410 protein-coding genes, 3 tRNA genes and 2 pseudogenes (1 of these 415 only partly in view) are annotated in these 455,912 nt (G+C 66.0%); 251 read left to right on the top strand and 164 right to left on the bottom strand.

From position 1 onward, the window contains the following. Positions 1–467, top strand: partial view of a SprT family zinc-dependent metalloprotease gene (locus tag V2L18_RS10845; RefSeq protein ID WP_336178241.1) — the 3' portion only. Its footprint begins 286 nt before the window's first position; only the last 467 of its 753 coding nucleotides appear in the window; the start codon falls outside the window, past its left edge; the stop codon is at positions 465–467. A 185-nt stretch (positions 468–652) separates the two neighbouring features. After that, positions 653–1,819 (top strand): DNA replication/repair protein RecF, encoded by a 1,167-nt coding sequence (gene recF, locus V2L18_RS10840; protein WP_336178295.1) that lies wholly within the window; start codon positions 653–655, stop codon positions 1,817–1,819. A gap of 40 nt (positions 1,820–1,859) precedes the next feature. Here the strand turns inward: recF and V2L18_RS10835 are convergent, their stop codons facing one another. The 4 genes from V2L18_RS10835 to ubiE all read right to left on the bottom strand — a co-directional run bounded on the left by V2L18_RS10835 (position 1,860) and on the right by ubiE (position 5,819). After that, positions 1,860–2,483: a 2,3-bisphosphoglycerate-dependent phosphoglycerate mutase gene (locus tag V2L18_RS10835; protein ID WP_336178240.1), complete on the bottom strand. Its 624-nt coding sequence runs from the start codon at positions 2,481–2,483 to the stop codon at positions 1,860–1,862. A gap of 32 nt (positions 2,484–2,515) precedes the next feature. Then, entirely contained in the window at positions 2,516–3,322 is an 807-nt protein-coding gene (dapB, locus tag V2L18_RS10830; protein ID WP_336178239.1) for a 4-hydroxy-tetrahydrodipicolinate reductase, read from the bottom strand. A 115-nt stretch (positions 3,323–3,437) separates the two neighbouring features. Next, positions 3,438–5,021, bottom strand: coding sequence for a 2-polyprenylphenol 6-hydroxylase (gene ubiB / locus V2L18_RS10825; protein WP_336178238.1), 1,584 nt, complete (start codon positions 5,019–5,021; stop codon positions 3,438–3,440). Next, complete coding sequence (gene ubiE, locus V2L18_RS10820) at positions 5,022–5,819, bottom strand: bifunctional demethylmenaquinone methyltransferase/2-methoxy-6-polyprenyl-1,4-benzoquinol methylase UbiE (protein ID WP_336178237.1); 798 nt, start codon at positions 5,817–5,819, stop codon at positions 5,022–5,024. It lies immediately after the preceding gene. A 331-nt stretch (positions 5,820–6,150) separates the two neighbouring features. Here ubiE and mutM point away from each other — a divergent pair, with 331 nt between their 5' ends. From mutM to dnaN, 6 genes are all read left to right on the top strand, one after another. Then, positions 6,151–7,053 carry a bifunctional DNA-formamidopyrimidine glycosylase/DNA-(apurinic or apyrimidinic site) lyase gene (gene mutM, locus V2L18_RS10815; RefSeq protein ID WP_336178236.1) on the top strand — a complete coding sequence of 301 codons (903 nt, stop codon included), beginning with the start codon at positions 6,151–6,153 and terminating at the stop codon, positions 7,051–7,053. Positions 7,054–7,396: 343 nt separating this feature from the next. After that, positions 7,397–8,170, top strand: a complete 774-nt coding sequence (locus V2L18_RS10810; RefSeq protein ID WP_336178235.1) for an enoyl-CoA hydratase — start codon at positions 7,397–7,399, stop codon at positions 8,168–8,170. 324 nt (positions 8,171–8,494) lie between these two features. Next, the gene (gene rpsT / locus V2L18_RS10805) at positions 8,495–8,758 is read left to right on the top strand and encodes a 30S ribosomal protein S20 (protein ID WP_336178234.1); all 264 of its coding nucleotides are present in this window, start codon (positions 8,495–8,497) and stop codon (positions 8,756–8,758) included. 1,201 nt (positions 8,759–9,959) lie between these two features. Then, positions 9,960–10,403, top strand: a complete 444-nt coding sequence (locus tag V2L18_RS10800) for a rhodanese-like domain-containing protein (RefSeq protein WP_336178233.1) — start codon at positions 9,960–9,962, stop codon at positions 10,401–10,403. Between the two features lie 425 nt (positions 10,404–10,828). Further along, positions 10,829–12,319 carry a chromosomal replication initiator protein DnaA gene (gene dnaA, locus V2L18_RS10795; RefSeq protein ID WP_336178232.1) on the top strand — a complete coding sequence of 497 codons (1,491 nt, stop codon included), beginning with the start codon at positions 10,829–10,831 and terminating at the stop codon, positions 12,317–12,319. A 290-nt stretch (positions 12,320–12,609) separates the two neighbouring features. Further along, positions 12,610–13,728: a DNA polymerase III subunit beta gene (gene dnaN, locus V2L18_RS10790; RefSeq protein ID WP_336178231.1), complete on the top strand. Its 1,119-nt coding sequence runs from the start codon at positions 12,610–12,612 to the stop codon at positions 13,726–13,728. A 91-nt stretch (positions 13,729–13,819) separates the two neighbouring features. Here dnaN and V2L18_RS10785 read toward each other — a convergent pair whose 3' ends face one another. Continuing rightward, a complete protein-coding gene (locus tag V2L18_RS10785; protein WP_336178230.1) occupies positions 13,820–14,179 on the bottom strand; it encodes an ArsC family reductase in 360 nt (119 codons plus the stop codon). Between the two features lie 224 nt (positions 14,180–14,403). Here V2L18_RS10785 and V2L18_RS10780 point away from each other — a divergent pair, with 224 nt between their 5' ends. Next, complete coding sequence (locus V2L18_RS10780; protein WP_336178229.1) at positions 14,404–14,877, top strand: glyoxalase superfamily protein; 474 nt, start codon at positions 14,404–14,406, stop codon at positions 14,875–14,877. Positions 14,878–14,984: 107 nt separating this feature from the next. Here V2L18_RS10780 and V2L18_RS10775 read toward each other — a convergent pair whose 3' ends face one another. The 4 genes from V2L18_RS10775 to V2L18_RS10760 form a co-directional block, all read right to left on the bottom strand. Beyond that, positions 14,985–16,076 carry a LacI family DNA-binding transcriptional regulator gene (locus V2L18_RS10775; protein WP_336178228.1) on the bottom strand — a complete coding sequence of 364 codons (1,092 nt, stop codon included), beginning with the start codon at positions 16,074–16,076 and terminating at the stop codon, positions 14,985–14,987. 136 nt (positions 16,077–16,212) lie between these two features. Continuing rightward, positions 16,213–17,898: a HAMP domain-containing methyl-accepting chemotaxis protein gene (locus V2L18_RS10770; RefSeq protein ID WP_336178227.1), complete on the bottom strand. Its 1,686-nt coding sequence runs from the start codon at positions 17,896–17,898 to the stop codon at positions 16,213–16,215. A 144-nt stretch (positions 17,899–18,042) separates the two neighbouring features. Then, the gene (locus tag V2L18_RS10765; protein ID WP_336178226.1) at positions 18,043–19,002 is read right to left on the bottom strand and encodes a DMT family transporter; all 960 of its coding nucleotides are present in this window, start codon (positions 19,000–19,002) and stop codon (positions 18,043–18,045) included. A 208-nt stretch (positions 19,003–19,210) separates the two neighbouring features. After that, entirely contained in the window at positions 19,211–19,843 is a 633-nt protein-coding gene (locus V2L18_RS10760) for an alpha-ketoglutarate-dependent dioxygenase AlkB (RefSeq protein WP_336178225.1), read from the bottom strand. 393 nt (positions 19,844–20,236) lie between these two features. On the opposite strand from V2L18_RS10760, the gene dnaK reads away from it, so the two are divergent. The 7 genes from dnaK (at position 20,237) to hslU (ending at position 28,276) form a co-directional block, all read left to right on the top strand. Then, positions 20,237–22,150, top strand: coding sequence for a molecular chaperone DnaK (gene dnaK, locus V2L18_RS10755; protein ID WP_336178224.1), 1,914 nt, complete (start codon positions 20,237–20,239; stop codon positions 22,148–22,150). A gap of 400 nt (positions 22,151–22,550) precedes the next feature. After that, the gene (dnaJ, locus tag V2L18_RS10750) at positions 22,551–23,693 is read left to right on the top strand and encodes a molecular chaperone DnaJ (protein WP_336178223.1); all 1,143 of its coding nucleotides are present in this window, start codon (positions 22,551–22,553) and stop codon (positions 23,691–23,693) included. Positions 23,694–23,874: 181 nt separating this feature from the next. Beyond that, on the top strand, positions 23,875–24,477 hold the full coding sequence (locus V2L18_RS10745; protein ID WP_336178222.1) for a methyltransferase domain-containing protein: 603 nt from the start codon (positions 23,875–23,877) through the stop codon (positions 24,475–24,477). A 166-nt stretch (positions 24,478–24,643) separates the two neighbouring features. After that, positions 24,644–25,228, top strand: coding sequence for an NAD(P)H-dependent oxidoreductase (locus V2L18_RS10740; protein WP_336178221.1), 585 nt, complete (start codon positions 24,644–24,646; stop codon positions 25,226–25,228). A 135-nt stretch (positions 25,229–25,363) separates the two neighbouring features. Then, on the top strand, positions 25,364–25,915 hold the full coding sequence (gene hslV / locus V2L18_RS10735; protein WP_336178220.1) for an ATP-dependent protease subunit HslV: 552 nt from the start codon (positions 25,364–25,366) through the stop codon (positions 25,913–25,915). Further along, positions 25,902–26,975: a hypothetical protein gene (locus V2L18_RS10730; RefSeq protein ID WP_336178219.1), complete on the top strand. Its 1,074-nt coding sequence runs from the start codon at positions 25,902–25,904 to the stop codon at positions 26,973–26,975. The genes hslV and V2L18_RS10730 overlap by 14 nt, the downstream gene beginning before the upstream one ends. Beyond that, positions 26,972–28,276: an ATP-dependent protease ATPase subunit HslU gene (hslU, locus tag V2L18_RS10725; RefSeq protein ID WP_336178218.1), complete on the top strand. Its 1,305-nt coding sequence runs from the start codon at positions 26,972–26,974 to the stop codon at positions 28,274–28,276. The genes V2L18_RS10730 and hslU overlap by 4 nt, the downstream gene beginning before the upstream one ends. Before the next feature lie 217 nt (positions 28,277–28,493). Here hslU and V2L18_RS10720 read toward each other — a convergent pair whose 3' ends face one another. After that, positions 28,494–28,952 carry a MarR family transcriptional regulator gene (locus V2L18_RS10720; protein WP_336178294.1) on the bottom strand — a complete coding sequence of 153 codons (459 nt, stop codon included), beginning with the start codon at positions 28,950–28,952 and terminating at the stop codon, positions 28,494–28,496. A 108-nt stretch (positions 28,953–29,060) separates the two neighbouring features. Between V2L18_RS10720 and V2L18_RS10715 the strand changes: the two genes are divergently transcribed. The 10 genes and pseudogenes from V2L18_RS10715 to V2L18_RS10670 all read left to right on the top strand — a co-directional run bounded on the left by V2L18_RS10715 (position 29,061) and on the right by V2L18_RS10670 (position 39,606). Then, on the top strand, positions 29,061–30,989 hold the full coding sequence (locus tag V2L18_RS10715) for an FAD-binding monooxygenase (protein WP_336178217.1): 1,929 nt from the start codon (positions 29,061–29,063) through the stop codon (positions 30,987–30,989). Between the two features lie 89 nt (positions 30,990–31,078). After that, a pseudogene (locus tag V2L18_RS10710) lies at positions 31,079–31,616 on the top strand (universal stress protein). Positions 31,617–32,257: 641 nt separating this feature from the next. Continuing rightward, positions 32,258–32,812, top strand: a complete 555-nt coding sequence (locus V2L18_RS10705) for a NifU family protein (protein WP_336178216.1) — start codon at positions 32,258–32,260, stop codon at positions 32,810–32,812. Between the two features lie 135 nt (positions 32,813–32,947). Further along, on the top strand, positions 32,948–33,610 hold the full coding sequence (gene tsaB, locus V2L18_RS10700; protein WP_336178215.1) for a tRNA (adenosine(37)-N6)-threonylcarbamoyltransferase complex dimerization subunit type 1 TsaB: 663 nt from the start codon (positions 32,948–32,950) through the stop codon (positions 33,608–33,610). Continuing rightward, on the top strand, positions 33,607–34,134 hold the full coding sequence (locus V2L18_RS10695) for a GNAT family N-acetyltransferase (protein ID WP_336178214.1): 528 nt from the start codon (positions 33,607–33,609) through the stop codon (positions 34,132–34,134). Before tsaB ends, V2L18_RS10695 begins: the two co-directional genes overlap by 4 nt. Before the next feature lie 115 nt (positions 34,135–34,249). After that, complete coding sequence (locus V2L18_RS10690; RefSeq protein WP_336178213.1) at positions 34,250–35,143, top strand: lysophospholipid acyltransferase family protein; 894 nt, start codon at positions 34,250–34,252, stop codon at positions 35,141–35,143. A gap of 193 nt (positions 35,144–35,336) precedes the next feature. Next, positions 35,337–36,755 (top strand): tRNA (N6-isopentenyl adenosine(37)-C2)-methylthiotransferase MiaB, encoded by a 1,419-nt coding sequence (gene miaB / locus V2L18_RS10685; RefSeq protein WP_336178212.1) that lies wholly within the window; start codon positions 35,337–35,339, stop codon positions 36,753–36,755. Positions 36,756–36,844: 89 nt separating this feature from the next. Beyond that, on the top strand, positions 36,845–37,885 hold the full coding sequence (locus tag V2L18_RS10680) for a PhoH family protein (protein WP_336178211.1): 1,041 nt from the start codon (positions 36,845–36,847) through the stop codon (positions 37,883–37,885). 60 nt (positions 37,886–37,945) lie between these two features. Beyond that, on the top strand, positions 37,946–38,437 hold the full coding sequence (gene ybeY / locus V2L18_RS10675) for an rRNA maturation RNase YbeY (RefSeq protein WP_336178293.1): 492 nt from the start codon (positions 37,946–37,948) through the stop codon (positions 38,435–38,437). A 44-nt stretch (positions 38,438–38,481) separates the two neighbouring features. Next, complete coding sequence (locus V2L18_RS10670) at positions 38,482–39,606, top strand: hemolysin family protein (RefSeq protein ID WP_336178210.1); 1,125 nt, start codon at positions 38,482–38,484, stop codon at positions 39,604–39,606. Between the two features lie 4 nt (positions 39,607–39,610). Here V2L18_RS10670 and V2L18_RS10665 read toward each other — a convergent pair whose 3' ends face one another. Then, on the bottom strand, positions 39,611–41,515 hold the full coding sequence (locus V2L18_RS10665; protein ID WP_336178209.1) for a bifunctional diguanylate cyclase/phosphodiesterase: 1,905 nt from the start codon (positions 41,513–41,515) through the stop codon (positions 39,611–39,613). A gap of 4 nt (positions 41,516–41,519) precedes the next feature. After that, entirely contained in the window at positions 41,520–42,731 is a 1,212-nt protein-coding gene (locus V2L18_RS10660) for an FIST N-terminal domain-containing protein (RefSeq protein ID WP_336178208.1), read from the bottom strand. A 329-nt stretch (positions 42,732–43,060) separates the two neighbouring features. Here V2L18_RS10660 and lnt point away from each other — a divergent pair, with 329 nt between their 5' ends. The 11 genes and pseudogenes from lnt to truB all read left to right on the top strand — a co-directional run bounded on the left by lnt (position 43,061) and on the right by truB (position 56,392). Then, positions 43,061–44,680 carry an apolipoprotein N-acyltransferase gene (lnt, locus tag V2L18_RS10655; RefSeq protein WP_336178207.1) on the top strand — a complete coding sequence of 540 codons (1,620 nt, stop codon included), beginning with the start codon at positions 43,061–43,063 and terminating at the stop codon, positions 44,678–44,680. 600 nt (positions 44,681–45,280) lie between these two features. Beyond that, positions 45,281–45,688, top strand: coding sequence for a helix-turn-helix transcriptional regulator (locus tag V2L18_RS10650; protein ID WP_336178206.1), 408 nt, complete (start codon positions 45,281–45,283; stop codon positions 45,686–45,688). Positions 45,689–46,017: 329 nt separating this feature from the next. Next, a complete protein-coding gene (gene metK, locus V2L18_RS10645) occupies positions 46,018–47,190 on the top strand; it encodes a methionine adenosyltransferase (protein ID WP_336178292.1) in 1,173 nt (390 codons plus the stop codon). A 94-nt stretch (positions 47,191–47,284) separates the two neighbouring features. Further along, positions 47,285–47,971: a tRNA (guanosine(46)-N7)-methyltransferase TrmB gene (gene trmB, locus V2L18_RS10640; RefSeq protein ID WP_336178205.1), complete on the top strand. Its 687-nt coding sequence runs from the start codon at positions 47,285–47,287 to the stop codon at positions 47,969–47,971. Positions 47,972–48,105: 134 nt separating this feature from the next. Beyond that, a complete protein-coding gene (locus V2L18_RS10635) occupies positions 48,106–48,729 on the top strand; it encodes an NYN domain-containing protein (RefSeq protein WP_336178204.1) in 624 nt (207 codons plus the stop codon). Positions 48,730–48,971: 242 nt separating this feature from the next. Further along, complete coding sequence (gene rimP, locus V2L18_RS10630; RefSeq protein ID WP_336178203.1) at positions 48,972–49,529, top strand: ribosome maturation factor RimP; 558 nt, start codon at positions 48,972–48,974, stop codon at positions 49,527–49,529. A 108-nt stretch (positions 49,530–49,637) separates the two neighbouring features. Further along, positions 49,638–51,275 (top strand): annotated as a pseudogene (nusA, locus tag V2L18_RS10625) (transcription termination factor NusA); the annotation flags it as partial. 159 nt (positions 51,276–51,434) lie between these two features. Next, complete coding sequence (locus tag V2L18_RS10620; protein WP_336178202.1) at positions 51,435–52,052, top strand: RNA-binding protein; 618 nt, start codon at positions 51,435–51,437, stop codon at positions 52,050–52,052. A gap of 49 nt (positions 52,053–52,101) precedes the next feature. Then, complete coding sequence (gene infB, locus V2L18_RS10615; protein ID WP_336178201.1) at positions 52,102–54,726, top strand: translation initiation factor IF-2; 2,625 nt, start codon at positions 52,102–52,104, stop codon at positions 54,724–54,726. Between the two features lie 78 nt (positions 54,727–54,804). After that, positions 54,805–55,218 carry a 30S ribosome-binding factor RbfA gene (rbfA, locus tag V2L18_RS10610; RefSeq protein WP_336178200.1) on the top strand — a complete coding sequence of 138 codons (414 nt, stop codon included), beginning with the start codon at positions 54,805–54,807 and terminating at the stop codon, positions 55,216–55,218. A 226-nt stretch (positions 55,219–55,444) separates the two neighbouring features. Next, positions 55,445–56,392, top strand: coding sequence for a tRNA pseudouridine(55) synthase TruB (truB, locus tag V2L18_RS10605; protein WP_336178199.1), 948 nt, complete (start codon positions 55,445–55,447; stop codon positions 56,390–56,392). A 127-nt stretch (positions 56,393–56,519) separates the two neighbouring features. On the opposite strand, the gene V2L18_RS10600 is transcribed toward truB, so the two are convergent. Both V2L18_RS10600 and V2L18_RS10595 read right to left on the bottom strand, forming a co-directional pair. Continuing rightward, positions 56,520–57,131 carry a LysE family translocator gene (locus V2L18_RS10600; RefSeq protein ID WP_336178198.1) on the bottom strand — a complete coding sequence of 204 codons (612 nt, stop codon included), beginning with the start codon at positions 57,129–57,131 and terminating at the stop codon, positions 56,520–56,522. A 192-nt stretch (positions 57,132–57,323) separates the two neighbouring features. Next, positions 57,324–58,286: a 2-hydroxyacid dehydrogenase gene (locus V2L18_RS10595; protein WP_336178197.1), complete on the bottom strand. Its 963-nt coding sequence runs from the start codon at positions 58,284–58,286 to the stop codon at positions 57,324–57,326. Positions 58,287–58,456: 170 nt separating this feature from the next. Here V2L18_RS10595 and V2L18_RS10590 point away from each other — a divergent pair, with 170 nt between their 5' ends. Continuing rightward, positions 58,457–59,542: a MaoC family dehydratase gene (locus V2L18_RS10590; RefSeq protein ID WP_336178196.1), complete on the top strand. Its 1,086-nt coding sequence runs from the start codon at positions 58,457–58,459 to the stop codon at positions 59,540–59,542. A gap of 137 nt (positions 59,543–59,679) precedes the next feature. Here the strand turns inward: V2L18_RS10590 and V2L18_RS10585 are convergent, their stop codons facing one another. Then, a complete protein-coding gene (locus V2L18_RS10585; protein ID WP_336178195.1) occupies positions 59,680–60,183 on the bottom strand; it encodes an acyloxyacyl hydrolase in 504 nt (167 codons plus the stop codon). Between the two features lie 303 nt (positions 60,184–60,486). Between V2L18_RS10585 and V2L18_RS10580 the strand changes: the two genes are divergently transcribed. After that, on the top strand, positions 60,487–61,230 hold the full coding sequence (locus V2L18_RS10580) for a hypothetical protein (RefSeq protein ID WP_336178194.1): 744 nt from the start codon (positions 60,487–60,489) through the stop codon (positions 61,228–61,230). A 141-nt stretch (positions 61,231–61,371) separates the two neighbouring features. Next, a complete protein-coding gene (locus tag V2L18_RS10575) occupies positions 61,372–61,854 on the top strand; it encodes a TspO/MBR family protein (RefSeq protein ID WP_336178193.1) in 483 nt (160 codons plus the stop codon). A 21-nt stretch (positions 61,855–61,875) separates the two neighbouring features. Here V2L18_RS10575 and folK read toward each other — a convergent pair whose 3' ends face one another. Then, positions 61,876–62,394 carry a 2-amino-4-hydroxy-6-hydroxymethyldihydropteridine diphosphokinase gene (folK, locus tag V2L18_RS10570; RefSeq protein WP_336178192.1) on the bottom strand — a complete coding sequence of 173 codons (519 nt, stop codon included), beginning with the start codon at positions 62,392–62,394 and terminating at the stop codon, positions 61,876–61,878. Beyond that, entirely contained in the window at positions 62,391–63,236 is an 846-nt protein-coding gene (gene folP / locus V2L18_RS10565) for a dihydropteroate synthase (RefSeq protein WP_336178191.1), read from the bottom strand. Before folP ends, folK begins: the two co-directional genes overlap by 4 nt. Before the next feature lie 221 nt (positions 63,237–63,457). Here folP and V2L18_RS10560 point away from each other — a divergent pair, with 221 nt between their 5' ends. The 3 genes from V2L18_RS10560 (at position 63,458) to nudC (ending at position 66,840) form a co-directional block, all read left to right on the top strand. Beyond that, positions 63,458–65,026: an alkaline phosphatase D family protein gene (locus tag V2L18_RS10560; RefSeq protein ID WP_336178190.1), complete on the top strand. Its 1,569-nt coding sequence runs from the start codon at positions 63,458–63,460 to the stop codon at positions 65,024–65,026. A 140-nt stretch (positions 65,027–65,166) separates the two neighbouring features. Further along, complete coding sequence (locus V2L18_RS10555; protein WP_336178189.1) at positions 65,167–65,715, top strand: MarR family transcriptional regulator; 549 nt, start codon at positions 65,167–65,169, stop codon at positions 65,713–65,715. A 129-nt stretch (positions 65,716–65,844) separates the two neighbouring features. After that, on the top strand, positions 65,845–66,840 hold the full coding sequence (gene nudC / locus V2L18_RS10550; RefSeq protein WP_336178188.1) for an NAD(+) diphosphatase: 996 nt from the start codon (positions 65,845–65,847) through the stop codon (positions 66,838–66,840). A gap of 14 nt (positions 66,841–66,854) precedes the next feature. On the opposite strand, the gene V2L18_RS10545 is transcribed toward nudC, so the two are convergent. The 3 genes from V2L18_RS10545 to fsa form a co-directional block, all read right to left on the bottom strand. Then, the gene (locus V2L18_RS10545; RefSeq protein WP_336178187.1) at positions 66,855–67,310 is read right to left on the bottom strand and encodes a hypothetical protein; all 456 of its coding nucleotides are present in this window, start codon (positions 67,308–67,310) and stop codon (positions 66,855–66,857) included. Positions 67,311–67,385: 75 nt separating this feature from the next. Continuing rightward, complete coding sequence (locus tag V2L18_RS10540) at positions 67,386–68,333, bottom strand: tyrosine recombinase XerC (protein WP_336178186.1); 948 nt, start codon at positions 68,331–68,333, stop codon at positions 67,386–67,388. 155 nt (positions 68,334–68,488) lie between these two features. Next, complete coding sequence (fsa, locus tag V2L18_RS10535) at positions 68,489–69,145, bottom strand: fructose-6-phosphate aldolase (RefSeq protein WP_336178185.1); 657 nt, start codon at positions 69,143–69,145, stop codon at positions 68,489–68,491. A 159-nt stretch (positions 69,146–69,304) separates the two neighbouring features. Between fsa and V2L18_RS10530 the strand changes: the two genes are divergently transcribed. The 7 genes from V2L18_RS10530 (at position 69,305) to V2L18_RS10500 (ending at position 83,109) form a co-directional block, all read left to right on the top strand. After that, entirely contained in the window at positions 69,305–71,488 is a 2,184-nt protein-coding gene (locus V2L18_RS10530; protein ID WP_336178184.1) for a primosomal protein N', read from the top strand. A 272-nt stretch (positions 71,489–71,760) separates the two neighbouring features. After that, positions 71,761–72,321, top strand: a complete 561-nt coding sequence (locus V2L18_RS10525; RefSeq protein WP_336178183.1) for a F0F1 ATP synthase subunit delta — start codon at positions 71,761–71,763, stop codon at positions 72,319–72,321. Continuing rightward, positions 72,321–73,853 (top strand): F0F1 ATP synthase subunit alpha, encoded by a 1,533-nt coding sequence (gene atpA, locus V2L18_RS10520; protein WP_336178182.1) that lies wholly within the window; start codon positions 72,321–72,323, stop codon positions 73,851–73,853. Before V2L18_RS10525 ends, atpA begins: the two co-directional genes overlap by 1 nt. A 32-nt stretch (positions 73,854–73,885) precedes the next feature. Continuing rightward, complete coding sequence (locus V2L18_RS10515; RefSeq protein ID WP_336178181.1) at positions 73,886–74,767, top strand: F0F1 ATP synthase subunit gamma; 882 nt, start codon at positions 73,886–73,888, stop codon at positions 74,765–74,767. Between the two features lie 129 nt (positions 74,768–74,896). Continuing rightward, entirely contained in the window at positions 74,897–76,321 is a 1,425-nt protein-coding gene (gene atpD / locus V2L18_RS10510; protein ID WP_336178180.1) for a F0F1 ATP synthase subunit beta, read from the top strand. Positions 76,322–76,564: 243 nt separating this feature from the next. Continuing rightward, positions 76,565–76,972, top strand: a complete 408-nt coding sequence (locus tag V2L18_RS10505) for a F0F1 ATP synthase subunit epsilon (RefSeq protein ID WP_336178179.1) — start codon at positions 76,565–76,567, stop codon at positions 76,970–76,972. Positions 76,973–77,736: 764 nt separating this feature from the next. Continuing rightward, positions 77,737–83,109 carry an autotransporter domain-containing protein gene (locus V2L18_RS10500; RefSeq protein WP_336178178.1) on the top strand — a complete coding sequence of 1,791 codons (5,373 nt, stop codon included), beginning with the start codon at positions 77,737–77,739 and terminating at the stop codon, positions 83,107–83,109. A 352-nt stretch (positions 83,110–83,461) separates the two neighbouring features. Here the strand turns inward: V2L18_RS10500 and pnp are convergent, their stop codons facing one another. Continuing rightward, entirely contained in the window at positions 83,462–85,579 is a 2,118-nt protein-coding gene (gene pnp / locus V2L18_RS10495; protein ID WP_336178177.1) for a polyribonucleotide nucleotidyltransferase, read from the bottom strand. Positions 85,580–85,929: 350 nt separating this feature from the next. Next, on the bottom strand, positions 85,930–86,199 hold the full coding sequence (gene rpsO, locus V2L18_RS10490; RefSeq protein ID WP_336178176.1) for a 30S ribosomal protein S15: 270 nt from the start codon (positions 86,197–86,199) through the stop codon (positions 85,930–85,932). A gap of 640 nt (positions 86,200–86,839) precedes the next feature. Here rpsO and V2L18_RS10485 point away from each other — a divergent pair. The 9 genes from V2L18_RS10485 (at position 86,840) to V2L18_RS10445 (ending at position 96,657) form a co-directional block, all read left to right on the top strand. Then, entirely contained in the window at positions 86,840–87,607 is a 768-nt protein-coding gene (locus V2L18_RS10485; protein WP_336178175.1) for an ABC transporter ATP-binding protein, read from the top strand. Continuing rightward, positions 87,604–90,000 carry an FtsX-like permease family protein gene (locus V2L18_RS10480; protein WP_336178174.1) on the top strand — a complete coding sequence of 799 codons (2,397 nt, stop codon included), beginning with the start codon at positions 87,604–87,606 and terminating at the stop codon, positions 89,998–90,000. Before V2L18_RS10485 ends, V2L18_RS10480 begins: the two co-directional genes overlap by 4 nt. Before the next feature lie 5 nt (positions 90,001–90,005). Then, positions 90,006–91,220, top strand: a complete 1,215-nt coding sequence (locus V2L18_RS10475) for an HlyD family efflux transporter periplasmic adaptor subunit (RefSeq protein ID WP_336178173.1) — start codon at positions 90,006–90,008, stop codon at positions 91,218–91,220. Between the two features lie 73 nt (positions 91,221–91,293). Then, entirely contained in the window at positions 91,294–92,052 is a 759-nt protein-coding gene (locus V2L18_RS10470; RefSeq protein ID WP_336178172.1) for a sulfate transporter family protein, read from the top strand. Between the two features lie 235 nt (positions 92,053–92,287). Further along, complete coding sequence (gene sdhC / locus V2L18_RS10465; RefSeq protein ID WP_336178171.1) at positions 92,288–92,686, top strand: succinate dehydrogenase, cytochrome b556 subunit; 399 nt, start codon at positions 92,288–92,290, stop codon at positions 92,684–92,686. Positions 92,687–92,710: 24 nt separating this feature from the next. Next, on the top strand, positions 92,711–93,085 hold the full coding sequence (gene sdhD, locus V2L18_RS10460) for a succinate dehydrogenase, hydrophobic membrane anchor protein (RefSeq protein WP_336178291.1): 375 nt from the start codon (positions 92,711–92,713) through the stop codon (positions 93,083–93,085). Between the two features lie 4 nt (positions 93,086–93,089). Then, positions 93,090–94,949, top strand: a complete 1,860-nt coding sequence (sdhA, locus tag V2L18_RS10455) for a succinate dehydrogenase flavoprotein subunit (protein ID WP_336178170.1) — start codon at positions 93,090–93,092, stop codon at positions 94,947–94,949. Positions 94,950–94,976: 27 nt separating this feature from the next. Beyond that, positions 94,977–95,834, top strand: a complete 858-nt coding sequence (locus tag V2L18_RS10450; protein WP_336178169.1) for an FkbM family methyltransferase — start codon at positions 94,977–94,979, stop codon at positions 95,832–95,834. 43 nt (positions 95,835–95,877) lie between these two features. After that, positions 95,878–96,657 (top strand): succinate dehydrogenase iron-sulfur subunit, encoded by a 780-nt coding sequence (locus tag V2L18_RS10445; protein ID WP_336178168.1) that lies wholly within the window; start codon positions 95,878–95,880, stop codon positions 96,655–96,657. A gap of 121 nt (positions 96,658–96,778) precedes the next feature. Here the strand turns inward: V2L18_RS10445 and V2L18_RS10440 are convergent, their stop codons facing one another. Beyond that, the gene (locus V2L18_RS10440) at positions 96,779–96,979 is read right to left on the bottom strand and encodes a hypothetical protein (RefSeq protein WP_336178167.1); all 201 of its coding nucleotides are present in this window, start codon (positions 96,977–96,979) and stop codon (positions 96,779–96,781) included. 585 nt (positions 96,980–97,564) lie between these two features. Here V2L18_RS10440 and msrA point away from each other — a divergent pair. Beyond that, the gene (gene msrA, locus V2L18_RS10435) at positions 97,565–98,224 is read left to right on the top strand and encodes a peptide-methionine (S)-S-oxide reductase MsrA (protein ID WP_336178166.1); all 660 of its coding nucleotides are present in this window, start codon (positions 97,565–97,567) and stop codon (positions 98,222–98,224) included. Between the two features lie 20 nt (positions 98,225–98,244). Here the strand turns inward: msrA and V2L18_RS10430 are convergent, their stop codons facing one another. From V2L18_RS10430 to V2L18_RS10420, 3 genes are all read right to left on the bottom strand, one after another. Beyond that, positions 98,245–99,078, bottom strand: coding sequence for a MipA/OmpV family protein (locus tag V2L18_RS10430; RefSeq protein ID WP_336178165.1), 834 nt, complete (start codon positions 99,076–99,078; stop codon positions 98,245–98,247). Positions 99,079–99,258: 180 nt separating this feature from the next. Beyond that, positions 99,259–99,645 (bottom strand): hypothetical protein, encoded by a 387-nt coding sequence (locus V2L18_RS10425; RefSeq protein ID WP_336178164.1) that lies wholly within the window; start codon positions 99,643–99,645, stop codon positions 99,259–99,261. 152 nt (positions 99,646–99,797) lie between these two features. Continuing rightward, positions 99,798–100,184: a VOC family protein gene (locus V2L18_RS10420; protein WP_336178290.1), complete on the bottom strand. Its 387-nt coding sequence runs from the start codon at positions 100,182–100,184 to the stop codon at positions 99,798–99,800. Between the two features lie 235 nt (positions 100,185–100,419). On the opposite strand from V2L18_RS10420, the gene V2L18_RS10415 reads away from it, so the two are divergent. Continuing rightward, entirely contained in the window at positions 100,420–101,070 is a 651-nt protein-coding gene (locus V2L18_RS10415) for a protease inhibitor Inh/omp19 family protein (RefSeq protein WP_336178163.1), read from the top strand. Between the two features lie 272 nt (positions 101,071–101,342). After that, complete coding sequence (locus V2L18_RS10410; protein WP_336178162.1) at positions 101,343–102,128, top strand: hypothetical protein; 786 nt, start codon at positions 101,343–101,345, stop codon at positions 102,126–102,128. Between the two features lie 28 nt (positions 102,129–102,156). On the opposite strand, the gene V2L18_RS10405 is transcribed toward V2L18_RS10410, so the two are convergent. Next, positions 102,157–102,345: a hypothetical protein gene (locus V2L18_RS10405; RefSeq protein WP_336178161.1), complete on the bottom strand. Its 189-nt coding sequence runs from the start codon at positions 102,343–102,345 to the stop codon at positions 102,157–102,159. 273 nt (positions 102,346–102,618) lie between these two features. Between V2L18_RS10405 and V2L18_RS10400 the strand changes: the two genes are divergently transcribed. The 17 genes from V2L18_RS10400 (at position 102,619) to V2L18_RS10320 (ending at position 120,582) form a co-directional block, all read left to right on the top strand. Beyond that, positions 102,619–103,044: a carboxymuconolactone decarboxylase family protein gene (locus V2L18_RS10400; RefSeq protein WP_336178160.1), complete on the top strand. Its 426-nt coding sequence runs from the start codon at positions 102,619–102,621 to the stop codon at positions 103,042–103,044. Between the two features lie 178 nt (positions 103,045–103,222). Further along, positions 103,223–104,368 carry a cell division protein ZapE gene (gene zapE, locus V2L18_RS10395; protein WP_336178159.1) on the top strand — a complete coding sequence of 382 codons (1,146 nt, stop codon included), beginning with the start codon at positions 103,223–103,225 and terminating at the stop codon, positions 104,366–104,368. A gap of 298 nt (positions 104,369–104,666) precedes the next feature. Continuing rightward, on the top strand, positions 104,667–105,629 hold the full coding sequence (gene mdh / locus V2L18_RS10390; RefSeq protein ID WP_336178158.1) for a malate dehydrogenase: 963 nt from the start codon (positions 104,667–104,669) through the stop codon (positions 105,627–105,629). Between the two features lie 166 nt (positions 105,630–105,795). Beyond that, entirely contained in the window at positions 105,796–106,995 is a 1,200-nt protein-coding gene (gene sucC / locus V2L18_RS10385; RefSeq protein WP_336178157.1) for an ADP-forming succinate--CoA ligase subunit beta, read from the top strand. Continuing rightward, a complete protein-coding gene (gene sucD, locus V2L18_RS10380) occupies positions 106,995–107,903 on the top strand; it encodes a succinate--CoA ligase subunit alpha (protein ID WP_336178156.1) in 909 nt (302 codons plus the stop codon). The genes sucC and sucD overlap by 1 nt, the downstream gene beginning before the upstream one ends. A 308-nt stretch (positions 107,904–108,211) precedes the next feature. Continuing rightward, positions 108,212–111,199: a 2-oxoglutarate dehydrogenase E1 component gene (locus V2L18_RS10375; protein ID WP_336178155.1), complete on the top strand. Its 2,988-nt coding sequence runs from the start codon at positions 108,212–108,214 to the stop codon at positions 111,197–111,199. Positions 111,200–111,302: 103 nt separating this feature from the next. Further along, complete coding sequence (odhB, locus tag V2L18_RS10370) at positions 111,303–112,526, top strand: 2-oxoglutarate dehydrogenase complex dihydrolipoyllysine-residue succinyltransferase (protein WP_336178154.1); 1,224 nt, start codon at positions 111,303–111,305, stop codon at positions 112,524–112,526. Positions 112,527–112,644: 118 nt separating this feature from the next. After that, positions 112,645–113,259 carry a LysE family translocator gene (locus V2L18_RS10365; RefSeq protein WP_336178153.1) on the top strand — a complete coding sequence of 205 codons (615 nt, stop codon included), beginning with the start codon at positions 112,645–112,647 and terminating at the stop codon, positions 113,257–113,259. A gap of 16 nt (positions 113,260–113,275) precedes the next feature. Next, positions 113,276–114,031 (top strand): SDR family oxidoreductase, encoded by a 756-nt coding sequence (locus V2L18_RS10360; protein ID WP_336178152.1) that lies wholly within the window; start codon positions 113,276–113,278, stop codon positions 114,029–114,031. Between the two features lie 64 nt (positions 114,032–114,095). Beyond that, on the top strand, positions 114,096–115,499 hold the full coding sequence (gene lpdA, locus V2L18_RS10355; RefSeq protein ID WP_336178151.1) for a dihydrolipoyl dehydrogenase: 1,404 nt from the start codon (positions 114,096–114,098) through the stop codon (positions 115,497–115,499). Positions 115,500–115,674: 175 nt separating this feature from the next. After that, the gene (locus tag V2L18_RS10350) at positions 115,675–115,821 is read left to right on the top strand and encodes a hypothetical protein (protein WP_336178150.1); all 147 of its coding nucleotides are present in this window, start codon (positions 115,675–115,677) and stop codon (positions 115,819–115,821) included. A 177-nt stretch (positions 115,822–115,998) separates the two neighbouring features. Continuing rightward, entirely contained in the window at positions 115,999–116,865 is an 867-nt protein-coding gene (locus V2L18_RS10345; RefSeq protein ID WP_336178149.1) for an alpha/beta hydrolase, read from the top strand. Between the two features lie 268 nt (positions 116,866–117,133). After that, the gene (locus V2L18_RS10340) at positions 117,134–117,379 is read left to right on the top strand and encodes a hypothetical protein (protein ID WP_336178148.1); all 246 of its coding nucleotides are present in this window, start codon (positions 117,134–117,136) and stop codon (positions 117,377–117,379) included. A gap of 161 nt (positions 117,380–117,540) precedes the next feature. After that, entirely contained in the window at positions 117,541–117,732 is a 192-nt protein-coding gene (locus V2L18_RS10335) for a PLDc N-terminal domain-containing protein (protein ID WP_336178147.1), read from the top strand. Positions 117,733–118,129: 397 nt separating this feature from the next. Next, the gene (locus tag V2L18_RS10330) at positions 118,130–118,333 is read left to right on the top strand and encodes a NepR family anti-sigma factor (RefSeq protein ID WP_336178146.1); all 204 of its coding nucleotides are present in this window, start codon (positions 118,130–118,132) and stop codon (positions 118,331–118,333) included. Position 118,334: 1 nt separating this feature from the next. Then, positions 118,335–118,913 (top strand): sigma-70 family RNA polymerase sigma factor, encoded by a 579-nt coding sequence (locus tag V2L18_RS10325; RefSeq protein WP_336178145.1) that lies wholly within the window; start codon positions 118,335–118,337, stop codon positions 118,911–118,913. Next, complete coding sequence (locus V2L18_RS10320) at positions 118,900–120,582, top strand: histidine kinase dimerization/phosphoacceptor domain -containing protein (RefSeq protein ID WP_336178144.1); 1,683 nt, start codon at positions 118,900–118,902, stop codon at positions 120,580–120,582. Before V2L18_RS10325 ends, V2L18_RS10320 begins: the two co-directional genes overlap by 14 nt. Positions 120,583–120,757: 175 nt before the next feature. Here V2L18_RS10320 and V2L18_RS10315 read toward each other — a convergent pair whose 3' ends face one another. Beyond that, positions 120,758–120,937, bottom strand: a complete 180-nt coding sequence (locus tag V2L18_RS10315; protein ID WP_336178143.1) for a DUF1328 domain-containing protein — start codon at positions 120,935–120,937, stop codon at positions 120,758–120,760. Positions 120,938–121,386: 449 nt separating this feature from the next. On the opposite strand from V2L18_RS10315, the gene V2L18_RS10310 reads away from it, so the two are divergent. The 4 genes from V2L18_RS10310 to V2L18_RS10295 all read left to right on the top strand — a co-directional run bounded on the left by V2L18_RS10310 (position 121,387) and on the right by V2L18_RS10295 (position 124,009). Beyond that, entirely contained in the window at positions 121,387–122,397 is a 1,011-nt protein-coding gene (locus V2L18_RS10310) for a PRC-barrel domain-containing protein (RefSeq protein WP_336178142.1), read from the top strand. A 194-nt stretch (positions 122,398–122,591) separates the two neighbouring features. Continuing rightward, the gene (locus V2L18_RS10305; protein ID WP_336178141.1) at positions 122,592–122,945 is read left to right on the top strand and encodes a DUF883 domain-containing protein; all 354 of its coding nucleotides are present in this window, start codon (positions 122,592–122,594) and stop codon (positions 122,943–122,945) included. A 17-nt stretch (positions 122,946–122,962) separates the two neighbouring features. After that, on the top strand, positions 122,963–123,409 hold the full coding sequence (locus V2L18_RS10300) for a hypothetical protein (protein ID WP_336178140.1): 447 nt from the start codon (positions 122,963–122,965) through the stop codon (positions 123,407–123,409). An 84-nt stretch (positions 123,410–123,493) separates the two neighbouring features. Then, the gene (locus tag V2L18_RS10295) at positions 123,494–124,009 is read left to right on the top strand and encodes a DNA starvation/stationary phase protection protein (RefSeq protein WP_336178139.1); all 516 of its coding nucleotides are present in this window, start codon (positions 123,494–123,496) and stop codon (positions 124,007–124,009) included. A gap of 272 nt (positions 124,010–124,281) precedes the next feature. Here V2L18_RS10295 and V2L18_RS10290 read toward each other — a convergent pair whose 3' ends face one another. Next, entirely contained in the window at positions 124,282–124,494 is a 213-nt protein-coding gene (locus V2L18_RS10290; RefSeq protein WP_336178138.1) for a NepR family anti-sigma factor, read from the bottom strand. Between the two features lie 135 nt (positions 124,495–124,629). On the opposite strand from V2L18_RS10290, the gene V2L18_RS10285 reads away from it, so the two are divergent. After that, on the top strand, positions 124,630–125,427 hold the full coding sequence (locus tag V2L18_RS10285) for a response regulator (RefSeq protein WP_336178137.1): 798 nt from the start codon (positions 124,630–124,632) through the stop codon (positions 125,425–125,427). Positions 125,428–125,607: 180 nt separating this feature from the next. Here V2L18_RS10285 and V2L18_RS10280 read toward each other — a convergent pair whose 3' ends face one another. Continuing rightward, entirely contained in the window at positions 125,608–125,805 is a 198-nt protein-coding gene (locus tag V2L18_RS10280) for a CsbD family protein (protein ID WP_336178136.1), read from the bottom strand. Positions 125,806–126,167: 362 nt separating this feature from the next. Here V2L18_RS10280 and V2L18_RS10275 point away from each other — a divergent pair, with 362 nt between their 5' ends. The 4 genes from V2L18_RS10275 to V2L18_RS10260 all read left to right on the top strand — a co-directional run bounded on the left by V2L18_RS10275 (position 126,168) and on the right by V2L18_RS10260 (position 129,450). Further along, a complete protein-coding gene (locus V2L18_RS10275; RefSeq protein ID WP_336178135.1) occupies positions 126,168–127,301 on the top strand; it encodes an AI-2E family transporter in 1,134 nt (377 codons plus the stop codon). Next, entirely contained in the window at positions 127,298–127,576 is a 279-nt protein-coding gene (locus V2L18_RS10270; RefSeq protein ID WP_336178134.1) for a hypothetical protein, read from the top strand. The genes V2L18_RS10275 and V2L18_RS10270 overlap by 4 nt, the downstream gene beginning before the upstream one ends. A gap of 24 nt (positions 127,577–127,600) precedes the next feature. Next, positions 127,601–127,861, top strand: a complete 261-nt coding sequence (locus V2L18_RS10265; RefSeq protein WP_336178133.1) for a Rho termination factor — start codon at positions 127,601–127,603, stop codon at positions 127,859–127,861. A 257-nt stretch (positions 127,862–128,118) separates the two neighbouring features. After that, complete coding sequence (locus V2L18_RS10260) at positions 128,119–129,450, top strand: DUF2254 domain-containing protein (protein WP_336178132.1); 1,332 nt, start codon at positions 128,119–128,121, stop codon at positions 129,448–129,450. Positions 129,451–129,516: 66 nt separating this feature from the next. Here V2L18_RS10260 and V2L18_RS10255 read toward each other — a convergent pair whose 3' ends face one another. The 3 genes from V2L18_RS10255 to V2L18_RS10245 form a co-directional block, all read right to left on the bottom strand. Continuing rightward, entirely contained in the window at positions 129,517–129,816 is a 300-nt protein-coding gene (locus V2L18_RS10255) for a hypothetical protein (RefSeq protein ID WP_336178131.1), read from the bottom strand. Positions 129,817–129,910: 94 nt separating this feature from the next. Beyond that, a complete protein-coding gene (locus tag V2L18_RS10250) occupies positions 129,911–131,689 on the bottom strand; it encodes an ABC transporter ATP-binding protein (protein WP_336178130.1) in 1,779 nt (592 codons plus the stop codon). Positions 131,690–131,976: 287 nt separating this feature from the next. Continuing rightward, positions 131,977–132,744 (bottom strand): IclR family transcriptional regulator, encoded by a 768-nt coding sequence (locus V2L18_RS10245; RefSeq protein WP_336178129.1) that lies wholly within the window; start codon positions 132,742–132,744, stop codon positions 131,977–131,979. Between the two features lie 352 nt (positions 132,745–133,096). Between V2L18_RS10245 and V2L18_RS10240 the strand changes: the two genes are divergently transcribed. From V2L18_RS10240 to V2L18_RS10210, 7 genes are all read left to right on the top strand, one after another. Then, the gene (locus V2L18_RS10240) at positions 133,097–134,314 is read left to right on the top strand and encodes a Xaa-Pro peptidase family protein (RefSeq protein ID WP_336178128.1); all 1,218 of its coding nucleotides are present in this window, start codon (positions 133,097–133,099) and stop codon (positions 134,312–134,314) included. 66 nt (positions 134,315–134,380) lie between these two features. Continuing rightward, positions 134,381–135,616 carry an amidohydrolase family protein gene (locus V2L18_RS10235; protein WP_336178127.1) on the top strand — a complete coding sequence of 412 codons (1,236 nt, stop codon included), beginning with the start codon at positions 134,381–134,383 and terminating at the stop codon, positions 135,614–135,616. A 44-nt stretch (positions 135,617–135,660) separates the two neighbouring features. After that, on the top strand, positions 135,661–136,914 hold the full coding sequence (locus V2L18_RS10230) for an amidohydrolase family protein (protein WP_336178126.1): 1,254 nt from the start codon (positions 135,661–135,663) through the stop codon (positions 136,912–136,914). Beyond that, positions 136,911–137,768, top strand: a complete 858-nt coding sequence (locus tag V2L18_RS10225; RefSeq protein ID WP_336178125.1) for an ABC transporter permease — start codon at positions 136,911–136,913, stop codon at positions 137,766–137,768. The genes V2L18_RS10230 and V2L18_RS10225 overlap by 4 nt, the downstream gene beginning before the upstream one ends. 4 nt (positions 137,769–137,772) lie before the next feature. After that, positions 137,773–138,822: an ABC transporter ATP-binding protein gene (locus V2L18_RS10220; protein ID WP_336178124.1), complete on the top strand. Its 1,050-nt coding sequence runs from the start codon at positions 137,773–137,775 to the stop codon at positions 138,820–138,822. A gap of 134 nt (positions 138,823–138,956) precedes the next feature. Beyond that, positions 138,957–140,018, top strand: coding sequence for an extracellular solute-binding protein (locus V2L18_RS10215; RefSeq protein WP_336178123.1), 1,062 nt, complete (start codon positions 138,957–138,959; stop codon positions 140,016–140,018). Between the two features lie 205 nt (positions 140,019–140,223). Continuing rightward, positions 140,224–141,102, top strand: a complete 879-nt coding sequence (locus tag V2L18_RS10210) for an ABC transporter permease (RefSeq protein WP_336178122.1) — start codon at positions 140,224–140,226, stop codon at positions 141,100–141,102. A 58-nt stretch (positions 141,103–141,160) separates the two neighbouring features. Here the strand turns inward: V2L18_RS10210 and V2L18_RS10205 are convergent, their stop codons facing one another. Both V2L18_RS10205 and V2L18_RS10200 read right to left on the bottom strand, forming a co-directional pair. Further along, entirely contained in the window at positions 141,161–142,147 is a 987-nt protein-coding gene (locus tag V2L18_RS10205; protein WP_336178121.1) for a GTP-binding protein, read from the bottom strand. Between the two features lie 157 nt (positions 142,148–142,304). Then, on the bottom strand, positions 142,305–143,105 hold the full coding sequence (locus V2L18_RS10200) for a tetratricopeptide repeat protein (RefSeq protein WP_336178120.1): 801 nt from the start codon (positions 143,103–143,105) through the stop codon (positions 142,305–142,307). A 209-nt stretch (positions 143,106–143,314) separates the two neighbouring features. Here V2L18_RS10200 and V2L18_RS10195 point away from each other — a divergent pair, with 209 nt between their 5' ends. The 3 genes from V2L18_RS10195 to V2L18_RS10185 all read left to right on the top strand — a co-directional run bounded on the left by V2L18_RS10195 (position 143,315) and on the right by V2L18_RS10185 (position 146,006). After that, entirely contained in the window at positions 143,315–144,643 is a 1,329-nt protein-coding gene (locus V2L18_RS10195; protein WP_336178289.1) for a leucyl aminopeptidase family protein, read from the top strand. Between the two features lie 140 nt (positions 144,644–144,783). Continuing rightward, positions 144,784–145,134, top strand: a complete 351-nt coding sequence (locus V2L18_RS10190; protein WP_336178288.1) for a MarR family winged helix-turn-helix transcriptional regulator — start codon at positions 144,784–144,786, stop codon at positions 145,132–145,134. After that, the gene (locus tag V2L18_RS10185; protein ID WP_336178119.1) at positions 145,131–146,006 is read left to right on the top strand and encodes an NlpC/P60 family protein; all 876 of its coding nucleotides are present in this window, start codon (positions 145,131–145,133) and stop codon (positions 146,004–146,006) included. Before V2L18_RS10190 ends, V2L18_RS10185 begins: the two co-directional genes overlap by 4 nt. Before the next feature lie 243 nt (positions 146,007–146,249). Here the strand turns inward: V2L18_RS10185 and V2L18_RS10180 are convergent, their stop codons facing one another. From V2L18_RS10180 to V2L18_RS10165, 4 genes are all read right to left on the bottom strand, one after another. Then, a complete protein-coding gene (locus V2L18_RS10180) occupies positions 146,250–147,233 on the bottom strand; it encodes an NAD regulator (RefSeq protein ID WP_336178118.1) in 984 nt (327 codons plus the stop codon). A gap of 175 nt (positions 147,234–147,408) precedes the next feature. After that, entirely contained in the window at positions 147,409–147,915 is a 507-nt protein-coding gene (locus V2L18_RS10175; RefSeq protein WP_336178117.1) for a tyrosine phosphatase family protein, read from the bottom strand. 346 nt (positions 147,916–148,261) lie between these two features. Next, positions 148,262–149,761 carry a phosphomannomutase/phosphoglucomutase gene (locus tag V2L18_RS10170; RefSeq protein WP_336178116.1) on the bottom strand — a complete coding sequence of 500 codons (1,500 nt, stop codon included), beginning with the start codon at positions 149,759–149,761 and terminating at the stop codon, positions 148,262–148,264. Between the two features lie 144 nt (positions 149,762–149,905). Further along, positions 149,906–150,421, bottom strand: coding sequence for a TIGR02281 family clan AA aspartic protease (locus V2L18_RS10165; RefSeq protein WP_336178115.1), 516 nt, complete (start codon positions 150,419–150,421; stop codon positions 149,906–149,908). A 402-nt stretch (positions 150,422–150,823) separates the two neighbouring features. On the opposite strand from V2L18_RS10165, the gene V2L18_RS10160 reads away from it, so the two are divergent. Next, on the top strand, positions 150,824–151,318 hold the full coding sequence (locus V2L18_RS10160) for a CAP domain-containing protein (protein WP_336178114.1): 495 nt from the start codon (positions 150,824–150,826) through the stop codon (positions 151,316–151,318). Positions 151,319–151,407: 89 nt separating this feature from the next. On the opposite strand, the gene V2L18_RS10155 is transcribed toward V2L18_RS10160, so the two are convergent. The 14 genes from V2L18_RS10155 to V2L18_RS10090 all read right to left on the bottom strand — a co-directional run bounded on the left by V2L18_RS10155 (position 151,408) and on the right by V2L18_RS10090 (position 165,252). Next, a complete protein-coding gene (locus V2L18_RS10155; protein WP_336178287.1) occupies positions 151,408–151,866 on the bottom strand; it encodes an RNA pyrophosphohydrolase in 459 nt (152 codons plus the stop codon). Between the two features lie 221 nt (positions 151,867–152,087). Next, positions 152,088–153,257, bottom strand: coding sequence for a divergent polysaccharide deacetylase family protein (locus V2L18_RS10150; RefSeq protein WP_336178113.1), 1,170 nt, complete (start codon positions 153,255–153,257; stop codon positions 152,088–152,090). A 730-nt stretch (positions 153,258–153,987) separates the two neighbouring features. After that, positions 153,988–155,316, bottom strand: a complete 1,329-nt coding sequence (locus V2L18_RS10145) for a S41 family peptidase (RefSeq protein ID WP_336178112.1) — start codon at positions 155,314–155,316, stop codon at positions 153,988–153,990. Further along, positions 155,313–156,830: a peptidoglycan DD-metalloendopeptidase family protein gene (locus tag V2L18_RS10140; protein WP_336178111.1), complete on the bottom strand. Its 1,518-nt coding sequence runs from the start codon at positions 156,828–156,830 to the stop codon at positions 155,313–155,315. The genes V2L18_RS10145 and V2L18_RS10140 overlap by 4 nt, the downstream gene beginning before the upstream one ends. A gap of 476 nt (positions 156,831–157,306) precedes the next feature. After that, the gene (gene rlmH / locus V2L18_RS10135) at positions 157,307–157,789 is read right to left on the bottom strand and encodes a 23S rRNA (pseudouridine(1915)-N(3))-methyltransferase RlmH (protein WP_336178110.1); all 483 of its coding nucleotides are present in this window, start codon (positions 157,787–157,789) and stop codon (positions 157,307–157,309) included. Between the two features lie 124 nt (positions 157,790–157,913). Continuing rightward, on the bottom strand, positions 157,914–158,297 hold the full coding sequence (gene rsfS, locus V2L18_RS10130; protein WP_336178109.1) for a ribosome silencing factor: 384 nt from the start codon (positions 158,295–158,297) through the stop codon (positions 157,914–157,916). A gap of 293 nt (positions 158,298–158,590) precedes the next feature. Then, entirely contained in the window at positions 158,591–159,262 is a 672-nt protein-coding gene (locus tag V2L18_RS10125; RefSeq protein WP_336178108.1) for a nicotinate-nucleotide adenylyltransferase, read from the bottom strand. Next, positions 159,259–160,548: a glutamate-5-semialdehyde dehydrogenase gene (locus V2L18_RS10120; RefSeq protein ID WP_336178286.1), complete on the bottom strand. Its 1,290-nt coding sequence runs from the start codon at positions 160,546–160,548 to the stop codon at positions 159,259–159,261. The genes V2L18_RS10125 and V2L18_RS10120 overlap by 4 nt, the downstream gene beginning before the upstream one ends. Positions 160,549–160,605: 57 nt before the next feature. Continuing rightward, the gene (gene proB / locus V2L18_RS10115) at positions 160,606–161,724 is read right to left on the bottom strand and encodes a glutamate 5-kinase (RefSeq protein WP_336178285.1); all 1,119 of its coding nucleotides are present in this window, start codon (positions 161,722–161,724) and stop codon (positions 160,606–160,608) included. Further along, a complete protein-coding gene (gene obgE, locus V2L18_RS10110; RefSeq protein WP_336178107.1) occupies positions 161,721–162,764 on the bottom strand; it encodes a GTPase ObgE in 1,044 nt (347 codons plus the stop codon). The genes proB and obgE overlap by 4 nt, the downstream gene beginning before the upstream one ends. Before the next feature lie 124 nt (positions 162,765–162,888). Beyond that, positions 162,889–163,479, bottom strand: a complete 591-nt coding sequence (locus tag V2L18_RS10105) for a GNAT family N-acetyltransferase (RefSeq protein WP_336178106.1) — start codon at positions 163,477–163,479, stop codon at positions 162,889–162,891. Further along, positions 163,476–164,108: a GNAT family N-acetyltransferase gene (locus V2L18_RS10100; RefSeq protein WP_336178105.1), complete on the bottom strand. Its 633-nt coding sequence runs from the start codon at positions 164,106–164,108 to the stop codon at positions 163,476–163,478. Before V2L18_RS10100 ends, V2L18_RS10105 begins: the two co-directional genes overlap by 4 nt. Before the next feature lie 147 nt (positions 164,109–164,255). Then, positions 164,256–164,531 (bottom strand): 50S ribosomal protein L27, encoded by a 276-nt coding sequence (rpmA, locus tag V2L18_RS10095; protein WP_336178104.1) that lies wholly within the window; start codon positions 164,529–164,531, stop codon positions 164,256–164,258. Between the two features lie 97 nt (positions 164,532–164,628). After that, the gene (locus V2L18_RS10090) at positions 164,629–165,252 is read right to left on the bottom strand and encodes a 50S ribosomal protein L21 (RefSeq protein WP_336178103.1); all 624 of its coding nucleotides are present in this window, start codon (positions 165,250–165,252) and stop codon (positions 164,629–164,631) included. A 567-nt stretch (positions 165,253–165,819) separates the two neighbouring features. Between V2L18_RS10090 and V2L18_RS10085 the strand changes: the two genes are divergently transcribed. Next, positions 165,820–165,909, top strand: a tRNA-Ser gene (locus V2L18_RS10085). A gap of 477 nt (positions 165,910–166,386) precedes the next feature. Here the strand turns inward: V2L18_RS10085 and V2L18_RS10080 are convergent. The 6 genes from V2L18_RS10080 to V2L18_RS10055 form a co-directional block, all read right to left on the bottom strand. Further along, positions 166,387–167,751, bottom strand: coding sequence for a formimidoylglutamate deiminase (locus tag V2L18_RS10080; RefSeq protein ID WP_336178102.1), 1,365 nt, complete (start codon positions 167,749–167,751; stop codon positions 166,387–166,389). Positions 167,752–167,842: 91 nt separating this feature from the next. After that, complete coding sequence (hutG, locus tag V2L18_RS10075; protein ID WP_336178101.1) at positions 167,843–168,658, bottom strand: N-formylglutamate deformylase; 816 nt, start codon at positions 168,656–168,658, stop codon at positions 167,843–167,845. 95 nt (positions 168,659–168,753) lie between these two features. Further along, complete coding sequence (locus V2L18_RS10070) at positions 168,754–169,518, bottom strand: amino acid ABC transporter ATP-binding protein (protein ID WP_336178284.1); 765 nt, start codon at positions 169,516–169,518, stop codon at positions 168,754–168,756. A gap of 56 nt (positions 169,519–169,574) precedes the next feature. After that, positions 169,575–170,243, bottom strand: a complete 669-nt coding sequence (locus V2L18_RS10065) for an amino acid ABC transporter permease (RefSeq protein ID WP_336178100.1) — start codon at positions 170,241–170,243, stop codon at positions 169,575–169,577. Positions 170,244–170,336: 93 nt separating this feature from the next. Then, positions 170,337–171,101 (bottom strand): transporter substrate-binding domain-containing protein, encoded by a 765-nt coding sequence (locus V2L18_RS10060; RefSeq protein WP_336178099.1) that lies wholly within the window; start codon positions 171,099–171,101, stop codon positions 170,337–170,339. Then, on the bottom strand, positions 171,098–171,847 hold the full coding sequence (locus V2L18_RS10055) for an IclR family transcriptional regulator (protein ID WP_336178098.1): 750 nt from the start codon (positions 171,845–171,847) through the stop codon (positions 171,098–171,100). Before V2L18_RS10055 ends, V2L18_RS10060 begins: the two co-directional genes overlap by 4 nt. A 389-nt stretch (positions 171,848–172,236) precedes the next feature. Between V2L18_RS10055 and nikA the strand changes: the two genes are divergently transcribed. The 12 genes from nikA (at position 172,237) to V2L18_RS09995 (ending at position 185,308) form a co-directional block, all read left to right on the top strand. After that, positions 172,237–173,805 carry a nickel ABC transporter substrate-binding protein gene (gene nikA, locus V2L18_RS10050; protein ID WP_336178097.1) on the top strand — a complete coding sequence of 523 codons (1,569 nt, stop codon included), beginning with the start codon at positions 172,237–172,239 and terminating at the stop codon, positions 173,803–173,805. 3 nt (positions 173,806–173,808) lie between these two features. Beyond that, entirely contained in the window at positions 173,809–174,753 is a 945-nt protein-coding gene (gene nikB / locus V2L18_RS10045; protein ID WP_336178096.1) for a nickel ABC transporter permease subunit NikB, read from the top strand. Then, complete coding sequence (nikC, locus tag V2L18_RS10040; protein WP_336178095.1) at positions 174,750–175,622, top strand: nickel ABC transporter permease subunit NikC; 873 nt, start codon at positions 174,750–174,752, stop codon at positions 175,620–175,622. Before nikB ends, nikC begins: the two co-directional genes overlap by 4 nt. Next, the gene (locus tag V2L18_RS10035; RefSeq protein ID WP_336178094.1) at positions 175,619–176,419 is read left to right on the top strand and encodes an ATP-binding cassette domain-containing protein; all 801 of its coding nucleotides are present in this window, start codon (positions 175,619–175,621) and stop codon (positions 176,417–176,419) included. The genes nikC and V2L18_RS10035 overlap by 4 nt, the downstream gene beginning before the upstream one ends. Further along, on the top strand, positions 176,416–177,204 hold the full coding sequence (nikE, locus tag V2L18_RS10030; RefSeq protein ID WP_336178093.1) for a nickel import ATP-binding protein NikE: 789 nt from the start codon (positions 176,416–176,418) through the stop codon (positions 177,202–177,204). Before V2L18_RS10035 ends, nikE begins: the two co-directional genes overlap by 4 nt. A 628-nt stretch (positions 177,205–177,832) precedes the next feature. Beyond that, complete coding sequence (locus V2L18_RS10025; protein ID WP_336178092.1) at positions 177,833–178,591, top strand: methyltransferase domain-containing protein; 759 nt, start codon at positions 177,833–177,835, stop codon at positions 178,589–178,591. A 285-nt stretch (positions 178,592–178,876) separates the two neighbouring features. Continuing rightward, positions 178,877–179,779: a prephenate dehydratase domain-containing protein gene (locus V2L18_RS10020; protein WP_336178091.1), complete on the top strand. Its 903-nt coding sequence runs from the start codon at positions 178,877–178,879 to the stop codon at positions 179,777–179,779. A gap of 41 nt (positions 179,780–179,820) precedes the next feature. Continuing rightward, positions 179,821–181,221: an FAD-linked oxidase C-terminal domain-containing protein gene (locus tag V2L18_RS10015; protein WP_336178090.1), complete on the top strand. Its 1,401-nt coding sequence runs from the start codon at positions 179,821–179,823 to the stop codon at positions 181,219–181,221. A 22-nt stretch (positions 181,222–181,243) separates the two neighbouring features. Further along, the gene (locus V2L18_RS10010) at positions 181,244–182,494 is read left to right on the top strand and encodes an alpha-hydroxy acid oxidase (protein ID WP_336178089.1); all 1,251 of its coding nucleotides are present in this window, start codon (positions 181,244–181,246) and stop codon (positions 182,492–182,494) included. Positions 182,495–182,621: 127 nt separating this feature from the next. Then, entirely contained in the window at positions 182,622–183,572 is a 951-nt protein-coding gene (locus V2L18_RS10005; RefSeq protein WP_336178283.1) for an ABC transporter substrate-binding protein, read from the top strand. A gap of 1 nt (position 183,573) precedes the next feature. Further along, on the top strand, positions 183,574–184,506 hold the full coding sequence (locus V2L18_RS10000; RefSeq protein WP_336178088.1) for an ABC transporter permease: 933 nt from the start codon (positions 183,574–183,576) through the stop codon (positions 184,504–184,506). 4 nt (positions 184,507–184,510) lie between these two features. After that, entirely contained in the window at positions 184,511–185,308 is a 798-nt protein-coding gene (locus V2L18_RS09995) for an ATP-binding cassette domain-containing protein (RefSeq protein ID WP_336178087.1), read from the top strand. A 246-nt stretch (positions 185,309–185,554) separates the two neighbouring features. On the opposite strand, the gene V2L18_RS09990 is transcribed toward V2L18_RS09995, so the two are convergent. Further along, on the bottom strand, positions 185,555–185,890 hold the full coding sequence (locus tag V2L18_RS09990) for a YciI family protein (RefSeq protein ID WP_336178086.1): 336 nt from the start codon (positions 185,888–185,890) through the stop codon (positions 185,555–185,557). 147 nt (positions 185,891–186,037) lie between these two features. Between V2L18_RS09990 and V2L18_RS09985 the strand changes: the two genes are divergently transcribed. The 4 genes from V2L18_RS09985 (at position 186,038) to V2L18_RS09970 (ending at position 189,283) form a co-directional block, all read left to right on the top strand. Further along, positions 186,038–186,631, top strand: a complete 594-nt coding sequence (locus V2L18_RS09985; protein ID WP_336178085.1) for a MarR family transcriptional regulator — start codon at positions 186,038–186,040, stop codon at positions 186,629–186,631. 175 nt (positions 186,632–186,806) lie between these two features. Beyond that, on the top strand, positions 186,807–187,706 hold the full coding sequence (locus V2L18_RS09980) for an EamA family transporter (RefSeq protein WP_336178084.1): 900 nt from the start codon (positions 186,807–186,809) through the stop codon (positions 187,704–187,706). Between the two features lie 62 nt (positions 187,707–187,768). After that, positions 187,769–188,140 (top strand): RidA family protein, encoded by a 372-nt coding sequence (locus V2L18_RS09975; protein ID WP_336178083.1) that lies wholly within the window; start codon positions 187,769–187,771, stop codon positions 188,138–188,140. Positions 188,141–188,335: 195 nt separating this feature from the next. Continuing rightward, positions 188,336–189,283 (top strand): GNAT family N-acetyltransferase, encoded by a 948-nt coding sequence (locus tag V2L18_RS09970; RefSeq protein ID WP_336178082.1) that lies wholly within the window; start codon positions 188,336–188,338, stop codon positions 189,281–189,283. Positions 189,284–189,351: 68 nt separating this feature from the next. Here V2L18_RS09970 and V2L18_RS09965 read toward each other — a convergent pair whose 3' ends face one another. Continuing rightward, positions 189,352–190,641: an FAD-binding oxidoreductase gene (locus tag V2L18_RS09965; protein WP_336178081.1), complete on the bottom strand. Its 1,290-nt coding sequence runs from the start codon at positions 190,639–190,641 to the stop codon at positions 189,352–189,354. A 13-nt stretch (positions 190,642–190,654) separates the two neighbouring features. After that, the gene (locus V2L18_RS09960) at positions 190,655–191,320 is read right to left on the bottom strand and encodes a haloacid dehalogenase type II (protein ID WP_336178080.1); all 666 of its coding nucleotides are present in this window, start codon (positions 191,318–191,320) and stop codon (positions 190,655–190,657) included. A 214-nt stretch (positions 191,321–191,534) separates the two neighbouring features. On the opposite strand from V2L18_RS09960, the gene V2L18_RS09955 reads away from it, so the two are divergent. The 10 genes from V2L18_RS09955 to V2L18_RS09910 all read left to right on the top strand — a co-directional run bounded on the left by V2L18_RS09955 (position 191,535) and on the right by V2L18_RS09910 (position 202,490). Then, on the top strand, positions 191,535–191,903 hold the full coding sequence (locus V2L18_RS09955; protein WP_336178079.1) for a cupin domain-containing protein: 369 nt from the start codon (positions 191,535–191,537) through the stop codon (positions 191,901–191,903). A 9-nt stretch (positions 191,904–191,912) separates the two neighbouring features. Continuing rightward, the gene (argE, locus tag V2L18_RS09950; RefSeq protein ID WP_336178078.1) at positions 191,913–193,031 is read left to right on the top strand and encodes an acetylornithine deacetylase; all 1,119 of its coding nucleotides are present in this window, start codon (positions 191,913–191,915) and stop codon (positions 193,029–193,031) included. A 119-nt stretch (positions 193,032–193,150) separates the two neighbouring features. After that, positions 193,151–194,002, top strand: coding sequence for a GNAT family N-acetyltransferase (locus V2L18_RS09945; protein ID WP_336178077.1), 852 nt, complete (start codon positions 193,151–193,153; stop codon positions 194,000–194,002). 16 nt (positions 194,003–194,018) lie between these two features. Continuing rightward, positions 194,019–195,392, top strand: coding sequence for an aspartate aminotransferase family protein (locus V2L18_RS09940; protein WP_336178076.1), 1,374 nt, complete (start codon positions 194,019–194,021; stop codon positions 195,390–195,392). Next, complete coding sequence (locus tag V2L18_RS09935) at positions 195,392–196,303, top strand: glyoxylate/hydroxypyruvate reductase A (RefSeq protein WP_336178075.1); 912 nt, start codon at positions 195,392–195,394, stop codon at positions 196,301–196,303. The genes V2L18_RS09940 and V2L18_RS09935 overlap by 1 nt, the downstream gene beginning before the upstream one ends. Positions 196,304–196,494: 191 nt before the next feature. Beyond that, the gene (locus tag V2L18_RS09930; RefSeq protein ID WP_336178074.1) at positions 196,495–197,226 is read left to right on the top strand and encodes an HAD-IA family hydrolase; all 732 of its coding nucleotides are present in this window, start codon (positions 196,495–196,497) and stop codon (positions 197,224–197,226) included. An 89-nt stretch (positions 197,227–197,315) separates the two neighbouring features. Continuing rightward, the gene (locus V2L18_RS09925; RefSeq protein WP_336178073.1) at positions 197,316–198,929 is read left to right on the top strand and encodes an ABC transporter substrate-binding protein; all 1,614 of its coding nucleotides are present in this window, start codon (positions 197,316–197,318) and stop codon (positions 198,927–198,929) included. Between the two features lie 71 nt (positions 198,930–199,000). After that, positions 199,001–199,960 carry an ABC transporter permease gene (locus V2L18_RS09920; RefSeq protein ID WP_336178072.1) on the top strand — a complete coding sequence of 320 codons (960 nt, stop codon included), beginning with the start codon at positions 199,001–199,003 and terminating at the stop codon, positions 199,958–199,960. Continuing rightward, on the top strand, positions 199,960–200,826 hold the full coding sequence (locus V2L18_RS09915; protein ID WP_336178071.1) for an ABC transporter permease: 867 nt from the start codon (positions 199,960–199,962) through the stop codon (positions 200,824–200,826). The genes V2L18_RS09920 and V2L18_RS09915 overlap by 1 nt, the downstream gene beginning before the upstream one ends. Beyond that, positions 200,823–202,490, top strand: a complete 1,668-nt coding sequence (locus V2L18_RS09910) for an ABC transporter ATP-binding protein (RefSeq protein WP_336178070.1) — start codon at positions 200,823–200,825, stop codon at positions 202,488–202,490. The genes V2L18_RS09915 and V2L18_RS09910 overlap by 4 nt, the downstream gene beginning before the upstream one ends. A 271-nt stretch (positions 202,491–202,761) precedes the next feature. Here V2L18_RS09910 and V2L18_RS09905 read toward each other — a convergent pair whose 3' ends face one another. After that, the gene (locus V2L18_RS09905; RefSeq protein WP_336178282.1) at positions 202,762–203,244 is read right to left on the bottom strand and encodes an Lrp/AsnC family transcriptional regulator; all 483 of its coding nucleotides are present in this window, start codon (positions 203,242–203,244) and stop codon (positions 202,762–202,764) included. 171 nt (positions 203,245–203,415) lie between these two features. Here V2L18_RS09905 and V2L18_RS09900 point away from each other — a divergent pair, with 171 nt between their 5' ends. After that, complete coding sequence (locus V2L18_RS09900) at positions 203,416–204,741, top strand: FAD-binding oxidoreductase (RefSeq protein WP_336178069.1); 1,326 nt, start codon at positions 203,416–203,418, stop codon at positions 204,739–204,741. 2 nt (positions 204,742–204,743) lie between these two features. On the opposite strand, the gene V2L18_RS09895 is transcribed toward V2L18_RS09900, so the two are convergent. Next, entirely contained in the window at positions 204,744–205,850 is a 1,107-nt protein-coding gene (locus tag V2L18_RS09895; RefSeq protein ID WP_336178068.1) for an FAD-binding oxidoreductase, read from the bottom strand. Between the two features lie 105 nt (positions 205,851–205,955). On the opposite strand from V2L18_RS09895, the gene V2L18_RS09890 reads away from it, so the two are divergent. The 8 genes from V2L18_RS09890 (at position 205,956) to V2L18_RS09855 (ending at position 216,815) form a co-directional block, all read left to right on the top strand. Then, a complete protein-coding gene (locus tag V2L18_RS09890) occupies positions 205,956–206,840 on the top strand; it encodes a LysR family transcriptional regulator (protein WP_336178067.1) in 885 nt (294 codons plus the stop codon). A 92-nt stretch (positions 206,841–206,932) separates the two neighbouring features. After that, positions 206,933–209,020 carry a hydantoinase/oxoprolinase family protein gene (locus V2L18_RS09885; protein WP_336178066.1) on the top strand — a complete coding sequence of 696 codons (2,088 nt, stop codon included), beginning with the start codon at positions 206,933–206,935 and terminating at the stop codon, positions 209,018–209,020. Between the two features lie 4 nt (positions 209,021–209,024). Beyond that, complete coding sequence (locus tag V2L18_RS09880) at positions 209,025–211,010, top strand: hydantoinase B/oxoprolinase family protein (RefSeq protein WP_336178065.1); 1,986 nt, start codon at positions 209,025–209,027, stop codon at positions 211,008–211,010. Beyond that, a complete protein-coding gene (locus V2L18_RS09875) occupies positions 211,007–211,351 on the top strand; it encodes a (2Fe-2S)-binding protein (RefSeq protein WP_336178064.1) in 345 nt (114 codons plus the stop codon). Before V2L18_RS09880 ends, V2L18_RS09875 begins: the two co-directional genes overlap by 4 nt. Continuing rightward, a complete protein-coding gene (locus V2L18_RS09870; protein WP_336178063.1) occupies positions 211,348–212,712 on the top strand; it encodes an FAD/NAD(P)-binding oxidoreductase in 1,365 nt (454 codons plus the stop codon). Before V2L18_RS09875 ends, V2L18_RS09870 begins: the two co-directional genes overlap by 4 nt. A gap of 137 nt (positions 212,713–212,849) precedes the next feature. Next, positions 212,850–214,313 carry an aldehyde dehydrogenase family protein gene (locus tag V2L18_RS09865; protein ID WP_336178062.1) on the top strand — a complete coding sequence of 488 codons (1,464 nt, stop codon included), beginning with the start codon at positions 212,850–212,852 and terminating at the stop codon, positions 214,311–214,313. A gap of 17 nt (positions 214,314–214,330) precedes the next feature. Next, entirely contained in the window at positions 214,331–215,377 is a 1,047-nt protein-coding gene (locus V2L18_RS09860; RefSeq protein ID WP_336178061.1) for a tartrate dehydrogenase, read from the top strand. Between the two features lies 1 nt (position 215,378). Further along, positions 215,379–216,815: an NAD-dependent succinate-semialdehyde dehydrogenase gene (locus tag V2L18_RS09855; protein WP_336178060.1), complete on the top strand. Its 1,437-nt coding sequence runs from the start codon at positions 215,379–215,381 to the stop codon at positions 216,813–216,815. Positions 216,816–216,917: 102 nt separating this feature from the next. Here the strand turns inward: V2L18_RS09855 and V2L18_RS09850 are convergent, their stop codons facing one another. Beyond that, positions 216,918–219,110, bottom strand: coding sequence for a SulP family inorganic anion transporter (locus tag V2L18_RS09850; RefSeq protein WP_336178059.1), 2,193 nt, complete (start codon positions 219,108–219,110; stop codon positions 216,918–216,920). Positions 219,111–219,320: 210 nt separating this feature from the next. Between V2L18_RS09850 and V2L18_RS09845 the strand changes: the two genes are divergently transcribed. The 5 genes from V2L18_RS09845 (at position 219,321) to V2L18_RS09825 (ending at position 226,441) form a co-directional block, all read left to right on the top strand. Continuing rightward, positions 219,321–220,721, top strand: coding sequence for a hypothetical protein (locus tag V2L18_RS09845; protein WP_336178058.1), 1,401 nt, complete (start codon positions 219,321–219,323; stop codon positions 220,719–220,721). A 1-nt stretch (position 220,722) separates the two neighbouring features. After that, the gene (locus tag V2L18_RS09840) at positions 220,723–223,308 is read left to right on the top strand and encodes a FecR domain-containing protein (RefSeq protein ID WP_336178057.1); all 2,586 of its coding nucleotides are present in this window, start codon (positions 220,723–220,725) and stop codon (positions 223,306–223,308) included. 255 nt (positions 223,309–223,563) lie between these two features. Further along, positions 223,564–224,598, top strand: coding sequence for a helix-turn-helix domain-containing protein (locus V2L18_RS09835; RefSeq protein ID WP_336178056.1), 1,035 nt, complete (start codon positions 223,564–223,566; stop codon positions 224,596–224,598). Positions 224,599–224,967: 369 nt separating this feature from the next. After that, positions 224,968–225,174 carry a Nif11-like leader peptide family natural product precursor gene (locus V2L18_RS09830; RefSeq protein ID WP_336178055.1) on the top strand — a complete coding sequence of 69 codons (207 nt, stop codon included), beginning with the start codon at positions 224,968–224,970 and terminating at the stop codon, positions 225,172–225,174. 79 nt (positions 225,175–225,253) lie between these two features. After that, positions 225,254–226,441, top strand: a complete 1,188-nt coding sequence (locus V2L18_RS09825) for a hypothetical protein (RefSeq protein WP_336178054.1) — start codon at positions 225,254–225,256, stop codon at positions 226,439–226,441. Positions 226,442–226,648: 207 nt separating this feature from the next. Here the strand turns inward: V2L18_RS09825 and V2L18_RS09820 are convergent, their stop codons facing one another. The 7 genes from V2L18_RS09820 to V2L18_RS09790 all read right to left on the bottom strand — a co-directional run bounded on the left by V2L18_RS09820 (position 226,649) and on the right by V2L18_RS09790 (position 233,752). After that, entirely contained in the window at positions 226,649–227,575 is a 927-nt protein-coding gene (locus tag V2L18_RS09820) for a YegS/Rv2252/BmrU family lipid kinase (protein WP_336178053.1), read from the bottom strand. Positions 227,576–227,579: 4 nt separating this feature from the next. Then, complete coding sequence (locus V2L18_RS09815) at positions 227,580–228,767, bottom strand: glycosyltransferase (RefSeq protein ID WP_336178052.1); 1,188 nt, start codon at positions 228,765–228,767, stop codon at positions 227,580–227,582. Continuing rightward, positions 228,764–229,978 carry a cyclopropane-fatty-acyl-phospholipid synthase family protein gene (locus V2L18_RS09810; protein ID WP_336178051.1) on the bottom strand — a complete coding sequence of 405 codons (1,215 nt, stop codon included), beginning with the start codon at positions 229,976–229,978 and terminating at the stop codon, positions 228,764–228,766. The genes V2L18_RS09815 and V2L18_RS09810 overlap by 4 nt, the downstream gene beginning before the upstream one ends. Before the next feature lie 15 nt (positions 229,979–229,993). Next, positions 229,994–230,929, bottom strand: a complete 936-nt coding sequence (locus tag V2L18_RS09805; RefSeq protein ID WP_336178050.1) for a fatty acid desaturase — start codon at positions 230,927–230,929, stop codon at positions 229,994–229,996. 49 nt (positions 230,930–230,978) lie between these two features. Continuing rightward, positions 230,979–232,097 carry a cyclic nucleotide-binding domain-containing protein gene (locus V2L18_RS09800; protein WP_336178049.1) on the bottom strand — a complete coding sequence of 373 codons (1,119 nt, stop codon included), beginning with the start codon at positions 232,095–232,097 and terminating at the stop codon, positions 230,979–230,981. Continuing rightward, a complete protein-coding gene (locus V2L18_RS09795; RefSeq protein ID WP_336178048.1) occupies positions 232,094–232,732 on the bottom strand; it encodes a hypothetical protein in 639 nt (212 codons plus the stop codon). Before V2L18_RS09795 ends, V2L18_RS09800 begins: the two co-directional genes overlap by 4 nt. Positions 232,733–232,831: 99 nt before the next feature. Further along, on the bottom strand, positions 232,832–233,752 hold the full coding sequence (locus V2L18_RS09790) for an NAD-dependent epimerase/dehydratase family protein (RefSeq protein ID WP_336178047.1): 921 nt from the start codon (positions 233,750–233,752) through the stop codon (positions 232,832–232,834). Between the two features lie 567 nt (positions 233,753–234,319). Between V2L18_RS09790 and V2L18_RS09785 the strand changes: the two genes are divergently transcribed. From V2L18_RS09785 to hypA, 19 genes are all read left to right on the top strand, one after another. After that, the gene (locus V2L18_RS09785) at positions 234,320–238,132 is read left to right on the top strand and encodes a proton-conducting transporter membrane subunit (protein ID WP_336178046.1); all 3,813 of its coding nucleotides are present in this window, start codon (positions 234,320–234,322) and stop codon (positions 238,130–238,132) included. Positions 238,133–238,146: 14 nt separating this feature from the next. Then, positions 238,147–239,103, top strand: coding sequence for a complex I subunit 1 family protein (locus V2L18_RS09780; RefSeq protein ID WP_336178045.1), 957 nt, complete (start codon positions 238,147–238,149; stop codon positions 239,101–239,103). After that, positions 239,052–239,555: an NADH-quinone oxidoreductase subunit NuoB gene (nuoB, locus tag V2L18_RS09775; protein WP_336178044.1), complete on the top strand. Its 504-nt coding sequence runs from the start codon at positions 239,052–239,054 to the stop codon at positions 239,553–239,555. The genes V2L18_RS09780 and nuoB overlap by 52 nt, the downstream gene beginning before the upstream one ends. Positions 239,556–239,565: 10 nt before the next feature. Then, complete coding sequence (locus V2L18_RS09770) at positions 239,566–240,069, top strand: 4Fe-4S dicluster domain-containing protein (RefSeq protein ID WP_336178043.1); 504 nt, start codon at positions 239,566–239,568, stop codon at positions 240,067–240,069. Beyond that, positions 240,066–240,695, top strand: coding sequence for an NADH-quinone oxidoreductase subunit C (locus V2L18_RS09765; protein WP_336178042.1), 630 nt, complete (start codon positions 240,066–240,068; stop codon positions 240,693–240,695). Before V2L18_RS09770 ends, V2L18_RS09765 begins: the two co-directional genes overlap by 4 nt. Before the next feature lie 3 nt (positions 240,696–240,698). After that, the gene (locus V2L18_RS09760; protein WP_336178041.1) at positions 240,699–241,802 is read left to right on the top strand and encodes a nickel-dependent hydrogenase large subunit; all 1,104 of its coding nucleotides are present in this window, start codon (positions 240,699–240,701) and stop codon (positions 241,800–241,802) included. Positions 241,803–241,867: 65 nt separating this feature from the next. Then, complete coding sequence (locus V2L18_RS09755) at positions 241,868–242,059, top strand: 4Fe-4S binding protein (RefSeq protein WP_107988364.1); 192 nt, start codon at positions 241,868–241,870, stop codon at positions 242,057–242,059. A 72-nt stretch (positions 242,060–242,131) separates the two neighbouring features. Continuing rightward, the gene (locus V2L18_RS09750) at positions 242,132–243,019 is read left to right on the top strand and encodes an XdhC/CoxI family protein (RefSeq protein ID WP_336178040.1); all 888 of its coding nucleotides are present in this window, start codon (positions 242,132–242,134) and stop codon (positions 243,017–243,019) included. Between the two features lie 214 nt (positions 243,020–243,233). After that, the gene (locus tag V2L18_RS09745) at positions 243,234–245,990 is read left to right on the top strand and encodes a molybdopterin-dependent aldehyde oxidoreductase (protein ID WP_336178039.1); all 2,757 of its coding nucleotides are present in this window, start codon (positions 243,234–243,236) and stop codon (positions 245,988–245,990) included. Between the two features lie 166 nt (positions 245,991–246,156). Next, a complete protein-coding gene (locus V2L18_RS09740; RefSeq protein WP_336178038.1) occupies positions 246,157–248,496 on the top strand; it encodes a pyridine nucleotide-disulfide oxidoreductase/dicluster-binding protein in 2,340 nt (779 codons plus the stop codon). Further along, complete coding sequence (locus V2L18_RS09735; RefSeq protein ID WP_336178037.1) at positions 248,493–248,717, top strand: DVU_1557 family redox protein; 225 nt, start codon at positions 248,493–248,495, stop codon at positions 248,715–248,717. The genes V2L18_RS09740 and V2L18_RS09735 overlap by 4 nt, the downstream gene beginning before the upstream one ends. Continuing rightward, on the top strand, positions 248,717–249,481 hold the full coding sequence (gene trsM, locus V2L18_RS09730; protein ID WP_336178036.1) for a DVU_1556 family methyltransferase: 765 nt from the start codon (positions 248,717–248,719) through the stop codon (positions 249,479–249,481). Before V2L18_RS09735 ends, trsM begins: the two co-directional genes overlap by 1 nt. A 12-nt stretch (positions 249,482–249,493) precedes the next feature. Further along, complete coding sequence (locus V2L18_RS09725; RefSeq protein WP_336178035.1) at positions 249,494–249,964, top strand: DVU_1555 family C-GCAxxG-C-C protein; 471 nt, start codon at positions 249,494–249,496, stop codon at positions 249,962–249,964. After that, positions 249,961–251,133: a DVU_1551 family NTP transferase gene (locus V2L18_RS09720; protein WP_336178034.1), complete on the top strand. Its 1,173-nt coding sequence runs from the start codon at positions 249,961–249,963 to the stop codon at positions 251,131–251,133. The genes V2L18_RS09725 and V2L18_RS09720 overlap by 4 nt, the downstream gene beginning before the upstream one ends. Next, positions 251,130–252,761, top strand: coding sequence for a radical SAM (seleno)protein TrsS (gene trsS, locus V2L18_RS09715; protein WP_336178033.1), 1,632 nt, complete (start codon positions 251,130–251,132; stop codon positions 252,759–252,761). Before V2L18_RS09720 ends, trsS begins: the two co-directional genes overlap by 4 nt. Next, on the top strand, positions 252,758–254,758 hold the full coding sequence (locus V2L18_RS09710) for a DVU_1553 family AMP-dependent CoA ligase (protein ID WP_336178032.1): 2,001 nt from the start codon (positions 252,758–252,760) through the stop codon (positions 254,756–254,758). Before trsS ends, V2L18_RS09710 begins: the two co-directional genes overlap by 4 nt. An 88-nt stretch (positions 254,759–254,846) precedes the next feature. Then, positions 254,847–256,562, top strand: a complete 1,716-nt coding sequence (locus tag V2L18_RS09705) for a GAF domain-containing protein (RefSeq protein ID WP_336178031.1) — start codon at positions 254,847–254,849, stop codon at positions 256,560–256,562. A gap of 59 nt (positions 256,563–256,621) precedes the next feature. Next, positions 256,622–257,422 carry a hydrogenase nickel incorporation protein HypB gene (hypB, locus tag V2L18_RS09700; RefSeq protein ID WP_336178030.1) on the top strand — a complete coding sequence of 267 codons (801 nt, stop codon included), beginning with the start codon at positions 256,622–256,624 and terminating at the stop codon, positions 257,420–257,422. A gap of 42 nt (positions 257,423–257,464) precedes the next feature. After that, a complete protein-coding gene (hypA, locus tag V2L18_RS09695; RefSeq protein WP_336178029.1) occupies positions 257,465–257,833 on the top strand; it encodes a hydrogenase maturation nickel metallochaperone HypA in 369 nt (122 codons plus the stop codon). A gap of 13 nt (positions 257,834–257,846) precedes the next feature. Here hypA and V2L18_RS09690 read toward each other — a convergent pair whose 3' ends face one another. Together V2L18_RS09690 and V2L18_RS09685 are read right to left on the bottom strand one after the other, a co-directional pair. Beyond that, positions 257,847–258,242, bottom strand: a complete 396-nt coding sequence (locus V2L18_RS09690) for a cupin domain-containing protein (protein ID WP_336178028.1) — start codon at positions 258,240–258,242, stop codon at positions 257,847–257,849. A gap of 47 nt (positions 258,243–258,289) precedes the next feature. Then, entirely contained in the window at positions 258,290–259,771 is a 1,482-nt protein-coding gene (locus V2L18_RS09685; RefSeq protein WP_336178027.1) for a PLP-dependent aminotransferase family protein, read from the bottom strand. 123 nt (positions 259,772–259,894) lie between these two features. On the opposite strand from V2L18_RS09685, the gene dctP reads away from it, so the two are divergent. The 5 genes from dctP to V2L18_RS09660 all read left to right on the top strand — a co-directional run bounded on the left by dctP (position 259,895) and on the right by V2L18_RS09660 (position 265,062). Beyond that, a complete protein-coding gene (gene dctP / locus V2L18_RS09680; RefSeq protein WP_336178026.1) occupies positions 259,895–260,947 on the top strand; it encodes a TRAP transporter substrate-binding protein DctP in 1,053 nt (350 codons plus the stop codon). 100 nt (positions 260,948–261,047) lie between these two features. Then, a complete protein-coding gene (locus tag V2L18_RS09675; protein WP_336178025.1) occupies positions 261,048–261,548 on the top strand; it encodes a TRAP transporter small permease subunit in 501 nt (166 codons plus the stop codon). After that, on the top strand, positions 261,548–262,861 hold the full coding sequence (locus tag V2L18_RS09670; RefSeq protein ID WP_336178024.1) for a TRAP transporter large permease subunit: 1,314 nt from the start codon (positions 261,548–261,550) through the stop codon (positions 262,859–262,861). The genes V2L18_RS09675 and V2L18_RS09670 overlap by 1 nt, the downstream gene beginning before the upstream one ends. Positions 262,862–262,885: 24 nt before the next feature. Further along, a complete protein-coding gene (locus V2L18_RS09665) occupies positions 262,886–264,163 on the top strand; it encodes a hydroxymethylglutaryl-CoA reductase, degradative (protein ID WP_336178023.1) in 1,278 nt (425 codons plus the stop codon). Next, complete coding sequence (locus V2L18_RS09660; protein ID WP_336178022.1) at positions 264,160–265,062, top strand: hydroxymethylglutaryl-CoA lyase; 903 nt, start codon at positions 264,160–264,162, stop codon at positions 265,060–265,062. Before V2L18_RS09665 ends, V2L18_RS09660 begins: the two co-directional genes overlap by 4 nt. Positions 265,063–265,096: 34 nt before the next feature. Here V2L18_RS09660 and V2L18_RS09655 read toward each other — a convergent pair whose 3' ends face one another. From V2L18_RS09655 to V2L18_RS09635, 5 genes are read right to left on the bottom strand one after another with little or no spacing between them, the layout of a single operon-like run. Beyond that, positions 265,097–265,804 carry an ABC transporter ATP-binding protein gene (locus V2L18_RS09655; protein ID WP_336178021.1) on the bottom strand — a complete coding sequence of 236 codons (708 nt, stop codon included), beginning with the start codon at positions 265,802–265,804 and terminating at the stop codon, positions 265,097–265,099. After that, on the bottom strand, positions 265,801–266,565 hold the full coding sequence (gene cbiQ, locus V2L18_RS09650) for a cobalt ECF transporter T component CbiQ (protein WP_336178020.1): 765 nt from the start codon (positions 266,563–266,565) through the stop codon (positions 265,801–265,803). The genes V2L18_RS09655 and cbiQ overlap by 4 nt, the downstream gene beginning before the upstream one ends. After that, on the bottom strand, positions 266,541–267,149 hold the full coding sequence (locus V2L18_RS09645) for a cobalamin biosynthesis protein CbiL (protein ID WP_336178019.1): 609 nt from the start codon (positions 267,147–267,149) through the stop codon (positions 266,541–266,543). The genes cbiQ and V2L18_RS09645 overlap by 25 nt, the downstream gene beginning before the upstream one ends. After that, positions 267,146–267,760: a cobalt transporter CbiM gene (cbiM, locus tag V2L18_RS09640; protein WP_336178018.1), complete on the bottom strand. Its 615-nt coding sequence runs from the start codon at positions 267,758–267,760 to the stop codon at positions 267,146–267,148. The genes V2L18_RS09645 and cbiM overlap by 4 nt, the downstream gene beginning before the upstream one ends. A gap of 23 nt (positions 267,761–267,783) precedes the next feature. Then, positions 267,784–268,557 (bottom strand): DUF4198 domain-containing protein, encoded by a 774-nt coding sequence (locus V2L18_RS09635; protein WP_336178017.1) that lies wholly within the window; start codon positions 268,555–268,557, stop codon positions 267,784–267,786. A 136-nt stretch (positions 268,558–268,693) separates the two neighbouring features. Here V2L18_RS09635 and nikR point away from each other — a divergent pair, with 136 nt between their 5' ends. The 3 genes from nikR (at position 268,694) to V2L18_RS09620 (ending at position 271,854) form a co-directional block, all read left to right on the top strand. Next, a complete protein-coding gene (gene nikR / locus V2L18_RS09630; RefSeq protein WP_336178016.1) occupies positions 268,694–269,167 on the top strand; it encodes a nickel-responsive transcriptional regulator NikR in 474 nt (157 codons plus the stop codon). A 211-nt stretch (positions 269,168–269,378) separates the two neighbouring features. After that, positions 269,379–270,653: a glycerate kinase gene (locus tag V2L18_RS09625; protein ID WP_336178015.1), complete on the top strand. Its 1,275-nt coding sequence runs from the start codon at positions 269,379–269,381 to the stop codon at positions 270,651–270,653. A 79-nt stretch (positions 270,654–270,732) separates the two neighbouring features. Continuing rightward, positions 270,733–271,854: a CaiB/BaiF CoA-transferase family protein gene (locus tag V2L18_RS09620; RefSeq protein WP_336178014.1), complete on the top strand. Its 1,122-nt coding sequence runs from the start codon at positions 270,733–270,735 to the stop codon at positions 271,852–271,854. A gap of 231 nt (positions 271,855–272,085) precedes the next feature. On the opposite strand, the gene V2L18_RS09615 is transcribed toward V2L18_RS09620, so the two are convergent. After that, complete coding sequence (locus V2L18_RS09615; RefSeq protein WP_336178281.1) at positions 272,086–273,039, bottom strand: catechol 2,3-dioxygenase; 954 nt, start codon at positions 273,037–273,039, stop codon at positions 272,086–272,088. Positions 273,040–273,339: 300 nt separating this feature from the next. Between V2L18_RS09615 and V2L18_RS09610 the strand changes: the two genes are divergently transcribed. After that, positions 273,340–273,912 (top strand): NADPH-dependent FMN reductase, encoded by a 573-nt coding sequence (locus V2L18_RS09610; RefSeq protein ID WP_336178013.1) that lies wholly within the window; start codon positions 273,340–273,342, stop codon positions 273,910–273,912. 540 nt (positions 273,913–274,452) lie between these two features. Here V2L18_RS09610 and V2L18_RS09605 read toward each other — a convergent pair. From V2L18_RS09605 to V2L18_RS09580, 6 genes are all read right to left on the bottom strand, one after another. Beyond that, complete coding sequence (locus V2L18_RS09605) at positions 274,453–274,665, bottom strand: hypothetical protein (protein ID WP_336178012.1); 213 nt, start codon at positions 274,663–274,665, stop codon at positions 274,453–274,455. 475 nt (positions 274,666–275,140) lie between these two features. Next, entirely contained in the window at positions 275,141–276,811 is a 1,671-nt protein-coding gene (locus V2L18_RS09600) for a molybdopterin-binding/glycosyltransferase family 2 protein (RefSeq protein WP_336178011.1), read from the bottom strand. Further along, positions 276,808–277,530 carry an XdhC family protein gene (locus tag V2L18_RS09595; protein ID WP_336178010.1) on the bottom strand — a complete coding sequence of 241 codons (723 nt, stop codon included), beginning with the start codon at positions 277,528–277,530 and terminating at the stop codon, positions 276,808–276,810. The genes V2L18_RS09600 and V2L18_RS09595 overlap by 4 nt, the downstream gene beginning before the upstream one ends. Positions 277,531–277,572: 42 nt before the next feature. After that, entirely contained in the window at positions 277,573–277,944 is a 372-nt protein-coding gene (locus V2L18_RS09590) for an XdhC family protein (RefSeq protein WP_336178009.1), read from the bottom strand. Positions 277,945–278,106: 162 nt separating this feature from the next. Continuing rightward, positions 278,107–279,723 (bottom strand): phosphoenolpyruvate carboxykinase, encoded by a 1,617-nt coding sequence (locus tag V2L18_RS09585; RefSeq protein WP_336178008.1) that lies wholly within the window; start codon positions 279,721–279,723, stop codon positions 278,107–278,109. A gap of 344 nt (positions 279,724–280,067) precedes the next feature. Beyond that, on the bottom strand, positions 280,068–280,811 hold the full coding sequence (locus tag V2L18_RS09580; RefSeq protein ID WP_336178007.1) for a DUF2470 domain-containing protein: 744 nt from the start codon (positions 280,809–280,811) through the stop codon (positions 280,068–280,070). A 345-nt stretch (positions 280,812–281,156) separates the two neighbouring features. Here V2L18_RS09580 and V2L18_RS09575 point away from each other — a divergent pair, with 345 nt between their 5' ends. The 16 genes from V2L18_RS09575 (at position 281,157) to V2L18_RS09500 (ending at position 302,773) form a co-directional block, all read left to right on the top strand. After that, the gene (locus V2L18_RS09575; protein ID WP_336178006.1) at positions 281,157–281,855 is read left to right on the top strand and encodes a response regulator transcription factor; all 699 of its coding nucleotides are present in this window, start codon (positions 281,157–281,159) and stop codon (positions 281,853–281,855) included. A 178-nt stretch (positions 281,856–282,033) separates the two neighbouring features. Then, complete coding sequence (locus tag V2L18_RS09570; protein WP_336178280.1) at positions 282,034–283,818, top strand: stimulus-sensing domain-containing protein; 1,785 nt, start codon at positions 282,034–282,036, stop codon at positions 283,816–283,818. Positions 283,819–283,842: 24 nt separating this feature from the next. Beyond that, positions 283,843–284,301, top strand: coding sequence for an HPr kinase/phosphatase C-terminal domain-containing protein (locus tag V2L18_RS09565; protein WP_336178005.1), 459 nt, complete (start codon positions 283,843–283,845; stop codon positions 284,299–284,301). A 461-nt stretch (positions 284,302–284,762) separates the two neighbouring features. Beyond that, positions 284,763–285,164 carry a PTS sugar transporter subunit IIA gene (locus tag V2L18_RS09560; protein WP_336178004.1) on the top strand — a complete coding sequence of 134 codons (402 nt, stop codon included), beginning with the start codon at positions 284,763–284,765 and terminating at the stop codon, positions 285,162–285,164. Between the two features lie 86 nt (positions 285,165–285,250). After that, positions 285,251–285,550, top strand: coding sequence for an HPr family phosphocarrier protein (locus V2L18_RS09555; protein ID WP_336178279.1), 300 nt, complete (start codon positions 285,251–285,253; stop codon positions 285,548–285,550). A gap of 189 nt (positions 285,551–285,739) precedes the next feature. Continuing rightward, positions 285,740–286,426, top strand: coding sequence for a SatD family protein (locus tag V2L18_RS09550; protein WP_336178003.1), 687 nt, complete (start codon positions 285,740–285,742; stop codon positions 286,424–286,426). After that, the gene (locus V2L18_RS09545; protein ID WP_336178002.1) at positions 286,423–286,893 is read left to right on the top strand and encodes a hypothetical protein; all 471 of its coding nucleotides are present in this window, start codon (positions 286,423–286,425) and stop codon (positions 286,891–286,893) included. Before V2L18_RS09550 ends, V2L18_RS09545 begins: the two co-directional genes overlap by 4 nt. 240 nt (positions 286,894–287,133) lie before the next feature. Then, positions 287,134–288,528: an adenosylhomocysteinase gene (gene ahcY, locus V2L18_RS09540; RefSeq protein WP_336178001.1), complete on the top strand. Its 1,395-nt coding sequence runs from the start codon at positions 287,134–287,136 to the stop codon at positions 288,526–288,528. A gap of 377 nt (positions 288,529–288,905) precedes the next feature. Then, on the top strand, positions 288,906–291,437 hold the full coding sequence (locus V2L18_RS09535) for an ATP-binding protein (RefSeq protein ID WP_336178000.1): 2,532 nt from the start codon (positions 288,906–288,908) through the stop codon (positions 291,435–291,437). A gap of 90 nt (positions 291,438–291,527) precedes the next feature. Continuing rightward, on the top strand, positions 291,528–293,036 hold the full coding sequence (tsaE, locus tag V2L18_RS09530; RefSeq protein ID WP_336177999.1) for a tRNA (adenosine(37)-N6)-threonylcarbamoyltransferase complex ATPase subunit type 1 TsaE: 1,509 nt from the start codon (positions 291,528–291,530) through the stop codon (positions 293,034–293,036). 56 nt (positions 293,037–293,092) lie between these two features. Beyond that, on the top strand, positions 293,093–293,827 hold the full coding sequence (locus tag V2L18_RS09525) for a nucleotidyltransferase family protein (RefSeq protein WP_336177998.1): 735 nt from the start codon (positions 293,093–293,095) through the stop codon (positions 293,825–293,827). 97 nt (positions 293,828–293,924) lie between these two features. Beyond that, positions 293,925–297,029, top strand: coding sequence for a double-strand break repair protein AddB (addB, locus tag V2L18_RS09520; protein ID WP_336177997.1), 3,105 nt, complete (start codon positions 293,925–293,927; stop codon positions 297,027–297,029). Next, complete coding sequence (addA, locus tag V2L18_RS09515) at positions 297,029–300,520, top strand: double-strand break repair helicase AddA (RefSeq protein ID WP_336177996.1); 3,492 nt, start codon at positions 297,029–297,031, stop codon at positions 300,518–300,520. The genes addB and addA overlap by 1 nt, the downstream gene beginning before the upstream one ends. Positions 300,521–300,624: 104 nt before the next feature. Continuing rightward, entirely contained in the window at positions 300,625–300,945 is a 321-nt protein-coding gene (gene trxA / locus V2L18_RS09510; RefSeq protein WP_336177995.1) for a thioredoxin TrxA, read from the top strand. A gap of 203 nt (positions 300,946–301,148) precedes the next feature. Beyond that, positions 301,149–301,805 carry a nucleotide exchange factor GrpE gene (gene grpE / locus V2L18_RS09505; RefSeq protein WP_336177994.1) on the top strand — a complete coding sequence of 219 codons (657 nt, stop codon included), beginning with the start codon at positions 301,149–301,151 and terminating at the stop codon, positions 301,803–301,805. Positions 301,806–302,155: 350 nt separating this feature from the next. After that, on the top strand, positions 302,156–302,773 hold the full coding sequence (locus V2L18_RS09500; RefSeq protein ID WP_336177993.1) for a trimeric intracellular cation channel family protein: 618 nt from the start codon (positions 302,156–302,158) through the stop codon (positions 302,771–302,773). Between the two features lie 22 nt (positions 302,774–302,795). Here V2L18_RS09500 and V2L18_RS09495 read toward each other — a convergent pair whose 3' ends face one another. From V2L18_RS09495 to aroA, 7 genes are all read right to left on the bottom strand, one after another. Continuing rightward, positions 302,796–303,758 (bottom strand): ornithine cyclodeaminase family protein, encoded by a 963-nt coding sequence (locus V2L18_RS09495; protein WP_336177992.1) that lies wholly within the window; start codon positions 303,756–303,758, stop codon positions 302,796–302,798. Positions 303,759–303,841: 83 nt separating this feature from the next. Further along, positions 303,842–304,222, bottom strand: coding sequence for a lipopolysaccharide assembly protein LapA domain-containing protein (locus V2L18_RS09490; protein WP_336177991.1), 381 nt, complete (start codon positions 304,220–304,222; stop codon positions 303,842–303,844). Positions 304,223–304,615: 393 nt separating this feature from the next. After that, positions 304,616–304,918 (bottom strand): integration host factor subunit beta, encoded by a 303-nt coding sequence (locus V2L18_RS09485; protein WP_336177990.1) that lies wholly within the window; start codon positions 304,916–304,918, stop codon positions 304,616–304,618. After that, complete coding sequence (gene sppA, locus V2L18_RS09480) at positions 304,915–305,922, bottom strand: signal peptide peptidase SppA (protein WP_336177989.1); 1,008 nt, start codon at positions 305,920–305,922, stop codon at positions 304,915–304,917. Before sppA ends, V2L18_RS09485 begins: the two co-directional genes overlap by 4 nt. 365 nt (positions 305,923–306,287) lie before the next feature. Beyond that, positions 306,288–308,003: a 30S ribosomal protein S1 gene (rpsA, locus tag V2L18_RS09475; protein ID WP_336177988.1), complete on the bottom strand. Its 1,716-nt coding sequence runs from the start codon at positions 308,001–308,003 to the stop codon at positions 306,288–306,290. A 392-nt stretch (positions 308,004–308,395) separates the two neighbouring features. Beyond that, a complete protein-coding gene (gene cmk / locus V2L18_RS09470) occupies positions 308,396–309,013 on the bottom strand; it encodes a (d)CMP kinase (protein ID WP_336177987.1) in 618 nt (205 codons plus the stop codon). Then, positions 309,010–310,359, bottom strand: coding sequence for a 3-phosphoshikimate 1-carboxyvinyltransferase (aroA, locus tag V2L18_RS09465; RefSeq protein ID WP_336177986.1), 1,350 nt, complete (start codon positions 310,357–310,359; stop codon positions 309,010–309,012). Before aroA ends, cmk begins: the two co-directional genes overlap by 4 nt. A 272-nt stretch (positions 310,360–310,631) precedes the next feature. On the opposite strand from aroA, the gene V2L18_RS09460 reads away from it, so the two are divergent. Beyond that, on the top strand, positions 310,632–311,084 hold the full coding sequence (locus V2L18_RS09460; protein WP_336177985.1) for a TIGR02300 family protein: 453 nt from the start codon (positions 310,632–310,634) through the stop codon (positions 311,082–311,084). Positions 311,085–311,307: 223 nt separating this feature from the next. Next, a tRNA-Ala gene (locus V2L18_RS09455) sits at positions 311,308–311,383 on the top strand. 122 nt (positions 311,384–311,505) lie between these two features. Here V2L18_RS09455 and V2L18_RS09450 read toward each other — a convergent pair. Then, on the bottom strand, positions 311,506–312,297 hold the full coding sequence (locus V2L18_RS09450; RefSeq protein ID WP_336177984.1) for a WecB/TagA/CpsF family glycosyltransferase: 792 nt from the start codon (positions 312,295–312,297) through the stop codon (positions 311,506–311,508). An 82-nt stretch (positions 312,298–312,379) separates the two neighbouring features. Continuing rightward, positions 312,380–313,537: a glycosyltransferase family 4 protein gene (locus V2L18_RS09445; protein ID WP_336177983.1), complete on the bottom strand. Its 1,158-nt coding sequence runs from the start codon at positions 313,535–313,537 to the stop codon at positions 312,380–312,382. Between the two features lie 341 nt (positions 313,538–313,878). Between V2L18_RS09445 and V2L18_RS09440 the strand changes: the two genes are divergently transcribed. From V2L18_RS09440 to V2L18_RS09425, 4 genes are all read left to right on the top strand, one after another. Beyond that, positions 313,879–315,105 carry a glycosyltransferase family 4 protein gene (locus V2L18_RS09440; RefSeq protein WP_336177982.1) on the top strand — a complete coding sequence of 409 codons (1,227 nt, stop codon included), beginning with the start codon at positions 313,879–313,881 and terminating at the stop codon, positions 315,103–315,105. Next, on the top strand, positions 315,105–316,541 hold the full coding sequence (locus V2L18_RS09435; protein WP_336177981.1) for a cellulase family glycosylhydrolase: 1,437 nt from the start codon (positions 315,105–315,107) through the stop codon (positions 316,539–316,541). The genes V2L18_RS09440 and V2L18_RS09435 overlap by 1 nt, the downstream gene beginning before the upstream one ends. A 141-nt stretch (positions 316,542–316,682) precedes the next feature. Further along, positions 316,683–317,990 carry an O-antigen ligase family protein gene (locus tag V2L18_RS09430; RefSeq protein ID WP_336177980.1) on the top strand — a complete coding sequence of 436 codons (1,308 nt, stop codon included), beginning with the start codon at positions 316,683–316,685 and terminating at the stop codon, positions 317,988–317,990. A gap of 142 nt (positions 317,991–318,132) precedes the next feature. After that, positions 318,133–319,731 (top strand): GumC family protein, encoded by a 1,599-nt coding sequence (locus V2L18_RS09425; RefSeq protein WP_336177979.1) that lies wholly within the window; start codon positions 318,133–318,135, stop codon positions 319,729–319,731. A 27-nt stretch (positions 319,732–319,758) separates the two neighbouring features. Here the strand turns inward: V2L18_RS09425 and V2L18_RS09420 are convergent, their stop codons facing one another. Beyond that, positions 319,759–321,549, bottom strand: a complete 1,791-nt coding sequence (locus V2L18_RS09420) for an alpha/beta fold hydrolase (protein ID WP_336177978.1) — start codon at positions 321,547–321,549, stop codon at positions 319,759–319,761. A 193-nt stretch (positions 321,550–321,742) separates the two neighbouring features. On the opposite strand from V2L18_RS09420, the gene V2L18_RS09415 reads away from it, so the two are divergent. After that, positions 321,743–322,657: a glycosyltransferase family 2 protein gene (locus tag V2L18_RS09415; protein ID WP_336177977.1), complete on the top strand. Its 915-nt coding sequence runs from the start codon at positions 321,743–321,745 to the stop codon at positions 322,655–322,657. On the opposite strand, the gene V2L18_RS09410 is transcribed toward V2L18_RS09415, so the two are convergent. Further along, positions 322,654–323,334 carry a polysaccharide deacetylase family protein gene (locus V2L18_RS09410; RefSeq protein ID WP_336177976.1) on the bottom strand — a complete coding sequence of 227 codons (681 nt, stop codon included), beginning with the start codon at positions 323,332–323,334 and terminating at the stop codon, positions 322,654–322,656. The genes V2L18_RS09415 and V2L18_RS09410 overlap by 4 nt on opposite strands. Before the next feature lie 213 nt (positions 323,335–323,547). On the opposite strand from V2L18_RS09410, the gene V2L18_RS09405 reads away from it, so the two are divergent. Then, a complete protein-coding gene (locus tag V2L18_RS09405) occupies positions 323,548–324,843 on the top strand; it encodes a hypothetical protein (RefSeq protein WP_336177975.1) in 1,296 nt (431 codons plus the stop codon). Positions 324,844–324,879: 36 nt separating this feature from the next. Here V2L18_RS09405 and V2L18_RS09400 read toward each other — a convergent pair whose 3' ends face one another. The 15 genes from V2L18_RS09400 to V2L18_RS09330 form a co-directional block, all read right to left on the bottom strand. Further along, positions 324,880–327,354, bottom strand: coding sequence for a glycoside hydrolase family 2 protein (locus V2L18_RS09400; RefSeq protein WP_336177974.1), 2,475 nt, complete (start codon positions 327,352–327,354; stop codon positions 324,880–324,882). Positions 327,355–327,379: 25 nt separating this feature from the next. Continuing rightward, positions 327,380–328,393, bottom strand: coding sequence for a DUF1839 family protein (locus tag V2L18_RS09395; protein ID WP_336177973.1), 1,014 nt, complete (start codon positions 328,391–328,393; stop codon positions 327,380–327,382). 2 nt (positions 328,394–328,395) lie between these two features. After that, positions 328,396–329,304 carry an amino acid--[acyl-carrier-protein] ligase gene (locus V2L18_RS09390; protein WP_336177972.1) on the bottom strand — a complete coding sequence of 303 codons (909 nt, stop codon included), beginning with the start codon at positions 329,302–329,304 and terminating at the stop codon, positions 328,396–328,398. Positions 329,305–329,308: 4 nt separating this feature from the next. After that, positions 329,309–330,490, bottom strand: coding sequence for an acyl-CoA dehydrogenase family protein (locus tag V2L18_RS09385; protein ID WP_336177971.1), 1,182 nt, complete (start codon positions 330,488–330,490; stop codon positions 329,309–329,311). Further along, entirely contained in the window at positions 330,487–330,741 is a 255-nt protein-coding gene (locus V2L18_RS09380) for an acyl carrier protein (protein WP_336177970.1), read from the bottom strand. The genes V2L18_RS09385 and V2L18_RS09380 overlap by 4 nt, the downstream gene beginning before the upstream one ends. A 211-nt stretch (positions 330,742–330,952) precedes the next feature. Further along, positions 330,953–331,927 carry a type II secretion system F family protein gene (locus V2L18_RS09375; RefSeq protein ID WP_336177969.1) on the bottom strand — a complete coding sequence of 325 codons (975 nt, stop codon included), beginning with the start codon at positions 331,925–331,927 and terminating at the stop codon, positions 330,953–330,955. Positions 331,928–331,939: 12 nt separating this feature from the next. After that, positions 331,940–332,944, bottom strand: coding sequence for a type II secretion system F family protein (locus tag V2L18_RS09370; RefSeq protein WP_336177968.1), 1,005 nt, complete (start codon positions 332,942–332,944; stop codon positions 331,940–331,942). A gap of 138 nt (positions 332,945–333,082) precedes the next feature. Beyond that, the gene (locus V2L18_RS09365; RefSeq protein WP_336177967.1) at positions 333,083–334,585 is read right to left on the bottom strand and encodes a CpaF family protein; all 1,503 of its coding nucleotides are present in this window, start codon (positions 334,583–334,585) and stop codon (positions 333,083–333,085) included. 29 nt (positions 334,586–334,614) lie between these two features. Continuing rightward, complete coding sequence (locus V2L18_RS09360; protein ID WP_336177966.1) at positions 334,615–335,925, bottom strand: CtpF protein; 1,311 nt, start codon at positions 335,923–335,925, stop codon at positions 334,615–334,617. Positions 335,926–335,936: 11 nt separating this feature from the next. Further along, positions 335,937–336,626: a CpaD family pilus assembly protein gene (locus tag V2L18_RS09355; protein WP_336177965.1), complete on the bottom strand. Its 690-nt coding sequence runs from the start codon at positions 336,624–336,626 to the stop codon at positions 335,937–335,939. A 73-nt stretch (positions 336,627–336,699) separates the two neighbouring features. Further along, positions 336,700–338,103: a type II and III secretion system protein family protein gene (locus tag V2L18_RS09350; protein WP_336177964.1), complete on the bottom strand. Its 1,404-nt coding sequence runs from the start codon at positions 338,101–338,103 to the stop codon at positions 336,700–336,702. Positions 338,104–338,160: 57 nt separating this feature from the next. Further along, the gene (cpaB, locus tag V2L18_RS09345) at positions 338,161–338,943 is read right to left on the bottom strand and encodes a Flp pilus assembly protein CpaB (RefSeq protein ID WP_336177963.1); all 783 of its coding nucleotides are present in this window, start codon (positions 338,941–338,943) and stop codon (positions 338,161–338,163) included. Positions 338,944–339,200: 257 nt separating this feature from the next. Continuing rightward, positions 339,201–339,704, bottom strand: a complete 504-nt coding sequence (locus V2L18_RS09340; protein WP_336177962.1) for a prepilin peptidase — start codon at positions 339,702–339,704, stop codon at positions 339,201–339,203. Between the two features lie 286 nt (positions 339,705–339,990). Next, the gene (locus tag V2L18_RS09335; RefSeq protein WP_336177961.1) at positions 339,991–340,155 is read right to left on the bottom strand and encodes a Flp family type IVb pilin; all 165 of its coding nucleotides are present in this window, start codon (positions 340,153–340,155) and stop codon (positions 339,991–339,993) included. Between the two features lie 285 nt (positions 340,156–340,440). Beyond that, positions 340,441–340,599: a hypothetical protein gene (locus V2L18_RS09330; protein ID WP_336177960.1), complete on the bottom strand. Its 159-nt coding sequence runs from the start codon at positions 340,597–340,599 to the stop codon at positions 340,441–340,443. On the opposite strand from V2L18_RS09330, the gene V2L18_RS09325 reads away from it, so the two are divergent. From V2L18_RS09325 to V2L18_RS09305, 5 genes are all read left to right on the top strand, one after another. Beyond that, positions 340,598–341,065, top strand: a complete 468-nt coding sequence (locus V2L18_RS09325; protein ID WP_336177959.1) for a pilus assembly protein N-terminal domain-containing protein — start codon at positions 340,598–340,600, stop codon at positions 341,063–341,065. The genes V2L18_RS09330 and V2L18_RS09325 overlap by 2 nt on opposite strands. A gap of 103 nt (positions 341,066–341,168) precedes the next feature. After that, on the top strand, positions 341,169–341,783 hold the full coding sequence (locus V2L18_RS09320; RefSeq protein ID WP_336177958.1) for a TadE/TadG family type IV pilus assembly protein: 615 nt from the start codon (positions 341,169–341,171) through the stop codon (positions 341,781–341,783). Then, complete coding sequence (locus V2L18_RS09315; RefSeq protein ID WP_336177957.1) at positions 341,780–342,355, top strand: TadE/TadG family type IV pilus assembly protein; 576 nt, start codon at positions 341,780–341,782, stop codon at positions 342,353–342,355. Before V2L18_RS09320 ends, V2L18_RS09315 begins: the two co-directional genes overlap by 4 nt. 176 nt (positions 342,356–342,531) lie before the next feature. Continuing rightward, a complete protein-coding gene (locus V2L18_RS09310; protein WP_336177956.1) occupies positions 342,532–343,944 on the top strand; it encodes a bifunctional enoyl-CoA hydratase/phosphate acetyltransferase in 1,413 nt (470 codons plus the stop codon). 214 nt (positions 343,945–344,158) lie between these two features. Beyond that, entirely contained in the window at positions 344,159–345,403 is a 1,245-nt protein-coding gene (locus V2L18_RS09305) for an acetate/propionate family kinase (protein WP_336177955.1), read from the top strand. Here V2L18_RS09305 and V2L18_RS09300 read toward each other — a convergent pair. The 6 genes from V2L18_RS09300 to V2L18_RS09275 all read right to left on the bottom strand — a co-directional run bounded on the left by V2L18_RS09300 (position 345,309) and on the right by V2L18_RS09275 (position 352,117). Beyond that, complete coding sequence (locus V2L18_RS09300) at positions 345,309–345,548, bottom strand: hypothetical protein (RefSeq protein ID WP_336177954.1); 240 nt, start codon at positions 345,546–345,548, stop codon at positions 345,309–345,311. The two genes, V2L18_RS09305 and V2L18_RS09300, sit on opposite strands and share 95 nt — an antisense overlap. Before the next feature lie 228 nt (positions 345,549–345,776). Then, on the bottom strand, positions 345,777–346,769 hold the full coding sequence (phnD, locus tag V2L18_RS09295; RefSeq protein WP_336177953.1) for a phosphate/phosphite/phosphonate ABC transporter substrate-binding protein: 993 nt from the start codon (positions 346,767–346,769) through the stop codon (positions 345,777–345,779). Position 346,770: 1 nt separating this feature from the next. Continuing rightward, positions 346,771–347,370, bottom strand: coding sequence for a LysE family translocator (locus tag V2L18_RS09290; protein ID WP_336177952.1), 600 nt, complete (start codon positions 347,368–347,370; stop codon positions 346,771–346,773). Positions 347,371–347,513: 143 nt separating this feature from the next. Then, a complete protein-coding gene (locus tag V2L18_RS09285) occupies positions 347,514–348,545 on the bottom strand; it encodes a histone deacetylase family protein (protein WP_336177951.1) in 1,032 nt (343 codons plus the stop codon). A gap of 93 nt (positions 348,546–348,638) precedes the next feature. Beyond that, the gene (locus V2L18_RS09280) at positions 348,639–351,464 is read right to left on the bottom strand and encodes a DUF2339 domain-containing protein (protein WP_336177950.1); all 2,826 of its coding nucleotides are present in this window, start codon (positions 351,462–351,464) and stop codon (positions 348,639–348,641) included. 152 nt (positions 351,465–351,616) lie between these two features. Next, a complete protein-coding gene (locus V2L18_RS09275; RefSeq protein ID WP_336177949.1) occupies positions 351,617–352,117 on the bottom strand; it encodes a PaaI family thioesterase in 501 nt (166 codons plus the stop codon). A 110-nt stretch (positions 352,118–352,227) separates the two neighbouring features. Between V2L18_RS09275 and V2L18_RS09270 the strand changes: the two genes are divergently transcribed. After that, complete coding sequence (locus V2L18_RS09270) at positions 352,228–352,680, top strand: MarR family winged helix-turn-helix transcriptional regulator (protein ID WP_336177948.1); 453 nt, start codon at positions 352,228–352,230, stop codon at positions 352,678–352,680. Between the two features lie 34 nt (positions 352,681–352,714). On the opposite strand, the gene V2L18_RS09265 is transcribed toward V2L18_RS09270, so the two are convergent. Together V2L18_RS09265 and V2L18_RS09260 are read right to left on the bottom strand one after the other, a co-directional pair. Beyond that, positions 352,715–353,671 carry a glyoxylate/hydroxypyruvate reductase A gene (locus V2L18_RS09265; RefSeq protein ID WP_336177947.1) on the bottom strand — a complete coding sequence of 319 codons (957 nt, stop codon included), beginning with the start codon at positions 353,669–353,671 and terminating at the stop codon, positions 352,715–352,717. Positions 353,672–353,830: 159 nt separating this feature from the next. Beyond that, entirely contained in the window at positions 353,831–354,259 is a 429-nt protein-coding gene (locus V2L18_RS09260) for an organic hydroperoxide resistance protein (RefSeq protein ID WP_336177946.1), read from the bottom strand. 209 nt (positions 354,260–354,468) lie between these two features. Here V2L18_RS09260 and V2L18_RS09255 point away from each other — a divergent pair, with 209 nt between their 5' ends. Beyond that, positions 354,469–355,044, top strand: a complete 576-nt coding sequence (locus V2L18_RS09255; RefSeq protein WP_336177945.1) for a MarR family transcriptional regulator — start codon at positions 354,469–354,471, stop codon at positions 355,042–355,044. A gap of 3 nt (positions 355,045–355,047) precedes the next feature. On the opposite strand, the gene V2L18_RS09250 is transcribed toward V2L18_RS09255, so the two are convergent. The 4 genes from V2L18_RS09250 to rmuC form a co-directional block, all read right to left on the bottom strand. Continuing rightward, a complete protein-coding gene (locus V2L18_RS09250; RefSeq protein ID WP_336177944.1) occupies positions 355,048–356,088 on the bottom strand; it encodes a permease in 1,041 nt (346 codons plus the stop codon). Continuing rightward, on the bottom strand, positions 356,085–356,432 hold the full coding sequence (locus V2L18_RS09245) for a metalloregulator ArsR/SmtB family transcription factor (protein WP_336177943.1): 348 nt from the start codon (positions 356,430–356,432) through the stop codon (positions 356,085–356,087). Before V2L18_RS09245 ends, V2L18_RS09250 begins: the two co-directional genes overlap by 4 nt. A gap of 364 nt (positions 356,433–356,796) precedes the next feature. Then, the gene (locus tag V2L18_RS09240) at positions 356,797–358,149 is read right to left on the bottom strand and encodes an esterase-like activity of phytase family protein (protein WP_336177942.1); all 1,353 of its coding nucleotides are present in this window, start codon (positions 358,147–358,149) and stop codon (positions 356,797–356,799) included. Positions 358,150–358,325: 176 nt separating this feature from the next. Beyond that, the gene (rmuC, locus tag V2L18_RS09235) at positions 358,326–359,555 is read right to left on the bottom strand and encodes a DNA recombination protein RmuC (RefSeq protein WP_336177941.1); all 1,230 of its coding nucleotides are present in this window, start codon (positions 359,553–359,555) and stop codon (positions 358,326–358,328) included. A gap of 414 nt (positions 359,556–359,969) precedes the next feature. On the opposite strand from rmuC, the gene V2L18_RS09230 reads away from it, so the two are divergent. The 6 genes from V2L18_RS09230 (at position 359,970) to queF (ending at position 366,177) form a co-directional block, all read left to right on the top strand. Beyond that, complete coding sequence (locus V2L18_RS09230; protein ID WP_336177940.1) at positions 359,970–360,659, top strand: hypothetical protein; 690 nt, start codon at positions 359,970–359,972, stop codon at positions 360,657–360,659. A 156-nt stretch (positions 360,660–360,815) separates the two neighbouring features. Further along, a complete protein-coding gene (ilvD, locus tag V2L18_RS09225) occupies positions 360,816–362,675 on the top strand; it encodes a dihydroxy-acid dehydratase (RefSeq protein WP_336177939.1) in 1,860 nt (619 codons plus the stop codon). 123 nt (positions 362,676–362,798) lie between these two features. Further along, positions 362,799–363,326: a peptide deformylase gene (def, locus tag V2L18_RS09220; RefSeq protein ID WP_336177938.1), complete on the top strand. Its 528-nt coding sequence runs from the start codon at positions 362,799–362,801 to the stop codon at positions 363,324–363,326. A 465-nt stretch (positions 363,327–363,791) separates the two neighbouring features. Continuing rightward, entirely contained in the window at positions 363,792–364,346 is a 555-nt protein-coding gene (locus V2L18_RS09215) for a PAS domain-containing protein (protein ID WP_336177937.1), read from the top strand. 51 nt (positions 364,347–364,397) lie between these two features. Beyond that, positions 364,398–365,558: a HAMP domain-containing methyl-accepting chemotaxis protein gene (locus V2L18_RS09210; protein ID WP_336177936.1), complete on the top strand. Its 1,161-nt coding sequence runs from the start codon at positions 364,398–364,400 to the stop codon at positions 365,556–365,558. Between the two features lie 154 nt (positions 365,559–365,712). Continuing rightward, positions 365,713–366,177, top strand: coding sequence for a preQ(1) synthase (gene queF / locus V2L18_RS09205; protein WP_336177935.1), 465 nt, complete (start codon positions 365,713–365,715; stop codon positions 366,175–366,177). A gap of 24 nt (positions 366,178–366,201) precedes the next feature. Here the strand turns inward: queF and V2L18_RS09200 are convergent, their stop codons facing one another. Continuing rightward, on the bottom strand, positions 366,202–367,107 hold the full coding sequence (locus V2L18_RS09200) for a DMT family transporter (protein WP_336177934.1): 906 nt from the start codon (positions 367,105–367,107) through the stop codon (positions 366,202–366,204). A gap of 205 nt (positions 367,108–367,312) precedes the next feature. Here V2L18_RS09200 and dapD point away from each other — a divergent pair, with 205 nt between their 5' ends. Continuing rightward, a complete protein-coding gene (gene dapD / locus V2L18_RS09195) occupies positions 367,313–368,167 on the top strand; it encodes a 2,3,4,5-tetrahydropyridine-2,6-dicarboxylate N-succinyltransferase (RefSeq protein WP_336177933.1) in 855 nt (284 codons plus the stop codon). Positions 368,168–368,217: 50 nt separating this feature from the next. On the opposite strand, the gene V2L18_RS09190 is transcribed toward dapD, so the two are convergent. Next, complete coding sequence (locus V2L18_RS09190) at positions 368,218–368,829, bottom strand: cysteine hydrolase family protein (RefSeq protein WP_336177932.1); 612 nt, start codon at positions 368,827–368,829, stop codon at positions 368,218–368,220. A 100-nt stretch (positions 368,830–368,929) separates the two neighbouring features. On the opposite strand from V2L18_RS09190, the gene V2L18_RS09185 reads away from it, so the two are divergent. The 4 genes from V2L18_RS09185 (at position 368,930) to V2L18_RS09170 (ending at position 372,153) form a co-directional block, all read left to right on the top strand. Continuing rightward, positions 368,930–369,778, top strand: coding sequence for a LysR family transcriptional regulator (locus V2L18_RS09185; protein ID WP_336177931.1), 849 nt, complete (start codon positions 368,930–368,932; stop codon positions 369,776–369,778). Positions 369,779–369,892: 114 nt separating this feature from the next. After that, entirely contained in the window at positions 369,893–370,309 is a 417-nt protein-coding gene (locus V2L18_RS09180) for a DUF805 domain-containing protein (RefSeq protein WP_336177930.1), read from the top strand. A 44-nt stretch (positions 370,310–370,353) separates the two neighbouring features. Then, the gene (dapE, locus tag V2L18_RS09175) at positions 370,354–371,553 is read left to right on the top strand and encodes a succinyl-diaminopimelate desuccinylase (protein WP_336177929.1); all 1,200 of its coding nucleotides are present in this window, start codon (positions 370,354–370,356) and stop codon (positions 371,551–371,553) included. Positions 371,554–371,556: 3 nt separating this feature from the next. Beyond that, positions 371,557–372,153, top strand: a complete 597-nt coding sequence (locus V2L18_RS09170; protein ID WP_336177928.1) for a hypothetical protein — start codon at positions 371,557–371,559, stop codon at positions 372,151–372,153. A 4-nt stretch (positions 372,154–372,157) separates the two neighbouring features. On the opposite strand, the gene truA is transcribed toward V2L18_RS09170, so the two are convergent. From truA to fmt, 4 genes are all read right to left on the bottom strand, one after another. Further along, complete coding sequence (truA, locus tag V2L18_RS09165; RefSeq protein ID WP_336177927.1) at positions 372,158–372,895, bottom strand: tRNA pseudouridine(38-40) synthase TruA; 738 nt, start codon at positions 372,893–372,895, stop codon at positions 372,158–372,160. Positions 372,896–372,912: 17 nt separating this feature from the next. Continuing rightward, positions 372,913–373,698 carry a hypothetical protein gene (locus V2L18_RS09160; RefSeq protein WP_336177926.1) on the bottom strand — a complete coding sequence of 262 codons (786 nt, stop codon included), beginning with the start codon at positions 373,696–373,698 and terminating at the stop codon, positions 372,913–372,915. Between the two features lie 91 nt (positions 373,699–373,789). Next, positions 373,790–374,332 carry an N-acetyltransferase gene (locus V2L18_RS09155; protein ID WP_336177925.1) on the bottom strand — a complete coding sequence of 181 codons (543 nt, stop codon included), beginning with the start codon at positions 374,330–374,332 and terminating at the stop codon, positions 373,790–373,792. 69 nt (positions 374,333–374,401) lie between these two features. Then, on the bottom strand, positions 374,402–375,331 hold the full coding sequence (gene fmt, locus V2L18_RS09150; protein ID WP_336177924.1) for a methionyl-tRNA formyltransferase: 930 nt from the start codon (positions 375,329–375,331) through the stop codon (positions 374,402–374,404). Between the two features lie 420 nt (positions 375,332–375,751). Between fmt and V2L18_RS09145 the strand changes: the two genes are divergently transcribed. The 7 genes from V2L18_RS09145 to cobM are packed head-to-tail and all read left to right on the top strand — an operon-like array spanning position 375,752 to position 382,240. Beyond that, entirely contained in the window at positions 375,752–376,813 is a 1,062-nt protein-coding gene (locus V2L18_RS09145) for a sirohydrochlorin chelatase (protein WP_336177923.1), read from the top strand. Further along, positions 376,810–377,451, top strand: a complete 642-nt coding sequence (locus V2L18_RS09140) for a precorrin-8X methylmutase (protein WP_336177922.1) — start codon at positions 376,810–376,812, stop codon at positions 377,449–377,451. The genes V2L18_RS09145 and V2L18_RS09140 overlap by 4 nt, the downstream gene beginning before the upstream one ends. Then, a complete protein-coding gene (locus V2L18_RS09135; protein ID WP_336177921.1) occupies positions 377,451–377,693 on the top strand; it encodes a hypothetical protein in 243 nt (80 codons plus the stop codon). The genes V2L18_RS09140 and V2L18_RS09135 overlap by 1 nt, the downstream gene beginning before the upstream one ends. After that, entirely contained in the window at positions 377,690–378,916 is a 1,227-nt protein-coding gene (gene cbiE, locus V2L18_RS09130) for a precorrin-6y C5,15-methyltransferase (decarboxylating) subunit CbiE (protein WP_336177920.1), read from the top strand. Before V2L18_RS09135 ends, cbiE begins: the two co-directional genes overlap by 4 nt. Further along, positions 378,913–379,638: a precorrin-2 C(20)-methyltransferase gene (cobI, locus tag V2L18_RS09125; RefSeq protein ID WP_336177919.1), complete on the top strand. Its 726-nt coding sequence runs from the start codon at positions 378,913–378,915 to the stop codon at positions 379,636–379,638. The genes cbiE and cobI overlap by 4 nt, the downstream gene beginning before the upstream one ends. After that, entirely contained in the window at positions 379,608–381,458 is a 1,851-nt protein-coding gene (cobJ, locus tag V2L18_RS09120) for a precorrin-3B C(17)-methyltransferase (protein ID WP_336177918.1), read from the top strand. Before cobI ends, cobJ begins: the two co-directional genes overlap by 31 nt. 5 nt (positions 381,459–381,463) lie before the next feature. Beyond that, positions 381,464–382,240 (top strand): precorrin-4 C(11)-methyltransferase, encoded by a 777-nt coding sequence (gene cobM, locus V2L18_RS09115; RefSeq protein WP_336177917.1) that lies wholly within the window; start codon positions 381,464–381,466, stop codon positions 382,238–382,240. Positions 382,241–382,250: 10 nt separating this feature from the next. Here the strand turns inward: cobM and V2L18_RS09110 are convergent, their stop codons facing one another. From V2L18_RS09110 to cobA, 4 genes are all read right to left on the bottom strand, one after another. Continuing rightward, positions 382,251–383,852 (bottom strand): B12-binding domain-containing radical SAM protein, encoded by a 1,602-nt coding sequence (locus V2L18_RS09110; protein WP_336177916.1) that lies wholly within the window; start codon positions 383,850–383,852, stop codon positions 382,251–382,253. A gap of 201 nt (positions 383,853–384,053) precedes the next feature. Continuing rightward, positions 384,054–384,506 (bottom strand): RcnB family protein, encoded by a 453-nt coding sequence (locus tag V2L18_RS09105; protein ID WP_336177915.1) that lies wholly within the window; start codon positions 384,504–384,506, stop codon positions 384,054–384,056. Between the two features lie 132 nt (positions 384,507–384,638). Continuing rightward, a complete protein-coding gene (locus V2L18_RS09100; RefSeq protein WP_336177914.1) occupies positions 384,639–385,985 on the bottom strand; it encodes a cobyrinate a,c-diamide synthase in 1,347 nt (448 codons plus the stop codon). Continuing rightward, complete coding sequence (cobA, locus tag V2L18_RS09095; protein WP_336177913.1) at positions 385,982–386,857, bottom strand: uroporphyrinogen-III C-methyltransferase; 876 nt, start codon at positions 386,855–386,857, stop codon at positions 385,982–385,984. The genes V2L18_RS09100 and cobA overlap by 4 nt, the downstream gene beginning before the upstream one ends. A 125-nt stretch (positions 386,858–386,982) precedes the next feature. Between cobA and V2L18_RS09090 the strand changes: the two genes are divergently transcribed. Then, entirely contained in the window at positions 386,983–388,131 is a 1,149-nt protein-coding gene (locus V2L18_RS09090) for a cobalt-precorrin-5B (C(1))-methyltransferase (RefSeq protein ID WP_336177912.1), read from the top strand. Then, positions 388,124–388,945, top strand: coding sequence for a cobalt-precorrin-6A reductase (locus V2L18_RS09085; protein ID WP_336177911.1), 822 nt, complete (start codon positions 388,124–388,126; stop codon positions 388,943–388,945). The genes V2L18_RS09090 and V2L18_RS09085 overlap by 8 nt, the downstream gene beginning before the upstream one ends. Here the strand turns inward: V2L18_RS09085 and V2L18_RS09080 are convergent. Together V2L18_RS09080 and V2L18_RS09075 are read right to left on the bottom strand one after the other, a co-directional pair. Beyond that, entirely contained in the window at positions 388,848–389,498 is a 651-nt protein-coding gene (locus tag V2L18_RS09080) for a TetR/AcrR family transcriptional regulator (RefSeq protein ID WP_336177910.1), read from the bottom strand. The genes V2L18_RS09085 and V2L18_RS09080 overlap by 98 nt on opposite strands. A 272-nt stretch (positions 389,499–389,770) precedes the next feature. Beyond that, positions 389,771–390,607 (bottom strand): IclR family transcriptional regulator C-terminal domain-containing protein, encoded by an 837-nt coding sequence (locus tag V2L18_RS09075; RefSeq protein WP_336177909.1) that lies wholly within the window; start codon positions 390,605–390,607, stop codon positions 389,771–389,773. Positions 390,608–391,036: 429 nt separating this feature from the next. Between V2L18_RS09075 and V2L18_RS09070 the strand changes: the two genes are divergently transcribed. The 6 genes from V2L18_RS09070 (at position 391,037) to V2L18_RS09045 (ending at position 395,939) form a co-directional block, all read left to right on the top strand. Further along, complete coding sequence (locus V2L18_RS09070; protein ID WP_336177908.1) at positions 391,037–391,885, top strand: CoA transferase subunit A; 849 nt, start codon at positions 391,037–391,039, stop codon at positions 391,883–391,885. Positions 391,886–391,896: 11 nt separating this feature from the next. After that, positions 391,897–392,667 (top strand): CoA-transferase subunit beta, encoded by a 771-nt coding sequence (locus V2L18_RS09065; RefSeq protein ID WP_336177907.1) that lies wholly within the window; start codon positions 391,897–391,899, stop codon positions 392,665–392,667. A gap of 87 nt (positions 392,668–392,754) precedes the next feature. After that, positions 392,755–393,960: a 3-oxoadipyl-CoA thiolase gene (gene pcaF / locus V2L18_RS09060; RefSeq protein ID WP_336177906.1), complete on the top strand. Its 1,206-nt coding sequence runs from the start codon at positions 392,755–392,757 to the stop codon at positions 393,958–393,960. Between the two features lie 219 nt (positions 393,961–394,179). Then, complete coding sequence (locus tag V2L18_RS09055) at positions 394,180–394,944, top strand: FecR domain-containing protein (RefSeq protein WP_336177905.1); 765 nt, start codon at positions 394,180–394,182, stop codon at positions 394,942–394,944. Between the two features lie 216 nt (positions 394,945–395,160). Beyond that, a complete protein-coding gene (locus tag V2L18_RS09050; protein WP_336177904.1) occupies positions 395,161–395,589 on the top strand; it encodes an Hsp20 family protein in 429 nt (142 codons plus the stop codon). 98 nt (positions 395,590–395,687) lie between these two features. Beyond that, entirely contained in the window at positions 395,688–395,939 is a 252-nt protein-coding gene (locus tag V2L18_RS09045) for a DUF1150 domain-containing protein (protein ID WP_336177903.1), read from the top strand. A gap of 310 nt (positions 395,940–396,249) precedes the next feature. On the opposite strand, the gene V2L18_RS09040 is transcribed toward V2L18_RS09045, so the two are convergent. The 14 genes from V2L18_RS09040 to V2L18_RS08975 form a co-directional block, all read right to left on the bottom strand. Beyond that, positions 396,250–396,843 carry a LysE family translocator gene (locus V2L18_RS09040; protein WP_336177901.1) on the bottom strand — a complete coding sequence of 198 codons (594 nt, stop codon included), beginning with the start codon at positions 396,841–396,843 and terminating at the stop codon, positions 396,250–396,252. A gap of 213 nt (positions 396,844–397,056) precedes the next feature. After that, positions 397,057–397,524, bottom strand: a complete 468-nt coding sequence (gene ptsN / locus V2L18_RS09035; protein WP_336177899.1) for a PTS IIA-like nitrogen regulatory protein PtsN — start codon at positions 397,522–397,524, stop codon at positions 397,057–397,059. A 70-nt stretch (positions 397,525–397,594) separates the two neighbouring features. Beyond that, positions 397,595–398,176 carry a ribosome-associated translation inhibitor RaiA gene (gene raiA / locus V2L18_RS09030; protein ID WP_336177897.1) on the bottom strand — a complete coding sequence of 194 codons (582 nt, stop codon included), beginning with the start codon at positions 398,174–398,176 and terminating at the stop codon, positions 397,595–397,597. A 299-nt stretch (positions 398,177–398,475) separates the two neighbouring features. Next, a complete protein-coding gene (rpoN, locus tag V2L18_RS09025; RefSeq protein ID WP_336177896.1) occupies positions 398,476–400,014 on the bottom strand; it encodes an RNA polymerase factor sigma-54 in 1,539 nt (512 codons plus the stop codon). A gap of 168 nt (positions 400,015–400,182) precedes the next feature. Next, entirely contained in the window at positions 400,183–400,995 is an 813-nt protein-coding gene (gene lptB, locus V2L18_RS09020; protein WP_336178278.1) for an LPS export ABC transporter ATP-binding protein, read from the bottom strand. Between the two features lie 200 nt (positions 400,996–401,195). Further along, a complete protein-coding gene (locus tag V2L18_RS09015; protein WP_336177894.1) occupies positions 401,196–401,765 on the bottom strand; it encodes an LptA/OstA family protein in 570 nt (189 codons plus the stop codon). Then, a complete protein-coding gene (locus V2L18_RS09010; protein ID WP_336177892.1) occupies positions 401,762–402,484 on the bottom strand; it encodes an LPS export ABC transporter periplasmic protein LptC in 723 nt (240 codons plus the stop codon). The genes V2L18_RS09015 and V2L18_RS09010 overlap by 4 nt, the downstream gene beginning before the upstream one ends. Before the next feature lie 202 nt (positions 402,485–402,686). Continuing rightward, positions 402,687–403,307 (bottom strand): ribonuclease D, encoded by a 621-nt coding sequence (locus V2L18_RS09005; protein ID WP_336177891.1) that lies wholly within the window; start codon positions 403,305–403,307, stop codon positions 402,687–402,689. A gap of 160 nt (positions 403,308–403,467) precedes the next feature. After that, positions 403,468–406,545, bottom strand: a complete 3,078-nt coding sequence (locus V2L18_RS09000) for a molybdopterin dinucleotide binding domain-containing protein (protein ID WP_336177889.1) — start codon at positions 406,543–406,545, stop codon at positions 403,468–403,470. A 12-nt stretch (positions 406,546–406,557) separates the two neighbouring features. Next, on the bottom strand, positions 406,558–407,670 hold the full coding sequence (gene nrfD, locus V2L18_RS08995; protein WP_336177887.1) for an NrfD/PsrC family molybdoenzyme membrane anchor subunit: 1,113 nt from the start codon (positions 407,668–407,670) through the stop codon (positions 406,558–406,560). Next, positions 407,670–408,425, bottom strand: coding sequence for a sulfate reduction electron transfer complex DsrMKJOP subunit DsrO (dsrO, locus tag V2L18_RS08990; protein WP_336177886.1), 756 nt, complete (start codon positions 408,423–408,425; stop codon positions 407,670–407,672). The genes nrfD and dsrO overlap by 1 nt, the downstream gene beginning before the upstream one ends. 547 nt (positions 408,426–408,972) lie before the next feature. Further along, a complete protein-coding gene (locus V2L18_RS08985) occupies positions 408,973–409,584 on the bottom strand; it encodes a response regulator (protein ID WP_336177884.1) in 612 nt (203 codons plus the stop codon). Further along, a complete protein-coding gene (locus tag V2L18_RS08980; protein ID WP_336177882.1) occupies positions 409,574–411,421 on the bottom strand; it encodes a PhnD/SsuA/transferrin family substrate-binding protein in 1,848 nt (615 codons plus the stop codon). Before V2L18_RS08980 ends, V2L18_RS08985 begins: the two co-directional genes overlap by 11 nt. Before the next feature lie 272 nt (positions 411,422–411,693). Beyond that, positions 411,694–411,780: transfer RNA gene (locus tag V2L18_RS08975), tRNA-Leu, on the bottom strand. Between the two features lie 379 nt (positions 411,781–412,159). Between V2L18_RS08975 and V2L18_RS08970 the strand changes: the two genes are divergently transcribed. Then, positions 412,160–413,137, top strand: a complete 978-nt coding sequence (locus V2L18_RS08970) for a complex I NDUFA9 subunit family protein (RefSeq protein ID WP_336177881.1) — start codon at positions 412,160–412,162, stop codon at positions 413,135–413,137. Positions 413,138–413,230: 93 nt separating this feature from the next. On the opposite strand, the gene V2L18_RS08965 is transcribed toward V2L18_RS08970, so the two are convergent. Beyond that, the gene (locus V2L18_RS08965; RefSeq protein WP_336177879.1) at positions 413,231–414,037 is read right to left on the bottom strand and encodes an undecaprenyl-diphosphate phosphatase; all 807 of its coding nucleotides are present in this window, start codon (positions 414,035–414,037) and stop codon (positions 413,231–413,233) included. A gap of 267 nt (positions 414,038–414,304) precedes the next feature. Here V2L18_RS08965 and V2L18_RS08960 point away from each other — a divergent pair, with 267 nt between their 5' ends. From V2L18_RS08960 to V2L18_RS08945, 4 genes are all read left to right on the top strand, one after another. Beyond that, positions 414,305–414,997 carry a glutathione S-transferase family protein gene (locus V2L18_RS08960; RefSeq protein WP_336177877.1) on the top strand — a complete coding sequence of 231 codons (693 nt, stop codon included), beginning with the start codon at positions 414,305–414,307 and terminating at the stop codon, positions 414,995–414,997. Between the two features lie 64 nt (positions 414,998–415,061). Further along, positions 415,062–416,198 carry a tRNA epoxyqueuosine(34) reductase QueG gene (gene queG / locus V2L18_RS08955; RefSeq protein WP_336177875.1) on the top strand — a complete coding sequence of 379 codons (1,137 nt, stop codon included), beginning with the start codon at positions 415,062–415,064 and terminating at the stop codon, positions 416,196–416,198. Positions 416,199–416,574: 376 nt separating this feature from the next. After that, positions 416,575–417,345 carry a glucose 1-dehydrogenase gene (locus V2L18_RS08950; RefSeq protein WP_336177873.1) on the top strand — a complete coding sequence of 257 codons (771 nt, stop codon included), beginning with the start codon at positions 416,575–416,577 and terminating at the stop codon, positions 417,343–417,345. 63 nt (positions 417,346–417,408) lie between these two features. Continuing rightward, positions 417,409–418,614, top strand: a complete 1,206-nt coding sequence (locus tag V2L18_RS08945) for an acyl-CoA dehydrogenase family protein (protein WP_336177870.1) — start codon at positions 417,409–417,411, stop codon at positions 418,612–418,614. A gap of 211 nt (positions 418,615–418,825) precedes the next feature. On the opposite strand, the gene V2L18_RS08940 is transcribed toward V2L18_RS08945, so the two are convergent. The 7 genes from V2L18_RS08940 to mmsB all read right to left on the bottom strand — a co-directional run bounded on the left by V2L18_RS08940 (position 418,826) and on the right by mmsB (position 427,309). Further along, positions 418,826–419,770: an ABC transporter permease gene (locus V2L18_RS08940; RefSeq protein WP_336178277.1), complete on the bottom strand. Its 945-nt coding sequence runs from the start codon at positions 419,768–419,770 to the stop codon at positions 418,826–418,828. Further along, entirely contained in the window at positions 419,767–420,816 is a 1,050-nt protein-coding gene (locus V2L18_RS08935) for an ABC transporter permease (RefSeq protein WP_336177868.1), read from the bottom strand. Before V2L18_RS08935 ends, V2L18_RS08940 begins: the two co-directional genes overlap by 4 nt. After that, a complete protein-coding gene (locus V2L18_RS08930; protein ID WP_336177866.1) occupies positions 420,806–422,347 on the bottom strand; it encodes an ABC transporter ATP-binding protein in 1,542 nt (513 codons plus the stop codon). The genes V2L18_RS08935 and V2L18_RS08930 overlap by 11 nt, the downstream gene beginning before the upstream one ends. Further along, positions 422,344–423,741: an amidase gene (locus V2L18_RS08925; protein WP_336177865.1), complete on the bottom strand. Its 1,398-nt coding sequence runs from the start codon at positions 423,739–423,741 to the stop codon at positions 422,344–422,346. Before V2L18_RS08925 ends, V2L18_RS08930 begins: the two co-directional genes overlap by 4 nt. A gap of 72 nt (positions 423,742–423,813) precedes the next feature. Continuing rightward, entirely contained in the window at positions 423,814–424,815 is a 1,002-nt protein-coding gene (locus V2L18_RS08920; protein WP_336177863.1) for a BMP family protein, read from the bottom strand. A gap of 147 nt (positions 424,816–424,962) precedes the next feature. Next, positions 424,963–426,255, bottom strand: a complete 1,293-nt coding sequence (locus tag V2L18_RS08915; RefSeq protein ID WP_336177862.1) for an amidohydrolase family protein — start codon at positions 426,253–426,255, stop codon at positions 424,963–424,965. A 142-nt stretch (positions 426,256–426,397) separates the two neighbouring features. Then, positions 426,398–427,309, bottom strand: coding sequence for a 3-hydroxyisobutyrate dehydrogenase (mmsB, locus tag V2L18_RS08910; RefSeq protein WP_336178276.1), 912 nt, complete (start codon positions 427,307–427,309; stop codon positions 426,398–426,400). A gap of 396 nt (positions 427,310–427,705) precedes the next feature. Here mmsB and V2L18_RS08905 point away from each other — a divergent pair, with 396 nt between their 5' ends. Further along, complete coding sequence (locus tag V2L18_RS08905) at positions 427,706–428,197, top strand: PaaI family thioesterase (protein WP_336177860.1); 492 nt, start codon at positions 427,706–427,708, stop codon at positions 428,195–428,197. Then, on the top strand, positions 428,194–429,195 hold the full coding sequence (locus tag V2L18_RS08900; protein ID WP_336177859.1) for a nitronate monooxygenase family protein: 1,002 nt from the start codon (positions 428,194–428,196) through the stop codon (positions 429,193–429,195). The genes V2L18_RS08905 and V2L18_RS08900 overlap by 4 nt, the downstream gene beginning before the upstream one ends. A gap of 276 nt (positions 429,196–429,471) precedes the next feature. Here the strand turns inward: V2L18_RS08900 and V2L18_RS08895 are convergent, their stop codons facing one another. Next, positions 429,472–430,290, bottom strand: coding sequence for an IclR family transcriptional regulator (locus V2L18_RS08895; RefSeq protein ID WP_336177857.1), 819 nt, complete (start codon positions 430,288–430,290; stop codon positions 429,472–429,474). 219 nt (positions 430,291–430,509) lie between these two features. On the opposite strand from V2L18_RS08895, the gene V2L18_RS08890 reads away from it, so the two are divergent. Genes V2L18_RS08890 through V2L18_RS08820 form a run of 15 tightly spaced genes read left to right on the top strand, consistent with a single transcriptional unit; the run spans position 430,510 to position 445,703 of the window. After that, the gene (locus V2L18_RS08890) at positions 430,510–431,652 is read left to right on the top strand and encodes an ABC transporter substrate-binding protein (protein ID WP_336177856.1); all 1,143 of its coding nucleotides are present in this window, start codon (positions 430,510–430,512) and stop codon (positions 431,650–431,652) included. Positions 431,653–431,668: 16 nt separating this feature from the next. Further along, on the top strand, positions 431,669–432,538 hold the full coding sequence (locus V2L18_RS08885) for a branched-chain amino acid ABC transporter permease (protein WP_336177854.1): 870 nt from the start codon (positions 431,669–431,671) through the stop codon (positions 432,536–432,538). Between the two features lie 11 nt (positions 432,539–432,549). Next, on the top strand, positions 432,550–433,497 hold the full coding sequence (locus tag V2L18_RS08880; protein ID WP_336177852.1) for a branched-chain amino acid ABC transporter permease: 948 nt from the start codon (positions 432,550–432,552) through the stop codon (positions 433,495–433,497). After that, complete coding sequence (locus V2L18_RS08875) at positions 433,494–434,276, top strand: ABC transporter ATP-binding protein (RefSeq protein WP_336177851.1); 783 nt, start codon at positions 433,494–433,496, stop codon at positions 434,274–434,276. The genes V2L18_RS08880 and V2L18_RS08875 overlap by 4 nt, the downstream gene beginning before the upstream one ends. Beyond that, a complete protein-coding gene (locus V2L18_RS08870; protein ID WP_336177849.1) occupies positions 434,273–435,028 on the top strand; it encodes an ABC transporter ATP-binding protein in 756 nt (251 codons plus the stop codon). The genes V2L18_RS08875 and V2L18_RS08870 overlap by 4 nt, the downstream gene beginning before the upstream one ends. Beyond that, positions 435,028–436,638 (top strand): AMP-binding protein, encoded by a 1,611-nt coding sequence (locus tag V2L18_RS08865; RefSeq protein ID WP_336177847.1) that lies wholly within the window; start codon positions 435,028–435,030, stop codon positions 436,636–436,638. Before V2L18_RS08870 ends, V2L18_RS08865 begins: the two co-directional genes overlap by 1 nt. Continuing rightward, complete coding sequence (locus tag V2L18_RS08860) at positions 436,635–437,168, top strand: MaoC/PaaZ C-terminal domain-containing protein (RefSeq protein ID WP_336177846.1); 534 nt, start codon at positions 436,635–436,637, stop codon at positions 437,166–437,168. The genes V2L18_RS08865 and V2L18_RS08860 overlap by 4 nt, the downstream gene beginning before the upstream one ends. Positions 437,169–437,191: 23 nt before the next feature. Next, positions 437,192–437,602 carry an OB-fold domain-containing protein gene (locus V2L18_RS08855; protein ID WP_336177845.1) on the top strand — a complete coding sequence of 137 codons (411 nt, stop codon included), beginning with the start codon at positions 437,192–437,194 and terminating at the stop codon, positions 437,600–437,602. Next, the gene (locus V2L18_RS08850) at positions 437,599–438,750 is read left to right on the top strand and encodes a thiolase (RefSeq protein WP_336177843.1); all 1,152 of its coding nucleotides are present in this window, start codon (positions 437,599–437,601) and stop codon (positions 438,748–438,750) included. The genes V2L18_RS08855 and V2L18_RS08850 overlap by 4 nt, the downstream gene beginning before the upstream one ends. Further along, entirely contained in the window at positions 438,747–440,867 is a 2,121-nt protein-coding gene (locus V2L18_RS08845) for an acetate--CoA ligase family protein (protein WP_336177841.1), read from the top strand. Before V2L18_RS08850 ends, V2L18_RS08845 begins: the two co-directional genes overlap by 4 nt. Continuing rightward, complete coding sequence (locus V2L18_RS08840; protein ID WP_336177839.1) at positions 440,864–441,709, top strand: MaoC/PaaZ C-terminal domain-containing protein; 846 nt, start codon at positions 440,864–440,866, stop codon at positions 441,707–441,709. Before V2L18_RS08845 ends, V2L18_RS08840 begins: the two co-directional genes overlap by 4 nt. A 46-nt stretch (positions 441,710–441,755) precedes the next feature. Beyond that, complete coding sequence (locus tag V2L18_RS08835; protein ID WP_336177837.1) at positions 441,756–442,808, top strand: acyl-CoA dehydrogenase family protein; 1,053 nt, start codon at positions 441,756–441,758, stop codon at positions 442,806–442,808. After that, on the top strand, positions 442,805–443,566 hold the full coding sequence (locus V2L18_RS08830; protein WP_336177835.1) for an enoyl-CoA hydratase-related protein: 762 nt from the start codon (positions 442,805–442,807) through the stop codon (positions 443,564–443,566). The genes V2L18_RS08835 and V2L18_RS08830 overlap by 4 nt, the downstream gene beginning before the upstream one ends. Before the next feature lies 1 nt (position 443,567). After that, positions 443,568–444,737: an acyl-CoA dehydrogenase family protein gene (locus V2L18_RS08825; RefSeq protein WP_336177833.1), complete on the top strand. Its 1,170-nt coding sequence runs from the start codon at positions 443,568–443,570 to the stop codon at positions 444,735–444,737. 48 nt (positions 444,738–444,785) lie between these two features. Further along, positions 444,786–445,703 (top strand): SDR family NAD(P)-dependent oxidoreductase, encoded by a 918-nt coding sequence (locus tag V2L18_RS08820; RefSeq protein WP_336178275.1) that lies wholly within the window; start codon positions 444,786–444,788, stop codon positions 445,701–445,703. A 163-nt stretch (positions 445,704–445,866) separates the two neighbouring features. On the opposite strand, the gene V2L18_RS08815 is transcribed toward V2L18_RS08820, so the two are convergent. Next, positions 445,867–446,781, bottom strand: coding sequence for a LysR family transcriptional regulator (locus tag V2L18_RS08815; RefSeq protein WP_336177831.1), 915 nt, complete (start codon positions 446,779–446,781; stop codon positions 445,867–445,869). A gap of 203 nt (positions 446,782–446,984) precedes the next feature. Here V2L18_RS08815 and V2L18_RS08810 point away from each other — a divergent pair, with 203 nt between their 5' ends. From V2L18_RS08810 to V2L18_RS08795, 4 genes are all read left to right on the top strand, one after another. Beyond that, a complete protein-coding gene (locus tag V2L18_RS08810; RefSeq protein ID WP_336177829.1) occupies positions 446,985–448,139 on the top strand; it encodes a TAXI family TRAP transporter solute-binding subunit in 1,155 nt (384 codons plus the stop codon). Between the two features lie 156 nt (positions 448,140–448,295). Further along, positions 448,296–450,326 carry a TRAP transporter fused permease subunit gene (locus V2L18_RS08805; RefSeq protein ID WP_336177828.1) on the top strand — a complete coding sequence of 677 codons (2,031 nt, stop codon included), beginning with the start codon at positions 448,296–448,298 and terminating at the stop codon, positions 450,324–450,326. Further along, positions 450,323–450,991 (top strand): 3-oxoacid CoA-transferase subunit A, encoded by a 669-nt coding sequence (locus V2L18_RS08800; RefSeq protein WP_336177826.1) that lies wholly within the window; start codon positions 450,323–450,325, stop codon positions 450,989–450,991. Before V2L18_RS08805 ends, V2L18_RS08800 begins: the two co-directional genes overlap by 4 nt. Continuing rightward, complete coding sequence (locus V2L18_RS08795; RefSeq protein ID WP_336177824.1) at positions 450,988–451,638, top strand: 3-oxoacid CoA-transferase subunit B; 651 nt, start codon at positions 450,988–450,990, stop codon at positions 451,636–451,638. The genes V2L18_RS08800 and V2L18_RS08795 overlap by 4 nt, the downstream gene beginning before the upstream one ends. Before the next feature lie 50 nt (positions 451,639–451,688). Here V2L18_RS08795 and ugpC read toward each other — a convergent pair whose 3' ends face one another. The 4 genes from ugpC to V2L18_RS08775 all read right to left on the bottom strand — a co-directional run bounded on the left by ugpC (position 451,689) and on the right by V2L18_RS08775 (position 455,856). Beyond that, positions 451,689–452,795 carry a sn-glycerol-3-phosphate ABC transporter ATP-binding protein UgpC gene (gene ugpC / locus V2L18_RS08790; protein WP_336177822.1) on the bottom strand — a complete coding sequence of 369 codons (1,107 nt, stop codon included), beginning with the start codon at positions 452,793–452,795 and terminating at the stop codon, positions 451,689–451,691. Between the two features lie 6 nt (positions 452,796–452,801). Then, complete coding sequence (locus tag V2L18_RS08785; protein WP_336177820.1) at positions 452,802–453,695, bottom strand: carbohydrate ABC transporter permease; 894 nt, start codon at positions 453,693–453,695, stop codon at positions 452,802–452,804. After that, positions 453,692–454,564, bottom strand: a complete 873-nt coding sequence (locus V2L18_RS08780; protein ID WP_336177819.1) for a sugar ABC transporter permease — start codon at positions 454,562–454,564, stop codon at positions 453,692–453,694. The genes V2L18_RS08785 and V2L18_RS08780 overlap by 4 nt, the downstream gene beginning before the upstream one ends. Before the next feature lie 86 nt (positions 454,565–454,650). Beyond that, positions 454,651–455,856 (bottom strand): ABC transporter substrate-binding protein, encoded by a 1,206-nt coding sequence (locus V2L18_RS08775; RefSeq protein WP_336178274.1) that lies wholly within the window; start codon positions 455,854–455,856, stop codon positions 454,651–454,653. Positions 455,857–455,912: the final 56 nt, after the last annotated feature.

The raw sequence follows: 455,912 nt of genomic DNA, 5'->3' as shown, positions 1-455,912 counted from the left end.
CACATTTCATCGAGCACAGGCCGGCGGGCCGCGGCACGGTTCTCGTCGTTGACGAAGAGGCGGGCCCCAAGCTGGTCGTGGCGGGCGATGGGCCGCATCTGCCGCGCCGGCTGACCGATTTCCTCAAGAAGGAAGCCCGGGCCGATCTGGCGGAAGCGGTGGAGCGCCATGTCGGCGCGCTCGCGCTTGCCCATCCCTCTGCCCGTCGCCCCACGGGCCTCGTCATTCGCGACACCCGCTCGCGCTGGGGCTCGTGCACCGCGCAGGGCAAGCTCAACTTCTCGTGGCGACTGGTGCTGGCGCCGGCCTTTGTGCTCGACTATGTCGCGGCCCACGAGGTGGCGCATCTCGTCGAGATGAACCACTCGGCCCGCTTCTGGAATGTGACGAACGCGCTCTTTCCTGAAACCGAGCACGCCCGGGATTGGCTGCGCCGGTACGGCAGCGACCTGCACAGCTACGGCTGAGTGCCGCCCCTGCCCGTCCGAAAAACCAGAAACCGTGCCGGATGTCGGCAAAGGCAGGTGGTGACGTCCGCGCCGCTCTTGCCCATTATCGGCGCCATGCAGCGAATCGGTTTCACGCCCCTCAGATTTTGCCCCCGAACTGGCACCGGCCCCGCCTCCTCACCTGCCGCGAGGCCTTGCCCGTGATGCCTGATTCCGTGCGCCTGACGCGCCTGACGCTCGCCGATTTCCGCAACTATGCCTCTGTTTCCATGTCCATCGGCGCGCGGCTGGTGGCGCTGACCGGCGACAATGGCGCCGGCAAGACCAACCTGCTCGAAGCCGTTTCCCTGCTCACCCCCGGCAGAGGGCTGCGCCGCGCCGCCTTCGCCGAAATCGTGCGCAAGGTCGCCGCTGGCATCGTTTCTGATTCGGACCATGCGGCACGGCCCGCTCCCTCGGGCTGGAGCGTTTCCGTCCTTCTGGAGGGGCCGGGCGGCGAGACCCGCATCGGCACCGGCTACGCGCCGGAGACGGGGGGGCGCCGGGTCCGGATCGACGGTGCGGATGCGCGCACCGCCGACGAGTTGTCGGACTATCTGCGTGTGCTCTGGCTGGTGCCGGCCATGGACGGGCTGTTCACCGGGCCGGCCGGCGAGCGGCGACGCTTTCTCGACCGGCTGGTGCTGGCGGTCGATCCCGGACACGGTCGCCGGGTGGCGGATTTCGACAAGGCGATGCGCCAGCGCAACCGGCTTCTGGAAGATGGCGGGGAGGCGGCCTGGCTCGATGCGGTGGAGGCGCAGATCGCCTCCCTCGGCACGGCAATGGCCTTCGCCCGGCGCGAGACCGTGAGCCTTCTGTCCGGTCTGATCGAGGAACACGCCTCAGACGACGCGTTCCCGCGCGCGGCCCTCGCGCTCGAAGGCCCGTTCGAGGATCTGGCCGCCGCGACGCCGGCCGCCGATCTGGAGGATGCCTTCGCCGATCTCCTGAAACGCATGCGGCCGCGCGACAGGGCGGCCGGGCGCACGCTGGAGGGACCGCATCGCACCGACCTCGCCGTCACCCATCTCGCCAAGGCGATGCCGGCGGGACTTGCCTCCACCGGCGAGCAGAAGGCGCTGCTGATCGGTCTGGTGCTGGCGCACGCGGAACTGACGGGGCGCGTGTGCGGCCTGACGCCCGTTCTGCTGCTGGACGAGGTCGCCGCCCATCTCGATCCGGGTCGCCGCGCCGCGCTGTTTGCGCGGCTCGACCTTTTGGGCGGTCAGGTTTTCATGACCGGCACGGACACGACGCTGTTTCAGGCCCTGCCCGCCGATGCACAGCGCTTTGCGGTGAGCGAGGGAACGGTGCGCGCGATCGATTGAGATCGCGGCAAGCCGTGTTTGCGCCGCCAGGGCGATGGCCTCAATCGGCCAGATCCTTCACGCTGGCGACCGAGCCGTCCTCGTTGAAGCGGTAGACGATCGGCACGCCGGTGCCCAGTTCCCGTTTCAGGATCTCTTCCGGCGTAAGCCCTTCCAGCTTCATGATCAACGCGCGCAGCGAGTTGCCGTGGGCGGTCACCAGCACGCGCTGGCCCTTCATCACCTCCGGCATGATCTTTTCCTCAAAGTACGGCAGCACGCGTTCCGCCGTCATCTTCAGGCTTTCGCCGCCCGGCGGCGGCACGTCGTAGGAGCGGCGCCAGACGTGAACCTGCTCATCGCCCCACTTCTTGCGCGCATCGTCCTTGTTGAGGCCGGTGAGATCGCCATAGTCGCGCTCGTTCAGCGCCTGGTCGCGGGTGGAGGAAAGCCCGCTCTGGCCGAGCTGCTCCAGGATCAGCGCCTCGGTGTGCTGGGCGCGGGTCAGCGCGGAGGTGAAGGCGATGTCGAAGGAAAGCCCCATCTCCTTCAGCTTCCGGCCGGCCTTGACGGCTTCTTCCACGCCCTGCTCCGTCAGGTCGGGATCCTTCCAGCCGGTGAAGAGGTTTTTCAGGTTCCACTCGCTCTGGCCATGGCGGACCAGCACCAAAAGACGTTCCATCACTCGCTCCGATAATGGTCGTGTCTGCGTATCGCTCAAAGGCCGAGCACGTCGGCCATGGAATAGAGGCCGGGCTTCTGCCGGCGGGCCCACAGCGCGGCCTTGATCGCACCGCGCGCGAAGATGGCACGGTCCTGGGCGCGGTGGGTGAGTTCGATGCGCTCGCCCTCGCCGGCGAGGATCACCGTGTGGTCGCCGACGACGGAACCGCCGCGCAAGGATGCAAAGCCGATGTCGCCAACGGGGCGCTCGCCTGTAATGCCGTCGCGGCCGCGCACGGACCGTTCCTCAAGCGAGATCTCGCGACCGTCCGCCGCTGCCTCGCCGAGCAAGAGTGCGGTCCCGGACGGGGCGTCCACCTTGTGGCGGTGGTGCATCTCGACGATCTCGATGTCGAAATCCTCGTCGAGCGCCTTCGCGGCACTTCGCACCAGTCCCGCCAGCAGGTTCACGCCGAGGCTCATATTCCCGGACTTGACGATGCGGGCATGCCGGGCTGCGGCCTCGATCTTCGCCTGGTGCTCGGCCTCGAAACCGGTCGTGCCGATGACGTGGACGATGCGCGCCTGGGCGCTCAGTTCGGCAAAGCCGACGGTGGCCTCCGGCCGGGTGAAATCGAGAACGCCCTCGGCCTTGACGAAGGCGGCCAGCGGATCGTCGGTGAGCGGAACACCCAGTTCGCCCACGCCCGCAAGCACGCCGGCATCCTGGCCGAGGCACTCCGCGCCCGCGCGTTCGATCGCCGCGCAAAGCGTGACGCCGGACATTTCGGTGATGGCCTTGACCAGCTGGCGGCCCATCCGTCCGCTGGCTCCGACGACGACGAGACGCATATCAGACATGGTGGCTCCAAGATCCTTACTGTTGCCGTGCGTCATAGCAGGCGGTGTGCAAAGGGGCAAAGCGGAAGGAGGCGCCTCTCGGCGCAAGGTCACGGGTGGAGCTTCCCTCGCGCAGCTACCACCACCCCTCCAGGACGATCGCCACCAGCGCCACGGCAATGACCCACATCGCGACCGCGCCCAGCCGGTTGCTCTTGGCGCGCGCCCGGGCCCAGGCCTCCAGCATGTCGGGCTCCACCTTCACGCCGCGCGTTGCGAGCGTGTCGATTTCTTCCACGATGCGTTCCGCGCGCTTGGCGAGCACGGGGAGTTCGCCGGCCAGCCGCATCAGCGTCGACAGGCTCTCGCCCGCATCCTGCAGGCGGCCGGCGGGCCCCAGATTGCGCTCGATCCACGTGCGCACCACCGGTTCCGCCGTCTTCCACATGTCGAGGCCGGGGTCGAGCGAGCGGGCCACGCCTTCCACCACCACCATGGTCTTCTGCAGCATGATCAGCTGCGGCTGGGTGGTCATGGCGAAGAGCTCGGTCACCTCGAACAGCTGGGTGAGCAGGCGCGCCATGGAGATGTCGGAGGCCTTGTGGCCGTGGATCGGCTCGCCGATGGCGCGGATCGCTTGCGCGAAAACGCCCACGTCCTGCGTCTTGGGCACATAGCCCGCCTCGAAATGCACCTCCGCCACGCGCATGTAGTCGCGGGTGATGAAGCCGAACAGGATTTCGGCGAGAAACCGCCGCTCCGCCTTGTCGAGCCGGCCGGTGATGCCGAAATCGACGGCGACGAGATCGCCTTCATCGCTGACGAAGAGATTGCCCTGATGCATGTCGGCGTGGAAGAAGCCGTCGCGCAGCGCATGGCGCAGGAAACTCTGGATCACGTTGGCGCCGAGCGCGACGAGGTCGTGCCCGTCCTCCTCGATGCCCTCGACGTCGGAGAGCTTGCGGCCGGCGATCCATTCCATCGTCAAGACGCCCTTGGAGGTGCGTGTCCAGTCCACCTCCGGGACCCGGAAACCGGGATCGTCCGTCGTGTTTTCCGCCATCTCCGACAGGGCGGCGGCCTCCAGGCGGAGGTCCATTTCCAGCTCCACGGAACGCGCGAGCGTATCCACGACGGCGATCGGCCGCAGCCGGCGCGAAGGCGGATGGAACCGTTCGATGATGCGGGCGGCCAGGTAGAAGGACTTGAGATCGCGGGCAAAGCGGTGGGCGACGCCGGGCCTCAGCACCTTCACCGCGACCTTGCGCGTCTCGCCAAATTCATCCTCCACATGCGCAGGATGAACCTGCGCGATGGAGGCGGCGGCGACCGGCTCGCCAAAATCGATGAAAAGCTGGTCTATGGGGGCGCCGAGCGCCTCCTGCACCATGCGGATCGCCTCGTCGCGCGGGAAGGCCTCCAGTCGGTCCTGCAGCAGCGAAAGCTCGGTTGCGACCTCGCGGCCGACCACGTCCGGCCGGGTTGCCAGGAACTGGCCCATCTTCACGTAGGAGGGGCCGAGCCGATTGAAGGCGACGGAGATGCGCGCCCCCGCGTCCGCTCGGCGCGCGGACTTGCGCTCGATCAGCCGGATGAGGCGGAGCGCCAGCCGCGGTCCCGGCGGCAGGTCGGGCAGTTCGACGAGCCCGAACACGCCCTCGCGCGCCATGACGTAGCCGGCATGGAGGAGGCGGACGAAATTGACCAGCGTCGACAGCATCTAGAGCTTCCAGCCGGAATGCAGCGCGGCGATGCCGCCGGAGAGGTTGCGGTAGTCGACGCGCGAAAAGCCCGCCTTCCCGATCATGTGCGCAAAACGCGCCTGATTGGGGAACTGGCGGATCGATTCCACCAGATACTGGTAACTGTCGCCGTCGCCCGTCACCGCCTGGCCCATGCGCGGGATGACGTTGAAGGAATAGAGATCGTAGATCCTGTCGAGCACCGGCACGTCGACCTGGGTGAATTCCAGGCACATGAAACGCCCGCCGCGCTTGAGCACGCGGAAGGCCTCGTCAAGCGCCACCTGGATGCGCGGCACGTTGCGGATGCCGAAGGCGATCGTGTAGGCGTCGAAATGATTGTCGGGAAAGGGCAGGCTCTCCGCGTTGCCCTGGGCGAAGCGGATGTCGTGGGCATGTCCGCGCATCGCCGCGCGGTCGCGGCCCACCGTCAGCATCGAATTGTTGATGTCGCACACGGTGGCTTCGATACGCTCTCCGCTTTCAACGATGCGGGTGGCGATGTCGCCGGTGCCGCCGGCCACGTCGAGCAGGCGCCACGTGCGGCGCGATTTGCGCGGCGGCGCGATCCAGGAGACCATCGCGTCCTTCCACAGGCGGTGCATGCCGCCCGACATCAGGTCGTTCATCAGGTCGTAACGGCTGGCCACCTGATGGAAGACGTGGTCGACCATGCCCTGCTTCTCGCCGAGCGCCACGGTGCGGAAGCCGAAGCTTGCCTGCTCCGTTGTTCCAGCGCCGGCCGCTGCTGAGCTGTCTGTCCCGTCGCCTGCCATGAGATGAACTCCCTGTTCGGTGCTGGAGCATCGTGCGATCCGGCGCCATCCGGCCGATCGAAAACACCATGCCCAAGGTATTGATCCGGAGCGGTTTCCGGTCGTGCCGGCGCGTTCGTCCGCACGACGGGAAACCGCTCCCGGCCCTTATAGAGCCTTCGCCGCCCTTCGGCCGCCCTTTTTTGATCGGCCTTGGATATGCCGACCTTGGATATAACGACCGGCACGGCTTATCTATGGTTCGCGGCAAGGCACTCCAATGCCGGGTAGGCGGTCCGATTCCGTTGCCTGTACCGCCGCCTTTTACGGCAAAGCGGCTCAAGGAGAAACCATGCCCGAACTGCCCGAGGTCGAAACCGTGCGCCGTGGCCTTGCCCCGGTCATGGAGGGCGCGCGAATCGCCCGGGTGGAACAGCGCCGCGCGGACCTGCGCTTCCCCTTTCCCCCCGATTTCGTGACAAGGCTCGAAGGCCAGCGCATCAAGGCGCTCGGCCGACGCGCGAAGTATCTGCTCGCCGATCTCTCCTCCGGCGACGTGCTGGTCATGCATCTGGGCATGTCCGGCTCGTTCCGTATCGTGGAAAGCCTGGCGCCCTCCGTCTCCGACGCGCCGGGCGCCTTCCATCATCCGCGCTCCAAGAACGAGCGCCACGACCATGTCGTGCTGCATCTGGAAACCGTCGCCGGGGCGCCCGCGCATGTCATCTATAACGACCCGCGCCGCTTCGGCTTCATGACGCTTGCCGCGCGTGCCGGGCTCGAGACCCATCCTCTCTTCGCGCATCTGGGGCTGGAACCGCTTGGCAACGCGCTCGACGGCCAGTGGCTTGCGACAGCCTTCGTCGGGCGCGCGACACCGCTGAAGGCCGCTCTTCTCGACCAGAAGCTGATTGCCGGTCTCGGCAACATCTATGTCTGCGAGGCGCTGTGGCGGGCAAGGCTTTCGCCCATGCGCGCGGCCGGGACGCTGGTCACGAAATCCGGCCGGCCCACCACCGCCGCCGGGCGTCTGGCGGAGGCGATCCGCACCGTGCTTGGCGAAGCGGTGGCGGCCGGCGGCTCCACCTTGCGCGACCACATGAAGACCGACGGTACGCTCGGCTATTTCCAGCATTCCTTCGCCGCCTACGACCGCGAGGGCGCGCCCTGTCGCCATCCAGGCTGCCGCGGCACCATCGCCCGTATCGTCCAGTCCGGCCGCTCCACCTTCTATTGCCGCGCCTGTCAGCGCTGAGCCGGGGAGCGGCCGTAGGCCGCACCGATGTGCGCATGGCAAAGTCGTCGCTCGCCGGTACCGCCGTCGCCGCATCGTTCTCCCATTCCTCTGTCGCCGGGGGCGAGCCTTCGGGTCCTTGCGTCAGCTCCGCCCGTTACCGGTCGCCCCGGCGACGTCTTTGGAGGGCGGGCTCGGAGGCTCGCCGCGAGACCCGGGCGCGCACAAGTCCTGTTGCGCCCGGCTGCGCCAGCCGATACGCCTTTTGCACGGCGGTCGGAGCAAACACGTCCGGCGCTGCCAAGCCAAGAGGCCCCGCGACAGTTCCATCGTCGGGGATCTCGTCTGTCCTTTCGGAGGAATCATGGCCTACGAGAACATTCGGGTGGAGACGCGTGGCCGTGTCGGGCTGATCACGCTCGACCGCCCGTCCGCGCTTAATGCCCTGTCGAATGCGCTTTTCGAGGAGCTCAACCGGGCTCTCGACACGTTCGAGGCGGACGACAAGATCGGCTGCATCGTGCTGACCGGATCGGAAAAGGCGTTCGCCGCCGGAGCGGATATCAAGGAAATGGCGGATTTCGATTTCGCCGAAGCCTACAAGTGCGACCATATCACGCCATGGGAGCGGGTGACGCGCACGCGCAAGCCGGTGATCGCCGCGGTGTCGGGCTATGCGCTCGGTGGCGGCTGCGAGCTTGCGATGATGTGCGATTTCATCATTGCCGGCGACAATGCCAAGTTCGGCCAGCCTGAGGTGACGCTCGGCGTCGTGCCGGGCGCCGGCGGCACACAGCGGCTCACCCGCTTCGTGGGCAAGGCCAAGGCCATGGAAATGTGCCTGAGCGGGCGCTTCATGGATGCGGAGGAGGCGGAACGCGCCGGCCTCGTCAGTCGTGTCGTGCCGGCCGCCGACCTGGTGGAGGAGGCGCTCAACGTCGCTCACAAGATCGCGGATATGTCGCTGCCCATCGTCATGATGATCAAGGAAAGCGTCAACCGTGCCTACGAGACGACGCTTGCCGAGGGCACGCGTTTCGAGCGACGGATGTTTCACGCTTCCTTTGCGACCGAGGACCAGAGCGAGGGGATGCGTGCCTTCATCGAGAAGCGTTCACCTCAGTTCAAGAACAAGTAGGGCTGCAAAAGCGCAGGTGCGGCTCGTGCATCCGGCGACCGGATCTCTCCGATCTGATCGCCGTGAATGAGTTCAACACGTTGATCCGGAGCGGATTCTTGTCGGGTGGCCGACGTCGCCCGCAGGATTAACGCTCTAGGTCGTTGACCTTGAGGCCGTGTCGCACTATAAGCCCGATCCAATCGGTGGCGGTCTTCCGCCGCCGGTTTCGTTTGTGCCGGACGCAATGCGGAAAAGGGGTGTGAGCCCCGGATGCGCAGGGTGGACCCGGACCTTCGAAACCGCATTTCGACAGTTTCACTCATTGGACCAGGATAAGAGCCTATGGCCAACACTCCTTCGGCCAAGAAGGCGGCCCGCAAGATTGCCCGCCGGACGGCCGTGAACCAGGCACGTCGCAGCCGCATGCGGACGTTCATCCGCCGCGTCGAGGAAGCCATCACCTCCGGCGACAAGACCGCTGCGGCGGAAGCCCTGAAGGCTGCTCAGTCGATCATCATGAGCAACGTCTCCAAGGGCGTGCTGCACGCCAATACCGGCGCGCGCAAGGTTTCTCGCCTGAACAAGCGGGTCAAGGCGATCGCCTGATCCATTTCCGGATCCTTCCGGGCCCTTCGGGGCCATGCGGAGGATCGCGCTTCATCCGGAGCGCGTGTCCGGTTGACAATCCGTCTGCCGGCCTTCGAGGCCGTCCGGGCGGCTTGGCCCGTCCCGGAATCCGTCAGGAAACGCGGCCACAGATCCGGAACGCAGCGATGCGTTGCCGGATGTTGGCCGCGGCGAGGCCTCGGCCCCGTGCCTTTTCCTGTTTCTGCGCCCTTTCTCCATCGACGTCATGACGGCATCGAGGGCAGGGCGGTCTTTAGCGGACCGTCTTCTCGCGATGCCGACCGGTCGCGGTCAGGTGCTGCTCGCAATTACAAGCGGGCAGGCGCCCGATGTCGTGCGTTCTATCGGCTTGCGGTCGATGGGGTGAAGGGCGGGACGGGATTAGCCGGGCATGGATCTCTAAAGAGGAACGGGGCTGGCCGGATGGCGTTTACCGAGTGTTAACCTTCCCGTCAGTACGGGCGGCGAGAACGGGCTGCGGATGAAAAATCGTACCCTGCGGGAGGTTTCTTCCCAAACCCGGTTTGAAGCCGGGTTTTCTTTTAGTCGGCAAATTGAACAGGGCCCGGGCGCCCCGAAAAGGCACACCTGTACGGCTCTTTCGGCGGCTATGGGGATGACACAGAAAATGACATGAATACAGATACTTACTGATATGTTGCGAGTCCGGTGCGATGGGCGTTGGCGATTCCGCCTGAGTCAAGATCGCGTGTCGAAAAAAAAATCTCGCGTTTCGTTCGCGCGTCCTCACGTCGCAGCAATTCTCGAAATCCGTTGAGTCCACAAGCCTTATCCAAATGCCCCTGCAGTCGCGTTTCGAACTTGACCTCACGTCGTTCTGCCTGCCCCGCCGGATAGTGGAATCCACGTGGTTGCCCCTGTCCGGGAAGGTGTTTATGTTCAATTTAACCGGGGCGCGGCACCCCGTGTTAATCTAAAAAAGAAGGTTTGAGGGCCTCCGGTGAGAGCAATGGGGATGTATTGCCTAAATAATAAGCCTAGTTTCTCCCGGAGCGCTTTAGGCGGATTGTCATCTTCACAAGGTGGCTCGACAGAACGACCTAAGAGGCTTATGTCTCCGCCCGTCTCAGCCGGACCCCACGCCGGCGTTCGATCCGAATAAATCTTGAACTGACCAGAAAATGATGCAGCCGGTTCAGGCCTGCTGCAAGGGGGCTCTATGTCTAATTCAACGGCCGGCGCTTACGCTGGCGACGCTTCGGCGGCGCAGACGTACAAGGCGCTGGAAGAGGATCCGACGGCCACGCTGGTGGACGTCCGTACCCAGGCGGAATGGAACTATGTGGGTGTTCCGGACCTGTCGCCGCTGGGCCGCGATGCTCTTTTCGTCGAGTGGCAGAGCTATCCGACCGGAGCCGCCAATCCCGATTTCGTCGCCACGCTCGCCCGGCTGATCGAGCAGCGCGGCGCGAAGGATGGGGCAATCTATTTCCTGTGCAGGTCCGGCGTTCGCAGCCGGGCCGCCGCCGTCGCCATGACCGCGGCGGGCTTTGCTCCCTGCTACAACGTGTCGGGCGGCTTTGAAGGCCCGCTCGACGCAGACCGCCACCGTGGCACGGTGGAAGGCTGGAAACACGAGGGGCTGCCCTGGCGGCAGTCCTGAGGGAAACGTCGCCTTCCTGGTGCCGATCCTCGCATCCCCCGCGGGCGGCAGACCGGAGCGGCGGCGACACGTTCACGCGTTTTGTGAGAGGTGATGTAGCGTTAAGAGTATCGCGTCTGGTCGGGCGGCAGTGACCGTCCGCGCCGGACCCGGGCCGATGTAGGCGGCCGGAGCGCCCCGCGAAACGGCATCGCGGCAACGGTGTTCCGGCATTCCGGAATGGAGCGCGTTCCGATTTCGGCCGCACGCGGCTGGAAGCGGGCTGCCCCCGGAGGGTCTGGCAAAAGGAAAACGTCGGCAGCAGCATCCCGGGCGGGATGCGCCGGACCGGCGAAAGAATGAGGCCGCGCTTCAAGACGCGGCTTGTTTACAGGAGGTGAGCGGGCGCGGCGGCCCGCCCCTATCGACAGATTGGAGATGCAGGCATGGACGTTTCAGGAGTGCCGGGACCGGAACAGTGGAGCCGCGTGAAAAAGCGGCTTCGGGCGGAGCTCGGCGAGGATGTGTTTTCGAGTTGGTTCGCACGGGTCGATCTCGAAAGCCGGGGCCCCGATGGAACCGTCTGCCTTTCGGTGCCCACCCGTTTCCTGAAGCAGTGGATCCAGTCGCACTATCGCGACCGGCTGATCAACCTGTGGCAGAGCGAGTGTGGCGACATCAATCGCATCGAGCTGACCGTGCGCGGCGCCGTCAGGGCGCGCCCGTCCGTCGTTGCCCAGGCCGCCAGCCAGGGCGGCGTGGCCACCGCCGGTTCGTTGAAGTCCTCGGTGGGCGAGGCGCGCGCCGTGTCGGTCCCCGACATGATGCAGGCGCGCTCGTTCTCCGCAGGCCAGATGCGCACGCCGGAACCCGCCAACCAGTCCGCGATCGTCTCCGACGTGCTGGAAGGGGCCGCACTCGATCCGAAGTACACCTTCTCGACCTTCGTGGAAGGCCGCTCGAATGCGCTTGCGCTCGCGGCTGCCCGTCAGGTCGCAGGCAACGGACCGGTCACCTACAACCCGCTCTATCTCCACGCCAGCGTCGGCCTCGGCAAGACGCACCTTCTGCATGCGGTGGCGGCAGAGGCGCGCAACAGCGGCCGCAAGGTGCTGTATCTGACCGCCGAGCACTTTATGTACCGCTTCGTGGCGGCGCTGAAGTCGCAATCCGCGCTCGCCTTCAAGGACACGCTGCGCGGCATCGACCTGCTGCTCATCGACGACATGCAGTTCCTGCACGGCAAGCAGGTGCAGCAGGAATTCTGCCACACGCTGAATTCGCTGATCGACGGCGCGCGCCAGGTGGTGGTTGCGGCCGACCGCGCTCCGGCGGAGCTGGAGACGCTCGACGACCGCGTCCGCTCGCGGCTTGCCGGCGGTCTCGTCGTCGGCATCCAGACGCCGGACTACGAGCTGCGCCGCGCGATCCTGGCCAACCGCACCCGTCAGGTGGCTGCCGCCCATCCCAATTTCGCCATGCCGGATGGAGTGCTCGACTACGTCGCTTCCAACGTCACCGCCAACGGCCGTGATCTGGAAGGCGCGCTCAACCGGCTGGTCGCCCACAACCAGCTCACCAACCAGCCGATCACGCCGGAGATGGCGGAGCTGACGCTTCGCGATCTGGTGCGCACGCACGAGCCGCGCCGGGTCAAGATCGAGGACATCCAGCGCGTCGTCTCCAAGCACTATAACGTGTCCAAGCCCGACCTTCTGTCGGCCCGGCGCACGCGCACCATCGTGCGTCCGCGCCAGATCGCGATGTATCTGGCCAAGATGCTGACGCCGCGCTCGCTGCCCGAGATCGGCCGCCGCTTTGGCAACCGCGATCACACGACCGTGCTGCACGCCGTGCGCAAGATCGAGGAACTGGTGAAGAACGATCCCGCGCTCGCTCAGGAGATCGAACTCCTGAAGCGCATGCTGGACAGCTGAGACCGGTTTATCCGAACCCGGTGCCCGCGCGCGCAGTTCCGCCGGCACCGGTTTGAGGCGACAAGGCGGCCCAGTCCCTGCGGACGGGGCCGTTTTTTTTGAGGCTTTGCCGGCGCGCGCCGGCATTTCGGACGCAAGGCCATCAACAGGCCGCCCACAGGCTCTCTGCCCCCTTGCATTCGCCACACAATACGGGCAGGTTCGTATCCCCCCGGCTCACCAGAAGCCTTGATGTTTCCGGGCCTTCGCGGACAGTGTCCGTAAGCCCGGCCAATGACGGACCGACTTTCATGAAAGCGACCCTCGAGCGGACAGATCTTCTGAAGTCCCTGGCCCATGTCCACCGGGTCGTCGAGCGCCGCAACACGATTCCCATCCTGTCGAACGTGCTGATCCGCGCTGACGGCGGCGAGTTGCGGCTGAAGGCGACCGACCTCGATCTGGAAATCTCCGAAACGGTTCCGGCCCTCGTGGAGGTGCCGGGAGCGACCACGGTGCCCGCGCACATGTTCTACGACATCGTGCGCAAGCTGCCGGAAGGCTCGCAGGTGGTGATGGAAACGTCGTCGGATCAGGCGACGCTGGAAATCCGGGCCGGGCGCTCGCGCTTTGCGCTGCAGATGCTGCCCGAATCCGATTTCCCCGATCTCACCGCCGGCGACTTCAGCCATTCCTTCGAGGTGGCGGCGGCCGACTTCCGAAAGCTGATCGACCGCACCCAGTTCGCCATCTCCACCGAGGAGACGCGCTACTACCTTAACGGCATCTACTTCCACACGGTGGAGGGGCCGAACGGGCCGCGCTTCCGCGCGGTCGCGACCGACGGCCATCGCCTTGCCCAGGCCGAGGTGGCGGCGCCCGCCGGTGCGGTCGGCATGCCGGGTATCATCGTGCCGCGCAAGACGGTCGGCGAAATCCAGAAGTTGCTGGACGAGCCGGAAGCCAACGTTGCCATCGAGCTGTCGGAGACCAAAATCCGGCTGACCACCGGCCCGGTGGTGCTCACCTCCAAGCTTATCGACGGTACGTTCCCCGACTACGGCCGCGTCATCCCGCAGGGCAACGACAAGGAACTGCAGGTTGAGCGCGACGAGTTCGAGAAGGCGGTCGACCGCGTCTCCACCATTTCGTCCGAACGCGGCCGCGCGGTGAAGCTCGCCATGAGCGAGGGCCGCATGGTGCTGACCGTCAACAACCCGGATTCGGGCTCGGCGACGGAAGAGCTGGTGGTGGACTACGATTCCGATCCGATCGAGATCGGCTTCAACTCGCGCTACCTGCTCGACATCGCCAACCAGCTCACCAGCGAGACCGCGATCTTCCGTCTGGCCGATCCGGGCTCGCCGACGCTGGTCCAGAATTCCGGAGCCGACGATACGCTCTATGTTCTGATGCCGATGCGCGTCTAGGCGGCTTTCGGCCCGGCTGAGTCTCGCACTCACGCCTTTGCGCTGCTATCCCCCGGCTTCGTCCGGGGGATCCAGTTTTTGGGGGCCTGATCTATTTCAGTTCTCCGGCGGCAAGCGCAATCTCCCAGGCGGTGGGATCGAAGCCCAGCAGGCGACGTCCTTCTGCCTCCACGATCGGACGCTTGATAATCGAGGGTTCGGCCAGCATCAGGTCAATCGCCGCGGCCTCGCTGGTGGTTGCCGCCTTCACCGTGTCGGGCTGCTTGCGCCACGTGGTGCCGCGGGTGTTCAGGATCTTTTCCCAGCCGAATTCCGCCACCTGCGCGCGCAGTGCCGCCTTGTCGACGCCCATCTTCTTGTAGTCGTGGAACGTGTAGGCCACCCCGGCCTCGTCCAGAAAGCGCCGGGCCTTCTTTACCGTGTCGCAATTGGCGATGCCGTAGAGCTTCATGGGGTCTCCTTTGCGTGCGCGTCGATCATCGAGCATTGACATTCGCGTCATCCATACCTACCTAGCCCGCCGGGTGGAAGGCCCCAGCCGCTCGCAAGGCCCGACAGGTCATGGTGAAGCCCTTCCTTTATTCGTTCCGCAGTCCGCAAAGTCCGACGGCGCGGCGCGACGGCAACGCGAGCACCGTCCCTTCAGCCGCATGCTCGGACCTGATGAGGCTTGCGATGAACGGAAACACGCTTCCAACCCTTGACGACGCCAAGCGTCAGGCCAAACGCCTGCGCGCCGACCTTGCCGCCTCTGGCACCGAGCTTTCGCACGGCCGGGCGCTGGAACTCGTCGCCCACCAGCACGGCTACCGTGACTGGAACACGATGCATGCCGCCATCGGCAACGGTCCGCCTGCGGATGGCGAGGTCGAGCGGGATCGGGCGGACAGGCCCCTCCAGGTCGGTGAAACGGTGCGCGGCACCTATCTCGGCCAGCCCTTTATCGGGCGGGTGGTCTCGGTCCACATGCTCGGCGAGGGGGCGGCCGCCCGCCACCGGGTCGAGATCGACTTCGACGAGCCGGTCGACGTCGTCACGTTCGACAGCTTTTCCTCGTTCCGCAAACGCGTGACGGCGACGCTCGACGGCTCCGGTGTGACGGCGACCAGAACCTCCAACGGCGAACCGCACATGCGGCTCGTCAGATAGGAGACCTCCGGCTCTGCCGGACGAAAGACCAGCCTGCCCCGGCTCACACCTGTGCGGGGGGCAGGCTGCAAACGCTGCGAGGACAGCTCCCGACAGCCCGGCTCTGACTACCGACGGCGGCCGCCCGTGCTCTCGCGCTCCACCAGGTGGGGGGCGATGATCACCCGGTCGGCCGTTATCGGCGCGCCGGCAACCTGGGCGAGGATCATCGCGGCCGCGCGCGCGCCGATTTCGGCGGCTCCGTTGTTGACCGTGGAGAGCGAGGGCGTCGCGGTCGCGGCATCAAGGGCATCGTCATAGCCGATGATCGCGATGTCGCGTCCGGCCTCGATCCCGTGCCGGCGCAACGCCTCGATAAGGCCGCGGGCGACCATGTCGTTGAAGCACATCACCGCCGAGGGGCGCGGCTCGCGTGCGAGCAGCAGGTCCACGGCAGCGAATCCGTGGGCGCGGGTCATCAGTTCCGGCTCGTAGAGCTGGGCGTCCGGGTCGATGCCGGCCTCGCGGAGGGCCCGGACCCAACCCTCGTGCCGGTCGCGGCCGGTGGAGGAGCCGCGCCTGCCGCCGAGAAATGCGATGTCGCGATGGCCGGCGGCGATAAGATGGCGTACGGCCTCCAGCGCCCCGGCGATATCGTCGCCGCGCACCACCGGCGCCCGCGCCCCTTCCACGTCACGGCAGATCAGGGTGACCGGCAACCCCGCGTCGACCAGCCGGTTGATCTCCGCGGGGCTCGTGTCCACCGAAGGGCACAGCACCAGCCCGTCGGCGCGGTGCTGCAAAAGTGCCTGGACGAAGGTGCGCTGGCGCTCCACGTCGTCGCGGTGATTGCAGATGAAGACGATCTGGTCGCTTGCGCCGAGCGTGTCCTCCAGCGCCCCGAAGATCTCGGCGAAATAGGGGTTGAGGATATCGTGGACGGCGACGCCGACGACATTGGAGCGCGCGGTCCTGAGTGCTGCGGCGGATCGGTTGTAGATGTAGCCCGCCGCCTCTGCTTCTCGCTTGACACGCTCGCGGGTGGCCTGCGCCACCAGCGGGGAGTTGCGCAGTGCCAGCGAGATCGTTGCGGTGGACACACCGAGGCGCTCCGCAAGATGGCTGAGCGTCAGTCGCTTGCGTCGGTTCGGCGCTTCCGCCGTCGCGTGCCTGTGCCCCGAGGACGTCCTGTCCTTCCGGCGCGATCCGTGATCGTCCATGTCCGCCCGTGTCGTGGCTGTGTCAACGCGATCCAACCGTCCCGCGCCCGGATTTTCAATGACAATTGTCTTGCCGAAAATCCATGGAGCAGGCCGGCAGCAAGCGGATCGGGGGGCGATCAGTCGAGCGGGCGTCTCAGGCGGCCGTCACTTCGTTCAGGAACGTGTCGATCTCGGCATTGAGCGCCCGGGCATGGTTCGCCAGTTCGGAGACGGAGCCGCGCATGGCCGCGGCCGAAGTTGTCGTTTGCGCGGCGGTATCGCTCACCCCGGCGATGTTGTCGGCGGCCTCCCGGGTTCCCGCCGCAGCTTCCATGACGGAGCGAGAGATTTCGGCTGTCGCCTCCCCCTGCTCGCCGACCGCGCTGGCGATGCTGGACGTGAACCTATTGACGCTGTCGATCTTCTCGGCGATCTCGTCGATCGCCACGACGGCACCGTCGGTGGAGCCCTGGATTGCGGCGATGTGGGCGCCGATCTCCTCCGTCGCCTTCGACGTCTGGGTGGCGAGTTCCTTCACTTCCGAGGCCACCACCGCGAAACCGCGTCCGGCCTCCCCGGCTCGGGCGGCCTCGATGGTGGCGTTGAGCGCCAGCATGTTGGTCTGTTCCGCGATGTCCTGGATGAGCGAGACGACCGCGCCGATCTTCTGGGCCGCGTCTGCAAGACTTGCGACCTGGGAGGTCGTGGATTGTGCGGACGAGGTCGCCTCCTGCACGATGTTCGACGTCTGGCGCACCTGGCGGTCGATCTCGGCAATCGATGTTGACAGTTCCTCCGCCGCAGCCGCCACCGTTTCCACGCCGCCGGACGCGCGGGTTGAGGCATCGGAGGCCCGCTCCGCCCGCCCGCTGGTATCGGAAGCGGTGTCCGAAAGTGAGGTGGCCACCTTCTCCATCTGTTCGGTGTTGGCGCTGAGCGAGCCCATCAGCGCGGCGACCCGACCCCGGAAGCCTTCGATGAGGGCTTCGACGCGCCCCTGCCGCGCACTCTTGGCCGTCTGCTCTGCCTGCTCACGCGCCGACATTTCCGCCTGCCGCACCGCCGCGTCGCGGAATACGGTTACCGCGCGGGCCATCTCGCCGAGTTCGTCCTTGCGCCGCGCGTCGATGATCTCGATGTCGGTCTTGCCGCCGGCGAGCTCGCCCATGACGTCCCGCAGCCGTCCGATCGGCCGGACGATCGAGCGGCTGACAAGGAATATGCCGGGACCGACGATCAGGATTGCCAGCAGCGCCGTGGAGACCTGGAGGGTGCGCGTCCACGCCACCAGGGCATTGGACGCCGCGATATCCCGCCGGACGCGGGCAAGTCCCGCGTCCGTCAGGGCAGCGAGATTCTTGGTCACGCGCTCGCCGGCTCCGTCGATGACGTCATCGAGTTTGGCGAATTCCTCTTCGCTGGCGTTCTCGCGCAGCATGCGGTCAAGATCGACGCGGACTGCGCGGCCGACGGCGTCGATGTCGGCGCCCAGCGTGGCCGTCAGGTCGGGTTGGCCGACCTGACGCGACAGCACGGCCGCGGGTGCGAGGCCGTACTTCAGCATCGCAAGCGACTTGTCGATCGTCGCCATCCGCTCCGGCTCGATGCGGCCCGCGTCGCGGTCGATGATGGAGTCCATCGCCGCCAATACCAGTTCCACATTCGCCAGCCGCATTTCCTGCATGACGGCAAGCTGTGCGTTCAGCGCCTCCAGTGACATGAAGGCACGGGCGCTGCTCGTGCTTGAATACCAGGATATTCCGCCCAGGACCGCGAGTGCGACGATGGTCCCTGCCGCGACCGAGTAAAGTCGGCCGCGTACCGTATTGAAAACAGACATCCAGAGTGCTCCCGGCGTGAACATTCTCGATCTTCGTATAAGTTAAGGGTATTAATTATTCGCTATTGCGGCCTCGGAGCGAATATATAGTCAATTATACAGATAATAATCATAAATACGATTACTGCGACAATCGTCTGCATTTCAGGCTTCCGGTATAGGAGCCGTCGATTTGTTGAGGTGGCGCTCGCGATAGAGCAGGTACAGGCCGGAGCCGACGATGATCGAGGCGCCGAGCACGGTGGTGGCTCCGGGGATGTCTGAGAAGACGATGTAGCCGAGCCCGACCATCCAGACGATCTGGCTGTAGAAGAACGGCGCCAGAACGGGAGCGGGCACGATGGCGTGTGCCTTGGTGAGCAGCCAGTGGCCGAGCCCGCCATAAAGGCCGGTGCTGAAGAGTAGCAGCCACAGGCCGGGCGTTTGCGGCGTCTCCCAGACGATGATCGCGGAAGGCGTCATGACGAGCATGGCGACGGCGGCGGAAATGATCAGCATGCCGTCGACCGATTCGGTCTCCGTCAGGAGCCGCGTGGTGAGTGCGTAGATTGCGTAAGAGACCATGGCGGCGAGCGAGAAACCGACCGCCCAGTGCAGCCCGCCGAGCCCGGGCCTCGTCACGACGAGAACGCCGCAAAAGCCGATCAGGATCGCCGTCCAGCGCCGCCGCCCGGCCCATTCGCCGAGCACGGGGCCGGCCAGCGCCGTGACCAGGAGGGGGCCTGCGAACATGATCGAAACCGTCTCCGACAGCTGGAGATATTGCAGCGCCTGAAAATTGAAGACGGTGGAGCCCAGCAGCCCGAACGAGCGCACGATCTGCAAGAGCGGTCGGCGCGTCCGGATGATGTGAGGTCGCTTCCACAGCCGGAACGCGAAAATGGCGAGCACCAGATGGCTGGCGAAACGGAACCACACCACCTCCAGCGCCGGCACGTGGCGACCGAGGTATTTGGCCGTGGTATCGAGGCAGGAGAAGAGCGCGACCGCGGCGACGATCAGTAGGATGCCTGCAAGCCGCGCCTTCAGCTGTTCGGCCGTGAAGTTGTGCGCAGTGTCGACGTCGACGCCCTTGCGAGCGGATCGTTGAGGTTCGCCCGTCATGGAAGTCCGTCTTGAAATGAAGGTGAGGAATTTCGCGCAGTACGGTTCTGGGACCGTTTGAGCCGCAAGGGTAATGGAAAGCGGACGCGACGACCATTGCGCTACGCGCATGACTGGAAGATCCGGAGATGCGCAGGGCGCATGCAAGCGGGCCGCGGATGAGGCGTGGCCAGCCCGAGGCATTGCTGTTGCGACCGGATGGCGGGGCCTAGACCTTCGTCACCCGCCGCATCGTCAGGTTGATCCGGCCGCCGTCCTTCAGCAGTGTCGATGTGGCGGGATAGATCCTGTCGACCCCGTGATACGCCGTGCGCGCCTCGCCCGCGAGAAGAACGATGTCACCGGAGGCCAGCTTGAACGAGGATGTCGGGTCCTTGCGCGATGGACCGCCTATGCGGAAGCGGCAGGTGTCGCCGAGCGAGATCGAGAACACGGGGGCGGAGAAATCTTCCTCGTCTTCATCGCGGTGAAGGCCCATCCGAGCCGTTTCGCCGTAGAAGTTGATCAGGCAGGCCTCCGGCTCTGCCGGATAGCCCGACAGCTCAGTCCAAAGATCGAGCAGCACCGGCGGCATCGCCGGCCAGGGCGCGCCCGTCACCGGATGGGTCGGCTGGTAGCGGTAGCCGGTGCGGTCGGCCACCCACCCCAGGGGACCGCAATTCGACATGCGCACGGAAAAGGGCTTTCCGGTGCGCGGCATCATGGGCTGGAACAGCGGCGCGGCGCGCACCACGGCGCGTATTTCCTCGACCAGCGCCTCCTGCGCGGTGCGCTCGAGGTGACCGGGAAGATGGCGGAAGCCCGGGGGCGGGCCTGATTTCGTAGCGGATACTGTGGGCAATTCGGGCCTTCGCGTGTCGCCGATGGGGGCCGCATCGGGCTTGGGGTGTTTCCTGCACAGCTAATCAAGCGAGGCGCCCGGGGTCCACCCGGTTTCGCCCTTGCGCCCCGTCGCTGCGGTTCTCTGCGGCGATCATGGGCCGTCTGCGAGGAAAAACGAGACGCGCAGCCATGCCCACGCGCCTTGCAGGCATCCAAATCGCCTCTTATATAGCGCTCAGCAGGGGTGCCCGGAGAGCGATAGCCGGTTTGCTCCGACAGGTCATCAACAAGGGTCCAGTGCCGGCAGACGTTGCGTCCGCCGGTCAGGTCAGATGGGAACCGGCCGGGTTTTGACCCCGGCTTCACCGGATGCCGAACGGGTCCGGGCGGTTTGCCGAAAGGAGATGAGACTATGGGTAAGGTCATTGGCATTGACCTCGGCACGACCAACTCGTGCGTCGCCGTCATGGACGGCAAGAATCCGAAAGTTATCGAGAATGCGGAAGGCGCGCGCACCACGCCCTCCATCGTTGCCTTCACCGACGACGGCGAGCGCCTCGTCGGCCAGCCGGCCAAGCGCCAGGCGGTGACGAACCCCTCCAACACGCTTTTCGCGGTCAAGCGGCTCATCGGCCGGCGCTATGACGACCCCACGGTCTCCAAGGACAAGGATCTTGTTCCTTACACGATCGTCAAGGGCGGCAACGGCGACGCCTGGGTCGAGGCTGCGGGTGAGAAGTATTCGCCCTCGCAGATTTCCGCCTTCACCCTTCAGAAGATGAAGGAAACGGCCGAGAGTTATCTGGGCGAGAAGGTCGAGCAGGCGGTCATCACCGTGCCGGCCTACTTCAACGACGCCCAGCGCCAGGCCACCAAGGACGCCGGCAAGATCGCCGGCCTGGAAGTCCTGCGCATCATCAACGAGCCGACGGCTGCTGCTCTTGCCTACGGCCTCGACAAGAACGACGGCAAGACCATCGCGGTCTATGACCTTGGCGGCGGCACGTTCGACGTCTCCATTCTGGAGATCGGCGACGGCGTCTTCGAGGTGAAGTCCACGAACGGTGATACGTTCCTGGGCGGCGAGGACTTCGACATGCGCCTCGTCGACTATCTGGCCGAGGAGTTCAAGAAGGACCAGGGCATCGACCTGAAGGGCGACAAGCTCGCGCTGCAGCGCCTGAAGGAAGCGGCCGAGAAGGCCAAGATCGAGCTCTCCTCCTCCACGCAGACGGAAGTCAACCTGCCGTTCATCACGGCGGACGCCTCCGGCCCGAAGCACCTGACCATGAAACTGACCCGCGCCAAGTTCGAGGCGCTGGTGGAGGATCTGGTCCAGAAGACGATGGGCCCGTGCAAGGCGGCGCTGAAGGATGCCGGTCTCTCCGTCGGCCAGATCGACGAGGTGGTTCTCGTCGGCGGCATGACGCGCATGCCCAAGATCCAGGAAGTGGTGAAGAACTTCTTCGGCAAGGAGCCGCACAAGGGCGTGAACCCGGACGAGGTCGTCGCCATGGGTGCTGCCATTCAGGCGGGTGTCCTGCAGGGCGACGTCAAGGACGTGCTGCTGCTCGACGTGACCCCGCTGTCGCTGGGCATCGAGACGCTGGGCGGCGTGTTTACCCGGCTGATCGACCGCAACACGACCATCCCGTCGAAGAAGTCCAACACCTTCTCCACCGCCGAGGACAGCCAGAACGCGGTCACCATCCGCGTGTTCCAGGGCGAGCGCGAAATGGCGGCGGACAACAAGCTGCTCGGCCAGTTCGATCTGGTGGGCATTCCTCCGGCTCCGCGCGGCGTGCCGCAGATCGAGGTCACGTTCGACATCGACGCCAACGGTATCGTCAACGTGTCGGCCCGCGACAAGGGCACCGGCAAGGAGCAGCAGATCCGCATCCAGGCGTCTGGCGGGCTTTCGGATGCCGACATCGAGCAGATGGTGAAGGACGCCGAGGCGCATGCCGAGGAAGACAAGAAGCGCAAGGAACTGGTCGAGGCCAAGAACCAGGCCGAAGCGCTGATCCACTCCACGGAGAAGACGCTCGCCGAGCACGGCGACAAGGTGTCGGCGGCCGACAAGTCGACCATCGAGGCGGCGCTCGCCGAGCTGAAGAGCGCCAACGAAGGCGATGATGTCGAGGCCATCAAGGCCGCTTCGCAGAAGCTTGCCGAGGCGTCCATGAAGCTGGGCGAGGCGATGTATCAGGCGCAGCAGGCGGAGGGCGGCGAGACGTCCGAGGCCGGTGAAAGCGCCGGCGGCGAGGCCGACGACGTGGTCGATGCCGACTTCGAGGAAGTCGACGACGACAAGAAGTCGGCGTAACGAGGCCGCAGATCGAAAATGCGGGAGCCGGTGCCTGAGCGCCGGCTTTCGCTTGATCGCTACGGATTTCCAGTGAATGTGCGGGATGCGGCGGCCGGCCTGGCGCCGGCGGCATTTCCCGCATCGGGGGCCATGGGTGATGCGAGGGGCGCTCCGCCCCGGTCCGGGTTGTACGATCCGGGATCCTTGATCCGGGATCGGGGTCAGCCGGGCGGAGCCGAATGCCGCCAGCAGCACCATGATCCTGCCCCTTCCTGGAATCGATGACGTGCCCTTGCGAATGTGAGCGCATTCGCGTTGCGATGTTCCGCCCCGGCGGGATTCGCGCCGCTCGCTCCGTTTGTCGGGTGTCTGCTTAACGGGTCCGTCTGCCGGCCCGTCGTTGAGGTATGGACAGCCAATGGCCAAGCTGGACTATTACGAGGTTCTGGGTGTTACCCGCGATGCGGATGACAAGACGCTGAAGAGCGCCTTCCGCAAGCTCGCGATGAAATACCACCCCGACCGCAATCCCGACGACGCGGCAGCGGAAGCGAAATTCAAGGAAATCAGCGAAGCCTACGACGTCCTGAAGGACGCGGACCGGCGCGCGGCTTATGACCGCTTCGGCCATGCGGCGTTCGAGAATGGCGGCATGGGCGCGGGTGCGCGCGGCTTCTCCGGCGATTTCGCCTCCACCATGTCGGACATCTTCGACGAGTTCTTCGGCGGCATGGGTGGCGGCGGCGGGCGCCGGGCGGGCGGCGGCGGACGCGAGCGCGGGGCGGACCTGCGCTACAACATGGATATTGATCTGGAGGAGGCCTACACCGGCAAGACGGTGGAGATCGAGGTTCCGACCTCGATCGTGTGCGAGACGTGCACCGGCTCCGGCGCCAAGCCCGGATCGAGCCCCACCACGTGCCGCACCTGCGGCGGCGCGGGCCGGGTTCGCGCCAGCCAGGGCTTCTTCACGCTGGAACGCACCTGCCCGCACTGCCAGGGCCGCGGCGAGATCATTTCCGATCCCTGTCCCGACTGCTCCGGCACCGGCCGGCGGGTGGAGGAGCGCACGCTTTCCGTCAACATTCCCGCCGGTATCGAGGACGGCACGCGCATCCGGCTGGCCGGAGAGGGCGAAGCGGGACTTCGCGGCGGTCCGGCCGGCGATCTCTATATCTTCCTGTCGATCCGCCCGCACGCCTTCTTCCAGCGCGACGGCGCCGATCTCTTCTGCCGTGCGCCCATCTCCATGACGACGGCGGCGCTTGGCGGCCAGTTCGAGGTGCCGACGGTTGATGGCGGCAAGACGCGGGTGAAGGTTCCCGAAGGGACCCAGACCGGCAAGCAGTTCCGCCTCAAGGGCAAGGGCATGCCGGTAATGCGCTCCACCCAGCATGGCGACATGTACATCCAGGTAACGGTGGAGACGCCGCAAAACCTGACCAAGCGCCAGCGCGAGCTTCTGCAGGAATTCGAGGCGAACTCATCGCATGAGAACAATCCCGAATCGACCGGCTTCTTTGCCCGGGTGAAGGACTTCATCGACAATCTGGGCGGTTGAGAAATTTCGGCCGCCAACCGGGTTTCGGTCTGTCCGCATTCTGCCTTACATTCGCCACGGCCGACTCACAGGGTGCACATTCGCCCGTGAGCAGGTCCCCAGTCGCATCCCCACACGTCGATTGGCAAGAACAGCCCGGCAAGGGCGCCAGACTGAAGTCATCACCATTCGGGAGACCTCGATGAACCACCCCGTCGCGGTTCGGGCCAAGCGTTTTTCCTCCAAGATCCTCGACGAGGCGCGCTTCTTTCGCAGCTGGGTCGAAAACCCGCTGAAAACCGGTGCCGTCAGCCCCTCCGGGCCGGCGCTGTCGAAGCTCATGGCGAGCGAGGCGGAGCCTCAGCGCGCCGGAGCCATTCTCGAGCTCGGACCGGGCACGGGGGTGGTCACCAAGGCGCTGGTCGATCGCGGCATTGATGCGAACCGCCTGATCGCGCTGGAATACAACGACGATTTCTGCACGCTGCTGCGCCGGCGCTTTCCCGGGCTGGCGGTCGTCCAGGGCGACGCCTATGCGCTCAAGCAGACGCTGGAGGGGGCAGAGGACGGCTCGCTCGCCAGCATCATCTCCTCGCTGCCGCTCTTTACCCGCCCGCCGGCGGAACGTCGCGAGCTGCTTCTCCAGGCGCTGGAGCTGCTGGAGCCGGGCGCACCCTTCATTCAGTTCTCCTACGCCCTCGTGCCGCCGGTTCCCGCCGAGCCCGGCCTCTTCACCGTTGAGCGCTCGCCCTGGGTGCTGATGAACCTGCCGCCGGCCCGCGTCTGGGTCTACCGCAAGGCGTGAGGGCGATCGCGCCCGCGCGCACCGGCCGCATGTTCTCCCAACCGGTGATTGATACCCTGCCCGTCTTGTCTTAGTGAGAGCCCTTGCCCGGGTTAAGGGCCTGACCGCCTGTGCGCCCGTTGAGCTCATGCGCAGCCGATCGGGGTTCGCACCGAAGGAGACGTCCATGCGCCATCCCAGGATCCTCGTGCTTGCCGGCTCCACGCGCGGCGGGTCGATCAACGCGCGTCTGGCCGCCGCGGCGGTGAAGGAACTGGCGCTTGCGGATGCGGAGATCACCCGGATCTCGCTCGCCGACTATCCCCTGCCGATCTACAACGGCGATCTGGAGGACGAGAACGGCGTGCCGGAGCCGGCGAAGAGGCTCGCCCGGCATTTCCTCACCCATCACGGCATCCTGATGGTGACGCCGGAATACAACGCCTCCATCCCCGCACTCTTGAAGAACACGCTCGACTGGATGAGCCGGCGCGGTGCCGTGGGCGAGCCCTACGAGAGCCCCTTCCGCAACCGGGTGTTTGCGGTTGCCGCGGCAAGCAACGGGCAATATGGCGGTATCCGCGCGCTGATGGCGCTGCGGCCGATCCTGGAGCTGGGGCTGGGCGCCGCGGTCATTCCCGAGCAGTTGGCGCTGGCGCGCGCGCAGGACGCCTTCGGCGAGAACGGATCGCTTTGCGATGACCGCGCGGCCGACCTCCTGCGGCAGGTCACCGCGCGCCTGATCCGGGAAGCCGTGCGCTATACGCTTTAGGCCCGCCGCGATCGCGTGCGAGGTTGGAACCGGCCACCGGCGCGCATACATAGAGGGTCACCCCTTTCAAGACGCGGAGGGTGCGCGGCCTGTCGGCGGCGCCCCGCGCCATCCGGAAACGAGCGGAGCTTCAGAATGAGCGATTTCGAGGTCTGGCACGGCACGACCATCGTCACGGTGCGCAAGGGCGACAAGGTCGTCATCGCCGGCGACGGACAGGTCTCGCTCGGCCAGACGGTGATCAAGTCGACCGCGCGCAAGGTGCGCCCGCTCGCCAAGGGCAACGTGATCGCCGGTTTCGCGGGTGCCACCGCCGATGCCTTCACGCTGCTGGAGCGGCTTGAATCGAAGCTGGAACAGTATCCCGACCAGCTGATGCGCGCCTGCGTGGAGCTCGCCAAGGACTGGCGCACCGACCGCTACCTGCGCAAGTTGGAGGCGATGATGCTGGTGGCGGATGCGTCCCATTCGCTGGTGCTGACCGGCACGGGCGACGTGCTGGAACCGGAAGGCGGTGTCGCGGGCATCGGGTCCGGCGGCAACTACGCACTGGCGGCCGCGCGCGCTCTGATGGACACGGACATGGATGCGGAGACGATCGCCCGCAAGGCGATGGCGATTGCCGCCGATATCTGCATCTACACCAACGGCAACGTGGTGGTGGAGAGCCTGGATGCTCGATCGTGAGGAACTGCAGAGCGCGGTCGATGCCGGGCTGCTGACGCCGATCCAGGCGGATGCGCTCGTCGCGCACTACGCGCGCACCGACGAGGCGTCCGCCGACCGCGAGGAAGTGCGCTTCGCGCGTGGCTTCCACGACGTGTTCATCTCGATCGGACTCTTTATCCTGTTCATCGGCCTGAACTGGACCAGCGCCACGATCGTGCCCCTCAGGGAAGGACCGTCACTGGTCGTGTTCTACGGCGTGATGTGCGTCATCACCTGGCTTCTGGCCGAGTGGCTCACGAAACGCCTGCGGCTGGCACTCCCGTCCATTCTGCTGGCTCTCGCTTTCGTCTCCTATGTCGCCCTCACCTTCATGGCGACATGGAACCTGCGCGCCGGTTACGGCGAAGAGGGCACTTTCCTGCTGATGACATCCGGCAATTACGAGCTCTATCTCGTGGGTGGGATCGCGGCCCTTGCGGCGGCAACGGCCTTCTATTCAAGGTTCCGGGTGCCAATCTCGCTCGCCTGGATCGTGGCCGGCATCCTGATTACGGTGCTCTCGATCGCGGAGACCATCCGGCCGGGCCTCGTGTCGCTGAACCTCTCGCTCTTCACGATGCTGGCGGGCGTCGCCTGTTTCGCCAGCGCGATGTGGTATGACAGCCGCGATCTGAAGCGCATCACACTCAATACGGACAAGGCCTTCTGGCTGCACATGCTGGCCGCTCCGCTGATCGTCCATTCCGCGATTTCGTTTCTGCCAGCAAGCTCGCTCGACAATGACGGCGCATTGCCGGTCATCGGCATCGTCTTTGCCCTGAGCCTGGTCGCCATAATCGTCGACCGCCGGGCGCTGCTCGTCTCCGCGCTCGGCTATACCGGCATCGCGCTCTACACGCTGCTGCGGCTGACAAATCTCAGCAATCAGGGGATCGTCGCCGCCTCGCTCCTCATTCTCGGCCTCTTCGTTCTCACGCTCGGGTCCGGCTGGACCTCCGTGCGCCGCCTCGTGCTGGCGCCGTTTTCCGGATCCTGGCTCTTCGACTACGTCCCTCCCATCAGGACACACGAAAAATGACCGACTTTTCTCCCCGGGAAATCGTCTCGGAACTAGACCGCTTCATCATCGGCCAGAAGGACGCCAAGCGCGCCGTGGCCATCGCGCTTCGCAACCGCTGGCGCCGCCAGCAGCTGAAGGGCGACATGCGCGATGAGGTGCTGCCCAAGAACATCCTGATGATCGGGCCGACCGGCGTCGGCAAGACGGAGATCTCGCGCCGCCTGGCCAAGCTCGCCAACGCGCCCTTTATCAAGGTGGAGGCGACCAAGTTCACCGAGGTCGGCTATGTCGGGCGCGACGTGGAGCAGATCGTGCGTGATCTCGTGGAATCCGGCATCACGTTGGTGCGCGCGGAAAAGCGCAAGTCCGTGCAGGCCAAGGCGCAGGAGCAGGCGGAAGAACGCGTGCTTGATGCTCTCGTGGGCCCCGCCGCCTCGCCGGCAACGCGCACCAGCTTCAGGAAGCGCCTGCATGCGGGCGAACTCGACGACAAGGAAATCGAAATCGAGGTGACCGCCCAGCCGACAATGCCGACACTGGACCTGCCTGGCATGGGCGGCGGCTCGGTCGGCGTGATGAACCTCTCAGACGTTCTCGGCAAGGCGTTCGGCGGCGCCAAGAAGACCAAGCGAGTGACGGTCGCCGACAGCTACGAGTTCCTAATTAACGAGGAGAGCGACAAGCTGCTCGACGAGGACCAGCTCGTTCAGGAGGCAATCCGGCTCGTTGAGGAGAACGGCATCGTCTTTCTGGATGAAATCGACAAGATCTGCGCCCGTGAGACCCGCGGCGGCGCCGACGTCAGCCGCGAGGGCGTGCAGCGTGACCTGTTGCCGCTGATCGAGGGCACCACCGTTTCCACCAAGCACGGCTCGGTGAAGACGGACCACATCCTGTTCATCGCCTCGGGCGCCTTCCACGTCGCCAAGCCCTCGGATCTCCTGCCGGAGCTTCAGGGCCGCCTGCCGATCCGCGTGGAACTGAAGGCGCTGACGCGGGACGATTTCCGCGCCATCCTCACCGACACCGAGGCGAGCCTGATCAAGCAGTACGTGGCGCTGATGGCGACGGAGGAGGTGATGCTGGAGATTACCGACGATGCCATCGACGAGATCGCCTCCATCGCGGTGGAGATCAATTCCTCCATCGAGAACATCGGTGCGCGTCGCCTGCAGACGGTGATGGAACGCATCCTCGACGAGATTTCCTATACTGCCCCCGACCGTGCCGGCGAAACCTTCACGGTCGACGGCGCCTACGTGCGCGAGAACATCGGCGATATCGCCCGGAACGCGGACCTGTCGCGGTTCATCCTGTAGCCGTTGCGGTGGGGACGTTCAGGGGGCGATCCCCGGCGGGGGGGCCGTTTTTCGCAGTCCTCCGCCCTCTCCATCGTCGTCCCCCGGCTTCGTCCGGGGGATCCCGCGCGCTCCGCATGTGCCGCTGCCCGGTGGATTGCCCGGACTTCGCCGGGCAATGACGGCGGAGAAACATGTCTGAGGGAAAGATCGCAGCGAGCGCTCCCTCTCAGCCCCTTTACCGCTCCTTGAGCGGTGCCCGGCTGAGGTCGTTGACGGCCTCCAGCGCCTTTTTCGTCAGGCGCAGGAATTCGGCGCGCTCGCCCGCACTCAGACCTTGCAACATCCGGTCCTGCGCCGCTTCCACGGCCGGCGTGGCGGCATGCAACGTTTCCAGGCCCGTATCCGTCACATGCAACGTGCGCGCCCGGCGGTCCCTGTCTGAAACCTTGCGGGTCAGCAATCCCTTGGCAACAAGCCGGTCGATCACGCCGGTGATGGTCGTGCGGTCGTAGGCGATGAGGCCCGCGAGCGTCGCCTGGTCGATATCGGGCGAACGCGCCACGCGCTCCAGCGCGGCGTATTGCACCGGCGTCAGGTCGAAGCCGGCCGCTTCCACCTCCGCGTGAAAAAGAGCCACCGCAATCTGCTGAAATCGCCGGATGAGATGGCCCGGCATGTCGTTGATGCGTGTCATGCCGGCAAGCTTGCGGGCAGCCATGGACATTTGCAAGCGATATTGAACGTATACTGATAATCAGTATACTGAGTAATTAAGAGGAGCATGACGGGGAGGATATCGGGCGTGCAATTCCATCTGAACGGATTCCGGACGGGCGATCCGGAGATCGCCGACGCGGCAACGAACGCGGACGGGCAAGACGAGCGCCTGCCGGAGACGGTCGACGTCTTGATCGTCGGCTGCGGCCCGGCCGGGCTGACGCTCGCCGCACAGCTTTCCGCCTTCGGCGATATCGAGACGCGGATCGTGGAGCAGAAGGACGGGCCTTTGAAGCTCGGCCAGGCCGATGGCATCGCCTGTCGTACGATGGAGATGTTCCAGGCTTTCGGTTTCGCGCAGCGCATCGAGCGTGAGGCCTACTGGGTCAACGAGACCACCTTCTGGAAGCCGGACGAGGCGCATCAATCCGCCATCGTGCGTCATGGCCGGGTGCAGGACGTGGAGGACGGCTTGTCCGAATTTCCGCACGTGATCCTCAACCAGGCCCGGGTGCACGATTGCTATCTCGACGTCATGAAGCGCTCGCCGCGCCGGCTGGAGCCGGACTATTCCCGCCGGCTTCTCGACCTCGTTATCGATACGGCGGCGAATGATGCCTACCCTGTCACCGTCCGGCTGGAGCGCACGGATGCGGCGCACAACGGCGAGATCGAGACCGTGCGCGCTAAATATGTGGTGGGCTGCGACGGGGCGCGCTCGGCGGTGCGCCAGTCGCTGGGGCGCAGCCTGAAGGGTGATTCGGCCAACCAGGCCTGGGGCGTGATGGACGTGCTCGCCGTCACCGACTTCCCCGATATTCGCCTGAAATCGGCGATCCATTCGGCGAACGAGGGCAACGTTCTGATCATCCCGCGCGAGGGCGGCTACCTGGTGCGGCTCTACGTGGAGATGGAAAAGCTCGCAGCGGACGAGCGCGTTGCCGCGCGCAACATCACCGTCGATCACCTGATCGCGTCGGCGAAGCGCATCCTCGCGCCCTACACGCTGGAGGTGAAGGAGGTGGCGTGGTGGTCGGTTTACGAGATCGGCCAGCGGCTCACCGACCGGTTCGACGATGTGCCGGAGGCAGACGCCGGGACGCGCGCGCCGCGCGTCTTCATCGCCGGCGATGCCTGCCACACCCACAGCCCCAAGGCCGGCCAGGGCATGAACGTTTCCATGCAGGACACGTTCAACCTCGGCTGGAAGCTTGCCCACGTGCTAACGGGGCGGGCCGCACCCGCGCTGCTTGCCACCTACTCCGCGGAGCGTCAGGCAATCGCGAAGGAGCTGATCGACTTCGACCGCGAATGGTCGAAGATGTTCTCCGCCGCACCGAAACGGGCGGAAGATGCGGACGGTGACGGTGTCGACCCCGAGGTCTTCCGGAACTATTTCCTCAAATTCGGCCGTTTCACCGCTGGCACCGCGACCCGCTACCGCCCCTCCGTTCTGACCGGCGAGGCAACGCATCAGCATCTGGCCGAGGGCTTTGCCATCGGCATGCGGTTCCACTCCGCGCCCGTTATCCGTCTGGCGGATGCCAGACCGCTCAATCTCGGTCACACCGTGGAGGCGGACGGGCGTTGGCGGATCTTCGCCTTTGCCGATGCGGCGGACCCGGCCGATCCGGGCTCGGCGATCGCCCGGCTCTGCGCCTTCCTTGGCGAGGATAAGGCGTCGCCAGTGCGTCGGTTCACGCCGTCAGGCGACGATATCGACGCGGTGATCGATGTGCGCGCGATCTTCCAGCAGGGTCACCGCGACGTGGCACTGGAAGCGACACCACCCTTCCTGCGCCCGGCAAAGGGACGCTATCGGCTGACGGACTACGAGAAGATGTTCTGCCCGGATTTCCGGGCCGGCGATATTTTCGACGTCCGCGGCATCGATCGGCGACGCGGCGCCATGGTGGTGGTCCGCCCCGACCAGTACGTCGCCCACGTGCTGCCGCTCGATGCTCATGAGGAGCTCGCCGCGTTTCTTGAAGGGATTTTGCTGCCGGCTGCGTGAGCCGTCTGCCCCGGCTTCGGAATTTTCGTCTTGTTCGTGTCGTGAAACGAGCACTTGCCGCATCCCCGGCCCGGTGGCAGCATGCGCGCATGGTGAAAAGACGCAGTTTCGAGGAAGGCCACCGCCGCAAGTTTCTGGTCGTTGTCGACGAGACGCCGGAATGCGACAGGGCCCTGAGTTACGCCGCGATGCGCGCGGAGCGCACCGGCGGGGCCGTCGTCATGCTCTATTGCATCGCGCCGGCCGACTTCCAGCACTGGATCGGCGTGGAAAACATCATGCGCGCCGGCCGACTTCCAGCACTGGATCGGCGTGGAAAACATCATGCGCGCCGAGGCGACGGAAGAGGCGGAGACGACGCTGGCACGCGCGGCGGAGAAAATCCGCACCGTTGCGCGCATCGATCCGGAAAGCGTCATCGTCGAGGGCAAGCTGTCCGACGAGATCCCCAAGCTGATCGAGCAGGATCAGGATATCGCGATCCTCGTGCTGGCGGCCGGAACCAGTTCGGAAGGCCCGGGGCCGCTGGTCTCCTCCTTTGCGTCCAAGACCGCCGGCTCCTTTCCCATTCCCGTCACCATCGTTCCCGGCACCCTGTCGGACGAGGACATCGCCACGCTTGCCTGACGCGGGCCGCGCGCTTTCCGGATTCGTCTCAGGAAAGAGACCGCGGACCGGATCCGTGGACAGGCGCGCCTCGGCGTCTTGTTTGCTTTGCGAAGCGTCCTATTTGGTCTAGAATAGAAATGTTCAAAACTGATCTTGTTACCCCGAGCGGACGGCGCGTGCGGGGGGGGGCAGGGCTGGCGACTGGAGCGCGTGCGGCGGAAATAGAGCGCAAGCAACCGACCAGCGACAGGCAGACCGCTACAGGCAAACCGAAGGAACGAAACCGGGGGCAGGACCAGGGAGAAGGAATGGCGACCCTTTGTCGCCTTGTGCCATGCGCCGGGGTTGCAATGTTCAGTTGCAACGACGGGCAGCCGGCACCATCTCCGTGGGGATTGCCTCCGACCCGAAACGGAATTTCCGGGATGCCGGCCGTTCAGGTGGATGGCCCCGGAGCGACAAGAGAGCGCTCAAGACCGTTATCTTGAGCACGTACCGCGTGATTGGACCGTCGCGGTCCGGTCGGGACGGACTTGAAGGTGCAACCTGCCGCCTCGATCGATCCGGCCCCCGCTCCATGCCTTGAGCGGGGCAGGTCGGTCCGGACGCGGCGGGCAAGCCACAGGCCGACGAGACGGCGAATACCAGGGACAGATCCGATGTTCATTCAGACCGAAGCAACGCCGAACCCGGCGACGCTGAAATTCATTCCCGGCCGCGTCGTGCTGGATGGCGAGACGCGCGACTACCGCGACGCGGAAGGCGCTCACGATTCGCCGCTGGCCGAAAAGCTGTTCCAGGTGCCGGGCGTGACCGGCGTCTATTTCGGCCACGACTTCATCACCGTGACCAAGACCGACGGCGACTGGCAGCACCTGAAGCCGGCGGTTCTGGGCGCTATTATGGAGCACTTCATGTCCGGCCAGCCCGTGCTTCGGGCCGATTCGGCCGGCGAGAACGCCGAGGAATTCTTCGCCGAGGGCGACAGCGAGACGGTTGAAACCATCAAGGAACTGCTGGAGACGCGCGTGCGCCCGGCCGTTGCGCAGGACGGCGGCGACATCACCTTCCGCGGCTTCAAGGACGGCATCGTCTATCTTTCCATGCGCGGCGCCTGCGCCGGCTGCCCGTCCTCCACGGCAACGCTGCGCCACGGCATTCAGAACCTGATGCGCCACTTCATCCCGGAAGTGGAAGAGGTTCGCGCCGTCTGACGCCGTCCCTTTCGGCGATACGGGGGTCTTCAGGGATGCGGCGCATGCCCGGCGCGTGCCGCATCCGCACGATCATCCCCGTCTTCTCCCATTTCCCCACTCGACAGGACGCGTCCCCGGCGCTAGCCATGCGCCATGACCCTGCTCGCCCTCGATACCGCGCTGTCGCGCTGTTCCGCCGCCGTCCTTCGCGACGACGGTTCGCTCGCAGCGCTCAGCGAAGATCTCGGCCGCGGCCACGCCGAACGGCTGGCCGACATGGTGCGGGAGGTGATGGCGAGTGCTGCAGTCGGCTTTGCTGACCTCGACCGCATCGCCGTCACGGTGGGACCCGGCAGCTTTACCGGCCTGCGCGTTGGGCTCTCGCTTGCGCGCGGTTTCGCCGTCGTCTGGCCGGTCGAACTCGTTGGCGTCACGACGCTCGCTGCGATCGCAGAAGCCGCACGGGAAAAGGCGGGCGCCCATTCGCTCGCCGTCGTCCTGCCGGCGCGCGGCGGCGAGGTCTATGCTCAGCTCTTTGCGGCCGACGGAGCGCCCGAAGGCGCGCCTGCTGCGGTCGTGGCGGAGGACTTCGCCGCATCCCTTCCCGGCGATGCGCGCCTTGCCGGTGCCGCGGCACCGGCGATTGCGCAGATCCGTGCAGATCTCGAGATCGTCGATTTGTCGCCCGCCCCCGACATTGCGGCCGTCGCCCGCCTCGGCCTGGGCGCGTCGTCCCCCGACGGGCCGCCCATGCCGCTCTACCTCAAGCCGCCCGATGCCAAACCGCAGACCCGTTTCAGGATTGCGCACGCATGATCGGGGGCTGGTTCTCGTCCCTGCCTCCGCGTGTTGAGGAAGCCGAGCGGGAAGACTTCGCGGAGCTTGCCGAACTGCATGGCCTGTCCTTTTCGCGCGAATGGAGCGAGGAGGAGATCGCGGCCCTGATGTCTGGCGACGGCGTCTTCGCGCTGGTCACCCGGCGCGGCGCGCCCACCGCTTCGCGCCGGCCCATCGGCTTCGTGCTGGTGCGGGCCGTTGCCGACGAGGCGGAAATCCTGACCATCGCCGTCCACCCGCGCTGGCGCGGTCGCGGTCATGGCAAGCGGCTGATGGAAGCCGCCATGCGCCGGCTCTATGCCGATCGCATCCTCAACATCTTCCTCGAGGTCGATGCCGGCAATGCGTCCGCCCGCGAGCTCTACGAACGGCTGGGCTTCGAAATCGTCGGCGAGCGCAAGGGCTACTATACGTCCGAGAGCGCCGGCCCTTCGACCGCGCTCGTCATGCGCCGCACGTTGACGCCGCCTCCCCGGCCGGCACGCGTACGCAAGGCCGATTGAGAGCCCGGGCACTTGTGGATTTGACGCGCCAGTCGCGTCCGGCTATGGCAAATTCCCGGACCTCTTCACCTTTCAAATCCGTGCCGCGCACGGCCGTTCAGGAGAACATGTCGCCATGCCCGTCCTGCGCGCCTGTCTGGCGATTGCCGGTCTGACGGTTGTGACGCTCGTCCTGTTGCCGGTCCAGTGGCTCGCGGTCCGTTATGAATGGGGCATCCGGAGGACGATCCCGGTGCTGTTTCACCGCATCGTCTGCGCGCTTTTGGGGGTGCGGGTGACGCAGCATGGCCGCGAGGCGCCAGAACGCCCGCTGCTTCTCACCGCCAATCACCTGTCCTGGCTCGACATTCCGGTGCTAGGCTCATGCATTCCGCTGTCCTTCGTGGCGAAGTCGGAGGTGGCGAGTTGGCCGCTCTTCGGCACCTTTGCGCGCCTCCAGCGCTCGGTCTTCGTCGACCGCCAGCGTCGTTCGGCGACCGGAAAGACCATGTCGGAAATCGCCCGCAGGCTTACCGATGGCGATGCCATGGTGCTGTTTGCCGAGGGCACCTCGTCGGATGGTGCGACCGTGCTGCCCTTCCGCACCGCGTTGATCGGCGCCGCGCAGGCCGCTCTTGCGGGCAACGGCAACGGCGAGGGCACGCAGACGGTCTGGGTGCAGCCGCTTGCCATCGTCTACACCCGGATCCAGGGCGTGCCGCTCGACCGGCGCACTCGTCCGCTGATCGCCTGGTACGGCGACATGGATCTTGCCCCCCACCTGTGGCGGCTTCTGAAGGAAGGCGCGGTGGATGTCGAGGTGATCTGGGGTGAGCCGGTTGCGGTGGCGCCGGGCACGGACCGCAAGACGCTCGCCCGTGGGCTTGAGGAAACCGTGCGCAAGGCCGTAACCGATACGCTTTTCGGCGGACGCGACCGTACCCCGGAAGCCACAGCGACGACCGCAAACGACGCCGTATCGAAGTCCAATGGCGAGAATGGGCAGCGAATCGTTGCCGCGTCGCAATAAGCCCCTATTCTCAACCGGGACAAAAAACGTTAGTGCTGAACGCGAATGAACGCCGCCGGCAATTTCCGGTGGCAGCTCGCTGCGGCTTTCGCCTCCACAAAAGGGCCGGAAATGTCGCCGATAGCAATGTGTGGCGAGGCCGGTGTGCTCTCCGCCCGATCAATCTGCCCGAAGAGGCCCGGTTTCGACTTCGATGAGCGACGCTAAGACAGTCTTCGTGCGAACCTACGGCTGCCAGATGAACGTCTACGATTCCGATCGCATGACGGACGCGCTGGCTCCGGTCGGCTACCGTACAACGGATAATCTCGACGAGGCGGATCTCGTCATCCTGAACACGTGCCACATCCGCGAGAAAGCGGCCGAAAAGGTTTATTCCGAAATCGGCCGCATCCGGAAGGTGAAGGATGCGCGCGCCGGCGGCGACAAGCCTATGACGATCGCCGTCGCCGGCTGCGTGGCGCAGGCGGAGGGCGAGGAGATAATCAACCGCGCGCCCGCCGTCGATCTGGTGTTCGGGCCGCAGAGCTATCACCGCCTGCCCGAGCTCCTGAAGCGCGCGGGCAATGGCGCGCGCGTGGTAGAGACGGATTTTCCGACAGAGGACAAGTTCGCGGCGCTGCCGGCGGCCGAAAAGGCCGTGATGATGAAGCGCGGCGTGACCGCATTCCTGACGGTGCAGGAAGGCTGCGACAAGTTCTGCACCTTCTGCGTGGTGCCTTACACGCGCGGTGCGGAGATCTCGCGCTCCGTTGCTCAGGTGCTCGACGAGGCCCGCCGGCTGGCGGAGGCGGGCGTGCGCGAGGTGACGCTCCTCGGCCAGAACGTCAACGCCTATCACGGCGAAGGCCCTGACGGCAGCGACTGGGGCCTCGGCCGGCTTCTGTTCGCGCTTGCGGAAATCCCCGGCCTCGATCGCTTGCGCTACACGACCAGCCATCCGCGCGACATGGGCGATGACCTGATCGCCGCCCATCGCGATCTCGACTGCCTGATGCCGTATCTGCACCTGCCGGTGCAGGCAGGCTCAGACCGCATTCTCGGCCTCATGAACCGCAAGCACACGGGCGCGGACTATTTCCGCCTCGTGGATCGCATCCGCGCGGCGCGGCCGGACATCGCGCTTTCCGGCGATTTCATCGTCGGCTTCCCGAGCGAGACGGAGGCTGATTTCCAGGCGACGCTCGATCTCGTCAGCGAGATCGGCTACGCCTCGGCCTTCTCCTTCAAGTACAGCCCGCGCCCGGGCACGCCCGGCGCCAATCTCGACGATCAGGTGCCGGAAGAGGTGAAGTCGGAGCGGCTTCAACGCCTTCAGGCGCTCATCAACGATCAGCAGCGGGCGTTCAACCTTTCCAAGCGCGGCAGCGAGATGGACGTGCTGTTCGAAAAGCCGGGTCGCTTCGACGGCCAGCTCGGCGGCCGCTCGCCATGGCTTCAGGCGGTGCACGTGGAGGCGCCGGCGCAGCTTCTGGGCGAGATCCGGCGCGTCGTGATCGAGGACGTCGGATCGAACAGCCTGGTTGGGCGCCTGATCGCGGACAGGCCAGCGGTTGCAACCCCGGCGGAAGATGCAAGCCGCGTTGCGGCGGATGCGGGAGGCGTGGCTTGACGGGGGATACCCCTTTGCAGGACAGGACTGGACGGGACAAAACAGAGCTTCGCGGGAATAACACTCGCGAGGCGGCTCCCGCGTCCGACATGACCCATGTGGTCGTCGCCTTCGATGACAATCGGCTGATCGGCGATCTCTTCGGCCAGTTCGACCAGAACCTCGCGCTGATCGAGCGCCGGCTCGGGATCGAGGCGATCGGCCGCGGCAATCAGGTGACCATCAAGGGCAGCCATGAGGGTTGCGAGCAGGCGCGGCTTGCGCTGGAGGCGCTCTATCGGCGTCTGCAGCAGGGCCACGAGCTGCATCCCGGCGACGTGGAAGGCGCCATCCGCATGGCTTCGAGCGATGCGGGCCAGCTTTCGCTGCCCACGCTCGAGCCGCGCTCGCGCCTGTCGTTTGCCCAGATATCGACCAAGCGCAAGACAATCGTCGCTCGCACGCCCGCGCAGGACGCCTATATCCGCGCCATGGACCGCGCCGACCTCGTCTTCGGCATCGGCCCGGCCGGCACCGGCAAGACCTTTCTCGCCGTCGCCTATGCGGCGGCGTTGCTGGAGCGCGGCGAGATCGACCGGATCATCCTGTCGCGCCCGGCGGTGGAGGCCGGCGAACGGCTCGGTTTCCTGCCCGGCGACATGAAGGAAAAGGTCGATCCCTACCTGCGCCCGCTCTACGACGCGCTCTACGAGATGATGCCCGGCGAAAAGGTGGAACGCGGCATGATCTCCGGCGTCATCGAGGTGGCGCCGCTCGCCTTCATGCGCGGACGCACGCTGTCGAACGCGGTGGTGATCCTCGACGAGGCCCAGAACACCACCGCCATGCAGATGAAGATGTTCCTGACGCGTCTGGGCGACAACGCCAAGATGATCGTCACCGGCGATCCCAGCCAGATCGACCTGCCGCGCGGCATGATTTCCGGCTTGCGCGAGGCGCTCGATGTGCTGGAAGGCGTGGAGGGCATCGCCCGGGTGCGATTTACCGAGAAGGACGTGGTCCGGCACGAACTGGTCGCCCGCATCGTCGCCGCCTACGACAGGGCATCGGCGGTCGCCGAGGAGACGCCGGAGACAGGCCGCTCCGGCACACAGGCTGCCGGGCCGGCGACGCCGCCACGCAGGGGCTAGAACGACGTGACACAGCCAACCGGTGCACCGGATGACGCGTTCGGCGACGCCACGGGCGATCTGCCCGAAGACATTGAAATCGATCTGACGATCAATGCGGACGGATGGCCGGATGCGGAAGCGCTTCATGCGTTGGCGGAACGCGCCTTTGCTGCGGCAAAACGCGAGGCGGGCTTGCGCTGTCTGCAGGGATCGGAGCTGAGTGTCGTCTTTTCCGACGACGCGGAGGTGCAGGTCCTCAACCGCGACTATCGCGGCAAGGACAAGCCGACCAACGTGCTGTCCTTTCCCGGCGGCGACGAGGAGGGACCCGTGTTCGGGCCGCTTCTGGGAGACATCGTGCTGGCGCGTGAAACCGTCTTGCGCGAGGCGGAGGAGGCCGGGCGCAGCTTCGAGCAGCATCTCATTCACTTAATCGTACACGGAATCCTTCACCTTTTCGGGTATGATCACCAAATTGACCAGGAGGCCGAGATAATGGAAGGCCTCGAAACCCGGATCCTGGCAAGCCTCGGCATAGCCGACCCTTACCGGATTGATCCCGCAGCATAGGACGAAAACCGGTTCCGGACGTGGGACCGTACGAGACAATGACATTGCCTGAGAGTTCAACTTCCGAGCCCTCTTCGCCCGAAGAGCCGGGCCAGAGTTCCACCGCGCCGGCGTCTCGTTTCGAGGCGGATGCCGAGCGCGATCCTCGCCCATGGCTGTCGCGGCTGATCAGTCAGCTCGTGCTGCGCCGCAACGGATCCTTGCGCGAAAATCTCGAACACGTGCTGGCCGCCGATTATGGCGGCGATGCCAATTTTTCACCGGAAGAGCGGGTGCTGCTTGGCAACATCCTGCGCCTGCGCGAGGTGCGCGTGGAGGACGTGATGGTCCCGCGTGCCGACATCGATGCGGTCGACGAAACGATCTCGCTCGGCCAGCTGATGGAGGAATTCCGCTCCTCCGGCCATTCGCGCATGCCCGTCTACCACGAGACGCTGGACGATCCGCGCGGCATGGTCCACATCAAGGATCTGCTCTCGTTTTTCACTGGCGCCCTGAACGGCACGCCGAATGGCGCGCAAGAGCGGGACGCCGAAGACCCCGATGCCGAAAAGCGGTATTCGGAAAAGCGGGGTGCCAGCGGGCTCGATTCCGGAAACCTCGATCTCTCGCGTCCGCTCGCCGGGCTCGACATCATCCGTCCGGTCCTGTTCGTGCCGCCTTCCATGCGTGCGGCCGACCTGATGGCGCAGATGCAGGCCTCTCGCGTGCAGATGGCCTTGGTCATCGACGAATACGGCGGCACCGACGGTCTCGTTTCGCTCGAAGACCTGGTGGAAACGGTCGTCGGCGATATCGAGGACGAGCACGACGAGGACGAGGAGCCGATGCTGGTGCGCCAGAACGAGGGCACCTGGGTGGCGGACGCGCGTGTCACCATCGAGGATCTTGCGGCGGAACTCGGCGATGGCTTCGACGTCGGCGAACTGTCAGAGGAAATCGACACGCTGGGCGGTCTGCTCTTCACCATCGTCGGCCGCGTGCCGGTGCGGGGCGAGTTGATCTCGGCCGACATGATACCGGGCCTGGAGTTCGAGGTGATCGATGCCGATCCGCGCCGCGTCAAGCGCGTGAAGATCATCCGCGAAGGCGCGGAGACGATCCCGGTTCCCACCGCCGGGGCCCGCCCGAGACGGAAGGCGGAAAACGAGGAACAGGCGGCGGAGTGACGTCTCACCCGATCCGGTAGACCCGGCGTGTGGCGTCCGGACCCGACCAGGTCATCAGATCGTCAACGATCATCGGGGGCGCGAAGAAGTAGCCCTGGACGATGTCGACGGAACTCTGTGACTGCAGGTAGGCGAGTTCCGCTTCCGTCTCTACGCCCTCCGCCACCGTCTGCAACCCGATCGCGTGCGCGAGCTTCTCGATGGCGCGCAGGATGCGCTGGTTGACGGGGTTGTGCTGGATGCGGTTCACGAAGGAGCGGTCGATCTTCAACTCGTCCGCCGCTAGTTCCGCCAGCACCGAAAGCGAGGAGTAGCCGGTGCCGAAGTCGTCGATGGCGACGCGGATGCCGGCCGCGCTCAGCATAGGTTGCACGAGCGCGCGGAACTGCGGCGCCTGCACCATCGCATCCTCGGTCAGCTCCAGGATAAGCCGGCTGGCGCGCCCGCTGGCCACCACGCGGGCAACGAGCGCCGACATGAACGCCGGATCGTTCGCCTGAATGCCGGCGATGTTGAGCGAAATCGACGTTTCGCCTCCAAAGCGGGTGTCGAGCGTTTCAAAGGCCGACAGCGCATCCTCGGCGACCGCGAACGTCACCGCGTTGAGAAGCCCGAGTTCCGTCGCCGCGTGGATGAACTCTGCGGGCGAGCGCACCGTCCCGTCCGCTTCCCGCCAGCGCGCCAGCGCTTCGAAGCCGACCACCTTGCGATCGGCGATCCGCACCTTCGGCTGAAGCGCTGCCTCGAATGCCTTGTTCTCGACCGCCTCGCGCAGCAGCCGTTCCAGCTGCATCGAGCTGTAGAGGTCGCGTCCCATCTCGCTGGAAAAGAACACGGCCGCGCCGTGACGCTCGGCCTTGGACCGGTACATCGCGAAATCGGCGTTGCGTCGCAGTTCCTGGAATTCGTTGCCATTGTCCGGACATATGCTGACGCCGATGGAACTCGTCACATCGATCCGATTGCCCTCCAATAGGTAGACGCTGCCGAGCGCCCGGCGCACCCGCTCCACCCGCGCTTTCGCCGCCTCCATGTCCGGCAATTCGCAGATCAGCATAACGAATTCGTCGCCGCTCATCCGCACCACGCAGTCGCAAGGCGCGGCCTCCGCCGCCAGCCGCTGCGCAATGAGCTTCAGCAAGGCGTCGCCCGTCTCGTGGCCGAAATAGTCGTTGATCCGCTTGAACCGGTCGACATCGATGAAGACGAGGGCGATCAGCTCGCCCTCGTGGCGCGCCGCAAGCGCCTCGGATCCGCACTTTTCCAGCTGCGCCCGGTTGCCGATGCCGGTCAGATCGTCGTGATAGGCCCTGTGCTCCAGGGTATGGGTGAGCTCCTGCAGCCGCTGGTTCTCGCTCTCGCTGTGATGGCGCCGGCGGATGCTGAGCGCATGCGAGGCGAGCAGGGCGAAGCGTTGGCCGAGCGTTACATCGTCGCGCGAGAAGCCCTCCGTCCCGGCGGCCCTCAGCAGCACGATCGCGCCTCGCTTAGCCTCCAGCCGGATCGGAAGGAACATGGCCGGCTGATCCGGCCGCACAAGTGCGGGATGGTCGGGAACGGGCGGACGGCCGCCCTCCTCGATGCGTGCGGCAGCGCGACCGCCCATCACCTTGAGCATAAGTCGCGATTTCTCCCAGTGCGTGCCGACCATATCCTGCGTGGTGGATGCGATGCAGTCGAGCGCGTCGCCTTCCTCCACCAGGGCCACGGCCGTATCGAACCGGAAGACCTCGCGCAGCGAGGCGAAAGCGACCTGGAAGGGGTCGTTCCCGTCATCGAGCGAAAGCAGCGACTGCAGACCGGAGGAGAGCAGCCTGGCCTGGTGGGCCTGCGTGCGAAGGGAGGCGTTCTCCTGCTGAAGATCCTGCAGGATGTCGCGCAGCGCCTCGATGGATTGGATCCTGTCCATGCGTTTACGATCCGAAGACGACGGCGGAAATCATCAGATTTCCGTGCTTGTTGACGCCGAGGACCGGGCCCTGCTCTCCAAAGGTGAAGCAGACGAGCGTCGGCGTATCGTCGAGCGCTTTCTTCAGGGTTGAGGAGAGGTCGCCGATATGATCGCGCACCGCCATTCGGCAGCCGCCGCAGAAGACGACCAGCGCGGCGATGGCATCGGTTCCTTCGGTCTGCTTGAGGGCTTGGCGGGAGACGCGACCGGCACGGCAAATCAGATGGTCGGCATCGCCGCGCATGCAGTAGATCGTGCTGCCTTCCTCGACTTCGGCAAACGTCGTCAGCGCGCCGTCGGCACGCACCGCCTCGGGGTGGACGAGCAGGAACTGATCGAGCCCGTTCTCCGCTCCGGCCCTGACCGATAGCGGGGCCATCGTTGTTTCGGCGAGGATCGTGCCGCCACGTTCGAGTTTGTCGGCGATCTGCCCCCCGAGCCAGCTGTCATAGACCGCCGCAGCCGGTCTGTTGTCGATCTCCAGAATCGTGCGACTGCGAGGCGGCCCCTCCACCTTCGTCACGTGTCCTCCGTCGATCCGTGTCACCAGGCCCGTGTGGCCGTTGGGTTCGTATCCGCCCTGGAAACCGTAGCCAAGTGGCCGGGAGGGAAACAGCGCGCACACGACGATTGCGTCGCGGGTCGCGCCATCGCGTGAAATCTGGGTCCATTTGCCTTCCACGTTGTCGTCGGCCGAGCTGCCGCCGACAATCGGGCAGCGGTCGCCGACCACGCGTTTCAGGCCGGCAATGATTTGTTCCTCATGGCCGAGCGCCTGATAGGTCCAGACGAGTTCGGGTAGCTCGCCGGCGCATTCGGCGTCTTCGAGTGCTGCGCGCAGGGCTTCTTCCGCGGCTGCGGCGGGATCATCGCCGAGCGGGCGGGAGGCGGCACCGTAGTCGCCTTCCGGATCTTCGATCAGCAGAAGCCCGAGCGATCGGGCACTGCGCGGACCATGTTGGTCCATGACGCCATGGGAGGACGAGCCGCCGATCAGCTTGGCCGCGGGGAAGCGCGTGCCGACGACGCGACGGATGGCGTCGCCATCGAGATCCTGTCCGTAGAAGGCGAAGACGAGGTCGGCCGCGATGTCCGTATTGCGCACGGCGCATTCCAGTTCAGCGCAAAGCGCGTCTGGCGAAGTCACGTCGATGATGATGGAAGCGGCCCGCATCTGGCAGTCCTGGCGATTGGGAGCGAGGGGCTGGAGAATGCCCCGATGATTAAAATCCGGCACCACGGTTCCAGTTGCTGGACCATGGGCGGGTATGACCGCGGTTGGGGCCGCACCCCGGGCGTCTTTCCGTTACGCAACCGGGAAGACGGTCCACATCCTCGATCCTGACAACTCTAGCAACGGAACCCCTAAATAGTTCTTTCACGGACCGTGAAATCGGGCCGCCGATGCGCGGCGCGACCTCTCGTCGCTCCGACCCTTGACCGGGCAAGTCCGCCCGCGCACATGATGCAGCCTTCCGCCCGGGGGCGATTCGGAACGTGCGCATGATCCAGAGCCTGGCCGATACGCTGATCTTGAGCTGGGGCTGGCGCCGGTGGGGCGCAGCCTTTCTGCTGGGCGCGCTGGCCGCCCTGTCCCAAGCTCCCTTCGATCTCTTCTTCGTGCTGTGGCTCTCGTTTCCCGGCCTCGTCTGGCTGATCGACGCGACCATGACGGACGATGGAAGGCGCACCCGGATCTCGCTGCGCGGTGCGGCGGCGGTCGGCTGGTGGTTCGGGTTCGGCTACTTCCTCGCCGGGCTATGGTGGATTGGCTCTGCTTTCCTGGTGGAAGCGGATGCGTTTGCCTGGATGATGCCCTTCGCCGTTCTGGCCATGCCGGCGGGACTGGCGCTCTTCTGGGCGGGGGCGGCCGCACTCGCACGGTATTTCTGGACCGAAGGCGCCATGCGCATCCTGGTGCTCGCGGCGGCCGTATCGGGGGCTGAATGGCTGCGCGGTCACGTTCTGACCGGGTTTCCCTGGAACGCGATCGGCTACGGCTTCGCCGCCAACACGCTGATGATGCAGCCGGCGGCGCTGGTCGGCGTCTATGGCCTCGGCTTCGTCGCGGTGCTCGTCTTTGCCGCGCCGGCGGTGCTTGTCGACACCGGCCGTCTCTCGCAACGCTTGGCCTTTTTCGGCTTCGTCGTGCTTCTGTTCGCCAGTTGTCTCGGTTACGGCGCGTGGCGCCTGCACGAGCCCGGACCTCAGGATGTCGCAAATGTGCGGCTGCGCATTGTCCAGCCCGATATTCCGCAGGCCGAGAAATGGGTGCCGGGCAACGCGCAATGGATTTTCGAGCGCTATCTCGATCTCTCCTCCGCCCCGCTCGGCCCCGACGACGCTCGCCTCGACAAGATCACCCACGTGATCTGGCCGGAATCGGCCTTTCCCTTCATTCTGACCCAGGAGCCCGGCGCGCTCGCCTCCATCGAGGCTTTGCTTCCGGAGGGAACCGTGCTGATCACCGGGGCGGCCCGGGCGGAACCGGCCGCCGACGCGGGCGCGTCGGGCCACAAGACCGATTTCTATAATTCCATCTATGTGATCACCGACGACGGCACCATCGTCGATGCCTACGACAAGGTTCATCTGGTGCCTTTCGGTGAATATCTGCCGTTGCGCGGGTTGCTGACCCGGCTGGGGCTTGAAAACCTTGTGCGCGTGCCGGGCGGTTTCACGCCGGGCTTCCGGCACCGCGAACTGACGCCTCCCGGAGCTCCGGAGTTCTCGCCGCTGATCTGCTATGAGGCGATATTTCCCGGTGCCGTCGTCGATCAGGGCAACCGTCCGGGCTGGCTCCTGAACCTCACCAACGACGCCTGGTTCGGCAACACGCCGGGACCGCACCAGCACCTGCGCCAGGCGCGCCTGAGGGCGGTGGAGGAGGGGCTGCCGTTGGTGCGCGACGCCAATACGGGCATTTCCGCCGTCATCGATTCCCGCGGCCGGATCCGTGCCCAATTGCCGCTGGGCACAAAGGGCGCCTTCGATTCCGATCTGCCCGGCGCCGATGCGCCGACGCTCTATGCTCGGATCGGCGACTGGCCTCTCGCCATAGCGTTTCTCGTGGTATTCGCCACTGCGGGAGTTGTGCGGACACGTCGTCGTCTTCCCTTCTAATTGCCTGATGTGACCGGACAAATCTCGTCAAATTGCAACAATTGACGAGGGGGTGCTGCTGCGGGCATTATTTGCGCGTCACAAGTGATCCGGCAGGTCGCTGCGGCACGATTTCGCTTCCTGCCCAAGCGTCGGGTTGCGCGACTGAACGTGTTTGGCCGGGATCTCTGCAGGAAAATGCGCTGCTGGCAAAACACTGGAGGCTTGTAAAGCCAGCGCAAGCGCGCCGGCTTTACCATGATTTCGTTCCGGCAATCTTGACGGCAATCGTCCCGGACCGGCCGTGGTCGGGAGGCGGTCCGGTTATCACGTTGCGTCAGCTCGGGTTGGGCCGGGTGTGGGGTCTTGGCTCTGGCGGCGAAAGCACAAGGGTTAGCCTGGGATTGGGAAAGCACGCGAGGGGCGAAGCAAAGAGGAGGATACGGAGAGAGATCCGCAAAGGTGAGAGGGGATCATTCGCGGCGGCCCGGGTCGTCGCGGCAGACCGTCACCGCTCCGTTTGGCGCCCTGCTCCGGACGCCGGTGACTTACATTGTCGAGGGTACGCTGGCCGTCCAGGGGGCATGTCGGCGACTTTGACCACAACAATGAAGGCGAAAAATGCCCAGTAAGAAAGCACCCAATCCCATAGACGTCCATGTCGGCAGTCGGATCCGGCTTAGGCGCATGATGCTCGGCATGTCCCAGGAAAAGCTGGGTGAGCATCTGGGGATCACCTTTCAGCAGATCCAGAAATACGAAAAGGGCACGAACCGCGTCGGGGCCAGCCGTTTGCAGCACATCGCAACCATCCTGAAGGTGCCCATTTCCTTCTTCTTCGAGGATGCGCCAGGGTCGTCCGACGAGCAGCCGGGTTTTGCCGAAGCTCAGCCGACCTCCTACGTCGTCGACTTCCTTTCCAGCTCCGAGGGGCTCGCCCTCAACCGCGCCTTCGTTCGCATCGAGGACAGCCGCGTGCGTCGGCGCATCGTCGACCTCGTGCGCGCCGTGGCTGGCGAAGAGGGCTGATCGCAAAGCGATCGATCATCGACGCCGTCCCGCGGATGGGGGGGAACCCTCCGCCTGAAACGATCCGAGACCAGAATGTCCGCCTTGAGTTCGGTTGCGAAAGCGAGGCGGCTTCCCCAACGGGAGCCACCGGGCCGCGCCGGCATCGTCAGCTCTTACTCCCGCTCTCATTCTTGGCGTATGAAACGCCGCAACACGCGTGAAACACGGGGCCCAACCGGTCGTCACGGGACTTGACGTTCTCGGCAATCCCTGCAACTTCCTCATGGCGCTTAGGCGGGCCCCCGTCCGCCGGCACTTCTATGCCATTTCCCAGAAGGACCGTGACATTGGCCCGCAAAGACTATCTTTTCACCAGCGAATCGGTGTCCGAAGGGCACCCTGACAAGGTCTGTGACCGGATCTCCGATACGGTCGTGGACGCATTTCTCGCCGCAATGCCGGAGGCGCGCGTCGCCTGTGAGACACTGGCGACGACCAACCGGATCGTGATCGCGGGCGAGACCCGCGGTCCGGCGGAAATCACCCACGAATACATCGGCCATCTGGCCCGTCTCGCGGTGAGGGATATCGGCTATGAGCAGGAAGGCTTCCATTGGGAGACGGCGGACGTAAAGGTCCACCTGCACAGCCAGTCCGCCGACATCGCCCAGGGCGTTGACAGCGCCGGCAACAAGGACGAAGGCGCGGGCGACCAGGGCATCATGTTCGGCTACGCCTGCCGCGAGACGGACGAACTGATGCCGGCTCCGATCCACTTCGCGCACAAGATCCTCCAGGTGCTGGCCGAGGCCCGCAAGTCCGGCCGCGAGCCGCTGCTCGGCCCCGACGCCAAAAGCCAGGTCACCGTCCGCTATGCCGACGGCAAGCCGGTCGGCATCACTTCCGTCGTGCTGTCGACCCAGCACACCGACCCCGACCTTTCCTCGGCCGATGTGCGCAAGATCGTCGAGCCCTACATCACCCAGACGCTGCCCGACGGCTGGCTGTCGGCCGAGACCGAGTGGCACGTCAACCCGACCGGGAAGTTCGTCATCGGCGGACCGGACGGCGACGCAGGCCTCACGGGACGCAAGATCATCGTCGACACCTACGGCGGCGCGGCCCCGCACGGCGGCGGCGCGTTCTCCGGCAAGGACCCCACCAAGGTCGACCGCTCCGCGGCCTACGCCTCGCGCTATCTTGCCAAGAACGTGGTCGCGGCGGAGCTTGCCGAGCGCTGCACGATCCAGCTTTCCTATGCCATCGGCGTTTCCGAGCCGCTGTCGGTCTATGTCGATCTGCATGGCACGGGCAACGTTGACGAGGCGAAGCTGGAGAAGGTCCTTCGCGAGGTCATGAACCTGACGCCGCGCGGCATCCGCCAGCACCTGCAGCTCAACCGTCCGATCTACGCCCGCACGGCGGCCTACGGCCACTTCGGCCGTGCGCCCGAGAGCGACGGCGGCTTCTCTTGGGAGAAGACCGATCTGGTCGATGCGCTGAAGAGCGCGATGGCCTGATCGTCGCGGTGCCTGATCCGTTCTTGAAAGCCGGTCCCGCTGCGGGCCGGCTTTCTTGCTGTATCGGCCAGGAAATATCCGGTATTCGAACGCCATGAACGACACTTACGAGGGCGCCTTCTTCGGCCGGCGCAAGGGAAAGGCGTTGCGCGCCGCCCAGGCCGAGCGCTTCGAAACCCTGCTGCCGAAGCTCGCCGTGGACCTGACGCGGCCGGCGCCGCAGCCGCTCTGCGCGCTTTTTCCGGTGCCCGTCACCGACATCACGCTGGAGATCGGTTTCGGCGGCGGCGAGCATCTGATCCACCGTGCGAGTGAGGTTCCGGACACGGGGTTCATCGGCGTTGAACCCTTTGTCAACGGCATGGCCAAGGCGCTGGCGGCGATCGAGGAAAAGGGGCTGGAGAATATCCGCCTCTACAACGACGATGCCATCGATCTGCTCGACTGGCTGCCTGAAGCCTCCATCGACCGCGCCTACCTGCTCTATCCCGATCCCTGGCCGAAGAAGCGCCACTGGAAGCGCCGTTTCGTCGGGCCGGACAATCTCGACAGGTTGGCCCGCGTGCTAAAGCCCGGTGCGCAATTCCGCTTTGCCAGCGACATCGACACCTACGTCGACTGGACGCTGCGCCACCTGGCGGCCCACCCGGCCTTCGAATGGACGGCCGAGCGCGCCTCCGACTGGCGCGAGCCGTGGGAAGGCTGGCCCGGCACCCGCTACGAGGCCAAGGCCATCCGCGGGGGGCGGCGGGGGTATTATCTGACGTTTCGGCGGAATTGATCACGTAGTCAGCGATTTTGGCCCTTGACAACCTAAGAAATGTGTATTATTAAGCCTATGATTCTCCCCGTTGGGTACGTCCCTTCGGATAGGCCGGCTTTCGAGCCGGCCTTTGCATTTAAGAGATATTTTGAATGAGGGTCGCCTGTTACGTTGACGGCTTTAATTTGTATCATGCCGTGCATGACTTGGGTAAGCCGCATCTGAAATGGATTGATTTGTGCGCCTTGGCGCAATCCCTTTGCAGGGCCAATGAAACGTTGGTCAAAACCGCTTACTTTTCAGCATTTGCTACTTGGCTTCCTGGCCCGTATGCCCGCCACCGAGAATTTGTTGCAGCTCTTCGTCATGTCGGTGTCGAATGCCACATTGCCCGCTTTAGTGAGAAATCAGCTTTATGCCACCAATGCGGATCTCAGTGGATTCAGCACGAAGAGAAGGAAACGGACGTTCATTTCTCTTTGACGCTTCTGGAAGACGCCTTTGACGATTTGTTTGATAGGGCAATCCTTATCAGCGCGGACAGCGACCACGTCCCCGCAGTCCGCAGAGTGCGCGCACGTTTCCCGAACAAACAAATATTTGTAGCTACGCCACCCAAACGTTTTGGCAGAGCCCGGGAGCTTCGCAAAGTCTGCAACTCGGGAATGGATATTACCCCCGGCAGGCTTGCGAGAGCATTGCTTCCTGAGCTAGTTCAAGATGCGAACGGTCTTGTGATTGCGCGTCGGCCTGCGAGCTATTCGCCTCCGGCATAGGTTGGGCTTTGATTGGGCTTTAGGTGGTGCAAACGGACCGCGCGGCATCTGCGGGCTTGCGTCTTCGGCGTATTTGACTATATTCCCGCCAAGTTCAAATTCTCCATCGGCCGATACCGGCAGTTAGAGAGTGGGTCCCGGCGGGTCCCGCTCTTTTTTATTAGCCGGGTCAGGTTATGGCGCCGCGCCTTGGCTTTCGCGCGCGCCGCGCGCCGATGGACTGGCTGCTTTGAAGAGGTGCCATGTCCGAAAACGCCCCGCGCATCGTTCAGGAAAAGGGACTGGATGCCCGAGTCGCCGCGCTCGCCGAGCCGGTGATCGAGGATCTGGGCTTCCGGCTTGTTCGCGTGCGCTATTCCGGGCTGAATGGCGGTACCCTGCAAATCATGGCCGAACGGGCCGACGGTTCGATGGACGTGGAAGGCTGCGAGGCGATCAGTCGGGCGCTGTCGCCGGTGCTCGATGTTGAGGATCCGATTTCCGGAGCCTACAATCTGGAGATCTCCTCCCCCGGCATCGATCGTCCGCTCGTGCGGGCTGAGGACTTCGACCGCTGGTCGGGCCATGAGGCTAAGGTCGAGCTGGACATGCCGCACGACGGCCGCAAGCGCTTTCGCGGTATCCTGCTGGGGATCCGCGACGAGACCGCTGGCATCCGCATCGCGGATGCACCGGCCGACAAACCGGACACGTTCTGGCTGCCGCTCGCCGATATCGGCGAGGCGAAACTCGTGCTCACCGATGCGCTGATTGCGGCAGCGCAGAACGCGGGTGTGGCGCCGGGCTCGGGCGACAACTGAATTTGGATCGAGCGGTGCGGCCTTCGGGCGGCGCTCAGGAAGACAGAAAAGGCAAGCAATCGCGATGGACGGGGCCAGGGAGCCCTTCGCGGTGCAAGGAGATTGACGATGGCTGTCAGTGCGAACCGCCTGGAATTGCTGCAGATTGCGGATGCCGTTGCGCGCGAGAAGGTGATCGATCGCCAGATCGTCATCGAGGCGATGGAAGACGCGATCCAGAAGGCCGCGCGTTCGCGCTACGGCTCGGAGACCGAGGTCAAGGCCGAGATCAACCCCAAGACGGGCGAGATCAGGCTGCAGCGGCTCCTTCAGGTGGTCGAGGAGGTGGAGAATGTCTCCACCGAGATTTCCCTGAAGGACGCGCTGGAGCGCAACCCGGAGGCGCAGCTCGGCGATTTTATCTCCGAGCCGTTGCCGCCGCTGGATTTCGGCCGTATCGCCGCCCAGTCGGCCAAGCAGGTGATCGTGCAGAAGGTCCGCGAGGCCGAGCGCGACCGCCAGTATGACGAATTCAAGGACCGCATCGGCGAGATCGCCAATGGCGTGGTCAAGCGGGTGGAATACGGCAACGTCATCGTCGATATGGGTCGCGCGGAAGCGATCGTGCGCCGCGACGAGTTGATCCCGCGCGAGGCATTCCGCACTGGCGATCGCATCCGCGCGTACATATATGACGTGAGGCGCGAACAGCGCGGACCGCAGATTTTCCTCTCGCGCACCCATCCGCAGTTCATGGCGAAGCTCTTTGCCCAGGAAGTGCCGGAAATCTACGACGGCATCATCGAGATCCGCTCGGTTGCCCGCGACCCGGGTTCGCGCGCCAAGATCGCGGTGATCTCGCGCGACTCGTCCATCGATCCGGTCGGCGCCTGCGTCGGCATGCGCGGCTCCCGCGTCCAGGCGGTCGTCGGCGAGCTGCAGGGCGAGAAGATCGACATCATTCCGTGGAACCCGGATGCGGCGACCTTCATCGTCAACGCGCTGCAGCCGGCGGAAGTCGCCAAGGTGGTGCTCGACGAGGATGCCGAGCGCATCGAGGTGGTGGTGCCGGACGACCAGCTTTCGCTGGCCATCGGCCGTCGTGGCCAGAACGTGCGGCTCGCCTCCCAGCTCACCGGCTGGGACATCGACATCATGACGGAAGCCGACGAGAGTGAGCGCCGTCACAAAGAATTCACCGAGCGCAGCCAGCTCTTCACCGAGGCGCTCAACGTCGACGAGATGGTCGCCCAACTGCTGGCCTCCGAAGGCTTTTCCTCCGTCGAGGAGGTGGCCTATGTCGATCCTGACGAGATCGCCTCGATCGAAGGTTTCGATCCGGAGACGGCCGAGGAGTTGCAGGCCCGCGGCCGCGAGCATCTGGAGGAGCTTGAGGCCAAGCTCGATGCGGAACGCAAGGAACTCGGCGTTGCCGACGAGCTGCGCGAGATCGACGGCCTGACCACCGCGATGCTGGTGGCGCTCGGCAAGGACGACATCAAGACGATCGAGGATCTGGCCGGCTGCGCGACGGACGACCTGATCGGCTGGTCGGAACGCAAGGATGGCCAGGTGACCCGTTATCCGGGCGCCCTGAGCAATTTCGACGTATCGAAGGCGGAAGCCGAACACTTCATCATGCAGGCGCGTGTTGCCGCCGGGTGGATTTCGGCCGAGGATCTGATCGTCGACGAGCCGGAAGAGGAAGGCGAGGAAGCCGACGGCGACGCGTTGGCCGACGGCGACGCGTTGGCCGACGGTGACGCGTTCCTGCCCGAGGCCGCCGAAGAGGCGGGCGAGGCGGAACACGATCCGCATGCCTCCGATGCACGCGAGGCGGCCGAAGCGATGTTCGCCGCACCTGCGGGAGAGGCGGACGAGGATCGCGACGAAGACGAAGGCGAGGCGCGCTAGGCGCGCGCTTCCATGCCTCGGCAATCAGAGCCGACGGAGCGGCAATGCGCGGTTACCCGCGAGCATCGTCCCGTCGATGAGATGATCCGCTTCGTGCTGGCGCCCGACGGAACGGTGGTGGCGGATCTGAAGCGGGAGCTTCCCGGTCGTGGCGTCTGGGTGACGGCAACGCGGGAAGCGGTGGAAATGGCGGAGAAGAAACGCATCTTCTCCCGCGGCTTCAAGGCGGATGTCCGCGTCGAACCGGGCCTCGCCGGCCGAGTCGAGGAACGGCTCCGGGCGCAGGCGCTCGGCGCTCTGGGGCTCGCCCGCAAGGCGGGCGCCGTGATTACAGGCTTCGCCAAGGTCGAGGCCGCGCTGAAAAAGGAAGAGCTCGCCGCGCTGATCCATGCATCGGATGCGGCGGAGGATGGAATAAGGAAGCTCGCCGCCATCCGGGTGGCGCGCTTCGGACCGGCCGGCGGCCCCCCGGTCCTTCGCTCGTTTACCTCTGGCCAAATGGATTTGGCATTGGGGCGGGCAAATGTGATACATGCTGCAATTCTCGCGGGCCGGGCGAGCAGAAGTTTCATGGCGTGCGCTTGCGCGCTGGACAGGTTCCGGGCAGATTCCGCCGCGACGGACGCATGACGGACGACAAGTAAGCGCCAGGAGCGGCGGCGCAGGACTGAAGGCAAGAATGAGCGATACCAAAGACACCGGCGACAAGACGATTCCAGTGGAACGCAAGAAGACGCTGTCCCTTTCCCGTGGTGTGGAATCCGGGACCGTGCGGCAGAGCTTTTCCCATGGGCGGACGAAGCAGGTTGTCGTCGAGAAAAAGAAGCGCCGCATGATGCCGCCGGGCGAGCAGCCGGCCAAGGCCGATGCTGCGCCGCAGCCCGCACCGCAGCAGCCGCGTTCCGAGCAGCCTCAGCCCAAGCGGCCGCCGCAGCAGAACAAGCCGCGTCACGGCCACGGCTCCGGCTCCCAGCAGGGCAAGCCGCGCGGCAGCGGCAACGTGCTGCGCACCCTGACGGCCGACGAGGCGGCCGCGCGCGCCGCTGCGCTGCGCGATGCACAGGTCCGTGCCGTCGAGGAACGCAAGCAGGCCGAAGAGGAAGCCAAGCGCCGGGCGGAAGAGGAAGCCAAGCGCAAGGCGGAGGAAGAGCTTCGGCGCCAGGAAGAAGAGGCTGAGGCGAAGCGCCGCGCCGAGGAAGAGGCCAAGCGCAAGGCGGAAGAGGCGGCCAATTCCGCCCCGAGGCCCGAGCCTGTGCAGGCTCCTGTCGCGGAGAAGCCGCAGCCGGTGCGTCCGGCGGCCGCTCCCGCAAAGGCCGACGAGAGCCCCGATCGCGCTGGTGCGCGCGGTGGTCCCAAGCGGGCGCCCGTCAAGGCGGCAGTGCCTCCGGCAAAGCCGACGCCGCGCACCGACGACCGGCGCAAGTCGAAGCTGACAATCAACTCCAACTTCTCCGATGACAACCAGCGCGGCCGTTCGCTCGCCTCGCTGCGCCGTCGCCGGGAGAAGGAAAAGCGTGCCGGCCAGCAGGTGGTGCGCGAAAAGGTCATGCGCGAAGTGACGATCCCGGATGCGATCACCATCCAGGAACTCGCCAACCGCATGTCGGAACGTGCCGTCGACGTCATCAAGTTCCTGATGAAGCAGGGCCAGATGATGAAGATCAACGATGTGCTTGATGCCGATACGGCGCAGCTCATCGTCGAAGAGATGGGCCACACCGCCAAGCGCGTGTCCGAATCCGACGTCGAGGAAGGCCTCTTCTCGGAAGCCGACAACGATGCGGACCTGCGGCCGCGTCCGCCGGTCGTGACCATCATGGGCCACGTCGATCACGGCAAGACATCGCTGCTCGACGCGCTACGCAAAGCCAATGTGGTTTCCGGCGAAGCCGGCGGCATCACGCAGCATATCGGTGCCTATCAGGTCGAACAGAACGGCCAGAAGATCACCTTCATCGATACCCCCGGCCACGCGGCGTTCTCCGCCATGCGTGCCCGTGGCGCAAAGTCGACGGATATCGTCATCCTGGTGGTGGCGGCCGACGACGGCGTCATGCCGCAGACGAAGGAAGCGATCGCCCACGCGCGGGCGGCCGAAGTGCCGATCATCGTCGCCATCAACAAGATCGACAAGCCGGGCGCCGACCCCAACCGGGTGCGCACGGAACTCCTTTCCGAGGAGATCGTGGTCGAATCGATGGGCGGCGACACGATCGAGGTCGAGGTTTCCGCGAAAGAGAAGACCAATCTCGACAAGCTTCTGGAGATGATCCTGCTGCAGTCGGAAGTTCTGGAACTCAGGGCGAACCCGGACCGCACCGCGGAAGGCACCGTCATCGAGGCCCAGCTCGACAAGGGCCGCGGCCCGGTCGCGACCGTTCTGGTGCAGAAGGGTACGCTGAAGATCGGCGACATCCTGGTCGCGGGTTCGGAATGGGCCCGCGTGCGTGCCATGCTCGACGAGAACGGCAACCAGGTGGACGCGGCTCCGCCGTCCAAGCCTGTCGAGGTGCTCGGCTTCCAGGGTACGCCGGCTGCCGGCGATCTTGTCGCGGTGGTCGAGAACGAAGCCCGTGCCCGTGAGATCGTCGACTACCGTCAGCGTCAGAAGCGCGAGAAGGCGTCGATCACGGCGGCCGGGACGCGCGGCTCGCTCGAGCAGATGATGAACCGTCTGCAGGAGCAGGGTAAGAAGGAAGTCTCGCTGGTCCTCAAGGCCGACGTGCAGGGTTCGGCGGAAGCCATTGTCGGCGCGCTCGACGCGCTCGGCACCGACGAGGTGGCGGCCCGCGTGCTGCATGCCGGCGTCGGCGGCATCACCGAGGCCGACGTCACGCTGGCGGCGGCTTCCAGTGCTCCGATCATCGGCTTCAACGTGCGCGCCAACAAGCAGGCGCGCGAGGCGGCCGAACGCGAGGGCATCGAGATTCGCTACTACAACGTCATCTATGATCTCGTCGATGACGTGAAGGCGACGATGTCCGGACTTCTGTCTCCGGAGCGGCGCGAGACCTTCCTTGGCAACGCCGAGGTGCTGCAGGTGTTCGACATCTCCAAGGTCGGCAAGATCGCCGGCTGCCTGGTCACCGAGGGCGTGGTGGAACGCGGCGCCGAAGTGCGCCTCATCCGCGACGACGTCGTGGTCCACGAAGGCAAGCTTGGCACGCTCAAGCGCTACAAGGACGACGTCAAGCAGGTCGCGTCCGGCCAGGAATGCGGCATGAACTTCGAGAACTACCACGACATGCGCGTCGGGGACGTGATCGAGTGCTTCCGCGTCGAGCAGATCGCCCGTACGCTTTAGGGCGTCGGTTCCGACATAATCTTCCGGCGCCGGCGTGGTTCGATCCCCGCCGGCGTCATTGTATGGAACAGGAAAACCATGAGCCGGTTCAGGGAAGAGGCGCAGGGCATGCCCTCGCAGCGCCAGCTTCGCGTCGGCGAGTTGCTGCGCAAGGAACTGTCGGAGATCCTTTCGCGCGGCGACGTGCGCGACCCGGTGCTGGAAACGCACATCATCACCGTGCCCGAAGTGCGCGTGTCACCCGATCTCAAGCACGCCACCGTGCTGGTGATGCCGCTCGGTGGAACGGACGCGGATGCGGTCGTCGATGCGCTCGGCCGGCATCGCAAGTACCTGCGTGGACAGGTGTCCCGGCGCATGACCATGAAGTTCATGCCGGACCTCCATTTCCGCCTCGATACCCGTTTCGACGACGACGACCGCATCACCAAGCTCCTGCACCGGCCGGAGGTGGCGCGCGATCTCGACGACGACGAGGGCGGGGAGGAATAGGGGTCACAGGCGCCGTGCCGCCACGTCCCCGATCGTCATCCCGGCCAAAGCGCCAGCGGAGAGCCGGGATCCAGTAAGCGTCGCACCCTGTTGGGGCGCTTCGAGAGCCCGTGGCAATGGTTACGAGGTCCGGGACCAGATCCCGGATGGCATCGAACAAGGTACTGTCTCACTCCTTCGACCAGATTTCCGGCCGCTCGCGGCCCCCTCTAGCGAACGACACTTCATGAAGCGGCAACAGAAGAAGCATCCCAAGTTCGACATCGACGGTTGGCTCGTCCTCGACAAGCCGGTAGGGCTTACCTCCAACGACGCGCTGTCGCGGTTGAAGCGGCTGTTTCACCCCAAGAAGGTCGGCCACGCCGGCACGCTCGATCCCGCCGCTTCCGGTTGCCTTCCCGTCGCCTTTGGCGAGGCGACGAAGACGGTCCCCTACGTGATGGACGGGCGCAAGGTTTATCGCTTCACTGTCCGCTGGGGCGAGGAGACCGACACGGACGACACCGAAGGTTCGGTCATCGAGACGTCGGACATGCGCCCCGATACGAATGAAATCCGCGAAATCCTGCCTGAATTCACCGGTACGATCGAACAGGTGCCGCCGAAATTTTCCGCCATCAAGATCGCGGGCGAGCGCGCCTACGATCTGGCTCGCGAGGGCCAGGAGGTGGAGATGCAGCCGCGCGAGATCGAGGTTCACCGGCTGGATCTCGTTGATATGCCGGATTCGGACACGGCCGTGTTCGAGACCGAATGCGGCAAGGGCACCTATGTACGCGCGCTTGCCCGCGACATGGGGCGCCGCCTGGGCACCCGTGGCCACGTCGTGGAGCTCCGCCGTCTTCTCGTCGGTCCCTTCGGCGAGGACGACATGGTAACGCTGGAGGAGCTGGCGGAGGCGGCGGAAGAGGCGGAAACACCGGTAGAGGCGCTGGAAGCGGAACTGCTCGGGCTGGAAACGGCGCTGGAAGCGTTGCTGGAAGTGCCCGTCAATCGCAATGACGAGGCGCGGCTGCGCCGCGGCCAGGGTATCATTCTGCGCGGGCGCGACGCGCCCATTCTGGGCGGTGAGGTCTATGTCACCTGCCAGGGGCGCCTTGTTGCCATCTGCACGGCCGAAGGCGGCGAACTGAAGCCGCGCCGGGTCTTTACCGTCGGTGCCGCCGAGGCATAAACGTGCTCCCGCATTCCGTTAGAGCGCTTTCCGTTCAGACGGAATCGTCTGAACGATAAGAAATCGATCCAGATCAATACCTTGAGCATTTCCCGATCAGATTGCCTTAATCTGATCGGGAAATGCTCTAGCGCGCAGCGATTGCGGCTGCTGCTCCCGCTATCACCGCGCCCACACCGCGATTGAGCCGACGAACCGCGCGCGGGGTCGAGAAAAGTCCGCGCGCCCAATGCGCCAGCACAACGTAGCCGCCGAAGACCGTCGTCAGGATGGCGAAGGTGATCGCGACCAGCTCCGCATAGGCGAACGGCGTGACGAGCTTCAGATCGAACAGGTTCGGCATCAGCGCGAGATAGAAGACAATCGTCTTGGGATTGCCGAGCGTGACCGCCAGACCGCCCAGGAACAGCCGGCCGGCACGCTCGCCCGCAGGCGCCGGCAGATGGAGCGAACCGGCCGGCGCGGTCCACATCCTCCAGGCGAGATAGAGAAGATAGGCCGCTCCGGCGTAGCGCACCGCCACGAAAATGGAGGCGAAGCTGTGAGCGATCACGGCGAGGCCGAAGACCGCCATCGACAGCCACACCACATCGCCGAGCATCATGCCCGTACACATCGCCATCGCGCCCTTGCGCCCGCGCACGAGAACGCGCCCGACGATCGCTGCAATACCGGGCCCGGGGGCAAGGGCCGCGACGAAGAGCGCGGCGGCAAAAGTGGCGAGGTCCATCCAGTTCATTGGAGCGGTTCCGGTAGCGTTATCGCGCCATCGTGAACACCGTCCGGCACCCGGCCGGAACGTGAAATGGAAGGCGACGGAATATTGGATATCAGATCGCAAGCCGTGTAGCCGATTTGCCGTGGGCTGGCCATAGCCAGCTCGCGGGCTTTCCGGTTCACGCGAACAGCCGTCGCAGCCTCGATCCGTTTCTCACGCGGGCACGGGCGTCTCCGGCACGGGCGTCAGCACCTGGCCTTCCTCAAGCCATGCGGTGATGTTGTCGACAACGAGCTGCCCCATCGCCTGCCGCGTCGGCACGGAGGCGGAGGCCACATGGGGGAGCAGCACCGTGTTATCGAGCGCGATTAGGGCCTCCGGCACGTTCGGTTCGTCCTCGAAGACGTCGAGCCCGGCACCGCGAATCGTCCCGTTCGAAAGCGCCTCGATCAGCGCCGCCTCGTCGACGACCGTGCCGCGGCCGATGTTGACGATATAGCCGTCGGGTCCCAGCGCCTCCAGAACGGCCTTGTCGACCATGTGGCGCGTGGCGTCGCCGCCCGGAACCACCACCATCAGTACATCGCTCGCCCGCGCCAGATCCTTCAGATCGGCATGGTAGCGGTAGGCGACGCCCTCCTGTCGATGGCGCCCGTGATAATGGATTTCCATGCCGCAGGCTTCCGCCCGCCGCGCAACCGCCTTGCCGATGCGCCCGAGGCCGAGGATGCCGAGCACCGAGTCCTTGAGCGAGCCGCGGGTGAGCGGATAGGGCCCCTCCTTGGGCCAGCGGCCGGCGCGCAGATAAGCCTCCGCCCGGTTGAGTTCGCGAACGGTCATCAGCATCAGCGCAAGGCCTGTATCGGCGACTTCCTCGTCAAGCACGCCCGGCGTGTTGGTGACAACCACGCCCGCCTCGGCCGCCGCGGCCACATCCACGTTGTCGTAGCCGACACCGAAGGACCCGATGATCTGGAGGTTCGGCAAGGCGGCGATGGTTGCCCCGTCGATGCCGCTGCCACCGCACGCTGCCGCCCTGAAACGACCGCCCTCGCTTTTGAGGAAGGACGCCCGGTCCGCTTCCCTGTGAAGCTCGGTAACGTCGAAGCGTTCCTTCAGTCTTTCGACGACGTAGGGCAGGACCGGCCCGATGACGAGAACTTCCTGACGGCTCATGTATTCCCTCGCTGGCGATGGTTGAACGGCGAAGCTAGTGGGTTTCGATCTCGAACGAAAGATGCGTCGCGCCCGTCGCCACTCCGGGACCTCGCCAAAGGTCCCCTTGCGTTGCGCTGCAGCAAGGCCCTAAATCGCCGCAACGGAAAACCGACCGACGGGAGCGAGACATGGCCGGGCTGAACAACACCGACGAGACCACTGGGGGCAAGACGAACGCGGGCAATTTCTTTGAGGATTTCAGGCTCGGTCAGATCCTGCGCCACGCCACGCCGCGCACGGTGAGCGCGGGCGACGCCGCCCTCTACACCGCGCTCTACGGCCCCCGTTTCGCCGTCCAGTCGTCGGATGCCTTCGCCGGGGCGCTCGGCTACGCGCAGGCTCCGCTCGACGACATGCTGGTCTTCCACGTGGTCTTCGGAAAGACAGTGCCGGATATCTCGCTGAACGCGGTCGCCAATCTAGGCTATGCCGGCGGTCGGTTCCTGGCGCCGGTCTATCCCGGCGACACGCTGTCGGCCGTCTCCGAGGTGATCGGTCTCAAGGAGACCTCCTCGGGCAAGACCGGGGTCGTCTACGTTCGTTCCACCGGCTACAAGGCCGATGGCACGGAGGTTCTCGACTACGTGCGCTGGGTGATGGTGCGAAAGCGCGACGAGACGGCACCTGCGCCGGAACCGGTTGTGCCGGAACTCCCCGAAGTGATCGATCCGGATGCGCTGGGCGATGCAGTGCCGCTGCTGGACACGTCCGCCTGGGACGGCGATCTTGCTGGCAGTCCCCACCGCTTCGATGACTATGCGGTGGGTGAGAAGATCGACCACGTCGACGGCATGACGGTGGAAGAGAGCGACCACATGCTGGCCACTCGTCTCTACCAGAACACAGCCAAGGTGCATTTCAACCAGTTCAGCGAAGGCAAGGGCCGGTTCGGCCGGCGGCTGATCTATGGTGGCCATGTCATCAGTCTGGCGCGCGCGCTGTCTTTCAACGGGCTTGCCCCGTCATTCCATATCGCCGGCATCAACGGCGGCCGGCACGTGGCGCCGCTCTTTGCCGGAGGGACGGTGTTCGCGTGGTCGGAGGTTCTGGACAAGGCCCCGATTTCGGGCCGCGACGACGTCGGCGCGCTGCGTATCCGCACGGTTGCGACGGTGGATCGGCCCTGCACCGATTTCCCGGACAAGGATGCGGACGGGAAGTACGACCCTTCCGTGATCCTCGACCTCGACACTTGGCAATTGCTGCCGCGATAAGGGGACCGTGGGCGGTCCGTGGTGAGGGTGTTCCCTGGGCCGCACGAAACGCAACCGACAGTGTGGCTGTTGCCGCACTGTCATTGGCTTCTGGATATGTGAGATGCCGGGCCGGAGGCTGCCCGGATCCGGCTGCTTTAGAACGCGTAGCCGACGCGCACGCCGACATTTGTCAGCCCGTCATTGTCGGAGCAATAGCCGTTGTTCGACGAATGCTCGATCGTGGCAGACACGTTCCAGGCCTGATTGATGCGGTAGCCGGCGGAAGCCGATTCGCGGAACATCACGTTGCAGCCCAGCGCCAGACCGCCCTGACCAGCCTCGGTGTGACCGTTATGGGCCATGCCGCCAAAGGAACCTTCGATGAAGAGGGCATCGGTCAGGTCGATCGTCAGCGTATAGCCCGCGTAGATCATCGAGGTGTCGCCGGCCGTATTCAGGTTGCCGCCGATATGCGGACGCAGCATCGACTGAGTATCGAGGAACGGCGTCTTCCATGCAAGTGCGCCCCAGCGCAGCAGGATTTCGGCGTTGATATCGACGCCCGTCTCGCGGTCCATCGTGTCATGATAGAGAACGCCGCCGCGAATTTCGTTGTAAGGCGCGAAAGTTCTGGCCTGGAGCGGAGGGGCTCCGTACATGTCGGCCGCGAGGGCCGCCGGAGCACACGTCGCAGCAAGCAGGCTCGCTACGAGCACCTTTTTGGAGAAAGCAGATATCCGCACCGTGAGGGCCTCGATTGTGTGGCGTCCCGCACCATCTGCGGGACAGAATGAACCGCTTGCGAGACAGGTCGGCAGCATTCCCCATTGTGATTCCGTATGCAATCCGTCCGGGCTGTTTCGCAGCAAATGAGCCGCTCAGACGGCACTTTGACGCAGGCCTGTTGCGGTTTGGATACACGCATCTCGCCAGGAATGCGGTCGAAACGCGAGGAGAACGAGTTGGACGGGACCGATCCGGAAGGGACGGAAACCCTGGCGCCGCTGGCGCGTCAGCTTGAGGCGGTCGGGTTCCGGTTGCTCGGCGGGTTTCATACCGATGCCAGTTGCCGGGCCGGGGAAGTCGATTGCGATTGCCCGCCTGCGCCCGGCGGCGGGCCGGCGGCGACGCTGATCCTCGTCGGCAATGCCGGCGACGCGCTGTGGTGCGCCTTCTCCGCCGCACCTGAAGCCTGCGACGGCGCGCCAGACCCGCTCGACCGTTACACCCGCCGCACGTTGCAGCCGATCGCTCGGCAAGCCGGGCTTGCCGCCGTCTTTCCCTTCGAGAAACCGTGGTGGCCGTTCCAGCGCTGGGCGCTGGCGGCCGGCGGCTTTTCGCCGAGCCCGATGGGCGTGCTCGCCCACCATCGCTACGGGCCGTGGGCGGGCTTTCGCGCGGCCTTCGTGTCGGCCTCCCGCCTGAGCGACTTCCCCGAAAACGGATCGCCCGGCCCCTGTCCGACCTGCGCGGACAAACCCTGCATCGCCGCCTGTCCGCCCGGTGCTCTTTCGCTTGCCGGCTATGACGTGCCGGCCTGCCTTGCGCATCTGGGCGAACCCGCAGGCACGGCCTGCCTCGACGGCTGCCTTGCGCGCATCGCCTGCCCTTTCGGCGAAATCTACCGGCATGCGCCGGCGCAGGCGCGCTTCCACATGCGCGCCTTTGCCGGCTGGTGCGATACATCCGTAAACAAAGGGCCTTGAGCAGGGGCGGGTCCATTCGTTATCAGGGCGCCTCCGGGTTCAAGCCCGGCAGGCCGGCGTCACGGTTCGCGATCGGTTGACGCATCAACGGATCATTTCGCGCGAATTCGCCAGACCTGCCTCATGATGAAAGGATCGGCCATGCGTCGATGGATCGTTCTTGCGTTGTTTCTCATCGTCGTTGTGGGCGGCGGCATGGCCATCGGCATCGCGACCGTTCCGGGAGAATGGTACGCGGGGCTGCAGAAGCCGGTGATCACCCCGCCGGACTGGGTCTTCGCATCCGCTTGGACGATCCTCTACATCCTGATCGCGATCGCCGGCTGGCGGACCTTCGAGCGCGACAAGCTCGGCACGGAAATGAAGTTGTGGGTCGGCCAGCTCGCCCTCAATTTCACCTGGAGCCCGGTGTTTTTTCTGTTCCAGGATCCCTACCGCGCGCTCGTGCTGATCGTGTTGATGCTCGTTCTGATCCTGTGGTTCCTGAAACGCACCTGGAACCTCGATCGCGTGACCGCCTGGCTGTTCGTGCCCTATGCGGTGTGGGTGGCCTACGCCACCACGCTCAATGCGCTGATCTGGCATTTGAACCGTACGCCCGGCAGCCCACTTTTCGGCAACTGACCGATCCTGCTGCCGCTTCCGCTAGTCTTGCGCGCCGAGCGGCTCGATCGTCTCTGCATCCGGACAGGCCGCCAGCGCGGATACGGCCGTGAGGCCGCCACCAATGGGAGCATCGGGCCAGATTTCGGCCAGCGGGACCAGCACGAAGGCACGCTCGGCGATGCGCGGGTGAGGGATCGAAAGTCCTTCATCCACAATCTCGCGCCCGCCGTAGACCAGCACGTCGATATCGATCTTGCGCGGCCCCCAGCGGATGTCGCGCACCCGGCCGAGTTCCTGTTCGATTTCCAGCGCGCGGGCGAGAAGGCCGGTGGCCGAAAGCGTCGTCTCCACCAGGATGCAGGCGTTGACGAACCAGTCCTGTTCGGTGAGCCCCCACGGCGCGGTGCGGTAATCGGCCGAGCGGGCGACAAGCGTGATGCCCGCGCTCCGCGCAATCCGGTCGATCGCCGCCTGCACGAAACCTCGTTTGTCGCCGATGTTTGAGCCGAGGCCGAGCGCTGCGCGGACGGGGGCGGTGTTCGTTCCGGCCCCCTTCATGCACGGCTCCCGGGAGCCATCGCCTCGTGCCGGATCGCATCGGCGACGCGGACGGCGTCGACATGCATCGCTACGTCGTGAACCCGCACGATATCAGCGCCGTTGGCAACTGCGGTGAGATGTGCGCCAACCGACCCCGCGCCCCGATCCCGTGCTTCGCGGCCCGTGAGCGCCCCGACGATGCGCTTGCGCGAGGCGCCCACCAGAACCGGCAGGTCGAAATGCGTCTTGAGTGCGGCCAGACGGTTGAGCGCGACGAGATTCTGCTCCGGCGTCTTGCCGAAGCCTATGCCCGGATCGAGGATGAGATTTTCGCGGGCGATGCCGGCGGCCTCCGCGATGTCGAGCGAGCGGCGGAAAAAAGCCCGCATGTCTGCCTCGATGTCGATCGCCGGGTCCACGGTTTCCCGGTTGTGCATGACGATCACGGGCGCGTCGGTTCCGGCCGCCACCGTCGCCATGTCGGGATCGCCCTGCAGGCCCCAGATGTCGTTGATCACATGGGCGCCGGCCCCAAGCGCGGCTGCCGCGACCTCGGCCTTGTAAGTGTCCACGGAGATCGGGCAGCCGAGAGACCGCAGGCGCCCGAGTGCCGGCAAGAGGCGGATCATTTCCTCGTCCGCGGAGATCGGCTCAGCCCCCGGCCGGGTGCTCTCGGCACCGACGTCGATGATGTCGGCGCCCTCGGCCAGCATCAGCCGGGCATGCGCCTCCGCCGCGTCTGCGCCAGAATGGAGCCCGCCGTCGGAAAAGGAATCGGGCGTGACGTTGAGAATGCCCATGATGAGGGTGCGCGTGCCTGCCACGTGCTCAAGCGGGCCGATCTTGATCAGGCGTTCCATCACTATCCGGACGTTGGAGAAAAAACGCGAGCGTGATGCGCTCTATGAAGGGCAAATGCAAGGCGCCTTCCGAAATCGCGGATGTGCGGGCGCGCGGGCGCGGATGCTGTCGGGCTGTCACACAAGTTTTTCCGAAGTGTCACTTGCGCGACAACCGACTGTCATCAAGGCCCCTCACGTTGCGTCGCCGCATGTCCGCGGCGCAAGGGGAGAGACCAGCCATGTTCTATTCACGCCGTTCGTTCCTGAAGTCCACCGCCGCCACCGGCCTTCTCGCTGCCGCCGGCGGTCTCGCCATGCCGGCCTTGAGCCGCGCCGCGAGCCGGCCCGTCATCAGCCACGGCCTGCAGTCCGGCGACGTCACCACCAATTCAGGCATGGTGTGGACCCGCGCCGACCGGCCGTCGAAGGTGATGTTCGAGATCGCCACGCGCGAGGATTTCGCCAATGCCCGCCGGCTTTCGCCGCTGAACGCGCTGCCCGACAGCGACCTCACCGCCAAGCGCCTGATCGAGAACCTGCCGGCCGATCAGGATATCTTCTACCGGGTGACGCTCGCCGACCTGAACGATGTCAACGCGACGTCCGAGCCGATGGTCGGTCATTTCCGCACCGCGCCGGCCTCACGGCGCGACATCAAGTTCGTCTGGTCGGGCGATACCGCCGGCCAGGGCTGGGGCATCGACACCAGCCGCGGTGGCATGAAGATCTATTCCACCATGGCCAAGCATCAGCCGGACTTTTTCATCCATTCCGGCGACACGATCTATGCCGACGGGCCGGTCAAGGAAGAGGTGGAACTGAAGGACGGCACGATGTGGAAGAACATCGTCACGCCGGAGAAGATGAAGGTGGCGGAGACGCTGGAGGAGTATCGCGGCCAGTGGAAGTACAACATGATGGACGAGAACGTGCTGGCGCTCTCGCGCGAGGTGCCGACGTTCTATCAGTGGGACGATCATGAGGTGCTGAACAACTGGTCGGCGTCCAAGGACCTGACCGCCGATGATCGCTACACGGAAAAGAACATTCACGTGCTGGCCGCGCGCGCCGCGCGGGCCTTCCACGAGATGACGCCGATCTCCTACGCCCCGGCCGAGCCTGGCCGCGTCTATCGCAAGATCGGGTACGGTCCGATGCTGGACGTGTTCTTCCTGGACCTGCGCTCCTATCGCGGCCCGAACGGCCCGGCGATGGAGGAGACGATGACGGAGACGTCCCGCATCCTCGGAGCCGAGCAGCTTGCGTGGCTGAAGCGCGAGCTGGTCAACTCGAAGGCAACGTGGAAGGTGATCGCCTGCGACATGCCGATCGGCCTGATCGTGTGGGACAACTGGAAGGAACAGGCCGGCGCCGAAGCCGTCGCCAACGGCGACAACGGCCCGGCGAAGGGGCGCGAGCTGGAATTCGCCGATCTGCTGCGTTTCATCAAGACTGCCGGCATCAACAATACCGTCTGGCTGACGGCCGACGTGCACTACACCGCGGCGCATTACTACAACCCCGACAAGGCGCAGTTCCAGGATTTCGAGCCGTTCTGGGAGTTCGTCTCCGGTCCGCTGCATGCCGGTACCTTCGGTCCCAACGATATGGACGCCACCTTCGGTCCGGAGGTGAAATTCGTGAAGGCGCCGACGAAGGAGCAGGGCGCCAACCTGCCGCCTTCGATGGGCCTGCAGTTCTTCGGCATCGTGGAGATCGATGGCGCTACGGAACAGCTCAAGGTGCGATTGATGGATACCGGCGACAGCGAGCTCTATTCCGTGACGCTGGACCCGAAATACGCCTGAGCGATCGGACGGAAGGCGGGGTGCGCATCGCTGGCCCTGCCTTTCGTCCGCTACCGGCGTGATTCGCACAGAAATCCTTCACGACAAACGCCCTGTCTCCAGTCACAATAGCTTCATGCGCTGCTGGTAGAGCCATCGTCATGGGGTTCAATTACAAAAAGAGCATCACCTTTCGGCTTGCCCAGACGGCCAAGGCCTGCCGGGCGCGGTCGGGTGCGCACCTGTCGCGCATCGGTCTGCACCCGGGCCAGGAAGCGGTGCTGAAAACTCTGGCCGACAGCGACGGGCTGTCGATGAGCGAACTCGCACTGGCGTTGGGCGTGCAACCGCCCACTGTCACCAAGATGGTCACCCGCATGTCCGCGCAAGGATTGCTGGCGCGCCGCTCTGCGGATACCGACGGCCGGCTCGCCCGCGTCTATCTCACTGAATCTGGCCGTGATCGGGTGACGTTGATCGACCGCGCCTGGAAACGGCTGGAGAAGGAAGCGCTCGCCGACCTTGACGACAAGGACAGAAAACGGTTGCGCAAGCTTCTGCGCGCGGTGGAGCGCAATCTTGCCGCCACGGCCGCCCGCGACGACGATCTCGATCGGGAGATCGATTCCGAAGCCGCAGCTGTCGCCGACGACGAGCAAGCGGCCTCAATCGTCACCGTGCCGATGGAGGCCACCGAACCCGCCGCCTGAGACCGGGAAGCCGTACGCGGCCCCCTTTGCCTCGGCCTGCGAACGCGCTAGCGTGGCGGAGCCAGCTTTGCGGCGGTGACCGGCTCTGTCGCGTCCCCGCCCGGCTCTCAACCGGAGCGCCCGCCCCCCATGCCAGACGACTATCCCGCCAGCCTTTCGGATTCGGCTATTCGCGAGCCTGCCTATTGCGACAACATGTTGGACCGAGCCGCCCTGCGTCGCGACGACGAGGCTTGGCTTGCCGGCCAGAAGCGCCGGGCCGATGCCGGCTACGTCCTGATCGCCGGCGACAGACCGGTCGTCGCGGTGGGCGGCGACAGGCTCACCATCCGGCATCCGCGTGCGTTGGCCGAGAGCCTCGGCATCGCGGCCGGCGAGATCGCGCTTCTCGGCGTCGAGGAAAGCCCTTCGGGGGAACGTCCGGTGTTCTGTGCGCGGGTGAACGCCGCGGCGGAGGAAATCGAGTCCGACATCGAGGCGGCCAGCGCCTCGTCGCTGAAGCTCATCGACATGCGTTCGCTGGCGCTACAGGGCGCCTTGCCGCTGGGCGATCTGGGCCTTCTCGCCCAAGCGCGTTCACTGGCCCACTGGCACGCCACCCACGGTTTCTGTTCGCGCTGCGGCCATGAGACCAGAATGGCGCAAGCCGGCTACCGGCGCGACTGTCCCTCCTGTTCCGCCGTACATTTCCCGCGCACCGATCCTGTCGTGATCATGATGATCACGGACGGCGACAAGGCGCTGATGGGGCGCCCGCACCGGCTGGCGGAGGGCGTTTACACCACGCTTGCCGGATTCATGGAACCGGGCGAGACGATCGATCAGGCTGTGCGGCGCGAGGTGATGGAGGAAGCGGGCGTGCGCGTCGGCGCGGTGACCTTCGCCAGAAGCCAGCCTTGGCCCTTCCCGGCCTCGTTGATGCTCGGTTGCTTCGGGCAGGCGGAGAGCCGGGAAATCCGGCTCGGCGATGACGAACTGGAAGATTGCCGCTGGTTTTCGCGCGAGGAAGTGGCCGCGATGTTGGCCGGTCGGCACCCGCAGGGCCTCCACGTGCCGCCGCCGATCTCCATCGCCCACTGGCTGATCCGCACCTGGGTCGAGAGTCTGTCCGAAAAGACGAGGTGAAGCGGCCGCTGTCGTCAGTCGTCGCGGACCATCCGGAAGCTTGCGGCCTCGTTGTCCTTGCGCTCGTCGTGATAGTCGTAGGTCACGGAAACGAGTGCATGGTCGCCGGTGACGTCCATCTGGAAGTAACGATAGGCGGAATAGGTGGCAAAGGTCGCCACGAACCGGCCGCCGGGTTTCTTGGCGCCCTGGGCCCAGCCCCACGTGCAGTCGCGCGGCGCGCACTTGGTCAGCACGCGGACCCGATGAACGAGCCTGTTGCCCTTGCACTGCGATTCGACCTGTACGCGGGTGATGTCGCCGGAACGGGCATGGCGGTTGGTCCAGGTCCCCGTTTCCTCAATGAAGCAGGCGAGGGTCTCGGCCTCGGTCGGCTCCGGCCAGACCATCCAGGCCGTGAGGAGGCCGGCCAGGCTCGCGCCGATTGCGATGAGCGCACGCGCCCTCGTGGAGAAAGAGATCCCGGGCATGGCTGTCGTCCTTTGTCGTGCCGACTTTCTGGCAAGCATTGACAGTAGGATAACTCACGGGAGTTTACGCAATATTTACGCGCGCGGATGCGCCTTCCGATAGATCGAAACCAGACGTTCCGCATCGACACCGGTGTAAACCTGCGTTGTCGAGAGGCTTGCATGGCCCAGCAATTCCTGGATTGTCCTCAGATCGCCGCCGCCTGCCAGAAGGTGGGTGGCGAAGGAATGACGTAACGCGTGCGGCGTTGCGGTGTCGGGCAGGCCGAGTGCGCCGCGAAGACGTTGCATCGCGAGCTGGATGATGCGCGGGGAAAGCGGCCCGCCGCGCGCCCCGCGAAACAGCGCGCCGTCGTCATCGATCACGAAGGGACAGAGCTTTAGATACTGTCCGACAGCCTCGCCGACGACGGGCAGGACCGGAACCAGCCGCTCCTTGCCACCCTTGCCGACGATGCGCAGGACACGCGTTTCGGGCCCCGGCGCCTCGGCCCGCGTCAGCCCCAGCGCCTCGGAAATGCGAAGGCCGCAGCCATAGAGCAGAGTGAGGACGGCCGCATCGCGCGCGGCGATCCACGGCTCTTCCGCGAGCGCCTCGTCCACGTCGACCACGCGCGCGGCATCGTCTGCCGTCAGCGGCTTGGGCAATGTCCTGGGCTGGCGCGGCGAGCGCACGGCACGCACGGCCGCCGCATTGGCAAGGCCCTGTTTTTCCAGATAGCCGAGAAACGATCGCAGTCCCGCCAGACCGCGCGCCAGCGTGCGCGCGCCGGCTCCCTCGATCCGCCTGCGGGCAAAGAAGGCGCGGATATCGGCCGGCGTCAGGCTCGCGATCTCTCCCGGTCCCGGCGCGCCGCCCAGATGCAGCGTCAGGAAGGACAGGAATTGGCTGACGTCGCGCTCGTAAGCCGTCAGCGTCTTGTCCGCGAGCCGCCGCTCCGACCCCAGATGGTCGAGCCATTGCGCCACCAGGCGCATCAGGGCGGGTTCGGCGATGACAAGCGGGGCGTCGGCTGTGGTCATGATGCTTGCGCGGTCTTTGAAACGACTCGGTGTGCGCAGAGCGTCGCAAAGCCGGGGGCAGACCACAAGGCGGCTTTCGTTACCGTTCAGCGGATACGAAAAAGCCGCCGGAGGCGGAGGCCCCGGCGGCTCGTTCGCGAATTTCCTTGATCCCGTTACAGGATCGACTGGCCGGTCTTCGCCCAGTCCGCCAGGAACTGCTCCAGACCCTTGTCGGTCAGCGCGTGCTTGACGAGGCCCTTGAGGACGGCCGGCGGGACGGTGGCGACATCGGCGCCGATCAGCGCGGCCTGCTTGACGTGGTCGGCGGAGCGGATCGAGGCGGCGAGGATCTCGGTATCGAGCATGTCGTAGTTGTCATAGATTACGCGGATCTCGCGGATCAGCTCCATGCCGTCGACGCCGAGATCGTCGAGCCGGCCGATGAACGGCGAGATGAAGGTCGCGCCGGCCTTGGCCGCCAGCAGCGCCTGGTTGGCGGAAAAGCACAAGGTGACGTTGACCATGTGGCCCTCTCCGGTCAGCACCCGGCAGGCCTTGAGACCATCGAGCGTCAGCGGCAACTTGATCGCGACATTGTCGGCGATCTTGGCGAGCGAGCGGCCTTCCGCGATCATGGCGTCGGCTTCGGTGGCGGTCACCTCGGCGGAGACCGGGCCGTCGACCGTCTCGCAGATCTCGGCGATCACTTCCTTGAAGGGACGGCCCGCCTTCAGGATGAGCGAGGGGTTGGTGGTGACGCCGTCGAGAAGACCGATTTCGGCCAGTTCGCGGATCTCGGCGATGTCGGCTGTGTCGACGAAGAATTTCATGGGCGCGGGGGCTCCTGTTGCGCTAACCGGGGAGGGACCCGGATTGTGCGGCGGCCTCGATGAGGGACCGTCTGACGTGGTTTCGGGCATCCTTTAACGTAGTCGGATGCAAATCGCATCCCGATTCGGCCAATCTTTGACCCCGGAACACTGAAAACCGTGCTCTTCGAACCCGAACGAATCGTCCCCGTGCTCGTTCCCGTAGCCGTCGAGGGACCGTGGTCCTACCGCGTGCCGGAGGGGATGGACGTGCGTCCGGGGTCCGTCGTTCAAGTGCCCGTGGGCCCGCGCAAGGTGATCGGCGCGGTGTGGGACGGCGAACCGGACACCTCCATTGATCCCAAGCGCGTGCGCGATATCGAGCGCGTCTTCGACGTGCCGCCGGTCTCGAAGGATCTGCGCCGGTTCGTGGAATGGGTGGCGAACTGGACGCTGGCAGCCCCCGGCATGGTGCTGCGTATGGTGCTGAGGGTGCGCGATGCGCTGGAGCCGGAAGCCCCGGTGAAGGGGGTGGCGTCCGCCGGCGCTTCGCCCGCGCGTATGACGCCTGCGCGCACGCGCGTTTTGGAGCTCATGGACGAGCGCCCGGCCGGCTGGACGAAATCAGCGCTTGCGGAGGCCGCCGGCGTGAGTCCCGGCGTTGTCGACGGTTTGATCGAGCATGGAACGCTCGCGCTCATCGACCTGCCGCGCCCGTCGCGCCCCGCGCTGGATCCCGATATGCCCGGGCCGACCTTCACGAAGGCCCAGGCCGAGGCGGCCGAAATCCTGCGTGCGGCCGGGCGCGGGAATTATTCCGTCACGTTGATCGACGGTGTCACCGGCTCGGGCAAGACGGAGGTCTATTTCGAGGCGGTGGCGGAGGTGCTGCGAAAGGGCCGGCAGGCGCTGGTGCTGCTGCCGGAAATCGCACTGACAAGCCAGTTTCTCGACCGGTTCGAGGCGCGATTCGGCGGCCGTCCTGCGGAATGGCATTCCGAATTGTCGCCGAAGATGCGTGCGCGCACCTGGCGCGATATCGCGTTCGGCGAGGCCCGCGTGGTGGTCGGCGCGCGCTCCGCGCTGTTTCTGCCTTTCCGGGATCTCGGGCTGATCGTCGTGGACGAGGAGCACGATTCGGCCTTCAAGCAGGATGACCGCGTGCCCTATTCGGCACGCGACATGGCGGTGGTGCGCGGCCACATCTCCGGCTTTCCTGTTGTTCTCTCCTCGGCCACGCCCTCGGTGGAAAGCCGGGTGAACGCGGAAACGGGCCGGTACCGGAGAGTCGTTCTGGAAGAGCGCGCCTCGGGTGCGGAAATGCCTCATATCACGGCGATCGACATGCGCAATGAGGGGCCGGAGCGCGGTCGCTGGTTGGCGCCGAAGCTCGTCGCGGCCATGGGCGAAGCGCTGGCCGACAAGGCGCAGAGCCTGCTGTTCCTCAACCGGCGCGGCTATGCTCCGCTGACGCTCTGCCGCCACTGCGGCCATCGCTTCCAGTGCTCCAACTGTTCCGCCTGGCTGGTCGAACACCGTTTCCGAGGTCAGCTCGTCTGCCACCATTGCGGCCATCATGAGCGTCGGCCCGATGCGTGTCCCGCCTGCGGAGCGGCCGATTCGCTGGTCGCCTGCGGTCCGGGCGTGGAGCGAATCGCTGAAGAGGTGGGCGAACTCTTTCCCGAGGCGCGGCGTCTTGTGCTCTCCTCCGACAGTTTTTCGTCGCCCGAGCGCATGCGCCAGGAGCTGAAACTTGTGGAAGACGGCGCGGTCGATATCGTCGTCGGCACCCAGCTCGTCGCCAAGGGACACAACTTCCCCCTGATGCGCCTCGTCGGCGTGGTCGATGCGGATCTGGGCCTTGCCAACGGCGATCCGAGGGCTGCGGAAAAGACGTTCCAGCTTCTGGCACAGGTGACGGGGCGCGCCGGCCGCATCGGCGGCGGCGGGCTTGGCTTCCTGCAGACCTATGCGCCGGAAAACCCTGTTCTCCAGGCGCTTCTGTCGGGAGATCACGATAGGTTCTATCGCGAGGAGATCGCCGCCCGCCGCGCCGCCGGCCTGCCGCCGTTCGGGCGTCTCGCCGCGCTCATTGTCTCCGCGCCGGAACGGAGCGAGGCGGAGGGGTATGCCCGCGCGCTCGTTCGTGCGGTTCCCTTCTCGGCCGAGCGCAAGGTGGCGGTCCTCGGGCCGGCGGATGCGCCGCTCGCCCTGGTACGCGGGCGCTACCGCCAGCGCATCCTCGTGCAGGCTCCGCGCGGTTTCGATCTCCAGGCCTGGCTGCGGGACTGGCTCGCCTCGGCGCCGAAGCCGAAAGGCCAGCTTCGCGTGCAGGTCGATATTGATCCCCAGAGCTTCATGTAGGGCGTATTGCGACCGGGCATCTGGCCTGACGTTTGGTCACCGTACGATGCCATTCGTATAAGTCTTTGGTCGATGACGGGCGGGAAACCACCTATTCCGGCCCACCGGTAATGTTGCGCACCCGTCATCACTATGCTATGCGAAGCCCGACTTTGGCGGTGCGAGCTCGGGCTGGGCTGGTATCGCCAAAAATATTCCTTCAAATTCAAGTCCCTACCCGAGATTATGCGCTTGGATGGGGACTTGACGCGCGTCAGCAGAGCACGGACACGGTGACAGACAACCTCTCCCTCGTCTCAGGTGTTGCTAAGCGGTACGCCTCCGCCCTTTTCGAGCTCGCCGAAGAGCAGAAGGCGGTGGAAGCGACCGAGGCCGACATCGCGAACCTGGAAAAGCTCCTTAGCGACAGCGAAGATCTGATGCGGCTGGTTCGCAGCCCCGCGTTTTCCGCCGAGCAACAGATCGGAGCCATGGGCGCCGTTCTCGATAAGGCGGAGATCGGTGGGCTGACCGCCAATTTCGTCAAGCTGGTGGCGTCCAACCGCCGCCTTTTCGCGCTTCCCGACATGCTTCGCGGCTTTCACGAGCTCGCGGCCGCCCGGCGGGGCGAGGTCACCGCGGAGGTCGTTTCGGCAGCCGCGCTCGATGAAGCGAATGTCGATGCCCTCAAGGCCGCTCTGAAGAAGGCCATGGGCAAGGATGTGAAGATCAATGCGACCGTCGATCCCTCGCTGATCGGTGGTCTTATCGTCAAGGTCGGCAGCCGGATGATCGATACGTCCCTGCGGACCCGCTTGAATTCTCTCAAAATCGCGATGAAAGAGGTCGGCTGATGGATATTCGGGCCGCGGAAATCTCCGCCATCCTCAAGGACCAGATCAAGAACTTCGGCCAGGAGGCCGAAGTTTCCGAGGTCGGCCAGGTGTTGTCCGTCGGTGACGGTATCGCCCGCGTCTACGGTCTGGACAATGTGCAGGCCGGCGAGATGGTCGAGTTCCCGGGTGGTATCCGGGGCATGGCGCTGAACCTTGAGACGGACAATGTCGGTGTCGTTATCTTTGGCGATGACCGCACCATTAAGGAAGGCGACACGGTCAAGCGGACCGGCGCCATCGTGGACGTGCCGGTCGGCAAGGGGTTGCTTGGCCGCGTCGTCGACGGTCTCGGCAACCCGATCGACGGCAAGGGCCCGATCGAGGCGACCGAGCGCCGCCGCGTCGACGTGAAAGCGCCCGGCATCCTGCCGCGCAAGTCGGTGCACGAGCCGATGTCGACGGGCCTGAAGGCGGTCGACGCGCTGATCCCGATCGGGCGTGGCCAGCGCGAGCTGATCATCGGTGACCGTCAGACCGGCAAGACCGCGATCATCCTCGACACCTTCCTTAACCAGAAGCCGCTGAACCAGGGCGACGACGAGAGCGTGAAGCTCTACTGCATCTACGTCGCCGTCGGTCAGAAGCGCTCCACCGTCGCGCAGTTCGTGAAGACGCTGGAAGACCAGGGCGCTCTGGAATATTCCATCGTCATCGCCGCCACCGCATCCGATCCGGCGCCGATGCAGTACCTGGCGCCGTTCGCCGGCTGCGCGATGGGCGAGTTCTTCCGCGACAACGGCATGCACGCCGTGATCGGCTACGACGACCTGTCCAAGCAGGCCGTGGCCTACCGCCAGATGTCGCTGCTGCTCCGTCGTCCGCCGGGACGTGAAGCCTTCCCGGGCGACGTCTTCTACCTGCATTCCCGTCTGCTGGAGCGTTCGGCCAAGCTCAACGAGGACCACGGTTCGGGTTCTCTGACCGCGCTTCCCGTGATCGAGACCCAGGCGAACGACGTGTCGGCCTACATCCCGACCAACGTCATTTCGATCACCGACGGTCAGATCTTCCTCGAGACGGATCTGTTCTTCCAGGGCATCCGTCCGGCGGTGAACGTCGGCCTGTCGGTGTCGCGGGTGGGCTCCTCGGCCCAGATCAAGGCGATGAAGCAGGTTGCCGGCCCGATCAAGGGCGAACTGGCGCAGTACCGCGAAATGGCGGCGTTTGCCCAGTTCGGTTCCGATCTGGATGCCACCACCCAGCGTCTGCTGAACCGTGGTGCGCGCCTGACCGAGCTTCTGAAGCAGCCGCAGTTCTCGCCGCTGAAGACGCAGGAACAGGTCGCCGTGATCTATGCCGGCGTGAACGGTTATCTCGACAACCTGCCGGTCGACAAGGTCGGTGCGTTCGAGCAGGGTCTTCTCACCTACATGCGCGGTGAGCAGAAGGCCGTTCTGGACGAGATCTGGGAGAAGAAGGCGCTGAACGACGAGCTGACGTCGAAGCTCAAGTCGGCCGTCGAGCACTTCGCCAAGACTTTCGCCGCCTAACCAACCGCTAAGGACCGGGATCGGGAGCGCCTATGGCGTCACTCAAGGACCTACGAAACCGTATCGCCTCCGTTAAGGCGACGCAGAAGATCACCAAGGCCATGCAGATGGTGGCCGCGGCGAAGCTGCGTCGCGCCCAGGAGGCGGCGGAGGCCGCACGGCCCTATGCGGAACGCATGGACGCCGTGCTGGCCAATCTGGCGGTCGCCTTTCAGGGCCGTCATGACGCGCCGACGCTGATGAGCGGCACGGGCAAGGACGACGTCCATCTTCTGGTGGTGGCGACGGCCGACCGTGGCCTCTGCGGCGGCTTCAACAACTCCATCGTCAAGCTCGCCAAGGAGCGGGCGCGTCGCCTGATGGCCGACGGCAAGCAGGTCAAGATCCTGTGCGTCGGCAAGAAGGGCTTCGACATCCTGCGCCGCGACTACGGCAAGCTGGTGATCGACACGATCGAGCTGCGCGAGGTCAAGAAGATCGGATTCACCCACGCCGACGAGATCGGAAAGCGCGTGCTGTCGCTGTTCGACGCGGGTGAGTTCGATGTTTGCACCTTGTTCTACGCGAAGTTCCAGTCTGTGATCTCGCAGGTGCCGAGTGCCCAGCAGGTCATCCCGGCCAGCGTGCCGGAAGGCGCGGAGACGGTCGATCTCGGCGGCGCGGTATACGACTACGAGCCGGACGAGGCGGAGATCCTGCAGGACCTGCTGCCGCGCAACGTCTCGGTGCAGATCTTCCGGGCGCTGCTCGAGAATGCGGCGTCCGAACAGGGCGCGCGCATGTCCGCGATGGACAACGCGACGCGCAACGCCGGTGAGATGATCGACAAGCTGACGACGAGCTATAACCGCCAGCGTCAGGCCCAGATCACCACCGAGCTGATCGAAATCATTGCGGGCGCGGAAGCGCTCTAGGGTGTGCCGCGTTCGCTTGAATGCGGACAAGACGCCCCGGCACTAAGGAATCGGGCAACGTGTCCGCCGCCAGGTGATCCCACCTGACCGGCGGGTTGCCCAGACCGGATTTGAGACGAGGAACTCGTGATGGCTGACAAAAAGGTCGGAAAAGTCACCCAGGTCATCGGCGCCGTCGTCGACGTCCGCTTCGAAGACCACCTGCCCGAAATCCTGAACGCCCTTGAGACGGAGAACCAGGGTTCGCGCCTGGTGCTCGAGGTCGCGCAGCATCTGGGCGAGAACACGGTCCGCACCATCGCCATGGACGGCACCGAAGGTCTGGTGCGCGGCCAGGAGGTCGTGGACACCGGCGGTTCGATCGCCATCCCCGTGGGCGAGGGCACGCTGGGCCGCATCATGAACGTGATCGGCCAGCCCGTTGACGAAGCCGGCGAGATCAAGGCGGAAACCACGCGCGGCATTCACCAGCCGGCTCCCGAATACGTCGACCAGTCGACGGAAGCGGAAATTCTGGTGACCGGCATCAAGGTCGTGGACCTGCTGGCGCCTTACGCCAAGGGTGGCAAGATCGGCCTGTTCGGCGGCGCCGGCGTGGGCAAGACCGTTCTGATCATGGAGCTCATCAACAACGTCGCGAAGGCGCACGGCGGTTATTCCGTGTTCGCCGGCGTCGGAGAGCGTACCCGTGAGGGCAACGACCTCTACTGGGAAATGATCGAGTCCGGCGTGAACAAGGAAGGCGGCGGAGAGGGCTCCAAGGCCGCTCTCGTCTACGGCCAGATGAACGAGCCCCCGGGGGCCCGTGCCCGCGTCGCGCTGTCCGGTCTGACTGTGGCCGAGCACTTCCGCGACCAGGGCCAGGACGTGCTGTTCTTTGTGGACAACATCTTCCGCTTCACCCAGGCCGGCTCGGAAGTGTCGGCGCTTCTGGGCCGCATTCCTTCCGCCGTGGGCTACCAGCCGACGCTGGCGACCGACATGGGCGCCATGCAGGAACGCATCACCACGACGAACAAGGGTTCGATCACGTCCGTGCAGGCCGTCTACGTGCCCGCCGACGATCTGACCGATCCGGCTCCGGCCTCCACCTTCGCCCACCTCGACGCCACCACGGTGCTTTCCCGTGCGATCGCCGAAAAGGGCATCTACCCGGCCGTGGATCCGCTGGATTCCACCTCGCGCATGCTCGATCCGCGCATCATCGGTGACGAACACTACAGGGTCGCCCGTCAGGTGCAGGAGATCCTCCAGCGCTACAAGGCGCTGCAGGATATCATCGCCATCCTGGGCATGGACGAGCTGTCGGAAGAGGACAAGCTGACGGTGGCCCGCGCCCGCAAGATCGAGCGCTTCCTGTCGCAGCCCTTCTTCGTCGCCGAAGTCTTTACCGGTTCGCCCGGCAAGCTCGTCGACCTCGCCGACACCATCAAGGGCTTCCAGGGCCTTTGCGCCGGCGAATACGATCACCTTCCGGAAGCGGCCTTCTACATGGTCGGTTCGATCGAGGAAGCGGTCGAGAAGGCGCAGAAGCTGGCCGCCGAGGCGGCCTGATAGGGCACGCTCCGGCCGAGCCCGACGCCTATGGCGGCGACGGGCGGAGCCGAAAGACGAGAGCGCCGGAGCGGCCAGATGCTGGCATGACGCCCCGGCCGATTTCCAGGGCACGTTCCGGGCGGACTTGTCAGTCCGCCCGCGGGCAATGTGTCTGAAATATTGATCTGAAATGATTTCCTGTCGCCCGGGCGGTCCGGTTCGATGGACGGGAAGTCGGTCCAGGAACGAACGAGGCTTGCCATGGCGGAACCGTTTCAGTTCGAGCTCGTCTCGCCGGAACGCCTGCTGATTTCGGAGAAGGTGAACGAGGTGGTCGTGCCGGGCACCGAGGGTGATTTCGGCGTTCTCAAGGACCACGCGGCGATGATGTCGACGATCCGGCCCGGTTTCATCACCGTGAAACACGTCGACGGGCGCGAGAGCAAGCTCTACATCGTCGGCGGTTTCGCCGACGTGACGCCGAACGGGCTGACGATCCTCGCCCAGGAGGTGACCGACGTCGCAGACATTAAGGCCGAGCACATTGCCGAGCAGATCCGCAATGCGGAAGAGGATTTCGCCGACGCCAAGGGCGACGACCAGCGCCTGGCCGCGGCAACCAGGCTCGACAATCTGAAGAACATGCAGAGCGCGCTGGCAAACGCCTAGGGCGCCTTCGGCTCGGGCGGTCGTCCCGACTGCGCGACAAGACGGCGGTTTTGGACGCTATGCTGAGGAAGCCGTGTGCGTCAAAAGCGTTGGCCATGATGCCGCGACTTTCGAACGCGCAGTTAGGCGCGTCGAGTGCGGCGCCAAGCGGATAGACAAAGAGACATTTCATTTTCGCGCCCCCGGATGGATCCATCCGGGGGCGTTGTGCTTTCGGGCCGTTGACAATCTCCGGCGCCGCAATTTTCCGACAGCATCAGTTTCTCCGCCTGTCGTCCGCAGGAGGCGACGACGTGGTTCGGAACAAGGCCGCCGGCACCAAAGTTGCGACCGGCCCCGGTATTGAGTGCCCGCAGTTGTTTTTGACCCGAAATGTTTCTGCAGCACCGGTCACCGGAGCCGCATATGTTTCTCGGCAGACGTGAACCTGGCGAGATTGTGGCAGAACGGCAACCCCAGCGCGAATAGTCCGTCGGCTCCCGCCATCGCGCTTGACGCAGCGGCCCGCCCGTTGAAACATCCGACAAACTGTGAAGTGGGCAGAAATATCCGTGCGGCGCGAAGAATATCAATAATCAGGCTCGTGCAAGAACGGTGTCGACCGCGCCGGAGGAGGCGGGCTGCGTGGTCAGTTCAGGGCGACCGGGCAATTGGCCCGACGTTGCGGCTCAGAAACAAATTCACTTCGCCTCCACTGCGAATTGCTATCGGAAGGATTGCGGATGACCGGGGCCAGACGCGTACTTGCTGTTATCGGAGTGCTGATGGCGGCCATGTTGGCGACGGCGCACTCAGCCACGGCACAGCCGACCTTCAGCGCGCAATTCTCGCCGAGTTCCATCGCGGAAGGCTCCGAATCCCGGCTCATCTTCACCATCACCAATTCCGACGCCTCGCCGGTGACGGGGATGACGTTTTCGAACGTTCTGCCCGCCGGAGTGACCCTGGCGAGCGAACCGCGCGGTGACACGACCTGTACCGATGGTATCGTCACGGCGACCGCAAGCGATTCCTTCACTTTCGAAGGCAACGGCGCACCGAACGGCGCCAGCCTGGGGGCGAATCAGAGCTGCACCGTTTCGCTGTACGTTACCGCCGCAAGTGCGGGCAGCTACAGCAACGTTTCGGGAAGCCTCACCTCCAGTGCCGGCAACTCCGGTACCGCCTCGGCAAGCCTGACGGTGGATGCCGCCCGGCTGCAGTTCGACATGTCGTTTTCGCCCAGTTCCGTCTCGATCGGCGGTGCCTCGACGCTCACCTATACGATCACGAACCCGACTGCTTCGGTCGTGACCTCCGTAGGGTTCACCAACACGCTGCCGACCGGACTGCAGGTGGCCTCTCCTAGCGGCATAAGCACAACCTGCACGGGGGGCTCGGCGACCGCGACCGCGGGGTCGCAAACGGTTCAGCTGGCCGGCGGTTTCTTTACAGCGGCCACCTCGTGCACGGTGAGCGTGGACGTCACGAACAATGCGGCCGGCACATTTGTGAACTCTGCAACGCTGACTTCGTCCTTGGGCTCCTCCGGCGAAGCATCCGCAACCCTTGTCGTCAATTTGCCCACGGGTGAGATCACGCTGATCAAGCAGTTCGCGCGCACCTCCGTTGCGCCCGGCGGCACGATCGACATGACCTTCACGCTGAACAACACCAATTCGTCTTCCCAGGCGACGGCGATTTCCTTTACCGACGACCTCGACGCGGCGCTGAGCGGCATGACGGTCTCGGCGCTGCCCGCCGCTGGCTTCTGCGGCCCCGGATCGCAACTGACCGGTTCCTCCACATTGACACTCTCCGGCGCGAGCCTCGATTCGCGTACGAATTGCTCGTTTACGGTGACGCTGGACATTCCGGCCAGCGCGTCCGCCGGCACTGTGACCAACACGACGAGTTCGGTTTCCGGTACGATTGCCGGTTCCCCGGCCTCCGGCGACCCGGCATCGGCGTCTTTCAAGGTCATCACGCAGACGCCGGTGATGACCAAGTCGTTCACCGACGACCCGGTCGCTGCCGGCGGCACGGTGACGCTCGAATACCAGATCACCAACCCCGACAGCTCGAATGCGCTGACGAACATCGCCTTCACCGACAGTCTCACGGCGATGGCAAACGCGACGGTTAGCTCCGGCACCGGCAGCAATCTGTGCGGCTCGGGGTCTTTCGTATTCACCCAGGAAATCAGCGGCACGCCGTCGGTGGTGCTTTCCGGTGGCAATCTGGCAGCCGGGGGCTCCTGCACCATATCTTTGTCGTTGAGCTTGCCGGCCAACGCGCCCCCAGGCGACTTTGTTTCCACCTCGAGCGACGTGACGAGCGACAACGGCACGGGTGAGCCGGCCTCTGATACTCTTCAGGTTTCCGCCCCGGCGCTCGATCTCAGCCTGGTCAAGACCTTCACGGACGATCCCGTCCGTCCCGGAGATACGGTGACGCTGGAATTCACGCTGCGCAACGAGAGCGAAGCGGCGAGCGTGACAGATATCGCCTTTACCGACGATCTGGACGCGATGCTTTCCGGCGCGGTTGCCACGGGGCTGCCGGCCGGCGACGTGTGCGGATCGGGTTCTACCCTGACGGGCACTAGCTCTATCGCGCTGGCGGGCGGTGTCCTGGCGCCCAGCGGTGTCTGCACCTTTTCCGTTACCGTGCAGGTGCCGGGCGGTGCGGCCGCGGGGTCCTACCCGAACACCACATCGGATGTGAGCGGCGATGCCGGCAGCGGCATCGTGACCGCCACGGGATCCGCGGCGAGCGACACGCTCGTGGTCTCCGACGTCATCGCGGTGACCGGAACCAAGAGTTTCACCGACGATCCGGTCACGGCGGGGGCCGTCGTCACCCTGCAATATGTCCTGACCAATCCGAACACCGCCGACGACGCGACGGGAATCGCCTTCACCGACAACATGGAAAGTCTGGGGCTGCCTTCGCCGGGACTCACGCTGTCCGGTTCGCTGCCGGCTGATCCGTGCGGAACGGGCTCTGCCTTGTCGCTCTCGGGCGGCACGACGGGTACGCTGAGCCTTACAAGCGGCAACATCCTGGCCGGCGACTCGTGCACCTTCGCCGTTCAGTTCACGGTTCCCTCCAACGCGGCGGCGAACAGTTACGGCAGCACGAGTTCGACGATCAGCTCCACCGTCGCCAGCACCGCGCTGACCTCGTCGTCCGCCATGGCGGACACGCTGAGTGTCTCCTCGCCCTACGAGAACATCGCCTTCTCCAAGAGCTTTACCGATGATCCGGTGGAGGCTGGCGGCACGGTGTCGCTGCAATTCGTGCTCGATAACAGCGTCAATTCCGTTGCGCTCGACAGCGCGACATTTACCGACGACCTGACCCAGATGGGCTTTGCCGCGAGCGCCACGGCCGATTCGGGAAGCTGCACCGGCGGCGGCACATGGAACGTGACCGGCACCACGAGCATCAGCGCCAGCGTCTCAAACCTTCCCGCCGGGGCGACCTGTACCTTCTCCGTCGCCGTGGCGATCCCTTCCGGTGCGCCTGCGGGCATCCACACCAACACCACCAGCACGGTCGCCGTGAATATAGGCGCCGGCTCCGGCACGGTTGCCGCGGCAAGCGACGAACTGACCATCACGCCGGCGAACGTGACGCTGCAGAAGAGCTTCTCCGGCGATCCGGTCCTGCCGGGCGGCACTTTCTCGGTCACCTACACGATCCTCAGCCCGGCTTCCGGCAGCGCATTGTCAGACATCCGTTTCTCTGACGACTATGACGGCGTGCTCTCGGGTCTTGCCGTCTCCGGTGCCCTGCCGAGCAATCCGTGCGGCGGCGGCTCCACCCTGACGGGGACCACGGCGATCCAGCTTTCCGGCGGCAGCCTCAATCCGTCCGAGACCTGCCAGTTCACGGTCAACCTATCCGTTCCCACGAACGCGACGCCGAATACCTATACCAGCACCTCAAGCGCGCTCTTTGAAACCGCAACCCAGATCGCCGACCCCGCCAGCGACACCTTCGAGGTGGCGAACCCGGCCGACAACGTCACCTTCTCGCTGTCCTTCACGGACGATCCCGTGGCGCCCGGCGGAACTGCAACGGCGCAATTCGCCATTTCCAATCCCGACGCGACATCAAGCGTTTCCGGGCTCGGTTTCACCATGGCCGTCGACAGCGTGATTTCGGGAGCGACGGTCTCCTCCGCAACGCCGGCGGCCCCCTGCGGCGGTGCGGTCGTGTCCGGCTCTTCGACCCTGAGCTTTTCCGGCGGCTCGCTCGCCGCCGGTGCGAATTGCACCTTCACGGTCACCCTTTCGGTGCCGCTCGCCACATCTTCCGGCAACTTCAGCTTCTCAACCAGCGCCTTGTCTGCAACGGCGAACGCGACGGCGACGACGGTTGCCGCAGCCAGCGACACGCTTGTGGTCGGCAATGCGCCTCAGTTTTCCGTCACGGCCGGCGATTTCGACACGAGCGGCACCGTCGGCGGTCCCTTCAACGGAACCCGTGACTACGTCATCTCCAACACCGGCAGCTTCCCGCTCAGCTACACCGCCGTCGCGAGCCAGACCTTCATCGGCCTGTCCTCCAGCGGAGGCACGATCCCGGCCGGCGGCAGCCAGACCGTCACGGTCTCGATTACGGCCGTGGCCAACGGCTTTTCTGCCAGTTCGACGCCTTACACGGGGACGGTGACCTTCACCAACATCAGCGCATCGGGCACGCCGACCGAGGTGCGCAACGTGAACCTCACGGTCCAGGACCTGGGGGCGGTGACCGTCGTTGTGAACTCCGACGAGGGCGACGGTTCCTTCACCTTCACCTCTTCCGCGAGCGCGTTGAACGGTCTGGTCGTCACGACCTCGAGCGGGTCCGGCAGTTCCGTGCCGGTGGACATCGTGGCCGGCACCTACACGCTGTCCCTGCCGAAGAGCGGCATGCCGGAGGGCTTCGGGCTCTCCGCCATCTCGTGCACGGAGACAGGCGGCACGTCGAACAGCTCCACAAGTCTCGGCTCTGCCACGGCAACCATTACGGTGGAAACGGGCGAGGCCATCACCTGCACCTTCACCACGGCCAACTCGCGCGACCGCACGACCGCGATCATCAACCGGTTCCTGCACAAGCGCGTGGACCTGATCCTGTCGAACGAGCCCGGCCAGAACCGTCGCATCGACAGGCTTCGCAATCGCTTCGGCGGCGGTGCGAGCGGTACGGGGACGCCGTTCGACGTGACCGCCACCCAGGCGGGCACCGGTGGCGTTGCCATGGCGTTCGAGACCTCAGTCTCGCAGATCCGCGCAGCCTATGCGGCCCAGGACCGCGCGAAGCAGGCGCTCATCGCCACCTCGGGCGTCTTTGCGCACAATCCGAGCGGCGTTGCGCCGGAGGAGACCCTGTGGGACGTGTGGTTCCGCGGCTCGTTCACATGGTTTGAGGACAATTCGGACGGTTCCGACAGTGACGGCACCTTCGCCATCTTCCACGCGGGGGCGGATTATCTTCTGACCGATCGGATCCTCGTCGGCGCTCTGGTCCAGCTCGACTATCTCGATCAGGACTTCACGACGATCGGCGCGAATGCCAACGGCATCGGCTGGATGGCCGGTCCCTACGCGACTGTGCGGCTGACCAACAACCTCTACCTCGACACGCGCGCTGCCTGGGGCACCTCCTCCAACGAGATCAGTCCCTTCAACACCTACACGGACGATTTCTCGACGACCCGCTGGCTGGTGCGCGCCGGGCTCATCGGCGACTGGACCTTCGGCGCCTGGGGCTTCCGGCCTTCCGCCAACGTCGCCTACATGCAAGAGACGCAGGAAGCCTATACCGACAGCCTCAACGTGGAGATCCCGGAACAGACGGTTGGTGTCGGCCAGCTCGATTTCGGTCCCGAGATCTCCTACACCTACCAGACCGAGAGCGGCTACATGATCGCCCCCTCGGCCAAGGTGACCGGCATCTGGAACTTCAAGCGCGACACCTATGGCGTCACCACGACGACGAGTTCGGCAGGCGTGGAGATGCGCGCGAAGGCCGAGTTCGGCCTCAACGTGCGCATGCCGAGCGGTGTGCGGGTGGAGGCGAACGGCTCCTACGACGGCATCGGCGCGGAGGACTACAATGCCGTCTCCGGTCAGGTGAAGCTTTCCGTGCCGCTCAACTGAGAGGCACGGCCATCGCGGGGAGGGGCGCCGCGCCGCACTGTCCCCCGCGTGCTTTCATTTCGAATTCTGCTGCTGCGTTGCGAAACGACCGGACAGTCAGCCGTATCGAACGCCCAGATTGAGTGTCGGGGCTGCGCGCGTGTGTTGCGGGCCGGCAAACTCCCGCGACCCTCGCTCGTTTCAGACCGAAAGGCAGCGCCGGCCCCTGATCCGGCAACAGGATATCCGTGGCGCGTGAGCGCTTTCGGTGCTCTTTCCTTCGCGCAACTCGTCCCCAATCCCGAACAAGAAAAAAGGCCGGAGCGTCGCCGCTCCGGCCTTTTATGTCCTGCAGTTGATCAGCGGGCGCGGATCACGCGTCCTGCTTGATCTCCTCGCCGGTCTCCTGGTCGACGACCTTCATGGAGAGGCGAACCTTGCCGCGGTCGTCAAAGCCCATGAGCTTGACCTTGACCTTGTCGCCTTCCTTGACCACATCGGTGGTCTTGGCGACCTTGTGCGGGGCGAGCTGGGAGATGTGGACCAGACCGTCCTTGGCGCCGAAGAAGTTGACGAAGGCGCCGAAATCGACGGTCTTCACAACGGTGCCCTCGTAGATCTGCCCCACTTCAGGCTCGGCCGCGATGGAATTGATCCAGTTGATCGCCGCCTGGATCGCCTTGCCGTCGGAAGAGGCCACCTTGATGGTGCCGTCGTCGGCGATGTCGATCTTGGCGCCGGTCTTTTCCACGATCTCGCGGATGACCTTGCCGCCCGAGCCGATCACTTCGCGGATCTTGTCGACCGCGATCTTGATCACCTCGATGCGCGGTGCGAACTCGCCGAGCTCGGTGCGGGCCTCGCCCAGCGCCTTGCCCATCTCGCCGAGGATATGCAGGCGGCCTTCCTGGGCCTGGCCCAGCGCGACCTTCATGATCTCTTCGGTGATGCCGGCGATCTTGATGTCCATCTGCAGCGCGGTGACGCCTTCCGACGTGCCGGCGACCTTGAAGTCCATGTCGCCGAGGTGATCCTCGTCGCCGAGAATGTCGGAGAGCACGGCGAACTTGTCACCCTCGAGCACGAGGCCCATGGCGATGCCGGCAACCGGACGCGTCAGCGGAACGCCCGCATCCATCAGCGACAGCGAGGTGCCGCAGACGGTGGCCATCGAGGACGAGCCGTTCGACTCGGTGATCTCGGAAACCACGCGCAGCGTGTAGGGGAAGTCGTGATGGGCCGGCAGCATCGGATGCACGGCGCGCCAGGCGAGCTTGCCGTGGCCGATCTCGCGGCGTCCGGGGGAGCCCATGCGGCCGGTCTCGCCCACGGAGTAGGGCGGGAAGTTGTAGTGCAGCATGAAGCGTTCTTTGTAGGTGCCGGTCAGCGCGTCGACGAACTGCTCGTCGTCGCCCGTGCCGAGGGTGGCAACCACAAGGCCCTGCGTCTCGCCGCGGGTGAACAGCGCGGAGCCGTGGGCGCGCGGCAGGATGCCGACTTCCGACACGATCGGGCGGACCGTCTTCAGGTCGCGGCCGTCGATGCGGGCACCCTCGTTGAGGATGCGGCCGCGAACGATCGAGGCCTCGAGCTTCTTGAACAGGTCGGAGACGACGTTCTTGTCCGGGGCGTTCTCGTCGCCCTCGACGATCACGCCGGCCATGACCTTGTCCTTGGCGGCTGCGACCAGGTTCTGGCGCTCGATCTTGTCGGCGACCAGGAACGCGGCGGCGAGATCGGTCTCGGCGATCTCCTTGACCTTGGCGTAGAGCTCGTCATGGGAGGGCACGACATGCTCGCGCGGCTCCTTGGCGGCCTTCTCGGCCAGACGGATGATCGCGTCGATCACCGGCTGGAAGCCCTTGTGGCCGAACATCACGGCGCCGAGCATGACTTCCTCGGAAAGCTCCTTGGCTTCCGATTCCACCATCAGCACCGCATCGCCCGTACCGGCGACGACGAGATCGAGCTCGCTCTCGGCCATGTCGTCGATCAGCGGGTTCAGCACGTACTCGTCGTTGACGTAGCCGACGCGCGCACCGCCGATCGGGCCCATGAAGGGAACGCCCGACAGCGTCAGAGCGGCCGACGCCGCGACCATGGCGAGGATGTCCGGGTTGTTCTCCAGGTCATGGGAGAGAACGGTGATGATGACCTGGGTGTCGTTCTTGTAGCCTTCGGCGAAGAGCGGGCGGATCGGACGGTCGATCAGACGGGAGACGAGGGTCTCGTTTTCCGAAGGACGCCCCTCGCGCTTGAAGAAGCCGCCGGGGATCTTGCCGGCCGCGAACGCCTTTTCCTGGTAGTTCACGGTCAGCGGGAAGAAGTCGAAGCCGGGCTTGGGCTGCTTGGCGGAGACGACGGTGGCCAGCACCTTGCTCTCGCCATAGGTGGCCATCACGGCACCGTCGGCCTGGCGGGCGACCTTGCCCGTCTCCAGCACCAGCGGGCGTCCGCCCCACTCGATTTCTTCGCGTTGGATATCAAACATATGGCTTGTCCTTTCCAGGAGGGCCCCGTTGCGGGGTGCCCCTGAATGCGACCGGCCCGCCGCGGCTTCGCCGCTGGCTTGGAAAACCGGTCGGTTCCTCTCAAATCCGGTCCGGACCTGCGCCTCGTGGCGCAATGTTCCGATCCGGGTTCTCAGACGAGCCATGGGCAAGACGGCAAGAAGCTTTTCGCACGCAAAACGTGGGTGAAAAGCATCCGGCGATCTCGCCCCATGGCCCTCCGGGTTCGGTCCCGGACTGCGGCGGGGCAGGTTGACCTGCATCGCCGGTTTCCAGGGCCGGATATGAACGCAGCGGGCACATGGCCCGCTGCCTCATCGTCCGCGCGCGACTAGCGGCGCAGTCCGAGCCGCTGGATCAGGCTCTGATAGCGCTCTTCGTCCTTGCGCTTGACATAGTCAAGCAGGTGACGGCGCTGGCTGACCATCTTCAGGAGGCCACGACGGGAATGGTTGTCCTTGGCGTGGGTCTTGAAGTGCTCGGTCAGGTTGGTGATCCGCTCGGTCAGAACGGCGACCTGGACCTCGGCGGATCCGGTATCACCGTCTTTGGTCGCGTATTCCTTGATCAGTTCCTGCTTGCGTTCAGGCGTGATCGACATCGGTTTTCCTTCTTCGTTCGGTGGGAAGCGGCGAGCGCGGGCGAGCCCGTCGCAAAGCGTGCCTCCGGATTGAGGGTCGGACGCCGATCGGCTCGCGCCGGATCGGGGGTCCTGCGGTCAAACCCCAGGCCTGTGCCGGGATGTCGTCCAGCACGGTCTGGCGGGGGAGAACGGCGCGGCCCCTCGTGGGGAACGGCCTCTTCCGGTTCGCCGGGAAATGATCGCCGGCCGCTTCTGGCTGGCCGCGATCCGTGGCCGGAACCATAAGGGTCCCGATTGCGCGCGGAATATGACCGACAAGCGCTCACATTTCCAGCGATTTGTTGGCAGCGCCTTCACATTCGGGCGAAGAGCCGGACACGGAAGCCTCCGATGCGGGGGCGGAACAGAAAAACAGGGGCCGGCCCATCGGCGAAGATGACGAGGCTGCGCGATCTTCGCCCGCGGTCCCGAACCGGCAGGGCCGAAACGTCAGGTCTGACGCAAACACCGTCACGCCGAGTGCGTCAATCGCGTGATTGCTCCCGCATCTTCCTTAAGGTTAGGTTTAGGTTGGGGCATACGTCGAACCCCGGGCTCGTGTCGGGGAGCTTTCGCGAGGGACGACGCGCGCGGCGCTGGCAACGGGAACGGCGGCGGGATGGTTTCGGGCATCACCAGTGCGGACAAGGCCGGGCCGGATGGTTTCCCCCATGCCGCCGGGCGACGGGTGGCACTGTCCGTACGTGGCCTGACCAAGGTCTACGGTGTGGGCGAACTCGCCGTCCATGCGCTCGCCGGCGTCGATCTCGATCTTTACGAGGGCGAGCTCGCGGTGCTGCTGGGGCCATCGGGCAGTGGGAAGTCCACTCTCCTGAACATCGTCGGCGGTCTTGACCGCCCGACACGCGGCGAAGTGATGTTTGATGGACATGACATCACCCGTCTCGATGATGCGGGCCTGACCCGCTATCGGCGTGACCACGTCGGCTTCGTCTTCCAGTTCTACAATCTGGTGCCGAGCCTGACAGCGGAAGAGAACGTCATGCTGGTGACCGAAATCGCCGCCCATCCCATGACGCCCGCCGAGGCGCTCGCGATGGTCGGGCTGAAGGACCGGCGGCATCATTTTCCCGCACAGCTTTCCGGCGGCGAGCAGCAGCGCGTGGCGATTGCCCGTGCCATCGCCAAGCGACCTCGCATCCTGTTGTGCGACGAGCCCACCGGCGCGCTCGACAGCCAGACCGGCGTGATCGTTTTGGAGGCGATCGAGCGCATCAACCGCGAACTCGGCACCACCACGGCGCTGATTACCCACAATGCGGGCATCGCCGCCATGTCCGACCGGGTCATCCGGCTGGCCGACGGCGCCATCGTCGAGGTCGCGGAAACGCAGGCCAAGCTTTCGGCTCGGGAGGTGAGCTGGTGAGCGGCCCGCGCCTGTCCCGTCTGGGCCTGCTGTCTCCGCTCGATCGCAAGCTCCTTCGGGATCTCGGCCACATGAAGGGGCAGGTCTTCGCCATCGCGGTGGTCATCGCCACGGGCGTCGGCGTGCTTGTCATGTCGCTCGGCAACATCCAGTCGCTGCGCGCCACGGCCGATGCCTATTATGAGCGCTATCGCTTCGCCGATGTCTTTGCCCAGGTGAAGCGTGCGCCGATCCGGCTCGCAGACCGCATCCGCGCCATTCCGGGCGTGCAGACCGTAGAACCCCGCATCGTGCGCTACGCCACGCTCGACATGCCCGGCTTTACCGAACCGGTCACCGGGCTCCTGAGTTCGCTTCCCGGCGGCGGCCAGCCGTTGCTCAACCGTCTCGCAATCACCGAGGGCCGTCTTCCGGATCCGGCCACCCCCGAAGAGGCGGTCGTCAACGCCCGTTTCGCCGAAGCGCATGCACTCCATCCCGGATCCCGGTTCAAGGCTCTCATCAATACGCAGAAGCGCAGCTTGCGCGTCGTCGGCGTCGCGCTGTCGCCCGAGCACAGCTATGCGATCGGCCCCGGCATGCTGATGCCGGACAAGGCGCGCTACGGCATCGTGTGGATGGGCGAGAAGTCGCTGGCCGGCGCCTTCGATCTGGACGATGCCTTCAACGACGTCAGCCTGTCGCTGTTGCCGGGTACGGATCCGGAAACGGTGATCGCGCGGCTCGACCTGCTCACGGAGCGATACGGCGGCACGGGCGCCTATGCCCGCAAGGACCAGCAGTCGAACTGGTTCCTGATGAGCGAGATCGACCAGCTCGGCACCATGGCCGTGGTGCTGCCGTCGATCTTCCTTGCGGTCGCCGCCTTCCTGACGAACATGGTAATCGACCGGTTGATCGCAACGGAGCGTGGCATCATCGGTCTCCTGAAAGCCTTTGGCTACTCGCATCTGGAGATCGGCTGGCACTACGTGAAGTTCGTGGTGCTGATCACCGGCGCCGGCATCGGGCTCGGGGCCGGTCTCGGCATCATGCTCGGGCGCTACAACGCGGCGCTCTATGCCGATTTCTACGCCTTTCCCTTTCTTGTCTTCCGGCCGGAACCCGACAGTTTCCTGATCGCCGGCGGGGCAAGTCTTGCGGCGGCACTCATCGGCACCGCCTTTGCCGTCATGCGCGCAGCACGTCTGGCGCCCGCAGAAGCCATGCGCCCGCCGGCGCCGCCCTCCTTCGGCCGTTCCGCGCTTGCGCGCTCGCGCCTTGCTCTGCTGCTCGACCAGCCGACGCGGATGATCGTGCGGCAGGTGTTGCGCTGGCCCCTGCGCTCCGGCTTGACCGTGCTCGGCATCGCCATGTCCGTCGCCGTGCTGATCATCGCCTTGCAATGGGAGGATTCGGTCTCCGAGATCATGGAAATCGAGTTTAAGATCTCGCAACGCCAGGATGCGACGGTAAGCTTGGCCGAGGTACGCGGGCGCAGGGTGCGCGAGAGCTTCGCCGCCATGCCGGGCGTTCTGGCGGTGGAGGGAGAACGGTCCATCGCGGTGCGTGCGCGAAACGGACCGAGGTCCAAGCGTATTGCGGTCACCGGACTTGACCCGGATGCCAGCCTGCACCGTCTCTTCGATACTGCGAACCGTCCCGTCCCGCTGCCGCCGGAGGGGCTGGTGATCTCCACCAAGCTCGGCGAGATGCTTGGGGTGGGCGTGGGCGACGCGGTGGAGCTGGAGGTGCTCGAAGGGCGTCGCCCGACGGTATCTGTCCCGGTCGTCGCGACTTTCGAGACCTATTTCGGCTATCCCGCCTACATGCGGCTCGAGGCGCTCAACCGGTTGATGCGCGATGCGCCGGTCGTCGGCGCGCTGCAGATCCTTCTCGACCCGCGCCACGAGGCCGCGCTGTTCGCCGCGCTGAAGGAGACGCCGGCCGTCGCCTTCGTCACGTTGCGCAGGGCTGCGATCGACATGTTCCAGGAAACCATGGCGGAAACGGTCAGCATCTTCACCGGCATCTTTTCCGCCTTCGCCGCGTCTCTTGCCATGGGGGTGGTCTACAATTCCGCCCACATCTCGCTTTCCGAACGTGCGCGCGAACTCTCCACGCTCCGGGTGATCGGCTTCACCCGTTTCGAGATTTCCTACATCCTCATCGGCCAGAGCCTGCTTCTGACCGTGATCGCCTTGCCGGTGGGGTGCGTGATCGGAACCTGGCTCGCCCATCTGATGACGGCGGCCTTCGATACAGAGCTTTATCGCATTCCCGCGGTGATCGAGCCCTCCACCTACGGCTATTCGAGCCTGCTGGTCCTGGCCTCCGCGCTCGTTTCCGCAATGCTCGTGCGCCGCCGCCTCGATCGTCTCGATCTTGTCGCTGTGCTGAAGACCCGGGAGTAGACCTGATGTCCGTCGCCCTTCGCCGCGTCCTGCTTTGGGGAACCCTTTTGGCGCTGGTGGCCGCGGCTCTCTTCTTCACGCTCAGGCCGCAGCCGGTTCCCGTCGATTTCGTCACGGTCGCCCGCGGGCCGTTGCAGGTCGCGGTGGAGGCGGAGGGAGAGACGCGGATCCGCGACGTCTACCGGGTGTCCGCCCCCGTCACCGGACGGCTGACGCGCATCAAGCTGGAGGCCGGCGACACGGTTGAAGCCGACAGGACGCTGGTTGCCGAATTGCAGCCGATCGATCCGGGGCTGCGCGACATGCGCACGGAGGCGGAGCTGCGCGCGGCGGTGCAGGCGGCGGAAGCGGCCCTCGCCCTGGCCGAAGCCAATATCGACAGCGCCCGTGCCGAACTCGGCTTCGCCGAAACCGATCTCGACCGCGTGCGCCGTCTGGCGGCGAGCGAGACCGTTTCCAAACGCCGGCTCGACGAGGCGGAGCTGTCGTTGCGAAAGGGGCGCGCGGCGCTCGCCCAGGCGATCGCGACGGCCAACATGCGCCGCTTCGAGCTGGACCGCGCCCGCACGCAGCTCCTGAGCACGGCGGAGGCCATCGGACAGCGTGATTCGTGTCCCTGCGTTCCCATCCGTGCGCCGGTAAGCGGCAAGGTGCTGCGCGTGCTGCAGGAAAGCGAGGTCGTCGTTCAGGCGGGCACGACCTTGGTGGAGGTCGGCGATCCGCGCGATCTGGAAATCGTCACCGACCTGCTGTCGGCCGATGCCGTCAAGGTGCAGGCCGGTCAGGAGGTCGTCATCACCGACTGGGGTGGGGACGAAGCGCTCGCCGGACGGGTGAAGCGGGTGGAGCCGTTCGGTTTCACCAAGGTTTCCGCGCTCGGCATCGAGGAGCAACGGGTCAATGTGGTGATCGAGCTGACCGGGCCGCCGGAAACCTATGCCCGGCTCGCGCACGGCTTTCGGGTAGAGGTGGCGATCGTGCTGTGGAAGGCGGACGACGTCGCCCGCCTGCCGCTGACCGCGCTCTTCCGCAAGGGTGATCGCTGGATGGTGTTCAAGGTGGAGGACGGGATCGTTCGGCAGGTGCCGGTCGAAACGGGCCACGGCAACGGCCTTGCGGTGGAGATCGTCGGCGGCGTGCGCGCCGGCGACACTGTGGTCGCCCACCCCAGCGACCGGGTCGTCGACGGTATCGCGGTGCAGCAGCGCGAAACGGAATAGCCAAGCGCGCGCCCAATCACCCGATCGCGACGCCCGATCCGGACGCTGCCCGACCAAACGACCCGTCGCGCTTGTGCGCGGGGCCGCCGGCTCCTATGTCAGCCGGACATCCTTCACCGATGACGGGGTCTCCATGCTGTCCCTTGCCGTGCGCTCCATCGCGCAAGTCCTTTCCCCGCCCTTCCGCGCCATCCTGTGGAAGTCGCTCGGCATCACCATCGCGCTGCTGGTCGTCATCTGGCTTGCCATCGAGTGGGCTGTCACCCATCTGGTCGACATCTCCGCTTATCCGTGGGCGGACACGGCGCTCAGCGTCGTGACCGGCATCGGCGCCTTCATCGGTCTCGGTTTCCTGATCGCTCCCGTCGCCACCGTCTTCGTCGCGCTCTATCAGGACGAGATCGCGGAGAAGGTGGAAGTCGCCGATTACCCGTCCGACCCGCCGGGCCGGGCCATGCCGATCATTCCCTCCATCCTGCTCTCGGTGAAGTTCTTCGGCATCGTCATCCTCGGCAATATCGTCGCCCTCCTGCTGTTGCTGATACCGGGCGTCAACGTCGTCGCCTTCTTTCTGGTCAACGGCTACCTGATCGGCCGCGAATACTTCGAATTCGCCGCCATGCGGTTCATGCCGGCGGCCGACGCGCGTCGGCTGCGCAAGGCGCATGGCGCGGAGGTCTTCGTCGCCGGCCTGATCGTCGCCGCCATTCTCGCGGTCCCCGTCGTAAACCTGCTCGCGCCGATCTTCGGCACCGTCTTGATGGTGCATCTGCAAAAGCGCGTCGCAGACCGTCTCTCGGGTCGTCCGGGGAGGCGCGTTCCGTTTAGGTAAACTGTTCGGTATTCTCGCGGTTTTTGTCCGGTCCTGCGCTTTTGGGGGGCAGCCGGGCAAGGAGGCGGCGCGCTCCGCGAGGTAAGGTGACGAGGCTGCCTCAGGTGTATGCTATTTCGTATTATGTTTGCCTAAGACGAACGCAGGCTTTGACGTGCGCGTACGATGGGGCTAGAACGACCACCGAAATAATCCTGAATTTGCTTACGCTTACGTAAGCGGAAAGGATCGTTGCATGTCGCAGATCGACGTCAAGGCCGCCCGGCCGCTGTCGCCCCATCTCCAGATTTACAAACGCATCCTGACGATGGTCATGTCGATCCTGCACCGGATAACCGGCGCGGGGCTCTATTTCGGCATGGCGCTCGTCGCCTGGTGGCTGGTCGCGGTCGCCAGTGGTCCGCACTACTACGATTTCGTCACCGGCCTTTTCGGTTCGATCCTCGGCTACCTGGTGCTGTTCGGCTTCACCTGGGCGCTGATGCATCACATGCTCGGCGGCCTGCGCCATTTCCTGTGGGATACCGGGCGCGGCATGGAGCCGGGCGTTCGTGACAAGATCGCGCTCGCCAACATTGTCGGTTCGATCGTCCTCACCGTCGTGGTGTGGGTCATCGCTCTCGCCGTCGCCTGATACGCAAGGACCAAGCTCATGAGCATGCGCACGCCCCTTAGCCAGGTCCGCGGACTGGGATCCGCCCGCGAAGGCACCGAACATTTCTGGCGCCAGCGCGTCACGGCGCTCGCCAACATCCCGCTGACCATCTTCTTCGTCGTCCTGCTGATCTCGCTGCAGGGCGCCGACCATGCCACCGCCGTCGCGGTTCTCGGATCGCCGATCGTGACGATCTTCATGCTGCTCGCCGTCATTTCGGTGACCTGGCACATGAAGCTCGGCATGCAGATGATTCTGGAGGACTACGTCCACGGCGAGTTCGCCAAGTATGTCTGGCTGATGGCCAACATCTTCTTCTGCGCGTTCGTCGGCATTGCCTCCGCCTTCGCGCTTCTCAAGATCAGCTTCGGGGTCTGAGCCAATGTCCGCATCCCAATCGAGCGCACCGGCAGCCGGTGGCCGCGCCTACAATTACGTCGATCATCACCATGACGTGGTCATCGTCGGCGCCGGCGGCGCAGGGCTTCGCGCGACCCTCGGCATGGCCGAGCAGGGCCTGAAGACGGCCTGCATCTCAAAGGTCTTCCCGACCCGTTCGCACACGGTCGCGGCCCAGGGCGGCATCGCCGCCTCGCTGGTCAACATGACGCCCGACAGCTGGCAATGGCACATGTACGACACGGTGAAGGGCTCCGACTGGCTCGGCGATACCGACGCCATGGAGTATCTCGCCCGCGAGGCACCCGCCGCGATCTACGAGCTGGAACACTACGGCGTGCCCTTCTCGCGCAACGAGGAAGGCAAGATCTATCAGCGCCCCTTCGGCGGCCACATGCAGAATTTCGGCGACGGCCCGCCTGTGCAGCGCACCTGCGCGGTGGCCGACCGTACCGGCCACGCCATCCTGCACACGCTCTACGGCCAGTCGCTGAAGAACAACGCCGAGTTCTACATCGAGTATTTCGCTCTCGATCTGATCATGTCGGACGACGGCGTGTGCCAGGGCGTGGTGGCCTGGGATCTCGACACCGGCACCATCCACCGCTTCAACGCCAAGATGGTGGTTCTGGCGACCGGCGGTTACGGCCGCGCCTATTTCTCCTGCACCTCCGCCCACACCTGCACCGGCGACGGCGGCGGTCTGGTGGCGCGTGCGGGCCTGCCGCTGCAGGACATGGAATTCGTGCAGTTCCACCCCACCGGCATCTATGGCGCCGGCTGCCTCATCACCGAAGGCGCGCGTGGCGAGGGCGGATACCTGACGAATTCTGAGGGCGAGCGCTTCATGGAGCGCTATGCGCCCTCGGCCAAGGATCTGGCCTCGCGCGATGTGGTCTCGCGTTGCATGACCATCGAAATCCGTGAAGGGCGCGGTGTCGGTCCGAAGAAGGATCACATCTTCCTGCACCTCGACCACCTCGATCCCGCGCTGCTGCACGAGCGGCTTCCGGGCATCTCCGAATCGGCCAAGATCTTCGCCGGTGTCGACCTCACCAAGGAGCCGATCCCGGTGCTGCCGACCGTCCACTACAACATGGGCGGCATCCCCACGAACTACTGGGGCGAAGTGCAGCGCGGCGAGGGCGTCGGCCCCGACAACGTCGTGCCGGGCCTGATGGCTGTCGGCGAGGCGGCCTGCGCTTCGGTGCATGGCGCCAACCGTCTGGGCTCCAATTCGCTCACCGATCTGGTGGTCTTCGGTCGCGCCGCGGCGATCCGCGCCGGTCAGGTAATCGACCGCAAGGCCCCTGTGCCGACGGCCAGCGAAGCGGCGCTCGACAAGATCATGTCGCGCTTCGATCGCCTGCGCCATGCCAACGGCAGCCAGCCGACAGCCGAGCTTCGCGAGAAGCTGCAGCGCACCATGCAGGAAGACGCCGCCGTGTTCCGCACCCAGGAGAGCCTGGAGCAGGGCTGCCAGCGCGTCTCCGCGCTGTGGAAGGAACTGCCGGACGTGAAGGTCTCCGACCGCTCATTGATCTGGAACTCCGATCTCGTTGAGACGCTGGAGCTGGAAAACCTGATGGCGAACGCCATCACCACCGTCTACTCCGCCGAGGCCCGCAAGGAATCGCGCGGCGCGCATGCCCGCGAGGACTTCAAGGACGGCCCGTTCGACGGCCGCGACGACGAGAACTGGCGCAAGCACTCGATCGCCTGGGTGAACGAGGCGGGCGACGTTAAGCTCGGCTATCGTCCGGTGGTGACCGAGCCGCTGACCAAGTTCGAGGACGGCGGCATCGACCCGAAGAAGATCGCGCCCAAGGCGCGCGTCTACTAGAGGTTGGATGAGGTGAGCCCCCGGGGCGTGCCTGTGCAGATCGATACGCTGTCGCCGTTCGGGACCTACCCGGCCGGCGGCATCGACAGGCTGGCCTGGCGGCTGATCGACGGCGGCGGCTTTCGGGCCGCGTTGCGTCACCGGGCGGGACGGCTGATCGGCCGGATGTTTCCCGGCCCCTTCGATGCGGAGGTCGACGGACTGAAGTTCCGCCTCTATCCGGGCGAGAACTACGACGACCGCAAGATTCTGGCGCGCCAGCGCCTGCCCGAGCGCGAGGAGCATGCGCTCGTGGGCAACCTGTTGAAGCCCGGCGCCGTGTTCGTCGATATCGGCGCCAATGTCGGCACCTACACGCTCTTCGCCGCACGGTGCGGGGCACGTGTTCTGGCGATCGAGGCGGCTCCGGCCACGGCCGAGAAGCTCGCCTTCAACATCGCCGCCAACGAATGGGCAAACGGGCTTGGGCGCATTCACGTGGCGCGCACGGCGGTGGGTGCCGAACCGGGACGGCTGACGCTATGGTCGTCGGCAACCAATTGCGGCTTCGCCACGCTTGCCGGCGAATTCGCCGACGGTCAGGCGGGAACGTGGACGGCCGAGGAAGTCCCGGTGCGTCCGCTCGCCGACGTTCTGGACGAGGCCGGCATCGACCGGCCGGACGTGATGAAGATCGACGTGGAGGGCTTCGAGGACCGGGTTCTTCTGCCCTATCTCGAGGCGACGCCGCGGGCGCAATGGCCGCGCGCGGTGCTGATGGAAACGAACTGCAGCGCGGCCTGGAAACGGGATCCGCGCGAGACCCTGACGGCACATGGCTTTGCGGTTCAGGGCCGGACGGACGACAATGTCCTGCTGGTCGACCGCGAAAGCGATGCAACCTGAGACGGCCGGGACAATGATCCCCGGTTCAAGCGGAGCATAGGAAATGGTTCAGCTGACGCTTCCCCGGAACTCGAAGGTCAAGACGGGCAAGGTCTGGGACAAGCCCGCCGGCGCGACCAATCTGCGCGAATACCGGATCTACCGCTGGAGCCCGGACGACGACGAGAACCCCTCCATCGACACCTATTACGTCGACACCGACGATTGCGGGCCGATGGTGCTGGACGGCCTCATCTACATCAAGAACAAGATCGACCCGACGCTGACCTTCCGCCGGTCCTGCCGCGAGGGCATCTGCGGTTCGTGTGCGATGAACATCGACGGCACCAACACGCTGGCCTGCACCAAGGGCATGGACGAGGTGAACGGCCCGGTCAAAATCTACCCGCTGCCGCACATGCCGGTGGTGAAGGATCTGGTGCCGGACCTCAACCTGTTCTACGCCCAGCACCGTTTCATCGAGCCATGGCTGAAGACCGTCTCGCCGACGCCGGAGACGGAGTGGCTGCAGTCCCACGAGGACCGCGCCAAGCTCGACGGTCTTTACGAATGCATCCTGTGCGCCTGCTGCTCGACCTCGTGTCCGAGCTACTGGTGGAACGGTGATCGCTACCTTGGGCCCGCGATCCTGCTGCAGGCCTATCGCTGGCTGATCGACAGCCGCGACGAGGCCACCGGCGAGCGCCTGGACGCGCTGGAAGATCCCTTCCGCCTCTACCGTTGCCACACCATCATGAACTGCTCGCAGGCCTGCCCCAAGGGCCTCAACCCGGCCAAGGCGATTGCGGAAATCAAGAAGATGATGGTGGAGAGAAGGGTGTAAGTTGGTTCCAAAGATCAAATCGAAGTCCGGGCACTCAGAGATGCCCGGACTCGCATAGTTTTTGTTCTTTATCTTCGGGAGGAAGATAGAAGAGAATGTGAGCTATCTTGTTGTCCTATTACTAGGCAGCTTTCTTCCGCCGAAGGGCTTCGCGATAGCTCCCCGGATGGCGTTTGCCCGTGTTAACTTCGCAGATGCGTCCCTGGTTCGTACCAAAGAACGCTGCGATACGGCTTTGCAGCCATCCGTCCATAAGCATCAGATGCACTCGAACGGCGTCTTCAAAGGTGAGTTTGTAACTCGGTTGATTTCCTGCGGTCATGGTTACTCCTTTCGACCACAAAAATTGTCGTCAGGCCTTGACCATCGGGGGATCTCTGAATCTAATGAGCCCTGCACGCTACCGATTTCCCGCGCCTGACGGACGGTCATGCGGGATAAGATTGAGAGGCCGGCATTTCCTTGGCCGGGGTGACGGCCTCCTAATCTCTGTCTTTAGAAATAAAACTGCGACTCTAGGGGGCGTGTCAACTACTGCCGAGTCGCTGAATACTCAGATTTAATAATTTGTTCACTTTTTGTTTCGAAAAATCACGTAAAAACAACGGGTTGGATGCCAGGCTGGAGGGCATCTGGAGCTGTCGTATTATGTGGTTTCTCTCGTCTAATTTGGGTCTGATCGTTCGTTCGCAGTAAAATACAAAGTCGATTCAACGAATCGACCAGACGATCCTCAGGGGTAATCCAGCCTACTTAAGCGCGTTCTTTAATTTGAGTCGTGCCGAGGTATCGCCTCCCATCCTCCGCTCACATCCCCATCACCTTCGCGCGAAACACGCGAGCGTGACGTGACGCCCGTGGGAGTCAGCCCTATGTCGGGAGGCAACGCCCGTCATGGAGGAAACCGATGCGCTGCTCCCTTTCCCTTTTCGCTGCCTTCGTCCTTGCCCTCGCCGCCCCGGCCCTGCTGGCCGCATCAGCCGCGCGCGCCGAAACGGCGCTGTTTGCCGGCGGCTGTTTCTGGTGCGTGGAATCGGACATGGACCATGTCGCCGGCGTCACCGACACGGTTTCAGGCTATGCCGGCGGCAAGACGGACAATCCCACCTACGACGACTACAGCGCCGGCGGCCACCGGGAGGTGGTGAAGGTCACATTCGATCCCGCCGTGGTGAGCTATGACAAGCTCGTCGACATCTTCTTGCATTCGGTCGACGTGACGGATGCCGGCGGCCAGTTCTGCGATCGCGGTCATGCCTATACCACTGCGATCTACGCGCTCGACGATCGGCAGAAGAAGATCGCTGAGAAGGTGAAGGCCGAGGACGAGAAGGAACTGGGCGCCACGATCGTCACGCCTGTGGAGGGGCCGGCCAGGTTCTGGGCGGCGGAGGACTACCACCAGAACTACTACAAGAGCCAGACACGCACCCTGACGCGCTTCGGCTACGTCACCCGGGCTGACGCCTACAAGGGCTACCGCAAGGGCTGCGGACGTGACGCCCGGGTGCGCGAGGTCTGGGGGGCGAGCGCCTACAAGGGCATCGCCGGTCACGAGGGATCGTGAGCGGCAGCTGTCCGCTCGGCTTACTTCCCGTCGACGTTCCAGGAGAACCTGTAGGTTAGGCCGAGGCCGGCGGTGAACTGGTTCTCGCTGCCGGCCCGCTTCACGATCGGGCTGTCCGCCGCATCGCCCACCAGCCGTCGATATCCCGCATCGCCGTAGAGGGTGATCCGGTCGCTCCAGGCGTATTCGGCGCCGAACTGAAGTCCCATGTCGCGGAAGCCGCCGCCCGCGTCATAGGCGGAGAGACGGCCGCCGGAGGCCGTCGCCTCGCCGGAGGAGACACCGAAATAGGTCGACATGTATTCGGAATCGGCAAAAGACAGCCGCGGCCCGAGCTTCAGCTTCAGCCGGTCGGAGGGCCGCGCCACCGCATCGATGCCGAGCTCGCCGACAAAGCCGTGATGGCCGTTGAAGCCGCGCCTGACTTCCGCGTAGGCCTCGACGAAATCGCCGGTGTAGCGCACGCCGGCACCCAGCTCGATCGCCCATTTGACCGTCCGCAGGCCCCTCAGTTCGGAATGATCGGCGGCATCGCGTTCGCCTTCGAAGTTGAAGGCGGGGTACAAGCCGAGGCCGACATTCTTGCTGCTGTCGGCGACGGTGCCGAAAATGGGCAGCTTCAGGAAGCGCAGCTTGATGATGGGTGCCGGATAGAGCGTGTAGTTGTCCGCGCCGGGAAACGCGGGAGCGACGCGGGCGGCGGCGCCCAGTTCAAGCATGATGTCGGTTCCAGGCGTCGGCGTCGTGTTGTTCGCCAGATCCGGGTCGGCCAAAGCAGGACCGGCCAGCCCCGCCAGAATGCCGATGCCCAGAATGCCGGTGTACAGAACCGCGCGTGAAGAAGACCGCCGCATACTTGTTCAACCTTTTGTCAGCTGCCTGAGTGGCCCGAACAATAAGCCAATGATCAGGCGAAGGAAAACCGTGTTGGGCGCGTTTTCGCATGCGTGTTTAAAGAGAATGGTAACGCAGAGCGCTTTTCTCCCTCCGGTTGCCGAAAGGCCACAGCGGCGGGCCTTGTCGGCGTATGTCCGTCAGCCGGCCCGGGGCAGGCTCTGGCCGTTTCGGTCGAGCAGAAAGTCGCTGACTGCGGTCTTGATTGCCTGGTAGAGCGCGGGGATCTCGGATGGGGGCGGGGGCCCGTCGAAGGCCGCGACGTGCCAGTGGCGCCGTTCCGGCCAACCCTTCCAGTCGGGCTCGTCCTGCGGCAGGCGGAGGCCGATGCCGATCAGCAGATCGGGCGCCGGCGCGTGCGGCAGGGCGAAGATCTCCCACGATTTCGGCTGCAGCGCATCGGTGGCATGGCCGCGCCCGCGCAACAGCCGCTCCACCGACGGATTGAGCCTTTGTGCCGGATGCTCGGCGGCCGAAAAGGCCCGGATCTCGCCGCGCGCGGCGCGGTTCAGGCAGGCCTCGGCCATCGGACCGAGAATCGCATTGTCAGGACACACGAAAAGCACGTTGCACACGGGCCTTCACCTCACGCCGTTCGACGAATCGTCCCCCGTCCCGAGACAGGCGGATAGAGGTCTTTTCCGACGTGCGTATGACGGTCCCGCCTTTCGCCCGCCGCTTATGCGGCGGGCTTGTGGCAGACCACCTCGATGTTGTGTCCGTCCGGGTCGAGCATGAAGGCCGCGTAATAGTCGGGGTGATAGTGCGGTCGCAGGCCGGGCGCACCGTTGTCGCGTCCGCCCGCTGCAAGCGCCCGGGCGTAGACCTCATCCACCGTCTTTCGGTCCTGAGCGGTGAAGGCGACGTGCAAGGTGCCCGTCAGCGGCGTGCCGGTGCCGATCCAGAATTCCGGCTTGTCCGTTCCGAAGCCGCAATGGGCCTCTCCGCCAGTCTGTTCGGCCGTGACTTCCATGATCGCCGAAATGCCAAGAGGCTTGAGCGTCTTTTCATAAAAGGCGCGTGAAGCGGCAAAGTCCGAAACGCAGAAGCCGACGTGGTCGAGTATGCCCATGACATCATTCTCCAATGAAACTGGTCGCCACAAATGCGACCTTGCAGAAAGATCACATTTCGCCCGTATTGCAGTGTCAGGTGAAGAGCAGAAATCGTCTCACGGCGACGCATCCGCGCGTGTCCGGGAACAGGTGTTTCGACCGTGCGTTTCCGCAATGCGGTTTCACGGTTCACGCGGCCGCGCCGGACGGCTAAATTGGCGCAAACAGATCAAGGAACGATTCGGAATGAACCAGGCGGCATCGATCGCTGCAGTGCTGTGCCTCGGCGCCCTGGCGGCCGGGTGCTCGCGCTTCGACTACGGCAGAGGCCCATCGCCGGCCGCCAGCGCGCCGCGCCAGCCCGTGTCGGAAGGCGGCAGCTTGCAGCCGCTCGTGGTTGCCCCGAACCAGGACCCGAACGGAGGCTACGGTCCCGGTCCTTACAATTCCGGCCCTTATCAATCCGGTGCGACGCTTGGGCCTGACGGGCGCCCGATCTACGATCCCAATGGCCAGCCGCCCCCGACCGGAACGGACATGGCCGCGGCGAACCCGGCCGGCAACGGCACTTCGGGCCAGCCCGCCGGGCAGATGGCGCCGCCGCCCAATGCGCCGGAAATCGGCCGCACCGAGCTTCTTGGCGGCTGGACGATCGCTTCGGGCGGAAATTCCTGCAAGCTGTTCATGACCCTCACCACCTGGAGCGGCGGCTACCGGGCGAACACGCAAGGTTGCGGCGGTCCTCCGCTGGGGGCGATCTCCGCCTGGGATCTGAATGGCGCGCAGATTATTCTCAAGGACGGCGACGGCACGCAGCTCGCGACCCTCTACAAGAGCGGCAATGAGCGCTACGACGGGCGCACCGGAGCGGGCCAGCCGATTACCGTTTCACGCTGAGCCGGCGCCAGCCGCTCATCGGCGAACCGCGAAGCCCCGGGCGCCCTGGCGCTGCAGGGGCTTTTTTCTTTCTGCAGGCGACCTTGCGCGAAAGACCTTTGCCCGACCGTTCCCTTTCAAGCCAAGCATCCGGACGCCGGACCCGGCGCCGAAGCCCGCATTGGCGGCCATGTCACGATTGCTTTTCTTTACCTTACGCAGCGTCTGAATCCCGCTGGACCCACGCCTCCGGAAATGTAACCATACGTTCATTTGGGGGAAAAGAAATTGCCATGGCAAAGTATGATCCGTTGAAGCTGCATCTCGCCCGGTTGCCGGAATTCGAATGGACGGCGAGTTTCGATGAGATCGAGGGGATCCTCGGTCTGGCCTTGCCCGCAAGCGCCACGACCCATCGCACCTGGTGGGCGAATTCCGGTGGTTTGCTGGTTCATCAGGAAGCGTGGCTGACGGCCGGCTGGCGGGTTCGGCAGGTCGATATATCGCGCCGTCACGTGACCTTCCAGCGCGTGCGTCTCGGCGGTGCCATCACGCGGACGGCATCGCAGGCAAAGCCGGAAAACGCCTCCGCTGCAGCGCGGCCCGAAACCATGCCGGCGGCAATGCGCAAGGCGCTGGAGACGAGCCGCAAGCCCCTCAACCTGTCGGCGCGGATCGACTGGAGCGAAATCGGGCCGGGCCGGCGCAACGACGACGGCTGGCAGCTGCCGAGCGCCGGTCATGTTCCCGCGCTGTGCCGCTTTCACATCTTCTCCGGCGACGGGCACCGCGTGCTCGTTGTCATTACCCGGGATCTCGATGGCTTGCTGCGCGCGGTCGAGGCGGGAGAAGCGCCCGGCAAGGAGACCCCGGCCCGAGTGCGCGAGGTGGCGGCCGCCATGGCGAACGCCGATCACGTCGTGGTCGATGCGGCAACGCCCGGTCAGGCGTGGATCCTGGTCGACGGTCGCGGGCACAAGGCCGATCTCGGCGACGACGGCGAACGCTGGCTGGTTGCCTGGGCGGCCGCCGTGGGCAACCGCCAGGCGGGGCTGGAATCCGTGCTCATCGCCAGTTGAGCGGACCCGCCCGTTTCGAACCGATTCGTCAGGCCCCCGTCGTCGCGATGCTGGCAAGCGAGAGAATCGCTCGTGCCGTCTCCACGGCGGAGGCCGAGGTGTTCATCAGGCCGAGAGCCAGCGCCGCGGCGCATGCGCCTCCGAGAAAAGCCATCCGGCGCTGCCATTTCCGCCGGGTGCTGGCCGAAAAGCGGGACGTGCCGAAAAATCGCGTCATTCAGATTTTCTCCAATTCCCTCCCACCGGCATTGCGCCGGAAACGCCCGTCATGCGTGAAACCGACGCGCTTCTTTTTCACGTTGGCGGGGTGGAAGGCATTGAGATGGCGCAAAACATTCATTTGAATTGACCTGCGGTTTTTTGACAGGGTTCTGCGTTTCCGATCCCCCATACCGATGAGCGAGATCGGGGCGCATGGCGCGACGGAGTGGCCTTGACCTTGGCGCACTGGAAGGCTGGAGTGGCGAAATGCCCAACGGGAGGATGGTGAATGAGTCTCGTGCCTGTTCTTGACGACGATGAAATGAAGCCCGAAGCCCGTGCTGTCATCAATGAGATCCGTGACGTGCGGCAGACTGATTTCGTCAACAATTTCTGGCGGGTTCTGGCCAATGACCCTGCCGCCCTGAAGCGCACGTGGGGAAGCCTGCGCGAGGTCATGGGGCCGGGCACGCTCGATCCGCTCACCAAGGAACTGATCTACATCGCGGTCTCCATCGCCAACGGATGCGAATACTGCATTCGCTCGCATACCGCCGCGGCGCGGGCCAGGGGCATGAGCGAGGCACAGATGATGGAGCTTCAGTCCGTTGTCGCGATGGCGAGCGAGACGAACAGGCTGGCGATCGGTCTTCAGGTGCCGGTAGACGATGTGTTCAAAGGGCTGCCACCTGCCCCCGCGTCTTCAGGCGATTGACGGCGGGAGCGGAGCAGGGAGGAACCCGTCCCGGCTTTCCCGCGCTTGTCAACACAAGGCGCATCCAGTATCGCTGCCGGCCGTGCGACCTTTCGTCCGCAATCTGCCGCATGGCGCGAGTCCGGCTCTGCGCCCCTTGTCCCGCCCTTGCCTTGTCGAATTTCTGGAAACCCTGCCGATGCCCGAGTCCCAGTCGCTGACGCCGAACGTACGCGAACGCTACGAGGCGATGGTTGCCGCTGGCGAATTGTCCGAGGATCCGGCCCAGCGCGCCGTTATCGATAAACTCGACGCCCTGAATGCGGCGCTGGCCGAGCGCCGTCTCGCCAGCAAGCAATCTCCGCTCGGCTGGCTCTTCGGCAGGAAGCAGCCGCAGGAGATGCCGAAGGGGCTCTACATTTGGGGCTCGGTCGGCCGCGGCAAGACCATGCTGATGGATCTGTTCTTCGAGCGGGCCGTAGTCAAGCGCAAGCGTCGCGCCCATTTCCATGAATTCATGAGCGACGCGCACGAGCGCATCCACGCCGCGCGCCAGAAGATCAAGGCCGGCGCGCTTAAAGGGCCGGACCCGATTGCCCCGGTGGCGGCGGATCTGGCGGCGGAAACCCGGCTGCTGTGCTTCGACGAATTCTCCGTCACCGACATAGCCGATGCCATGCTGCTGGGGCGTCTGTTCGAGAAGCTGTTCGACGCCGGCGTCGTCGTGGTCGCGACCTCCAATGTCGATCCAGATGACCTCTATCGCGACGGCCTCAACCGGGACCATTTCCTGCCCTTCATCAAGTTGCTGAAAAGCCGCGTCGAGGTGTTCAACCTCGATTCGCCCACGGATTACCGGCTGGAGAAGCTCGCAGGCACGCCCGTCTACCTCACCCCCCTCGGCGAGGCGGCGGACCGGGAGATGGAGCGGATCTGGCAGGCGCTGACGCAAGGCACCCGGTCGCGCGCCGACCGGCTGGAGGTCAAGGGTCGCTGGATCGAGGTTCCGCAAACGGCATGCGGCGTCGCCCGGTTTTCGTTTCACGATCTCTGCGAGCGCCCCTATTCGGCGGCCGATTATCTGCGCGTCGCCCATGCCTACCACACGGTCATGCTGGAGCGTGTCCCCGTCCTGCAGCAGAACAGGCGCAACGAGGCCAAGCGCTTCATCAATCTCGTGGATGCTCTCTATGATCAGCGCATCAAGCTGGTGGTCTCCGCCGAGGCGGAACCGGATGGCCTCTACCTCGGCACCTCCGGTACGGAAAAGTTCGAGTTCGATCGGACGATTTCGCGGCTGACCGAGATGCGGTCCGAGGAATATCTGGCCGAAGTCTCGCAATAGGCCGCATTCCCGCAAAGGGACGGTATGCCTTCGGGCGACTTCCGTGCGATGGCGCGGCGGCTGAGCTGTGCGCGCGGGCCGAGGCATCTTGTCCGCCTCTGTCGTGATGTGGTGTGCGCTCCGGCGCGCCGCCGCGCCCTCTGCGGCAGCCGGGATACCATCCCTACGAATTTTTTACGTCCCGCGTTTGCCGAACACGCGCCCCGGCGGTTGCGCCGCGCCGGCAAAGGGAGTATCGAACCCGCGACCATATGACCTATGGCCTTGGCTGACGTTTACGTAAAGGGAAACCAATAGCATGGCGCGGAACAAGATCGCATTGGTAGGGTCGGGCCAGATCGGTGGCACGCTCGCTCATCTCGCAGGCCTGAAGGAACTCGGTGACGTCGTCCTCTTCGACATCGCCGAAGGCGTCCCCCAGGGCAAGGCCCTGGACCTGGCGGAATCCTCGCCGGTCGACGGGTTCAATGCGAAGCTGGTCGGCACCAACACCTATGAGGCGCTGGAAGGGTCCGACGTCGTCATCGTCACCGCCGGTGTGCCCCGCAAGCCGGGCATGAGCCGCGACGATCTGCTGGAAATCAACCTGAAGGTCATGGAGCAGGTTGGCGCGGGTCTGAAGAAGTACTGCCCCGACGCGTTCGTCATCTGCATCACCAACCCGCTCGACGCCATGGTCTGGGCGCTGCAGAAGTTCTCCGGCCTGCCGGCGAACAAGGTCGTCGGCATGGCCGGCGTGCTGGACAGCTCCCGCTTCCGCTATTTCCTGGCCGACGAGTTCGACGTGTCGGTGGAAGATGTCACCGCCTTCGTGCTGGGCGGCCACGGCGACACCATGGTGCCGCTGACCCGCTATTCCACCGTCGCCGGCATTCCGCTGCCGGATCTGGTCAAGATGGGCTGGTGCACCAAGGAGCGTCTGGAAGAGATCGTGCAGCGCACCCGTGACGGCGGCGCCGAGATCGTTTCCCTGCTCAAGACCGGTTCCGCCTTCTATGCGCCGGCCGCTTCCGCCATCGCCATGGCCGAGAGCTACCTGAAGGACAAGAAGCGCGTGCTGCCCTGCGCCGCGCATCTGGACGGTCAGTATGGCCTCACCGACACCTACGTCGGCGTTCCCACCGTGATCGGCGCCGGTGGCGTCGAACGCATCATCGAGATCGACCTGAACGCCGACGAGAAGGCGAACTTCGAGAAGTCCGTCGGCTCTGTCGACGGTCTGGTTCAAGCCTGCAAGAAGATCCAACCCGCCCTGGCGTGATGGAAAAGGGGAGCCCCTGCGGGCTCCCCTTTGTTGTTTTAAGGGGCGCGATCGGGAGGAAGAGACCCGGATCGCCGCTTCTTCTTCGAAGGTGCGCGAGGGGGCGGAATTTCCTCCGACCTTGCGTGCCGGATCCTGAAACGAGAAGCCTCTCGAGGGAGTCACCATGAACATCCACGAGTACCAGGCAAAGGCGCTGCTGAAGGAATTCGGCGCCCCCGTCGCCTCCGGTGTCCCGATTTTCTCCGCCGACGAAGCCGAGGCCGCCGCCAAGAAGCTTCCCGGCCCGCTTTACGTGGTCAAGTCGCAGATCCATGCCGGCGGCCGCGGCAAGGGCAAGTTCAAGGAATTGGGCCCTGATGCCAAGGGCGGCGTCCGGCTGGCGAAGTCCATCGAGGACGTTGTCGCCAATGCCCGGGAGATGCTCGGCTCCACGCTGGTGACCAAGCAGACGGGCCCGGCCGGCAAGGTCGTCAACCGCCTCTATATCGAGGATGGCGCCGACATCGACCGCGAACTCTATCTCTCGATCCTCGTCGACCGCACGGTCGGCCAGGTGGCCTTCGTCGCCTCCACCGAGGGTGGCATGGACATCGAGGAGGTCGCCGCCTCCACGCCCGAGAAGATCCTCACCCTGCCGATCGATCCGGATCAGGGCGTTACCGAGGACGCCGCTGCCAGGCTCTGCGACGCGCTTGAGCTGAAGAGCCCGGCGCGCGAGGACGGCATGAAGCTGTTCCCGATCCTCTACAAGGCCTTCACCGAGAAGGACATGAGCCTTCTGGAGATCAACCCGCTGATCGTCATGACCGACGGTCACCTGCGCGTTCTCGACGCCAAGGTTTCCTTCGACGGTAATGCGCTGTTCCGCCACGACGACGTGATGGCGCTGCGCGACAAGTCGGAAGAGGACGAGAAGGAGATCGAGGCCTCCAAGTTCGATCTCGCCTACGTGGCGCTCGACGGCGACATCGGCTGCATGGTCAACGGCGCCGGTCTTGCCATGGCGACGATGGACATCATCAAGCTCTACGGCGCTGAGCCGGCGAACTTCCTCGATGTCGGCGGTGGCGCTTCCAAGGAGAAGGTCACGGCGGCGTTCAAGATCATCACCGCCGACCCGAACGTGAAGGGCATCCTGGTCAACATCTTCGGCGGCATCATGCGCTGCGACGTGATCGCGGAAGGCGTGGTCGCGGCGGTGAAGGAAGTCGGGCTTCAGGTTCCCCTCGTGGTGCGCCTCGAAGGCACGAACGTCGAGTTGGGCAAGAAGATCATCAACGAGAGCGGTCTCAACGTGATCGCCGCCGATGACCTCGACGACGCCGCGCAGAAGATCGTCAAGGCTGTGAAGGAGGCCGCGTAATGTCCATTCTGGTCAACAAGGACACCAAGGTCATCGTTCAGGGCCTGACCGGCAAGACCGGCACGTTCCACACCGAGCAGGCGCTCGCCTATTACGGCACGCGGATGGTCGCCGGCGTTCACCCCAAGAAGGGTGGTGAGATGTGGACGTCGGGCCTCGACGGTGCGGCCGAGCTGCCGATCTACGCTTCCGTCGCCGATGCGAAGGACGCGACCGGGGCCGATGCCTCCGTCATCTACGTGCCGCCGGCAGGCGCCGGTGCCGCGATCATCGAGGCGATCGAGGCGGAAGTGCCGCTCATCGTCTGCATCACGGAAGGCATTCCGGTGATGGACATGGTCAAGGTCAAGGCGAAGCTCGACAAGTCGAAGTCGCGGCTCATCGGTCCGAACTGCCCGGGCGTGCTGACGCCGGAAGAGTGCAAGATCGGCATCATGCCCGGCTCGATCTTCAAGAAGGGCTCGGTCGGTATCGTATCTCGCTCGGGAACGCTTACATACGAAGCGGTGTTCCAGACATCGAACGCTGGTCTCGGCCAGACGACGGCTGTCGGCATCGGCGGCGATCCGGTCAAGGGCACCGAGTTCATCGACATGCTGGAAATGTTCCTGGCGGACGATGAGACCAAGTCGATCATCATGATCGGCGAGATCGGCGGTTCGGCCGAGGAAGACGCCGCCCAGTTCATCGCCGATGAGGCGAAGAAGGGGCGTTCCAAGCCGATGGCGGGCTTCATCGCCGGCCGCACGGCCCCTCCGGGCCGCACCATGGGCCATGCCGGCGCCGTCATCTCCGGCGGCAAGGGCGGTGCGGAAGACAAGATCGCGGCGATGGAAGCCGCCGGTATCAAGGTCTCGCCGTCTCCCGCCAAGCTCGGCGAGACGCTGGTCGAGGTCCTCAAGGGCTGATGCCTTTTCGGTTCGGCGGCGATGCTGCCGGACCGCTTCCCCACGGGGAACGAACATGCGCGAGCTGCACTGCGTGAAACTGCGTAAGCGCTTGCGCCGGATAGCGTTACGGGTTTAGCAAGGTTTTCTGGGCCTTATGCCTTTGCGGCATGGTGACGCACACTGACGAGACGGAGCGCGGCCGGATCGGTCGCCCTCAATGATCATCGGGGACGCCCCCGGCGTTCTCAAAACGGGCACAAGGCACGGCCCATCGGTCGTGCCGTCACGAGCGGGGCGGAGGTCAAGACCCTTCGCTGACAGACAACATGGCACGGCAGGACGCGAACGAAGCCTTCGCACTGACGTCGTTCCTTTACGGCGCCAACGCAGCCTACATCGAAGATCTCTACGCACGCTTCCAGGAGGATCCGGCCTCGCTGGATGAGGTCTGGCGGGACTTCTTCTCCAAGCTCCAGGACAATCCTTCCGACGTCGTGAAGGAAGCGCGCGGCGCGAGCTGGAAGCGCTCCGACTGGCCGGTGACGGCCAATGGCGAGCTCGTTGCCGCGATGGACGGCAACTGGGGCGCGCTGGAGCCGAAGATCGCGGAGAAGATCAAGGGCAAGGCGGAGGCCAAGGGCGCGCCGATGTCGGAGGCGCAGGTCCAGCAGGCGACCCGCGACTCTGTCCGCGCGCTGATGATGATCCGTGCCTATCGCATGCGCGGCCACCTGCACGCCGATCTCGATCCCCTGAAGCTGGAACCGCCGAAGGATCACGTTGAGCTGCATCCCGCGACCTACGGCTTCTCTGATGCCGACTGGGATCGCCCGATCTTCATCGACCACGTGCTGGGGCTTGAATTCGCCACCATCCGCGAGATGCTGGAGATCCTCAAGCGCACCTACTGCTCCACGCTGGCGGTCGAGTTCATGCACATCTCCGATCCGGCCGAGAAGGCCTGGATCCAGGAGCGCATCGAGGGCCCGGACAAGCAGATCAGCTTCACCCAGGAAGGCAAGAAGGCCATCCTCAACAAGCTTGTTGAGGCCGAGGGCTTCGAGAAGTTCCTCGATGTGAAGTACACCGGCACCAAGCGTTTCGGTCTCGACGGCGGCGAGGCGCTGCTGCCGGCGCTCGAACAGATCATCAAGCGCGGCGGTCAGCTGGGTCTCAAGGAGATCGTTCTCGGCATGGCCCACCGCGGCCGCCTGAACGTGCTCTCGCAGGTCATGGGCAAGCCGCTTCGCGCCATCTTCCACGAGTTCAAGGGCGGGTCGTATGCGCCCGACGACGTGGAAGGCTCCGGCGACGTGAAGTACCACCTCGGTGCCTCCTCCGACCGCGAGTTCGACGGCAATGCCGTCCACCTGTCGCTGACCGCCAACCCCTCGCACCTGGAAATCGTCAATCCGGTGGTGCTCGGCAAGGCGCGCGCCAAGCAGGACCAGCACTCGATGAAGGACGGCCACTGGGTGGAGACGGTCGATGTCGACCGCTCCAAGGTGCTGCCGCTGCTGCTGCACGGCGATGCGGCCTTTGCCGGCCAGGGCGTCGTGGCGGAGTGTTTCGGCCTGTCCGCGCTGCGCGGTCACCGCACCGGCGGTTCGATCCACTTCATCATCAACAACCAGATCGGCTTCACGACGAACCCGCGCTTCTCGCGCTCCTCGCCGTACCCCTCCGACGTCGCCAAGATGATCGAGGCGCCGATCTTCCACGTGAACGGCGACGACCCGGAAGCGGTGGTCTATGCCGCCAAGATCGCGACGGAGTTCCGGCAAGCCTTCGGCAAGCCCGTCGTCATCGACATGTTCTGCTACCGCCGTTTCGGCCACAACGAGGGCGACGAGCCGGCCTTCACCCAGCCGATCATGTACCGCGAGATCCGCCAGCACCCCACGACGCTGCAGATCTACGCCGACAAGCTGATTGCCGAAGGCACCGTCACCAAGGACGAGGTCGAGGCGCTCAGGGCCGAATGGCGCCATCGCATCGACGACGAGTTCGAGGCCGGCCAGGCCTACAAGCCGAACAAGGCCGACTGGCTCGACGGCAAGTGGTCGGGCCTCAAGCAGGCCGCCGACAGCGACGACCCGCGCCGTGGACAGACCGGTGTCGCGCTCGGCGATCTGCGCGAGATCGGCATGCGGCTCTCCACCATCCCTGACGACTTCAACGCCCACCGCACCATCCGCCGGTTCCTCGACAACCGCGCCAAGATGATCGAGACGGGCGAGAACATCGACTGGGCGACCGCTGAGGCTCTGGCCTTCGGGTCTCTCCTGCGCGAAGGCCACAAGGTGCGTCTGTCCGGTCAGGACGTGGAACGCGGCACCTTCTCGCAGCGCCATTCCGTGCTCTACGATCAGGAAACCGAGGAGCGCTACATCCCGCTGGCCAATGTCGGTGAGAACCAGGAGCGCTACGAGGTCATCAACTCGATGCTGTCGGAAGAGGCGGTGCTTGGTTTCGAATACGGCTACACGCTGGCCGAGCCCAATGCGCTGACGCTGTGGGAAGCCCAGTTCGGCGACTTCGCCAACGGCGCTCAGGTGATCTTCGATCAGTTCCTGTCGTCGGGCGAACGCAAGTGGCTGCGCATGTCAGGCCTCGTGTGCCTGCTGCCGCACGGCTACGAGGGGCAGGGGCCGGAGCATTCGTCCGCCCGTCTGGAGCGCTATCTTCAGATGTGCGCCGAGGACAACATGCAGGTCGCCTACTGCTCGACGCCGGCCAACTACTTCCACATCCTGCGTCGCCAGCTGAAGCGCGATTTCCGCAAGCCGCTCATCCTGATGACGCCGAAGTCGTTGCTCCGGCACAAGCGCTGCGTCTCCAAGCTGTCGGAAATGGCGGACGACGCCTCCTTCCACCGCATCCTTTGGGACGATGCGGAGAGCTCCGCCGATGCCGGTGTCGAACTCGTCGCGGACGAGAAGATCCGGCGCGTCGTGATGTGCACTGGCAAGGTCTACTACGACCTGCTGGAGGAGCGCGAGAAACGCGGTATCAACGATGTCTACCTGTTGCGCGTGGAGCAGCTTTATCCGTTCCCGACCAAGGCGCTGGTGCAGGAGCTGACGCGCTTCAAGAATGCAGACATGGTCTGGTGCCAGGAAGAGCCGAAGAACATGGGCTCGTGGAACCACATCCAGCCCTACGTCGAATGGGCGCTGAGCCAGATCGGCGCGAAGAGCGGGCGTCCGCGCTATGTCGGCCGGCCGCCGGCCGCCGCCACCGCCACGGGCCTGATGTCCAAGCACCAGGCGCAGCTCCGCGCCTTCCTCGACGAGGCCTACGCAGAGGCCTGAGGTCGCGACCTGAGATTTCCGGCGGGCGCCAGGAGCGCCTGCCGGCTTCCGCATCGAGAACGTTAAACCGCAGCTCGGCTGCCAATCGAAGAGACGAAATAAAATGGCAACGGAAATCCGCGTGCCCACCCTGGGCGAATCCGTGACCGAAGCCACCATCGCGCAGTGGTTCAAGAAGCCGGGCGAGGCCGTCGCCGCCGACGAACCGCTCGTGGAGCTGGAAACCGACAAGGTGACGATCGAGGTTCCCGCGCCCGCTGCCGGTGCGCTGGAGAGCATCGTCGTGCAGGAAGGCGAGACCGTCGAGGTCGGCGCGCTTCTGGCGACGCTCGCCGAAGGCGCTTCCGGTTCGGCCAAGCCCGCCGAGGCGAAGGAAGAAAAGCCCGCACCCGCGCCCGCCAAGGCCGAGGCTCCGGCCGCGAAGTCTGCCGGCTCCGACATGCCGCCGGCGCCGTCTGCCCAGAAGATGATGGCCGAGAAGGGCGTTTCCGCCGATCAGGTCGAGGGCAGCGGCAAGCGCGGCCAGATCCTGAAGGGCGACGTGATGGCCGCCATGGAGAAGACGTCCGCGTCGTCTCCCGCGGCCTCGCCGGCTGCCGCGCGCGGCCCGGTCGCGGTCGAGGACGAGGCGCGCGAGGAACGCGTGCGCATGACCAAGCTGCGCCAGACCATCGCCCGCCGGCTGAAGGATGCGCAGAACACTGCCGCCATGCTCACCACCTACAATGAGGTGGACATGGGCCCGGTGATGGAGCTCCGGAAGACCTACAAGGATCTGTTCGAGAAGAAGCACGGCGTGAAGCTCGGCTTCATGGGCTTCTTCACCAAGGCCGTCTGCCATGCGCTGAAGGAAGTACCCGCAGTCAATGCCGAGATCGACGGCACCGACCTCATCTACAAGAACTTCTGCCACATCGGCGTGGCCGTCGGCACCGACAAGGGCCTCGTCGTGCCGGTGGTGCGCGATGCTGACAGCATGTCGATCGCCGAGATCGAGAAGAAGATCGGCGAGTTCGGCCGCAAGGCGCGTGACGGCAAGCTTGGCATCGAGGAGATGCAGGGCGGCACCTTCACGATTTCCAACGGCGGCGTCTATGGCTCGCTGATGTCCTCGCCGATCCTGAACGCGCCGCAGTCGGGCATCCTCGGCATGCACAAGATCCAGGAGCGCCCGATGGTCGTGAACGGCCAGATCGTGGCGCGTCCGATGATGTATCTGGCACTCTCCTACGATCACCGCGTTGTCGACGGCAAGGAAGCCGTCACCTTCCTGGTGCGCGTCAAGGAGAGCCTTGAAGACATCCAGCGCCTCGTGCTGGATCTGTGATCCGGTCGCATGAGGCCGCCTCCCGGTGAAGGTGGCCTCATGCGCACTCGGATACCACAATGGGACAACGAAAACGGGGTCCGCAAGGCGGATCCCGAGCGTCGGGGGGGCTGCGGAAATGAGCCTGGAATTCCTGATCACTGCACTCGTCGTCGTGCTCGTGCCCGGGACCGGTGTCGTCTACACCGTCGCCATCGGGCTTTCGCGCGGGCGGATCGCGGCGGTCGCCGCCGCGCTTGGCTGCACGTTCGGCATCGTGCCGTCCATCGCGGCCGCCATTCTGGGGCTCTCCGCGCTCATGCATGCCGGCGCTCTCGCCTTCCTGGTGCTGAAATATGCCGGTGCTGCCTACCTTTTCTATCTCGCCTGGCAGACGTTGCGGGAAAGCGGCCCGGTTGCCATCGGACGGCCCGAAGGCGGGCGCAAGTCGCTCGCGGCAATCGCGCGCACGGGCTGTCTGATCAACGTTCTCAACCCGAAGCTCACAGTCTTTTTCCTCGCCTTTCTGCCGCAATTCGTCTCGCACGGGTCGTCGTCCGCGACAGCCCAGATGTTGGCGATGAGCGCGGTCTTCATGGCGATGACCTTCGCCGTATTCGTCGTCTACGGCGCATTCGCGGCCCTCTTCGGTGAGGTGGTGCTGAGGCGTGAGGCCGTGGTCACCTGGATGCGCCGCTCCGTCGCGCTGGCTTTTGCCGGCTTCGGCGTGAAGCTGGCGCTGGCTAGCCGCTGAGCGGGAGGGCGCCGAGATGAGCGCACCCGTCATGCTGGTCACGGGCGGCTCGCGCGGCATCGGTGCCGCGACCGCCCGTCTTGCCGGGGAATACGGTTACCATGTGGTGGTGAACTACATGTCTGACGCCGCGGCGGCAGAGCTCGTGGTCGCCGACATTGTCGCCGATGGCGGCAAGGCCTACGCGGTGCGTGCCGACATTTCGGACGAGAACGCCATCCTCGCCATGTACGAGGAACTCGACCGGCGCTGTGGCCGGCTCGACGTTCTGGTCAACAATGCCGGTGTCGTCGACGAGGCGGCCCGGCTGGAGGACATGACCGCGGAGCGTCTGCACCGGATGTTCGACGTCAACGTCATCGGTTCGATGCTGTGCGCGCGCGAGGCGGTTGCGCGCATGTCAGCGGGCCACGGCGGGCGCGGCGGGGCGATCGTCAATGTCTCCTCCGCGGCTGCCCGCATCGGTTCCCCCGCTCAATATATCGACTATGCTGTCGCCAAGGGTGCCATCGACACCTTCACCATGGCACTCGCCAAGGAGGTGGTTGAGGACCGCATCCGCGTGAATGCCGTCAGGCCCGGCATCATCGATACCGAAATTCACGCCAGCGGCGGAGATCCGGACCGGGTCGCGCGGCTGGGATCCAGCCTGCCGATGGGGCGCGCCGGCACGGCCGACGAGGTCGCGCGCGCCATATTGTGGCTCGCCTCCGATGCCGCCTCCTACACCACCGGCGCGGTGGTGGACGTCTCCGGCGGGCGCGCCATCTAGAAATCAGACGGCTCGGCGGCGCCTCCCGCGGCCGGGCGCGAAATCAACGTGTAAAGAGGCTCCGATGTCCTACGATCTCTGCATTATCGGCTCCGGCCCCGGCGGTTACGTCTGCGCGGTCAAGGCGGCCCAGCTCGGCCTGAAGGTCGCCGTTGTCGAGAAGCGCGCAACCTACGGCGGCACCTGCCTGAACATCGGCTGCATCCCGTCCAAGGCGCTGCTGCACGCCTCCGAGATGTTCGAGGAAGCCGGTCACAGCTTCGAGGGTCTCGGCATCAAGACCGGCAAGCCGAAGCTCGATCTGCCCGCGATGATGAAGTTCAAGGACGACGTGGTCGATTCCAACACCGGCGGCGTGACGTTCCTGTTCAAGAAGAACAAGATCGACGCCTTCCAGGGCACCGGCAGGATAGCCGCGCCCGGCAAGGTCGAGGTGACGTCTGAAGACGGCAAGACCCAGACGGTGGAAGCGAAGAACATCGTCATCGCCACCGGCTCCGAGGTCACGCCGCTGCCGGGCATCGAGATCGACGAGAAGCAGATCGTCTCCTCCACCGGCGCGCTGTCGCTCGACAAGGTGCCGGGCAAGATGATCGTCGTCGGCGCAGGCGTGATCGGACTGGAACTCGGCTCCGTCTGGCGCCGTCTCGGTGCCGAGGTGACCGTGGTGGAATTCCTCGACCGCATCCTGCCGGGCATGGACGGCGACGTTGCCAAGAATTTCCAGCGCATTCTCAAGAAGCAGGGCTTCGAGTTCAAGCTCTCCTCCAAGGTCACGGGCGTGGAGAAGAAGGGCAAGGCCCTGAAGGTTTCCGTTGAGCCCGCCTCCGGCGAGGCGGCCGGTGAGACGCTGGATGCGGACGTGGTGCTGGTCGCCATCGGCCGCCGGCCCTTCACCGAGGGCTTGGGCCTCGAAGAGGTCGGCGTGGAGCTGGACGAGCGCAAGCGGGTGAAGACCGACGGCCACTTCAAGACCAACGTCGACGGCATCTATGCGATCGGCGATGTCATCGCCGGCCCGATGCTCGCCCACAAGGGCGAGGACGAGGGTGCGGCGCTGGCCGAGATCCTTGCCGGTCAGGCCGGTCATGTGAACTACGACGTCATTCCGGGCGTGGTCTACACCATGCCGGAGGTCGCCTCTGTGGGTAAGACCGAAGAGGAGCTGAAGGCGGCGGGCATCAAGTACAAGGCCGGCAAGTATCCCTTCTCCGCCAACGGCCGCGCCCGAGCGATCGGCCACACGGACGGCTTCGTCAAGTTTCTGGCCGATGCGGAGACGGACAAGGTTCTCGGCGTTCACATGATCGGCGCCGGTGTCGGCGAGATGATCCACGAGGCGGCCGTGCTGATGGAATTCGGCGGCTCGTCGGAGGATCTTGCGCGCACCTGTCACGCCCACCCGACCCTGTCGGAGGCCGTGCGTGAGGCGGCGATGGCGACCTACGACAAGCCGATCCATATGTGAGCTCGTCACCGACCATTGGCGATGAAGGCGCGCCCCGCGGGAAATCGGGCACGCCTTTCTTCTTCCCGTACCTCTTCCCCCTCGGGAACCCGCCGCCTCTCCCGGCGTTTGTTGCAGGAACGAGGGCTCCGCATACCGCCGGCGCCCCAGCAACAGACCCGAGGGGCTGAACTCCATGAGCCGTAATGCACTTGTCGCGCTCGTCGCCGTCTTCGCCGTCGCGGCGGGCACGTTCGGATATCTCTACTATCAGGAACAGCAGAAGAAGGCCGGTATCGAGGTTGAGGTGGGGCAGCACGGCCTGTCGGTGGAGACCAAATAGGCGCCCTGATCTGTCTTGCGGATGGGCGCGGAGAGGGGCGGGCAGGACATCGTCCCGCTCCGCGCCTCTCCGCGACACCCTGTTGCATTCGCTCCGCCGTCGCGCCAAAGTGGCGCCGCCGCCGTCCCGGCTCCGCGAAAACCAGCGAGCGCAATGCGTTACAGAATTCTTCCCTTAGTGGCTCTGGCCGCCGTCATGTGCGCCGCGCTGCTCTCCGTCCCTGCCCGCGCGCTCGACCTGCCGCTCAAGGCCTTCAAGAACGATCTCTTTTCCGACCTGCCGATCCTGGAGGTATCCGACGAGGGAGCCCTCGTCGTGATCGACTACCAGAAGGCGCGTGATCTCTACGGCCGCGACACCGTGCCGGAAAAGCGGGTGCGGGAGACCTATGTCTCCACCCTTGTCTCGCGCCAGCAGGCCGACGAGATGCTCAGCCTCGGCAATCATCGCCTGCCCCTCACCCGCGTCGGGCCGAAGGGCCGCGCGGCGTTTTCCGTGATCTTCATCCACGGTCGTGGCGGCGACCGCGCACTCGGCGTCAACGACTACACCTTCGGCGGCAACTTCAACCGGTTGAAGAACCTCGTCGTCCAGAACGGCGGCAGCTACTATTCGCCCACGATCCGCGATTTCGGCGAGGATGGCGTCGATGCCGTCGCCCGGCTGATTGCGGAGGTGTCCGAGCGGGGTCGCGGCCGCCCGGTCATCCTCGCCTGCGCATCGATGGGCAGCTTCATCTGCTGGGGCGTGGCCAAGGACGCGCGCGCCGTATCGCATCTGAGCGGGCTCGCCATTCTGGGCGGTGCTCCCAATCCGGATTTTGTCCGAACCGTCGCCTATCGCCGTCGCCTTCCTGTCTATTTCACCCACGGCGGCGACGACCCGGTCTATCCCGCCAATGAGCAGATCGCCTTCTTCCGCTCTCTGCACGCGGCGGGATATCCGACGCGCATGACGCTGTTTGCCACAGGCTCGCACGGTACGCCGATCCGCATGACCGACTGGTGGCGCCTGCTCAACTGGACGTTGGCGCAGGGACGATAGCGTCCTGTCGGCGCTCGCACGCCGAGTCGCACGACCTTACGCCCACCTCGCACCCGAAAGCTGAACCGGCAGTTGCGGCATTTTCTTCTCCTGATCCCTCCGGAGAAAGAGTCTTTCCGCGCGCTTCGTCCGGAACTAACCCGGCCTACGCGGAGTTATCTTGCCGAATGTCTGACGTACTCTCGTAAGAACCGAAAAATGGATTCAGGTCCATGGAGAAAAAAGAGTAGACGACACAGAAAGAGGCAAGAAAGAGATGAGAAACAGATTGCCGAATGAAAGCACTCGACGCAAGCGGCGTGCGGAACCGGTGATCTGCGTACTCGCCGCCTGCATGGTAATGTGTCTGGTCTACCTTGTTTCGCTAAGTCTTTGGGCTCTGTCCGCGAACATCACGGCTGCCGGTGACAGGCAGATGCTCGTGTCGCTCGAACAGGGCGTCACGTTCGCCGAGACGCAGGCTCCGGTCCGATCCGGGCCGGACAATTCGGGCAAGTCGGAAATGGTGAAATAGCGCGTCTCGCCTGTCGAATGGCGCAGCCGCGATCCGACAACACCTTGAATGCGAACCGGGCCTTTGCCGTTCGGCGAGGCGGATATCGTGCCGCCGCCGATTGCCGGCCGACATGTCGCAAGCGTGTGGACGTGCGGGCCCCGAACCGAAGGAGAATCGAGATGGGTATAGAAGTTGGTGGCCTGCTGGGCCTCGTCATTCTGGTTCTGGATGTCTACGCGATCGTCAAGATCATCGGCTCGGGTGCGTCCACCGCGTCGAAGGTGCTCTGGGTCGTGCTGATCCTGCTGTTGCCGCTGCTGGGCTTCCTGCTTTGGCTGCTGGCGGGCCCCTCGCGGGCCTCCTATGCCTGATCGCGCTGCGCCGGAGGAGGGCGCCGGATCCGGCAAAGTGCCGGGCCGCGTCCTTCCACCTGTCCCGTTCAGGTCCGCCCGCCGGGTGGCAACACGATTTGAGCCGCGAGGCGATGTCGTGGCGCCGCCCAGACGGCGGGTTGCCAGGGAGAGGATGCCGCGAAATTATTTCTGCTTGCGGGTGGAACCGAGTGAGGCGACCGGCGTTCACATCAAGACGTAGTTCAAACCAGCCACATTGAGACCGCTGCGCTGTCGATCCGGCCGGGGCTTGATGTCGATGAAGAAAAGCCGCTTGACGTGCCCGTCACGGTATAGCGGGCGACCCTGCGTATCCGGGTCGTTAAGTAACGCCAGTCCTGACAAGCCGCGCCAGGGCCGGCGAGGGGAGCAATCCATGAAAAGAGATATCATGGCGGATGATGATGACGGCCGGACCATTCGCCCCGGCTTCGATGAGGACATCCAGGCCAAGATCGGCAGTCAGCTGAAGTCGATTTACGATACTGTGCTTGACGAACCTGTGCCGGATCGGATCGCAGGGCTGCTGAAGCAGCTTGAGAAGGCGACCGCGTCGGACACCAATCGGGGCAAGGAATAGCATGGCGGAGATCACTCCGGAGCTGCGCAACGAGTTCGTCGGCTGCATTCCCAGCATGCGTGCCTTTGCGGCGTCGCTGACGGGTGCCAGCGACCGTGCCGACGATCTGGTCCAGGAATCGCTGATGAAGGCGTGGGGTAACCTCCACTCCTTTACCGCCGGAACCAATATGCGGGCCTGGCTCTTCACCATTCTGCGCAACACGTTCTACTCGAACTGCCGCAAGCTGAAGCGCGAGGTGCAGGATTCTGACGGCACCTATGCGGCAAATCTGGCCGAGCACCCGCAACAGCAAGGGCATCTCGACTTCGCCGATTTCCGCGCCGCCCTCGACAAGCTGCCCGATGACCAGCGCGAAGCGCTGATCCTCATCGGCGCGTCGGGCTTCTCGTACGAGGAGGCCTCGGAAATTTGCGGATGTGCGATCGGTACGGTAAAAAGCCGCGTCAATCGCGCCCGGGCGAAATTGGCGGAGATGCTCAGTGTTTCCTCGGCCGACGAATTCGGCCCCGACGGCTCCGCCCAGGCAGTCCTATCCGTAACCTCCGTACCGACGGCAAAAAGTCGTGCCATGGGCTAAGCTTCCCACCACAAGCTCAAAAATCGATCGCCGGCTGTTCGGCTATATCGCGGGTGCGCTGCTGCCACTGGCAGCACTGGCCTTCGTGTTCTCCTATGCCGACCACGTGCGCCGCGCGGAGACAGAGCAGTCCGATTTCATCGACTATGCGCGATTGATCGGTCAGTCGAGCGCCAAGATCATCGCGCGCGCGGAAGGCTTCGCGGCCGGGCTCACTGCGCGCGAGGACGCGAGCGCGGTCGACTGCGATGCGGTCTTTGCTTCCTTGCAGGGCGAATTGCGCCAGGCGATGAGCATCCGGGTCGAAGCCGCCGGCGCACAGGTCTGTGCGCGCACGCGCTATCGGGAAGGCGACACGGTCTCTTCCGTTCTCAAGGAGATCCGCGAAAGCGAACGTCAGGCGATCGTCGTCACGCGTACCTCCTCAGACGATCGCGTGTCTGTCTCCATCGGCCTGCGTCCTCGCGCCGTTCTGACAGCGCCGATCGCGGCCACCACGTCGAGTCGGGCGAGTTTCGCCCTGCTGGCACCGGATGGAAGCGTGCTGGCCGACTACGCCGACCACAAGGAAGAAAAGGCCGAATTTCTCCATATTCTGAAGGAACGGGATCTTTCGGAGGGAGCGGCAACGGCAGGGCTGCGTACGGATGGCGGATGGCTGATCGCCGTGGTGCCGATCACGGGCACGGATTTCCGGATCGCCACCGGCGTCTTGCCGCCGCAGGCGAATTGGGAGCCATGGCTTTCGGTTGCCCAGGCCCTCCTTCTCCCCGTCACGCTGCTGGCCGCCGTGTTCGTCGTGCTGCGCTTCGGCATGCAGCGCTTCCTGCTGCGCTACCTTCGCCACATCTACGGAACGTTCCGTCAGTACGGGGCGGGCGACACCGATGCGCGCGTTGGCCGGTTGGAGCGGGCGCCGGCCGAAATCCAGCTTCTCGGCATGACCTTCGACATGATGGCCGACCGCATCGCCTATCGCACGCGTGATCTGGAAAACTCGCTCGCCGAGCAGCAGCGGTTGACGCGCGAACTTCATCACCGGATCAAGAACACCCTGCAGATGATCGCAAGCCTGCTCGGCATGCAGCGGCGCGAGGCGACGCTTGCCTCCGACAAGGCGGTGCTGCGCGTGGCGCTGGAACGCGTCCAGGGCATTTCGGCCGCCTTCCGTGTTTCCTATGCGACGAACGAGGGGACCGATGTCGGGCTGGAGGATCTGGTGCGCGAGGTGGTCGATGCGCTGCGTGAGCCGGTGCGCCTTTCGGCGAGCCGGATCCGCTTTTCCGTGGACGACGCCGTTCGGACCACCATCGTGCTCGACAAGGCGATCCCCCTTGCCTTCATCCTGGCGGAACTCCTGCCGCCGCGCTTCGACGTGCTGTTGCCGGGGGAAGCGGTTTCGGTATCGATCACCGCGGGCGAACGGGCGAAGCTGGAGATCTCGGGCCCTCCGGGCTACGAGGCGGTGACGGGCGATGATCCGGAAGGTCCGTTGACCACGCGGCTGATGCGGGCCTATCTCGGCCAGCTGTCTGCCGATTTCGAGGTCGAGGGCACCGTCACCCGGCTTCTCATCCCGGTTCGCGACGATCTCGCGCCGCGCCCGGCCTCCTCTGTGCGTCGTCCGGCGGCGCAGCCCATGTCACCGACTTCGGTGCACGGAGCGTAGTCATCTTAATTCCTGCTATCCGAACGCCTGACAAGCGAATTCTTGGCAAAAGAAAACGCCCCGCCTTCCGGAAGACCGTCAGGCCGCAGGGCCGTCAGGACAGGGAAGGCGGGGCGTTTTGAGCGTTCGTTTAATTCTTATGTTTTATTTGTGAATTCTTGTACCGGTGCGCCGATCAGGAGATCGGCGGACGGCGACCCGTGACGACCCCGTAGACCAACGAGATCACGAGAAGCGCCAGTGCGACGAAAAAGATGATTTTCGCGATGCCGATTGCCGTACCGGCAACGCCGCCGAAGCCAAGCACAGCGGCGATGATCGCAACGATCAAGAAGGTAAGAGCCCAACCGAACATGACAAACTCCCATGGTTTTCATGAAGATCTGATCTGATAGACGTTCAGCGCCGTGTGCGCCGTTGCATTGACAACGCGAAGGAAGGGAGTTGGTTCGCAAGAAAATGTGAAAGGAGAAAATAAAACCAGAAACGGCAGACGCGAAAAGAACGCCTGCACTTTTGAACCGGGACGCCAGCCGGGAGGAAGCGGCTCGCGCCGGTCGGAGCACCGCGGCGGGAGCATTTTCAAGAAATGGGAATCCGGCGCCTCGGGTTACACTTTATAATATCGGATTATTCGACCTGTATCCCGTTGCCGCAAAGAATATTTTCCGGAAAACAACGCGGAACTTTGCGAGGGGGCGGCCGTTGTTGTGGCATCTGACAGCCACGCCGGGCGAGCAGTCCGCTAAAACGTTTCGCCCGGCGCGGCCAGTATGCCAATCAGACATACCGGGAGACATTAACATGATCCGCGCTCTTTTGACGACCACGGCCCTTACCGCCCTTCTGACCACCGGCGCCCTCGCTGCCGATCCGGCAAAGACGTCCAATGACGCAGCCGGCGTGCAGACCTATTCCACCGACGCCAAAAGCGCCGCCGCCGATACCATGTCCGGCGAGCGTTACGTCCGTGCGGCCAAGGGGCAGATCCTTGCTTCCGAGGTGATGGGCGAGACCGTCTACAACAGCACCGGAGAGAACGCTGAATCGATCGGGGACGTGAACGACGTCGTCATGTCGCCGGAAGGTGACGCGGAGGCGATCGTCATCGGTGTCGGCGGCTTCCTCGGCGTCGGCGAGAAGGAGGTGGCGGTGAACTTCGACCGCGTTTCCTGGGCGGAGCGCGACGGTGACCGTTACCTCACGATCGATGCCACCAAGGAGGATCTGGAAGCCGCGCCGGCGTTCGACCGCTCGGTCTTCGACCAGACGCAGGACGATATGAAGACCTCCATGTCGGATGATGCGACGGCGACGGTTTCCAGTGTTGCCGGCGACATGAAAACCGACGAAAGCAAGGTGGGCGATCAGGTGGATGCCGGCTCTTCGATGCCCTCGAGCAGTACGGCTCTCTCCGAAGATGCCGCGAAGATGGACAAGACGGCCGGTGACGATGCCATGAAGATGGCTGACAACGGCAATATGGCCGGCACGAGCGTCGATACCTCGCTCCTCAGCGCCGACGAGATGATCGGCACGGCGGTCTACGGCGCCAACGACACCGATCTGGGCGACGTCAACGACGTGATCGTGTCGCCGGACGGCAAGCTCGTCGCCTACATCATCGATGTCGGTGGGTTCCTGGGCCTTGGCGAGAAGCCGGTCGCGCTCGACGCCTCGAAACTGCAGGTCACCAAGAATGCGGATGGCGACATGCAGATCCACACCTCGCTGACCGAGGAAGAGCTGAAGTCCTATCCGACCTATTCGGAGGAAGCCTACAAGGCCAATCCGGACGCCGTGCTGGTGCGCTGACACCGGTATTGATGAAAGACATCGGCAGCGGGAGGGGCCTTTCGGGGCCGTCCCCGCGAGATCGGAAAACGCCGGCGGCACCGCCGGCGTTTTCTTATGCGCGCCGGGCTCGTGGTCGCTCGTGTTTTTGCGAAAGGCACCGGAACGGCACGGCCTGTCGGGCGTTTCTCCTGTAGTTCACAAGGAGATCGCAAATGGCCACTGCCGCCAAGTCAACTGCCACCGCCAGGGAAGCCGCCGCGGCCGATGCGGCCGGCGCCAATGCCCAGGACATCGAAGCCGAACTTGCCCGCGTGCGAGAGGATATTGCCGCGCTGGCGCGGTCCGTCCAGTCCTTCGGCTCTGCCAAGACCAGCGAAGTCAAGGCGCGCGCCTCCAAGGCCGGTACCGATATCGCAGAGGCCTCCCAGGATGCGCTCGATCAGGTGCGCCGCGAATTCGAGGATCTGGAGCGCCAGCTTCAGGGCCAGGTCCGCCGCCATCCGCTTCAGGCGCTCGGCATCGCCGCCGGCGTGGGCTTCCTCGCTGCCATGCTGATGAGGCGCTGAGCGGCGTGTTCACACGAATGGGTCCCCTGATTGCATCGACGCTTTTCGGAAACGTCGCGCCGGCGGTCCGCCGCGCGAAGCGCAACGCGGTGCTCTATGCCCTGTGCGGGCTGTTCGCCCTGACAGGCTACGCGGCACTGGTGGTCGCGCTGGGCATCTGGGTAGCCGAGACATACGGGGCTCTTGAAGCCGCCCTGACCATCGCGGTCGCGATGATCGCTCTGGCGCTTCTTGTGCTCATCGGGGTGATGATCGCGAACCGGATAGACCGGCGCCGCCATGCCGCCCGCGACCGTTCGCGGACCATGGTCGCCTCCCTGGCACTCTCGTTGCTGCCGATCGTGACCCGTTCGCGGCCGTTGATGGCGACGGCGATCGCCGGCGGGCTCGCCTTTGTCGTCCTCAACATGCTCTCCGGCGACGACCCCGGGGCAGGCCCCGGTGCCGGGCCCGAAGGGGAATGACTGTCTTTTCCAAACCTGTGCGGCGCCCTGCGCCGTCCGTGCTTCAGCTCATGCTTTAGCCCGTATTTTAGAAGGAGCCTTGAAATGGCAAATGCCGCAGCTTCCGTCCTGAAACCCGTCGCCCACGACGAGAATATCGACACCGGCCTCGACGCTAAGTACCGCGAAGAAATGTCGGACCTGCTCTCCGATATCCTGGTCTCGACCTACAAGCTGACGATCAAGAGCCAGATCTATCACTGGAATGTCGTCGGCCCCCTGTTCAAGTCCCTGCACGAGCTGACCGAGGAGCACTACAACGCGCTCTTTGAGGCCGCAGATATCGTTGCCGAGCGCATTCGCGCGCTGGGTCACCTGGCGCCTGCCACCGTTGGCGAAACCTCCGGTTTCTCGCCCAAGGGCAAGGACGTCGACCACGGTTCCGCGATCGAGATGGTGAAGGATCTGATCGCCGACCATGAGAGCGCCGTGCGCACCATGCGCAAGGCCGGCGTGAAGGCGGATGAGGCGGGTGACCTGGTCACCTCCGACATGCTCACCGACCGCATGACCTTCCATGAAAAGGCGCTGTGGATGCTGCGCGCGATCATCGCGCAGTAAACCGGGCGACGCGGCCGCAAGGCCTGCCCTGGAAAACGACGGGCCCGCGCGAAGTGATACGCGCGGGCCTTTTTCTTTTTGTCTGGTCGCCGGCGCGCGAAGGTTCCCATACTCATCGGCACGCCTTCAGAACGGGCGAGCCGGGGCAACGAGCCTTGAAGTGGAGTGCCCGAGCCGCGGCTGGGACGGGGGAAGAGCGAATCGGGACAGGAAAGGCGACGGCGCCGGTGGGCGGGCGAAAGCGCGAACAGAGCGGCAAGATCAGCGCGCGTTCAGCGCTTGCCGGTCTGCGCCTTTTCCGCCTCGTCGAGCTTCTGCAGCAGGTCGAGAAAGCGATCGGGAATGCCCTCGTCCTGGACGGACTGGTAAAGCCCTTGCAATTGCCGGGAAATTTGCATCTGAGCTGCGTCCATGCCGCCATCCTCGAGCGGTCCGCAGGTCGCGGAACCTTGGGGGGGGAAGGAGGAATTCTTGTCGCCGCTCATGTTGCCGATATCCGTGGTCTTAACGTTTGCGTTGTGGTGCGATATCAAAAAACGTTCGCACTTCGGAACCTTTTTCGCCCATGTTCGTTGGCATGCTGTCAAAGATCACTCTTGCCTGCAATCGGGGAGTTTCTCATGTCGCTGTCCACCCGGGTGGCCTCTCATCTGCCGTACCTGCGGCGCTATGCGCGGGCTGTTACCGGATCTCAAAGCTCCGGCGATGCGTATGTCGCCGCGGTTCTCGAGGCCCTGATCGCCGACGTCTCGGCTTTTCCGGAGACCTCGAGCGATCGCGTTTCGCTCTACAAACTCTTCTCTACCATCTTCGGTTCCACCCGGATCGATGTGCCGGAAGTCGACTCTCCATTCGCCTGGGAGCGCAAGGCATCGGCCAATCTGCAGTCGATTCCGCCGTTCGCCTGCCAGGCTTTCCTGCTCATTTCCGTCGAAGGCTTTTCCTCTGCTGAAGTCGCTGAAATCCTCGGCGTCGAAGAGGCGCGCGTCGGCGATCTGCTGACGGAGGCGGGCCGTGAGCTGTCGCGGCGCATCGCCACCGAAATCATGATCATCGAGGACGAACCTCTGATCGCGATGGATCTGGAATACATCGTCGAGGAGCTTGGCCACAAGGTCACGGGCGTTGCCCGCACCCACACGCAGGCGGTGGAGCTGTTCTCCAAGACATCGCCCAAACTGATCCTGGCGGACATCCAGCTCGCCGACGGCTCCTCCGGCATCGATGCGGTCAACGACATCCTGAAAGAGCACTCGCTTCCGGTGATCTTCATCACCGCCTTCCCGGAGCGCCTGCTCACCGGCGAACGTCCGGAGCCGACCTTCCTCATCACCAAGCCGTTCAACCCGGATATGGTGAAGGCGCTGATCAACCAGGCGCTGTTCTTCAACGAGAACGTCGGCGCGACCGCCGCCTGAAGCGAGAGCGCCGTCGGCCCGCACGACGCGTCGCAAGGACGAAACGAAAAAGCCGGCATCGCGATCTGTTCGCGTGCCGGCTTTTTTTGTCTGGTCGCAGCCCACGGGCCGCAAGCCCATGATGTCACCACGCGCGGTGCGATGAGCGCCGGCGGACGCCGGCGCCCCCGGTCAGGCGGCTCAGTGGTGCTTGAGCCACTCGTCGATTTCGCGTTCGGCAGCTTCCTCGGCCTTGCCGTAGCGCTCCTGCAGCTTGCCGGCGAGCTGCTTGCGGTTTCCGGCGATGACGTCGAGATCGTCACCGGTCAACTCGCCCCACTGGGACTGAACCTTGCCCTTGAACTGCTCCCAATTGCCTTCGATCTGATTCCAGTTCATCTGAACGTCCTTTCCTGTCATGGACATGTGCAAGGACCTTCGGCCGTACCGGAAGAAGGCCCGCTCAGTGATTGGAAAACGTCCGCCCGGCAAAGTTGGTTCCGGCCTGCCTTCGCGCCTCCGGGGCGCCGTACGCAAGCGTACCCTCGGCGCGCGGGGGCCGCGTCCGGGGCGGACATCCGCTCAAAACCGCGCGAACATGCGCGTCTTCCGTTCCCTGATGGCGATCCGGCGCGGACGTTGCGGCAGGAACGTTCCCCGCGTTGCGGCGTTTCTTCCCGGCAGCATCCCCTGAGGGAACGGGCGGCGGCCGCTTGATAGCGGGCAGGCCGGTGCCCGGAAACAGAACCACAAGGCTCCATATGCAATCGATGCAAACACCGCGGCGTCTCGGCCGTCAGCCGGACGTCGTCGCGACCATCCGTATCGGTGCTCACCTGTCGATGATCGTCCTCGGGTGTATCGTCTTCGTGGGGGTGCTTGATTTTGCGCAAGTCATCCTCGCCCCGGTCGCCCTTGCCGTCATCATCGGGCTGATGCTGGGTCCGCTCGCCGACCGCATCGAGCGCATCGGGATCCCGCCGTGGATCGCGGCGGCCGCCATTGTCGTGCTGTTCATTGCGCTGATCGCCGCGGCACTGACGGGTTTCGCCGTGCCGCTTTCCGACTGGCTCGATAAGCTTCCCTCCATGTGGCAGAAGCTGCGCTCGGGCATCACTCACTGGCAGAGCGTGTTCGCCTCCATCGCCGGGCTCGGCGAGAAGCTGCGCCAGACGCTCGGCCAGGAAGCGGCGATGCGCGTCAATGTGGAGGACGAAAGCGCGGTTGAGAGCGTCGCCTACCTGGCGCCGGCCATCTTCGCCCAGGTTCTGTTGTTCCTGGCCGGACTCTATTTCTACATCGCCACGCGCCACCGTTTCCGCCTCTCCGTGCTGTCGCTGTGCTTTTCGCGCCGTCTGCGCTGGCGGGTCGCGCACGCCTTCCGCGACATCGAGATGCTGGTGTCGCGCTATCTCCTGTCGATCACCGCGGTGAATATCGGTCTGGGTGTCGTCGTCGCCATCGCGATGTGGCTGCTCGGGGTGCCGTCGCCGCTTTTGTGGGGGGCGCTCGCCGGGGGGCTCAACTACGTCATTTACATCGGTCCGGCGATCATGGCGTTCCTGCTCTTCGGCGTCGGGCTCGCGAGCTATCCGACCTTCGGCGGCGCGATGATACCGCCGGCCGTCTACCTGCTGATCAACCTGACCGAGGCGCAGTTCGTGACGCCGCATGTGCTGGGGCGCACCATGACGCTCAATCCCTTCGTGGTGTTTCTCTCCATCGCGTTCTGGATCTGGCTGTGGGGGCCGGTCGGCGGCTTCATCGCGGTTCCCTGCCTGCTCATCGTCTATGCGGTGATCCGCAACATCCTGCCGATCAATGCGCCGGGCGCTCGGAATGAACCAAAGCGCCAGTCATTGCGTTTCCAAAGGAATGCAAAGGAAACCGCATGAAACCGGAAGAACAGGAAGGTCTGTCCGAAGACCAGCTCGAACACCCGGTGAACGACCGCGTCGGCGGCGGGGACGATGCGCGCGCCACGGCGCAGCAGATCGGTTCGGGCGAAATCGAGGCCGTGGCGGTCAGCGCCGCGCCGCTCAAGGACCGGCGCAATCGTCTCGCCGAGATGCGCAAGGAACTCGTCGCGCGCCGCGATGCCGGCCACGGGGATCTTCAGCAACTGATCGACGAGGTCGACCGCACGATGGCGAAAATGCCCAAGGCATGATCGAAAGACCCGCAAGGAGGAACCATGGCTTCCAGTCACGGTCCGTCCGTCAAGGACGATGACACATACGAGGCGCTGCGCAAGCAGGGCGCGTCGAAAGAGAAGGCCGCGCGGATCGCCAATGCGCGCGCGGCCGGCGACAAGCCCTCGGCCAGGGGTGGAAAGTCAGCGCCTTACGAGGAGTGGAACCGCGACGATCTCTATGATCGCGCGCGGGAAATCGGCATCAAGGGCCGGTCTGAAATGAACAAGTCCGAGCTCATTCGCGCCCTGCGCAGTCACTGACATCTGTACCCGCACTTTTTTCGAAGTGGACCGGGAACCAAATCCCGGCTCTGCGGTTGGAAAGACGGGACGGGCGTCCATTCCCCCGAACGCTTGCCCCTGAAGTGCACCAACACCCACGCACGCGAAGGAGAGACTTGGCCCCCCGACAAGTCTCTCCTTTTTCTTTTGCGCTGCGCATTGCACCATCGGCGGGAAACGAAGGAAGGCTCGCAGCGATTGCAGGCCTGTCGGGCTCCGTCAGGAAGGCGCAAGGGATGCAGACCGCCGAAACCCGCAAGAAGTCGACGCTCGTGCGCATCGTCACCGCGCGCCTCAACCGCTCGCTTCTGTTGCTGCCCATGCTGGTGAGCCTGACGGGGCTCGTCTGCGCGATCCTTGTCATCGGCGGGGGGCAGCATCTCGAACAGGCCGCACGCCTCGTCTTTCCCGCTCCCGACATTCAGACCGTGCGCTCCGTCCTGTCGACGATCGCCGGGTCCGCGCTCACGGTACTGTCGCTCGTCTATTCGCTGACGCTCGTCGTCTTCACCCTTGCCGCCGGCAATATCAGCCCGCGGCTTCTCACCCGCTTTGCCGAGGATGCGCTGATCCAGACGACAGCCGGCGTCCTTGCGGCCACCTTCTTCTATTCGGTGATCGTGCTGCAGCGTGCCGACAGCGTCCCGCCCGCGCTCACGACCGGCGTTGCGGTGCTGTGGAGCATCGGCTCGATCAGCGTTCTCATCGTTTTCATCCACAAGGTTGCGACGCGCATCACCATCGACGAGGAGATCGGCCGCATCGGCGCGTCGCTCTCCGGCTATATCGAGGAAATCCTAGAGGAGGCGGAGGAGGAGGGAGCGGAAGCCGAGGCACCGAAGATCGACGGGTATCGCCCTGACGGCGAGATACGCCAGCTCATCGCCAAGCGCAGCGGCTATATCGAAGCGGTGGATCTGGGGGCCCTCGTGGTGGCGGCGGCGAAACACGATCTTTTTGTGGAAGTGGAAGCGACGCCGGGCGCGTTCATCGTGGAGGGCTGTGCGCTTGCGAGCTACGTCGGGCAGCCTGGAACTGGGCAGGAGGAGCAAAACGCCTATGCCGCGCTGAGGCGTGCCTTCCTGGTCGGCCGCCAGCGTACCCCGGAGGCCGATCTGGACTTCTCGATCCTGCTTATGGTGGAAATCGCCCAGCGCGCGCTGTCGCCCGGCGTCAACGACAGCTTCACCGCGATTGCGGTGATCGATCATCTCTCCGCCGCCTTCGCGCGCATCCTGCGCCGCCGTCCGCCCTCACCGCTCTATCGCGATGAAGATGGCCAGCCGCGCGTCTGGCTCGAAACGGCGGTGATCGGCCGGCTTCTCGATACCGCCTATCACCCCTTGCGCCGGGAGGCGGCCGGCAACATCACGGTGGCCTTGCGTCTGGTGGCGTCCCTGCGCCGGCTGGCCCAGGTCTGTCGGCCGGAGTACTGCAACGACCTTGCCGGCCATGTGCGCCTCATCGCCGAGGACATACGCGCTGCCCGCTGCAACGCCGAGGACCGGGAGGCGGTGCTGTCGGATTGCCGGAACGTCCTGGAGACGCTCGGCGCGACGGACGGGTAAAACGTCGGCGCGCGCAGTCCGGTCCCCAGCAGGTTCACCGCATCGCACGGCTGCGGGCGGACCCGGTCAGTCGAGCCGGGCCATCCGCTCTTGCGGCGTCACGGCACTGCAGGTCGTGGTCGTGCCGCGGGTCATGCAATCGCTCTTGGCCGCGCTAATCACGGGCCGCACGCGATCGGAAAGGACGATGCGGTCGCTCTTCTTGGCCGTGTTGGTCACGACCGGGGTGTGGTCGATGGCGAATACCGGCTCGGCATGCGCATCGGCTGCGAAGTCGCCGGTCACCCGCGAGAGGGTGACGGTCACGGTGAGCGCCAGGGCAAACGAGATGACGACGACGCCGATATGTGTCGAGATGCGTTCCATAACGAGTACCTCCACCCCGATAATGCGGAAGAGTCCTCGCTGGTTCCGAAAAATTAACCTTGATTGACGATTTCGGCGCTGGAAGAGGCGCGAATTATACTTTGAACTGCAGGTCGTGCAGCTTGCGATAGAGCGCGCCCTTGCGCATCAGCTCGGCGTGATCGCCTTCCTCCGCCGCGCGGCCGTGATCCATCACCACGATCTTGTCGGCGTTGCGCACGGTGGAAAGCCGGTGCGCGATGACGATGGTGGTGCGGTCCTGCATGAGCCGCTCCAGCGCCGCCTGGATCTTGGATTCCGATTCCGCATCAAGCGCGCTGGTCGCCTCGTCGAGCAGCAGGATGGGCGCGTCGCGCAGCATGGCGCGGGCGATGGCGATGCGCTGGCGCTGGCCGCCGGAAAGGCGCCCTCCGTTCTCGCCCACCTGCTCGTCGTAGCCGTGGGCAAGATCGAGAATGAACTCCTCGGCATTGGCGTCGCGCGCCGCCTGGCGGACCTCGTCGTCCGTCGCGCCGGGTCGTCCGCGCAGGATGTTCTCGCGCACCGTCCCGTCGAAGAGGAAGGTGTCCTGGGTGACGAGCGCGATGTTCTCGCGCAACGATGCCACGGTCACGTCGCGGATGTCCTGACCGTCGATCAGCACCTTGCCCGCATCGACGTCGTAGAACCGCTCGATCAGCGCGAGCACGGTCGACTTGCCTGCCCCCGAGGCGCCGACAAGCGCCGTCGTCTTTCCGGCCTCGGCGACGAAATCGAGCCCGTTCAGTGCCTGCTGGTCTGCGCCGTAGCCGAAGTGGACGTCTTCGAAGCGAACCTCGCCCGACGCCACCTCGATTGCCGGGGCGCCCGGCTTCTCGTCGATCGTCAGGTCCATGTCGAGCAGGTCGTACATGATCTTCACGCCGACCATGCCGTTTTCCAGCTGCACCTGCATGCGCGCCAGCCGCTTGGCCGGCTCGTAGGCCATCAGGAGTGCGGTCAGGAAGGCGAAGAAGGCGCCGGGGTCGGAGCCGCGTTCGATGACCGAGAAGCCGCCCCACAGGATGACGAGGCCGACCGATATGCCGCCGAGCGTCTCCATCATCGGGCTGGTGCGTGCGCGCAGCATGCCCATGCGGTTGGCCTGCCGCTCCACGTCGCCGATCGCCTTGAGCATGCGCTGGCGCATGGCGGCCTCGGCGGTGAAGGCCTTGACCACGCGCGCGCCCAGCACCGATTCCTGCATGGTGGAAACGATCTTGGTCATGGAGACGAACTGCGCCTTGGCCACTTTGCGCGTCTTCCTGATCAGTGCATTCACGCCGATGACCGCCGGCCCGCCGACGATCAGCGCCAGCGCGGCCATTCCCGGATCCATGTAGATGACGACGAAGAGCAGCCCGATCAGAGACAGGAGATCGCGCCCGAGCGACACCACGATCAGTTCGATGACGCTGCGCGCTGCCGAGGCATTGTGCGACATGCGGGTGGAAAGGTCGCCGAGCACATGGCGGTCGAAGAAGTCCATTCCCTGGGAGAGGATGTGATCGAACAGCCGGCGCTGGTTGATGGCGACGATGTTGTTGCCGATCCGCGTCATGATGACGTTCTGACCGTAGGTCGCCGCGCCCTTGACGAAATAGAGGCCCATCACCACGGCGGCGATGACGTAGACCATGCTCTCGCGCTTCTCGATGAAGATCTCGTTGATGATGTCGCGCATGATCCAGGCGCTGCCGGCCGTTGTCGCGGCGACAAGCCCCATCAGCGCGAAGGCGATGGCGTATTGCCACACGTAGCGGCGCGCGTTTTCCGCAAGCAGCCGTCGGATCAGCGACAGCGCACTTTCCGGATCCTTGAACAACCACTGAGCGAGAAGGCGAAGAAGGGGCACCGAGGCCTCGCGGGCTTCTGTAAATGAATTGCGGGTCGACGCCGGAATATCCCGCGAGCGCGGGAGCGGCAGCGGAAATCCGCACGCGTGTCGCCGGCCGGAGCTCACTGGGGGGCTTTGGCCCGAACGCGGAGTGCTTAAGAGCATATTCCCGGGCAACAATCAATCCGAGCCCGCACCCTGGCGCCTGCGGACCCCGCCCCCTGGCGGGCGCCCACAGTGCGCCGGCCCGGGGGAGCCTCTGGACCGGATGGAACTTTCAGAGGGACTTCCCGGATATTTCGGACCTATCCGAAATTGAACGAGTTCGCCACGTCCAGAACCTGGGGCGCGAGTTCCGCGGTGACCCTCTCGGCCGTCCACTTCGGCGCGGAGACGGAGCATTGCACGGCCGCCACCGGCGTGCCGTCGCGCGCCATGACGGGGGCCGCCACCGCGATCTCGTTGATGATGTTCTGCCCCACCGCCACCGCAAAACCCGCCTCCGCCGCCTCCTCGATCCTTTCCGCAATGCGGCCACGGTCGAGCTCGGTCGCGTGGGTATTGGCCGCAAGCGGCCAGGTCTCGATGGCCTCGCGCCGGGCATCGGGCGCAAGCTGTGCGATCATCGCGCGACCGGCCGATGTCGTCAGCGCAGGCAGCCTGCGGCCGACGATCATGCCGCCGAAACTGGTGAGCTGGGTCGGGATGCGGATGATGTAGACGATATCGGAGCCGTCGAGACGGGCGGCATTGACGCGTTCGCCCAGCGCGTGGCCGAGATCGATCAGCTTCGGCATCATCAGCCGCACCAGTGGGTCCGCCCAGGCATAGGCGGCCGCCATTTCCAGGCATTTGAGCGAGGGCCGGAAGCGTCGCGTGGTCGGATCCTTCAGCAGGAAACCCTCGCGCAAGAGCGTGTTCGTGAGCCTCTGGCAGGCGCTCTTGTCGAGGCCTGTCACCCGCACGATTTCGGCAAGGCTCATCTCCGGATTGGGTTGCCCGAAGGCGTGGAGAATGGTCAGCCCCTTGGCGAGGGAGGCGACGAAAAGAGTGTCCTGCTTTTTTGAAGGCACTGAAAAAACTCACGAAATAGGCGAGGCCAAAAAATAGTCATCGGTGGTCCGAATTGGCGCGCTTAGCTGCTTGACTCGATCTGTATCAAACCAATACGGTAGAACGCAATACGATGCAAAGTATCATAATATAATAAAGCCGCATCGACGAAATGCCGCATCGACGAAATGCCGCATCGACGAAATGCCGCATCGAGGGAACCGCGGGGACCGATGTCGAAGACGCAGCCTGTATCGAAAGAGCTGGTGGATCTCTCCCTTTCCCGTCGCGGTGAAGGCGTGACGCATAAAGCGCACGCGCCGTTTCGTGCACAAGACGGCCTTCCCATCCTGCATCTTCCGGAGACCACCCATGACGATTGGTGTTGGCGGTTCCACCGCCGAAGCCGAATTTGCGCGCATGCGCGATCTGACGGCCGACGTTCCCGCGATCGGTCTGGAGGAGTGGTGCGCCCGCGTGGAGCGTGCGCAGTCATTGATGCGCGAAAAGGGCATCTCCGCGCTCTATCTCGATAGCTCCGTCAATCTCTTCTATTTCACCGGCATCAGCCTGAAGCGCACCGAGCGGCTGCACGGCGCGGTCATTCCCGTCGAAGGACCGGTGATCTACCTGAGCCCTGTTTTTGAAGAGCCCAAAACCCGTACGCTCCTCAACTTCGGCGAGGATATCCGAGGCTGGGAGGAGCACGAGGACCCGACCGCTCTCGTCATGGAGACGATCGCGAGCCTCGGCTATGATAGCGGCACCGTGGCGGTCGATCCCGAAACCCCGTTCTTCACCTTCGACGGCCTGCGCAAGGCGGGCAACCGCTACGACTTTGTCAATGGAACCGAGATCACGACGCCGTGCCGGGCCTGCAAGACGCCGGCCGAGATCGCGCTGATGAAGCGCTCCAACGAGATCACCATCGAGGTCCACAAGGCGGCTGCCGCCATCCTGCGCGAGGGCATCACCACCACCGAGGTCGAGGACTTCGTGCAGGAGGCCTACACGCGCTTCGGCACCACGCGGCCGGCGGGCAAGCCGCTCATCATGTTCGGCGAGGCGACCGCCTATCCCCACGGCGTGCCCTATCCGCAGACGCTTAAGGACGGAGACATGGTGCTGATGGATCTCGGCACCTTCGTGAAGGGCTACCGCTCCGACATCACCCGCACGTATGTCTTCGGCGAGCCGAACGCCCGCCAGCGCGAGGTCTGGGATCTGGAGAAGAAGGCGCAGGCCGCCGGCTTTGCCGCGGCAAAGCTCGGTGCGCCGTGTGAGAATGTCGACAAGGCGGCGCGCGCGGCCGTCGTCGGCGGCGGTTTCGGCCCCGACTATGCGCTGCCCGGCCTGCCGCACCGCACCGGCCACGGCATCGGCCTCGATGTCCACGAAGAGGTCTACATGGTCGGGGGCAACATGACGCCGCTGGCCGAGGGCATGTGTTTTTCGGTGGAGCCGACCATCTGCATCTACGGCGAATTCGGCATCCGGCTTGAGGACTGCGCCTACATGGCCGCCGACGGTGCGCACTGGTTCACCGAACCTGCGAAGAGCATCGACGATCCGTTCGCGCTCGAGGCCTGAGCCCGCGTCAAACGCCCTGTCCGGCCGGCGGGCCGGGTTCCGTTCCCAAATTCTAAGGAGGCCGCCTTGGGCCAGCTTCTCTTCAAGAATTTCTCCATGCTCGATCCCGAGCTCGACGCACCCGTCGGCGGCCATGAGCTGTTGATCGAGGGCGACCGCATCCGCGAAGTCTCCGACACGCCGATCAGGGCCGATGGCGCCGACGTGATCGATTGCGGCGGCCGCACGCTGATGCCGGGCCTGATCGACTGCCATGTCCACGCGGTTCTGTGCGAGGTTGTCATCCCGAAGTTGGAGGCCATGCCGCTGACGCTGATGACGGCGCATGCCATGTCGCTGCTGCGCGGCATGATCGATCGCGGCTTCACCTCCGTTCGTGACACCGGCGGCGCCGACTGGGGCCTGCGTCAGGCCGTGGACGAGGGCCTCGTCGCAGGCCCGCGCCTGTTCATCGCCGGCCGCGCCATCGGGCCGACCGGCGGGCATTCCGACAGCCGCCGGCGCACCGATATCGGCACGCGCTGCCCGTGCTGCGATGCGCTGGCCTTCTCCATGGCGGTGGCCGACGGCCAGTCCGGCGTGCGCAAGACCGTGCGCGAGGAAATGCGCCAGGGCTGCGACCACGTGAAGATCATGATGTCGGGCGGTGTCGCCTCGCCCTTCGATCCGCTCGACAGCCTGCAGTTTTCCGTCGGCGAGGTGCAGGCGGCGGTGGAGGAGGCGAACGCCTTCGGCCGCTATGTCTGCGCCCACGCCTATTCGCCCGAGGCCATCACCCGGGCGGCCAATGCCGGCGTGCGGACCATCGAGCACGGCAATCTGATCGACGAGGCGTCGGCGAAGCTGATGGCGGACAAGGGCATGTTCCTCATCGCCAACCTCATCGCCTACTACGCCATGAAGGAGCGTGCGGCCGATTTCGGCATGACGGCGGACATGCTGGCCAAGAACGACGTCGTCATCGAGGGCGGGCTCAAGTCGCTGGAGATCTGCAAGCGCGCCGGCGTGCCGGTCGCTTACGGTTCCGATCTCCTGGGTCAGCTCCAGGTCGACCAGTCGCGCGAGTTCATCATCCGCTCGCAGGTGCTCTCGCCGATGGAGATCATCCGCTCCGCCACCACGATCGCGGCGCAGGTGCTGCGCAAGGAGGGCGAACTCGGCTGCCTGAAGCCCGGCGCCTTCGCCGACCTTCTTCTCATCGACGGTGACCCGACGAAGAACCTCGAGCTTTTCGGCGATCAGGGAAGGCACATGGCCGCGATCATGAAGGCCGGCCGCTTCCACAAGAACACGCTGCATTGAGCCGGGCCCGGGCCCTGACCGACATTCAAGAGACGGACTGCGCAATGACCGCCCAACAGGCTTTTCTCTTCCGCAACCTGCGTCTTCTCGATCCCGCCTTCGATGAACCGCGCGGCGGCTACGAGGTGCTCGTCGAAGGCGAGCGCATCCGCGAGGTCTCCGACAAGCCGATCTCGTCCGACACCGCCACCGTCATCGATTGCGGCGGCAAGGTGCTGATGCCCGGCCTGATCGACTGCCACGTCCATTCCATGCACTCAGAAGTCTACATGCGCCGGATGGAGGACGTGCCGCTGACGCTGGCGGCCGCGCGCGGCGCGAAGCGACTGAAGGGCATGCTCGATCGCGGCTTCACCACCGTGCGCGACACCGGCGGCACCGACTGGGGCATGAAGCAGGCGGTGGAAGCCGGGCTGATCGTCGGGCCGCGCCTCTTCATCGCCGGCCGGTCCATCGGCCCGACCGGCGGGCATTCCGATGGCCGCGCGCGCACCAATCAGGGCTTTGCCTGCCCGTGCTGCAACGGCCAGGCCTATCTGCGCGTCGTCGTGGACGGGCCGGACGAGGTGCGCACGGCGGTGCGCGAACAGATGCGCCAGGGCGCGGACCAGGTGAAGATCATGGTGTCGGGCGGCGTTGCCTCGCCCAATGATCCGCTCGACAGCCTGCAGTTCTCGCTGGAGGAGATCGAGACGGCAGTGGAGGAGGCGGAAGCCTTCGGCCGCTACGTCTGCGCCCATGCCTATTCGGCCGAGGCCATCACCCGGGCTGTGTCCTGCGGCGTGCGCACCATCGAGCACGGCAATCTGATCGACGCGGCCGCCGCCCGGCTGATGGCCGAGAAGGGCGCCTATCTGGTCGCCAACCTCGTCGCCTATGTCGCCATGGGCGAACGCGCCAAGGGCTACGGCATGCCCGATAGCATGCTGGAAAAGAACGCGGTGGTGCTGGAAGGCGGCTACAAGTCGCTGGAGATCTGCAAGGAGGCCAGGGTCAAGGTTGGCTACGGATCGGATCTGCTGGGCGACCTGATCGAGGATCAGAGCCGCGAATTCTCCATCCGCACCGAGGTTCAGTCCCCCATCGAGGTGATCCGCTCCGCAACGACCATCGCGGCCGAAGTCGTGCGACGCCCGGGCCGGCTCGGTACCGTCGCGGCCGACGCCTGGGCCGATCTCATCGTGGTCGACGACGATCCGCTCAAGGACATCACGCTGCTCGAAGGTCAGGGCCGTCACCTCGCCGCCATCATGAAGGGCGGTTCGTTCCACAAGAACACGCTGGGAGGTTCCGTGTGACGACGACCGCTCTCCCCCCTTCGACGCCCCGGCCGCGCCAGTCCTTCGATCGGCGGAAGCTCGGACGCTGGGCCCTGCTGGCCGTTTCCGCGCTCGCCTTCGTCTACATCCTGACGCCGCTGATCTTCGTCACCTGGTTGTCCTTCTATTCGCAGGAGATCCCCGCGTATCCGCCGGAGGGCTATTCGCTCAAATGGTATGCGGAGGCGGTCAGCAACGAACGCTTCATCGACGCGTTCATCCTGTCGGCGGAACTCGGTATCGTCTCCACGCTGATCGGGCTGGTGCTGGCGATCCCCGCCTCGCTCGGCCTCACAAGGCTGAAGTTCCGCGGCCGCGACGGCCTCGGCAACCTGATGCTGATGCCGCTCATTGTGCCAGGCATCGTGCTGGGCATCGCGCTCTACATCTTTCACGTCGAGATCGAGATCAACACGGGCCTGCCGATCATCGGCTCGTTCTACGGCCTCGTGTGGGGGCATGTGCTGCTGGTCATTCCCTGGGCGGTGCGCCTCATCACGGCGAGCCTTGCGGGCTTCGACCGCACGCTGGAGGAAGCCGCCCAGAACCTCGGCGCCGACCGCTTCACCACGTTCCGCCGTGTGACGCTTCCCGGCATCCTGCCCGGCATCGTCGCCGGAGGCATGTTCGGTTTCGTCTCCTCCTTCGGAAATCTGGAAATGAGCCTCTTTCTGGTGGGGCCGGGCAGCAACACGCTGCCCATCGCGATCCTGCAGTACCTGCGCTGGAAGATCGATCCGACGATCGCCTCCATCTCCGTCCTGCAGATCCTCGTCATCGCGATCGCGATGATCATCACCGACCGTTTCGTCAAACTCAGCCGGGTGGTTTAGATCGATGGCGCGCCTAGAACTCCAATCCGTTTCCAAGCGCTACGGCGAATTTCACGCGGCCCGCGAGGTCTCGCTCGATATCGCCGATGGCGAATTCCTGGTCCTGCTGGGCCCCTCGGGCTGCGGCAAGACGACGACGCTGCGCATGATCGCGGGCTTCATCGATCCCACCGAAGGCTCCGTCCATATCGGTGGTCGCGATGTCACCCGCCTGCCGCCGTGGAAGCGCAATGCGGGGCTTGTCTTCCAGAACTACGCGCTGTTCCCACACATGAGCGTGGCGCAGAACGTCGCGTTCGGGCTGGAGATGCGCAAGACGCCGAAAAGCGAGATCCCGGGCCTCGTTGCCGAAGCGCTGCAGCTCGTCCAGCTCGATCATCTGGCCGACCGCCTGCCGCGCCAGATGTCGGGCGGCCAGCAACAGCGCGTGGCGCTCGCCCGCGCGCTCGTGTTCCATCCCGACGTGCTGTTGCTCGACGAGCCGCTCTCGAACCTCGACGCCAAGCTTCGCCACGATGTGCGTGTGGAAATCCGTTCGCTGCAGCAGCGCCTCGGCCTCACCACGGTGATGGTGACGCATGACCAGGAAGAGGCGCTGACCATGGCCGACCGGCTGGTCGTCATGAAGGACGGCCAGGTCCGCCAGGTCGGCTCCCAGCGCGATCTCTACGAGCAACCTGCCGACAGCTTCGTCGCCGATTTCGTCGGCCGTTCCTCCTTCATCCGCGGTCGCATGCACGGGAACAAACTGAAAAGCGCTGGCGGACTGGAGATCGTCTGCGGCCGCGAGATCGTCGGAGACGCCGTCGTTGCGCTGCGGCCGGAGCGCGTTCACCTGTCCAAGCAGCCGCTTCAGGGCATGGAAAACGTCTTCCCCGGCCAGGTGACCTTCGTCTCCTACATGGGCAGCCTGATCGATGTGCACGTGAAGCTGTCGGAGGCCGATCAGGTCATTGCCCAGCTCCCCAATCACGAAGGGCACGAATTGCCCGATGTGGGCGATGCCGTCCATGTCGGGTGGTCGTCCACAGCTTCCGTCTTTCCGGCTCAATAGATACGAAAACGAGAGGGGAGGACCGGCCGGCCGGACCGGTGCAACCCCCGCCGCTGCCCCCGCCACGAGCCGATGGGGGCGTTCACCTGCACCAGCCTTAACGGCGCAAAGCCGACACAAGAGGGAATCGACACATGAGTGACAAGATCCGCAAGGCCGGCGGCATGGACCGCCGCCACGTGCTTCAGGCAATGGCCGGCGTCGCCGGCATGGCCGCTCTCGGCATGCCGACGGTAGCGCGCGCCGCCGGCACGATCGTCGTTGGCACCTGGGGCGGCGACTATGCGCGCCTGCTCAACAAGAACATCGAGAAGCCCTTCCTCATCTCCAAGGGGTGGGAGGTCATCCAGGACCAGAAGGGCGATCCGGAACGCCGCGCCAAGATGATGGCCGAGCGCCGCCTGCCGCGTGGCTCCACCGATCTCCAGGCCCTCACCGGCCCCAACATGTATCAGGTCTATCAGCAGGGACTGACGCAGGCGCTCGACTACTCCAAGCTTCCGAACGCCAAGCACCTGCTGCCCTCGATGAAATACGAATACGGCGCGGGCCAGATCTATTCGGCGATGGTGCCGGTCTTCAATCCGGACAAGACCAAGAACCCGCCCAAGAGCTATGCGGACGCGCTCAACCCGGAGCTCGGCGCCGCGCTTGGCTTCATCGACATCCAGTACCAGTACACCCTGCTGGCCGCGGCGCTGGCCGCCGGCGGGTCGCAGACCGATCTGGAACCGGGCAAGAAGCTGCTGCTGGAGTGCCGTAAGGCCGGCGCGCGCATCTACCCGACCAATGAATCGTTCGCCCAGGGGCTGAAGACCGAAGAGATCACCGCCGGCATCATGTGGAAGGCGCGCACCGTGCAGTGGCAGAATGCGGGCATCAACGTCGCCTCCAATGCCCCTGCCGAAGGCGGCCTGTCCTATGTGACCGGCTTTGCGATCCCGAAGAACGCGCGCAACGTGGAAGGCGCCCACGCCTATATCAACGCGATGATGGAGCCTGCCGCCCAGGAGGCCTTCGCGCGCGACATGGGCTACAACCCGACCGTCGACAACGCCGAGATTCCGGAAGATCTCAACAAGCGCATCGGCTTCTCCAAGTCCGAGATCGACAAGCTCATCACGCCCGATTTCGGCTTCATCCTGGAGCACGACATGGAAATGAAGGAATGGTGGGACAAGGAATTCAAGGCCTGAGAACCTGCTGACCTTCATTTGTGGCCCGTCCTCTCCACCGTCATCACCCGGCGAAGTCCGGGTGATCCATAGCTGGCTGCCGGACGTCTCGACGGCGCAGTGGATCCCCCGGACTTCGCCGGGGGATGACGGTGGAAAGCGTGGAGCGCCACCGGTCTCTCCCGCCCCTCCTTCCCTGTTCCCGTATCCTTCGGAGACCTGAGCGATGACAGCCGCCGCGGACAACCCCGCCACCCGCTCCCGCCCTGTTCTGATCAGCGCATCCTCGCTGATCGGGCCGGCGACGATCATCGTCGCCTTCGGCGTCATCGCGCCGATGCTCATTCTGCTGCGCTACAGCTTCAATCGCTACGACCCGCGCATGCTGATGATCGACGCCGTTTCGCCCGAGAACTATGTCAAGTTCTTCTCCGACCCCTTCTACCTTCAGATCTTCTGGACGACGCTGCGCATCTCGCTGATGTGCACGCTCATCTGTCTCGTGCTGGGCTTTCCGCTCGCCTATGTGCTGGCGCGCACGCGGGTGCGCTACAAGAACCTGCTGATCATCGGCGTCGTCATCCCGCTCTTCGTCGGCAACGCCGTGCGGGCTGCCGGCTGGATGACGCTCTTCGGCAGCCGGGGTTTTCTGAGTGTCATGCTGATGAAGTTCGGCATCACCACCGAGCCGACCGAAATCATGTTCACCGAGACGGCGGTCATCGTCGGCATCATTGCGGTGAACCTGCCCTACATGGTGCTGACGCTGCAAAGCGTTCTGGAGGGCATCGACCGTAATCTGGAGGAGGCGGCCTTCTCGCTGGGCGCCGGCCCGTTGACGATGGCGCGCCGCGTGCTGTGGCCGATGGCGCTTCCCGGCATCGCTGCTGGCGTCATCCTGACCTTCATCCTGGCCATGAACGCCTATGCGACGCCGGTCCTGCTCGGCGGCCCCGACTTCCACATGATGGCGCCGCTCGTCTATTCGCAGTTCCAGCTGAACAACTGGCCGTTTGCCGCCGCCGTCGCCTTCATCCTGACGGTCACGACGCTGGCGCTCACAGTGGCCGCCGGCCTCGCCACGCGGCAGCGCTTCCGGGGGTAGGGCGGACGTGGATGCAGCCTCGGCGGATGCGGTCGCGCATGCCTTGCCGCGTTCCGGATCAGGCGTCGCCCGCCACGCACGCATCCATCAGCCGCGTCAGCTCCGCGCCGTTGAAGCTTCCGCGCCGGCCGATGGCGACGAGCGAACTCACCGCCGGCGGCGTTTCCTTCTCCCGCGTGGTGCGTGCGCGCTTTCCCACCAGATGGAACACCAGCCGCTCATCCGCACTCGCGGCGCGGAATATGCCCTTGGCCCGCATCAGGCTTGCGGGCAATGCGCGAAGCCCTGCGCGCAACCGGTCCGCATCCACCGGCCGCTCGCTCTGCCAGCTCCAGGCCTCGAATTCGTCGGCGTGGTCGTGGTGGTGATGTTCGTGGGTGCAATGCGGATCGGTGCAGTGATGATGGTCGTGCCCGTGATCAGGCTCCGCCCGCGCGCCCATATGCGCGCCGAAAAGCACCTCGCGCGGAATTTCCGCAAACCGCGTGCGGATGATCCTGAGTGCGGGCTGCGGCCCCTTCAGCGTCTGTTCCACGGCCGCGAGTTGTGCCTCGCTCGCGGCATCCGCCTTGTTCAGCAGCACGACGTCTGAGCCGCTCACCTGCTCGATGGCCAGCTCGGTCGCGGCGAAATCGAGATCGGCGAAGCCCTCGCCGTCGACGAGGCAGAAGATGCCGTCGAGCACCGCGCGGCCCTGGAGTTCCGGCGCCTCCAGCGTGTCGGCGATGGGCAGCGGTCGCGAGACGCCGCTCGCCTCGATCAGGATCCGCTCCGGCGCCGGGTCGCGCGCCAGAAGCCCGTCGATCGCGTCGACCAGATCCGACTGGATCGAGCAGCACACGCAGCCATTCGACAGCGACACCTGGTCGGCCTCGCTTTCCACCACCAGGTCGGCATCGATGTTGATCGCGCCGAAATCGTTGACGAGCACGCCATAGCGCACCCCTTGCGGATCATCGAGGATGCGCTTCAGAAGCGTCGTCTTCCCAGCGCCCAGAAAACCGGTGAGGATGGTGACGGGAACGGCGGATGTCGGTCGGGTCATGGAGGCTTCCGGGCGTGATGGGAATGGCATTTGGGGAGGGCGAACGCGTGCGTGTGCGCGGGGTGCCGCGTCACGTCTTTCCCTGAATGCTAAACCATTTCGCGGCCGTTCCAAGTCCCGCGCTTGCCTGAATAGGCGGCAGCCAGAGAGTCTGCGCTCAGCCGGCCGCCTTTTGCTTGCCGCGCACGGCGAGCATCCGCTTCAGATAGGCCATGTTGGCCTTCACCTCGGCCGGCGGCAGGTCGGCGCTGGCGACCTGCTCGGCCTCCGAAAAGCGCCCCTGCAGCCCCAGGACGAGGGCCAGGTTCTGGCGGATGCGGGTGTCCTTGGTGCCGCTCGCCATGGCGGAGCGCAAGATTTTTTCCGCGCTCGTCAGATCGTTGTCGAGAACGTGGCTCATGGCGAGGTTGTTGAGGATCGAGGGCTCGCCGGGGGCGATCTTCAGCGCCTCGGCATAGAGGTAGCGTGCCTTCTGGTGATCGCCGAGCTGGTCGTGGATCGCAGCTTCCGCCGACATCAGCCGCCAGTCGGGCTGGGTCGGGGTCTGCGCCTGCTGGATGACGTTGAGCGCTTCCTTGAAGTGGCCCTTCTGCGCCAGGATCTTGCCGTAGGCGGCGGCGATCTCGCGATCCTTGCGATGCTTGATGATGCCCTTTCGCAAGACTTCCATCGCCTGATCGAGCTGATCGTTGCGGCGCAGCGCGTCGGCATAGGCGAGGATGTTGGTCTTCTCGTCCGGTGCGGATTCGTAGCGATCTCCCCATTGCGCCACCTGCTGGCGCGCATCGCCGCTGCCCGGCGGCACGCTGGAGGAGGCCGAACTGCTAAAGCCACGCCCGCGGCCCGACATCGCGCCGTCGGAGACGCAGCCGGAAAGTGCGAAGGCCGCCGCGAGGACGGCGCCCATGAAAACGACACGGGCCCGGGAATGCCGGATCGAGCTGGCGCGGGCTGACATGGGGATACTCCGGTTACCGACGCGAAAAGAGCGAAAATCCTGCTGTCGGTAATACTTCATTCACCCTAATGGTTGGTTAAGCGCGTCGCCGGCGTTGCTTTGTAAGACCCCGCTCCGTACTCTTGCCGAGACCCGACTCTCCCCCGAATTTTTGGAGCATTCCTGCCGTGTTCGATACCCTTCTGGCGTCCGCCGACGCCTCCGTTGCGATCCATGCCGTCGATGCCGACAGGCTGGCGCATGTTCTCACCCTTCTGCCGGCCGCCGCCGGTCGCTGGGTCGAGGCCAACGGCTACAAGGGGGCGCCCGGATCGGTCCTCATCATTCCGGATGCGGAAGGGGCTGCGGCCGCCGTGCTGTTCGGCGAGGCAGAGGGCGGCGATCCGCACGCCGCCGGTGCGCTCGCCACCGCGCTGCCGGCCGGCACGTACCGGCTGGAAGGCTTCGCCGATCCGCACATGGCCTGCCTCGCCTTCGCGCTCGGCTCCTACAGTTTCCGCGCCTATAAATCCGCCACTGCCGCCGAACGCCCCCGCCTCGTCGTGCCGGAGGGCTTCGACATGGTGGCGGCGAAGATCGAGCTGGAGGCCGTCGGCCTCGCACGCGATCTCATCAACACGCCGGCCAACGATTTCGGCCCCGAGGAACTGGCGGTGGCCGCGCGAAAGCTCGCCGAGCGGTTCGACGCCAGCTTCAAGGTCACCGTCGGCGAGGCGCTGCTTGAGCACAATTTCCCGATGATCCACGCGGTGGGCAAGGCGAGCACGCGGGCGCCCCGGCTCATCGATTTCTCCTGGGGCGATCTCTCCAACCCGCGCGTGACGCTGGTCGGCAAGGGCGTGTGCTTCGATACCGGCGGTCTCGACATCAAGCCGTCGAGCTCCATGCTCCTGATGAAGAAGGACATGGGCGGGGCGGCCAACGTTCTGGCGCTGGCGCTGATGATCATGGCCACCAACATGCCCGTGCGCCTGCGCGTGCTGATCCCGGCGGTGGAGAACTCCATTTCCGGCAACGCCTTCCGCCCGGGCGATATCCTGCCGAGCCGCAAGGGCATTTCGGTCGAGATCGGCAACACGGATGCCGAAGGCCGCCTGGTGCTGGGCGATGCGCTGGCGCTGGCGGATGAGGAAAGCCCCGATCTTGTCATCGACATGGCGACGCTGACGGGGGCGGCCCGCGTTGCGCTCGGGCCCGAGGTCATGCCCTTCTACACCGACGACGAGGCGTTTGCCGGCGCGGTGGCGGATGCGGCCGGCAAGGTCGCAGATCCGGTCTGGCGCATGCCGCTGTGGAAGCCCTATTCGAAGATGCTGGATTCCAAGGTCGCCGACATCAACCACGTCTCCACAGGCGGCTTTGCAGGCTCCATCACGGCCGCGCTGTTTCTCTCCCGTTTCGTGGAGAACGCGACGACCTGGGCGCATTTCGACATCTTCGGCTGGGTGCCGTCCGCGCGCCCCGGCCACCCGGAAGGGGGCGAGGCGCAGGCCATCCGCGCGCTCTTTTCCGCACTTCGGAAACGCTATCGCCCGTGACGAACGATTGACGAACGCTTGATGCCGTCTCCTTCGGCTTCTATACCGGAACCGAAATGATCAACGTCCGGCGCCCGATGCGGCGCCGGGCCGGGCGTCCATGGTGGCGGTCCGGCGTTTCGGAGGCAGGCACCCGCACCATGGCGATCGAGATCCGCGCAGGCCAGGCCCTGAAGCTCTGGCACGATGTGACGCTGGAGCTGGTGCATTTCGGCGAGCAGGACCTGACCGCGCGCCAGATGGCGATCCTGCTCACCGTGTATCTGGAGCCGCCGCCGCACACGGTGCGCGGGCTTGCCGCCAAGCTCGGCGTCACCAAGCCGGCGATCACCCGCGCGCTCGACACGATGGGCCGGATGAAGCTTCTCGACCGCCGCCGCGACGAGGCGGACCGGCGCAACGTCGTCATCCTGCGCACGGTTGACGGTGCGCTCTATCTTGAAAAACTGGCCGATGTGCTGGTCGAAAAGGCTGCGGAGGTCCGCGGATGACCGATTCCCAAAACGCCCCCGACAGGCGCATCACCCCGTGGCGGCCCGATCTTGCGGCCGCCCGCCTTGAGGGCATCCACGAAGCGCAGCGCTACGTCGAAGGCGAGCCCGCGCGCATCGTCCGCGCCATCGTCGCAATGCGCCCGGAACCTGCGCCCGACCGCTCGCTCGATACCGAGCTTCTTTTCGGCGAGGCCGTCACCGTCTACGAGCGGCGCGAGGGCTGGGCATGGGTGCAGAGCGCCACCGACAACTATGTCGGCTGGATCGCGGAAGACGCGCTTGGGGCCATCGATCCCGCGCCAACCCATCGGCTCGCCGAGCTTCGCAGCTTCCGCTATCCGGGGCCGGAACTGCGCGCCCCCGCACTTGACTGCCTGTCCATCGGATCGCACGTCACGGTCGTCGGCGAGGCGGTGACGCGTGGCACCCGCTATGCGCTTCTTGCCGACGGATCGGCCGTCATCGCCCGCCATCTGGTGCCTGAAGGAACCTTCGCGCCCGACTGGGTGGCAGTGGCGGAACGCTTTCTCGGCACGCCCTATCTGTGGGCGGGGCGTTCCAGCATCGGCCTCGACTGTTCCTCGCTGGTCCAGCTCGCGCTTGCCGAGGCCGGCATCGCGGCTCCCCGCGACAGCGATATGCAGGCGCGGGAACTGGGCACGGCCCTCGACATTTCCGCTGGCCTGCCGGCATTGCGGCGCGGCGATCTCGTCTTCTGGCGGGGGCATGTCGGCATCATGCGCGACGGCGAGACCCTGCTGCACGCCAACGGCCACACCATGACGACGGCGATGGAACCCTTGGCGGAAGCCGTCGCCCGCATCGCGGCGAGCGAATACGGCGCGGTGACGGCGGTCCGGCGGCTCTAGCGGGCTGGAGCGATTCATTGTTTGCGGAGCGTCCGGCGGCGGGTGCACCTCTCCCATGGGGAGAGGTCGGCGCGCATGCGCCGGGTGAGGGGATGAGAGCTCTCCGTATCCACGAAACTCAGACACCCGTCACCCCAACCCTCTCCCCATGGGAGAGGGGGCGGATACGGTTCCTTCCTGGAAAAGACGAAACGCGCCTCGGGTGGAGAATGCTCGCCGGGCAGCAGGCGCTCGCCGCTTCTCTCACCGCACGCCGACACGCAGGCCCGGGGCGGGGCGTTCGCGCAGGACCTGGCGGCGGAAGCGGAACAGCGCCGCCGGGCGGCCGCCGGTGCGCGTGGTGGTGGCACCCGTCGGTTCAACGAGTTCGGTCGTCTCCACCAGCCGGCGGAAGTTCTGCTTGTGCAGGTGACGGCCCGATATCGCTTCCACCGTGCGCTGAAGCTCGGTCAGCGTGAAGACGGCGGGCATCAGCTCGAAGATCACCGGCCGGTATTTCAGCTTGCCGCGAAGCCGGGTGATGGCGGTCGCCAGAATGCGGCGGTGGTCGTGCTGCATCTCGCGGCCGAGATAGGGCCGCGCATCGAGGCCCGGGCCGAGCGGCCGGCCGTCGCGCTCGGCCTCCGCCAGAAGGCCCGCCTCGTAGCACAGCTCGTAGCGCTCCAGCGCGCGTTCCTCGTCCCACAGGTTGCCGTCGCCGCCAAAGGACAGGCGCAGCCGGTCCTGACGGCGTTCCGCGCGCGCCGCATCGCCGTCCGCCTTCGGCGCCGCCGCCCAGGCGTCGAGCGCGGGCAGGATGGCATCGTCGAGCAGCGCCGGACGACCCTGACGCCAGTCCTCCCAGGGGAAATAGTCGTACCAAGGCCGCCAGCGCGCCCGGGCCCGCTCCAGCGCGATCTCGGATTCCGGGCTCTGCCGGGCCAGCGCCAGATAGCCGACGGAAACCACATGCGGTCCCTCATCGCCCGGCTGCGCATGCCGCCCCCGGTCGCCATAGGTGTAGAGCTGTTCGACATAGCCGAGCCGCAGCTCCGTCTGCTGCTCCACCCAGGCGCGAAGGCCAATCTCGAAGGTGCGGTGGTGCAGCGGATCAAAGGGGCCGAAGGGCAGCGATTCCGGTTCGCCCGGGGCCGTGCCGTCGATGGTCAGCACCAGCGGGGTCGGATGCGTCACGGCAACGATCACGGCATTGAGCCCGATCTCGATGGCGGGGGCTGCCGTGTCCATGCGCGTCGCTCCGTATCCGGTTCCCACCCTGCGCGGGAAGCGAACCTTTTCTAGTCGATTTACAGAGCGTTTTGAACCGCCGCCTTGAGCGCGCGGGATGCGGCAAGGTGCTGAGTTGCGCCACCTTTCCCGCCGAAGCATGCGCCGGCCCGGCACCGCGTGCCGTTCGCCCGATCTAGTCCAGAGCGAGTTCGAACGGCTCGCCCTCGAAGGCGTCGCGCCCCCGGCCGATGGCGCGGATCGCATCCACCATGCGGCCCTCGCGCCCGAGCAGCCGGTCGGCGAACATCACGAGGCGCGCGTTGGGCGTTGCCGAGGGCGAGGCCTCGCGCAGGGCGGCCGCGATGTCGGCCTCGTGACGCTCCGGCGACAGCGCGCAGGCGGTGATGTAGGCGGCGGCGGTGGAGCGCGAGATCCCTGCAAAGCAGTGGATCACCAGCGGCGCCTGCCGTTCCCATGCGCGAACGTAGTCGAGAAGCTCGCTGACATGGGCCTCGGCCGGCGGGGTCATGCCCTCGATCGGCTCCACGATGTCATTGAAGCCGAGGAAGAGATGGTCCTGCTCGGCGATCACCGCCGGGCGCGGCACGGGCGTGCCGGCGTTGATCAGCGTCACCAGATGGCGCGCGCCGGTGCGTTCGACGGTTTCGGCGAGTCTTGAGAGGGAACAGACGTAAAGCATGGTGTGAATGTCGGCGGTGCGGGTGGGGGATGCAAGCGGGAAAGTGGGGGAGGACCGGGATGCCAGACGAGAGCCTTTCCGACCCTCCCGGAATCGACCGTATTCGCCCCCTCTCCCATGGGGAGAGGTGACTATCCTTGCCAGCCTCGATCGAACTCGGAAACGATCTAGGTTGTGACCGTGGCTTCTTCCGCGAAACTCTTAAGCGTCCCGGACGCGACGCGAAGTGCCGCTTCGCAGATCCGGGATGACACCGGAGAGATGGAGAAGCCGACCACGGGGGCAACGGCGCGCGCAGCCAAGCTCCTCGATCAGGTCGACTGCCCCGATCAGATCAACAGTCTCGTCAGATCGACTGGTTGTAGGCGCCCACTTCCGGGTTCTCGCGCAGCACCGTGTCCACCGTCTTGAACATGGCGCGCATGCGCTCTTCGGAGACGGGGCTTTCCACCACCACGACGAGTTCCGGCTTGTTGGAGGAGGCGCGGACAAGGCCCCAGGTGCCGTCCTCGGCGACGACGCGGATGCCGTTCACCGTGATGAGGTCGGCAATCGGGTGGCCGTCGATCTTTTCGCCCTTCTCCTGCATGCCCTTGAACCGGGCGACGACCCTGTCGACCACGTCGTATTTCTTCTCGTCGTCGCAATGCGGCGCCATGGTCGGCGTGCCCCAGGTCTTGGGCAGGTCGTTCCTCAACTCCGACATGGACTTGTCCGGATTGCGGTCGAGCATGTCGAGAATGGCGAGCGCGGAGACGAAGCCGTCGTCGTAGCCGCGCCCGATGGGGGCATTGAAGAAATAGTGGCCGGACTTCTCGAAGCCGACCATGGCATCGAGCTCGTTCACCCGGCGCTTGATGTAGGAATGGCCGGTCTTCCAGTAGTCGGTCTTCGCGCCGTTCTCGATCAGCACCGGGTCGGTGAGGAACAGGCCCGTCGATTTCACGTCGACCACGAACTGTGCGCCGGGATTGAGCTTTGAGATGTCACGCGCCAGCATGACGCCGACCTTGTCGGCGAAGATCTCCTCGCCGGTGTCGTCGACGACGCCGCAGCGATCGCCGTCGCCGTCGAAGCCGAGGCCGACGGCCGCGCCCGTCTCGCGCACCGTGTCCGCGATGGCGTGCAGCATCTTCATGTCTTCAGGATTGGGATTGTAGCGCGGGAAGGAATGGTCGAGCTCGCAGTCGAGCGGCACCACGTCGGCACCGATGGCCGTGAGGATCCGTTCGGCGAAGGCGCCCGCCGTGCCGTTGCCGCAGGCCGCCACCACCTTGATCGGGTGCTTGAGTTTCGGCCGGTTGGTGAGATCGGCGATGTAGCGCTCGGGGAAATTCTCCACGAACCGATACGCGCCGTTGCCTTTCAGGTCGAAGGCGGCGGAAAGCACGATCTCCTTCAGCCGGCCCATCTCGTCAGGGCCGAAGGTGAGCGGGCGGGCCGCACCCATCTTCACGCCGGTCCAGCCGTTGTCGTTGTGCGAGGCGGTGACCATGGCGACGGCGGGGACGTCCAGCTCGAACTGGGCGAAATAGGTCATCGGCGTGGTCGCGAGGCCGATATCGTGCACCTTGACGCCGGCCGCCATCAGACCGGTGACGAGCGCCATCTTGATGGAAGCCGAATAGGAGCGGAAATCGTGGCCGGTGACGATTTCGGGCTTCACGCCCATCTCGTGGATCAGCGTGCCGAGCCCCATGCCCAGGGCCTGAACGCCCATCAGGTTGATTTCTTTCTCGAAAAGCCAGCGCGCGTCGTATTCGCGGAAGCCGGTCGCCTTGACCATCGGCGAGGATTCGTAGGCGTAGGTATTGGGCGTCAGCGCTGCTGCCGGCTTGGGAAACATGGAGGCTCCTGAAATCGCTCAATGCGTCTTTGACGAACGGTATAGGATGGTGCTGCGGCCAAAGGAAGGCGGCGCGCGCGTTGCATTGCGGGAAACGACGGGGGCGGCGATAGGTTCCGCGCCTGCCTGCGGCACGGGGTGCGGCTATTGCTGCATCACCAGTTCGCCGCCGCGCATCTCGACCGTTTTCAGCTTGCGCAGGAAGCTCATGCCGAGAAGGGCAGAGGACAGCGCGCCGCGCGGGGCGACCAGCGCCGGCACGTCGTAGACGCGGATGGTGTCGATGCGCACCTCGTCAAGCGTGACGGGCGCGCTTTTCTGGATGCCGTTGGCCGTGGATATCTCGATGGTGAAATCGGAATTCAAAGGCCGGATACCCAGCCGGGCCGCTTCCTCGTATGGCAGTGCGACAGCGGTCGCGCCGGTGTCGACCACGACATCGACGAAGCGGTTGTTGATGCGCGCGACCGTGGAGAAATGACCGCCTTTTCCCGCATCCAGAACCACGGTTCCGTAGCCAGTGGGCCGATAGGCGGGGCGCGGCGCGGCCTTCGCCGGAGCCTCCTTGCGCGAAAGGGCCTCCAGCCCCCAGGGCACCACGGTCGGCCCCGCGAGTGCCGCCGCGACGATAACCACCAGAATGAGGATGAACCGTTGCATCGCCCCGAAATCCGCCGTTTCCCGCACATGGATTGTGCCACGGCGAGTGTTAGCGGGGGGTGAAAAGCGACAAGGGGCCGGGCATCGTGGTTAGCGGTGCGTTAACGAGGCCGGTGCATGCTGACGCGGTTCGCTCTGCGACCGAGCAAGCGGCCCATCCTTCGAGATGCCGTCTTGCGACGGCTCCTCAGGATGACGTTATCGTGTTGTTATTTTAGTAAAACCATCAACCCACACAACGTCATCCTGAGGAGCCCGCGAAGCGGGCGTCTCGAAGGATGGGCCGCTCGCGACACGGACGGGAGAAAACCCTCCTGCCGGCCCGCCTGAAAATCGCCGCCTTGGCGCGGTCTGGCTTTTGCGCTGCCCTTGTGATCCCGCGTTGCCGTGGAGCCTCGCCTGATGCGAAACGTTCTTGCCGCCTTCTCGCTTTTCCTTCTGCTCGCCGGGTGCGCGGGCGGGCTGCCGGGGTTCGACGAAAAGGTCGAGCTGACGCAGGTGCCGGTTGACGAGCAGGCGGCTCTTGCCCGCATCAACGATTACCGCGCCGAGCACGGCCTGCCGCCGCTGACGATCTCGCCGGACGTCACCATAGCTGCGCAGGACATGGCGGATTACATTGCCAGGCGCGACAAGCGAAAGTCGCCGCTGCACAGCAAGAACGGGCTCTTCAAGCGCTTGAGCGAACACGGAATTCGCCACGACGCGGCAGCTGAAAATCTCGGCTACGGCTACCAGAGCTTCGAGGCCGCCTTCAAGGGCTGGCAGGGCTCGCCCGGCCACGACAAGAACCTGCTGAACCCTTACGTGACCCAGATGGGCATCGCCCGCACCACCCGGCCCGATGGCATGTGGCGCAATTTCTGGGCGCTGATCATGGTGCGGCCGGAGCGCTGAGAGGGCTTTCGAATCGTATTAATAGATTCGTCGAATCCGTCTCGAATTTCCCTCGCATTTCTCGCAAATCACAAAGCCCGTGCGAAAGCTCAGGCGGTCAGGTGCGCGAAGGCGGAAACGACGTCCTCGTAGACCCGTCGCTTGAACGGAATGATCAGCTCCGGCAACTCGGCCGCCCGCTCCCACCGCCACTCGGAGAATTCCGGCTTGTGGCCTTCGGGCGGGCGGATGACGTTGATCTCGTCCTCGTCGCCTTCGAAGCGGAAGGCGAACCAGCGCTGCGCCTGACCCTGATAGCGGCCCTTCCAGCTCTTCTGGGCGACCGCCCCGGGCAGGTCGTAGATGTACCAGCCCGGCGCCTCGGCCAGCAGGCTGACGGAGCGGACCGAGGTCTCCTCGTAGAGCTCGCGCCGGGCGGCGGAAAGCGGGTCCTCGCCGGCATCGATCCCGCCCTGCGGCATCTGCCAGCTGTGGGTGGCATCGACATGTTCCGGCCCGCCCTTGTAACGCTTGCCGACCCAGACCAGGCCGGCCGGATTGATCAGCATGACGCCGACGCAAGGGCGATAGTGGGGCGGGGGAAGAGCTGTCACGGCGGGGATCCTCGGGAAGACTGGATGCGCGCAACCTAGATCGTTTCACCGTTCGGCGGAAGCGGTTCGCGGGGATTTCGGCATGCGTCTCGATGGATGGGCGGCTTGCTTCCGGCTCGCAACGAATTGCACCGCAACGAGCCCTGGTGTGCGGAACCCGCGAGCTTGCGCGCTTCTCACGAATTGTCGCCGCGCACGCCTGCCGAAAGCGGCACCAGCAAGAGGCCGCGGGCCTCCAGGCTCTTGGCCCATTCGCTGATGCGGTCTATGGAGACGGGCAGGGCCGAGGCATAGCCGACGGCAAATCCCTTGGTGCGGGCCACCGCCTCCAGTTCCAGAAGCCGGGCGTCGATCTCGTCGCGCGAGGGGCTGCGGTCGAGCGACAGGTCCGCGCGCAGGAACGGTGTCCGGGTGGTGTTGGCGAGTGCGGAGGCGATGGAGCGCGAGGAAGAGCCGTCGTCCAGATACATCAGCCCGCGCTTGCCGACCTCTTCCAGCACCGGCTGCAGCGCCTCCGGCGTGGCGGTGAAGCGCCCGCCCATCTGGTTGACCACGCCGACATAGTTGGTGATGCGGCTCATCAGCCAGTGCAGGCGATCGATGTTCTGCTGGTAGGGCTGATCGACCAGAAGCGTGTGCGGGCCGGGGTCGTTGTCGGGATAGTCGAACGGCTCCAGCGGTATCTGAAGCAGCAGCTCGTGGCCGTCCTGCCGGGCGCGCGCCTGCCAGTCCTTGAGGTTGTCGCCGTACGGCGCGAAAGCCAGCGTCACGTCGGCGGGAAGCTTCTCCAGCGCCAGATTGGTGCCGGCCTCGCTCAGGCCCAGACCGCCGACGACGATGGCGATGCGGGCAACGCCGATGGTCTCGGCGTTGAAGGGCCGGGCATAGAAATCGAGCGCCCGCGCGCCGTTGTCGGCGACCTTGGGCAGAATGCCGTAGCGCCCGCCTTCGGAGATGCGGGCATCGGGCTCGACGGTGAGCGCCTGCGCCTCGCCGTCCACCGCCTTCAGGCCTGCATCGGCAGGGGGCAGCACCGGCTCGAACCGGGGGCCGTCGCCGGCCGTGGCCTGAGCTCCCGGCGCCAGGGGTTGCCCGTCCGCGCCCTCGCCGGGCCGGATACCGAGAACGGTGATGTCGCGGGCGGAAACGCCGCTGACGGAGGTCTTGTTGAGAGCGACGACGGCGGAGGGTTCGCCCCCGTAAGGATCGTCGACGACCGCGACCCACACGCCCACCGTGACGGTGATGACCGTGATGATCACGATACCGATCAGGCCGAGCGGAACGCGGAAGCGCCGCTTTCCGATGTCCAGACCCAGTGGGGCTGTCAGGTCGTCCCCGGCCATGATCCCTGTTCCGCCGCTTGTCCTTCACGCCATCGCACGGAAAAGCCCCCACCCGCCGCACTCTTCCGCGGCACCGTTCAGACGCACGATGGAATTAACCTACCGCAGTCATGGTTAACAATATCTGAGCATTCGCAACCCGGGATGGAGCCGGGAGCGGGAGCAGCCTATGCGCGCGTTGCCTTCCCGAAGGCAGCGCGTCGGGATGCACCATAGGCCGAAGTCGGGCCGGGTCCATCCCGTGTTTTGCGAAAGGGGGCGACGCGTAATGGGGGAGCGCCGGGGCGTGCCCTGGGGGTTTGGCCCGTCCTTCGAGACGCCATCCGCGACGGCTCCTCAGGATGACGTTATCGTGTTGTTATGAACACCAAACACAACGTCATCCTGAGTGTCTGGCCCGAAATGCTTGCGGCTTGCTCCTGACTGTCATCCCCGCGCAGGCGGGGATCCAGCACTCCGTGAGGGTAGCTGTTCAATCCCATAAGAAAATCTTGTGGTTACTGGATCCCCGCCTGCGCGGGGATGACAATGGTGCTAGTGGTTCTCTACAGGGACAAACGTCTATACTGCAGAACATACATATTATAATACCATTTTCGGGCCAGACACTGAGGAGGCGCGTCAGCGGGCGTCTCGAAGGATGGGGGCCAACCGCCTCCCGCGCCCGCGCAAAGAAAAAGGCCCGCACCATCTCCGATGCGGGCCCTGATTTTCTGTTCCTGCCTGCGGCTCAGTTCGGAACGCCGGCGGACGGATCCGGCGGGAAGGCCTTGTTGGCCTGGAGGCCGCGCAGCAGGTCGTAGGCGAAGTTCAGCTGCTTGTCGTCCTTCGGATCCTTCGGAACGTAGGCCTGGCTGCCGGTCTTCTCGGTGCCGTCGTCGGAGCCGAGGTGACCGCGCAGGGACGCCTCGCCGCGGGTTTCCACCTTGCCCTTCAGCTCGTCGGGAAGCTCCTGCTTCACTTCGATGTCGGGCGTGATGCCCTTGGCCTGGATCGAGGTGCCCGACGGCGTGTAGTAGCGCGCCGTGGTCAGCCGGATGGCGCCGTTGGGGCCGAGCGGAATGATGGTCTGCACCGATCCCTTGCCGAAGGACCGCGTACCGACGATGGTCGCGCGGCGGTGATCCTGCAGTGCGCCGGCGACGATCTCCGACGCCGATGCGGAGCCGCCATTGACCAGCACGATGACCGGCTTGCCGTGCGTCATGTCGCCGGAACGCGCGTTGTAGCGCTGGCTTTCCTCGGCGTTGCGGCCGCGGGTGGAGACGATCTCGCCGCGGTCGAGGAACGTGTCGGAAACCGCGATCGCCTGGTCGAGCAATCCACCGGGATTGTTGCGCAGGTCGACGACGAAGCCCTTGAGGTCCTTCTCCGGGATCTTCTTCTCGATATCGTCGATGGCGTCGCGCAGTCCGTCGAAGGTCTGCTCGTTGAACTGCGTGATGCGGATGTAGCCGACGTCCTTCTCCTCGTTCCAGCGCACGGAGCGGATCCGGATGATGTCGCGGGTGATCTTGATCTTCAGCGGCTCGTCCACGCCCTCGCGGCGCACGGTGATCTCCAGGTCGGTCTTGACCGGGCCGCGCATCTTCTCAACCGCCTCGTTGAGGGTGAGGCCCTGCACGCTCTCGCCGTCGAGTTCGGTGATGACGTCGCCCGCCAGCACGCCCGCGCGATAGGCCGGCGTGTCGTCGATCGGGGTGACGACCTTGACGAAGCCGTCCTCCATCGTGACCTCGATGCCGAGGCCACCGAATTCGCCGCGCGTCTGCACCTGCATGTCGCGGAAGCTCTTGGGCGACATGTAGGAGGAATGCGGGTCGAGCGAGGACAGCATGCCGTTGATCGCCGCCTCGATCAGCTTGTGATCGTCCGGCACCTCGACATAGTCGGCGCGGATCCGTTCGAAGACGTCTCCGAACAGATTGAGCTGCCGATAGGTGTCGGAAGCGGCCGCTTCGGCCTTGGAGCCGATCACGAACTCCGTCTGGGACAGGGTGACCACCGCCGCCGCGCCCATCAGCGCGCCGACAAGCATCAGCGAGGCTTTCCGTATCATCCGCGAACCTTTTCGTCTTCCGGCCGAGCCCACCAGGGCGAGGGGTCGATTGAGCTGCCGTCTTTTCGAAATTCTACATAAAGCACCGGCCGCGTCGAACCGAGGTCCAATGTGGCGGCACTTGCGAGTTGTGTCGATCCCATCGATCCGACGGGTTCTCCGGCCAAAACGAACTGACCGAGTTCCGCATCAATCTTGTCCATACCGGCAAGCAGGACATGATATCCGTCGCCTGCGTTCAGGATCAAGAGTTGGCCGTAACTGCGGAACGGCCCCGAATAGACGACCCAGCCGTCGCAGGGAGCGGTGACCCGGGCATCGTTGCGGGTCGCGATCGAAATCCCCTCGGCGGGCGTGCCGATGCTGTCCTCCTCGCCATAGGCGCGCAGCGTCGCGCCTGCAACCGGCAGGTGCAGCTTGCCCTTGGTATCGGCGAAGGCGACCGCCGGCGCAAGCCGGCCGGGATCAGCGAACGGATCGGAATTCTTCGGCTTGCCGGCGTTTTCCTTCGCCGCCTTCGCGGCGGCCTCGGCCGCCTTGCGCGATGATTCGATCTCGCTTTCCAGCGACGCGATGAGCCCCTTGAGCGAGGTCGCCTTCTTGGCGAGGGTCTGCGAGCGTGCGGTCTCCTCGGCGAGCTTGCGGCGCGATTCGTCGGCCTCCTCGCGCTTGGCCTTGATCAGCAGCTCGATGCGGGTCTTTTCCTCCGCAAGCCGCGAGCCGTCGCTTTTCAGCCGGTCGCGTTCGCTCGCGATGCTGCCCTCCAGCTTGGTGAGCTCGGCGAGATCGACGGAAAGCGCCTCCGCCTCGTCGTGGATGCCCGGCATCACCGCGTTGAGCAGCATGGCGGAACGCACGGCGCCCAGCGCATCCTTCGGCTTGACGGCGAGCGCGGGCGGCGGCCGGCGGCCGATGCGCTCCAGCGTCGCCAGCACCTCGGCCAGCACGTCGCGGCGCTCGTGCAGCGAGGCGCGAACGGTGTCGGCATTTTCGTGCAGTCGCAGGAGCCTCGCTTCCGTGGCGCTCAATTCTTCTTCCAGTGAATGGACGCGCTGGGCGGTGCGAAGAAGGTCCGCATTGAGCGCGTCGCGGTGGCGGTCGATCGTGTCGATCTGGTGCTTAAGTTCGCGCTGGCGGGTCTCGCTCAGCGTCATGTCCTCGGTCAGCGCGGCGAGTTCCTTCTCCCGCACGCGTTTGCGTTCCGCCGGATCGAGGGCGGAAAGATCCGCGCCCTGGTCCGTATCGCCGGTCTTGGCCCCGTCGCCCGCCTGCGGTGTCGCGGTTGCCGCGTCGGCGTTCCCCGAAGCTGCCTCCGCAGGAGCCGCAAGAGCCGGCGAAACCGCGCCGCCCATGATCGGGCCGGCGGCCAGGATTGCGCCCATGAGGAGCCCGCCGGCCAGCGCAAGCCCATGCGCGGCGCGCGCCGGGCCCGGCGCATCCTTCGATGTCCGCTCCGCCCGCCGGTTTGCGTTCCGCGTCGCATCGGCCGTCCGCGCCAATCGTGCGGCGATCACGTGCACCTCCGTTTCGATCCGAGCGCATCCCCTTGGCCGGCGGGAAGATCTCCCGGCCCCCAATGTCGAGGCGCCGTCTCGGCCCGGATCGCGCGATCTCGACAGGATCGCATGCGGAGCGTTAACGATCCGTCAACCATAAGCCGGCGGACATGCCCGAAGAACGCCACAGCGAGCGTCCGCCTTTCGATATCGCCGGATTGCGGCAACAAGCGGGCGCGGAGCGGCCGTTCCGGCCCGGGAAAAGTCCTTAAGGGTGTCACGGTATGGTGAGGCGGGGTCCGCCAGGGGAAGAGCCTCGGGATGCGCGGGCTTGAGCGCTTCCGGGCGTGCCGAACGGGCCTTTCCCGCACTGCGCGGGAATGACATCTCATGGGGGCGGATCTGGCGGACAATCTCGGCCGTTTCCGACCTTGACCGGCGTCCCGCCGCGATCTCGAACGCGCCCCGGCCGGCTCCGACAGACGCAGGCCAGCTCACGCGCGATGATAGGGGTGTCCGGCGAGGATGGAGATCGCGCGGTAGACCTGTTCGGCCATCAGGATGCGCACGATCTGGTGCGGCCAGGTCATCGGGCCGAAGGCGAGCGTCAGGTCGGCTGCCTCCAGCAGCGCGCGGCCGTGGCCGTCGGCGCCGCCGATGGCGAAGACCAGATGGGCCGCGCCGTCGTCGCGCCAGCGGCCGATGCGCTCGGCGAATTTCTCCGAACCCATCGTGCGCCCGCCCTCGTCGAGGGCAACCAGGATGCGCGGCGAGGGCAGGGCGGCGAGAAGGCTCGCGGCCTCGTCGTCCTTGCGATCGGCGGCGCGCTGGGCGCGTGATTCCGGCAGCTCCAGAAGATCCGGCCCGGCAAGGCCCAGTGCGCGGCCCGCCTTGCGGGCGCGCTCCAGGTATCGTTCCAGAAGCTCCCTGTCGGCGCCGGCCTTCATTCGGCCGATGCCGGCGATCGTCATGCGCATGACCGTTGCCTTTCGTGCCCCGGACAGGCGCAAGCACGGATAGCCGGCGGGCCGCAGGCCGGCCCGCCCCTTCAGTTCGCCTCATGCCGCCCGTCCTGCCGGCGAGGAAGCCGGCGGGACCGCGTCAGTTCGAATATTGCCGCGTCGTCTCCGTCTCGGCCGACCACATCTTCTCGATATTGTAGAAGCTGCGGACTTCCGGCCGGAAGAGATGGACCACGATGTCGCCCGCGTCGACGAGGACCCAGTCGCAATGCGGCAGGCCTTCCACGCGCGGCGCACCGAAGCCGGCATTCTTCAGATCGCGGACAAGATGATCGGTGATCGCGCCGACATGGCGGTGCGAACGCCCCGATGCGACGACCATGTAGTCGGCGATCGCGGTCTTGCCCTGGATGTCGATGGAAACGATGTCCTCGGCCTTGGAATCGGTCAGGCTCGCGAGGACGACAGGCAGCGGATCCGCAAATTCGCCGGTGCGGACGGCTGCAGGCTGAGGATCGGGCAACGCCGCGTCCTCACTTTTCAATGGCATGTTCAGGGGGTGGTGCCTTTCGACATGTTTACCGTTTCTCTCGTCCCGCGCGCTCATTCGCCGGGACGCTCACGCCACTTGGCGGCAGGTCGCATGCGCGGTGCCTGCCGGAGCGCAAGGAACGGTTGCAAACGCAAGGTCCTTGCGCTCAGGCTTTCAAGATAAGGCACGCGCGGGGTCAAATTCAAGGCTTGGCACACCCGCAGAACCACTCAAAGGCCTTCGGCGGGCACTCAAGGGCCTTCGGCTGGCCGGATCACAGGCGCTCACGGCGTCCGGGCGTCCCGCCGCCGCAGTTCGGTGGAAGAGGCCGGATCGCGCGGCGTGTGCAGGAAGGTCCAGGCCGGCGTCGGCCCGCCGGGCAGCGTCGCCGCATCGCGTTCCGGCACGCGGAAGCGGGCATAGGTGCGCGCGGCCGGCGCCGACAGGGCCGCCAGTTCCGCGCCCGGCCGGTCGACGATCGCCACCGGCACGGTGTCGATGATCGAGCGCCAGTTCTGCCAGCGGTGGAAGGTGGCGAGATTGTCCGCCCCCATCACCCAGACGAAATCGAGATCCGGCCGGCGCTGCCTGAGTGCCGCCATCGTCTGCGCTGAATAGGCCGTGCCGAGCCAGGCCTCCCAGGCCGTCACCGTGACGCGCGGATCGTCGGCGCAGGCGGCGGCCAGATGGACGCGGGTTTCCAGCGGCGCCAGTTCGGAGAGGTTTTTCAGCGGATTGCCGGGCGTCACCAGCCACCAGATGCGGTCGAGCTTCAGCCGGCGCATGGCGGTGCGCGAAACCAGCGCATGGCCGGAATGGGGCGGGTTGAACGAGCCGCCGAACAGGCCGACGCGCTGGCCGTAGCCGGCCGGCGGCAGCCGCATCCATTCCGGCGGGGTGCCGGTCCGCCAGCCTCCCTGGCCGGAAAGGAGATCGTCGCGCGGCGGAGGTGTCACGGGCGGGTCTGGCCGTCGCCGTGGACGCGGTACTTGAAGCTGGTGAGCTGTTCCAGCCCCACGGGGCCGCGCGCATGCATGCGCCCCGTCGCGATACCGATCTCCGCGCCGAACCCGAACTCGCCGCCGTCGGCGAACTGGGTGGAGGCATTGTGGAGCACGATGGCGGAATCGACCTCCGCCAGGAAGCGGTCGGCGGTCGTCTGGTTCTCCGTGATGATGCAGTCGGTGTGGTGCGAGCCGTGGGTCTCGATGTGATCGATGGCCTCGTCGAGCCCGTCGACGACCTTCACCGAGATGATGGCGTCGAGATATTCGGTCGTCCAGTCGGCCTCCGTCGCGGTTTCCGCCTCGGGCGCGAGCCTGCGCGTTTCCGCATCGCCCCGGATGGCGCAGCCGGCCGCCTTGAGCGCGTCGAGGAGCGGTTTCAGGTGCGTGGCGGCGCAGGCGCGGTCGATCAGCAGCGTTTCCGCAGCCCCGCAGATGCCGGTGCGCCGCATCTTGGAATTGACCACCAGCGTCACCGCCTTGGCAAGATCCGCCTCGCGATCGACGAAGATGTGCACCAGCCCTTCCAGATGCGCGAAGACGGGCACGCGCGCTTCCTGCTGCACGCGGGCGACGAGGCTCTTGCCGCCGCGCGGCACGATCACGTCGATATTGCCGTTGAGCCCGGCCAGCATGTGGCCGACGGCGGCGCGGTCGGTGGTGGGAACGAGCTGGATCGCGGCCTCCGGCAGACCTTCGGCGACAAGGCCGAGGCGGAGGCATTCGGCGATCGCCTGCGAGGTGCGGAAGGCGTCAGACCCGCCGCGCAGGATCGCCGCGTTGCCGGCCTTCAGGCACAGCGCGCCGGCATCCGCCGTCACGTTCGGCCGGCTTTCATAGATGACGCCGATGACGCCGAGCGGCGTCTTGACCCGCTCGATGTGAAGCCCGTTCGGCCGGTCCCAGGCCTCGGTGACGCGGCCGACGGGATCGGGCAGCGCCGCGATCGCCTCGATGCCGGCGGCCATCGCCTCCACCCGGGCCGCATCCAGCGTGCCGCGGTCGATGAAGGAGCCGGCGAGCGAACGGGCGCGCATGTCCTCCACATCGAGCGCGTTGGCGGCGAGGATCCGGTCGATATGGCTGCGGATGGTGGCGGCCATGGCCTTCAGCGCGGCGTTCTTGGCATCCGTTGGCGCGTTGGCGAGCCGGCGGGCGGCGGCGCGCGCCTCCACCCCGATCTGCAGCATCATCGTGCCGATGGAGCCCGTGTCACGGGCGACCGCCTGGTTCAGCATCGCTTTCATCCCTTCGGATCCGGCCGGATGTCTCGCGCCGGAGGCCTTCTTTCTATCCTATTCGGCGTCGCCGAGAACCATATCGTCGCGGTGGATCATCTCCGCCCGGCCCGAATAGCCCAATATGGATTCGATCTCCCGCGATTTGTGCCCGATGATGCGGACCGCGTCGTCGCAGTCGTAGGCGACCAGACCGCGGCCGATCTCCCGGCCCGCCGGATCCATGATACAGACCGTATCGCCGCGCTGGAAGCGACCCGACACGTCCGTCACGCCCGCCGGCAGCAGGCTCTTGCCCTTCCTGAGCGCCCGCTCCGCGCCCGCATCGACCACAACGATGCCGCTCGGCTTTAGCTGGCCGGCGATCCAGGTCTTGCGCGCGGTTGCCGGCGTCGAATGCGAGCGGAACCAGGTGCAGCGCCCGCCTTCGGAAATGGCACTGAGCGGATGGAGCCGTTTGCCGGACGCGATCACCATCGAGGTGCCGGCGCCGGTGGCGATCTTGCCGGCCTCGATCTTGGTCTTCATGCCGCCGCGCGACAGCTCCGAGCCCGGCGCGCCGGCCATCGCCTCGATTTCCGGCGTGATGCGCTCGACCACCGGAATGTGCTCGGCCAGCGGGTTTTCCGCCGGCGGCGCGGTGTAGAGGCCGTCGATGTCCGACAGCAGGACCAGGCAATCCGCGCTCACCATGGTGGCGACGCGGGCGGCGAGCCTGTCGTTGTCGCCGTAGCGGATTTCCGTGGTCGCGACCGTGTCGTTCTCGTTGATGACCGGCACCGCCTTCAGCTTCAACAGCGTGCCGATGGTGGCGCGCGCGTTGAGATAACGCCGGCGCTGCTCGGTGTCGCGAAGCGTCAGCAGCACCTGGCCCGCGGTCATGCCGCGGTGCGCGAACATTTCCTGATAGGCCTGGGCAAGCTCGATCTGGCCGACGGCCGCCGCCGCCTGGCTTTCCTCCAGCCTGAGCACGCCCGAGGGCAGGCCGAGCACCCCGCGCCCGAGCGCGATGGCGCCGGAGGAGACGACGATGATCTCGGTGCCGCGCTTGGACAGCCGGCAGAGATCGTCGGCGAGCGAGGCCAGCCAGTCGCGCTTCAGCTCGCCCTTCTCGACAAGCAGCGCCGAACCGATCTTGACGACGATACGGGAATGATCCTCAAGCGCGAGCATCAGGGGTGCCAACCTTCTTCGTTCTTTTTCGGCAGATTGTCCTCGGCCTCGCGGTCGAGCGTTTCGATGGCGCGCCGGATCATGCGCAGCGCCTCCGTCATGCCTTCGCCGGAGGCGGCAGACAGCAGGATCGGCTGCGTGCCGGTGGCCTGCGCCAGCTCCTTGAGCTTTTCCGCGCGCGTATCGGCGTCGAGCGCGTCGATCTTCGACAGTGCGACGATCTCCACCTTCTCGTCGAGCCCGGCGCCATAGGCCTCCAGTTCGCCCCGCACGACGCGGTAGGCTTCCGCCGGATCGTCCTGCGTCGCGTCGATCAGGTGCAGCAGCACGCGGGTACGCTCCACATGGCCGAGAAACCGGTCGCCGATGCCGACGCCCTCGTGCGCGCCCTCGATGAGGCCGGGAATGTCGGCCATGACGAATTCGCGCCCGTCGACGCCGACGACGCCGAGATTGGGGTGGAGCGTGGTGAAGGGATAATCCGCGATCTTGGGCTTGGCTTGAGAGACGGCGGCCAGAAACGTCGACTTGCCGGCATTGGGCAGGCCGACGAGACCGGCATCCGCGATCAGCTTCAGGCGCAGCCAGATCCACTTTTCCTGGCCCTCCAGGCCGGGATTGGCGCGGCGCGGAGCCTGGTTGACCGAGGTCTTGAAATGGGCGTTGCCGAAGCCGCCATTGCCGCCACGCAGCAGCAGCAGCTTCTGGCCGACCTGCGTCATGTCGGCGATCAGCGTCTCGTTGTCCTCTTCCAGGATCTCGGTGCCGACCGGGACCTTCAGCGTGATGTCGGGGCCTTTTGCGCCGGTGCGGTTCTTGCCCATGCCGTGGCCGCCGGTCTTGGCCTTGAAGTGCTGCTGGTAGCGGTAGTCGATGAGGGTGTTGAGGCCGTCGACGCATTCGACCCAAACATCGCCGCCGCGCCCGCCGTCGCCGCCGTCGGGTCCGCCATATTCGATGTATTTCTCGCGGCGGAAGGAGACCGATCCCGCCCCGCCATCGCCGGAGCGCACAAAGACCTTCGCCTGATCGAGGAATTTCATGGAACTGAACTCGGGTTTCGCGCGCGGTCATGCTGACATGCGGCGCTGGTTGCCGGGTGAATAGCCGATTTTGCTGCGGCCGCCAAATGCCCGATTGCGATTCGCGCGCCCGCGCCCGCCGTTTTCAGGCGGCGAGAGACGTCGGTCGGAAATCCCCGCGCGACAGGACCATGTCGACATGTTGCAAATCGCACATTTGCGGCTTGCAGAAAAGACGCGAAGTGCCGGTAATGGTGAAGCCGAGCTTGCGGTGAAGCCCGATGGAGGCGGCGTTTTCCGCAAAGGCGCCGGATCGGATGGTCTCAAAGCCGTAAGTTTCGAAGGCATGGGCGAGGACGTGGCTGACCGCCTCGCTCATCAGCCCGCACCGCCAGTGGGGCCGCGCAAGCCAGAACCCGATATCCGGGTCCCCCTTGAGACCGCGCATTTCCACGATGCCGATGAGGCCGCTCGCTTCTCGCGTGCGCAGCTCGAGCGCGAGCGGAAGGCTCTCCCCCGCCAGCATCTTTTCGCGCGTGCCGGCGATGAAGTCGTACGTCCCCTCAAGCGCGTGCGGCCAGGGGACGGACGCCAGCATGCGCGTGACTTCGAAGTCGGAAAGCGCGACATGGATAGTGCGCGCATCGCCCTCGACGGGCGGGCGAAGACGAAGTCGCGGCGTGAGCAATGTCACGTCGCGCCTGTCTTCGCACGCGGTCGCATGGTCGTGGCTCACAGGGTCGCTCTCCAGCCCTTGAGCGCTTCCCAGGTCTTGCGGTCGAGCCGGTAGGTTTCCACCGCGACGGCCGCGCCGCCATGGGCGAGCGAGCGCATCATGCCGCTTTCGGCATACTGGAAGCCGCACTTCTCGATGACCCGGCGGGACGCCGGATTGGTGAGCCGGCAGGAGGCGAGGATCGCCCGGTGGCCGGCAAAGGTGAAGGCATGGTCGATGACCGCCTGGGCGGCTTCCGTCGCATAGCCGTGGCCCCAGAAGGGTTCGCCGATCCAGTAGCCGAGCTCGGGCTCGCTGCCGTGGCCGGCGGGGCCGAACTGATAGCCGCAGGCGCCGATGATGCGGCCGGTCGCCTTCATGCGCACGGCGAAGGTGACCGTGCCGGGTTCCGGATTGCCGGTGCTCTGGATCCACTTGCGGGCATCGGCCAGGCCATAAGGGTGCGGCATGCGCGCAAGCATTTCCGCCACGCGGCGGTTGTTGGCGAGGAATACGATATCGGCGGCATCATCCATCGTCGGGCGGTCGAGCTTGAGGTGCTCGAGCGTCAGGACGGGACGAACCGCCGCCGACAAGCTGGGATCTTCGTACCTTTCGCCTTCCAAGAGGCTTTCGCTTTCCAGAACCATGACTTTCTCCGATCGGGCCCAAATCCTGTAGGCGGGCAAAAGAAAAGGGGAGATGGGTCTTGTCCCATCTCCCCTGATCTCAAATCGGTCACTTCAGACCGCCGGGTCGATGAGACGCCGGCAATCTGATGAAATCATATGCCGGGCTTATTCCGCTGCTTCCATCGTCGTCGTCGGGAGCACGGATACGTAGGTTCGGCCATTGGCTTTGGCGGCAAACGAAACGTGTCCCTCGACCTTGGCAAAAATCGTGTGATCCTTGCCCATGCCGACGTTCGTGCCCGGATGCCACTTGGTGCCGCGCTGACGCAGAATGATGTTGCCCGGAATGACGGCCTCGCCACCGAACTTCTTCACGCCGAGACGGCGACCGGCCGAATCGCGACCGTTACGGGACGAACCGCCTGCTTTCTTGTGAGCCATGACGTATCTCCTAAAACCTTGCCCGGGGCCTGCGGCGCTTCAAGCGCCCGCGGAATTCCGCTCTGTCCGCCCCGTCCTGTCCTTTGTCGCGACCGGCTTACTTGCCGGCGAGTTCCTTGGCCTGCTCGACCCAGTTGTCGCGCTCGAAGCGGCCCTTGATGCCGGCCTCTTCCTCGACGCGCGCCACATCCTCGGCCGTCATCGAAGCGATCTGCGCGTAGGTGGTGATCCCCGCCGCATTCAGCTTCTTCTCGATGGCCGGGCCGAGGCCCTGAAGCTTCTTCAGGTCGTCAGCGCCGGAAGTGGCTTCCGCCTTGGCGGCCGTCGTCTCGGAAGCGGTCGCCTCCGAAACGGTCTCGGCCTTGGCCGGCTTCTTCGCGGTCTTGGCCTTCGCCGAGGGCTTGGCGCCGCCGGTCAGGATCTCGGTGATCTTGACCAGCGTCACCTCCTGGCGGTGACCCTTCTTGCGGCGGTAGTTCTGGCGGCGCTTCTTCTTGAAGATGATGATCTTCCGGTTGCGCGCCTGTTCCACCACCTCGGCCGCCACGCAGGCGCCCTCGACAGTCGGCGTGCCGATCACCGTATCCGTCTCGCCACCGACCATGAGCACGGTGTCGAACATCACGGTATCGCCGGCCTCGCCGGAAATCTTCTCGACCTTCAGGAGGTCGTCCGCGGCAACGCGATACTGCTTGCCGCCCGTCTTGATCACAGCGAACATCGCTGACGTCCTTCATCACTTTGCCGCAGCGGCCTTGTCGTATGGCACGTCTTGCGGACCTTGTGCGCACCCTTCGGCGCCGCTGAAAGCGCGGACTTTGGGCGATGCCGCATCGCCGGACCTGACGGTACCGGGCGACGTCTTGTACATCTTGAGCCTCGGGCAGCGCGTTGGACGGGCAGAACCCGCCATTCGCGAAGCCTGCGCAATATACGGTTTCACCCCTTGGCGTCAACGCCCGATGCGAGAAATCTGCGCCTTTTGCCGCATTAAGCGAGCGCGGTGCGTTTTTGGTGCGACACGCCGGGGCGGGGCGTCCGGTTCCTGCGGTGCTTTCCCCTGGCGCTTCCCCTGACGCTTCGCGTGTCAGCGTGGAGCGGTCCTGCCTCGGTGCTCCGCTGTCCTCCATCTTGGCCGGCTTGCATTTTATACATGGAAAATTCGGCGGAATTCCGCGCCGCGCGATGGCTTTGCCGATCGGGTCCGACGCGATGTCTCCGGCGGGCCTTGCGCCATGGCGGACCCCTGTGTATGTTCCGCGCCGCCAGCCGACATGGCGGACCTTGCGGAGAGGTGCCGGAGTGGTCGAACGGGGCGGTCTCGAAAACCGTTGAGCGCGCAAGCGTTCCGAGGGTTCGAATCCCTCTCTCTCCGCCATTATTTCGCTCACGACAGTTTCACTTCGTTGGACGCCCCCGCCGGGGGCAGCCTTTCGCCCGGTTGTGCATGCGCTCTTGCCGTCGTTCGCTTGCGAGGCGACGCGCAAGGCCGGCAGATCCACGGCACAGCCCCCAATCATTCCCGAATCCGGCGAAGGGCGGCAACGCTCTTGATAAGCGGTCGTCTCGGGTCGGGCGGCGTTGCGTCGGTCCCCCTGTCGCGAGCAGGGCGCGCGTGGAAACCAGCCGACAGCCTTGCGACTGCCTGACGGGCCAAATCCAGCGTCCGGTACGCGACTTCGAGGCGTGCGGGGGCTTCCACAAAGCGGAAATGCCCGTCTCCCGCCCTACCCGTGGCGAGTTTCGGGTGGGAGACGTTATCGCCCCAACGACAATCGAAACGGTGCCGAGATGCGACGCCGGCGCTGTCGCGCGCCTGAAGGAGCCCGCCTTGCCTCCTTGCGGAGGCTGTCGGCTATTGCAGCCCGGTCTGCTGCAACAGGTCGCTCATGGTCTGGCGGAAACGATGGGCGACGGCGTCCGCGCGCAGGTGCCGCCCAGAGGCGACCTGTTGGCGCCCGTCGATCCACACTGCGTCGGGGCGCAGGCTTTCGGAGAAAATCCACGCATCGAGGACCCGATCGCCGGAAAGCCAGGGCTGCTCGGCCGTGTCGAAGGTGACGAAGGTCGCGGGCGCCCCGGCGACGAGATCGGTCGTTGCGGCCAGCGCCGCCTGACCACCTCTTTGTGCCTCCGCGAAGAGCACCCGCCCCGTCGAGCATCCCTGCCGGGCCACCACGCTGCGTTGATGACTGGCGAGGCGCTGGGAATATTCGAGCTGGCGAAGCTCGCTGGCGACACTGATCGATATGTTGGAATCGGTCCCGATGCCGAGATGGCCGCCGTTTTCCAACAGGGCGGCCGCCGGGAAGATGCCGTCGCCGAGATTGCCTTCCGTCACCGGACACAGGCCCACCGTCGCGCCGCTTTTCACGATGCCGTCCAACTCGTCCTCGTTGAGGTGGGTGGAATGGATCAGGCACCAGCGCTCGTCCACCGGCGCGTTCTCCAGAAGCCACTCCAGCGGGCGCTTGCCGCACCAGGAAAGACAGTCGGCGACCTCGCGCAGCTGTTCGGCCACATGCATGTGGATCGGCGCGTCTCCGGCCATGGCCACGACGGCGTGCAATTCCTCAGGTGTGACGGCGCGCAGGCTGTGAGGCGCGACGCCAACGCTCACGCCGAGAGCGGCGGCCGCGATCGCGCGGCATTGCGACAGCAGAGCCTCGAAACCGTCGAGATCGTTGATGAAACGGCGCTGGCCGTCGGTGGGCTCGAGCCCGCCGAAATTCGAATGGGCATAGAAGGAGGGCAGCAGTGTCAGGCCGATCCCCGCCTCGCCGGCCGCAGCCGCCAGCCGCTCCGCCATCTCGCCCCGGTTGGCGTAGGGGCGGCCGTCGCGGTCGTTGTGCAGGTAATGGAATTCGCCGACGCGGCAGAACCCAGCCTCCACCATCTCCACATAAAGCTGGGCGGCAACCGCTTCCATCTGGTCCGGGGTCATGGCGAGGGCGAAGCGGTACATCACGTCGCGCCAGGTCCAGAACGTGTCGGTCCCCTGACCGCGGATTTCCGCAAGCCCGGACATGGCGCGCTGAAAGGCATGGCTGTGGTGATTGCACATGCCCGGGACCAGGTGGTCGACGCGCTCATCCCCGCCCTGCGCGGCGACGCCCGCCGTGATCCCGGCGATCCGTCCGTCATCCAGTTGAAACCTGACATTCTCGGCCCAGCCGTCTTCGAGAAGGGCGGCTTTGGCGTGGATGGAATTCGATGACATTCTAATTCGGTCCGATCGTCTCTTGAAAACGTGCATGGGGCCGGCGGGCGAGGCGGCCGCGAGGAAATTCAGCCCGGTGCGCCGGCCGGGGTCAGCCGGCAAGCGTCGGCGCGACGGCCTCGATCCTGTGCAGGATCCCGGCAAGGCGCGTGCGCAGTCGCTCCGCCTTGACCTCGTCATAGGCGAAGGGCGCGGCCTCGCTCGTCAGATAGGCCGACTGGGCGATTTCGAGCTGGATGGCGTGAACGCCGTCTTGCGGGCGGCCATAGTGGCGCGTCGTCCAGCCACCGCGGAAGCGGCCGTTCAGCACCTGGGTAAAGCCGTCGTCGCTCGCCTCGGTGGCGGCCGCCTCGATTTCCGCCGCGCAGGTGCGCCCGCCGTCGGTGCCGAAATTGAGATCGGGCAGCTGTCCCTCAAACAGGAACGGCAGATGCGAGCGGATCGAGTGGCAGTCGAACAGGATCGCCACGCCGTGGATCGCCTTGACGCGGGCGATCTCCGCCTCGATCGCGGCATGGTAGGGCCGGTGGAAGGCCGCAAGGCGCGCCGCGATGTCGGCCTCGCTCGGCTCCGCGCCATCGCGCCAGATCGGGCGGTTCTCGAAATCGGTTTGCGGAATGAGGCCCGTGGTGTTCTGCCCCGGATAGAGGCTGACGCCGGAGGGATCGCGGTTGGCGTCGATCACGTAGCGCGAGAAGGTCGCACGCACGGTGGTGGGGTCGGCCAGCAGACCGTCGTAGAGACGGTGGATGTGCCAGTCCGTGTCCTCCAGCGTGGCACCTCTCTCGTTGAGGCGGGAGGCGATATCGTCCGGCACATGGGTCCCGGTGTGGGGAAGGCCGAGGATGACCGGCGATGTTCCCTGCCGAACTTCGAAAGGGGCGGTCTCGTGCGTCTGGCTGGTCATGGAGCAGATCCTGTATTTGAAGAGCGGCGCATGCGGCCCAGGGAGGGCCGGATGCGATGGGCGGCAGCGATGGCGAGGAACGCGCTTTCGCCGGCTCAGCCCGGCGACAGGATCGACTGAAGGAAGCTCTGCGTGCGCGGGTGCCTGGGGTTGGAGAAGATCTCCTCCGGCGTGCCGTGTTCGATGACGGTGCCGTCCATCACCAGCACCTCGTCAGCGACATCGCGCGCAAAGCCCATCTCGTGGGTAACGACGATCATCGTCATGCCCTCGCTGGCAAGCGCCTTCATCACCTGCAGCACCTCGCCGACGAGTTCGGGATCGAGCGCCGAGGTGGGCTCGTCGAACAACATCACGCGCGGCTCCATGGCGAGCGCGCGGGCGATGGCGACGCGCTGCTTCTGGCCGCCGGAAAGCTGGGCGGGATAGGCATCGGCGCGGTTCTCCAGGCCGACCTTGGCAAGCTGGCGGCGGGCCAGAGCCTCCGCGTCCGCCTTGCCCATGCCGCGCAGCTTGCGCGGTCCGACCGCGACATTGTCGAGGACGCAGAGATGCGGGAACAGGTTGAACGACTGGAACACCATGCCGACGTGCATGCGCAGCGCATTGAGTTCCTTGTCGGGCAACATCTTGCCGTCGGTGACGATGTCCTTGTCGCAGATGGTGATGGAGCCTTCCTGCGGAACTTCCAGGCAGTTGCAGCAGCGCAGCAGCGTGCTCTTGCCCGATCCCGAGGGGCCGATGATGACGACCACCTGCGACGGCATCACGGTGAGCGAAATGTCGTGCAGAACGCGCACGCTGCCGAACGACTTGCCGAGGTCGCGGATTTCCAGGATGGGCTTTTCGGAAGACGTCATGCCGGTCTGGCTCCCGTCTTTGTTGATCATGTCGGGCTTGATCATGTCGGGCGAACTCACTGGACCATGCCTCCCACCCGCAGGCGCCGTTCGACATGGCGCAGGATCTGGCTCGCGGCCGTCGTCAGCACCAGATAGATCAGCGCGACGGCCAGATAGACTTCCAGCGAGCGGTAGGAGATGGAGATGATCTTCTGCCCCTCGTGCATCAGGTCGGAGATGGTGAGAAGCGAGACCAGGGCCGAATTCTTGATCAGGGCGATGAATTCGTTGCCGAGCGGCGGCACCATGCGCAGCACCGCCTGCGGCAGGATGATGATGCGCATCGCCTGGCCGTAGGACATGCCCATGGAACGCGCGGCTTCCATCTGTCCGTTGTCGATCGACTGGATCGCGCCGCGCACGATTTCGGAGACGTAGGAACCGGAGTAGAGGCCGAGGCCGATCATTCCGCAGGTGAAGGCCGGCAGCATGATGTCGAATTGCGGCAGGCCGAAAAACAGCAGGAAGAGCTGGACCAGAAGAGGGGTCCCGCGGAAGAAGAGAACGTAGGTGGATGCAACCGTATAGATGATCCGTTTTTTCGGATCGAGCCGCGCGATACCGACGAGAAGGCCGACGCAGCAGCTCAGTGCCAGAGCCGCGACCGTCACTTCGACGGTCACCAGGGCGCCGTGCATCAGGCCGCCCATCCCCTGCCACACAGGCGAAAAATCGAGATCCATAGGGTGCTCCCTGAAGAGGCCGGCTTTCGGGGCGTCTCCGCCTTGGGGTTCGAAAGCCGGCCGGGTCAGTTGGTGTTTGCGGGGGACGTCGCCTTACTTGACGTCGCCGAACCACTTCTTGACGAGTGCGTCGTAGGTGCCGTCGGCCTTGATCGCCTCAAGCGCCTTGTTCAGATCGGCGGTCAGCTCAGGCAGATCCTTGCGCACGGCCATGCCGTATTCCTCGGTCGTGACCTGCTGCGGCAGGACCTTCACGTCCGCGTTCTTCTTGGCGTAGTTGATGGCGGCGGGCTTGCCGGTGACCGCCGCGTCGACGCGGCCGATCTTGAGGAGGTTGAACATCTCGTCGTTCTTCTCCACCTCGACGAGCTTCGCCTCGGGGTAGTGCTCGCTCAGGTAGGCGACGGACTTGGTGCCGACCTGGACGGAGACCTTCTTGCCGGCGAGATCCTTCGGCCCCTCGATGGAGGTGTCGTCCTTCTTGGTCAGCACGACCAGGCCGCCGGGATAGTAGGTGTTGGTAAAGTCCACGACCTTGCGGCGCGCGTCGGTGATGTAGATCGCGGAGACCGCCATGTCGTAGCGCTTGGCGATGAGACCCGGGATCAGTCCCTTGAAGTCGATCTGCGTCCACTTGACGGTGTCGCCCATCTTCTTGGCGAGCGCTTCCACCAGCTCCACGTCGAAGCCGGTCATCTTGCCGTCCTGCTGGAATTCGAAGGGCATGAACGTGGCATCGGTGGCGACGTTGATCGTGCGGCCTTCCGCGTGGGCGGGGCCGAGACCGGCTCCGACACCGGCCCCGGCGAGGGAGGCCGCGAAGGCGAGGCCGCGGGCGATTTTCTTCAGGTTCGTCACTGTCCGTTTCCTTTTCTGGTGTACCCGCTCGTTTCGAGCAGTTTGGTGATGTTCTCCGCGCTCGCGACGGTCGCCGCGATGTATTCCTCCCGACGGTCGCCGACGCGGATGATCGGCACCATCAGACTGAGACTGCATTCCAGGTGGCCCGGCGCGGAGAAGATCGGCGCGCTCACGCCCCAGACGCCGAAATCGACCTCGCTCTCGCTCTCCGCGTAGCCGCGCTCGCGGATCGCGGCGAGTTCCTCCGCCAGACGCGTGTCGTCGGCCCGTCCCGGTCCCGCCTTCAGCACCGCAGCGCGCTGGCCCGGCGCCATGAACGCCAGAAGCGACTTCGCCGACGCGCCGGCCCTGAGGGGCTGGGCGCTGCCCTTGACGAAGGAACAGCGCAGCGACATCGGGCTTTCGATCATCTCCACGCAGCACACGTCGCCCGCGACGGCGCGCATCAGCCCGACGCTTTCGCGGGTGGCGTCCGCCAGAACCCGCATTTCCGGTTCGGCCAGGGCCGCAAGGAAGCGGCCGCCGTCGAAGCCCTGACCGACGCGCCAGCAGCCGATGCCCGGCGCGTAGCCCGCGTCGCGGCCCAGATCCACGACGAGATCGTATTTCTTCAAGACGGCGATGTGCCGGTAGGCGGTCGACAGCGGGACGCCGAGCGCGGTCGCGATCTCGGCCGCGCTCATTGGCCCGTCCGCCGCCGTGATCTCGAAGAGTGCGTCGAGGATGCGCTCCGCTGCCGACATGTCTTGAATTCCCATTTTTTGAGAATTAATGTCTCTAAATTTGATAATTGCTCATTTTCTGGCCGACGTCAACTTGTGGGCAGGTGCGGCCGGCGCCGAACCGTTCCGCGATCTCGGAACCTCTTGCGGACGCAGCGGCAGGTTGAAGGCGCAAAGGCAGTGGGTGTTCCGGCGTGCGGCAGGCCCACGCCGAGCGGGGGCGGCAGCACACGCGGGGAGCGGCACGGAAAGGCGGCTGCGCCTTCGCAACTCGTGTGGAGGCGGAAGGGCGCTGCGCGCCTACGCCGCGTCTGCGGCATCGGGAAAGGGGCTGATCGAATCGGCAGTATGATATATTTGAGAAAAAATCATACTCGCCTTTCCCTCCCCAAGTGCCTGCGGAGACGATCATGCGCCTGTTTTCTACGCTTGCCCTGGCGGCGGGCATTCTTGCCGGGGCGCTGTCCCTTGCGAGCGCGCAGGAGCGGCTGAATTTCTCCTGGCCCGTCAATGTCGGACCGCTCAATCCGCACCTGTACACGCCGAACCAGATGTTCGCCCAAGGCATGGTCTACGAGCCGCTGGTCCGCTATCGCGAGGACGGCACGCTGGCGCCCTGGCTGGCGACCTCCTGGGAGGTTTCCGACGGCGGGCGGGTCTACACGTTCCATCTTCGCCGTGGCGTGACCTTCTCCAACGGCGAGCCTTTCGATGCGGGCGCGGTCGTCGCCAACATCGAGGCGGTTCTCGCCAACCGCTCCCGCCACGCCTGGCTGGAACTCGCCAACCAGATCCAGCGGGCCGAGGCGATCGACGGCCACACGGTGCGCCTCACCCTGAAGGATCCCTACTATCCGGTCCTGGAGGAGCTGGCGCTGCCCCGGCCCTTCCGCTTCATCGCCCCTTCGCAGTTCGTGAAAGGCGGCACGGTGGACGGCATCAAGGCGCCGATCGGCACGGGGCCGTGGACGCTGGTGGAGACACGTTTCGGCGAGCGCGATCTTTTCGAGCGCAACGAGCGCTACTGGGGAGAGAAACCGGCGTTAAAGCAGATCGAGGTCAAGGTCATCCTCGATCCCAACACGCGCGCGGTGGCGATGGAGACGGGCGAGATCGACCTGATCTACGGCACGGACGGACCGATCTCGCCGGACACGTTCGAGCGCTTCAAGCGCATGGGCGCATTCTCCACCGGGCTGTCCCGGCCGGTCGAGACGCGTGTCTTCGCCCTCAACACCAACCGCGGCGCGACGCGCGACCTCGCCGTGCGCAGGGCGATCAATCACGCGGTCGACAAGGACACGATGATCGCGACGGTGCTCTACGGCACACAGCGACGGGCCGACACCCTGTTCGCGCCGAGCGTTCCCTATGCCGATATCGCTCTGAAGCCCTATGCCTACGACCCCGCACTCGCCGCCCGGCTGCTTGATGAGGCGGGATGGATCGCGGGCCCAGACGGAAAGCGCGCGCGCGACGGCGAGCAACTGACGGTCGAGTTGTGCTTCGTAGGCAACGACGCCGTCATGAAGTCCATGGCGGAGATCGTGCAGGGCGACCTGGCGCGGGTCGGCATCGACGTCTCGCTCGTGGGCGAGGAGGAGAGCAGCATGCTGGCCCGCCAGCGAGACGGCCGCTTCGGGATGATCTTCAACCGGACATGGGGTGCGCCCTACGATCCGCACGCCTTCCTGTCCTCGATGCGCGTTCCCTCGCATGCGGACTATCAGGCCCAGCTCGGCCTCCCCGACAAGGCGGAGATCGACGCCCTGATCTCGGAGGTTCTCGTGACCACCGACGTCGGGGCGCGCAAGGAGATCTACCGGGATATCCTCACCCGCCTGCACGAGGAGGCGGTCTATCTGCCGCTGACATTCACCAGCACCATGCGCGTGTCGCGTCCGGAACTGGGCCCCGTTCCGTTCGGCGCTCTGGCGAGCGAAATCCCCTTCGAGAACATCCATCCCGAGGCGCGCTGATCCATGGCCGGTTTCATTGTGAGGCGCGTGCTGCTTCTCGTGCCGATGCTGCTTGTCGCCTCCCTGATCATCTTTCTTCTTCTGCGGCTCGGGCCGAGCGATCCGGCGATGGACTACCTGCGCCTGTCGAAACTGCCGCCGACGCCCGAGGCGCTGGAGGAGGCGCGGCTCTTCCTCGGCCTGGACCGTCCGATCGCGGTTCAGTACCTCGACTGGCTGTGGCGGGCCCTTCATCTCGATTTCGGCGTTTCCTACGCGACCCGGCGCCCCGTGCTGCCGGACCTCCTGCTCTTCCTGCCGGCAACGCTTCAGCTCGCCGGCCTCGCCCTCATGCTGACGCTCGGCATCTCCGTGCCGCTCGGCATGTGGGCCGCGCGCCATCGCGACCGGCTGCCGGACCAGATCGTGCGCCTCGTCGCCTTCATCGGCGTCTCGATGCCGAACTTCTGGCTCGGTTTCCTGATGGTCCTGCTGTTTTCGATCGAACTCGGATGGCTGCCGGCGATGGGGCGGGGCAGCTGGATGCACATGATCATGCCCGCCTCGGCCATCGCGTTCATGTCGCTGGCCATCAATGCCCGGCTGTTGCGCGCCTCGATGCTCGAGGTCGCCGGCCAGCGCCATGTGGTCTACGCGCGGCTTCGCGGCGTCCCGGAAAAGACGGTCGAGCGTTCGCACGTGCTGCGCAATGCGCTCCTGCCGATCATCACGGCGACGGGCATGCATGTCGGCGAGCTCATCGGCGGCACGCTCATCATCGAGAGCATTTTCGGCTGGCCCGGCGTCGGGCGCTACGCGGTCTCGGCGATCTTCAACCGGGACTATCCGGTGATCCAGTGCTTCACGCTGCTGATGGTCGGCATCTTCGTGCTGTGCAACCTTCTCGTCGACATCGCCTACGCCTATGCCGACCCCCGGATCCGGCTTTCCGCGGAGGGCGTGGAATGAGCGACCTCGCACTGCCGGAAAAGCCGGCTGCCGCAAGTGGCCGCCGCCCGTGGCTGAGCCTGACCGGGCGCTTCGCGCTCGCGCTGGCCGCCACGATCATCGCCGTTGCCGTTTTCGGGCCGTGGCTGACGCCTCACGATCCGAACGCGATGGATCTGACCGCGCGCCTCGACGGCCCGAGCGCCGCGCACTGGCTGGGCACCGATCATCTCGGGCGCGACATCCTCTCGCGGCTTTTCGTCGGTGCCCGCGTGTCCCTCGGCTCGGTCGCCGTCACCCTGTCGCTGATCCTTGCGCTCGGCATCGGGATTGGCGGGGCGGCCGGCTTCCTCGGCGGCCGGACGGATCAGGTCATCATGCGCTGCGCGGATGTGTTCCTGACCTTTCCCACGCTCGTGCTCGCGCTGTTCATGGTGGGAATGCTGGGAACGGGGCTGGTCAATGTCGTGATCGCCATCGCCCTGTCGCACTGGGCCTGGTATGCGCGGATCGTGCGCGGCATCGTCCTGTCGCTCAAGCATCGCGACTTCATTCTCGCCTCCCGGCTCGCCGGGACGGGGCGCCTGCGCATCTTCTGGACCCACCTCCTTCCCGCGACGATGTCCCAACTCGTCGTTCTCGCCACGCTCGATATCGGCCACATCATGCTGCACGTCTCCGGCCTTTCGTTCCTGGGGCTGGGCATCGCCGCGCCGACGGCCGAATGGGGCGTGATGCTCAACGATGCACGCCAGTTCGTCTGGACCGAGCCGCACCTGATGATCTGGCCGGGACTGGCCCTCTTCATCTCCGTCATGGCCTTCAACCTGCTCGGCGACGCGATCCGCGACAGGCTCGATCCACACCTTCGCATGGAGCATGCGCATTGACCTCGCGCTGCCTGGAGATATCGGGACTGACGGTCCGCACGATGTGCGACGGCAGGGAACGCGAGCTGGTGAGCGGGGTCGATCTGGCGCTCGAAGGCGGCGAGGTTCTGGCGCTGGTCGGGGCCAGCGGCTCGGGCAAGTCGATGACGTGCGCCGCTGCGCTCGATGTACTGCCGCCGGGAACATGGCGGGCGGGGGGAACCGTCGAACTGGACGGGCAGGTCCGCACGGCAAGGGAAGTGCGGGGGGCGTATGTCGCGACCATTCTCCAGAACCCGCGAAGCGCCTTCAACCCGGTGCGCACGATGCGCAGTCACGCGCACGAGACGCTTCGCGCGTTGGGAATGGGCCGATCGGGCCGGAATGCCCGCGTCGAGGCGGCGATGATCGATGCGGGGCTGGAGGATGTACCGCGCATCCTGGCGCTTCATCCCTTCGAGATGAGCGGCGGGATGCTGCAGCGGATGATGGTGGCGCTCGCCCTGATGAGCGAGGCACCGTTCCTGTTCGCCGACGAACCGACCACGGATCTCGACCTCATCGTCCAGCGCGAGATTCTCGATCTTCTCGAACGGCTGAAGAAAACCCGGGGGCTCGGCATTCTGCTCGTCACCCACGACATGGGCGTCGTCGCGCGGCTGGCCGACCGGGTCGCCGTCATGGATGCCGGGCGCATTGTCGAGACGGGGCCGGTCATGGACGTCTTCCACCGCCCGGCCCACCCGACGACGCGGCGGCTGGTCGATGCGCATCTTTCTCTCTATCCGACCCTCTCTCCGGCGGAGCCTGCCACATGACGCTTCTGTCCGCGCGCGGCGTCTCGCGCATCTACAGAACCTTCTCTTTGGTCGGGGCATCCCGGGCAAAGCGCGTTCTTGAGGACGTCTCGCTCGATATCCACGCCGGAGAGACGGTCGCACTGCTGGGGCGCAGCGGCTGCGGCAAGAGCACGCTGGCGCGTCTTCTGACGGGGCTGGAACGGCCCGACGCGGGCGAGATCCTGTTCGGGCGGCGTTCCCTTGCAAGCCTTGGGAAGGAGGAAATGCGGTCGTTCCGGCAAGCCGTGCAGATGGTCTTCCAGGACTCGATCGGTGCGGTCGACCCCCGCTCCACCGTCGCCGCGATCGTGTCTGAACCGCTGCGCCGCCTTGTCGGCATCGACGGCGAGGATTGCCGGCGGGCCGTTGCCGGGCTTCTCCGGCGCGTCGGGCTCGATCCCGCGGAAGCCGACAAGTTGCCCGCGCAGATGAGCGGCGGCCAGTTGCAGCGCGTGTGCATCGCGCGGGCACTGGCACCCCGGCCGAAGCTGATCATCCTCGACGAGGCGGTTTCCAACCTCGACCTCAATCTCCAGATCCAGATGCTTGACCTCTTTCAGACGTTGCGGCGCGAGACCGGGGTTGCCTATCTGTTCGTCACCCACGACCTGCGCCTGGTGGAGCGTTTCTGCTCCCGCGTCATCGTCATGGACGACGGCCGGGTCCGCGAAGAGGCGGAGATTTCCCGACCGTTGGAGCTGTCGTCTCCCGCCGGACGGGCCCTGCGCGCGGCTGTTTTGCCCGCGATGCCCATGCGGGTCTGATCCGGCGTGGTTCTCCCTGAAGCGTGGTGCCTGTCTCCTGACCGGTTCCCGCTCCCTCATGCAGCCTGAAATGGGATCGGTGGCGTCTGGAACGCGCGGATAGTCGCCGGCGAATTTGCGGCCCGCTATCCAGATCCTGCCCGAAACGCGCGAACGCCGTGCCGCATGCCTCGAAATTCCCCCGACCATTGACAGTTTTTCGGGCGTTTGCCGAAATATTTTGCAACGCAATAATTAATTGCAGACTGCAATTGACAAGCTAGTAATATGCTAATTACGCTGCGTCTTGCAGGGTCGAATTGATGACCCGCCCCCTTCGGCCGACCCCATCGGCTGAAATCGGCAACATGCCCGTGCGCATACGCGATCGACGTCCGGACGTGGTCGATGTCCATGCGCGCGCAACGTCCAAGGACGCCTCTCGCTGCAAGCCGGCGAAGGCCGCGACACGCGTGCCGCCCTGGCGAGGACGATTGCGACTGCCCTCCGCTCCCAGGAGCGGGCGGCCAACAATGAACGGAGGAAACCCCGCAGCACCGTACTTTCGAGCGGTCACCACCCTGCTACGACCAGAAGGACCATCGTGATGTATGCCGATGCGAAAATTGACACGAAATCATTGGAATTCATGGGCAAGCGGTCTTCCGACTATCGCAACGCGCTGTCGGACTATGCGGATGCCTGGCGCCCCGACATTGCCTGCATGAAGCGATTTCTGAACCCGGTTGCCGGCGAACGCATTCTGGAGGTCGGCGCGGGCAACGGTTATTTCTCCAAGGCGATCGCCGAATTCGTCGGCCCGAACGGGCTTCTGGTCGCCAGCGACCCCTCCACCGACCAGCTTCGCGAACTGGAGGAGATGAGCCGGTACGGCAACATCCGCGTCGTTCCGGCCTCCGCGGACACGCTCGACATCAATTTCGACGGCTTCGACGCGGTCTGGAGCCGCGGCGCGATCCATCACGTCACCGACAAGACCGCCGCCTTCACGCGTTTCGCGCAAGTTGCGCGTCCCGGCGCCCGCCTCGTCATCGCCGACATCTTCGCCGGCACGCCGCTGGCGCGCTACTTCGACGCCTTCATCGCGCGCAGTTGCAGCACCGGCCACGAGGTGGCCTTCCTCTCGCACGATTTCGCAGAGAGCCTGTGCATGCTCACCGGCTGGGGCCAGCCCGTCTTCCATGAGGTGATCACCCCCTGGGAGTTCGCGCGGCGCGAGGATATCGGCCGCTTTCTGCAGCTGCTGTTCTCCGCCAAGCCCGATTACACCGCCGAGGACTGTTTCGAGGCAGCCGACCGGTATCTCTGCGTGAGCGAGACCACCTCCGGCTGGGCCCTCATGTGGCCCATGACGGTCATGTCCGCTGTTCTTCCGACCCATGGCTGAGAGATAACGGCGAGGATCCTCACCATGCGCCCAAGTCGCAGCACTCCAAGTCGTCACATGCTGGGCCGCGATCCCGGCGGACATCTTCGCGAAAGGCTCGTTTGCGGGGATGCCGGCGCGCGCCGGCGTTCGCGGCCCGACCTGCCGGGCGCGATCTCCCGGCGGGGGAGCAAGGTCCCGATCCGCAACGTCGCCCGCAACCCGGCGCTGAAATCCCTCGGCGCCGGTCATGGACGGGTGAGCGGGCCCGGAGGCGCAAGGGGACAGGGCGCGCAGGGGAGGGACATGCGAAGCCCGTTCGCTCCCGCCGTCGTGACCTATCACGGCAGCGCCGGCGCCTTCGCCCAGATCGCCTGCCGCACGGCCTTTCCGCGGGCCCGCGCCATCGCCTGCGGCAGTCTTCTCCAGGTCATCGAGGCGGTGCGCGCGGGCAGGGCGGAGGCCGCGGTGCTGCCATGCGAGAACCTTCTCGCCGGACGTGTGCCCGACATCCACCTGCTCCTGCCCGAGATCGGCCTGGCGCCGGAGGCCGGGCTGAGGATCGTCGGCGAGATCTTCCTGCCCATCGAGCTGCATCTGGTGGCGCCGGCGGGTCGCTCGCTGGATCAGATCCGGCGGGTGCATTCGCATCCCGTCGCGCTCAATCAGGTCCGCCGGTTCCTCGCCGCGCATGGGCTCGCGGCGGTGGAGCAGAGCAACACCGCCACCGCCGCCGCCCTTGTCAGACGGTCGGGGGAGGGGGCGGACGCGGCCGTGGCCTCCGAACTGGCCGCCCGCACCTACGGCCTGACGATCCTCAAGCGCAATATCGAGGACAACCCCGTCAACATGACCCGCTTCTACGTGCTGGCGCGCGACCCGGTCGTTCCGGCACCGCACGAACCGGACATCCTGACCTCGCTGCTCTTCGAGCTGGACAACGCCCCGGGGGCTCTCTTCCGTGCCCTGAGCGGGTTCGCCGACGCCGGCATCAACATGACCAAGCTGGAAAGCTATCTGGTTGACGGCCAGTTCGTCGCCACCCGTTTCCTGTGCGAGTTCGAGGGTCATCCCGAACGCGACGACGTCCGTCAGGCGATCGATACTCTCGTCCGGCACTCGACCCGCCACGCCATTCTGGGCGTGTTTCCGATGCACGCGACCGGCACGCGGACCCGCGCAAACGTGAACCGGGGGGGCTTGCAATGACGAGCCCCGCTCCCCTGCAACAACAATCTGCACGGTCGCCTTTGGCGGACGCACTGGAAACCGTTCTCGCCGCCCTCGCGGCGCGGCTCGGCGAGCGCCTGTCCACCGCCCGCCCCGTGCGCGAACAACATGGCCAGGATGCGAGCTACCTGCCGCCCCATCCGCCCGACGCCGTCGCCTTTCCCGAAACCGCGGACGAGGTCGTCTTCATCCTGGCCACCTGTCATGCCCATCGTGTCCCCGTCATCCCGTTTGGCACCGGCTCGTCCTGCGAGGGGCACGTGGCGGCGCTCAAGGGCGGTATCTGCCTCGACACCTCGCGCATGAACGCCATCGGCCCGGTGAGCCCGGCCGACATGACCTGCGTGGTCGAGCCGGGCGTGACGCGCAAGACGCTGAACGCGCATCTGCGCGACACCGGCCTGTTCTTTCCCGTGGATCCAGGGGCGGACGCCTCCATCGGCGGCATGATCTCGACGCGGGCCTCGGGCACGAACGCGGTGCGCTACGGCACGATGAAGGACCACGTCGTGTCGCTCGACGTGGTGCTGGCCGACGGCACCCGGCTTCGCACCGCGAGCGCCGCGCGCAAGTCCTCGGCCGGCTACAACCTGACCCAGATGTTCGTCGGCGCGGAGGGCACGCTGGGCGTCATCGTGTCGGCCACGATCCGCCTGCACCCGATCCCGGAGGCGACGGAAACGGCGCTGATCGCCTTTCCCTCCTCATCCGCCGCGATCGATTGCGCGATCGCCATCATGGGTTCCGGCCTGCCGATCGCGCGGATCGAATATCTCGACGACGTGCAGATCGCGGCGGTGGAGGCCTATTCGAAACTCGGCCTGACGATCGGCGACACGCTCATTCTTGAATGTGCCGGCGACCCGCAGACCGTCGCCCGGCAGATGACCTGGATCACCGAGATCGCCGGGGATTTCGAACCGCTCGACGTGAAGACGGCGCAGAGCCCGGAAGACCGCAACCGGATCTGGCAGGCCCGCCACGACGCATGGTGGGCGGCCATCGCGCTGCGCCCCGGCGCCAAGGGCATTCCCACCGACAGTTGCGTTCCCGTCTCGCGGATGGCGGAGGCGATCGCGCTCGCCCGCAGCGATTGCGCCGAACTCGATGTCACCGCGCCGATCTGCGGCCATGTCGGCGACGGCAATTTCCACCTCTGCGTCGTCTTCGATCCCGACAACGCGCGGGAGAAGGCCAATGTCGACGAGCTTCTGTCGCGCCTGTCGCGCCGCGCCATCGCGCTTGGCGGCACGATCACCGGCGAGCACGGCATCGGCTACGGCAAGCGCGGCTACCTCGTCGAGGAACACGGCAGCGCCGGTATCCGCGCGATGGCGGCGATCAAGCGGGCGCTCGATCCGCGCGACATTCTCAACCCGGGAAAGATCATCGAGGCCAGCGACGCGCTGCCCTTCACCTGAGCGGGAGGAACGACGAAAAACGATGAAACATCAGCCCCAATCGATCGCCGATTTCCGCGAGCAGGCCAAGCGCCGGCTGCCGCGTTTCGTCTTCGATTTCATCGACGGCGGCAGCGGCAGCGAGAACACTCTGGCGGAGAACCGGTCCGCGCTCGACCGTCACCGTCTCGTCGGCCGCGCGCCGGTGGACGTGCAGGCCTGCTCACAGTCCGTCAGCCTTTTTGGCCGTGACTATTCAATGCCGGTGATTATCGGACCCACCGGGCTGGCCGGAGCCGCCTGGCCGCGCGGCGATGTCGATCTGGCGCGCGCCGCCTCCAAGGGCGGCATCCCCTTCGTCATGAGCACGGCGGCGACCGCCACCATGGAGGAGGTCGCCGCCGCAGAAGCAGGCGCAAAATGGTTCCAGCTCTACATCTTCAAGGACCGTGCGGTCAGCGCCCGGCTGATCGCCAAGGCCAAGGCCCTCGGCTTCAAGGCGCTGGAGGTGACGGTCGACAACGCCATTCCCGGCCGTCGCCTGCGCGACGCGCGAAACGGCTTCACCCTGCCGTTCCGCTGGACGCCCGCCAAGCTCGCGAGCCTCGCCGCCCATCCCGCCTGGAGCCTGCGCATGGCCCGCGCCGGCGCGCCCCGGCTGGAGGTCATGGCCGCCGAACTCGGCCTGGACGAGGCCGACACGATCGCCGAGCTGATGCAGGCGCAGCTCGATCCCTCCGTCGGCTGGGAGGACATCAAGTGGGTGCGCGACGCCTGGGACGGACCGCTGCTCGTCAAGGGCATGCTCGATCCGGGGCAGGTGGCGAAGGCGGTGGAGACCGGCGTCGACGGGCTGGTCATTTCAAACCATGGCGGACGGCAGCTCGACGGGGCCGTCGCCACGATCGACATTCTGGCGGAGTTCCGGGCCCAGGCCGGCGCGCGCCTGACGCTTCTCGTCGACAGCGGTTTCCGCACCGGGTCCGACATCGCGCGCGCGCTCGCGCTGGGGGCCGACGCCGTGCAGGTCGGGCGGGCGACGCTGTTCGCGCTGGCCGGCGGCGGCGAAGCCGGCGTGCGCCGGGCGCTCGACATCCTGAAAAGCGAGCTGGAAATCGCGCAGATGCTGATGGGCGCGCGCGCCATCAAGGATTTCGGCCCGGCGATGTTGCGCAGTCCGCGCCCGATGGAGGCGCCCGGAATGGCGCCGGAGGCCGCAGCGAGCATCCCCCAGGCACCGGCGGCCGGTCCGCTTTCCCTCGTCGCGGAAAAGCGGCAGGGCGCCCTGCCTTGATCCCGGCACCGCAGCGGGCAGGACACGAACGACAAAGACAAATCTTCCAGCAAAAGAACGCCACAGAGGAACAGACACGATGTTTCGGCAAAAACTGGCCGCATGCGCCGCAGCCGCGCTCCTGACCATGACCGGCCTGCCCGGCCTTGATGGGCCAAATGATCTCAACGCCCGGGCCGGCGAGATGACGAACGTCGCCATCACCTACATCGTCGATCACCCCGCCATCGACGCCGCCCGCAAGGGCGTGGTCGATGAACTGGCGGAGGCGGGCTACAAGGAGGGCGAGACGCTGACCCTGCACGTTCAGAGCGCGCAAGGGTCCATGCCCACCCAGCTCCAGATCGCGAAGAAGTTCGCCGGCATGCGGCCCGACCTGCTGGTCGCCATCTCCACTCCTTCCGCCCAGGCGCTGCAAAGCGCGGCCGACGGCAAGATCCCCATCGTCTTTTCCGCCGTGACCGACCCGGTGGGGAGCAAGCTCGTCAAAAGCATGGAGGCGCCCGGCGGCAACATAACCGGCACGAGCGACCGGCAGCCCTTCGGCCCGACCCTGAAGCTGATCAAGCAGCTTGTGCCGAAGGCCAAGAAACTCGGCGTCATCTACAATGCGGGCGAAGCCAATTCCGTCGCCCAGGTCGAGGCCCTGAAGGCGGCTCTGGCCGATTACGGTCTGGAACTTGAGGAGAGCACGGCCTCCCAGACCGCGATGGTCGGTGACGCCGCCCTCAGCCTCGCCGGGCGCGCGGACGTCATCCTGATCCCCACCGACAGCACCGTGGTGGCGGCGATCGAGAGCGTGGTGAATGTCGGGCGGAAAGCCAAGGTGCCGGTCTTTGCCAGTGACACGGATTCCGTGAAACGCGGGGCGCTCGCCGCCCTCGGCTTCGACTACTACAAGCTCGGCCGGCTGACGGGCAAGATGGCGGTGCGCATCCTCAAGGGCGAGAGCCCGGCGGAGATCCCCGTGGGCGTTCTCGACACCCAGGATCTCTACCTGAACAAGACCTCGGCGGCCGCCATGGGCGTTGAGGTTCCGGGTGATCTGCTGGAAACCGCCACGAAAGTGATCGAATAAGATGAGTGCGCTCGCCATTTCCGGAGCCCTGGAAGCCGGGCTCCTCTTCTCGCTGGTCGCGCTGGGGGTCTATCTCTCCTTCCGCGTCCTCAACTTTCCCGACCTGACGGTCGACGGCAGCTTTCCCCTCGGTGCCGCCGCCACCGCCGTCGCCATCGTCAACGGCATGAACCCCTTCCTGGCCACGGTCGTGGGAATGTTCGCCGGGGGCGCGGCCGGTCTCGTCTCCGGCATCCTCAATGTCCGCTTCCGCATCCTCAACCTGCTGGCCGGCATCCTGACCATGGTCGCCCTCTACTCGATCAACCTGCGGGTGATGGGGCGCCCGAACATCTCGCTCTATGGCGAGACGACCATCTTCACGCCCTTCGAGACGCTGCTCGATTTCGGCATCTGGACCAATTGCGTGGTGCTTCTGGTCATCGCGTTGGCGATGAAATTCCTCGTCGACTGGTTCCTCTCCACCCAGATCGGGCTGGCGCTCCGTGCCAGCGGCGAGAACCCGGTCATGGCGCGCGCCCAGTCCGTCGGCAATGCCCGCATGACGATGATCGGCATAACGCTCAGCAATGCGCTCGTCGGCCTGGCCGGCTCCCTGTTTGCCCAGAGCCAGGGCGTGGCCGACGTCTCCATGGGCATCGGCACGATCGTGACCGGCCTCGCCGCCCTGATCATCGGCGAGACCCTGCTCGGCTCGATCAAGGTGGCATGGGCGACGCTCGGCTGTCTGATCGGCGCGGTTCTCTATCGCTTCTTCATCGCGGCAGCGCTGAACGCGGGCTTCCTCGGTATTGAGGCGCAGGACCTGAACCTCGTCACCGCCGTCGTCGTCGCCGTCGCGGTCGTGCTGTCCCAGGCCCGGCGCAACAGCCGGTTCAGGCTGTGGCCGGCGCTGCGCCGCGCCTTCGCCGCCCCGCAACCGCAGAAAGGATAGACCCATGCTGAGCGTCTGCGACGCCTACGTCACCTTCAATCCCGGCACTCCGCTGGCGGTGCCGGCCCTGCGCGGCGTCGATCTCGACATCGAGGCGGGGGAATTCGTGACGGTGATCGGCACCAACGGGGCCGGCAAGTCGACGCTGCTGTCGGCGGTCGCCGGCGATGTCCGCCTCGACCGCGGCGGCATCTATATCGATGGCCACGACGTGACCGCCTGGCCGACGGAACAGCGCGCCGCGATGATTGGCCGGGTGTTCCAGGAGCCCCGGGCGGGGACCTGTTCTTCCCTGACGGTGGAGGAAAACCTGGCGCTGGCGGCGAGCCGGGGCGGGCGCCGGGGCCTTCGCACCGCGCTCGGCCGCGGCAGTCAGCGCCGGCGGCTGGCCGATCAGGTCGCCCGGCTCGGAATGGGGCTGGAGGATCGGCTGGGCGCCTTGGCCGGCACCCTTTCCGGCGGCCAGCGGCAGGCGCTCAGCCTGCTCATGGCGACCCTTCTGCCGATGAAGATCCTGATCCTGGACGAGCACACCGCGGCGCTCGATCCCGGCGCGGCGGCCACCGTTCTGGACCTTTCGGCGGAGATCACCGGCGAGCAGCGGCTGACGACGCTGATGGTGACCCACAGCATGCGCAACTCGCTCGATTTCGGCACCCGCACCATCATGATGAACGCGGGCCGCATCCTCCTCGACATCCACGGCGACAAGCGCAAGGACTATGACGTTCCCGACCTGCTCGACCTGTTCAAGAAGACCACGGGCAGCGCGGTGGAGGACGATCAGCTCGTGCTGGCCTGATCGCCTTGGGGCCCGGCGGGCAGGACTGTTTCGGAGCGGCCTGTTTAGGACCGCGACTAGGAAGCGTATCCGCTTTAGCCGGAGCGATGCGTGACGCGCACGTTGCAAGGAGCGCGCGGGGGCGAACTCTTGCTGGGATGTAGAAACCGAAAAGCCTCCCACCCCTCTCCCGGTGGGAGAAGGGGGAAGAGAGAGGGCGGCGTGTGCCTTCAAACAGAAGGTCCGCCCTTGATCTTCCGGCCCTGCTCAGGCCAGCGCCGCCTGCTCGCGTTCCAACTCCCGCAGCAGCAGGCCCGGCGGGTTTTCCGGCACCATCTGGCGCAGGCGACTGACGCTGAGGTCCGCGAACAGGCCGGCGCGCGCGTAGGGCTCGGCCGCGAGGAAGGCGTCCACCTCCGCCCGTGTGTCGAAGGACAACACCATGAGGCTTCCGATCACCTTCGTTCCGTCATCATCCTGCAGCGGTCCGCCGAACGCGACACGGTCGCCGTGGGCGATCATGTATTCCAGATGCTCCGCCCGCGTGCGCTGGCGCAAATCGCCCGCATCGGGCCGGTCGATACAATGAACAACGTATGGCATGGTCTGCTCCCCTGTTTTGCGTGTCATAGCCGTTTGCGATGCGCGCCTCCTCCGCGTGCCACCCAAGACCCGCAACAGGGCCCCTGTTGCGGGTCTTGGGTGGCACAGGCTGTTGCCATACGTGATTAAAGAGGATATAGTTGCAATATGCAATTATATAGCAATAAAAACCAGAGCCTGGATGGAAACGACCTGTCCGAAGGCGCCCCCGCACCGGATGAGTCCTCCGCCTCGCAGCAGGCCGCGGCGTTGCAGCTCGAATCCTGGCTGCCCTATCGTCTGTTCCGTGTCTCCGTTCGCGTCGCCGACGTCCTCAATGCCTTCTACGGACCCAAATTCGGGTTTTCGCGCTCCGCCTGGCGCACCATGGCGATCGTCGCCAATCGTCCCGGCGTCAGCGTCAAGGAGATCTGCCAGGCCGGCGGGCTCGACCAGTTCGCGATCTCGCGCGCGATCCGGCAGCTGGTGGAACTCGGCTACGCCCGCCGCCAGACTGGCCGCACCGACAAGCGCTACGCCGCGATCGAGCTGACGCAAAGCGGCTGGGAGGCCTTCACCGAGATTTCCGATCTGGCGCAGCGGCTCGAACGGGAACTGACCGACGCGGTCTCCAAGGATGAACTCGCGATGCTCGACGGCATTCTCACCAAGCTCGACAACGCCAGCGCCGGCATCATGGCACGCGGCTGGAGGGGCGTGCGGGAGAGCACGGAAACGAACGAAGAGGCATCCGGCTCATAAAAAAGGCGGGCGATAACGGGCTGACCGGAGCAGGTATCGATCGGGCTTGATGATCGGAATGTGCTCAAGATATTGAGTTCAATTGGTTTCTTTTTGTTCAGGCGCCTTTTCCCGAAGGGCCTGGCGCCCCGGAGCCTGCGATCCGGCCCGCGATCACGAAAGGCAGACCCAACACATGCGCGCGCTTCTTTTTGTAGCCACCGCCGTCCTGTGGGGCAGCAGCGCCATCGTCACTGGCCAGCAGGCGATCTCGGGCGCGCCGGAGGTCTCGGTCGGATATCGGATGGCACTCGTGAGCCTGGCCATGTTCGGCTGGAGCCTGGCGCGCGGTCAGAGCCTCGGCATACGCCCGATCGACCGCCCCTGGGTGGCGCTGCAGGGCGTTTTGTTCTTCGGCCTGGCCTTCATCACCTTCTATCACGCCACGGCGCTGATCCCGTCTGGCATCGCGGCGCTGATCCTGTCGACGTCCTCGCTCTTTGCCGCGCTGATTGGCTGGCTATTCCTGTCAGCCCCCATCACCTTGCGGATGCTGGCCGGCATCGTCGTCGGCATCATCGGGCTCGCCGTGATCGCGGCGCCGCAATTCATCGCGCTGTCCTCGGGGGCGGGAACCGTTACCGGGGCCGCGCTGGCGCTGGCGGCGGCGGCGTGCACCGGCTGCGGCACGGTGGTGGCGATGCGCAACCAGCGCGCCGGCATTCCCATCTCCGTGCTGATGAGCTGGGCGGCTCTGTGCGGGGCGCTGTTCTCCTTCGGCCTCGCCCTGATCGGCGATGCGAGTTTCCAGGTCGACGTTTCTCTCGCCTATCTAGCCGGGCTCGCCTATCTGGCGATCATCGCCTCCTGCGTCACGTTCTTCATGTATTTCAGCCTCGTGCAAAGGATCGGCGCGGCCAGCGCCTCCTACACGCTGGCGCTGGTGCCGGTGGTGGCGCTGCTGCTTTCCGCGCTCTTCGAAGGCCTGCGGATCGACGCGAGCGTGGTGAGCGGCGGCTGCGCGGTGCTTGTCGGCAACATTCTCGTGCTCAGCTCCCAGGCCGGCCGGCCCGCCCGCGCAAAACAGGCTTCGTGATCGGGCAGGCCCCGTAATCCGGCAGGCCCCGTGATCCGGCAGACTTTGCGAAAGGATACTCCATGCAGAAGCAGACCTTCGGCGTTCACCCCGTGGTTCCGCTTTCCGCCGCGGTCAGGGCCGGCGATCACATCCACCTTTCCGGTCAGGTGCCCTTCGCCGCCGACGGCACGCTGGTCGGCGGCGACATCGAGGTCCAGACCCGGCAGGTCCTCGACAACATCGCGGCCGTTCTGAAACAGGCCGGCGCCACGCTTGACGACGTGGTCAAGACGACGATCTGGTTGAGCGATCCGGCCGACTTCCAGCGCTTCAACGCGGTCTACGGCGAGTATTTCCCGAAAAATCCGCCCGCCCGCTCCTGCGTGGCCGGGCGTCTTATGGTCGATGCGAAAGTGGAGGTCGAGGCTCTCGCCTACAAGCCATCGGCATGAGGCGTTCGCATCCCGTTGCCCGATAACCGTGCCGGTGCCGAGAGATCCCGTGCCCGGCCCAACGGCACAAAGCTGTTGTCTGTCGTGCGGATACGGCAGAAAAATGGGCGCCACCTGAGACAAAACTGGGGCTATTGCGGTTATGGTGTGAATCCGAAGGATGAGGGGCTACCTCCGGTGGCACGCGAAAAGGTTATGGGGCCAATGGTTGTCGGCGGATCGGAAAGCGGGAACGTCGATGCGGCTTGTGAAGGCGGCGATCCTGCGCCGGAGGCCAATCGGCTGCGCGTCGACAACTATGACGCGGTGGCCCGGCGGATAACCCCCGCCGACCGGCCCTTGCTGCACGAGCTCACCGTCAGCGTGTTCTGGCCGCACCGCACCCGCGATCTGGACGAATTTCTGGCGCTTGGCGAGGGATATCTGGCGACGGACGAGATCGGCCGTGCGATGGGCTCGGCCATGCACTATTTCGCCGGCGACGATTTCGCCATGCTTGGCATGATGGTCACCGCGCCGCGGTTGCAGACGCTTGGAACCGGCCGCTGGCTGCTCGGCCATATCATGGCGGACGCCGCCGGCAGGGACATGCGCCTGAGCGCGACGCGATCCGGCTACTGGCTCTACGAGACCGAAGGCTTCGTTCCGCTGGTGACCATATGGCAGCACCAGGGTATCGCGCGCCCGTTCCGCCTTCCCTCTCCGGTTCCGGGCCTCACGGTGCGAACGCTGCAGCCGGACGACTGGCCCGCCCTGCGCGTGCTCGACAAGATCGCCTTTGGCGCGGAGCGGACGAAAACGCTGGACCTGCTGGCCAAGGTCGCCAGCGGCGTGGTGGTGGAGCGCGACGGCGGGATCTGCGGATACGCCCTGATCCGTTCGTTCGGTCGCGGCAAGGTCATCGGTCCGGTGATCGCCGAAGACGATGCCACCGCCATGATGCTCGTCGCCCCGCTCATCAAGGCGCACGAGGGCGAATTCGTGCGTCTCGACACGCCGGTGGAGAGCAAGACGTTCGAAGCCTTCCTGTCCGCCGGCGGGCTCGGCGTGTACGACACCGTGACCGAAATGTACTACGGAAGACAGCGCCGCCCGCTTGAGGGCCTCCAGATCTACGGCCTTGCGGCTCATTCGCTGGGGTGACCCGGGCGCTGGGGTGACCCGGGCGCTGGGGTGACCCGGGCGGAGCGCCCAGCGAATGCGTGCGGCTGTCAGGACAGCCGGTCCCTCAGCCGGAACCACAGGCCGACCATCGGCAGGAACCAAGGATTGCCGCGGTTGAAGGGAACGGCCGGCCAGGCGAGCCCGTCCAGCGGGTTCGTGCCCTGCCGCCCCATGGCGAGATCGGCCAGCACCTGTCCGGCCAGCGTCGACATCTGCGCGCCATGGCCGGAATAACCCATGCCGTAGATCATGCCGTCGGCCTCTCCGATGCGGGGATAGCGATCCTTCGTCATGCCCACGAGGCCGCCCCAGCAGTAGTCGAGCGGCACATCGGCCAGATGCGGGAAGATCCGGTCGATACCGGCGCGCAGGATCCTGCCCGATTTCGCGTCCGAACGCTGATCGGAAACGGCCGAAAAGCGTGCCCGTCCGCCGAAGATGAGGCGGCGGTCCGGCGACAGCCGGAAGTAGTTGCCGACATTCATCGAGGTGACGCAGGTCCGGTTGCCGGGCATGGTCGCCGCGACTTCCCGCTCGCTGAGGGGGCGCGTCGCGACGATGAACGATCCGACGGAGATGATGCGCCGCCGGAAGTAGTCGAGCGGTGCGGCGCGCACCTCGCGCGAATAGGCCCCCGTCGCCACGATGACCCGATCGGCCTGGAGCGTCCCGCGCGGGGTTTGCAACTGCCAGCCGGAGGAAAGCCGCGTGCGGCCGGTCACGGGAGCATTTTCCCAGATCAGGGCCCCGTGCGCGTGGGCCGCCTCTGCGAGCCCGGCCGCATATTTGCCCATGTGCATCATGGCGGACTTGCCGTAGAGCATGGCACCATGAAAGGCCTGCGAGCCGATCTCGTTCTCCAGATCGCCGCGCTCCAGCCAGCTTGTGTCGGGATCGACCTCGCGATGGATGAGCTCGAAGCCTGCCTTCAGCCCGGCCACGTGGGAGGGCTTGGAGGCGAGCTTCAGCTTGCCCGAGCGGCGAAAGTCGCAGGCGATGTTCTCCTCGCGCACGACCTCCTCGATCATGTCGATCGAGCGGTCGAAGGCGCGATAGAGCGTATGGGCGCGCTCGGCACCCAGATGCGCCTTCGCCTCCGCATAGCCGTGGGCGAGGCCGTTGTTCAGGTGTCCGCCATTGCGGCCCGAACCGCCGGCGCCGACATGCAGGTTTTCCAGCACCGCGACGCTGACGCCCTCGCGGGCCAGCTTGCGGGCCGCATTGAGGCCGGTAAAGCCGCCGCCGATCACCGCGACGTCCACCTTGCCCTCGACCGGCCCCTGTTGCGCCTTCGAAAAGGTCGGCGCGGTATCGTGCCAATACGACAGATACTTCATCGCACGTCCCGCCCTAGAGGCCGAGAATGGCGGGCAGGGCCGTCACATCGGGGATTTCGGTATAGCCGTAATAAGGGTTGGCGGGCTCGTGTCCGCGATTGACCCAGACCTTGTTCTTGATGCCGAGATCATGCGCCGTCATGAGATCGTAGCGCATGCTCGACGACACGTGCAGGACATCCTCCGGGCCGCAGCCGAGCATGTCGAACATGTATTCGAAGGCCCGCATCTGGGGCTTGTAGGCCTGTGCGTCCTCGGCCGTGTAGACATGGGTGATCGGCGCGCCGAGCCTGGCGATGTTGTGCGGGATCTGGCTGTTCATCGAGTTGGTGAGCGCCACGAGCGGGAATTCCTTCGCGACCTTCGCAAGGCCTGCCGGAACATCCGGGTGCGGACCCCAGGTGGGCACGCGGTTGTAGATGTCCTCCGCGATCGCGGGGTCGAACGCGATGCCGTTGCGCTTGCAGGTGCGTTCCAGCGAATTGTGCACGACATCGGCGTAAGGCTTCCAGGCGCCCAGAACCTCGTCCAGCCGGTAGGCCGAAAAATCGCGGATGAACGCATCCATCTGCTCTGCGCCGAGCTTGTCCGCGTAATGGTCGCGGGCCGCGCCTGCCATGTCGAAGAAGATCATCGTGCCGTGGCAATCGAAGGTGATGAATTTGGGGCGGAAGGCCATGCTGTTTCTCCGGAGCACCGTCTGATGCCATGCATCGTGGCCCGGTTGCGGCGACACAGCTTGCCGCGTTTTCGGTTCTGGACGCAGGAAATTCTGAAGCGCGGACCCTGCGCGGCAGGAGGTGCTGCCTCCCGGCCGAGATCGGTTTCGAGCGCTGAAAGCGAGCGGGCATGCTGTCGACGCAGGCACCCGCCTCCCGAACAAAGAGACAGAGATGACCAAGTTGCTGCCGATCGACACCGCCCCCGCCTTCGCGCCGCGCGAGGACACGGCCGCCCCCGAGCGCCTCATCGAAGGCGCGCCGCGCTTCAGGACCTGGGAGCTCGACACCGCGCTTGCCGAAGCGGCCCAATGGGGCAAAATCCGCACCGGCATCTGGGAGGCGACGCCCGGCACCACACGCTCCATCAAGGGCGACACCTTCGAATTCTGCCAGATCCTTGAGGGCCGCGCGGAGATTTCGGAGGAGGACGGCGCGACCCACGTTTTCGGTCCGGGCGACAGCTTCATCATGAAGCCCGGCTTTGTCGGCCGATGGAAGACGCTGGAGACCCTGCGCAAGATCTTCGTCATCGCGAGCTGAGGCGGCACCATGGTTCCCACCCATACGCCAGAAGAGATGCTGGCGCGGCTCGTCGCGTTCAAGACGGTTGTCGGCCATTCGAACGCGGAGCTGATCGCGTTCGTGAAGGCCTATCTGGACGGTCACGGCGTCGCCTGCCGCGTCCTGCCCGGCCCGGAGGGCGACCGGTTCAATCTCTTTGCGACCATCGGCGACCCGACGCGGCCGGGCTATGTGCTGTCGGGCCATGTCGACGTGGTACCCGCCGGCGAGCCCGACTGGCTGGGCGATCCCTTCGCCCTGCGCGAGGTCGACGGCAAGCTGATCGGGCGCGGCGCCTGCGACATGAAGGGCTTCGATGCGGCGGTGCTTGCGGCGGTGCCGGAGCTGTGCGCGATGAACCTCTCGCAGCCCGTCCATATCGCGCTGTCCTATGATGAGGAAGCCGGCTGCAAGGGCGTGCCGCATCTGCTTGCCGCGCTGCCGGAGCTTTGCGCCCGGCCGGCGGGCTGCATCGTCGGCGAGCCGACGGGGCTGACCCCGGTGCTCGCCCACAAGGGCAAGGCGGCGGTCCGGTTCTCCGCAATTGGGCGATCCGGGCACAGTTCGCGCCCGGACCTCGGCAAGAATGCCATTCACGCGCTCGTCCCGGTGCTCGCCGCCGCCTGCACGCAGGCCGAAGACCTGCAACGTGGCCCCCAGGACGACCGCTTCCAGCCGCCCTGGTCCAGCCTGCAGATCGGCACGATCGCCGGCGGTCAGGCGATCAACATCATTCCTGAGGAGGCGGAAGCCCGCATCGAGGCGCGCGCGATCGACGGCGTTGCCCCGCAGGATGTGCTGGCCCCGGTCATCGCGGCGGCGGGGGAGGACGTTTCGGTGGAATGGCTGTCGAGCTATCCCGCGCTGGCGCTCGATCGCGGCCACCCTCTGGCCGAAATGGCGGAGACGGTCTCCGGCCGGAAGGCGCTGGGCGCGGTCAGCTTCGGCACGGAAGCCGGCCTGTTTCAGGCAGCCGGAATTCCCTCGATCATCTGCGGCCCCGGCGATATCGCCCGCGCCCACCGCCCCGAGGAATACCTGACGCGGGACGAACTGCGCGGGGCATTCGACATGGTCGTGCGGCTGGGGCAGCGGCTCGCCGTTTGACGGCGGCATTTTCTGCGGCCGCCCCGCATCGAGGCGGAGCAAGATTCCGATCGCTCCCCGCATCGCGCCGATGATGCCGCCCGTCTGCCCCTATCCTGACCTTCAACGAAACGGACCTCATGGCAATGATGAACGACGGAGCCTCCTTGCCCGACCTCACCGCAACCGACGTGCGCCTGGTGCCTTTCGCGCCCGACCACCTCGACGGCGCCGTGCGCCTTTCTGAGCAGGCCGGCTGGCCGCACCGCAGCGACGACTGGGCGCTGACGCTGTCCGCCTCGCGCGGCGTCGCGGCGCTCTCGGGCGATATGGTCGTCGGCACCGCGCTTTGCTCGACATTCGGCGATGTCGCCGCGCTCAACATGATCATCGTCGATGCCTCCATGCGCGGGCGCGGCCTCGGCCGCCAGTTGATGAACGCGGTGATCGAGATGGCCGGACCCCGCGAAATCCGGCTGACGGCCACGCAGGACGGTTTGCCGCTCTACCGGAAACTGGGATTTGTCGAGACCGGCCAGATCGTCCAGCACCAGGGCATCGCGCAGGCGGACGGTGCGGACCGCGCGGTCACGACGGGCTCGCTCGGCGACGTCGCCCGCCTGGCGGAGATGGACCGGGCCGCATCCGGCATGGCGCGCGAGCCGGTCCTGCGGCGTATCGCGGAAACGGGCACGGTGCTGCGCGCCGAGAAGGGGTTCGCGATGCTGCGCCCCTTCGGGCGGGGGCAGGTTGTCGGCCCGGTGGTCGCCGAGGATGGCGACACCGCCCGCGCGCTGATCGCGCAAGCCGCGCGCCGCGCGCAAGGCACGTTCCTGCGCATTGACGTGCCCGCGTCGCACGATTTGTCGCCGTTCCTGGAAAGCCTCGGTCTTGCCCGCGCCGGAGGCGGCACGTCGATGGTCTGCCAGGCGAGGCCGGAAGCGAGCACCCCCTTCACGACCTTCGCCCTCGCCTCGCAGGCTTTGGGTTGATCCCTGGGAGATTTCCATGCTGAGCAATTCCCTCGTCGAACTCGACCGGTCGCATCTGATCCACCCGGTCTCCTCCTTCCGCGGCCACGAGGCCCGGGGCGTGCGCGTCCTGCGTTCGGCGAAAGGGGCGCAGGTCACAGATGCCGAGGGCCACACGCTGATCGACGGTTTCGCGGGCCTGTGGTGCGTCAACGCCGGTTACGGTCATGAGAGCATCGTGGCGGCGGCCGCCGATCAGATGCGCAAGCTGCCCTATGCCACCGGCTATTTCGACCTTGGCGCCGAGGCGCCGATCCGGCTGGCGGCGGAGCTCGCCGAACGCTCGCCGGGCGATCTCGATCACATCTACTTCACGCTCGGCGGGTCCGATGCGGTCGACAGCACCATCCGTTTCGTCCGCTACTACTGGCATGCCCGGGGCGAGCCGCAGCGCGACCAGTTCATCTCGGTGGAACAGGGCTATCACGGCTCGACGTCGGCCGGGGCGGGGCTCACCGCGCTTCCCGGCTTCCATGAAGGCTTCGGGGTTCCCTATTCCTGGCAGCACAAGATTTCGTCGCACTACGTCTATCGCAACCCGGTCGGCCCTGAGCCCCAGGCGATCATCGATGCATCGGTCGCCGAACTGCGCGCCAAGGTTGCCGAGATCGGCGAGGAGCGGGTGGCGGCATTCTATCTCGAGCCGATCCAGGGATCGGGCGGCGTGCTCGTGCCGCCGACGGGCTGGGTCAAGGCGATGCGCGACGTGTGCAGCGAACTGGGCATCCTTTTCATCGCCGACGAGGTCATCACCGGCTTTGGCCGCACCGGCCCGCTGTTCGCCTGCGAGGAAGAGGGCATCGTGCCCGACCTGATGACCACCGCAAAGGGGCTGACGTCGGGCTACGTGCCCATGGGCGCGGTGTTCATGCGCGAGCATGTCTACCAGACGATCGCCGATGGCGCGGGCGCCAAGGCGGTCGGCCACGGCTTCACCTATTCCGCCCATCCCGTCTCCGCCGCAGTGGCGCTGGAGGTGCTCGCCCTTTATGAAGGCGGACTGCTGGAAAACGGCCGCACCATGGGCGCACGTCTGATGGAGGGCCTTCGCTCGCTCGCCGATCATCCGCTGGTTGGCGACGTGCGCGGGCGCGGCATGCTGGCCGCCGTGGAACTGGTGAGCGACAAGGCCGCCAGGACGCCGCTTCCCGCATCCCTCCAGCCCGCCACACGGTTGTTCGACCGGGCCTGGGACGCAGGCCTCATCGTGCGCTCGTTCCCGCAAGGCATCTTCGGTTACGCGCCGCCCTTGTGCTGCACGGCCGACGAGATCGACCAGATCGTGGAGCGCACGCGCACGGTTCTGGACCAGACGCTTCAGGACCCGGAAATCCGGGACATTCTCGGCTGATGGCGCTGCTCTTCCTGTCGACGGCGGAACGCGCGGCCGTGTGGCGTTCCGTCTTCGCGGAGGCCGGAGAGGAAATGCTGGTGGGCGAGGAGGCGGTGAGCGATCCCTCCCGCATCACCCACGTGGCCTGCTGGACGCCGCCGCAAGACCTGGCGCGATATCCCAACCTCAAGGTCGTCCTCAGCGTGGGCGCCGGTGTCGACCAGATCCCGCCCCTGCCGCGCGGAGTCGCGCTTGCGCGCACGATCGCGCCGGGAATCGAGGACATGGTGCGCGCCTGGGTGGTCATGGCGACGCTCATGCTGCACCGCGACATGCCCCGCTATCTGGAGCAGGCCCGGCATGGGCTGTGGCAGGCCCACCCGGCGCGCCCGGCCGGGACGCGGCGCGTCGGCATCATGGGAATGGGCCGGATCGGCCGCCTTGCCGCGCAAAGCCTCGCACAGCTGGGATTTCCCGTTGCCGGATGGAGCCGATCCGGCACGCCGGTGGACGGTGTCGACGTCTATGGCGAGGCGGGCCTTGGCGATTTTCTTGCCCGCAGCGATATCCTGGTCTGCCTGCTGCCGCTCACCGACGAGACACGAGGCCTGCTCGATGCGAAGCTCTTCGCGCAGCTGCCGAAAGGCGCCTGTCTGGTTCATGCAGGGCGTGCGGCGCATCTCGACATGGAGGCGCTGCGCGCCGGACTGGCGAGCGGCAGGCTTGGCACCGCGATGCTGGATGTGGCCGATCCCGAACCGCTTCCGGCCGATCACTGGGCATGGCGGGAGCCGAACCTGATCGTGACGCCGCATGTCGCGTCTCACACGGATCCGCACGAAGGCGCGAGGCATGCGCTGGAGGTCATCAGGGCCTCGCGTGCGGGCGATCCCATTCCGGGGCTGGTGGACCAGAGCCGGGGGTACTGAGGCCGAAACCGCCATTTGGCGCGATATGCCGCAACCTCGCGCAATACGAAACAATATGCCGCACCCCCCGCGGTTTTCGGAGAAAAGAAGCCGGCAAGCTGTCGGAAGCTTGCTGCTAGATGGAAGACAGGTCCCGGTGCCGGTCGGCGCAAGTCGCCGCGTTCGGGCCGCAATCGGAAGGTTTGGCCGCAATGATAACCCACGCCGCCGTAAAGCCCCTGACGGCCTTCGCCTATCTGACCTTCGATGTCGTCGGCACGCTGATCGATTTCGAAGGCGCGATCCTGCAGGGGCTGGCGACGATTGCGGCCACGGCCGGTGTCACAGTGGACGGCGAGGCGGCGCTTTCCCTCTACAGCGCGGCGCGCTATCAGCCCGATGCCGGGCTGTTTCCCGACGATCTGGGCCGTTGCTACGGGCAGATCGCGACAGCCCTGGGGCTTCCCGACACGCCGCAACACCGGCAGTCGATGATCGACGCTGTGGCGGAGGCGAAGCCTTTTCCCGACAGTGTCGAGGCCATGGCCCGGCTGAAGAAACACTACCGCCTCATCGCCATGACCAATGCCCGCCGGTGGGCTTTCGAGAAATACGAGGAAAAGCTCGGCTTTCCCTTCTGGGCGAGCTTCACCACCGACGAGACGGGGACGGAAAAGCCGGACCCCGTCTTCTTCGAGAAGGTCTTCCGCCATGTCGAGGCGGCGGGCGCCGGCAAGGACGACATCCTTCACACTGCGCAGAGCCAGTACCACGACATCGGCATTTCGCGGCGGCTGGGCATGAGCAATGCCTGGATCGAGCGGCGTCATGCCCAGAAGGGCTATGGCGGTACGATCGCGCCCGAAAGCGTCACCGAGCCCGATTATCACTTCCGTGCGCTGATCGAATTGGCCGAGGCCGCCGACAGCGCCTTTGAAGCGTAACGTGAAGCGTAACGCCGACTTTCTGCAGCAGCCACGGCCCATAACGGCGAAAAGAACCGAACGGGCGCATCCAGAAGTAGGGAACGACAATGACGAACAAGATGCCGACCAACTGGACCGGTCGTGACGATGTCATGATCGAGAATGCCATCCGTCGCGGGGCGTCGCGCCGCGAATTGCTGAAGATGCTGATGTGCTCGGGCGTGGCCCTTTCCGCGGGCAGCGGTCTCCTGCTGCGCGCAAGCGACGCGCTGGCCGCCGAGCCGGTTTCGGGCGGCCACATCAGGGCCGCCGGCTGGTCCTCCTCCACGGCCGACACGCTCGATCCGGCCAAGGCGTCGTTGTCCACCGACTACGTGCGATGCTGCGCCTTCTACAACCGTCTGACGTTCCTGGACGAACATGGCCAGATCCAGATGGAACTCGCCGATGCGGTCGAGTCCGAGGATGCGAAGACCTGGCAGGTGAAGCTCAAGTCGGGCGTGACCTTCCATGACGGCAAGTCCTTCGGCGCCGACGACGTCGTCTTCTCGCTCAAGCGTCACCTCGACAAGAGTGTCGGTTCCAAGGTGAACTCCATCGCCAAGCAGATGGAAGTGATCGAGAAGGTCGACGACCAGACGGTGAAGATCGTGCTGGCCGAGCCGAATGCCGATCTGCCGACCATTCTCGCCCTGCACCACTTCATGATCGTCGCCGACGGCACCACCGACTTCTCCAAGGGCAACGGAACCGGTGCCTTCATCTGCGAGACCTTCGAGCCGGGCGTGAAATCGGTCGCGGTGAAGAACCCCAACTACTTCAAGTCGAACAAGCCCTACCTCGACAGCTTCGAGTACTTCGCCATCTCCGACAACAATGCGCGGGTGAACGCGCTGCTGTCGGGCGACATCGTTCTCGGCGCCTCGCTCAATCCCCGCTCCATGCGGCTGCTGGAAGGCCAGCCGAGCGTCCAGACCTCGGTCACCACGTCCGGCAACTACACCGACCTGAATATCCGCCTGGACCTGGATCCGGGTGAGAAGGCTGGCTTCATCGACGGCATGAAAAGCCTCATCAATCGCGAGGCCATTCAGAAATCGGCGCTGCGCGGCCTTGCCGAAATCGGCAACGACCAGCCCGTTTCGCCTGCCGACCGCTATCACAACCCGAACCTGAAGCCGCGTGCCTACGATCCGGACATGGCCAAGGCGCTGTTCAAGAAGGCCGGCGTGCTGGGACAGAAGATCCCGATCGTCGCCTCGGACGCGGCGACGTCTTCGGTCGACATGGCGATGATCGTGCAGCAGGCGGGCGACCAGATCGGCATGCCCTTCGATGTCCAGCGCGTGCCTTCCGACGGCTACTGGTCGAACTACTGGCTGAAGGCGCCGATCCATTTCGGCAACATCAACCCGCGGCCGACCCCCGACATCCTGTTCTCGCTGCTCTATGCGTCCACCGCGCCGTGGAACGAGAGCCAGTACAAGTCCGAGAAGTTCGACAGGATGATGATCGAGGCGCGTGGCTCTCTTGACGAAAGCAAGCGCACCGAAATCTACTGGACCATGCAGGAGATGGTGGCCAACGAGGCCGGTACGATCATTCCCGCCTACATTTCCAACGTGGACGGACTGTCCTCGCGGCTGAAAGGCCTGCGGCCCAATCCCCTCGGCGGCCAGATGGGCTATGCCTTCGCGGAATACGTCTGGCTCGAAAGCTGATCTTCCAAGCGGCGGTGCGCATGCCTGCAACGGGGTGCGCATCGCCGGCCTCCGGCAAGGGGAGCCCCTGTTTGCTCAGATCTTCCACAACATGGCTTCTGGTTGCCCAACGGCTCGGGATCGCGCTGATCACGCTGGTGATCGTCTCCTTCGCCGTTTTTTTCGCAACCCAGCTTCTTCCCGGCGATGTCGCCCAGATCCTGCTGGGGCAGGCCGCCACGCCCGAAGCCGTCGCCGGCCTGCGCACGGCCATGGGGCTCGACGAGCCCGCGATGCTGCGGTTCATCCATTGGCTCACCGGCCTCGCAACCGGTGATCTCGGGGTCTCCTACGTCAACCACATGGAGATCTCGACCCTGATCGCGGGGCGCCTGGCCAATTCGCTGGAGCTTGCCGGCGTCGTCGCCGCGTTGAGCACGCCGGTGGCGCTGTGCCTGGGCATTCTCGCCGCGATGTATCGCGGAACCCTTCTGGACCGCGCGATTTCCGTGGCCACGATCGTCGTCATCTCGGTGCCCGAATTCATGGTCGCCACGCTCGCCGTTCTCATCTTCGCCGTATGGCTTGGATGGTTTCCGGCGCTGAGCTACGGCGTGGATGTGGACAGCATCGGCGCCATGCTGCGCGCCTACGCCCTGCCGGTGATCTCGCTGAGCTTCGTCGTCTCCGCCCAGATGATCCGCATGACCCGCGCGGCCATGATCGAGACGATCAACACGCCCTATGTGGAGATGGCGCTGCTCAAGGGCGCCTCGCGCACGCGCATGGTGCTGGTGCATGCCTTGCCCAACGCGCTCGGCCCCATCGCCAATGCCGTGGCGTTGTCGCTGTCCTACCTCGTGGGTGGCGTGATCATCGTCGAGACGGTGTTCAACTATCCCGGCGTCGCCAAGCTGATGGTGGATGCGGTGGCCACCCGCGATCTTCCGCTCATCCAGTCGTGCGCGATGATCTTCTGCTTCAGCTACCTGAGCCTGACCACGCTGGCGGACATGATCGCCATCCTGTCCAATCCGAGGTTGCGACGCTGATGACCCTCCCTCTTCGTCTCCCTCGCGTCCGCCGCGGCGGCGAACCCCGGCAGAAGACCTACGTCTTCAACTGGACCGGCCGCATCGGGCTGGCGATCATTCTTTTCTGGTGCGTCGTTGCCATCGTCGGCCAGTGGTTCACACCCTATCCTGTCGGCAAGATCGTCGACTGGAACTATTTCGGCCCCGTAAGCTCCCAGTTCTGGATGGGAACGGACTATCTGGGGCGGGACATCTTCTCGCGCATCATGATGGGCGCCCGCTACACCGTGGGCATTTCGCTGGCGGCGGTGACGCTCGCCTGTGCGGCCGGCGTCATCCTCGGCATGGTCGCGGCCGTGATCGGCGGGTGGTTCGACACCCTCCTGTCGCGCCTGCTGGATGCGTTCAACGGCATCCCGTCGCTTCTCTTCGGGCTGGTGGTCGTGGCGGCGGTGGGCTCGTCCATCCCGATCCTGATCCTGACGCTCGCGGCCATCTACATGCCGGGCTCCTACCGGTTCGCCCGCGCCCTTGCCGTCAACATCAACACCATGGATTTCGTGACGGTTGCCAGAGCGCGCGGAGAGGCGACGCCCTATCTGATCCTGCGCGAGATCTTCCCCAACATCGTCGGGCCGGTGCTCGCCGACCTGGGCCTCAGGTTCGTCTTCATCGTGCTGGTGCTGTCCGGACTGTCGTTCCTGGGCCTCGGCGTCCAGCCGCCCAACGCGGACTGGGGCGCGCTGGTGCGCGAGAACATCGAGGGGCTGAGCTACGGCGCGCCGGCGGTGATCTTCCCCTCGCTCGCCATCGCCTCGCTCACCATCTCGGTCAACATGTTCATCGACAATCTTCCCACCAAGATCCGCGACAGGAGCGAATGATGAGCGATAGCCCCCTCGTTTCCGTTCGCGATTTCAAGGTCGGTGCGACGACCGACGGCGGACGCAAGATCGATATCATCCGGGGCGTGAGCTTCGACATCGCGCCGGGCGAAATACTGGCCCTGATCGGCGAGTCCGGTTCCGGCAAGACCACCATCGCGCTGTCGCTGCTGGGCTATACCCGCCCGGGCTGCGAAATGACGGGGGGGACGATCCGCGTCGGCGAAAACGACGTGACCGCGATGTCGGAAACCGAACGGTGCAAGCTGCGCGGCGTGGAGGTCTCCTATGTTCCCCAGTCCGCCGCGGCCGCCTTCAATCCGTCGAAGCGGATCATGGATCAGGTCATCGAGATCGCCACGATCCACAAGCTGATGACGCGCGCCGAGGCGGAGGAACACGCCCGCTCCTTGTTCCGCGCGCTGGCCCTGCCGGAACCCGACACGATCGGCAATCGCTACCCGCACCAGGTCTCCGGCGGCCAGCTTCAGCGTCTGTCGGCCGCCATGGCGCTGATCGGCGATCCCAAGCTCGTGATCTTTGACGAGCCGACCACGGCGCTGGACGTGACCACCCAGATCGAGGTCCTCAAGGCGTTTCGTTCCGTGCTGGAAAAGACGAACATGTCGGGCGTCTATGTCAGCCACGATCTCGCCGTCGTGGCCCAGATCGCCGACCGGATCATCGTCCTGAAGAACGGCGAGGTTCAGGAAGAGGGCACGACGGACCAGATCCTGCATGCCCCGGCCCATCCCTATACCCGTGAATTGCTGGCGGCCTTCGAGCCGGTGAAGCACACGCCGGTGGCGGTGCGCGGTCGGGATATCGACCATCCGCTGCTTGAGGTCATCGGTCTTCACGCCGGCTATGGCCGCGTGGAAAACAGCGAGCCGACCGTCAAGGTGCTCCAGGACGTAAGCTTCACGCTGAAGCCCGGGCGCAACCTCGGTGTCATCGGCGAAAGCGGTTCCGGCAAGTCAACGCTCGCCAGGGCGATCGCGGGCATCCTGCCGGCCTATCGCGGGTCCGTGCTGTTTGAGGGACACGAACTCGCGCCCGACCTGCAGAACCGGACGAAGCGACAGCTGCAGCGCGCGCAGATCGTCTTCCAGCTCGCCGATACGGCGCTCAATCCGGCCCAGTCGGTGGGAACGATCCTGGCCCGCCCGCTCACCTTCTATCATGGCCTCAAGGGAGCGGAGCGCGACAGACGGGTCAACGAACTGCTCGACATGGTCCATCTTCCCAAGGGGCTTCGGCACAGGTTGCCGCGGGAGCTGTCGGGAGGGCAGAAGCAACGGATCAATCTGGCACGCGCGCTCGCCGCCGATCCGGTCCTGATCCTGTGCGACGAGATCACCTCGGCGCTGGATACGGTCGTCGCGGCCGCGATCCTGGAACTCATGCGGGACCTGCAGAACGAGCTCAATCTGAGCTACATGTTCATCAGCCATGACCTGTCGACGGTCGAGGCGATCTGCGACGACGTTCTGGTGATGTACAAGGGGGCGGTGGTGGAAGCGCTGCCGGCGGCCCGCATGTCGAGCGACGCGCAACACCCCTATTCCAAGCTGCTGATTTCTTCCGTTCCCCAGCTCGATCCCGACTGGCTGACAAGCCTGGAACAGGACCCGGAACTGGTCGCGGCCTTCTCGCACCGCTGAGGCCGGTTTTCCGAGCATGTCCTCGATACTGCTCCCGTGGAAAGAGGGCGGAAAGTCTGACCGGAAACGGCGCAACCCCCTCGCCCTTTCCCTCTCCACCGTCATTGCCCGGCGAAGTCCGGGTGATCCAGCGCGTGCCTCGTATGCGGCCATCCGCAACGGATTGCCCGGACTTCGCCGAGCAATGACGACGGAAAGGATTGAGGCACCCGCATTGACGCACGCCCCGAAGCATGGGGTGTGAGCCGGCTCCGCAATTCCATGAAGCCTCCTAAACCCTGTCCGCGAAGAGGCGGGTCAGGGGGATCTGGGTCTTCACGAAGGGCGTCTTCATCACGACGAAGCTGAAATACTTGTCGATGCCGATATCGCGGTCGATGAGACCTTCGATGATCATCTGGTAATCGGCAATGCCCGAGGTCACGAACTTGCTCAGATAGTCGTAGCCGCCCGAAACGAGATGGCACTCGACACAGCTGTCGACGTTCTTCAGTGCGTCCTGAAAGCGGGCGAAGTCGATCTGGCGGTGGTTCTTCAGGGTGAACTCGGTAAAGACCGTGAGCGTCTCCCCCAGTTTCGCCACGTCGATCTGGGCCGTATAGCCGGTGATGTAGCCGGCCTGCTGCAACTTTTTCACGCGCATGAGACAGGGCGACGGAGACAAGTTCACCAATTCCGCCAGCTCGACGTTGGTGATACGGCCGTTGCGCTGCAGCTCCGCGAGGATCCTGACGTCGATCCGGTCCAGTTTCAGGCTACTGATCATCCTATTGGTCCTTCAGCGCGACACACTATGCCCTTTGTGAAAGGCGGACGTGCCGGCAAAGTCAACTCGATTTGACATCAAATGCCGTCTGACGCACGCCATCCGGCAGAAGCGGCTGCCGGGCATGCGATAGGCTCCCGAAAAAGCCCGGAGAAGTCCATGTCCGCTCCCCTGTTCCACATCGAAACCGCCCCCCAGCCGCCGGCCGAGGCCGATTGCGTCGTCATCGGCGCCGGCATCGTCGGCGTGAGCGCCGCCTACTGGCTGGCGCGAGCCGGCCAGCGGGTCGTTCTTGTGGAAAAGGGTCGGGTCGGGGCGGAGCAGTCCAGCCGGAACTGGGGCTGGTGCCGGCAGCAGAACCGGGACGCGCGCGAATTGCCCCTGGCCACGCGCAGCTTGTCTCTTTGGGAGGAGATGGCCGCCGATATCGGTCCCGGTCTCGGCTTTCAGCGCTGCGGCCTGCTCTATCTCTCCAATGACGAGGCGGAAATCGAGGGTTGGGCGCAATGGGGACGCTTTGCCCGCAGCGAAGGCGTCGACACGCGCATGCTGAGCGCCGCGGAAGCCAGCGAACGCGGTGCGAAGACGCAGCAGACCTGGCAGGGCGGGGTCTGGAGCGCCAGCGACGGCATCGCCGATCCCGCCAGCGCCGCGCCGCTGATCGCGCAGGCGGTGGAGAAACACGGCGGCCGGGTTATCCAGAATTGCGCCGCGCGCGGTCTGGAAACGGCCGGCGGCGCGGTCTGCGGCGTCGTCACCGAACATGGCACGATCCGCACCTCTTCGGTGGTGATGGCCGGCGGCGCCTGGGCGGCGAGCTTTCTTCACCAGATCGGCGTGTCCCTTCCCCAGTCCTCGGTGCGCAGCTCCATCCTGTCGCTCGCGCCCGGTGCCGACGATATCCCGCCCGCGCTGCACACGGCCGCCGTCTCGGTCACGCGCCGGGGCGATGGCGGGCTCACGCTGGCGATATCGGGCCGCGCCCATGTCGATCCCACGCCCGGCATGCTGTTCGGGGCGCCGAAATTCCTGCCCATGCTCGCCAAGCGCTGGCGGGCGCTGACCCCCGGCGGCGCTCAGGCCTGGCAGGCCGGGTTCGAAACGCGCAGAAAATGGGCGCTCGACCGGCCCACGCCGATGGAGCGGACCCGCATTCTCGATCCGCGTCCCTCCGCCCGACTGGTGGCGGAAACGCTGCGCCGTGCGCGTACTCTGCTGCCCTCGCTGGCGCAGGTGCCGGTTCAGGCCGAATGGGCGGGCTACATCGACAGCACCCCCGACGGCGTTCCGGTGATCGATGCCGATATCGGCATTCGCGGGCTGGCGATCGCGGCGGGGCTCTCCGGCCACGGGTTCGGCATCGGTCCGGGCGTCGGCCATCTGGTGGCGGACATGCTGCTGGGGCGCACGCCCATCACCGAGACGCGCCAGTATAAGCTGTCGAGGTTCGACGAGAGCCAATGGGGCAAGGTGGCGAAATTCTGATCTCATGAGGCAAAGCGCGCGATGTGAAAGGGCTCAAGCGGCGTCTCGCACGCGCCCGTGGCGATGAGCTCGGCCATCGCATCGCCCACCCCGGGGCCGAGCTGGAAACCGTGGCCGCTGAAGCCGAAGGCATGGAAGAGCCCGGCGATGGCGGCCGATGGCCCCATCACCGGCAGCATGTCCTCCACATAGCCCTCGCAGCCTGACCATTGCCGGATCACAGCGACATCGCGCAGCGCCGGCACCAGCCTGACGATCTGCCTCAACTGTGCCGGAAGACGCCCCGGATCGGGACGGGCGTGGCCGGGCACGGGATCGACGGGGACGCGCGCCACCACGCCTCCGAACACCACGTTGCCACGCTCCACCTGACGCAGATAGGCGCCATGCGCGCTCGACCAGACCCCGACCACTGGGTGGATGCGGTGCGGCAGGGGCTCGGTCACCGCCATCTGCGGGCCGAAGGTCGCGAGCGGAACATCCTCGCCGAAGGAGGCCGCCACCGCCTTGCCCCAGGCACCGGCGCAATTGAGCAGGACATCGCCCTCGATAAGACCCCCGTCGGTCTCCAGCGCGAAGCCGGAAGGCGTCCGGCGGATCGACGTCACCGGCGTCTCTTCGAGGATGCGCGCCCCGGCGCGCGCCGCGGCCTCGGCGAAGGCCGGCGACACCAGCCGGGGATTGGCCGAGCCGTCGTCGGGCGAGAAGGAGGCGGCGATCGCCTCGGGACCGAGACCGGGAAACCGGCGGCGTATGTCGGCCGGCCCCAGCTCCTCCAGATCGAGCCCCCAGGGGCGTGCGTCCTCGGCATAGCGGCGCATCAGGTCGAGCCCGTCCGCGTCGAAGATCAGTCGCAGGTGACCTGTGGCACGGAATTCCACGTCGCGGCCCAGAAGAGCCTCGGCGCGGTTCCACAGCGCAAGCGAGCGGTGGGCGAGCGGCAGTTGCGGCAGGTAGCGGCCGCTGCGGCGGATATTGCCGAAGGAGGCGACCGTGGCCCCCGTTCCGATGCGGTTGCGCTCGATCAGCGTGGTGCGGATGCCCCGTCGGGCAAGGAAGAAGGCCGAGGCCGTGCCCATAAGCCCGCCGCCCAGAACGATCGCATCCATTCCGCCGCCTTTCTCAGTGTCTGGCGGGCCCATCAGAGCCGGCGAACCCTCTTTCGTCAAAGACCGGAACGTGGGAAACCTATAAGCTCAGTCTATGGAGTTTCCATGCGCGTCCGACAGCTCGAAGTCTTCACCGCCGTCATGCGGGCGGGCACCGTCACCGGCGCCGCCCGGCTGCTCAACATCTCGCAACCGGCGCTGAGCCAGATCCTCATCCATGCGGAGGATGAACTGGGCTTTGCGCTTTTCGACCGCGAGAAGGGGCGGCTCCGCCCCACGCCCGAGGCGAGGGAGCTCTATCCGGAGGCCGAACGCCTGTTCGCCGGCCTGGAAGGCATGCGGCGCAAGACGTCGGACCTCCGGCTGGGGCGGGCGGGACTGGTGCGGGTCGCCGCTTCGCCGCCGCCGGCCATGGCCCTGCTGCCGCAGGCCCTGGCGAGCTTTCGCGCCCAGCACCCGGACATCATTCTGCGGACCCACGTCGCGCCCATCGCTTCCATGGTCGCCCTCTTGCGCGCCGGCGATGCGGCGCTGGCGTTGGCGCTCGACGACAATCTGCCGCCGGATATCGGCGTGGAGAGACTGGCCGCGACCGCCTTCTGCTGCCTGTTGCCCGAGGACCATCCGCGTGCCGCCACCGCATCGCTCTCCTTTGCCGATCTCCTTGATGAGGCGGTCATATCCTACCGCAACCTGACCCGTCCCCACGAGGAACTGGAGGCTGCGGCCCGTGCGCAAGGCGCGGGTTTCCGGCCCGACATCGAAATCGATTCGTCCATCGCCGCGGTGGGCTTCGTTCAGGCCGGGCTCGGTATCGCGGTGGTCGATGCGCTTTTGCCTTGGAAGCAATATCCGGGCATCTGCATGACGGCGCTCGCAGGCAGTCCGCGCGTGCCGCTGTCGCTGCTGACGCTGAAGGACAAGGCCTTGTCGCGGGCGGAGGAAATCCTGAGAGGCCACATTCGCACCAGCTGTGCCGATTTGGCATAAGTTGAACTTATGCAGTCTGCCGGGATGCGTCTTGGACGCTCCGCCCCCTTTCTGGTTGCTTGCGGGCAACGAACCAGAAAGGACGGATCCACATGGATGCCAGCGCTTCCCCCAGCATGTCCAAAGGCGCTCCCGCAGCCGACTGGAAGATCGGTGTCGATATCGGGGGCACCTTCATGGATTTCTGTGCCCTCGAGACCCGCTCGGGCCGGATCGCCTCGCTGAAGGTGCTGACCACCCCGGACAATCCGGGGGCGGAGCTCCTGACCGGGCTCGATCTTCTGGCCGAGCGGGAGGGCCTGGCGCCGGAAACGGTGAGCCGTTTCGTGCATGGCACCACCGTAGGCATCAACACCATCCTGCAGCGCAAGGGCGCGCGGATGGCGCTGATCACCAATGCCGGGTTCGAGGACGTGATCGAGCTGGCGCGGCTGCGCATGCCGGACATGTATTCCCTGTTCTGCAACCGCCCGGAGCCGCTGGTCACCCGCGACTGCATCTTCGGCATTCCCGTGCGCCTGCATGCCGATGGCAGCGAAGGTTCGGCGCCGGAAACAGGGGCCGTCGCCGAGGCGGTCGCCAATGCCGTCACGGGGGCGAGAGCCGCCGGCGTTCAGGGCATCATCGTTGCCCTTCTGCACAGCTGGCGCGACGCGGCGCAGGAGGCGGCCATCAAGGCGGCAATCGAGGCGCAGGCACCGGATCTGTTCGTCTTCACCTCCGCGGAGGTCTGGCCCGTCATCCGCGAATACGAGCGCTGGTCAACCGCGATCCTGAACGGCTACGTCCACCCGCGCGTCTCCGGCTATCTGGAGGCTCTGGAAAGCCGGCTCGAGGCGCGCGGCGTACCCGCCCGGGCGATGCTGACGAAATCCAACGGCGGGCTGATGAGCGCGGGCGAGGGGCGGCGCGATTGCGTCTCCATGCTGCTGTCGGGCACCGCATCCGGCGTCATCGGCGCGGCCTGGCTCGCCCGACAGGCGGATGAGGCGAAGGTGCTTACCCTCGACATCGGCGGCACCTCGGCGGACTTCGCGCTGATCGTCGACGGCGCTGTGCAGTTCGGCACGGACGAGCTGATCGGCGAATTCCCGCTGCACATTCCCTCCGTCTCCGTCAGCTCCATCGGCATAGGCGGCGGCTCGGTGGCCACTGTGGACGGCCAGGGCGTGCTGCGGGTGGGGCCGGAGAGCGCAGGTTCGTTGCCCGGGCCGGCATGCTACGGGCGCGGGGGCACCCGTGCGACGGTGACCGACGCCATGGCCGTTTGCGGCTGGCTCGGCCATTCGGCCATGGCCTACGGGCAGTTGCAGATGGATGTGGACCTCGCCCGCCGGGCCGTGGGCGTGCTCGCGGAGCAGCTCGGCCGCGGTCTTGAGGAAACGGCGCAGGCGATCCTCGACATCACCATTTCCGAAATGTTCGTGGAAGTGGAGAAGCTCTCCTCGCGCGCAGGCGTGGACCTGCGCGACTTCGCGCTGATGCCGTTCGGCGGCGGCGGGCCGATGCTGGGGGCCTTCCTTGCCCGCGAACTCGGCATGAGCCGGGTCATCGCCCCGCGCCGCCCCGGGGTGGTCTCCGCACTTGGCGGCCTCGTCGCGGATCTGCGCGGCGACTTCATCCGCACCGTCTACGCCGATCTCCACCGCTCGCACCTTCACCGCCTCGGGCAAGATTTCCGTTCGCTTTGCGACGAGGGCAGGGACTGGCTCGCCGCACAGGGCCATGAGGGTGCTGCCGATCTCAGGCTTTCGGCGGACATGCGCTATGCCGGCCAGAGCTACGAGATCGAGGTGGCGTTGGAGCCGGCGTGGCTGGAGCGCCCGGAAAGGATCGCGGAGGCGTTCCACGAGACCCACCGGCGGATCTACGACTTCAATGACCCGGACGGCCGGATCGAGATCGTGAACCTGCGGCTCTCCGCCATCGGGGCAGGGCCCAAGCCCGTCTTCCCGACGGTGGACGCGGTCCCTGTCCCCGCCACGCCCGACCGCACGGTGCAGGTCTATCGCCACGGCTTTGCTGACGTTGCGCTCTACGAGCGCGGCGGGCTGACGAGCGGCGCGCGCTTCGAGGGGCCGGCGGTCGTCGTCCAGGAGGACACGACCTTCGCCATTCCGGAAAAAGCGTCGGCGCGGGTCGATCCTCACCTCAACATCCACCTAACGATTGCGGAGTAGACCCATGTTCGACCGGATGACCCTCCAGGTGCTCGCCAACCATGCGCGCGCGGCGGCCGAGAACATGGCCCACACCCTGCACCGCACGGCCCATTCCGCCTTCGTCAAGGAGACGCAGGATTTCACGGTCATGCTGATGGACCGCCGGGGCGACACTTTCGCGGTGCCCATGGAACTCGGCGCGACCTGGTATCCCGGCCTGACATATGGCCGGGCCATCGACATGGTGGACGACTACCGGCCCGGCGATGTGGCATTCACCAACGATCCCTATTCCGGCCATGTGGCCACCCACGCGCCCGACACCCATTTGTGGAAACCTGTCTTTGCGGGCGACGACATCGTCGCCTGGACGGGCGGCCACATCCACAACACCGACATGGGCGGCGCCGTGCCCGCCTCACTGTCGCGCTCGCTGACCGAGATCCATCAGGAGGGCATCCGCTTTCCGCCCATGAAGCTGGTGCGCGAGGGCGTGTTCGATGAACAGATCCTGCGGATCATGGAAACCAACGTGCGCAAGCCCGCGCTCAATATCGGTGATATCAAGGCGCTCGTGGGGGCCCTGAACACCGGCGAGCGCAAGGTCCATGCGATGATCGAGCGTTTCGGCAAACAGGGGTTCCTGACCGGCGTCGACGCGTTGAAGGAGCAGGCGGAGGCGCAGGCGCGCGACATTCTGCGCGCGATCCCCGACGGCGATTACGTCTTCGCAGACTATGCGGATGAGGACAGCGACAACGCCAATCCGTGCCGGTTGAAGCTGACCTTGCGCATTCGCGGAGACGAGGCGGTTCTGGATTTCACCGGTTCGGACCCGCAGCTGGCCAGCTCGCTGAACGTGCCTTCGGGCGGCGATCCGCGCCACACCATACTGCTCGTCGGCGTCTATTACGTTCTCTACACGCTCAACCCGCGCATCCTGCTCAACACCGGCCTCACGCGGCCCTTCACCTGCATCGCGCCGGAAGGCACGGTGCTGAACCCGGTGGCGCCGGCCGCCGTGGGCATGCGCTCGCTCGTGTGCGCGCGCCTGCGCTCGGTGATCTTCGGTGCCTTCTCGCAGGCACTGCCTGAAAAGATGCCGGCGGCCCCGGCCGGCAACAATTGCATCGTCAATGTGATGACGCGCGACGAGCGCACCCGCAAGCTGGTCATCGCCGCGGTCAATCCGGTGGTCGGCGGCGGTGGCGGCATGCCCCACCGCGACGGCACCAACGGGTCGGGCGCCGATGCCGCCTATCTGAAGAACACGCCAATCGAGATCACCGAGACCGAGGTGCCGGTGGAGTTCATAAAATACGGACTGGCGCGCGACACCGGCGGCGCAGGCCGCTGGCGCGGCGGGCTTGCGACCGAAATGGCGTTCAAGGTCTTTTCGCCCGACACGCGCATCACGGCGCGCAATCGTGACCGTTCCTTCTTCCGTCCCTGGGGTATTCTGGGTGGGCGCGCGGCGGGGCTTTCCGACATGATCGTCAACCCGGGCCGGGACGATGAACGCCGGCTTGGAAACATCGACACGGCCGTTTTGCAGCCCGGAGACATTCTGGAAATCCGCTCCGCGGGCGGCGGCGGGCGCGGCAATCCGATGGAACGCGAGCCCTGGCGCGTGGCGCGCGATGTGGCCCGAGGTTATGTGTCAGAGCACGCTGCCCGTACCGACTATGGCGTGGTGCTGCGCGAGGGGCAGGTGGACGAAGAGGAAACGCGCCGCTGCCGTGCCGCAGCCGCCATGCCGAAGGGCCATTTCCATTTCGGCCCCGAGCGTGACGGCTACGAGGCGCAGTGGACGACGGCGGCCTATGATCGGCTGACCGCGATCCTGGCGGACCTGCCGATCCACTGGCGCTTCTTCGCCAAGACGGAGATCTTCCGGCGCATGAGCGGACGAAAGGGTGTGCAGGGCGTCGATCTGGCCTTCGCGGAGACCTGCGAACGTTTTCCGGATCTGCCCCGTCCGGCCTTCCTGAGCGAGGTGGCGGAGTGAGACCGGCGGCGGGCCGGTTCGTCCGGGTGGCGGAGACGGAAACACGCGCGCGCCTCACCCTGAGCTTCGACGGGGAGACGGTGAGCGCGCTGGAGGGAGACACGGTGCTGACGGCGCTTCTCACCGCGCGCCGGAGCCTGCGCAAGGCCGAATTCGGACCCGAGCGCCGCGCGGGCTTCTGCCTGATGGGCGCCTGTCAGGATTGCTGGGTGTGGCAGGAGGACGGCGTCCGCCTTCAGGCATGCCGGACGCCCGCACGCGATGGAATGCGCCTGCGCTCCGGCGCACCGGAGATCTGGCCCGATATCGGAGCAGATACCGGACCGGAGACGACGCCATGACCCGTGTGCTGATCGTCGGTGCCGGGCCGGCCGGCATCCGCGCCGCCGAAACGCTCGCCGCTGCCGGCCTTCGTCCGCAGATCGTGGATGAGGGCGAGCGCGCGGGTGGGCAGATCTATCGCAGGCCGCCCCCCGGCTTCACCCGTCCCCCGCGCAGCCTCTACGGCTCGGAAGCTACAAAGGCCGTGGCGCTGCACCGGACTTTCGACGGGCTCGTGCGCGAGGGGCGGGTGGACCACCTCCCCCGTGCGACCGTGTTCGCGCTCGCCGATGGCGTCGCCCATATCGTGCAGGAGGGCACGGTGCGCCGGATCGCGTACGACCGGCTGATCCTCGCCACGGGCGCGAGCGACCGGCTCGCCCCCGTTCCCGGCTGGCAGGCGCCGGGCGTCTACAGCCTCGGCGCCATGCAGATCGCGCTGAAGTCGCAAGGGGTGGCGCTCGGGCGCAGGCTCGTGCTGGCCGGATCCGGCCCCTTGCTGACCCTTGTCGCTCATCAACTGATAAAGGCCGGAGCGGACGTCGCCGCCGTGCTTGATACGGCCCCGCTCGCGGCGCAGGCCGCCGGCGGCGTTTCCATGGCGCTCGCGCGTCCGCTCGTGACCCTGCGCGGGCTCGTCCTGCGCGCGAGGCTCGGCCGACACTATCATCCCGGCGCGACGCTGGACCGGATCGAGGCTGACGCCGGTGGCCCCACCGCCCTGCGCTGGCGCGACGCGGCGGGCCGTGCGCGGGTCAGTTCGTGCGATGCGGTCGCGCTCGGCTGGCATCTGCGCGCCGAAACCCATCTTGCGGATCTGGCTGGCGCGCGGTTCGAATGGTCGCCTATCTGGCATCAATGGCTTCCGGTTGCGGACGCCATGGGCCGCGCCGGAAACGGGCTCTATCTGGCTGGTGACGGCCTGCGCCTGCTCGGTGCCGACGGGGCCGAGATCGCCGGACGCCTTGCCGCGATCGCCTGCCTTCGCGACATGTCCCTGGCTGCCTCGGACCCTGGAAAGGATCTGCGCCGGCTGGCACGAATGACAAGCTTCGCCAAAGGCGTTGCGAGCGCGTTTCCGTGGCCCGCCGACATGGTGCGCAACTTGTCCGGAGAAACCGTGCTGTGCCGGTGCGAGGGGGTGACGGTGGCCGATGCCCGCTCCGCGCTCGCCCTTGCCGGTCCCGAGGCGAACCGGGTCAAGTCGCTCGCCCGCGTCGGGATGGGGCGCTGTCAGGGGCGCTATTGTCAGCTCGCGGGCGCGGAAATCGTTGCCGGCGAAACCGGCCGTACGCTGTGCGAGGTCGGGCGGCTGCGCGCGCAACCGCCTGTCCGGCCCATTCCCGTGTCCGCGTTTCTGCAGGCGGATCCCGATACCTGACGCGGGGTGCTGCTGGGCCGAATCTTTTGCTTCGCCCCGATCTGCCGGCCAGTGGAATATGCCGCCGATCTGCGCGTTTCGGCATCATGCGCCGCCCCCCGTCTGCGACGCTGCGGCTCCACCATGTGAGAAGCCCCATGACGCTCGCTTTCAATCCGTCCAGCCTGTCCGTTCCCGCCTGCCACCATATCGGTGGCCAGTTTGTGGAGGGTGCGGAAGAAATCCCGGTCACAGCGCCTTCAAGCGGCGGCGACCTTCAACCGATCCCACGCGCCGACGCCGCGATGGTCGATCGCGCCGTGCAGAGCGCGCGCGCTGCGTTGAAGAGTTCCGGTTGGGCGCAAGCCGCGCCGCGCGAACGCCTGCGCGCGCTTTGCCGGTGGGCTGACCTGATCGAGCAGGAGGCCGTGCGTCTTGCGCAGCTTGAGGCGGTCTGTTCGTCCCGGCCCGTCGCCCAGGCCAAGGCCGGAGACATAGCGATCTCCGCGGAGCAGATCCGCTTCTTCGCCGAATTCGCGGACAAGGAAGGAGGCGATCTCGTTCCTGTTGCCGGCGATCAGTTCGGCTACATCGCCAGCGAGCCCTACGGAGTGATCGGCGCGATCACGCCCTGGAATTTTCCCGTTTCCATGGCCGCCTGGAAGCTCGGCCCCGCCCTTGCCGCCGGCAACGCCGTGGTGCTGAAGCCGTCGGAAATGACGCCCTATTCCACGCTCCATCTGGCCGAGCTTGCGGTGCGCGCAGGCCTTCCGGCTGGGCTCGTCAACGTGGTTCTGGGCGACGGGCCGGTTACCGGATCGGCGATCACCGGGCATCCGGATATCGCCAAGATATCCTTCACCGGCTCCACCCGCGCGGGCGGGCAGATCATGGAAAACATCGCGCGCACCGGCATCAAGCCGATGACGCTGGAACTGGGCGGCAAGAGCCCCGTCGTCGTCTTCGCCGATGCCGATCTGGATCTGGCCGCCGACTGCATCGACCGGGGCATCACGGCCAATGCCGGTCAGGTCTGCGTGGCCGGCTCCCGGCTCATCGTCGCGCGCGAGATCGCCGAAGACCTCGCCGCCAGATTGATCGAGCGGTTCGCCCGCCACCAGCCGCGCGCGACCTGGGAGGAGGACGCCGGCTTCTCGCCGATCATTTCGGAAAACCAGCTCGCCCGCATCGACGGTATCGTTCGCGCCGCCACGCAGGAAGGCGCGGAGATCCTGTGCGGCGGCGAGCGCTTCGACCGGCCAGGCAGTTTCTATCGGCCGACCCTCATTGCCGGTGCGGACGCGGAAAACCCGGCCATCCGGGAAGAGATCTTCGGACCCGTCGCCACCTTCCAGACCTTCGAGACGGAGGAGGAAGCGATGGCGCTCGCCAATCATCCGACTTACGGCCTATGTTCCGGTCTGTTCACCCGCGATCTTTCCCGCGCCCTGCGTCTTGCCAAGGCGTTCGAGGCGGGAACCGTCTGGGTCAATCGCTACGGACGCTCCCGCGATCACATCCTGCCCACCGGCGGCTGGAAGTCGAGCGGCCTCGGCAAGGATCTCGGACGTGAGGCCTACAACGCCAACCGGCGAGCGAAGTCGGTCCTGATCGACCTTTGATTTCACAAGGAATGCTCATGAAGACCCACAAGCTGGCCCTCATCCCCGGCGACGGCATCGGCGTGGACGTGACCGATGCCACGATGCAGGTCCTCGATGCGGCCGCAAACTTGTTCGGCTTCGCGCTGGCGTGCGAGACCTTTCCCTGGTCGTGCGAATACTACCTGAAGCACGGGGCGATGATGCCCGAGGATGGCATCGAAACGCTTCGGGCCTTCGACGCGATCTACCTGGGCGCGGTCGGCTGGCCGGCGAGCGTTCCGGACGCGGTCTCACTGCACGGGCTGCTTCTGCCGATCCGCAAGGCGTTCAACCTCTATGCCAATATCCGCCCTCACCGGCTGCTTCCCGGCGTCGAGGGGCCGCTGAAGGCGCAGGGCTTCGATATCCTGTGCATTCGCGAGAACACCGAAGGCGAGTATTCCGGCGCCGGCGGACGCGTTCACCAGGGGCAGGACAACGAGGTCGCGGTCGAGACCTCCGTCTTCACCCGCCGCGGCGTCGAGCGCATCCTGCGCTTCGCCTTCGAGCAGGCGCGGGCCCGGCGCAGGCACCTGACCTCGGTCACCAAGTCCAACGCTCAGAAATACTCGATGGTTTTCTGGGACGAGATCACCCGCGAACTGGCGCGCGAGTACCCGGACGTCACGGTCGCCCACATGCACATCGATGCCATGGCGGCAAAGATGGTGATGGCCCCCGATGAGCTCGACGTGGTGGTCGCCTCGAACCTCTTCGGCGACATCCTGACCGACCTCGGCGCCGCCATCCAGGGCGGGCTCGGGTTTGCGGCCTCCGCCAATATCGGTCCCGATCGCACAGGCCCCTCGATGTTCGAACCGGTGCACGGATCTGCCCCGGATATCGCCGGCAAGGACATCGCCAGCCCCATCGCCGCCATCTGGTCGGGCGCGATGATGCTGGAGCATCTGGGCGAGAGCGACGCGGCGGCGGCCGTGCTCAAGGCCATCGAAACGACAACCGCGAAGGGCATCGGCATCCGCCCCGGTTCTCATTCCACCGGTGAAATCACCGCGACCATCGTCGCTGAACTCGGAGACTGACATGCAGCTCAAGGATCCGGATCTCTTCCGCCAGTCCGCCCTGATCGACGGCGCGTGGATCGCGCGTGCCGACATGGACGTGATCAACCCGGCGAGCGGTGCCGTCATGGGAACCATGCCGGACATTACGGCGGCGGAGACGGAAGGCGCCATCGCCGCCGCCGCCGAGGCGATGACGGCGTGGAAGGCGCGCACCCACGCGGAGCGGGCGGATCTGCTGATGCGCTGGTATCAGCTCATGCTCGACAACGCCGACGATCTCGCGCAGATCCTCACCGCCGAACAGGGCAAGCCGCTGGCGGAAGCGAAGGGAGAGATCCTCTACGGTGCCTCCTTCGTGCGCTGGTTCGCGGAAGAGGCGCGGCGGATCAACGGCCACATCATCCCCTCGCCGGTCGCGGGCAAGAAGATCTTCGCGATGAAGGAGCCCGTGGGCGTGTGCGCCATCATCACGCCGTGGAACTTTCCCAACGCCATGATCACCCGCAAGGTGGCGCCGGGGCTCGCCGCCGGCTGCACCATGGTGATCAAGCCCTCCGACTTCACGCCCTATTCGGCACTGGCGCTCGGCGTGCTTGCCGAGCGGGCCGGCATCCCCAAGGGCGTCATCAACATCGTGACGGGCCGGCCGGAAGAGATCGGCGCGACGCTCACCGGTTCACCCGTCGTGCGCAAGCTCTCCTTCACCGGTTCGACGCGGGTCGGCGCCCTGCTGGCCGAACAATGCGCGCCCACGCTCAAGAAGCTGTCGCTGGAACTGGGCGGCAACGCGCCCTTCGTGGTCTTCGACGACGCCGATCTCGATGCGGCAGTGGAGGGCGCGATGGTCTCCAAGTTCCGCAATGGCGGGCAGACCTGCGTCTGCGCCAACCGGCTGCTGGTCCAGTCGGGCATCCACGACGCCTTCGTGGCTGCGCTGGCGGAGCGGGTGGATGCCTTGAAGGTCGGGGATGGGATGGAAGCGGGAACCCAGATCGGCCCGATGATCAACCAGGCGGCGATCACCAAGATTTCCGCTCATGTGGAAGACGCACTGGAAAAGGGTGCGACCCGCGTGACCCGGCAGCGCCGGCTGGCCGCGCAATTCGCCGATCCGGTGGTGCTGACGGGCGCGACGACGGAGATGCGGCTGGCGGGCGAGGAGACCTTCGGCCCGGTGGCGCCGATCTTCCGGTTCGAGACCGAGGAAGAGGCGCTGGAGATCGCCAACGGCACGCCCTACGGGCTGGCGGCCTATTTCTACACCCGCGACATGGCCCGCGCCTTCCGTTTCGGCGAGGCGCTGGAATTCGGCCTCGTCGGGCTGAACACCGGCGTCGTCAGCCATGAGGTCGCGCCGTTTGGTGGCGTCAAATCCTCAGGCCTTGGCCGGGAAGGCGCGCAGGAAGGCATCGAGGAATATCTGGAAACCAAGGCTTTCCATTTCGGCGGTCTGTGAGCGAGGGCCGCGCGGACTTGTCTCGATCGCAGCCATCCCCGCCGGGCGCGCCTTGCGTGTCCGGTTTCATGTCCGGTTTCATGCCCAGTCACATGTCTGGCCTCAGGCGCCCATGATCTGGACCATGCGGTTGGCGAGCGACAGGCGTTCGGCGAGCGTGGCGGCGAAGAGGCGGTGGGCAAGCACGGCGAGCGTGGCGTCCTCGGCCTCCAGTCGCCGCAGGGTTTCCCCCGTCAGGCGAAACAGCACCGCATCCTCCTCGATGATCACGTCGGCCGTGCGCGTGCCGCCGAGATAGAACGCGACCTCGCCCAGCACCGCGCCCGCGGTCATGCTGCGCAGGCGCATCGTGCGGCCCGTTCCAAGCGTGATCTGCACCTTCACCCGGCCCGATGCGAGAATGTAGATGTCGCTCGCCCGCTCTCCGGCGCGGATCAGTGTTTCGCCGGCGCCGAGTGCGATCCGCTCCATCTCTGAAACGAGCGCCGACAGGCGCGGATGGGGCCCCAGTTCGCGCAGCAGGTGGGCGGCGATGTCCTTACGCTGGCCGGTTTCGCCGAAACTGGCCAGAAGCCGGTCCTCGGCCGCCTCCAGGGCATGATCGAGATCCCGTTCCACGGTGACGGGCGTCGCCGGCGCGGCATCCCGGTCCCGCGCCTCGTCGGCGATCCGCGCCACATCCGGCCCGGCCGGCGACAGCACGAGCGCGACCTCGGCCGCCGCGAACCTACGGAAGATCTTGACGAAGCCGGCGGCCGCGGCGGAATCCATGCCGCTCACGTTCCGGAAGTCGAGGATCAGGCAGCGGGGCGGATCGGTCGCCTCGATGCGGCGGCGGATGGCGCGCACCACCTGGTCGACCGTGCCGAAGAACAGATAGCCCTGCAGTTCGATGACCTGGATGAGGTGGCCGTGCCGGTCGAGGATCGCATTTGCCGCGGGTGAGCGTTCGGTGCTGCTGCGCCGGTCGCGCCCGCTCGCCTCCAGCCGCAGCACCGGCAGGCGCGCGTAGGTGTAGACGAAGGTCACGATGGCGAAGACCAGTCCGAGTGCGATGCCGGTGACGAAGCCGAACACCACGACGCAGAGAACGATGGCAAGCACAACCGCCCATTCCAGCGGCGGCAGGTTCTTGCGCACCGCCAGCGCCCAGTCGTGCAGCAGCTCGCATCCCAGCATGAGCATCAGCCCGGCGGCGACGAAGAGCGGCACCGCGCAGGCAAGCTCGACCGCGAACGGCAGCGCAAGGCAGAGCACGAGCGCGGTGGCGATCCCGGCCGAGCGCCCCCTTGCCGCCAGCCGCCCGGCCAGCAACGTCATGCTGAGACCGGTGAAGCCCGGCGCGCCTCCGATCAGTCCGACCGCGAGATTGGCCGCGCCGGCGACCTTCAGTTCCCGGTTCGGGTCGATATCCCGGCCGGTCGCCGCCTCCAGACCGCCGGCGTTCAGCAGCAGGCCGGCGATGGTGATGAGCGGCAGGGTGGCGAGGAGAGGCAGCGCACGCAGAATGGCGCTCCAGTCCACCTGTTCGACCATGTGAAGCGGCGAAAGCGCGATCGACCCGGAGGAACCGGCGGCGGCCGGCAGCCAGTTGAGACGCCGGGCGTCAGCCGGGGAAAGCCCCGCGGCGGCGAGGGCGGCGTAGAACAGTGCGATGGCCGCGAACAGGATCGCGGTGGCGAGCAGCGGATTGCTCGACAGCCGCAGGCTGAGGCCAAGCGCCAGCGCAAAGCCCAGCGTGCAGCCGAGCATGGTGGTCGCCGCCGGATCGTGCAGAGCCCGGATCAGGCCGGCCGCATCGCTCGCGCCGCTGATCATCATCACCGCGCCCTGAACCAGCAGCCAGCCGGAACCGGCCAGAAATCCGGCAACCACCGAATAGGGCAGGAAGCGCACGAGCACGCCGAAGCGGAACCGGCCGGAAAGGTAGCACAGGAGCCCGGTGCCGAGGCTGCCGATGCTGAGAAGGGCGAAGACGGTGGCGATCTTCGTGCCCTCAGGGGCATGACCGATGGCGGCCACTGCAGCGGCTGCCGCCGTTGCCAGCACCCCGATATTGGCCTCCTGCACCTGGGCGAGGCTGGTCGGACAGCCGCTGCGCCAGGCCACGCCGACGGCGAGGATCACACAGCTGAGCAGCATGACCGTGACGCCGGCGCCGAAAGCGGAGGCAAGCGGCCCGGAAAAGATCAGGGCGGCGAAGGCGATGCTCGTGCCGAGGCTGTCGAGGCCGGCAATCAGCGCGAAGATCAGCGGGTTCAGGATAGTGCGGGTCGCGACGAAACGTGCGGCCATGGGCAGGGATCTCCAGAGTGCCTGGAAGGAAGGACGATGACGCGCGCGGGCGCAGCCTTAGCGCAAAAGACGTAAGGACTCCCCCGTCGCGCACGGCCTGGGACGGAATCCTCGCGGTCTGGGACAGGAGCGCGCGGATCGCGCCTTGGATGGGGCATTGGCAACCCCCTATAGAAGCGGCTGTCATCGGTGATCTCGGCGGTTCGATCAATGCCCTTGAAGATGAATTGTGCTGTCCGGCGCATCTTTTCCTTCGGACTTGCCGCCCTTGTCATCGTTGTTGCGGGAACGGGCGCACCGGAACTGTCGCTCGCGGCTTCGCCGCAGTACAACCATCCGCCGCGCGCATCGGCCGCCGAACGCCCCCGGCTGGAGGACCGCCGGCGGGCGCTGTTTAAGCGCATGATGGAGAACCCGGCGGATCTGGACGTCGCCTTCGAATACGCGGCGCTGTCCTCGCAGCTCGGCGATCTGGAGGGCGCGATCGCCACCCTGGAGCGCATGCTGATCTTCGCGCCCGGCCTGCCGCGCCTGCAGCTGGAGCTCGGCGTGCTCTATTTCCGTCTCGGCGCCTACGAGTCCGCCCGCGGCTATTTCGATGCGGCGCTCGCCGCGCCAGCCGTGCCCGAGGAAGTGCGGCACAAGGTCGAGACCTATCTGGCGGCCATCGACAGGAGGAGCAGCGGCTCCGCTGTCGCCGGCTCGATCACGGTGGGAACGCGCTACCAGTCGAACGCCAACAGCGCGCCGGCCTCCTCGCTCGTGACCCTGCGTGGACTGACCTACGAGCTTTCCGACGACGCGACGCGCGCGGCCGACGTCAACGGCTTCGCGAGCGGCGAAATCCGGTCGATTTTCGATCTGCCGGCCCAGGGGATCATCTTCAAGGCCAGCGCCCAGGCGCATGCGGAGACCTATGCGGATCTGGGCCACCTCAATCTCGGGCTGATCGAGGTCACCGCCGGTCCCTCGATCGATCTCAACCGCTTCGGCGTGCGCGGCTACACGCTGGACGTCTACGGCATCGGCGCCGGGGCGATGCTGTCGGGCGATCCGTTTCTGGCCTCCTTCGGCGCCGGGCTGCTGCTCGGCTCGCGCCAGACGCCGGACCTTTATGCGGGCCTGCGCGCGGAATATCGCCGGGAAACCTATTTCAATTCGGGCAGCAACCCGCTTCTGGATGAGAAGACTGGCGATCGGCTGCAGCTGCAGGCGCTCGCCAGCTATCGCGCGGCTCCTTCCGTCAATGTCAGCCTTGCCGGCATCGCCGACCGCTACATGGCCGAGACCGGCTACAATTCCTACTGGCAGGCGGCGGTCGTTGCCGGCATTTCTCTCGACTATGCCTCGCCGCTTGAGGCCTTGCCCCATGACTGGACGGTGTCCCTCTCCAGCCGGCTCTCGCACCGGCTCTACGACGAGGCAGACCCGATGTTCGGTTCCGACGAACAGGTCACGACCAAGTGGGCGTTCGATGTCACGCAGACCGTTCCGCTAAAGCCGGATCTCACCGCCCTCGTGCAGGCGGGATACGAGCACTCCTGGTCCAACTACGACACCTCCGAATTCGGCAACCTGTCGGTGAGGGTCGCACTGAAGAAGGTCTTCTGACATGCGCCCCATCGCAGACCGTGTTCTCGCCGCGGGGCTCGCCTTCGCCCTGGCCGGCCCGATGATGACCGCGAGCCTGCCTGTGCTCGCCGCGACGCAGGTCGGCGTCACCTCCGCCGTCAATCCCGAAGCTATCAGCCACGGCGCGGATGGCGCGACGCGGACGATCACGCTCGGCGAGGCGGTCATTCACAACGAGGAGATCAGCACCGGCGACGGGGGACTGGTGCAGATCCTGCTGGCCGATGGGACCACCTTCACCGTGGGGCCGCGCTCCCGTCTCACCATCGACAGCTACGTCTACGATCCCGATGCGGGAACCGCGCGGGTGACGGCCAGCCTCTCCAAAGGCTTCATGCGTTTCATCGGCGGGCGCACCTCCAAGACCGAGGGCGGGGCGACGATCAGGACGCCGATCGGCACCGCCGGCATTCGCGGCGCGGTGGTCGACATCGATCTTGGTCGGCTCGGGGCCAATAACGGGCGCGGGGAAGGGGGCCGGGCCGGCACGCCTCCGCACGTGTCGCTGATCTTCGGCGCGGAGGTGACGCTGGAGGCACGGGGCGTGCGCAACCGGCTGTTCCAGGCGGGCTATTCCATTGTCGTCGACGGCGGCAGGCACAAGGTGATGCGCACGCCGCCGGCCTTCCTGCGCGCCATGCAGACCTATCTCGCCGGGCGCCCCGGCGCGCGCGGCGGTGCGCCGGTTGCGCCGCGCGACGCGATGGTGCAGGCGAGCGGCGTCGATCGTCACAACTCGCAAAGCCCGCTGCCCGCGAACGTTCCGGTGCCGCAGCCACGGCCCGAGCCCCCGCGCGAGCGTGTCGCGGAAACCTCAAGGATCGAGGGGATCGAGCAGGCGGCGCGCGAGGCGTCGGGCGGCGGGGCGTCCACGGGGCAGGCGCGCACGGATGCGGTCCGCGTCCTCACCTCGCGCGCACCCGGCGATGGCGGCGGCAACGGCATTCTCGGCGGCTCCGCGGAGACCGACCGAACCGGCGCGCTCAGCGGCATCGAGGGCAAAAGCGGCGCGGTCACCGTGGCCGGCGGCGAAACGCTGAGCCTTCCGGTCTACGCCGACGGTGCCTTCTCCGCGCACGCGGTGAGCGGGGTCGCCTATGGCGGAGCGAGCTATTCCGGCACCGCCTATGTCGGGCAGGAGGGCTTCCGCGCCTACATGCTGAGTGATGGCGCCAACCCGCTTCATGTGATTTCCGGCAAGCCGACCGCCGATGTCGCGTCGCTCTTCTCGAGCCGACAGATCCGTCACTATTCCCTGAGCGCGGATGTGCTGGCGCCCGTCCTTGCCGGCGACGGCGCAACGATCCCCTTTGCTTATGGTCCAGCGCTTTCCGGGATCGACATGAGCGGCGCGGTTTCAAGCGACCTTCTCGTGGCCGGCACGCCCGACAACGTCAATCCCGATATCCTCGCCAAGGCCCTGCAGGTCTCTCTGGTGATCGCAGGTACCGGCGCCAGCCAGAGCTCGGCCATCGGCGTGACCACCGGCAACATCCAGCGTGTCGGCGAGGGCGGGGCCTATGGCTTGCGCGCCTCGCGCGGCGGCAGCGAACGCCTGGATGCCGGCGACGGCACCGCGTCCTATTCCGGCGCGGTGACGAGTGCCTCCAGCGCCGGCAGCGGCGCCACGTCGATCTTCGGCTCGAACGGTCAGAACATGGTCCTGACCAACGATCTCGACGACGCGGACGCCGCCTTCACCAACACCTACAATCCCGACGGCAGCCTGGCCGGCACCACGGTCGATTTCGCGACCGCCCATGTAGCCAATCTGGTCTCCACGGAAACCGCCGGGGCAAAGAGCTATGACGGTCGGACCCTGACCGGTTACAGTTCCGCCGCCGTGTCGGTGCTCGGCACAACCGTAGTGAAGGCGGGCACCACCACCATGGCTTTCGATGCCGCAAACGGCACCTTCAGCGCGACGTTCTTCCAGTTCGACACCGACGGCAATCCCTATAACGACGAGCTCGGCTTCACCGACAGCTACGGCGGCGCGGTCTATCTCGACGATGACCGTTTCGCCTCCTCCGGGGGACGCAACCGGGCCTACGTGGTGAGCGCGGACCTGACGCCGGCCAAAATCTTCGATGGCGGAACCTCCGCTGCGATCTGCACCTGCTCCTATCTGAAATGGGGCTGGTGGGGGAAGGCGGAGAGCGGGGAGGGGGGCACTTCGTCCGTGCATTTGGGAAACTGGGTCATCGGCGACGTGACCGACAATCTGGAAATGCCCTCCTCCGGCACGGCGACCTACACCGGCCACGCGGTGGGCACCGTCGTCAACGGTTCCAGCCAGTACATCGCCACCGGTGCCCTTTCCGCCTCCATGGACTTCGCCGCGCGCGCCGGCAACGTGTCGGTCAGCGATTTCGACGGCCATGCCTTCGGCAGCGACGTCAGCTTCGCCGGGTCTTCCACATTTGCCGGCACCTCCGGCGCGACCTCGATCACCGGTTCCTTCGTCAATGACGGGGCATCGCCCGCGCAGGGCGTGATCGGGTCCTTCACCACGTCCGAAGGCAGCTGGTCCGCCTCGGGCATCTTCGCCGGCGACAGGAACTGACGGGTCTTCGTGCGCCGCCCGTCACAAGCTTGAGCTGCCGTGGCCCTTGTCCTTTCCGTGCCTTCTCAAGCGCGCGCTTCCAAGATCCGTTGACCGCCCCGAAACGCTCCAATAATGATTCCAAACAGCAGGGGTGCGCTTCTTTGACGCGGGCCGCGATGTGGTGTGCACCGGCCGAAATAGTCGCCGCCTCCCCCGCATCGCCATCCGACCGTGGCGCGACATGGCCCTGCAGGCTTTGGGAGAGTGACCGGAGTGACCACCGCGCAGGTTGAACATCAGCTGATCAGGGCGAAGGACCTGAGCCGGGAGCAGAATTACGAACACTGGCGGGCCGGGGTCTCCAGCCTGTTCGAAGCGGTTCCGGCGACGGATGATCTCGACGGGTTTTCGGCGGATCTCGAGAGCTACAATCTGGGGCGCTTTCTCATCGGCAAGTCCTCCGCCAGCGCCCAGCGGTTTCACCGTTCGAACGAACTCGTCGCGGCTTCCGGCGTCGATCACCTGCTGATCCAGCTCTACCTCAAGGGCGAGTGCGCCTACAACGCCGACGGCGGCATCGCGAAGGGCGGTGCCGGCGATATCGTCTGTTTCGACCTCAGCCGGCCGATGCGCAGCCAGACGACCGACATGGACATTCTCAGCCTGATCCTGCCGCGCGCCATGATCCGGCTCATGCCCGATGCGATCGACGATGTGCATGGGGCCCGGGTCGACGGCAATTCGACGCTGGGGGTGCTGCTGGGCGAGCACATGATGTCGCTTGCCCGGGTCGCGCCGCGTCTCGATGCAGCGGACGGGCTGCTGGCCGCGGAAGCCGCCTCGATCCTCGTCTCGGCCGGACTGTCATCGGCGGTGGCAGCCGAGCGCAGTGCGCTGACGGATACCAATCTTCAGACCATCCAGGTCTATATCGAGCGCAACCTGTCGAACCCCGGCCTTTCGACGGAGATGATCATGCGGCAGTTCGGCCTGTCCCGGTCCTCCCTCTACCGCCTGTTCGAACCGCTGGGCGGCGTGGCCGAATATATCCGCGAGCGCCGGCTGAAACTCGCGCAGCTGAAGCTGGCCTCGGTCGGCAATGCCCACGGCGCGGTCGCCAAGCTTGCCTATATCACCGGCTTTCCGAGCAAGACCGCCTTTTCCCGGGCGTTCCAGCAATATTACGGTATCCGCCCGAGCGAGGCGATCCGGGATGCGGAGGCGCGCATTCATCTCAACGGCCGGCTCGGCGCGGACCGCAACAACTGGATGCAGGCCTGGCTCGACAGGCTGCATGTGCGGACCTGAAGGTCCGGCCCGGAGGGTGTCGCCGGATCTCGCCCGGAATTCTCCACCGTCATCACCCGGCTTCGTCCGGGTGATCCAGCGCACGCATGCCACAGCGCGCATTGGATTGCCCGGACGAAGCCGGGCAATGACGACGGTGGGGCATGAGGGGAGGCGCAAGTGCCACAACCCGATATCATTTCCGAACCGGACTCTGAGCGCCCGGCGGAGCCGGAGTGAAGGTGACGTGACCGGGGCGGCGCCTCCCGCGCCATCCCATCCCACAGGACAGCGATAGCATCCCAGGCGCCTTGCGGCCTCTTCCCCTGCCGCCGGACTTGCGGCAGACAGGCCCCCTGTCCACGAGGGACGGGCAGAGGGGAAGCCCACTTGAGCCTTGATGCCTTCAGGCGCTTTCATGCGCAGGTGCAACGCGACGCCGAACTGCAGGCGCTGGCGAGAAACGCGCTGCGGGACGGCGTCGAGGCTCTGGTCGTGCTCGCCCGGCTGAAGGGGTTCGAGTTCACCGAGGACGAGATGATCCTTGGTCTGCTTGAAGCCCCCGATGCGGAGCCCGGCGATCCGCAGGAGAGCTGAAAGGTCGCGCGCCTTGCTTCCTCGCCAATCCCTTCGCTGCGGTGTCTTTGCGCCCGGCCCCCGACACAGGAAACCGGACATGCCTGCAACAGGCCGCGTCCCGCCCGCCCGGGCGACGCCCGATAACCGTTCGTCGCGCGCCCACACGTTTGATGCGGTGGTGGCGACCTCCGCCGCACTGCCCTGGATGACCGGTCCCGCCTTCATTTCCCTCTGGCAGGCGTGCGGTCTCGCGGCGCTCGGCTACCGGGTGGCCTATCTGCTGCCGTGGCTGGGGGAGCGATCGCAGCGCCGGCTCTGGGGCGATCACCGCTTCCCCGATTTTGACGCGCAGGTCGCGTGGCTTGAGCAGGAGGCCCGCGATCTCGCCGGCCTGAGCCTGCCTGAGTGCCGTCCCTACCGGGCCGTCTATTGCCGCCGGCTCGGCTCGGTCGTTCCGCTGCAGGATGTCTTTCGCGCCGCGCCGCCCGCACGTTGTCTCATCGCGAACGAACCGGAACATTTAAGCTGGTATCCGTTGTCGGCGGGGCGGTCGGCGATAGCGGCCGGGCGCACGATCGGGCTGAGCATGACCGACTACGACACCTATATCCGCATGGCGGGACTGCCGATGGGCGGCCCTCTCGCGCGGCATGTCTCCTGGCTGCATGGCGATGCGGTGCGGCGGCGGATCGATGTGCCGCTGAGCCTGTCGCCGGCGTTGACCCTGCCCGGCGTCGAGATGGCGGTGGAACGGGTCACCGGCGTAATGCCGGGATACGCGCGGGCGCCCGCGGTGACGGAGGCCGACCGGGGCGTCTATTTCCTGGGCGCTCTTTTGTGGGAGAAAGGGCTCGCCGATCTCGTGGAGATCGTACGCAGGTCCGCTCTGCCGGTGGACGTGATCGGCGCGGGCCGCGACGAAGCGGCGTTGCGCGCGCTTGCGCTGCAACGCGGTGCCGACCTGCGGTTCAAGGGCCCCGACCGCCGCTTCTGGACGGCCATCGCGCCCTATCGGGTGATGCTGAACCCGTCGCGCAGCGAGGTGCTGTGCACGGCAACGGCCGATGCGCTGGTCGCCGGGCGGCACGTGGTGCTGCCGGACTGTCCGGGAAACCTGCCCTTCCGGGCCTATCCGAACGCCCATTTCTATGACGACCCCGAAGGTGCGGCCGTCGCCTTGCACAAGGCCATGGCGACGCTGCCCGAGATACCGGAAAAGGCGCGGCGGGATTTCGACTGGATGCGGGCCTGTGGGCGACTGGCGGAACTGGGCGGACTAACGTAGGCGGGCGCGCTTCGTTGCTGGACGGACGCCAATTGCCCATCCTTCGAGACGCGCTCTTGCGAGCGCTCCTCAGGATGACGTTTTCGTGTTGTTATTTCAGCGAAATCAACAACAAACACAACGTCATCCTGAGGAGGCGCGTCAGCGCCGTCTCGAAGGATGGGCCACGGCACGAATGCTCGCGATCTACCCTGGCACATGTCGGCTTCATCCCGCCGGCACGCACAGCCGCACCGGCTGGTCGCACAGCCGGATGGTTGCGGGCACGCGGGCGACGATGTCGCCGTCCGCCTGGATCGGCTCGCCGGCGGGGGCGACGATCTCGAGGCTTGCAACGGCGCGCTCCTCGGCGAGCCCCAGCCGGACGAGTTGTCCGCTGGGGATGACCAGAAACCGCAGGAAGACCGACAGCGCCCCGCCCCGGGGAAAGCGGATCAGCTGGAGGTGCGGGCGAAACAGGTCGCAATGGGGCGCCAGCACGAACCGTCCGCCGTAATGCCGTCCGCGACTGAAGATAGCGGTGCCGGCCTCCAGCATCTCGTCGCCGATGCGAAGGCGCAGGTCCGCGCCGCGCCACCGCAACAGCGTGCGGATGACCTCCAGAACATAGGCGGCCTTGCCCAGCCGCGCCTTGACCGGGCGCGGCACGCTTGCCACCACCTGGGCGTCGAGGCCCACGCCCGCCATCATCATGAAGCGCCGGCCGGCGATCTCGCCGGGCAGGACCGAACGCACCCGGCCTGCCGTCAGGGCCTCGACGATGCGCGCGGGCCGGGTGCCGATGCCCAGTTCGTGGGCGAGCACGTTGGCAGTTCCAAGCGGAATGAGCCCGAGTGGCGGCGTGTCGGGACTGACACCCTGCAGCGCGTCGTTGAAGGTTCCGTCGCCGCCGGCGATCGCGATCAGGTCGACGCCCGCCCGCCGGGCCGAGCGGACATGGCCGGCGGCATCCCCCGCTCGCGCCGTCTCCACCACCTCGACCTCGTGTCCCGCCGCGTGCAGCTGTCGCAGCACCTGCGCGAACCGCCTGTGCCGGCGTCGGGCCGCGCGCGGATTGTGGATGACCCGGATCCGCAAACCTGACCTCGTTGGGGGCGCGATGGGCGGGAGGCGATCGAGCGGGTCCGCGCGCATGGCGTCAGGCGGTTCCGGCCGCGGTGCCGCCGATCCGGCGCCGGCCCGCCGCAATCCGGTCGATGATCGCGAGAATGTCCCCCGGCGAGGTGTTGGCGGGGGCAGCGCGATCCGATGCCGGGGCGGCGAGGGCGGCAATGAATTCGCGCCGGAATTCCTCGACCGTGGCGAAGGAGCGACCGAGCCCCGTCTTGCGGACATGGGAGAGGACGGCCGCTTCCTGGGGCAGTGCCAGGCTGCGGTCGAGCAGGGGAGCGAGACCGAGGGCCAGCGCCTCGCTCGTGCAGCCGGGGCCGGGCTTGCCGATGAAGAGATCGCTTGCCGCGAGATAGTCCGCGACCCGGTCCGTGAAGCCGAGGATGAGGTTCGGATACGGCAGGCGAAGGGCGGCGAGCTCCGCTTTCAGCGTCTCGTTGCGTCCGCACAGGAACACCACCTGCGCCTCATGCGGCAGATCCGCCATCGCCCGGGCGAGCGTCACCATGCGCCGGCTGCCCTGGGCTCCGTAGAGCATGGTAACGATCGGCCGTGCCGGATCGAGACCGGCGAGATCGGGGGCGTGCCGCAGCGTGGGGTCGGTGAACTCGGGCCGGATCAGCAAGCCGCCCATCTCGTGCACCCGCCCGTTCAGGCGCTTCAGCCTGCGCGCGGCACGCAGGGCGTCGGCCGTGCCGCAGATAGCGTGATAGTCGCCCCGGTTGGGGAACCAAACGCCGGGCGCAAGCTCCGCCCAGTCGGTGATCATCACCGCCGCCTCGGGAGCGACGCCGGCGCCCTGTGCGCTCTCCAGCCCCGCCCTGTGGCGCTTCAGCGCTTCCAGCATCACGCGGTTGGCGAGCGGCATCACCGACAGGGCGATATCGGGCCGGATCGCATCGAAATGGCGGGCGAGAAGGCGGATGGCGGGCCGCTCGCACAGCAGGTAGTTCGTGCGCAGGGCAGCGTAGAAGAGCCAGCAGCCGAGGCCCGTGCGCCCCTCGCGCAGGATGATCTCGTTGTAGATGTTCTCCCCGCTCAGCCGGCCGAACCGGGAGAACAGGTCGAGATGCGCGATCAACTCCTGATAGGGGTTGAGCAGGGTCACCCGATACCGGCCGGACGCTTCCAGACAGGCCTTGAGGGCAAAGGCGCTGGCCCGGTGGCCACCGCCCGCGTCCGTATAGAGGATGACCACATGCACCGGTACGCTCATGCGCGCTGGTCCGATCCGGGGTCGTTTGGCAGAACCAGATGCGCCCGGGTCATCGGCACGGCGTTGTTGAGACCCTTGGTCAGCAGCAGGTGGAAGAGCTTGTTGTCGCCCCAGCTGAAGGAGGAACTGGCGATCTCCAGATAGAGCCGGAAGCTGCGCACGAAGGTGTCGTCGTAGAGTTCGCGGATCCGATCGATGTTGGCATCGAAGTTGGCGAGCCAGAAGCGCACGGTCGGCGGATAATGTAGCCGCAGGTTTTCCAGATCGATGATGGAGAGCCCGTTGCGGCCGGCGGCGTCGATCATCGTGGTCAGCGGCGAGGCCTGGGTGCCGGGGAAGATGTACTTGTCGATCCAGGGATCGATCGGCCGCTCGATGTCGTTGCCGATGGTGTGGATGAAGGCGAGTCCCTGCGGCTTGAGGATCTGCGAGATGCGCTCGAAGACGGGCGGGATCTGGGCGTTGCCCATGTGCTCGACCATGCCGATGGAGGCGACCTTGTCGTAAAGCCCCTCGGCATTGCGGGCGTCCTCGAGGCGGATCTCGATCCGGTCCGACAATCCCCTCTCCGCGATCCGGGCGAGCGCATAGTCCCGCTGCTCGGCGGAAATGGTGTAGCCGACGCCGGTCACGCCGCGGGTCTGCGCCGCATGGATCAGGAACCCGCCCCAGCCGCAGCCCAGATCCGCGATGTGTTCGCCGGGCTGGAGACAGAGCTTGCGGCAGACCAGCTCCAGCTTGTTGTGCTGCGCCTGTTCCAGTGTCTCGTTGGGCGAGGTGAAATAGGCGCAGGTGTAGATCATCCCCTTGCCGAGCAGGATTTCGTAGAACTCGTTGCCGATGTCATAGGCAAAGGAAATGTTCTCGCGCGACCGGGCGATGGTATTGCGGGCGCGCAGGAAGTGGAAGAACAGCTTGAGGCGCAGCATCAGCGACATCGGCCGCTCGGCGAAGTCGATGGCGAAGCCGAGATAGAACAGCCGCTTGATGTCGCCCTCGACCTCGATCTCGCCCAGCATGTAGCTCTCTCCGAACCCCATGAAGGCGTCGGACAGGACGCGCGTGAGAGCGCGCCTGGTCTTGAAATGCAGGACGAATTCCGGGTCTTCGCCGATACTGAACCCGGTGCCGTCCCAGAAGCGGACGGCAAAGCGCGCATCGGGCTCGGCCGCGGACATGGCCTCGGCCAGCTGCTTGATGATGTCTTTCATTGGATGGCTTTCCAGTCAGGTCCCGGGGAGAGCGGCACCGCGTTTCGGTCCGCGGATCGCGCGCCACAGGGAGATGATGCTGTCCCGGTATTCGGGGACGGTGCGCTTGAGGTGGGCGTGCAGGGCCGGCAGGTTGTGGTAGGGCACGCCCGGATACATGTGGTGCGCCGTGTGGAAGCGGAATCCGACCGGCTGGACGACCAGGGCGAAGGGGGATTCGATCGTGAAGCTGTCGATCATCTGCTCGCGCCGGCCGGAGACCTCGCTGAGGCGTTCCAGCTCGTGTTCAAGCGGAATGCGCGCCGTGAGGAGCGCCCAGCCGGCGACCAGAACGGCGTAGTAGAAGGGCAGGATTTCCGGCATCAGCACGAGCGTGGCCGCAAGCAGCAGCAGGGTCACGCGCGCATGCAGGCTCACCTGCGCCTGTTCCTCTCCGCTCAGCGGTGAACTCAGCGAAAAGCCGAAGCGGCGCATGGCCCAGCGATCGAGCGCCTGCTCCGCGCGGAAGGCTCCGGCCGCCGCGGTCAGCGTCATGAGAAGATTGGTGAACGGCACGATGAACGGGATCACCACAAGCAGCATCACCATGGCGACCGGATTGCTGCGCAGCAGCGGATATTGCGGATCCTCGGCCGTTCCGAAGACGCCGAGCCGGTGATGGGCGAGATGCGGCACCTCGAAGCGCAGCGGCGGCACCATCACGATCAGCGCGACGGTCCAGGTGTAGAGGTGGCGGAAGGGCCTCAGCGCCGCGTCCCGGATATGGACGATCTCGTGACAGAACAGGCCCGCGCGATGCAGGCCGGCAGCGGCGATGAGCCAGGGCACGATCACCTTCGGCCAGGAGGCGTTGACGCCCCAGACCATGGCGATCAGGAAGATGGCGAAGTAGAAGCCGAAGTCGCGATAGTAGATGAGGGGGCGGGGGGCGAAGTATGCTCGATCGATCATGGTTTCAACCTGTGGCAGCGCGCCCGCTGCGGCTTCCTGCGGGGAGGGGCTACAGAAGTCCCGTACTGAAGGCCGCCACACCCATCATGTAGTGGATAAGAACAACGCCGGCGATATTCTGATGGCGGATGTATATCCAGCCGAAGACGCAGCCCGTCGCAATGGTCATCAGCACGGCTGGTATCCCAAAATGCAGATGAAACATCCCAAACAGCACGGCGGCGAGCACAACCGACCGCCAGCCGCGTTTGTCGTTGAGGAACCGCTGGAACGAGGTCTGCAGGAAGCCGCGCGCGATCACCTCCTGCAGTGCGCTGTGGAGGAAGTAGCCGGCACTGCCCCACGGATCGAAGGGCACCACCTTGCCGGGCAAAACCCCGAAATGCCGCAACGCGGTCGCGACTGCGAAGGTCACGAGGCACAGCCACGCCGAAATCAGCGCCCCTTCGCGCAGAGACCGCCCAAGGCCCACCCGCGTCAGTCCCAGATCGGACAGCGGGATCTTCATGTGCCAGATGATGGCGAGGCTCGGCACCAGCAGCACCGCAAGATACTGCCAGGCGAAGACGGCGGTATAGATGTCGACATTGGTGAAGGTGCGGGCGAGCAGATTGTTCACCAGTGTGCCGATCGACATCATGATCAGCGAATAGACGAAGAACTTGCCGAAGTGCTGCTGTTCGGCGCGCAGCTTCAACTCCCGCTGGAGTGCCGCGACATGCTCCTGGTTGGCCGCGCGCATGCGCCTGGTCACCAGCGAGGCGAGCTCGCCCTTGAATTCGGACAACCGGAAGGCGCCCTCGGGCTGGTTGCGCAGGGCCTCCGGATCGATCTCCACGAGGCTGCCTGAGGTCTCCGCCCGCACCGACGCCGAGCGCGGCTCGCCGTCGAGAAGCGCCATTTCGCCGAAGGCCTGCCCGGCCGCGACGACCGCGACCCGGTGATCGGTGGTTCCGCCCGGCTCGTGCCGGTAGATCCCGTAGGTGCCGTCGACCACGAGATAGAGCATCGTGCCGCGTGCGCCTTCCGCAAGCACCTCCTCGCCTTGCGCGACCTGCCTGAGCCTGCTGGCCTCGGCAACGGCGTGGCGGACGGAGGGAGGCATGTCGGCGCAAAAGGCGGACAGGACGCCTGCCGCCCGATCGGAAAGAGGCTCCCGGGCGCTCATTGCGCTCCTCCCCGGCTCGATCGGAAGGAGCGTCCGCCGAGATAGAGCAGGACGACGATGGGCATCAGCAGCACGTGATAGCTGGCATAGAGGCCGAGCCCCCCGAAGCCTTCGCTGCCGAGCGGGATCATGGCGGAGACGGCAAGGGTCAGGACGATGCCGGCCAGCATCGCGCCGGCGTGGCGCTCGCGGCGCAGATGCGCGGCGCTGAAACCGGCCAGAAGCAGAAGTCCGAGCGAGTAGTAGAGGATCACGGACAGGAAATCGTCCGAGGTCAGGATCCGCGAAAGCGGCCATGCGGCGGCAAGGGCGCCGAGACCGATCAGCGCCCACCGGGCCTTGCCGGCGAGATACTGGGTGGCGGTGGCGCAGATCATCGCCAGGCTGCCGGCAACGATCACCACGCGGGTCGCCACGACCATTGGCCGGTGCCCCTCATGTCCGATCGCCTCGAAGAAGCCGTGATCGATGGCGCCGAGCATCGAGGCCAGGCCGATCAGGGCGAGCGTGAGGCTCCAGATCCAGGCGGGCGAGAATGCGCGCACCTCGGGCCGCAGGCTCAGCCCGGCGAGGAAGAAGAGTTCGCAGGCAAGCATCACGTCCGTGAGGGCGGAGAGGGCGAGATCAGACAGCAACGGCAACCTCCCTTGAAAGACCCAAGACCGGCATGCGGGGGCCCGGGTTTCGGGCAGCCGTGGTTGTGGCAGCCGGAGGCGGGAAAGGCGGCCGGAAGCTCAGGACGCATCGCATGAGCACATCCACTCCCAGGTTTCGGCCAGCCCCTGTTCGAGCCCGATGCGCGGCGTCCAGCCAAGGGTTGCCTGCGCCTTTGCGATGTCGAGAACGACGCGCGGCACGTCGAAGCCGCGCCCCGGGCGGTGCGTCGGGCTGACGGGCCTGCCCACCGTCTGCCGGATGTGGCCGATCAGCTCGCTGATCGAGGTTCCCCGGCCGCTGCCGGCGTTGAAGCAGCCGGAGACGGATGCGCCGAGCGCGCGATGGCACAGGTCGGCGATGTCGCGAACGTGCAGGAAGTCGCGCACCACCGAGCCGTCGCCCCAGACCTCGATCGGCCGGTCGCGGTTCAGGTTGTGAAGATAGGTGCCGATGACGCCCTGCAGGCCGATCCGGCCCTGACGCGGCCCGTAAAGATTGGCCGCTCGCAGGACGATGACCTGCAGCCCGTGAAGGTGCCGCTCCATGTGGAGATAGTGCTCCATCGCCGCCTTCACGATGCCGTAGGAGCAGATCGGCCGGAGAGGATGGATTTCGGGCACCGGGTCCGCCGTGGGGATGCCGTAGACCGTTCCGCCGGAGGACAGGAACACCAGCTTGCGCGGCCCGTTCTCGCGCATGGCCGAGATGAGCCGGACCAGGGGGACCAGATTGCCGGAGATGTCGGCGACCGGATCGAGGTTGGAGGAGGAGGGAACGGTGGTGCTCGCCAGATGCACGACCGCATCGGCATCGGCGAGCAGGTCCGCCAGGCACGGGTGGTCGCCAAGATCGCCGCGGACGTAGTCCACGTTCGGCAGCGGCGCACGGTAGGTTTCCGGTGCCCGGTCCAGGACCCGCACGCGCAGACCCGCGGCCAGACACCTGTCCACCACATGGGACCCGACGAACCCGCACCCGCCAATGATCAAGACCCGCACGACGTTCCTTCCAAGCCACCCGGCCAAGCCACCCGGACAAGCCATCTGAAGGGAGGCCGGTCACACGCCGGGCGCAAGCAATAGTCGAAGACGCGCGCGAGGAAACGGCGCAGCGCGGCTCTGGGATGAAACGGCAGGAGACTGGGACGAAAGCGCGCCTGTTGCCCGCCGCCTCTGCTCATTTGCCACGTTCACGCCCTGTTGCGAGGGCGCGCTTGCCGGCTGTGAGCTGTGTCGCCCTGTCTGACGACCTGCCCCGGGTCCGCGCGGCCGGAGAACATCGTTTTCGGCCCTGCGACAATATTTTCGGAATTCTACTTTCAGGAATATTTCGAAAATTTTGGATGTTCGAAAATATTCGCCGTCTTCCGCATTTAAAACGCATGATTCTTCATGCGGTTGCGTTGCGGTTGTCGGCAATCGGACAACAAGATCGCAAGCTCTGTCCGCTGGCTGACAGACATCGACGTGGTCTGAGCGCATCTTCCCCGGGATTGCTGCGGAAATCCGTTGTTTCCGCTGGAGATCCACCTGGATCACTTCATAGGGGAGATGGCCGTGTTCGCGATGACGACCCTGGATCCGATGTCACTTGCCTGGATGGGCGCGGTATTCCTGCTGTTCGGGGAAATCGCCGCCCTTCTCAGTATTGCCCATCCGGTTCGCGTTCTGATCGTCTCGACGGTCGCCGAACTCGGCTATGTTCTCATCGGTCTCGGCGTGGGAGGGGCTGCGGGAGAAACCGGCGCCTTCATGCATATCGGCTTCCAGCTGGCCATGCGCGGGCTGGTGGTTTTTGCCGGATGGATGCTGATCCTCAGGGTGGGCTCGACCCGCCTGGAGGATCTGGCGGGAAGCGGCCGGCGCATGCCGGTCACCGCCACGTTGTTCGGCTTCGGCATGTTCTCGGTGATGGGGCTTTCCCCCTTCAAGGGAACCTACTCCAAGTTCCTGATCCTCTATGCGGCCATCGAACAGGGCCACTGGGCGATCGCTGCGGTGGGGACCGTCGCCTCGATCGTTGCGGCCGTCTACTACATGGTCCTGATCCAGCGGATCTGCTTCGAGGCCCCGGCCCGGCGCATCGCCTTGCGGCCCGTGCCGAAGGGCCTGATGGCGATCACCTCGGTGCTGGCGGTCGCGGCCGCGGCCATGAGCCTCTTCCCTGCCCCGCTCCAGACGCTGGCCGAAACCCTTGCGGGTGTCGTCGGCGGCGCGGGCGTGCCGCACTTTGAATCCCCCTGGTCGCCGCTGGTGCTCGTTCCCTATATCGGCGGCTTCGCGCTCTACGCGCTCGGCCGGTTCTCGCCCCGGGCGCGCGATGCGGGCGCGGTCGTCCTGGCGCTTTCCACCTTCGCGCTTGTCTTCGCGAGCCCGGATCTCGACCCGACCTCGCGGCTCTTCGCGCTGGTCTTTGCCGGCATCATCTGCGTGATGGTGATCTATTCGATCGGCTACATGGCCAAGGTTGAATGGGGCAACCGCTATTACTTCTTCACCTTCCTGATGACCGGCTCGATGCTGGGCCTGACCACGGCGCGCGAGTTCGGCGACTTCTACGTCTTCTGGGAGCTGATGACCTGGACCTCCTACTTCCTGGTCATCCACGAACAGACGCGCAAGGCGCTCAACGCCGGCCTGATCTACTTTCTGATGTGCGCGAGCGGGGCCTACGTGATGCATTTCGGCATCCTGATGGCCCATGCGGAGGTCGGATCCTTCGCCTTCTCCGCGATCGCGCAAAACGTCGACGCGATCGCGCCGGGCATCGGGCTCGCGATCATGGCCTGCCTGTTCGTTGGCTTTGCCGTGAAGGCCGGTCTCGTGCCTTTCCACGCCTGGCTGCCGATCGCCCATCCGCAGGCACCGTCCTCGGCCTCCGGTCCGCTGTCGAGCATCCTGACCAAGGCCGGCATGCTCGGCATCGTCAAGATCCTGTTCGGCGTGTTCGGGCTGGGCGCCCTGACCCGCTTCGCCGTAGCCGGCGTGGACCTTCGCACCGTGCTGCTCGGGCTCGGTTGCGTGACGCTGCTCTACGGCGAGATACAGGCCCTGCGGCAGCGCGAGCTGAAGCGCATGCTGGCCTATTCCACGCTGGCGCAGGTGGGCGAGATCGCCGCTATCCTTGGCCTCGGCACGGCGCTTGCCACCGATGCGGCGCTGCTGCACGTCACCAACCACGCGCTCATGAAGACGCTGCTCTTCTATGCCGCCGGCGCCTTCATCCTGCGCACCGGCCTGCGCTACATCGACGACCTCGCGGGCCTCGGCCGGGTCATGCCCTTCACCGCCGGCGTCTATGCGCTGGCAAGCGTCGCCATCATGGGGCTGCCGCCGTTCTCCGGCTTCATCTCCAAGTTCCTGATGATCTATGCCGCCGCCATGGCCGGATCCTATCTGGTCGCCGGCATCCTGCTCGCCGGCAGCGTCATCGGCGTCGTCTACTACACCCGGGTCATCTCCACGCTCTTCTTCAAGCCCTACACGGGCCAGACGAGCGTTGGGCAGGCGGCCGTCAGGGAGGCGCCCGCCTCCATGCTGGTCGCCATGGGCGTGCTGGCCGCGCTGATCGTGGTCGGCGGCATCGCGCCCCAGTTTCAGCTCGCCCTCGTGGCGCCGGTGGGCGATGCGATCGCCGCGCGCTCCGGTCTCGCCCCGGCGGTGTTGCCCGACCTGATCATGGCATGGCCGGCAAGTGCGGCCCTGACGATGATCGGTGCCATCGCGGTCTTGTTCGTGGGGCGGTTCTCCGTTCCCTGGTCCGGGCGTCTGGCGGTGGCGGTGCCGGTTGCCGCAATTGTCGCCGTGCTGGCGCAGTCCGGCCGCTATGACCTCCTGTCGCTCAGCTTTGCGCTTCTGATCGCCGGCGTTGGCGCGCTCAACATGCTGCACGCGACTTCCTACCTCGCCCACAACCACGCCCAGCCGCGCTTCTACGCCGTTTTCCTGGTGATGATCGCGGGCCTTCTGGGCATGACGGCCGCGCCCGATCTCTTCAACTTCTTCGCCTTCTGGGAGCTGATGAGCGCCTGGGCGCTGTGGGCGGCGATCATTCACGAGGAGACCGACGAGGCGCGGCGGGAAGGCTTCAAGTACTTCCTGTTCAACACCGTCGGCGCGTCCTTCCTGTTCCTCGGTGTGACGATGCTCGCGGCCAAGGCCGGCACCTTCGAATTCGCCGGTCTCAAGGCGGCGCTCGCAAGCCTGCCGGTGGCCGTGATCCTGCCGCCGATCGCCCTGGTCCTGCTGGGCCTCGTGATGAAAGCGGCCATGCTGCCGGCGCGCATCGACTACCAGATGCACCCCGCCGCCGCACCGACGCCCGTCTCCGGCTACATCTCCGCGGTGCTGCTGAAGTCCGGCCCCTGGGCGATCCTGAAGCTGTTCGTGGTCTTCGGCGGGGCAGGGCTGTTCGTCCGCCTTGGCGGCCAGATCGGGGGCGAGATCGGCGGGCAACCGGCGATCCTGACCGTGATCTCCGTGATCGCGGGCATCACCATGGTCTATGCGGGCGCCATGGCGGTCGTGCAGAACAGCATCAAGCTGGTGCTGATCTACTCGACGGTCTGCCAGCTCGGCTACGTGCTGCTGGCGCTGTCCTTCGGCACCTCGCTGGGGGTTGCCGCCGGGCTCATGCACTTCGTCAACCACATGCTGCTCAAGGACACGCTGTTTCTGGTGGCCGGTGCGGTGATGGTGCGCACCCATGCGACCCTGCTCGACGAGCTGGGCGGGCTTGGCAAGCGCATGCCCATCACGTTCGGCATCTTCCTGTTCGCCGGACTGTCGCTCTCCGGGCTGCCGCCGCTCAACGGCTTCGCCTCCAAGTGGATGATCTTCGAGGCGGCCTTCAGCTCGGGCCACTGGCTGCTCGGCGCCGCCGCGATGATCTCGTCCATGTTCACGCTGGCCGCCGTCTTGAAGTTCGCGCACGCCGCCTTCATGGGCCAGCCGACCGCCAAGGCACTCGACGCCAGCGAGGCACCCGCCCCGATGCTGGTCGCCATGGGCGTGCTGGTTGTGGCAAGCCTCGCCGTCGGCCTGATGCCCGGCCTGCTGCTGGTGCCCATCGCCGCCATCGAGGCTCAGCTTGGCCTGACGCCGATCGCGGCCACCCTGACCGGTCCCTTGCCCGGCCTGGACGGCTGGAGCCCGACCATCCTCACCCTGCTGATGCTCGTCCTCGGCCTGCTGCTGGTGCCCTGGCTGCGGCTTGGACGCAGCGCCGGCGTGGTGCGCGGCCCGGCCCACCTGTGCGGCGTCGCCGATCTCAGCGCCGACCGGGAGCGTCTTCCCGCGGCCGAACTCTTCGAAAGCCCCAACGGGGTCATCAAGACCCTGCTTCTTCCCGGCAATCCGGGTCCCGGTAAACGGATCTGAGGGAGACCAAGACCATGTCCACCCAAGTCGCCGTCGTTCTCTCCGTCCTGCTCTTTCCCGGAGGCCTGTTCGCCCTGACGCTGGGGCTCGCCCTTAAGGGAATGGACCGGCGCGTCGCCGCCCGGCTTCAGGGCCGGGTGGGACCGCCCCTGACCCAGCCTTTCATCGATCTGGTGAAGCTCGCCTTCAAGCGCACCATGGTGCCCACCACCGCCTGCGAGCCGGTGTTCCTCGGCGCACCTCTGGTCGGTGTCGTCTCCATGCTGACGGCCGCCGCTCTGGTGCCGATCTCCGGGCTCTATACGCCCGAACCGGTCCTCGGCAACCTGCTGGTGGTGCTCTACCTGCTGGTCGTGCCCGGCGTGGTGCTGATGGTGGCGGGCTCGTCCTCCTCCTCGCCCTACGGCGCCATCGGCTTCTCCCGCGAGATGGTGCTGATGCTCGCCTATGAGGGCCCCATCGTGCTGGTCGCGGCCGCCGTGGCCCTGCGCGTCGGCATGGCGGAGGGCCACATCGCGACCTTCTCGCTCGCCGAGATCGTCGCCTACCAGCGCACCCACGGCATGTTTCTGCTGGACCCGGTGATGTGGCCGGCGGTCGGCGCCTTCTGCCTGTTCTTCCCGGCCAATCTCGGCATCGTGCCCTTCGACATCCCGGAAGCCGAGACGGAGGTGCTGGAAGGCCCGGTGCTCGAATATTCCGGTCCGGCGCTGGGGCTCTTCAAGGTCATGTCCGCGCTTAAAGCGGTGGTCGTGCTGGGCCTTGGCATCGCGCTCTTCGCCCCGCTCGATCTGACCGGCGCGCCGGCTTTCCTCGGCTGGCTGGCGGAGATCGTCGTCCTCATGGTGCTGGGCGTCACTGCGGTGCGCCTGTCCGCCGGGCGGATGCGGATCGACCAGGCCTTTTCCTTCTTCTTCAAGTGGCCGCTGCTGCTGTCTGCAGCCAGCGTCGCCGCGATCGCGCTCGCGTGAGCGGGGAGGTTCCGATGACCATGCTCCAGAAATTCAAGGACATCGCGGTGCGCTCGCCGTGGATCTACCGGATCAACGCCGGCTCCTGCAACGGCTGCGACGTGGAGATGGCGACCACCGCGCTGATCCCGCGCTACGACGTGGAAAGGCTGGGATGCCAGTACTGCGGCAGCCCACGGCATGCGGACATCGTGCTGATTTCCGGCCCGCTGACCCGCCATGTGGTGGACGCGGCCAGGCGGGTCTTCGACGAGATCCCCGATCCCAAGGTCACCGTGGCCGTGGGCGTTTGCCCGATCTCCGGCGGCATCTTCCGCGAGAGCTACGCGGTGCTCGCCCCCATCGACGACTACTTCCCCATCGACGTCAACGTGCCCGGCTGTCCGCCGCGCCCGCAGGCGATCATCGAGGGCATCGCGCAGGCCATCCAGGTCTGGCGCCAGAGGCTGTGAGGACGAGACCATGAATTTCCTGAGCCTGTTCGTCCGAAACCTCCTGCACGGTCCCTACACGGACCCCTTTCCCTTCGCCCCCGCCCCCACGGCGGCGCGCTTCCGGGGAAAGGTGGCCTTCGATCCGGAGACCTGCGAGGCCTGCCGCAAGTGCGAGCGCGCCTGCCCCACGGGCGCCATCCGCTTCGAGCGCACGCCCGAGGGCATGACCTTCGACTGCTGGCACGACACCTGCGTCTTCTGCGGCAACTGCGTCTTCCATTGTCCGACCGGCGCGATCGAGCAGACCGGCGACTGGCACCTCGCCCATCTGCAGGCCGAGAAGTACCGGCAGGTCGAGCACGGTCTGATCCCCGCCATCGTCTGTTCCTCGTGCGGCGGCAAGGGTTTGGACAGCGCGCCTGCGATCGCGAAGATCAAGCCCCCCCTATCACCCGATGAAGCCAAGGAACTCAGGTCTCTGTGCCCCAAGTGCCGGGCCAAGTTCCTCAAGCAGAGGAGGCAGAGCGCATGACCCGTCTTGCGCCTGATTTCGAAAAGACCCTGCGCGACGCCGCTGCCGGCGATCTCGCCATCACCACCACGACGGATGCCCACGGGGTGTCGGTGGTGTGGTGCGAACTGGCCAGGAACACGGACCTCGTGGCCGTCGCATCCCGTCTGCGGGCTTTCGAGGCACGCCTCGCCATGATCACCGCCTCCCAGCCAAAGGCGCCCGAGGAAGAGGAGGACGAGCAGGACGAGGAAAACAGCGAAGCCGGCGATGTCATGGTCAGGGCAACGCCCGTGACCTTCGGCGGCACGCCGCTCGACGGCACCTCCTACGAAGTCATCTACCACTTCATCCTCGCCGACGAGGCGGTCAACCTGATCGCCCATGCGCCCGCCAACGGCTCGCTCGCTTCGCTGACGCCGCTGTTCCGGCCCGCCGACTGGCCCGAGCGGGAGATCATGGAGCTCTACGGCCTGACCTTCACCGGCCACCCCGATCCGCGCCGGCTTTTCCTCGACAACTCCATCGAACCCTCCGTTTTCGAACGGCTCATCCCGTTTTCAACGCTGGTGAATGCGGCAAGCACGGACGACCTTTGGAAGAAGGTCCACGCCGCCGCGAAAGCCACAGCGATAGAAGGTGAGTGAGCGATGACCAACCTTCCCGTGACCTCCGAGAGCTTCACCATTCCCGTCGGGCCGCTGCACGTGGCGCTCGAGGAGCCGATGTATTTCCGCGTCGCCGTCGACGGCGAGACGGTGACCGATGTCGACATCAACGCCGGCCACGTCCATCGCGGCATCGAGTATCTGGCCACCAAGCGCACGCTCGCCCAGAACATGATCCTGACCGAGCGCATCTGCTCGCTGTGCTCCAACAGCCATCCCGAGACCTTCGCGCTCGCGGCCGAGACCATCGCGGAGATGGAGGTGCCCGAGCGCGCCACCTACCTGCGCGTCGTCGCAGGCGAGGTGAAGCGCGTCGCTTCCAACCTCTTCAACGTCGCCATCCTTGCTCATCTGGTCGGCTACGAGGCGCTGTTCATGCACGTGATGCAGGTGCGCGAGCTCGCCCAGGACCTGAAGGAGGCCGTCTTCGGCAACCGGATGGATCTGGGGGCCATCTGCATCGGCGGCACCCGCTACGATCTGGACGAGGACACGATCACCGCCCTGACGGTGGCGCTCGACCGGCTGGAGCCGGAAATCCGCGAGATCGAGAAGACCTACCGCACCAACGGCTCGATCCAGCGCCGCACGCGCGGCGTCGGCGTTCTCTCCATCGACGACGCGATCGCCTGCGGCGTCGTCGGCCCCGTCGCGCGCGCCAGCGGTCTGATGCAGGACGTGCGCGCCGATGCGCCCTACCACGCCTACGACCGCCTGCCGCTCGACGTCCAGACCTTGCCCGACGGCGACGTCTGGTCTCGCGCGATGATCCGCCTGCACGAGGCGCTCGACGCCATCGTGATCCTCAGGGCGTGCCTGCGCGACCTGCCCGACGGGCCGGTCAACCTGGGCAGCGACCCCTACGTGCCGCCGGGCCGGGCCGTGGCCCGCTCCGAGGCCCCGCGCGGCGAGCTGCTCTACTACCTGAAAACCTGCGACGCGGAAGAGCCCGAGCGCCTGAAATGGCGGGTTCCGAGCTTCCCCAACTGGGACGCCCTGACCGTCATGCTGAACCGCGCGAAGGTCGCCGACATCGCCATCATCGTGAACAGCATCGATCCCTGCATCTCCTGCACGGAACGCTGAAGGAACCGAGACCGGCAAGGGGCCCGCGTGCCCCGATCCCGGCGAGACAAAAAAGGAGAAATCCCATGGCCTACCGTATCGACCCCGAGATCTGCGAAGCCTGCGGATCCTGCGAAGACGTCTGCCCGAACAAGGCGATCAGCCACAAGGGCAAGGTCTACACGATCAATCCCAACAAGTGCCAGGAGTGCGTCGGCGACTTCGACGAGCCGCAATGCGTCGACGTCTGCCAGTCCGGCGCGATCGAGCACGTCTGACCCCGCAACCGAAACCCCTCTCCGGGCCGGCCCCGCGCCGCCCGGACGCGGACATGGCTGGAGGAATACACCATGGATGTCTTTGAGGAACTGGTTCGCGAACGCAGCGCGCGACGCCCTTGCGCGCTGGCCACGATCGTCAACGTCCAGGGATCGGTGCCCGCCTCCGATCACGCCAAGATGCTGGTGCGTGCGGACGGCTCCATCGTCGGCACCGTCGGCGGCGGAGCGGCGGAAGGCGAGGTCATCGTCAAGGCCTGCGAGGCCATGAAGGACGGCAAGCCCCGGATGGTCTCCTTCAACCTGCACGACAACCCGCTGATGGACAGCGGCATGGTGTGCGGCGGCGCGCTCGACGTCTTCGTCGAACCCTTCCGCCCGGCCGTCTCCGCCTATCTCTTCGGCGGCGGTCATGTCGGTCTGGTCACCGCCCGTCTGGCGCAAAGCGTCGGCTTCGAGGTGGAGGTGATCGACGATCGGCCCGAATTCGCCAATGCCGAGCGCTTTCCCGAAGCCCGTGCCGTCCATGCGGGCCCCTGGGAAGAGGTCACCGCGAAACTGGCGCCCGACGAGCGTGCGCTGATCTTCATTGCCACGCGCGGGCATGCCCACGACACCAAGGTGCTGTCCTGGGCGCTCACCACGCCGGCCGGCTACATCGGCATGATCGGCTCCAGGCGCAAGGTCCAGACCGTATTCAACAAGATCCGCACGCAGAACGTGCCGGCGGAAAGGCTCGCCCGCGTCCATGCCCCCGTGGGCCTGAATATCGGTGCCGACACGCCCGAGGAGATCGCGGTGTCGGTGGTCGCCGAAATGATCGCCCACATCCGCGGTGCCGAGGCCGTGAGCTCCCGTTTCATGGCCGATCTCGACACGCCCCGCCGAACCGCGAAAGGCGCGGACGGCGATGGGGATGCCGCGCCGGCCGAGCAGGTTTCGGGTCTCGGCGCGGCCTGAAACGAGCGGGCCCCGACCGGGACCCGACTTCGGGGGCTGGCCCGCCCCCCCGCCCCACCTCCTCTCCACGGGGAATGTCCCTCAAGGCGGGGACATCGGGCTCGAAGGGTCGAGCGGATCGGATGCGGGAAAAGCCATTCCCGCCCCTTGCGACCCGCCCGGCGACCGATCCGGCGGCACGGGATTCTCCGCGCCGCCCTAAGGGAGAAACAACATGAAACGCATCAGTCTGAACGTGAACGGCGTTGATCGCTGGGTTCTGGTCGAACCGGGCGCCAACCTTGCCGATGTTCTGCGCAACCAGCTGCGGCTGACGGGCAGCAAGGTGTGCTGCGACAACGGCCAGTGCGGCTCGTGCACCGTCATCATCGACGGCAAGCCCGTGCGCGCCTGTCTCAAGTCGGTCGACGAATTGGCCGCAACGGCGAAGATCACCACCATCGAGGGCGTCGGCACCCCCGGCAACCTGCATCCCCTGCAGGTCGCCTGGATGACGCACGGCGCGGCGCAGTGCGGCATCTGCACCTCCGGCTTCATCATGTCGGGCAAGGCGCTTCTCGACAAGAACCAGAACCCGACCCGCGAACAGGTCCGCGCCTGGTTCAACCGCAACCGCAACCTGTGCCGCTGCACCGGCTACAAGCCGCTGGTCGATGCGGTGATGGACGCCGCCGCCGTCCTGCGCGGCGAGAAGAGCGTCGCCGAGATCATGCCGAAGGCCAAGGAAGACGGCTCCATCCTCGGCACCTCCTACATCCGTCCCTCCGCAGAGGCCAAGGTCACCGGCACCTGGGACTTCGGCGCCGACATCGCCCTGCGCATGCCGGAAGGCACGCTGCGCCTGGCGCTGGTGCAGGCCAAGGTCTCCCATGCGGAGATCAAGGGCATCGACACCTCCGAGGCCGAGGCCATGCCGGGCGTTGAGAAGATCCTGACCTGGGAGGATGTGAAGGGCCGCAACGCCATCACCGGCCTGATCACCTTCCCCTCCAACAAGGGCGACGGCTGGGACCGTCCGATCCTGTGCCGGGACAAGGTCTTCCAGTACGGCGACGCGATCGCCATCGTCGCCGCCGATACCGAGGAACATGCCCGGGCCGCGGCCGACAAGGTCAAGGTCGATCTGGAGATCCTGCCGGCCTACATGTCGGGCTTTGCAGCCCTTGCGCCCGACGCGATGGAGATCCATCCGGGCGTGCCCAACGCCTATTACGAGCAGGGCGTCGTCAAGGGCGCGGAGACCGCTCCGCTGATGGACGAGGCCGCTGCGGTCGTCGACATCACGACCTATTGCTCGCGCCAGCCCCACCTGCATCTGGAACCGGATTGCGGCGAGGCCTTCGTCGATGACGACGGCGTGCTGACGATCCTGTCCAAGAGCATCGGCGTGCACCTGCACCACGCCATGATCTGCCCGGGCCTCGGCCTGGAGCCGGACAAGCTGCGGCTGATCCAGAACCCGACGGGCGGCACCTTCGGCTACAAGTTCTCGCCGACCATGGAAGCCCTGCTGGGCGTGGCCGCGCTGGCGACCGGCAAGCCGGTCTCGCTCGTCTATGACCAGCACCAGAACATCACCTACACGGGCAAGCGCAGCCCGGCGAACATCAACATCCGGCTCGCCTGCGACAAGGACGGCAAGCTCACCGCCATGGAAACCGACTGGTGGCTCGATCACGGCCCCTATTCGGAATTCGGCGATCTGGTGACGCTGCGCCAGGCCCAGTTCACCGGTGCCGGCTATCATCTGGAGAACATCCGCGGCCAGGGCCGCACCGTTGCGACCAACCACGCCTGGGGCTCCGCCTTCCGCGGCTACGGTTCGCCGCAATCGTTCCTGGCATCCGAAATTGCCATGGACATCCTGGCGGAGAAGATGGGCGAGGACCCCTTCGAGTTCCGCTACAAGAACCTCTACAACGAGACCTCGACAACGCCGACCGGGCAGAAGCCCGACGTGCTGGTCCTGCCGCAGCTCTTCGACATGCTGCGTCCGAAATACGAGGAAGCCAAGAAGCGGTGCGCCGAGCTTTCGACCGATGAGGTCAAGCGCGGCGTCGGCATTGCGCTCGGCATCTACGGCTGCGGCCTCGACGGTCCCGACAGCTCCAACGCCCGCGTGGAGCTGACCCCCGACGGCGTCATCGTCTACAACGCCTGGGAAGACCACGGCCAAGGCGCCGATCTCGGCACGCTGACCATGGCGCACGAGGTGCTGCGCAAGGCCGGCTTCACCGTCGATCAGATCAAGCTCGACATGAACGACACCAACGGTCCGAACTCCGGTCCGGCCGGCGGCAGCCGTTCCAACGTGTTCACCGGCAACGCCACGCGCGTGGCATCGGAAATGCTGCTGAACGCCATGCGCAAGGACGACGGCACCTACCGTACCTACGACGAGATGGTCGCCGACAACGTTCCCCTCGTCTACGACGGCAACTGGGTCGCCGCCGCCTGCACCGACTGCACGCCGGATACCGGCCAGGGCGATCCCTTCCCGATCTACATGTACGAAGTCTTCATGCCGGAAGTGGAAGTCGACATGGAAACCGGCGACGTCAAGGTGGTCAAGTTCACCACGTCGGTCGATGTCGGCACCATCATCAACAAGGCGACGGTGGACGGCCAGATCTACGGCGGTCTGGCCCAGGGCATCGGTCTCGCCCTGACCGAGGATTTCGAGGATCTGGAACTTCACAACACCCTGAAGGACTGCGGCATCCCTTATCCTAAGGACGTGCCGGACGACATGGAGATCCTCTATCTGGAAACCCCGCGTCCGCTCGGTCCCTTTGGGTCCGCGGGCTGCGGCGAAGCGCCTCTGACCGCGCCGCATCCGGCCATCCTCAACGCCATCTACAATGCCTGCGGCGTGCGGATCTTCCGGGTGCCGGCCCTGCCGGAGGTGATCAAGCAGGAACTGGAGGCGAAGGCCGCGCGCGAAGGCCGGGCCTCCGACCTCGTCCACTGACCACCACGCGCCATGGCGGCAAACGTTTGCCGCCATGGTCTTCCGGTCGGCGGGGCTGGCGGTCCTTGAAACCGTTCGTCCCGTCAACCGGAACGAGCGACGTTCCCGAAACCGGCCTCCGGCGAAACGGTTCTCCCACGCCGGAGGCTCCCACGAGGGGCCGGACATGGACAGTGATCGCGTCAGGAAACTGGAAGCCAGGTGCATCGAGGAGCAGCCGCCCGCCTGCGTGGCGACCTGTCCTTTGCACGTGGACATGCGCGCTATTCTGGAAAAAGTGAAGAAGGGCGATTTCTCCGGCGCCTTTGCGCTCTACGCCCGGATGGTTCCCTTTCCCGGCATCGTCGGCCATATCTGCGATCACCCTTGCGAGGCGACGTGCCGTCGGCAGGAGGCGGGTGGCGCCATCCGTATCGCCGCGGTGGAACGCGCGCTGGTGGAGGAAAGCTACGCCACCTTGCGTCGGACGGCGCAGCGCCTGTCGAAGCCGAAGCGCGTCGCGATTGTCGGCGCGGGGCTTGCCGGTCTGACCGCGGCCTTCGATCTGGCCATGAAGGGACACCGGATCACGGTTCTGGAAGCCGATGCCCATCCGCTGGAACGCCTCCACCACGATTACGACGAAGCCGTCCTGCCGCGCTCGGTCATTGCAGCCGAACTCGGCGCGCTGCAAACCCTCGGCGTGGAGATCCGCGTCAGAAGCCGGATCGCCGGCGGCGGCGGACCGCTGGGGCTCGACACGCTCATCGACGACTTCGACGCCGTGCTGCTGGCGCTGGGGCCGGGCGTCGCCCGCAATTTCGCCCCCACAGTGCGCCTGACCGACAACGGCCGGATCGACATCGACCCGAACAGCCGCGCCACAAGCCACCCGAAGGTGTTCGGCGGCGGCTTCCACGGCGCACTCGGAGAAGTCTATTCCCCCATTGGCTCCATCCACGACGGCCGCCGCGCCGCCGCCTCCATCGACCGCTTCCTCCAGGGCGCCTCGCTGACCGCCAAGCGCGACGATGACGGCGGGGAGGCCTCGTGCCTCTATGTCAACACCGCCGCGCAGCAAGCCGTCTCGCCGGTCGAGCCGGTCGATGCGGCGGCGGGCTATACGCTTGAAGAGGCGAAGGCGGAGGCCGCGCGCTGTTTCCCCTGTCATTGCCAGGAATGCGTGAAGGCTTGCGTGTTCCTCGCCCATTACAAGACCTACCCCAAGCGGGCGGTGCGCGAGATTCACAACAACCTCAGCATCATCATGGGCAACCGCAAGGCCAACCGGATGATCGACAGCTGCTCCTTGTGCGGCCTGTGCGAGACGGTGTGCCCGACCGATCTCGCCATGGGCGATGTCTGTCTGGAGGCGCGGCGCGAGATGGTCGACAGCGGCCACATGCCCGCCTCCCATCACGACTTCGCCCTGCGCGACATGGAGGATAGCCGCTCCGCGCGTGCCGCTTTCGCGCGTCACGAACCAGGGCATGCGCGCAGTGCCCGCGTTTTCTTCCCCGGCTGCCAGCTCACCGCCTCCGCGCCCGGTCATGTGGAGCGGGTCTATGCGCACCTGCGCGACCGGCTGGAGGGCGGCGTCGGCCTGATGGTCGATTGCTGCGGAGCGCCGGCGCACTGGTCGGGACGTACCGCGCTTCACACCGAGGTGGTCGATCACCTGCGCCAGACCTGGGAGGAGATGGGCGAGCCGGAAATCGTCACCGCCTGCGCCACCTGCCTGACCATGCTGCGCAAGCATCTGGGCGAAGCGCCGGTCCGCTCGCTCTGGCCGCTTCTGGCCGAAATCGGATGGCCGGAGGACGCGGATGCGCGGGCCGCAGGCAGGACGCTCGCCATCCACGATCCCTGCACGGGTCGGCACGAGCGCGAGGTTCACGTTGCCGTGCGTGATCTGGCCGCGCGGCTCGGCGCCTCGGTGCGCGAGATCTCGTCCGCCGAACTGACCACCTGCTGCGGCTTCGGCGGTCTCGTCTCCTTCGCCAATCCGGAGGTGGCGAACGCCACGATCGATGCGCGCGCCGCCGAGCGGCCGGAGGATTACCTGACCTATTGCGCCATGTGCCGCGACAACTTCGCCCGGCGCGGCAAGCGCTCGGCGCACCTTCTCGATCTCGCCTTTCCGCCCGAGGACGGCTCCGATCCCGCCGCCCGGCCCGATCCCGGCTTTTCCGGGCGTCGCGACAACCGCGCGCGGCTGAAGATCCGCCTGCTGCGCAACCTGTGGGGAGAAGACATGAACGATCCCGAACTCGTCTGGACCGTGCGCATTCCCGACGAGGTGCGCGCCGACATGGAACGCAAGCTGATCCTGGTGGACGAGGTCACAGCCGTGATCGCCGATGCGGAGACCACCGGCCGCAAGCTGAAGGACCGCAAGACCGGGCTCTTCATCGCGACGTTGCGCACCGGCCCCGTCACCACCTGGGTGGAATACGAGAACACCGAAACCGGCGCGCTCGTCCACAAGGCCTACGGCCACCGCATGAACGTGGAGGCGAAGTCATGAGTGCTCCCGTTCCTCCCAAGGATGAGGTTCCCGATACGGACGATCTGATCTGCGCCAGATGCGACGTGCCGCTCACCATGGGCAAGGTGCTGGCGAGCTACATGGGCCAGACCTTCCCCGTGGAACTGCCGGTCTGTCCGTCCTGCGGCTTTGTCTATGTCTCCGAGGAACTGGCGGCCGGCCGCATGCTGAAGGTCGAGCAGGCGCTGGAGGACAAGTGATGGACCGCCTCCACGCGCGCGCCTCGTCCGTATCTGCCTCATCCCCGTCCGCTTGTGCCGGCCTTTTCGGCAGCGGGCTGGTGTGCGACGGCGAGGGCGAGCCGCTCGGGCCCGGCGGCTGCGCGGTCACCGAGGAGCTTGTGAACGGCGCCGGTTTCGCGGCCGGCGACCGGGTGGCCGATATCGGCTGCGGGCAGGGGCGCAGCGTCGCCTTCATGGCCGCCCGGGGGATTTCCGCCTTCGGGATCGATGCCGATCCGGGGCCTCTGCGGGTTGCCCGCGACCGGGTGCCGGGCGTCCTCGTGCAGGCCCGCGGCAACGCGCTGCCCTTCTGCGACGGCGCGCTCGACGGCGTCCTGTCGGAATGCGTGCTCTCCGTTATGCCCGATCAGGCCGCGACGCTTGCCGAGTGGGCCCGCGTGCTGCGCCCGGGCGGGCGTCTGGCGCTCGCCGATGTCTATGCCCGCAATCCCGCACCTGATGCGACCGCCTGCGCCCGGGCGGGAGGCATCCGTTCGGCCACGCAATTGCAATCGCTCGTCGCCGCTGCCGGGCTCGTCGTGACCCGGTTCGAGGACCGCTCCGACCGGCTGCGGGACTGGGTCGGGCGCTTCATCTTTCAATACGGATCGCTGGAAGCGCTGTGGGGTGATGCCGCCACGGTGCGGGCCATGCGCGCCGTCGCGCCGGGCTACTGCGTGGCGATCGCCGTCAGGCCGGCCCGCCCGGCGCCAACGGCAACGCAGGCGCCTGCGGCAATATAGGAGAAGCAGACCATGAACGAGGACACCTTCCGCATCGCGGAGCTGCTGCTCGCCGACATGAAATGCAGCCACGTGCTGATGACGCTCGCGCTGGAGGCGGGCGGGCGCAGCAATCCCGACCTCGTGCGCGCCATGTCCGGGCTCGCGCTGGGCATGGGGCAGGGGCTCGACTGCGGCGCGCTCTCCGGCGGCTGCTGCGTGCTGGGCCTGCTTGCGGGCCGCAGCGGGGCGGATGAGCCGGAAGACGAGCGTTTCGCCGACATGCTGGACGAGTTCAGCGGCTGGTTCGTCGTCATGGCGAAGGAGCGTTACGGCGGTTACACCTGCGCCGAGATCATGGGCTTCGATCCCGCTCTGAAGGCCGAGCGCTGCCCCGGCCTCGTCGGCGATTGCTGGGCCAAGCTGCGCGAGATCCTCGAAAGTCGCGGCGTCGATATCGCCAATCCCCCGCGCCCCGCGCCGGATGGGGAGATGCCGGCATGAGCGGACGCAAGGATATTGCGGCGATCGTTCTGGCGGCGGGGCTTTCCTCGCGCATGGGCGCTCTGAAACCTCTGTTGCGGCTGGGCGAGGAGATTGTCATCGGCCGGGTGATTCAGGCCGCCCGGGACGCCGGTGTCGATCGTATCCATGTTGTCGTGGGCCATCGCGCTGAGGAGATTGTCCCGCACGTCTTGCGTATGGGGGCCATGCCGGTGCTGAACCCCGATTACAGGTCCGGCATGTTGAGCAGTGTCAAGGCGGGCATTACATCTTTGGATGAGAATGCGTTCGGGTGTCTTCTCATGCCGGTGGACATACCCCTGGTCCGGCCCACGACCGTAATCCGCGTCATCGAAGAGGCCCTGCGCGGCGATGCTCTCCTCGTCCACCCCGTCTTCCTGGGCGAGCGCGGCCATCCCCCCTTCATCGCGTGCGAGCTGTTCGCCGAGCTTCTCGCAGCCGATGGGTCCGAGGGCGCTTGCGCCATCCTTTCCCGCCACGAACGGGAGGCTGTGGAGGTTGCTGTGTTCGACGAAGGCTGCCTGCGCGACATGGATACCCCGCGCGACCATCGCGAGCTGAACGCGGCGCTGGCCGGCCAGGCCGTACCGAACGGTGCCGAATGCCTCGCCATGTTCGAGGCGGCGCAAACGCCGGTTCCCGTGCGCCGCCATGGCCGCGCGGTCGCAGATCTCGCGGTCACGTTGGCCGAAAGGTTGAACCGGGCGGGGCTATCGCTGGACGTGGCCCGCATCCGCGCCGCCGCCTTGCTGCACGACATCGCCAAGGGCCGCCCGCATCATGCGGCCGCCGGCGCACGGATGGTGCGGGACTTCGGCTTTCCCGATCTTTTCGAGATCATCGACCGTCACATGGCGCTTCCTGCGCGCCCCGTGGCGATCGACGAGACGGCCGTGGTCTATCTGGCCGACAAGCTCGTCTCCGGCGAGCGTCGGGTGAGCCTCGACCAGCGTTTCGCGCCTGCGCTGGAACGCTTCGCCGGCAACGAGGAGGCCTGCGCGGGCGCCCGCCGTCGCCTTGCCGACGCCCGCGCCATCGCCGCCCTGATGGAAGCGGCAGGGGGCCGCGGCATTCTTTCCGATGCCCGGTCGGATCAGGAACCCGCAGCTGTTGCTTCCAGCCACGCCCTTCGGGAGATCGCTTCATGACCTTTTCCGACAGCCGTCTCGTGCTTGCCAACACCGAGAGCGTGTGCCCGGATTGCCTCGCGACCGTGCCTGCGATCCGCTACGCGGAAGGCGACACGGTTTATCTCGAAAAGACCTGCCCGCAGCATGGAACGACCTCGACGCCCATCTGGCGCGGCCTGAAGAGCTATTTCCTCTGGGATGCGAGCCCGCGCAACCGCTCGCGCGTGCCGAAGCCCGCGACCGTCGTCCACGAAGGTTGCCCGCGCGACTGCGGCCTGTGTCCGGATCACCAGCAGCAAAGCTGCTGCGTGCTTCTGGAAGTCACCTCGCGCTGCGATCTTGCCTGCCCGGTCTGCTTCGCCTCCGCCACCCGCAAGGGCGAGGACATTTCCTTTGACACCATAGAAGCCTGGCTCGACACGCTGATGGAGCGCGCGGGCGGCCGGGTGCACATCCAGCTTTCCGGCGGCGAGCCGACGGTGCGTGACGATCTGCCCGAGATCGTCGCCCTGGCGCGCCGCAAGGGGTTCTCCTTCGTCCAGGTCAACACCAACGGCGTGCGCATCGCCAAGCATCCGGACTATCTGGAAGCGCTGGTGGCCGCAGGGCTCGACTGCGTCTTCCTGCAATTCGACGGGGTGACGGATGACGTTCACCAGAAGCTGCGCGGCGCAAAGCTCGCCAGGGTCAAGCTTCAGGCAGTGGAGGCTTGTGGCCGGGCCGGGGTGGGCGTGGTGCTGGTGCCGACGCTGGTGCCCGGCGTCAACACCGGCCAGATCGGCGCCATCGTGGAGTTCGCCAAGGCGCACATGCCGACGGTCCGCGCGGTCCATTTCCAGCCAATCAGTTATTTCGGCCGCGTGCCGGCCCCGCCGCGCCCCGAAACCCGTTTCACCCTGCCGGAGGTGATGGAGGCGCTGATCGAGCACGAGCAAGGCGGCATTCGCCTGTCCGATTTCCACCCCGGCTCGGCGGAAAACCCGTTCTGTTCCTTCGCCGGACGGTTTCTCGTCGGCAAGGACGGCCGGCTCAGCGTGGACAGGGACGCGCCCGTCTCGTGTTGCGGCGCCCCGCCGGAGGAGGAAGCCTCCTGTTGCTGCGGCGAGGGCCACGTCGAGGAGGAGCATTCCTGCTGCGGTGGTTCGAAAGATGCGGGAGAAGACCACGGCTGTTGCGGTGGCTCCAAGGGCGAGGAAGACGCGCACAGCTGTTGCGGCGGCGGGAACGAGGCGGAGGCCGGGCATACCTGCTGCGGTGGGTCTGCCGCCCATGAAGAAGAGCAGGGATGCTGCTGCGGCTCCGCCAGGGATCCGGCATCGGATGAAGCCGCTGCCCCGGCTGCCGATGCGCGGCCCAGCGCGGATGTCGCGCGGGCGCGGCGCTACGTGGCCGACCAGTGGACGATGGCGGCCGCTCCCGAAGGGGACGCGCCGGGTCTCGCCGCCTTCGACGCGGTTCTGCAGCGGCGCGCCCACTCGCTGGGGCTGTCGGCCATGGTGTTCCAGGATGCCTGGACACTGGATCTGGAGCGCCTGCGCCAGTGCCACATCCACGTGATGTCGCCAGACCAGCGGGCGATCCCCTTCTGCGCCCACAACCTGACGGATCGCGAGGGACACAGCCTCTATAGGGGGCACACGGGATGATGGATTGGGCCGCCCGTCGCATGGAGGTGCCCGCTCCGCTCACGGCGGAAAAGCGGGATGCCTATCAGCTTGCCCGGATCCGGGAGACGGTGGCCCACGCCCGACGCGAAAGCCCATTCTACCGCACGCGGCGCAAGTGGCCCGACGCGCTGCCCGAAACTCTGGCGGACGTCGCCCGGCTGCCCTTCACCTGGCCTCAGGAGCTTGCCCGCAACGATCCGCCGTTTATCGCAACTCCGCGCAGCGCCATCGCCCGGATGGTCACGCTCCAGACCTCGGGAACGTCGGGTCCGGCGAAGCGGATCGCCTTCACCGCGCAGGATGTGGAGGACACGACCGACTATTTTCGCCACGGCATGGCGCAATTTACGCGGCCGGGCGATAGGGTCGGCATCGCCTTTCCTGCCGCGCGGCCCGGCAGCATCGGCGAAGACCTGGTAAATGCGACGCGGCGCCTGGGTGCCCTGCCGCTGGCGGCTCCGGCCGATGCCTTCGTCTCCGCCGAGGCGTTGCTTGCCTGGATCCGCGCCGAACGGCCCGACGTGCTGTTCGGAGCTCCCGTGCCGTTTCTGGCCGCCGCGCGTCTTTCTCACGTCGACGGCGGTGCGATCCCCGCCGTCCGGGCGGCGCTGATCAGTTCCGACACCGCATCGCCGGCACTTGTTTCTGCGCTCGGCGCCCTGTGGGGCTGCGAGGTGTTCGATCACTGGGGCATGACGGAAACCGGCTATGGCGGCGCGCTCGATTGCCCGCACCACGCGGGCGCCCATATCCGCGAGACCGACCTTTATCTGGAGGCGATCGATCCCTTGTCCGGCGCGCCGGTGCCGGCGGGCGAGGAAGGCGAGATCGTCCTCACCACCCTGTGCCGCACGGCCGTTCCGTTGATCCGCTACCGCACCGGCGATCTGGCGCGTATCGTCGATACCCCGTGCGAGTGCGGCCTGCCGTTCCGCCGTCTCGTCGGCCTTGGACGGCGCGTCGGTGGGGCCGTTCCGCTTGGCGGCGGCGCATGGCTGTCGCGCGCCGATATGGACGATGCGTTGTTTGCTGGCACGACGGTTACGGACTATGCGGCCCGCCTCGACGAGACATCGCCGCCGGTGCTCGGCATCGTCGTCGCTGCACCCGGGGAAGACGCGGACATTTCTGCCGGAGCGCGGCAGGCCCTGCTCGCGTGCCCGGCGATAGGTGGGGCGGTCGCGGCGGGAGGGCTGCGCCTCGATGTAAGACGGGAGCCGGGGGCCCTGCTTCTTCCCACGACGGGCAAGCGCGGCATCGCGCGTCTGCGCCACGGGCCGGTGCCCCGCGCGGTGCTGTTCGATCTTGATGGAACCCTCGTTCACACGCAGCCGGCCGTGGTGGCGGCGCTCAACGAGACGCTGGCCACCTTCGGCTTGGTTCCGCTGTCTGACGAAGCGGTGTTGGACATTCTCGGCGGCGGTGCCGGCGCGCTGGTCGAGCGCGCGGCCCGTCTTCAGGGACGCGAGCTTTCGCCGGACGAGCGCGAGGCCATGGTCGCGCGCTACCTCTCTCTTTACCCAGACCATGAAGCCGCCCTGAGCGCCCCCCTTCCCGAGGCCGGCGAGACGATGCGCGCGATCGCGCGGCAGGGCCGCAAGGTGGCCGTCGTCACCAACAAGCGCACGCGCGATGCGCAGATGCTGCTCGACTGCTTCGGGCTGCGTGCGCATGCACAGGCCGTCGTCGGCGGCGATCCGCTTCTGTCCGGTAAGCCCGCGCCCGATCTTCTTCTCGTCGCCTGCCGTCGGCTCGACTGCGCGCCGCATGACGCGCTCTTCGTCGGCGACGGGCCGGAGGATCGCGAGGCGGCGCGGGTGCTCGACATGCCCTTCGTCCGGCTCGCGCGCGCCGGGGCACGGGCCTTGCCTTGCCAACCGCGATCCTGTCCGCCGCAGCCGATTCCGGCCGGGCGGAGCATCGCGGATCTGGCCGATCTGCCTCGACTGATTATGGGAGAACCGTTGCGATGCTAGACCTTTGTCACCGAAATCTTCCGGCATGTCATGCCGTGTCGCGGAACGCGGGGGAACGACCCGCGCCGCAACCGGAGACGCTCGCCCCATGATGGCCGGCGAAGACGAACGGGACACGACCAAGCCGGCAGCGCCGCCGCCTGATCTGTCGCCGTCCGAGTTGCCCGTGGGGGCCTGCCACCGGCTTGCTGACGGCACGTTTTTCGTGACCCTGTCATCGCGACGCCCCGCAGCAGCGCTCGACACCATTGAGGGCTTGCCGACCCCGATCCTGCACTCGTGGCGCAGATGCGTCGCGCAAGGGGTGGACACGATCCTGCCGAAGGACGTCGACGTGGCGTCCCATTACGATCTGCGCATGCTGATCGAAAGCAACGAGGCGCTGGTGCGCGCGGCCGGCGCGGAAGTGGAGGCCTTGCGCCGCGATCTCGGCGATCACAGCGGCCTCGCCGTTCTCACCGATGCCACCGGCCGCATCCTGATGCGGGTCGGGGACGACGCCTTCGCCCGTGCCGCCGACAGGCTTTCCCTCACATCGGGGGCTTCCTGGGCGGAGCAGTCCGTGGGTACGAACGCCATCGGCACCGCGCTTGTGGAAGGTCAACCGCTGTCGGTCCTGGGGCTGGAGCACTATGTCACCTCGAACGGCGTGCTGAACTGTTCCGCCGCGCCGATATTCGATCCGCGCGGCGTCATTGTCGGCGTGCTCGATCTCAGCACGCCGACGACGGTTCCCCACGACCATATCCTCGCGCTCGTGCGCCGCGCGGTGGAACAGATCGAACGAAGTCTCTTCCGGTTGCAATGCGGGCAGTGGGAATGCATGCATCTGCATTCCCACCCCCATTTCGTCGGCAGCCCGCACGAGGGGCTTCTCGCCTTCGACGGCGATCGGCTGGTCGGGGTGAACCGCAATGCGGTGACCCTCCTGAACCTGCCGTGGTCGGCGGTGGGCGATGCGCGCTTCGGCGAGCTGTTCAGCGTCCAGTACGGCAGTGTGAACCGGCAGGCATCTTCCGACGAGTGCGTCGTCCAGACGACCGCCGGGCAGACCCTGTTTGCGCGCATGGAATCGGCGCCCCGCGTCCGGCAGCCTTCGGCCGACGGCGATCCGGCGTCGCTCGCCCTATCCGCCGATCCCGCCGCCCCGCCGCGCGCCCCGCACGAGGTTCTCGACACCCTGCCGGACGATCCCGCGGTTGCGCGACCGAGACGCCGCAAGGCCCGGCGCGGCACGTTGATCTACGGTGCGGAGGAACGGGACGAGACCGGCGACGCGATGCTGATCGTTGCGGGCGGCGAGGCACGCTGTTTCACCTCCTTCGAGGGCAAGGAGCTGACGCTCTTCACCTTGAGCGAGGGCGACGCCATGCCCCTGAAGGAGCATATCCAGGTCGAGATCCAGAAGGAGGGGGATTTCTATCTGCTGCGCCATTCGGTCTTCGACCGGCTTGTGCGGACCTATCCCGATTTCGCCTTCTCGGTCATGCCGGTGATCCAGCGCCTGTTGCGGACCTCGATCGACATCATCGAGGACGTGGCCTTCCACAGCGTGAAGTACCGCCTCGTGCGCATGGTCGTCGATCTTGCGGAAAAAAGCGGACGCAAGACGCCGCGCGGCGTGGTGATCGACATGCGTTCAAGCGGCGAGACGCTGGCCATGCGGGTGGGCGCCTCGCGACAGACGGTCTCCACCGCGATGGCAGGGCTGGTGCGCGACGGCGCGCTGGAGCGGCTGGGCGGCGGCGCCATCCTGATACCCGATCTGAAACGCCTGAAGTCGGATCTGGAGGACTTGCGGTAATGGCGGGCAAACGCCCGTCATCGCGCGAAGACCGGCCTTTGCCGGGAAAGGAAAAGACCATGTGCCAGAGCTGCGGATGCGGTGCCGGATCGAAGCCGGAGGTGGAAACCATCAAGGTGCTTGAGAACCTGCTGGCCGAAAATGACCGGCTGGCGGGCCATGTCCGGCACCATTTCGACGATCACGGCGTCTTCGCGATCAATCTCATGTCCTCGCCGGGCGCGGGCAAGACCAGCCTTTTGGAGGCGACCATCGAGGCGCTTGCCGGCGATATCCGCATCGGTGTCGTGGAGGGTGATCTGGAGACGGAAAACGACGCCGACCGCATCCGCCGTCACGGCGTTCCGGCTGCGCAGATCACCACCGGCGTCGCCTGCCATCTCGATGCGCGCATGGTCCACGACGCACTGGAGGCGTTGCCGCTGGAAGACCTCGATCTGGTCTTCGTGGAAAACGTCGGCAATCTCGTCTGCCCCGCCGATTTCGACGTCGGGACCCACGCCAACGTCGTGCTGCTGTCGGTCACCGAGGGCGACGACAAGCCGGAGAAATACCCCGTCATCTTCCGTGTCGCCGATCTCGTCATGATCACCAAGACCGACCTTCTGCCCTATCTGGAGGAATTCGACCCGGCGCGCGCCGAGGCCTCGCTCGCCAAGGTGCGCGGCGACGGCGCTCCGATGCGCGTCTCGCGCAAGACTGGCGACGGCATGGACGCCTGGACCGGCTGGCTGAAGGCGCAGGTGGCGGACCACCGCAAGCACCATCCCAAGGACGGCAAGGCCCACACGCATGCCCATCACGCGCATGGTGACCACGAGCACGGGCACCATGACCACGAACGGGGATCGGCGGCATGACCTCCTATCCGTGGCGTGGTTCCGCCGTCTGCGGCCGCTGCCATGCATGAATTCTCGGTCATGGACAGCCTGATGCGGCTCATCTTGGAGCACGCGAAGGCGGGCGGCATCGCGCGCGTCACCCGCGTGCGCATGGTGGTCGGGCGGCTGCGCGGGCTCGATCTGCGCCAGCTTCGCGGATGCTTCGAGATCCTGGCCGAGGACACCGTGGCAGAGGGCGCGGAGCTCGACATCGAGGCCGTCGCGCCCGCCGGTTGCTGCCGGGATTGCGGTGAGGAGTTCGATATCCCCGACTACACCCTGCGCTGTCCGCACTGCGGCGGCGGGCAGATCGACATCACGCGCGGCCGTGAGCTCCATCTGGCGAGCTTCGACGGCACGCGCGAACCGGCTGCGGCGGCAGGGCAGTGAGCTGGAACCGGCCTCAGCCCGCGTAATCCTCATCGGAGACCTTTTCCATCCAGGTCACGGCTGAGCCGTCTATGCTTTCCTGAATGGCGATGTGGCTCATCGCGGTGTCGGCTGCTGCCCCGTGCCAGTGCTTCTCGCCGGCCGGAAACCAGACCACGTCGCCCTGCGAGATCTCCTCCACAGGACCGCCCGCGCGCTGCACGCGGCCGCGCCCGAAGGTGACGATCAGCGTCTGGCCGGCCGGATGCGTGTGCCATGCGGTGCGCGCGCCGGGCTCGAAAGTGACGTGAACGCCCTGGGTGCGGCCGGGCGCTTCTGCGGAAAACAGCGGATCGATGCGCACCGTACCGGTGAACCAGTCTTCGGGACCCTTGGAGGATGGCGTGGTGCCGGAACGGATGATCTTCATGGGTCTTTGCCTTTCAGCTTGCCTTTCGAGAAAATGCGGTATGTGTGTCAGCGGGGCGGTTCGCCGGTTTTCCGGCGCAGGAAATCGATGAAGCGCGGGTGGGTGCCGTAGGCCACGTTGACCCGGATGGCCGCCGGACCGCGCGCCTTGCGGTCGGGCGTGAAGACCTGGCCCGGTGCCAGGAATATGCCCTGTTCCGCCGCCTCCCGACAGATGCCGAGTTCATCGTCGTGATCGGGAAATTCGGCCCACAAATAGAACCCTGGCGTCACCGTCGGGCGCACCGTGAGGCCGGCGGCCTCCATTTCGGCCTTGGAGGCCTTGTGCGCCTCCTCCACCCGGGCTTTCAGCCGGCGCAGGTGGCGCAGGTACTGGCCGCCCTGAATGAGATTGAAGACGAAGCGCTCGACGTAGTCTGAACTCGCCACCATCGTCAGCATTTTCAGGTTCGACAGCGAGGAGACGATAGACGGCTGTCCGGCGATGTAGCCGCAGCGCAGGCTCGCCGACAACGTCTTGGAGAAGGTACCGACATAGAGCACGCGGTTGAGCTGGTCGAGGGCGGCAAGGCGCGGCAGCGTCGGCGGCACGATGTCGGCGAGCGCGTCGTTCTCCACGATCAGGAAGCCTCGATGCTCGGCGAGCCGCATCAGCCCGAAGGCGACGGCGGGCGAGAGCGTGCTGCCGGTCGGGTTGTGGGCGAGCGACTGGGTGAAGAAGATCTTCGGTCGGTGCAGCGCCAGCTTGGCGGAAAGATCCTCCAGATCCGGGCCGTCCGGTCCGCGGCGGATGCCGATCATCCGTGCCTTGGCGAGCGTCAGCTTGGCAAACAGCGGATAGTAGCCCGGATCGTCTACAAATACGGTGTCGCCCGGCTCGATCAGGTGGCGGATGATCAGGTCCAGCCCGTGGTTGGCGCCGCTGGTGAGCAGCAGCCCGTCCGGCTCCACCGCGATGGAGCGTTCCAGCAGCGTCATCCGCACCCGGTCGCGCAGCGGGCCGTAGCCCCAGCCGCTGCCGTAGCCGAACTCCACGTCCGCGATATCGCCGGTCTTGAAGCTTGAGAAATAGCGCCTGAGTTCCGATCCTTCCGTCCAGGAGGAGGGCGGACGGCCGTCGCCGGGGCGCACCTCGTAATGCCGGTCGAGCTGCTCGCGCAGAAGCGAGACCACGTCGATGGCGGAGACGACGTGGGGAGCGGGCTGCGTCGGGCGCCTCAGCTGGAACTGGGCAACGTAGTAGCCGGACCCCGGCCGCGCCTCCAGAAGCCCTTGCGCGACCAGCCGGTCATAGGCCTCCGCCATGGTGTTCTTGGAGACGCCCTGCTCGCGCGCGGCCTGGCGCACCGAGGGCAGCCGCTCACCCGGCTTGTAGGCGCCGGCAAACAGAAGTCCGGCGACATGCTCGACGATCCGTCCCGCGCGCGTGACCCGGCCTGTGTCGTTCTCTGCGCGTTTGACTTGCGCCGCATCGAGATTGACGTTGAGGCTGCGGTTCCAGGTCTGTTCTGTTATGACTGTCCCACCCAATTTATTGGGACAGTCCTGCCGAAATCGACCGTAACTGTCCCTTGATTGTCCCAGTTTATTTTATGACACTTTGCCCGCAACGACAAACACACTGTGCATGTTGAGCCGTTTGGGAGGACGAACATGACGGACGTGAACAGGCGCCGGTTTCTGACCGCGTCAACGCTGGGTGGAGTGGCGGCAGCGGGGGGTGCTGCGGCGCTTGCGATGCCGGGTGTGGCGAAGGCCGCGGAGAAGGTCCAGTGGCGCATGCAGGCGCTGTGGGACGGTGGCACCACCCCTTACGACTACGAAAAGAAGTTCGTCGCCCGCGTCGCCGAGCTTACCGAAGGCAATTTCGACATCAGTCTCTTTTCCGCCGGCCAGATCGTTCCGGCAAACCAGGCCTTCGACGCCGTGCGTTCCGGCGCCTTCCAGATGATGAAGACCTTCGACGGCTACGAGGCCGGCAAGATCCCGGCCTTCGCCTTCACGTCGACCATCCCCTTCGGCTTCCCGGAGCCGGACCAGTACGAGGCCTGGTTCTACGAACTGGGCGGCCTCGACATGGCCCGCGAGGCCTACGCCAAGGCGGGCCTCTTCTACATCGCGCCGACCGTCTACGGCGAGGAGCCGATGCACTCGACGGTGAAGATCGAGAGCATCGCCGACATGGCCGGCAAGAAGGGCCGCTTCGTCGGCCTCGCCTCCGCCGTGATGGGCGATCTCGGCGTCGCGGTGACGCCGATGGCGACGGCCGAAGTCTATTCGGGGCTGGAGAAGGGCCTGATCGACTTCGCCGATCGTGGTGATCTCACCGCCAATTACGAGGCGGGGCTCGCGGAAGTGGCGAAGTTCATCATCCTGCCGGGCGTCCACCAGCCGACGACGGCGACGAGCTACGTCGCCAACAAGGCCGCCTACGACGCGTTGCCGGAGGCCTACAAGGCCGCGCTGGCGGTCGCCGCCCGCGAAATTTCCGGTTCGCTGCGCCAGCACATCCTCGTGCAGAACACCGAAGTGCTGGGCAAGTATGCCGAAGCCGGCGTTCAGGTGATCCGCCTCGATCCGGCCGACGTCGCCGCACATCGCACCAAGGCGGTCGCGTCGTGGAAGAAGGCGACCAAGAACGATCCGCTGGCGACGAAGATCGTCGACAGCCAGATCGCCTTCATGCAGTCGCTCGGCCTGCTCTAGAGCGCTCCTCCCGAGGGCAGACACCCCGTCCGGCAGACACGCGCCGGACGGGGCGCGCGTTCCGTCTCATCCGCGAAACATGCGGCATTCCGGCCTCTTCATGCACGCAATCTGCGCCTTCATCACCGGCCTCAACCGGCTGCTCTTCGCCTTTGCGGCCGCCATCATCTTCGCCGTCGTTCCCATGCTGCTCTACGAGGTCGTCGCCCGCTACGTCTTCGACGCGCCGACGGTCTGGGCCATGGAGGCGAGCACGCTCGTATTCGGGCCGCACTTCATGCTGGCCGGCCCCTATCTCCTGCATCTGCGCGGGCATGTCGCCGTCGATATCCTCAGCGAGAAAGCGAGCGGCCTGCCGAAAAAGGCGCTGGAGATCTTCTCCTTCCTCGTCGTCGCCGTCTTCGCCGCCGTCTTCGCCAAGGTGAGCTGGCCGCTGGCGGTCAACGCCTGGGAGCTCGGCGAGACCAGCTTTTCCGCCTGGAACCCGCCGATCTGGTGGATGAAGTTCATCGTGCCCTTCGCCTTCGCCATGCTGCTGGCGCAGGCGCTGGTGGAGATCGTCGCCGCGTTGCGCGCGCCCTCGCAAGGGGAGGCGCTGTGATGGGATCGGAATTCGTTCTCGCCATCATGTTCGCGAGCCTTGTCGGCCTGCTCCTGACCGGCGTGCCGCTCGCCTTCACCCTTGGCGCGCTGGCGCTTCTCTTCACGATCACGCTGTGGGGCGAGGCGGCGCTGACCGTCACGGTGCTCAACCTCTTCGACACGATGCACTCGGAATCGCTGCTGGCGATCCCGCTCTATGTGATGATGGCGAGCGTGCTGCAGCGCTCCGGCGTGATCGAAAGCCTCTACAACGCGATGGAGCTGTGGTCGCGGCGGCTTCCCGGCGGGCTTGCAGTCGGCACCATCGCCATCTGCACCATCATCGCCGCCATGACCGGCATCGTCGGCGCGGCGGTCGCCGCCATGGGGTTGCTGGCGCTGCCCTCGATGCTGAAGCGCGGCTATCAGCCGGAACTGGCCATCGGCACCATCTGCGCCGGCGGCACGCTCGGCATCCTCATCCCACCCTCCGTCATCACCATCGTCTATGCGGTAACCGCGCAGGCCTCCATCGGCCAGATGTTCATCGCCGGCGTCGTTCCGGGGCTGCTGCTCGCCTCGCTCTATATCGGCTACATCGTGCTGCGCGCGGCGCTCAATCCCTCGGTGGCTCCGCGTCCGCCGGAAGACGAGACCGTCACCTGGGCCATGCGCATCGCGGCGCTGAAGTCGCTGATCCTGCCGATGTTCATCATCCTCGGCGTGCTGGGCACCATCTACAACGGCGTCGCCACGCCAACGGAGGCCGCCGCCGTCGGCGTGGCGCTCGCCTTCGTCTCCGCGGCAATAGAGCGGCATCTGGGGTGGAAGCTCATCGAGGGCGTGGCACTCGACGTGGTCAAGGTGACGACGATGATCCTCTGGATCACCATCGGCGCACGCGCCTTCGTCGCGATCTTCACCGGCACAGGCGGTGCGGATTTCCTGCTGGGTTTCATCGAGCATCTCGACGCCAACCGCTGGGTCGTGCTGGCGGTGATGCTGGCGATCCTGTTCTTCCTCGGCATGTTCCTCGACGAGATCGGCATCATCCTTCTTTGCGTGCCGGTGTTCCTGCCGGTGATCGATTTCCTGCACTTCGACCGTCTGTGGTTCGGCATCCTGTTCCTGGTGTCGGCGCAGATGGCCTACATCTCCCCGCCCTTCGGCTACACGCTCTTCTACATGAAGGGCGTCCTGCCCCCCGGCATCGGCATGGGTACCGTCTACCGCGCCATCATCCCTTTCATGGCGCTGCAGGCGCTGGGGATCCTCATCTGTGCGGCCTTCCCGGAGCTGGTGCTCTGGCTTCCCCACTCCATGATCAAGTAGCGACAAGAAAGCGGAAAACACACGATGAGCGACGCGCGATCGTCCCGTATCGAAGGCCTTCACAAGATGACCCCGGCCGAGCGCCTTCAGGCCGTTTCCCGGCAGGCCGGACTCGGCAACGCCGCCATCGACAGCCTGACGGCCGCCGCCGAAGGCCGGATCGAGCTGGCCGACCGTCTGGTGGAAAACGCCATTTCCACCATGGCCATTCCCGTCGGCATCGCCACCAACATGGTGGTAGACGGGCGCGAGGTGCTGGTGCCGATGGCAACGGAGGAATCCTCCGTCATCGCCGCCGTGTGCAACTCCGCCAAGCGCTGCCGGTCGACAGGGGGCTTTGTCACCTCCACCTCCGGCCCGGTCATGGCCGCGCAGATCCAGTTGCTCGGCGCACCCGATCCGGCAAACGTCCGGCTCAAGGTCTATGAGCGCATCGACGAGATCCGCACCATCTGCGACGAGACCGATCCGCTCTTGCTGAAGTTCGGCGGCGGCTTCCGTGACATCGACGTGCGCGTCATCGACACCGACGAAAGACCGATGACCATCGTCCACATCATCGTCGACACCCGCGACGCCATGGGCGCCAACGCGGTCAACTCCATGGCCGAGGCGCTGGCGCCGAAGCTCACCGAGTGGACCGGCGCGCGCACGCTTCTGCGCATCCTGACGAACCTCGCCGACCGCCGCGTCGTGCGCGCCCGCGCCGTGTGGCCGGTGGAGGAGATCGGCGGCGAGCAGGTGCGCGACGACATGCTGTCGGCGTATCACTTCGCCGATGCCGATCCCTATCGCGCCGCCACCCACAACAAGGGCATCATGAACGGCGTCTCGGCGGTCGTGCTGGCGACCGGCAACGACACCCGCGCCATCGAGGCCGGCGCCCACGCCTTTGCCGCGCGTGACGGTTGGTATCGTTCCATGTCGCGTTGGGAGGCCGATGCGGACGGCAACCTCGTCGGCATCCTGGAAATGCCGATGGCCGTCGGCCTCATCGGCGGGGCGACCAAGATCCATCCGACCGCGCAGGCGAACCTGGAAATCCTCGGCGTGAAGACGGCGGACGCGCTTGCCCGCATCATCGTTTCGGTGGGACTCGCGCAGAATTTCGGCGCCATGCGGGCGCTGGCGACGACCGGTATCCAGAAGGGGCACATGGCGCTGCACGCGCAGAACGTGGCGCTGATGGTGGGCGCGGTCGGCGCGGAGATCGACCTTGTGGCTTCCGAGCTGAAGGCGCTCGGCAAGGTCCGTCAGGATCTGGCGGAGGAGATCCTCAAGCGCATCCGGTCCGAAAAATGAAGGAGGCCGTCACCCTCGTGGAGGTCGGCCCCCGCGACGGCCTCCAGGCATGGAAGCATCCTATTGCGACGTCGGCCCGCATCGGCCTGATCGAGCGGTTGCGCAAGGCGGGTGTGGCGCGGATGGAGGTCGGCTCCTTCGTCTCGCCCAAGCACGTGCCGCGCATGGCTGACACGGCCGAGGTGATGGACGCGGTCGGGTCCAGGGCCGAGCCCGGCGACATGGTGCTCGTTGCCAATGCGCGCGGGCTTGAACAGGCGATCGCGCAAGGCGCACGCGCCATCGCCGTCTTTACCGCGGCGAGCGATGCGTTCGCGCAAAAGAACATCGGCTGCACCGTTGCCGCCTCGCTCGACCGCTTCGCGCCGCTGGTAGAGACGGCGCGTGCGGCGGGCATCAATGTGCGCGGCTATATCTCCACCATCACCGACTGCCCCTATTCCGGCGAGGTCGCACCACAGGCTGTCGTGCCGGTGGCGCGGGCGCTGACGGAGATGGGCTGCGGCGAGATTTCGCTCGGCGAGACGCTGGGCCGCGCCACGCCGCGCCGGATCGCCGCCGTTATCGCGGCGGTGGCGGCCCACGTGCCGATGGACCGGCTTGCCGCCCATTTCCACGACACCTACGGCATGGGCGTCGCCAACGTTCGCGAAGCGGTGCGGCTCGGCGTGCGCACGGTCGATGCCGCGGTCGGTGGGCTCGGCGGCTGCCCGTTCGCGCCCGGGGCAACCGGCAACGTCGCCAGCGAGGACATCGTCTATCTGCTGCATGGCGAGGGCTTTGCGACCGGTATCGACCTCGACGCCCTGCTGGATGCTGCCGCCTATTGCCGGGACGCGATGGGCATTGCACCGGTGAGCCGCGTCTTCAATGCCCTGCGCGGAGGCGGCCTTCGATAGTCTGCGGGTGGATCGAAGGTTCGGCGGCCGCTCTTTAGTCGTCTTCCGCGTGGACGTGCGGATGAACGTGCGTGTGGGCGTGGCTGTGGATGGAGGCGGGCTTCAGCTGTCCGTCCTCAAGGATCAGCGCCCGGCTCGCCAGTTCGGCGACGAAGGCGCTGTCGTGCGAAACGAGCATCATCGCCCCCGTATAGCCGTTGAGCGCATCGCGCAGGCGTTGCCCGTTGGCCGCGTCGATGCCGTTGGTGGGCTCGTCCAGCAGCAGCACGTCGGGCTTCATCGCAAACAGTCCGGCGAGGCACACGAGCCGTTTTTCGCCGCCCGACAGCTTGTGGCTGATGCGGTCGGCCAGATGGCCGATGCCGAGGCGGTCGAGCGCGCCTTGCGCGATCTCGGCGGCGTCCTTCGCTTCGTGGCCGATATTGAGCGGGCCGAAGGAGACATCCTCGATCACCGTGGGGCAGAACAGCTGGTCGTCGCTGTCCTGAAACAGGAAACCGATGCGCGGACGGTGGGTGCGAAACTGCTTTTCGCTTTCGCAACCTTCGCCGAAAAGCCGGACCGTTCCCGCATCGGCGCGTTCCAGACCGATAATCGTGCGCAACAACGTGGTCTTGCCGGCGCCGTTTGGGCCGACGATCGCCAGTCTCTCGCCGGCGGCAAGCGTCATGGAGACGTCGTGAAGGACGGCCTTGCCGTCGCGCGCGACGGTCACGCCGTCGAGGACTATCGGATCGTTCATAGACGATCCCATAGCAGCGCCGCTGTGAAGAAACCAGCGAGCACGGCGAAAGCGGCCCACTCGCGCAGTCCCGGGGCCGGTATCGCGGCATAGGGAAAGCGGCCCGCGTAGCCGCGACACCGCATCGCCTCCTCCACCCGCTGGGCGCGCTCCAGCGCCCTGACCAGCAGCATGCCGATCAGATAGCCGTAAGAGCGCCAGGTGTGACGGTTGGAGCGGGGCCGAAAGGCGCGTGCGCGCATGGATTCGCGAAGCCGGTGCGCCTCCTGACGGATCAGCGTCAGGTAGCGCACGGTCATGACCAGCAGACGGACGATGGTTTCGGGCACTCTGAGCGATTGCAGTGCGCTGCCCAGCCGGTTGGCGTCGACGGTCCCCAGAAACAGCATCAGAAGGAAGGCGGCGGCGGAGACCTTGCAGGCGACGAGGCCGGCGCGCGCGAACCCTTCCGCACTCGCCGTCAGCGGCCCGAGGGTGAAGAGGGGATTACCCTCGACGGCGAAGGGCAGGGTCGCCAGCAGCAGCAGCACGAACCCTTCCACATGAACGAGGCGGCGCAGAAGGCGGCGCTCGATGCCCGCGGCAAGTGTCACGAGCACGATGGTGAGAAGCGCCGTCGCCGCAACATGCAGCTCGTGAAGTTGCGACAGGGCGGCGACGCCGAGAAAGGCCGCGACGAGCCTCAGACGAAGGTCCCGCGGGAGGACCAGCGCCGCAATGCGGGTCTCTGATCCGGTCAATTCCGACGTGCGCGCGCCCATAGGCCGATCCCGACAAGCCCGATGATGAGGAAGATGCCCGACAGGATATCGGTAAAGCGCAGGCGGTCGTCCATCTGCTCGATGCGCTCCAGCAGTGGTTCCACCTGTCGCTGGACGGCGGCCTCCACCAGCGCCTGAACCTTGGCATCCGCAACCACGTCTGCGGTGGCCGAGGCGGCAGGCGCCGCTTGCGGTGCGGCCGGGGATGTTGACGAGCGGGCCGGGGCGGTTGTGGGGGGCGTTTCTGCGTCCTGCGCTGCCGTACCGAACCGGTCGGCGGCCACGGTGGCCGACGCAATGTGGCCCTCGTGGGTATCGACGGTGACGGTGATGTCGGAGGTCACGGGCTCCGGCGGCACCAGCCGGAAGCGGCCCTCGCCGTCGGTGTTGCCGGTCGCGATGACCTTGCCCGCACCGTCCTTCGCCGTCCATGACGTCCCCATGGCGCGTCCGCCGCCGATGAAGAAGGCGTAGCCGGCGACCGCGTCGCCTTCCACCGCCGCAAACACCTTCAGCTTGTGGGCGAAGGCGGGCCCGGCAAGGCCTGTGGCGAGCGCGAGCGCGAGGATGAGGGCGCGGATCATGAAAGGACTGGCCTTAGCGCATCGGGCGAGACGCGGGCGAGGAAGGCGACCACCACGGAGGTGATGAAGGCCTCGCCGATCGCCAGCGGGATATAGGTGGCGAGCAGTACGCTGGCGACCGGCGCATAGTCCGGCGAGGACAGCGCCAGCGACAGGGCGACGAGCCCGCCGGTGCCCAGCACCGACAAGGCGCCGACGGCGGCCGCAAGACCGGTGCGCAGGGAGGCGGAGGGGGGGGAGCGGATGGTCGGGCCGAACAGCAGGCCGAGCACGACGCCGGGCAGCGCGATGTTGACGATGTTGACGCCGAGCGTCGTCAGCCCGCCGAAGCCGAACAGCAGCGCTTGCAGGAGCAGCGCCACGGCCATGGCGGGAAAGGTGCCGAAGCCGAGCAGGATGCCCATCAGCCCCGACAGCAGCAGGTGCACGCTGGAGGGGCCGACGGGAACGGCGATCAGCGAGCCGGCGAAGAAGGCGGCGGCGAGGATGCCGGCGCGCGGGATCGCGCGGTCGTCGAGGCGTTTCAGGCCAAGGCCCACGCCGCCCGCCGCGATGATGGCGCCGCCGATGAGGACGGGGGCCGACAATATGCCGTCGGGAATGTGAGCCATGACCTGTTGCTTTCGTCTTACGTCTACTTCGCGCCCATGTCGGTCGCCTTGACCCAGATCAGGGCGCCTTCCTCAACCGGCACGTCCTTGCCGTCGGGCGAGGTCATCGGCTCATCGCTTTCCAGAAGCGCGGCAAAGCCCCACCAGCCGGCGCGCGGCATGGCATAGGTGAAGGTGCCGTTGGCGTCGGCCTTGATGACCTGGGTGATGAAGGCGTCGTTGGGCGTCTTGATCGAGCCGTCGTTGATGAACTCGACCTCGATCTCGGCAAAGGGAGCTGGGTCACCGTGTTTCAGAACGACGCCGGAAAAGACGTTGCCGGTCCACACGCCGGTCGGCCGCGTCAGCGGCTGGATCTCCGCGGGCAGGCCGACGAGCTCGTCCCAGCCTTCGCCCGAGGCATAGCTGTCGACCACCACCTTGGAATAGTGCACGATGTACTTGCCTTCCGCCGGCTCCCAGTAGGGCTGCGGCTCGACATAGAAGATCGCGGCGCCCGGCTCCTTGAGGTCATAGGAAACCGACCATGCCTCTTTGCCATCCACCGGCTTTTCCGCTATGCGCGGCAGGAGATCGACGGTCTTGTCGCCGACAACGACACCGAGCTGCGCCGGCTTCTTCATGTCCATCACCGGACCGCCCTCGAAGGGGTGGGTGAAGATCATGTCGAGCGTGACCGTGCCGCCGTCGGGCAGAACGTCGGCGGACGGGATGATCTCCTGGAAGTGGGCCGACGCGGGAGCTGCAAAGCCGATGATGCAAGTCAGGGTGGCGAGGGACATCAGAGAACGGCGCATGGAAGCTCCTGTCGGTATGAAATTTACTGAAAAAAATCATACCTCAGCTAGGCGCGCAACCCCGGGTCGGCATTTTGCCGCAGCTTTCAAGAAGTTAACGTAGCGAAAACAGGCCCGGGCCGGGCGTGGAGATGTCATGCAACGCATAACCATCACGATCGACGACGATCTTGCCGCCGAACTCGACGCGCACATGGCGGCAACGGGCACATCGGGACGATCGGAGGCGATCCGCGACCTGGTGCGTCGCGGTCTTGCCACGGTGCGCAGCGGCCCGGGCGACGAGCGGTGTTACGGCGTCGTCAGCTGTGCGGTCGACCAGTCGGTGCGCCAGCTCGCCGCCCGCATCCCGCAGGGCCGCCTCGACCGGCACGACCAGACGGTGGCGGCCCTTTCCGTTCCGCTCGACCACACCACCTCCATCGACGTCGCGGTGATGCGCGGCCGCGTGGCCGACGTGACAGCCTATGCCGAGGCACTGTTTCTGGAGCGCGGCGTGATGCACGGCTCGCTCGGGCTGATCCCGGTGGCGGAGGACACGACCACCCACGTCCACGAGCACGACCACTCGCACGAGCACACGCACTACAAGGTGCAGAGCAGCCTGTGAGGGGGGAGGACGCTTCCCGCATCCGTCATCGCCCGAACTTCGCCGGGCAATGACGGGCGGAGGGATCGGGCGGGCATCACTTTTCGGGGTGTTCTGACCCGGTATTGGTTCTGACCCGGTATTGAAGGAAGCGCCCTTCCACCTTCGTCCCCTTGGCATCGCGCGCGAACTCGACAATGCTGCCTTTCGAACCGACGGGGGAGTGCGCGGCGTGAAATCGGCAAGCGAGGCACGAGGCTTTCTGGAAGGCTTGTTTCACGCGGCCGTCAGGGCCGCAGATCCGGAAACCTGCCTTGCGGCGCACCTTCCGTCCCCTCCGAAGGGCCGCACCATCGTCGTCGGTGCCGGCAAGGGCGCGGCGCAGATGGCGCAGGCGCTCGAACGGCTTTGGAGAGGCCAGCTGGAGGGCGCCGTCGTCACCCGCTACGGCTATGGCGCGGCATGCGAGCACATCGAAGTGCTGGAAGCCGCCCACCCGGTGCCGGACGAGGCGGGGCTTGCCGGCTCCGCGCGTCTGCTGGAGCGGGTCGCCGGATTGAGCGAGGACGATCTCGTCATCGCGCTGGTGTGCGGCGGCGGCTCGGCCCTGCTGCCGGCGCCCCCTGAAGGCTTCACGCTTGCCGATGAAATCGCCCTCAACGAGATCCTGCTTGCCTCCGGCGCGCCGATTTCGGCGATGAACACCATCCGCAAGCAGTTTTCGCGCATCAAGGGCGGCAGGCTCGCCGCTGCCGCGTTCCCTGCAAAGGTCGTGAGCCTGGTCGTCTCCGACGTTCCCGGCGATATCGCGGCTTTCGTGGCCTCCGGGCCGACGGTGGCGGACAGGGCGACGCCGGCCGACGCGATTGCCGCCGCAAGGCGCTATGCCATCGACCTGCCGCAGACGATCCTGCGGCATCTGGAGACGGCGGAAGGCGCGCCGACGGCGGACGATCCCCGTTTTGCCCGCAACGAGACCCATATCGTCGCCTCCGCCAGGGTGTCGCTGGAGGCAGCCGCCGCAGCCGCGCGCGAGGTCGGCATCGAAGCGGCGATCCTGTCGGACGCCATCGAGGGCGAGGCGCGCGAGGCGGGGATGTTCCATGCAGCACTTGCACTTGAGGTCGAGCGCTATGGCCTGCCTTTCGCCGCGCCCGTCGTGCTGCTCTCGGGCGGGGAGACGACGGTGACCCTGCGCGGCACGGGCAAGGGCGGGCGCAACACCGAGTTCCTGCTGTCGCTCGCAGCCCGCATCGCCGGATCGCGCACGATCACGGCGCTTGCCGCCGATACCGACGGCATCGACGGCAGCGAGGACAATGCCGGCGCTTTCGCCGATGGCGAGACGGCGGCGCGCCTTGCCGAGGCCGGACACGATGCGGCGGGCCTGCTTGCAAACAACGACGCCTGGACGGGCTTTGCCGCGCTCGGCGATCTGTTCCGGCCGGGGCCGACCGGCACCAACGTCAACGATTTCCGCGCGATTCTGATCGACGCGGCGGACTGACGGCCATTGGCCGACAAGGACCGGCGAAAAGCGCCGGCGCAAGGGAGGACGACATGGAAAAATCCACGAGGAGCGGGGCTTGAGCGGGGCTGCATCGAAGGGGCCGCTTGAGGGACTGAAGGTGGTGGAGCTCGCCGCCATCGGTCCGGTTCCGTTCGCGGCGATGGTGTTGTCGGATCTCGGCGCCGAGGTCGTGCGCATCGACCGGCCGGGCGAGACGCGCACCGATCCGCGCGACATCACCTGCCGGGGGCGTGCGGCCCGCGTGGGGCTCGATCTGAAGAACGCTGATGACGTTGCGCTCGCACGGCGCATCATCGGCAAGGCCGACGTGCTGATCGAGGGCTTCCGCCCCGGCGTGCTGGAGCGGCTCGGCCTCGCGCCGGACGATTTGATGGCGGACAATCCGGGCCTCATCGTCACCCGCGTGACGGGATGGGGACAGCAGGGGCCGCTCAGCGCCCGCGCGGGCCACGACCTCACCTACATCGCGCTCTCGGGCGCCCTTCATGCCATCGGCCCGGCGGACCGTCCCATCCCGCCGCTCAACCTCGTCGGCGATTATGGCGGCGGCGGCATGTTGGCGCTGGTGGGGCTTCTGTCGGCGCTGTTCGAGCGCGCGAAATCGGGCCGGGGACAGGTGGTCGATGCCGCGATGACCGACGGTTCGTCCCTTCTGATGGCGTTCGTCTACGGGTTGAAGGCGATGGGTCAGTGGCAGGATGCGCGCGAGACGAACATGCTGGATGGCGCGGCGCATTTCTACACGACCTATCGCTGCCGGGACGGTCGCTTTCTCGCCGTAGGCCCGATCGAGCCGCAGTTCCATGCGGCCTTCGCGAAGGTCATGGGCGTGGAGGATTTCGGGCCCGACCAGCACGATGCCACACGCTGGCCGGAGCGGCGGGCGGCCTTGCAGGAGATCTTCCTGACCCGCGACCGCGACGACTGGGTGGCGACCTTCGAGGGCCTCGACGTCTGCGTGGCACCGGTGCTGGCGATGGAGGAGGTGCGCGACCATCCGCACAATGCGGCGCGCGGGACGTTTGCTGAGGTGGACGGCGTGGTCCAGCCTGCCGCAGCACCCAGGTTCGGCCGGACGCCGGGAGGCATCAAGTCGGGCGAGGGGAACGCGGAAGCTGTTCTGTCAGGCTGGGGTGTGGACGCAGAGGTCGCTGGAGCGTTTGGTGGGCAGGGGTGAAGAGCCCCATCATACTGCACGCTTCCGATTTTCCGAGGCCTCACCGTTTGCGCTCCTCTCCCCCCTTGAGGGGGAGATGTCATGCGACGCGTGACAGAGGGGGGTAGGCGGCACGTTCAGGACAAGCGGCGTTACCCCCCTCTGTCGACCTTCGGCCGACATCTCCCCCTCAAGGGGGGAGAAGGGGGCGTGCCGCAAGACGCACGGCCGGGAAACGACACCCCCGACCTCCTATTCCCCCACCGGCGGTGTGCCGTGGGTGTGGAAGGAGGCGATGGTCTTGAGGCCCCAGGCCTGGCCTTTCTTTCGTTCTTCCTCCGTCCAGGTGACCGTCTCCCAGTCAGGCGCGAGGATCAGGCGGGCGCCGGCATTGGCGACCTCCACGCGGTTGCCTGCCGGTTCGTAGACATAGAGGAAGAAGGTCTGCTGCACCGCGTGCTTGTGCGGGCCGGTCTCGATGTGGACGCCGTTTTCCAGGAAGATGTCAGCCGCCTGCAGGATCTGCTCGCGCTGGTCGAGCGCGTAGGTCACATGGTGGAACCGGCCATGCGCGCCGGTGTGATCGCCGGTATAGGCGATGTCGTAGGACTTGTTGTTGACCGTGAACCAGCAGCCGCCCAGATGCCCGCTGTCGAGCAGGATGCGCTCGGTGATGCGGCTGCCAAGCGCACGCGGCATGAAGTCGGCGATGGCGTCGACGTCGGAGGCGAGCAGGTTCACGTGATCGATCCGGCGCACGCCGACGCCGCGACCGTGATAGCGCTGCGCCTGGTTCTTCAGCGCCGGCCTCTCTGCTTCCGGTGCCACGTATTTGCGCGTGTCGTAATAGATCTCGAAGACATGGCCGTCCGGGTCCCGGAACCGGTAGGCCCGGCCGTGCCCCCTGTCGCCTTCGTGCCAGCCGATGCCGGCGCCCAGCGCCTCGATCGCCTCCACCCGCCGTTCCAGCGCCTGCGGGCTCGATGCGCGGTAGCCGATATGGCCGACGCCCGTCGTCTTCGATGCGGTCAGCTTTAGGGTGTGGAACTCGTAGTCGTCCCAGGCGCGCAGGTAGACGCTGTCGCCTTCGCTGCCGGACGCGGTCAGTCCCAGGATGTTGACGAAGAAGTCGAGGCTCGCCTCGGGCTTGTTGGTGAACAGCTCCACATGGCCCAGATGGGCAATGTCATAACAGGGTTCCGGCATGGCCATGGCGTCGCGTCCTCCTCGTTCCGCATCCGGCGTATCGTGTCGCGTTTGTGCCCGCTTACCCATGGTCAGGCAACGGTCAATGGTGCGGGAGGTGATTGCTTCTTGCTATCGCGCCCGTCCGGGCCTCCGGCGCAACGCGGCGGATGGCGAGGGTTCGGGCCGCGCTCGTCAGCCAATCCCGGGTCTTCGATCCGAATTGGGGAACCATCGGGCCCGCAGCGCGCTACTATCACTGGAAACCCGGTATCGGGATGCCGATCCCGGCTCACGAACCATGGAGTTTGACACCGCGAAATGACTGCGAAAGACAAGCTGAACGTCATTGGCCTTTGCGGCAGCCTGCGCAAGGGCTCGTACAATCACGCGCTGCTGCGCGCGCTGCCCGAACTGGCGCCGGAGCGCATGACCATAACCGAAGGACCGGCGATCGGGGCGATCCCGCCCTACAATGCCGACGTGCAGAACAGCAGCGGTTTTCCGCCCGAGGTGACCGCGCTCGCAGAGGCGATCCGCACCGCCGACGGCGTTATCATCGTCTCGCCGGAATACAATTATTCGGTGCCGGGCGTTTTGAAGAATGCGCTCGACTGGGTGTCCCGTGTCGAAAATCAGCCGTTCAAGGAAAAGCCCATCTGCCTGCAGTCGGTCTCCATGGGCCAGCTAGGCGGCGCGCGCATGCAGTATCATCTGCGCCAGATCATGGTGTTCTTAGGCGCGGACGTCTTCACCACGCCGGAGGTCTTCGTCGGCGCTGGGCACGAGAAGTTCGACAAGGATACTCTGGCGCTGACAGATGCCGGCACCCGGGAGTTCGCTGGCAAGCAGCTCGCCGCCTTCGCTGACTATATCGACCGGATTTCCCGCTAGCGTGCATTCCGATGGGCGAGAAAACGCTCCCAGTCGCTGCCCGATGTGACGCGCGCTGACAGCGCGGGGCTTTGTTCTGCGGCCTACCCTTTGAGACGGCGCTGACGCGCCTCCTCAAAGTCAGGCCCGAAAATGGTATTTGGCGGCGCGCCTTCTCGCCACTACCCTCATACCCCACCGCCGTCATTGCCCGGCGAAGTCCGGGCAATCCACCTCCAGCCGCAGCATTCGGTGCGCGCACTGGATCACCCGGACTTCGCCGGGTGATGACGATGGAGAGGTATGAAGGCGCATAGAATTCGGTGCGAAGAACCAACTACCGTTTTGGGGCCAGACACTGAGGAGCGGCCGTAGGCTTCGTCTCGAAGGACGGGCGACGTGCCGCCGTTCGACCATCCCTGTCTCGGTGATGGCGCCACTCGATTCCGCAAAGAAAAGCCTCCGGGAAAGCCGGAGGTTTTCAGGCCGGCCGTGCCGGCCGGCGCGTTCGCGGGCGTGTCGTGGAACGCGAAAGCCGGGGAGGCCAGCGTCCCTTGTGCGTCAGGCGGCGAAGCGGGCGGAAGAGGCGACCTGCTGCTGCCGGTTCTCGCGGTGGCGGCGGCGCTCTTCCGGGGAAATGTAGACCATCGCGTGATGTTCGTCGCAATAGGAGATGCCGGGCTCCACGCGGTTCTTGCACGGAAAGACATAGTTGCCGCCCGTTCCTTCGGCCCACTTGCACTGGCCGGTACGGGGAAGTCTGAGATCGTTCATTGTTCTTGCCTTGTTTGGCCCGGCGTCGTTCACGCAGGGCGCGTCAGTCGTTTCGGGAGCCTCGCCGTCGCGCACGAGCGTCATGCGTCGTGCCGAAAACGTTGCTCCGGGCCCCCGCGTTCGTGAGAACGCCGGCGGGGGCTTGCGGAGGGCGACCAAGGAAAACGGAGCGCCTTCGCAGCGCTCCGTTTCCTCGTGGTGCTGTCGTGGCTTGTGAACCATCCGGCCAGACGTCAGGAACGCTTGGCCTCGCCACCAGGTCCGTGGATGCGCCGGGATCTCGATGGCGTTGGCGCGGATGAAACGCGCCCCGGGGGCCTTCACGCCGGTCGGGTTCTGCCACCCGCCAGCCGGAAACCCCGGATCCGGTTCACCTCCGATAAGCATACGGGGCCGGCAGCTTTGGCACAATTGCGCCATTCACATACGGGCCATGCGGTTACCGCAAGGGTAAACGGGCATTGAACGGTGCGTATCAATCGGGGCCGGATTTGGTGCTTTCGCATGCTGGCGCGTCCATCTTGCCCCCCGCCGCCGCCAGCGCCTCCGGCGTATCGAGATCGAGCCGGGCGGCCTCGCCGACTTCCACTTCCACCACGGCCGCCTGGTTGGCGCCGATCAGGTGACGGGCACCGACATCGCCCTGGATCGACATCAGATCGGCGAAATAGCGCTTCGACCAGAGAACGGGATTGCCCTGCTTGCCGGCAACCGTCGGCACCACGATGAGCCCGCCGGCCTGCGGGTCGTAGGCATCGATCAGACGGGCGATGATGTCTGGTGAAATTTGCGGCATGTCGGCGAGCATGACGAGAGCGGCGTCCGTTTCCTCGGGCAATGCCGCGATCCCGGCCTTGAGTGATGTGGAGAGGCCTTCGGCGTAATCCGGGTTGGGAACCATGGCGACGTCGAGCCCCTTGAGTGCGGCGCCGACCTCGTCTGCCATGTGTCCGGTGACGACGGTCACCGAGGCGGGCTGCGCCTCGAGCGCGTGACGTGCCGCGATGCGCACCAGTGGTTCACCGTCGATGGTGGCAAGCAGCTTGTTCGGCCCGCCCATGCGGGTGGAGCGGCCGGCGGCCAGCACGAGAATGGCGATGTGCGGGGCGGATGGTCCGCCAGTCTCTGAGGGAGCGGACTCCAACCGGCCGGCTTCGCGCGGCTGCGGTCGCGAGACGATCTCCATCAGCAGGCCGCCGACCCCGAGACCGGTCAGGTCCTCAGCCGTCACCTCCAGGCCCGCAAGCGTGCGCCTGAGCACCCAGTCGAAACCGTTTTCGGCGGGCGAACGGGCGCAGCCCGGCGCGCCGATCACGGGCACATTGCCGAGCCGGGCGAGCACCAGCAGGTTGCCGGGGTCGACCGGCATGCCGAAGTGCTCCAGCCGGCCGCCGGCCCTTTCGATCGCCTGCGGCACCACATCGCCCCGGTCCACGTTGGCCGATGCGCCGAAGATGATGATCAGCTCCGCGCCGGCCTCTTGCGCCTGTGATAGCGCCGCGGCAATCCCTTCCGCATCGTGCGGCACGCGGATGTCGGCGACGATCTCGGCACCCGCCGGCCGCAACCGTTCGCGCGTCACCGCCACCGTCTTGTCGATGGTCCGCTCCTTCAGCGCGGTCAGCCGGGTGGAGACGAGCGCGACCTTCATCGCCCGGTAGGGCGCGAGGCGCAGCAGGCCTTCCGGTCCGTGCGCTGAGGCGGCGGCCACCAGGTCGCCGGCGACCGCATAGGGGATGATCTTGACGGTCGCCACCATGCGCCCGGCCTCCACGGCCGCATATTCGGGCAATGTGGCCAGCGTGATGGCGGGATCGATGCGGTTGAGGGCGTCGATGCCCTCGCGGTCGACGACGAGCACGCCGGCAGCGTCGGCGAAGATGTTGGCGCGGCCGGTATGGGCGCGCTCCACCGTCACGCAGGGGCCGGCGACGGCTTCCGCGATCAGCGCTGCCGCCCGGTCCTCCTTGACGTCGTCGCCTGACAGCCGCGCCACGGTGATCTCGGCCACGCCCGCCGTCGCGAGGGCCTCTATGCGATCGGCGGTAAGCTCCGTGCCCTTCTTCAGGACGAGCCCCGGGACCTTCAGCGAGTGAGCGAGCACGGCCCCCGCGCAGTCGGCGAGCGGCAGGGTGGCGAAGATCACGCCACGGCCTCGCGAACGGGTGCCTCTGCGCGTGCGCCCTTGCGCAGTTCCTCGATGATCTCGGCCATCACGGCAACCGCGATTTCCGCGGGGCTTGCGGCGCCGATGTTCAGCCCGATCGGCGCCTTCATGCGGGCGATTTCGGCCTCGGAAAGGCCCGTCTCCTTCAGCCGTGCCACGCGTGAGGCGTGCGTCTTGCGGCTGCCCAGCGCGCCGACATAGAAGCAGCCGGCGGACAGCGCCTTCGTCAGCGGATAGTCGTCGATCTTGGGGTCGTGGGTGAGGGCGGCGAGCGCGGTGTAGCGGTCGAGCGCGACCTTGCCGGGGATGACGTCCTCGGGCCACTCGGCGTGAAGGCGCACGTCGGGAAAGCGCTCGGGGCTCGCAAAGGCCGTGCGCGGATCGATGATCTCCATGTCGAAGCCGGCGATCGCGGCGATGGGTGCCAGCGCCTGCGAGATGTGCACCGCCCCGATGACGACGAGCCGGGGCGGCGGCACGTTGACGTTCAAGAACGCCTGCCCGCCCGCCGCATCGCTCACCATGCCGGATTTGCCGGAGCGGAACCGGGCGGCGAGCTCATTGCCGAGCGGATCGGCGGAGAGATCGTCGGCCTCCCTCACCAGACGTTGCGCGCCGCTGGCGATCTCGGTGACGAGAATCGAACCACGTCTGGCCGCGCGTTCCTCGTTGAGTTGCTTCAAAAGCGTAAGATCCATCGGGTCAGCTCCCGTGTCGGGGGGCTTGCAGGGCGTACACCATCACTCGACCTTCTCCACGTAGACGCGGATGCGGCCGCCGCAGGAAAGCCCGACCTTCCAGGCGGTCTCATCGGCGACACCGAATTCCAGCATGCGCGGTTTGCCGCTCTCCAGAACGTCGAGCGCCTCGCCGACGACGGCGCCCTCGACGCAGCCGCCGGAAACGGAGCCCTCGAAATTGCCCTCGCCGTCGATGACGAGATGGCTTCCGACAGGGCGCGGAGCCGAGCCCCACGTCTCCATCACGGTCGCAAGCGCCACATCGCGTCCGGCCCCCCGCCAGCCTTCGGCGACGGCGAGCACGTCGAGCGTGTCGGGAACCGTTTCGAGCGCCTGGTGATTGGCGTTCTGATAATGGGTGGAACTGGTCATCTGGGCATTCTCCCCGCGCCGTTTCCTGCTGTCCTTGAGGGCAAGCATATAGGATCGGCCGCAACGGGAGGAAGGGGGATGTTGGCACGTCCCGTCCAGATGCGCAAAAGGCGCCCGGATCGCTCCGGACGCCTCCTTACGATATCGAAAATGCGAAAAGCCTTACTCGGCCGCGGCCCTCTGTCCGTTCGGCGCGGCATCGCGCACGGCGGCGTCCACGTGCTCCTCGAACTGCGCGAAGTTGTCGATGAACATCTGCACGAGCTTTTTCGCCTGGGCGTCGAAGGCGTCCTTGTCGTCCCAGGTTGAGCGCGGGTCGAGGATCGAGCTGTCGACGCCCGGCACCTCAACCGGCACCTCGAAGCCGAAGTTGGGGTCGGTCCGGAACTCCACGTTGCGCAGGGAACCGTCAAGCGCTGCCGACAGCAGCGTGCGCGTCGCCTTGATCGGCATGCGCGAGCCGGTGCCGTAGGCGCCGCCTGTCCAGCCGGTATTCACCAGCCAGCAGTCCACGCCGTATTGCGCGATGAGATCGCGCAGCAGGTTGCCGTATTCGGAGGGGTGGCGCGGCAGGAACGGCGCGCCGAAGCAGGTGGAGAAGGTCGCCTGCGGCTCGGTCACGCCGCGCTCGGTGCCGGCCACCTTTGCGGTGTAGCCCGACAGGAACGTGTACATGGCTTGCGCCGGCGTCAGCTTCGCGATCGGCGGCATCACGCCGAAGGCATCGGCCGTCAGCATGATGATGTTCTTCGGCTGCGGCGCCCGGCCCGAAAGGCTGGCGTTCGGGATGTAGTGGATCGGATAGGCGCAGCGCGTGTTCTCGGTCTTGCTGCTGTCGGAGAAATCCGGCTCGCGGGTGACGGGATCGATCACCACGTTTTCCAGGATCGTGCCGAAGCGGCCCGTCGTTGCATAAATCTCCGGCTCCGCCTCCGGCGACAGGTTGATCGTCTTGGCGTAGCAGCCGCCCTCGAAGTTGAAGACGCCGGTTTCCGACCAGCCGTGCTCGTCGTCGCCGATCAGCGTGCGGGCGGGGTCGGCCGAGAGCGTCGTCTTGCCGGTGCCCGACAGGCCGAAGAAGATCGCCGTGTCGTCCGCCTCGCCGACATTGGCCGAGCAGTGCATCGGCATCACGCCCTTGGGCGGCAGCAGGAAGTTGAGGATCGTGAAGACCGACTTCTTGATCTCGCCGGCATATTCGGTGCCGCCGATCAGGATCACCTTTTTCGAGAAATTGCAGGCGATGACGGTCTCCGACCGGCAGCCGTGGCGCTCGGGATCGGCGCGGAAGCTCGGCAGGTCGATGATGGTGAATTCCGGATCGAATCCGGCGAGCTCGCTGCGGTCCGGCCGGCGCAGCAGGTTGCGGATGAAGATGTTGTGCCAGGCATATTCGGAATAGACGCGCGTGGCGATGCGATGGGCCGGGTCCGCGCCGCCGTAAAGGTCCTGCGCGAACAGTTCGCGGCCGGCCACATGGGCGCGGAAATCGTCGAACAGCACGTCGAAATGGGTTTCGCTCATTGGAGGGTTGTTGCCCCACCACACGGCATCACGGGTGACGTCGTCCTCCACGACGAACTTGTCCTTCGGCGAGCGGCCGGTGTGCTGGCCGGTATCGGCCACGAAGGCACCGCCGGCGACCATCTCGCCTTCGCCGCGACGGATGGCTTCCTCGTAGAGCTTCGGTTCAAGCAGGTTCCAGTGGATGCCCGCGGCGCCGGTGAGACCGACGAGATCCGCGCCCCTGGCTGCGTTGCGAAGTCCTGTTTCTTTCATCTTCGAAGATACCCTGATTGCATCGCGCGTTCCTGCCCGGATTTTCTTCTTGTTCCGGTTCCTGACACACCTGAGACCAAGACCCGACCTACGGCCGCTTTGTTGTTATGAAAGCGTCGCGCCGCCACCCATGCGCGGCGCGAGGCGGGGGGTCGGAGGCATTCTTGTGTCCTTGTGCCGACCCGCTGACCGGACATGCCCTAAAATTAGGACCGTCAAGTGGCGCGACGTTAGTTGATCGTTCCCCTGCGGACAAGGTTGGACATCAACATAATCAGGCGTCTAAATCGATTTAGTTGTGGTTGTTCGCGTATATATGCCGTAGCGGTATGTGATTTGCGCACCTATTGGCCGCGCGCTTCCCCTGCGAGCGCGACCAGCCGCGCCCGCATGCCTGCGGCATCCGTTACCGGTGCATCGAAGGCGATGCGGACGGTGTGCCGCCCGTCTGCACTGCGAAGGTCGATCCCGTCGGGATCGCAACCGGTCATCGTCCACTCGTCCTCGTCTGCACCTGTTTCAACGCCGGCAAGGCGCGTTGCATAGAGCGCGAGCGCGTCACGGTGGTCCTCGTTCATGTGGGAGACGATCCGCTCCTCCGCATCGGCGAGGGCGCCGGCGGCGCTCGTGTCGGCGAGAAGGTCTGAGCGCGAGAGGTCCTCGATTCGGCCGAAGCCCGCCACCAGGTGCCCGCGCCCGATTTCCATCCTGTAGAAGCCGAAATCGCGAAACCCCGCATAGCCCTGCGCATCGCGATGGCGGGCGAGAAAGCGGCGCCGGATGGCGACGTCGTCGCGCACGCGCTCGATGGTGCCGCCGAGCGACAGGCGGGCGCCCTGCAGCGGCTCAAAAGCATTGCGTTCCTCAAGCAGCAGGCTCGCGCGGGGATCCGCCTGAAGGTTGCGGGTGTGAACCGCGAGGTCGGAGAGAAGCAGCACCGGGGCGCCATCGAAATCGGTGGCAACGGTCACCAGCGAGGCATGGGGAGCACCGCCCTCCGGTTCGAGCGTGGCCAGCGCTCCGGTGGCGGCATTGCGCAGGATCTTGCGTGCCGCGGCATGCGGCTGGAAGTCGTCGGTCTCTTTCATCGGTACAATCGTCTCCCCCTCGAACGAAGCCCGGGTCGAACGAAGCCCATATCGAACGAAGCCCGGTAAATGTACGGCGAAGGATCGCCGGGCGGGCGCGATCTGTCCAGCAGGGCGCGGCAGGGGCTGCCCGGGCGCGGCGGCATGACGTCGGGTGCATACGGCCGGATCTGCGGCTATTTCGCCTTGCGTTCAATTCGGTTATTGATTCCAGAGATTTAGTTCATATGTGCCGGACGCGTGTGGACGTCTGCCGGGGCATCTGCCTTAATTTGTTCGCATTTTAGTCGCCAAACGCGACCGGAAGACGGTATCATTGAAAGAACAGGAAGACAGGTTCGCCTCATGCCCACGATTGCCCTTGTGGACGACGACCGCAACATTCTCACTTCCGTCTCTATCGCCCTGGAATCCGAGGGATACCGGGTGCAGACTTACACCGACGGCGCGTCCGCGCTGGACGGGCTGACGGGCGATCCGGTCGATCTCGCCATCCTCGACATCAAGATGCCGCGCATGGACGGCATGGAGCTTCTGCGTCGCCTGCGCCAGCGCACGGACATGCCCGTGATCTTCCTCACCTCCAAGGACGACGAGATCGACGAGCTGTTCGGCCTGAAGATGGGCGCCGACGATTTTATCCGCAAACCCTTCTCCCAGCGACTGCTGGTGGAACGTGTGCGCTCCGTCCTGCGCCGGGCCCAGCCGCGCGACGCGACAGCCCCCAAGGGCGAGGATGCCCGCACGCTGGAGCGCGGTCTGCTGGTCATGGACCAGGAGCGCCATACCTGCACCTGGCAGGGCCAGCCGGTGACGCTGACGGTCACCGAGTTTCTCATTCTCTATTCGCTCGCCCAGCGCCCCGGCGTGGTCAAGAGCCGCAACGCCCTGATGGACGCGGCCTATGACGATCAGGTCTATGTCGACGACCGAACCATCGACAGCCACATCAAGCGGCTGCGCAAGAAATTCAAGGTTGTCGATAAGGAATTCGACATGATCGAAACGCTCTATGGCGTGGGCTACCGCTTCCGCGAGGGCTGAGACGCAGGCCGCCGCGGCCCGGGCGTACGGCAACGCGCGCAGGGAACGGGCTGACGGCGATTGACTTGCCCCGGGCCCGCGCGGCAAAACGGCAGGCCGCCGGATGCGCCACATGGGCCCGTCCCCGTCCCGGGGAGCCGGCACGCTGGCGGCAGGACGTTTCTAGGCCGGAGTGACGATCATCGATACGCGCACGGAAGCCGCGAATGCCGGCGACAAGCGCCGCGTGGAACGCCGCAGGGTGCGGCGGCGGCTGATCGTGCGCGCGGGCTCGCTGCTGTCCACGTATGTCTTCTCCAGCCTGACCCGCCGCATCGTCGTTCTCAATCTCGTGGCGCTGCTGGCGCTGGCTTCCGGCATTCTGTACCTCAACCAGTTCCGTGCCGGGCTGATCGACGCGCGCGTCCAGAGCCTGCTGATCCAGGGCCAGATCATTGCCGGCGCCATCGCGGCCTCCGCCACCGTCGATACCGATGCCATCACCATCGATCCGGAAAAGCTGCTGGAGCTTCAGGCGGGCGAGAGCATCTCGCCCAATGACGAGCAGTCGCGCGCGCTCGATTTCCCGATCAATCCCGAACGCGTGGCACCCGTTCTGCGGCGTCTGATCTCGCCGACGAAAACGCGCGCGCGCATCTACGATCCGGACGGCACGCTGATCCTCGACAGTCGCCACCTCTATGCGCGCGGCCAGATCCTGCGTTTCGATCTGCCCTCCACCAAGGAGGACACGACCGGCTGGCTGGAAGGCATCTGGCAGAAGATCAAGCTGTGGCTGCGCCGGGGCGATCTGCCGCTCTATGAGGAGGCAGGCGGCGGCAGCGGCCGCAACTACCCGGAAGTGGTGGCCGCACTCGGCGGATCGCCCGCTTCCATCGTGAGGGTTTCCGAAAAGGGCGAACTGATCGTCTCGGTCGCGGTGCCGGTGCAGCGCTTCCGCGCGGTGCTGGGTGCGCTGCTTCTGTCCACGCAAGGCGGCGACATCGACGACATCGTGGCGGCCGAGCGCTGGGCGATCCTGCGCGTGTTCCTGGTGGCGGCCATCGTCACGACCGTTCTCGCCGTCATGGTGGCGGGCACCATCGCGGGCCCAGTGCGCCGGCTGGCCGCAGCGGCGGAGCGGGTGCGCCGCGGCGTCGATTCGCGCCAGGAGATCCCGGAATTCGCCGGCCGCCAGGACGAGATCGGCAATCTGGCGCGTACGCTGCGCGACATGACCAACGCGCTCTACAACCGCATGGACGCGATCGAGCGGTTTGCCGCCGACGTGGCGCACGAGTTGAAGAACCCGCTGACCTCGCTGCGCAGCGCGGTGGAAACCCTGCCGCTTGCGCGCAACGAGGATTCGCGCGAGCGCCTGCTGCACGTGATCCTGCACGACGTACGCAGGCTCGACCGGTTGATCTCCGATATCTCCGATGCTTCCAGGCTCGATGCGGAGCTGGCGCGGGCCAATTCCGAACCGCTGGATATCGCGGAATTGCTGGAGGGTATCGTCCATGTCGCTCGCCAGGTACGCCGCGAGAGCCAGCCGGACGTGGTGCTGGAACTCGTCAAGCCGCGTGAAACCCATGCCTTCAAGGTGCGCGGCAACGGCTCTCGGCTGGGGCAGGTCTTCAACAACCTGCTGGACAATGCCCGCTCGTTCTCGCCGCCCGACGGCCGCGTCGTGGTGACTGCGAAGCGGGATGGGCGCGACATCGTCGTCACGGTGGACGACGACGGCCCCGGCATTCGTCCCGACGTGGCCGAACGCATCTTCGAGCGCTTCTACACCGACCGCCCGGAGGGCGAGGAATTCGGCAACAATTCCGGCCTCGGCCTCTCCATCTCGCGTCAGATCGTGGAGGCGCATCGCGGCACGATCACGGCCGGAAACCGGGTAGAGGCCGACGAAGAGGGCACCGAACGCATTCTCGGCGCGCGCTTCACCGTGCGCCTGCCCGCGCATCGCGTCACCTGAGAAAGGCGACAGGAGGAGAGCACCATGCGGGTCAACGGCACCGCCACTCATGCGACCTGCGTCGTCGTCGGCACGGCCGGCGTGCTGATCCGCGGCGCGTCGGGCTCGGGCAAGTCCGCGCTGGGGCTCGCGCTGGTCGGGCATGCGCGCGGGGCTGGCCACTTTGCCGCCCTTGTCGGAGATGACCGCGTGGCGCTCGATGTCTCGGGTGGCCGCCTTGTCGCCCGTGTCCCGCCGGCCATCGCCGGCCTGATCGAACAGCGCGGCCGCGGTATCCGCTCCGTGCCCTATCTGCCCGCCGCCGTGGTGCGGCTGGTCGTCGACCTTGTGCCGGCAAAGACCATCGACCGCATGCCGGAGGAGGCCGCGCTGAGGGCGGAGATCGCCGGCGTCACCTTGCCGCGCCAGCCCGCGCCCGAGCACGACATCGGCCAGGCTCTCGCGCTGACCCTGACCGCGTTGCAGCAATCCCGGCAATTCTGACGGCGTGGTCCTGCGGTTCTTGCGGGCAGGCCGAAAGGGCCTCCTGAGGCGATTTCATGCGCAGTTTCCGGGATGTGCCGGGCATCTGCGCCGCAATCGCACGAAATTTGACCGCTCGGCTGGCGATTTTTCTTGCACTGCGGCGAAGCCTCGCCAAGATGAGCGTTCCGAAAAATATGCCGGTGGACGCCGGTCTCGCCGAAGTACCGCCTGGAAGTGCGGCAACGGCCCGGGTCTGAGGTGGCCCGGAAAGCGGGGCTCGTCCGGCGCAGGAACGGCGCCAAGGTGCGGAACGTTAGGGGGCTGGGCGTTGAAGGATCGGGTGCCGAACCGGGCAGGTTGTCTCGCAGACCGGTTGCGGCTGGATCGATGCGGATACTTCGCACCGGCCCGTCCCTTCGAATGGCCTGGTATCGCGAACGGCAGGGCACGCCGGTGACAAACAAGCAAGCGGGTCAGCAATGATAGGTCTCGTCCTCGTCACGCATGGGCGACTGGCAGAGGAATTCAAGTCGGCGCTGGAGCACGTGGTCGGTCCGCAGGAGCGGATCGCGACCATCTCCATCGGTCCGGACGACGACATGGAGCAGCGGCGCCAGGATATCCTCGCCGCCGTGGAGCGGGTCAACGAAGGGTCCGGGGTCGTGCTTCTTACCGACATGTTCGGCGGCACGCCCTCCAACCTCGCCATCTCGGTGATGGAAGGCAAGAACGTGGAAGTGGTTGCCGGCGTGAACCTGCCGATGCTGATCAAGCTGGCGAGCGTCCGCGCCGATACTTCGCTTGCCGATGCCGTGGAGCAGGCCCGCAAGGCCGGGCGGAAGTACATTTCCGTCGCCAGCCAGGTATTGTCCGGACAATAGGAGAGCGCGCCGTGATGCAGGACGACCGCCCGGCCGCCGGGCAGCAACAGCAGGCGGCGCTGGCCGAAGAGGCGGACGCGGACGATATGTCCCGCCATGGCCGCATCGAGACGCCCGCGGAAGAGCGGGATCTGAAGATCGTCAACCGGCGCGGGCTGCATGCGCGCGCCTCCGCCAAACTGGTGAAACTGGTTGAGCAGTTCGATGCCGAGGTGGAGGTCTCGCGCGACGGCCAGACCGTCGGCGGCACCTCCATCATGGGCCTGATGATGCTCGCCGCGAGCCCCGGATGCTGCATTCATGTGGCAACTGCCGGCCGCGAGGCCAGTGCGGCCATGGCGGCCATCGTGGAGTTGGTGGAGCAGGGGTTCGGCGAAACCGACTGAGTGTATCCGCCGAAGCGCACGCCACCCCGCTGTTGCTCACCCGTCACTCCCCTACCGCCTGCCCGCATCGGGACGCCTCCAGTCATGACTGAACCAATTGGGGTGCATTTTGTATTTTTGAACCCAATGTGGTACATTTTTCAAAATTGAACCGATAATGGTTCATATCGTCGTTGTCGGAGGCATGGCATGGCGCGTGACAGGCGGACTCGGTTCGCGGTGGTCATGGGCGATCTGATCGCCAGCGAGAAGGCGCCCTCCCGCGCCGCACTCCACGCGGCTTTCAACACGGCAGTCGAGAGGGCCAATCGCGATCATGCGCAACATGTCGCCTCGCCGCTGACGATCACGCTCGGAGACGAGTTCCAGGGACTCGTCAACTCGTTCGCCGCGGGTTTCCGGCTCATACATGCGCTGCGCCTCGATCTCCTTGGCCGCGAGGTCGCCTGCCGGTTCGTGCTCGGCGCGGTGCAGCTGGAAACGCCGCTCAACCCGGACAGGGCCTGGAACATGATGGGCTCGGGGCTGGCCGCGGCCCGCGAACGTCTCGATGACAAGGCGGCGCCCGGCGCCTATCGCTTCTCCTTTCCCGATGCGCCTGATGTCGAGCCGTTGCTGAACGGGCTCGGCGAAACGCTGACCTTCCTGGAGCGGGGCTGGACGGCGATCCAGCGCGGCTACATCCTCGCGTATCTGGGAGAAGGGCTCACTGTTACCGAGATCGCCGGACGGCAAACGGTCAGCGAACGCGCCGTCTACAAGGGGCTGACGGCCGCGAACGGCGATTTCTATGAGCGCCAGCTTGCCGCCCTGCAGGGCTATTTCGCCGCCCTTGATGAAAGGGCCGCCCTGGACGAAAGGGGTGAGGCGGAATGATGGAGACAGGGACCCTTGCCGTGATCCTCGTCGGCTACGCGCTGTTCATTCCGGTGATCTGGCAGGCGGGCAACCTTTTCATCAAGAAGGGCATCATCGAACCGCTCGGCACGCAGATCGTCATGACGGCGGCCGAGGGGGCGGAGAACGGCAGCGCCGGAGCTGCGGATCGCACGCGCGAACTGAAGGCCGGTCGCGTGATCGGTGCGCTGGAACGGCTGCTGATCGTTGCCGGCCTGGTTCTGGGCAAGTGGGAAGTTCTCGTCGCGGTCATCACGCTGAAGACAGTTGCGCGCTTCCCCGAGCTCGAAAAGCAGATCAGGGCGGAATATTTCCTGATCGGCTCGCTGGCGAGCGTGCTGTGGGCGCTTCTGTCGGCGGTCGCCCTGCTGCTCTACGATCAGCGCCTCGGGTTCGGCATTTTTCCCGCAAGCCTGCTCGGCGGGATTGCTCCGCTCGTGCGCTGAGCCGGCCGGGACGGGGCGCGGTCAAGGTCGGAAGTGTCCGCCGCAGGATTAACGTTCCAGCCATCAATATAAAGAAATCTTTATATCCTTATTGCCGCATTTCCCTATCGGCGCTATAAACCGGCCGATCGTTTCGGCCGCTTTCCGGTTTTCCGGTTCCGGATTCCGGTTTGTGGCCGCAAGGCGCGGACGGGCAGCCCGCTCCGCCCCTATCCGGTTCACGCAACCACAGGAATTCACATGACCGCCAGCAACTACATCGTCAAAGACATCGCCCTTGCCGACTGGGGCCGCACCGAGATCGACATCGCCGAGACCGAGATGCCGGGCCTGATGGCCGCGCGCGAGGAATTCGGCGCGTCCAAGCCGCTGAAGGGCGCGCGCATCGCCGGCTCCCTGCACATGACGATCCAGACGGCCGTTCTCATCGAGACGCTGGTTGCGCTGGGCGCCGAGGTACGCTGGGCCTCGTGCAACATCTTCTCCACCCAGGACCAGGCGGCGGCCGCGATCGCCAAGGCCGGCATCCCCGTCTTCGCCGTGAAGGGCGAGACGCTGGAGGAGTACTGGGAATACGCCGACAAGATCTTCGAGTTCGAGGGCGAGCCCTGCAACATGATCCTGGATGACGGTGGCGACGCCACCATGCTCATCCTGCTCGGCGCCAAGGCGGAGAAGGACCCGAGCGTCCTCGACAATCCGTCGAACGAGGAAGAGGAAGCCCTCTTCGCCACCATCAAGAAGCGTCTGGCGAAGAATCCGGGCTGGTACTCGAAGATCCGCGACTCGATCAAGGGCGTGTCGGAAGAGACCACCACCGGCGTCATGCGCCTTTATCAGATGGAGAAGCGCGGCGAGCTGCCCTTCCCGGCGATCAACGTCAACGACAGCGTCACCAAGTCGAAGTTTGACAACCGCTACGGCTGCCGTGAATCGCTGGTTGACGGCATCCGCCGCGGCACCGACGTGATGATGGCCGGCAAGGTCGCGGTCGTGTGCGGCTACGGCGATGTGGGCAAGGGCTCCGCCCAGTCGCTCGCCGGCGCCGGCGCGCGCGTCGTCGTCACCGAGATCGACCCGATCTGCGCCCTGCAGGCGGCGATGGACGGCTTCGACGTCAAGACGCTGGACGAAGTTGCCCCCACCGCCGACATCTTCGTCACCGCCACCGGCAACAAGGACATCATCACGCTCGACCACATGCGCGCCATGAAGGACATGGCGATCGTGTGCAACATCGGCCACTTCGACAACGAGATTCAGGTCGCAAGCCTGAAGAACTACAAGTGGACCAACGTGAAACCGCAGGTGGACCTCATCGAGTTCCCCGAAGGCAAGCGCATGATCCTGCTCTCCGAGGGCCGTCTGGTGAACCTCGGCAACGCCACCGGCCACCCGAGCTACGTGATGTCGGCCTCCTTCACCAACCAGGTGCTGGCCCAGATCGAGCTGTTCACCAAGGGTGACCAGTACAAGAACTCAGTCTACATCCTGCCCAAGCATCTGGATGAGAAGGTCGCCCGCCTGCATCTGGCAAAGCTCGGCGCCAAGCTGACCGTTCTGTCCGACGACCAGGCTTCCTATCTCGGTGTGGAGAAGACCGGTCCGTTCAAGAGCGAACTCTACAAGTACTGATCGGATTGAGCCGGAGCGGGCAGGGCGGCGACGGTCGCGTCCGTTGCTTGTCCAAGGGTTTTCCACTGCCCGGCTGCGGACCAAACCCCGGGATTGACTCGCGGAGTGCGTCACAGGCGCGCTCCGCTTTCCGTTTTAGGGGTTGGTACTCTTCTGCCTGATTCCCAAACGCGTTATGGTGAAGCGAATCACACGCCGCACGAGGCAGACGGCGACGGGGATTCGGGTTTTCATCTACGCCTCCAGCGGCGGAGGGGACGGTTTCGATGCCGGACTGCGGCAAGATCCGTGCGCGTATAGGCGCGGCACGGCACGGGCGGATTCCATGCGCGATGCAGGAAGGCGGCGCAAAGCGCGCCGCGCCTGACGTGTCGCCAATGGAACCGTGCTCCGGAGCCGAAAGCAGCGGGCGCATCCCGGTCTTCAGTCGCTGCCGTCCGGTCGTTCGCGCGCTGCTTTCCTCCACCATGCTTGCCGCTGCGCTCCCGCTCGCCGGCGCATCCGCCGCCTTTGCCGCCGCGGCGTTGCCGCGTCTGTCGGCCGGCGCCGGTCCTCTCAACTCGCTTGAAGTCATCTGGTTCTCCGCCTTCGTCGGCGCTGTGGCCTTCGGGGTCGCTAGCGCCGTCGGCATGGTGCGCGTCCGCCGCCGCGCCCAGAGCCGGATCGACCTGCTGACGAGCGAGAACGGCGACCTGAAGCTGCGTCTCGACCGGCTCGAAGGGGTGCTGGATACGGACGACCAGCGTCTCGTCGTATGGCCCTCGCGCGAGGCCGAGCCCATCGTGCTTGGCGGTCTCAACGGTGCCAGCGGTGCGCCGCGCAGCCCCGCCGCGCTGCTGGCCTTCGGCACGTGGCTCCAGCCCGACAGCGCCGCACGGCTCGAAAGCCTTCTGGAAACGCTGCGCGAGCAGGGCGCAGCCTTCACGCTGACGCTGCAGGCCCGGCAGGGCGGGTTCATCGAGGCCTCGGGCCGCACCGCCGGCGGCTGGGCCGTTCTGCGCCTGCGCGACCTGACCGGCGAGCGCGCGCGCCATGCCGATCTCGCGCACGATCACGCCCGTCTCAACTCCGACATGACGACGCTCAAGGCGCTTCTCGATGCGCTCGACGGTCCCGTCTGGCTGCGCGATCCGGAAGGCCGCATCTCCTGGGTCAACCGCGCCTACGCCGCCGCCGTGGAAGCCGATGCCGGCAATGCGGTCGAACAGGACATCGAGCTGCTCGACGCCGCCGGCCGCCGCGCCATGAGCGAGGAGCGTGACGACGACGGCCGCTTCAAGGCCCGCCTGCCCGTCGTCGCCGCCGGCCGCCGTCATGTCTTCGACGTCATCGACGTCGCCCGCTCCTCCGGCAGTGCCGGCATCGCGCTCGATACCTCCGAGCTTGAGCAGATGCGGTCCGAGCTGAAGCGCACCGTCGAGTTCCACGCCCGAACCCTCGACCAGCTGGCCACCGCTGTCGCCATCTTCGGTCCCGACCGCCGTCTGCAGTTCCATAACGCCGCCTTCCAGACCCTCTTCGGCCTCGACCCCGCCTTCCTGGAGAGCGGCCCGGACGACGGTGCCGTGCTCGATGCCATGCGCGCGGCGCGCAAGCTGCCCGAACAGGCCGACTACCGGCAGTGGCAGAAGAAGCATCTTGAGAGCTACCAGTCGCTGGAGCCGCGCGAGGTGTGGTGGCACCTGCCCGACGGCCAGACGCTGCGCGTCATCGCCAACCCGCATGCCAAGGGCGGTGTCACCTACATCTACGAGAACGTCACCGAACGCATCGAGCTGGAAAGCCGCTACAACGCGCTGATCCGGGTGCAGGGCGAGACGCTGGATCACCTGACCGAGGCCGTTGCGGTGTTCGGCTCCGATGGTCGCCTGCGTCTTTGGAACCCGGCGTTTGCCTCCTTCTGGCAGCTGTCGGAGGAGGATCTCGGCGAGAGCCCGCACGTCTCCAACGTTTTCGGAACCTGTGCGCGCCTGTTCCCCGATCCGCAGGCCTGGAAGGGCCTGACGACGACCATCACCGGCCTTGCCGACAACCGCGCGCGCGCCTCCGGCCGCATGCAGCGTCCCGACGGCAACGTGCTCGACTACACCACCGTGCCGCTGCCCGATGGCGGCACGCTGGTCGGCTTCGTCAACGTGACGGACTCGGTCAACGTCGAACGCGCGCTGATGGACAAGAACGAGGCGTTGCGCGAGGCGGATCAGCTCAAGAACACCTTCGTCCAGCACGTGTCCTACGAGCTGCGCTCGCCGCTGACCAACATCATCGGCTTCGCCCAGCTTCTCTCCGATCCCAAGTTCGGCACGCTGACGGAAAAGCAGTCGGAATACACCGACTACATCATGTCCTCGTCCTCCGCGCTCTTGGCGATCATCAACGACATTCTCGATCTGGCCACCATCGATGCCGGTATCATGGAGCTCGACCTCGGCGAGGTTGCGATCTCCGATGCGGTCGCCGGCGCCATCGAGGGTGTGAAGGACCGGCTGGTGGAAACGAACATCGATCTGAGGGTCGATGTGCCGGCCGACATCGGCACCTTCGTTGCCGACGAGCGGCGCCTGCGCCAGGTTCTCTTCAACCTGATCTCCAACGCGATCCGCTATTCCGACGAGGGCGGCGTCGTGGAGCTTTCGTGCATGCGCAATCATGGCGAGATCCGCTTCGTGGTGCGCGATCACGGCTGCGGCATCGCCAAGGAGAACATCGATAGCGTGTTCTCGCGCTTTGTCGGTCACACGTCCGGCTCGCGCCGTCGCGGCGCCGGTCTCGGGCTCGCCATCGTCCGCAGTTTCGTCGAACTGCACGGCGGCACGGTGGAGATCCAGTCGGAGGAGAACGTCGGCACGACGGTGGTGGCCAAGTTTCCGCAAAAGCCGAAAGCGGCGGAGCGCGATGCGGCCGAGTGACGGCGTGAGCAGAGCGCGGCGCTCTTCACCGCTCCGCCCGATGCGCGCTATAAGCCGGTCAGCGTCGCAATAACGTCCGAGAAACCACCCGTGTCCAGTCTGTCCACCCTGCGGATCGATCTAGCCGACGAAGCCGCCACGCAGCGGCTTGCGGAAGACCTTGCCATGGTGCTGAGACCCGGCGACGCGGTGGCACTTCACGGCGATCTTGGGGCCGGCAAGACGACGTTCGCCCGCGCATTGCTGCGGGCGCTGGCCAATGATCCGGAGCTTGAGGTTCCAAGCCCCACCTTCACCCTCGTCCAGCCCTATGACTTCTCCCGTTTTCCCGTCGCCCATCTCGATCTCTATCGCACGGAGGATCCGGACGAGATCGTGGAACTCGGTCTCGACGACATGCTGGCGGAAGGCGCCGCACTCATCGAATGGCCCGAGCGCGCCGACGGCATGCTGCCGGCCGACACGCTGTGGCTGGCGCTGGAGCCGGGGGCGTCCGCGAATGCCCGTGTCGCGACCTTTTCGGCCGCTGCCGGCGACTGGGCGGAGCGCCTGCCGCGAAGCTTCGCGCTTCGCGCCTTTCTCAAAAACGCCCGTTGGCGCGATGCGACCCGCCGCTTCTTGCAGGGCGATGCCTCTGCCCGGCGCTACGAGACCGTCGACACGCCGGCCCGTCACGCCATCGCGATGAATGCGCCGGCCCGGCCCGACGGCCCGCCGGTACGAAACGGCCTACCCTACAGCCGCATCGCGCATCTGGCCGAAGACGTGCGTCCCTTCGTGGCCATCGGCACGGCATTGCGCGAGGCCGGCTTTTGCGCGCCGGAAATCTATGCCGCCGATCTCGATGCCGGCTTCCTGCTGATTGAGGATCTGGGCCGGGGCGCCATCGTTGCAGACGGTGCGCCGGTCAGCGAACGCTACATGGCTGCGGTGGACCTGCTGGCGGACCTGCATGCCCGCCCATGGCCGGCGGAGGTGGCGGTCGGCGACGGCGCGGTCCACCATGTACCGGCCTATGACCGCGATGCGCTGATGATCGAGGCCGAACTCTATCTCGACTGGTACGTGCCGGACGTGACCGGCGCTCCCGCCTCGCCAGAGGCGGCGATCGCGTTCGGACAAGGCTGGGACCGGCTGATCGCCCTGATGGAGACATCGCCCACGACCTGGGTGCTGCGCGACTTCCATTCGCCGAACCTGATCTGGCGGGATGGCGAGACGGGCAACCACCGCCTCGGGCTGATCGATTTTCAGGACGCGGTGATCGGACCGGAGGCCTACGATCTCGCCTCGCTCGCTCAGGATGCCCGCGTCACGATACCCGCCGCGCTGGAAGAGGCGTTGGTCTCGCGCTATGTGGATATCCGCCGGGCACGGGATAAGGAATTCGACGAGGCGGCACTGAGGCGCGACTACGCTATTCTCGCCGCGCACCGGGTGACCAAGATCATCGGCATCTTCACGCGGCTTGCGCGGCGGGATGGAAAGCCCGGCTACCTCGTGCACATGCCGCGGCTCTTTGCCTATCTGGAACGCTCGCTGTCGCACCCTGAGCTTTCCGACATGAAGCTCTGGTACGATCGATTCGCGCCGCGATAGAAAATTCACGTCAGAACACGGATAAGGCCGGCGAACGGCCCTCTAAGATTGAAGACATGACCAAAAACAACACCTTTCGCCCCAAGAAGGCGATGATCCTGGCCGCCGGCCTCGGCAAGCGCATGCGCCCGCTCACCGCGACCACCCCGAAGCCGCTCGTCGAAGTCGCCGGCAAGGCGCTGATCGATCGCAGCCTCGACAGGCTGGTCGATGCGGGCGTGGAAACCGCCGTGGTCAACGTCCACTGGCTGGCCGATCTGGTCGAGGTTCATCTCGCCCGCCGGTCCGCGCCGAAGATCGAGATTTCCGACGAACGCGGCGCCCTGTTGGAGACTGGCGGCGGCATTGTCCATGCGCTCGACAAGCTGGGCCCCGACCCGTTCCTGCTGTTCAATTCCGACAGCTTCTGGATCGAGGGCTCCCGGCCGAACCTGGAGGTGATGTTCGAGGCCTGGGACGAGACCCGCATGGACGCGCTGCTGATGCTTGCCTCCACGGTGGAGACGGTCGGCTATTCCGGCCCCGGCGATTTCGTCATGGACCGCGACGGCCTGCTTGCCCGGCGCGAGGAGCGCAAGGTGGCGCCCTTCGTCTATGCCGGCACCGCGCTGCTGCACCCCCGTCTTTTCGAGGGCGCGCCGGAGGGGGCGTTCTCGCTGAACACGCTGTTCGACAGGGCGATTGAGGCGGACCGGCTTTTCGGCGTGCGCATGGACGGCCTGTGGCTGCATGTCGGCACACCCGAGGCCATCGGCAAGGCGGAAGCCAAGATCCGCGAAAGCGCGGCCTGAGAGACGCGATCGCGGAAGCGGCCGACGTTGCACCGATCGTTTCGGTCGGGCAGCGAATTGGCCTAAGCTCCCGGCATTGATTCCACCGGGGGCCACCATGCCGGGCGAGCCGCGCCTTTACTCCATCCCGCCGACAGCGCCGTTTCTCGACACATTGGTCGACCGGCTGATCGACGGCACGCTGATCCCGGGCTTTGCCCCCGGCCGCGATCCGCTGGCGCTGGCGGACGCGACCATCTACCTGCCGACGCGGCGCGCGGCGCGCTCCATCCGCGAGGCGTTCCAGCGCGCGTTCGGTGGCAATGTGGCGCTGCTGCCGCGCATCCGGCCCCTGGGCGGCGTCGACGAGAGCGAGCTGGTGCTGCACGCCAGCGCCGATCTGGAGCCGCTGCCGCCCGCCATGAGCGACATGGAGCGGCGCATCGCCATGACGCGGCTGATCCTCGCCTGGGCCACAAAAGTCCGCCGCGAGGTGCTGAAGCTGAAGCCCGGCGAGGCGATCGCCATCCCGGCATCCCCCGCCGATGCTGCGTGGCTCGCCGCCGATCTTCTTTCCCTGATGGACCAGATCGAGACGGAGGAGGCCGACTGGGCCGCGATCCAGGCATTGGTTCCCGACGACCACGCCGAATACTGGCAGATCACGTTGGAATTCCTGAAGATCGCCACGGAGATCTGGCCCGCCTATCTGGCTGAAAATGGCCGCATGGACCCCAATGCGCGCCGTTCGGCCCTGATCCGGCGGGAAGCCGCGCGCCTTGCCGAAAACCCGCCGCGGGGACCAGTGATTGTGGCGGGCTCCACGGGCTCCGTGCCGGCCACCGCCGACCTCATCAAGGTGGTGGCGCATCTGGAGAAGGGGGCCGTCGTTCTGCCGGGGCTCGATCGCGGCATGGACGAGACCGTCTGGCGGGCACTGACCGATACCGCGAACCCGGTTCCCTCCCATCCCCAATACGGCCTGAAGAGGCTGCTGATGCATCTGGACGCGGATCGCGATCAGGTTGTCGATCTAGCAACTCCCGCATCGCCGGAACTCGCAGACCGTGAAGTCATCGTCGCCGAGGCCTTGCGTCCGGCGGAGACGACGGATGCCTGGCGCGCCTTCCTGAAGGAGCCTGTGGTCACCCGTGCGCCGGATGCCTTCGCGGATGTCTCGCTCCTTGTCGCGCGCAACGAGACGGAGGAAGCGCTGGCGCTGGCGCTTGCCTTGCGCGAGGCTGTCGCCGACGGCCGGCAGGCTGCCCTTGTCACGCCCGACCGTATGCTCGCCCGTCGGGTCGCCGGCGAATTGCGGCGCTGGGATCTGGCGGTTGACGACAGCGCCGGCCAGCCGCTTCACCGTTCGACGCCCGCAACGCTTGCCCGGCTCGCCACCTCGGCGGCGCTTGAGGGGCTGGAACCGGTCACCCTGCTGGCATTGCTGAAGCATCCGCTCTGCCGGCTATCGCTGCCGGCCAGCGCCATCCGCGATGCGACCCGGGCGCTGGAGCGGGCGATCCTGCGCGGTCCCCGGGCGCGCCACGGCACGCAAGGGCTGCTCGTTGCGCTGGAGGCCGCCGAAGCGGAGGCAGCCGTCGATACCCGTCTGCCGCGCTGGCGGCGCCTGTCGGAGGCGGAATGGAGCGCGGCGCGCGATCTCTGCCGGCGTCTGGCCGAGGCTTTGCGGCCGCTTGAGGAACTCTTCGAGGGGCGCGGGCTTGTGCCGGTCGAGCTCCTCGCCGAGCGTTCCGTCGCCTGCCTGAAGGCGTTGGCGGCCGACGAGACCGGCTCGGATATTGCGCTTTTTTCCGGCGAGGCTGGCGAGGCTCTGGCTGCGGCGCTCACCGGCGTGATCGAGGCGAAGGGGGCTGGGCTCGCCATTCCCGCCTCCGACTGGCCGCCGGTCTTCGATGCGCTGATATCCGGGGTGCCGGTTCATTCGCGCGCGCCCGCCGATCCGCGCATTCACATCTGGGGCCCTCTCGAAGCGCGTCTCCACTGGCCCGACATGCTGGTACTCGCCGGCCTCAACGAAGGCACATGGCCCGCCACCACCCGAAATGACCCGTGGCTCAACCGGCCGATGAAGCGTGACGTGGGACTGGAGCCGCCTGAACGACGCATCGGTCTTGCCGCGCACGATTTCGCCCAAGGTCTGGGCGCAAGGCAGGTGCTGCTGTCGCGCGCGGCGCGCAGCGGTTCCGCGCCCACCGTCGCCTCGCGCTGGCTGCAACGCGTTCTGACGCTCGCAGGGCGCGAGACAGCCACGGAAATGGCCGAACGCGGCCGCCGGTTCCTCGACTGGGCGCGTGCGCTCGATGCCGCGAAGGGCCCCGTCCGCCCCGCCGCCCGGCCCTGGCCGAAGCCGCCGGTTGAAGCGCGCCCGCGCAAGGTGTCGGTGACGGCGGTGGAGACCTGGATCCGCGATCCGTATGCCCTCTTTGCCCGCGATATCCTGAAGCTCGACCCGGTCGCCCCGATCGGGGGGCTGCCGGGGGCGGCGGAGCGCGGCACGCTGATCCACGACGTTCTGGCCGACTTCCTTCAAGAGTGGGACGGCCCCTTCGATCGGGCCGCCTGCGACCGGCTCGTCGAGATGGGCCGCGAGCGCTTCGCCCCGCTTGCCGCATTTCCCGAGATTCACGCGCTGTGGTGGCCGCGCTTCGTGCGCATAGCGGAGTGGTTGGTGCTCGAATTCGAGGCGGGACGCGCGGACATCGCGGCCCGTCACGCCGAAATCGCCGGCCGCGTGGAGATCGACGGCCCGGCCGGCCCCTTCTTTCTCACCGGCCGCGCCGACCGCATCGATATCGCCGGCGACGGCTCGCTGGTGCTGCTCGACTACAAGACCGGCACGCCGCCTTCGGCCAAAGAGGTGGCGAGCCTCTTCGCGCCGCAACTTCCACTGGAGGCCGCCATGGCGACGCGCGGCGGTTTCAAGGACATTCCGGCCGAAGCGCCCGTCTCCAAGCTCGCCTATATCCGGCTTTCCGGCGGCACGGAGCCGGGTCAGTACAAGTCGGTGGGCGCGGACGCCGATATCGCGGAACTGGCGGAAGACTCGTTCGAACGCCTGAAAGGCCTCGTCCACGCCTATGACCGGCCCGAGACCGGCTATCTTTCCCGCGCCCGGCCAAAGTTCGAGGGCAACATGGACGGCGACTACGATCATCTGGCCCGCGTGCGCGAATGGTCGGTTGGCGAGGAGGGCGAAGGCTGATGGAGATCCCCGCCGTCACGCTGGAGCGCCAGCGCAACGCCTCCCACCCGCAGGCCTCCGCCTGGGTGAGCGCCAATGCGGGCGCCGGCAAGACCTTCGTGCTCGCCCGCCGGGTCGTGCGGCTGCTTTTGAACGGCACCGATCCCGCGCGCCTGCTCTGCCTCACCTTCACCAAGGCAGCCGCCGCCGAGATGGCCTCGCGCGTTTTCGATACGCTGGCCGACTGGGTGTCGCTCGATGATGACGCGCTTGCCGCGGCCATTACCGACATGGGCGAGGCGCCGCCCGATGCGGCAAAGCTCGCCCGCGCCCGCCGGCTATTCGCCACCGCGCTGGAAACGCCGGGCGGGCTGAAGATCCAGACGATCCACGCCTTCTGCGAATCGCTGCTGCACCAGTTTCCGCTGGAAGCGAATGTCGCCGGGCATTTCACCGTGCTCGACGAGCGCGTGCAGGACGAATTGCTGACCGAGGCCCGCGCAAGCGTGCTGCATCAGGCGGCCGAGGACGAGGACGGCCCGCTCGGCCGTGCGCTCGCGAGCCTCATCGCGCTGATGTCGGACGGCAAGGTCGCGGACGTTGTCGATGCGGTCATCGCCAAACGCGACGACCTGCGCCGCTGGATCGTGGAAGCCGGCACGCTGGAAGACGGGCTTGCGGCCCTCTCCAGGGCCTTCGGCGTGGCACCGGGCGAGACCGTCGCGGCCTGCGACGCTGAAATTCTCGACGCTGCCATCGAACCGGAGCGCCGCAAGGCCATCGCCGAAGCGCTTCGGACCGGCACCAAGACCGATATTGCGAAGGCAGACGCGCTGGACGCCTCGATTGCCGCGCCTTCCGAGGAAGAGCGCCGGCGCGCGTACCTCGCAGCCTTCCTCACCAAGAAGGGCGAGCCGCTGAAAAGTCCGGCGACGAAGGCGATCCAGCAAGGATTTCCCGACGTCGTCGATGCGCTGGTCGATGAGGCCGCGCGGCTCGTCGCCCTCTTCGAGCGCCGACGTGCCATCGTCACCATGGAGGGCACAGCCGCGCTGATGCGTCTCGCGGATGGCGTCCTCCAGCACTATGAGCACGACAAACGCCAGCGCGGCCTGCTCGATTTCGAGGATCTCGTCGTCAAGACCGCCAATCTGCTGTCGAGCCGCGAGGCGGCGGCCTGGGTGCAGTACAAGCTCGATCAGGGCCTCGATCACATCCTCGTCGACGAGGCGCAGGACACCAGCCCGCGCCAGTGGCAGGTGATCAGCGCATTGGCCGAGGAATTCTTCGCAGGCGAGGGCGCACGCCCCGTCACGCGCACGCTTTTTGCCGTCGGTGACGAGAAACAATCGATCTACTCGTTCCAGGGCGCGGTGCCGGCCTACTTCGCGGAAATGCGGCGCCACTTTCAGCGCCGCGCGAGCGAGGGCGGCGGCATTTTCCACGATGTGCGCCTGACGCTCTCCTTCCGCTCCACCGCCGATGTGCTGGGCGCGGTCGATCTGGTCTTCGCCGACGAAGCCGTGCGCAAGGGCCTCTCGCGCGACGGCGAGGCGCCGGTGCACGAGGCGGTGAGGCGCAACGATCCGGGCCTTGTCGAGATCTGGCCGATGCTGGCGGAGGAAAAGACCGATCCGCCCGATGACTGGCGCGAGCCGCTCGACCATGCGGGCCCCGGGAGCCCGATGATCCGCGTGGCGGAGCGCATCGCGGAAACGGTGGCCGGATGGCAGCGCGAGGGAACGGCAAGCGCCGGCGACGTGCTGGTGCTGGTCAGGAAACGTGGGGCCTTCGTCGCCGCGCTCAATCGGGCGTTGAAGGTGGCGGGCGTGGCGGTGGCCGGTGCGGATCGCCTGACGCTCAGCGAGCACATCGCGGTGCAGGATCTGGTGGCGCTCGGCCGCTTCGTGCTGCTGGCCCAGGATGATCTCTCGCTCGCCTGCCTGCTGAAGAGCCCGCTCTTCGGGCTCGATGACGACGACCTCTTCGCGCTTGCCCATGATCGCGGCGAGCGCACGCTCTGGCAGGCCCTGCGCGCCCGCGCCGACGGCAAGCCGGCCTGGAAGCTCGCGCTCGCGACGCTGGAGGACTGGCGCGCCCGGGCGGACTTCGTGCCGCCTTACGAATTCTATGCCCGCATTCTCGGTGCCGATGGCGGACGCCGGCGCATGCGCGAACGGCTCGGCCAGGAAGTGGACGACGTCCTCGACGAGTTCCTCAACCTCGCGCTCGACTACGAGGGAACCGGCGTGCCGGGGCTCGAAGGCTTTCTCGCGTGGCTGACCGCCGCGCCCACCGAGATCAAGCGCGAGATGGAAGGGGCCGGTGGCGCGGTACGGATCATGACCGTGCATGGCGCCAAGGGGCTGGAGGCGCCGATCGTCTTTCTGGTCGATTCGGGCGGCAAGCCCGCACATCACGGCCACGATCCGGACATTCTCGCCTATCCGTTGTCGAAAGATCCCGTCGCGGCGCCTGCGCTTGTCTGGAAACCGGCCGCAAGCGATCAGACCGCATGGCATGCGGAAGCGATCGCCGGGGTGCGTGAGGCCGCGGAAGAGGAATACCGCCGGCTTCTCTACGTGGCGATGACGCGGGCGCGGGACCGGCTGGTCGTATGCGGTTTCGCCGGAGCGCGGGGGCCTGCGGAAGGGTGCTGGCACGCTCTCGTCGAACACGCCCTGTCGCCCCAGGCCAGAGAAATATGCGACGGAGCCGGGGAGGTCGTCGCGCGCTGCTGGCAGAAGGCGCGGACGGCGGCGGACAAGGAGGAGACGAAGGCCCCGACGCCGGAGAGCGCCGCAGAGCGCGATACGGAAGGCCGGGCCGGGCCTGTGCCGCTGCCCGACTGGATTCTCGACGCGGCGCAAGCTTATCGACCGCCGCGCCGGCTTGCGCCTTCGCGCGCTGCCGACCTGCTGCCCGAATCCATCGAGGAGCCGGAACCGCGCCATGCGCTGGAAGCCGCGCTCGATCCGGGCCACTGGGGGCTGGTGCGCGGGCAACTCGTCCACAGATTGTTGCAGTCGTTGCCCGAAATCGCGCCGGCGGAGCGCAGAACGCGGGCGCAAGGGCTGCTCGAAAGCGCGCTTGATGCGCGATTTGCGCAGCGTGCCCAGCAGCTTCTGGACGAGGTCTTCGCCGTGCTCGACGATCCCGCCTTCGCGGAAGTCTTCTCGCCGCAAAGTCGGGCCGAGGTGCCCATCGTCGGCACGCTCGCCAACGGGGAAGGCGAGACCTACGCCGTCTCCGGCCAGATCGACAGGCTGGTCGCAAAAGGCGACGAGGTGCTCATCGTCGACTACAAGACCAACGCCGACCCTCCGGAAACCGTCGAGGCGGTGCCGGCCGACTACATTGCGCAGCTTGGCGTCTATCGGCTGCTGGTTTCCAGGCTCTATCCTGGGTGCCGGGTGCGTGCGGTTCTGCTTTGGACCGAGACCCCGCGCCTGATGGAGATCCCGCGCGATGTGCTCGATGCCGCCGTCAGGGGGCTCACCGTCACGGGCTGAGGCGTCGGAGACACGCCCCGTCGCTTGACGCCTCGTGCCGACCTTCCTACTTTTGCGGCAACGCGGGTCGCATTGCGCGACCCTCAAACCGAAGAGGTTTTCCCATGGCGACTGAAAAGGTCACCGACGCGTCTTTCGATACGGACGTGCTGAATTCTTCCGAACCCGTCGTCGTCGATTTCTGGGCGGAATGGTGCGGACCGTGCAAGCAGATCGCCCCGGCGCTCGACGAGATCGCCAACGAGATGGAAGGCCAGGTGAAGATCGCCAAGCTGAACGTCGACGAAAACCAGAACACGGCGATCAAGTACGGCGTTCGCTCCATCCCGACGCTTCTGCTGTTCAAGAATGGCGAGCTCGCCGCCACCCAGGTTGGCGCCGCGCCGAAGAGCCGGCTTTCGGACTGGATCAAGAGCGCGCTTTGATCCGGCCCGTCGGGCCCCGGCCGTGAGACACGTCAAAGGCCCCGGTGCCCGCAGCGCCGGGGCCTTTGTCTTGCCGGGCTCTCGCGACAGGTCGGCCGCGCAACAGGATGCCGCGGGATGAGCGGACTTGATTTTCTGCGCCGGAACCCTCAAATGCGAGCCACAATCGGTATCATTCCTGCCGTTTCGATGACGGGGACACTATGAGCGACGAAACCAAGAACACTGAAAACGAAGCCGCGGTGGATCTCGCCGAGGAAAGGGCGCGCGCAGCCGCAGGCGCGCAGGCAAACGACCCGGCGGACGCGGCGAACGACGACGGCCCGAAGGACGCGGATGCGCTTGTCGCGGAGAACGCCGAGCTGAAGGATCGCACGCTGCGCACGCTGGCGGAGATGGAGAACTTGCGCCGGCGCACCGAGCGTGAGATCTCGGACGCGAAATCCTATGCGATCGCCAGCTTCGCCCGCGACATGCTGAATGTCGGCGACAACCTGCGCCGGGCGCTTGAAGCCGTTCCGGAGGAAATGCGCGCCAATGCCGACGATGGTCTGAAGGCGCTTCTGGAAGGCGTGGAGATGACCGAGCGCGAGATGCTCAACCAGCTCCAGAAGCACGGCGTGAAGCAGATCGACCCGTCGGGCGAGAAGTTCGATCCGAACTTCCACCAGGCGATGTTCGAGGTGCCGAACGACCAGGTGCCCAACGGCACGGTCGTGCAGGTGGTCCAGACCGGCTACGTGATCGGCGAGCGCGTTTTACGTCCGGCCATGGTCGGCGTCGCCCGTGGCGGCCCCAAGCCGCAGCCGAAGCCGGAGGGCGCCGGCGAGGCCGGACAGACGGTCGACAAGACGGCGTAAGATCCGGCCCGGACAAGCGGGGAACTGGCAGGGAACTGGTTTATCTGCGAATTCTTCCCCCTCATGCCCTCCCGTCGTCATTGCCCGGCGAAGTCCGGGCAATCCACTGCCGGCCGCGGCATGTGTGGCGAACGCTGGATCACCCGGACTTCGCCGGGTGATGACGGTGGAAGCATCGGTTTTCGGGGCGCGCATTTTCGCAAAGCGAGTCGATGACACTGAAGAGATTGAGCACCGGAGCTGAATTCTCAACCGGACGGCAGCGGTTGGCGCCGGCAACGAGCGAATGAGTTCTGCGACAAGTCCCTGGCTCCCGTTTCCGGCCGCCCCCTTTCAGGCTACCCTGCCGCATGGCAAACCTTCTCCAGATCCTCGATTTCATCGGCGTGGCGGTCTTTGCCGTCTCCGGCGGCATCGTCGCCTCGCGCCTGAAGCTTGACATCCTCGCCTTCGTGCTGCTTGCGACGTTCACCGGCATCGGCGGGGGAACGTTGCGCGACCTGTTGCTTGGCGTTCCGGTCTTCTGGGTGGGCGACCAGACTTATCTCGTCGTCTGTGTCGTTTCAGGCATCGCGACGTGGTTCATGGCGCATCTGGGCGAGGCGCTCGGCAAGCCGTTGCGCTGGGCCGATGCAGTGGGCATGGCGAGCTATTCCGTCATGGGTGCCGCCAAGACGCTGACCGTGATCGACCGGCCCGCGGTTGCCGTGCTGATGGGCGTCGCCACGGCGGCTTTCGGCAGCGTGATCCGGGATACGATCGCCAGCCAGCCGAGCGTCATCGTCAACCGCGAGATCTATCTGACCGCTGCCTTTGCCGGAGCGTTCTCCTATGTGGTGATGGTCGAGTTCTCGGTTCCGCCGTGGCCGGCGGCGGCCGTTGGGGGCCTCATCGCCTTCGTCCTGCGCGCCGGCGCCATCCAGTACGGTTGGTCGCTTCCGGGCTATCGGGCTCCGGGCAGCGAGTAGGGAGCGCCTCAACGCGGCCCGGTCAGGCCCTGCGGAAGACGTGTATGGCGGCAGCAAGATCCTCGATCGCGGTGCCGGTCGACTTGAACAGCGTCACCTGGTCGTAAAACCGCCGCCCGGCCTTTTCGCCGCGGCACAGCTCGCTGAGATCGGCGGCGATGTCCTCGGCGGAAATGACGCCGGCGGCGATGGGCTGGACCAGATCGCCGGCCTCCGACAGGGCGCCGGCACGCGTATCCACGAAGAGCCGCGCCTTGGTGACCGCCGCATCGTCGCTTTCGCGAAGGTCGGGCCGGAAGGCGCCGACCAGATCGAGGTGGCTGCCGGGGGAAAGCCAGTCTCCGAGAACCAGCGGCTCCGGCGAGATCGTCGCGCAGGAAATGACGTCCGCACCGCGCACGCCCCCTTCCAGATCCTCCGTCGCACGCACTGTCAGACCGTGCCGGCCGTTGATCGCGCGCGCGAGCTTTTCAGCCGCCGAAGGCGTGCGGTTCCAGATCAGCACCTCCGAGATCGGTCGCACGGCCGCATGGGCGCGGATCAGGTAGGGCGACAGGGCGCCGGCGCCGATCATCATCAGCCGCTTGCTGTCCTCGCGCGCGAGATAGCCTGCGGCAAGCGCGGAGGCGGCAGCCGTGCGCCAAAGCGTGATCGCCTGTCCGTCCATCACCGCCAGCGGCTCTCCTGTCTGGCCCGACATGAGCATGTAGGTGCCCATGACGGAAGGCTTGGAGAGCATCGCGTTGTCGGGAAAGACGGAGACGATCTTGACGCCGATATAGCCTCGCTGCGAGGTGCCCTGCGCGGCGAAATCGTTCCATGCGGGCATCAGCAGCAGCGCGGCATCCGCGCCGTCTGGGCGCGCGATGGTGTGCTGGTGGCGCACCGGTGCGGCGACGTCGGCGCGAAAGGCGCTTCGAAGCGTTTCCACCAGATCGCGGAACGTCAGGGAGCCGTTGATCTCGGCAGCGGTAATCACACGCATCCGCACCCCTCGCTCTGAAAAAGCCGGCCATCCTTCCCGAACACGGGTCTACGCCCTGCGGCGAAAACCGGTCGGGCGGTGTTTTAGGCGGCGCGCTTGTCGCCCGAAGTGGAAGCAGGGGCCGGCAGGCCGGGACGCGCGGGGCTGACCGCCTGCACTTCTTCCTTCAGCCGTTCCGTCTCGTGGCGCAGGCTGTCGGCCTCGCGGCGCTTGTGGCGCGCCTGGCGGCGCCACTTGCCCTGTCTGGCCCATGCGCCGATGCCGCCGAGCAGGATGCCGATACCGAGCGCGGCAAAAAGCAGCCAGAACAGCGGTACGGTGATCGAGAAGGCCGGCTGACCCGGCGAAAGCGGATCGAGCGACAGCATCGTTTCGTGACGGTTGGCCACGGCAAGCAGAATGATCAGCCCGGCCACCAGGGCGACAGGCAGGAGCAGGATGGTCTTGACGATCCGTTTGAGCACGGCGGAGGAACCTCATGCTGTTGGGCCGCGCGGGGCCCCGTCAGAGCGCCTGCCGTCGTGACGAAATCGCCGGAACGACGGAAAACCGCTCGGGAGCACTCTGCGAGCCCGTTCCCGGCGATCTGGTTTCCCGGGTGCACGGAACAGGCCCGAAGGCGCGAAGCGACGCAATTCACAACCATGATGCCGCGAATGGGGGGCAAGCGGCAAGTGGGGGAGAGTGACACGGGATGCCGCATGCGGCGGGAAAGGCGCAAACCCCCGGCCCGAACGGATCGAGAACCGAGGCTGCGTGGGCGCGCGAGCATCGAAAAGGAATGCCGGATATGCAGGTCAGGCCACCCGGATGCCTGTTCCGGGGGCTCCTGGCGTGCGCAAGGTGGGGCGTCAGGCTCAGTCGTCGGCGCCGAGATCCTTGCCGCCGTTCAGCCGTTCGCGCATTTCCTTGCCGGTCTTGAAGAAGGGGACGTACTTCTCCGTGACATCGACCTTCTGCCCGGTGCGCGGATTGCGACCGACGCGGGCGGGGCGGTTCTTCACGGAAAAGGCGCCGAAGCCGCGCAACTCCACCCGGTCACCGCCTTTGAGGGCATCAACGATCTCGTCAAGGATCGCATTGACGATATTCTCGACATCGCGCTGATACAGGTGCGGGTTCTGTTCTGCGATGCGTTGAACGAGTTCCGATTTTATCATTCGTTCGCCCCCCCGGTAATCTGTGTCTCGGCGATCGAAGGAGCCTGCCAAACAGATACCAGACCGTCAAGCATAAGTGCTTCCGGCAGCACTATTTTACGGATTGTACCGGTGCCGAACACGGCCTCGGCGACGCCTTTGCCGAACAACTGGGCAACTTTACCCGTAAAGCCGAGCTCGCCGAAGGCCGGTTCGTCCTTGCGCCACTCGATGACCGGCAGTGTCTCATCCAGGCCCTTTTCGGAAACCAGCCATTGCCGGGCCGCCTCCTCGCCGCCCAACTCGTCGATCAGCTTGGCCGCAAGCGCCTGGTTGCCGGTCATGACACGTCCGTCGGCGAGTGCGCGCGCCGTTTGCGGGTCGAGGCCGCGCCGCTCGGCGACGAAATCGACGAACCAGTCGTAGCTGTCCTTGACCAGAGAGGCGAGCATGGCGCGCGCCTCCGGCGATGTTTCGGAATAGAAATCCGGCTCGGCCTTCAGCGGAGCGCTCTTTACCGCTTCCATGTGCACGCCGATCGTGTCGAGCAGCTTGCCCGCGTTGCCGTACTGGAAGAGCACGCCGATAGATGCGGTGATCGAGTTGTGCCGGGCGACCACGTGGTCGGCGGCGATCGCGATCATGTAGCCGGCCGAGGCGCCGACCGTGCCGATATGGGCGACGACGGGCTTCTTGGCGCGCAGTTTCGCGAGCGCCTCCACGACGCCCTCGCCGCCGGTGGTCGAGCCGCCGGGGCTGTTGATGGCGACGATTACGCCCTTCACCGCATCGGACTTGGTCATCCGGTCGATCAGCGCCAGCCGGTCGCGATCGTCGGTGATCAGGCCGGAAATGTCCAGCCGGGCGATGTGCGGCCGGCTCTTCGCGCCACCCTCGACCCCGTACGCATAGGCGCCGGCCACGATGATCGCGGCCGCGACGCCGATGACGGCAAGCACGCGCCAGAAGGTGAGTTTTCGGCGCAGGCGGCGCCGGTCGACGATCACGTCGGCATCGAACGTCATGGGGCTCATGCCTCCTTGAGCAGTCCGTCCGCAACGTTGCCGCCCGGGTTCGGGAATGCTCGATTTCAAAAGGTCGGGCCGCCCGGTTGGCGCTCGTGCGAGCGTGCGGCGTCCCGAAGGCTTGCGCAGGCAGCGCCCCGAGCCGTCGGCGCCGGTAACGGGCGCCGATACCGGCAGGACGATCGGGCCGAAGCCGGATTGCGGGAGCTCTTTCGGTCCCGCGTCCGGGGACCGGTCCCCGCGTGCGACTCAAATCTCCGAATACAGATTACCGGCGAACGGGCTCGCCGGGGTGCTACTTCAAAAGAAAAGGGCCCGCGCGTCAACCGCGCGGGCCCCGATCTTTGGCAATGCGCAAGGAGATCCTACTCCTCGTCGCCCTCGCCGTTTTCCTGCTGAGCCTTCAGAGCGGCGCCCAGAATGTCGCCGAGCGAGGCGCCGGCATCCGTCGAGCCGTACTGCGCCACGGCTTCCTTCTCCTCGGCGATTTCCAGCGCCTTGATGGAGAGGGAGATACGGCGGGTCTTCTTGTCGAACTGGGTGATACGGGCATCGACCTTCTCGCCCACGGAGAAGCGCTCGGGGCGCTGCTCGGAGCGATCGCGCGACAGATCGGCGCGGCGGATGAACGCCGTCAGATCGCTGTCGGCGAGCTTCACTTCCAGGCCGGTGTCCTTCACCTCGACGATCTCGCAGGTGACGACGGCGCCCTTGCGGACATCGCCGGAAGCCGCCGTGTCGAACGGATCGCCTTCAAGCTGCTTGATGCCGAGCGAGATGCGCTCCTTGTCGACGTCCACGTCGAGCACCACGGCCTTGACCATGTCGCCCTTCTTGAACTCCTCGATGACGACTTCGCCCGGACGGTTCCAGTCGAGATCGGAGAGGTGGACCATGCCGTCGACGTCGCCCTCGAGACCGATGAACAGACCGAACTCGGTCTTGTTCTTGACCTCGCCTTCCACGACCGTGCCGGCCGGGAACTTCTCGGCGAAGGCATCCCACGGGTTCTGCAGGGTCTGCTTGAGGCCCAGCGAGATACGGCGCTTGACCGGATCCACCTCGAGCACCATCACCTCGACCTCCTGAGAGGTGGCGACGATCTTGCCCGGATGGATGTTCTTCTTGGTCCAGCTCATCTCGGAGACGTGGATCAGGCCCTCGATGCCCGGCTCCAGTTCCACGAACGCACCGTAGTCGGTGATGTTCGTGACGCGGCCGGTGAAGCGCGCGTTGACCGGGTACTTGGCCTCGATGCCTTCCCACGGATCCGCCTCGAGCTGCTTCATGCCGAGCGAAATGCGGTGGGTTTCCTGGTTGACGCGGATGATCTGCACCTTGACCGTCTGGCCGATGGACAGAACTTCCGACGGATGGTTGATGCGGCGCCACGCGATGTCGGTGACGTGCAGCAGGCCATCGATGCCGCCGAGGTCGACGAACGCACCGTAATCGGTGATGTTCTTGACCACGCCTTCCACGACCTGGCCTTCCTCGAGGCTCTGGACCAGCTCGGAGCGCTGCTCCGCACGGGTCTCTTCGAGGACGACACGGCGCGAGACGACGATGTTGCCGCGGCGCTTGTCCATCTTCAGGATCTGGAAGGGCTGCGGCGTGTGCATCAGCGGGCCGACGTCGCGCACCGGGCGGATGTCCACCTGGGAGCGCGGCAGGAAGGCCACGGCGCCGTCGAGATCGACGGTGAAGCCGCCCTTGACCTGGTTGAAGATCTGGCCGGTGACCTTCTCGTTCTTCTCGAACGAGACTTCCAGACGGACCCAGCTTTCCTCGCGGCGAGCCTTGTCGCGCGACAGGACGGCTTCACCGAGCGCATTTTCCACGCGCTCCAGGTAAACCTCGACCACGTCGCCGATCTTCATTTCGCCATCGCGCGCCTTGGCGCCGAATTCCTTCAGCGGAACGCGACCTTCGACCTTGAGCCCGACGTCGATGACGGCGAGATCCTTTTCGAAAGCGATCACCGTCCCCTTGACGACGGTGCCTTCCTGCATTTCCGAGCCGCCATAAGACTCGTCGAGCAGGGCAGCAAAATCCTCGGTAGAGGGATTCAAAGCGGTCATTGAAACTCCATAAGCCATTTCTGGCATGCACCGGTGGTTCGTGTTGCGTTTGTCCGCAGGATCCAGCCGGCCTCCCCTTCGCGGGAGGCATCCGTTCCAAAGGAACGGCCGGCGCAGGCGCCTGGACTGCGGGCGGTCTTCATTTCATTCTCAATGTGTCCGGAAGGCGGTGAGGTCACACGCGGTCGGCAGCACCGGCACGCAGACCCTGCCCATGGCAGCTCTTGTGCGGGCAACCGAGTGAGGGCCGAAGGCCGGAACAGCGGCAAAAGGACGGATCGAACCGGCGTCGCCGGATGAAGATCACCTCCCGTTCGGGCACATGGTCCCGAATGCCAAAAAAGGGGCGCGGCCCGGAGGTGCCCCCTTCGCAGCTCTATGCGGTTCCGCCCTCACAGGCCGTCGACAATATCCACAGCCTTACGGAACGCGGTCTCTATATCCATTTCCGAGGTATCGAGCAAGTGCGCATCGTCCGCCGGCCTTAACGGAGAGTCGGTACGCGTGCTGTCTCGTTCGTCGCGGCGCACGAGATCGGCGAGGATTTCGTCGTAATTCGCGGCGAGCCCGCGCCCTTGGAGTTCGTCCGTGCGTCGCCGCGCCCGCACCTGCGGCGAGGCGGTGACGAAGAGCTTCACGTCCGCGTCCGGGCACACCACCGTGCCGATGTCGCGGCCGTCGAGAACGGCTCCGGGCGGGATCTGCGCGAACCTGCGCTGACCCTCCACCAGGGCGCGGCGGACCGTGGGCATCACCGCGATCCTGGAGGCAGCCTCTCCGATCTCGTGCAGAGACAGGGTATCGCGGTCGAGAGCGGAGAAGTCAACGTGTTCCGCCGCCTGTGCGGCCTGCGTCTCGTCATCGAGGGGAACGCCGTCGGCGAGCATCTTGGCCGCAGCCGCTCGGTAGGTGAGCCCGGTGTCCAGATGATGGAGCCCGAAACGCGCCGCCAGCCGTCGCGCAAGCGTGCCCTTGCCGGAAGCGGCCGGCCCGTCGATTGCGATGATCATGCCGCGTCTTCCGCCTGGATGTCGATCCGTCCGCCGAGCCCGGCCATGAGGTCGTTGAAGTCCGGGAAGGACGTGGCGATGGGCGCCCCGTCGTCGACGCTCACCGGGTTTTCGCTGGCAAGACCAAGCACGAGGAAACTCATGGCGATGCGGTGATCGAGGTGGGTGGTGACCGTGCCGCCGCCGTTGACGCGCGCACCGCCCGTGACCGTCAGCCAGTCGTCACCCTTTTCGTGCGGCACGCCATTGGCGGCGAGCCCGTCGGCAACGGCCGCGAGCCGGTCGCTTTCCTTCACTGTAAGTTCGTGCAGGCCGAGCATGCGCGTCTCGCCCTCGGCAAAGGCCGCGGCCATCGCCAGAACGGGATACTCGTCGATCATCGAGGGTGCGCGTTCCGCCGGCACGGTGATTCCCCTCAGCCGCGAGTGGCGCGCGCGCACGTCGCCGAGCATCTCGCCGCCCGTCTCGCGCACGTTCTCGATGGAAATGTCGGCGCCCATCTCCTCCAGCGTCTTGAGAATGCCGGTGCGGTGCGGGTTGAGCAGCACGTCGCGAACCGTCACGTCGGAGCCGGGAACGATGAGGGCGGCGACGATCATGAAGGCGGCGGAGGAGGGGTCGCCGGGAACGGTGATCGCCTGGGGCTTCAGGTCCGGCTGGCCGGTGAGCCGCAGGATCCGCTCTCCGTCCGCAGCCTGTTCGATCTCCAGGTGGGCGCCGAAGCCGATAAGCATGCGTTCTGTATGGTCGCGCGTGGGAATGGGTTCGATGACGGTCGTCACCCCCGGCGCGTTGAGCCCGGCGAGCAGGACCGCCGACTTCACCTGCGCGGAGGGCACCGGCACCCGGTAGCTGATCGGCAGGGCGGTTTCAGGGCCGCGCACGGTCAGCGGCAGGCGGTCGCCGGCGCGCGCCAGCACCTCCGCGCCCATGTCGCGCAAGGGGTCGAGCACCCGGCCCATCGGCCGGCGTGAGAGCGAGGCATCGCCGATGAACGTCGCCGTCAGCGCGTGGCTTGCCACCATCCCCATCGTCAGCCGCACACCCGTGCCCGCATTGCCGAAATCGAGTGCCGTCTCCGGTTCGCTGAGTCCGCCGACGCCGACGCCATCGACACTCCACGCGCCCGGGCCGAGGTGGCGCACGTTGGCGCCCAGCGCCTTCATGGCCGCGGCAGTCGCGAGCACGTCCTCGGCCTCCAGCAGGCCTTCGATCCGCGTTTCACCCACCGCAAGCGTACCGAACATCAAGGACCGGTGGGAAATCGACTTGTCGCCCGGCACCCGGATCGTGCCGGAAAGCGGGGCGCCCGCGCGGGCGGTCATCGGCTTCGTCGCATGGCTCATGGGAAGGTTCGTCATCCTCGTCCTGTGCAAACCGTTCTGCCGGAGTGGGGCGGCTTGCGGGGGCTTTCATCGGCGGCTTGCGGGGCGCTTGAAGCTCGCCGTCCCGGAACGCGCGACCGTTGCGCATCGCGGCCCGCGACGGGACGATCGGGGTCCCGCAGCGATGAGGCGGTTTCCTAGCACGCCGGCCGGGGTTCGTCATCTCGGCAATCCGCTTCGACTTCGGGTTTTCGCGTAAGGCCGATTTTACGCTTTGACAGGGGGGCGTTTCGATGTTTATGGGGACGCAGCTCAGCACGAAATTGGCGAATTACACAGGGTTTGAAATCGTGGCGAAACCGGATCTTGGGACAAAGCAGCTGTGCCCCAGTTGCGGAACGAAATTCTTCGATCTGAACAGATCTCCGATCACCTGCCCGAAATGCGGCACCATCGTGAGCCCTGCGGCGACGGGGCCTAGGCCGTCGAAGGCGGGCAAGCCGGCCAAGGTCGCGCCGGTGGTTGCGGATGACGAGGAGGATCTGGAGGTCGAGGAGGCCGTTGTCGTGTCGCTGGAGGATGCCGACGAAGAGGCAACGTCCACCGGCAAGACCGAGGTTGATCTCGATGACGACGAGATCGAGGATATCGACGACACTGACGACGACGCATTCCTGCCCGATGACGAGGACGACGACGATGACGACGTTCCGGGCATCGTGGTGGAGCGGGAAGACGACGAATAGGGCGGGCAGGATCTCGTCAGGTCCCGTTCGTGTTCGCCGGGTTTCGGGACCGGTGCGGTTGCACCGGTCCGTCCCGTTATCCCCAGGCAAAGATCGGCGATCTTCGGCGGGAAATGACATTCGGTTGAAAACAGGTCGATCTTCCGCTTGACATCGCTGCGGGCACGACTATTTTCCGCCCACACAACGGCGCCGGGGCCGTTCCCAACACCCGGTACAGAGTGGGGCCATAGCTCAGTTGGGAGAGCGCTTGAATGGCATTCAAGAGGTCGTCGGTTCGATTCCGATTGGCTCCACCATTTCCTCACCTTTCAGTCAGATGAAGCCGGCACGCCGGGGTCAACCGCGACACGTATCACGTTCGCCGTGATGGTTCAGGCTTTGATATCCCGCAGGCTGTGGGGGATCTTTCCGGCCTCGCTCACATCGGGCGTTTGCCGAGCGTGTCTCGGTCGCGCGGCAGGCGCAGCGTGGCCAGAAGGAACCGCGGGATCCCGATGAAATAGCGTCGCCCGAGCCGGCCCGGCTCCTGCATCAGTCGGAAAAGCCACTCAAGGCCCAGCATCCGCATGAACTTCGGCGCGCGGACGACGGATCCCGACATGAAGTCGAACAGCGCGCCGACGCCGATGCAGACCGTCGCATCCAGCCGGTCGCGATTGGCGGTGATGAATCGCTCCTGACGCGGATTGCCCATCGCGACCATCAGCAGGTCGACCTTGCCTGCATTGATCGTCTCGATGATCCCGTCGATTTCCTCGCCGGCGAAATAGCCGTTCCGGAAGCCCGCGATCTCGTGATCGGGATAGGTGTCCGCGATATGGCGGGCGGCGCCCTCCACGGAGGCTTGCGAGGCGCCCAGCAGAAACAGGCGCAGGGGCCTGCCGATGCGGGACAGGAGCTCGGGGATCAGGTCGGTGCCGTTCAGGTTTGCTGGGAACGGCGCGCCGCTCACCATGCGGCTTGCCAGATTGACGCCCACCCCGTCGTTCAGAAGCGTCATGCGGTTCAGGGTATCGGCATAGGAACTGTCGTCGATCGCGAGCAGGACGGTGTGCGCATTGCAGATGGCAAGATCGAGCTTGCGCCGCTCCGCGACCGCCGCACCGACGAGCGCGATCGCTCCGTCCCTCTCAAGCCGCTGCAAGGTAAGCGGTCCGATCCGGATCGTCGCAGTGTCGCATTGGTCGGACGCGGGGACGTTGGACGACACCTATGGCCACCTCTTGCGGGAAATGTCTGCCGGACAGTTACGTCTGACCGGCCGGGAAACAAGTCTTTTCAATCAATTCAGTTCAAGCAAGCGCGGCCGCATAGACGCGGTCGTATTCGCGTTTCACCCGCTCCCAGGAATAGATCTGTGCGGTTTCCACCGCCTGCCGGCGCAGCGCGTCGAGGTCCTTGGTTGCCCCCCGGTGGCTGGCCGCAAGCCGCGCCGCGGCTTCCTCAGGCTTGGAAAAGTCGCAGATGTCGATGCCCGGATGGGCTTCGGCGAACGCGGCATAGGCGGCATTGGCATGAACGACAGGCAGAAGGCCGGCGCTCATCGCCTCGATCAGCGCCAGGCCAAAGCCCTCGTATTCGGAGGCGCTGACGAAAAAGGAATTGCGGCTCAGAACCTCGCGCACGCCTTCATGCGGCAGGCCGACATGCAGCGTGACATGGTCTTGAAGGTTGCGCTGCGCGATCAGCGCATTGAGCGCTTGCGCCGACATGTCGGCCGGAACGCCGCAGACATCGAGATGCCATGCCGGATCCTCCTTCCTCAGCAATGCTGCAACCTCGATCAGCCGGTCAAGCCGCTTGTTGGAGGAGAAGCGCCCGAGCGTCACCATGTTGCGGGAGAGCTTCGGCGCACTGGCCCCGGCGAACTTATCCACGTCCACCCCGTTCACGATCAGCCGCGCGCGCCCGGACGCGATGGGGGCGAAGCGGGCGAGGTCCGAGGCGCTGCAGCAGACCAGCGCGTCGTAGCCGCGAACGGAGGCGCGGGTCAGCGTTGCAAACCAGATCTTCTTCAGTGTCGCGAACCGGGCGGTATGGAAGAAGCCGCCGTGGGTCGTCGCGATCACCACCCGCCTGCGCCGCACCCGGGTGAGGGCGAGAGCGTCGAAGGCGAAGTCGATCGCATGCACATGCACGATGTCCGCCCCCGCCAGCGCCCGCCACAGTCCTGGCACGATCGGATAGCGGCGCGACCCGACATAGGGCAGCCGCACGACCTCGACGCCGTTGATGGTCTCGCGAGCCGGCAGCCGCTCCTCCGGTCTGGCGAAGATCCGGTCGCAGGTTACGACGCGAACCTTGCGAAAGGTGGAGCGTTGATGCTCCGCCAGCTTGGCGACGAACTCTTCCAGTCCGCCGATGCCCGGCGCATACTGGCGCACGACATGGACGATCTCGCGCGAAGCCAGTATTTCTTGCGGGATTTCGTCCGAAATCTCACAAGTCATCCCGGAGATAGCCTCTTTTTGCTTGAGGTCGAAAGGCGCCTTGGCGATATCTCTTGTGTCGAACAGCAATCGGGCCATCGAGCTCGCTCCGGCATCGGGATCGGTCGTAAGGGAAAATGACAGGGAATAGTGGACTCTCCGTAAATGTCCCGAGGATTTTCTCGATGTCCGTGGCGTCGCCGGCCGCAACAGGCGCAAGAGTCGTAAGGCCGCCGCAAGCCACGGGATCTTAACCATATCGGCCTACCTTGCGCGCGAAGGCGGCGGGTCGCCGGTGCCATAAGCGTTCCGGACAACCGTTCGGGACCCGCGTTCCAGACAATCAGCCGGAGCCTCCTCCAATGGCAATGACGCAAGCCGCGACTGCGGCTCCGACAGGACCGGCGCGACAGCCGGAACCGAGGGAAAAGCCGTTGGTGCTGCACATCAGTGCGGACTATCCCGATCCCCATCGCGGCCCGACGACGACGGCGGTCGAACGGCTCGTCGCCGGCACGCCCGATGCCCGCCATATCGTGGTTTCCACCACGCGCACCAGCCGCCCTGACCGGACCCATTTTCGCGATTGCGGCATGGTCGGCGGCGTGCGCCTCTTCGCCTTCCGGTATTTCGCGCCGCCGTTCGGTATCGGCCTTGCGCGTGCCATGGAGGCGGTGGGCCGGCGGATCGCCGCCATGCTGGAAAGCGAGGGCCTGCGCCCGGACATCATCCACGCCCACAAGTTCGCCTTCGAGGGACTGGCCGGCCTGTGGCTCGCCGAGCATCTGGGCGAAGATGTCACGCTGCTGGTCTCCGTGCGCGGGGAGGCGGAAAGCAAGATCCTGCGCTTCAAGCCCGGCTATCGTCCGCGCCTTCAGCGCGTCGCCGACCGCGCGCAACGGATCTACTACGTCTCTGCCTGGTTCCGTCCGATCCTGGAGGCGCATCTCGATATCGACCCGGCCAAGCAGGTGCTGCTGCCCAATATCGTGACCAACACGAGGGGCGCGATCCCGGTGTGCGCGCCGCAGCCACGTTTTGTCAGCGTATTCAACTTCGATATTCGCGGGCGCAAGGGCTTCGACAGCATGCTCGAGGCCTTCCGGCGCCACCATGCCGCCCATCCCGAAATCGGCCTCGATCTGATCGGCGGCGGCACGGACGAGAGCGTCGCCGCTGTCAAGGCGCAGATCGGCAAGGCGGGGCTGTCCGATTGCGTCCGCCTGCTCGGCCGCATGGACAATGACGCCCTGACATCGGCGCTGCCGCACTATCTCGGCCTCGTCCTGCCGAGCTTCAACGAGACCTTCGGCATGGTCTATCTCGAAGCGCTTTTTGCCGGCATCCCCATCCTCTACGGCCGGGGAACGGGGATCGACGGCTATCTCGACGGTCTGGACGTCGGCAGGGCGGCGACGCCGGGCGACGTGTCGGAAATCGCTGCCGCGCTCGATGACCTGCTTGCGCGCAACGCGCACTACCGCGAAACGATCGGCCGCAGCGCCGGCGAGATGCTGGAACGGTTCGATCCTGCGGCCGTGTTGGCGCGCTACCGCAACGACCTCCTCACATTCGCCCGGAGCGCCTGATGAAGGCCGGCGGGTATCACCGGCACTGGCGGGGGCTTCTCGTCGCAGTGGCCGGCATCCTGTCCTCGGTCGTCATCGCCCTGGCGCTGATGATGCCGCCACCCGCTCCCTCTTCGGCTCCCGCTCTCCCCTCGGCAATGGTCGCGGCATCCGAAATCCCTGCCGCATCGAAACCGGCCGGGCCGATGGCATCGCCGAAGTCCGCGCAGGCCGCACCGGTTGGCGGGACCGGCCCTGCCGCCGGCAAGGCGGTCGAGGCCCCGCGTCTTCCCCGTTTCCGTCGTGGCGTCAATCTCTCGCGCCAGCAGAGCTTCTCGCGCTCAGATCCGGCGCGGCCCGGGCACTATCTCTGGCCGCCCTTCGACGGCGAGCTGGCGCACATGTCGGATGCTGAACTCGACCGGCTCGTGGCGCTTGGCTTCGACTTCGTGCGGCTTCCCGTCGATGCCGGGCCGTTTCTGGCGGCAACCGACAGCGACGAGCAGCTGCTGCTTGACGACCTTCGGCAATGGGTCGTGCGCCTGCAGGGGCACGGGCTCTCCGTTCTCGTCGACATCCACCCCGCAACCTATTCCTCCGTCTGGCGTCCGGCCGACATTCTCGCCGATCCGCACGGCGGGAAATTCTTGCGCTACCGGTCCTTTCTGGTCGAGGTTGCGGGCCGGCTCGCCGGTCTTCCTGCCGACAGCGTCGCGCTGGAACTGATGAACGAGCCGCAGCCGAAGTGCGTTCGCGGCGATGGCGAAGACTGGACCATTTCCCAGAGGCGACTGTTTAAGGCTGTGCGGACGGCAGCTCCGTCTCTTGCTCTCGTTCTGACAGGCGGGTGCTGGTCGTCGGTCGACGGTCTGGTGCGGCTCGATCCCGCCGCCTACGACGCGGCAACGCTCTACGACTTTCATTTCTACGAGCCCTATTATTTCACACACCAGTCGCTGCCCTGGTCCTCGCCGCCGGCGCGCTATCTAGCCGGTCTCTCCTATCCCGCAACGAGCGGCAGCATCGACAAGACGCTTGCCCTGACAAAGGCCCATCTCGCCCGGCTGACAAGGCAAGGCAGCCCGCAGCCGACCGATGCCTTCGCCGCCGCCAAGGCGCAGGTTGACGACTATTACGGCAGGCAGAAACCCGGACCGGACATGATCGAGCGCCGGTTCGATACCGTTTCCGACTGGGCCGAGGCGCACGGCATTGCCCCTGACCGGATCGTGCTTGGGGAATTCAGCGCCATCCGCTGGCCGCAGGATATCCCTGACGACGGCAGCCGCCTGCGGTGGCTGAAGGACGTGCGCGAAGCCGCCGAACGCCACGGCTTCGGCTGGGCCTTGTGGGACTACACGAAGGGTTTCGGCCTGCTTGCCGACAATGCAAGCCGCACGGTCGATGCCGGCACGGCCGAGGCGCTGGGGCTGGAGACCGGCGCGCTTGAACGGTAGCCTGATCGCGAGCCGCGGCCGCCCGATCGCGCCGCAGGCCGCCAATGCGCGTGCCCCGAATCGCGGGAAATGCTATTGTCGCGGCCAGACCGCCCGGGGCGAACGCGACTGGCGGCACCTTGCGGACATCGGCGGGACCACGTGACGGACGATCGCTATTCCGAGCCCATCGTTGCGCGTCCGGTCGAGGCGCATGCCTTCGCGGGACTTGTCCTGCGCTGGATCCCGGCGCTTATCCTCGCCTATGCGCTGCTCGTCTCGCCGTTCCTGATGCAATGGGGCGGTGCCGGCGCCGATGTCGACATCAACGTCGCGGCTTCCCAGTCGAATGTTCTCAACCAGTTGTTCTGGATCGGCGTTTTCGCCGCGACCGTGGCGGCTGCCGCGCACAATTTCAGGCACCTCGGCCGGCTCATGGCCGATCCCGTCACGCTGCTGCTGCTCATCTATCTGGCCTTCGCTGCCCTCAGCGTGCTGTGGTCGCCGGTGCCCGGCATCGCCTTCCGGCGGCTTGTGCTGCAGGCGATCGTGGTGCTGTCGCTGGGCATGTCCATCGTGCTGGCGGATGATCGCGACGCCGCGCTAGACCGGGTTCTTGCGGTGATCGCCGCGACGGTCGTCATCAACCTGGCCGTCGTGCTGACAACGCCGCCGGGGCCCATCGGTCACGAGGGCATCTATTCCCAGAAGAACGGCCTCGGCGCCGCCATGGCCTTCGCGGTCCTCTTCTGCATCTACGGCGCGGCGACGAAGCGCGGACGACTGCGGGCCCTCTTCCTGGCTCTTCTGCTGGCCGCCTTCTATGCGCTGGTGGAAAGCCGGTCCAAGACCTCGCTCGGCCTCGCCGTCCTGCTTCCCGCGATCATCGGCGTGACCATCCTGATCACCCGCCCGCTCAGGATGAACGCCGCCCTGTTCCTGCTGTTCTGCCTCGCGTTCGCGCTTGCCGGCTGGTTCTATCTCTCCGCCATGACGCGTTTCGGCTTCGAAGAGCTCTCCATGCTGCTCTTCGGCGACGAGACCTTCACCGGGCGCACCGTCATCTGGCAGTTTGTTCTGGATGTCATCGGTCGCAGTCCGATCCTCGGGCAGGGGTATTCCTCGTTCTGGGGGATCGGCGCCGGATCGATCGTCGAGCGCGAGGCACCGGGCTTCGTCGTCGGCCTGCTTCAGGCCCATAACGGCTATCTCGACGTGCTGGTGGAAAACGGCATCGTCGGCCTGGCCATCCTTCTGGCGCTGATCGTGGCGGCATTTTTCTCGGCCGCCCGCATCGCCTGGCGCAACCCGGCGCTGTGCTGGCTGTCCATGACACTCGTTCTCACGGTCGCCTGTCACAACATGCTCGAAAGCAGCTGGTTTCGCGGCTACTCGCTGACGTGGATGCTCTTCATCCTGGCGGCGTTGCTGCCGCGTGCGCCCGCGCCGCGAGCTGGCGGAGCAGATTGAGGGACGCCCGTCAGGCCGAGTGGCGCGTTTCAAGTTGACGTTAGCGAAGTTCTAACCAAACGGCGTTACTAACGGTTAAGACTGTTCCGTAGTTGCCAGGCTCGCGACCGTGCAAGTTTCCCCAGACACGTCCCCCCGCCCGATGCCGATTGACATCAGGGCTATCGCGACGATCCTGCGCCAGCGCCTCTGGCTCGTGGTGCTGACGGCGTTCGTGTTCGCGGGACTGACGGCCGGTTTCACGCTTCTGGTGTCGCCGATCTACCGCGCGACGACGCTGGTGATGATCGACCCCTCGGTTCGCCAGCCGTTCGAAAACCCGAACGTCGCCTCGCGCTCGGGCAACGAGAGTGGTGTCATCGACAGCCAGGTCGCCCTGATCTCGTCTGATACCGTGCTGCGCCCCGTCGTGCGCCGTTTCAACCTCGTCGATGACGATGAATTCGGTGCAAACGCCAAACCGGGGCTCGCGGCTCTGCTTGCCCGCGCGCTCCCGTTCGCCCGACCATCGGACGCGACGATGAGCGCGCAGCAGCTGGAGGACAAGACAGTCAAGGCCCTCGGCAAGGCCCTGATCGTGAAACGCGAGGGGCTGACCTTCGTCATCAGCATTTCGGTGGAATCGAAGGATCCGCAAAAGGCCGCGAAACTGGCACAGGGCATCGCGGAGAGCTTCCTCGCCGATCAGAAACGGCAGAAGGAAACCTCCTCCGTCGAGGTTACGGACCAGATCGACAAGCGTCTGATCGGACTGCGCGAACGGCTTCACAAGGCGGAAACCGCGGTGCAGCGGTTCAAGGAGGAGAACGGCCTCCAGAGCACTGGCGACAGGGGGCTTCTGGTCAATCAGGAACTTGGCGATCTCAACGCGCAGCTGGCCACCGCGCGCGCGGAGCTTGCGTCAAAGGAGGCGCGTTACAACGAGATCGCTGCCGTGGTGAAGAAGGGCATCAGTCCCGAGGCCATCAACGGCATTTCCGCATCGCCGGACAGCTCCCAGGCCGTCTCGCGGCTGCGCGATCAATACACTGCCGCCGTGCGTCAGGAGGCCAATCTGGAGGCCGAGCTGCTGCCGTCGCATCCCGATCTGATCCGCGCCAAGGCGCAGGTCAAGCGCATCGAGGGGCTGCTGCTGGCCGAAACAAGGCGCATCGCGGATGCCGCGCGCATCGATTACGGCGTGGCGCGCGAGCGGGTCGCCAATCTGGAGCGGGCGCTGCGCTCCTCCGTTTCAAAGTCCAATGTCAGCGACGCGGCATCGATCCGCCTGCGCGAGCTGGAGACAGAGGCGGAGACGACGCGGGCGCTCTATCAGAACATTCTCGGCCGGGTGAAGGAAATCGCCGAACTGGATCAGGTCGTGGCCCCCAGCGCCCGCATCATCGCGCCGGCACGCGTGCCTGAAGACCCAGTCTGGCCGAAGAAGAAGCTTCTGGTCGCGCTTGCGGGCATCTTCGGCCTGCTTGTGGGGACCGCGCTCGCCGTGGGCGGTGAAGCGGTGCGACAGGTCTCCGCAAGTCTCAGGTCCGAACCGGCGCATCGGCTCCCCCCGGCTCCCTCGCGCGACGGGCTTCCGCCCAATCTGGTACCGGCCGAAGACTTGCCGGAGAATGCGGAAATGCTCTCTGTTCTCAACAGTATCCCGCGTCTCAGGCACCTGCCCGAGGCCGATCGCAAGGCCGTAGCCGCCATTCTCGAAGCGCTTGACGAATACTACGCAGAGCCCGACCCGCGCTCGTGACGTCGCCGGGCCCTCAAGTCCGATCCTTCAGCCGCGGTTGGGAGATGTCCCGGACGTAGCGAACCGGACCAGCAGATCGAGCACCTCGGCACGGGCCGGCGGCGGCGTCAGGTTGTGGTCGGCGCCTTCGATCATCGACAGCGTGACGTTGGAATAGGCGCGAAGGCCGGAGAAATCGTCGCCGAACCAGGCCGCGATATCGCCAAGCCCGCGGTCGCCTTCACAGAACACCAGGCTCACGGGCACGCCGCGATCGCGCAGCGTCCCGAAGCGTTTCTTGACGATTCGGCCGAGCCTGAAATGGCGCGAATATCCACGCAGCACCGGCGCGAGTTTCCTGTCGAGAGCCCGCGACAGGGCGCCGTGAAGCCGCCTCACCACACGCGACAACGGCAGGTCGCCGGTCACGAGGCGTTTGAGCATCTGCCGGTCGACCATCTTGCGCCGATAGGTCTCCAGCGTCTGGATCGGTTCGCGCAGGGTCTCCTCCACGTCCTCGTCCGGATCCCAGACTACGCGGCGGGTGTTGATCGCGACCGCGCCCTTGATGCGCGGATCCGCTTGCGCGGCGATCAGCGCCAGATAGGCCCCGCTGCATCGCCCGACCAGTAGAACCCGTTCCACGCCGTGCTCGCCGACCAGCCAGTCGACCGCGGCGCGAACATCGTCCAGCTGCCGGTCGGAATAGAGCACCTGCGGCGCCTGTCCCGGCCAGAGCCGGCTTTCGCCCAGCCCCGCCACATCCATCCGCAGCGATGCGATGCCCGCCGCCGCGAGAGCGCGCGCGAAATCGACCGTGGAGCGTCCCCAGCCGATCGAATGGTCGTAGCCGGAATTGAGGAAAAGGAAAGCCGTCGTCGGGGCTCGCTCGGGTGCTTTCGTGAAGGCGCCGAAGAACATGCCCGCCGGGCCGAACCGCACCAGTGTCTGTTCGTAATCCGGCCCCGTGAATGTTGCCGGCAGCGACGGCATGTCTCGGGATGGCGTCGCGGCCGTCGCGGAAAACCGCGCCGCGATCCAGGAGGCGACGCCGTCGAGCGTTGCGGCCGGCACGATGGAGAGCGTGGGATTGGAGACATAGTCGACATAACCCTCGAAGGGCAGGCGGTCGATGGAGGCGCCCCGCTCCTCAAGGCTGGCGGCGAGTTTGGCATCGCCGGGGTGATGGGGGCGCTCCACCAGCAGGATTTGCGATGCGCGCGGCGCCGGAGCTTTCAGGATGTTGAGCGCGCGAAATTCGTTTGCGGTCGCGGCCGAAAGCACGAAGCCGCCGGCCATCAGCCCGCCCTCGGGCCCGTCGGAGGCATCGACCAGGAATGTCGGCTTGGTCATCGCGGTCCAGGCGGCAAGCTCGCGCAGGTAGCCGCGTCCCTGCGATACGGGACCGAGCAGAACAAGCCCGGCCATTTCCGCTTCCGATGCAAGATCGGCGGCCAGCGCACCGCCGATACCCTGCCCGATGACGATTACGCGGCTTGCGGCGCTCAGCGTGCGCAGCTCCTCCAGTGCACGGCGCGTCGCATCGCGCCAGGCCCGCTCGTTGTCAAGTTCCGCGCTCTTTCCCGCAGAGTTGCCCGTCGCCGGGTAATCGAAGCGCAGGGTCGGATATCCGCGCGCTGCCAGCATCTCGCCCAGCATCCGGTAGGTCTTGCGCGAACAGAGTTCCTCATAGCCCCACGGGCTCAGCAGCAGAATCGCGGTATCGCCCGCGGCCGCATGGAAGAAACCGGCAAGCCCGTCAAAGACGAACGGCTGCGCCGGCGCGACGCCCGCGACGCCGTCGGCGCGTTCCGTCAACTCGATATGGGGAACATTCATCGTTTCGCTCCGGGCCCGAAAACGGCGGGGACGGCAACGCGGGCCGGGCCTTCAGGTCCTGCCCGGCGCTCATCACTCCACTAGAGGGCAAAATCCCTAGTCTTCCTTTAATGGTACGTCAAAGATGCCAAGGGTAAGGTTTCCCGTGTTTCACCCAGCTCCGCTTTGCCGAACGCGAAGGATCCGGCCCCCGATGGTCACCGTCCAGATCGCCATCGCCATCGCCAGCATCGGCCGGCCCTCGCTTGCCGATACCCTGCGCTCGCTCGCAGAACTTTCGCTGCCGGCGGACGTCTCGGTTTCCGTTCTCGTCGCCGACGATTCCCGCGATGGCGCCGCCACCCGCATCGTGCAGGGGCTGGCGCTCGAAGATCTGTCCGTCAAATGCCTTCCCGTCGCGGCGGGCAACATATCGGCGGCGCGCAACGCCATTCTCGATGCGGCGACGGGCGACTGGATCGCGCTCGTCGACGATGACGAATGGGTGGAGCCGGACTGGCTGTCGCGATTGCTCGCAGCGGCAAGGGAATTTCAGGCCGACGTGGTGATCGGCCCTGTCCGTCCGGTCTATCCGGCCGACGCGCCGGAGTGGTTCGTGCGCGCCAATCCGCTCTACAACGAGTGGGGACACAGGGGAAAACGGCTCTCCACGGGGCGCGGCGGCAACACCTTGATGAAGGCGGACCTCTCCTCCCGGCTCCGATTGCGCTTCGATCCTGCCCTTGGCGTGACGGGCGGCGAGGACACCGCGTTTTTTGCAGCCGCCGCCGCTCGCGGCGCAATCATCGTCGCAACGGATGATGCGGTCGCCCGCGAACATGTGCCGTCCGAACGTCTGGCTCCTTCCTATGTGCTTCGCCGCGCGGTCCGTTCCGGCCAGTCCTACGCCGATGCGCGCCGGGCCGGACACGACGGGCTCTTGCGGGATCTCGCATTTTCGCTGGATGCGCTTGCCAAGGTCGTCGCGGCCGCGCTTCTGGCCCTGGTGCTGCGTCCCGTCGATCGCGCGTTCTCTTTCCGCATGCGCCAGAAGCTCGCCCTCAACCTCGGCAAGTTGCGCTCGGTTCTGGGGCTGCCGCTGGCCGAGCTCTACAGGAAGCCCGACTAGATCCGGTAGCGCAGGCGTCGCAACGGCGCGTAGAGCGTGCCGCGAAGGATCTGACCCGCCGAGACGCGCGGGGCCAGATCGCGTGCCGGCTCGAACGTCTCGGTGACCGACCAGCGCGGACAGAACCACGCATCATCGAAGGAAAGACCACCCGTGCTGGTGTGGATGCGGCGATAGCCGAGCCGCTTGAGCTGCGCCAGCACGGTCTTGTCGAAACGGCCGAACGGAATGGCCGCCTCGTTGACCGGAGCCCCGACCGTGTCCTCGATCCTTTTGCGCGCATCCACCATCTCGCGCGTCCGCCCGGCCTCATCCAGCCCGCTCCACGCGACATGGTCCCAGCCGTGCGTGCCGATGGTCATGCCGGCGCCGGCCATCTCGCGAAGCTGTGCGCCGCTCAGATAGCCGGACGCGTCGATGCGGCCGGCGAGAACGAAGAAGGTCGCCGTCCGGCCCGCCTCAACCAGCGCCGTCAGTCCGGTCGCATAGTCGGAGAGGTTGCCGTCATCGAAGGTGATCCGGGTTCGGATGCCGTGCCTGGCCTCCAGGGGGTCGAGCGCCTCTATGGTGCGCCGGTAGGTCTGCTCGGCAACGAAATAGCGCCCCTCGCCGGAGGCGAGCGGCACGATCGGATCGCCGAGGCCATGGAAGGTGAGAACGAGGGTTCGGGCAAGCATCTTTCGCGGTCGCTCTTGTGGCGGGGATAGGGACAGCGCGCCGACAATGACACGGAAGGGTCAACAGCCCGTAAGCCTTTTCCCGCTCCTCCCGACGCCTACGTGTTAACCCGGTTGGAAGGGCGACGTGCTATCGAGCTCTATAGGGCCGGCGTGTCATTCTGTCCGCGATCGCCCGCGCGCCAAAATCGCATTCCCGTATCGGACCGCACCATGCCGACAGATCCCTTCAGCGCCGGGGAGACCCCGCGAACCAGAGCTGCCGCCCTGTTGGCGCGTCTCACGCGCTCGCCGCTGGTCGCGAACACGATTTCCTACACGATCAATTTCGGTCTGCAGTTGGTGATCCAGCTCGGCTTCTTCATGCTGATCTCGCGTACGCTGGGCGCGCACGGCTACGGCGTGTTCGTCTCCATCACGAGCGTGTCCATCATCGCCGCTCTGATGATCGGGCTCGGCAGCGAATACCTGCTCGTCCAGCGTGTGGCCGTGGAACCGAAGTCGTTCCCGGTCTATTTCGGCCACGCGCTCATCATGATGGCGCTGACATTTCCGCTCGTCGGTCTGCCCACTCTGTTTTTCCTGCACCATCTGCTGGGCGATGCGATCGCCCTGCTGCCGCTCGTCGTCATCTCCCTGTCCGATCTGCTGTTCACCCGCCTCGTGGTGCTCGCGGCTCAATCCTACATGGCGTTCGACAAGGCGCACCGGCAGCTGTTCATCAACGTTTTCGCCGCCGCCTCGAAACTGCTGTTCCTGTTCGCCGCCGCCCTCGTCGTGCCGGATCTGACCGTCAGCGGGTGGGCCTGGTGGTTCTTCGCCTCCGGCGCGCTTTCCGCACTGGTCGCGATCACCTTCGTTGTGCGCGATCTCGGCCGCCCGGTCCTGACGGTGGTGCGCGCCGACCTGAAGCTCAGCGCGCTCTATTGCCTGGAGTTCCTGTCGATCGGATCCATGAAGGACCTCGACAAGCCCGTGGTCGTGCATGCGCTGGGCGCGCAAGCCGGCGGCCAGTATGCGGCCGGCTTCCGAATCATCGATGCCGCATCGGCTCCGGTGCGGGCGTTCCTCTATGCGACCTACACGCGCCATTTCCGCTATGCCGAGGCCGGCCGCGACAGCAGCCTCGCCTACGGGCTGAAGATCCTGCCGTTTGCCGCCGGACTGGCGGTTCCCGTCGCGCTCGTCCTGTTCGTCGCCGCCGATTACATCCCTCTGATCCTTGGCGAGGATTTCGCCGGAGCGCCCGGGGTGGTGAAGACGCTGGCGCTCTATCCGCTGCTGATGGGGTTCTCCGGCGTGGGGGCGGATATCCTGCGCGCCGTCGGCCGCCAGACCACCCGCATGGCGCTCTTGATCGTCACCAGTCTGGCGTTGATCCCCGCCGTCTGGTTCGGCGCCGCCATGGGCGGGCTTTTCGGGGCGGCGCTGATGCGGTTTCTGGTGCAGGCCGTGCTGATCGTCGCGACATGGGCCATCGTGCTGCGGCAGAAGAAGAGCGGCGGCTGAGGCTCCGCCGGCAAACCGTCCCCGCGCTCACGCGCTTCAATAGGTGCGCTGTCCGCCGCCGTTGAGCGCCGTCACCGTTCCCTGCGGCGCGACCTCACGCGCCGTACCCGCACGCGGTTTCAGCGCGATGATCCTGTCGGCCCCCGGCGCCAGATGAAACCAGTCGTCTTCGGGCTGGAATGCGGCATCCGCGATGTGGACCGACTGCGCGAAGCTGCGGGCGGTCAGGCGCAGGCACCAGCCATCGGCCGCGCTGCCTTCAAGCGCCACCTCGATTTCTGCCGGCGATGCGACACCGGACCGACCCAGCGGAAAATGGAAGGCCTCCGCAATGGTGCCTCCGGTCTCCGGATCGGTAAGCCGGGCCACGGTCACGTCGTGCGAGGGCGGGCCGAAGCGGTAGGCGTAGCTGACGTCGAAAAAGGCGGGCAAGAGATCGGTCGCGGGAATTTCGAGCGCCGCGCGCGCGTTCAGCGATAGCTCCCGCCGGCCCGAAACGACAGGCGTGCGTCCGGCGCGCAGACAGGCAAGCGTGAGGATCATATCCTTCGCTGGCCCGGTCTCGTTGATCACATGGACGGCGAGCCCGTTGGTACCCTCGTCGGTGAGCATCACCTGCACGGGCCGGAAGGCGCGCTTCAGCGCGTACCACGCGGGCTTGGGCTCGCCTGTTGCATCGATCACGCCCCAGCCGGCGCCGGGCAGGAGATCGCGCAACGTCCACACCAGCGCCCCGGCACACGGAGAGGCCGCGCGGCGCCATTCGCCGAACGTCGCCTCCATCACCTCGCCCGTGACCGCGCGCGAAAGATCGAGATAGCGGCCCGGATCGGCGTAGCGCAGACCGGCGGGATCCTCGCCGTAGAGAAGCTTCAGGTAATGATCGCTCACATCCTCGAAGTCCCAGCCCGCGCCGCGGTCGCGCGGAACCCGTGCCTTCCAGCGCGGATCGTGCCCGGGCTTCACCGGCAGGTGCACATCGAGCGTCTGCTGCTGCGGAACATTGGAAAAGGCGAGGCACTCGGCGGCAAAACGCACGTTGGCGCGCCGCGCATCCTCCAGCGGGCGCAGATAGGCACCGACGCCGTAATAGTGTGCGATGCCCTCGTTCGCGAAGAACGGCTGCGCGCCGCCGGAAGGCGAATTCGGCACGTAGGGAACGTCGGGGCGAAGTTCGGCGGAAATAGCGGCGAGCAGGGTCTCTGTGAGTGGTCCCTTCCACCGCGCCTCGGGCAGGCCGAGCATGGCGCCCTGCTGGTAGATCTCGCTGCCGCCGCACAAAACGGCGAGTGACGGGTTTCCTTGCGTGCCTTCCAGCACCTGCCGGGCCTCGTTCCGCACCGTGTCTGAAAAGGCTTCGTCGGCAACGGGATAGTCGTAGTTGGCGAACTGGAAATCCTGCCAGACCATCAGCCCGAGTTCATCGCACAGCGCAAAGAATTCCGGCCCCTCGTAGGCCATGGTGCCGCCGATGCGCAGCATGTTCATGCCGGCCTCGACCGCCAGATCGAGAAGCGGACGATAGCTGTCGCGGTCGCAGGGCAGGGTGAGGATATCGGCATTCGTCCACACCGCGCCGCGGCAGAAGACATCGACGCCGTTTATCCTGAGGCCAAAGCCGTTGCCATCGTCGCCGCGTTCGACCTCGATCCGGCGAAAGCCAGTCCGGCCGAGATCGAACGCCTGCCCACCCGCCTCGATGCGAATGTCGTGCAGCGTCGGCGCGCCGTGCGTGTGTGGCCACCATGGTTCGATGCCTGGCAGCGTCAGTTCGGCAAGCCAGTCGCCGTCAGCCTGTCGGGTGGCTGCGGCTTTCTCTCCCGCGCAGATGACCATCGGCGCATCGTCCTCGCCGTCCATGTGGAAGGCGAGCGACAGGTATCCAGTCCCCTCCGCATCGAGCCGCGCGGCAAGCCGCTTCACGACGATTTGCGGCCCCGGCGCTACAAGCGATATCGGCCGCCATGGCCCGACCGCGTGGACTTCCGGGCACCAGCCCGGCATGTGGCCGAGCAGCGTCGTGCGGATCAGTCTCAACCCTTGCGAGAGAGCGAGCTGCGGTCGCCAGCGGGCGCGCGGGCCTTTCTGGTCGAGCCGGGGACCGAGTGCGCGAAAGCAGATCGCAAGCACGTTCGCATCCCGCGTCTCGACGGCCACCTCGCGGGCGAGAAACATGCAGTCGCTCAAAAGAACCCGTTCGCCGTTCCACCAGACCTCGGCGACGGTCGCGAGCCCGTCGAGCACGAGCGCGTGCGGGCCCGGATCGTTCGCCCGCACCTCGCAAATGTACCAAGCGTCCTTGTCGTGCAGCGGTGTCGGATCTTCGGGGACATAGCGCCCGGCGGCGGCGAGCGCGCCGGCGACCGTGCCCGGAACGTGGGCCGGCACCCAGTCGGAAATCGCTGCAAGTTTCGCCGGATCAACAAACGCGTCCGGCGCGGTCAGCGTCAGCCGCCAGCCTGCGTCGAGCCGCGAAACCGTGTCTGCGGATGCGAATGCCCGCCGCGCCATTGCGTTTCCGTTCATGTTCGAACCGTCAGGCGGCGCGGGATTTCGTCTGAGCGAGGCTCTTGTCCAGCCGTTCGACGAGCCTGTCCCAGGCCTCCACGGCAGGCTGCAATGCCGGCGCCAGCTTGTCGAATTTCTTGCGCATCACCGCGCGTGCGAGCTGGAACTGGACGACCTTGGCGGTCGCGGAGATCGCCCGCGCGTCCTCGATCGCGGCATCGAGCCCCGCGTGCCCGTTGCCGGAAAGCCATTCCAGATGGCTGGCGAAAAGCTCGAAATTCGCACCCAGCTGGCGCAGCGTGTTGAAGGCGTAGAGGTGGAAGAAGCCGAAAGGCCGCTCGGCCACCGCCGCGACCTGGTCGGGAAACACCCGAGCGAAAGCGGCGATCGGGTTCGCCTCGGGGCGGCGTTTCATGTGCCGGCGCAGGAGATCCGTCGCCCCGGCGAGGATCTGCTCGTTCGAGGGATATCCGGCGGGGAGCTTCACGAACTCGGTATAGGGCAGAAAGGGCGCGTCGTCGGGGCCTGCATTCATATGGAAGATGCCGTCGAAATCCTCAGCCTCCAGCCGGTGCAGGCCGAGATTGTGGAAATAATCCATCGTCCGGTTCTGAACGTCGAGCCGGTTGACGGCGACGGTGGTCTTGCCGTGTTCCTTGCGGTAGCTGGTGCCTTGCGTGTCGGGCAGGTAGAAACTGTCCATCTCGACAAGCGTCAGCCGTCCGCGCCGGATCTGTTCGGCCACGTGCCGTTCCACCCGGTCGTAGATCGCGAGTTCCGTGACCTTGATGCCGAAGAGGCTTTCCAGATCTTCGAGCGGCACCTTGAAAAAGGTGAACTGGTCGCCCTCGAAATCCTGTGTGATGGCGAAGCCCAGCGCTGCTTCCGGCGGCAGGCCGAGGGCGGCCAGCACCTCGATCCAGATGTCGAGATAGCAGTTGGTCTCCGGCCAGTCCCGCGTCATCGCGTGCAGCGGATGGCGCAGGTAGTCGGCCGGATCAAGCCCGGGAAACACCGCTCCCGCTCCGGTGTCTTCCGTCATGATCACCCCCAAAGCGCCTTGCGCACCTGCTCAGGCCACTCGGCCGTGTCGAGCCCGTGATGGGCAAACAGCGCCAGCGCGATGCGCTCCAGTCCGAAGCCGACGCAGGCCGTGTGCGCGACCTGGCCGTCGGCCGTCTTCAGCCCCCACGTGGAGCCGAAATGGTCCTGGTGGTAGTTGAACGACAGGCAGGCGGTCGGCTTGGCGGTCGAGGTGACCGGGATCAGCAGCTCGAACTTCAGGTTCTGATCGCGCTGGTTGTTCGCCAGCATCTTGCCGGCCCGGCCGAAGAAGGGATCGTTGGCGACGTCGATCTCCACCGGCAGTTGCACGGTCTCGATCAGCTTGCGGCCGCGCTCCATCCAGCTCTCGCGGAAATCCCGCACTTCGGCGGGCGTGCCCATGCGCACGTATTCGCGCATGCGGAACATCTGCATCCGTGCGGGATCCTTCGACGGCTCATGCCGGAAGCAGTAGGACTGCAGGTCGTAGAGGCCACCACCTCCGGGCAGCGGGCCGCGCTTGGCGATGGTCGGATAGAGCGGATAGCAGGCCGCCGGCGTCAGCACGATGTCGGTCGCCTCCTGGCCCTTGGTCCAGTCCTCGCCCTCGGCCATGCACTTCAGCAGGTTCATGTGATCCTTGTCGCAGCCGCAGAAGCTGTGAACCGTGCCTGCGAGCTGCGGAAAGCTCTTCATGTAGCCCGAGCCCTCGAAATGGACCCGGTTCATGCCCGGCGGAAAGCGGATGGGTTCCGCGTTGTCGGCGCCGCCGAAGGTGTCGATCAGCGCCTCGAAGCGGGCGATGACGTCCTCGAAGGCACCCGAGCGGCCGTAAAGGCCGTCGACGCCGGTGTCGATCAGGATGCCGGCATCGAACAGCCGGTTGAGGAGAGGGTTCTGCATGTCCATTGGCTTACCCCAACAGGCTGGTATCGGGACGCTGCACCAGCAGCATCGTCGACGAATTGGCGAGAATGCGGTCGTTCGAGATCATCAGCTGCGCGGAATGGGCATCGCGCAGGTGCCGGCCGAGGCTGTACGGCGTGCCGTTCTTGTAGCCCATGATCCCGCAGATGATCATGCAGCGGTTGATGATGGTCAGGATCATCTGCGAGGAAGAGATCTTCACATTGTTGATGGCCACCGCGAAGGCCATCGACGACAGTTTTTCCTCATCCCCCTGCGCGGCCTCGAAATGCTCCAGCGCGGAAACGATGTTCGACTTCACCAGTTGAAGCTCGCCGGAGACCTCGGCCAGATGCAGCGCACCCGGCGGGGTGACGCCCGGCGTGCGGCGCGCAGCGGCGCGCACGAACGACTGCGCGCGGGCAACCGCATCGGCCGCGATGCCGTACCAGACCGCGCTCCAAAGGATATGCGCGTTGGCCAGCATCGACTGCGCCGCGATCTCGGCAAACGGCTTCGGCAGGATCTGCTCGGCGGGAGCCTCGGCCTTGAAAAGGAACCCGTCGGAACGGGTGCCGCGCATGCCGAGCGTGTCCCAGTCGTGGGTCTTTTCCAGCGTGTACTGGCCCTTCAGGAACACGGTCATCACCTGATCGGACGGGGGGGCTTCGGCATGGCTGCGCGAGGTGACGAGAATGGCATCCGCCTCCTCGCCGTAGGAGATGACGGTGGCGTCCTTCTCCAGCCTGCAGGTGTCGCCGTCGACCTCGACTGCGCAGATCGAATTGCGCATGTTGCCGCCGATGCCGGCTTCCGTCGTCGCGGAGCCCAGCAGCAGCTGCTCGTCCACGATCCGTTTCATGAAGGCCTGATGCCAGGGCGCCTCCGCGCCGTGGGACACGATGGAGGAGGCCTTGATCTGGTGCATCGAGAAGATCATCGCCGCGGCCGCGCAGGCCTGGCCGAGGATCGAGCAAACTTCAGCGATCTCCGCCGTTGTCGCCCCTTCGCCGCCGAAGGTCACGGGGATGTGGATGCCGAGCAGCCGCTCCGCCTTCATGGCCTCCACAGCTTCCCCCGGAAACCGCGCCTTCACGTCGACATCGTCAGCGTGCGCGGCGGCGATCGCGGCGACGCGGCGGGCGCGTTCGATCAGATCGAGCGCCTCGATCCTGGAAACCACGTTCATTGCGCTGCCTCCTGTCCACCGCACAGGGTTGAGACGCAGGCCGTGATCGAGCCGATGGAGGCGAACGACTTGCGGTTCAGCATCGTTTCGGGGAACTCGATGTCGAAGTGCTCTTCGAGCGCCAGCATCACCTGGACGGAGGCGAAGGACGTCAATCCCGCTTCATAGAGATCGGCATCGTCGGCAAGCGTCTCGACCGCCACCGGGAGACCGCCGTGTTCGGCGAGCAATTCACGAATGGTTGCATTCATCCCTTGGTACCCCATTGCGCGGGACGGCCGGTGCACCGGAACGTCCCCATCTTCCTTTGGGAAAATGCCTAGGATATTTGGGATAAATTCGTATTAATTCTTATGGTTAAAATAACATAACGATTAGATCTGGAAATATTTGTCCGGGAAACGCAGGTATTTACGATGCTCTTGAATGCTTGCGCCGAGCCGCAAAACGCGGGTTCGTCCCCTAAAGCCGCATCGCCTGGATGATCGCAGGCCCCATGATCACCGCGAAGAGCACCGGCAGGAAGAACACGATCATCGGCACGGTGAGCTGCGGCGGCAGGGCGGCGGCCTTCTTCTCGGCGAGCTGCATGCGCTCGTTGCGGTTCTCGTCCGCCATCACGCGCAAGGATGTGCCGAGCGGCGTGCCGTAGCGCTCCGCCTGGATGAGCGAGGTGCAGACCGCCTTCACGCCGTCCAGTCCCGTGCGCGCGGCGAGGTTTTCGTACGCCTTGCGCCGTTCCTGCAGGTACGAAAGCTCGGCATTCGTCAGTGCCAGCTCTTCGGCCAGGGCGACGGACTGGCTGCCGATCTCCTCCGCCACCTTGCGGAACGCCGCCTCGATCGACATGCCCGCCTCAACGCAGATCAGCATCAGGTCGAGCGCGTCCGGCCAGGCCATGCGGATCGACTGCTGCCGCTTCTTGGTGCGGTTGGAAACGTAGATGTTGGGCGCATAGAAGCCGAGCATCGCAACCATCAGCGAAAATGAGATCTTGATGCCGGCGGGATGCTGGGTCTTGAACACGATGAAGAAGTAGAGAAGTGCGAGTACGAACAGGATGATCGGCACGACGACGCGGGCGAACAGGAAGGTGTAGAGCGCCTGCTGTCCGCGCAGGCCCGCGACCCGCAGTTTCGCGACTGTCTTCTCGTCGACCAGCGCATTCTTGAGGTTCAGCCGATCGACAAAATTCCTGAGGTTCTGCTTCGGCTCGTGGCGCAGGGATACCTTTGCCTTTTCCGCCGCGGCCAGACGGGAGCGTTCGCGCGCGCGCATTTCGTCGCGCTCCAGCGCCACCGTCTTCATGCGCTTCTTGAGCGTGTCGCCCTCGAACGCCGGCAGCGCGATGGTGATGATCGTCGCCGCCACTGCCAGCGCCGTCAGCGCCGCGATCAGAAACTGCTCGTTCAGCAGAAGGTTCATGATCTGGTCCATGGTCCCCTCCGCTCAGATCTCGAAATTGATCATTTTGCGCATGATCATGATGCCGCAGAACATCCAGAAGCCGGCGCAGCCGAGGATGATCTTTCCGACCGGCTCCGTGAACAGGATCGCGATATAGCCGGGGCTGGTGATGTAGATGAGCGTCGCGACGATCACCGGCAGCGAGCCGATGATGCCCGCCGATGCCTTCGCCTCCATCGACACCGCCTGGATCTTGCCGCGCATCCGCTTTCTGTCGCGCAGCACCTTCGACAGGTTGCCGAGCGCTTCGGAGAGATTGCCGCCCGCCTGAGCCTGGATGGCGATGACGATGGCGAAGAAATTGGCCTCTGGCGTCGGCATGCGTTCGGGCAGGCGCGCCACCGCATCGGGCAGCGCAACGCCCACGGCCTGAGATTCGATGATACGGCGAAACTCGGTCTTCACCGGATCGCGTGCCTCCATCGAGATCACCTTCAGGCAGTCGCTGAGGGGAAGACCTGCCTTGATGCCGCGCACGATGACGTCGACGGCGTTCGGCAGTTCCTCCAGAAACGCCTTGATCCGCCGCTTGCGCATGAAATTGACGTACCAGCGCGGCACGCCGAGCCCGCCGACGATCGCGGCACCCCCGACCACCAACAGCGGCATGCCCTGCAGCAGGGCCAGAAGCGACAGGATCGCGCCCGCGGCGACGGAAATCATCACGAACTGGCGGCGCGTCCATGACAATCCGGCCTGCTGGATGCGCGTCATCAGCGCCGGGTCGTTGGATTTCTTCGCCTTCTGTTTCTGGCGGTTCTCTATTTCCTTGAGCGAGTCCTGGATCGACTTGCGGCGCTTGTCGGCATCGAGACCAGACCGGCGATCGGCCACCACCGCGACGCGGGAGGTCGCGGCCTGCGCCATTCGCCGCGCCTGGCGGTTGTCGCCCGAAAGCGCCGGCTGCAGCAGGGCATAGAGCACTCCGCCCGTGGCGAGAACCACGAGGCCGACAACGGCGATGAGGGTGACTTCCGGCGAAAACATGCTCTGTTCCTGGATCGGAGCGGCGCGGGAGCAGCCATCCTGCGCACGCTCGCGGCGATGCCGTTCATGGGGCAAGCGGTCCGCAAAGGTCGAACCGCCGCAAAGTCTCTCGTTGCCCGCGCGATCCTGCCCGGCGGGTTATGCGGTCTCGCGGTCGGCCACTTCCGCGGCATCGAGCGCTGCGGCGAGGCGGGTCTCCTCGCCGAAATAGCGCGCCTGCTCCCAGAATTTCGGCCGGCCGATGCCGGTCGACTTGTGCCGGCCGATGATCTTGCCGTTGGCGTCCTCGCCGACGATCTCGTAGACGAACACGTCCTGCGTCACGATCACGTCGCCTTCCATGCCGACCACCTCCGTCACGTGGGTGATCCGGCGCGAACCGTCGCGAAGGCGCGCGGCCTGTACGATCACGTCGACGGAGGCGACGATCATTTCGCGGATGGTGCGCGAGGGCAGGGCGTAGCCGCCCATGGTGATCATCGATTCAAGCCGCGACAGCGCCTCGCGCGGCGAGTTGGCGTGAAGCGTGCCCATCGAGCCGTCGTGGCCGGTGTTCATGGCCTGCAGGAGGTCGAAGGCCTCCGGGCCGCGCACCTCGCCGACGATGATGCGTTCCGGTCGCATGCGCAGGCAGTTCTTGACCAGATCGCGCATGGTGACCTGCCCCTCGCCTTCTAGGTTCGGCGGCCGCGTTTCCAGCCGCACCACATGCGGCTGTTGCAGCTGCAGCTCCGCCGCGTCCTCGCAGGTGATGACGCGCTCGTCGCGGTCGATGTAGTTCGTCATGCAGTTCAAAAGCGTCGTCTTGCCCGAGCCCGTGCCGCCGGAAATCAGCACGTTGCAGCGCGACTTGCCGATGACCTGCAGAACGGTCGCACCCTCCGGTGTGATCGAGCCGAACTTGACAAGCTGATCGAGCGTCAGCTTGTCCTTCTTGAACTTGCGGATCGTCAGGGCGGGGCCGTCGATCGCCAGTGGCGGGGCGATGACGTTGACGCGCGAGCCGTCTGGAAGGCGCGCATCGCAGATCGGGCTCGCCTCGTCGACGCGGCGGCCGACCTGGGAGACGATCCGCTGGCAGATGTTCATCAGCTGCTGGTTGTCGCGGAAGCGGATGGGCGTCTGGTGAACCTTGCCCTCGGTTTCGATGTAGACCGTCTCCGCGCCGTTCACCATGATGTCGGCGATGTCGTCGCGCGCCAGCAGCGGCTCCAGCGGGCCGTAGCCCAGCACGTCGTTGCAGATGTCGTCGAGCAGGTCCTCCTGCTCGGCGATCGACATCACCACGTTCTTCAGCGCGATGATGTCGTTGACGATGTCGCGTATCTCCTCGCGCGCCGATTCGGGATCGAGCTTGGCGAGCTGCGACAGGTCGATCGTGTCGATCAGCGCGGAGAAGATCGAGGTCTTGGTGTCGTAATATTCTTCCGAGCGCGCCCGCTGGCCCGCGGTCTTCAGCGGTTCGGGCGGACGCGGCTGGGAGGCCGCGTCGAGGCGGCTCGGTTCCGGTGCGGGGGGCGGTGCGGCCGGTTCGGGTTCGGCCATCACCCTCGGGGCGGGTTTGGGCGCGACGGCCGCTGCGGTCCCCTGGCCCGCTGCCATGCCGTCCTTTGTGCCGAAACTGCCGCGTTTGCCGAACATCTAGAGACGTCTCCCTGTCGCCGTGCCGCTCAGCCGCGGCCGCGCAACTTCTGCAGTAGTGGCGCCAGCGGCGAGCGCCGGCGCGATTGATGCAATTCCCGGCGCCCGGTGGTGAGCTGCGCGATCGTCGTGATAGTCTCCGAAATCTCGCTCTTGCCACCCAGCTCCGCGATCATCTGGCCGTTGTTGGCGGCCGTGCCGAAGAGTTGCGGATCGAACGGGATCGCGGCGCCGATGGTCAGCTCCAGCGCCTCGGCGAAATCCGCCGGCTTGATTTCCGGTCGTTTCGGCACGCCCACCCGGTTCAGCACCAGATGCGGCGTGTGGTCGTTCGGGCGCAGCTGGCGCAGCTTGTCGGCAAGGTTCTTGCCGTTGCGCAGATTGGCGAGATCGGGTTCCGCGACGATCACCACTTCGTCGGCAGAGGAGAGCATCTGCTGCACCCAGCTCGTCCACATGTGCGGGATGTCGCAAACGACCGTCGGGACGCCCTGGCGCATGATATCGACCAACTGCGAGAAGTCGTCTTCCCTGAAGTCGTAGACGCGCTCCAGCGCCGCCGGCGCCGCGAGAATGGACAGGTGCTCGCTGCACTTGGACAGGAGCCGGTCGAACAGCATGTCGTCGAGCCGGTCGGGAGAGGAGACTGCTTCCAGGATGCCCTGAAGAGGATCCTGGTTGAAGTCGAGCCCGGCCGTGCCGAAAGGCAGGTCGAAATCGGCCAGCACCACCTCGGTTTCCAGGCTGCGGGCGATCGACCAGGACACGTTGTGCGCGATGGTGGAGGCGCCGCAGCCGCCCTTGGCGCCGATGAAGGCGATGGTGCGCCCGAGCGGTGCGCCTTCCGGGTCGCCGAAGATCTCGCTGACCGTTGCGATGACGTCGAAAAGGTCGATGGGGGCGACGAGATATTCGCTGACCCCGCGTCGCATCAGGTCGCGGTAGAGTTCGATGTCATTGGTCTCGCCGACGACCACCACCTTCGTGCCCGCATCGCAGACCTCGGCCAGTTCGTCGAGCGCGTCGGTAAGCGTTCGCAGCGCACCGCGCATCTCCAGAACGATCAGGTTAGGCGTCGGTGCGGAGCGGTAGAAGTCGACCGCGGCGGCGATGCCGCCCATGTGCACCTTGGTGTGCGCCTTGGCCATGCGCCGGTCTTCCGAGGCCTGCTCGATCGCCTGGGCGACGCCGGGGGTCTCGCAAAAGGCCTGGATGGCGACGCGCGGCACCGGGCGCAGCTGCGCGATCTCGCCGCGATCCTGTGCGTGCCCACCGGCATCGGCCTTGGGCGTTTCGGCAGAAATATCGAGCGCCGAAGTCTGATGCGCCAATTCGTTCATCTCAACTAACCTCAACTGCCGACATCGCTGACCTTCGCGCCCACACCCTCGGTGTAGGTGCCGCTCGGCGTCGTGCCGGCGCGATATTTGCCCGAAACGGTGTCGCGGCGGACCCGGTCGGCGGGTCCCATCTCGCGCGGCCTGAGCAGATCGACGGGATCGTCGATCATCGCTGCGAGATTGCTCTGGGTGGCACAGCCGAAATCGGCATAGTCGCGATTGTCGGTTTCCGCCGTTAGGGAATCCGTCCAGCGCCCGCAGGGGTGGACGGCCGCCATGACCTTTGGATAGGCGAGCCGGATGGGGGCGATCGCCGCTGGAGCGTCGACAGGGTAGGCGCGGATGGAAACGTTCTGCGGCGAGATGCCGGACTTTGCCAGCGCGTGGCGCAGCTGGCCGGCGACCGAATGTGCCGCCGCTTCGTTGCCGGAACCGGATGGCACCAGGATTTCGACGTAACGGGCACCGTTGCGTCGCGCCTCGTGTGCGAAATCGGATGCGGCGCGCTGCATCGAGCGCGACAGCCGCCGTGTTTCCACACCCACCGGAATGTCGAACGTTTCCGCCTGCTCGGAGATCACGATCGGATGACGCAGCTGGTAATCATGCAGTGCCAGCGTCTCTGTTGTGGGATTCGTCTGGCAGCCGGCCGAAAGCAGGGCGAGGCCGGCGGCAGCGGCAAGCAGCGCCGCACGCCGCACGCGCCTTGACCGATGCCCGGACGATCGCCGAGACAAGGCCGGGGCTCCTTGAGCAAATGCCATGCTGCTGTCCTCACTCATAGATAAAGCCGACCTGTCCCTGATAGGAGCCGGTGGGAGCCGTCGGATCGACCCGGTAGACGCGGTTCAGGCGGTCGAAGAAAAGCGATTCCGCATCGCCGGCCGGCGCCAGGTTCTTGTCCGGGCGCGTCAGCTTGGAAGGCGATGTCGGCTTGACCATGTAGGGCGTGACGAAGACGACGAGTTCAGTCTGGTTGCGCTGGAAGTCGCGGCTCTTGAAGAGCGAGCCCAGGATCGGCAGCTTCGACAGGCCGGGCACCTTGGACAGCGTATCCTCGTAGTTGTCGCGCAGGAGGCCGGCCATCACCAGCGAGCCGCCGGAGGGCAGTTCCACTGTCGATTCTGCCCGGCGCACCTTGAGGGCCGAGATCGTCAGCGTGCCAATGTCCACTGCACCGTCGTTGGTCAGCTCGCTGACCTCCGTCTTCACCCTGAGGCTGATGCGTCCGCCGGACATCACGACGGGCGTGAAATCGAGGCCGATGCCGTAGGGCTTGAACTCGACCTGGATGGTGTTGTCGTCGCTGGAAACCGGGATCGGGAATTCACCGCCGACGAGGAAGCTGGCGTTCTCTCCGGAAATCGCGGTTAGTGTCGGCTCCGCAAGCGTACGCACGACGCCGTCTTCCTGCAGGGCGTTCAGGTAGCCGTTGATGGTCGTGCTGCCGGCCGAAAAGCCGAGGCTTGCAATGGTGGTGTCTAGCAATGTCCCGGAATAGGCGCCTGTGTAGTTACCTGCGCCGATTGAGACGTTTTGAAAGTCGATGCCGAGTTGCTTCACCAGCGTGCGCTCGACCTCGGCGATCGTGACCTTCAGGAACACCTGTTCCTTGCCGATGACGTTCAGCATGTTGATGACGTTCGACTTCTCGCTGTCCGCGCTGCCGCCGGTATAGCCCTTGGCGATCTCGATGGCTTTCTGGGAATCGAGCGGCGTCAGAACAGTGCCGGACAGGATGATGGCATTGTTGGCGATTTCGGCGTTCACGTTGGAACCGGGCACCAGACGCCTGATCAGGTTGTTGAGCTCGCTTGTGTCTTGCGCGACCGTCAGGTCGAGGCTGGCGATCTGCCGGCCGCCGGCGCCGAAAAGGAACAGGTTGGCCTGGCCGGCCTTGACGCCCAGCACGAAGACGCGGTGCGGCGTGCGCACGACCGCGTCGGCGACGGTGGGATCGGAAACCAGCACGTCGGCGACCGCGTCGCCTGTCTCCACCACGACGGAGCGGCCGATGCCCACCGAAAGCGGGCCGGCCATGGTGCTCTGGCCGGCTGCGATGCGCACCTTCTTGGGGAACGCGCCACCGGCCTCGGCCGGAACGCCCGTCGCCATGAGCCCTGCGATGGCGAGGCTCAGGGCGACCAGAAGCCCCTTCAATAGCGCTCCGCGGACCATCGGTTCACTCCTTCGTGCGCAGCGTCATTGCCGCGTGGATTCTTGCCGCGTGCGAGATCATTCCCGCGTGGATTCTTGCGTTGTGACCCCGAACCTGACGAAATTCACGCCGCCACCGCTGGTCACTGCGTTGTCGTCGCCGGCGAGGGAATCTTCCGCACTGCGCAAGGTCAGCGCGATGGTGCCGAGCTGCTGGGACTCGGTGATGATCTCGGCCTGCGTCGGGTCGAGTTCGAGCGTTGCGGTCCGGTTCGGCGGCAGCGATTTCTCGTCGTTTTCGCTCTTCGTCTTGGTATCGATCGCCAGCACGCGCACGTTCTGCAGGATCGTGCGGCTGACCGCGCCGGAAGACCCGCGACGGCCGGCCTTGGTGAGGATCACATCGACATGATCGCCGGGCAGGATGAAGCCGCCGGCCGTCGTCACCGCTTCCACGGAGACGGCCACGGCGCGCTTGCCCTTCGGCAGGATCGCCGACATGAAGCCGCGATCCGTCTTGATAAGGCGCTGTTCACGGATCGGTTCGCCGGCGAAGACGGGGGCCTTGGCGATGCGCCCGGCCATCTCCGTCAGGGCGTCGGGCTTTTCCTGGCGCGTGATGAAGCCGGCCGTGACGCTGCCCTTCGGCCAGGGTTCCCACGACATGTCCTTGGCGTGCAGCACGGAGCCGAGGGCGATGTCGTCGGAGGCGATCAGCACGTCGGTGGTGTCGATCACGGATTTGAGCTGCACCGTCTCGACAGGGTCGGGTGCGGGGGCGGACATGTTCATCATCAGCCTTGCGGCAATGAGACCCGCTCCAAGTGCAACGCCCAACACGGCAATACGCGCCAACTTCATCGCCAGTTTCCCACTCGTTCACATCGAGGCGGCCACATGGATGTGGCGACGGCACACGGCCGCAGAGCTGCCTCGGTGGCCTCAAGTTTCGGTGGAAAATGGATAAAACATAGTTAACCGGGCGGAATCATATTTATTTTTTAATAAATTGTTAATGAAAATTTCTATTTTATTAATATTCATAGAATTCAGAAAATTAATTAGTTAAAAAATATTTAATAATTTATAGACATCCAGATGCGGCTTGGTTCCAGTTGCTAATGCAGAAGTGCGAGCCAGTTTGTCTGCGGGTACAACACAAGAGCGGCGGCAGACAGTGCCAGGCCGTATGGAATTCCATCCTCAAGCGCATGCAGCCGCACGACCCAGGGAAGGCGAACTGCAACATGCGGTATGGCAATGTTGCGAAAGCCGAGCAGGCCGAGGGTCAGGGCTCCGCCGAAAAGTGTCGTGAACACGATGAAAGCGATCAGGTGCGGCATTCCGAGCCACAGTGCGATCGCGCCCGCCAGTTTCGCATCCCCTCCGCCGATCCAGCCGAAGGCGAACAAAGTGAAAGTGGCGGCCAGCATGATCGCGCCCGCCGCCAGATGGCTGCCCCACGTGGCAGGGTCCCAGCCGGTGACGAACGGGACGAGAACGACGAACGCGGCGACGAGGCCGAGCGAGAACCGGTTTGAGATCGTCATCGTCATCAAGTCGCTGATACCGGCCAGCACCACGATGATTGGAAAGACGAAGAAGAGGCTTTGCGCAAACATTGTCTGGACCGCTTTGTCGAACCTGACCGCAAGACTAGCCTGAAGGCATTGAATATCGCGTTAACTACCCGTTCGGGCCCTGGTGTCGCTTGCTTTCCGCCATTTGCGGATCTGCCGGAAACCTGGTTTCCAAAACGAAAACGGGCGGCATGAAGCCACCCGTTTCTTGATAATCTCTGGTCAGAGAAAAATTCGGAGCGGCGCCGCCGTAGCTCGGCGGCGCGATAAGCGTGTCGAAATGACAGTCCGTCGGAAGCCTGATGCCAATATCGGCTACCGCGACTTCTTACTTCAGCTTTTCGGAGATCGATTCGAAGTTCGTGTTCAGGCTCGTGCCGATCGTGCCCAGGACGGTGATGATCGCGACGGAGATCAGCGCGGCGATCAGGCCGTACTCGATCGCGGTGGCGCCGGACTCGTCCTTCACGAAGCGGGCGAAAAGGGTCTTCATGGTTATGCTCCTACATCCACGTGGTTTTGACAGCACCTGTTCGGCGGGCTTGTTTTTTGGTCGCCGCTCGAAACTGAGGTCACACTAGGGATCAGTAGTTTCAATCAAGTTAATTGAGGGAGCGCTTTCGCAATTCAGCAAGGCAATCGCCCCTATGGTTAAGGATATATTGCCATTCCATTCCTTTATTAAGAAGCAAAAGGGCTTTGTGGATGGCGGGAAAGAAAATAATTACTATATATTTACTATAATTTTTGGCCATCAATTAGTTTTTCGTTAAGCATGTCACGACGGTGTGCCGATGCCGACGAGCCGTTCTGGCCATGGGGGCGCAGAAAGCCGGCATTCGCCGGCCGGGCGCGAACCTTCCGTTAGCCATTCCTTCACCAAAAGCGCGCAGTATTCTGCAGCCTTCAGGCCCGAAGCTCGATTGGAGAGATCCATGCGTTGCACCTTCCTGCGGATCCTGCCGATTGCCGGCGCACTGCTCGTGGCGGCGATGCCGGCATCGGCCGACGGTGTGGTGTCCGTCGTCACCGATCGCGCCAAGGTCTTCCGCATCGACGAGCCGGCCGACACGATCATCATCGGAAACCCGGCCATCGCCGACGTGACCATGCATGACCGCACGACCCTGGTCATCACCGGCAAGTCCTATGGCTCGACCAACCTCGTCATCCTGAACAAGGCCGGCGATCCGATCATCGACGAGGTGATCGAGGTGCAGCCGCAGGCCTCCTCGGTGGTAACGGTGACGCGGGCCGGGGCCAGCTACAGCTACGGCTGTTCGCCGGTCTGCAAGCCCTACCTCAGCGTCGGCGATGCCAAGGAATTTTTCAACGACACCTACGGCCAGATATCTCAGCGCAAATCGCTGTCGGAGGGCGGAAGCGCCAGCTCCGACCAGTAACCTTCATGGGCGCGCTTGAGGGCACTGCGGGCTGGAAACGGATCGTCAATAGTGCCGAGGCAGTATGGACCGCGGCACGGCAGGCGAAGACGAGGCGTTGAGAATGACAAGAGCAGGTCCGTCCGATCCTGCGCCCTTCCGGCGGATCTCGCCGGTCCGGCTCGCGACGCGGCGTTTTGCAGACCTGATCCGGCGCGGCCGGCGCGACGAGGGCGGGGCGACGGCCGTCGAGTTCGCCATGGTCGCGCTGCCGTTCTTCGCCCTCATCCTGGGTATCACCGAGATCGGGCTGATGTTCTTTGCCGGCCGCATTCTCGACAATGCGACGGCCGATGCCGCCCGGCTGATCCGCACCGGCCAGGCCTACTCCCAGTCCTTCGACGCCGCCGCCTTCAAGAAGCAGGTTCTCGACCGGCTACCGGGCTTCTTCTCCTCCGACAGATTGTCGGTCGACGTCCAGACCTTTTCGTCCTTCGCCGGTATCTCGCTGTCCAATCCCATCGAGGAGAAAAAGCTCAAGAGCGACGGCTTCACTTACGTGAATGCCGGCGCTTCGACGATCGTCGTCGTGCGTGTCTTCTACCGCTGGCCGATGGTGACATCCTACATGGGGGTCAATTTCGCGGATCTGGAGGACGGCAGCCGCCTGCTCGGCGCCGTCCAGGCCTTCCGCACAGAACCCTTCCCGGAAACGACCAGCAGCGGGGGCTCGTCATGAGCATTCCCTGCCCATGTAAGGAACAAGGCCGCGGAGCCCGGCTGCTCGTGCGCTTCGCCCGGTGCGGCAGCGGTGTCGCGGCCGTGGAATTCGCGCTTGTCCTTCCGGTTCTCATCGCCCTGCTGCTTGGTTCTGCCGAACTCACCCGGGCGCTCACCTACGATCGAAAGGTCACGCAGGTGGCCTTCACTGTCGGCGATCTGGTCGCCCAGAGCGACAGCGTCAGCGCCAGCGACATGACCGATATCTTCAAGGCCTCCGATACGGTGATGCAGCCCTACGAGGCAGATGGGCTCGGCATGATCGTCTCCAGCGTCCTCTTCGACGAGGATTCCAACGCGACGGTTGCCTGGAGTTGTTCGCAAGGCAGCACGGCATGGGACAAGAACGCCCCGCCGCCAATCGAGATCCCGGCCAGCCTGAAGCTGGCGAATACCTCGCTCATCGTCTCGGTTTCGTCCTTCCCCTACAAGCCGATCTTCACCGCGATCATTCCCAACTCCATCGACATGGGCGAGACCTTCTACCTGCGGCCGCGCATCGTCGACACGATCGCGGATCCCGGCTGCTGAGCGTGAAGTCGCTGCGGTTCGGGCTGCTGCGATACGCGGTTCCGTCTGCGCGGTTTTGCGAAGGACCGCCATTTCGGGGGCGATGAGGCTCGACGCTCCGTCACCCGCCGTGATATTGCAGTGCGCAATTGCGCCGCATGCGGTGCGGCAAACCGTCCCAGAACGAGGCGCGCGGAATGGTGGGAAACAAGACCTACGACGAGATCTCCGTCGGGGATACGGCGAGCATCTCCCGGGTGTGCACCGCGAACGATCTCTACATATTTGCGAATGCGTCGGGCAATCTGAACCCCCTCAACCTGCCCGATTTCGATCACAACGGCGACGGCCGCAAGGACAAGGCCCTGGCGCCGTCCATGTGGGTCGGGGCACTGGTTTCCGCGGTTCTCGGCAATATTCTGCCCGGCCCCGGCACGATCTATCGATCGCAGTGCTTCGATTTCCTCGACCGAGCCCAGATCGGCGACACGCTGAAGGTCACCGTCACGGTGGTGGCGAAGGAGCCGGCCAACCTCATCCGCGTCGCCACGAAGGTTGAGACCGCCGAAGGTCGGCTTGTGGCCGAGGGCGAGGGGGTCGTGGAGGCACCCAAACGCAAGATCACTCTGGCCGCGCACGAAGTGCCGCAGATCCTTGTGGAGCGGCATCTGCACTTCGATCGGCTCATCGCACGAGCCCAGACGCTTCAGCCATTGGCGACGGCGGTCGTCTGGCCGGACGACGATGCCTCGCTCGGCGGCGCGCTGATGGCGGCCGAGGCCGGTCTCATTCGACCCATTCTGATCGGGCGCGCTGAAGATATCGGGGCTGTCGCTGCCCGGCTCGGCCAGTCGCTTGACGGATGCGAGATCGTGGAGACCGACGACGAGATCGCAGCCGCCAAGAAGGCCGTCGCCCTCGTTCACGAAGGCCGGGCGGGCGCGGTGATGAAGGGGCACCTGCACTCCGATATCCTGCTGAAACCCGTCGTCTCGCGCGATGGCGGATTGCGCGCCACGCGCCGTATCTCCCACGCCTTCATCATGGACGTGCCCGGCCGCCCGGCCCCGCTGATCATTTCCGATGCGGCGATCAACATCGCGCCCGACCTCGACACCAAGGTCGACATCACGCAGAACGCCATCGATCTCGCCCGCGCCATGGGCATCGAGACGCCGAAGGTCGGCGTTCTGTCGGCGGTGGAGACGGTCAACCCGGCTATTCCCTCCACGCTCGACGCAGCCATTCTCTCCAAGATGGCGGAGCGCGGCCAGATCAAGGGCGGAATCGTCGATGGTCCTCTCGCCATGGACAATGCCGTCGACGTCAACGCCGCGCGCACCAAGGGCATCACATCGCTGGTCGCCGGTCATGCCGACGTCCTGATCATGCCGAACATGGAAGCCGGCAACATGCTGGCCAAGGAACTGACCTTCATCGCCCACGCGCAGGCCGCCGGTGTCGTTCTGGGCGCACGTGTTCCGGTCATCCTGACCAGCCGCGCTGACGATGACCGGGCGAGGCTGGCGTCGTGCGCGCTCGCTCTGCTCTACACGCACTGGCAACGCACCGGCATTGCGGCCAAGGCACTTCCCGACGAGGCGGAATAGGCCGACCGTCCGGGATCGGCTCTGAGTTGACTTTTTTTGAGGATGTTGCGGCCGGATCGGCCGGATCTGGCCCCAACGGGCTAGGGGGTGGACCCATTCCTGTCTTGTTTGCGGGACCACGCCCCGGGGTATACGGAGGAGAAATTCGCCATGGGATCTTGCGCGGGGAAATCTGCGAGCGGGAATGCGCCTGCCGAGCCGGGTAACGTTTGAGATGAAACCTTCCGTTCTGGTTCTCAACGCCGGCTCGTCGAGCATCAAGTTTGCGCTCTACGCAGTCATCAACGCGACGATCGAGGCCGTGGAAGTCTGCCGCGGCAAGGTTACGGGTATCGGCACGGCGCCGGCCTTTCACGCCGAACGCGGCGGGGGAGGGGGGCTGCCGCCCCATCGTCATCCAGACCCTTCCGGGATTGTCGATCACGCCTCGGCGCTTTCCGTGATCATGACCTTTCTGGGCGATGCCTTCCCGGATGCGGAAGTGGTGGCCGTCGGTCATCGCGTCGTCCACGGCGGGCCGCATCATTTTCAGCCGCTGCTGCTCACCACGGAAAACGAGGCTGAACTGGACCTGTGCGCGACGCTCGCGCCGCTTCACGTTCCGCACAACATGGCCGGTATCCGGGCCGCCCAGGCGGCCTTTCCCGGGGTTCCTCAGGTCGCCTGCTTCGATACTGCCTTTCACCGTCAGCATCCGTGGGTGAGCGATACCTTTGCCCTGCCGCGCAGCTACTTCGACGAGGGCGTGCGCCGCTACGGCTTCCATGGCCTGTCCTATGAATACGTAAGCCAGAGATTGCGCGAGATCGCACCCGATGTTGCGGAGGGTCGCGTCATCGTCGCCCATCTTGGTGCGGGCGCCTCGATGTGCGGGATGCGGAACGGGCGCTCTCTTTCATCCTCGATGGGCTTTACCGCGCTCGACGGCCTGCCCATGGGCACGCGCTGCGGCCAGCTCGATCCGGGCGTGTTGCTCTATCTGCTCGGCGAGAAGGCGATGTCGGTGGAGGCGGTGACGGACCTCGTCTACAACCGGTCCGGCCTCCTGGGGTTGTCCGGCATCAGTTCCGACATGCGCACGCTTGAACAGAGCGACGATCCGCGCGCGCGGCAGGCGATCGACTACTTCGCCTACCACATCCGCCGCGAGGTCGGGGCGCTTGCGGCGGAGATTGGCGGCGTCGATGCGCTCGTGTTCACCGGCGGCATCGGCGAGAATTCCCCGTTCCTGCGGCGCCTCGTGTGTGCCGAACTCGGTTGGCTCGGACTTGCTCTCGACGAGGCGAAGAACGCCGCCAACGCCGTTGAGATCGCGGCGGCGTCCAGCCTGCCCTGCTTCGCAATTCCCACGAACGAGGAAATCGTCATTGCGCGTCATACGGCGCGTCTCGCCGGCTTTGCCAGTGACGAAGCCGCAGACGCGGCGCGATCCACCACGCTAGCGGCGCCGACAGGATGAGGCTCGACGCGATGACGATCGGCAGGATGGTCATCGCGTGGATCTTCAGTGCCGGGATCATCAGTGTAGCGATCATGCCGAGGCCGAAAAGCACGGCGCTGACCTGCGGGTAGACGAGACCCGCAACGGCTGTCTTGGTTCGCATGGTCCTGCTCCTGGCTGGCGCACGCTGCCTTCGACCGTTTCGATGCGGTCGCCGCAGACATGCCCGATCTGCCGGGTTCAAAACGTTTTCGGTTCTCAGGGACGGGCCGCACCGCTCACTTGCACGAAGCGCGCCCGGACCTCGATCCGTCCCGGCTACTGCAAGGCAAACGTGAGGGCCCCCGCGGCGGTTCCGGCGATTTCCGAAAGGACAGCCGCGGCGGTCGCGCTATTTCGGCGTAAAGGCGTGCAGCAGGACGCCGTAGCCGTCGCGAGTCACGGCCGTGAAGCCGCCGGAAAATGCCGGTTCCGCCGCATCATAGGCTAGCGGGTCTGCCGCCAGCAGATCGAACAGCGCCGCGCGCAGCTGCGATTTCAGCGCCTCGGGCAGGTTCGCGCGCACGACCTGCGGCGGGTGGGGGATGGGGTCGGAGCGCCAGGCGATGCGAACCTCGTCCATCGCGAGCCGTCCTTGCGCGACCATGCGGTGCAGCGGGCCGCGGCTGTAGCCCTCGGCCTGATCACCGGCAAGGCTCGACCAGGCGAAAGCCGCGTCATAGTCGCCGCGCATCATTGCGGCAATGGCGGCTTCCGGGCCCGTCGCCTGGGTCTGCCGGGAAAAGAAGCGGTCCGTATTGATGCCTTGCTCCCTGAGAGCTGCGACGGGCACCATGTAGCCGCTCACGGACCCGGCACCGGCGAAGACCACGGCCTTGTCCTTCAGATCGACCAGCCGGGAAATGCCCGAACCGGCCCGGGTGACGGCGATGGCGTTGTAGCTGTCGGTTCCATCTGAGGCGAGCGGAGCGGCAAGAGGCTCCAGGCAGCGGCACAGCGCCCAGCCGGTGGCGAAGGCGCTGGCGCTGAGGCGCGCGTAGTCAACGCGTGCGTTGACGATGGCGTCGATCAACGCCTGCATGTCGCGAGCAGGTATCAGCTCCACCCGCAGGCCCAGCGTTTCCTGCATGTGGGCGCGAAAGGGCTCCGCCATGGCGAGTGCGCGCGCGGCATCGCCGGACGAAAGCACGCCGATGCGCAGCACGCGGATCTGGCTGCGCCAGTCGTCCCCGGTCAACTCTTTCAGGGCGGGGCTGTCGGCGGCGGGGGCTTGTTGAGCTTCCTGTGCCCGCACGAAGGCGGCGGCACAGACCGGCAGCATGATTGCGAGCGCCAGAATGCGCGCCGCCTTGCTGATCCGGTCTCGTGCCGCGCGCCGTGCCATGTCAGTGCGACAGGACCAGCGAGGCGCCGGAGAAGACGAGAAACCCGCCGACCGCCTTGTTGAGGGTCCGCCCGATCGCCGTCTGGTTGATGACGCCGCTCAGCAGCTTTCCCGCGGCGACATAGATGGCGATCGCCACCGTCTCCAGGCACAGGAACGTCGCGCCGATCCACAGGAACTGCGGCGCCACCGGCTGGGCGAGATCGAGGAACTGCGGAAAGACGGCGGTGAAGATCGCGATCGCCTTGGGATTGGTGATGGCGATCAGGAAATCGCGACGTGCCAGCGCGCGGATATCGCGCTCGACCGGCTGGCCGGCCGTATCGATCCGGGCGCGCCACATGTGGATGCCGACGTAGACGAGATAGGCCGCGCCCACGTACTTGATCACCGAGAAGGCGACAGCGGAGGCCGCGAGCGCCGCGCCGAGACCGACGGCGGTGATGGCGATCAGGAACGCGAAGGCGGGAAGCCGGCCGAGGGCTGCGAGAAAGCCGGCCCAGAAACCGAGCCGCGCACCCGTCGCGAACGCCGTGATGTTGTTGGGACCCGGCGCCATGTTGAGCGCGAAACAGGCCGGGATGAACAAGAGCCAGGACATGGCTTGATCCTTCGAAGAGCTGCGCAAGAACGCGCGGCTCCTCATGCCTCCAAACCGCGCAAGCCGCAAGTCGATTTGCGCCCTCCTGCCGACAGGTCCCGGCGGCGGGGCATGGCAGACGCCCCGCCCCGCGCGGTGTGCCCTCAGGCGCCCTCGAACCCCGTGAGCACATTGACGCAGTTCACGCCCAGAGCGTCGATGGCGTAGCCGCCCTCCATGACGAACAGCGTCGGCAGCCCGAGCTTCCTGATCCGCGCGCCGATGCGGGTGAAGTCGTCGCTCTTCAGCTTGAACTTGGAAATCGGGTCGCGCTCGAAGGGATCGAGCCCCAGCGAGACGACCAGCGTATCAGTGCCGAAGGATGCGGCCCGCTTGCAGGCCTCGTCGAGCGACGCGCCCCAGCCCGCCCAGTCGGTGCCCAGCGGCATCGGCCAGTTGTAGTTGGCACCTTCCCCCTCGCCTTCGCCGATCTCGTCGGCATAGCCCAGGAAATAGGGGTATTCCTCGGCCGGATCGGCATGCAGCGACAGGAACTGCACGTCGCCGCGCTCGTAGAAGATCTGCTGCGTGCCGTTGCCATGGTGATAGTCGACATCGAGGATGGTGACGCGTTCGGCCCCCTGGTCGCGCAGGTATTGCGCGGCGATCGCGGCGTTGTTCAAAAAGCAGTAGCCGCCGAACCTGTCCGTCATCGCGTGGTGTCCCGGCGGCCGGCAGAGCGCGAAGGCGACGGGCGCACCCTCGGCGATCATCCTGGCGGCCGTCAACGCGGTATCGGCGCTGATCTTCGCCGCCTCCCAGCTCATCGGGCCAATGGGCGTGCCCGCGTCGAAGGAATAACGCCCGAGCAGTCCGTCGATGTGGCGCGGGGTGACGTCGCAGCGCAGCCCCTTCGTCGGCCAGCAGAACGGGAAGGCTTCTCCGCTGCGCCCGGCCGCCTCGTGCATGGCGTGAAAGCCGTCCATGAAGTCGAGGTAGTCGGTGGTGTGGACCCGCTCCAGCGGCGCGCGGCCGAAGGTAGACGGCTCGACGATCTCGCCGAGCCCCACTTCCAGAATGCGGTCGCGCACATATTCGGCTCGCGCCGGAAGCTCCACTGCCGGGCGCATCTCGCCGTCCGAAAGTTCCTTGGAGGGGGTGTGCAGGAGTTGACGCTGCGAGAAGACGGATTTCATGCTGTCACTCTTCAAAAAGCTATTTGTTCGCAGCTTCCGGCCTAGCGCATCCGGCGCGGGTCCGCGAGCGGAATCTGGAGGCCTTACGAAAGGTCAATCGGGCTTTTCGTCAGAGGTCTCTCCCTGCGCTTTGGGCACGGCGCGCAACAGACGCTGATAGAGCGCGCCGATGCCGATCAGCACGAAGCCGAGCCCGATGAACGAGAGCGCGCGCCAGATGCCGGTGAGGCTGGACATGTCAATGAGGAACACCTTGACCACGACCAGCGCCACGACCGCGCCCGACGCGAGACGAACGGCTCGCGATCGGGTGAAGACGCCTGCGACAAGCAGCGCGATGCCGAGCAACAGCCAGACGGCGGAGTAGGTGTAAAGCTCGCCATCCGAGAAATCGCCGCGGCTGATATAGGGCCGGTGGAAGAGCGCCCGAACCTCCAGCGAAACCCATGCGAAGACCATGACGAGCGACAGCACCGCCGCCGTCATGACATAGGCCTTCGGCCGCCGCCCCTGCGCCTGCCATGCGAGGAAGGCGAGCATGAGCGCGGGCAGCAGGTAGGCGGGCATCAGCAGGTTGAAGATGACGTTCGTGCCGATCGGATCACCGGTGCCCATCGGGTTGAGGATGAGGAGGTTGAACACGACGATCATCGCGAAGCCCGCATAGCCCAGCAGCAGCGAGGCGATATCGAAGATCCGTCCTCCCGCCCAGCCGTGCAGCCTTTGCAGACCGATTGCGGCGGCGAGTGCCAGCAGCGTCTGCACGCTGCGCTCCTCCAGCGTGTCGGCGGAGGCGTAGATCTCGCCGCCGGTCATCAGGTGGTGGATCTGCATGATGGCGGTGGCGAGTGCGAAGACGATGGTCAGCGCCTCGAAGATCGCCTGCGGCAGGTCGCGGCCGCGCAAGGCGAGTAGCCAGGCGGTCGCAGCGAAAGCGAGTGTCGGCACGCCGTAGCCGTAGAGCAGCCAGTTGAAGATCGGCGTGGTGCCGAGCGCCGCGCCCGCGATGGTCGGATCGTCCGCGACCGCAAGGCAGCAGCAGGCGGCAACGGCGACCGCCAGCCAGCGCAGCACGGCTGAGGGCTTGCGAACCTCCACCCAGGCGATGCCGGTTGTGAGCAGCGCCAGTCCGATCTCCAGCCAGCCTTCGCGCAGGAGGATCGCCATACCCGTTACCAGCGCGGCGATGGTCGCGATCGCATAGGCCGAGACCGCCAGATCCCGCGTGGTGGCCCGGTGCGGCAGCCGCGTCTCGAAAAAGGCGGTCACGCCGGCAAAAGCCGCCGCCAGCGCCAGTGCGGAAAGCCCGAAGGCCGTCTCCAGCCCCGCCGTATCGGTGCGCAGATACGATATGGCGAAGATCGCGAGCGGCCCGGCCGTGCCGGCTGCCGAAAGCGCCCAACGGCCGGCGGACCGCCAGGTTCCGACAAGCCCGGCAAGCCCGAGCAACAGTCCGACCGCAAGCCCGAAACGGAGATAGGCGGAGGTTGCCGGATTGAGGAGAGCGCCCGCGATGATCGGGTCCGAGGCCATGTCGGGTGCAAAGGACGAGGGGCCGAGCGGCACCTCGAAGGTGAGTTGCGCGAAGGTGCCGAGAACGGTGGCGGCGAGCGCTGCGGCCGCCACGGCCGGCCATTCGCTCGCAAGCACCAGCAGCGCGGCCATGACGACGACCAGTGTCGCGACCGATACGGTGCCGAAGGTGTCGATCTGCAACAGGTAAAGCACCGGCAGGGCGTGTGCGGTGAGAATGGCGCTTACCACCCAGTCGGGCTTTACCTCATCCGGTTCCGCGTTGCGCGGATAGAGGTTCACCACGAAGAAGAAGGCGGCAAGCCCGAGCGCGCCGATGTCGTAGATCGCGAGAAAACCGGCGTCTGCGGGGGCGGCCAGTGCGCTCAGCACGTGCGCCCAGGCAACGGCGCACAGCGCGCCGGCGATCGCCAGCCAGCGCCAGCGCCGGACACGCGCTACCGCGTAGGTCGCGAGCGTGACGAACAGGCCGTAGAAGACCACAGGCGCAAGCGCAGGCTCGTTGGAGGAAACGAGAAACGGCACCGCGTAGGAGGCGACGAGCCCGACGCTGGCGACCGCCGGTCCGTGCAGCAGCGATGCGGCAAGCGTCAACAGGGCCACGGCGCCCAGCAGCACAAAGGCGGCGGCAGGCCCGATCAGCCCGTAAAGAGCATGCGCGGCATAGGCGCTTGCGAAGGCGGAGGTGATGCCGGCAAGCGTCAGGATGCCGGGAATGTAGGCACGCGCATTGCCCGTCTCCGCCGTCTTGCGCCGCCGGGTCCATTCGCCGAGCCCGATCAGCGCGGCGGCGAAAAGCCCGCCGAAGATGACGCGGACGATCGGCGGCAGCAAGCCCGCCTCGATCGAGTAACGCACCAGGAAGATGCCGCCCAGCACCAGCGCCAGTCCGCCGATCCAGACAGTCCAGTTCGCGCCGAACCGCATTTCGAAAGATGAGCCGTCGTCCTCGCTCCGACTGGCCTTGCGCACTGGGGCACTCTCGGCGGAAGTGGAGGTCGCGGCCATTGAGGGCACCCGCGCGCGGGCCCTGTCCGCCGGCGAGAGAGGGGTGTCGGAACCGGGGGTCGCCGGCGTTTTTTCGGCAGGGGGGACGCGCGACAGGAAGTCGGACATCGCGGCGGCGGAATCCGGAGCCTCTTGCGGCTTTTCCGTTTCCTTGCGCGCTTCTCTTTCGCTCGTGCCGGATGGAGCGGTGCTTGGTGCCGCTGCATCGGGGCGCGCGGCAGCCGCCGCGCGGGCCTCGCGAAGCATTCGGATCTCGTGCTCGAGCACCATCACCCGGCGCCTCAGGCTCCCGGTTCTGAGCCAGGCGACGAAACCGAGGATCGCCGCAATGATGATGGCGAGCAAGAAAAGCCCGACCAGTGCGATTTCATCTTCCAAGGCGTCCCTCCAGACGTTGCCCCCGGCGGGGAGCGGCGTTCAGATAAGCCGTTACCGCCAAACGACGCAAGGGCATACGCTCAAAGGGGAAATGGGGCCTGAGAAGGGCGAGGAGCCGGTGTCGGGCGTTGATCTGGGGAAAAGCGGTTCGCTCAGGTCTTCGCCGCCGGGGCGGGAACCGGCAGGATCATGCAGGTTTCGCTGGCATGGGCATAGAGCCGGCCGGCATCGTCCTTCAGCGTCGCCTCCGCCGTTGCGGTCCGCCTGCCGCGGTGAACGAGCCGGCCTTCGCACACGAGTTCGCCGGTCGTATCGAAGACGGGGCGGGTGCAGTTCACCTTGAATTCGAGCGTCGTGTAGGTCTCCCCGGCCGCCAATGAGGAATGAACCGCACAGCCGAGGGCGGAATCGAGCAGCGTGGCGATCCAGCCGCCATGGACGGTGCCGAGCGGATTGTAGAAGTCGTAGCGCGGCTGCCCGACGAACCGGCTGTAGCCTTCACCGACCTCGGTAAGGTTGAAGGCGAGCGTCTTCATGATCGGCGGGGCGGGGAAGCGCCGCTCCAGCATGGCCTGCAGGATCTCCAGGCCGTTCATTCCCGCGACATCCTCGTGTGAGACAACGCCGTAGCGCATCTGCGAAGGTTCGTTCATCAAGCTGCCTCCCAATAGCGTGCTGATACACTCTTATCGCTATTCTTGCGCGTTCCGCGTCGTGCGTCTAGTCTTCCCGTGTATCAGCACATGAATGGATCGGCCTTGCCATGAGCGACGATCTCAACTGCACCTGCTATCGCCTGCGCCGGGCCGACCGTCGGTTGTCGCGGCTTTACGAGGCGGCGCTGGTGGACACGGGCGTCACCATCGTCCAGTTCGCGGTCTTCGCGGAGCTGGAGCGGGCCGGCGGGATGGGCATCAGCGCCCTGGCGGAGCGGCTCGGCACGGACCGTACGACGATGACCCGCACGCTCGACCGGATGGAAGCGCTCGGTTGGGTGGCGGTGGAGCGGGCGGACGACGCCCGCCTGCAGCGCCATGTCGTCAGCGCTGCGGGCCGGGCGGTCTTCCGCGATGCCTGGCGCGGCTGGCGCCGTACCGAAACCGCCATCGCCAAGGCCATGGGCGGCGAGCGTCTCGCCCTGCTGTGGCAGTTGCTGGGCGAGGCGGAAGAGGCCGCGCGCGCCGCACAGGCCGCCGACATTCATGCGGCCGAATAGGCGTGCGCCGGGTCGCGGTCCGCGCTGAGCCGGCTCAGTAGCCGGCCGTCCGATCCACCACGTTGATCAGTCCCTCGCCGGCCTCATGGGCCCGAATGCGCGCTGCGACGTAGCGCGAGAGGGACTCCGGATCGGAGTCGGCTGCAATGTGCGGCGTCACATACGCTTTGGGGTGTGTCCAAAGCGGCGCGGGCGCGGGTAGCGGCTCGTGCTCGAACACATCGAGCGAACAGGCCGCAAGCGTTCCGTCATCGAGCGCGCGCACGATGTCGGTCTCCACCTGAGAGCCGCCGCGCCCGGCATTGATGAGCACGGGCGCATCGCAGTTGGGATGACGCCTTCCGTCAGTGGAGAGGCGGGAAAGCAGCTTGTAATCGATAAGCCCGGTCGTCTCCCCCGTCAGCGGCAGCAGATTGACCAGGATGTCGGTGCGCTGAAGCATTTCCTCCAGCCCCTGCGTGCCGCTGTACGACTGGATGCCGGGAATAGCCTTCGGCGACCGGCTCCATCCGGCGACCTGAAAGCCCAGCCGCGCAAGGGCGGTGGCCGCATCCGCTCCCAGAACGCCAAGCCCCAGAATGCCGACGCGCACGGCGCTTGCCGCCGGCTGGTCGTGGCCTTTCCAGAGGCGTTGCTGCTGTTGGGCGTGATAGAGGCGGTGCTTGCGATGATGCAGCAGAACCTGCAGCACCACCCATTCGCTCATGCGCATGGTGAGGTCGGGATCCACGATCCTGACGATGGGCACGTCGGGAAGGTCGGGGTGCTTGAGCAGATGGTCGACACCGGCCCCCAGCGAGAAGATGACTTCCAGCCCCGTCAGCGAGCGCAGCAGCTCTCCGTCCGGCTTCCAGGCCAGCAGATAGCGGATATCCGCCGGATTGCCGGTTGTCTCGGGGTGGCTGCGGACATCGTGTCCGGGAAGCAGTGCCTCGAAGCGCGAGGTCCAGCTTTCGCTGTCCCAGCCGCTAACGGCAATCAGAAGCGCCATGCGTCGGTCCGTCGTTCGAACTGCGGAGAAAGCCCGGACCGGAACGGACCGGGCATCGAAGCGAGGCGCCAATCTAGGCTGCCGGGGCGCGGCTGCCAACCGTCCAGGCCCCGAACAAGGCCCGGACGATGAGCGGAACGAATGCCGAAGGCGCGAACGCTATTCGACGACGGAAAGTGCGACGTCGACGTTGTTGCGCGTGGCGTTGGAATAGGGGCAGACCTCGTGCGCCTTGGCGACCAGGTCTTCCAGCGTCGCCTTGTCGACGCCCGGCGCGGAGGCGGACAGCCCGACTTCAAGGCCGAAGCCGCCTTCCGAGCGCGGGCCGATGCCGACAGTGGCGGTGATCGCGGTCTCCGGCGGCAGCTTCACCTTGGCCTGGCCGGCAACGAGCTTCAGCGCCGACAGGAAACAGGCCGCATAACCGGTTGCAAACAGCTGCTCGGGGTTGGTCCCCTCGCCGCCCGCACCGCCGAGTTCCTTCGGCGTGTCGAGCTTCACCTCGAGCGTGCCGTCGAGGCTCTTCGCCGAGCCGTCGCGTCCGCCGGTGGCCTTGGAAGCGGTGCGATAGAGAACGTTGAGCGACATGGCATTGTCCTTTCCTGTTGTCCCGGCAAGAGCCGGTATCGATTTGCATTCGTGGAGCCGGGCTGCGCGCAACCCGTTCGATGTGAGGATGCGAGAATAATCGCGCTCAAAAGGATCGTGTGCGATATAAAATGGAAAGCTGCGGGATTTTGTCAAGCCTTGCGATTAAATCGCGTGCGATTTATTTTGAGGAGGAAAGCGAGGCCACTATGAGCGCAACCGAGACAAACCCGAAAAGCACGCCCGCACATTGGCGGGACGCCACAGATTATCGTGCACCGGATGCGGGCCAGGAACCGGGCCAGGAACCCGGCCAGGACGGGCGGCCCGGCGAGGCTGTTGCGCCCGGCGATCTCCTGCGGCTGGAGAATTTTCTCTGCTTTTCGGTCTATGCCACCGGCCACGCCTTCAATCGGGTCTACAAGCCGCTGCTCGACAGGCTCGGCCTGACCTATCCGCAATTTCTGGTGATGGTCGCCCTTTGGGAAACGGACGGACGCACGGTCGGTGCGCTGGGCCAGGCGCTCGGTCTTGAATCGAGCACGCTCACGCCGCTGGTGAAGCGGCTGGAGCAGGCGGGCCTGCTTGAGCGCCGCCGCGACACCGCCGACGAGCGGGTCGTGCGCGTCAGTCTTACCGAAAAGGGACGTAACTTGCGCGGCGAGGCCGATGCGATCCCGGAATGTGTCGTCCGGGCCACCGGCATGAGCGTCGACGAACTCGTGGCGCTGAAGGGGGGGCTGGAGCGCCTGCGCGCGGGCCTTGAGGCCTATGCGAAGGCGTGAGGCCTACGCCGCGACCTGATAGGCGAGGCCTGCGAGGATCGACCCGGCAAGGCCGAAGCCGATATAGGCGAGAAACACGTCGCGCCTGACCAGCGACCAGATCGCCGTCATCGCCGGAATGCAGCTCACCGCCCCGGCCACCATGAAGGTGAGCGCCGCGCCCGGGTTCATCCCCTGCGCAATGAGGCCGGCGACCATCGGCGGCGCGATGTAGCCGTTGAGATAGGCGGGCATGCCGACGAGCGCCGCCACGGCGATTGCGCCGACGCCGTCTCCGCCGACGACACCGGCCACCGCGTCGGCCGGCACGTAGATGAGCAGAAGCGCTTCCAGCACATAGGCGAGTGCCAGCCATTTCATGAGAAAGAGCGCGTTGCTCGCGAGCTCCTTGCCGAATGTCTCCCGCCGCTCCGCATTCTCCCAGAACCGCCAGTACGGCTTTCCCGACAAGGGCGATTTCGGTTTGCAGCAGCAACTGCCGGGCACCGCGCGGGGGCGCAGCGGATCGCGAAAGAGCCCGGCCCCCATCATCGCCTTGAGGCCGAAGCCGCCGAAGAGCCCGAGGAAGATCGCGGAGGCCGCCTTGGCAATCGCCATCGGCCAGCCGAGCGCGGCGGCGGTGATCAACAAGGTCGGCGGGTCGATCAGCGGCGAGGACAGCCAGAAGGCCATGATGGCGGGAAGCGGCGCGCCAAGCGCCAGCAGCCCCGCGATGAACGGAATGACCTGGCACGAACAGAAGGGCGCCAGTCCGCCGAACAGCGCCGCCAGCACGATCATGCGTATCTCGCGCCCCTTGAATGCCTGCGCGATGATCGTCTCCGCCCCTGCCGCCTTCAGATAGGCGACCATGAGCACGGCGAAAGCGATGTAGACCAGCGTCCGGGCGAAGGAGCCGGCGGCGATGCCGCTGACCTCGCCGAAATGGGCCGGATCGAACAGTGCCACCGCCAGCAGGCAGAGGACGACGGCCATCCAGGGCGAGGTCAGCCACGGCTTCATCCGGGCAAGCGGCGTAGGGGCCGTCCGTTCGATCAGGCTCATGCGTCTGTTCCCTCCTTCTCCAGCGCCAGGGGCGGCACCACGTCGGCGCAGCACTGGGCGAGGATATAGCCGGCCAGCGCCTCCAGCCGGGAGAAGTCCGCCCGGTTGATGACGCTCCGCCCGACCTTTTCCTGCTCGATCAGCCCGGCGGCGACGAGAAAGCGCAGATGATGCGCCAGCGTCGATGCCGCCATGCCCGTCCGCGCAAGGATGTCGCCCACGCTCAAGCCCGCGCGCCCGGCCCTGACCAGCGTCAGCACCACCTGCAGCCGGGCCTCCGAGCCGATCGCGGCGAAGCCTTGCGCGGCTTCCTCGATGTCGAGTTTCGGATCTGAATGAACCATAAAACCAGTTTTCTGGTTATTTCGGGGTTTGTCAACGGGCAAGCGTTGAGGCTGCGCGCTGTTGGGAAGGTCGGACGGGGAGGGAAGGAGAAGAAAGCCAGAGGATATGGAGCGCCTGCGGCGCACTGATTTGCTGGATTCCGGCTCGGCGCTTGGCTTACGCCTCACTTGTCCGGAATGAGGAGTTTGGGGGGGGCGGGCTTCAGGTCACCCCCCAACTCCTCATTCCGGGCGGTCTGCAGCGAAGCTGCATGGCCAGACCCGGAAACCAGCAAATCAGTGCGCCACAGGCGCTCCGAATTCCAAACGTACTCGGGAAATGCGCGGGGCGCCGACAATGTCCTGTCCGCGCCCCGGCTTCCGATCAGTGCGCCTTCAGGAAGTCGCCGACCTTGAGGATCACCATCTCGTTGTTGTCGAGCGCCGACACGTCACGTCCCTTTGAGAACGGGAAGTTGTTGTCGTTGCCGACGACGATGGTCTCGTCGTCCACCTTGTCGACGTTCTCGATCGTCACGAACGGGAAGGTGAAGCGGCCATCCTCGCGCTTGCCGAGGCGGGCGAGGCCGTCCGGGTCCTTGATGTCCATCAGGTCGATGTAGCCGACCTTCTTCACCGGCTGGTCCGCTTCAACGCCGTCGAACGAGATCATGTAGATCCGCTTGAAGGTCGCCGGCTCCTTGAAGCAGCCCTCGCTCGCGCCGTCCTTGCAGGCGAGTTCCGCGTCGCCCTGTCCGTCGTCGCGCTCGATCACCAGACCGCGCGTCTCGTCGATCATGTTGAAGTCGCCGATGGCGTGGCCGTTGGCGGCAAAGGGATAGAGCCAGGAGCGGCCGGTCCACGCGCCCTTGGCGACATCGAACTCGACGATGCGCGAGGCATCGACGCCGCCGATGTTCTCGTAGGCGCCTTCCTTGTCGTCGAAAAGCGGGCCTTCGAGCAGGCCATAGAGCTTCGTGCCGTCCATCGACTGGGCGAAGCCTTCAAAACCCTTGGAGCGCTTCAGATTATAGTCGGGCCGCGCACCGTCCGGGTTCGGCAGCTGAACGGCGTAATTGTCCGGCGAACGCACGGTCTTGCCGTTGACTTCCGTCTCGAAGAAGTCCGTGACCTTGCCCGACGCCGCATCGACGGCGATGACATAGGGGCCGAATTCGTCGCCGATATAGATCTTGTCGCCGATTGGCTGGAAGCCTTCCACATCGAGGTCCGCGCCGGTGAGATAGCGCGTGTCGGTGCCCTCGTTGACGATCACGAAGGGGATGACCTTGTCGGGATCGGAGATGAAGGTGGTCTTCACCATCTCGATTGTGCCCTTGGCGAAGTCCGGCTTGATGGTGTGGACCATCAGCATGGCGTCGGGCGAATTGACCTTCTTGCCGAAGCCGTTGTCGGTGCCGACGAAATAGGTGCCGTCGCCAAGCGTCTTGATGCCGGAAAAGCCCTGCACGGGCTGGCCGTTGAAGGGCAGGGCGTCGCCGTCGGTCGGCTCGCCCGCGATGCGGGCCGGCGTCTTGCCGGTGTACTTGCCGGACGTCTTGAGGCTCTCCGGTGCATCGGCCGGCGCCGGAATGAGCGTCTTTGCCGGCAGCACGGCATGGCCGGCGAGAACGGCCTCAAAGGCCTTGCCTTCGTCGCCGGCGGCGGCCGGCTGTATCGTCATGGACGCCGCAAGGGCGGTGGAAAGCAGAAGGCCTGCGGCCAGAAGTTTACGCATTGTCGCATCCCCGAGATGTGGCAATTGAAAAAGGCGGGTTGGGCCGGGCGCTGCCTGGAAGGAGGGTGGCTGCCCGAGCGATGCGATCTCTAGAGAGTTCGTGTGATGGGAAGATTACAAAGGCGGCTAAGCGATGGGCTTCTTGCATCGGATCCTCTCCGCCGCAACGCCGATCTTCACGCCCCGCCCGGCTCCGACCGCCTGAGCGGTATCGGCAGGACATCGCCGTCCTCTGTGCCCTGTTCCACATCGTCCCCCGCGACAATCGCCACATCGCGTGCGGCTTCGCCCTCTTCGCCGAGATCCAGCGCGTCGATACGTTCGCCGCGACGCGTGATCTTGCCGGTCGTCGTCAGGATCTGTCCGATCGCCTCGCCCGTCTGGGTGTGGCGCTGCTGAAGTTTCGCCACCCGCTCGTCGAGCCGGGTCACGTCCTCCATCAGGTGGCGCACCTCTGCCTGGATGACGTGGGCCTGCTCGCGCATCCTCTGGTCGCGCAGGATCGACTGGATCACCTGGATCGACAGCATCAAAAGCGACGGCGAGACGATCACCACCCGCGCCCGGTTCGCCTTTTGCACGATGTCGGAGAAATTCTCGTGCAGCTCCGCAAACAGCGATTCCGACGGCACGAACATGAAGGCCGTGTCCTGCGTCTCACCCGCCAGAAGGTAGCGCTCGCGAATATCCAGCACGTGTTTTGCCACATCCCGGCGGAACTGCTGGGCGGCGGCCTTCGCATCGTCCTCCTCGTCGCGGATGCGGTTGAAGGCTTCCAGCGGAAACTTCGCATCGATGACCAGCGGCGGTGCGCCGTTCGGCATGAAGATCAGGCAATCGGGCCGCGATCCGGTCGAAAGCGTCGCCTGGAAGGCATAGCCCGTCTCGGGCAGCGCATCCTGGATGATCGCCTCCATCCGCCCCTGCCCGAAGGCCCCGCGCGCCTGCTTGTTGGAAAGGATCTGCTGCAACGCGCCGACCTGGCCGGAAAGATCGGTGATGGTCTTCTGCGCGCGGTCGATGATGCCGAGGCGTTCATGCAGGTGGGAGAGGCTCGCCTGCGTCGTCTGCGAGCTTTGCGCCATCGACTGACCGAGCTTGTGCCCGAACCCGTCGAGCCGCTCGTTGAGCGAGCGCATCAGGTCCGACTGCCGCGCGCCCAGATGCTCGGCCATGGTCTTCATCCGGCCGGTCATCTCCGCCTGCGTGTTTAGCAGCGCATCGATGCGCGCTTCCAGCTCGCGGGCATGATAATGCGCGGCCCGTTCCGCCCGCCGGCGGGCGCGGGACTGCCGCAGCACGAGCAGGATCAGAACGATGAGCAGGCACGCCCCGGCCGCCACCATCGCCTCGCCAACGGTGATCCAGCGTCCCGAAATCTGAAAGAGCGGCTCTGACAAATTCATGAAACAAACATAGAACGATTCGGGGCAGGCGCGATGGGGAGACTTTTGGTTGGATGGCCGTACGAAGGACGATCGAAGGTGAGCTGGACGGCCAGGTCTCGTCTGGCGTGCGTTTGCCGGATCTCGTGCTCATACCCCTCCGCCGTCATCCCCCGGCACGTAGTCCGGGCAATCCATCGCCGGCCTCGGCATGCGTGGCGAGAGCTGGATCACCCGGACTACGCCGGGTGATGACGGCGGAAAGACAGGGTGATTGAGCTTGAGATCAAACGCGGTAGCAGTGGCTCCAACCGGCAATGGCGAGGCGCATATTGGGCCTCACATGGCGGAATGGAAGGCGACATCGCTCCCGCCGTCCGTCTATGGTGCCGGCGGCCGCAACGTTCATGCATCCACGAAAGCCGGGGGGGCCAGGTGGAATACCTTTCGATCTTCTTTTTCAGCCAATGGCAGTTCCTGACGAGCCTGGAGCGGTTCACGCACGTCGAGATGTTCCGGGCCTTTGGAGCCGTGAATGTGGCGCTTCTTGGTTTTCTTCCCTTCATGGTCGCCGCGCGGTTGCTGTCTGCGAGGGGCTTGCTCGCAACGCTCGTTGCTCTGGGCCTTTCCATGATCGCGTTCGGCTACATGGTGGGCATCTACGAATACAACATGATGCCACCCAACTGGTTCTATCGGGTGCGCGTGCTGGTCGAGATTGGCGCCACGGCGATGATCCTGGTCCTGTTGGCAATCGGGTTGTTCGCCTCTGCTCCGAAGGTGGAGCGTCTGTCCTCGGGATGGCAGGTCGTGTGGAGCATTGTCGCTTGGGCCATCCTGTTTTTTTCTCCGATCATCACCTGGGTAGCCCTCGTAGCGGGCGGTCGTGCGGTGGAATATCCCACAGTCCCCGCGAGGGCCGTTTCAGTCGGCGCAGCAACCCTGCTCGCGGTTGCGATCATGCTGGTGTTGCCGGCGATGGTCGGCTTTCTCCTGAACAGGTTTCCCTCGATCATCGCACGGCGCACCGTCCTCGTGGTCTGCGCCGTGCCCTGGGTCTTGCAGATCCCCTATTGGCTGAGGGAAGCAGGCCTCTGGTTCAAATTCTTCGCCTGGATCCGCTGATCGAGTATTCCGGCCACGACTGGCTTGTGCGGTTGCATCCGTACCCATGCGTACCGCTTTCGCCCTCTCCGGCCTTTCTTCCGTCCCACAAAGCTGCGAAAAAGGGCGCCGGATTCAGCCAGCCGCCAAACCAGCAAGACTTGTCGAGGTTCGCTCATGCCCCCGTATCGTTCCCGCACTTCCACACATGGCCGCAACATGGCCGGTGCGCGCGGTCTCTGGCGCGCGACGGGCATGAAGGACGGCGATTTCGGCAAGCCGATCATCGCCATCGCCAATTCCTTCACCCAGTTCGTGCCCGGTCACGTGCATCTGAAGGACATGGGCCAGCTGGTCGCCCGCGAGGTCGAGAAGGCCGGCGGTATCGCCAAGGAATTCAACACCATCGCGGTCGATGACGGCATCGCCATGGGCCACGACGGCATGCTCTATTCGTTGCCCTCGCGCGAGATCATCGCCGACAGCGTGGAGTACATGGTCAACGCCCATTGCGCCGATGCGCTCGTTTGCATCTCCAACTGCGACAAGATCACCCCGGGCATGCTGATGGCCGCCATGCGCCTCAACATTCCCGTCGTGTTCGTCTCCGGCGGGCCGATGGAGGCCGGCAAGGTCGTCTTGGAAAACGGCGAGGCGAAGTCCGTCGACCTGATCGACGCGATGATCGTCGCAGCCGACGACAAGGTGTCGGACGCCGACGTCATGACCTACGAGCAGAACGCCTGCCCCACCTGCGGCTCCTGCTCCGGCATGTTCACGGCCAATTCGATGAACTGCCTGACCGAGGCTCTCGGTCTGGCGCTTCCCGGCAACGGCACGACGCTTGCTACCCACGCCGACCGCAAGCGGCTCTTCGTGGAGGCCGGCCACCTGATCGTCGATCTGGCGCGTCGTTACTACGAACAGGATGACGAGAGCGTGCTGCCGCGCTCCATCGCCACCGTGCCGGCGTTCGAGAACGCCATGTCGCTCGATATCGCCATGGGCGGTTCCACCAACACCGTGCTGCACCTGCTGGCCGCCGCCCAGGAGGGCGAGGTCGACTTCACCATGGCCGACATCGACCGGCTGTCGCGCCGCGTGCCGGTGCTGTGCAAGGTCGCGCCCTCGGTTGCCGACGTGCACGTGGAGGACGTCCACCACGCCGGCGGCATCATGGGCATTGTCGGCGAACTCGACCGCGCGGGCCTCATCGACAACACGGTCCCCACCATCCACGCCGCGACCATGGGCGATGCGCTCGATCGCTGGGACGTGATGCGCACCAACAGCCAGTCGGTGCACACGTTCTTCCGCGCCGCTCCCGGCGGCGTGCCGACGCAAACCGCCTTCAGCCAGGACCGGCGCTTCGACGACGTCGACACCGACCGTAAATCCGGCGTCATCCGCGCCTTCGATCACGCCTTCTCAAAGGATGGCGGCCTCGCCGTGCTCTACGGCAATCTCGCCGAGGAAGGCTGCATCGTGAAGACGTCGGGTGTGGATGAAAGCATCCTGAAATTCACCGGCCCGGCGCGTATCTGCGAAAGCCAGGATCAGGCGGTGAGCGACATTCTTACTGGCAAGATCAAGCCCGGCGACGTGGTTCTGGTGCGCTACGAGGGCCCCAAGGGCGGCCCGGGCATGCAGGAAATGCTCTATCCGACGAGCTATCTGAAGTCGAAGGGCCTCGGCAAGGTCTGCGCGCTCGTCACCGACGGCCGGTTCTCCGGCGGCTCTTCCGGGCTCTCCATCGGCCATGTCTCGCCGGAAGCCGCCGAGGGCGGCACCGTCGGCCTCGTGGAGGAGGGCGACACGATCGAGATCGATATCCCCAACCGCACCATCCATCTGGCCGTCTCCGACGAGGTTCTGGCCGCGCGCCGTGCCGCGATGGAAGCCAGGGGCAAGAATGCCTGGAAGCCTGAAAAACCCCGCACCCGCAAGGTGTCGGCGGCATTGCGCGCCTACGCCGCGCTGGCGACCTCGGCCGCCCGCGGCGCGGTGCGCGACGTCAGCCAGGTCGAGCGCGGTTGAGGCGTTCCTGAGCCGGATTTCCTGAAAAGACAGCGCGGCCGGGGCGGTTTCGCCCCGGTTTGCGTTCGTCTTCGGCATTCTGCGAGATTGACCGCGGCCCTCGGATTTCCTATCTCATGGGCCATGGCCAAACGCGACATCATCATCCTGCCCGACGCCCAGCTGCGTCAGGTTTCCAAGCCGGTCGAGAAGGTGGACGCAGACGTTCGTCAGCTCGCCGATGACATGCTTGAGACCATGTATGCCGCGCCGGGCATCGGCCTGGCCGCGATTCAGATAGCCATCCCGAAGCGGATGCTTGTGCTGGATGTCGCCAAGGACGATCAGCCCAAGGATCCCCGGGTTGTCATCAATCCGGAAATCGTCTGGTCCTCGGAAGAAAAGTCCGTCTATCAGGAAGGCTGCCTGTCGATCCCCGAATACTACGAGGATGTGGAGCGCCCGGCCCGGGTGCGCGTGAAGTTCCTCGACCGCGACGGCAACGAATGCGAGCTTGAGGCCGACGGCCTGCTCGCCACCTGCCTGCAGCATGAGATCGATCACCTCAACGGCGTCCTTTTCATCGATCACATTTCCCGACTGAAGCGCGAGCGCGTGGTGAAGAAGTTCACCAAGCAGGCCCGCTACGACAAGCAGCGCGCCAGCGCCTGAGGCCGGGTCCGGCGCAACGCCCGGGCACGACGCATCCGCTTTCATGGTCAGGCCGCCGGCTCCGCCCGGTCACATTGTCCGGTGACATCGTTCGGTGATGCCCTCTTGTGGCGCCGTACGTTGGGAGCGACGCCTTGGCCGGCGCGAACGCCCCGACGTTTCTTCCCGCGCATCCTCCTTGCCCAACCGTCTCCCCGTGCCTCTCGCTCTCGCGGTCCCGGCATGATCCGGCACCGGACAGCGATGCAATCCAGACGCGCATGTTTCCGTAGGGTATGATGTTAGGTGAAAATACCTATGCAAAATGTCGCAGTTCGGCCCTTCGGTCATCTTGCGTTAGGTAATCCCCGCTATAACTTTATTTATCATAAATTTACGCAGAGCGAAGAGGGTCAATCGACGGAATGGAAAAGGCTTTCGCGCTCTGAGGGACCTAATCAAAAACAAGGAAGCGGGGGTGGATGAATGAGCAAGTCTCGGCCGCTGACGGGAGTCGAGCGATTCTTCGCGGAAGATGACGTAATCGTCAGCAAGACGGACCTGAAAGGGCGTATTACGTACGCCAACCGCACATTTCTGAATATTGCCGGATATACGGAAGCCGAAATTCTTGGGCAGCCGCACAGCATCATCCGGCATCCGGACATGCCGCGCGCGGTTTTCAAGTTCCTGTGGGACACGATCGAGGCCGGTCAGGAGATCTTCGCCTATGTGATCAATCGGGCGAAGAACGGTGACCATTATTGGGTCTTTGCCCACGTTACCCCGAGCTACGACGAGGCCGGCAGGATGATCGGCTATCATTCCAACCGTCGCGTGCCGGACCGTAACGTCCTGGAGAACCCGATCATCCCGCTTTACCGCGCGCTGTGCGAAGAGGAAGCGCGCCACGTCAACGGCAAGGAGCAGCTTGCCGCCGGTTTCCGCATGCTGGTCGATACCATCGCGGGAACGGGTCTCCCCTACGACGAATTCGTCGCCTCGCTCGCCGCTTCCGGCAAGCGCGACAAGGCGGCCTGAAACCGATGTGCCGAGGCCTTCTGGCCGAGGTTAGGACAGGACGAGACGACCATGTTTTTCAGGTCCAGACGCGCATCGCTGCGCAAGGCCACCGCGGTCTGCAAGGCTGTTGCCAACGGTGATTTCGAAGCGCGCATTCTCAATATCGACGACCGCGACGAGCTCAGCGAGCTCATGCACGCCATCAATCTCATGATCGACCGCACGGACGCCTATCTGCGCGAATCCAAGGCGTGTCTCGATTATGTCGGCCAGAACCGGCATTTCCGGCTGATTTCGGAAAAGGGCATGGTCGGCGCCTTCGGGGCAGCCGCACGCAGCATCAATGCCGCGACCCACAAGATTCGCGACCGACACGAGAATTTCCGCGATCTCGCGGAGCGGCTTGAGAAGCGGCTGCACGAGACGGTGGGGCGTATCGGCGAGGCGACGAGCGAATTGAAGGGGGCCGCGGGGGAAATGGCGAATTCCAGCAGTGGCGCCAGCGCTCGCTCGCTCGATGTGTCTTCGGGGGCCGAACAGGCGGCTGCAAACATGCGCAACGTCGCCGACACCACGGAGGAACTCACCGAATCCATCGGCGAAATCAACCGCCAGGTGATCAGTGCGGCCGACATCGCCCGGGGCACGGTGGAGAAATCGCGCTCGATGAACCGCGAGATCGACGGCCTCTCGCAGAAGTCGCAGCGCATCGGCGTGGTCGTCCAGCTCATCAACGACATCGCCGCCCAGACCAACCTGCTCGCGCTCAACGCGACGATCGAGGCCGCGCGTGCGGGCGAACTGGGCAAGGGCTTTGCCGTGGTTGCCCAGGAGGTCAAGGCGCTTGCCGGCCAGACGGCGAAGGCGACGGAGGAGATCAACGGCGAGATCGTCTCCCTGCAGGCGGCCACCGGTGATGCGGTCGTCGCCAATGCCGAGATCAGCGAGGCCATCGAGAAGGTGAGCGAGATATCGAACGCCATCGCGTCTGCCGTCGAACAGCAGACCGCCGCCACGGGCGAGATCGCGCGCAACGTGGAGGAGGCGGCGCGCGGCGCGGGCAGCATCACCGCCGGCATCAGCGCCGTCAGATCGGCGAACGAGGGCACCACGGAAATCAGCGGCCACGTGCTGCACGCCTCCGGCTCGCTGGCCGATCAGGTGCAGCAGCTTCAGCAGATCCGCACGGATCTGAACGATTTCCTGGAGAGCGCGAGAAAGGTCGGCTGACGAGGCTCGATCCCGTCCGCTTTCGGCCCTTGCCGCATCTTGCTTTTCGTCCCGTGTTCCGTCATGCGTGCCGGATCACGGGGCCATTCCCGGAGCCCTGCCAAAACGCGGCTCCGGTGCGCAGCCCCGGCGCGATCCGATCCGGAGCCCTGCCATGTCTTGCGACCCTTCCTCCGACACCCCCGCCCTCGGCCGGCCGACCGAAATCCCCGCAGATCCCGAAAGCGCGGTCATCGACCGGGTGCCCAATCCCCATGCGGACACCGATTACGTCACCCGCTTCGTGTGTCCGGAGTTCACCTCGCTGTGCCCGGTGACCGGCCAGCCGGACTTCGCCCACATCGTCATCGACTACGTGCCTGATCAGTGGTTGGTGGAATCGAAGTCGCTGAAGCTTTTTCTCACCTCGTTCCGCAACCACGGCGCCTTCCACGAGGACTGCACGGTCTCCATCGGCCGCCGGCTGGTGGAACGCCTCGCGCCCCGCTGGCTCCGCATCGGCGGCTATTGGTATCCGCGCGGCGGCATCCCGATCGACGTCTTCTGGCAGACGGGCGAGACGCCGGCCGGCATCTGGATCCCCGACCAGGGTGTGCCGCCCTATCGCGGACGGAGCTGAAAGGGGGCCCCGCCGGGTCCGACCTCAGCGCTCCACCAGCAGCAGCACGATCGATCCGACGATCAGCACGCAGCCGATGATCTCCTTGCGGTTGATCGCCTCGCGGAAGATCAGCACGGAGGCGGCAAAGGTGAAGACCAGTTCGATCTGCGCCAGCATCCGCACATAGGCGACCTTCTGCAGCGTCATCGCGGTGAACCAGCCGGCGGACGCCGTCACGCCGACAAGCCCGACCCACACGGCGATGCGCCAGTGGGCAAGGCTGGCGGCTAACTGCTCCGGCTCGCGCTTGCGCATGTAAAGCGCCATCACGGCGGTCTGGAACACGGTGACGAAGCCGAGCGTGAAGGCCGCCTTCATCAGGAAGTCGGGCCCGCCGAGCGACAGGGACGCCGCGCGATAGCAGGCGGCTGAGGCACCGAACAGGGCAGCCGATGCGAGCCCGATCAGGGCCGGGCGGCCAACGAGCGATGCCGAGACCGCCCGCCACGACAGCGGCTGTCGCGCCATGGAGATGACGATCACGCCGACAACCCCGATGGCGATCGCCAGCACGGCCGACGCGGTGACCGTCTCGCCCAGCAGCACCAGCCCGAAGATCGCCGCCTGAACCGGCTCGGTCTTGGAATAGGCCGTGCCGACCGCGAAGTTGCGGTAGGAGAACAGGTGGACGAGCAGGAAGGTCGCGAAGATCTGCGCCAGTCCCCCGGCCATGGCGGCGAGCGCGAAGGGGACGTTGGCGACGGGCAGCGGATGCCCGAGCCCCAGATGCAGCACGGCCACATAGGCGCTGGCGAAGGGAAAGCCGTAGCCGAAGCGCACGAAGGTCGCGCCCGTGGTGCCGAGCCGCCCCTTCAGGTGCTTCTGGAGGGCCGAGCGCACGTTCTGCAGAAAGGCCGCGGCGATCGTTATCGGGATCCACAATTCCATGGGCGGGCTCTTTGGGGAAGGGCGATGGTGTATCCGTCTACGATGCAGGGGAGGGAGCGTCCAGTGTCATGACCCACGGGGAGGTGCTGTCGCAAAGGCCATTGCGCGTTCGGGCACGATCACTGGCGTATTGACTTCCCTGTCCGCGGCGGCTTTTCTCGCGCGCTGACCCATCAAGAAGCCGTTTTCGGAGAATCTGCGACCCATGACTGCCCATCCCGACCTCGCTGCGCTGCAGGCGACCATCGATGCCGCCTTCGAAGACCGTGCCAATGTCGGCACCTCGACCCGCGGCGACGTCCGCGATGCGGTGGAGGCCGCTCTCGACCTGCTCGACAAGGGCCAGGCGCGCGTCGCGGAGAAGACCGAAGAGGGCTGGGTCGTCAACCAGTGGCTCAAGAAGGCGGTGCTGCTGTCCTTCCGGCTCAACCCGATGACCGTCATCAAGGGCGGGCCGGGCGAGGCCACGTGGTGGGACAAGGTGCCCTCCAAGTTCGAAGGCTGGGGTGCGCTCGATTTCGAGGAGGCCGGTTTCCGCGCCGTGCCGGGCTGCGTCGTCCGCCGCTCCGCCTACCTCGCGCCCGGCGTCGTGGTGATGCCCTCCTTCGTCAATCTCGGCGCCTATGTCGATGCCGGCACCATGGTCGACACGTGGGTCACGGTCGGCTCCTGCGCCCAGATCGGCAAGAACGTCCACCTGTCGGGCGGCGTCGGCATCGGCGGCGTGCTGGAGCCGCTGCAGGCCGGCCCCGTCATCATCGAGGACAACTGCTTCATCGGCGCGCGTTCGGAAATCGTCGAGGGCGTCATCGTCGGCGAGGGCGCGGTGATCTCCATGGGCGTCTTCATCGGCGCCTCCACCAAGATCATCGACCGCACCACCGGCGAAATCCACATCGGCAAGGTGCCGCCCTATTCGGTGGTCGTCTCAGGCTCCCTGCCGGGCAAACCGCTGCCCGACGGCACGCAGGGCCCGAGCCTCTATTGTGCGGTCATCGTCAAGCGCGTCGACGCGCAGACCCGCTCCAAGACCTCGATCAACGACCTGCTGCGCGACTGATCCGTCTTCTGGCCCGCATGCCCCCGCGTGCGGGCCGGACCGCCACGTTCTCAGACGGCGGCGGCACCGGGCAGGATGTGTGCGAAGCGGTCGCCGAGCGCGGCAAGGGCGGCCCGATGAACATCGCCTGCCGATACCACGCTGCCGTCGTGAGTGGGCAGGGCACGTGTCGCGCAGGCGCTGGCCACCACCGCCGATTCAAGCCCCAGATCCAGCGCCGCGCGCACGGTCGAGGAGACGCACATATGCGTCATGAAGCCGGCGACGACGATGCGACGGATGCCCTTGTCCGCAAGCGTTTCGGCAAGGTTCGTTCCGGCAAACGAGTTCGGCAACCGCTTGTCGATCACGGTTTCCCCGGCGAGCGGCTCGGCTTCCACGCAAAACGCTCCGCCACGCGCATCCAGATCGAACAGTCCGCCCGGCGCGCCGACATGGCGGACGTGAACGACCGGCAGGTCGAGATCGCGGGCGTGCTGACGCAAGCGGGCGATTTCCTCGAGCGCCAACGTCACGTCATCGAGCTGGAGGGCACCTGAGCGATATTCCTCTTGCGCATCGATCAGCACCACGGCCGCCTCGCCTGGCGCGGGTCTCTGCCAGCCGCCGGCGCCGGCCATGTCGCGCAGGGTCTTCGGGATGGCATGAAGGCTCGATGTCATGATAGCTGCTCGCGACCTGTAAATTTCGGCGCACAATAGGCTGCACGGAGAGGCGCGAAAACGCCTCGCTTACGCCGTTCAAACCTGCAAAAATGCAGGCATGCTGAACTGGGACGATCATCATCTGGTGCTGACCATCGCACGGTCCGGCACCATAGCGGGCGCCGCGCGCCGGCTGGGCGTCAACGAGACGACCGTTGCGCGTCGTCTGTCCGCGGCGGAGGCTGGTGCCGGCACGACGCTTTTCAGCCGGATGGACAGGAAACTTGTGGCCAGTGCCGCCGGCCGTGCCGTCGTTGCGGCGGCCGAGGCCATGGAGCGTGCGCTCGCCAAGGCCTCTCGGGAAGAGGAGGCCCTGCACGGGACGGTGCGTGTGACATCGGTTCTGGCGGTCATCGAACATCTGATCGTGCCGCATCTTGCGCAATTCGCGCGACGCCATCCCAAGCTGGTGCTGGAACTGATCGGAACGAACGAGACCAGCTCGCTCGCCCGGCGCGAGGTGGATATCGCCATCCGTCTGCAGCGGCCCGCGCGCGGCAAGCTGGTGGCCCGGCGCCTCGGCCGTGTCCGCTTCCGGATGGCCGGGCGCTCCGATCAGGAGCCGGCCGGTTACATCGCCTACGAGCGCGACCTCGACGATATGCCCGAAATCGCGGCGATCAGGGCGCGTTTCGGGGCGACCTCGCCCAGGGCCCGCATCGCAACGCTCTCCGGAATTCGGGTTGCCAGCGAGGCGGGGCTGGGGGCGGCCATGCTGCCGGACTGGATGATCGAGCCCTCGCGCGGCCTCTGCGTGATCGATGCCTCCGTCAGCGTCGAACGTCCGCTCTGGCTCGTGGTGCATCAGGATGTCAAGGAACGTCCCGCCGTGCGCGCCGCCTGCGATTGGCTCGCGGAAATCGTCACCGGCCGCGCCGGAAACGGCGACAAGATGTCGGCGGTGTGAAACAAGACCCTTGAGTCCCGCCGGCAACGACAATAGGTAACGCTTGCCAGCGATGGTCGCAGCCGGGGACTTTTCCGCATGCCGTCGCCTTCACGCCCGGGATGAAACCGCCCCATGACCGAACAGCGTCCGACACCAGCCGGCCTAATGACCCTCCTTTGGCTGTTCTTCAGCCCGGCCGGTCGCGTCTCGCGTCACGTCTACTGGCTCGCGCTTGCCGTGGTGGTGTGCCTCATGTTCGTGCTCGGGCGCATGTGGGAAGCCACGCTGATTTTCGACACCGGCCCGGACGGGGCGCTGGAAACGGTCCGCATGACCGATGCCAGTGCCGGCGTGCTGCTGGCGATGCTGCCGTTCGAATGGTCCGCGCTGGTCATCATCGCCAAGCGCTGTCGCGATCGCGGCTGGTCGGGCCTGGCCGCGCTGATCTGGATGGTGCCCTTCGCCAATCTTCTGCTCGCCGTGTATATCGGTCTGGTGCCCGGCGATCCGGGGCCGAACCGTTACGGTCCGGGGCCCGACCGGCCCTAGCGATAATTCCGCCCCGTTCGCATTCCAACCTGCCAGGATCGTCCATGACCGCCGCCCCCACCGATGCCGCTCCCACCGAACAGGGTCTGTCGGCAGCGGTCCGCATCGCCCGCGATCTGATCCGCTGCCCGAGCGTGACGCCGCAGGAAGGCGGTGCGCTCGCCTGTCTCGCCGACCTTCTGGAAAAGGCCGGTTTCGAGGTCCATCGCGTGACCTTCGAGACCCCCGGCACGCCGGATGTGGAGAATCTCTTCGCGCGGATTGGCTCCGGCCGTCCGCACGTCGCCTTCGCCGGCCACACCGATGTCGTGCCGCCGGGCGATGCGGCGAGCTGGAGCCACGCGCCCTTCTCCGGCGATATCGCGGACGGCGTCCTCTATGGGCGCGGGGCCGTCGACATGAAGGGCGGCGTAGCGGCATTCGCGGCCGCGGCACTTGATTTCGTCGCCGAGGCGGGCGAAGCCTTCGCAGGCTCCGTCTCGTTTCTCATCACCGGCGACGAGGAGGGGCCCGCCGTCAATGGCACGGTGCGGCTGATGGAGTGGTGCGCGGCCCGCGGCGAGCGTTTCGATGCCTGCATCGTCGGCGAGCCGACGAACCCGCAGCATCTCGGCGATGCGATCAAGGTCGGCCGGCGCGGTTCGCTTTCCGGCGAACTGACGGTCACCGGACGGCAGGGCCACGTCGCCTATCCGCATCTGGCGGAAAACCCGATCCCCGGCCTGATGCGCCTTGCAAGTGCGCTCGACGCGCTGCATCTCGACGACGGCAACGAACGTTTCCAGCCCTCGAACCTGGAAATCGTCAGCATCGACACCGGAAATCCCGCCTTCAACGTGATCCCGCAAAAGGCGGGAGCCCGGTTCAACGTGCGTTTCAACGATACCTGGACGCGCGAAACGCTTGCCCGCCACATCGAGGATTCCATGCGCGAGGCGGCGGGCAACACGGTCTCCTACGAACTTGTCTTCCGCGAGGATGGCAGCGACAGCTTCCTGACCAACGACGCCGCCCTGATCGAAACCCTGGGCGCGGCGATCGCGGCGGAGGTCGGTCGGGCGCCGGAGCTTTCCACCGGCGGCGGCACTTCGGATGCGCGCTTCATCAAGAATTATTGCCCGGTGGTCGAGTTCGGTCTCGTCGGCCAGACGATGCACCAGGTCGACGAACGCGTGACGATCGAGGATCTGGACAAGCTCACCGCCATCTACCGGCGTTTTCTCGTCGATTATTTCAAGGCTTGAGGCATGATCTTCAGTGGCGCCGAAATCAGGGGTTCGCTTGCCGGAGCCTGGGAGATCTTCAAGGGCAACCCGCGCGGGCTTCAGGGTTTTGACCTGTCGGTCGCCGGTTTCTGGCGTTCGTTCCTGATCGTCGTGCCGCTGATGATCCCCTATCTGCTCGTCTCCAAGGCGCAGCTGCAGATCGCGATCAGCGAATTTCCCGGCGCCGAGGATCTCGAACTGGGATCCTTCTACTGGATCGAGGCGGTGCGGCTGCTGCTCGACTGGTTCGCCTTTCCGGTGGTTCTGGCGCTTCTGGCCAAACCACTCGGCATCGGCCGGCACTACGTGGGCTTCGTGGTGGTGCGCAACTGGAGCGAGCTGCTCGCCGCCTTGCCGCTGCTAGTCGCCGCCCTGCTTTACGGGCTCGGACTGGTCGGGCTCGACGGCTTCACTTTCGTCTCGCTCATCGCCACGGGCGTCGCCCTCTATCTCCGCTTCCGGGTGGCGCGGGTGGCGCTTGAGGCGAATATCTCCTTTGCCGTCGGCATCGTCGTCTTCGACATGGCGCTCTCCACGGTGATCTCGCTCGGCTTCAGCCGGCTCGTCAGCTTCGGCTGAGCCCTCAGTAGTCGACGCGCGTCAGGTAGAGCCCGTCCGGCGGACAGACCGGCCCGCAGCGGGTGCGGTCGGCCGCATCAAGCGCATCCTTAAGATCCGAAGCCGTCCACTTGCCCTCGCCCACCAGCTTCAGCGTGCCGACCATGGAGCGCACCTGGTTGTGCAGGAAGGAACGGGCCGAGCAGGTCAGGCTGATGACGTCGCCCTCGCGGCTCACCGAAAACGCATCGAGCGTCTTCACCGGGCTTTTCGCCTGGCACTGGCTGGCGCGGAAGGTGGTGAAATCGTGCTTGCCCAGAAAGCCTTGCGCGGCCGCGTGCATGGCACCCTCATCAAGCCGGTGGCGCACGTGCCAGGCATGGTGGCGCTCCAGCGCCAGCGGCGCCCGCCGGTCGATGATGCGGTAGAGATAATGCCGCTTCACGGCAGAGAAACGGGCGTCGAAATCGTCCGCCACGCGCTCCGCCGACAGGATCGCCACCGCGTGCGGCCTGAGATGCGCGTTGGTCGCCTCGCGCACTTTCTCCGCGTCCCAGTCGCGTGCGAGATCGACGTGCGCCACCTGGCCGGTGGCATGCACACCCGCATCCGTGCGTCCCGCGCCGCGAATGCCCGGAGCCTCGCCGGCAAAGGCGGCGATGGCCTCTTCGATCGCCTGCTGCACCGACATGCCGTTTTCCTGGCGCTGCCAGCCGACGAAACCGGTGCCGTCATATTCGATTGTGAGTTTGTAGCGGGGCACGGCGCGCCTGGTTCTCGTCAGTGTTCGTCTTTGGCGTGGGAGAAGGCCGTGAACGGCCAGCGCAGAACCATATAGAGGAGAGCGGCGAGCGAGGACACCGCGAAGATGACCGGGAAGGCCTCCACCAGCACGAACTGGTTGCCGCCCGCATTGCGCACGGTGCGCCACAGGGTGTCGATCTCCCCGCCCACGGTCTGGAAGAGGCGCCCGAACAGCCCGCCGCCGGGCGCCGAAATCGCATCGCCGAGCGCCCCGAACGCGATGCCGATATGGGCGAATTCGCCGCGGACGATCTGAAAGAGCGTGCCGAAGAAAAGATCGGTATCGAACTGGTCGGCAAGGATCCAGTAGCTCGACCAGGTCTTGACCAGCGCCAGCCCGATCACGAAGACGACGATGAACGCGGCCGGCACGACGATACGCTGGACGATCTCGGAGGAACGGCGCACGAAGCCGAAGACGAGCATCGCCACCGCAAGCGCCGCCAGCATGACGAGAAGGAATTCCAGCGTCGGCCGCGCCAGGAACAGCGGGAAGCTCTCCGGCACGTAGACATCGTCGCCGAAAAGGCCGAGCTTCAGCAGCAGACCGGAGAGGATCGAGCCGATCAGCACCGTCAGCGTCAGCGACAGCGCGGCCGACAGCGCAAACGACATGGCGCGGCCCTGATCCCACGTGCGCTTCATCAAAGGCAGGTTGCAGACAAGGAATATCGCGACGACGCCGGCCGCAAGCCCTGCGAGAAACAGCAGGACGAGCGGCAGCAGGATGATCAGTCCCTTGCGATAGTCGAAGTGCACCATGGCGCGAGGCTAGAGCACCTCGTCGCCTGCCACAATAAGGACATCATTGCGCGCGCGCCCTGCGACACCCGCAAGGCGCGTTTTGCACCGGCTATTCGCCCGCCGTCAGCGGCTTGGCGAAGGTGAGCGTCGCCGGCAGCCGGTCCGAGCTTCCCTCGCTCAGTTCCATCGCCAGAAAGTTCGGTCCCGACCAGGGCGTGTCGAACTTCTCGCCGAGCCCTGGGGAAAAACCGAACCGGGTGAAGTAGGCGGGATCGCCCACCACCACGACGATGTCGATATTCTCGCGCTTCAGCCGCTCCAGCGCTTCGCGCACGAGTGCGGTGCCGATGCCGTGTTTCTGCATGTCCGGGCGCACCGACAGCGGCGCCAGGATCGCGATCGCCAGATCGGCGTCGCCATCGGCGATCGTGGCGCGGGAAAAGACCACATGGCCGAGAATGTTGGCGCCGTCGCTGGCGATCAGTTCCAGAACGAGATCGTCGCTGATGCGCAGGGCGCCGACGAGGCGTGCCTCGGTGTCGCGCTCGAAAGCTTCGCCGACGAGCCGTCCGATGAGAACGGCGTCATTGGGCCCGACGGGCCGGAAGGTGAGGTTTGCCGGGGCTGTCGTCCCGGTGGTGGGCTCGCTCATGTGCTTGCCTCGCTTGATTTGAAGGTTCGGGATCGGATTTCCTAGCCAAAAAAGATCAGGGCCACAGGATCAGGGCAGCATCGTGCCCTGATCGATGCGCGAGCCGCGCAGGAACTCCTCCGCTTCCATCGGCCGCTTGCCGGCGCGCTGCACCTGGGTCAGCCGGACGGCGCCCTCGCCGCAGGCGATCGTCAGCCCGTCCAGCACTTGGCCGGGCTTGCCCGACCCTTCGCCGAGCGTGCTGCGCAGCACCTTCACGCGTTCCATGCTCTCGCCGCGCGGTACTTCGCACCAGGCGCCGGGGAAGGGCGAAAGCCCGCGAATGTGGTTGTGCACCTCTGCCGCAGGCCGCGACCAGTCGATGCGCGTCTCCTCCTTGGTGATCTTGCTTGCGTAGGTAACGCCGTCCTCCGCCTGCGGTTCGGATGTCAGCGCCCCGCGCGAAAGGGCGGCGAGCGCCCGGCCCATCAGGTCGGCGCCGAGGCGCGACAGCGCATCGTGCAGTTCGCCGGCCGTCATGTCCGCCCCGATCGCCAGCTTCTCCGCCATGCACACCGGGCCGGTATCGAGCCCTTCCTCCATGCGCATCACTTCAACGCCTGTTTCCCGGTCGCCCGCCATGATCGCGCGGTTGATCGGCGCGGCCCCGCGCCAGCGCGGCAGCAGCGAGGCATGCAGGTTCAGGCAGCCGTTGACGGGCGCCTCCAGGATATCCTTCGGCAGGATCAGCCCATAGGCCACCACGACGGCGACGTCGGCCTCGTGCGACAGGAAGCTCTCGCGCTCGATCGGGCTCTTCAGTGTGCGCGGCGTGTAGACGGGGATGTGAAACGCCTCCGCCTTCACCTCAACCGGCGAGGGCCGTTCCTCCATGCCGCGCCCGGCCGGTCGCGGGGGCTGGGTGTAGCAGGCGACGACCTCGTGGCCCTGTCCGATGATTTCCATGAGGGTGGGTACGGAGAAATCGGGCGTACCCATGAAGACGACTCGGAGCGACATGAATTTTCCCTGTCGATGAGGCCGCGTGCGGCGAAGCGTTCACCCTGTATGTGACGTCCCGCCCCGCCGATGCAACCGGTGGCGCGTATGAAATTGCCACAGGGGCGCGCGGAAAGCCGGCAATCGGGGCAAGGCGATTGATCCGGGGGGGCGCCTCCGCTAGCGTCGCCTCCAACAGGACGGCGTCCCGCAAGGGGCTGGAAGCGAGTCCGGTGCGATCGACCCAAACAGGGGATCAATCCCGGAGCCGTTCGGCGCAAGGAGCCGGTTTTACGATTCGCAAAGGCGATCGCCAAAGCCGCCCGCACGCCCTCGCGGACGTTGGATCAACAGAAGCGGGAGGCCTTCCATGGCAATACGCAAAGACTTGTCCCCATCGAATTGTCCTCAGCGGCCGCAACGCGGTGTGGAGGGGACGCGATGAGCGACAAACTCGGCCTGATGATCTGCGGCCACGGCAGCCGCGACGAGAACGCCGTCGCCGAATTCGCCGTGCTGGCCGAACGCCTGCGCGAGCGCTTCCCGGACTGGCCGGTCGACTACGGCTATCTGGAATTCGCGACCCCCATCATCCGCACCGGCCTCGATAACCTGCGCGCGGCCGGCTGCACCCGGGTTCTGGCCGTGCCGGGCATGCTGTTTGCCGCCGGCCACGCCAAGAACGACATTCCCTCCGTGCTCAACACCTATCAGGCGCAGCACCCGGAGATGCGGATCGACTACGGCCGCGAGCTTGCCGTCGATACCCGCATGGTGCGTGCGGCCGCCGCGCGCATCGGCGAGGCGATCGCGGCCGCGGGCACGGATGTCCCGGCGCACGAGACGCTTCTGATGGTGGTGGGGCGCGGCGCGTCCGATCCGGATGCCAATTCCAACGTCGCCAAGGTCATGCGGCTTCTGTGGGAGGGCATGGGCTTCGGCTGGGGCGAGACCTGCTATTCCGGCGTCACCTTCCCGCTGGTCGAACCCGGTCTGGAACATGCGGCCAAGCTCGGTTACCGCCGCATCGTCGTCTTCCCGTATTTCCTCTTCACCGGCGTGCTGGTGAAGCGCATCTACGACTACACCGACAAGGTCGCGGCACGGCACCCGGAGATCGAGTTTCTCAAGGCGCCCTATCTCAACGACCACGACTTCGTCATCGACACGATGGCAGAGCGTGTCCGCGAGATCCTTGAGGGCGCCAATGTGATGAATTGTCAGCTTTGCAAATACCGCGAACAGGTGCTGGGCTTCGAGGCGGAGATCGGCCTGCCGCAGGAAAGCCACCACCACCACGTGGAAGGCATCGGCGCCGGCCATCACCACCACCATGATCACGGCGATGGTCATCACCATCATCATCACCACGATCACGATCATGCGGAAGGCCACGGGGATCATGACGATCATGGGCACGATCACGGCCATCACCACCATCCGTATCCGCATGCCGATCATCCGCTGGGGCCGCGCAGCATGAAGCAAGGAGAGGGGACGTGACCCTCCACTACGAACGCGACGCGAGCGCCATCTACCGAGCATCCTTTGCAACGATCCGCGCCGAGGCGCCGCTCGACCGCCTGCCGGTCGACCTGCAACCGCTGGCCATCCGCCTCATCCATGCCTGCGGCATGGTCGATCTGATCGACGACTTCGAAGCCTCCGAAGACGTGGTGCTTTCCGCCCATTCCGCCATAGAGGCGGGCATGCCGATCCTCTGTGACACCACCATGGTCGCCTCCGGCATCATCCGCAGCCGGCTTGCGGGAAACGAGATCGTCTGCACGCTGGAGGACGAACGCGTGCCCGGCCTCGCCATCCGGGAGGGAACGACCCGTACCGCGGCGGCAGTGGAGCTGTGGCGCCATCGCGTGGCCGGCGCCGTGGTCGTCATCGGCAACGCGCCGACAGCGCTTTTCCACCTGCTCGGATGTCTCGATGAGGGATGGCCGAAGCCGGCCGCGATCCTGGCCTTCCCCGTCGGCTTCGTCGGCGCGGCGGAATCGAAGGCGGAACTCGTCGCAAATCCGCGCGGCGTTCCCTTCGCCACCGTCACGGGCCGGCGCGGCGGCTCGGCAATGGCGGCTGCCGCCGTCAACGCGGTCGCCGCCGGTCTGATCGAGGAGACGGGTCCGTGATGGGCGAGGACGGAAACAGCCGCCGCCCCGCAACGCGCAAGCCGGACGCGAAACCGGCCGGTCCAGCAGCGGGGCTGCGATCGCGCGGCTTTCTCTCCCATGGCGGCGCACCGGCGGAGGACGCCTCCGGCAAGCCGTCGCGCGCCCGTGGCACGCGCTCGCACGAGGGAGCAGGCGACGGTGCCGTCCGCCCGCTCGACAAGGCGCGGCCGCACAAGCCTTTCGGGATGAAGGACAAATGACGGCGCCCTGGCTCACCGTGATCGGGCTCGGCGAGGACGGCATCGACGGGCTGCCGGCCGCCGCGCGGGGCATCCTTCGCGATGCCGAGATCGTCTATGGCGGCAAGCGTCACCTCGAACTGGCCGGCGCGCTCAATGCCGAAACGCGCCCCTGGCCATCGCCGCTCGACGCCGGCCTTGAGGAAATCGCGCGCTTGCGCAGCCGGCCTGTCGTGGTGCTCGCGACCGGCGATCCGATGTGGTTCGGCATCGGCGCGACGCTCGCCCGCCGTATCCCGGCCGACGAAATCCGCGTGCTGCCGGCGCCTTCCGCCTTCCAGCTCGCCGCCGCCCGCATGGGCTGGCCTTTGGCGGACGTCGAGACGCTGAGCCTGCACGGCCGCCCGGCCGAACGCCTGAAACTCGCGCTTGCGCCCGGTGCCCGCATTCTCGCGCTGACCGTCGCCGACAGCCCACGCACCGTCGCCGCCCTTTTGACGCAAGCTGGTTACGGCGAAAGCCGCATGGTCGCGCTCGAACATCTGGGCGGCCCCGATGAACGCCGCGTTGAGGACATCGCGCGCGACTGGAACGCCGATGTCGCGACGCTCCACACGCTCGCCATAGACTGCGTCGCCGGACCCGATGCCGTTGTCCTGCCGCGCGTGCCGGGCTTGCCCGACGCCGCCTTCCGTCACGACGGCAAGATGACCAAGCGCGAGGTCCGCGCCCTGACGCTCGCACGGCTCGCGCCCCTGCCGGATGCGCTCTTGTGGGATATCGGTGCAGGCTGCGGCTCGGTCGCCATCGAATGGATGCGCGCCGCGCCCCGCGCCCTCGCCATCGCGCTCGAGCCGCGAGCCGACCGCCGCGCGCTAATGGCGGAAAACGCGCTCGCCCTCGGCGTGCCCGATCTCGACATCCGCAAGGGCGAGGCTCCGGGCGCGCTTGGAAGTCTTGCGGCGCCCGATGCGGTCTTTATCGGCGGCGGGCTTTCGCAAGGCGTCTTCGAGGCCTCGTTTGCGGCGCTGAAGCCCGGTGGCCGCCTCGTCGCCAATGCGGTGACGCTGGAAAGCGAGGCGGTGCTGCTGGCCCTTCATGCCCGCCATGGCGGGGATCTCGTGCGCCTCGCGGTATCGCGCGCTTCCGCCGTCGGCAGCCTCACCGGCTGGCGCCCGGCCATGCCGGTCACGCAATGGTCTCTCGCCAGAACCCGGACCCAACCTAGGAATACCCTCTCATGAGCGGCACGCTTTACGGGGTCGGCGTCGGTCCCGGCGATCCCGATCTCATCACCTTGAAGGCGCACCGGCTGATCACATCGGCCGCCGTCGTCGCCTATCCGGCGCCCGATACCGGCGAGAGCTTCGCCCGCGCCATCGCCGCCCGGTTCATCCCGGCGGAGGCGACCGAGATCCCCATCGTCGTGCCCATGCGGACCGAACGCTTCCCCGCTCGCGAGGTCTACGACGATGCCGCGACACGGATCGCAGGCCATCTCGATGCGGGTCGCGACGTGGTGGTGCTGTGCGAGGGCGATCCGTTTTTCTACGGCTCGTTCATGTATCTCTTCGAGCGGCTGGCGCCGGAATACGATTGCGAGATCGTGCCGGGCGTGACCTCGCTCACCGCCTGCGCCGCCGCGCTCGGCCGGCCGCTGGCCGCGCGCAACGATCATTTCGCCGTCATTCCGGCCCCTCTTGACGAAGCCTCGCTGCATGCGAAACTTGTGAAGTGTGACGCCGCGGCAATTATCAAGGTCGGGCGTCATCTTGCGAAGGTGCGCCGCGTCCTCGACGACATGGGGCTCAGCGAAAAGGCCGGCTACATCGAGCGTGCGACGCTTGCCGGGCAGCGGGTCATGCCGCTCCTTGACGTCGCGACCGATGAAGCGCCCTATTTCTCTATGATCCTCATCTACAAGGGAGACGAGCCGTGGAGCCTCGCGCCGCAATCATCGTCCTGAGCCCGTCGGGCATGAATGCCGCGCGCCGCATCGCGGGCGCCATCGGCGGGCGCGTGCACGGGCTTTCCGGCCGCGTCATGGCCGCCGATCTCACCTTCGAGGATGCGAGCGAACACATCCGCACGCTGTTTGCCGCGCGCACGCCCATCGTCGGCGTCTGCGCCGCCGGCATCCTCATCCGCGCGCTCGGGCACATGCTGGAGGACAAGCGCGAGGAATCGCCTGTCCTCGCCGTCTCCGCCGATGGTGCACACGTGGTGCCGCTTCTGGGCGGTCATCGCGGCGCCAACGATCTCGCCCGCGAGATCGCCACCCGCATCGGCTCCACCGCGGCCGTGACGACGGCCGGCGACCGTGTGCTGGGCGTCGCCCTCGACGAACCGCCGAAGGGCTGGCGGCTGGCGAACCCGGATGATGCCAAGTCCGTCATGGCGGCACTTCTGGCCGGCGCGACGCCGCTGATCGAGGGCGAGCCGCACTGGCTCGACCAGCGCGACCTGTGGCGCCGCGAATCCGTCACGCCGCCCAAGGGCATGAAGGAAGTCCGCCTCATCGCCACCGAGAAGCCGGTTGCAGGCGATTCCGAAACGCTGGTCTATCACCCCAAGACGCTCGTCGTCGGCGTCGGCTCGGCGCGCGACTGCGGGTATGACGAGCTGCGCGGTCTCGTTCTCGGCGCCCTTGCCGAGGCCGACCTCGCCTCCGGTTCCATCGCGGCGCTCGCAACCCTCGATCTGAAGGCGGATGAAGCGGCGATGATCCTGCTGGCGGAGGAACTGGGCGTTCCGCTTCGTCTCTTCGATGCAGCCGCGCTGGAGGCGGAAACCCCGCGTCTCGCCAATCCCTCCGACGTCGTCTTCGCGGAGGTCGGCTGTCACGGCGTCGCGGAAGCAGCCGCCCTTGCCGGTGTCGGCGAGGCCGGCCGGCTCGTGGTGGAAAAGCGCAAGAGCGCCAACGCCACCGTGGCGATCGCGCGGGCCGAAGGCTTCGTCGACTGGCGCCGCATCGGCCGGCCGCGCGGGCGGCTCTCCATCGTCGGCATCGGACCTGGCACCGCCGCCTGGCGCACGCCCGAAGCCGGCCGCATGATCGCGGAGGCCGACGCCGTCGTCGGCTATTCGCTCTATCTCGACATCGTCGCCTCAGCAATCGCCGGCAAGGAGCGCCACGACTATCCGCTGGGCGCGGAGGAAGACCGCGTTCGCGCGGCACTCGAATTGGCCGGCGAGGGCCGCAACGTCGCGCTGATCTCCTCGGGCGACGCCGGTATCTACGCCATGGGCGCGCTCGTCTACGAACTCCTCGACCGCCCCGGAAACGACGGCGGCGTCAGCGATGCCGCGCGCCGGGTGGAAATCGTCATGACGCCCGGCATCTCCGCGCTTCAGGCCGCCGCCGCCCGTATCGGCGCGCCGCTTGGCCACGATTTCTGCACCATCTCGCTGTCGGACCTGCTGACGCCGTGGGAGGTGATCGAGGCGCGCATCGCGGCAGCTGCGGCCGGTGATTTCGTTGTCGCCTTCTACAATCCCGTCTCGCAACGCCGCCGCACCCAGCTGGAACGCGCCCGCGAGATCCTGCTGCGCCGCCGGCCGCCCGAAACGCCGGTGGTGCTTGCCTCCAATCTCGGCCGGCCGGGCGAGGCGGTTCGGGTGACGACGCTCGGCACTCTCGCGATTGACGATGTCGACATGCTGACCATCGTCCTCGTCGGCTCCACCGCGACCCGCGCCATAGCGCGCGGCGCGCTCACACCCTACGTCTACACGCCGCGCGGCTATGCGGCCAAGCACGCTGCCGTTGAGGCAGAGAAGGCCTGACCCTCATGACCGTCCATTTCATCGGCGCCGGGCCCGGCGATCCCGATCTCATCACCGTGCGCGGGCTGAAGCTGATCCGCGCCTGCCCGGTCTGCCTTTATGCCGGTTCGCTGGTGCCGGAGGCCATCGTCGCGGAAGTCCCCGAGGGCGCGCGCGTTCTCGATACCGCGTCGATGACGCTCGACGAGATCGTGGCCGAGATCGAGGCGGCGCATGCAGACGGCAAGGACGTCGCCCGCGTCCATTCCGGCGACCCTTCCATCTACGGCGCCATCGCCGAACAGATGCGCCGGCTCGACGCGGCGGGCATTCCGTATGAGGTGACGCCCGGCGTGCCGGCTTTCGCCGCCGCCGCCGCCGCGCTCAAGACCGAACTCACCATTCCGGAAGTGGCGCAGACCGTCATCGTGACGCGCACGGCGATGAAATCCTCTTCCATGCCGGAAGGCGAGGATCTGGAGACGCTCGGCAAGTCGGGTGCGACGCTGGCGATCCATCTTTCGGTCAGGAACCTGCGCGAGATCGAGCGTCAGCTCGTTCCGCTTTACGGCGCCGATTGTCCCGTCGTCGTCGCCTACCGGGTCGGCTGGCCGGATCAGGCCTTCCTGCACGGCACGCTCGGTGATATCCGCGAAAAGGTGCGCGTATCCAAGATCACACGCACGGCGCTGATCTTCGTCGGCCGGGCGCTTGCCGCCCGCAACGCGGATTTCCGCGACAGCGCGCTTTACGATGCCGACCACGTGCACGTGCTGCGGCCGAAGCGGAAGAAGACGGCCTGAACAGCCGCGCCTACTGTGCGGCTTCCAGAACCGGCCGCTGCCACTCTCCCGTCTCCACCGCCTCGATTTGCCGGTCGATCTCGCCCACGACATAGCGCGAGAAGGGGCCTAGGTGGACGAACAGCGCATAAAGGATCAGCGCCGCGTTGAGCGCGCGCGGGTTGTTCCGGATGCAGTAGCCCAGAAGCGACAGGTAGGCGCGGCGATGTTCCGGCCGGCGCACCGTCAGCGCCCAGGTGATGCGGAAGAACTCGGCGATGTCCTTCTTCAACCGTGCCCGCGTCAGGTCGCCGTTCGGGCCCGACATGTCGAGCCGGTCGACCACCTTGCGCACCCGGGCCAGATAGTTTTCCGGCCGGTAGATGTGATCGACGATGCGGCGGTAGTCCGCCAGGATCTCCGCGCGCGGGCGCAGCGTGTCGAAGTTGAGGCCCGAGGTGCACTGGTCGCCGAGATCGCCGTCTGAATGGTCGTGGCCGGGGTGCAGCCGCCCTTCGCGTTCGAGCCTGCGGGTGAGTTGCGTGTCGGGCAGGGCGAACAGCAGGCCCGCCATGGCGACGGGGATCGCCGCCTCCTCGATCAGGTCGCAGATCGGTTCGGCCACGCTCGCCTTCTCCTCGTCGAAGCCGACGATGAAACCGGCCAGCACGAAGATGCCCGCCTCGTAGATCTTGTTCACGCTGGCGGCGATGTCGCGCCGGGTGTTCTGTTTCTTCCGTGTGGCGACGAGAACGTCCGGATCGGGGCTCTCGATGCCGATGAACACGGTGAAGAAGCCGGTATCCCGCATCAGATTGAGGAGGACCGGATCGTCGGCGAGGTTCAGCGAGGCCTCGGTGGAGAGCTGGAACGGGTAATGCCGCTCCTTCTGCCAGCGGATCAGCTCCGGCAGGAAGGCCTTCACTGCCCTTTTGTTGCCGATCAGGTTGTCGTCGACGAAATCGACGTTGCCGCGATAGCCCAGTTCGTAGAGCGCCTGAAGCTCCGCCAGCATCTGGTCGTTCGTCTTGGCGCGCGGCACCCGGCCGTAGATCTCGATGATGTCGCAGAACTCGCAGGTGAACGGACAGCCGCGCGAGAACTGCACGCAGATCTGTGTGTAGTCCTTGAAATTCAGCAGGTCGAAGCGGGGGATCGGCGTCGTCGTCACGTCCGCCTTGAATTTCTCCGCGGTGAACAGCCCCGAGCGGTCGCCGCGCCGCCATGCGTCGATGAAATCGCCGATGATGCCCTCCGCCTCGCCGATCACGCGGAAATCCGCGTGCTCGTAGAGATCGGGGCTCGTCGTGACGTCCGGTCCGCCGATGGCGACGGGAATGCCGCGCGCCTGGCAACGGTCGATGATTTCGAGCGTGGAGGGCTGCTGGGGGAGCATGCCGCCGGTCAGGATCAGGTCCGCCCAGTCGATGTCGGCGTCCTCAAGCGCCTGCGTGTTCCAGTCGACGAGCCGTATGGTCCAGTTTGCAGGGAGCATCGCCGCGACCGTGATGAGGCCGAGCGGCGGGGCCGGATACTTGGCACCGACGATCTTGCACGTGTCCTGATAGTTCCAGAAGGACCCGACAGTGAAGCGAGGCTGGATCAGAAGCACGTTGCACTGGTCTGTCGTCAAACCGGGTCTCCTCTCCGCTGGAGCAACTCTTATGCGCTCACTGGAGCGCGGGATGCTCTGGGCTTACGGAATGGCCTCGGAGGGTAGAGGACTTGCCGGCGCGGTGAAAGTGGTAATCACGTTAGGGCATACGCGTATTTCGCGAAAACGCCCGCCATCGGCAAATGGCGGGCGCGCGGTCGTCGGTCGGGAAACGTTGCTTCAGCGCGTTGCGTTGATGATCGAGGAAATGATCCCCGACGTGATCGCCACGAGCACGTACTTGTCGTCGTGGCGGACCCAGTGATAGCCGGCCGGCGGCTTCCGCAGATGGTGCTGGCGGTAATCGACCGGGCGGTTGCGATAGGTGCGCGGCATGTGCCCGCCGCGACGCATCCAGTCGTCACGGCGTTTGGGATATGTCTTCTTCACCTGGGAAGGATGCTTCTTGTAGTTCTGGTAGCTCTTGTAGGAATCGTAGGTTTTTTTGGACTGACGCTTCTTCTTCTCCGTACGATGCTTTGACGGCTTCTTCTTCTGGATCGCCGGGCCTTCGCCCTTGTACTGGTGCTTGTGAAGCTCGATCGGCTGGGGGCCGGCGAGCACGGGGCCGGCGGCGACGGTCGCGCTCAGCCCGATGACGGCGGCGGCCAGAATGGCTTTGAAGGTCTTCATCTTTCTTGCTCCGGTTGTTTTGTTGCCCACCATCGCTTCGGCCGTTTGAATGCCGGGTGAACGGGGCGTTCAGCGTTGTCAGGGGAAAAGCTTGCGGGAGGGTGACGTTATGAATGCGTGAGCTGCGGAGAGTCATGTTCCGTCGATGACGTGAGCAAAGGACCCCATGACCACGCCCCTCACTAAACCCATCGTGGGGCGTCGCGTTCCCTCCGCATCGCAGGCTTCGAAAAGGGCCGGTGCATCCCCGGTCCGCAAAACGCTGGCATAATGGAACTCGTGCGCGGTGAGGGCGCCGGCCCACGGCAGGCTCCGGCAGGGCGTCAGCCTGCGGTAGCCGAGGTGTAGCTTCGGCCTCTCGAAACTCGTCTCCAGCGGCAAAAGTCCCGCCATGCGATGGATGGTGCCTTGTGCATCCGTGAGCGCCTCGCCCAGCACCATGTAGCCGCCGCATTCGCCGTAGACGAGCGCACGGCGGTCCGCGGCGCTTTTGAGCCCGGCGAGAAAACCCTCGTTGTGCGCCAGCAGCCCGGCATGAAGTTCAGGATAACCGCCGGGCAGATAGACCGCATCGGCCTCCCGCGCCGGCCCCTCGTCGGCGAGCGGCGAGAAGAACGAAAGTTCCGCCCCCTGTTCGCGCCAGCCTTCCAGCAGGTGCGGGTAGGCGAAGGCGAAGGCCTCGTCGCGGGCGACGGCGATTCGCTGGCCGAGCGGGGCGAGCCGCGTCGGTGCGATGTGGTCGCCCGGCAGCGCCAGCGGGGCGGCAAGCCGGGCCAGCGCATCAAGATCGACGGCGTTTGCGACGATATCGGCCGCGCGCTCCAGAAAGGCGTCGAGATCGGCATGCTCGCCCGCCTGAACGAGGCCCAGATGGCGTTCGGGCAGGGCGAGGTCGGCGGCGCGTGGCACGGCGCCCAGCACCGGCATCGCGATCGTCTCAAGGCTCGCCTTCAGCATCCCGGCATGGCGCTCGCTGCCGACGCGATTGAGGATCACGCCGGCCACGCGGACCGGCTCCCGGTCGGGCTCATGCCCGTGATCGCGAAACCCGCGCACCAGGGCGGCGACCGATTGCGCCTGCCGGGCGGCGTCCACGATCAGGATCACCGGCAAGCCCAGAAGCGCGGCGAGATCGGCCGTCGAGCCGGTGCCGTCGGCCGCCCCGTCATAAAGCCCCATCACGCCTTCGACGATGAGGATATCGGCCTTCGCCGCCTGCCGGCTGGCGAGGTCGCGCAGCAGCGCCGGCCGCATGGCCCAGGGGTCGAGATTGGGGCAGGGGAGGCCGCTGGCCGCCTCGTGGAATTTCGGATCGATATAGTCCGGGCCCACCTTGGCGGAGGCCACACAGAGCCCACGCCGCGCAAGCGCCCTGAGAAGCGCGAGCGTGAGGACGGTCTTGCCCGACCCCGATTGCGGCGCGGCCAGAAGGAGGCCGGGCGCACCGGAAACCGCGCTTCTGCGCGTGGCGCTGCTCATCCTGTTTCCGATTGCCCGCCGCGCGTCCCGAGGCCGAGCGGATCGCTGACGAGTTCGCGCCCGCCCAGCGCGCCGAGCCAGTCGAGGCCCGCGCGAAGCCGCACCACGTCGCCGACGCACACGACCGCCGGCGGCTCCATGCCCGCCTGCGCGGCGTCGTCAGCCGCGCGCGCCAATGTCGTCTCCAGAACCCGCTGCCCGTCGAGCGAGGCGCGGGTGACGATCGCCACGGGTTCGCCGGCGCTCCGCCCGCCTTCGATGAGCTTGCCGCAGATCGCCGCCAGATGCTTCATCGCCATGTACATGACGATGACCGGCGCGCCGCGGGCGATGGCGTGCCAGTCGAAGGCATCGGGCGTCAGGCCGCTCTGATCGTGGCCGGTCAGCAGGGTCACGGCCTGGTTCACGTCGCGATGGGTGAGCGGTATGCCGGCATAGGCGAGCCCACCGATCCCCGCCGTCACCCCCGGGATCACCCGGAACGGCACGCCCGCCTCCACCAGCGCCAGCGCTTCCTCGCCGCCGCGCCCGAAAACGAACGGGTCGCCCCCCTTGAGCCGCAGCACGCGCTTGCCGGCCCGCGCCAGCTCGATCAGCTTCAGCGAAATGTCGCGCTGCTTCGGCGAGGGCTTGCCGCCGCGCTTGCCGGCGTAATCGGCGTCCGCGCCCGGCCGCATCCAGCCGAGGATCCGCTTGTCGACGAGCGCGTCGTAGACGACCACATCCGCCTGCTTCAGGCCGTTGAGCGTGTGCAGCGTGACGAGCCCCGGATCGCCGGGGCCCGCCCCCGCCAGCCAGACCCAGCCGGGCTCAAATCGCGGAAGGAAGCCGTCCCCCTCCGGTCCGCCGTTGAGATTGAGAGAATGCACCATGATCCGGTTTTACCGTTTCCGTGCCGCCGTGCAAGGCATCCGGGGTGCCCGTGCACCGTGAAACGCGGTGAACGGACGAATGCGGCGCTCGTCTTGGGGGCTCGCCGCACCTATACTCCGCCGCCATGACGCAGACGCCGGCCAGCAACAGGGAGCATGCGCTCAGACGGGGCCCTCTGAGAAGAGGATGGACGACGGGGGCCTGCGCCACCGCCGCGGCCAAGGCCGCCTATCAGGCGCTGCTCGGCGGAGGTTTTCCCGATCCGGTCGAAATCCGCCTGCCGAAGGGCGAGGCGCCGCGCTTTGCGCTGGCGCGCGAGCGGCGCGGCGAGGGTTGGTGCGAGGCGGCCATCGTCAAGGACGCGGGCGATGATCCCGATGTCACCCACGGCGCACTCATCTCCGCGCGGGTCGCGGCCCTGCCGGTCGGCTCCGGCGTCCGTTTCAAGGCCGGGGAGGGCGTCGGCACGGTGACATTGCCCGGCCTGCCGCTTGCGCCGGGCGAACCGGCGATCAATCCCGTCCCCCGCCGCATGATGTGCGAGGCGATCGCCGAGGTCGCGGCGGTGTGGGGCGCTTCCGGCGACGTGGAGATCGAGGTTTCCATCGCAGGCGGGGAAGAACTCGCAAAACGCACGGCGAACCCGCGCCTCGGCATTCTCGGCGGGCTCTCGGTTCTGGGAACGACGGGCATCGTGCGCCCGTTCTCGTGCGCGGCCTGGATTGCGTCCATCCATCGCGGCATCGATGTCGCGCGCGCCGCCGGACTTGCCCATCTGGCCGGCTGCACCGGCTCCACCTCCGAGGCCGCCGTTCGTGCGCTGCACGGGCTGCCGGAACGGGCGATGCTCGACATGGGCGATTTCGCCGGCGGCGTGATCAAGTACGTGCGCCAGCATCCCGTCGCCCGGCTCACCATCGGCGGCGGGCCGGGCAAGATGGTGAAGCTCGCCCAGGGGCTGCTCGATCTTCACTCAGGGCGCGGCAGCGTCGATTTCGGCTGGCTTTCCGGCGTGCTGGAGGAGGCAGATGCACCTGCCGGCCTCGTCGCCTCCGCGCGCGGCGCGAATACCGCCAAGCAGGTCTTCGACGAGGCCGCCACAGCGGGGTTCCCGCTCGCGAGACTGATCGCGGAGCGGGCGCTTTCGAGCGTGCGCGAGACGCTTGCTGGCGCGCCGGTTCTGGCCGATGTGGTGGTCGTCGATCGCGACGGTGCGGTCATTGCGCAGGCCGGCGGACCCGAAAGTGCCGCCGCAGAGGGGCCACATGGATAGGTCCTTCACCATCCTCCTGCTCGCCGGCACGACGGAGGCGCGCGAACTCGCGGGCCTGCTTGCCCCCGATGCCCGCCTGCGCGTGATCGCCTCGCTTGCCGGGGTGACGACGCGTCCCCTGCCGCTCGCCGTCAAGACGCGCAGCGGCGGCTTTGGCGGGGCGTCGGGGCTTGCGGCGTTCCTGCGCGAGCACGGGATCGATGCGGTGATCGACGCGAGCCACCCTTTCGCGGCCCGCATATCCGCCAACGCGGTTGCTGCCTGCCGCGAGACGGCGACGCGATATCTTCGTCTGGAACGCCCCGCCTGGCAGCCAGGGCCGGGCGATGACTGGCGTCGGGTGGTGTCGCTTGAGGACGCGGCGGGCCGACTGCCGGCGGGGGCGTCCGTGTTTCTGGGGATCGGGCGTCAGGAGATCGGCGTCTTTGCCCATCGCCGTGACGTGCGTTTCGTCATGCGGATGATCGATCCGCCGGCTCCCGATGCCGCGCGTCCGCCGGGCGAGATCGTGCTGGGCCGGCCGGGCGCCGATGTGGAGGCCGAAACCCGGTTGCTGCGCCGCCATGCGATCACGCACATGGTGGCCAAGAACAGCGGCGGGGATGCCGGACGCGCCAAACTGGACGCTGCCCGCGGCCTCGGTCTGCCGGTGTTCATGGTGGAGCGTCCGCCGGTGTCCGATCGCGCGGCCGGCGGGGTCTCCGCCGGCCAGACGGTCACGAGTGCTGCGGAAGCGGTTCGCTCGATTGAGACGTGGCTTTCTGACGGACAAGATGTGCCGTCGCGGCCTTGCCGGGTTCCGCCAGCGCCTTGATCCCCGCCACGGAAAAAACCGCGACGTGATTGGCAAAGGCTTCGATCTCGGCGTCGGTGGGATTGGAGGAGGGGTAGAAGCCGAGCTGGCTCAGCGCCATCAAGGCCCGGCACTGGCTGAGGATGCTCGTCACGCAAAGGCGCACGGTCGCCTCGGGCAGAACATCGCCGCTGATCATGCGCACGGCCTCAAGGAAGTGGGTCTGCGTCTTTTCCAGCCCGGCGGTCCGCAGATCGTCCACGAGCCCGGTGGGCTGTACCATCTCCGCCCGGATCAGCCGTTCCAGCGGGTCATCCTGCACCAGCCATTCCAGCCGATCCACGATGAAGGACTTCAAGACCTTCTCGCCATCGCCCGCCTTGTCCATGGGCGGTACCTGAGGCGGTTCGTAGAGATCGATCTGGCGCTGGAAAACCTGCCGGTAGAGACTTTCCTTGTTGCCGAAATGGTAGTTGACCGAGGCGATGTTGGCCTGGGCGGTGTCGCATATGTCGGCGACCGTGGTATCGCGATAGCCTTTCGAAGCAAATATCCGGCAGGCCGAGAATAACAACCTGTCCCGCGTAGATGCGGCTTGTCTTGGTGGCGTGACCATTTGGGCCCTTCCGTTGGGTGCGCAGAGATGCGCGTCCTTTCTCTCTAATTCTCACGTGCACTGCGACTGAGTGTAATATTAGCACGGACCTTCTGCGCGGTGGGTCCTTAAGTCTGACGATGTGTATACCATAGGAATCTGCGGTGTCATACCGTTCGGAGACCGGTTCAGGTAGACTTTCTGCCAATTCGGTAAGGAAAGCGGCCTCGGCAATTCGAACATATTGGGAGTTATGACAGGGACTGTTGCGACTGCGCGCTGTAGAACTCTTCGATACGGTGGGCTGTTTCGCGCATGAGCGGCAGGAACTCCCCGACCAGAGCCTCGCGCGCCACGCGTGCCGCCTGGGTGGAGATGTTGAGCCCTGCAAAGGCCCGCCCGGCGCGGTCGCGCAAGGGCACGGCGATGGACCTGAGCCCGATTTCCAGTTCCTGGTCGACAAGCGCGTAGCCGCGCGTTCGCACCTTGTCGATTTCGGCGAAAAGCGCCTCGCGGTCGGTGATGGTGTGCTCGGTGAACCGCTCGATATGGGCCTTGGCGAGAAAGGCGTTGAGAGCGGGCGGCGACAGGTTCGACAACAGCACGCGGCCCATCGAGGTGGTGAGCGCCGGCAGCCGGGTGCCGATCGTGATGTTGACCGACATGATCCGCTTTCCGGCGACGCGCGCGACATAGACGATCTCTGTACCGTCGATCACCGCCACGGAGCAGGATTCGTTCACCTGCCGCGAGAGCTCCCGCATCACCGGTTCGGCGTTCTGCCAGATCGGCCGGTTGCTGAGATACGAGACCCCGAGCGACAGAACCTTCGGCGTCAGGATGAACAGCCGGCGTTCCTGGCGCACGTAGCCCAGCTCCGTCAGCGTCAGCAGGAAGCGGCGCGCGGTCGCACGCGTCAGGCCGATTCGGCCGGCGACGTCGGTCAGCGTCAGGCCTTCCGGCGCATCGCCCAGCGCCTGCATCACCTTCAGGCCGCGTTCCAGCGAGCCGACGAATTCGCGGCCCCGGGAGATCTCGTTGTCGTCGTCCGTCTCCGGGGCGAGCGAACCGCTTTCCAGATGCACCATGGATCCCCCTTCGTCATGTCGCCGTCTCCGCTCTCTTGACAGGGGCGGGGATCGGACGCAAAACGTATCGCTATGCGAATTTTAGTTCGCATTTCGAACATTTGCAATCGCCTTCCCGGACTCCGCGCCAAGTCCCGAGCAGATCCGGCCGCCCTCGGCAGACAGTCGGCTCCGTTGGCTCGCCTTCGGACGATCGGCCCGAATGACGTTTGGCGCGCCGTACCGGGAAGATGGCTCGGCTTGCCGAAAAAGAAGCGAGCCTTCGAGGTGATTGCGATGTTATGTAAACAGGGTCGTCGGTGGTCATGCCGCCGCGATCCGGCCGGATCGACGTCCGGCACGGGGAGGAGCGGGTGGTGACGCGAGGAAGAGAGCGCCGCCCGGACCCGTGCCGCACGGGCATGACCAAGGGAGAGGCGGACGGGTAAGATGGCTCGTATCATGACATTGAAGGATGCCGTTGCGGAGCTGGTGCGCGATGGCGATACGGTGGCGATGGAGGGTTTCACCCATCTCATCCCCTATGCGGCCGGCCACGAGGTGATCCGGCAGGGCCGCACCGGCCTCACCATCATCCGCATGACCCCGGACATTCTCTACGACCAGCTCATCGGCATGGGCTGCGTCGACAAGCTGGTCTTTTCCTGGGGCGGCAATCCCGGCGTCGGCTCGCTGCACCGGCTGCGCGATGCGGTCGAGAAACAGTGGCCGAAGCCGCTCGTTCTCGAAGAGCACAGCCATGCCGCCATGGCGAACGCCTACGAGGCGGGCGCGGCGGGGCTGCCTTGCGCGATCTTCCGCGGCTATCGCGGCGCGGATCTGGCCAAGGTCAATCCGAACATCAAGTCCGTCACCTGTCCCTTCACCGGCGAGGAACTGGCGGCCGTTCCCGCCATTCGTCCCGATGTCGCGATCATCCACGCAAATCGCGCCGACCGGCAGGGCAACGTGCTGATCGAGGGCATTGTCGGCGTGCAGAAGGAGGCGGTGCTGGCGGCCAGCCGTTCGATCGTCACGGTGGAGGAGATCGTCGACGATCTCGCCCCGCCCTCGCCCAATTCCTGCGTTCTGCCCTCCTGGACCGTTTCGGCGGTCGTGAAGGTGCCGGGCGGCGCCCATCCCTCCTATGTGCAGGGCCGGTATCCGCGCGACAATGCCTTCTACAAGGCCTGGGACCCGATCGCGCGCGACCGGGATTCCTTCAGGGCCTGGATGAAGGAAAACGTCATGGAAAAGGGGCCCGAAGCGTTCGCGGCCTTCGCCGGCGAGACGGCCTGAAGGGGGCGACGATGGATTACACTTCCACAGAGATGATGACGATCGCCGCCGCGCGCGCGCTCTCGAATGACGATGTCTGCTTCGTCGGCATCGGCATGCCGTCGGCGGCCTGCAACCTCGCCCGCCTCACCCACGCGCCCGACATCACGCTCATCTACGAATCCGGTACCATCGGCACGAAGCCGGAGGTGCTGCCGCTCTCCATCGGCGACGGCGAGCTGTGCGAGACCGCGCTGACGACCGTTGCCGTGCCGGAAATGTTCCGCTACTGGCTGCAGGGCGGGCGCATCACCGTCGGCTTTCTGGGGGGCGCGGAAATCGACAGGTACGGCAACATCAATTCCACCGTCATCGGCGACTACGACAACCCCAAGGTCCGCCTGCCCGGCGGCGGCGGCGCGCCGGAGATCGCCACCTCCTGCGGCCAGATCTTCGTCGTCATGAAGCAGGGCAAGCGCAGCTTCGTCGACAGGCTCTCCTTCCGCACCTCGCTCGGTCACGGCGAAGGCCACAATTCGCGCGAGAAGCTCGGCGTCACCACCAAGGGCCCGAACATGATCGTCACCGATCTGTGCGTCATGCGGCCGGACCCGGAGACGAAGGAATTCACGGTGGTCTCCATCCATCCCGGTGTCGCCCGCGACGAGATCGTCGAGGCGACCGGCTGGCGCGTGAAGTTCGCCGACACGGTGGAGGAAACCCCGCCGCCGAGTGCGCGGGAACTTGAGGTACTGCGCGCGCTCAACGCCCGCACCGCCGCCGCCCACGGCGATCAGGTCTGAGGCGGCGAAACGGCCGACAGGTCGCGACAAGATTGGCCGAAAGAAGATTGGCCGGAGAGGACCGGCCGTGAGAGGAAAGCAAAGACCATGAATGAAGCCTATATCGTCGATTACATCCGCACCCCCATCGGCCGCTTCGGCGGCGCCCTGAGTGCGGTGCGGGCCGACGATCTCGCCGCCGCGCCGCTCCGCGCGCTGATGGAGCGCAACCCGTCGATCGATTTCGCCGCCGTGGACGACGTCATCTACGGCTGCGCCAACCAGGCCGGCGAGGACAACCGAAACGTCGCCCGCATGGCCGTTCTGCTCGCCGGCATGCCCGAAACGGTGCCTGGCACGACCATCAACCGCCTGTGCGGCTCCGGCATGGACGCGACGTTGGCGGCGGCGCGCATGATCAAAGCCGGCGAGGCGGATCTTGTCATTTCAGGCGGCGTGGAATCCATGTCGCGCGCGCCCTTCGTGATGCCCAAGGCCACCAGCGCCTTCTCGCGCAATGCCGAGATCTACGACACCACCATCGGCTGGCGCTTCGTCAATCCGGTGATGAAGAAGCAGTACGGCATCGATTCCATGCCGGAGACGGGCGAGAACGTCGCCGAGCAGTTCGGCATTTCGCGCGCCGATCAGGACGCCTTTGCCGCCCGTTCGCAGGACAAGGCGGTCGCCGCGCAGCAAAACGGCCGGCTGGGCAAGGAAATCGTTCCCGTCACGATCCCGCAGCGCAAGGGCGATGCGATCGTCGTCGATACCGACGAGCACCCGCGCCCCGGCACCACGGCGGAAAAGCTCGCCAAGCTGCCGACGCCGTTTCGCGAAAACGGCTCGGTGACGGCCGGCAATGCCTCCGGCGTCAATGACGGTGCGGCCGGGCTCATCGTCGCCTCGGAAGCGGCGGTGAAGAAATACGGTCTGACGCCGATCGCCCGCATTCTGGGCGGCGCGGTCGCCGGCGTCGCCCCGCGCATCATGGGCTTCGGCCCGGCGCCGGCGTCGAAGAAGCTGATGGCGCGGCTCGGTCTCTCGATCTCCGATTTCGACGTGATCGAGCTGAACGAGGCCTTCGCCTCGCAAGGAATCGCCGTTCTGCGCGATCTGGGCGTGGCGGAGGATGCGGATTTCGTCAACCCGAACGGCGGCGCCATCGCGCTTGGCCATCCGCTCGGCATGTCGGGCGCCCGCATCACCGGCACGGCAGCGCTGGAACTGAAGGAGCGCGGCGTCAAGCGGGCGCTCGCCACCATGTGCATCGGCGTCGGCCAGGGCATCGCCTGCGCGGTAGAGGCCGTCTGAACACGCAACTCATCGCGGAACCGACCTTGAAAGCCGCGGCATTGCCGCGGCTTTTTCGTATCCGGCGCGCCCGTCTCCTGAAGGTCCGCGTCTTTTCCGGTGGAGGCTTTTGCAAAGCTGCGGCACAATTGCCGCAACGTGATTGATGGCACAGCGTCGCAACGCGACCTGTCGGAGGATATGCGCGGCGCAGTCAGCTATCCTGGAGGGGCTAATACCGTGATCCGCACGACCTGCATCGCCTTCGCAACTCTGGCCTTGTCCGCCGGCCTCGCCACCGCGGCCGAGACGATCGGCTCCGCCTACGCGATCGCCGGCTCCGTGACGGGCACCATGTCGTCCGCCGCTCCCCGGCTGCTGTCGCGGGGAAGCGACGTGCATTTCCGCGAGCTCATCCGGGCGCGTGCCGCCTCCAACGGCCAGTTCCGTTTCGTCGACGGATCCCGTTTCGTGGTGGGCGCCGGCAGCGAGGTGGTTCTCGACGAGTTCGTCTTTCGTGGCGGCGCGTCGCGCGTCAGGCTGCACATGACCAAGGGGGCGCTGCGCTTTCTCGGCGCGGGAACCCGGCCCGGCCGCGATGAGGTCTCGATCACCACGCCGGTGGCGACCGTCGGCATCCGCGGCACTGTCGTCGATGTCACGCACACGGCCGGCCGCACGGCCTTCCTGCTGCTGCATGGCAGCGCCGAGGTCTGCCGTCGCGGTGGCGGCTGCCGGCTGGTCACCACGCCGTGCACGAGCGTGATGGTGGAGGCCGGCGTCTCGCCGCTCAGGCGACAGGATGCGGCGGCTCTCGATGCCATGTTCCCGCTGCTGCGCCAGCAGCCCTCCTTGTGGCCCGACTTCCGCGCAAGCTCCACCTGCGGCGTTGCGGCCGAGGCCCAGCCGCCCGAGCGCGGGGGCGGTCGCGGCGAGGGCGGTGGAAACGGCGGGCTCAACGGCGGCGGCGATGGAGGCGGCGGCACGCCCGGCACCAAGGGCTGAACCCGCCGGTTCGGTGCGCGCGTCCAGCCCTCTCTGCCCTTGCACGATTTCTCCACCATGATGGGCACTTGGCGCAGCGTCCATTCTTGAACCGTGCCCGCAAACTGCCCATATTCATCCTCGAAGAGGACCGGAAGGTCCGACCGGATGCCGAATTCGGGTCCGGGTTTAGCAAGATCGCTAAGGCCAAGGTCGCTTGGGAAAAGGACTTTGACGATGTCGCGTCTCTCGGCGTTTTCGAGCCCTCTGTTGCTCGGTTTCGACGATATCGAACGGGTGTTGGATCGTGTCTCCAAGGCCGCCAACGACGGCTATCCGCCCTACAATATCGAGCGCTTACCGCGTGACGGGGAGCAGGGAGAGATCCTGCGCATAACGCTCGCAGTGGCCGGCTTCACCAGCGATCAGCTCGATGTGACGGTCGAGGAAAACCAGCTCGTCATCCGCGGTCGGCAGACCGAGGACAACAACCGCCAGTACCTGCATCGCGGCATCGCCGCCCGGCAGTTCCAGCGAACCTTCGTGCTGGCGGAAGGCATCGTCATCCTGGGTGCCGATCTGAAGGACGGTCTGCTTTCGATCGATCTTGTCCGCCCCGAACCGGAGCGGACCGTGCGACGGATCGCGATTTCCGCGCACGATTGAGCAGGCCCGGCTGTCCCGGCACTTCGCGTTCGGCGAGCCGCACGCAAGGTAAGGGGCGTAAACCCGAACCCGGCGGCGTAACCCAGGAGCGATCGTCTATGACCGAGAACCTGAAGAACATGCACGAAGAGGCTTTCGCCCATCTGGGTGACGGCCACATCGCCTACATTCGCCAGCTGCGTTCGGAAGACATCAACGAGCTCTTTCCGAGCGCACCGCAGATGGCGGGCGGGATCAAGCTGTGGGCGCTTCTGGGCGCCGACGGCTCGCCGATCATGCTTTCCGACAGCCGCGACGCGATCCTCGCCAACGCGGTGGAGAACGAGCTGACCCCCGTCAGCGTGCACTGATCGGCGCAAGCAACGGATCACGCAGAAGAGACCTTGCAAGGCGGTGCCGGAAACGGCGCCGCCTTTTGCGTCTGGGGTCGCCTTTTGTGGGGCTTCAGGCGAGCGGATCGGCCGGTATTTTGGCTGTGGCCTATCCTTCGAGACGGCTGCTGCGCAGCCTCCTCAGGATGACGTTATCGTGCTGCCGGCTTTAAGGAATTTCGCAACAAACACAACGTCATCCTGAGGAGCCCGCACAAGCGGGCGTCTCGAAGGATAGGCCGCTTGCACCCGCCAGACCGGTGCGCTCCCGCCACAACCGCGAGCCGCCTCACATCGCCAGCGCGAAGGCCAGCGAGGCGAGCAGCAGGACCGCAAAGCCGATATTGATCACGCGACTTGCCCGCGGGTCGCGAAAGAGCGTGGTCAGGGCCGAGCCCGCCGACAGCCAGAAGACATTGACCAGGGCGATGATCGCGGCAAGTGCGACGACCTTTGCCGCAAGATCGATTTCCGCATTCGTGGCAAAGAGCACGAAGCCCGAAAACAGCGCCGCCATGGCCGCGTAGGCCTTGGGGTTGACCAGCGACAGGAAAACCCCGCCGCGAAAGGAGGGCGCGCGGTCGATGTCGGATGTCCGCTCGAGCGGTGGCGCCGAGGCGATCTTCCAGGCCAGATAGAGGAAGTAGGCGACCGCCAGCGCGGTGACGACCGGCGCCACGCCCGGTATCGCCAGCATCAGGCCGCCGAGCCCCGTCGCCGTGATCGCCATCACGAGCACCATGCCGGCCAGAAGCCCGATCATGTAGAGGATCCCGCGCCGGAAGCCGTAGGCGGCGCCCACGGCCGCGAGGCTCAGCGTGTTTGGCCCGGGACTTCCGGTCAAAGCCAGCCCAGCGAGAACGAAACCGACGAGATCCTGCATGACGAGCCACCCTCCCCCAAAGGCTGCCTGTTCGGACGCGGGCGCACTATAGCATCGTGTCTGCCGTTGCGACACTTTCGCGACGACGTCGCGCATCGTGCCGAATGCGCCCCGGTTGCGGCCCGTTTGTGCCAAGGCCGCACCAAGGTTTGCACATGCGTGTCTTTGGGGGGCGGGTGGTCCCGGCCTGCCGACCGCCTCGGCTCTGCGGCCTCAGGCGGCGTTGGTGGAGGTGTTCGGCTGGGTCAGCAGGGCATAGATCGCGGCCGCGTCGGTGCTGGCGCGCAGCTTGGCGGCGATGCCGGGATCGCGCAACTGACGGGCGATGCGCGCAAGCGCCTTCAGGTGATCGGCGCCGGCGCCCTCGGGGGCCAGCAGCAGGAACACCAGATCGACGGGCTGGTCGTCAAGCGCGTCGAAATCGATCGGGCGCTCCAGTCGGGCGAAGACGCCGACGAGCTTGTTGAGCGATACAGGCTTGCCGTGCGGAATGGCGATGCCGTGGCCGACGCCGGTGGAGCCGAGGCGCTCGCGCTGCAGCAGCGTGTCGAAAATATCGCGTTCGGGCAGGCCGGTGATGCTGGCGGCCTTCGCCGCCACCTCTTGAATGACCTGCTTCTTGCTGTTCACCTTGAGCGCCGGAATGATGGCGTCTGCCGTGATGAGGTCGCTCAAATCCATTGTATTAGCCCATATGGCTTCGCCGCGCGTACCGGGGTACGCGCGGGTGCTTCAAATGACCGTTGTCCGCTCAGGACGATTTCGTCTCGGACAGGGAGGGATCGATCCAGCCGATGTTGCCGTCCTTGCGGCGATAGACGACATTGAGGCCGCCATTGCCCGCATTGCGGAACATTACCACCGGAGCCTCGGTGAGGTCGAGTTCCATCACCGCCATGCCGACCGTCAGCGTCTTGACGCGCGAGGGCGTCTCGGCGATCACGACGGGGTTGAAGTTCTCTTCGACCTCTTCCTCTTCCTCCGGCGAGGCGAGGACGTAGGACGTCGCGTCGGTGGCATCGCGCACGCTGATGTCGGCCGAATGGTCCTTCAGCTTGCGCTTGTAGCGGCGCAGACGCTTGGCGATGCGCTCAGCGGCCTGGTCGAAGCTCGCGCGCGGATCCTGAGATTCACCCGAAGCCTGCAACACGACACCGGTGTCGAGCCGGATCTTGCATTCCGAACGGTACCCGGAGCCTTCGCGTCCGACCGTGACGGTGGCGTCGTAACCGCCATCGAAATATTTGGAAAGCGCGTCATCGATCCGCTCTTCCGCATGCGTGCGCATGGAATCGCCGACATCGACGTTCTTTCCCGAAATCCGCAAGGTCATGGAGTTCCTCTGACGTTGTTGTCATCGACCTGGGCGCCAGGCCAGATATCCCTGTCTTATCGCCCGGACCGCTTGCCGCGGCAGGGGCAAGATATCACGACCGCCCCTCATGTGCCGCATCTTCTGTCGCGTGAGGTTGTCTCGACTGAACGAGCCCGGACTTCTAAGTCGGCGGCGCGGTTAAGTCAATTGGCAGCGCCGGGGCGTTTTTGCGCAGTAGGGGTTTCCCGGACGGATGCCGGATGGCCCGCTGATGCCCCCCTGATGATCCCGGCATGGCGCCCGGACGGACCCGCGCCTCAGCCCTTCTTTTCGCGCCGCCGCTGGACGGAGGAGGGGATGCGCAGCGACTCCCGGTACTTCGCCACCGTGCGCCGCGCGATGTCGATGCCCGCCTCCTTCAGCATGCTGACGAGAGTGTCGTCGGACAGGATCGCATCCGGGCTTTCCTGATCGATCATCTGCCGGATGCGGTGGCGCACCGCCTCGGCCGAATGCGCGTCGCCCCCTTGCGACGAGGCGATGGCGGAAGTGAAGAAGTACTTGAACTCGAAGATGCCCCGGGTCGTCGCCATGTACTTGTTGGAGGTTACCCGCGAGACGGTCGATTCATGCATGCCGATGGCATCGGCGACGGTGCGCAGGTTGAGCGGGCGAAGATGCTGCACGCCATGGGTCAGGAAGGCGTCCTGCTGGCGCACGATCTCGGTGGCGACCTTGAGGATGGTGCGCGCCCGCTGGTCGAGGCTCTTGACCAGCCAGTTGGCCGTCTGCAGGCAGTCGGTCAGATAGGCCTTCTCGGTCTCGTTGCGCGTGGTCTTCTGCACGGTCGCGTAATAGGTCTGGTTGACAAGGACCTTGGGCAGGTTGTCGCTGTTGAGCTCGATCGACCAGCCGCCGTCGGCGCCCGGCCGCACGATCACGTCCGGCACCATGGGTTGCACCAGCACGTTGCCGAAGGTGCTGCCCGGGCGCGGGTTCAGCGCCCTGATCTCGCCGATCATCTCCGCAAGATCCTCGTCGTCCACCCCGCACAGGCGCTTCAGCGCGGCGATGTCGCGTTTCGCCAGCAGCTCGATGTTGGCCAGAAGCGCCGCCATCGCCGGGTCGTAGCGGTCCTTCTCCTTCAGCTGCAGGCTCAGGCACTCGGCCAGGTCGCGCGCAAACACCCCGGTCGGCTCCAGCGTCTGCAACCGCTCCAGCACGCTTTCGACCTGCGCCGGCTCCGCGCCAAGCCGTTCGGCAACCTCGCTGATATCGGCGCGCAGGTAGCCCGCCTCGTCCAGATTGTCGATGAGATTGCGGGCGATCACCCGTTCCGCCGGATCGGTGATCAGCAGCGCCATCTGCTCGCCCAGATGATCGGACAGCGACACGTCCTCGGCGACGAAGCTCTCCAGATTGTAGCCTTCGCCGGATGCCGCGCCGCGCCCGCCACCCTGCTGCCACGGGTCGCCCGCCAGCGCGCCGGGGTCCTGGGTGCCGGACGGCGTGTCGTCCTGATAGACATTGCCGAAATCGGCATCGAGCTTGTCGGCGATCGCGCCCGGTTCGCGCTCGATCTGGGCATCGACCCAGTCGGCGCCCTCCGCGTTCGCCGGCTCCGCGTCGCCGCTCTCCGGGGCTCCGCTTTCGCTTGTCCCGCCTTCGCCCCCCTCCGGTGCGCCGCCGTCGTCGCCCTCGCCGCGTTCCAGCAGGGGATTGCGCTCCAGTTCCGCATCGACATAGGCCACGAGATCGAGGTTGGACAGCTGCAGCAGCTTGATCGCCTGCATCAGCTGCGGCGTCATCACCAGTGACTGGCTCTGGCGGACCTCAAGTCTCGGTGCGATGGCCATGCGCGATTTGCGACCCCGTTGCGAAAAACTGGTCCAATTCTTGCTTTTGGACTTTCTTCGGAGTCTTACACTACGTCGCGCGTGCGTTCAAAGCGTAAACGGCGATACGACCGATGGTCGCCCCACCGACGCCGCGCGAGGCTTTGCCCGTTTCGGTTTCGCCTGCCGTCAGAACGTGAACTGTTCGCCCAGATAGAGCCGGCGCACGTCCGCATTGTCGACGATGTCGCGCGGCAGGCCCTCGGTCAGCACTTCGCCGGAGGCGATGATGTAGGCGCGGTCGATCAGCCCCAGCGTCTCGCGCACGTTGTGATCGGTGATCAGAACGCCGATGCCGCGCTGCGTCAGATGGCGCACAAGGTGCTGGATGTCGCCCACGGCGATCGGATCGATGCCGGCGAACGGTTCGTCGAGAAGCATGAAGGCGGGACGGCTGGCAAGCGCGCGGGCGATCTCCACGCGCCGCCGTTCGCCGCCCGACAGCGCGATCGCTGGCGATTTCCTGAGGTGCGTGACGCCGAATTCGGTGAGCAGCGCGTCGAGCTCCTCCGCCCGCTTCCGGCGGTTCGGCTCCACCACTTCCAGCACGGCGCGGATGTTGTCTTCGACCGAAAGCCCGCGGAAGATCGAGGCTTCCTGCGGCAGGTAGCCGATGCCGAGGCGGGCGCGGCGATACATCGGCAGCCGGGTGATGTCGAAACCGTCGAGCTGGATGGTGCCGTGATCGGGCTGGATCAGGCCGGTGATCATGTAGAAGACGGTGGTCTTGCCCGCACCGTTCGGACCCAGCAGGCCGACGGCCTCGCCGCGATGCACCGACAGGCTGACATCTTTGACGACACGGCGCCGGCGGTAGCTCTTGCCGATGCCGTTGATGACGAGAGCGTCCCTGTTGAGCGCATCATCGTCGGGTGCGTTCGCGTCGCGGACCTGAGGTCCGGCGCGACCCTTCTTCGAAAACGGCACGGGGAAGGGGAACAGTCTCAAGGGTTCTGGTCTCGGTATGGGGCTTCGGCCGTCGAAGGTTCCGGCGGCTTTTCCTATAGGCTTTGTCCGGACGTGTCGAGGGACGGGCGGGGACGCCCGGTCGTCAACCGGGACGAGGGCCGGCCCGGAATTCGGTCAGGCAGCGCACGACACGGCGGCGCCGGACCTTGGCCGCGCGGCGGCAGGCCGCCGGATCAGTTCGAGCCGGTTCCCTTGCCGTTCAGGCTGTTGGGCGTGATCAGCACCTTCACGCGCCCCTTGTTCGGCGCCTCCAGGTCGACCTTGCCCGTCTTGAGGTTGACGGTAAGGCGGCTGCCGACGACCACATTCGGCCCCTGCGAGAGCACCACCTCCTTGCCCGACAGCACGAGCCGCTCGCGCTCCATGTCGAAGGAGGCCTGATCGCCGGTCGCGGTCTGGTCCTTGGAGGAGATCAGCACCGTGCCGCTCGCCTCCATCTTCGAGATCCGGCTCTGCACCGGCCCGCCGGCGGCCGATCCGGCATAGTAGATCTTCAGCCGCTGGGTCTTCAGCGTCGCGTCGCCCTGGCGCACCACCACGTCGCCGACGAATACGGCCGTGTGGTCCTTGTCCTGAACGTTGAGTTCCTTCGCCTCGATCTGGATCGGCTCCTTCTCGTTGGAGCCGAAGCCGGCGAAGCTGTCGGAGAAGGTCTGTGCGGCGGCCGGCGGCACGGCCGAGGCGAGCCCGAGGGCGACAATGGCGGCAAAAAGCAGGCCTGCGACCGGCAGGGAGCGGATCATTGAGCTTGCTCCGTTTTTTTCTTGTCGCCCGTATGGGCGGGTCTGAGTGTCATCTTTATCCCATCGCTGAAATGGACGCTCGCGCCGTTGTCTGCAACAGAAATCCGGCCCGCCTGGAAAGTCCCCTGGTCCGAACTCACGTGAATGGTGTCGTCGGACAGGATCGCGCCGCTTTTCAGGTCGACCTCCGCGCCGCTCAGGGTCACGTGATAGCCGCGGCTCCATTCAAGATTGATCCCGTCGGAAAGCTTCAGCCGTTCGTTGCCACCGTCATAGATACCGTGCGGCGCGGTAAAGGCCACCCATTCGTCGGGGCCGAGTTTCACGCGGGCGTCGATTTCCTCCAGATTGATGATCTTCGGGTTCATCAGGCTCTGGATCGCGCGTTTGGCGGTGACATGGTAGGAACGCTCGCCGTCATGGCCGGAAAGCTCCGGATTGCTCATGACGATGCCCTCGCTGGTGATGTCGATCGACCCGAGATCGAAACCGGGCAGGAGATTGCGCAGCATCATCGCGCCGAGGACGCCCACCACGATCAGCAGGCTGATCGCCGGCAGAAGGCGCTTCAGCCAGCGTACCCGCGTCGAATGGCGGCGCGCCGCCCGGCGCTCGCGGCGCAGCCGTTCCGGGGTCTGCGCGCCCCACAGTCCGGAAGAGAGGCCGTCTGCGTCTCCGGCGGTGGAGTGCGGGCCGATCGGGTCCGTTCGCTGATCCATCTGGTCTCTTGTCGGGAATTGCAGGGGATCCTTGCCGATCCTTATACGCGCCATTTGGACGAATGTGGACCACATCCGCCTGATCCTCGCGCCCGCTCCCTGAACGCCGCGTGAACGCGGGCCGCGGCTGCGGTGCCGCCGCCCGATTGGCCTCTCGCCCAGATTGCATCAGGCGCCCAGATTGCATCAGGCCCAGATTGCATCACGAATGAGCGAAGATGTCCGTTTCCGGCCAGCCGTCAAGGTCGAGGCGCGCGCGGGTGGGCAGGAAGTGGTAGCACGCCTGGGCGATCTCCATGCGGTTCTCGCGCTCCAGCCGGACGATCAGCTCGTCGCGCAGGGCATGGAGATAGAGCACGTCGGAGGCCGCATAGGTGAGCTGGGCCTCGGTGAGTTCGGCTGCGCCCCAGTCGGAGCTCTGCTGCTGCTTGGAAAGCTCCACGCCGATCAACTCGCGCGTCAGATCCTTCAGCCCGTGCCGGTCGGTGTAGGTGCGCACCAGCCGCGAGGCGATCTTGGTGCAGAAGACGGGCGTCGTGTCGATGCCGAGCCCTTCGTGCAGCGCGGCGATGTCGAAGCGGGCGAAATGGAAGATCTTGACCCGCGCCGGATCGCCCAGCAGGGCGGCGAGGTTCGGCGCCTCGCGCTGGCCTTGCGCGATCTGCACCACATCCACCGTGCCGTCGCCGGGCGAAAGCTGCACAACGCACAGCCGGTCGCGGTGCGGGTTGAGGCCCATCGTTTCGGTGTCGACAGCGACGGCGCCTCCGGCCGGATAGGAATCGAGTGAGGGCAGGTCGCCCCTGTGCAGGCGGATGGTCATGCGGGGTATCCCGGTGGAAACAGAAGGAAGGGCGCGCAAACGGCGCATTTCGACCGTGTATGCCAGAACCCTTGCCCCCTGCCAACCGCCGACGACGCCGCATTGCGGGCCGTGAGCGGAGCTCGGACCGGGCGGCTGGCGCGCCGCCCGGTCCGTCGTCTCACGCGATCCGGGCGAGCTTCGCCGGCAATCCGTGGCGCACCGCCGTGCCGGAGACCGGATCGACCCACACGCCGGGGTTCGTCGTCCGCGTCGGATCCAGCATGCCGATGTCGTTCAAGAGCACCCCGGCGCCGATGCCCTCGTCGGCCTCCCAGACCTGATCGTCGATGCGGATCTCGCTGGCACCGAAGGCCCGGTGGCCGAAGCCGTGCATGATGGCGACCACGCCCGGAGCCACCCCGTCGCGCACCACCACCACGGTCTCCAGGCTTCCCCCCGGCGTCGTCAGGCGGATCCTGTCGCCGGTCGCAAGACCGTTACGGGCGGCAAGCTCGGTCCCGACGATCGCGGGGTTGCTCGCCACGATCCGCCGCAGCGCCGGCGCGCCGATGGAATAGGAGTTCTGCAACGGCGACTTGAAGCTGACCACCTGCACCGGCCATTCGGCCGCCGGATAGTGCGCGCTCACCTTGTCGCCGTTGGTGAATTCCGGCTCGCGCCAGGCCGGCGTTCCCGGCATCGTGCGGCCGGTCGTCGCCTGATGGAAGGTGCCCAGCGCCTCGTTGTAGACCAGCATCGGCTCCTTGAACGGGTGGGCGGCCGTCTCGCCCTTGTAGGACCTGTCTATGTTCTCGTAGCGCCCGCCCTTTGCGTAGACCGTGGCCGCCTTGCGCCATTCTTCCTCGGTGAGCACGGCTTTCAGGTCGTCCGCGATGCGGCTCACGCCGGAAAGGGCGATGTCGTCGTCGCTGGCGTCGTCAACCGGCTTGCCGCCGACATAGGCAACGTTCGCGGCCCCGCGCAGGAACCAGTCCTCCGCCCGATTGAGCGGATGCAGCTTGCCGTCCGCATCCGGAATGGCGTCGTCGCCGAAGCCCGGCAGGTTCATGGCCTTCGCCGTGGCGATGAGGAAGCTCTCAAGCCCGATCGGCTGGCCGTCCGGCGTCTTGTCCGCCTTCGACGGAATGACCGGCCAGCGCGCGGTGGTCGCCTTGGTGGCAACGCCGCCCCACGGCTGGGTGAAGCCCCATGTCTCGTACATCACCGAATCCGGCACGATATAGTCGGCGATCGCCCCGCTTTCGTTGATGAACGGGTCGATGTAGATGATCAGCGGGATCACCTTCGGGTCCTTCAGCCGGTCCATCAGGTGCTCGATGCCGGGAATGCCGTAGACCGGATTGGTGTTGCGGAAGATCAGCGCCTCAAGGGCGTAGGGATAGCCGTTGACCGCCGTCGAGATCCATTCCGTCGCAAGCCCCGGCGCGTTCGGATACCACGGACCCTCGGCGGTATAGGGCTTGCCGGCGGCCTTCTTGCGCTTGAATTCCGAGGTCTTCTCGAACGGGATGTTCCGCCCGATCGGCACGCCCTTGGCCTTGACCATGCGGGGGAATTTCTTGAGATCATACCGCGGGCCGTTCTGGTCGGGATACCAGCCGCCCGAAACCATCGTGCCGCCCTTCAGGTTGAGGTTGCCGATCAGCGTGTTCAGCATCATCAGCGCATAGGCGTTGTAGAAGCCCGAACCGTTCATCATGCCGCCGTGCGAATTGACCGCCGCCTTGCGCCCGTGGCTGGTGAGTTCCGTGGCAAGCGAGACCAGCCGCGCCTCGGGAATGCCGGTGATGTCGGCGTAGTCCGCCATCGAACGCGACAGCGCCTCGCCGCGCAGCAGCGACAGCGAGGTTGCGACCCGGATCGCGCCGGCCGGGGGCTCGACCACATCGTCAAAGAACAGCGGGGCAGGGGCCTCGTCCGGAACCACGGGGCCTGCATCGCTTGCCACAAGCACCGGATCGCCGTCCCCATAAGCATCACCGGCAAAGGCAAGGCCCATGTCGGAGGCATGCAGGAAATGGCCGTGGCGCGGGTGGTCAGGCTCAGTGACGACAAGATGCGTGGCGTTGGTCCAGCTGGCTTCGCCGGCCTTCTCCGCCGCCTTCTGGCTCGGCTGAGCCAGATAGTCCTTGTTGATGCGGTCGTTTTCGAACATCCAGCGCATCAGCGCCATGGCGAGCGCGCCGTCGGTGGCGGGCCTGATCGGCACCCAGTCCACCCGCGCACCGGAAGCCTCGCTCTGGGAATTGTTGAGGACCGGATCGACGACGACGTATTTCAGCTTGCCGTCGGCGCGTGCGGACGCCACCAGATTGCCGACCCGCTTGAACGGATTGCCCGCATTGCCGGGTGCGGTGCCGACGAACAGGATGAACTCCGCCTCGCCGAAGTCCGGCTTTGCGTGCGGCATGGCCTTGAAGTCGCCGAACATCGCGCCGGAGCCGGAGCGGTAGGCGCCGCCGCAATAGGAGCCGTGACGCACGAAGTTGTTGGAGCCGAAGCCCTGCTTCAGCCACCTGAGCACCAGCCCGTCGCGCCCGTCGTTGACGCAGTTCATCAGCGCAAGCCGGTTGGCGCGCGGGCCGAACTCGGGCGCTTGCGGGTCGATCGGGGTCTTCAGGTCCCGGATCTCCTTCAGGCCCGCGACCTTGCCCTCGCCGAAGAGATCGCCGCCATGGACCACTTCCTCGATGAGCTGGTCGAAGGAGATCGTCTGCCACTTGCCGCTGCCGCGCGTGCCGACGCGCTTCAGCGGCTTCAGCACCCGGCGCGGATTGTCCACCTGCTGCAGCACCGCGTTGCCGCGTCCGCAGGCGGTGGAGCGGAACTTCATGCCGTCCTTCTCGCCCGCCAACGCCATCGCCTTGAAGCTGTCGCGCACGGAGGTCTCGTAAGGCAAATACGGATCGGTGCTCATCGGGCTGTAGGGATTGCCGGCAACCCGCAGCACCTTGCCGGTGCGCTTGTCGATGCGCACGCGCACGCCGCACTGGGTGGTGCAGCCGATGCACTGGGCGTAGCTGAGCTGCTGATCGGGGTTGAGGATCACCTCGCCCGTCGCGGCATCGATCCGGTATTCCGGTTCCGGCGCATTGCCCGTCAGGTTCTTGCGCGGCTTTTCCCCGGCCCAGGCGCCGCTGACGAGCTTTTTGCCCGTCTCCGCATATCCGGCCGCGAAGACCGCCAGCGATCCGACAGCGGCAGCCCCTTTGAGAACGTTTCGGCGTGAGGTCATGACTGCGTCTCCTCAGCTCTGGCTGGCCGTGCGGCGGGCGGCGTGCCGCTCAGGCGTGCCGGCGCTGGTCCAGGGAATGAACGTGGTGAAGGCGATGATGAGGAAGATCCACAGCCCGAAGGTGCCGATCACGCCCATCAGGCTGTCGAGCCCGCGGGGCAGCAGCGCGTCATAGAGCCCGCTGCCGACCTTGGGCACCGACTGTCCACCCATGAAGACGGTCCAGCGGAACATCCAGGCCGCGTGGACGGCGATGAGGCCGGTGAGAAGGCCCGTGCCGGAGGGCTTAAGCAGTGCGATGGCGAAGGGGCAGGCGATGGCGAGCACCGCCCACAGCGCGACGTGCTGCCAGACCGGGAAACCCGCGACCGAACGCAAGGCTTCGGCGATGACCGGAGAAAGCCCGCTGAGCCCCAGTGCGAACCACAGCGCGCCGATCGCGCCGACAACGGCAAGGGCTGCCACGAGCATGCGGTTGAGCTGCCCTTCCAGGGCCCGTTGGCGCAGCATCAGCGCGTTCAGCACCAGCATGACGCCGATGCTGGCGACGAAACCGGTGGCGAGGAACTGCAAGGGCAGCAGCGGCGTGTTCCACAGCGGCCGGGCCCGCACCACGAAGACCTCCGCCCCCGTGTAGGTGAGGATGGCGACGGCGAGCAGCGCCGCGAGCGAACCCACCGCCGGGGTGAAGGCGTTGTTGCTGCCGCCAAGGCTCAGCAGCCGGAACAGCCATGCAAAGCGCCAGTCGCCTTGCGAAAGCTCGGCAAGCTGCGGCCGGTAGGCGGCCCAGGCGTAAAGGATCAGCACCGCGACGAAGGCCGGCACGATCCACGCGCCCCAGGCCATCCAGGAACCGGGCTGGAAATAGGCGTAGAAATGCCAGAACCGGTTGGGTTCATGCAGGTCGGCCAGCAGCGCGATGGGCGCCGTAATGCCGGTTGTGACCGCCGTCAGCATGGCGAGCCGGGCCATCGGCAGGGCCTGCGCGCGGCGGAACACGAAGGCGGGCAGGGTGAAGAAGAGAGCGGTGGCGCTGGTGGCGATCAGGAAGAAATACTGCACCGCCCAGGGCTGCCAGACGGCGGCATGGTTGGCGCCGACGAGTTCATGGATCTGGAGGTCCATCACGCGGTCTCCTCTTCCAGCTGGGTGAACGGCGGATGATAGGCGGGCTCGCCGGCCACCCGGCCGGACAGCGCCTGATCGAGCCCGATGTAGAAGACATTGGGATGGGTCTTCATTTCCGGCCTCAGCACCGCGACGGCGTTTTCCGCCAGAAGCTTGGAGACCACGCTGTCGGGATCGTTCAGATCGCCGAAATTGCGCGCGCCGCCGACGCAGGTTTCAACGCAGGCCGGCAGCAGGCCGGCAGACGTGCGGTGGAAACAGAAGGTGCACTTGTCCGCGACCTGTGTTTCCTCGTTGATGAAACGCGCATCGTAGGGACACGCCTGCACGCAGTAGCCGCAGCCCACGCAGCGGCTGGCATCGACCAGAACCTCGCCTGTGCCCTCCTGCTTGAACGTCGCGCCCACCGGGCAGACGGGCACGCAGGCCGGCTCGTCGCAGTGGTTGCACAGCCGCGGCAGCATCGCCATGGCCGGATCCTTGCCCTCGCGCACGATCTCGTAGACCGACACATGCGTGCGGAACGCGCCCTCCGGCACATCGTTTTCCATGATGCAGGCGACGGTGCAGGCCTGACAGCCGATGCATTTGCGCAAGTCCACCACCATGCCGTGATGCGGCCCTTTTGCGGCTGCAGCGCCAGCGGTGTCCGTGGCGGAACGGGCGGGCGAGGAGGCGCCCGCCACACTGGCGGCGGCCCCCATGGTCACCGTGCCGATCGACCTTAGAAAGTCACGTCGGTTCGTAGCCATGACATCTGAATCCCCATTTCGGTCAGGTGTCAGGCTAGATCGGCTGCGCGAAGGAGATAATCGGCTCTCACCCCTAAGGGATTAGGGGTTTACCCCGAGGTTTGGGCGAAAAGTCATCCGGGAGTGCTGCGGTAGCCGTCTCCGGTGGGTCGCGCCGGCGCGATCCCGGACGTTCTCTCTTGCCATTTTCGCCGTCCTCACCGCCGTCATTGCCCGGCTCTGTGTCCGGGCAATCCATCGCCGGCCCACAACGCGCGGGGAGTGGTGGATCACCCGGACTGCGCCGGGTGATGACGATGGAGGGATCGGGGGAAGACGGAGCCGCGATACAGGAGGGAAAGGCGAGGGGCAAGCGTATGACATTTATAGGGTGATGTCGGGCCCGGCCTTTTCTGGCGCCCTTTTCACCGCCCCCTCGACCGTCATTGCCCGGCTCTGTCCGGGCAATCCATTGTCGGCCGCAGAGGGCGCGGAGAGCGCTGGATCACCCGGACTTCGCCGGGTGATGACGATGGAGGGATCGGGGCCGCCCTTGCGCCGCAGACACTCACGTCCACCCGGCTTCCATCAGCTTGCGCACGAATTCCGCCGCCGAGCCGGCGCCGAGCTTTTCCATGGCGTTGTGGCGGTGGATCTCCACGGTCTTCATGGAGATGCCGAGCTCGAAGGCGATCATCTTGTTCTGCTTGCCGGCCATCACCGCGCGCGCCACTTCCCGCTCGCGCGGGGTCAGGCTGGCGACCAGCGCGCCCACATCCGTCTTCGCCCGCTGCTCCGCCTGCCGCCTGTCGCAAAGCCGCAGCGCCTCGTTGATGCGCTCCAGGAGGTCCATGCCGTTGACCGGCTTTTCCACGAAGTCGTAGGCACCCGCCCGCATGGCGCGCACCGTCAGCGGAACGTCGCCGTGCCCGGTGATGAAGATCACCGGCAGCAAGCACCCGCGCCGGTTCATCTCGTCGAGAAGCTCCAGCCCGGTCATGCCCGGCATGCGCATGTCGAACAGGCAACAGCCGCGCACCTCCGCGTCGAACTCGGCGAGAAAGGTCTCCGGCGCGGCGAAGCTCCTGATCTCAAGCCCGAGCGAGCCGAGCATGAAGGCGAGCCCGTCGCGCGCCGCCTGATCGTCGTCGACGATGTAGATGGTTGCGCTAGCCGCCATCTGTTTCTCTCTCCTCGCAAGGGGCTTCTGCGTCCGGTCTCGTCTCCGCCGCCGGCAGCCAGAAGGCGACGCGCGTCCTGTTGCCGGCCATGCGTTCCGCCCAGAGCCGGCCGCCATGGGCCTCCATGATCGAGCGCGAAAGCGCAAGTCCGAGCCCGATGCCTTCCGTCTTCGTGGTCAGGAACGGTTCGGCGAAACGCGCCAGAACCGCGTCGCTCAGCACACCTGCCGTATCCTCCACCGACAGCTCCACGCCCGCCCCCTGACGCTTCGTCGCAACAGCGATTTCTGGCGAGGAGCCTTCCTCCTGCGCCTTCAGCGCATCGACAGCGTTCTGCACCAGGTTGAACACCACCTGCTCGATCTGCACCCGGTCGGCCATGACGACGGGCAATCCGGGTTCGAGCGCGATGTCGACGGCGATGCCTGCGCGCGAGGTCGTGGCACCGAACACCACCTGGCAGTCCTGCACCAGCCGGTTGAGGTCGACGTCCTCCGGCTCGCTCTGATGCTTGCGCACGAAGGCGCGGATGCGCTGGACAACCTTCGCTGCGCGCTGGGCCTGTTCCACGATCTGCCCGGCCGCCAGGCGCATGTCGTCCTTCGAAAAGGTGCCCGCGTCTATCCGCATCAGGCAGCCCTGCCCGTAGGTGGCGATGGCGCCGAGAGGCTGGTTGAGTTCATGCGCGATCGCCGTCGCCATCTCGCCGAGGATCGACAGGCGGGCGACGTGCTCCAGCTCGCGCTGGCGTTGCTGGACCTGCGTTTCCGCCTTCCGGCGTTCCGCCATTTCGTGCAGCAGCGTGTCGTTGGTCTCCGCCAGCGCCCTTGTGCGGTTGCGCACCAGCGTCTCCACCCGCACGAAATAGAGCCCCCAGCACAGGAGCCCGACGCCGGCGACGATGAACCAGTCGCGATAATCGTCGAAGAACTCGCGCACGCTGATCCGCCCGGTGCGGGCATAGGGGCCGATCCTCAGCTCCCGAAACACCTCCAGCACCGGCTGGTAGTCGAGCGGCACCGTCCATGTCCGGTGGCCCTCGCCGTCGGGAACGGAAAGCAGCACCCGCGCCACCTTCTTGGCGAGCGCCGGGTCGGTCGCCTTGGTCTTGGCGAACGGCCAGTTGGGATAGATGCGGCTTGATAGCTTGCAAGGGATCTCGCTCTGGGCCTGAAGGCCGATGACGCGAAGCGCGCCGTATCGCTCCGGCGCCTGCGCCTGCAGGCTTTCCAGCAGGCAGCCCCTGAGCACGCCCGCATCCGCCTTTCCCGCCAGAACCGCCTCGGCCACATTGGACATGGGATTGCCCATCTCCACCAGCCGCACGCCGTCGGGCGGATCGATGCCGAGTGCATGCAGTTCCCGCCACACGAGCTGGAAGCCGCCGAAAGCGTTCACCGAATTGATCGCCAGCCGCTTTCCGGCAAGATCGGCGAGCGAGGCGATGTCGGGCGAGGCGGTGAAGACGGTGGAGGCGACCGGCGGCCCGTTTTCCAAAGTGGCGATGCGGCTGACCTTGTAGCGGTATTCGAGAACCGCGTACTGGCCGGGATTGGTGATGATGAAGGCCAGTTCGCCCTTTTCCAGAGCCCGCGTCATTTCCGGGATGGTGAGGGCGATCAGTTCGAACGTGTTCCCGGGCAGGGCTTCGTTCAGCACCGCGATCGTGTCGGCCCATGTGGCGATGGCCTCGCGCTCGCCCATGTAGTTGAGCACGCCGACCTTAAGAGGCGCGGATGAAGATGCGGGCGCGGGCGGCTGATCGGGGGCCGCGAACGCCGCCGCCGGCAACGCGAACACCGAAAAGAGGAGGACGAGAAGGCGCAGCGCGTTCATATCTGCCCGTTTCGGGAGAAAGCGGCAACCGGACCGGCAGCGGCCTGCGCCGGACTGCCTTCGATGCGACTGCCTGCCGTTGTGACGTCGTCTGCCTATCACAAAAGCGCGAACCGCGCATGCCGGCGGCGTCTCGTCCGCCCACCTGCGCCACGACGGCGATCCTGCCCCCGATCCAAAAAACGAACAGACCCCGAATACGAAAAAAGCCCCGGAGAACCGGAGCTTTTTCGAATGTTTCAGACTGTGGCAGATCGTCTGAAACCGGAATTTGGTGCCCAGGAGAGGACTCGAACCTCCACGCCCTTTCGAGCACTAGCACCTGAAGCTAGCGCGTCTACCAATTCCGCCACCTGGGCCGATGGCGGCGATACATACGGACCCCGCCGCGCCTTGTCAATCACATAACAAGCGGTTCCTGTGGGCTTTTCAACACCCGTTTTATTTTGTCCTCGCGCGCGTCAAAACGGTGTTGGAGATCCTGCGCACTTCACACGCGCCGTCCAAGGCGGTATGAGGCTGAGGACGCGACGATGCTGCGCTGCCCACGCCTTCGATGACGGCGTGCCGGGAGGATGGTCCGTTTAAGCCGCAAGGGCGACGGATCACCGGAAAAGGACCCTGGCGCAGAGCCTGCGCGCAAGACGAATCGGACCGCTGGTCGTCAGCCGGTCCGGCGCGTGGCGCGCGCGGGGTCGCAACGCGTGACATGCGGTGGGCTTGGAAGAAGGAGCGATCATGACCACTCCGCTCAACGGAAAACTTGTGACGGTGTTCGGCGGCTCCGGTTTCGTCGGCCGCTATGTTGTGCGTGCGCTGGCCAAGCGCGGCTGGCGGGTGCGGGTGGCCGTGCGCCGGCCCGATCTCGCCTTCCACCTGCAGCCGCTTGGCACCGTGGGTCAGATCCACGCCGTGCAGGCGAACCTGCGCTATCCCGATTCGGTCGCGCACGCGATCGCCGGCGCCGATGCCGTGGTCAACCTCGTCGGCATCCTCGCCGAAGGCGGCCGTCAGACCTTCGATGCCGTCCAGGCCTTCGGCGCACGCGCCGTGGCCGAAGCCTGCCGCGAGGCCGGCATCACCGATCTCGTCCACGTCTCGGCCATCGGCGCGGATGCGAATTCGCCCGCCGGTTATGCCCGCTCCAAGGCGGCCGGCGAGGCCGCGGTGCGCGAGGCCGTGCCGGAAGCCGTGATCATGCGGCCCTCCATTCTGTTCGGACCCGAGGACGATTTCTTCAACCGCTTCGCGGCCATGGCGCGCATGTCGCTGATGTTGCCTTTGATCGGCGGCGGGGAGACCAAGTTCCAGCCCGTCTTCGTCGGCGACGTGGCCGAGGCGGTGGCCCGCGCGGTCGATGGCGAGGCGGAAGCCGGCGCCACCTACGAGCTCGGCGGCCCGCAGGTGAAGACGTTCCGCGAATGCATGAAGCTGATGCTGGAAATCACCGCGCGCAAGCGTCTGCTCGTCAGCCTGCCGTTCGGTCTTGCGCGTGCGCTTGCCCGCATCGTGCAGATCCTGCCGAAGGCACCGCTCACCGTCGATCAGGTCCGCATGCTGGAGGTGGACAATGTGGTTTCCAAGGAAGCCGCCGATGCGGGGCACACGCTGGAAGGTCTCGGCATTTCGCCGGTGACGCTGGCGGCCATCCTGCCGACCTATCTCTGGCGCTTCCGCGTGCACGGACAGTTCGATTCCGCCTATCACGCCAAGTAGGGGGCGGGCGCGTCGCCGCAGCTTTTGCGGTGGCGGCGGTCTTTTTTGCGACAATTTTCTGCGGCAAGGCCGGTCCGGTCTTGCCGCTTTTGTTTAGCCGAAGGCGTAAAGTCCGGCGAAGCCGGCAAGGCCGACCACGATGCGCCACCACGCAAACAGCGCAAAGCCGTGGCGCGAGACATAGTCGAGGAGCCAGCGCACCACCACGACGCCGGCGATGAAGGCCGTGACGAAGCCGACGCCGATGACGGCCGCATCGTCGAAGGTGATGGCGTGGCGGTTCTTGAAGAGATCGAGGGCGAAGGCGCCGGCCATGGTCGGCATCGCCAGGAAGAAGGAGAATTCCGCCGCAGAGCGCTTGTCGGTTCCCATCAGCAGCGCGCCGACGATGGTGGAGCCGGAGCGCGAAACGCCGGGAACCATCGCCAGGCACTGGCACAGGCCGATGCCGAAATAGATCCGCATCGGGTAGCTTGCCACGTCGTGATAGCGCGGCTTCAGGTCCAGCCGGTCGACCCACAGCAGGATCAGGCCGCCGAGGAAAAGCGTGGTGCAGATGAGCGCGGGGGATTCGAACAGAACCGCCTTGATGAAATCATGGGCGAGAAAGCCGATGAAGGCGGCCGGCAGGAAGGCGAGCAGGATGCCGGCGACGAAGTACCGGCTTCTGGGGTCCGACGGCAGGCTGATGAAGAGCTGCCAGAGCTTGGAGAAATAGACCGACAGGATCGCGAGGATCGATCCGAGCTGGATCAGGACCTCGAAGGTCTTGCCGGGGTTCTCGAAGCCCATGAAATGGCCGAGCAGCAGCAGATGGCCGGTGGAGGAGACGGGAACGAATTCGGTCAGGCCCTCGACGGTGCCCAGGATAAGCGCCTCGAAGATGGTCTGTAGGTCCATGGAAATCGGGTCCGTTGATGAGGATAGAGGATCGGGAGAGGGAAACGCGACCGGGCGGGCGTGGTTATACCCGGCAATGCGCCCGGTCCGGCTCCCGACCTGGCAGGTTGATCTGGCGGCGCCTTGCGGCGTCGGGTAAGGGTCCTGAAAGATCTTGCAGGCGGAAAAGCGGCGCTTGCAGGATCCGTTTACCGGTTTCTCGTATTGGGCACATCAACAATGTTGAAGGCGGCCCAGCGGACCGCGGTACGAGTATATGAACCACGCATGCTGATCGTATATCACCACCCCTTCTCCCCGGCCTCGCGCTTCGTGCGCCTGGCGTTGCACGAGTATGGCGTCAATTTCGAGGCCTACCTGGAATTCCCGTGGCAGCGGCGCCGCGATTTCCTGCTGATCAATCCCGCCGGCACCGTTCCGGTGGCGGTGGAAAACGACGGCACGCCCATCTGCGGCGCCGGCGTGATCATGGAATATCTCGACGAGACGCGCGGCTACATGATTCCGGAAAAGCGGCTGATGCCCGACAATGCCGAGCGCCGGGCCGAAGTGCGCCGGCTCGTCGACTGGTTCCTCGGCAAGTTTGACCGCGAGGTGATCGGCCATTTCGTGCGCGAAAAGGTCTACAAGCAGGAGATGCCGAAATCGGCCGGCGGCGGCGAGCCTGATTCGGCAGCGCTGAGGGCCGCGCGCACCAACATCCGCCACCACATGCGCTATATCGGCTATCTCGCGGCCTCGCGCCGCTGGCTCGGCGGCGACAAGCTGAGCTTTGCCGACATGGCCGCTGCGGCCGAGCTTTCGTGTGCCGACTACCTGGGCGAGGTGCCCTGGGAGGAGGACGAGAACGCCAAGGCGTGGTACGCGCGGGTGAAATCGCGCCCGAGCTTCCGCTCTCTGCTCGGCGAGACAATCCCCGGCATGCGCCCGGCGCCGAGCTACGCGGATCTCGATTTCTGAGGCGCAGGCCCCGGGGCGCGCAACGGAAACGCAGCATTGAACGGGCAGGCAAGGGGAGCCGGGTGTGCGGCTTGAAAGGGCGATAGCGGAAAAGGCGCGGGCGCTGGGCTTCGATGCCTGCCGCATCACCCATGCCGACGCCATCCCTGAAGCGCCGGAGCGCCTTGCCCGCTTTCTCGCCGACGGCCACCACGCCACCATGGAGTGGATGGAGGAGACGGCGGAACGCCGCGCCGCGCCGCGCGTGCTGTGGCAGGACGTACGCTCCATCGTCATGCTCGGCATGAACTACGGCCCCGACCGCGATCCGCTGGAAAATCTCAAGAAGGCCGATGTCGGCTCGATCTCGGTCTACGCCCGCCATCGCGACTATCACGACGTCATCAAGGGCAAGCTGAAGACGCTTGCCGGCCAGATCGGCGCGCTGGCGCGTGAGGGCGGTGATAGTGGCCCGAATGTCAAAGTCTTCGTCGATACTGCGCCGGTGATGGAAAAGCCGCTGGCCGCCGCCGCCGGGCTCGGCTGGCAGGGCAAGCACACCAATCTCGTCTCGCGCGACTTCGGCTCCTGGCTGTTTCTGGGCGCGATCTTCACGACGCTCGATCTTGCGGCCGATGCGCCGGAGGCGGACCGGTGCGGTTCCTGCCGCGCCTGCCTCGACATCTGCCCGACCAGGGCCTTCCCCGCCCCCTACCGGCTCGATGCCGGGCGCTGCATTTCCTATCTCACCATCGAGCACAAGGGCCCGATCCCGCGCGAATTCCGCCAGGCCATCGGCAACCGCATCTACGGCTGCGACGATTGCCTCGCCGCGTGCCCCTGGAACAAGTTCGCCGAAACCGCGCGGGAGGCGAAACTGAAGGCGCGCGCCGATCTGGAGGCCCCGAAACTCGCCGAGCTTGCCGAGCTCGATGACGCGGCCTTCCGCGCGCTTTTTTCCGGCTCCCCGGTCAAGCGCCTCGGCCGCGACCGCTTCATCCGCAACGTGGCTATCGCCATCGGCAATTCAGGCGATGCGTCGCTGGCCGAAAAGGCGCGCGCACTGCTGGATGACCCGGCCCCGGACGTGCGCGGCGCGGCCGTCTGGGCGCTGTCGCGGCTGCTGCCGGGGGAGGAGTTCGCGGGGCTCGGGCGCGAAAACGCGGAGCGGGAGGAAGACCCGTCCGTGCGCGAGGAATGGCGATCGGCCGCCGCCTCCTGAGTGCTTGGCCCGAAATCGGTAGTTGGTTCTTCGTCCCGAATTCCACGCGCCTTCATACCTCTCCCCCTCCTTTCATACCCCTCCATCGTCATCACCCGGCGAAGTCCGGGTGATCCAGCGCGCACCCCGAATGCTGCGGCTGGCGATGGATTGCCCGGACTTCGCCGGGCAATGACGGTGGTGGGGCATGAGGAGGAATAGCCGAAAGCCCATAGCCCGATACCATTTTCGGGCAAGACCCTGAGTGCCCCTGCACGCATCCGTGGTGATCCTTTCCTTTCGCAATCGCGAACAGGTTTCCCATTCGCGTCATTGCCCCTAAAGTCATGGAACCGAACCGGCTCGGGAGAAGCCGACGGGAACCTGGGAGGATTTCATGGATCTTGGCGCACGGCTGAAAGGCCGCCGCATACTTGTCACCGGCGCATCGAGCGGGCTCGGCACGCATTTTGCCGAAATCTGCGCGAAAAACGGCGCCAGCGTCGCCGTCGCCGCACGGCGTATCGACCGGCTGGAACAACTCGTCGGCGAACTGAAGGCCGCCGGCGCGCCCGAGGCCGTCGCCCTGCCGCTCGACGTCACCGACGAGACATCGGTGAAGGACTGCACCACGGCGGCTGCCGATGCGCTTGGCGGGCTCGACGTGCTCGTCAACAACGCCGGCATGGCGAGCGAAGGCCTGTCGCTCGATCAGACGATCGAGGATTTCGACGCGGTGCTCGACGTGAACCTGCGCGGCGTGTGGCTGATGGCGACCGAAGCCGCCCGCCACTGGCGCGATGCGCAAACGCCGGGCGCGATCATCAACATCGCTTCGGTTCTCGGGCTGCGCGTTGCCCCCGGCGTGGTCCCTTACGCGATTTCCAAGGCCGGCGTCGTGCAGCTCACCAAGGCGCTGGCGCTGGAGCTTGCGCGCTTTCAGGTGCGGGTCAACGCCATCGCACCGGGCTATTTCGCCACCGAGATCAACGAGGGTTTCTTCGAGACCCCGCGCGGCGAGGCGATGGTCAAGCGCATCCCGATGCGCCGCATCGGCCATCTCGGCGAGCTCGACGCGCCGTTCCTGCTGCTGGCCACCGACGCCTCGTCCTTCATGACCGGCGCCGTCATTCCCGTCGACGGCGGCCATCTCGTCAATTCGCTCTGATCCCGCCCTCTCTTTCTGCCCTTTCCCCACCGTCCCTTTCTGCCCTTGCAAGGAACACGACCGATGGATTTCACGCTCGATCCCCGTCACGAGGAGCTTCGCCTCAGCGTGCGCGCGTTCGTCGCCGAACACCTGCTGCCGCTCGAATCCGATCCCGCGACCTACAACGAATACGAGAACATCCGCCTTGCGCTGCGCGACGAGCTGCGCGTGAAGGCGCGCGCGGCGGGGCTGTGGGCGCCGCAGGTGTCGCAGGAACGCGGCGGGCTCGGGCTTTCCATGGTTGGCCAGGCCGTCTTCTACGAGGAGGCGAACCGCTGCGTCTTCGGGCCGTGCGTCTTCAACAGCGCGGCACCCGACGACGGCAACATGCGGCTTCTGGAAATGACGGCCACGGAAGAGCAGAAGGCGCGCTGGCTGCAGCCGATCATCGAGGGCGAGGTCAACTCCTCCTTCGTGATGACCGAACCGCATCCCGGCGGCGGCTCCGATCCCGGCATGATCCGCACCCGCGCCGAGCGCCACGGCGACAGCTGGAAAATCTACGGCCACAAGTGGTTCATCTCGGGCGCGGCGATCGCAAAACACTTCATCCTGATCGCGCGCACCGACGACAATCCGGACGAGAAGCGCCGGCACCTGACCGCCTTCCTGTTCCACCGCGACCAGCCCGGCTGGCGCATCGTGCGGCGCATCGAGAACATGGGCCCTGATGAGCACGGCGGCGTGTGCGAGCTGGAATTCGACGGGCTGGAGATCCCCGACAGCTGCCGGCTGATGGAGGTCGGCGACGGGCTGAAGGTGACGCAGATCCGCCTCGGGCCGGCCCGCCTCACCCATTGCATGCGCTGGCTCGGCGTTTCCAAGCGGGCGATGGAGATCGCGCAGGAGTATGTCTCGCGCCGCGAGGGCTTCGGTGTTCGTCTCGCCGATCGCGAATCGGTCGGACTGGCGCTCGGCGAGGTGGCGCACGAGATCCAGATGGGCCGGCTCTTGGTCATGCACGCGGCCTGGAAGCTTGATCAGGGCGACCGTGCCCGGAAGGAAGTGTCGAGTGCCAAGATCCACATGGCGGACACGCTGCACAAGGCGATCGACACCGCGATCCAGCTCAACGGCGCGCGCGGCTATTCCAAGGACACCATGCTGGAATGGATGTACCGCTACGCCCGCTGCGCCCGCATCGTCGACGGCGCCTCGGAGGTGCACAAGATGGTGCTCTCGCGCTTCTATGCCAAGGAAGGCGACGACTACTGGAGCTGGGGGTAGGGCGCTGCGTTCGGAGGCGAGCAGGTCGCCCGTCCTTCGGGACATGTTCTTGCGAGTTTGATCGCCCAGACCCCTCCGTCGTCATTGCCCGGCGCAAGTCCGGGCAATCCATCGCAGGCGGCAGCACATGGGGCGTGCGCTGGATCACCCGGACGGAGCCGGGTGATGACGGCGGCGGGGTGTGAGACCGTGTCCTCGGTCCCCTCCGCCGCTACCGTTCCCCGCGCCGATAGGCCTGCATCAGCGCCTGCGGCACTCTTGCGCGCCGGGCCATCACCACGAGCGCGACGATCGACATGATGTAGGGCACCATCAGAAAAAGCTGATAGGGCACCGCCTTGCCGACGACGGTCTGGAGGCGGAGCTGGTAGGCGTCGAACAGCGCGAACAGCAGCGCGCCGAGCAGCGCCCGGGAGGGTCGCCACGAGGAGAACACGACGAGCGCGATGCACACCCAGCCGCGTCCCTGGATCATCGTCGGGAAGAACGAGTTGAACGCCGACAGCGTCAGGAACGCGCCGCCCACGCCCATCAGCGCGCTGCCGGCCATGATCGCGCCGTAGCGCACCGTGATCGGGTTGACGCCCTGCGCCTCCGCCGCATGCGGGTTCTCGCCCGTCATGCGCACGGCCAATCCCAGCGGCGTGAAGAACAGCACGTAGCCGAGCACGACGGCGAGCAGAACCGCGAGATAGGTCGGCGCGGTCTGGGTGAACAGCGCAGGTCCCACGAAGGGAAGGTCGGAAAGGCCCGGAATGTCGATCGGCTGGAACGGCTCGATGGTCGGCGGCGTGCCGGCGACGGGCACGATCAGGCGGAACAGGAAATAGCTGAGCGAACTTGAAAACAGCGTGATGCCGAGCCCCGTCACGTGCTGCGACAGGCCGAGCGTCACGGTCAGTGCGGCGTGCAGCAGCCCGAACAGCGCGCCGCAGATTGCGGCCACGAGAAGCCCGGTCCACAGGTCCGCGCCGTTGAAGACCGCAAGCCAGCCCACCATCGCGCCGAAGGTCATGATGCCCTCAATGCCGAGGTTCAGAACGCCCGCGCGCTCGCACAGGAGCGCCCCCAGCGTGCCGAAGATCAGCGGTGTGGCGATGCGCAGCACGGCGGCCCACAGGCCTGCGGAAGCGAAGATGTCGAGGATCTCCATTATTTGCGGATCCTGTACTGCGTGAAGAACAGCGCCACCAGCATGGTCAGCAGCGACAGGGCGACGGTGACGTCGGCGATATAGCTCGGGATGCCGATGGCCCGGCTCATGCCGTCCGCGCCGACGAACATCGCGGCGGTGAAGAGCGCGGCCGCGATGACGCCGATGGGATGAAGATTGGCGAGCATGGCGACGATGATGCCGGAATAGCCGAAGCCGGGCGAGAGATCCGTGGTCACGTAGCCCTTCACGCCCATCACCTCGACAGCACCCGCAAGCCCGGCCAGCCCGCCGGAAAGGCACGCCACCTTGATCAGCGTGGAGGCGAGCGGCACGCCGGCGAATTTCGCAGCTCTCGGGTTGAGCCCCGCCGCCTTGGACTGCATGCCGAAGACCGTGCGCGCCTGCACGATATGGACGACGACGGCGATCGCGACCGCCACCGCCAGCCCGATGTGGAGCCGCGAGCGCTCGATCAGCTTGGGCAGGATCGCGTTGTCGGCGACCGGAACCGACTGCGGCCAGCCGAAGGCCAGCGGGTCCTTCAGCGGTCCCTCGATCAGCATGGAGACGAACAGGACCGCGACGAAGTTCAAAAGCAGCGTCGTCACCACCTCGTCCACGCCGAAGCGCAGCCGAAGCCCCAGCGGCACGAGCAGCACGATCATGCCGGCGACGGCGCCGATGAACATGAGAAGCGGAATGGCGAGTGCTGCCGGCAGCCCGGCGGTCGCCTGCGCGCCGAAGGCGGCGACCGCGATGGCGCCGATGTAGAACTGCCCTTCCGCGCCGATATTCCACACCTGCGCCCGGAAGGCGACGGCGGCGGCAAGTCCGGTGAAGATCAGCGGGGTTGCCCGGGTCAGCGTCTCGGTGAAGGCGAGTTTGGAGCCGAAGGAGCCGACGGCGATCTGGTAATAGGCCTCAAGCACCGGCGCGCCGGCCAGCGCGATCAGCACACCCGATATGGCGAGCGCGGCCGCGATGGCGATCACCGGCGAGGCGATGACGAGGGCGAAAGGCCGGTGCGGGCGGCGTTCAAAGCGCATGGCTGGCCTCCCCGTACTGGCTATCCTTGTTCCAGTCGCCCGCCATCATCAGCCCCAGTCTCTGCGCATTGGCCTCTTCGGCTGCAAGCGGCGGCGACAGCCGTCCCTTGACGATGGCGCGGATGCGGTCGGCAAGGCTCAGCACCTCGTCCAGATCCTCCGAAATCAGCAGCACGGCGGCTCCCTTGGCGCGGGCTTCGAGAATGCGGGTGTGAACGGCGGCGATCGCGCCTTCATCAAGGCCGCGCGTCGGCTGGGCGGCGATCAGCAGCTTCGGCTGGTCGTGCAGGTTGCGGCCCAGAATGAGCTTCTGCATGTTGCCGCCCGAAAGAAGCCGCGTGCGCCGGTCGGGGGCGCCGCCGCGCACGTCGAAGTCCTCGATGATGGTCGCCGCGAACGCCCGCGCCGCCGCCCTGTCGACGAAACCGTTCTTCGAAAAGCGCTTCGAGCGCACCCGCTCCAGAATGGCGTTTTCCCAAAGCGTCATCTCGCCGATGGCGCCTTCGGCGTTGCGGTCTTCGGGAATGCGGCCGACGCCGGCTTCCACCAGCGCTTCCACGCCGGTCGGGATCGGTTCGCCGAAGAGCCTGAGTTCGCCCGCGGTCGCATCCGACAGGCCCGAGACGAGGTGTGCGAGCTGCGCCTGCCCGTTGCCGGAAACGCCGATGATGCCGAGCGTCTCGCCGGCGCGGATCTGGAAGTTGAGATCCGAGAGACGCGCGACGCCGTCAACGACGAGGGAGGCGCCGATGGCCTCCAGCACCACATCGCCCGCCTTGCCGGCCTCGCGTTTCGGCCGCGCGACCTGGCGCCCGACCATCAGTTCGGCCAGCTCTTCCTTGGTGGTTGCTTCCGCCTGGCGTTCGGCCACCACCTTGCCGCCGCGCAGAACCACCACCCGGTCGGCGGCGGCCAGCACCTCGTTGAGCTTGTGCGAGATGAAGATCAGCGACAGGCCCTGGCGCGCCATTTCGCGCAAGGTGGAAAACAGCCGCTCGGCCTCCGCGTTGGTCAGCACCGCCGTCGGCTCGTCGAGGATCAGGATGCGCGCGTCGTTGTAGAGCGCCTTGAGGATCTCCACGCGCTGCTGCTCGCCGACCGACAGATCACCGAGGCGCGCATCCGGGTTGACCGCCAGCCCGAAGCGGTCGGCTATCTCGGCGAGCTTGCGGCGCGCCGAAGCCGTGTCCGATTTCGCCCGCCACAGGCTCTGGGTGCCGGTCATGACGTTTTCCAGAACCGTCAGGTTCGCGGCAAGCGAGAAGTGCTGGTGCACCATGCCGACGCCGGCATCGATTGCCGCGCGCGGCCGGCCCGGCGGCAGGGCGCGGCCCTCCACCTCCACCGTGCCCTCGTCGGGCGTGTAGTGGCCGAACAGGATCGACATCAGCGTTGTCTTGCCGGCACCGTTCTCGCCCAGAAGCGCCAGCACCTCGCCGCGCGCGAGATCGATGGACACCGCGTCGTTGGCGATGGTGTCGCCGAAGCGCTTGGAGATGTTGGAGAGGCGCAGGACAGGTGTCTCGCTCATGCCGGCAACCCCGCGACCGGAAAACGGTGAGCCCATGGCCGCAGTCGCTCCAGCGTTTCGGCCAGTGTCAAAAGCCGCCTGTCGGCGCCCATCGGTCCCATGATCTGGACGGGAAGCGGCAGGCCGTCCGCATCCTCGCCAAACGGCATGGCAAGGGCCGGAACGCCCGTCATGTTGGCGAGCGAGGCGAGCGGCGCAAACGCCGTCATGCGGCCCCAGTGGGCCTCTACCGCGTCATGATCGGTCGGGAACGCGCCGAGCTTCGGCGGGGCGGCGCTGAGCATCGGCGTCAGCAGGAGATCGACCTCGCCGAAGAGCCGCCACATCGCATGGGCGGCGAGCACGCCTTCCTGCTCTGCGCTCCACAGCTCGGCCGCCGAAAGCGCCCGCCCGCGTTCCAGCACCGCGCGCGTCAGCGGCTCCAGCTTGTCCTCGTCGAGGGTGCCGTCCGAAAACCCGGCCGCCATGGAGGCACAGATAATGCGGTCGAAGCCGCGCATGCTGCTGGCAACAAAGGTCTGGAGGCGGGCGAACGGAATATCGACGATCCGGTGGCCGGCGCCTTCCAGAAGGGCGGCCGCCTCGCGCAAGGCCTTCTCGCGCGCCGGATCGAACGCGAAGGGTCCGAGATCGCCGATAAGGCCGATCGTCAGCCGGCTCTGGATATCGGGATCGAGGACGGGTTCCGGCGTCGGCCCCTTGGCATGGCCGGCCAGATGATCGAAGGCCCGGCGCGCATCGCGCACCGACCGGCAAACGGCGAATTCCGAGGCTATCCCGCTGAGGTGATTGCGGAAATCGGGTCCGCCCGGCATCAGCCCGCGCGAGGGCTTCAGGCCGATGAGGCCGCAGCAGGCGGCCGGCACGCGGATGGAACCGCCCGCATCCGTCGCATGCGCGATGGCGACGATGCCGGCCGCCACCGCCGCCGCCGCCCCGCCGGAAGAGCCGCCGGGCGTGCGTTCGGGATCGAGCGGATTGCGCGCCGGCGGCAGGCCGAGGGGCTCGGTCGCCAGCGACAGGCCGAATTCCGGCACCAGCGTGGAGCCGAAGGGGATCAGTCCCATCTTGCGGAACCGGCGGGCGAATTCGCTGTCGGCGGTGCCGTTCGCGGTGCCGCGCAGCGCGTTGGAGCCGGCGCTTGCGGGAATGCCGGCGAACGGGCTGCCGAGGTTCTTGGCAAGCGTCGGCACGCCGGCGAAGGGCCGGGTGACGAACCGGGCCGGCCGGTCGAGCCGCTCCTGTTCCATCACCTCCGCGACGCAGATGCCGAGTTCTGGCACGAGAACGTCGACGGCGCCGAAGCCGGAATGGGTTCTTGCGGCGCCGATCGCGGCATCCATCGCCTCGATCGCGCTCACATGTGAAGACGCGATGGCCTCTGCAAGGGCCATCGCGTCGTCCTGTCCTGTCATGGTTGGTCGGGCGTTCACGCCGTCAATCGCAGTTCTGTTTTCGGCGCCGTCTTACTTGGGCTCGCTCATGTCGCGCGGCACCTCGAACGTGCCGGCCTTGATCTCGGCGCGGCGCTTCTCCATCGCCTCTTCCGCTTCCTTGGGCGCCACGCCCTTGGTGTAGACGATGTCCGAGCCGCCTTCCTTCATCAGGCCGTAGGCGGTGTAGACCCGGCCCACCGGCTTGCCGGCCTTCACGTCGGCCACCGCCGCATCGAGGATCGGGCGGAAGTACCACATCGCGTTGGCGAAGACCGTGTCGGGATAGCGGTCGGTGTAGTCGATCAGCGAGCCGACGGCCTTGATGCCGCGTTCCTTGGCGGCATCCGCCGTGCCGATGCGCTCGCCGAACAGGATGTCCGCGCCCGCATCGATCTCGGCCAAGCCCGCCTCGCGCGCCTTCGGCGGATCGAAGAACGTGCCGATGAACGAGACCAGCGTCTTGCACTCCGGGTTCACCTCGTGAACGCCCGCGTTGAAGGCGTTGATCAGGAGGTTCACTTCCGGGATCGGAATGGCGCCGACGGAGCCGACGATGTTGGTCTTGGTCATCTTGCCGGCAAGCATGCCCGCCAGATAGGCACCGTCGAAGTTCCAGGTGCCGAAGACGCCGAAATTGTCGCCCGACGCCTCGCCCGAGGAGCCCATCAGGAAGGCCACGTCCGGATAGTCCTTGGCGACCTGGCGCGCCTCGCGCTCCACCGCATAGGATTCGCCGACGATCAGGTCGACGCCCTTTTCCGCGTATTCGCGCATGGCGCGCGGATAGTCGGTGCCCGACACGCCTTCGGAGAACTCGTACTCGATGACGCCGTCCTTGGCCGCCGCCAGCAGCGCCTCGTGCAGGCGCGAGTTCCAGGCGTTCTCCACCGGCGAGGCGTGAATGCCCGCCACCTTCAAGGGCGTGTCCGCCAGAACGGCCCGCGTGCCGGAAAGCGTTACCGCAAGGCCCGCGCCAAGAGCCGCGCCGCTCGCCAGAACGCCGCGGCGTGTCATCGATTTGAGGATCGCCATATCCCTGTTAACCCCGGTTGTGCGGCCGTCATGCGCCCGCTTGTTGTCTCTCGTAAATTTGACCGTCTGCTCAAATTTTTGTCAAGCAGACGGTCTGCACAATATTGCATCGTGCAGGATTGTTCTCCCGGCGGTTTGCCGCGCCTCTCACGAGGCCGCGATCGGCGCGTAATCCGCGGGATCGACGGTTTGCGGGCGCCCCGCGACGCTCAGCTCCGCAATCCTCGGTTGCGTCCTAGCAATGATCCTGCCACGGCGGATGACCGCGAGCCGCGTCGCCTTCAGCCTCAGCGCCTCCAGCGGACCGCGCGCCTGCAGGAGCACCATGTCGGCGTTGCAGCCCACATCGAGCCCGTAGCCTTCGAGCCCGAGCGCGCGCGCCGAATTGACGGTGATCGCATCGAAGATGCGCTTGCGGTCGGCGATCGAGGTCATCTGCGCCACGTGCACCGCCATGTGCGCGACCTCGAGCATGTCGCCGGAGCCCATCGAGTACCAGGGGTCCATCACGCAGTCGTGGCCGAAGGCGACGTTGATGCCGGCATCCATCAGCTCGCGCACCCGCGTCATGCCGCGCCGCTTGGGGTAGGTGTCGTGCCGGCCCTGGATGACGATGTTGATGAGCGGGTTCGGAATGGCGTTCAGCCGCGCCTCCGCCATCAGCGGAATGAGCTTGGAGACGTAATAGTTGTCCATGGAATGCATGGAGGTGAGGTGCGAGCCGGAAACGCGGCCCTGAAGCCCGTGGCGCACGGTTTCGGCCGCCAGCGTCTCCACGTGGCGGGACATCGGGTCGTCGCTCTCGTCGCAATGCATGTCGACCATCAGCCCGCGTTCCGCCGCGATCCGGCACAGCGCCTCCACCGAGCGCCGGCCATCCTCCATGGTGCGCTCGAAATGCGGAATGCCGCCGACCACGTCGACGCCCATGTCGAGCGCGCGGTTGAGCGCATCGGCCGCCGCCGCGCAGCGGTAATAGCCGTCCTGCGGGAAGGCGACGAGCTGCAGGTCGATCGTGGGTGCGACCCTTTCGCGGACCTCCAGCAGCGCCTCCACCGTCACGAGCTTGGGATCGGAAACGTCCACATGGGAGCGAATCGCCAGCAGCCCCTGCGCCACCGCCAGGTCGCAATATTTCAGCGCCCGCTCCACCACCGCCTCGCGCGTCAGCGTCGGCCGGAGCTCGCCCCAAAGGTCGATCCCCTCAAGAAGCGTGCCGGAGACGTTCATGCGCGGCAGGCCAAGGGATAACGTTGCGTCCATGTGGAAGTGGGGATCGACAAACGGCGGGGAAACCAGCCGTCCGCCCGCCTCGATCACCTCGCCCGCCTCAGCCGCGATGCCGCGCTCGACGGCCTTGATGACGCCGTCCTTGACGGCAATGTCCATTCCCTCCCGCCCGTCGGGCAGGTTGGCGTTGCGGATGATGAGATCGAACATGGTGGGGGTTCCGGCAGGTGGCAGGCGGAAAATGCCCCTTCTTGTCCTCAATCACCGCCCGCAGATCAAGCCTGACAATGTTGCACAGGCATATCGGTGGAAAGAACGGGGGATAGTCGCCCCCGTCCGGCCGCCTGACGCTTCACTCCGCGCCGCGCGCGGCATCCCGCAGATAGTTGATCATGCCGGAAAAATCCTTGCCCGCGCCGCCGTTTTCCAGGAAGTGGCTGTAGAGCTCCAGCGCGCGGGCGCCCATCGGCGTCGCCTGGCCTGAGGCGTCGGCCGCCTGTTGCGAAAGCCCCAGATCCTTCGCCATCAGCTCCGCCGCAAAACCGGGCCTGTAGTCGTTGTCGGCCGGGCTCTTCGGCCCGACGCCCGGCACCGGGCAATAGGTGTTGACCGACCAGCACGAGCCGGACGAGGTGGAGATCACGTCAAAAGCGGCTTCCGCCGAAAGCCCGATCTTTTCGGCCAGCGCAAACGCCTCGCAGGCCCCGATCATGGAAATGGCGAGCAGCATGTTGTTGCAGATCTTGGCCGATTGCCCCGCCCCGCCCTCGCCGCAATAGACGAGCTTGCCGCCCATCACGTCGAGGATGGCGCTCGCCGTGTCGAAAGCCGCGCGGCCGCCGCCCACCATGAAGGTCAGCGTACCGGCCGCAGCCCCCGCCGTGCCGCCGGAAACCGGCGCATCGAGCGACCCAAGCCCGGCCTTTTCCGCCATCGCATGGGCGGCCTTGGCGCTCGTTACATCGATGGTCGAGCAGTCGATCAGCACCGCGCCCGGTTTCGCCGCCGGCACGATCGCCTCGTAGACCCTGGTGACGATGGCGCCGTTGGGCAGCATGGTGATGACGAAATCGGCGCCGGCCGCAGCCTCGGCCGCATCTTCGGCAATCGCCATGCCCTCCGCCCGCGCCTTTTCCAGCGCCTCCGGCACCGTATCGAAGGCAACGACCGAGTGCCCGGCCTTGACGAGATTGGTCGCCATGGGAAGCCCCATGTTGCCGAGCCCGATGAATGCGATGTCGCTCATTAAGGTTTCTCCTCCCAGGAAATCGCTCCCGGCACGGTCGCACCGGAATTTGCGGAAAACTTAGCCCTTGCGGGCGGCGCCCCGCCAGCCTCCTTTTGGCGAGCCCGGGTGGGGATAATGCTCTGGCCTTCCGCTCCGGCCCTCCCGCTCACACCCCTCCGTCGTCATTGCCCGGCTTCGTCCGGGCAATCCATCTTCGGCTGCGTGCGCGGGACGCGCTGGATCACCCGGACGGAGCCGGGTGATGACGGTGGAGGGGCCCAAGCGGGAAGGCCGGTGCGGAGACGCCGGGCGGCAAGTGCGGCCGCGAGCCCCCTTTCTCCGCCATGCCGGTTGCCTATGGCTGAAATGCTTTGCCAGCGTTTCTGCCCCCACTTAAATCTCGCGTTCGAAAATGGGAGGACATTTTCCAAGATGATGGACGGCGAAGAGCACGAGCGGCTTCGCGGCGTTGCTGAGACGCTGTCGCCCTTCAGCAGCGCCCTTGGAATTCGCACGGTCAGTTTCGCGCGCGACGAGGTCGTGGCCGAAATGCCGGTGGAAGCCTGGCTTGGCAACCGCAACGGCGTGCTGCATGGCGGGGCGCTGATGTCGTTTGCCGACAATCTGTGCGGCACCGCCACGCTTTTGAACCTGCCCGAAGGTCAGGGCACGGTGACGCTCGAAAGCAAGACGAATTTCCTGCGCCCCATCCGCATCGGCGATACCGCGCGCGGCGTCGTCACGCCTTACCATCGCGGCCGCAAGACGATGATCTGGGAGGTGAAGATCTTTCGCGGAGACGGCAAGCTCGCCGCCGTCGTCTCCCAGACGCAGCTCGTGCTGGAGTGGCAGGAGGGAGGCGAGGGGGGCGACGGCGTGCGGGAAACGCAGGTCGTTCAGGAAATGCAGGGCGTTCAGGAATGACGCCGACGTCGAACACGACCCGGGAGGAAAAGAAGAAGATGTGGACCGTTGAAACCCTGCGCGCGGCGGCCGGATTGCCGGTGATCGGCGCTCCGATGTTTCTCACCTCCGGCGTCGATCTGGTGGTCGAGCAATGCAAGGCCGGCGTCATCGGCACGTTTCCGGCGCTGAACGCCCGTCCCCAGGCCGAACTCGACCGCTGGCTTTGCGAGATCGAGGCCCGGCTCGCCACCTTCGAGGCGGAGACCGGCCGCAAGGCCGCACCCTACGGCGTCAACCTGATCGTGCACGAGTCCAATCCGCGTCTCGACGAGGATCTGGAGACGATCGCCGCGCACAAGGTGCCGCTGGTGATCACCTCGCTCTCCCAGCCCGGCACGGTGGTCGAGCGCGTCCACGGCTACGGCGGGCTCGTGTTTCACGACGTGATCAACATGCGCCATGCCCGCAAGGCGGCCGGCGCCGGGGTCGATGGGCTGATCCTGGTTGCAGCTGGAGCTGGCGGTCATGCCGGGCGCATGTCGCCCTTCGCGCTCGTCGGCGAGGCGCGCCGCTTCTTCGACGGGGCGCTGATCCTCTCCGGCGCCATGGCGGATGGCCGGGCGATCGTGGCGGCCGAGGCGCTCGGCTGCGATTTCGCCTATATCGGCACGCTGTTCCTGACGGCGGCGGAATCGATGGCGATCGACGCGCACAAGGAGATGGCCGTCGCCTCCACGGCCGCCGACATCGTCTATTCGCCGATGTTCACCGGTACCCACGGCAACTATCTGGCGGGTTCCATCGCGGCCGCCGGCATAGATCCGGCCGAGGCCGCGTCGGCCGAACCGCGCCGCATGGATTTCGCCGCCGGCGCGTCCAAGCCCAAGGCGTGGAAGGAGATCTTCGGCGCGGGGCAGGGGGTCGGCTCCATCGATGCGATCGAGCCGGTCTCAACCATCGTCGCGCGCCTTGCCGCCGAGCGCGATGAGGCCCGCAGGCGGATTTGCGGGGCGTAGGACCGGAAGCTTTTCTCCCGCCCCGTTCTCTGCGCCGTCATCGAGCGGCGCAGTCCGGGTGGGAAATGGCCCGGGACTTTCGCTCGTGGCCCATCCTTCGAGACGGTCGCTTTGCGACCTCCTCAGGATGACGTTGTATTTGTTGTTATTTCAGAAAATCCATCAACAAACACAACGTCATCCTGAGGAGCGCTCGCAAGAGCGCGTCTCGAAGGATGGGCCACCCGCTCCCGCCCAACCACTCGCTCCCGCCCAACCCCGTCCAGCGCGAATAACCTAGCCGCCCGCCCGTCCATAAAGCGTGGTTGCGAAATAGCGCGCGACCTCTGCCAGTTCGCGGGCGAGCGCCTCCAGTTCCGCTTCCGACATCTGTCCGCGAATGGTGATGCCGCTGATGCCGAGGCGGGCGTTGCCGCGCTCGTCCAGCACGGCGGCGGCGACGATGTCGACGCCCTCGAAGAGGTTGCCCCGGTCGAACGCGAAGCCCGTATCGCGTGCCTTGTCCACATCGCGCGCATAGTCCTCGAAGCTCGGCGGGTTCTGCCAGCGCAGTTCGGAGAAGCGGCGCTCCAGCTCCGCCCGGGGCAGGCCGCGCGAGGCGGCGACGCAGCGCCCGATCGCGCCGATGAGAGCCGGCAGGCGCGAGCCGAGCTGCATGTCGACGCGCACCACCGTGCCCTTTACCTCCCGGTCGACCAGCACGATCCGGTCGCCCGGCGTCACCTTCCAAAGCCCGATCAGAGCCTTGTGCGTCTCCGCCAGCTCCGAAAGGCGCGGTTGCAGCAGGTCGACCTGATTGGTGCCCAGAAGCGGCACGGAGAATTCCAGAAGGCCGACGCCCGGCCGGTATTCCTTGGTTTCCGGGTCGAAGGCGACGAGCCCTTCCTTGGCCAGCGTGCGCGCGATGTTGAATGTGGTGGAGACGTTGATCTCCGTTTCGCGGGCGATGCGGGCAACGCCCGCCGGCCCATGCGCATGGGTCAGGAAACGCAGGATCGCCACCGCGTTCTCCACCGCGCCGACATATTTCGTCGCCGTCTGGCCGTTCTCTCCCTCAGGCGCGGCCTCGCCCTCTTCGGTTTTCTTTCTTCGCATTCTGAGCCTCTTGTCGGGCCCGATTGCGGCCCGGGAATCGACCCTGCTCGGCCGATTTCAATGGTTTACGTGATCCGCGAAACCGCGTCGCGACGCAATCGCGCGCACCGGGCGCCGCTGCTTTTGATGCGGTGCAATATAGCTTTCTCTTTGCAGAATAGCATTCTTGATATAGAAAAACATCTAGGCATAAAGCCTAACTCTCTGGGAGGAGAAAAAATGAAAAAGGGTAGATTTGCCTCGGCTGTGGCCGCGGCAACGCTGTGCATCGCCGTCGCCGGAACCGCCATCGGCAGCGCCCATGCCGAAGATCTGAAGATCGGCGCGCTGTTTCCCCTGTCCGGCCCCAATTCCGCCTATGGCGACATCTTCGCCTCCGGCGCCAACCTCGCCGCCCAGCACGTCAACGCCGACAACATGCTGTCGGGACGGCTGACGATCGAATATGAGGACAGTCAGGCCCTGCCGCAGCCCGCCGTCGTGGGCATGACCAAGCTCACCGAAGTGTCGCAGGTGCCATACGTGCTGTCGGCGTTTACCGGCGTTTCCAAGGCGATCTCCACGCTTGCCCAGCGCAGCGAGACGGTCGCCGTCAACGGCGGCGGCGTCGGCCCGGACCTTGCCAAGCTCGGCCCCTATTTCTGGAACGTCATTCCGCTGGCGAACCTGGAAGTGCGCGCCATGGTGCCGTATCTGGCCGACCAGGGCCTGAAGAAGATCGCGCTCGTCTATGTCGACGATCCGCTCGGCCAGTCGATCCTCGATGAGCTGAAGGCGACGCTGCCCGACGTGGGCGGCGAGCTGGTCGACGCCATGTCGGTGCCGACCAACACGCAGAACTTCTCCGGCATCGCCGCCAAGGTGCGCGCCGCCAACGCGGACGTGGTCTACATCGCCTCCTACGGCGCCCAGCAGGTGCAGATCGCAAAGCAGCTGCGCGACAACGGCGTGGAAGCGCAGTTCGCCTCCTATTCGGGCTTCTCCGTGCCCGAGGCGATGAAGCTGCCGGAGGCTGACGGCCTGCTCTTCACCACCCAGGCGGTCGACTACACCTCCTCCGACCCCGTCACCAAGCGCTTCGTCACCGATTACGAGGCCGCCCACGACCGCATGCCCTCGGCCTATGTGGCCAACTACTACAATGCGGTCCGTCTCTTCGCGCTGCTTGCCCACGCGCTGGAGGAAAAGGGCGAGCCCGTCACCGGCGCCAATCTGCTGGCCGAGCGCAAGGCGACGAAGTCCTTCGATCTCGTCGGCGGAACCGTGTCGTTCCAGGAAAACGGCACCCTGCTCGCACCCATCCAGGTGAACCGGGTCGAAAAGGGCGCGCCCGTCGCCCTGACCACCGTCGACATCCAGTAAAGACGGCACCCGCTCCATGCTCTGGCTCCAGCTCACCTTCACGGGGCTGCAGGTCGGCGCGCTCTATGCGCTGACCGCGGCCGGGTTCTCGCTGATCTTCGGCGCGACCCGCGTGTTCCACTTCGCCCACGGCGCGGCCTTCGTGCTGGCGGCCTATGTCTTCTACTGGGCCGAGACCACGGGCCTCGGCATGGCGGCGGGCATCGTGCTCGCGGCCCTTGCCGCCATGGCCTTCGGCGTGGCGATGGACCGGCTCGTCTACGCGCCGATCCAGCGTCACGAGGGCTCCTTCTTCACCGTCTTCGTCGCCTCCTTCGGCATCGGCATCGCGGTGCAGAACGTGCTGGGCATGGTGTTCGGGCGTTCCTTCGTCACCATCTCCACCGGGCTCAGCCGCTCGGTGAAGCTGATGGACGGGGTCTACGTCTCCCCGCTCGCCTGGATCGCGGTTGCCTGCGCCGGTCTCTTCTTCGTGGCGCTGCTTCTCTTCCTCAACCGCACCCATGTGGGCATGGCGCTCAGGGCGCTGGCGGATTCGCCGGAGCTGATCCGAGCCTACGGGCTCGATCCGCGCCGGCTCTCTTCCATCGCCTTCGCGCTCGGCTCGCTGCTGGTGGTGCCCGGCGCCGTTATCACCGCGCTCGGCTCCGGCCTCAACCCCACGCTCGGCAACCACGTCATGCTGATCTCGCTCGCCGCCACCATCGTCGGCGGCATCGGCTCCATCGGTGGCGCGCTGGTGGCGGGCTTCATCCTGGGGCTGGCCGAAAACCTCGCCCTCGTCGTCTTCGAGAGCCAGTGGACCGAGGCGGTGACCTTCGCGATCCTCTTCCTCGTCATCCTCCTTCGTCCCGCCGGCCTCTTCGGCCGCCACGCGACACGCTGAGGAGACCCATCATGCAAGCCTATCTGCTCAATCTCGGCGTGCTGATCTCGATCTACTCGATCCTTGCGATCACGTTGAACTTCATCATGGGCTACGCCGGCATCTTCTCGCTGGCGCATGCGGTGTTCTTCGGCGTGGGGGCCTATACCGGCGCGCTGGTGGCGATGAGCCTCTCCGCCTCGCTGTTCGTCACCGTGCCCATCGCCATGGTCGTGGCCGGCGTCCTGTCGCTGGCACTTGCCCTGCCGGCGCTCAGGGTGCGCGGCGAGTATTTCGTCGCCGCCTCGCTGGGGCTTCAGGTGCTGGCCGTCACGGTCTTTTCGGAATGGAAGTCGGTCACCGGCGGCATCGGCGGGCTCATCGGCATCCCGCCCGTCGATCTCGCCGGCTACCAGATCTACCGTCCGGCCGCCTTCTTCCCGCTGGCGCTCGCCGTCCTCGTGCTGGTGCTGGTGGCGACGCGGCTTCTCGTCCATTCCAGTTTCGGCCGCTCGCTCACCGCCATCCGCGACAGCGAGAGTGCGGCGGAAAGCTTCGGCAAGAACGTGCCGCTCATCAAGACGATCTCGGTCGTCATCTCCGCAGCGCTGGCGGCAACCGCCGGGGTGCTCTACGCCCATTACCTCGCCTTCATCAACGTGGAGAGCTTCACGCTCGATACCTCCGTGCTGGTCATGGCGATGGTGATCATCGGCGGCACCGGTACCGCCGCCGGCCCCGTCGTCGGCGCCGCGCTTCTGCTGCTTCTGCCGGGCCTGCTCTCCTACATGAGCTTCCTGCCGCAGACCCAGATCGGCGCCATCCAGCAGATCATCTACGGCCTCGGCATGGCCGTGCTGATGATCTTCCGCCCCGGCGGTCTGGTCGGACGATCGAAGGCGAAGGCGCGCCCGAGGCCACAAGATCCGGACACGCAAGCGCAGGCTCCCGCGTCCAAGCCGGCGGAGGCTACCCGATGAACGCTCTCGCATCCGCCGCCGCCCGGCCCGCCGACGCACCCGAGATCCTTCTGGAAATCCGCAACCTTGAAAAGCACTTCGGCGGCGTGAAGGCGGTTTCCGGCGTCTCCATGGACCTGCGCGCAGGCATCGTCACCACGCTCGTCGGACCGAACGGCGCCGGCAAGACCACGCTCTTCAACCTGATCACCGGGCATCTGGTGCGCTCGGGCGGCTCGCTGCGCTGGCTCGGCCGCGACATCGCCGGCATGAAGCCCTACCGCATCGCCCGCCTCGGCATCGCCCGCACCTTCCAGGACCTGCGCCTCTTCAACGACATGACGGTGGAGGAGAACATCCTTACCGTCATGGAGCCCGGCGCCCTGCCGTTCTCGTTCTCCGGCCCCTCGGCTGCGGAAAAGCGGGAGAAGGTGGCCCACGTGATGGAGCGCACCGGCCTCATCGACAAGGCGCATGTGCGCGCCGTCGATCTCGCCTATGCGGAGCGCAAGTTCCTGTCGCTGGCGCGCATCATGGCGGCCGATGCCCGGCTCTGGCTGCTCGACGAGCCGGCCTCCGGGCTCGATCCCAACAGCTACGAGACCTTCCTGCGGCTCTTGCGCGAGGAGGTCGCCGCCGGCGTCACCGTCTGCATCATCGAGCACAATCTCGATATCGTCGTCGGCATCTCCGACCGCATCGCCTTCCTCGACCGCGGCCGCCTGCTTGCCGACGGCGAGCCCAAGAGCGTTCTGGAGAACCCGGAACTGACGGCCATCTACTTCGGAGACCGGGCATGAGCGCGCAACAAGAACAAGCCTTAAGCGGTGCGCCGATCCTCGAGGCGCCCATTTTAGAGGCGCGGGGCCTCACCACCGGCTATGGCGGCGCGCTGGTGCTGGAGGATCTCGACATCACGCTCCACGAGGGCGAGGTGCTCTGCCTCATCGGCCACAACGGGGCCGGCAAGTCCACGCTGATGAAGACGTTGTTCGGCCTTCATCCGGCGGAAGCCGGCGAGATCCGCCTGCGCGGAGAGCCGGTCACCGGTGCCGACCCCAAGTCGCTGTCGAAGGCCGGCCTCGCCATGGTGCCGGAAGGGCGCGGCATCTTTCCAAGCCTCACCGTCAACGAGATCTTCGAGATGGGCATGTGGGCGGTCGGCGTGCCCGAGCACGAGCGCGCGGAACGGCGCGACTGGGTCTTCTCCATCCTGCCGGTCATCGCGGAATTCCGCCACCGTCGGGCCGGCACCCTGTCGGGCGGGCAGGCGCAGATGGTCTCCATCGGCCGGGCGCTTCTGGGCCGGCCGCGCATCCTGCTGCTCGACGAGCCGTCCATCGGGCTGGCGCCGAAGCTCTTCCAGGATCTGCTCGCCCCCATTCGCCAGCTGCAGCAGCGCGAGGGCCTTTCCATCCTGCTGGTCGAGCAGAACGTGCGCGAGGCGCTGAAAATCTCCGACCGGGTGGAGGTGATGAAGTCCGGCCGGATGATCTGGAAGGGCCTGCCCGAAGACCTCGCCGACAATTCCAAGCTGATGGCGCTCTACTGATGAAACACAGACTGGATGACCTTCTGGCGGCCGCGCGCGGCCGCGCCGGCTCGCTCCTCGTCACCGAGGACGGGGGTACGCTCGATGCCGCCGCCTTCGACGCGCTCGTCGCGCGCGCCGAGGGCTGGCTTCGGGCGCAAGGGCTCGGCATGGGCGACTGCATCGCCCTGTGGCTCGTCAACCGGCCGGAATGGCTGGCCTTCCTGTTTGCCTGCGCCCGGCGCGGCGTGGCGATCGCGGCGGTCAACACCCGCTACCGCACCAGCGAACTGGAGCACATCCTGAAATCCTCCGGCGCGCGCATGCTGCTGCTCGCGCCCAGCACCGGCAAGATCGATTTCCTGTCGATCCTGTCGGGCCTTGAGGACGCCGACCTGCCGGATCTCGCGACCATCGCGCTCTTCGATGCGCCGGATCCACTGCCGGAGCGACTGGTCGGTCGTCCCGTGATCGCGGTGGATCTGGATGATATTTTGCCGGCTAATGATAATTCCGGCGCGCCGGACGACGCCAGCGACGCGGCCCCGGAACCGGACGTGCCGCTGATCTTCTTCACCACGTCGGGCACCACCAGCGCGCCCAAGCTCGTTACCCATTCGCAGCATACGCTGGCGCTTCATGCGCTGCGCTCGGCAAAAAGCTACGGTTTCGATGCGCCGGGCGCCGCCTATCTCGCGGCCATGCCGTTCTGCGGTGTGTTTGGCCTCAATGCCACGCTTGCGGCGATGGCCGGCGTCGCGCCGCTTCATCTCGTCACCATGTTCGATGCCGCGGCCGATGCCCCGCGCATCAGGGCGCATGGTCTCACCCACATGGTCGGCTCCGACGAGATGTACCGCCGCCTGCTGGAGGTTGATCCCGGCTGTCTTGATCATGCGCGCTGCTGCGGCTTTGCCGCCTTCACGCCCGGCGTCGGCGAGATCCTGCTGGAAGCGGCGCAGCGCGGCGTTCCCTTGCGGGGGCTCTACGGATCCTCCGAAGTCTGCGCCATCTTTGCCGTGCAGGATGGCGATGCTGCGCCCGAGGAACGGGTCAAAGGCGGCGGTCGGCCCGCCTCGCACGATGCTGAGGTGCGCGTGCGCGAGGTGGAAAGCGGCAAGCTTCTGCCGACGGGCGAGGTCGGCGAGCTGGAGGTTCGCGCGCCCACCAATTTCCTCGGCTATTTCCGCAACCCGAAAGCCACGGAAAGGGCCGTCGACGCGGAGGGTTTCTTCCGCACGGGCGACATGGGCTACCTGCGCGGCGATGGCAGCTTCGTCTATCTGGCGCGCATGGGCGACGCCATCCGCCTGTCGGGTTTCCTCACCGATCCCGCCGAAATCGAGGAGGTGTTGCGCTCCGCCCCCGGCGTCAACGATGCGCAGGTCGTGGCCGTCGTCGAAGGCGGGCAGAGCCGGCCGGTCGCCTTCGCCATCACGCCCGACCCGGCGAACTTCGACGCCGAGGCCGTCATCGCCGACGCGCGTGGAAAACTCGCCGCCTACAAGGTGCCGATCCGCGTCTGGCCGCTTGAGACCTATCCCACCACCGACAGCGCCAACGGGCTGAAGATCAAGCGCGCCACCTTGCGCGCCATGGCCGAAGAGCGCCTGCAGGAGGAAGCCCGATGACCGCAAGTCCGTCCCCCGGCTCCACGCCACCCGGCGCCACGATCATTGGACCGGGCCACCGCGCCATGCATTTCGAGGACTTTGTGGAAGGTCAGGTCTTCGAGACCGGCGGCCGCACGATCACCGAAACCGACCTCACCATGTTCTCGATGCTGACCGGCGACTGGAACGCCATCCATTCCGACGCCGATTTCGCCCGCACCACCCGTTACGGCGAACGGCTCGTGCACGGCAGTTTCGGCATCGGTCTGGCGATCGGGCTGATGCACGGGCTCGGCATCTTCGAAGGCTCGGCCGTTGCCATGCTCGGCATTTCCGACTGGCGTTTCGAAAAGCCGATCCTGATCGGCACGACGCTGCGCCTGCGCCTCACCATCCTCGACAAGGAGCTGCGCGGCACCGGCCGCCCCGGACCAAGCCGCACGGGTCGCATCGGCCGCCGGTTCGACCTCATCGACAGCGACGGCGCCTGCGTGCAGAGCGGCCGCAGCGATGTCCTCGTCACCACCCGCGCCGGGCTTTCCGCCTGATGTCCGCCTTACCCGGAGATCCCATGACAAAAAGCGCCCCGACTGCCGGAAAGACCGGCCCGCAGCAGACCTTCGAGGCCTATCTGGCCGAAGGCCGCTTCATGATCCAGCGCTCGCGCGCGACCGGCGAGCATGTCTTCTATCCCAAGGTCATGGCGCCGTCGGGCGCGGCCGATCTGGAATGGGTGGAGGCGAAGGGCACCGGCACCGTCTACGCCATCACCGTCAACCGCAAGCGCGAGGGCTCCTACAACGTCGCGCTGGTCGATCTCGACGAGGGCGTGCGGATGATGACGACCATCTCCGGCGCGGAAAGCGTTGCGATCGGCACCCGCGTCAAGGCGCGCATTGAGACGGGCGAGACCCCGCGCGTCGTGTTCGAGCCCATGAACGAAACCGCACCCCGCGCCGCAAACGAAGAGGCCCACGCATGACCAGTTCCCTTCGCGGCAAAACGGCCATCGTCGGCATGGGCACGGCGGGCGTCGGCGAGGCGCCGGGCTTCTCCGCCATGGAGCTTCTCGGCCTTTCCGTGCGCGCGGCACTCGACGATGCCGGCATGGAGCTTTCCGACATCGATGCGGTCTTCGCCGCGACCTCCAGCCATGCCTTCGCCTCCATGAGCGTGGTCGAGTATCTGGGCCTCAAGCCGAAATATTTCGACAGCACCAATATCGGCGGCTCCAGCTTCGAGATGCACCTGTTGCAGGCCACCCTCGCGCTCGAAGCCGGTCTCTGCGACGTCGCGCTTATCTGCTACGGCTCCAACCAGCGCACCGCCGGCGGCCGGCTCGTCTCCATGTCGGAGCCGCAATGGCACGAGACGCCCTATCACCCCCGCCATCCCATCACCGCCTACGCGCTCGCGACCAGCCGGCACATGCATGAATACGGCACGCGGCGCGAGGATCTGGCCGATGTCGCGGTCGCCGCCCGTGGCTGGGCGAACCTCAATCCGGGCGCCTTCGCCCGTGGCCCGCTGACGCGCGAGGACGTGCTTTCCCGGCGCATGGTGAGCGACCCGCTCACCGCCGGCGACTGCTGCCTCGTCACCGATGGCGCGGCGGCTTGCATTCTCGTGCGCGCCGATCGTGCGAAGGATTTCCCGAAACCGCCCGTCTATTTCCTGGGCGCTGCCGGCGCCAACTGGCACCGCTCCATCCAGGCCATGCCGGACCTCACAGTGACGGCGGCCAGCGAAAGCGGTCCGCGCGCCTTTGAGATGGCGGAAGTCAGCCACGGCGATGTCGATCTGGTGATGGTCTACGACGCCTTCACCATCAACACGATCCTGTTTCTGGAAGACCTCGGCTTCTGCCCCAAGGGTGAGGGCGGGCGCTTCGTGCGCGACGGGCGCATCGCGCCGGGCGGCGAGCTGGCGGTCAACACCAATGGCGGCGGGCTCTCCTGCGTCCATCCCGGCATGTACGGCATGTTCCTGATCGCCGAGGGCGTCGCCCAGATCCGCCGCGAGGCCGGCGAACGGCAACTGGATCGGGCCGATATCGCGCTCCTTCACGGCAACGGCGGCACGCTTTCGAGCCAGGTCACCGCCTTCCTCGGATCGGAGGCCGCCCTTTGAACGCCGAGCTTCGAACCCCTTACGATTTCGCGGGCCTCGGCGGGATGCTGAACCCCCGCTCGGTCACCATCGTCGGCGCATCCGGCGATCCCACCCGCATCGGCGGGCGCCCCATCGCGGCCATGCTCGAGGCCGGCTTCAAGGGCACGATCCTGCCGGTCAACCCGACCCGCGACGAGGTGCAGGGGCTCGCCTGCTACGCCTCCGTCGATGATCTGCCTGAGGCGCCGGAGGCCGGCATCGTCGCGGTTGCGGCGAAACACGCGCCCGATGTGGTCGATGCGCTGGGCCGCAAGGGCTGCCGCTCGGTGACGCTTTTTTCCGCGGGCTTTGCGGAAACGGGCGAGGCGGGGGAACGCGCGCAAGCAGACCTTCTGGCGATCGCCAAACGCCACGGCATGCGGGTTCTGGGGCCCAACACGCTCGGCGTCTACAATGTCGAGATCGGCTATTACGGCACCTTCTCCTCCTCGCTGGAGCTTGCCTTTCCGCTGTCGGGCCCCATCGGCATCGCCAGCCAGTCGGGCGCCTACGGCGCGCATCTGGCGGCCATGGCGCGCACGCGCGGGCTCGGCGCCTCGGTGCTGATCACCACCGGCAACGAGGCCGACGTCACGGTCGCCGACGCCATCGGCTGGATGGCGGGGGCGGACGAGGTGGAGGTGATCCTCGCCTATCAGGAGGGCTTTCGCGACGGCCCTAAAATGCTCGCAGCGCTCGATGCCGCGCGCGCGGCCAAAAAACCGGTCTTCATGCTGAAGGCTGGCCGTTCCGCGCTCGGCGCCTCGGCGGCCGCCTCCCACACCGCCTCGCTCACCGGCGACGATGCGGTGGCCGAAGCGGTGCTCGCCGAACACGGCGTCATCCGCGTGCGCGATACCGAACAGATGCTCGATTTCGCCTATGCCGCGCGCCCGCGCATCTATCCCGCCAGCAATTCGCTCGGCATCATCACCGTCTCCGGCGGCGCCGGCATCGTGGCGACCGACGAGGCGGCCGAACAGGGCCTGCCGATGCCGCTCATGCCGGAGCCGGCGCAGGCGAAGCTTCTCGAACTCCTGCCCTACGGCGCACCGGCCAACCCGCTCGACTGCACGGCCCAGGCGCTCAACGATCTGAGCCTGTTCGAGGCCTTCACACGTTCCGCGCTGGCAGACGGCGGCTATCGATCGATCCTGTGTTTCCTGACCTATGTGGCCGGCGGCGCGAGCCTCGCCCCGCGCCTCATCGAGACGCTGGAACGGCTGCGCAACGAATTCCCCGATCGGATTCTGGCGCTGTGCATCATCGCCGACGACGAGAAGGTCGCGGCCTACGAGAGGGCCGGCTGTCTGGTTTTCACCGATCCGTCCCGAGCCGTGCGTGCACTCGCCGCCATGGGCCGCGTCGGCGCGGCCTTTGCGGCACCCGCGCCAGCCCGTCCCGTTCTGCCGTCCGTGGATCTTCCGCAAAAAACACCAGACGAACATCAGGCCAAGGCCTTGCTTGGCCAGGCCGGCATCGAAGCCGCGCCCGAACGCGTCGCCCGCAGCGCGGAGGCGGCGGCGGCCGCAGCAGCCGACCTCGGTTTTCCGGTGGTAATGAAGATCGTCTCGCCCGATATCGTCCACAAGTCCGATATCGGCGGCGTGAAGCTCGATATCGCCGATGAGGCCGGCGCGCGGGCGGCCTATGAGGAAATTCTCGCCAACGTCGCCGCCGCCGCGCCCGGCGCCCACATCGCGGGCGTTCTCGTCGCCCGCCAGCTTTCCGGCGGGGTCGAATGCCTGATGGGCATCAGCCGGGATCCGGTCTTCGGCCCGGTAGCCGTCTTCGGCCTCGGCGGCATCTTCGTGGAGATCCTGAACGACGTCGCCATCCGCGCCTGTCCTTTCGATATTGAGACGGCTAAGGAAATGATCGCCTCGATCAAGGGCGCCTCGATCCTGAAAGGCGCGCGTGGCCGGCCCGCCGTCGATATCGATGCGCTGGCGATGATGCTCTCCCGGCTCTCCGCCTTCGCGGCCGCCGCCGGTCCGCGCCTCGTCTCCATCGATCTCAATCCCGTCCTGGCATTGCCCGATGGCGCCTTTGCGCTCGATGCCGTCATCGAACTCGACGAGGAGGCGCACCCATGATCGATTACGATCACCTGATGTCCTACCCGATCCCGGAGGTGCGCCAGAGCTACGGCCCCCGCGAGACCGCCTTCTACGCGCTCTCCATCGGCGTCGGTCACGATCCGATGGACGAGGCCGATCTCGCCTTCGTCGGCGCCGGTCCGCTCACGCCCTTTCCCACCCTGCCGCTGGTGCTGGGTCATCCGGGCTTCTGGCTCGCCCGGCCCGATACGGGCGTGGATGCCGTTCGCCTCGTCCACGGCGAACAATGGATTTCGCTCCACCATCAGCTTCCCCCCGAAGGCACCGTCATCGGCCGCACGCGGGTGACCGGGCTTGTCGACAAGGGCGAGGGGCGCGGCGCGCTGCTCTATTCGGAAAAGGAGCTGGTCGATGCCGAAACCGGGCTGCACTACGCCACCACCGGCAGCACGATTTTCCTGCGCGGCGATGGCGGCTTCGGCGGGCCGGAAGGCCCGGTAAAGCCCGCGCACAAGCTGCCGGAAAGCGCGCCCGACATGGTCCACGAGACCGCGACGCGCCCCGAACAGGCGCTCTGGTACCGCTGGAACGGCGACGAAAACCCGCTCCATCTCGCGCCGGCCGTTGCCGCGAAAGCCGGTTTCGAGCGGCCGATCCTGCACGGGCTCTGCACGCTCGGCATCGCCGCGCACGGCCTGGTTTCCCGCTTGTGCGACGGCGATCCCGCCCGCTTCAGGGGCCTCCAGGCCCGCTTCACCGCAACCGTCACCCCGGGCGAGCGCCTCAGAACCGAGATCTGGCGCGACGGCTCGTTCCGCACGGTGGCGGTGGAGCGCGGTGTGGTGGTGATCGGCAACGGACTGGCGCGGGTCGCATGAATGAACGTTTCCGGGGAAACCGGAAAATCTCTTTAGGGAGCATGACATGAACCAGGTGGCGATGATCGGGGAGGAGCGTTTCGAGGCGCTGCGTCTCATCGTCGAAAGTGCGGCGGGCATTGCCCCGCGCACGGGCGATCTGAAAGCGGTGCGGGCCTTGCGCTTCGCCCGTCCCGGCATCGACCGCGCCCGCTGGCGCGAGATGGCGGAGATGGGATGGTTCGGCCTGCGCCTGCCGGAGGCGGAAGGCGGCGCAGGGCTCGGCATGGCGGAGGCCGCGGCGCTCGCCACCGAACTCGGCGCCTCGCTGCGTCCCGAACCGCTGATCGAAATGCAGCTCGCGCTCGATCTTCTCGCCGGTACGCCGACGGGACTGGCGGCTGACGCCGTCATCCTGCCGGCATGGATGGAGGCGCCCGACGCGCTGGTGCCCGATCCCGGCATTGCCGAAGCCGGAGGCCGCATTTCCGGCACACGCCGCTTTGTGCCGCTTGCGGCTGCCGCCGATGCGTTCGTCGTAGCCTCCGCCGAGGGCGCGTGGCTGGTCGCGGTCGATGCGGAAGGGCTGTCGTTCGATGCCGAAGACACGCTCGACGGTGGCCATACCGCCACGCTTACCTTGAAGGATGTCGCGGCGACCCGTCTGCCCGCGCCGGCCCCCCGCGCCTTCGAGGCGGCGACGCTTGCCACCGCAGCCGCCCTGCTTGGAGTAATGGAGCGCGCCTTCGCCATCACGCTCGATTATCTCAAGACACGCGTCCAGTTCGGCCAGCCGATCGGCAATTTCCAGGTGCTTCAGCACCGCGCGGTGGATCTCGAAATCGAGATCGGCATCACCCGGGCCTGCCTGCGCGATGCCGCCGCCGCCTTTGACGCGGGCGAGGACTGCCGCCGCATCGTCTCGCGTGCCAAGGCGCGGGCCTCGGACGCCGCGATGCTGATCACCCGTCAGGCCGTGCAGATGCATGGCGCCATCGGCTACACCGAGGAGGCCGATATCGGGCTCTTCCTGCGCCGCGCCATGGTGCTCGCCCCCCGCTTTGGCACCGCCCACGTCCATCGCCGCCGCTACCACGCCCTTTCGGAGGATCGGCCATGAGCCTCAGTTCCACGAACCGGGACGGTGTCCTGATCATCACTCTGGACGAGCCGGAGCGGCGCAATCCGCTCGGCCATCCGGTGCGCAAGGCGTTGGTGTCGATGCTGTCAGCGGCGGAAGCCGATGCTTCCGTCGGCGCGGTGGTTCTGACCGGTGCCGGCGGGCACTTCTCCGCCGGCGGCGACATCCGCGACCAGAAGAGCGTTGAAACCGTCATCGGCGCGCGCGACCGCTTTCTCGTCATCAAGGAACTGATCGGCCGCATGGTGCGCTTCCCCAAGCCGCTCGTCAGCGCGGTGGAAGGCTGGGCGGCCGGCGGCGGGCTGTCGCTGGCGATCGCCTGCGAAACCGTGGTCGCGGCCGATACGGCGCGCTTTGCCGCGAGCTTCGGCGCCATCGGCCTCGTTCCCGATCTCGGCATTCTGGCCACGCTTTCCGCCCGTGTGGGGCAGGGGCGGGCGCAGCGCATCCTGCTCGATGCCGCCCGCCTCGATGCGGCGGAAGCCCACCGGCTCGGCATTGTCGATCATCTGACGGGCGAAGGCGAAGCACTTGAGCGGGCGATGGAAATCGCACGCGAGGCGATGCGGGCGGCCCCGCTGCCGCGTGCCCTCATCAAGGACTACTTCGCCGCCGAGGTCGACCGAGCGCTCGATTTCGAACGCCAGGTCCAGCCCTTCCTGATGCTGAGCGCCGACGCCAAAGAGGGCCGCGAGGCCTTCTTCGAAAAGCGCGCGCCCGTTTTCCAGGGGAAATGACATGACGCAAGCCAAGCACTCGCCAGCCCCCTTCGAGGATCTGAACCCGCTCTCTGACGACGTCTTCCGCAAGACGGTGCGCGACTGGATCGCCGCCAACTATCCGCCGGAGCTGCGCAGCCCGGTGAAGCGCCTTCATGCAGACGAAGCCATGCCCTGGTATCGCATTCTGGCAGCTCAGGGCTGGCTCGCCCCCGGCTGGCCGCGCGAACACGGCGGCATGGGTCTTTCGCCGGCAAAGCTTCTCATCATGATGGAGGAGATGGAGCGCTACGGCTGCGCCCGGCTGCCCGATACCGGGCTCACCATGGTCGGCCCGCTGCTGATCGCCCACGGCACGGACGCCCAGCGCGACTACCACCTGCCGAAGATCCTGTCCGGCGAGTGCCTGTGGTGTCAGGGCTATTCGGAGCCCAATGCGGGGTCCGATCTGGCGGCGCTGCGCACCCGTGCCGTGCGCGAGGGCGAGGAATGGGTGATCGACGGACAGAAGATCTGGACCACGCTCGGCATGGACGCCGACTGGATCTTCGTGCTGGCCCGCACCGATCCGGAAGGCCCGAAGCAACGCGGCATCTCGTTTTTCCTGGTGCCGATGGACACGCCGGGCCTGAGCGTGCGCCCGATCGTCAACATCGACCGGCACGACGAATTCGCGGAAGTCTTTTTCGACGGCGTGCGCGTTCCCGCCGATGCGATCGTCGGCGAGGTCAATGCCGGCTGGACCATCGCCAAGAACCTGCTCGGCTTCGAGCGGCTGTTTCTGGGCTCGCCCAAGCAGGCGGAAGGCGCGCTCGATCATCTGGAGCGGCTCGCCGCCCATATGGGACGCGCTGACGAGATGGCGGAAGCGCTGTCGGGCCTGAAGATGGAGCTGGAGGACCACAAGTCCTTCTACGCCACCTTCGCCGATCAGGTGCGCCGCGGCGAGAAACTCGGGCCCGATGTCTCGATGCTCAAGATCAACCAGTCGACGCTCTACCAGAAGATCACCGACCGCATTCTCGATCTGGCGGGCGAGCTTGGCGCCTATGCCGGTGCGCTGCCGAATGAGACGACGCTCTATCCGGGCTCGGTGTTCCTGCAGGCGCGGCCCAGTTCGATCTACGGCGGTTCGTCGGAAATCCAGCGCAACATCGTCGCCAAACAGGTGCTCGGCCTCGGCCGATAGACAAGAACATCGCACAAGAAGAACGCATAAGAGGAGATATGCATGCCCATCGATCTCGGACTTGAAGGCAAGGTCGCCATCGTCACCGGTGCCGGCGGCGGCATCGGCCGCGGCATCGCGCTGGAATTCGCGAAAGCGGGTGCGAAGGTCGTCATCAACGATATCGGCGTCTCGCTTGGTGGCACCGGCGAACGGTCCTCTGCACCGGCCGAAGAGACGAAGTCCATGATCGAGGCGCTGGGCGGCGAGGCGGTCATCTCATCGGAAAGCGTGTCGGAATGGGCGGCGGCCCGGCGCACCGTCGAGATCGCCATGGATGCCTTCGGCCGCGTCGATGCGCTCGTCAACAACGCCGGCATCCTGCGCGACGTGATCTTCCACAAGATGGAACCGTCCGACTGGGAGGCCGTCATCGGCGTCCATCTGAACGGCAGCTTCTATATGAGCCGGGCTGTGGCCGAGGTGTTCCGCGCGCAAGGCTCGGGTGCCTTCGTCCACATGACCTCGACCTCCGGTCTCATCGGCAATTTCGGGCAGGCGAACTATTCGGCCGCCAAGATGGGCATTGTCGGCCTGTCGAAGTCGATCGCTCTCGACATGGCCCGCTTCGGCGTGCGCTCCAACTGCGTCGCGCCGTTTGCCTGGAGCCGGATGACGGATTCCATTCCCGCCACCACGCCGGAGGAACAGGCCCGCGTCGAACGCATGAAACGGATGACACCCGAGACCAACGCGCCGCTCGTCGTCTACCTCGCTTCCGCCGCCGCTGCCGACGTGACCGGCCAGATCTTCGCCGCCCGGCTGAACGAGCTGTTCCTGTTCGGTCAGACCCGGCCGGTGCGCTCCGTCCATTCCGGCGAGGGCTGGACCCCGGCGACGATCGCCGAGCGCGCCATGCCGGCATTGAAGCCGAGTTTCACGGCGCCCGATCGTTCCGGTGACATCTTCTGCTGGGATCCGGTCTGACACGAAAATGCCGAAAGGGAAGCGGTGTCGTCCGGTTTCGTCGATTTGTCGAATTTGGACGAAATTCGAAATTGGGCGCACTGATTTTCCAGGGTTTTTTCGAATCGACCAAAACATGCATAAATGCCGTTACGGCATAACGGATAGAAGAGGTATGCTGAAATTACAATTCTGTTCCGGGCCATTCGCCGTTGGTGACGAGCCGGCGCACGGTGGCGTTCAGCATGTCCAGGAACGGGCCGGTCAGCCGGCTCGTCTCCCGGTTGAGCGGCGTCCAAAGGACCAGCAGACGGTCGACCGACGGCGCGCGGATCGGGCGGGCGACGAGGCTGCCCTCGTTCACTTTTCGGAAGACGCTGACGAGCGGCAGGATGGTGCTTCCCGCCCCGCGTTCGACAAAGGAAATCAGCGTCGGCAGGATGTCGATCTCGACGCCGACGCGCGGCTCCACGCCGACCTCGCGCGCCGCATCGTCGATGAGCCGGCGCAGGCCGTGGTCCGGGCTCGGCAGGATCAGGTTCCGGTTGAGCGCCTCGCTCAGCATGAGCGGTTCCTCGGGGGCGCCGGCCGGTTCGATCAGAAACAGCCGTTCCATCAGCAGCGGCTGGCTGCGAACCAGCGGAACCCTGCGGCTCTGGTAGGTCACGCCGATGTCGATCGTGCCGCGCTGGAGCCAGTCCTGAACGTGTCCGGAAAAGCCGGAAACGATTCGCATGCGGACTTCCGGGTGCAGCCGCAGGGTTTCCGAGACCAGCGGTTCGGCAAGCACTTCCGCCACCGTCGGCGGCAGGCCCACCGTGATCGTGCCGCGCAGGCGATGGTCGCTCGCCACCACGTCGCGCGCCATGGCGTCGATGTCGTTGAGAATCTGCCGGGCGCGCTCGGCCATGGTGCGGCCCTCCGCGGTCGGCACCACGCCGCGCCCGTGCCGGCGCAGCAGGGCCACGCCAAGCTCCTGTTCCAGCGCCTGGATCTGGCGGCTCAGCGCCGGCTGGGCGATCTTCAGCCGCTCCGCCGCGGCCGTGATGCTGCCGAGGTCGACCGTCTGTACGAAGCTTCGCAGCTGCCGGAAATCCAATATGCCGTTTCCTTATGGCTGATATGTCGTTAGCGCATTTGATATATGAATTGCCGAACGACAGCGTAAGTCAAGGAAAAGCCCCCCGGCGGCCCCAGGGAGAGGGGACAGGGGGGAGGATAAGTTCAGAGCGTCGAAGCGCCGCCCGCGCACGTTTCGGCCAAACCGGATGCGACAAGACGCGGGATAAACGGGAGGAATACATGAAACGGAAATTCGCCCGGGCCCTGCGCCCGCTGTTGCTGGGTTCTGCCGTCGCCGGCCTGGTTATCACCGCCGCCGCAAGCACCGCCGGCGCCCAGGAATTGCCGAAAACGATGATCTGGACGAGCTACGATGTCGGCTCGGCCGGCTATGCGGAAGCCTCCGCGATCGCCGATGCCTTCGGCCAGAAATTCGGCACCAAGGTCCGCATCCTGCCGTCCGGTTCCGGCGTCGGCCGGCTGCAGCCGCTGCTCAAGGGCAAGGCGGACTACGGCTTCCTCGCCACAGAAACCTTCTTTCTGTCTGAAAGCGCTTACGATTTCGCGACACCCGAGTGGGGGCCGCAGAACCTGCGCGCCGTGCTCGGCCGCCCGGCCTCCATCTCGATGGTGACGGCGAAGGACGCCAATATCCGCAAGATTTCCGACGCCAAGGGCAAGCGCCTCGCCTTCGTCGCCGGCAATCCCTCGATCAACGTCAAGTGCGAGGCGATCCTTGCCTTCGGCGGCCTGACGCTCGACGACGTCGACGTGGTCATGTTCCCGACCTATGCGGCCGCGATGTCCTCGATGACCAAGAACCAGACCGACGCCACCTGCACCACGCCGACGACCAGCCAGCTCTACGAACTGGCCGAATCCCCGCGCGGCATCTACTGGGTCCCGCTTCCCGCCGACAACAAGGAAGGCTGGGCGGCGCTCGACAAGGTGCTGCCGATCATGAAGCCCTTCGAGGAGACCATCGCCGCCGGCCTGAAGGATGGCGAGAGCGTGCCGATGGCCGCCTACCGCTATCCGGTGATCGCCACCACCGCCGACAAGTCCGACGATGAGGTCTACGCCTTCATCAAGGCAATGGACGAGACCTACGATCTCTACAAGAACGGCACCGCGACCATGAAGCGCTGGGCGCTCGAGCAGTCCGGCCGGCCGCCGATCGACGTTCCCTTCCACCCCGGTGCGATCAAGTACCTGAAGGAAAAGGGCATCTGGACCGCCGAGGACGATGCCTGGAACAACAAGCGGATCAAGCGCCTCGATGCGCTGAGGACCGCGTGGAAGGGCTTCCTGCCGGAACACAAGGGCCAGTCCAAGGACGACTTCGCCGCCGCCTGGGAGAAGGCACGCCAAAAGGTGCTCGCCGGACTGCAATAATCCCGACCAGCTAACGGAGCATGGTGTCCGCGTTCGGGTGATCTCGCCCGAACGCGGACCGCTCCAGCGATCCGTGCAAGCGGCCCCCGTCGCTTGTGCGGTTTTTCCCCATCGACGCATGCTTTTTCGGATGCAAGAGCATTGGAAGGCTCCGCCATGACACACTCCGACACGTCCCCGGCCCGCGAACCGGAGAAAGAACAAGATGCCGGCGCCGCGCTTTCCAGCCATGCCGGCATGGGATTGTCCATGCCGTCTCCGCGCGCACGCCCGGCGGGGCTGGCGCGCCTTGCGGTTCTCGGTCTCGGCGCGCTCGGCGTCCTGCTGGCGCTCAATCAGGTCTTCCTGCTGAACCTGTTCGGGTTCCAGCCGCTGGGCAACAGCTACCTCTATTACCTGATCGGGATCTTCCTTTCGGTCGCCTTCCTCGTGGTGCCGGCCCGCACCGCCGACACCGGCCACACCCGCTGGTACGACTGGCTTCTGGTCGTGCTGCTGCTGCCCGCCTGCGGCTATCTGGGCTGGCACGGGCTCGACATCATCCAGCTCGGCTGGGAATACGACGCCCCGTGGCAGGCGGACCTTGCGTCCGCCATCGTGATCGTTTCGGCGCTGGAAGGCGTGCGCCGGGCCGGTGGTTTCGTGCTTCTGGGAACCGCCCTGTTCTTCGGCTCCTATCCGCTCTTCGCCGATCACATGCCGGGCTTTCTGTGGGGAACGTCCTACGGTCTTCTGGAGGCGATTCAGGCTCATGTGATGGGCGTGGAAAGCATCATTGGCATTCCCATGCAGGTGGTGGCCGAACTGGTGATCGGCTTCGTGATCTTCGGCTCGGTTCTCACGGTCACACGGGGCTCGGAATTCTTCATGGATCTCGCCTCCGCCCTTCTGGGCCGCACGCGCGGCGGGCCGGCCAAGGTCGCGGTGGTGGGCTCCGGCATTCTCGGCTCGCTGTCGGGCAGCGTGATCTCCAACATCCTGACGATCGGGCCGTTTTCCATCCCCACCATGAAGCGGATCGGCTATCCGCCCGTCTATGCCGCGGCCATCGAAAGCTGCGCCTCGACGGGTGCGACCCTGATGCCGCCGGTGATGGGCACCGTCGCCTTCATCATGGCCTCGTTCCTGGGCGTGCCATATGCGGACGTCGCCGCCGCCGCCTTCATTCCGGCCGTGCTTTTCTATCTGGCGCTGATCTTCCAGGTCGACATGTTCGCGGCGCGCCGAGGGTTGAAAGGCGCGCCGTCGGACGAGATCCCGGCGCTGCTGCCGACGCTCAAGCGCGGCTGGCCCTATCTCGCGGCGCTTGTCGTTCTGGTCTATGTGCTGATGGGGCTCCGGCAGGAAACCTATTCGCCTTATGCCGCCTCCGCCGTTCTGCTGGTCGCGACCGCCTTCCGCAAGCACACGCGGGTAACGCCTGCCCGCGCGCTGGCGCTGCTCTATGACATCGTCAAGAACATCGCCGGTCTGGTCGCGATCCTGGCCGGTATCGGCCTCATTGTCGGCGGGCTTTCCTACAGCGGCGTTGCCGGCGCCTTCTCGCGCGAACTGCTGCTCTACGCCGACGGCAACGTGGCGTTGATGCTGATCGCGGGTGCGGTGACGAGCTTCGTTCTCGGCATGGGGATGACGGTGAGCGCCTGTTACATCTTCCTTTCCATCCTGCTTGCCCCCGCGCTCATAGATGCCGGCCTCAACCCGTTGGCGAGCCATCTCTTCATCCTCTACTGGGGCATGCTCTCCTACATCACGCCGCCGGTGGCGCTTGCCGCCATTACCGCGGCGAGCCTTGCCAATTCCCCGCCCATGAAGACCGGTGTCTATGCGATGCGGCTCGGCGGCATCCTCTTCATCCTGCCGTTCATCTTCGTCTATGACCCGGCGCTGATCATGGAAGGCGGCTGGGGCGAGATCCTCGGCCGGGTGGCGCTTTCCGTCGTGGCGATCTGGGCGATGACGACGGCCCTCGAAGGCTGGCTCTACGGTGTCGGCAGGCTCGCGGCCCCGTTGCGCGTCGGCATCGGTGCGGCCGGTGCCCTGGTGCTGCTGCCCGATCTCTACACCGACATTGGCGGTTTCGGCCTGATGGCGGTCGTGGTCATCGCGGCGATACTGATGGCGGGGCCTGAAAAGCACAGGGGCAAACAGAACGACAGCAAGCAGGGGGCAGGAGCCGCTTCATGATCGACAAGCGTGTAGCGAGTTTGAAAGAGGCCGTGTCGGCCGTCGGCGAGGGGGCCGTGGTGATGATCGGCGGGTTCGGTTCCGCCGGCATTCCCTTCGGCCTGATCGACGCTCTGGCGGAGAGCGGCGTCGGCGGGCTCACCATCATCTCCAACAATGCCGGCGCGGGCGAGGAGGGCATCTCCGCCCTGCTGCGCGGCGGGCAGGTGGCGCGCGTCGTCTGTTCCTATCCGCGCACACCCGGCTCGATCTGGTTCGAGCGGCGTTACGAGGCCGGTGAGGTGGAGCTGGAAATCGTGCCGCAGGGAACCCTTGCCGAGCGCATCCGCGCGGCCGGCTCCGGGATCGGCGGTTTCTTCACCCGCACCGGCTACGGCACGAAACTCGCCGAGGACAAGGAAACCCGCATCATCGACGGGCACGGTTATGTCTTCGAAAAGCCGCTTCATGCCGATATCGCGCTGATCCGCGCGGAAGCAGCGGACCGCTGGGGAAACCTGCGCTACCACGCCACCGCGCGCAATTTCAATCCGGTGATGGCCACCGCCGCGCGCCACACGATCGTCGAGGCCCGCGTGGTTCTCGACGAACCGATGGCACCCGAAGAGGTCGTTACCCCGGGCATCTTCGTGGATGCCGTGACGAGTTACGAGGTGCGCCCGTGAGCACTCTTTCGCTGAACCGCCTGAGCGACGACGATCTTGCACGCCGGCTGGCGCAGGACATCCCCGACGGGGCCTATGTGAACCTCGGCATCGGCATGCCCAACAAGGTCGCGCGTTTCGTGCCGGAGGGGCGCGAGGTGATGTACCAGACGGAAAACGGCCTGCTCGGTGTCGGCCCTTCGCCGGCCGATGGCGAGGCTGATCCGGAACTGATCGATGCGTCGAAGAAGCTGGTGACGACCATCCCGGGCTCTTCGTTCTTCGACCACACGATGAGTTTCTCGATGATGCGCGGCGGCCATCTCGATATCGCGGTTCTGGGCGCCTATCAGGTGGCGGAGAACGGCGATCTCGCCAACTGGGCGACGCTCGATGAAAGTCATCCGCCGGCCGTCGGCGGGGCGATGGATCTGGTGGTCGGCGTGCCGAAGATCTACGTCATCATGCGCCACGTGAACCGCGACGGCAGCCCCAAGCTGCTCACCCGCTGCACCTACCCGCTGACAGGACCGGGCGTCGTCAGCCGCGTCTACACAGATCTTGCGGTGCTGGACGTGACCGACGAGGGGTTCAGGCTCGTCGATCTTGCACCGGGCAACACGCTGGAGGGGGTGCAGGCCGTGACGGGTGCGCGGATTTTGAGCTGAGGACGCGTCCCCAGGATGACAAGAGGCGAGTGTACGGCCCGTCCTGCCCCTTACATCCGCACGCCCGTCTCTCGGTCGAACAGCTTGGCCTTGGCCATCTCGACCTCGAAACGGTAAGGGGCGCCGACGGGGGCCTCGTCCTGCGGGCGCACGCGGGCGATCATTTCGGTCTCGCCGATGGTGAAGACCAGCATCGTGTCCGGTCCCGTCGGCTCGATCACGTCGATCGGCCGCTCGAAGACGAACCGGTCGGGACCGGGAAGCTCGGAACCGGCGGCGAAGATCGTCTCCGGCCTGAGGCCGAGGACGACCTCGTGGCCGTCATCCGCCTTGATCCTGTCCGCGATTTCGGCTGCGACCGGAAAGCGCAATCCCGTCGCATCCCCGAGCGGTGCGACGAACAGGCCGCCGTCGCGTACCAGTTTTCCCGGGAGCATGTTCATTGGCGGCGAGCCCATGAAGCCGGCGACGAAGAGATCGACGGGATCCTCGTAGATGGTCGCCGGATCGGCGAACTGGCGGATGTGGCCGTTGTCCATCACCGCGATGCGGGACGCCAGCGTCATCGCCTCGATCTGGTCGTGGGTGACGTAGACGATGGTCTTGCCGAGGCGCTGGTGCAGCTTCTTGATCTCGGTGCGCATCTCGATGCGGAGCTTGGCATCGAGGTTCGACAGCGGCTCGTCGAACAGGAAGACCTCCGGATCGCGCACCAGCGCCCGGCCCATGGCGACGCGCTGGCGCTGGCCGCCGGAAAGCTGGCCGGGCTTGCGGTCGAGCAGGTGGTCGATGTGCAGCATTTCAGAGACCTTGGACAGCGCCGCGCGCTGTTCGGCCTCCGGCACCTTGCGTGTCTGCATGCCGAAGGTGATGTTGTCGCGCACGTTCTTGGTCGGATAGAGCGCGTAGGACTGGAACACGAGTGCGATGTCGCGATCCTTCGGCGGCACGGTGTTGACCCGCTTGTCGCCGATCATCACGTCGCCCTCCGAGATCGTCTCCAGGCCGGAGATCAGGTTCAAAAGGGTGGACTTGCCGCAGCCGGACGGGCCGACGAGAACGATGAACTCGCCGTCCTCGATCTCCAGATCGATACCCTTGAGAACCTCGGTGCTGCCGAAGCGCTTGAAGACGTTCCTGAGACTGATGCTGGCCATGGTTGCCTACTCTTTCACAGCGCCGGCGGCCAGACCGCGGACGAAATACTTGCCGGCGACGATGTAGACGAGCAGCGTCGGCAGCGCCGCGATGATCGCGGCGGCCATGTCGACGTTGTACTCCTTCACGCCGGTGGAGGTGTTGACGAGGTTGTTGAGCGCCACGGTGAGCGGATTGCTGTCGCCGATGGTGAACGCCACGCCGAACAGGAAGTCGTTCCAGATCTGGGTAAACTGCCAGATGATGGTGACGACCATGGCGGGCAGCGCCATCGGCATCATGATCGAGAAGAAGATGCGGAAGAAGCCCGCGCCGTCGATCTTGGCCGCGTTGACGATGCTGTCGGACACGCCCACGAAGAAGTTGCGGAAGAACAGCGTGGAGAAGGCAAGGCCGTAGACCGTGTGCACCAGGATCAGCCCGAAGACGGAGCCGGCGAGGCCGAGCATGCCGAGCGTGCGGGCCATCGGCAGCAGCACCACCTGGAACGGGATGAAGGCGCCGAACAGCATCAGCGCGAAGATGATGTTGGCTCCCCGGAAGCGCCATTTGGTAAGCGCATAGCCGTTGAGCGCGCCAAGGAAGGTCGACAGCAGAACGGCGGGCACCACCATCACCACCGAGTTCCAGAAATAGGGCTTCAGCCCGTCGCAGCGCACGCCGACGCAGGCCGTGTCCCAGGCCTTGGACCATGCCCCCAGGGTGGGCGCATCGGGCAGCGCCATCAGCGATCCGGTGCGGATTTCGGCCACCGTCTTCAGCGACGTGGTGATCATCACGTAGAGCGGCACGAGATAGTAGAGGCAGAACAGCACCAGAAGCGCATAGAGCAAATAGCGCAGGAAGCGCTGCCTGAGCCCCGAGGCGCGCACGATGCCGGAGGAGTTCGCGGCGCTCATCGGTTCGTCTCCCTCAGTTCGGAATAGAGGTAGGGCACGATGATCGCGAGGATGGTCGCCAGCATCATCACCGCACTCGCCGCCGCCGTGCCGAGTTCGGAACGCTGGAAGGCGAAGGAATACATGAAGGTCGCCGGCATGTCGGTGGCGTATCCCGGGCCGCCGTTGGTGAGCGCGATGACGAGGTCGAAGCTCTTGATCGACAGGTGGGCGAGGATGATGAAGACCGAGAGAAACACGGGCCTCAGGTTCGGCAGGATGATGCGGGTATAGGTGCGCCACGGCCCCGCCCCGTCGATCGCCGCCGCCTTCAGGATGTCATCGTCGACGGACCGCAATCCGGCGAGAAACAGCGCCATCGCATAGCCCGAGGATTGCCACACGCCGGCGATCACGACGGTGTAGATCGCCATGTGCGGATTGACCAGCCAGTCGAAGCGGAAGTCGGTGAAGCCGAGATCGTGCACCACCTTTTCCAGCCCCAGCCCCGGATTGAGGATCCACTTCCAGGCCGTGCCGGTGACGATGAACGACAGCGCCATGGGATAGAGGAAGATCGTGCGGATCGCGCCTTCGGCCCGGATGCGCTGGTCGAGCAGCACCGCCAGGATCATCCCCAGCGCCGTGCAGACGCCGATGAACAGCACGGAGAAGACGAACAGGTTGGTGAGCGCCACGTACCAGCGCGGGGTGCTCCACAGCCGCACGTACTGGATCAGACCCGCGAAATCATAGTTGGGCAGGATGCCGGAGCGGGTGAACGAGATGTAGACCGTCCACGCGATGAAGCCGTAGACGAAAAAAAGGCTGACCGCGAATAGCGGCGAGACCACCAGTTTCGGCAGCCAGCGCTCCAGCAGGCGTCCCATTGCGATCTTTTCTCCAGGGGAGGTTGCGGGGCGGGCGGAAAGGCCGGGACGTTTCCGTCCCGGCCCGTTGCCTTATCCGATCGCCGCTACTGCTGCGCGCGCTTTACCGCGGCGGCCAGCGTCGTCACCGCGTCCTCGGAGCTCATGTCCGAATTGAAGAAGTTGGTCACGAGGTCGAGGAATTCGCCGCGCACCGACCGGGAAACGGCCATTTCGTGCGCCATGGAGGGAACCAGCGTGTCGTTCTTCACCGCGGCAATCAGATCCTCGTGGGACTTCTTGGCGCAATCGTCGAACTTGTCGAGCGCGACGTCGGTGCGCGCCGGGATGGAGCCCTTGGCGAGGTTGAAGGTCTCCTGAAAGCTCGGCGACATGATCAGGCTCGCCAGCACCTTCTGGCCCTTGATCTTGTCGTCGCCAGACACCTTGAAGAAGGTGAAGCTGTCGGAGTTGAGCACGAAGCCCTTGCCCGGCGTCGCAGCACAGACGAAATCCTTGCCCGGCACCTTGCCGGCGGCCAGGAACTCACCCTTGGCCCAGTCGCCCATGATCTGGAAGCCGGCCTCGCCGCGCATCACCATGCCGGTGGCGAGGTTCCAGTCGCGGCCGGAGAAGTTGTCGTCGACATAGCCGCGCAGCTTGCGCAGCTGATCGAACGACTTGACCATCGTGTCGCTGGTCAGCGCGTCCTGATCGAGCTCCACGAGCGCCTTGCGGTAGAAGTCGGCGCCGCCGATGCCGAGCACCACATCCTCAAACAGCGTCGCGTCCTGCCAGGGCTGGCCGCCATGCGCGAGCGGCGTGATGCCGGCCGCCTTCAGCTTGTCGGCGATGGCATTGAACTCGTCCCACGTGGTCGGCATCTCGGTCACGCCGACCTTGGCGAGCACTTCCGGATTGGCCCAGAACCAGTCGACGCGGTGGATGTTGACGGGCGCGGCGACATATTTGCCGTCATATTTCATGATCTTGGCGAGCACCGGCGGCAGCACGTCGTCCCAGTGCTCCTTGTCCGCCACGTCCTGAACATCGTTGAGCGCGCCCTGTTCGGCCCATTCCTGGATGCCGGGGCCCTTGAGCTGAACCGCGGTCGGCGGGTTGCCCGAGACGACGCGGGCGCGCAGCGCGGTCATGGCCGCATCGCCGCCACCGCCGGCGATCGGCGAATCGACCCACTTGCCGCCGTCGGCCTCGAACGCCTTCTTCAGCTCTCCCACGGCCTTTGCCTCGCCGCCGGAGGTCCACCAGTGCAATACCTCGACCGTTCCGTCAGCCTGCGCGAGGCCGGGCATGGCGAAGGCCGCGACGACGGTCGCGGCAAGGAGATTCTTGAATGAGTTCATTGGAC

It is taken from the genome of Breoghania sp. JC706, assembly GCF_037026715.1.
Lineage (GTDB): Bacteria > Pseudomonadota > Alphaproteobacteria > Rhizobiales > Stappiaceae > Breoghania.
The sequence above is the reverse complement of the archived record's forward strand: the minus strand, read 5'-3'. Positions and strand labels throughout refer to the sequence as shown.

What these genes read in the sequence shown, in the direction of transcription:
- recF (WP_336178295.1), top strand. Translation starts at nt 653, where the DNA reads ATGCCTGATTCCGTGCGCCTGACGCGCCTGACGCTCGCCGATTTCCGC.
- dapB (WP_336178239.1), bottom strand. Translation starts at nt 3,322, where the DNA reads ATGTCTGATATGCGTCTCGTCGTCGTCGGAGCCAGCGGACGGATGGGC.
- ubiB (WP_336178238.1), bottom strand. Translation starts at nt 5,021, where the DNA reads ATGCTGTCGACGCTGGTCAATTTCGTCCGCCTCCTCCATGCCGGCTAC.
- ubiE (WP_336178237.1), bottom strand. Translation starts at nt 5,819, where the DNA reads ATGGCAGGCGACGGGACAGACAGCTCAGCAGCGGCCGGCGCTGGAACA.
- mutM (WP_336178236.1), top strand. Translation starts at nt 6,151, where the DNA reads ATGCCCGAACTGCCCGAGGTCGAAACCGTGCGCCGTGGCCTTGCCCCG.
- V2L18_RS10810 (WP_336178235.1), top strand. Translation starts at nt 7,397, where the DNA reads ATGGCCTACGAGAACATTCGGGTGGAGACGCGTGGCCGTGTCGGGCTG.
- rpsT (WP_336178234.1), top strand. Translation starts at nt 8,495, where the DNA reads ATGGCCAACACTCCTTCGGCCAAGAAGGCGGCCCGCAAGATTGCCCGC.
- V2L18_RS10800 (WP_336178233.1), top strand. Translation starts at nt 9,960, where the DNA reads ATGTCTAATTCAACGGCCGGCGCTTACGCTGGCGACGCTTCGGCGGCG.
- dnaA (WP_336178232.1), top strand. Translation starts at nt 10,829, where the DNA reads ATGGACGTTTCAGGAGTGCCGGGACCGGAACAGTGGAGCCGCGTGAAA.
- dnaN (WP_336178231.1), top strand. Translation starts at nt 12,610, where the DNA reads ATGAAAGCGACCCTCGAGCGGACAGATCTTCTGAAGTCCCTGGCCCAT.
- V2L18_RS10785 (WP_336178230.1), bottom strand. Translation starts at nt 14,179, where the DNA reads ATGAAGCTCTACGGCATCGCCAATTGCGACACGGTAAAGAAGGCCCGG.
- V2L18_RS10780 (WP_336178229.1), top strand. Translation starts at nt 14,404, where the DNA reads ATGAACGGAAACACGCTTCCAACCCTTGACGACGCCAAGCGTCAGGCC.
- V2L18_RS10775 (WP_336178228.1), bottom strand. Translation starts at nt 16,076, where the DNA reads ATGGACGATCACGGATCGCGCCGGAAGGACAGGACGTCCTCGGGGCAC.
- V2L18_RS10770 (WP_336178227.1), bottom strand. Translation starts at nt 17,898, where the DNA reads ATGTCTGTTTTCAATACGGTACGCGGCCGACTTTACTCGGTCGCGGCA.
- V2L18_RS10765 (WP_336178226.1), bottom strand. Translation starts at nt 19,002, where the DNA reads ATGACGGGCGAACCTCAACGATCCGCTCGCAAGGGCGTCGACGTCGAC.
- dnaK (WP_336178224.1), top strand. Translation starts at nt 20,237, where the DNA reads ATGGGTAAGGTCATTGGCATTGACCTCGGCACGACCAACTCGTGCGTC.
- dnaJ (WP_336178223.1), top strand. Translation starts at nt 22,551, where the DNA reads ATGGCCAAGCTGGACTATTACGAGGTTCTGGGTGTTACCCGCGATGCG.
- V2L18_RS10745 (WP_336178222.1), top strand. Translation starts at nt 23,875, where the DNA reads ATGAACCACCCCGTCGCGGTTCGGGCCAAGCGTTTTTCCTCCAAGATC.
- V2L18_RS10740 (WP_336178221.1), top strand. Translation starts at nt 24,644, where the DNA reads ATGCGCCATCCCAGGATCCTCGTGCTTGCCGGCTCCACGCGCGGCGGG.
- hslV (WP_336178220.1), top strand. Translation starts at nt 25,364, where the DNA reads ATGAGCGATTTCGAGGTCTGGCACGGCACGACCATCGTCACGGTGCGC.
- V2L18_RS10730 (WP_336178219.1), top strand. Translation starts at nt 25,902, where the DNA reads ATGCTCGATCGTGAGGAACTGCAGAGCGCGGTCGATGCCGGGCTGCTG.
- hslU (WP_336178218.1), top strand. Translation starts at nt 26,972, where the DNA reads ATGACCGACTTTTCTCCCCGGGAAATCGTCTCGGAACTAGACCGCTTC.
- V2L18_RS10720 (WP_336178294.1), bottom strand. Translation starts at nt 28,952, where the DNA reads ATGACACGCATCAACGACATGCCGGGCCATCTCATCCGGCGATTTCAG.
- V2L18_RS10705 (WP_336178216.1), top strand. Translation starts at nt 32,258, where the DNA reads ATGTTCATTCAGACCGAAGCAACGCCGAACCCGGCGACGCTGAAATTC.
- tsaB (WP_336178215.1), top strand. Translation starts at nt 32,948, where the DNA reads ATGACCCTGCTCGCCCTCGATACCGCGCTGTCGCGCTGTTCCGCCGCC.
- V2L18_RS10695 (WP_336178214.1), top strand. Translation starts at nt 33,607, where the DNA reads ATGATCGGGGGCTGGTTCTCGTCCCTGCCTCCGCGTGTTGAGGAAGCC.
- V2L18_RS10690 (WP_336178213.1), top strand. Translation starts at nt 34,250, where the DNA reads ATGCCCGTCCTGCGCGCCTGTCTGGCGATTGCCGGTCTGACGGTTGTG.
- miaB (WP_336178212.1), top strand. Translation starts at nt 35,337, where the DNA reads ATGAGCGACGCTAAGACAGTCTTCGTGCGAACCTACGGCTGCCAGATG.
- V2L18_RS10680 (WP_336178211.1), top strand. Translation starts at nt 36,845, where the DNA reads ATGACCCATGTGGTCGTCGCCTTCGATGACAATCGGCTGATCGGCGAT.
- V2L18_RS10665 (WP_336178209.1), bottom strand. Translation starts at nt 41,515, where the DNA reads ATGGACAGGATCCAATCCATCGAGGCGCTGCGCGACATCCTGCAGGAT.
- V2L18_RS10660 (WP_336178208.1), bottom strand. Translation starts at nt 42,731, where the DNA reads ATGCGGGCCGCTTCCATCATCATCGACGTGACTTCGCCAGACGCGCTT.
- lnt (WP_336178207.1), top strand. Translation starts at nt 43,061, where the DNA reads ATGATCCAGAGCCTGGCCGATACGCTGATCTTGAGCTGGGGCTGGCGC.
- V2L18_RS10650 (WP_336178206.1), top strand. Translation starts at nt 45,281, where the DNA reads ATGCCCAGTAAGAAAGCACCCAATCCCATAGACGTCCATGTCGGCAGT.
- trmB (WP_336178205.1), top strand. Translation starts at nt 47,285, where the DNA reads ATGAACGACACTTACGAGGGCGCCTTCTTCGGCCGGCGCAAGGGAAAG.
- V2L18_RS10635 (WP_336178204.1), top strand. Translation starts at nt 48,106, where the DNA reads ATGAGGGTCGCCTGTTACGTTGACGGCTTTAATTTGTATCATGCCGTG.
- rimP (WP_336178203.1), top strand. Translation starts at nt 48,972, where the DNA reads ATGTCCGAAAACGCCCCGCGCATCGTTCAGGAAAAGGGACTGGATGCC.
- V2L18_RS10620 (WP_336178202.1), top strand. Translation starts at nt 51,435, where the DNA reads ATGCCTCGGCAATCAGAGCCGACGGAGCGGCAATGCGCGGTTACCCGC.
- infB (WP_336178201.1), top strand. Translation starts at nt 52,102, where the DNA reads ATGAGCGATACCAAAGACACCGGCGACAAGACGATTCCAGTGGAACGC.
- rbfA (WP_336178200.1), top strand. Translation starts at nt 54,805, where the DNA reads ATGAGCCGGTTCAGGGAAGAGGCGCAGGGCATGCCCTCGCAGCGCCAG.
- truB (WP_336178199.1), top strand. Translation starts at nt 55,445, where the DNA reads ATGAAGCGGCAACAGAAGAAGCATCCCAAGTTCGACATCGACGGTTGG.
- V2L18_RS10600 (WP_336178198.1), bottom strand. Translation starts at nt 57,131, where the DNA reads ATGAACTGGATGGACCTCGCCACTTTTGCCGCCGCGCTCTTCGTCGCG.
- V2L18_RS10595 (WP_336178197.1), bottom strand. Translation starts at nt 58,286, where the DNA reads ATGAGCCGTCAGGAAGTTCTCGTCATCGGGCCGGTCCTGCCCTACGTC.
- V2L18_RS10590 (WP_336178196.1), top strand. Translation starts at nt 58,457, where the DNA reads ATGGCCGGGCTGAACAACACCGACGAGACCACTGGGGGCAAGACGAAC.
- V2L18_RS10585 (WP_336178195.1), bottom strand. Translation starts at nt 60,183, where the DNA reads ATGTACGGAGCCCCTCCGCTCCAGGCCAGAACTTTCGCGCCTTACAAC.
- V2L18_RS10575 (WP_336178193.1), top strand. Translation starts at nt 61,372, where the DNA reads ATGCGTCGATGGATCGTTCTTGCGTTGTTTCTCATCGTCGTTGTGGGC.
- folK (WP_336178192.1), bottom strand. Translation starts at nt 62,394, where the DNA reads ATGAAGGGGGCCGGAACGAACACCGCCCCCGTCCGCGCAGCGCTCGGC.
- folP (WP_336178191.1), bottom strand. Translation starts at nt 63,236, where the DNA reads ATGGAACGCCTGATCAAGATCGGCCCGCTTGAGCACGTGGCAGGCACG.
- V2L18_RS10560 (WP_336178190.1), top strand. Translation starts at nt 63,458, where the DNA reads ATGTTCTATTCACGCCGTTCGTTCCTGAAGTCCACCGCCGCCACCGGC.
- V2L18_RS10555 (WP_336178189.1), top strand. Translation starts at nt 65,167, where the DNA reads ATGGGGTTCAATTACAAAAAGAGCATCACCTTTCGGCTTGCCCAGACG.
- nudC (WP_336178188.1), top strand. Translation starts at nt 65,845, where the DNA reads ATGCCAGACGACTATCCCGCCAGCCTTTCGGATTCGGCTATTCGCGAG.
- V2L18_RS10545 (WP_336178187.1), bottom strand. Translation starts at nt 67,310, where the DNA reads ATGCCCGGGATCTCTTTCTCCACGAGGGCGCGTGCGCTCATCGCAATC.
- V2L18_RS10540 (WP_336178186.1), bottom strand. Translation starts at nt 68,333, where the DNA reads ATGACCACAGCCGACGCCCCGCTTGTCATCGCCGAACCCGCCCTGATG.
- fsa (WP_336178185.1), bottom strand. Translation starts at nt 69,145, where the DNA reads ATGAAATTCTTCGTCGACACAGCCGACATCGCCGAGATCCGCGAACTG.
- atpA (WP_336178182.1), top strand. Translation starts at nt 72,321, where the DNA reads ATGGATATTCGGGCCGCGGAAATCTCCGCCATCCTCAAGGACCAGATC.
- V2L18_RS10515 (WP_336178181.1), top strand. Translation starts at nt 73,886, where the DNA reads ATGGCGTCACTCAAGGACCTACGAAACCGTATCGCCTCCGTTAAGGCG.
- atpD (WP_336178180.1), top strand. Translation starts at nt 74,897, where the DNA reads ATGGCTGACAAAAAGGTCGGAAAAGTCACCCAGGTCATCGGCGCCGTC.
- V2L18_RS10505 (WP_336178179.1), top strand. Translation starts at nt 76,565, where the DNA reads ATGGCGGAACCGTTTCAGTTCGAGCTCGTCTCGCCGGAACGCCTGCTG.
- V2L18_RS10500 (WP_336178178.1), top strand. Translation starts at nt 77,737, where the DNA reads ATGGCGGCCATGTTGGCGACGGCGCACTCAGCCACGGCACAGCCGACC.
- pnp (WP_336178177.1), bottom strand. Translation starts at nt 85,579, where the DNA reads ATGTTTGATATCCAACGCGAAGAAATCGAGTGGGGCGGACGCCCGCTG.
- rpsO (WP_336178176.1), bottom strand. Translation starts at nt 86,199, where the DNA reads ATGTCGATCACGCCTGAACGCAAGCAGGAACTGATCAAGGAATACGCG.
- V2L18_RS10485 (WP_336178175.1), top strand. Translation starts at nt 86,840, where the DNA reads ATGGTTTCGGGCATCACCAGTGCGGACAAGGCCGGGCCGGATGGTTTC.
- V2L18_RS10475 (WP_336178173.1), top strand. Translation starts at nt 90,006, where the DNA reads ATGTCCGTCGCCCTTCGCCGCGTCCTGCTTTGGGGAACCCTTTTGGCG.
- sdhC (WP_336178171.1), top strand. Translation starts at nt 92,288, where the DNA reads ATGTCGCAGATCGACGTCAAGGCCGCCCGGCCGCTGTCGCCCCATCTC.
- sdhD (WP_336178291.1), top strand. Translation starts at nt 92,711, where the DNA reads ATGCGCACGCCCCTTAGCCAGGTCCGCGGACTGGGATCCGCCCGCGAA.
- sdhA (WP_336178170.1), top strand. Translation starts at nt 93,090, where the DNA reads ATGTCCGCATCCCAATCGAGCGCACCGGCAGCCGGTGGCCGCGCCTAC.
- V2L18_RS10445 (WP_336178168.1), top strand. Translation starts at nt 95,878, where the DNA reads ATGGTTCAGCTGACGCTTCCCCGGAACTCGAAGGTCAAGACGGGCAAG.
- V2L18_RS10440 (WP_336178167.1), bottom strand. Translation starts at nt 96,979, where the DNA reads ATGACCGCAGGAAATCAACCGAGTTACAAACTCACCTTTGAAGACGCC.
- msrA (WP_336178166.1), top strand. Translation starts at nt 97,565, where the DNA reads ATGCGCTGCTCCCTTTCCCTTTTCGCTGCCTTCGTCCTTGCCCTCGCC.
- V2L18_RS10430 (WP_336178165.1), bottom strand. Translation starts at nt 99,078, where the DNA reads ATGCGGCGGTCTTCTTCACGCGCGGTTCTGTACACCGGCATTCTGGGC.
- V2L18_RS10425 (WP_336178164.1), bottom strand. Translation starts at nt 99,645, where the DNA reads ATGGCCGAGGCCTGCCTGAACCGCGCCGCGCGCGGCGAGATCCGGGCC.
- V2L18_RS10415 (WP_336178163.1), top strand. Translation starts at nt 100,420, where the DNA reads ATGAACCAGGCGGCATCGATCGCTGCAGTGCTGTGCCTCGGCGCCCTG.
- V2L18_RS10410 (WP_336178162.1), top strand. Translation starts at nt 101,343, where the DNA reads ATGGCAAAGTATGATCCGTTGAAGCTGCATCTCGCCCGGTTGCCGGAA.
- V2L18_RS10405 (WP_336178161.1), bottom strand. Translation starts at nt 102,345, where the DNA reads ATGACGCGATTTTTCGGCACGTCCCGCTTTTCGGCCAGCACCCGGCGG.
- V2L18_RS10400 (WP_336178160.1), top strand. Translation starts at nt 102,619, where the DNA reads ATGAGTCTCGTGCCTGTTCTTGACGACGATGAAATGAAGCCCGAAGCC.
- zapE (WP_336178159.1), top strand. Translation starts at nt 103,223, where the DNA reads ATGCCCGAGTCCCAGTCGCTGACGCCGAACGTACGCGAACGCTACGAG.
- mdh (WP_336178158.1), top strand. Translation starts at nt 104,667, where the DNA reads ATGGCGCGGAACAAGATCGCATTGGTAGGGTCGGGCCAGATCGGTGGC.
- sucC (WP_336178157.1), top strand. Translation starts at nt 105,796, where the DNA reads ATGAACATCCACGAGTACCAGGCAAAGGCGCTGCTGAAGGAATTCGGC.
- sucD (WP_336178156.1), top strand. Translation starts at nt 106,995, where the DNA reads ATGTCCATTCTGGTCAACAAGGACACCAAGGTCATCGTTCAGGGCCTG.
- V2L18_RS10375 (WP_336178155.1), top strand. Translation starts at nt 108,212, where the DNA reads ATGGCACGGCAGGACGCGAACGAAGCCTTCGCACTGACGTCGTTCCTT.
- odhB (WP_336178154.1), top strand. Translation starts at nt 111,303, where the DNA reads ATGGCAACGGAAATCCGCGTGCCCACCCTGGGCGAATCCGTGACCGAA.
- V2L18_RS10365 (WP_336178153.1), top strand. Translation starts at nt 112,645, where the DNA reads ATGAGCCTGGAATTCCTGATCACTGCACTCGTCGTCGTGCTCGTGCCC.
- V2L18_RS10360 (WP_336178152.1), top strand. Translation starts at nt 113,276, where the DNA reads ATGAGCGCACCCGTCATGCTGGTCACGGGCGGCTCGCGCGGCATCGGT.
- lpdA (WP_336178151.1), top strand. Translation starts at nt 114,096, where the DNA reads ATGTCCTACGATCTCTGCATTATCGGCTCCGGCCCCGGCGGTTACGTC.
- V2L18_RS10350 (WP_336178150.1), top strand. Translation starts at nt 115,675, where the DNA reads ATGAGCCGTAATGCACTTGTCGCGCTCGTCGCCGTCTTCGCCGTCGCG.
- V2L18_RS10335 (WP_336178147.1), top strand. Translation starts at nt 117,541, where the DNA reads ATGGGTATAGAAGTTGGTGGCCTGCTGGGCCTCGTCATTCTGGTTCTG.
- V2L18_RS10330 (WP_336178146.1), top strand. Translation starts at nt 118,130, where the DNA reads ATGAAAAGAGATATCATGGCGGATGATGATGACGGCCGGACCATTCGC.
- V2L18_RS10325 (WP_336178145.1), top strand. Translation starts at nt 118,335, where the DNA reads ATGGCGGAGATCACTCCGGAGCTGCGCAACGAGTTCGTCGGCTGCATT.
- V2L18_RS10315 (WP_336178143.1), bottom strand. Translation starts at nt 120,937, where the DNA reads ATGTTCGGTTGGGCTCTTACCTTCTTGATCGTTGCGATCATCGCCGCT.
- V2L18_RS10310 (WP_336178142.1), top strand. Translation starts at nt 121,387, where the DNA reads ATGATCCGCGCTCTTTTGACGACCACGGCCCTTACCGCCCTTCTGACC.
- V2L18_RS10305 (WP_336178141.1), top strand. Translation starts at nt 122,592, where the DNA reads ATGGCCACTGCCGCCAAGTCAACTGCCACCGCCAGGGAAGCCGCCGCG.
- V2L18_RS10300 (WP_336178140.1), top strand. Translation starts at nt 122,963, where the DNA reads ATGGGTCCCCTGATTGCATCGACGCTTTTCGGAAACGTCGCGCCGGCG.
- V2L18_RS10295 (WP_336178139.1), top strand. Translation starts at nt 123,494, where the DNA reads ATGGCAAATGCCGCAGCTTCCGTCCTGAAACCCGTCGCCCACGACGAG.
- V2L18_RS10290 (WP_336178138.1), bottom strand. Translation starts at nt 124,494, where the DNA reads ATGAGCGGCGACAAGAATTCCTCCTTCCCCCCCCAAGGTTCCGCGACC.
- V2L18_RS10285 (WP_336178137.1), top strand. Translation starts at nt 124,630, where the DNA reads ATGTCGCTGTCCACCCGGGTGGCCTCTCATCTGCCGTACCTGCGGCGC.
- V2L18_RS10280 (WP_336178136.1), bottom strand. Translation starts at nt 125,805, where the DNA reads ATGAACTGGAATCAGATCGAAGGCAATTGGGAGCAGTTCAAGGGCAAG.
- V2L18_RS10275 (WP_336178135.1), top strand. Translation starts at nt 126,168, where the DNA reads ATGCAATCGATGCAAACACCGCGGCGTCTCGGCCGTCAGCCGGACGTC.
- V2L18_RS10270 (WP_336178134.1), top strand. Translation starts at nt 127,298, where the DNA reads ATGAAACCGGAAGAACAGGAAGGTCTGTCCGAAGACCAGCTCGAACAC.
- V2L18_RS10265 (WP_336178133.1), top strand. Translation starts at nt 127,601, where the DNA reads ATGGCTTCCAGTCACGGTCCGTCCGTCAAGGACGATGACACATACGAG.
- V2L18_RS10260 (WP_336178132.1), top strand. Translation starts at nt 128,119, where the DNA reads ATGCAGACCGCCGAAACCCGCAAGAAGTCGACGCTCGTGCGCATCGTC.
- V2L18_RS10255 (WP_336178131.1), bottom strand. Translation starts at nt 129,816, where the DNA reads ATGGAACGCATCTCGACACATATCGGCGTCGTCGTCATCTCGTTTGCC.
- V2L18_RS10240 (WP_336178128.1), top strand. Translation starts at nt 133,097, where the DNA reads ATGACGATTGGTGTTGGCGGTTCCACCGCCGAAGCCGAATTTGCGCGC.
- V2L18_RS10230 (WP_336178126.1), top strand. Translation starts at nt 135,661, where the DNA reads ATGACCGCCCAACAGGCTTTTCTCTTCCGCAACCTGCGTCTTCTCGAT.
- V2L18_RS10220 (WP_336178124.1), top strand. Translation starts at nt 137,773, where the DNA reads ATGGCGCGCCTAGAACTCCAATCCGTTTCCAAGCGCTACGGCGAATTT.
- V2L18_RS10215 (WP_336178123.1), top strand. Translation starts at nt 138,957, where the DNA reads ATGAGTGACAAGATCCGCAAGGCCGGCGGCATGGACCGCCGCCACGTG.
- V2L18_RS10210 (WP_336178122.1), top strand. Translation starts at nt 140,224, where the DNA reads ATGACAGCCGCCGCGGACAACCCCGCCACCCGCTCCCGCCCTGTTCTG.
- V2L18_RS10205 (WP_336178121.1), bottom strand. Translation starts at nt 142,147, where the DNA reads ATGACCCGACCGACATCCGCCGTTCCCGTCACCATCCTCACCGGTTTT.
- V2L18_RS10200 (WP_336178120.1), bottom strand. Translation starts at nt 143,105, where the DNA reads ATGTCAGCCCGCGCCAGCTCGATCCGGCATTCCCGGGCCCGTGTCGTT.
- V2L18_RS10190 (WP_336178288.1), top strand. Translation starts at nt 144,784, where the DNA reads ATGGCGATCGAGATCCGCGCAGGCCAGGCCCTGAAGCTCTGGCACGAT.
- V2L18_RS10185 (WP_336178119.1), top strand. Translation starts at nt 145,131, where the DNA reads ATGACCGATTCCCAAAACGCCCCCGACAGGCGCATCACCCCGTGGCGG.
- V2L18_RS10180 (WP_336178118.1), bottom strand. Translation starts at nt 147,233, where the DNA reads ATGGACACGGCAGCCCCCGCCATCGAGATCGGGCTCAATGCCGTGATC.
- V2L18_RS10175 (WP_336178117.1), bottom strand. Translation starts at nt 147,915, where the DNA reads ATGCTTTACGTCTGTTCCCTCTCAAGACTCGCCGAAACCGTCGAACGC.
- V2L18_RS10170 (WP_336178116.1), bottom strand. Translation starts at nt 149,761, where the DNA reads ATGTTTCCCAAGCCGGCAGCAGCGCTGACGCCCAATACCTACGCCTAC.
- V2L18_RS10165 (WP_336178115.1), bottom strand. Translation starts at nt 150,421, where the DNA reads ATGCAACGGTTCATCCTCATTCTGGTGGTTATCGTCGCGGCGGCACTC.
- V2L18_RS10160 (WP_336178114.1), top strand. Translation starts at nt 150,824, where the DNA reads ATGCGAAACGTTCTTGCCGCCTTCTCGCTTTTCCTTCTGCTCGCCGGG.
- V2L18_RS10155 (WP_336178287.1), bottom strand. Translation starts at nt 151,866, where the DNA reads ATGCTGATCAATCCGGCCGGCCTGGTCTGGGTCGGCAAGCGTTACAAG.
- V2L18_RS10150 (WP_336178113.1), bottom strand. Translation starts at nt 153,257, where the DNA reads ATGGCCGGGGACGACCTGACAGCCCCACTGGGTCTGGACATCGGAAAG.
- V2L18_RS10145 (WP_336178112.1), bottom strand. Translation starts at nt 155,316, where the DNA reads ATGATACGGAAAGCCTCGCTGATGCTTGTCGGCGCGCTGATGGGCGCG.
- rlmH (WP_336178110.1), bottom strand. Translation starts at nt 157,789, where the DNA reads ATGCGCATGACGATCGCCGGCATCGGCCGAATGAAGGCCGGCGCCGAC.
- V2L18_RS10120 (WP_336178286.1), bottom strand. Translation starts at nt 160,548, where the DNA reads ATGCTGAACCAGGCGGTCGCCCGTGACACGGGCTCCATCGGCACGATG.
- obgE (WP_336178107.1), bottom strand. Translation starts at nt 162,764, where the DNA reads ATGAAATTCCTCGATCAGGCGAAGGTCTTTGTGCGCTCCGGCGATGGC.
- V2L18_RS10100 (WP_336178105.1), bottom strand. Translation starts at nt 164,108, where the DNA reads ATGGTTCTGGAAAGCGAAAGCCTCTTGGAAGGCGAAAGGTACGAAGAT.
- rpmA (WP_336178104.1), bottom strand. Translation starts at nt 164,531, where the DNA reads ATGGCTCACAAGAAAGCAGGCGGTTCGTCCCGTAACGGTCGCGATTCG.
- V2L18_RS10090 (WP_336178103.1), bottom strand. Translation starts at nt 165,252, where the DNA reads ATGTTCGCTGTGATCAAGACGGGCGGCAAGCAGTATCGCGTTGCCGCG.
- V2L18_RS10080 (WP_336178102.1), bottom strand. Translation starts at nt 167,751, where the DNA reads ATGTCATCGAATTCCATCCACGCCAAAGCCGCCCTTCTCGAAGACGGC.
- hutG (WP_336178101.1), bottom strand. Translation starts at nt 168,658, where the DNA reads ATGACCAGCCAGACGCACGAGACCGCCCCTTTCGAAGTTCGGCAGGGA.
- V2L18_RS10070 (WP_336178284.1), bottom strand. Translation starts at nt 169,518, where the DNA reads ATGACGTCTTCCGAAAAGCCCATCCTGGAAATCCGCGACCTCGGCAAG.
- V2L18_RS10065 (WP_336178100.1), bottom strand. Translation starts at nt 170,243, where the DNA reads ATGGATCTCGATTTTTCGCCTGTGTGGCAGGGGATGGGCGGCCTGATG.
- V2L18_RS10055 (WP_336178098.1), bottom strand. Translation starts at nt 171,847, where the DNA reads ATGTCGGCAGCGGAGCGCATCCTCGACGCACTCTTCGAGATCACGGCG.
- nikA (WP_336178097.1), top strand. Translation starts at nt 172,237, where the DNA reads ATGCGCCTGTTTTCTACGCTTGCCCTGGCGGCGGGCATTCTTGCCGGG.
- nikB (WP_336178096.1), top strand. Translation starts at nt 173,809, where the DNA reads ATGGCCGGTTTCATTGTGAGGCGCGTGCTGCTTCTCGTGCCGATGCTG.
- nikC (WP_336178095.1), top strand. Translation starts at nt 174,750, where the DNA reads ATGAGCGACCTCGCACTGCCGGAAAAGCCGGCTGCCGCAAGTGGCCGC.
- nikE (WP_336178093.1), top strand. Translation starts at nt 176,416, where the DNA reads ATGACGCTTCTGTCCGCGCGCGGCGTCTCGCGCATCTACAGAACCTTC.
- V2L18_RS10025 (WP_336178092.1), top strand. Translation starts at nt 177,833, where the DNA reads ATGGGCAAGCGGTCTTCCGACTATCGCAACGCGCTGTCGGACTATGCG.
- V2L18_RS10020 (WP_336178091.1), top strand. Translation starts at nt 178,877, where the DNA reads ATGCGAAGCCCGTTCGCTCCCGCCGTCGTGACCTATCACGGCAGCGCC.
- V2L18_RS10010 (WP_336178089.1), top strand. Translation starts at nt 181,244, where the DNA reads ATGAAACATCAGCCCCAATCGATCGCCGATTTCCGCGAGCAGGCCAAG.
- V2L18_RS10005 (WP_336178283.1), top strand. Translation starts at nt 182,622, where the DNA reads ATGACCGGCCTGCCCGGCCTTGATGGGCCAAATGATCTCAACGCCCGG.
- V2L18_RS10000 (WP_336178088.1), top strand. Translation starts at nt 183,574, where the DNA reads ATGAGTGCGCTCGCCATTTCCGGAGCCCTGGAAGCCGGGCTCCTCTTC.
- V2L18_RS09995 (WP_336178087.1), top strand. Translation starts at nt 184,511, where the DNA reads ATGCTGAGCGTCTGCGACGCCTACGTCACCTTCAATCCCGGCACTCCG.
- V2L18_RS09990 (WP_336178086.1), bottom strand. Translation starts at nt 185,890, where the DNA reads ATGCCATACGTTGTTCATTGTATCGACCGGCCCGATGCGGGCGATTTG.
- V2L18_RS09985 (WP_336178085.1), top strand. Translation starts at nt 186,038, where the DNA reads ATGCAATTATATAGCAATAAAAACCAGAGCCTGGATGGAAACGACCTG.
- V2L18_RS09980 (WP_336178084.1), top strand. Translation starts at nt 186,807, where the DNA reads ATGCGCGCGCTTCTTTTTGTAGCCACCGCCGTCCTGTGGGGCAGCAGC.
- V2L18_RS09975 (WP_336178083.1), top strand. Translation starts at nt 187,769, where the DNA reads ATGCAGAAGCAGACCTTCGGCGTTCACCCCGTGGTTCCGCTTTCCGCC.
- V2L18_RS09970 (WP_336178082.1), top strand. Translation starts at nt 188,336, where the DNA reads ATGGGGCCAATGGTTGTCGGCGGATCGGAAAGCGGGAACGTCGATGCG.
- V2L18_RS09965 (WP_336178081.1), bottom strand. Translation starts at nt 190,641, where the DNA reads ATGAAGTATCTGTCGTATTGGCACGATACCGCGCCGACCTTTTCGAAG.
- V2L18_RS09960 (WP_336178080.1), bottom strand. Translation starts at nt 191,320, where the DNA reads ATGGCCTTCCGCCCCAAATTCATCACCTTCGATTGCCACGGCACGATG.
- V2L18_RS09955 (WP_336178079.1), top strand. Translation starts at nt 191,535, where the DNA reads ATGACCAAGTTGCTGCCGATCGACACCGCCCCCGCCTTCGCGCCGCGC.
- argE (WP_336178078.1), top strand. Translation starts at nt 191,913, where the DNA reads ATGGTTCCCACCCATACGCCAGAAGAGATGCTGGCGCGGCTCGTCGCG.
- V2L18_RS09945 (WP_336178077.1), top strand. Translation starts at nt 193,151, where the DNA reads ATGGCAATGATGAACGACGGAGCCTCCTTGCCCGACCTCACCGCAACC.
- V2L18_RS09940 (WP_336178076.1), top strand. Translation starts at nt 194,019, where the DNA reads ATGCTGAGCAATTCCCTCGTCGAACTCGACCGGTCGCATCTGATCCAC.
- V2L18_RS09935 (WP_336178075.1), top strand. Translation starts at nt 195,392, where the DNA reads ATGGCGCTGCTCTTCCTGTCGACGGCGGAACGCGCGGCCGTGTGGCGT.
- V2L18_RS09930 (WP_336178074.1), top strand. Translation starts at nt 196,495, where the DNA reads ATGATAACCCACGCCGCCGTAAAGCCCCTGACGGCCTTCGCCTATCTG.
- V2L18_RS09925 (WP_336178073.1), top strand. Translation starts at nt 197,316, where the DNA reads ATGACGAACAAGATGCCGACCAACTGGACCGGTCGTGACGATGTCATG.
- V2L18_RS09915 (WP_336178071.1), top strand. Translation starts at nt 199,960, where the DNA reads ATGACCCTCCCTCTTCGTCTCCCTCGCGTCCGCCGCGGCGGCGAACCC.
- V2L18_RS09910 (WP_336178070.1), top strand. Translation starts at nt 200,823, where the DNA reads ATGATGAGCGATAGCCCCCTCGTTTCCGTTCGCGATTTCAAGGTCGGT.
- V2L18_RS09900 (WP_336178069.1), top strand. Translation starts at nt 203,416, where the DNA reads ATGTCCGCTCCCCTGTTCCACATCGAAACCGCCCCCCAGCCGCCGGCC.
- V2L18_RS09895 (WP_336178068.1), bottom strand. Translation starts at nt 205,850, where the DNA reads ATGGATGCGATCGTTCTGGGCGGCGGGCTTATGGGCACGGCCTCGGCC.
- V2L18_RS09890 (WP_336178067.1), top strand. Translation starts at nt 205,956, where the DNA reads ATGCGCGTCCGACAGCTCGAAGTCTTCACCGCCGTCATGCGGGCGGGC.
- V2L18_RS09885 (WP_336178066.1), top strand. Translation starts at nt 206,933, where the DNA reads ATGGATGCCAGCGCTTCCCCCAGCATGTCCAAAGGCGCTCCCGCAGCC.
- V2L18_RS09880 (WP_336178065.1), top strand. Translation starts at nt 209,025, where the DNA reads ATGTTCGACCGGATGACCCTCCAGGTGCTCGCCAACCATGCGCGCGCG.
- V2L18_RS09870 (WP_336178063.1), top strand. Translation starts at nt 211,348, where the DNA reads ATGACCCGTGTGCTGATCGTCGGTGCCGGGCCGGCCGGCATCCGCGCC.
- V2L18_RS09865 (WP_336178062.1), top strand. Translation starts at nt 212,850, where the DNA reads ATGACGCTCGCTTTCAATCCGTCCAGCCTGTCCGTTCCCGCCTGCCAC.
- V2L18_RS09860 (WP_336178061.1), top strand. Translation starts at nt 214,331, where the DNA reads ATGAAGACCCACAAGCTGGCCCTCATCCCCGGCGACGGCATCGGCGTG.
- V2L18_RS09855 (WP_336178060.1), top strand. Translation starts at nt 215,379, where the DNA reads ATGCAGCTCAAGGATCCGGATCTCTTCCGCCAGTCCGCCCTGATCGAC.
- V2L18_RS09850 (WP_336178059.1), bottom strand. Translation starts at nt 219,110, where the DNA reads ATGGCCGCACGTTTCGTCGCGACCCGCACTATCCTGAACCCGCTGATC.
- V2L18_RS09845 (WP_336178058.1), top strand. Translation starts at nt 219,321, where the DNA reads ATGCCCTTGAAGATGAATTGTGCTGTCCGGCGCATCTTTTCCTTCGGA.
- V2L18_RS09840 (WP_336178057.1), top strand. Translation starts at nt 220,723, where the DNA reads ATGCGCCCCATCGCAGACCGTGTTCTCGCCGCGGGGCTCGCCTTCGCC.
- V2L18_RS09825 (WP_336178054.1), top strand. Translation starts at nt 225,254, where the DNA reads ATGCCTGCAACAGGCCGCGTCCCGCCCGCCCGGGCGACGCCCGATAAC.
- V2L18_RS09820 (WP_336178053.1), bottom strand. Translation starts at nt 227,575, where the DNA reads ATGCGCGCGGACCCGCTCGATCGCCTCCCGCCCATCGCGCCCCCAACG.
- V2L18_RS09815 (WP_336178052.1), bottom strand. Translation starts at nt 228,767, where the DNA reads ATGAGCGTACCGGTGCATGTGGTCATCCTCTATACGGACGCGGGCGGT.
- V2L18_RS09810 (WP_336178051.1), bottom strand. Translation starts at nt 229,978, where the DNA reads ATGAAAGACATCATCAAGCAGCTGGCCGAGGCCATGTCCGCGGCCGAG.
- V2L18_RS09805 (WP_336178050.1), bottom strand. Translation starts at nt 230,929, where the DNA reads ATGATCGATCGAGCATACTTCGCCCCCCGCCCCCTCATCTACTATCGC.
- V2L18_RS09800 (WP_336178049.1), bottom strand. Translation starts at nt 232,097, where the DNA reads ATGAGCGCCCGGGAGCCTCTTTCCGATCGGGCGGCAGGCGTCCTGTCC.
- V2L18_RS09785 (WP_336178046.1), top strand. Translation starts at nt 234,320, where the DNA reads ATGACGACCCTGGATCCGATGTCACTTGCCTGGATGGGCGCGGTATTC.
- V2L18_RS09780 (WP_336178045.1), top strand. Translation starts at nt 238,147, where the DNA reads ATGTCCACCCAAGTCGCCGTCGTTCTCTCCGTCCTGCTCTTTCCCGGA.
- V2L18_RS09770 (WP_336178043.1), top strand. Translation starts at nt 239,566, where the DNA reads ATGAATTTCCTGAGCCTGTTCGTCCGAAACCTCCTGCACGGTCCCTAC.
- V2L18_RS09765 (WP_336178042.1), top strand. Translation starts at nt 240,066, where the DNA reads ATGACCCGTCTTGCGCCTGATTTCGAAAAGACCCTGCGCGACGCCGCT.
- V2L18_RS09760 (WP_336178041.1), top strand. Translation starts at nt 240,699, where the DNA reads ATGACCAACCTTCCCGTGACCTCCGAGAGCTTCACCATTCCCGTCGGG.
- V2L18_RS09755 (WP_107988364.1), top strand. Translation starts at nt 241,868, where the DNA reads ATGGCCTACCGTATCGACCCCGAGATCTGCGAAGCCTGCGGATCCTGC.
- V2L18_RS09750 (WP_336178040.1), top strand. Translation starts at nt 242,132, where the DNA reads ATGGATGTCTTTGAGGAACTGGTTCGCGAACGCAGCGCGCGACGCCCT.
- V2L18_RS09745 (WP_336178039.1), top strand. Translation starts at nt 243,234, where the DNA reads ATGAAACGCATCAGTCTGAACGTGAACGGCGTTGATCGCTGGGTTCTG.
- V2L18_RS09740 (WP_336178038.1), top strand. Translation starts at nt 246,157, where the DNA reads ATGGACAGTGATCGCGTCAGGAAACTGGAAGCCAGGTGCATCGAGGAG.
- V2L18_RS09735 (WP_336178037.1), top strand. Translation starts at nt 248,493, where the DNA reads ATGAGTGCTCCCGTTCCTCCCAAGGATGAGGTTCCCGATACGGACGAT.
- trsM (WP_336178036.1), top strand. Translation starts at nt 248,717, where the DNA reads ATGGACCGCCTCCACGCGCGCGCCTCGTCCGTATCTGCCTCATCCCCG.
- V2L18_RS09725 (WP_336178035.1), top strand. Translation starts at nt 249,494, where the DNA reads ATGAACGAGGACACCTTCCGCATCGCGGAGCTGCTGCTCGCCGACATG.
- V2L18_RS09720 (WP_336178034.1), top strand. Translation starts at nt 249,961, where the DNA reads ATGAGCGGACGCAAGGATATTGCGGCGATCGTTCTGGCGGCGGGGCTT.
- trsS (WP_336178033.1), top strand. Translation starts at nt 251,130, where the DNA reads ATGACCTTTTCCGACAGCCGTCTCGTGCTTGCCAACACCGAGAGCGTG.
- V2L18_RS09710 (WP_336178032.1), top strand. Translation starts at nt 252,758, where the DNA reads ATGATGGATTGGGCCGCCCGTCGCATGGAGGTGCCCGCTCCGCTCACG.
- V2L18_RS09705 (WP_336178031.1), top strand. Translation starts at nt 254,847, where the DNA reads ATGATGGCCGGCGAAGACGAACGGGACACGACCAAGCCGGCAGCGCCG.
- hypB (WP_336178030.1), top strand. Translation starts at nt 256,622, where the DNA reads ATGTGCCAGAGCTGCGGATGCGGTGCCGGATCGAAGCCGGAGGTGGAA.
- hypA (WP_336178029.1), top strand. Translation starts at nt 257,465, where the DNA reads ATGCATGAATTCTCGGTCATGGACAGCCTGATGCGGCTCATCTTGGAG.
- V2L18_RS09690 (WP_336178028.1), bottom strand. Translation starts at nt 258,242, where the DNA reads ATGAAGATCATCCGTTCCGGCACCACGCCATCCTCCAAGGGTCCCGAA.
- dctP (WP_336178026.1), top strand. Translation starts at nt 259,895, where the DNA reads ATGACGGACGTGAACAGGCGCCGGTTTCTGACCGCGTCAACGCTGGGT.
- V2L18_RS09675 (WP_336178025.1), top strand. Translation starts at nt 261,048, where the DNA reads ATGCACGCAATCTGCGCCTTCATCACCGGCCTCAACCGGCTGCTCTTC.
- V2L18_RS09670 (WP_336178024.1), top strand. Translation starts at nt 261,548, where the DNA reads ATGGGATCGGAATTCGTTCTCGCCATCATGTTCGCGAGCCTTGTCGGC.
- V2L18_RS09665 (WP_336178023.1), top strand. Translation starts at nt 262,886, where the DNA reads ATGAGCGACGCGCGATCGTCCCGTATCGAAGGCCTTCACAAGATGACC.
- V2L18_RS09660 (WP_336178022.1), top strand. Translation starts at nt 264,160, where the DNA reads ATGAAGGAGGCCGTCACCCTCGTGGAGGTCGGCCCCCGCGACGGCCTC.
- V2L18_RS09655 (WP_336178021.1), bottom strand. Translation starts at nt 265,804, where the DNA reads ATGAACGATCCGATAGTCCTCGACGGCGTGACCGTCGCGCGCGACGGC.
- cbiQ (WP_336178020.1), bottom strand. Translation starts at nt 266,565, where the DNA reads ATGGGCGCGCGCACGTCGGAATTGACCGGATCAGAGACCCGCATTGCG.
- V2L18_RS09645 (WP_336178019.1), bottom strand. Translation starts at nt 267,149, where the DNA reads ATGATCCGCGCCCTCATCCTCGCGCTCGCGCTCGCCACAGGCCTTGCC.
- cbiM (WP_336178018.1), bottom strand. Translation starts at nt 267,760, where the DNA reads ATGGCTCACATTCCCGACGGCATATTGTCGGCCCCCGTCCTCATCGGC.
- V2L18_RS09635 (WP_336178017.1), bottom strand. Translation starts at nt 268,557, where the DNA reads ATGCGCCGTTCTCTGATGTCCCTCGCCACCCTGACTTGCATCATCGGC.
- nikR (WP_336178016.1), top strand. Translation starts at nt 268,694, where the DNA reads ATGCAACGCATAACCATCACGATCGACGACGATCTTGCCGCCGAACTC.
- V2L18_RS09615 (WP_336178281.1), bottom strand. Translation starts at nt 273,039, where the DNA reads ATGCCGGAACCCTGTTATGACATTGCCCATCTGGGCCATGTGGAGCTG.
- V2L18_RS09610 (WP_336178013.1), top strand. Translation starts at nt 273,340, where the DNA reads ATGACTGCGAAAGACAAGCTGAACGTCATTGGCCTTTGCGGCAGCCTG.
- V2L18_RS09605 (WP_336178012.1), bottom strand. Translation starts at nt 274,665, where the DNA reads ATGAACGATCTCAGACTTCCCCGTACCGGCCAGTGCAAGTGGGCCGAA.
- V2L18_RS09595 (WP_336178010.1), bottom strand. Translation starts at nt 277,530, where the DNA reads ATGGATCTTACGCTTTTGAAGCAACTCAACGAGGAACGCGCGGCCAGA.
- V2L18_RS09590 (WP_336178009.1), bottom strand. Translation starts at nt 277,944, where the DNA reads ATGACCAGTTCCACCCATTATCAGAACGCCAATCACCAGGCGCTCGAA.
- V2L18_RS09585 (WP_336178008.1), bottom strand. Translation starts at nt 279,723, where the DNA reads ATGAAAGAAACAGGACTTCGCAACGCAGCCAGGGGCGCGGATCTCGTC.
- V2L18_RS09580 (WP_336178007.1), bottom strand. Translation starts at nt 280,811, where the DNA reads ATGAAAGAGACCGACGACTTCCAGCCGCATGCCGCGGCACGCAAGATC.
- V2L18_RS09575 (WP_336178006.1), top strand. Translation starts at nt 281,157, where the DNA reads ATGCCCACGATTGCCCTTGTGGACGACGACCGCAACATTCTCACTTCC.
- V2L18_RS09565 (WP_336178005.1), top strand. Translation starts at nt 283,843, where the DNA reads ATGCGGGTCAACGGCACCGCCACTCATGCGACCTGCGTCGTCGTCGGC.
- V2L18_RS09560 (WP_336178004.1), top strand. Translation starts at nt 284,763, where the DNA reads ATGATAGGTCTCGTCCTCGTCACGCATGGGCGACTGGCAGAGGAATTC.
- V2L18_RS09555 (WP_336178279.1), top strand. Translation starts at nt 285,251, where the DNA reads ATGTCCCGCCATGGCCGCATCGAGACGCCCGCGGAAGAGCGGGATCTG.
- V2L18_RS09550 (WP_336178003.1), top strand. Translation starts at nt 285,740, where the DNA reads ATGGCGCGTGACAGGCGGACTCGGTTCGCGGTGGTCATGGGCGATCTG.
- V2L18_RS09545 (WP_336178002.1), top strand. Translation starts at nt 286,423, where the DNA reads ATGATGGAGACAGGGACCCTTGCCGTGATCCTCGTCGGCTACGCGCTG.
- ahcY (WP_336178001.1), top strand. Translation starts at nt 287,134, where the DNA reads ATGACCGCCAGCAACTACATCGTCAAAGACATCGCCCTTGCCGACTGG.
- V2L18_RS09535 (WP_336178000.1), top strand. Translation starts at nt 288,906, where the DNA reads ATGGAACCGTGCTCCGGAGCCGAAAGCAGCGGGCGCATCCCGGTCTTC.
- V2L18_RS09525 (WP_336177998.1), top strand. Translation starts at nt 293,093, where the DNA reads ATGACCAAAAACAACACCTTTCGCCCCAAGAAGGCGATGATCCTGGCC.
- addB (WP_336177997.1), top strand. Translation starts at nt 293,925, where the DNA reads ATGCCGGGCGAGCCGCGCCTTTACTCCATCCCGCCGACAGCGCCGTTT.
- addA (WP_336177996.1), top strand. Translation starts at nt 297,029, where the DNA reads ATGGAGATCCCCGCCGTCACGCTGGAGCGCCAGCGCAACGCCTCCCAC.
- trxA (WP_336177995.1), top strand. Translation starts at nt 300,625, where the DNA reads ATGGCGACTGAAAAGGTCACCGACGCGTCTTTCGATACGGACGTGCTG.
- grpE (WP_336177994.1), top strand. Translation starts at nt 301,149, where the DNA reads ATGAGCGACGAAACCAAGAACACTGAAAACGAAGCCGCGGTGGATCTC.
- V2L18_RS09500 (WP_336177993.1), top strand. Translation starts at nt 302,156, where the DNA reads ATGGCAAACCTTCTCCAGATCCTCGATTTCATCGGCGTGGCGGTCTTT.
- V2L18_RS09495 (WP_336177992.1), bottom strand. Translation starts at nt 303,758, where the DNA reads ATGCGTGTGATTACCGCTGCCGAGATCAACGGCTCCCTGACGTTCCGC.
- V2L18_RS09485 (WP_336177990.1), bottom strand. Translation starts at nt 304,918, where the DNA reads ATGATAAAATCGGAACTCGTTCAACGCATCGCAGAACAGAACCCGCAC.
- sppA (WP_336177989.1), bottom strand. Translation starts at nt 305,922, where the DNA reads ATGACGTTCGATGCCGACGTGATCGTCGACCGGCGCCGCCTGCGCCGA.
- rpsA (WP_336177988.1), bottom strand. Translation starts at nt 308,003, where the DNA reads ATGACCGCTTTGAATCCCTCTACCGAGGATTTTGCTGCCCTGCTCGAC.
- cmk (WP_336177987.1), bottom strand. Translation starts at nt 309,013, where the DNA reads ATGATCATCGCAATCGACGGGCCGGCCGCTTCCGGCAAGGGCACGCTT.
- aroA (WP_336177986.1), bottom strand. Translation starts at nt 310,359, where the DNA reads ATGAGCCATGCGACGAAGCCGATGACCGCCCGCGCGGGCGCCCCGCTT.
- V2L18_RS09460 (WP_336177985.1), top strand. Translation starts at nt 310,632, where the DNA reads ATGTTTATGGGGACGCAGCTCAGCACGAAATTGGCGAATTACACAGGG.
- V2L18_RS09445 (WP_336177983.1), bottom strand. Translation starts at nt 313,537, where the DNA reads ATGACTTGTGAGATTTCGGACGAAATCCCGCAAGAAATACTGGCTTCG.
- V2L18_RS09440 (WP_336177982.1), top strand. Translation starts at nt 313,879, where the DNA reads ATGGCAATGACGCAAGCCGCGACTGCGGCTCCGACAGGACCGGCGCGA.
- V2L18_RS09435 (WP_336177981.1), top strand. Translation starts at nt 315,105, where the DNA reads ATGAAGGCCGGCGGGTATCACCGGCACTGGCGGGGGCTTCTCGTCGCA.
- V2L18_RS09425 (WP_336177979.1), top strand. Translation starts at nt 318,133, where the DNA reads ATGCCGATTGACATCAGGGCTATCGCGACGATCCTGCGCCAGCGCCTC.
- V2L18_RS09420 (WP_336177978.1), bottom strand. Translation starts at nt 321,549, where the DNA reads ATGAATGTTCCCCATATCGAGTTGACGGAACGCGCCGACGGCGTCGCG.
- V2L18_RS09415 (WP_336177977.1), top strand. Translation starts at nt 321,743, where the DNA reads ATGGTCACCGTCCAGATCGCCATCGCCATCGCCAGCATCGGCCGGCCC.
- V2L18_RS09410 (WP_336177976.1), bottom strand. Translation starts at nt 323,334, where the DNA reads ATGCTTGCCCGAACCCTCGTTCTCACCTTCCATGGCCTCGGCGATCCG.
- V2L18_RS09405 (WP_336177975.1), top strand. Translation starts at nt 323,548, where the DNA reads ATGCCGACAGATCCCTTCAGCGCCGGGGAGACCCCGCGAACCAGAGCT.
- V2L18_RS09400 (WP_336177974.1), bottom strand. Translation starts at nt 327,354, where the DNA reads ATGGCGCGGCGGGCATTCGCATCCGCAGACACGGTTTCGCGGCTCGAC.
- V2L18_RS09395 (WP_336177973.1), bottom strand. Translation starts at nt 328,393, where the DNA reads ATGACGGAAGACACCGGAGCGGGAGCGGTGTTTCCCGGGCTTGATCCG.
- V2L18_RS09390 (WP_336177972.1), bottom strand. Translation starts at nt 329,304, where the DNA reads ATGGACATGCAGAACCCTCTCCTCAACCGGCTGTTCGATGCCGGCATC.
- V2L18_RS09385 (WP_336177971.1), bottom strand. Translation starts at nt 330,490, where the DNA reads ATGAACGTGGTTTCCAGGATCGAGGCGCTCGATCTGATCGAACGCGCC.
- V2L18_RS09380 (WP_336177970.1), bottom strand. Translation starts at nt 330,741, where the DNA reads ATGAATGCAACCATTCGTGAATTGCTCGCCGAACACGGCGGTCTCCCG.
- V2L18_RS09375 (WP_336177969.1), bottom strand. Translation starts at nt 331,927, where the DNA reads ATGGACCAGATCATGAACCTTCTGCTGAACGAGCAGTTTCTGATCGCG.
- V2L18_RS09370 (WP_336177968.1), bottom strand. Translation starts at nt 332,944, where the DNA reads ATGTTTTCGCCGGAAGTCACCCTCATCGCCGTTGTCGGCCTCGTGGTT.
- V2L18_RS09365 (WP_336177967.1), bottom strand. Translation starts at nt 334,585, where the DNA reads ATGTTCGGCAAACGCGGCAGTTTCGGCACAAAGGACGGCATGGCAGCG.
- V2L18_RS09360 (WP_336177966.1), bottom strand. Translation starts at nt 335,925, where the DNA reads ATGAACGAATTGGCGCATCAGACTTCGGCGCTCGATATTTCTGCCGAA.
- V2L18_RS09350 (WP_336177964.1), bottom strand. Translation starts at nt 338,103, where the DNA reads ATGGTCCGCGGAGCGCTATTGAAGGGGCTTCTGGTCGCCCTGAGCCTC.
- cpaB (WP_336177963.1), bottom strand. Translation starts at nt 338,943, where the DNA reads ATGAAGTTGGCGCGTATTGCCGTGTTGGGCGTTGCACTTGGAGCGGGT.
- V2L18_RS09340 (WP_336177962.1), bottom strand. Translation starts at nt 339,704, where the DNA reads ATGTTTGCGCAAAGCCTCTTCTTCGTCTTTCCAATCATCGTGGTGCTG.
- V2L18_RS09335 (WP_336177961.1), bottom strand. Translation starts at nt 340,155, where the DNA reads ATGAAGACCCTTTTCGCCCGCTTCGTGAAGGACGAGTCCGGCGCCACC.
- V2L18_RS09325 (WP_336177959.1), top strand. Translation starts at nt 340,598, where the DNA reads ATGCGTTGCACCTTCCTGCGGATCCTGCCGATTGCCGGCGCACTGCTC.
- V2L18_RS09330 (WP_336177960.1), bottom strand. Translation starts at nt 340,599, where the DNA reads ATGGATCTCTCCAATCGAGCTTCGGGCCTGAAGGCTGCAGAATACTGC.
- V2L18_RS09320 (WP_336177958.1), top strand. Translation starts at nt 341,169, where the DNA reads ATGACAAGAGCAGGTCCGTCCGATCCTGCGCCCTTCCGGCGGATCTCG.
- V2L18_RS09315 (WP_336177957.1), top strand. Translation starts at nt 341,780, where the DNA reads ATGAGCATTCCCTGCCCATGTAAGGAACAAGGCCGCGGAGCCCGGCTG.
- V2L18_RS09310 (WP_336177956.1), top strand. Translation starts at nt 342,532, where the DNA reads ATGGTGGGAAACAAGACCTACGACGAGATCTCCGTCGGGGATACGGCG.
- V2L18_RS09305 (WP_336177955.1), top strand. Translation starts at nt 344,159, where the DNA reads ATGAAACCTTCCGTTCTGGTTCTCAACGCCGGCTCGTCGAGCATCAAG.
- V2L18_RS09300 (WP_336177954.1), bottom strand. Translation starts at nt 345,548, where the DNA reads ATGCGAACCAAGACAGCCGTTGCGGGTCTCGTCTACCCGCAGGTCAGC.
- phnD (WP_336177953.1), bottom strand. Translation starts at nt 346,769, where the DNA reads ATGGCACGGCGCGCGGCACGAGACCGGATCAGCAAGGCGGCGCGCATT.
- V2L18_RS09290 (WP_336177952.1), bottom strand. Translation starts at nt 347,370, where the DNA reads ATGTCCTGGCTCTTGTTCATCCCGGCCTGTTTCGCGCTCAACATGGCG.
- V2L18_RS09285 (WP_336177951.1), bottom strand. Translation starts at nt 348,545, where the DNA reads ATGAAATCCGTCTTCTCGCAGCGTCAACTCCTGCACACCCCCTCCAAG.
- V2L18_RS09275 (WP_336177949.1), bottom strand. Translation starts at nt 352,117, where the DNA reads ATGAACGAACCTTCGCAGATGCGCTACGGCGTTGTCTCACACGAGGAT.
- V2L18_RS09270 (WP_336177948.1), top strand. Translation starts at nt 352,228, where the DNA reads ATGAGCGACGATCTCAACTGCACCTGCTATCGCCTGCGCCGGGCCGAC.
- V2L18_RS09265 (WP_336177947.1), bottom strand. Translation starts at nt 353,671, where the DNA reads ATGGCGCTTCTGATTGCCGTTAGCGGCTGGGACAGCGAAAGCTGGACC.
- V2L18_RS09260 (WP_336177946.1), bottom strand. Translation starts at nt 354,259, where the DNA reads ATGTCGCTCAACGTTCTCTATCGCACCGCTTCCAAGGCCACCGGCGGA.
- V2L18_RS09255 (WP_336177945.1), top strand. Translation starts at nt 354,469, where the DNA reads ATGAGCGCAACCGAGACAAACCCGAAAAGCACGCCCGCACATTGGCGG.
- V2L18_RS09250 (WP_336177944.1), bottom strand. Translation starts at nt 356,088, where the DNA reads ATGAGCCTGATCGAACGGACGGCCCCTACGCCGCTTGCCCGGATGAAG.
- V2L18_RS09245 (WP_336177943.1), bottom strand. Translation starts at nt 356,432, where the DNA reads ATGGTTCATTCAGATCCGAAACTCGACATCGAGGAAGCCGCGCAAGGC.
- V2L18_RS09240 (WP_336177942.1), bottom strand. Translation starts at nt 358,149, where the DNA reads ATGCGTAAACTTCTGGCCGCAGGCCTTCTGCTTTCCACCGCCCTTGCG.
- rmuC (WP_336177941.1), bottom strand. Translation starts at nt 359,555, where the DNA reads ATGAATTTGTCAGAGCCGCTCTTTCAGATTTCGGGACGCTGGATCACC.
- ilvD (WP_336177939.1), top strand. Translation starts at nt 360,816, where the DNA reads ATGCCCCCGTATCGTTCCCGCACTTCCACACATGGCCGCAACATGGCC.
- def (WP_336177938.1), top strand. Translation starts at nt 362,799, where the DNA reads ATGGCCAAACGCGACATCATCATCCTGCCCGACGCCCAGCTGCGTCAG.
- V2L18_RS09215 (WP_336177937.1), top strand. Translation starts at nt 363,792, where the DNA reads ATGAGCAAGTCTCGGCCGCTGACGGGAGTCGAGCGATTCTTCGCGGAA.
- V2L18_RS09210 (WP_336177936.1), top strand. Translation starts at nt 364,398, where the DNA reads ATGTTTTTCAGGTCCAGACGCGCATCGCTGCGCAAGGCCACCGCGGTC.
- queF (WP_336177935.1), top strand. Translation starts at nt 365,713, where the DNA reads ATGTCTTGCGACCCTTCCTCCGACACCCCCGCCCTCGGCCGGCCGACC.
- V2L18_RS09200 (WP_336177934.1), bottom strand. Translation starts at nt 367,107, where the DNA reads ATGGAATTGTGGATCCCGATAACGATCGCCGCGGCCTTTCTGCAGAAC.
- dapD (WP_336177933.1), top strand. Translation starts at nt 367,313, where the DNA reads ATGACTGCCCATCCCGACCTCGCTGCGCTGCAGGCGACCATCGATGCC.
- V2L18_RS09190 (WP_336177932.1), bottom strand. Translation starts at nt 368,829, where the DNA reads ATGACATCGAGCCTTCATGCCATCCCGAAGACCCTGCGCGACATGGCC.
- V2L18_RS09185 (WP_336177931.1), top strand. Translation starts at nt 368,930, where the DNA reads ATGCTGAACTGGGACGATCATCATCTGGTGCTGACCATCGCACGGTCC.
- V2L18_RS09180 (WP_336177930.1), top strand. Translation starts at nt 369,893, where the DNA reads ATGACCGAACAGCGTCCGACACCAGCCGGCCTAATGACCCTCCTTTGG.
- dapE (WP_336177929.1), top strand. Translation starts at nt 370,354, where the DNA reads ATGACCGCCGCCCCCACCGATGCCGCTCCCACCGAACAGGGTCTGTCG.
- V2L18_RS09170 (WP_336177928.1), top strand. Translation starts at nt 371,557, where the DNA reads ATGATCTTCAGTGGCGCCGAAATCAGGGGTTCGCTTGCCGGAGCCTGG.
- V2L18_RS09160 (WP_336177926.1), bottom strand. Translation starts at nt 373,698, where the DNA reads ATGGTGCACTTCGACTATCGCAAGGGACTGATCATCCTGCTGCCGCTC.
- V2L18_RS09155 (WP_336177925.1), bottom strand. Translation starts at nt 374,332, where the DNA reads ATGAGCGAGCCCACCACCGGGACGACAGCCCCGGCAAACCTCACCTTC.
- fmt (WP_336177924.1), bottom strand. Translation starts at nt 375,331, where the DNA reads ATGTCGCTCCGAGTCGTCTTCATGGGTACGCCCGATTTCTCCGTACCC.
- V2L18_RS09145 (WP_336177923.1), top strand. Translation starts at nt 375,752, where the DNA reads ATGAGCGACAAACTCGGCCTGATGATCTGCGGCCACGGCAGCCGCGAC.
- V2L18_RS09135 (WP_336177921.1), top strand. Translation starts at nt 377,451, where the DNA reads ATGGGCGAGGACGGAAACAGCCGCCGCCCCGCAACGCGCAAGCCGGAC.
- cbiE (WP_336177920.1), top strand. Translation starts at nt 377,690, where the DNA reads ATGACGGCGCCCTGGCTCACCGTGATCGGGCTCGGCGAGGACGGCATC.
- cobI (WP_336177919.1), top strand. Translation starts at nt 378,913, where the DNA reads ATGAGCGGCACGCTTTACGGGGTCGGCGTCGGTCCCGGCGATCCCGAT.
- cobM (WP_336177917.1), top strand. Translation starts at nt 381,464, where the DNA reads ATGACCGTCCATTTCATCGGCGCCGGGCCCGGCGATCCCGATCTCATC.
- V2L18_RS09105 (WP_336177915.1), bottom strand. Translation starts at nt 384,506, where the DNA reads ATGAAGACCTTCAAAGCCATTCTGGCCGCCGCCGTCATCGGGCTGAGC.
- V2L18_RS09100 (WP_336177914.1), bottom strand. Translation starts at nt 385,985, where the DNA reads ATGAGCAGCGCCACGCGCAGAAGCGCGGTTTCCGGTGCGCCCGGCCTC.
- cobA (WP_336177913.1), bottom strand. Translation starts at nt 386,857, where the DNA reads ATGGTGCATTCTCTCAATCTCAACGGCGGACCGGAGGGGGACGGCTTC.
- V2L18_RS09090 (WP_336177912.1), top strand. Translation starts at nt 386,983, where the DNA reads ATGACGCAGACGCCGGCCAGCAACAGGGAGCATGCGCTCAGACGGGGC.
- V2L18_RS09085 (WP_336177911.1), top strand. Translation starts at nt 388,124, where the DNA reads ATGGATAGGTCCTTCACCATCCTCCTGCTCGCCGGCACGACGGAGGCG.
- V2L18_RS09075 (WP_336177909.1), bottom strand. Translation starts at nt 390,607, where the DNA reads ATGGTGCATCTGGAAAGCGGTTCGCTCGCCCCGGAGACGGACGACGAC.
- V2L18_RS09070 (WP_336177908.1), top strand. Translation starts at nt 391,037, where the DNA reads ATGGCTCGTATCATGACATTGAAGGATGCCGTTGCGGAGCTGGTGCGC.
- V2L18_RS09065 (WP_336177907.1), top strand. Translation starts at nt 391,897, where the DNA reads ATGGATTACACTTCCACAGAGATGATGACGATCGCCGCCGCGCGCGCG.
- pcaF (WP_336177906.1), top strand. Translation starts at nt 392,755, where the DNA reads ATGAATGAAGCCTATATCGTCGATTACATCCGCACCCCCATCGGCCGC.
- V2L18_RS09050 (WP_336177904.1), top strand. Translation starts at nt 395,161, where the DNA reads ATGTCGCGTCTCTCGGCGTTTTCGAGCCCTCTGTTGCTCGGTTTCGAC.
- V2L18_RS09045 (WP_336177903.1), top strand. Translation starts at nt 395,688, where the DNA reads ATGACCGAGAACCTGAAGAACATGCACGAAGAGGCTTTCGCCCATCTG.
- V2L18_RS09040 (WP_336177901.1), bottom strand. Translation starts at nt 396,843, where the DNA reads ATGCAGGATCTCGTCGGTTTCGTTCTCGCTGGGCTGGCTTTGACCGGA.
- ptsN (WP_336177899.1), bottom strand. Translation starts at nt 397,524, where the DNA reads ATGGATTTGAGCGACCTCATCACGGCAGACGCCATCATTCCGGCGCTC.
- raiA (WP_336177897.1), bottom strand. Translation starts at nt 398,176, where the DNA reads ATGACCTTGCGGATTTCGGGAAAGAACGTCGATGTCGGCGATTCCATG.
- rpoN (WP_336177896.1), bottom strand. Translation starts at nt 400,014, where the DNA reads ATGGCCATCGCACCGAGACTTGAGGTCCGCCAGAGCCAGTCACTGGTG.
- V2L18_RS09015 (WP_336177894.1), bottom strand. Translation starts at nt 401,765, where the DNA reads ATGATCCGCTCCCTGCCGGTCGCAGGCCTGCTTTTTGCCGCCATTGTC.
- V2L18_RS09010 (WP_336177892.1), bottom strand. Translation starts at nt 402,484, where the DNA reads ATGGATCAGCGAACGGACCCGATCGGCCCGCACTCCACCGCCGGAGAC.
- V2L18_RS09005 (WP_336177891.1), bottom strand. Translation starts at nt 403,307, where the DNA reads ATGACCATCCGCCTGCACAGGGGCGACCTGCCCTCACTCGATTCCTAT.
- V2L18_RS09000 (WP_336177889.1), bottom strand. Translation starts at nt 406,545, where the DNA reads ATGACCTCACGCCGAAACGTTCTCAAAGGGGCTGCCGCTGTCGGATCG.
- nrfD (WP_336177887.1), bottom strand. Translation starts at nt 407,670, where the DNA reads ATGGACCTCCAGATCCATGAACTCGTCGGCGCCAACCATGCCGCCGTC.
- dsrO (WP_336177886.1), bottom strand. Translation starts at nt 408,425, where the DNA reads ATGGCTACGAACCGACGTGACTTTCTAAGGTCGATCGGCACGGTGACC.
- V2L18_RS08985 (WP_336177884.1), bottom strand. Translation starts at nt 409,584, where the DNA reads ATGGCGGCTAGCGCAACCATCTACATCGTCGACGACGATCAGGCGGCG.
- V2L18_RS08980 (WP_336177882.1), bottom strand. Translation starts at nt 411,421, where the DNA reads ATGAACGCGCTGCGCCTTCTCGTCCTCCTCTTTTCGGTGTTCGCGTTG.
- V2L18_RS08970 (WP_336177881.1), top strand. Translation starts at nt 412,160, where the DNA reads ATGACCACTCCGCTCAACGGAAAACTTGTGACGGTGTTCGGCGGCTCC.
- V2L18_RS08965 (WP_336177879.1), bottom strand. Translation starts at nt 414,037, where the DNA reads ATGGACCTACAGACCATCTTCGAGGCGCTTATCCTGGGCACCGTCGAG.
- V2L18_RS08960 (WP_336177877.1), top strand. Translation starts at nt 414,305, where the DNA reads ATGCTGATCGTATATCACCACCCCTTCTCCCCGGCCTCGCGCTTCGTG.
- V2L18_RS08950 (WP_336177873.1), top strand. Translation starts at nt 416,575, where the DNA reads ATGGATCTTGGCGCACGGCTGAAAGGCCGCCGCATACTTGTCACCGGC.
- V2L18_RS08945 (WP_336177870.1), top strand. Translation starts at nt 417,409, where the DNA reads ATGGATTTCACGCTCGATCCCCGTCACGAGGAGCTTCGCCTCAGCGTG.
- V2L18_RS08935 (WP_336177868.1), bottom strand. Translation starts at nt 420,816, where the DNA reads ATGCGCTTTGAACGCCGCCCGCACCGGCCTTTCGCCCTCGTCATCGCC.
- V2L18_RS08930 (WP_336177866.1), bottom strand. Translation starts at nt 422,347, where the DNA reads ATGAGCGAGACACCTGTCCTGCGCCTCTCCAACATCTCCAAGCGCTTC.
- V2L18_RS08925 (WP_336177865.1), bottom strand. Translation starts at nt 423,741, where the DNA reads ATGGCCCTTGCAGAGGCCATCGCGTCTTCACATGTGAGCGCGATCGAG.
- V2L18_RS08920 (WP_336177863.1), bottom strand. Translation starts at nt 424,815, where the DNA reads ATGGCGATCCTCAAATCGATGACACGCCGCGGCGTTCTGGCGAGCGGC.
- V2L18_RS08915 (WP_336177862.1), bottom strand. Translation starts at nt 426,255, where the DNA reads ATGTTCGATCTCATCATCCGCAACGCCAACCTGCCCGACGGGCGGGAG.
- V2L18_RS08905 (WP_336177860.1), top strand. Translation starts at nt 427,706, where the DNA reads ATGATGGACGGCGAAGAGCACGAGCGGCTTCGCGGCGTTGCTGAGACG.
- V2L18_RS08900 (WP_336177859.1), top strand. Translation starts at nt 428,194, where the DNA reads ATGACGCCGACGTCGAACACGACCCGGGAGGAAAAGAAGAAGATGTGG.
- V2L18_RS08895 (WP_336177857.1), bottom strand. Translation starts at nt 430,290, where the DNA reads ATGCGAAGAAAGAAAACCGAAGAGGGCGAGGCCGCGCCTGAGGGAGAG.
- V2L18_RS08890 (WP_336177856.1), top strand. Translation starts at nt 430,510, where the DNA reads ATGAAAAAGGGTAGATTTGCCTCGGCTGTGGCCGCGGCAACGCTGTGC.
- V2L18_RS08885 (WP_336177854.1), top strand. Translation starts at nt 431,669, where the DNA reads ATGCTCTGGCTCCAGCTCACCTTCACGGGGCTGCAGGTCGGCGCGCTC.
- V2L18_RS08880 (WP_336177852.1), top strand. Translation starts at nt 432,550, where the DNA reads ATGCAAGCCTATCTGCTCAATCTCGGCGTGCTGATCTCGATCTACTCG.
- V2L18_RS08875 (WP_336177851.1), top strand. Translation starts at nt 433,494, where the DNA reads ATGAACGCTCTCGCATCCGCCGCCGCCCGGCCCGCCGACGCACCCGAG.
- V2L18_RS08870 (WP_336177849.1), top strand. Translation starts at nt 434,273, where the DNA reads ATGAGCGCGCAACAAGAACAAGCCTTAAGCGGTGCGCCGATCCTCGAG.
- V2L18_RS08865 (WP_336177847.1), top strand. Translation starts at nt 435,028, where the DNA reads ATGAAACACAGACTGGATGACCTTCTGGCGGCCGCGCGCGGCCGCGCC.
- V2L18_RS08860 (WP_336177846.1), top strand. Translation starts at nt 436,635, where the DNA reads ATGACCGCAAGTCCGTCCCCCGGCTCCACGCCACCCGGCGCCACGATC.
- V2L18_RS08855 (WP_336177845.1), top strand. Translation starts at nt 437,192, where the DNA reads ATGACAAAAAGCGCCCCGACTGCCGGAAAGACCGGCCCGCAGCAGACC.
- V2L18_RS08850 (WP_336177843.1), top strand. Translation starts at nt 437,599, where the DNA reads ATGACCAGTTCCCTTCGCGGCAAAACGGCCATCGTCGGCATGGGCACG.
- V2L18_RS08840 (WP_336177839.1), top strand. Translation starts at nt 440,864, where the DNA reads ATGATCGATTACGATCACCTGATGTCCTACCCGATCCCGGAGGTGCGC.
- V2L18_RS08835 (WP_336177837.1), top strand. Translation starts at nt 441,756, where the DNA reads ATGAACCAGGTGGCGATGATCGGGGAGGAGCGTTTCGAGGCGCTGCGT.
- V2L18_RS08830 (WP_336177835.1), top strand. Translation starts at nt 442,805, where the DNA reads ATGAGCCTCAGTTCCACGAACCGGGACGGTGTCCTGATCATCACTCTG.
- V2L18_RS08825 (WP_336177833.1), top strand. Translation starts at nt 443,568, where the DNA reads ATGACGCAAGCCAAGCACTCGCCAGCCCCCTTCGAGGATCTGAACCCG.
- V2L18_RS08810 (WP_336177829.1), top strand. Translation starts at nt 446,985, where the DNA reads ATGAAACGGAAATTCGCCCGGGCCCTGCGCCCGCTGTTGCTGGGTTCT.
- V2L18_RS08805 (WP_336177828.1), top strand. Translation starts at nt 448,296, where the DNA reads ATGACACACTCCGACACGTCCCCGGCCCGCGAACCGGAGAAAGAACAA.
- V2L18_RS08800 (WP_336177826.1), top strand. Translation starts at nt 450,323, where the DNA reads ATGATCGACAAGCGTGTAGCGAGTTTGAAAGAGGCCGTGTCGGCCGTC.
- ugpC (WP_336177822.1), bottom strand. Translation starts at nt 452,795, where the DNA reads ATGGCCAGCATCAGTCTCAGGAACGTCTTCAAGCGCTTCGGCAGCACC.
- V2L18_RS08785 (WP_336177820.1), bottom strand. Translation starts at nt 453,695, where the DNA reads ATGAGCGCCGCGAACTCCTCCGGCATCGTGCGCGCCTCGGGGCTCAGG.
- V2L18_RS08780 (WP_336177819.1), bottom strand. Translation starts at nt 454,564, where the DNA reads ATGGGACGCCTGCTGGAGCGCTGGCTGCCGAAACTGGTGGTCTCGCCG.
- V2L18_RS08775 (WP_336178274.1), bottom strand. Translation starts at nt 455,856, where the DNA reads ATGCCCGGCCTCGCGCAGGCTGACGGAACGGTCGAGGTATTGCACTGG.